General features: G+C 56.4%; 413 protein-coding genes, 8 tRNA genes, 1 other RNA gene and 12 pseudogenes (1 of these 434 cut by a window edge). 225 read left to right on the top strand and 209 right to left on the bottom strand.

All coding sequences use genetic code 11. The annotated features are described in order from the left end of the window. The first annotated feature begins 95 nt into the window (after nt 1–95). Entirely contained in the window at nt 96–1,931 is a 1,836-nt protein-coding gene (gene mutL, locus ACZ1GS_RS09520; RefSeq protein WP_472694969.1) for a DNA mismatch repair endonuclease MutL, read from the top strand. Next, nucleotides 1,928–2,476 carry a hypothetical protein gene (locus ACZ1GS_RS09515; protein ID WP_472694968.1) on the top strand — a complete coding sequence of 183 codons (549 nt, stop codon included), beginning with the start codon at nt 1,928–1,930 and terminating at the stop codon, nt 2,474–2,476. The genes mutL and ACZ1GS_RS09515 overlap by 4 nt, the downstream gene beginning before the upstream one ends. On the opposite strand, the gene ACZ1GS_RS09510 is transcribed toward ACZ1GS_RS09515, so the two are convergent. Genes ACZ1GS_RS09510 through ychF form a run of 3 tightly spaced genes read right to left on the bottom strand, consistent with a single transcriptional unit; the run spans nt 2,473 to nt 5,366 of the window. Next, the gene (locus ACZ1GS_RS09510; protein ID WP_472694967.1) at nt 2,473–2,919 is read right to left on the bottom strand and encodes a MaoC family dehydratase; all 447 of its coding nucleotides are present in this window, start codon (nt 2,917–2,919) and stop codon (nt 2,473–2,475) included. The genes ACZ1GS_RS09515 and ACZ1GS_RS09510 overlap by 4 nt on opposite strands. A gap of 41 nt (nt 2,920–2,960) precedes the next feature. Next, a complete protein-coding gene (locus ACZ1GS_RS09505; RefSeq protein WP_472694966.1) occupies nt 2,961–4,214 on the bottom strand; it encodes an alkaline phosphatase family protein in 1,254 nt (417 codons plus the stop codon). Nucleotides 4,215–4,265: 51 nt separating this feature from the next. Continuing rightward, complete coding sequence (gene ychF, locus ACZ1GS_RS09500) at nt 4,266–5,366, bottom strand: redox-regulated ATPase YchF (protein ID WP_472694965.1); 1,101 nt, start codon at nt 5,364–5,366, stop codon at nt 4,266–4,268. A 142-nt stretch (nt 5,367–5,508) separates the two neighbouring features. Here ychF and ACZ1GS_RS09495 point away from each other — a divergent pair, with 142 nt between their 5' ends. Next, nucleotides 5,509–6,480: an SGNH/GDSL hydrolase family protein gene (locus ACZ1GS_RS09495; RefSeq protein ID WP_472694964.1), complete on the top strand. Its 972-nt coding sequence runs from the start codon at nt 5,509–5,511 to the stop codon at nt 6,478–6,480. A 45-nt stretch (nt 6,481–6,525) separates the two neighbouring features. Here ACZ1GS_RS09495 and pth read toward each other — a convergent pair whose 3' ends face one another. The 5 genes from pth to ACZ1GS_RS09470 form a co-directional block, all read right to left on the bottom strand. Then, nucleotides 6,526–7,098, bottom strand: a complete 573-nt coding sequence (gene pth, locus ACZ1GS_RS09490) for an aminoacyl-tRNA hydrolase (RefSeq protein ID WP_472694963.1) — start codon at nt 7,096–7,098, stop codon at nt 6,526–6,528. A gap of 116 nt (nt 7,099–7,214) precedes the next feature. After that, on the bottom strand, nt 7,215–7,898 hold the full coding sequence (locus ACZ1GS_RS09485; RefSeq protein WP_472694962.1) for a 50S ribosomal protein L25/general stress protein Ctc: 684 nt from the start codon (nt 7,896–7,898) through the stop codon (nt 7,215–7,217). A gap of 124 nt (nt 7,899–8,022) precedes the next feature. Further along, complete coding sequence (locus ACZ1GS_RS09480; protein ID WP_472694961.1) at nt 8,023–8,820, bottom strand: thioesterase family protein; 798 nt, start codon at nt 8,818–8,820, stop codon at nt 8,023–8,025. A gap of 60 nt (nt 8,821–8,880) precedes the next feature. Next, a complete protein-coding gene (locus ACZ1GS_RS09475; RefSeq protein ID WP_472694960.1) occupies nt 8,881–9,795 on the bottom strand; it encodes a TraB/GumN family protein in 915 nt (304 codons plus the stop codon). Nucleotides 9,796–9,848: 53 nt separating this feature from the next. Continuing rightward, complete coding sequence (locus tag ACZ1GS_RS09470) at nt 9,849–10,793, bottom strand: TraB/GumN family protein (protein ID WP_472694959.1); 945 nt, start codon at nt 10,791–10,793, stop codon at nt 9,849–9,851. Between the two features lie 158 nt (nt 10,794–10,951). Here ACZ1GS_RS09470 and ACZ1GS_RS09465 point away from each other — a divergent pair, with 158 nt between their 5' ends. After that, entirely contained in the window at nt 10,952–13,048 is a 2,097-nt protein-coding gene (locus tag ACZ1GS_RS09465; protein WP_472694958.1) for a molybdopterin oxidoreductase family protein, read from the top strand. Between the two features lie 6 nt (nt 13,049–13,054). On the opposite strand, the gene ACZ1GS_RS09460 is transcribed toward ACZ1GS_RS09465, so the two are convergent. Further along, nucleotides 13,055–14,191: a TraB/GumN family protein gene (locus tag ACZ1GS_RS09460; protein WP_472694957.1), complete on the bottom strand. Its 1,137-nt coding sequence runs from the start codon at nt 14,189–14,191 to the stop codon at nt 13,055–13,057. A 119-nt stretch (nt 14,192–14,310) separates the two neighbouring features. On the opposite strand from ACZ1GS_RS09460, the gene ACZ1GS_RS09455 reads away from it, so the two are divergent. The 6 genes and pseudogenes from ACZ1GS_RS09455 (at nt 14,311) to folE (ending at nt 22,522) form a co-directional block, all read left to right on the top strand. After that, nucleotides 14,311–15,198: a glycine--tRNA ligase subunit alpha gene (locus tag ACZ1GS_RS09455; RefSeq protein WP_472694956.1), complete on the top strand. Its 888-nt coding sequence runs from the start codon at nt 14,311–14,313 to the stop codon at nt 15,196–15,198. Between the two features lie 82 nt (nt 15,199–15,280). After that, nucleotides 15,281–17,494 carry a glycine--tRNA ligase subunit beta gene (gene glyS / locus ACZ1GS_RS09450; RefSeq protein ID WP_472694955.1) on the top strand — a complete coding sequence of 738 codons (2,214 nt, stop codon included), beginning with the start codon at nt 15,281–15,283 and terminating at the stop codon, nt 17,492–17,494. A 2-nt stretch (nt 17,495–17,496) separates the two neighbouring features. Further along, nucleotides 17,497–20,174, top strand: a pseudogene (gene ppdK, locus ACZ1GS_RS09445) (pyruvate, phosphate dikinase). Between the two features lie 132 nt (nt 20,175–20,306). Further along, nucleotides 20,307–21,668 carry a caspase family protein gene (locus ACZ1GS_RS09440; RefSeq protein ID WP_472694954.1) on the top strand — a complete coding sequence of 454 codons (1,362 nt, stop codon included), beginning with the start codon at nt 20,307–20,309 and terminating at the stop codon, nt 21,666–21,668. A 51-nt stretch (nt 21,669–21,719) separates the two neighbouring features. Next, nucleotides 21,720–21,796 (top strand) — tRNA-Arg (locus ACZ1GS_RS09435). Nucleotides 21,797–21,901: 105 nt separating this feature from the next. Continuing rightward, complete coding sequence (folE, locus tag ACZ1GS_RS09430) at nt 21,902–22,522, top strand: GTP cyclohydrolase I FolE (RefSeq protein WP_472694953.1); 621 nt, start codon at nt 21,902–21,904, stop codon at nt 22,520–22,522. Between the two features lie 90 nt (nt 22,523–22,612). On the opposite strand, the gene ACZ1GS_RS09425 is transcribed toward folE, so the two are convergent. The 7 genes from ACZ1GS_RS09425 to ACZ1GS_RS09395 form a co-directional block, all read right to left on the bottom strand. Continuing rightward, nucleotides 22,613–23,269 (bottom strand): Fe2+-dependent dioxygenase, encoded by a 657-nt coding sequence (locus tag ACZ1GS_RS09425; protein ID WP_472694952.1) that lies wholly within the window; start codon nt 23,267–23,269, stop codon nt 22,613–22,615. Continuing rightward, nucleotides 23,269–24,318, bottom strand: coding sequence for a hypothetical protein (locus tag ACZ1GS_RS09420; RefSeq protein WP_472694951.1), 1,050 nt, complete (start codon nt 24,316–24,318; stop codon nt 23,269–23,271). Before ACZ1GS_RS09420 ends, ACZ1GS_RS09425 begins: the two co-directional genes overlap by 1 nt. Nucleotides 24,319–24,409: 91 nt before the next feature. Next, complete coding sequence (gene rplI, locus ACZ1GS_RS09415; RefSeq protein WP_472694950.1) at nt 24,410–25,075, bottom strand: 50S ribosomal protein L9; 666 nt, start codon at nt 25,073–25,075, stop codon at nt 24,410–24,412. Nucleotides 25,076–25,086: 11 nt separating this feature from the next. Beyond that, nucleotides 25,087–25,311 (bottom strand): 30S ribosomal protein S18, encoded by a 225-nt coding sequence (gene rpsR / locus ACZ1GS_RS09410; RefSeq protein WP_108810187.1) that lies wholly within the window; start codon nt 25,309–25,311, stop codon nt 25,087–25,089. A 20-nt stretch (nt 25,312–25,331) separates the two neighbouring features. Next, nucleotides 25,332–25,712: a 30S ribosomal protein S6 gene (gene rpsF, locus ACZ1GS_RS09405; RefSeq protein WP_472694949.1), complete on the bottom strand. Its 381-nt coding sequence runs from the start codon at nt 25,710–25,712 to the stop codon at nt 25,332–25,334. Between the two features lie 358 nt (nt 25,713–26,070). Further along, the gene (locus ACZ1GS_RS09400) at nt 26,071–28,629 is read right to left on the bottom strand and encodes a TonB-dependent receptor (RefSeq protein WP_472694948.1); all 2,559 of its coding nucleotides are present in this window, start codon (nt 28,627–28,629) and stop codon (nt 26,071–26,073) included. Nucleotides 28,630–28,714: 85 nt separating this feature from the next. Then, entirely contained in the window at nt 28,715–29,356 is a 642-nt protein-coding gene (locus tag ACZ1GS_RS09395) for a TetR/AcrR family transcriptional regulator (protein ID WP_472694947.1), read from the bottom strand. A 148-nt stretch (nt 29,357–29,504) separates the two neighbouring features. Between ACZ1GS_RS09395 and ACZ1GS_RS09390 the strand changes: the two genes are divergently transcribed. The 3 genes from ACZ1GS_RS09390 to ACZ1GS_RS09380 are packed head-to-tail and all read left to right on the top strand — an operon-like array spanning nt 29,505 to nt 33,106. Continuing rightward, the gene (locus tag ACZ1GS_RS09390) at nt 29,505–30,611 is read left to right on the top strand and encodes an acyl-CoA dehydrogenase family protein (RefSeq protein ID WP_472694946.1); all 1,107 of its coding nucleotides are present in this window, start codon (nt 29,505–29,507) and stop codon (nt 30,609–30,611) included. Beyond that, the gene (locus ACZ1GS_RS09385; protein WP_472694945.1) at nt 30,611–31,813 is read left to right on the top strand and encodes an acyl-CoA dehydrogenase family protein; all 1,203 of its coding nucleotides are present in this window, start codon (nt 30,611–30,613) and stop codon (nt 31,811–31,813) included. Before ACZ1GS_RS09390 ends, ACZ1GS_RS09385 begins: the two co-directional genes overlap by 1 nt. 24 nt (nt 31,814–31,837) lie before the next feature. Further along, a complete protein-coding gene (locus tag ACZ1GS_RS09380) occupies nt 31,838–33,106 on the top strand; it encodes an alpha/beta fold hydrolase (protein WP_472694944.1) in 1,269 nt (422 codons plus the stop codon). Between the two features lie 150 nt (nt 33,107–33,256). Here ACZ1GS_RS09380 and ACZ1GS_RS09375 read toward each other — a convergent pair whose 3' ends face one another. After that, the gene (locus ACZ1GS_RS09375; RefSeq protein ID WP_472694943.1) at nt 33,257–33,955 is read right to left on the bottom strand and encodes a PEPxxWA-CTERM sorting domain-containing protein; all 699 of its coding nucleotides are present in this window, start codon (nt 33,953–33,955) and stop codon (nt 33,257–33,259) included. A 290-nt stretch (nt 33,956–34,245) separates the two neighbouring features. Here ACZ1GS_RS09375 and ACZ1GS_RS09370 point away from each other — a divergent pair, with 290 nt between their 5' ends. The 3 genes from ACZ1GS_RS09370 to ACZ1GS_RS09360 all read left to right on the top strand — a co-directional run bounded on the left by ACZ1GS_RS09370 (nt 34,246) and on the right by ACZ1GS_RS09360 (nt 36,460). After that, a complete protein-coding gene (locus ACZ1GS_RS09370) occupies nt 34,246–34,845 on the top strand; it encodes a sigma-70 family RNA polymerase sigma factor (protein ID WP_472694942.1) in 600 nt (199 codons plus the stop codon). Further along, on the top strand, nt 34,842–35,783 hold the full coding sequence (locus ACZ1GS_RS09365) for a hypothetical protein (protein ID WP_472694941.1): 942 nt from the start codon (nt 34,842–34,844) through the stop codon (nt 35,781–35,783). The genes ACZ1GS_RS09370 and ACZ1GS_RS09365 overlap by 4 nt, the downstream gene beginning before the upstream one ends. A gap of 98 nt (nt 35,784–35,881) precedes the next feature. Further along, nucleotides 35,882–36,460 carry a hypothetical protein gene (locus ACZ1GS_RS09360; protein WP_472694940.1) on the top strand — a complete coding sequence of 193 codons (579 nt, stop codon included), beginning with the start codon at nt 35,882–35,884 and terminating at the stop codon, nt 36,458–36,460. A 133-nt stretch (nt 36,461–36,593) separates the two neighbouring features. Here the strand turns inward: ACZ1GS_RS09360 and ACZ1GS_RS09355 are convergent, their stop codons facing one another. Both ACZ1GS_RS09355 and ACZ1GS_RS09350 read right to left on the bottom strand, forming a co-directional pair. Continuing rightward, nucleotides 36,594–37,874 (bottom strand): acyl-CoA dehydrogenase family protein, encoded by a 1,281-nt coding sequence (locus ACZ1GS_RS09355; RefSeq protein WP_472694939.1) that lies wholly within the window; start codon nt 37,872–37,874, stop codon nt 36,594–36,596. Beyond that, nucleotides 37,871–39,277 carry a phosphotransferase family protein gene (locus ACZ1GS_RS09350; protein WP_472694938.1) on the bottom strand — a complete coding sequence of 469 codons (1,407 nt, stop codon included), beginning with the start codon at nt 39,275–39,277 and terminating at the stop codon, nt 37,871–37,873. Before ACZ1GS_RS09350 ends, ACZ1GS_RS09355 begins: the two co-directional genes overlap by 4 nt. A gap of 142 nt (nt 39,278–39,419) precedes the next feature. Between ACZ1GS_RS09350 and fabD the strand changes: the two genes are divergently transcribed. The 7 genes from fabD to mltG all read left to right on the top strand — a co-directional run bounded on the left by fabD (nt 39,420) and on the right by mltG (nt 44,828). Further along, the gene (fabD, locus tag ACZ1GS_RS09345; protein WP_472694937.1) at nt 39,420–40,355 is read left to right on the top strand and encodes an ACP S-malonyltransferase; all 936 of its coding nucleotides are present in this window, start codon (nt 39,420–39,422) and stop codon (nt 40,353–40,355) included. 8 nt (nt 40,356–40,363) lie between these two features. Further along, nucleotides 40,364–40,795 carry a GNAT family N-acetyltransferase gene (locus ACZ1GS_RS09340; RefSeq protein WP_472694936.1) on the top strand — a complete coding sequence of 144 codons (432 nt, stop codon included), beginning with the start codon at nt 40,364–40,366 and terminating at the stop codon, nt 40,793–40,795. Between the two features lie 18 nt (nt 40,796–40,813). Then, nucleotides 40,814–41,557 (top strand): 3-oxoacyl-[acyl-carrier-protein] reductase, encoded by a 744-nt coding sequence (fabG, locus tag ACZ1GS_RS09335; protein ID WP_472694935.1) that lies wholly within the window; start codon nt 40,814–40,816, stop codon nt 41,555–41,557. Nucleotides 41,558–41,574: 17 nt separating this feature from the next. Beyond that, nucleotides 41,575–42,105 carry a hypothetical protein gene (locus tag ACZ1GS_RS09330; RefSeq protein WP_472694934.1) on the top strand — a complete coding sequence of 177 codons (531 nt, stop codon included), beginning with the start codon at nt 41,575–41,577 and terminating at the stop codon, nt 42,103–42,105. A gap of 99 nt (nt 42,106–42,204) precedes the next feature. Continuing rightward, complete coding sequence (locus ACZ1GS_RS09325; RefSeq protein WP_472694933.1) at nt 42,205–42,441, top strand: acyl carrier protein; 237 nt, start codon at nt 42,205–42,207, stop codon at nt 42,439–42,441. 154 nt (nt 42,442–42,595) lie between these two features. Beyond that, nucleotides 42,596–43,849, top strand: coding sequence for a beta-ketoacyl-ACP synthase II (gene fabF / locus ACZ1GS_RS09320; RefSeq protein ID WP_472694932.1), 1,254 nt, complete (start codon nt 42,596–42,598; stop codon nt 43,847–43,849). A 7-nt stretch (nt 43,850–43,856) separates the two neighbouring features. Next, a complete protein-coding gene (gene mltG, locus ACZ1GS_RS09315) occupies nt 43,857–44,828 on the top strand; it encodes an endolytic transglycosylase MltG (RefSeq protein ID WP_472694931.1) in 972 nt (323 codons plus the stop codon). A gap of 205 nt (nt 44,829–45,033) precedes the next feature. On the opposite strand, the gene ACZ1GS_RS09310 is transcribed toward mltG, so the two are convergent. The 3 genes from ACZ1GS_RS09310 to leuA all read right to left on the bottom strand — a co-directional run bounded on the left by ACZ1GS_RS09310 (nt 45,034) and on the right by leuA (nt 48,386). Next, nucleotides 45,034–45,624 carry a hypothetical protein gene (locus tag ACZ1GS_RS09310; RefSeq protein ID WP_472694930.1) on the bottom strand — a complete coding sequence of 197 codons (591 nt, stop codon included), beginning with the start codon at nt 45,622–45,624 and terminating at the stop codon, nt 45,034–45,036. A gap of 44 nt (nt 45,625–45,668) precedes the next feature. Next, a complete protein-coding gene (locus ACZ1GS_RS09305) occupies nt 45,669–46,640 on the bottom strand; it encodes an NAD(P)H-dependent flavin oxidoreductase (RefSeq protein WP_472694929.1) in 972 nt (323 codons plus the stop codon). Nucleotides 46,641–46,727: 87 nt separating this feature from the next. Continuing rightward, nucleotides 46,728–48,386: a 2-isopropylmalate synthase gene (gene leuA / locus ACZ1GS_RS09300; protein ID WP_472694928.1), complete on the bottom strand. Its 1,659-nt coding sequence runs from the start codon at nt 48,384–48,386 to the stop codon at nt 46,728–46,730. 338 nt (nt 48,387–48,724) lie between these two features. Between leuA and ACZ1GS_RS09295 the strand changes: the two genes are divergently transcribed. The 4 genes from ACZ1GS_RS09295 to ACZ1GS_RS09280 all read left to right on the top strand — a co-directional run bounded on the left by ACZ1GS_RS09295 (nt 48,725) and on the right by ACZ1GS_RS09280 (nt 50,676). Beyond that, complete coding sequence (locus ACZ1GS_RS09295) at nt 48,725–49,210, top strand: YHS domain-containing (seleno)protein (RefSeq protein ID WP_472694927.1); 486 nt, start codon at nt 48,725–48,727, stop codon at nt 49,208–49,210. A 58-nt stretch (nt 49,211–49,268) separates the two neighbouring features. Continuing rightward, nucleotides 49,269–49,529, top strand: coding sequence for a hypothetical protein (locus ACZ1GS_RS09290; RefSeq protein ID WP_472694926.1), 261 nt, complete (start codon nt 49,269–49,271; stop codon nt 49,527–49,529). A 110-nt stretch (nt 49,530–49,639) separates the two neighbouring features. After that, nucleotides 49,640–50,152, top strand: a complete 513-nt coding sequence (locus ACZ1GS_RS09285) for a YHS domain-containing (seleno)protein (RefSeq protein WP_472694925.1) — start codon at nt 49,640–49,642, stop codon at nt 50,150–50,152. A 125-nt stretch (nt 50,153–50,277) separates the two neighbouring features. After that, complete coding sequence (locus ACZ1GS_RS09280) at nt 50,278–50,676, top strand: BLUF domain-containing protein (RefSeq protein WP_472694924.1); 399 nt, start codon at nt 50,278–50,280, stop codon at nt 50,674–50,676. A gap of 41 nt (nt 50,677–50,717) precedes the next feature. Here ACZ1GS_RS09280 and ilvC read toward each other — a convergent pair whose 3' ends face one another. The 4 genes from ilvC to miaA form a co-directional block, all read right to left on the bottom strand. After that, nucleotides 50,718–51,737: a ketol-acid reductoisomerase gene (gene ilvC / locus ACZ1GS_RS09275; RefSeq protein ID WP_472694923.1), complete on the bottom strand. Its 1,020-nt coding sequence runs from the start codon at nt 51,735–51,737 to the stop codon at nt 50,718–50,720. Between the two features lie 60 nt (nt 51,738–51,797). Beyond that, nucleotides 51,798–52,313 carry an acetolactate synthase small subunit gene (gene ilvN / locus ACZ1GS_RS09270; protein ID WP_472694922.1) on the bottom strand — a complete coding sequence of 172 codons (516 nt, stop codon included), beginning with the start codon at nt 52,311–52,313 and terminating at the stop codon, nt 51,798–51,800. Beyond that, nucleotides 52,313–54,058: an acetolactate synthase 3 large subunit gene (locus ACZ1GS_RS09265; RefSeq protein WP_472698107.1), complete on the bottom strand. Its 1,746-nt coding sequence runs from the start codon at nt 54,056–54,058 to the stop codon at nt 52,313–52,315. The genes ilvN and ACZ1GS_RS09265 overlap by 1 nt, the downstream gene beginning before the upstream one ends. A gap of 144 nt (nt 54,059–54,202) precedes the next feature. Then, entirely contained in the window at nt 54,203–55,135 is a 933-nt protein-coding gene (miaA, locus tag ACZ1GS_RS09260) for a tRNA (adenosine(37)-N6)-dimethylallyltransferase MiaA (RefSeq protein ID WP_472694921.1), read from the bottom strand. Here miaA and serB point away from each other — a divergent pair. Next, nucleotides 55,128–56,009, top strand: a complete 882-nt coding sequence (serB, locus tag ACZ1GS_RS09255) for a phosphoserine phosphatase SerB (protein WP_472694920.1) — start codon at nt 55,128–55,130, stop codon at nt 56,007–56,009. The two genes, miaA and serB, sit on opposite strands and share 8 nt — an antisense overlap. Nucleotides 56,010–56,034: 25 nt before the next feature. Here serB and ACZ1GS_RS09250 read toward each other — a convergent pair whose 3' ends face one another. Continuing rightward, nucleotides 56,035–57,054 carry an SPOR domain-containing protein gene (locus ACZ1GS_RS09250; protein ID WP_472694919.1) on the bottom strand — a complete coding sequence of 340 codons (1,020 nt, stop codon included), beginning with the start codon at nt 57,052–57,054 and terminating at the stop codon, nt 56,035–56,037. Between the two features lie 263 nt (nt 57,055–57,317). On the opposite strand from ACZ1GS_RS09250, the gene ACZ1GS_RS09245 reads away from it, so the two are divergent. Genes ACZ1GS_RS09245 through ACZ1GS_RS09235 form a run of 3 tightly spaced genes read left to right on the top strand, consistent with a single transcriptional unit; the run spans nt 57,318 to nt 60,304 of the window. After that, nucleotides 57,318–58,040: an AAA family ATPase gene (locus tag ACZ1GS_RS09245; RefSeq protein WP_472694918.1), complete on the top strand. Its 723-nt coding sequence runs from the start codon at nt 57,318–57,320 to the stop codon at nt 58,038–58,040. 17 nt (nt 58,041–58,057) lie between these two features. Beyond that, on the top strand, nt 58,058–58,834 hold the full coding sequence (locus ACZ1GS_RS09240) for a hypothetical protein (protein ID WP_472694917.1): 777 nt from the start codon (nt 58,058–58,060) through the stop codon (nt 58,832–58,834). A gap of 36 nt (nt 58,835–58,870) precedes the next feature. Next, nucleotides 58,871–60,304: an SPOR domain-containing protein gene (locus tag ACZ1GS_RS09235; RefSeq protein ID WP_472694916.1), complete on the top strand. Its 1,434-nt coding sequence runs from the start codon at nt 58,871–58,873 to the stop codon at nt 60,302–60,304. A gap of 39 nt (nt 60,305–60,343) precedes the next feature. Here ACZ1GS_RS09235 and ACZ1GS_RS09230 read toward each other — a convergent pair whose 3' ends face one another. The 4 genes from ACZ1GS_RS09230 to ACZ1GS_RS09215 are packed head-to-tail and all read right to left on the bottom strand — an operon-like array spanning nt 60,344 to nt 64,161. Continuing rightward, a complete protein-coding gene (locus ACZ1GS_RS09230; RefSeq protein ID WP_472694915.1) occupies nt 60,344–61,564 on the bottom strand; it encodes a dihydroorotase in 1,221 nt (406 codons plus the stop codon). After that, entirely contained in the window at nt 61,561–62,553 is a 993-nt protein-coding gene (locus ACZ1GS_RS09225; protein ID WP_472694914.1) for an aspartate carbamoyltransferase catalytic subunit, read from the bottom strand. The genes ACZ1GS_RS09230 and ACZ1GS_RS09225 overlap by 4 nt, the downstream gene beginning before the upstream one ends. A gap of 22 nt (nt 62,554–62,575) precedes the next feature. Then, nucleotides 62,576–63,040, bottom strand: coding sequence for a Holliday junction resolvase RuvX (gene ruvX, locus ACZ1GS_RS09220; protein WP_472698106.1), 465 nt, complete (start codon nt 63,038–63,040; stop codon nt 62,576–62,578). Further along, entirely contained in the window at nt 63,037–64,161 is a 1,125-nt protein-coding gene (locus ACZ1GS_RS09215) for a DUF3089 domain-containing protein (protein WP_472694913.1), read from the bottom strand. The genes ruvX and ACZ1GS_RS09215 overlap by 4 nt, the downstream gene beginning before the upstream one ends. Before the next feature lie 130 nt (nt 64,162–64,291). Between ACZ1GS_RS09215 and gatC the strand changes: the two genes are divergently transcribed. From gatC to tig, 5 genes are all read left to right on the top strand, one after another. Continuing rightward, nucleotides 64,292–64,579, top strand: a complete 288-nt coding sequence (gene gatC / locus ACZ1GS_RS09210; RefSeq protein ID WP_472694912.1) for an Asp-tRNA(Asn)/Glu-tRNA(Gln) amidotransferase subunit GatC — start codon at nt 64,292–64,294, stop codon at nt 64,577–64,579. Further along, nucleotides 64,579–66,063 carry an Asp-tRNA(Asn)/Glu-tRNA(Gln) amidotransferase subunit GatA gene (gatA, locus tag ACZ1GS_RS09205; protein WP_472694911.1) on the top strand — a complete coding sequence of 495 codons (1,485 nt, stop codon included), beginning with the start codon at nt 64,579–64,581 and terminating at the stop codon, nt 66,061–66,063. The genes gatC and gatA overlap by 1 nt, the downstream gene beginning before the upstream one ends. Before the next feature lie 2 nt (nt 66,064–66,065). Then, entirely contained in the window at nt 66,066–67,553 is a 1,488-nt protein-coding gene (gene gatB, locus ACZ1GS_RS09200; protein WP_472694910.1) for an Asp-tRNA(Asn)/Glu-tRNA(Gln) amidotransferase subunit GatB, read from the top strand. 109 nt (nt 67,554–67,662) lie between these two features. Continuing rightward, nucleotides 67,663–67,747: transfer RNA gene (locus ACZ1GS_RS09195), tRNA-Leu, on the top strand. Nucleotides 67,748–67,802: 55 nt separating this feature from the next. Next, nucleotides 67,803–69,284 carry a trigger factor gene (gene tig / locus ACZ1GS_RS09190; protein WP_472694909.1) on the top strand — a complete coding sequence of 494 codons (1,482 nt, stop codon included), beginning with the start codon at nt 67,803–67,805 and terminating at the stop codon, nt 69,282–69,284. Between the two features lie 62 nt (nt 69,285–69,346). On the opposite strand, the gene ACZ1GS_RS09185 is transcribed toward tig, so the two are convergent. Then, nucleotides 69,347–69,958, bottom strand: a complete 612-nt coding sequence (locus ACZ1GS_RS09185; protein WP_472694908.1) for an ATP-dependent Clp protease proteolytic subunit — start codon at nt 69,956–69,958, stop codon at nt 69,347–69,349. Nucleotides 69,959–70,109: 151 nt separating this feature from the next. On the opposite strand from ACZ1GS_RS09185, the gene ACZ1GS_RS09180 reads away from it, so the two are divergent. Together ACZ1GS_RS09180 and clpX are read left to right on the top strand one after the other, a co-directional pair. Then, nucleotides 70,110–70,754: an ATP-dependent Clp protease proteolytic subunit gene (locus tag ACZ1GS_RS09180; RefSeq protein ID WP_472694907.1), complete on the top strand. Its 645-nt coding sequence runs from the start codon at nt 70,110–70,112 to the stop codon at nt 70,752–70,754. 140 nt (nt 70,755–70,894) lie between these two features. Beyond that, on the top strand, nt 70,895–72,166 hold the full coding sequence (gene clpX, locus ACZ1GS_RS09175) for an ATP-dependent Clp protease ATP-binding subunit ClpX (protein WP_472694906.1): 1,272 nt from the start codon (nt 70,895–70,897) through the stop codon (nt 72,164–72,166). A gap of 121 nt (nt 72,167–72,287) precedes the next feature. Here clpX and ACZ1GS_RS09170 read toward each other — a convergent pair whose 3' ends face one another. The 4 genes and pseudogenes from ACZ1GS_RS09170 to ACZ1GS_RS09155 all read right to left on the bottom strand — a co-directional run bounded on the left by ACZ1GS_RS09170 (nt 72,288) and on the right by ACZ1GS_RS09155 (nt 77,056). Further along, a complete protein-coding gene (locus tag ACZ1GS_RS09170) occupies nt 72,288–73,940 on the bottom strand; it encodes an FAD-dependent oxidoreductase (protein ID WP_472694905.1) in 1,653 nt (550 codons plus the stop codon). Between the two features lie 401 nt (nt 73,941–74,341). After that, on the bottom strand, nt 74,342–75,034 hold the full coding sequence (gene mtgA, locus ACZ1GS_RS09165; RefSeq protein ID WP_472694904.1) for a monofunctional biosynthetic peptidoglycan transglycosylase: 693 nt from the start codon (nt 75,032–75,034) through the stop codon (nt 74,342–74,344). 83 nt (nt 75,035–75,117) lie between these two features. After that, nucleotides 75,118–76,026 (bottom strand): RNA polymerase sigma factor RpoH, encoded by a 909-nt coding sequence (gene rpoH, locus ACZ1GS_RS09160; protein WP_472694903.1) that lies wholly within the window; start codon nt 76,024–76,026, stop codon nt 75,118–75,120. Between the two features lie 75 nt (nt 76,027–76,101). Then, nucleotides 76,102–77,056 (bottom strand): annotated as a pseudogene (locus ACZ1GS_RS09155) (RluA family pseudouridine synthase). Nucleotides 77,057–77,072: 16 nt separating this feature from the next. Between ACZ1GS_RS09155 and ACZ1GS_RS09150 the strand changes: the two are divergent. The 5 genes from ACZ1GS_RS09150 (at nt 77,073) to ACZ1GS_RS09130 (ending at nt 79,895) form a co-directional block, all read left to right on the top strand. Then, the gene (locus ACZ1GS_RS09150) at nt 77,073–77,504 is read left to right on the top strand and encodes a M67 family metallopeptidase (protein ID WP_472694902.1); all 432 of its coding nucleotides are present in this window, start codon (nt 77,073–77,075) and stop codon (nt 77,502–77,504) included. Nucleotides 77,505–77,531: 27 nt separating this feature from the next. After that, nucleotides 77,532–78,185, top strand: coding sequence for a histidine phosphotransferase family protein (locus ACZ1GS_RS09145; protein WP_472694901.1), 654 nt, complete (start codon nt 77,532–77,534; stop codon nt 78,183–78,185). Between the two features lie 37 nt (nt 78,186–78,222). Then, nucleotides 78,223–78,915 (top strand): N-acetylmuramoyl-L-alanine amidase, encoded by a 693-nt coding sequence (locus ACZ1GS_RS09140; protein ID WP_472694900.1) that lies wholly within the window; start codon nt 78,223–78,225, stop codon nt 78,913–78,915. A gap of 6 nt (nt 78,916–78,921) precedes the next feature. Beyond that, nucleotides 78,922–79,299, top strand: an RNA gene (gene rnpB, locus ACZ1GS_RS09135) — RNase P RNA component class A. Between the two features lie 59 nt (nt 79,300–79,358). Continuing rightward, on the top strand, nt 79,359–79,895 hold the full coding sequence (locus tag ACZ1GS_RS09130; RefSeq protein WP_472694899.1) for a J domain-containing protein: 537 nt from the start codon (nt 79,359–79,361) through the stop codon (nt 79,893–79,895). Here ACZ1GS_RS09130 and ACZ1GS_RS09125 read toward each other — a convergent pair. From ACZ1GS_RS09125 to ACZ1GS_RS09070, 12 genes and pseudogenes are all read right to left on the bottom strand, one after another. After that, nucleotides 79,892–80,188, bottom strand: a complete 297-nt coding sequence (locus tag ACZ1GS_RS09125) for a SecDF P1 head subdomain-containing protein (RefSeq protein ID WP_472694898.1) — start codon at nt 80,186–80,188, stop codon at nt 79,892–79,894. The two genes, ACZ1GS_RS09130 and ACZ1GS_RS09125, sit on opposite strands and share 4 nt — an antisense overlap. A gap of 118 nt (nt 80,189–80,306) precedes the next feature. Further along, nucleotides 80,307–80,717, bottom strand: a complete 411-nt coding sequence (locus tag ACZ1GS_RS09120; RefSeq protein ID WP_472694897.1) for a SufE family protein — start codon at nt 80,715–80,717, stop codon at nt 80,307–80,309. A gap of 64 nt (nt 80,718–80,781) precedes the next feature. Next, nucleotides 80,782–81,012: a hypothetical protein gene (locus ACZ1GS_RS09115; RefSeq protein WP_472694896.1), complete on the bottom strand. Its 231-nt coding sequence runs from the start codon at nt 81,010–81,012 to the stop codon at nt 80,782–80,784. Nucleotides 81,013–81,057: 45 nt separating this feature from the next. Next, a complete protein-coding gene (locus ACZ1GS_RS09110) occupies nt 81,058–81,327 on the bottom strand; it encodes a hypothetical protein (protein ID WP_472694895.1) in 270 nt (89 codons plus the stop codon). Nucleotides 81,328–81,351: 24 nt separating this feature from the next. Next, the gene (locus tag ACZ1GS_RS09105) at nt 81,352–81,618 is read right to left on the bottom strand and encodes a hypothetical protein (protein WP_472694894.1); all 267 of its coding nucleotides are present in this window, start codon (nt 81,616–81,618) and stop codon (nt 81,352–81,354) included. Continuing rightward, nucleotides 81,618–81,881, bottom strand: coding sequence for a hypothetical protein (locus ACZ1GS_RS09100; RefSeq protein WP_472694893.1), 264 nt, complete (start codon nt 81,879–81,881; stop codon nt 81,618–81,620). Before ACZ1GS_RS09100 ends, ACZ1GS_RS09105 begins: the two co-directional genes overlap by 1 nt. A gap of 12 nt (nt 81,882–81,893) precedes the next feature. After that, nucleotides 81,894–82,224: pseudogene (locus ACZ1GS_RS09095) on the bottom strand (hypothetical protein). 1 nt (nt 82,225) lies between these two features. Next, complete coding sequence (locus ACZ1GS_RS09090) at nt 82,226–82,528, bottom strand: hypothetical protein (protein WP_472694892.1); 303 nt, start codon at nt 82,526–82,528, stop codon at nt 82,226–82,228. A 26-nt stretch (nt 82,529–82,554) separates the two neighbouring features. Then, nucleotides 82,555–82,935, bottom strand: coding sequence for an envelope stress response membrane protein PspC (gene pspC, locus ACZ1GS_RS09085; RefSeq protein WP_472694891.1), 381 nt, complete (start codon nt 82,933–82,935; stop codon nt 82,555–82,557). A 2-nt stretch (nt 82,936–82,937) separates the two neighbouring features. Then, the gene (gene pspB / locus ACZ1GS_RS09080) at nt 82,938–83,240 is read right to left on the bottom strand and encodes an envelope stress response membrane protein PspB (protein ID WP_472694890.1); all 303 of its coding nucleotides are present in this window, start codon (nt 83,238–83,240) and stop codon (nt 82,938–82,940) included. Further along, nucleotides 83,240–83,911 (bottom strand): phage shock protein PspA, encoded by a 672-nt coding sequence (pspA, locus tag ACZ1GS_RS09075; RefSeq protein WP_472694889.1) that lies wholly within the window; start codon nt 83,909–83,911, stop codon nt 83,240–83,242. Before pspA ends, pspB begins: the two co-directional genes overlap by 1 nt. A 164-nt stretch (nt 83,912–84,075) precedes the next feature. Next, nucleotides 84,076–84,258, bottom strand: a complete 183-nt coding sequence (locus ACZ1GS_RS09070; protein ID WP_472694888.1) for a hypothetical protein — start codon at nt 84,256–84,258, stop codon at nt 84,076–84,078. A gap of 170 nt (nt 84,259–84,428) precedes the next feature. Here ACZ1GS_RS09070 and pspF point away from each other — a divergent pair, with 170 nt between their 5' ends. Then, the gene (gene pspF / locus ACZ1GS_RS09065; RefSeq protein ID WP_472694887.1) at nt 84,429–85,478 is read left to right on the top strand and encodes a phage shock protein operon transcriptional activator; all 1,050 of its coding nucleotides are present in this window, start codon (nt 84,429–84,431) and stop codon (nt 85,476–85,478) included. Nucleotides 85,479–85,574: 96 nt separating this feature from the next. Then, nucleotides 85,575–86,183: a superoxide dismutase gene (locus ACZ1GS_RS09060; RefSeq protein ID WP_472694886.1), complete on the top strand. Its 609-nt coding sequence runs from the start codon at nt 85,575–85,577 to the stop codon at nt 86,181–86,183. 79 nt (nt 86,184–86,262) lie between these two features. On the opposite strand, the gene ispZ is transcribed toward ACZ1GS_RS09060, so the two are convergent. The 5 genes from ispZ to ACZ1GS_RS09035 all read right to left on the bottom strand — a co-directional run bounded on the left by ispZ (nt 86,263) and on the right by ACZ1GS_RS09035 (nt 91,681). Then, complete coding sequence (gene ispZ, locus ACZ1GS_RS09055; RefSeq protein WP_472694885.1) at nt 86,263–86,916, bottom strand: septation protein IspZ; 654 nt, start codon at nt 86,914–86,916, stop codon at nt 86,263–86,265. Then, nucleotides 86,913–87,842, bottom strand: coding sequence for a signal recognition particle-docking protein FtsY (gene ftsY, locus ACZ1GS_RS09050; protein WP_472694884.1), 930 nt, complete (start codon nt 87,840–87,842; stop codon nt 86,913–86,915). Before ftsY ends, ispZ begins: the two co-directional genes overlap by 4 nt. Next, entirely contained in the window at nt 87,839–89,104 is a 1,266-nt protein-coding gene (mtaB, locus tag ACZ1GS_RS09045; RefSeq protein WP_472694883.1) for a tRNA (N(6)-L-threonylcarbamoyladenosine(37)-C(2))-methylthiotransferase MtaB, read from the bottom strand. Before mtaB ends, ftsY begins: the two co-directional genes overlap by 4 nt. Next, nucleotides 89,101–89,919, bottom strand: coding sequence for a diaminopimelate epimerase (dapF, locus tag ACZ1GS_RS09040; RefSeq protein ID WP_472694882.1), 819 nt, complete (start codon nt 89,917–89,919; stop codon nt 89,101–89,103). The genes mtaB and dapF overlap by 4 nt, the downstream gene beginning before the upstream one ends. A gap of 91 nt (nt 89,920–90,010) precedes the next feature. Next, the gene (locus ACZ1GS_RS09035) at nt 90,011–91,681 is read right to left on the bottom strand and encodes a putative bifunctional diguanylate cyclase/phosphodiesterase (protein WP_472694881.1); all 1,671 of its coding nucleotides are present in this window, start codon (nt 91,679–91,681) and stop codon (nt 90,011–90,013) included. 271 nt (nt 91,682–91,952) lie between these two features. Between ACZ1GS_RS09035 and ffh the strand changes: the two genes are divergently transcribed. From ffh to ACZ1GS_RS08965, 14 genes and pseudogenes are all read left to right on the top strand, one after another. Beyond that, entirely contained in the window at nt 91,953–93,416 is a 1,464-nt protein-coding gene (gene ffh / locus ACZ1GS_RS09030; protein ID WP_472694880.1) for a signal recognition particle protein, read from the top strand. 45 nt (nt 93,417–93,461) lie between these two features. Beyond that, complete coding sequence (gene rpsP, locus ACZ1GS_RS09025; protein WP_472694879.1) at nt 93,462–94,007, top strand: 30S ribosomal protein S16; 546 nt, start codon at nt 93,462–93,464, stop codon at nt 94,005–94,007. Between the two features lie 12 nt (nt 94,008–94,019). Further along, nucleotides 94,020–94,499: a ribosome maturation factor RimM gene (gene rimM, locus ACZ1GS_RS09020; RefSeq protein ID WP_472698105.1), complete on the top strand. Its 480-nt coding sequence runs from the start codon at nt 94,020–94,022 to the stop codon at nt 94,497–94,499. 88 nt (nt 94,500–94,587) lie between these two features. Beyond that, on the top strand, nt 94,588–94,794 hold the full coding sequence (locus ACZ1GS_RS09015) for a hypothetical protein (protein ID WP_472694878.1): 207 nt from the start codon (nt 94,588–94,590) through the stop codon (nt 94,792–94,794). Nucleotides 94,795–94,869: 75 nt separating this feature from the next. Beyond that, complete coding sequence (gene trmD, locus ACZ1GS_RS09010) at nt 94,870–95,712, top strand: tRNA (guanosine(37)-N1)-methyltransferase TrmD (protein ID WP_472694877.1); 843 nt, start codon at nt 94,870–94,872, stop codon at nt 95,710–95,712. Beyond that, nucleotides 95,709–96,152: a 50S ribosomal protein L19 gene (gene rplS, locus ACZ1GS_RS09005; RefSeq protein WP_472694876.1), complete on the top strand. Its 444-nt coding sequence runs from the start codon at nt 95,709–95,711 to the stop codon at nt 96,150–96,152. Before trmD ends, rplS begins: the two co-directional genes overlap by 4 nt. A gap of 187 nt (nt 96,153–96,339) precedes the next feature. Further along, on the top strand, nt 96,340–97,365 hold the full coding sequence (locus tag ACZ1GS_RS09000; protein ID WP_472694875.1) for an aspartate-semialdehyde dehydrogenase: 1,026 nt from the start codon (nt 96,340–96,342) through the stop codon (nt 97,363–97,365). A 148-nt stretch (nt 97,366–97,513) separates the two neighbouring features. After that, nucleotides 97,514–97,708 carry a helix-turn-helix domain-containing protein gene (locus ACZ1GS_RS08995; RefSeq protein ID WP_472694874.1) on the top strand — a complete coding sequence of 65 codons (195 nt, stop codon included), beginning with the start codon at nt 97,514–97,516 and terminating at the stop codon, nt 97,706–97,708. Then, nucleotides 97,632–97,877 (top strand): annotated as a pseudogene (locus ACZ1GS_RS08990) (hypothetical protein); the annotation flags it as partial. The gene ACZ1GS_RS08995 and the pseudogene ACZ1GS_RS08990, both read left to right, overlap by 77 nt. A gap of 68 nt (nt 97,878–97,945) precedes the next feature. After that, complete coding sequence (locus ACZ1GS_RS08985) at nt 97,946–98,398, top strand: LysR substrate-binding domain-containing protein (protein WP_472698104.1); 453 nt, start codon at nt 97,946–97,948, stop codon at nt 98,396–98,398. Between the two features lie 176 nt (nt 98,399–98,574). Further along, nucleotides 98,575–101,679 carry a TonB-dependent receptor domain-containing protein gene (locus tag ACZ1GS_RS08980; RefSeq protein WP_472694873.1) on the top strand — a complete coding sequence of 1,035 codons (3,105 nt, stop codon included), beginning with the start codon at nt 98,575–98,577 and terminating at the stop codon, nt 101,677–101,679. A 52-nt stretch (nt 101,680–101,731) separates the two neighbouring features. Further along, nucleotides 101,732–102,988 carry a M14 family metallopeptidase gene (locus ACZ1GS_RS08975; RefSeq protein ID WP_472694872.1) on the top strand — a complete coding sequence of 419 codons (1,257 nt, stop codon included), beginning with the start codon at nt 101,732–101,734 and terminating at the stop codon, nt 102,986–102,988. After that, complete coding sequence (locus tag ACZ1GS_RS08970; protein WP_472694871.1) at nt 102,985–104,583, top strand: N-acyl-D-amino-acid deacylase family protein; 1,599 nt, start codon at nt 102,985–102,987, stop codon at nt 104,581–104,583. Before ACZ1GS_RS08975 ends, ACZ1GS_RS08970 begins: the two co-directional genes overlap by 4 nt. Next, nucleotides 104,577–105,815 (top strand): dicarboxylate/amino acid:cation symporter, encoded by a 1,239-nt coding sequence (locus tag ACZ1GS_RS08965; protein ID WP_472694870.1) that lies wholly within the window; start codon nt 104,577–104,579, stop codon nt 105,813–105,815. The genes ACZ1GS_RS08970 and ACZ1GS_RS08965 overlap by 7 nt, the downstream gene beginning before the upstream one ends. On the opposite strand, the gene ACZ1GS_RS08960 is transcribed toward ACZ1GS_RS08965, so the two are convergent. Beyond that, nucleotides 105,812–107,029, bottom strand: coding sequence for an FAD-dependent oxidoreductase (locus tag ACZ1GS_RS08960; protein WP_472694869.1), 1,218 nt, complete (start codon nt 107,027–107,029; stop codon nt 105,812–105,814). The two genes, ACZ1GS_RS08965 and ACZ1GS_RS08960, sit on opposite strands and share 4 nt — an antisense overlap. Nucleotides 107,030–107,294: 265 nt before the next feature. Here ACZ1GS_RS08960 and ACZ1GS_RS08955 point away from each other — a divergent pair, with 265 nt between their 5' ends. Further along, the gene (locus ACZ1GS_RS08955) at nt 107,295–108,095 is read left to right on the top strand and encodes a hypothetical protein (RefSeq protein ID WP_472694868.1); all 801 of its coding nucleotides are present in this window, start codon (nt 107,295–107,297) and stop codon (nt 108,093–108,095) included. 3 nt (nt 108,096–108,098) lie between these two features. After that, nucleotides 108,099–109,577 (top strand): SLC13 family permease, encoded by a 1,479-nt coding sequence (locus ACZ1GS_RS08950; protein ID WP_472694867.1) that lies wholly within the window; start codon nt 108,099–108,101, stop codon nt 109,575–109,577. A 27-nt stretch (nt 109,578–109,604) separates the two neighbouring features. Here ACZ1GS_RS08950 and ACZ1GS_RS08945 read toward each other — a convergent pair whose 3' ends face one another. Further along, nucleotides 109,605–110,729: a TIGR03032 family protein gene (locus tag ACZ1GS_RS08945; RefSeq protein ID WP_472694866.1), complete on the bottom strand. Its 1,125-nt coding sequence runs from the start codon at nt 110,727–110,729 to the stop codon at nt 109,605–109,607. A 300-nt stretch (nt 110,730–111,029) separates the two neighbouring features. Next, complete coding sequence (locus ACZ1GS_RS08940) at nt 111,030–111,155, bottom strand: hypothetical protein (RefSeq protein ID WP_472694865.1); 126 nt, start codon at nt 111,153–111,155, stop codon at nt 111,030–111,032. Between ACZ1GS_RS08940 and ACZ1GS_RS08935 the strand changes: the two genes are divergently transcribed. The 6 genes from ACZ1GS_RS08935 to ACZ1GS_RS08910 all read left to right on the top strand — a co-directional run bounded on the left by ACZ1GS_RS08935 (nt 111,148) and on the right by ACZ1GS_RS08910 (nt 125,210). Then, nucleotides 111,148–120,693, top strand: a complete 9,546-nt coding sequence (locus ACZ1GS_RS08935) for a hypothetical protein (protein WP_472694864.1) — start codon at nt 111,148–111,150, stop codon at nt 120,691–120,693. The genes ACZ1GS_RS08940 and ACZ1GS_RS08935 overlap by 8 nt on opposite strands. Before the next feature lie 83 nt (nt 120,694–120,776). Further along, a complete protein-coding gene (locus ACZ1GS_RS08930) occupies nt 120,777–121,427 on the top strand; it encodes a DsbA family protein (RefSeq protein ID WP_472694863.1) in 651 nt (216 codons plus the stop codon). Between the two features lie 110 nt (nt 121,428–121,537). Then, nucleotides 121,538–122,002, top strand: coding sequence for a GFA family protein (locus ACZ1GS_RS08925; protein ID WP_472694862.1), 465 nt, complete (start codon nt 121,538–121,540; stop codon nt 122,000–122,002). Next, nucleotides 122,002–122,754: an alpha/beta fold hydrolase gene (locus ACZ1GS_RS08920; protein WP_472694861.1), complete on the top strand. Its 753-nt coding sequence runs from the start codon at nt 122,002–122,004 to the stop codon at nt 122,752–122,754. The genes ACZ1GS_RS08925 and ACZ1GS_RS08920 overlap by 1 nt, the downstream gene beginning before the upstream one ends. Before the next feature lie 19 nt (nt 122,755–122,773). Next, nucleotides 122,774–123,301 carry a hypothetical protein gene (locus ACZ1GS_RS08915; RefSeq protein ID WP_472694860.1) on the top strand — a complete coding sequence of 176 codons (528 nt, stop codon included), beginning with the start codon at nt 122,774–122,776 and terminating at the stop codon, nt 123,299–123,301. A gap of 55 nt (nt 123,302–123,356) precedes the next feature. Beyond that, nucleotides 123,357–125,210, top strand: coding sequence for a M2 family metallopeptidase (locus tag ACZ1GS_RS08910; RefSeq protein WP_472694859.1), 1,854 nt, complete (start codon nt 123,357–123,359; stop codon nt 125,208–125,210). 65 nt (nt 125,211–125,275) lie between these two features. Here ACZ1GS_RS08910 and ACZ1GS_RS08905 read toward each other — a convergent pair whose 3' ends face one another. Continuing rightward, on the bottom strand, nt 125,276–125,752 hold the full coding sequence (locus ACZ1GS_RS08905; protein ID WP_472694858.1) for a redoxin family protein: 477 nt from the start codon (nt 125,750–125,752) through the stop codon (nt 125,276–125,278). Nucleotides 125,753–125,918: 166 nt separating this feature from the next. Between ACZ1GS_RS08905 and ACZ1GS_RS08900 the strand changes: the two genes are divergently transcribed. From ACZ1GS_RS08900 to ahcY, 4 genes are all read left to right on the top strand, one after another. Then, a complete protein-coding gene (locus tag ACZ1GS_RS08900) occupies nt 125,919–126,479 on the top strand; it encodes a YqgE/AlgH family protein (RefSeq protein ID WP_472694857.1) in 561 nt (186 codons plus the stop codon). Between the two features lie 139 nt (nt 126,480–126,618). Further along, the gene (locus tag ACZ1GS_RS08895) at nt 126,619–126,846 is read left to right on the top strand and encodes a hypothetical protein (RefSeq protein WP_472694856.1); all 228 of its coding nucleotides are present in this window, start codon (nt 126,619–126,621) and stop codon (nt 126,844–126,846) included. After that, complete coding sequence (locus tag ACZ1GS_RS08890) at nt 126,839–127,108, top strand: hypothetical protein (protein ID WP_472694855.1); 270 nt, start codon at nt 126,839–126,841, stop codon at nt 127,106–127,108. Before ACZ1GS_RS08895 ends, ACZ1GS_RS08890 begins: the two co-directional genes overlap by 8 nt. Nucleotides 127,109–127,236: 128 nt before the next feature. After that, nucleotides 127,237–128,637 (top strand): adenosylhomocysteinase, encoded by a 1,401-nt coding sequence (gene ahcY / locus ACZ1GS_RS08885; RefSeq protein ID WP_472694854.1) that lies wholly within the window; start codon nt 127,237–127,239, stop codon nt 128,635–128,637. A gap of 72 nt (nt 128,638–128,709) precedes the next feature. Here ahcY and ACZ1GS_RS08880 read toward each other — a convergent pair whose 3' ends face one another. The 3 genes from ACZ1GS_RS08880 to ACZ1GS_RS08870 are packed head-to-tail and all read right to left on the bottom strand — an operon-like array spanning nt 128,710 to nt 130,945. Further along, a complete protein-coding gene (locus tag ACZ1GS_RS08880; RefSeq protein ID WP_472694853.1) occupies nt 128,710–129,921 on the bottom strand; it encodes a lytic transglycosylase domain-containing protein in 1,212 nt (403 codons plus the stop codon). Then, nucleotides 129,915–130,472: a hypothetical protein gene (locus ACZ1GS_RS08875; protein WP_472694852.1), complete on the bottom strand. Its 558-nt coding sequence runs from the start codon at nt 130,470–130,472 to the stop codon at nt 129,915–129,917. The genes ACZ1GS_RS08880 and ACZ1GS_RS08875 overlap by 7 nt, the downstream gene beginning before the upstream one ends. After that, the gene (locus ACZ1GS_RS08870) at nt 130,469–130,945 is read right to left on the bottom strand and encodes a uracil-DNA glycosylase family protein (RefSeq protein ID WP_472694851.1); all 477 of its coding nucleotides are present in this window, start codon (nt 130,943–130,945) and stop codon (nt 130,469–130,471) included. The genes ACZ1GS_RS08875 and ACZ1GS_RS08870 overlap by 4 nt, the downstream gene beginning before the upstream one ends. Before the next feature lie 455 nt (nt 130,946–131,400). Here ACZ1GS_RS08870 and ACZ1GS_RS08865 point away from each other — a divergent pair, with 455 nt between their 5' ends. From ACZ1GS_RS08865 to ACZ1GS_RS08830, 8 genes are read left to right on the top strand one after another with little or no spacing between them, the layout of a single operon-like run. Then, complete coding sequence (locus ACZ1GS_RS08865; protein WP_472694850.1) at nt 131,401–133,056, top strand: electron transfer flavoprotein-ubiquinone oxidoreductase; 1,656 nt, start codon at nt 131,401–131,403, stop codon at nt 133,054–133,056. A 28-nt stretch (nt 133,057–133,084) separates the two neighbouring features. After that, nucleotides 133,085–134,728 carry a tetratricopeptide repeat protein gene (locus tag ACZ1GS_RS08860; RefSeq protein ID WP_472694849.1) on the top strand — a complete coding sequence of 548 codons (1,644 nt, stop codon included), beginning with the start codon at nt 133,085–133,087 and terminating at the stop codon, nt 134,726–134,728. Continuing rightward, nucleotides 134,728–135,582, top strand: coding sequence for a 4-(cytidine 5'-diphospho)-2-C-methyl-D-erythritol kinase (locus ACZ1GS_RS08855; protein WP_472694848.1), 855 nt, complete (start codon nt 134,728–134,730; stop codon nt 135,580–135,582). The genes ACZ1GS_RS08860 and ACZ1GS_RS08855 overlap by 1 nt, the downstream gene beginning before the upstream one ends. After that, on the top strand, nt 135,579–136,304 hold the full coding sequence (locus tag ACZ1GS_RS08850; protein ID WP_472694847.1) for an N-formylglutamate amidohydrolase: 726 nt from the start codon (nt 135,579–135,581) through the stop codon (nt 136,302–136,304). The genes ACZ1GS_RS08855 and ACZ1GS_RS08850 overlap by 4 nt, the downstream gene beginning before the upstream one ends. 54 nt (nt 136,305–136,358) lie before the next feature. Next, a complete protein-coding gene (gene ilvD, locus ACZ1GS_RS08845; RefSeq protein WP_472694846.1) occupies nt 136,359–138,080 on the top strand; it encodes a dihydroxy-acid dehydratase in 1,722 nt (573 codons plus the stop codon). Beyond that, complete coding sequence (locus ACZ1GS_RS08840; protein ID WP_472694844.1) at nt 138,061–138,489, top strand: hypothetical protein; 429 nt, start codon at nt 138,061–138,063, stop codon at nt 138,487–138,489. Before ilvD ends, ACZ1GS_RS08840 begins: the two co-directional genes overlap by 20 nt. Before the next feature lie 8 nt (nt 138,490–138,497). Further along, nucleotides 138,498–139,901, top strand: a complete 1,404-nt coding sequence (locus ACZ1GS_RS08835) for an NAD(P)H-hydrate dehydratase (RefSeq protein WP_472694843.1) — start codon at nt 138,498–138,500, stop codon at nt 139,899–139,901. Next, nucleotides 139,898–141,103: a class I SAM-dependent RNA methyltransferase gene (locus ACZ1GS_RS08830; RefSeq protein ID WP_472694842.1), complete on the top strand. Its 1,206-nt coding sequence runs from the start codon at nt 139,898–139,900 to the stop codon at nt 141,101–141,103. Before ACZ1GS_RS08835 ends, ACZ1GS_RS08830 begins: the two co-directional genes overlap by 4 nt. Here ACZ1GS_RS08830 and ACZ1GS_RS08825 read toward each other — a convergent pair. The 6 genes and pseudogenes from ACZ1GS_RS08825 to ACZ1GS_RS08800 all read right to left on the bottom strand — a co-directional run bounded on the left by ACZ1GS_RS08825 (nt 141,056) and on the right by ACZ1GS_RS08800 (nt 146,837). Beyond that, nucleotides 141,056–142,078 carry a carbon-nitrogen hydrolase family protein gene (locus tag ACZ1GS_RS08825; protein WP_472694841.1) on the bottom strand — a complete coding sequence of 341 codons (1,023 nt, stop codon included), beginning with the start codon at nt 142,076–142,078 and terminating at the stop codon, nt 141,056–141,058. The two genes, ACZ1GS_RS08830 and ACZ1GS_RS08825, sit on opposite strands and share 48 nt — an antisense overlap. Nucleotides 142,079–142,092: 14 nt before the next feature. Beyond that, nucleotides 142,093–142,527, bottom strand: a complete 435-nt coding sequence (locus ACZ1GS_RS08820; RefSeq protein ID WP_472694840.1) for an MAPEG family protein — start codon at nt 142,525–142,527, stop codon at nt 142,093–142,095. Nucleotides 142,528–142,550: 23 nt separating this feature from the next. Then, nucleotides 142,551–142,982, bottom strand: a complete 432-nt coding sequence (locus ACZ1GS_RS08815) for an MAPEG family protein (protein WP_472694839.1) — start codon at nt 142,980–142,982, stop codon at nt 142,551–142,553. A gap of 67 nt (nt 142,983–143,049) precedes the next feature. Beyond that, a pseudogene (locus ACZ1GS_RS08810) lies at nt 143,050–144,250 on the bottom strand (type III PLP-dependent enzyme). Between the two features lie 174 nt (nt 144,251–144,424). Continuing rightward, on the bottom strand, nt 144,425–145,618 hold the full coding sequence (locus ACZ1GS_RS08805) for a carboxynorspermidine decarboxylase (RefSeq protein ID WP_472694837.1): 1,194 nt from the start codon (nt 145,616–145,618) through the stop codon (nt 144,425–144,427). Nucleotide 145,619: 1 nt separating this feature from the next. Next, complete coding sequence (locus ACZ1GS_RS08800; protein WP_472694836.1) at nt 145,620–146,837, bottom strand: saccharopine dehydrogenase family protein; 1,218 nt, start codon at nt 146,835–146,837, stop codon at nt 145,620–145,622. 53 nt (nt 146,838–146,890) lie between these two features. Between ACZ1GS_RS08800 and ACZ1GS_RS08795 the strand changes: the two genes are divergently transcribed. The 4 genes from ACZ1GS_RS08795 to ACZ1GS_RS08780 all read left to right on the top strand — a co-directional run bounded on the left by ACZ1GS_RS08795 (nt 146,891) and on the right by ACZ1GS_RS08780 (nt 149,809). Continuing rightward, on the top strand, nt 146,891–147,871 hold the full coding sequence (locus ACZ1GS_RS08795; protein ID WP_472694835.1) for a threonine ammonia-lyase: 981 nt from the start codon (nt 146,891–146,893) through the stop codon (nt 147,869–147,871). Nucleotides 147,872–147,907: 36 nt separating this feature from the next. Continuing rightward, nucleotides 147,908–148,477 carry a sigma-70 family RNA polymerase sigma factor gene (locus tag ACZ1GS_RS08790; RefSeq protein ID WP_472694834.1) on the top strand — a complete coding sequence of 190 codons (570 nt, stop codon included), beginning with the start codon at nt 147,908–147,910 and terminating at the stop codon, nt 148,475–148,477. Continuing rightward, nucleotides 148,470–149,174: an anti-sigma factor gene (locus tag ACZ1GS_RS08785; RefSeq protein ID WP_472694833.1), complete on the top strand. Its 705-nt coding sequence runs from the start codon at nt 148,470–148,472 to the stop codon at nt 149,172–149,174. The genes ACZ1GS_RS08790 and ACZ1GS_RS08785 overlap by 8 nt, the downstream gene beginning before the upstream one ends. A gap of 83 nt (nt 149,175–149,257) precedes the next feature. After that, nucleotides 149,258–149,809 (top strand): fasciclin domain-containing protein, encoded by a 552-nt coding sequence (locus tag ACZ1GS_RS08780; RefSeq protein WP_472694832.1) that lies wholly within the window; start codon nt 149,258–149,260, stop codon nt 149,807–149,809. Nucleotides 149,810–149,868: 59 nt separating this feature from the next. Here the strand turns inward: ACZ1GS_RS08780 and ACZ1GS_RS08775 are convergent, their stop codons facing one another. From ACZ1GS_RS08775 to murI, 4 genes are all read right to left on the bottom strand, one after another. Further along, a complete protein-coding gene (locus tag ACZ1GS_RS08775) occupies nt 149,869–151,443 on the bottom strand; it encodes a cisplatin damage response ATP-dependent DNA ligase (protein WP_472694831.1) in 1,575 nt (524 codons plus the stop codon). A 3-nt stretch (nt 151,444–151,446) separates the two neighbouring features. Further along, entirely contained in the window at nt 151,447–152,445 is a 999-nt protein-coding gene (locus ACZ1GS_RS08770; RefSeq protein ID WP_472694830.1) for a ligase-associated DNA damage response exonuclease, read from the bottom strand. Nucleotides 152,446–152,491: 46 nt separating this feature from the next. Next, entirely contained in the window at nt 152,492–153,706 is a 1,215-nt protein-coding gene (gene hemA / locus ACZ1GS_RS08765) for a 5-aminolevulinate synthase (RefSeq protein ID WP_472694829.1), read from the bottom strand. Between the two features lie 110 nt (nt 153,707–153,816). Then, nucleotides 153,817–154,611 (bottom strand): glutamate racemase, encoded by a 795-nt coding sequence (murI, locus tag ACZ1GS_RS08760; protein ID WP_472694828.1) that lies wholly within the window; start codon nt 154,609–154,611, stop codon nt 153,817–153,819. A 194-nt stretch (nt 154,612–154,805) separates the two neighbouring features. Here murI and plsY point away from each other — a divergent pair, with 194 nt between their 5' ends. The 5 genes from plsY to ACZ1GS_RS08735 all read left to right on the top strand — a co-directional run bounded on the left by plsY (nt 154,806) and on the right by ACZ1GS_RS08735 (nt 160,762). Further along, complete coding sequence (plsY, locus tag ACZ1GS_RS08755) at nt 154,806–155,399, top strand: glycerol-3-phosphate 1-O-acyltransferase PlsY (protein WP_472694827.1); 594 nt, start codon at nt 154,806–154,808, stop codon at nt 155,397–155,399. A 26-nt stretch (nt 155,400–155,425) separates the two neighbouring features. Continuing rightward, nucleotides 155,426–156,538, top strand: a complete 1,113-nt coding sequence (dprA, locus tag ACZ1GS_RS08750; RefSeq protein WP_472694826.1) for a DNA-processing protein DprA — start codon at nt 155,426–155,428, stop codon at nt 156,536–156,538. A gap of 37 nt (nt 156,539–156,575) precedes the next feature. Beyond that, nucleotides 156,576–157,157, top strand: a complete 582-nt coding sequence (locus ACZ1GS_RS08745) for a hypothetical protein (RefSeq protein WP_472694825.1) — start codon at nt 156,576–156,578, stop codon at nt 157,155–157,157. A gap of 61 nt (nt 157,158–157,218) precedes the next feature. After that, nucleotides 157,219–159,804: a type I DNA topoisomerase gene (gene topA / locus ACZ1GS_RS08740; RefSeq protein ID WP_472694824.1), complete on the top strand. Its 2,586-nt coding sequence runs from the start codon at nt 157,219–157,221 to the stop codon at nt 159,802–159,804. Nucleotides 159,805–159,865: 61 nt separating this feature from the next. Continuing rightward, entirely contained in the window at nt 159,866–160,762 is an 897-nt protein-coding gene (locus tag ACZ1GS_RS08735; protein WP_472694823.1) for a bile acid:sodium symporter family protein, read from the top strand. A 46-nt stretch (nt 160,763–160,808) separates the two neighbouring features. On the opposite strand, the gene era is transcribed toward ACZ1GS_RS08735, so the two are convergent. The 3 genes from era to lepB are packed head-to-tail and all read right to left on the bottom strand — an operon-like array spanning nt 160,809 to nt 163,167. After that, nucleotides 160,809–161,702, bottom strand: coding sequence for a GTPase Era (gene era, locus ACZ1GS_RS08730; RefSeq protein ID WP_472694822.1), 894 nt, complete (start codon nt 161,700–161,702; stop codon nt 160,809–160,811). Next, nucleotides 161,699–162,367 carry a ribonuclease III gene (gene rnc / locus ACZ1GS_RS08725; protein ID WP_472694821.1) on the bottom strand — a complete coding sequence of 223 codons (669 nt, stop codon included), beginning with the start codon at nt 162,365–162,367 and terminating at the stop codon, nt 161,699–161,701. The genes era and rnc overlap by 4 nt, the downstream gene beginning before the upstream one ends. After that, nucleotides 162,364–163,167, bottom strand: a complete 804-nt coding sequence (lepB, locus tag ACZ1GS_RS08720; RefSeq protein ID WP_472694820.1) for a signal peptidase I — start codon at nt 163,165–163,167, stop codon at nt 162,364–162,366. The genes rnc and lepB overlap by 4 nt, the downstream gene beginning before the upstream one ends. 114 nt (nt 163,168–163,281) lie before the next feature. Between lepB and pgi the strand changes: the two genes are divergently transcribed. The 15 genes from pgi to ACZ1GS_RS08645 all read left to right on the top strand — a co-directional run bounded on the left by pgi (nt 163,282) and on the right by ACZ1GS_RS08645 (nt 183,498). Then, entirely contained in the window at nt 163,282–164,817 is a 1,536-nt protein-coding gene (gene pgi, locus ACZ1GS_RS08715; protein WP_472694819.1) for a glucose-6-phosphate isomerase, read from the top strand. An 18-nt stretch (nt 164,818–164,835) separates the two neighbouring features. After that, entirely contained in the window at nt 164,836–166,182 is a 1,347-nt protein-coding gene (gene gor / locus ACZ1GS_RS08710; protein WP_472694818.1) for a glutathione-disulfide reductase, read from the top strand. A 148-nt stretch (nt 166,183–166,330) separates the two neighbouring features. Then, nucleotides 166,331–167,857, top strand: a complete 1,527-nt coding sequence (locus tag ACZ1GS_RS08705) for an acyl-CoA carboxylase subunit beta (protein WP_472698103.1) — start codon at nt 166,331–166,333, stop codon at nt 167,855–167,857. A 9-nt stretch (nt 167,858–167,866) separates the two neighbouring features. Continuing rightward, nucleotides 167,867–168,811: a DUF808 domain-containing protein gene (locus ACZ1GS_RS08700; protein ID WP_472694817.1), complete on the top strand. Its 945-nt coding sequence runs from the start codon at nt 167,867–167,869 to the stop codon at nt 168,809–168,811. Then, nucleotides 168,808–169,242 (top strand): methylmalonyl-CoA epimerase, encoded by a 435-nt coding sequence (gene mce / locus ACZ1GS_RS08695; protein WP_472694816.1) that lies wholly within the window; start codon nt 168,808–168,810, stop codon nt 169,240–169,242. The genes ACZ1GS_RS08700 and mce overlap by 4 nt, the downstream gene beginning before the upstream one ends. A gap of 69 nt (nt 169,243–169,311) precedes the next feature. Further along, nucleotides 169,312–170,097, top strand: coding sequence for an enoyl-CoA hydratase-related protein (locus ACZ1GS_RS08690; RefSeq protein ID WP_472694815.1), 786 nt, complete (start codon nt 169,312–169,314; stop codon nt 170,095–170,097). Further along, complete coding sequence (gene scpA, locus ACZ1GS_RS08685) at nt 170,097–172,235, top strand: methylmalonyl-CoA mutase (RefSeq protein WP_472694814.1); 2,139 nt, start codon at nt 170,097–170,099, stop codon at nt 172,233–172,235. The genes ACZ1GS_RS08690 and scpA overlap by 1 nt, the downstream gene beginning before the upstream one ends. Further along, a complete protein-coding gene (gene bioB, locus ACZ1GS_RS08680) occupies nt 172,232–173,242 on the top strand; it encodes a biotin synthase BioB (RefSeq protein ID WP_472694813.1) in 1,011 nt (336 codons plus the stop codon). The genes scpA and bioB overlap by 4 nt, the downstream gene beginning before the upstream one ends. Before the next feature lie 236 nt (nt 173,243–173,478). Next, a complete protein-coding gene (locus tag ACZ1GS_RS08675; protein WP_472694812.1) occupies nt 173,479–175,449 on the top strand; it encodes an acetyl-CoA carboxylase biotin carboxylase subunit in 1,971 nt (656 codons plus the stop codon). Nucleotides 175,450–175,513: 64 nt separating this feature from the next. Then, complete coding sequence (locus ACZ1GS_RS08670; protein WP_472694811.1) at nt 175,514–177,151, top strand: MFS transporter; 1,638 nt, start codon at nt 175,514–175,516, stop codon at nt 177,149–177,151. A gap of 19 nt (nt 177,152–177,170) precedes the next feature. Continuing rightward, nucleotides 177,171–178,226 carry an alanine racemase gene (gene alr / locus ACZ1GS_RS08665; RefSeq protein ID WP_472694810.1) on the top strand — a complete coding sequence of 352 codons (1,056 nt, stop codon included), beginning with the start codon at nt 177,171–177,173 and terminating at the stop codon, nt 178,224–178,226. A gap of 199 nt (nt 178,227–178,425) precedes the next feature. Then, entirely contained in the window at nt 178,426–179,049 is a 624-nt protein-coding gene (gene phaR, locus ACZ1GS_RS08660; RefSeq protein WP_472694809.1) for a polyhydroxyalkanoate synthesis repressor PhaR, read from the top strand. A gap of 53 nt (nt 179,050–179,102) precedes the next feature. Next, nucleotides 179,103–180,638 carry a proline--tRNA ligase gene (gene proS, locus ACZ1GS_RS08655; protein ID WP_472694808.1) on the top strand — a complete coding sequence of 512 codons (1,536 nt, stop codon included), beginning with the start codon at nt 179,103–179,105 and terminating at the stop codon, nt 180,636–180,638. After that, on the top strand, nt 180,638–182,917 hold the full coding sequence (rnr, locus tag ACZ1GS_RS08650) for a ribonuclease R (RefSeq protein ID WP_472694807.1): 2,280 nt from the start codon (nt 180,638–180,640) through the stop codon (nt 182,915–182,917). Before proS ends, rnr begins: the two co-directional genes overlap by 1 nt. Nucleotides 182,918–182,976: 59 nt before the next feature. Further along, on the top strand, nt 182,977–183,498 hold the full coding sequence (locus ACZ1GS_RS08645) for a peroxiredoxin-like family protein (RefSeq protein WP_472694806.1): 522 nt from the start codon (nt 182,977–182,979) through the stop codon (nt 183,496–183,498). A gap of 12 nt (nt 183,499–183,510) precedes the next feature. Here ACZ1GS_RS08645 and ACZ1GS_RS08640 read toward each other — a convergent pair whose 3' ends face one another. Next, nucleotides 183,511–183,966, bottom strand: coding sequence for a universal stress protein (locus ACZ1GS_RS08640; protein ID WP_472694805.1), 456 nt, complete (start codon nt 183,964–183,966; stop codon nt 183,511–183,513). Nucleotides 183,967–184,138: 172 nt separating this feature from the next. Here ACZ1GS_RS08640 and ACZ1GS_RS08635 point away from each other — a divergent pair, with 172 nt between their 5' ends. From ACZ1GS_RS08635 to ACZ1GS_RS08620, 4 genes are all read left to right on the top strand, one after another. After that, nucleotides 184,139–185,458, top strand: coding sequence for a pyruvate dehydrogenase complex dihydrolipoamide acetyltransferase (locus ACZ1GS_RS08635; protein ID WP_472694804.1), 1,320 nt, complete (start codon nt 184,139–184,141; stop codon nt 185,456–185,458). Beyond that, the gene (locus tag ACZ1GS_RS08630) at nt 185,455–185,943 is read left to right on the top strand and encodes a hypothetical protein (RefSeq protein WP_472694803.1); all 489 of its coding nucleotides are present in this window, start codon (nt 185,455–185,457) and stop codon (nt 185,941–185,943) included. The genes ACZ1GS_RS08635 and ACZ1GS_RS08630 overlap by 4 nt, the downstream gene beginning before the upstream one ends. 5 nt (nt 185,944–185,948) lie before the next feature. Then, entirely contained in the window at nt 185,949–187,346 is a 1,398-nt protein-coding gene (lpdA, locus tag ACZ1GS_RS08625) for a dihydrolipoyl dehydrogenase (RefSeq protein ID WP_472694802.1), read from the top strand. A 119-nt stretch (nt 187,347–187,465) separates the two neighbouring features. Next, the gene (locus tag ACZ1GS_RS08620) at nt 187,466–188,752 is read left to right on the top strand and encodes a Xaa-Pro dipeptidase (RefSeq protein ID WP_472694801.1); all 1,287 of its coding nucleotides are present in this window, start codon (nt 187,466–187,468) and stop codon (nt 188,750–188,752) included. Between the two features lie 46 nt (nt 188,753–188,798). Here ACZ1GS_RS08620 and ACZ1GS_RS08615 read toward each other — a convergent pair whose 3' ends face one another. Further along, nucleotides 188,799–189,440, bottom strand: coding sequence for a PEPxxWA-CTERM sorting domain-containing protein (locus ACZ1GS_RS08615; RefSeq protein WP_472694800.1), 642 nt, complete (start codon nt 189,438–189,440; stop codon nt 188,799–188,801). Nucleotides 189,441–189,684: 244 nt separating this feature from the next. Between ACZ1GS_RS08615 and ACZ1GS_RS08610 the strand changes: the two genes are divergently transcribed. The 4 genes from ACZ1GS_RS08610 (at nt 189,685) to ACZ1GS_RS08595 (ending at nt 193,998) form a co-directional block, all read left to right on the top strand. Then, nucleotides 189,685–190,602, top strand: coding sequence for an aminotransferase class IV (locus ACZ1GS_RS08610; protein ID WP_472694799.1), 918 nt, complete (start codon nt 189,685–189,687; stop codon nt 190,600–190,602). Continuing rightward, a complete protein-coding gene (locus ACZ1GS_RS08605) occupies nt 190,599–191,342 on the top strand; it encodes a sulfotransferase-like domain-containing protein (protein WP_472694798.1) in 744 nt (247 codons plus the stop codon). The genes ACZ1GS_RS08610 and ACZ1GS_RS08605 overlap by 4 nt, the downstream gene beginning before the upstream one ends. A gap of 78 nt (nt 191,343–191,420) precedes the next feature. Beyond that, nucleotides 191,421–191,765, top strand: a complete 345-nt coding sequence (locus tag ACZ1GS_RS08600; protein ID WP_472694797.1) for a hypothetical protein — start codon at nt 191,421–191,423, stop codon at nt 191,763–191,765. A 190-nt stretch (nt 191,766–191,955) separates the two neighbouring features. Then, complete coding sequence (locus ACZ1GS_RS08595; protein WP_472694796.1) at nt 191,956–193,998, top strand: acyltransferase family protein; 2,043 nt, start codon at nt 191,956–191,958, stop codon at nt 193,996–193,998. Between the two features lie 6 nt (nt 193,999–194,004). Here the strand turns inward: ACZ1GS_RS08595 and ACZ1GS_RS08590 are convergent, their stop codons facing one another. Further along, nucleotides 194,005–195,321 (bottom strand): O-antigen ligase family protein, encoded by a 1,317-nt coding sequence (locus tag ACZ1GS_RS08590; RefSeq protein WP_472698041.1) that lies wholly within the window; start codon nt 195,319–195,321, stop codon nt 194,005–194,007. 609 nt (nt 195,322–195,930) lie between these two features. Here ACZ1GS_RS08590 and ACZ1GS_RS08585 point away from each other — a divergent pair. The 3 genes from ACZ1GS_RS08585 (at nt 195,931) to ACZ1GS_RS08575 (ending at nt 199,603) form a co-directional block, all read left to right on the top strand. Beyond that, a complete protein-coding gene (locus ACZ1GS_RS08585; protein ID WP_472698102.1) occupies nt 195,931–197,208 on the top strand; it encodes an NF038122 family metalloprotease in 1,278 nt (425 codons plus the stop codon). 217 nt (nt 197,209–197,425) lie between these two features. Beyond that, nucleotides 197,426–198,787: an oligosaccharide flippase family protein gene (locus ACZ1GS_RS08580; RefSeq protein ID WP_472698040.1), complete on the top strand. Its 1,362-nt coding sequence runs from the start codon at nt 197,426–197,428 to the stop codon at nt 198,785–198,787. Between the two features lie 171 nt (nt 198,788–198,958). Then, on the top strand, nt 198,959–199,603 hold the full coding sequence (locus tag ACZ1GS_RS08575; protein WP_472698039.1) for a hypothetical protein: 645 nt from the start codon (nt 198,959–198,961) through the stop codon (nt 199,601–199,603). Here ACZ1GS_RS08575 and ACZ1GS_RS08570 read toward each other — a convergent pair. After that, on the bottom strand, nt 199,600–200,001 hold the full coding sequence (locus ACZ1GS_RS08570; RefSeq protein WP_472698038.1) for a hypothetical protein: 402 nt from the start codon (nt 199,999–200,001) through the stop codon (nt 199,600–199,602). The two genes, ACZ1GS_RS08575 and ACZ1GS_RS08570, sit on opposite strands and share 4 nt — an antisense overlap. 670 nt (nt 200,002–200,671) lie before the next feature. Here ACZ1GS_RS08570 and ACZ1GS_RS08565 point away from each other — a divergent pair. Beyond that, on the top strand, nt 200,672–201,271 hold the full coding sequence (locus ACZ1GS_RS08565) for a hypothetical protein (RefSeq protein WP_472698037.1): 600 nt from the start codon (nt 200,672–200,674) through the stop codon (nt 201,269–201,271). Nucleotides 201,272–201,309: 38 nt separating this feature from the next. Here the strand turns inward: ACZ1GS_RS08565 and ACZ1GS_RS08560 are convergent, their stop codons facing one another. The 4 genes from ACZ1GS_RS08560 to ACZ1GS_RS08545 are packed head-to-tail and all read right to left on the bottom strand — an operon-like array spanning nt 201,310 to nt 205,434. After that, the gene (locus tag ACZ1GS_RS08560) at nt 201,310–202,104 is read right to left on the bottom strand and encodes a CpsD/CapB family tyrosine-protein kinase (protein WP_472698036.1); all 795 of its coding nucleotides are present in this window, start codon (nt 202,102–202,104) and stop codon (nt 201,310–201,312) included. A gap of 39 nt (nt 202,105–202,143) precedes the next feature. Then, nucleotides 202,144–203,592, bottom strand: a complete 1,449-nt coding sequence (locus tag ACZ1GS_RS08555; RefSeq protein WP_472698035.1) for a GumC family protein — start codon at nt 203,590–203,592, stop codon at nt 202,144–202,146. Beyond that, on the bottom strand, nt 203,589–204,788 hold the full coding sequence (locus tag ACZ1GS_RS08550) for a hypothetical protein (protein ID WP_472698034.1): 1,200 nt from the start codon (nt 204,786–204,788) through the stop codon (nt 203,589–203,591). Before ACZ1GS_RS08550 ends, ACZ1GS_RS08555 begins: the two co-directional genes overlap by 4 nt. 22 nt (nt 204,789–204,810) lie before the next feature. Further along, the gene (locus ACZ1GS_RS08545; protein WP_472698033.1) at nt 204,811–205,434 is read right to left on the bottom strand and encodes a polysaccharide biosynthesis/export family protein; all 624 of its coding nucleotides are present in this window, start codon (nt 205,432–205,434) and stop codon (nt 204,811–204,813) included. Between the two features lie 216 nt (nt 205,435–205,650). On the opposite strand from ACZ1GS_RS08545, the gene ACZ1GS_RS08540 reads away from it, so the two are divergent. Together ACZ1GS_RS08540 and ACZ1GS_RS08535 are read left to right on the top strand one after the other, a co-directional pair. Then, complete coding sequence (locus ACZ1GS_RS08540; RefSeq protein ID WP_472698032.1) at nt 205,651–207,186, top strand: tetratricopeptide repeat protein; 1,536 nt, start codon at nt 205,651–205,653, stop codon at nt 207,184–207,186. 29 nt (nt 207,187–207,215) lie between these two features. Next, nucleotides 207,216–207,965: a WecB/TagA/CpsF family glycosyltransferase gene (locus ACZ1GS_RS08535; RefSeq protein WP_472698031.1), complete on the top strand. Its 750-nt coding sequence runs from the start codon at nt 207,216–207,218 to the stop codon at nt 207,963–207,965. A gap of 27 nt (nt 207,966–207,992) precedes the next feature. Here ACZ1GS_RS08535 and ACZ1GS_RS08530 read toward each other — a convergent pair whose 3' ends face one another. Both ACZ1GS_RS08530 and ACZ1GS_RS08525 read right to left on the bottom strand, forming a co-directional pair. Then, entirely contained in the window at nt 207,993–209,228 is a 1,236-nt protein-coding gene (locus ACZ1GS_RS08530) for a glycosyltransferase family 2 protein (protein ID WP_472698030.1), read from the bottom strand. 105 nt (nt 209,229–209,333) lie between these two features. Beyond that, on the bottom strand, nt 209,334–210,485 hold the full coding sequence (locus tag ACZ1GS_RS08525; protein WP_472698029.1) for a DUF1996 domain-containing protein: 1,152 nt from the start codon (nt 210,483–210,485) through the stop codon (nt 209,334–209,336). A gap of 191 nt (nt 210,486–210,676) precedes the next feature. On the opposite strand from ACZ1GS_RS08525, the gene ACZ1GS_RS08520 reads away from it, so the two are divergent. Both ACZ1GS_RS08520 and ACZ1GS_RS08515 read left to right on the top strand, forming a co-directional pair. Then, on the top strand, nt 210,677–211,648 hold the full coding sequence (locus tag ACZ1GS_RS08520) for a UDP-glucuronic acid decarboxylase family protein (protein ID WP_472698028.1): 972 nt from the start codon (nt 210,677–210,679) through the stop codon (nt 211,646–211,648). 184 nt (nt 211,649–211,832) lie between these two features. Further along, nucleotides 211,833–213,227: a hypothetical protein gene (locus ACZ1GS_RS08515; RefSeq protein ID WP_472698027.1), complete on the top strand. Its 1,395-nt coding sequence runs from the start codon at nt 211,833–211,835 to the stop codon at nt 213,225–213,227. Here the strand turns inward: ACZ1GS_RS08515 and ACZ1GS_RS08510 are convergent. Both ACZ1GS_RS08510 and ACZ1GS_RS08505 read right to left on the bottom strand, forming a co-directional pair. Continuing rightward, complete coding sequence (locus tag ACZ1GS_RS08510; RefSeq protein ID WP_472698026.1) at nt 213,224–213,634, bottom strand: hypothetical protein; 411 nt, start codon at nt 213,632–213,634, stop codon at nt 213,224–213,226. The two genes, ACZ1GS_RS08515 and ACZ1GS_RS08510, sit on opposite strands and share 4 nt — an antisense overlap. Nucleotides 213,635–213,639: 5 nt before the next feature. Then, entirely contained in the window at nt 213,640–214,116 is a 477-nt protein-coding gene (locus ACZ1GS_RS08505) for a SurA N-terminal domain-containing protein (protein ID WP_472698025.1), read from the bottom strand. 106 nt (nt 214,117–214,222) lie between these two features. Between ACZ1GS_RS08505 and ACZ1GS_RS08500 the strand changes: the two genes are divergently transcribed. Further along, nucleotides 214,223–214,477 carry an XrtV sorting system accessory protein gene (locus ACZ1GS_RS08500; protein ID WP_472698024.1) on the top strand — a complete coding sequence of 85 codons (255 nt, stop codon included), beginning with the start codon at nt 214,223–214,225 and terminating at the stop codon, nt 214,475–214,477. Between the two features lie 76 nt (nt 214,478–214,553). Here the strand turns inward: ACZ1GS_RS08500 and epsI are convergent, their stop codons facing one another. Together epsI and xrtV are read right to left on the bottom strand one after the other, a co-directional pair. Continuing rightward, nucleotides 214,554–215,309 carry an exosortase-associated protein EpsI, V-type gene (epsI, locus tag ACZ1GS_RS08495; protein ID WP_472698023.1) on the bottom strand — a complete coding sequence of 252 codons (756 nt, stop codon included), beginning with the start codon at nt 215,307–215,309 and terminating at the stop codon, nt 214,554–214,556. Further along, nucleotides 215,306–216,184 (bottom strand): exosortase V, encoded by an 879-nt coding sequence (gene xrtV, locus ACZ1GS_RS08490; RefSeq protein ID WP_472698022.1) that lies wholly within the window; start codon nt 216,182–216,184, stop codon nt 215,306–215,308. The genes epsI and xrtV overlap by 4 nt, the downstream gene beginning before the upstream one ends. Before the next feature lie 448 nt (nt 216,185–216,632). Here xrtV and ACZ1GS_RS08485 point away from each other — a divergent pair, with 448 nt between their 5' ends. From ACZ1GS_RS08485 to ACZ1GS_RS08475, 3 genes are all read left to right on the top strand, one after another. Further along, nucleotides 216,633–217,718, top strand: coding sequence for a cell wall hydrolase (locus ACZ1GS_RS08485; RefSeq protein WP_472698021.1), 1,086 nt, complete (start codon nt 216,633–216,635; stop codon nt 217,716–217,718). A gap of 150 nt (nt 217,719–217,868) precedes the next feature. Beyond that, the gene (locus ACZ1GS_RS08480) at nt 217,869–218,849 is read left to right on the top strand and encodes a hypothetical protein (RefSeq protein ID WP_472698020.1); all 981 of its coding nucleotides are present in this window, start codon (nt 217,869–217,871) and stop codon (nt 218,847–218,849) included. A gap of 174 nt (nt 218,850–219,023) precedes the next feature. Continuing rightward, nucleotides 219,024–219,437 (top strand): retropepsin-like aspartic protease family protein, encoded by a 414-nt coding sequence (locus ACZ1GS_RS08475; protein WP_472698019.1) that lies wholly within the window; start codon nt 219,024–219,026, stop codon nt 219,435–219,437. 38 nt (nt 219,438–219,475) lie between these two features. Here the strand turns inward: ACZ1GS_RS08475 and ACZ1GS_RS08470 are convergent, their stop codons facing one another. After that, nucleotides 219,476–220,159: a PEPxxWA-CTERM sorting domain-containing protein gene (locus ACZ1GS_RS08470; protein ID WP_472698018.1), complete on the bottom strand. Its 684-nt coding sequence runs from the start codon at nt 220,157–220,159 to the stop codon at nt 219,476–219,478. Between the two features lie 553 nt (nt 220,160–220,712). On the opposite strand from ACZ1GS_RS08470, the gene ACZ1GS_RS08465 reads away from it, so the two are divergent. The 3 genes from ACZ1GS_RS08465 (at nt 220,713) to ACZ1GS_RS08455 (ending at nt 223,649) form a co-directional block, all read left to right on the top strand. Continuing rightward, a complete protein-coding gene (locus ACZ1GS_RS08465) occupies nt 220,713–221,381 on the top strand; it encodes a PEPxxWA-CTERM sorting domain-containing protein (RefSeq protein ID WP_472698017.1) in 669 nt (222 codons plus the stop codon). 143 nt (nt 221,382–221,524) lie between these two features. Further along, nucleotides 221,525–221,821 carry a hypothetical protein gene (locus ACZ1GS_RS08460; protein ID WP_472698016.1) on the top strand — a complete coding sequence of 99 codons (297 nt, stop codon included), beginning with the start codon at nt 221,525–221,527 and terminating at the stop codon, nt 221,819–221,821. 508 nt (nt 221,822–222,329) lie between these two features. Beyond that, a complete protein-coding gene (locus ACZ1GS_RS08455) occupies nt 222,330–223,649 on the top strand; it encodes a sugar transferase (RefSeq protein WP_472698015.1) in 1,320 nt (439 codons plus the stop codon). Nucleotides 223,650–223,652: 3 nt separating this feature from the next. On the opposite strand, the gene ACZ1GS_RS08450 is transcribed toward ACZ1GS_RS08455, so the two are convergent. Together ACZ1GS_RS08450 and ACZ1GS_RS08445 are read right to left on the bottom strand one after the other, a co-directional pair. Beyond that, complete coding sequence (locus ACZ1GS_RS08450; RefSeq protein WP_472698014.1) at nt 223,653–224,684, bottom strand: acyltransferase family protein; 1,032 nt, start codon at nt 224,682–224,684, stop codon at nt 223,653–223,655. 190 nt (nt 224,685–224,874) lie between these two features. Continuing rightward, nucleotides 224,875–224,964: transfer RNA gene (locus ACZ1GS_RS08445), tRNA-Ser, on the bottom strand. Nucleotides 224,965–225,152: 188 nt separating this feature from the next. Between ACZ1GS_RS08445 and ACZ1GS_RS08440 the strand changes: the two genes are divergently transcribed. From ACZ1GS_RS08440 to ACZ1GS_RS08400, 9 genes are all read left to right on the top strand, one after another. Continuing rightward, entirely contained in the window at nt 225,153–226,199 is a 1,047-nt protein-coding gene (locus ACZ1GS_RS08440; protein WP_472698013.1) for a lytic murein transglycosylase, read from the top strand. Beyond that, nucleotides 226,183–227,238, top strand: coding sequence for a septal ring lytic transglycosylase RlpA family protein (locus ACZ1GS_RS08435; protein WP_472698012.1), 1,056 nt, complete (start codon nt 226,183–226,185; stop codon nt 227,236–227,238). The genes ACZ1GS_RS08440 and ACZ1GS_RS08435 overlap by 17 nt, the downstream gene beginning before the upstream one ends. Before the next feature lie 40 nt (nt 227,239–227,278). Then, complete coding sequence (locus ACZ1GS_RS08430) at nt 227,279–228,448, top strand: D-alanyl-D-alanine carboxypeptidase family protein (protein ID WP_472698011.1); 1,170 nt, start codon at nt 227,279–227,281, stop codon at nt 228,446–228,448. An 8-nt stretch (nt 228,449–228,456) separates the two neighbouring features. Next, nucleotides 228,457–229,017, top strand: a complete 561-nt coding sequence (gene tmk, locus ACZ1GS_RS08425) for a dTMP kinase (RefSeq protein WP_472698010.1) — start codon at nt 228,457–228,459, stop codon at nt 229,015–229,017. A gap of 71 nt (nt 229,018–229,088) precedes the next feature. Further along, entirely contained in the window at nt 229,089–230,117 is a 1,029-nt protein-coding gene (locus ACZ1GS_RS08420) for a DNA polymerase III subunit delta' (RefSeq protein ID WP_472698009.1), read from the top strand. A 48-nt stretch (nt 230,118–230,165) separates the two neighbouring features. Continuing rightward, nucleotides 230,166–231,740 carry a methionine--tRNA ligase gene (gene metG / locus ACZ1GS_RS08415; RefSeq protein ID WP_472698008.1) on the top strand — a complete coding sequence of 525 codons (1,575 nt, stop codon included), beginning with the start codon at nt 230,166–230,168 and terminating at the stop codon, nt 231,738–231,740. Between the two features lie 3 nt (nt 231,741–231,743). Beyond that, complete coding sequence (locus ACZ1GS_RS08410; RefSeq protein ID WP_472698007.1) at nt 231,744–232,520, top strand: TatD family hydrolase; 777 nt, start codon at nt 231,744–231,746, stop codon at nt 232,518–232,520. Further along, the gene (locus ACZ1GS_RS08405) at nt 232,517–233,281 is read left to right on the top strand and encodes an MBL fold metallo-hydrolase (RefSeq protein ID WP_472698006.1); all 765 of its coding nucleotides are present in this window, start codon (nt 232,517–232,519) and stop codon (nt 233,279–233,281) included. The genes ACZ1GS_RS08410 and ACZ1GS_RS08405 overlap by 4 nt, the downstream gene beginning before the upstream one ends. 2 nt (nt 233,282–233,283) lie before the next feature. Continuing rightward, nucleotides 233,284–233,904, top strand: a complete 621-nt coding sequence (locus tag ACZ1GS_RS08400) for a retropepsin-like aspartic protease family protein (RefSeq protein WP_472698005.1) — start codon at nt 233,284–233,286, stop codon at nt 233,902–233,904. An 85-nt stretch (nt 233,905–233,989) separates the two neighbouring features. On the opposite strand, the gene ACZ1GS_RS08395 is transcribed toward ACZ1GS_RS08400, so the two are convergent. Continuing rightward, entirely contained in the window at nt 233,990–237,370 is a 3,381-nt protein-coding gene (locus ACZ1GS_RS08395; protein WP_472698101.1) for an enoyl-CoA hydratase-related protein, read from the bottom strand. After that, nucleotides 237,319–239,514 (bottom strand): AMP-binding protein, encoded by a 2,196-nt coding sequence (locus tag ACZ1GS_RS08390; protein WP_472698004.1) that lies wholly within the window; start codon nt 239,512–239,514, stop codon nt 237,319–237,321. Before ACZ1GS_RS08390 ends, ACZ1GS_RS08395 begins: the two co-directional genes overlap by 52 nt. Before the next feature lie 164 nt (nt 239,515–239,678). Between ACZ1GS_RS08390 and mazG the strand changes: the two genes are divergently transcribed. Beyond that, nucleotides 239,679–240,422: a nucleoside triphosphate pyrophosphohydrolase gene (mazG, locus tag ACZ1GS_RS08385; protein ID WP_472698003.1), complete on the top strand. Its 744-nt coding sequence runs from the start codon at nt 239,679–239,681 to the stop codon at nt 240,420–240,422. A 4-nt stretch (nt 240,423–240,426) separates the two neighbouring features. Here the strand turns inward: mazG and hflX are convergent, their stop codons facing one another. The 7 genes from hflX to dusB form a co-directional block, all read right to left on the bottom strand. Next, nucleotides 240,427–241,722 carry a GTPase HflX gene (hflX, locus tag ACZ1GS_RS08380; RefSeq protein ID WP_472698002.1) on the bottom strand — a complete coding sequence of 432 codons (1,296 nt, stop codon included), beginning with the start codon at nt 241,720–241,722 and terminating at the stop codon, nt 240,427–240,429. Beyond that, nucleotides 241,719–242,222, bottom strand: a complete 504-nt coding sequence (gene hfq / locus ACZ1GS_RS08375; RefSeq protein WP_472698001.1) for an RNA chaperone Hfq — start codon at nt 242,220–242,222, stop codon at nt 241,719–241,721. The genes hflX and hfq overlap by 4 nt, the downstream gene beginning before the upstream one ends. A gap of 131 nt (nt 242,223–242,353) precedes the next feature. Further along, a complete protein-coding gene (ntrX, locus tag ACZ1GS_RS08370; protein ID WP_472698000.1) occupies nt 242,354–243,736 on the bottom strand; it encodes a nitrogen assimilation response regulator NtrX in 1,383 nt (460 codons plus the stop codon). Between the two features lie 44 nt (nt 243,737–243,780). Then, nucleotides 243,781–246,108, bottom strand: a complete 2,328-nt coding sequence (locus ACZ1GS_RS08365) for a sensor histidine kinase (RefSeq protein WP_472697999.1) — start codon at nt 246,106–246,108, stop codon at nt 243,781–243,783. 83 nt (nt 246,109–246,191) lie between these two features. After that, nucleotides 246,192–247,610 carry a nitrogen regulation protein NR(I) gene (ntrC, locus tag ACZ1GS_RS08360; RefSeq protein ID WP_472697998.1) on the bottom strand — a complete coding sequence of 473 codons (1,419 nt, stop codon included), beginning with the start codon at nt 247,608–247,610 and terminating at the stop codon, nt 246,192–246,194. Then, nucleotides 247,607–248,701 (bottom strand): two-component system sensor histidine kinase NtrB, encoded by a 1,095-nt coding sequence (locus ACZ1GS_RS08355; protein ID WP_472697997.1) that lies wholly within the window; start codon nt 248,699–248,701, stop codon nt 247,607–247,609. The genes ntrC and ACZ1GS_RS08355 overlap by 4 nt, the downstream gene beginning before the upstream one ends. After that, nucleotides 248,701–249,696 carry a tRNA dihydrouridine synthase DusB gene (gene dusB, locus ACZ1GS_RS08350; RefSeq protein WP_472697996.1) on the bottom strand — a complete coding sequence of 332 codons (996 nt, stop codon included), beginning with the start codon at nt 249,694–249,696 and terminating at the stop codon, nt 248,701–248,703. Before dusB ends, ACZ1GS_RS08355 begins: the two co-directional genes overlap by 1 nt. A gap of 80 nt (nt 249,697–249,776) precedes the next feature. On the opposite strand from dusB, the gene ACZ1GS_RS08345 reads away from it, so the two are divergent. The 3 genes from ACZ1GS_RS08345 to ACZ1GS_RS08335 are packed head-to-tail and all read left to right on the top strand — an operon-like array spanning nt 249,777 to nt 252,027. Continuing rightward, nucleotides 249,777–250,967, top strand: a complete 1,191-nt coding sequence (locus ACZ1GS_RS08345) for a bifunctional 2-C-methyl-D-erythritol 4-phosphate cytidylyltransferase/2-C-methyl-D-erythritol 2,4-cyclodiphosphate synthase (protein ID WP_472697995.1) — start codon at nt 249,777–249,779, stop codon at nt 250,965–250,967. A 6-nt stretch (nt 250,968–250,973) separates the two neighbouring features. Continuing rightward, nucleotides 250,974–251,492 (top strand): hypothetical protein, encoded by a 519-nt coding sequence (locus ACZ1GS_RS08340; RefSeq protein WP_472697994.1) that lies wholly within the window; start codon nt 250,974–250,976, stop codon nt 251,490–251,492. Between the two features lie 19 nt (nt 251,493–251,511). Then, nucleotides 251,512–252,027, top strand: a complete 516-nt coding sequence (locus ACZ1GS_RS08335) for a CinA family protein (RefSeq protein ID WP_472697993.1) — start codon at nt 251,512–251,514, stop codon at nt 252,025–252,027. On the opposite strand, the gene ACZ1GS_RS08330 is transcribed toward ACZ1GS_RS08335, so the two are convergent. Together ACZ1GS_RS08330 and lipA are read right to left on the bottom strand one after the other, a co-directional pair. After that, nucleotides 251,976–252,464, bottom strand: coding sequence for a type II toxin-antitoxin system RatA family toxin (locus ACZ1GS_RS08330; RefSeq protein WP_472697992.1), 489 nt, complete (start codon nt 252,462–252,464; stop codon nt 251,976–251,978). The two genes, ACZ1GS_RS08335 and ACZ1GS_RS08330, sit on opposite strands and share 52 nt — an antisense overlap. Then, nucleotides 252,451–253,407: a lipoyl synthase gene (lipA, locus tag ACZ1GS_RS08325; protein ID WP_472697991.1), complete on the bottom strand. Its 957-nt coding sequence runs from the start codon at nt 253,405–253,407 to the stop codon at nt 252,451–252,453. Before lipA ends, ACZ1GS_RS08330 begins: the two co-directional genes overlap by 14 nt. Before the next feature lie 84 nt (nt 253,408–253,491). Between lipA and ACZ1GS_RS08320 the strand changes: the two genes are divergently transcribed. The 5 genes from ACZ1GS_RS08320 to ACZ1GS_RS08300 are packed head-to-tail and all read left to right on the top strand — an operon-like array spanning nt 253,492 to nt 256,825. Beyond that, entirely contained in the window at nt 253,492–254,466 is a 975-nt protein-coding gene (locus ACZ1GS_RS08320; protein WP_472697990.1) for a sodium-dependent bicarbonate transport family permease, read from the top strand. 3 nt (nt 254,467–254,469) lie between these two features. Beyond that, nucleotides 254,470–254,781, top strand: a complete 312-nt coding sequence (locus ACZ1GS_RS08315) for a P-II family nitrogen regulator (RefSeq protein ID WP_472697989.1) — start codon at nt 254,470–254,472, stop codon at nt 254,779–254,781. Then, a complete protein-coding gene (locus ACZ1GS_RS08310) occupies nt 254,781–255,407 on the top strand; it encodes a carbonic anhydrase (RefSeq protein WP_472697988.1) in 627 nt (208 codons plus the stop codon). Before ACZ1GS_RS08315 ends, ACZ1GS_RS08310 begins: the two co-directional genes overlap by 1 nt. Next, nucleotides 255,404–256,030 (top strand): flavin-binding protein, encoded by a 627-nt coding sequence (locus tag ACZ1GS_RS08305; protein ID WP_472697987.1) that lies wholly within the window; start codon nt 255,404–255,406, stop codon nt 256,028–256,030. Before ACZ1GS_RS08310 ends, ACZ1GS_RS08305 begins: the two co-directional genes overlap by 4 nt. Before the next feature lie 45 nt (nt 256,031–256,075). Beyond that, complete coding sequence (locus ACZ1GS_RS08300) at nt 256,076–256,825, top strand: NYN domain-containing protein (protein ID WP_472697986.1); 750 nt, start codon at nt 256,076–256,078, stop codon at nt 256,823–256,825. Between the two features lie 17 nt (nt 256,826–256,842). Here the strand turns inward: ACZ1GS_RS08300 and ACZ1GS_RS08295 are convergent, their stop codons facing one another. Continuing rightward, nucleotides 256,843–258,042: an alkane 1-monooxygenase gene (locus ACZ1GS_RS08295; protein ID WP_472697985.1), complete on the bottom strand. Its 1,200-nt coding sequence runs from the start codon at nt 258,040–258,042 to the stop codon at nt 256,843–256,845. A gap of 131 nt (nt 258,043–258,173) precedes the next feature. On the opposite strand from ACZ1GS_RS08295, the gene putP reads away from it, so the two are divergent. Both putP and ACZ1GS_RS08285 read left to right on the top strand, forming a co-directional pair. Beyond that, nucleotides 258,174–259,658, top strand: coding sequence for a sodium/proline symporter PutP (gene putP / locus ACZ1GS_RS08290; protein ID WP_472697984.1), 1,485 nt, complete (start codon nt 258,174–258,176; stop codon nt 259,656–259,658). Nucleotides 259,659–259,897: 239 nt separating this feature from the next. After that, nucleotides 259,898–260,200: an endonuclease domain-containing protein gene (locus tag ACZ1GS_RS08285; RefSeq protein ID WP_472697983.1), complete on the top strand. Its 303-nt coding sequence runs from the start codon at nt 259,898–259,900 to the stop codon at nt 260,198–260,200. Between the two features lie 198 nt (nt 260,201–260,398). On the opposite strand, the gene ettA is transcribed toward ACZ1GS_RS08285, so the two are convergent. Next, nucleotides 260,399–262,078 (bottom strand): energy-dependent translational throttle protein EttA, encoded by a 1,680-nt coding sequence (gene ettA, locus ACZ1GS_RS08280; protein WP_472697982.1) that lies wholly within the window; start codon nt 262,076–262,078, stop codon nt 260,399–260,401. 184 nt (nt 262,079–262,262) lie between these two features. Here ettA and ACZ1GS_RS08275 point away from each other — a divergent pair. The 4 genes and pseudogenes from ACZ1GS_RS08275 (at nt 262,263) to ACZ1GS_RS08260 (ending at nt 265,303) form a co-directional block, all read left to right on the top strand. Continuing rightward, nucleotides 262,263–263,652 (top strand): annotated as a pseudogene (locus ACZ1GS_RS08275) (M28 family peptidase). A gap of 3 nt (nt 263,653–263,655) precedes the next feature. Then, nucleotides 263,656–264,090 (top strand): hypothetical protein, encoded by a 435-nt coding sequence (locus ACZ1GS_RS08270; RefSeq protein WP_472697981.1) that lies wholly within the window; start codon nt 263,656–263,658, stop codon nt 264,088–264,090. After that, on the top strand, nt 264,056–264,334 hold the full coding sequence (locus tag ACZ1GS_RS08265) for a hypothetical protein (protein ID WP_472697980.1): 279 nt from the start codon (nt 264,056–264,058) through the stop codon (nt 264,332–264,334). Before ACZ1GS_RS08270 ends, ACZ1GS_RS08265 begins: the two co-directional genes overlap by 35 nt. 366 nt (nt 264,335–264,700) lie before the next feature. Continuing rightward, the gene (locus ACZ1GS_RS08260; RefSeq protein WP_472697979.1) at nt 264,701–265,303 is read left to right on the top strand and encodes a hypothetical protein; all 603 of its coding nucleotides are present in this window, start codon (nt 264,701–264,703) and stop codon (nt 265,301–265,303) included. A gap of 318 nt (nt 265,304–265,621) precedes the next feature. Here the strand turns inward: ACZ1GS_RS08260 and ACZ1GS_RS08255 are convergent, their stop codons facing one another. Next, nucleotides 265,622–266,899, bottom strand: coding sequence for an APC family permease (locus ACZ1GS_RS08255; protein WP_472697978.1), 1,278 nt, complete (start codon nt 266,897–266,899; stop codon nt 265,622–265,624). A 200-nt stretch (nt 266,900–267,099) separates the two neighbouring features. Next, nucleotides 267,100–268,182 (bottom strand): serine hydrolase domain-containing protein, encoded by a 1,083-nt coding sequence (locus tag ACZ1GS_RS08250; protein WP_472697977.1) that lies wholly within the window; start codon nt 268,180–268,182, stop codon nt 267,100–267,102. 140 nt (nt 268,183–268,322) lie between these two features. Between ACZ1GS_RS08250 and ACZ1GS_RS08245 the strand changes: the two genes are divergently transcribed. From ACZ1GS_RS08245 to ACZ1GS_RS08235, 3 genes are all read left to right on the top strand, one after another. Continuing rightward, nucleotides 268,323–269,897, top strand: coding sequence for a winged helix-turn-helix domain-containing protein (locus ACZ1GS_RS08245; RefSeq protein WP_472697976.1), 1,575 nt, complete (start codon nt 268,323–268,325; stop codon nt 269,895–269,897). Between the two features lie 208 nt (nt 269,898–270,105). Next, nucleotides 270,106–270,756, top strand: a complete 651-nt coding sequence (locus ACZ1GS_RS08240) for a hypothetical protein (RefSeq protein WP_472697975.1) — start codon at nt 270,106–270,108, stop codon at nt 270,754–270,756. Next, nucleotides 270,686–271,339: a GGDEF domain-containing protein gene (locus ACZ1GS_RS08235; protein WP_472697974.1), complete on the top strand. Its 654-nt coding sequence runs from the start codon at nt 270,686–270,688 to the stop codon at nt 271,337–271,339. Before ACZ1GS_RS08240 ends, ACZ1GS_RS08235 begins: the two co-directional genes overlap by 71 nt. 139 nt (nt 271,340–271,478) lie before the next feature. Here the strand turns inward: ACZ1GS_RS08235 and ACZ1GS_RS08230 are convergent. From ACZ1GS_RS08230 to ACZ1GS_RS08210, 5 genes are all read right to left on the bottom strand, one after another. After that, nucleotides 271,479–271,555 (bottom strand) — tRNA-Pro (locus ACZ1GS_RS08230). A 156-nt stretch (nt 271,556–271,711) separates the two neighbouring features. Continuing rightward, nucleotides 271,712–271,788: transfer RNA gene (locus ACZ1GS_RS08225), tRNA-Ile, on the bottom strand. Nucleotides 271,789–271,918: 130 nt separating this feature from the next. Further along, nucleotides 271,919–272,935, bottom strand: coding sequence for a polysaccharide deacetylase family protein (locus ACZ1GS_RS08220; protein WP_472697973.1), 1,017 nt, complete (start codon nt 272,933–272,935; stop codon nt 271,919–271,921). Between the two features lie 38 nt (nt 272,936–272,973). Next, complete coding sequence (locus ACZ1GS_RS08215; RefSeq protein WP_472697972.1) at nt 272,974–273,264, bottom strand: hypothetical protein; 291 nt, start codon at nt 273,262–273,264, stop codon at nt 272,974–272,976. Nucleotides 273,265–273,274: 10 nt separating this feature from the next. Beyond that, complete coding sequence (locus ACZ1GS_RS08210) at nt 273,275–274,636, bottom strand: sensor histidine kinase (protein WP_472697971.1); 1,362 nt, start codon at nt 274,634–274,636, stop codon at nt 273,275–273,277. A 179-nt stretch (nt 274,637–274,815) separates the two neighbouring features. Between ACZ1GS_RS08210 and ACZ1GS_RS08205 the strand changes: the two genes are divergently transcribed. Further along, nucleotides 274,816–275,292 carry an Lrp/AsnC family transcriptional regulator gene (locus ACZ1GS_RS08205; RefSeq protein ID WP_472697970.1) on the top strand — a complete coding sequence of 159 codons (477 nt, stop codon included), beginning with the start codon at nt 274,816–274,818 and terminating at the stop codon, nt 275,290–275,292. 88 nt (nt 275,293–275,380) lie between these two features. Here ACZ1GS_RS08205 and ACZ1GS_RS08200 read toward each other — a convergent pair whose 3' ends face one another. Further along, complete coding sequence (locus ACZ1GS_RS08200; protein WP_472697969.1) at nt 275,381–276,673, bottom strand: hypothetical protein; 1,293 nt, start codon at nt 276,671–276,673, stop codon at nt 275,381–275,383. Nucleotides 276,674–276,866: 193 nt separating this feature from the next. Between ACZ1GS_RS08200 and yaaA the strand changes: the two genes are divergently transcribed. The 6 genes from yaaA to ACZ1GS_RS08170 all read left to right on the top strand — a co-directional run bounded on the left by yaaA (nt 276,867) and on the right by ACZ1GS_RS08170 (nt 282,088). Beyond that, a complete protein-coding gene (gene yaaA, locus ACZ1GS_RS08195) occupies nt 276,867–277,040 on the top strand; it encodes a peroxide stress protein YaaA (RefSeq protein WP_472697968.1) in 174 nt (57 codons plus the stop codon). Then, nucleotides 277,027–277,626: a YaaA family protein gene (locus tag ACZ1GS_RS08190; RefSeq protein ID WP_472698100.1), complete on the top strand. Its 600-nt coding sequence runs from the start codon at nt 277,027–277,029 to the stop codon at nt 277,624–277,626. Before yaaA ends, ACZ1GS_RS08190 begins: the two co-directional genes overlap by 14 nt. Beyond that, nucleotides 277,623–277,862 carry a hypothetical protein gene (locus tag ACZ1GS_RS08185; protein ID WP_472697967.1) on the top strand — a complete coding sequence of 80 codons (240 nt, stop codon included), beginning with the start codon at nt 277,623–277,625 and terminating at the stop codon, nt 277,860–277,862. The genes ACZ1GS_RS08190 and ACZ1GS_RS08185 overlap by 4 nt, the downstream gene beginning before the upstream one ends. Before the next feature lie 22 nt (nt 277,863–277,884). After that, a complete protein-coding gene (locus tag ACZ1GS_RS08180) occupies nt 277,885–278,328 on the top strand; it encodes an SDR family oxidoreductase (protein ID WP_472697966.1) in 444 nt (147 codons plus the stop codon). A 105-nt stretch (nt 278,329–278,433) separates the two neighbouring features. Continuing rightward, nucleotides 278,434–281,196 carry a DNA gyrase subunit A gene (gyrA, locus tag ACZ1GS_RS08175; RefSeq protein WP_472697965.1) on the top strand — a complete coding sequence of 921 codons (2,763 nt, stop codon included), beginning with the start codon at nt 278,434–278,436 and terminating at the stop codon, nt 281,194–281,196. A gap of 40 nt (nt 281,197–281,236) precedes the next feature. After that, nucleotides 281,237–282,088 carry a TauD/TfdA dioxygenase family protein gene (locus ACZ1GS_RS08170; protein ID WP_472697964.1) on the top strand — a complete coding sequence of 284 codons (852 nt, stop codon included), beginning with the start codon at nt 281,237–281,239 and terminating at the stop codon, nt 282,086–282,088. A 4-nt stretch (nt 282,089–282,092) separates the two neighbouring features. On the opposite strand, the gene ACZ1GS_RS08165 is transcribed toward ACZ1GS_RS08170, so the two are convergent. Beyond that, nucleotides 282,093–282,758, bottom strand: a complete 666-nt coding sequence (locus ACZ1GS_RS08165; RefSeq protein ID WP_472697963.1) for a lysoplasmalogenase — start codon at nt 282,756–282,758, stop codon at nt 282,093–282,095. A gap of 94 nt (nt 282,759–282,852) precedes the next feature. Between ACZ1GS_RS08165 and trmFO the strand changes: the two are divergent. After that, nucleotides 282,853–284,203 (top strand): annotated as a pseudogene (gene trmFO, locus ACZ1GS_RS08160) (methylenetetrahydrofolate--tRNA-(uracil(54)-C(5))-methyltransferase (FADH(2)-oxidizing) TrmFO). 12 nt (nt 284,204–284,215) lie between these two features. Here trmFO and ACZ1GS_RS08155 read toward each other — a convergent pair. Together ACZ1GS_RS08155 and ACZ1GS_RS08150 are read right to left on the bottom strand one after the other, a co-directional pair. Beyond that, nucleotides 284,216–284,695 (bottom strand): EF-hand domain-containing protein, encoded by a 480-nt coding sequence (locus ACZ1GS_RS08155; RefSeq protein WP_472697962.1) that lies wholly within the window; start codon nt 284,693–284,695, stop codon nt 284,216–284,218. Nucleotides 284,696–284,755: 60 nt separating this feature from the next. Beyond that, nucleotides 284,756–285,397 (bottom strand): squalene/phytoene synthase family protein, encoded by a 642-nt coding sequence (locus ACZ1GS_RS08150; protein WP_472697961.1) that lies wholly within the window; start codon nt 285,395–285,397, stop codon nt 284,756–284,758. 187 nt (nt 285,398–285,584) lie between these two features. On the opposite strand from ACZ1GS_RS08150, the gene ACZ1GS_RS08145 reads away from it, so the two are divergent. The 3 genes from ACZ1GS_RS08145 to ACZ1GS_RS08135 are packed head-to-tail and all read left to right on the top strand — an operon-like array spanning nt 285,585 to nt 288,947. Beyond that, nucleotides 285,585–287,669, top strand: a complete 2,085-nt coding sequence (locus ACZ1GS_RS08145) for a TadE/TadG family type IV pilus assembly protein (RefSeq protein WP_472697960.1) — start codon at nt 285,585–285,587, stop codon at nt 287,667–287,669. Beyond that, nucleotides 287,669–288,463 carry a TadE/TadG family type IV pilus assembly protein gene (locus ACZ1GS_RS08140; protein ID WP_472697959.1) on the top strand — a complete coding sequence of 265 codons (795 nt, stop codon included), beginning with the start codon at nt 287,669–287,671 and terminating at the stop codon, nt 288,461–288,463. The genes ACZ1GS_RS08145 and ACZ1GS_RS08140 overlap by 1 nt, the downstream gene beginning before the upstream one ends. After that, nucleotides 288,396–288,947, top strand: a complete 552-nt coding sequence (locus ACZ1GS_RS08135) for a pilus assembly protein (RefSeq protein ID WP_472697958.1) — start codon at nt 288,396–288,398, stop codon at nt 288,945–288,947. The genes ACZ1GS_RS08140 and ACZ1GS_RS08135 overlap by 68 nt, the downstream gene beginning before the upstream one ends. 22 nt (nt 288,948–288,969) lie before the next feature. On the opposite strand, the gene ACZ1GS_RS08130 is transcribed toward ACZ1GS_RS08135, so the two are convergent. The 4 genes from ACZ1GS_RS08130 to eno form a co-directional block, all read right to left on the bottom strand. After that, nucleotides 288,970–290,361, bottom strand: coding sequence for a pyruvate dehydrogenase complex E1 component subunit beta (locus ACZ1GS_RS08130; protein ID WP_472697957.1), 1,392 nt, complete (start codon nt 290,359–290,361; stop codon nt 288,970–288,972). Next, complete coding sequence (pdhA, locus tag ACZ1GS_RS08125) at nt 290,361–291,356, bottom strand: pyruvate dehydrogenase (acetyl-transferring) E1 component subunit alpha (protein WP_472698099.1); 996 nt, start codon at nt 291,354–291,356, stop codon at nt 290,361–290,363. Before pdhA ends, ACZ1GS_RS08130 begins: the two co-directional genes overlap by 1 nt. Nucleotides 291,357–291,591: 235 nt before the next feature. Next, nucleotides 291,592–291,903 carry an FtsB family cell division protein gene (locus ACZ1GS_RS08120; RefSeq protein ID WP_472697956.1) on the bottom strand — a complete coding sequence of 104 codons (312 nt, stop codon included), beginning with the start codon at nt 291,901–291,903 and terminating at the stop codon, nt 291,592–291,594. Nucleotides 291,904–291,990: 87 nt separating this feature from the next. After that, complete coding sequence (gene eno / locus ACZ1GS_RS08115) at nt 291,991–293,265, bottom strand: phosphopyruvate hydratase (protein ID WP_472697955.1); 1,275 nt, start codon at nt 293,263–293,265, stop codon at nt 291,991–291,993. Between the two features lie 189 nt (nt 293,266–293,454). Between eno and ACZ1GS_RS08110 the strand changes: the two genes are divergently transcribed. From ACZ1GS_RS08110 to ACZ1GS_RS08090, 5 genes are read left to right on the top strand one after another with little or no spacing between them, the layout of a single operon-like run. Then, a complete protein-coding gene (locus tag ACZ1GS_RS08110) occupies nt 293,455–294,006 on the top strand; it encodes a hypothetical protein (RefSeq protein ID WP_472697954.1) in 552 nt (183 codons plus the stop codon). A 44-nt stretch (nt 294,007–294,050) separates the two neighbouring features. Next, a complete protein-coding gene (locus ACZ1GS_RS08105; protein WP_472697953.1) occupies nt 294,051–294,479 on the top strand; it encodes a phage holin family protein in 429 nt (142 codons plus the stop codon). Then, nucleotides 294,476–294,829, top strand: a complete 354-nt coding sequence (locus ACZ1GS_RS08100; protein ID WP_472697952.1) for a hypothetical protein — start codon at nt 294,476–294,478, stop codon at nt 294,827–294,829. Before ACZ1GS_RS08105 ends, ACZ1GS_RS08100 begins: the two co-directional genes overlap by 4 nt. Before the next feature lie 33 nt (nt 294,830–294,862). After that, entirely contained in the window at nt 294,863–295,411 is a 549-nt protein-coding gene (locus ACZ1GS_RS08095) for an ElaB/YgaM/YqjD family protein (RefSeq protein WP_472697951.1), read from the top strand. A 21-nt stretch (nt 295,412–295,432) separates the two neighbouring features. Continuing rightward, the gene (locus tag ACZ1GS_RS08090; protein WP_472697950.1) at nt 295,433–295,666 is read left to right on the top strand and encodes a DUF4170 domain-containing protein; all 234 of its coding nucleotides are present in this window, start codon (nt 295,433–295,435) and stop codon (nt 295,664–295,666) included. Between the two features lie 36 nt (nt 295,667–295,702). On the opposite strand, the gene ACZ1GS_RS08085 is transcribed toward ACZ1GS_RS08090, so the two are convergent. The 7 genes from ACZ1GS_RS08085 to carA all read right to left on the bottom strand — a co-directional run bounded on the left by ACZ1GS_RS08085 (nt 295,703) and on the right by carA (nt 303,271). Further along, complete coding sequence (locus tag ACZ1GS_RS08085; protein WP_472697949.1) at nt 295,703–296,344, bottom strand: rhomboid family intramembrane serine protease; 642 nt, start codon at nt 296,342–296,344, stop codon at nt 295,703–295,705. A gap of 6 nt (nt 296,345–296,350) precedes the next feature. After that, nucleotides 296,351–296,824, bottom strand: coding sequence for a transcription elongation factor GreA (gene greA / locus ACZ1GS_RS08080; protein ID WP_472697948.1), 474 nt, complete (start codon nt 296,822–296,824; stop codon nt 296,351–296,353). Nucleotides 296,825–296,938: 114 nt separating this feature from the next. Continuing rightward, nucleotides 296,939–300,277 carry a carbamoyl-phosphate synthase large subunit gene (carB, locus tag ACZ1GS_RS08075; RefSeq protein ID WP_472697947.1) on the bottom strand — a complete coding sequence of 1,113 codons (3,339 nt, stop codon included), beginning with the start codon at nt 300,275–300,277 and terminating at the stop codon, nt 296,939–296,941. Nucleotide 300,278: 1 nt separating this feature from the next. After that, a complete protein-coding gene (locus ACZ1GS_RS08070; RefSeq protein WP_472697946.1) occupies nt 300,279–301,061 on the bottom strand; it encodes a hypothetical protein in 783 nt (260 codons plus the stop codon). Further along, complete coding sequence (locus tag ACZ1GS_RS08065) at nt 301,019–301,393, bottom strand: ribonuclease E inhibitor RraB (RefSeq protein ID WP_472697945.1); 375 nt, start codon at nt 301,391–301,393, stop codon at nt 301,019–301,021. The genes ACZ1GS_RS08070 and ACZ1GS_RS08065 overlap by 43 nt, the downstream gene beginning before the upstream one ends. Next, entirely contained in the window at nt 301,380–302,093 is a 714-nt protein-coding gene (locus ACZ1GS_RS08060) for a lysozyme inhibitor LprI family protein (protein WP_472697944.1), read from the bottom strand. Before ACZ1GS_RS08060 ends, ACZ1GS_RS08065 begins: the two co-directional genes overlap by 14 nt. Then, complete coding sequence (carA, locus tag ACZ1GS_RS08055; protein ID WP_472697943.1) at nt 302,090–303,271, bottom strand: glutamine-hydrolyzing carbamoyl-phosphate synthase small subunit; 1,182 nt, start codon at nt 303,269–303,271, stop codon at nt 302,090–302,092. Before carA ends, ACZ1GS_RS08060 begins: the two co-directional genes overlap by 4 nt. A 133-nt stretch (nt 303,272–303,404) precedes the next feature. Here carA and ACZ1GS_RS08050 point away from each other — a divergent pair, with 133 nt between their 5' ends. The 9 genes from ACZ1GS_RS08050 to ACZ1GS_RS08010 all read left to right on the top strand — a co-directional run bounded on the left by ACZ1GS_RS08050 (nt 303,405) and on the right by ACZ1GS_RS08010 (nt 312,355). Then, complete coding sequence (locus tag ACZ1GS_RS08050; RefSeq protein WP_472697942.1) at nt 303,405–303,857, top strand: GatB/YqeY domain-containing protein; 453 nt, start codon at nt 303,405–303,407, stop codon at nt 303,855–303,857. Between the two features lie 47 nt (nt 303,858–303,904). Continuing rightward, nucleotides 303,905–304,294 carry an endonuclease domain-containing protein gene (locus ACZ1GS_RS08045; RefSeq protein ID WP_472697941.1) on the top strand — a complete coding sequence of 130 codons (390 nt, stop codon included), beginning with the start codon at nt 303,905–303,907 and terminating at the stop codon, nt 304,292–304,294. After that, on the top strand, nt 304,291–306,171 hold the full coding sequence (gene dnaG / locus ACZ1GS_RS08040) for a DNA primase (RefSeq protein WP_472697940.1): 1,881 nt from the start codon (nt 304,291–304,293) through the stop codon (nt 306,169–306,171). Before ACZ1GS_RS08045 ends, dnaG begins: the two co-directional genes overlap by 4 nt. 80 nt (nt 306,172–306,251) lie before the next feature. Next, the gene (gene rpoD / locus ACZ1GS_RS08035) at nt 306,252–308,270 is read left to right on the top strand and encodes an RNA polymerase sigma factor RpoD (protein WP_472697939.1); all 2,019 of its coding nucleotides are present in this window, start codon (nt 306,252–306,254) and stop codon (nt 308,268–308,270) included. 155 nt (nt 308,271–308,425) lie between these two features. Next, complete coding sequence (locus ACZ1GS_RS08030; RefSeq protein WP_472697938.1) at nt 308,426–308,956, top strand: dihydrofolate reductase family protein; 531 nt, start codon at nt 308,426–308,428, stop codon at nt 308,954–308,956. A 121-nt stretch (nt 308,957–309,077) separates the two neighbouring features. After that, nucleotides 309,078–309,767, top strand: a complete 690-nt coding sequence (locus ACZ1GS_RS08025) for a DUF6975 family protein (protein WP_472698098.1) — start codon at nt 309,078–309,080, stop codon at nt 309,765–309,767. A 78-nt stretch (nt 309,768–309,845) separates the two neighbouring features. Beyond that, nucleotides 309,846–310,691, top strand: a complete 846-nt coding sequence (locus ACZ1GS_RS08020) for an AAA family ATPase (protein ID WP_472697937.1) — start codon at nt 309,846–309,848, stop codon at nt 310,689–310,691. Nucleotides 310,692–310,706: 15 nt separating this feature from the next. After that, nucleotides 310,707–311,888, top strand: coding sequence for a vWA domain-containing protein (locus ACZ1GS_RS08015; RefSeq protein ID WP_472697936.1), 1,182 nt, complete (start codon nt 310,707–310,709; stop codon nt 311,886–311,888). Nucleotides 311,889–311,986: 98 nt separating this feature from the next. Continuing rightward, the gene (locus tag ACZ1GS_RS08010; protein ID WP_472697935.1) at nt 311,987–312,355 is read left to right on the top strand and encodes a hypothetical protein; all 369 of its coding nucleotides are present in this window, start codon (nt 311,987–311,989) and stop codon (nt 312,353–312,355) included. Between the two features lie 26 nt (nt 312,356–312,381). Here the strand turns inward: ACZ1GS_RS08010 and ACZ1GS_RS08005 are convergent, their stop codons facing one another. The 3 genes from ACZ1GS_RS08005 to ACZ1GS_RS07995 all read right to left on the bottom strand — a co-directional run bounded on the left by ACZ1GS_RS08005 (nt 312,382) and on the right by ACZ1GS_RS07995 (nt 314,523). Then, entirely contained in the window at nt 312,382–312,684 is a 303-nt protein-coding gene (locus tag ACZ1GS_RS08005; RefSeq protein WP_472697934.1) for a hypothetical protein, read from the bottom strand. 92 nt (nt 312,685–312,776) lie between these two features. Continuing rightward, nucleotides 312,777–313,973, bottom strand: coding sequence for an exo-beta-N-acetylmuramidase NamZ family protein (locus ACZ1GS_RS08000; RefSeq protein ID WP_472697933.1), 1,197 nt, complete (start codon nt 313,971–313,973; stop codon nt 312,777–312,779). 1 nt (nt 313,974) lies between these two features. Further along, nucleotides 313,975–314,523 carry a DOMON-like domain-containing protein gene (locus tag ACZ1GS_RS07995; protein ID WP_472697932.1) on the bottom strand — a complete coding sequence of 183 codons (549 nt, stop codon included), beginning with the start codon at nt 314,521–314,523 and terminating at the stop codon, nt 313,975–313,977. A 38-nt stretch (nt 314,524–314,561) separates the two neighbouring features. Here ACZ1GS_RS07995 and tyrS point away from each other — a divergent pair, with 38 nt between their 5' ends. Continuing rightward, a complete protein-coding gene (tyrS, locus tag ACZ1GS_RS07990) occupies nt 314,562–315,791 on the top strand; it encodes a tyrosine--tRNA ligase (RefSeq protein ID WP_472697931.1) in 1,230 nt (409 codons plus the stop codon). A gap of 91 nt (nt 315,792–315,882) precedes the next feature. Then, entirely contained in the window at nt 315,883–316,209 is a 327-nt protein-coding gene (locus ACZ1GS_RS07985) for a PilZ domain-containing protein (RefSeq protein ID WP_472697930.1), read from the top strand. Here the strand turns inward: ACZ1GS_RS07985 and recG are convergent. Next, nucleotides 316,210–318,263: pseudogene (gene recG, locus ACZ1GS_RS07980) on the bottom strand (ATP-dependent DNA helicase RecG). 86 nt (nt 318,264–318,349) lie between these two features. Between recG and ACZ1GS_RS07975 the strand changes: the two are divergent. Both ACZ1GS_RS07975 and mfd read left to right on the top strand, forming a co-directional pair. Then, nucleotides 318,350–318,625, top strand: coding sequence for an FAD assembly factor SdhE (locus tag ACZ1GS_RS07975; RefSeq protein WP_472697929.1), 276 nt, complete (start codon nt 318,350–318,352; stop codon nt 318,623–318,625). Nucleotides 318,626–318,649: 24 nt separating this feature from the next. Beyond that, complete coding sequence (gene mfd, locus ACZ1GS_RS07970; protein ID WP_472697928.1) at nt 318,650–322,114, top strand: transcription-repair coupling factor; 3,465 nt, start codon at nt 318,650–318,652, stop codon at nt 322,112–322,114. Between the two features lie 19 nt (nt 322,115–322,133). On the opposite strand, the gene ACZ1GS_RS07965 is transcribed toward mfd, so the two are convergent. Continuing rightward, a complete protein-coding gene (locus ACZ1GS_RS07965; RefSeq protein ID WP_472697927.1) occupies nt 322,134–324,065 on the bottom strand; it encodes a putative bifunctional diguanylate cyclase/phosphodiesterase in 1,932 nt (643 codons plus the stop codon). Nucleotides 324,066–324,316: 251 nt separating this feature from the next. Between ACZ1GS_RS07965 and moaA the strand changes: the two genes are divergently transcribed. The 4 genes from moaA to ACZ1GS_RS07945 all read left to right on the top strand — a co-directional run bounded on the left by moaA (nt 324,317) and on the right by ACZ1GS_RS07945 (nt 326,765). Beyond that, nucleotides 324,317–325,303 (top strand): GTP 3',8-cyclase MoaA, encoded by a 987-nt coding sequence (gene moaA, locus ACZ1GS_RS07960; RefSeq protein WP_472697926.1) that lies wholly within the window; start codon nt 324,317–324,319, stop codon nt 325,301–325,303. Then, nucleotides 325,300–326,085, top strand: a complete 786-nt coding sequence (locus ACZ1GS_RS07955; protein WP_472697925.1) for an NAD kinase — start codon at nt 325,300–325,302, stop codon at nt 326,083–326,085. The genes moaA and ACZ1GS_RS07955 overlap by 4 nt, the downstream gene beginning before the upstream one ends. A 65-nt stretch (nt 326,086–326,150) precedes the next feature. Next, nucleotides 326,151–326,225 (top strand) — tRNA-Asn (locus tag ACZ1GS_RS07950). Between the two features lie 159 nt (nt 326,226–326,384). Beyond that, nucleotides 326,385–326,765, top strand: coding sequence for a GFA family protein (locus ACZ1GS_RS07945; protein ID WP_472697924.1), 381 nt, complete (start codon nt 326,385–326,387; stop codon nt 326,763–326,765). Nucleotides 326,766–326,787: 22 nt separating this feature from the next. Here ACZ1GS_RS07945 and ACZ1GS_RS07940 read toward each other — a convergent pair whose 3' ends face one another. The 3 genes from ACZ1GS_RS07940 to ACZ1GS_RS07930 form a co-directional block, all read right to left on the bottom strand. After that, the gene (locus tag ACZ1GS_RS07940) at nt 326,788–327,570 is read right to left on the bottom strand and encodes a sulfite exporter TauE/SafE family protein (RefSeq protein ID WP_472697923.1); all 783 of its coding nucleotides are present in this window, start codon (nt 327,568–327,570) and stop codon (nt 326,788–326,790) included. Nucleotides 327,571–327,606: 36 nt separating this feature from the next. Further along, nucleotides 327,607–330,342: a preprotein translocase subunit SecA gene (secA, locus tag ACZ1GS_RS07935; protein ID WP_472697922.1), complete on the bottom strand. Its 2,736-nt coding sequence runs from the start codon at nt 330,340–330,342 to the stop codon at nt 327,607–327,609. A 109-nt stretch (nt 330,343–330,451) separates the two neighbouring features. Next, nucleotides 330,452–330,736, bottom strand: coding sequence for a hypothetical protein (locus ACZ1GS_RS07930; RefSeq protein ID WP_472697921.1), 285 nt, complete (start codon nt 330,734–330,736; stop codon nt 330,452–330,454). 59 nt (nt 330,737–330,795) lie between these two features. On the opposite strand from ACZ1GS_RS07930, the gene argJ reads away from it, so the two are divergent. The 3 genes from argJ to ACZ1GS_RS07915 are packed head-to-tail and all read left to right on the top strand — an operon-like array spanning nt 330,796 to nt 333,748. Continuing rightward, complete coding sequence (gene argJ / locus ACZ1GS_RS07925; RefSeq protein ID WP_472697920.1) at nt 330,796–332,025, top strand: bifunctional glutamate N-acetyltransferase/amino-acid acetyltransferase ArgJ; 1,230 nt, start codon at nt 330,796–330,798, stop codon at nt 332,023–332,025. 14 nt (nt 332,026–332,039) lie between these two features. Continuing rightward, nucleotides 332,040–332,939, top strand: a complete 900-nt coding sequence (locus tag ACZ1GS_RS07920; protein ID WP_472697919.1) for a glutathione S-transferase family protein — start codon at nt 332,040–332,042, stop codon at nt 332,937–332,939. Beyond that, a complete protein-coding gene (locus ACZ1GS_RS07915; RefSeq protein ID WP_472697918.1) occupies nt 332,936–333,748 on the top strand; it encodes an inositol monophosphatase family protein in 813 nt (270 codons plus the stop codon). The genes ACZ1GS_RS07920 and ACZ1GS_RS07915 overlap by 4 nt, the downstream gene beginning before the upstream one ends. Here the strand turns inward: ACZ1GS_RS07915 and trxA are convergent. From trxA to ACZ1GS_RS07880, 7 genes are all read right to left on the bottom strand, one after another. After that, the gene (gene trxA, locus ACZ1GS_RS07910; RefSeq protein ID WP_472697917.1) at nt 333,745–334,071 is read right to left on the bottom strand and encodes a thioredoxin TrxA; all 327 of its coding nucleotides are present in this window, start codon (nt 334,069–334,071) and stop codon (nt 333,745–333,747) included. The two genes, ACZ1GS_RS07915 and trxA, sit on opposite strands and share 4 nt — an antisense overlap. Before the next feature lie 78 nt (nt 334,072–334,149). Continuing rightward, entirely contained in the window at nt 334,150–337,596 is a 3,447-nt protein-coding gene (gene addA / locus ACZ1GS_RS07905) for a double-strand break repair helicase AddA (RefSeq protein ID WP_472697916.1), read from the bottom strand. Next, on the bottom strand, nt 337,589–340,588 hold the full coding sequence (gene addB, locus ACZ1GS_RS07900; protein ID WP_472697915.1) for a double-strand break repair protein AddB: 3,000 nt from the start codon (nt 340,586–340,588) through the stop codon (nt 337,589–337,591). Before addB ends, addA begins: the two co-directional genes overlap by 8 nt. A gap of 17 nt (nt 340,589–340,605) precedes the next feature. Next, on the bottom strand, nt 340,606–341,334 hold the full coding sequence (locus ACZ1GS_RS07895) for a nucleotidyltransferase family protein (RefSeq protein WP_472697914.1): 729 nt from the start codon (nt 341,332–341,334) through the stop codon (nt 340,606–340,608). Beyond that, entirely contained in the window at nt 341,331–342,311 is a 981-nt protein-coding gene (locus ACZ1GS_RS07890; protein WP_472698097.1) for an aminoglycoside phosphotransferase family protein, read from the bottom strand. Before ACZ1GS_RS07890 ends, ACZ1GS_RS07895 begins: the two co-directional genes overlap by 4 nt. After that, the gene (gene tsaE / locus ACZ1GS_RS07885) at nt 342,311–342,748 is read right to left on the bottom strand and encodes a tRNA (adenosine(37)-N6)-threonylcarbamoyltransferase complex ATPase subunit type 1 TsaE (RefSeq protein WP_472697913.1); all 438 of its coding nucleotides are present in this window, start codon (nt 342,746–342,748) and stop codon (nt 342,311–342,313) included. Before tsaE ends, ACZ1GS_RS07890 begins: the two co-directional genes overlap by 1 nt. Nucleotides 342,749–342,765: 17 nt before the next feature. Further along, nucleotides 342,766–345,114, bottom strand: coding sequence for a sensor histidine kinase (locus tag ACZ1GS_RS07880; RefSeq protein WP_472697912.1), 2,349 nt, complete (start codon nt 345,112–345,114; stop codon nt 342,766–342,768). Between the two features lie 114 nt (nt 345,115–345,228). Here ACZ1GS_RS07880 and moaB point away from each other — a divergent pair, with 114 nt between their 5' ends. Next, on the top strand, nt 345,229–345,756 hold the full coding sequence (gene moaB / locus ACZ1GS_RS07875) for a molybdenum cofactor biosynthesis protein B (RefSeq protein ID WP_472697911.1): 528 nt from the start codon (nt 345,229–345,231) through the stop codon (nt 345,754–345,756). 72 nt (nt 345,757–345,828) lie between these two features. After that, nucleotides 345,829–346,962 carry a PA0069 family radical SAM protein gene (locus tag ACZ1GS_RS07870; protein ID WP_472697910.1) on the top strand — a complete coding sequence of 378 codons (1,134 nt, stop codon included), beginning with the start codon at nt 345,829–345,831 and terminating at the stop codon, nt 346,960–346,962. Nucleotides 346,963–347,002: 40 nt separating this feature from the next. On the opposite strand, the gene ACZ1GS_RS07865 is transcribed toward ACZ1GS_RS07870, so the two are convergent. The 5 genes and pseudogenes from ACZ1GS_RS07865 to ACZ1GS_RS07845 form a co-directional block, all read right to left on the bottom strand. Further along, the gene (locus ACZ1GS_RS07865; RefSeq protein ID WP_472697909.1) at nt 347,003–348,610 is read right to left on the bottom strand and encodes a long-chain fatty acid--CoA ligase; all 1,608 of its coding nucleotides are present in this window, start codon (nt 348,608–348,610) and stop codon (nt 347,003–347,005) included. A 44-nt stretch (nt 348,611–348,654) separates the two neighbouring features. Then, on the bottom strand, nt 348,655–352,161 hold the full coding sequence (dnaE, locus tag ACZ1GS_RS07860; RefSeq protein ID WP_472697908.1) for a DNA polymerase III subunit alpha: 3,507 nt from the start codon (nt 352,159–352,161) through the stop codon (nt 348,655–348,657). 98 nt (nt 352,162–352,259) lie between these two features. Continuing rightward, nucleotides 352,260–352,737: pseudogene (locus ACZ1GS_RS07855) on the bottom strand (glutathione peroxidase). Between the two features lie 108 nt (nt 352,738–352,845). Continuing rightward, the gene (locus ACZ1GS_RS07850; protein ID WP_472697907.1) at nt 352,846–353,532 is read right to left on the bottom strand and encodes an ABC transporter ATP-binding protein; all 687 of its coding nucleotides are present in this window, start codon (nt 353,530–353,532) and stop codon (nt 352,846–352,848) included. Beyond that, the gene (locus ACZ1GS_RS07845; protein WP_472697906.1) at nt 353,525–354,775 is read right to left on the bottom strand and encodes a lipoprotein-releasing ABC transporter permease subunit; all 1,251 of its coding nucleotides are present in this window, start codon (nt 354,773–354,775) and stop codon (nt 353,525–353,527) included. The genes ACZ1GS_RS07850 and ACZ1GS_RS07845 overlap by 8 nt, the downstream gene beginning before the upstream one ends. Nucleotides 354,776–355,250: 475 nt before the next feature. On the opposite strand from ACZ1GS_RS07845, the gene ACZ1GS_RS07840 reads away from it, so the two are divergent. Continuing rightward, nucleotides 355,251–355,730 (top strand): Hsp20 family protein, encoded by a 480-nt coding sequence (locus tag ACZ1GS_RS07840; RefSeq protein ID WP_472697905.1) that lies wholly within the window; start codon nt 355,251–355,253, stop codon nt 355,728–355,730. Nucleotides 355,731–355,904: 174 nt separating this feature from the next. Here ACZ1GS_RS07840 and ACZ1GS_RS07835 read toward each other — a convergent pair whose 3' ends face one another. The 5 genes and pseudogenes from ACZ1GS_RS07835 to tpiA form a co-directional block, all read right to left on the bottom strand. Further along, the gene (locus ACZ1GS_RS07835; protein WP_472697904.1) at nt 355,905–356,591 is read right to left on the bottom strand and encodes a Crp/Fnr family transcriptional regulator; all 687 of its coding nucleotides are present in this window, start codon (nt 356,589–356,591) and stop codon (nt 355,905–355,907) included. A gap of 106 nt (nt 356,592–356,697) precedes the next feature. Then, nucleotides 356,698–358,330 (bottom strand): annotated as a pseudogene (locus tag ACZ1GS_RS07830) (CTP synthase). Between the two features lie 112 nt (nt 358,331–358,442). Beyond that, complete coding sequence (gene secG / locus ACZ1GS_RS07825; protein WP_472697903.1) at nt 358,443–358,856, bottom strand: preprotein translocase subunit SecG; 414 nt, start codon at nt 358,854–358,856, stop codon at nt 358,443–358,445. A 136-nt stretch (nt 358,857–358,992) separates the two neighbouring features. Further along, nucleotides 358,993–359,217: a DUF2805 domain-containing protein gene (locus ACZ1GS_RS07820; RefSeq protein ID WP_472697902.1), complete on the bottom strand. Its 225-nt coding sequence runs from the start codon at nt 359,215–359,217 to the stop codon at nt 358,993–358,995. Beyond that, entirely contained in the window at nt 359,217–359,963 is a 747-nt protein-coding gene (tpiA, locus tag ACZ1GS_RS07815) for a triose-phosphate isomerase (RefSeq protein WP_472697901.1), read from the bottom strand. Before tpiA ends, ACZ1GS_RS07820 begins: the two co-directional genes overlap by 1 nt. A gap of 190 nt (nt 359,964–360,153) precedes the next feature. Here tpiA and ACZ1GS_RS07810 point away from each other — a divergent pair, with 190 nt between their 5' ends. Further along, nucleotides 360,154–362,097: a peptidylprolyl isomerase gene (locus tag ACZ1GS_RS07810; protein ID WP_472697900.1), complete on the top strand. Its 1,944-nt coding sequence runs from the start codon at nt 360,154–360,156 to the stop codon at nt 362,095–362,097. A gap of 42 nt (nt 362,098–362,139) precedes the next feature. Further along, a complete protein-coding gene (gene trpE / locus ACZ1GS_RS07805) occupies nt 362,140–363,648 on the top strand; it encodes an anthranilate synthase component I (RefSeq protein WP_472697899.1) in 1,509 nt (502 codons plus the stop codon). 25 nt (nt 363,649–363,673) lie between these two features. Here the strand turns inward: trpE and ACZ1GS_RS07800 are convergent, their stop codons facing one another. Continuing rightward, nucleotides 363,674–363,976, bottom strand: a complete 303-nt coding sequence (locus ACZ1GS_RS07800) for a polyhydroxyalkanoic acid system family protein (protein WP_472697898.1) — start codon at nt 363,974–363,976, stop codon at nt 363,674–363,676. 151 nt (nt 363,977–364,127) lie between these two features. Between ACZ1GS_RS07800 and ACZ1GS_RS07795 the strand changes: the two genes are divergently transcribed. The 7 genes from ACZ1GS_RS07795 to lexA all read left to right on the top strand — a co-directional run bounded on the left by ACZ1GS_RS07795 (nt 364,128) and on the right by lexA (nt 369,469). Beyond that, nucleotides 364,128–364,712: an anthranilate synthase component II gene (locus ACZ1GS_RS07795; RefSeq protein ID WP_472697897.1), complete on the top strand. Its 585-nt coding sequence runs from the start codon at nt 364,128–364,130 to the stop codon at nt 364,710–364,712. Then, nucleotides 364,709–365,236, top strand: a complete 528-nt coding sequence (locus ACZ1GS_RS07790; RefSeq protein WP_472697896.1) for a YcxB family protein — start codon at nt 364,709–364,711, stop codon at nt 365,234–365,236. The genes ACZ1GS_RS07795 and ACZ1GS_RS07790 overlap by 4 nt, the downstream gene beginning before the upstream one ends. A 6-nt stretch (nt 365,237–365,242) precedes the next feature. Beyond that, nucleotides 365,243–366,232: an anthranilate phosphoribosyltransferase gene (trpD, locus tag ACZ1GS_RS07785; protein ID WP_472697895.1), complete on the top strand. Its 990-nt coding sequence runs from the start codon at nt 365,243–365,245 to the stop codon at nt 366,230–366,232. A gap of 10 nt (nt 366,233–366,242) precedes the next feature. After that, the gene (gene trpC / locus ACZ1GS_RS07780) at nt 366,243–367,040 is read left to right on the top strand and encodes an indole-3-glycerol phosphate synthase TrpC (RefSeq protein ID WP_472697894.1); all 798 of its coding nucleotides are present in this window, start codon (nt 366,243–366,245) and stop codon (nt 367,038–367,040) included. Further along, nucleotides 367,037–367,507, top strand: a complete 471-nt coding sequence (gene moaC, locus ACZ1GS_RS07775) for a cyclic pyranopterin monophosphate synthase MoaC (RefSeq protein WP_472697893.1) — start codon at nt 367,037–367,039, stop codon at nt 367,505–367,507. The genes trpC and moaC overlap by 4 nt, the downstream gene beginning before the upstream one ends. Further along, complete coding sequence (locus ACZ1GS_RS07770) at nt 367,504–368,688, top strand: molybdopterin molybdotransferase MoeA (RefSeq protein WP_472697892.1); 1,185 nt, start codon at nt 367,504–367,506, stop codon at nt 368,686–368,688. The genes moaC and ACZ1GS_RS07770 overlap by 4 nt, the downstream gene beginning before the upstream one ends. A gap of 88 nt (nt 368,689–368,776) precedes the next feature. Beyond that, nucleotides 368,777–369,469, top strand: a complete 693-nt coding sequence (gene lexA / locus ACZ1GS_RS07765) for a transcriptional repressor LexA (protein ID WP_472697891.1) — start codon at nt 368,777–368,779, stop codon at nt 369,467–369,469. A 12-nt stretch (nt 369,470–369,481) separates the two neighbouring features. Here lexA and ACZ1GS_RS07760 read toward each other — a convergent pair whose 3' ends face one another. Further along, nucleotides 369,482–371,758, bottom strand: coding sequence for a ComEC/Rec2 family competence protein (locus tag ACZ1GS_RS07760; protein WP_472697890.1), 2,277 nt, complete (start codon nt 371,756–371,758; stop codon nt 369,482–369,484). A 31-nt stretch (nt 371,759–371,789) separates the two neighbouring features. On the opposite strand from ACZ1GS_RS07760, the gene gltX reads away from it, so the two are divergent. Together gltX and ACZ1GS_RS07750 are read left to right on the top strand one after the other, a co-directional pair. Further along, entirely contained in the window at nt 371,790–373,208 is a 1,419-nt protein-coding gene (gltX, locus tag ACZ1GS_RS07755; protein WP_472697889.1) for a glutamate--tRNA ligase, read from the top strand. A 90-nt stretch (nt 373,209–373,298) separates the two neighbouring features. After that, nucleotides 373,299–374,528, top strand: coding sequence for a citrate synthase (locus tag ACZ1GS_RS07750; protein WP_472698096.1), 1,230 nt, complete (start codon nt 373,299–373,301; stop codon nt 374,526–374,528). 74 nt (nt 374,529–374,602) lie between these two features. Here ACZ1GS_RS07750 and ACZ1GS_RS07745 read toward each other — a convergent pair whose 3' ends face one another. The 4 genes from ACZ1GS_RS07745 to ACZ1GS_RS07730 form a co-directional block, all read right to left on the bottom strand. Further along, a complete protein-coding gene (locus ACZ1GS_RS07745) occupies nt 374,603–375,979 on the bottom strand; it encodes a sensor histidine kinase (RefSeq protein ID WP_472697888.1) in 1,377 nt (458 codons plus the stop codon). Then, nucleotides 375,979–377,034: a hypothetical protein gene (locus ACZ1GS_RS07740; RefSeq protein ID WP_472697887.1), complete on the bottom strand. Its 1,056-nt coding sequence runs from the start codon at nt 377,032–377,034 to the stop codon at nt 375,979–375,981. The genes ACZ1GS_RS07745 and ACZ1GS_RS07740 overlap by 1 nt, the downstream gene beginning before the upstream one ends. A gap of 50 nt (nt 377,035–377,084) precedes the next feature. Continuing rightward, the gene (locus ACZ1GS_RS07735; RefSeq protein WP_472697886.1) at nt 377,085–378,287 is read right to left on the bottom strand and encodes a hypothetical protein; all 1,203 of its coding nucleotides are present in this window, start codon (nt 378,285–378,287) and stop codon (nt 377,085–377,087) included. Nucleotides 378,288–378,391: 104 nt separating this feature from the next. Beyond that, nucleotides 378,392–378,700, bottom strand: a complete 309-nt coding sequence (locus ACZ1GS_RS07730) for an Hpt domain-containing protein (RefSeq protein WP_472697885.1) — start codon at nt 378,698–378,700, stop codon at nt 378,392–378,394. A gap of 68 nt (nt 378,701–378,768) precedes the next feature. Here ACZ1GS_RS07730 and ACZ1GS_RS07725 point away from each other — a divergent pair, with 68 nt between their 5' ends. Then, nucleotides 378,769–381,105: a coiled-coil domain-containing protein gene (locus ACZ1GS_RS07725; protein WP_472697884.1), complete on the top strand. Its 2,337-nt coding sequence runs from the start codon at nt 378,769–378,771 to the stop codon at nt 381,103–381,105. A 42-nt stretch (nt 381,106–381,147) separates the two neighbouring features. On the opposite strand, the gene ACZ1GS_RS07720 is transcribed toward ACZ1GS_RS07725, so the two are convergent. The 24 genes and pseudogenes from ACZ1GS_RS07720 to efp form a co-directional block, all read right to left on the bottom strand. Next, nucleotides 381,148–381,429: a DUF1467 family protein gene (locus ACZ1GS_RS07720; protein ID WP_472697883.1), complete on the bottom strand. Its 282-nt coding sequence runs from the start codon at nt 381,427–381,429 to the stop codon at nt 381,148–381,150. A 4-nt stretch (nt 381,430–381,433) separates the two neighbouring features. Then, the gene (locus ACZ1GS_RS07715) at nt 381,434–383,071 is read right to left on the bottom strand and encodes a ribonuclease J (protein WP_472698095.1); all 1,638 of its coding nucleotides are present in this window, start codon (nt 383,069–383,071) and stop codon (nt 381,434–381,436) included. 2 nt (nt 383,072–383,073) lie between these two features. Further along, the gene (locus tag ACZ1GS_RS07710) at nt 383,074–383,853 is read right to left on the bottom strand and encodes a type III pantothenate kinase (RefSeq protein ID WP_472697882.1); all 780 of its coding nucleotides are present in this window, start codon (nt 383,851–383,853) and stop codon (nt 383,074–383,076) included. Between the two features lie 15 nt (nt 383,854–383,868). Beyond that, nucleotides 383,869–384,534 carry a biotin--[acetyl-CoA-carboxylase] ligase gene (locus ACZ1GS_RS07705; protein ID WP_472698094.1) on the bottom strand — a complete coding sequence of 222 codons (666 nt, stop codon included), beginning with the start codon at nt 384,532–384,534 and terminating at the stop codon, nt 383,869–383,871. Between the two features lie 47 nt (nt 384,535–384,581). Next, the gene (gene nuoN / locus ACZ1GS_RS07700; RefSeq protein WP_472697881.1) at nt 384,582–386,042 is read right to left on the bottom strand and encodes an NADH-quinone oxidoreductase subunit NuoN; all 1,461 of its coding nucleotides are present in this window, start codon (nt 386,040–386,042) and stop codon (nt 384,582–384,584) included. After that, entirely contained in the window at nt 386,042–387,589 is a 1,548-nt protein-coding gene (locus ACZ1GS_RS07695; RefSeq protein WP_472697880.1) for an NADH-quinone oxidoreductase subunit M, read from the bottom strand. The genes nuoN and ACZ1GS_RS07695 overlap by 1 nt, the downstream gene beginning before the upstream one ends. Then, nucleotides 387,589–389,595: an NADH-quinone oxidoreductase subunit L gene (nuoL, locus tag ACZ1GS_RS07690; protein WP_472697879.1), complete on the bottom strand. Its 2,007-nt coding sequence runs from the start codon at nt 389,593–389,595 to the stop codon at nt 387,589–387,591. The genes ACZ1GS_RS07695 and nuoL overlap by 1 nt, the downstream gene beginning before the upstream one ends. A gap of 4 nt (nt 389,596–389,599) precedes the next feature. Then, complete coding sequence (gene nuoK / locus ACZ1GS_RS07685) at nt 389,600–389,905, bottom strand: NADH-quinone oxidoreductase subunit NuoK (protein WP_472697878.1); 306 nt, start codon at nt 389,903–389,905, stop codon at nt 389,600–389,602. Beyond that, nucleotides 389,902–390,516: an NADH-quinone oxidoreductase subunit J gene (locus tag ACZ1GS_RS07680; RefSeq protein WP_472698093.1), complete on the bottom strand. Its 615-nt coding sequence runs from the start codon at nt 390,514–390,516 to the stop codon at nt 389,902–389,904. The genes nuoK and ACZ1GS_RS07680 overlap by 4 nt, the downstream gene beginning before the upstream one ends. Nucleotides 390,517–390,598: 82 nt before the next feature. Continuing rightward, complete coding sequence (gene nuoI, locus ACZ1GS_RS07675; protein ID WP_472697877.1) at nt 390,599–391,084, bottom strand: NADH-quinone oxidoreductase subunit NuoI; 486 nt, start codon at nt 391,082–391,084, stop codon at nt 390,599–390,601. Next, nucleotides 391,081–392,139: an NADH-quinone oxidoreductase subunit NuoH gene (gene nuoH, locus ACZ1GS_RS07670; protein WP_472697876.1), complete on the bottom strand. Its 1,059-nt coding sequence runs from the start codon at nt 392,137–392,139 to the stop codon at nt 391,081–391,083. The genes nuoI and nuoH overlap by 4 nt, the downstream gene beginning before the upstream one ends. Next, nucleotides 392,136–394,151: an NADH-quinone oxidoreductase subunit NuoG gene (gene nuoG, locus ACZ1GS_RS07665; RefSeq protein WP_472697875.1), complete on the bottom strand. Its 2,016-nt coding sequence runs from the start codon at nt 394,149–394,151 to the stop codon at nt 392,136–392,138. Before nuoG ends, nuoH begins: the two co-directional genes overlap by 4 nt. Further along, nucleotides 394,151–394,831, bottom strand: a complete 681-nt coding sequence (locus tag ACZ1GS_RS07660) for a hypothetical protein (protein WP_472697874.1) — start codon at nt 394,829–394,831, stop codon at nt 394,151–394,153. The genes nuoG and ACZ1GS_RS07660 overlap by 1 nt, the downstream gene beginning before the upstream one ends. Further along, the gene (locus ACZ1GS_RS07655; protein ID WP_472697873.1) at nt 394,828–395,418 is read right to left on the bottom strand and encodes a hypothetical protein; all 591 of its coding nucleotides are present in this window, start codon (nt 395,416–395,418) and stop codon (nt 394,828–394,830) included. Before ACZ1GS_RS07655 ends, ACZ1GS_RS07660 begins: the two co-directional genes overlap by 4 nt. A gap of 113 nt (nt 395,419–395,531) precedes the next feature. After that, nucleotides 395,532–396,839 carry an NADH-quinone oxidoreductase subunit NuoF gene (nuoF, locus tag ACZ1GS_RS07650; RefSeq protein ID WP_472697872.1) on the bottom strand — a complete coding sequence of 436 codons (1,308 nt, stop codon included), beginning with the start codon at nt 396,837–396,839 and terminating at the stop codon, nt 395,532–395,534. An 88-nt stretch (nt 396,840–396,927) separates the two neighbouring features. After that, a complete protein-coding gene (locus ACZ1GS_RS07645; RefSeq protein WP_472697871.1) occupies nt 396,928–397,596 on the bottom strand; it encodes a complex I 24 kDa subunit family protein in 669 nt (222 codons plus the stop codon). Then, entirely contained in the window at nt 397,589–397,840 is a 252-nt protein-coding gene (locus ACZ1GS_RS07640) for a hypothetical protein (protein ID WP_472697870.1), read from the bottom strand. The genes ACZ1GS_RS07645 and ACZ1GS_RS07640 overlap by 8 nt, the downstream gene beginning before the upstream one ends. Next, nucleotides 397,833–398,012: a hypothetical protein gene (locus tag ACZ1GS_RS07635; protein ID WP_472697869.1), complete on the bottom strand. Its 180-nt coding sequence runs from the start codon at nt 398,010–398,012 to the stop codon at nt 397,833–397,835. The genes ACZ1GS_RS07640 and ACZ1GS_RS07635 overlap by 8 nt, the downstream gene beginning before the upstream one ends. Then, nucleotides 398,012–399,244 carry an NADH-quinone oxidoreductase subunit D gene (locus ACZ1GS_RS07630; RefSeq protein WP_472697868.1) on the bottom strand — a complete coding sequence of 411 codons (1,233 nt, stop codon included), beginning with the start codon at nt 399,242–399,244 and terminating at the stop codon, nt 398,012–398,014. The genes ACZ1GS_RS07635 and ACZ1GS_RS07630 overlap by 1 nt, the downstream gene beginning before the upstream one ends. A 32-nt stretch (nt 399,245–399,276) precedes the next feature. After that, a pseudogene (locus tag ACZ1GS_RS07625) lies at nt 399,277–399,882 on the bottom strand (NADH-quinone oxidoreductase subunit C); the annotation flags it as partial. A 1-nt stretch (nt 399,883) separates the two neighbouring features. Further along, a complete protein-coding gene (locus ACZ1GS_RS07620; RefSeq protein WP_472698092.1) occupies nt 399,884–400,399 on the bottom strand; it encodes a NuoB/complex I 20 kDa subunit family protein in 516 nt (171 codons plus the stop codon). A 41-nt stretch (nt 400,400–400,440) separates the two neighbouring features. Next, nucleotides 400,441–400,815: an NADH-quinone oxidoreductase subunit A gene (gene ndhC, locus ACZ1GS_RS07615; protein WP_472697867.1), complete on the bottom strand. Its 375-nt coding sequence runs from the start codon at nt 400,813–400,815 to the stop codon at nt 400,441–400,443. A 129-nt stretch (nt 400,816–400,944) separates the two neighbouring features. Further along, complete coding sequence (locus ACZ1GS_RS07610; RefSeq protein ID WP_472697866.1) at nt 400,945–401,763, bottom strand: inositol monophosphatase family protein; 819 nt, start codon at nt 401,761–401,763, stop codon at nt 400,945–400,947. A gap of 116 nt (nt 401,764–401,879) precedes the next feature. Then, complete coding sequence (gene efp, locus ACZ1GS_RS07605) at nt 401,880–402,443, bottom strand: elongation factor P (protein WP_472697865.1); 564 nt, start codon at nt 402,441–402,443, stop codon at nt 401,880–401,882. A 479-nt stretch (nt 402,444–402,922) separates the two neighbouring features. Between efp and ACZ1GS_RS07600 the strand changes: the two genes are divergently transcribed. After that, nucleotides 402,923–403,168, top strand: a complete 246-nt coding sequence (locus ACZ1GS_RS07600; protein WP_472697864.1) for a hypothetical protein — start codon at nt 402,923–402,925, stop codon at nt 403,166–403,168. Nucleotides 403,169–403,189: 21 nt separating this feature from the next. On the opposite strand, the gene thiE is transcribed toward ACZ1GS_RS07600, so the two are convergent. The 6 genes from thiE to tkt are packed head-to-tail and all read right to left on the bottom strand — an operon-like array spanning nt 403,190 to nt 409,673. Next, a complete protein-coding gene (gene thiE / locus ACZ1GS_RS07595; RefSeq protein WP_472697863.1) occupies nt 403,190–403,822 on the bottom strand; it encodes a thiamine phosphate synthase in 633 nt (210 codons plus the stop codon). Beyond that, on the bottom strand, nt 403,815–404,480 hold the full coding sequence (locus ACZ1GS_RS07590; RefSeq protein ID WP_472697862.1) for a hypothetical protein: 666 nt from the start codon (nt 404,478–404,480) through the stop codon (nt 403,815–403,817). Before ACZ1GS_RS07590 ends, thiE begins: the two co-directional genes overlap by 8 nt. A 40-nt stretch (nt 404,481–404,520) precedes the next feature. After that, nucleotides 404,521–405,414 carry a fructose bisphosphate aldolase gene (locus ACZ1GS_RS07585; protein ID WP_472697861.1) on the bottom strand — a complete coding sequence of 298 codons (894 nt, stop codon included), beginning with the start codon at nt 405,412–405,414 and terminating at the stop codon, nt 404,521–404,523. Between the two features lie 39 nt (nt 405,415–405,453). Beyond that, complete coding sequence (locus ACZ1GS_RS07580) at nt 405,454–406,644, bottom strand: phosphoglycerate kinase (RefSeq protein WP_472697860.1); 1,191 nt, start codon at nt 406,642–406,644, stop codon at nt 405,454–405,456. 18 nt (nt 406,645–406,662) lie between these two features. Next, nucleotides 406,663–407,667, bottom strand: coding sequence for a type I glyceraldehyde-3-phosphate dehydrogenase (gene gap, locus ACZ1GS_RS07575; protein ID WP_472697859.1), 1,005 nt, complete (start codon nt 407,665–407,667; stop codon nt 406,663–406,665). 38 nt (nt 407,668–407,705) lie between these two features. After that, nucleotides 407,706–409,673, bottom strand: a complete 1,968-nt coding sequence (tkt, locus tag ACZ1GS_RS07570; protein WP_472697858.1) for a transketolase — start codon at nt 409,671–409,673, stop codon at nt 407,706–407,708. Nucleotides 409,674–409,866: 193 nt separating this feature from the next. Between tkt and ACZ1GS_RS07565 the strand changes: the two genes are divergently transcribed. From ACZ1GS_RS07565 to ACZ1GS_RS07550, 4 genes are all read left to right on the top strand, one after another. Continuing rightward, nucleotides 409,867–410,058, top strand: coding sequence for a hypothetical protein (locus ACZ1GS_RS07565; protein ID WP_472697857.1), 192 nt, complete (start codon nt 409,867–409,869; stop codon nt 410,056–410,058). A 4-nt stretch (nt 410,059–410,062) separates the two neighbouring features. Further along, entirely contained in the window at nt 410,063–410,413 is a 351-nt protein-coding gene (locus ACZ1GS_RS07560; protein WP_472697856.1) for a cell division protein ZapA, read from the top strand. A gap of 212 nt (nt 410,414–410,625) precedes the next feature. After that, nucleotides 410,626–411,210 carry a 5-formyltetrahydrofolate cyclo-ligase gene (locus ACZ1GS_RS07555; protein WP_472697855.1) on the top strand — a complete coding sequence of 195 codons (585 nt, stop codon included), beginning with the start codon at nt 410,626–410,628 and terminating at the stop codon, nt 411,208–411,210. After that, entirely contained in the window at nt 411,207–411,506 is a 300-nt protein-coding gene (locus tag ACZ1GS_RS07550) for a DUF2842 domain-containing protein (RefSeq protein ID WP_472697854.1), read from the top strand. Before ACZ1GS_RS07555 ends, ACZ1GS_RS07550 begins: the two co-directional genes overlap by 4 nt. Here ACZ1GS_RS07550 and ACZ1GS_RS07545 read toward each other — a convergent pair. Further along, nucleotides 411,485–411,561, bottom strand: a tRNA-Asp gene (locus ACZ1GS_RS07545). The genes ACZ1GS_RS07550 and ACZ1GS_RS07545 overlap by 22 nt on opposite strands. A 432-nt stretch (nt 411,562–411,993) precedes the next feature. Here ACZ1GS_RS07545 and ACZ1GS_RS07540 point away from each other — a divergent pair. From ACZ1GS_RS07540 to ACZ1GS_RS07525, 4 genes are all read left to right on the top strand, one after another. After that, nucleotides 411,994–412,950, top strand: a complete 957-nt coding sequence (locus tag ACZ1GS_RS07540; RefSeq protein WP_472698091.1) for a hypothetical protein — start codon at nt 411,994–411,996, stop codon at nt 412,948–412,950. A gap of 10 nt (nt 412,951–412,960) precedes the next feature. Then, nucleotides 412,961–413,437, top strand: coding sequence for a hypothetical protein (locus ACZ1GS_RS07535; RefSeq protein WP_472697853.1), 477 nt, complete (start codon nt 412,961–412,963; stop codon nt 413,435–413,437). A gap of 67 nt (nt 413,438–413,504) precedes the next feature. Further along, nucleotides 413,505–414,599: a hypothetical protein gene (locus ACZ1GS_RS07530; RefSeq protein ID WP_472697852.1), complete on the top strand. Its 1,095-nt coding sequence runs from the start codon at nt 413,505–413,507 to the stop codon at nt 414,597–414,599. Nucleotides 414,600–414,715: 116 nt separating this feature from the next. Continuing rightward, nucleotides 414,716–419,758, top strand: coding sequence for a hypothetical protein (locus tag ACZ1GS_RS07525; RefSeq protein ID WP_472697851.1), 5,043 nt, complete (start codon nt 414,716–414,718; stop codon nt 419,756–419,758). A gap of 132 nt (nt 419,759–419,890) precedes the next feature. Here the strand turns inward: ACZ1GS_RS07525 and ACZ1GS_RS07520 are convergent, their stop codons facing one another. The 4 genes from ACZ1GS_RS07520 to ACZ1GS_RS07505 form a co-directional block, all read right to left on the bottom strand. After that, nucleotides 419,891–421,231: a dihydrolipoamide acetyltransferase family protein gene (locus ACZ1GS_RS07520; RefSeq protein WP_472697850.1), complete on the bottom strand. Its 1,341-nt coding sequence runs from the start codon at nt 421,229–421,231 to the stop codon at nt 419,891–419,893. After that, on the bottom strand, nt 421,228–422,241 hold the full coding sequence (locus ACZ1GS_RS07515; RefSeq protein WP_472698090.1) for an alpha-ketoacid dehydrogenase subunit beta: 1,014 nt from the start codon (nt 422,239–422,241) through the stop codon (nt 421,228–421,230). The genes ACZ1GS_RS07520 and ACZ1GS_RS07515 overlap by 4 nt, the downstream gene beginning before the upstream one ends. After that, on the bottom strand, nt 422,238–423,512 hold the full coding sequence (locus ACZ1GS_RS07510) for a thiamine pyrophosphate-dependent enzyme (RefSeq protein ID WP_472697849.1): 1,275 nt from the start codon (nt 423,510–423,512) through the stop codon (nt 422,238–422,240). Before ACZ1GS_RS07510 ends, ACZ1GS_RS07515 begins: the two co-directional genes overlap by 4 nt. Nucleotides 423,513–423,678: 166 nt before the next feature. Further along, a complete protein-coding gene (locus ACZ1GS_RS07505; RefSeq protein WP_472697848.1) occupies nt 423,679–426,126 on the bottom strand; it encodes an autotransporter domain-containing protein in 2,448 nt (815 codons plus the stop codon). A gap of 257 nt (nt 426,127–426,383) precedes the next feature. Between ACZ1GS_RS07505 and ACZ1GS_RS07500 the strand changes: the two genes are divergently transcribed. Further along, a complete protein-coding gene (locus ACZ1GS_RS07500) occupies nt 426,384–426,692 on the top strand; it encodes a hypothetical protein (protein ID WP_472697847.1) in 309 nt (102 codons plus the stop codon). A gap of 501 nt (nt 426,693–427,193) precedes the next feature. Here ACZ1GS_RS07500 and thyA read toward each other — a convergent pair. Beyond that, nucleotides 427,194–428,126 carry a thymidylate synthase gene (gene thyA, locus ACZ1GS_RS07495; RefSeq protein ID WP_472697846.1) on the bottom strand — a complete coding sequence of 311 codons (933 nt, stop codon included), beginning with the start codon at nt 428,124–428,126 and terminating at the stop codon, nt 427,194–427,196. 186 nt (nt 428,127–428,312) lie between these two features. Here thyA and ACZ1GS_RS07490 point away from each other — a divergent pair, with 186 nt between their 5' ends. Continuing rightward, nucleotides 428,313–428,756, top strand: coding sequence for a JAB domain-containing protein (locus tag ACZ1GS_RS07490; RefSeq protein WP_472697845.1), 444 nt, complete (start codon nt 428,313–428,315; stop codon nt 428,754–428,756). A 39-nt stretch (nt 428,757–428,795) separates the two neighbouring features. Here ACZ1GS_RS07490 and ACZ1GS_RS07485 read toward each other — a convergent pair whose 3' ends face one another. After that, entirely contained in the window at nt 428,796–429,272 is a 477-nt protein-coding gene (locus ACZ1GS_RS07485) for an Lrp/AsnC family transcriptional regulator (RefSeq protein ID WP_472697844.1), read from the bottom strand. A gap of 105 nt (nt 429,273–429,377) precedes the next feature. Here ACZ1GS_RS07485 and putA point away from each other — a divergent pair, with 105 nt between their 5' ends. The 5 genes and pseudogenes from putA to ACZ1GS_RS07460 all read left to right on the top strand — a co-directional run bounded on the left by putA (nt 429,378) and on the right by ACZ1GS_RS07460 (nt 437,969). Beyond that, a complete protein-coding gene (putA, locus tag ACZ1GS_RS07480; RefSeq protein WP_472697843.1) occupies nt 429,378–431,855 on the top strand; it encodes a bifunctional proline dehydrogenase/L-glutamate gamma-semialdehyde dehydrogenase PutA in 2,478 nt (825 codons plus the stop codon). After that, nucleotides 431,749–433,107 (top strand): aldehyde dehydrogenase family protein, encoded by a 1,359-nt coding sequence (locus ACZ1GS_RS07475; protein WP_472698089.1) that lies wholly within the window; start codon nt 431,749–431,751, stop codon nt 433,105–433,107. Before putA ends, ACZ1GS_RS07475 begins: the two co-directional genes overlap by 107 nt. A gap of 101 nt (nt 433,108–433,208) precedes the next feature. After that, nucleotides 433,209–434,466 (top strand): annotated as a pseudogene (locus ACZ1GS_RS07470) (diguanylate cyclase domain-containing protein); the annotation flags it as partial. A gap of 30 nt (nt 434,467–434,496) precedes the next feature. Further along, complete coding sequence (locus ACZ1GS_RS07465; protein WP_472698088.1) at nt 434,497–435,366, top strand: putative bifunctional diguanylate cyclase/phosphodiesterase; 870 nt, start codon at nt 434,497–434,499, stop codon at nt 435,364–435,366. A gap of 137 nt (nt 435,367–435,503) precedes the next feature. Then, a complete protein-coding gene (locus ACZ1GS_RS07460) occupies nt 435,504–437,969 on the top strand; it encodes a response regulator (protein ID WP_472697842.1) in 2,466 nt (821 codons plus the stop codon). Here the strand turns inward: ACZ1GS_RS07460 and ACZ1GS_RS07455 are convergent. From ACZ1GS_RS07455 to ACZ1GS_RS07415, 9 genes are all read right to left on the bottom strand, one after another. Next, nucleotides 437,966–438,922: a crotonase/enoyl-CoA hydratase family protein gene (locus tag ACZ1GS_RS07455; protein ID WP_472697841.1), complete on the bottom strand. Its 957-nt coding sequence runs from the start codon at nt 438,920–438,922 to the stop codon at nt 437,966–437,968. The genes ACZ1GS_RS07460 and ACZ1GS_RS07455 overlap by 4 nt on opposite strands. Nucleotides 438,923–439,211: 289 nt before the next feature. After that, nucleotides 439,212–440,213 carry an NAD(P)H-dependent glycerol-3-phosphate dehydrogenase gene (locus ACZ1GS_RS07450; protein ID WP_472697840.1) on the bottom strand — a complete coding sequence of 334 codons (1,002 nt, stop codon included), beginning with the start codon at nt 440,211–440,213 and terminating at the stop codon, nt 439,212–439,214. Nucleotides 440,214–440,282: 69 nt separating this feature from the next. Further along, complete coding sequence (locus ACZ1GS_RS07445) at nt 440,283–441,011, bottom strand: alpha/beta fold hydrolase (protein ID WP_472698087.1); 729 nt, start codon at nt 441,009–441,011, stop codon at nt 440,283–440,285. Continuing rightward, nucleotides 440,957–441,211 carry a hypothetical protein gene (locus ACZ1GS_RS07440; RefSeq protein ID WP_472697839.1) on the bottom strand — a complete coding sequence of 85 codons (255 nt, stop codon included), beginning with the start codon at nt 441,209–441,211 and terminating at the stop codon, nt 440,957–440,959. Before ACZ1GS_RS07440 ends, ACZ1GS_RS07445 begins: the two co-directional genes overlap by 55 nt. Nucleotides 441,212–441,253: 42 nt before the next feature. Next, nucleotides 441,254–442,108, bottom strand: a complete 855-nt coding sequence (locus ACZ1GS_RS07435; RefSeq protein ID WP_472697838.1) for an alpha/beta hydrolase — start codon at nt 442,106–442,108, stop codon at nt 441,254–441,256. Then, nucleotides 442,105–443,583 (bottom strand): DUF3336 domain-containing protein, encoded by a 1,479-nt coding sequence (locus ACZ1GS_RS07430; protein ID WP_472697837.1) that lies wholly within the window; start codon nt 443,581–443,583, stop codon nt 442,105–442,107. The genes ACZ1GS_RS07435 and ACZ1GS_RS07430 overlap by 4 nt, the downstream gene beginning before the upstream one ends. Before the next feature lie 83 nt (nt 443,584–443,666). Further along, on the bottom strand, nt 443,667–445,229 hold the full coding sequence (locus ACZ1GS_RS07425) for a WS/DGAT/MGAT family O-acyltransferase (RefSeq protein ID WP_472697836.1): 1,563 nt from the start codon (nt 445,227–445,229) through the stop codon (nt 443,667–443,669). 29 nt (nt 445,230–445,258) lie between these two features. Next, complete coding sequence (locus ACZ1GS_RS07420; RefSeq protein ID WP_472697835.1) at nt 445,259–447,613, bottom strand: glycerol-3-phosphate 1-O-acyltransferase; 2,355 nt, start codon at nt 447,611–447,613, stop codon at nt 445,259–445,261. A 27-nt stretch (nt 447,614–447,640) separates the two neighbouring features. Next, nucleotides 447,641–449,485, bottom strand: a complete 1,845-nt coding sequence (locus ACZ1GS_RS07415) for an HAD-IB family hydrolase (protein ID WP_472697834.1) — start codon at nt 449,483–449,485, stop codon at nt 447,641–447,643. A gap of 326 nt (nt 449,486–449,811) precedes the next feature. On the opposite strand from ACZ1GS_RS07415, the gene ACZ1GS_RS07410 reads away from it, so the two are divergent. Then, nucleotides 449,812–449,902: transfer RNA gene (locus tag ACZ1GS_RS07410), tRNA-Ser, on the top strand. A gap of 140 nt (nt 449,903–450,042) precedes the next feature. After that, complete coding sequence (hspQ, locus tag ACZ1GS_RS07405; RefSeq protein ID WP_472697833.1) at nt 450,043–450,423, top strand: heat shock protein HspQ; 381 nt, start codon at nt 450,043–450,045, stop codon at nt 450,421–450,423. Between the two features lie 30 nt (nt 450,424–450,453). On the opposite strand, the gene ACZ1GS_RS07400 is transcribed toward hspQ, so the two are convergent. Then, entirely contained in the window at nt 450,454–451,311 is an 858-nt protein-coding gene (locus ACZ1GS_RS07400; RefSeq protein ID WP_472697832.1) for an ABC transporter permease, read from the bottom strand. Between the two features lie 136 nt (nt 451,312–451,447). Between ACZ1GS_RS07400 and ACZ1GS_RS07395 the strand changes: the two genes are divergently transcribed. From ACZ1GS_RS07395 to ACZ1GS_RS07385, 3 genes are all read left to right on the top strand, one after another. Further along, a complete protein-coding gene (locus tag ACZ1GS_RS07395; RefSeq protein WP_472697831.1) occupies nt 451,448–452,122 on the top strand; it encodes a GcrA family cell cycle regulator in 675 nt (224 codons plus the stop codon). Nucleotides 452,123–452,213: 91 nt separating this feature from the next. Beyond that, nucleotides 452,214–454,214, top strand: a complete 2,001-nt coding sequence (parE, locus tag ACZ1GS_RS07390; RefSeq protein WP_472697830.1) for a DNA topoisomerase IV subunit B — start codon at nt 452,214–452,216, stop codon at nt 454,212–454,214. Beyond that, complete coding sequence (locus ACZ1GS_RS07385; RefSeq protein WP_472697829.1) at nt 454,207–455,523, top strand: serine hydrolase; 1,317 nt, start codon at nt 454,207–454,209, stop codon at nt 455,521–455,523. The genes parE and ACZ1GS_RS07385 overlap by 8 nt, the downstream gene beginning before the upstream one ends. Before the next feature lie 2 nt (nt 455,524–455,525). Here ACZ1GS_RS07385 and ACZ1GS_RS07380 read toward each other — a convergent pair whose 3' ends face one another. The 6 genes in view from ACZ1GS_RS07380 to uvrC are tightly spaced (at most 46 nt apart) and all read right to left on the bottom strand, a layout consistent with a single transcriptional unit that may run on beyond the window. After that, complete coding sequence (locus ACZ1GS_RS07380; RefSeq protein ID WP_472697828.1) at nt 455,526–456,323, bottom strand: LysR family transcriptional regulator; 798 nt, start codon at nt 456,321–456,323, stop codon at nt 455,526–455,528. Further along, on the bottom strand, nt 456,320–456,718 hold the full coding sequence (apaG, locus tag ACZ1GS_RS07375; protein WP_472698086.1) for a Co2+/Mg2+ efflux protein ApaG: 399 nt from the start codon (nt 456,716–456,718) through the stop codon (nt 456,320–456,322). The genes ACZ1GS_RS07380 and apaG overlap by 4 nt, the downstream gene beginning before the upstream one ends. 16 nt (nt 456,719–456,734) lie before the next feature. Continuing rightward, entirely contained in the window at nt 456,735–457,943 is a 1,209-nt protein-coding gene (locus tag ACZ1GS_RS07370) for a trans-sulfuration enzyme family protein (protein WP_472697827.1), read from the bottom strand. A gap of 25 nt (nt 457,944–457,968) precedes the next feature. Next, on the bottom strand, nt 457,969–459,018 hold the full coding sequence (leuB, locus tag ACZ1GS_RS07365) for a 3-isopropylmalate dehydrogenase (RefSeq protein WP_472697826.1): 1,050 nt from the start codon (nt 459,016–459,018) through the stop codon (nt 457,969–457,971). Between the two features lie 46 nt (nt 459,019–459,064). Then, nucleotides 459,065–459,799, bottom strand: a complete 735-nt coding sequence (gene recO / locus ACZ1GS_RS07360) for a DNA repair protein RecO (protein WP_472697825.1) — start codon at nt 459,797–459,799, stop codon at nt 459,065–459,067. Continuing rightward, a protein-coding gene (gene uvrC, locus ACZ1GS_RS07355) for an excinuclease ABC subunit UvrC (protein WP_472697824.1) crosses the window boundary here: on the bottom strand, nt 459,792–461,373 show its 3' portion. It continues 335 nt past the right edge of the window; the window shows 1,582 of its 1,917 coding nt (coding positions 336–1,917); its start codon lies off the right edge, out of view; the stop codon is at nt 459,792–459,794. Before uvrC ends, recO begins: the two co-directional genes overlap by 8 nt.

The raw sequence follows: 461,373 nt of genomic DNA, 5'->3' as shown, positions 1-461,373 counted from the left end.
AAATTAACCATTCGGATCGCCCAGAAAATGCCCCTTGAAAACATAGTCGCAATCAAGGGTCGCTTGGCATGATCGCTTGGGCTAGGAATGCCGATATGTCAATAAGAAGACTCCCAAATCATCTGATCAATCGCATCGCCGCGGGGGAAGTGGTGGAGCGTCCGGCAAGCGCTCTGAAGGAGCTGGTTGAGAATGCGATCGATGCCGGTGCCAGCCAGATATATGTCCGTCTGAAACAGGGCGGGCTGGATCTTGTCGAAGTGACCGACAATGGCTGCGGGATGGCGCCGGAAGACATGGCTCTCGCCCTCGAACGGCATGCAACATCCAAGCTGCCGGATGAAGCGATTGAATTGGTCGCCACGCTCGGCTTTCGCGGGGAAGCCCTGCCGTCCATTGCGAGTGTCGCCAAACTGAGTGTTGAAAGCCGGGTCAGCGGGGCCGATGGCTGGTCCCGTGTGGTCGATCATGGCGAGCTGATCCATGAAGGCCCCGCCGCCCTGCCGCCGGGGACCAAATTGCGTGTCGAGCACCTTTTTGGAAAAGTGCCTGCACGGCGCAAGTTTCTCCGGACCCCGCGCAGCGAATATGCAGCATGCGTGGATGTCGTGCGGCGCCTGGCCATGGCCCGTCCCGATATCGGGTTCACGCTAGAACATGAAGGCCGCAAGGCCATTGCCGTGCAAAGCGGACAGACCGGACCCGACCGCGTGGCCGCGCTGACCAATAAGGACTTGCGTGCCAACAGCGTGCCGGTTGATCTGGTCCGGGAAGAAGTCAGGCTATCCGGCGTTGCTGGACTTCCGACCTTCAATCGCGGCGTGGCCGACCACCAGTTTCTGTTCGTCAACGGCCGTCCGGTGAAGGACAGATTGCTGGTCGGGGCGGTGCGCGGGGCTTATGCCGAGATGCTGGCCCGCGACCGCCATCCGATCGTCGCGCTGTTCATTGATATGCCGCCGGAAATGGTCGATGTGAACGTCCATCCGGCAAAAACCGAAGTGCGCTTCCGTGAGCCGGCGATGATCCGCGGCATGATTGTCAGCGGCCTGCGCCGGGCGCTTGATGAAGGCGGGTTCCGAGCGGTGCAACGCCCCGCAGAAACCGCACTGGCCAATTGGCAGACTGAGCCGATGGCTGATCCGCAAGCCAATATTTTTGCCGCGCGCCATTCTACATCTGCCGAGGCCACATCTGCCTTGCCGACATCCTTTCCGCAGCGGTTTTCTGCACCGCCAGCCGCTGGTATGCGGTCGCGGGGAGATGAATTTGCCAGGGATGATCCGTCGTCACTGGCTCCGTTAATGGGGCGCGCGGAAGCGGCCGCCGAACCGGTGCCCGACAGCACCCGTCATCCGCTGGGCATTGCCCGCGGGCAGGTTTCCAAAACCTATATCGTCGCCGAGGCGGAAGATGGTCTGGTGATTGTGGACCAGCATGCAGCGCATGAACGTCTGGTTCTCGAACGGATGCGCAAGGCGGTTGCGGGCGGCACGGTTCCATCACAGGCGATGCTGATGCCGGAAGTGGTCGAGCTGGATGAAAATGCTTGCGATCGCCTTGAAGCACGGATTGAGGAACTGGCGGAATTTGGTCTCGACCTGGAGCGGTTCGGTCCGTCGGCGATGCTGGTGCGCGCTACGCCCGCGATGCTGGGGGCAGGGGATGTCACCGGGTTGATCACCGATTTGGCCGATGAGCTCGGGGCCTATGATGAGGCGTTGTCGCTCAAGGAACGGATCGACCATGTCGCGTCGACCATGGCGTGCCACGGTTCGGTCAGAGCGGGGCGGGTGCTCAACGTGACCGAGATGAACGCCTTGCTGCGTGAAATGGAAGTAACGCCACATTCAGGGCAATGTAATCATGGTCGCCCCACCTGGGTAAAACTGGCGCATGGCGACATTGAAAAACTGTTCGGGAGGAAATGATGAAATTTCTAGTTGGTCTGACGGCTTTGGCACTGGTTATCGGATGTGTCCCGGCGGATGATGCCGGATCTGGGCGCACGGAACCGGAAGCAGAAGCACAGGAACCGGTTGAAGCAGAAGCCGCACTGCCGGTTGAACCCGACGGCAGCATCGGCGACGGGGTGGCACGGCCAATGCTTCAAACCATGGCTTATCAGGAATTTGCCTCGGCGATCGAAGCGGGAGCGGGGTGCAGCTTTGTCGCTGACGGCAATAGCGATCCGGTCTTTTTCGCCACTGCTCCCGATAGCGACAAGATTGCCGGAAAAGCGGCGATAAAATTATCGGACACCGTGGTTGTTCTGACCCATGAGGGGGTCGGCCTTGCCCAAATCGAGGAGGGCGGGCAGTTCCGCAGCGAAGCGGTCGAGGTCACCATCAAGCATGGCAAGGAACAGCCGACCAGCGAAAGTGAGGGCACCTATTTCTGGCCGGCGACATTGGCAATCGCGCAGGACGAAGGCGGTTCCAACGATTATACGGGCAAATATGAGTGCGGCGCTTAGTCACCGCGCACGCTGATCAATCCGGTGCTTTCCATCGTCATGACTGGCTCATCTGCCTGATTGTACACTGTCACCTGGCCGATTAGAATGCCCATTTCCGGACGGCTTTTGGACCGTCGTTTTTCGATCGTCACATGTTCGCAACGTAAGGTGTCACCGGGAAAGACCGGTTGCAGCCAGCGCAGATTGTCGACGCCGGGCGAGCCCAGGCCGGCTTGCTTGTTGGCATTCATATGATCGACCATCATCCGCATCATCATCGCTGCGCTATGCCAGCCGCTGGCAGATAAGCGACCAAAATGGGTCTGTGCCGCCGCGTCATCTTCGAGATGGAAGGGTTGTGGGTCATATTTGCTGGCGAATTCCACAACCTCTTCGCGGGTCACTTCATAATGGCCATATTTCTGAACGACGTTGAGCTGGATATCTTCGTAGTAGAGCATGAGCGGTCCTGTTCCAGATTCTCTTTCCCGGGAGGACCGGGCTAGGGTTTCAAGATTTTGTGAAAGGGGGAGAGATCACCATCGCTCTGATTGGGCTTGATCGCGATCAGCTTGGCAATGAGCGTGTAGATACAAACATTGTCAAACGTCGCAATTCTACCTGTCTGATTGATGGCGGGTCCGCTGGCAATGAACAGTGCCAGCATGTCGGGATGCCATTGATCATAGCCGTGGCCACCACCAATGCCCGTCAACCATGCCGGCTTGTCCTGATACACCACCCAGCCCGAGTCCGGCAGACATAGGATGGTCGGAACGCGGGGATTCTTGCCATATTGGAATTTTGCCGGAATATCTTCGCGGGCCCAGCACATCATGTTGGCATGTCGCTTCAGAAAGGCGGCCTTGATGGTATCGACATTTTCTCCGGCCAGCGGTTCGATTCCGGCATAATTGCCATCCACGACCAGGCGATAGCGGTCGCGGGGCAGGATATTGTCGAGATAGATGACCCGATCCGGAGCGGTTTCGGCCATGCCATGATCGGAGACAATTACATAATTGACCGGTTGCTGCAGGGCTTTTGCTTCCCGGACGAGGTCACCAATGCGGTCGTCGATTGATTTTATGGCTTTGTGAAGCTTTTCGCTGGGTCCGGGGCCGTAATAATGCCCCGCCGTATCAACTGTATCGAAATAGAGCGTGATCAGTTTCGGTCGCGTCACCGCTGGTCGGCGGAGCCAGTCGACAACTGCGGCAACTCGGCGATCGTCAGACAGGTCCTGAGAAAAAGGCCACCAGTCGCTCGGTCGCTTGTCATCCCAGCGCACTTCCGAACCCGGCCAGAACATGGTTGCGGTCCGAACGCCTTGCGCTTCGGCGGTCGACCAAATCGGTTCGGCCTGATCCCACCAGAAAGGGTCTTTGGTGGCCATTTTGAACACCTCGCCTGGGCGATCGGGGTCTTCCATGCTATTGCCGACAATTCCATGATTATCGGGCGTTTTCCCAGTGACGAGCGTCCAGTGATTGGGAAAGGTCTTGGTCGGGAAACTGGACCGCATCTTGGCCTGGGCGCCGACTGCAGCCAGCGTGTTCAGATGGGGCGTGATGCCGCGGGTGAGATAGTCCGGACGAAAGCCATCGATCGAAATCAATATCGTTACCGGTTCGCGCGAATCGTTTGCTGTTACCGTCGGGGAAGGGGCAGCGGATGCGGCCGCCCACAGGGCCGGGCTGGTCGGGCCAAAGGCAAAGGCGGTTAAAAAAACAAGCGCCAGAAAACGTCGAATCATAAGATTACACCCCTGTGACAAGAGGCTAGTGTAGAAGAAGTTTATGACAAGTCAGACATTGAATTTGAAATTCATGATATCGCCATCCTGGGTGACATAATCCTTGCCTTCCTGGCGCAGTTTTCCGGCTTCCCGGGCAGCGGCTTCTCCGCGCAGCGCGACAAAATCATCAAAGGCCATGGTTTCGGCGCGAATGAACCCGCGTTCGAAATCGGTATGAATCTCGCCGGCGGCCTGCGGTGCCTTCGCGCCCTTGTGTACCGTCCAGGCACGGGATTCCTTGGGGCCGCAGGTAAAGAATGTCTGCAGATCGAGCAGCTGATATCCTGCGCGGATCACCCGGGCGAGGCCGGATTCGTCGAGGCCCAGTTCGCTTAGATATTCGGCGCGTTCCTCGGCTTCCATGCCGACCAGTTCGGACTCGATCGCGGCCGAAACAATAACCGCTTCGGCGCCTTCGGCCTTGGCTTTTTCAAAGACTGCCGCGCTGAGCGCATTGCCCGCGGCCGCATCGCCTTCATCGACATTGCAGACATAGAGCACCGGCTTTGCAGTGAGCAATTGCGACTGGTCGAAAATACGCTGCTCTTCATCATCATTGGGCTCAGTCAGGCGCGCCGGTTTGCCATCGCGCAGCAATTCCAGCGTCTGGCCGAGCACGCTGGCCGCGATTTTGGCTTCCTTGTCGCCGCTGGTCGCCTTTTTCTCGAAGGCCGGAACCCGTTTCTCGAGGCTTTCCAGATCCGACAAGAGCAATTCGGTCTCGACCACTTCCGCATCGGAAATGGGGTCGACCTTGTTCGAAACATGTTGAATGTCATCATCTTCAAAACAGCGCAGAACGTGCACAATGGCGTCGACTTCGCGAATGTTGCCAAGAAACTGGTTGCCGAGACCTTCGCCTTGCGAGGCGCCTTTGACCAGACCGGCAATGTCGACAAACGCGAGCTGTGTTTCAATAATCTTCGCACTACCGGCGATTTCGGCGATTTGATAGAGCCGCGGATCGGGCACCGCGACCTGACCGACATTCGGTTCAATCGTGCAAAACGGATAATTGGCCGCTTGCGCTGCCTGTGTTTCGGTCAGCGCATTGAACAGGGTCGATTTCCCAACATTGGGAAGGCCGACGATACCGCATTTGAAACCCATTTTTGTCACTCCATCGAATTAAGCGTGCTCGATAGCGGGCCTCCCTGGCGATTACCAGTGGCAACATGGCAAGGCGATTGCTTTCATTGGGAAATCCGTGCAGGTTACCCAAAATTAACGATAATCATTGGGGAGATGCACGGTGAAAGCACGACTTTTAGGCACGGTGGCGGGCGGTTTGATTCTGGCAATGGCGGTGCCGGCCCAGGCCGAGCGCGACACCGCACGGTTCACCTCGATCACCGTGTTCGGGGATAGCCTGGTGGACGCCGGCAATGTCTTTACCGCAACCGGCGGCGCGATCCCGGACCCGGCGCAGGGCTATTTCAATGGCCGCTTCACCAATGGCTTTGACTATACCGACCTCTTGAGCATCGAGCTGTTCGGCGCGCCGACGGTTGCTTCGCTGCAGGGCGGGACCAATTTTGCCTTCGGCGGCGCACGGGCGTCAAACACCGATCCACGTGTGCCCGATTTTGGCGAACAGCTTGGCCTTTACGCGGATTATCTCTCGGTTCCCGGCAATGCGGTGGACCGGAACGGTCTGTATATCTTGAATTTTGGCGGCAATGATATTTTCAATGCCCAGGGTGATCCGGCAAATGCCGATATGATTATTCGCCAGGCCGCTCAGGACTATGCTGCGGGCGTTCAGGCCTTGAACGATATCGGTGTTCGCAATGTTCTGCTGACCGGCTTTCCGGTTCTTGATCCGCTCGGTTTTAGTGCCGAAAACTATCTGACCCAGGAATTGGCCGCGCTCAGTCTTACGGCCGACACCAGTTTTTTCCGTTATGATTATCTCGATTTTTTCAACCGCGTGCTCACGGACCCCGGCGCGCTGGGTTTACCGGCTCAAGATATTGCGACAACTTGCCAACTCGCCGGACCCGCCGCCATTGCCGCCGGGTGCGAAGGGATTTTCTCGTTCGACGGTGTCCATTTTTCCGCTCCGATCCACGAAGCCTTGGCGCGCGACATGGATAGCCAGTTCAACTTGCTCGGCTCGGTTCCGGAACCCGCGACATGGGCGATGATGATCTTCGGCTTTTTCATGGCCGGAGGCGCCATCCGTCGCCAGAAACGCGCGTCCGTTCAGGTCAGTTATAGCTGAAAGGCGGGATCGGGCGATATCTCGGCATGCGGCTGTGCTGAGGTGCTAGTCGTCCTGCATCCGTAGCGCCAGTTCGCTCATGAACCGGGGGTTGTCGCCACGAGCGAGCCAATCGGCTTCTGCGGCAATTGCACCAAGCATCCCGGCCAAGGGATCAATTTCCGCTTTGGTGTAATTGCCGAGCACATGTTTGTGCACTCGGGATTTGTGGCCCGGGTGGCCAATACCGATCCGCACGCGCCGGAATTCCGGCCCGATATGGGCATCAATCGAGCGCAGGCCGTTGTGGCCGGCGGTGCCGCCGCCAATCTTGACCTTGACCTTGAACGGCTCGAGATCCAGTTCGTCATGAAAGGCGGTGACGTCTCCCGGTGCGAGCTTGTAGAAATCCATCGCTGCCCGCACGGCACGCCCGCTTTCGTTCATGAACGTCGCTGGTTTGAGCAGCAGGATTTTTTCCGAACCCAGCCGTCCCTCAACGACCCAGCCCTGAAATTTCTTTTTGGGATCCGGAAAGCCATGCACTTCCTCGAGCGCGTCGAGCACCATGAAACCGACATTGTGGCGGTGGAGCGAATATTCCGCACCGGGATTGCCAAGGCCGACCCATAATTGCATGATATTTTCGTCTCCAGCGGGGCGGCAAGCCAAGGCTGCGGCCAATAAAAAACCGCTCATACGGCGCCCGGCGCAGCATGAACGGTTTTTCGTTACATTGTTTTATGCGGAAAGGTCTAGTCTTCCGAGCCGCCTTCAGCGTCTTCGCCGCCTTCAGCACCTTCTTCGCCTTCAGCACCCTCTTCGCCTTCTTCGCCTTCGCCGTCTTCGGCTTCGTCGTCAGAAGATTTGAGAGCAGATGGTGCGGTCACACCAGCAATGGTGAAGTCGCGATCGGTAATCGAGCTTTCCGATCCATCCGGCAATTTGACGTCCGAGATATGAACCGAGTCGCCAATTTCCAGGCCGGTCACATCGATTTCAATCTGATCGGGGATCAGGTCCGCGTCACACATCAAGTCGAGTTCGAAACGAACAACGTTCAACACGCCACCGCGTTTCAGACCAGGAGATTCCTCTTCGTTGACAAAGACAACCGGAATATTGACCTGGACCTTCGCGCCTTTGGCAAGACGGAAAAAGTCGACGTGCAGGGGACGGTCGGAGACCGGATCAAAAGCAACATCTTTTGGCAGAGTGCGGGTCTTGTCCCCACCAAGATCAACCATGACCAGCGAGTTCATGAAGTGGCCGGTGCCAAGCAGCTTGTTCAGCGCCCGTTCTTCCACGTGAATCGCAATGGCTTCTTTCTTGTCACCGTAAATAACGGCGGGGATTCTGCCTTCGCGACGCAATGCACGGGAGGCTCCCTTGCCAGCCCGTTCGCGAGGCTCGGCTGATAGTGTCAGCTGATCACTCATAATGTTGCTCCAAAATTAGGTTTTTACAGATTTCCGCCACGCCTCCAGGGTGCTCATGGCCGGAAAGAGGGCGCTATAGGCAGCTCCTGCGCCAAAAGCAAGGCAATTTCGGCGCACCGGCCGGCTAGCGGAAAAAGCCTATCTGGTTGCTGGTCGCCAGCAATATTCCGTCTTTCGACCACAGTTCCACACGCTGATCGGTGGTGCTGTTGCGCACGGTTGCACTGGACACCCGCAGCAGCATGAAATCTGATCCCGCCGCCGCCAGATCCGCTGCATTGGCGTAGATATAGGTGCCCATTGACACGGTCGAGCCCATGCGCATCTCGGCGGACAGGAAAAAAGTACGGGGCATCGGCGTGTCACAGAGCGCCATGATCGACAAACGATCGACCGGGCGGCCGTCTTCCTGTCTGATCCAGGTGAGCGTTTCCGGCGAGCCATTGTCGGAAAAAGGCGTGCCCTGAACGATAAATTGCTCATAGCTGCTCACCCAGTTGGGCGTCATCATCGGGACAGCTTCCAAGCGCTGTCCGTCTTCCTTGGGTGGCGCGAGCGGCATCGCCAATTGATAGTCAATATTGGTTGGTTTGCGGTTGCTGGTCACGATATCGGCGCTGTTGGTCAGCGCGCCCCGTTGCAGCAATTCAACCCGCCAGAACTGGGTCGAAGCACCAGATTTTAGCAAGCTTACCCGGATTTCAACCTCTCCCGGTGCCACCGCCGACAGATAGGCCATTTGCAAGGATACGATCGGCGCCGCGCAATCTTCATGCTCTGCGACGGCGCGCGCGGCCACGGCGGCAACCCAGCCACCAAAAGCGGCGCCAGACGGGTTCTGGAATATTTCACGGCATTCAGCCGTAAAGGCGTTGGTCCCAGCAGGAACGAGCGCGGTTTCGCGATCGAATAGATAAGTCATGAAGCGCTTTCTGAGGAATGTGTTGAGAGGAGAGCCGATGAACGGAGACGCGAGAATGGACTACTGAATTTTTTCGATCTTGTATCCGCGCTTTTCTAGCATAGCCTGGACAGAGTCCGGGCCTACCAAATGTGCAGCGCCAACGGCGACAAAGGTTGTTCCCGGCTTTTGAAAACGCTTGTCGAGCTGCTCCGTCCAGTCCTCGTTGCGCGCCACCAGCAATTGCTCTCGGGTTTTGGGGTCATCCAGAATGCCGCCTTCCGACAGTTCCGCTATCTTCGCGCTATCACCAGAAATCCAGGCGTTGAACAGTTCTTCAAACGCCCCCTTGGTTTTGTCCGCCTCTTCGACCACGCTGGTCAGCATTTCGCGCTGTTGCGATTCCGGAAGCGTATCAAAATAGCCCAGTTGCTGTTCGATCGTCTCGAGCCCCTCGATCGGTTTCTTGAAGCCGTTAAACTGTGCGACTAGCTTTTTCTCGACACCTTCGCCGGATTCAAGGCCAAGACCACTGGTTTGTGCCGATGCCAGAGACAGGGCAGCGGCCCAGCTTTCCATGCGGTTCAGCGCAAATTCGGGAATATTGCTCCGGTCGATCACTTCCTCCAGTTCATCGCGCAACGAGGGTTTGATCCGGGTTTCTATTTTCGGTTGGTTGGCTGAAATGGCCAGTTTGGAGAATATCTTGGCGGCGTTGTCCGTGTCTTCCAGCCCCAAGACCTCGATAACCAGTCGATCGGAATCCTGCAGTGCGGACTCCAGCAAGGGGGAGCGCCAGTTGACGTCTTTGGGAAGGATGTGGATCGTGCCAAACAGATAGGCCTTGCCAAGCTGCTCGGGCTTGGACCCGGTGACCTTCCACATGGCGGGTTCGCCCTGTTGCAGCGTATCGAGTTCAACTGGTGGCGGACTGTTCGAACAGGCGGTCAGACCTGTCAACGCCAGCAGGCTCAGAAAGAGATGAATGAACTGCATGATTATAATCTGGGGATGAAGAACCAAAAATCAAAGATGCCGCAGCAATATCTTCAATATTTGATCCGTTTTGCCTTCCAGCCTTTCGTTTCCAATTTGGCCTGCAAGCTGTCTGTGCCCGCCAGATGACCGGCGCCGACGGCCATGAAAACCGTTCCCGGTTCCGCCATCCGCTTGTCGACCCACTCCGCCCAGGCAGCGTTGCGATTGGACAAGAGCGTATCGTAGAGAATTTTCTCCTCGAGTCCGGCATTCATCAGGTCGGCCAATGCCGCGACATTGGCATTAGCCCAATGCGCTACCATATTTTCCATGCCGTCGGTCATCTCGCCGATCGACGCGATGTTGAAATTCAGGAAACGGATTTGCACGTCTTCCGGTAAATTGTCGAAAAACCCCAACTGCTGCTCGGGTGTTTCGAGGCCGGTAATCGTCATGTTGCGCGACTTGGCGGTGGCCGTGAGCGTTGGTTCCACACCGCTATTGGTGTCATAGCCGCTTTCCACCAGCGGCAGCAGAGAAATGCTGATACTGGCAAACCAGGGCTCGAGCGGGTCGAAGGCACTGACCGGCACTTTCAGATCGGTCAAGGCCGCTTCGTAAGCCAGCCGGTCATCGGGTTCCAGCTTGTCGCGCAATCCGACGCCGGTCTTGTCGATCGCCAGATCATTGACAATCTGCATCATGACACCGGGATCGGGCTGGATCATTTCGACGACCAATTCATCGGACGCATCGAAAGCGGTTTTTATCGCCTCATCAAACCAGCTCAGGCCGGGTTTCAAGATGTGAACCGTCCCGAAAAGATAGAGCGTTGTGTCCTTGTCCTTGATCACCCACAGCGCCGGGTCGGGATCCTCGGGGATCGTCGCGAGTTCCGCTTGCGGGGCAGGCGTATCGCTGGCGGAGGCGATATTGTCCTGTGCCGGAGGACAAGCAGTGAGCGCCAAAAACAGGGGCAGGGTGAACAAGGTCGACATCCAGCGAGGGATCATCATCGGGCTCCGCTTCAATAGGGCTGTAAGAAGAGCGCTAGCTTTGCCTTATCATCTGCAAAAGGGCAATAATTTCCCGGCGCTATTTTGTCGGATTCCGGTCATGGTTCTTCTGGTCAGGCACGAAAGGGCCTGCTAGCTTTCCGCGCAAGGAGAATGTCATGAGCCAGATTCACGCCCGTACCTGCCATATTTGCGAAGCCAATTGTGGTGTTCTGGTCGAAGTCGAAGGCCGCGAAATTCTTTCGATCAGGGGCAATCCCGATCATGTGCTGAGCCGCGGGCATATCTGTCCGAAGGCGACTGCCATTGCCGATTTGCAAAATGATCCCGACCGTTTGCACCGTCCGGTCAAGCAGGTCGATGGCGCATGGCGGGAAATCAGCTGGGAAACCGCTTATCGCGAAATTGCCGACAAACTGACCAGTTTGAAAGATGAAGGCGCCAAGCCGGCCATGTATATGGGCAATCCCAGCGCGCATGATTATGGAATCTCAACCCAGATCAGCACCTTGCGCCGCGCTATCGGACTCAAGAATATCTATTCCGCCTCGACGCTCGATCAGATTCCCCACCATGTCGTGCAATATCATATGTATGGTCATGTCAGTCTGGCGGCGGTGCCTGATATTGATCGCAGCCAGTATCTGGTGATTATCGGCGGCAATCCGGCGGCGTCCAATGGCAGCATCTGGACCGTGCCCGATTTCAAGAAGCGCGTGAAGGAAATGCAGGCGCGCAACGGGAAGCTGGTTGTCATTGATCCCCGGCGGACCGAAACGGCGAAGCTGGCGGATGCTCATCATTTCGTGAAACCCGGCACCGATACTGCGCTGCTGATCGGCATATTGAAGGCCGTCGTCGATGGCGGTCTGGTGAATATCGATCATCTGGCGGACCTGCTGGACGATAGCTGGGCGATGATTGCGCCGGCGCTGGAAGGTTACGACATGGCCGCGCTGGCGGCACATTGCGGGATCGAAGCAGCCGTCATGCGGGACATTGCCGCGCAACTGGCGGCGGATCAGCCGGCGGCGATCTATGGCCGGATGGGTGTTTCCGTCTGCGAATTTGGCACACTTAATCAATGGCTTATCCAGATTATCAACATCGCCACCGGCAATCTCGATCGCGAAGGTGGCACCATGGTGCCGGAACCGGCACTGGACACGATCAACCTGGTCGGACGCGGTTCCGTTCGGACGGTTGAGACGGCCCGCGGACCCATGCCGGTGGTGATGGGGGAATTGCCGACCGTGACCCTGGCGGAAGAAATGCTGCGGGACGATGACGAGCGCATTCGCAGCCTGTTTGTCGTGACCGGCAATCCGGTGCTGTCGGCGCCGGATGGCGCGCGGCTCGACCGCGCGCTGGAGACGCTGGACCTGATGGTCTCCTTTGACATGTATGTGACTGAGACCAGCCGCCATGCCGACTATATCCTGCCGCCTTGTGGCCCGCTCGAAAAAGACCATTATCCGTTTTTCTTCGGTCCGCTCGCGATCCGCAACTATGCCAGCTATTCGCCGGCGATTTTCGATATGCCGGAAGGCGAGAAGGGCGATTGGGAGATTATTGCCGAGCTCGCGCGCGAAATTCTCGCAGCGCAGGGGCAGGATGTGCCCAATATTCGCGAACCGCGCGATGTGCTCGACAATATGCTGCAAAGCTCGCCGGCAGGATTGTCGCTGGCGGAGGTTGAAGCTGCGCCCAATGGCATTGATCTCGGGCCGCTGCGCGCCTGTCTGGCGGATCGCCTGCTGACGGAAGACAAGAAAATCCAGTGCGCGCACCCCGATTTTCTAACCGAATTGCAACGCTTTTCCGCGTCTCTCGCAGAGGAGCTATCCGACAGCTTGCGGCTCATCGGGCGGCGGCATGTGCGGTCGAACAACAGCTGGCTCCACAACGCACCGCGCCTGTTGAAAGGGCCGGATCGCTGTACCCTGATGATCCACCCGGACGACGCCGCGGCGCGGGGTCTGGTTGACGGGGCGATTGCAACCGTGACCAGCCGGATCAACAGCGTCGATGTCAAAGTCGAAGTGACCGATGACGTCATGGCGGGCGTGGTTTCGATACCGCACGGCTTTGGGCATGCGCGCGACGGTGTGCAGCTTTCAGTGGCGGGGGCAAAGCCCGGCGTTTCGCTGAATGATCTGACCGATCCGGAGCGCTGTGATCCGCTTTCGGGCAATGCGGTGCTCAATGCGACACCGGTTACGGTTGAAGCGGCTGCGCTCGCCAAGGCCAGCTAATTACCACTACTTGAGGCGTTTGACCTTCAGGCCTTTGGCTTTCAGGCGGTCTCTGAGCGAATTGTCGCCCTGCAAATAGTGATGATCCAGCGCAATGAAGGTGGTGCCGCTTTTGCCGGCCATATCGGCGATGACCTCTGTCCAGTTGCTGAGCTGGCTGTCTTCCAGATGCGCATAGAGCGCGTTCAGCCCGGGTGGATAGCGTTCCGGCAGATCATAACGCTCCCCCTTGGCCCAGGCGATTTGCTGTTTTTCAAGCCCGTTGAGCACGGGGCCCTCATCCTGGCTTAGGCTAGCTTGAGGGCCGGGTTTGCTGGCGTTTGCGAGATAGGTGTTAAGCCAGGTCCGCTGGCTTTTCTCGTCGATGCTGTTCAGGATCTCAATCGGCCGCTCCGCCGCCTCAAGCCCCTGGATCCTGATGCCGCGTTTCTCAAACGCGCGGGCCAGATCGCGTTCGATGCGATTGCGCGACCGGCTGTTGAAAAACTCCCGTTCCTTGTTGGCCAACATCGCCAGAACCGTCCAGGTGGGCATGAAGTCTCCAAACCCATAGATCGCCATTTCGCGGCTTTCAAGAATGGCATCCTGATATTGCGGGTCGATACGCTGGTCAAAGGGCTCGCGATCGTCGCGGATCAACAGGTGCATGGCGCGGCGGGCGATCCGTTTCTCTTCGGTTCGATCGTCGCGACCAATAAAGGCTTTCGAAAAATAAGCCGCATCGGCTTCGGCGATCACGCGTTCAAGGCGGTCGCCTTTCCACGTGATACGGTAGTTACTGTGGTCGAGCATGCCGAACAGATAGATTTTTGAATCACCCTGTTCGATGATCCACAAAGCCGGGTCGGGTTCATAGTCATAGGCGGCTTTGCGCGCGTCCCTGCGTTTTTTCTCTTCGGCTCTTTCCTGTTCGTATTTTTTGCGATCGGCTGCGCGCTCCTGTTCCCGCTCCTCCCATGATTGTACGGAGATTGCCGGTGGCGCAGGAACCGCTATTTTCGGTGGCGCGGGAGGGAAGGAAACAGGTGGAACCGGGGCCGCGGGTTTGCTCTGTGCCGCCTGGGCGAAGGCCGGAGGCGCAAGCAGGATAGCGAGGGAAGCGGAGCAGGTCAGGACAAACGCTGACAGAGAGGTTTTTATCATCGCCGGACTAAATCGGTTACACGCAAATCTGTCAAGGCGGCGATGCGTTCTTGACCCGTGCGACGCCATAAGCCAAAGCAACCGCGAACCATATTGCACCAGCGAAGAAAGTCTCGACTTTGACCGATTCGAAGCCGCTCAGCTTCCAGCAGATCATCCTGAAACTCCACGATTACTGGAGCCAACAGGGCTGCGCGATCCTGCAACCCTATGACATGGAAATGGGGGCCGGAACCTTCCACACCGCAACAACTTTGCGCGCCCTCGGTCCGGACCCTTGGAATGCCGCTTTTGCACAACCTTGCCGCCGACCGACGGATGGCCGCTATGGCGAGAACCCCAACCGTTTGCAGCACTATTACCAGTATCAGGTGATCCTGAAACCATCGCCGCCGGATATCCAGCAGCTCTATCTCGACAGCCTGACCGCTATCGGCATAGATCCGATGCTCCACGACATTCGCTTTGTCGAGGATGACTGGGAAAGTCCGACCCTCGGCGCCTGGGGTCTGGGATGGGAAGTCTGGTGCGACGGCATGGAAGTAACCCAGTTCACCTATTTCCAGCAAATGGGCGGGTTTGACTGCAAACCGGTGGCCGGCGAACTGACTTATGGCCTCGAACGATTGGCCATGTATATCCAGGGTGTCGATAGCATCTATGATCTGGATTATAATGGTGCCAAAGACCCAGAGAAACGAGTCACTTACGGCGACATCTTCCTGGATAATGAGAAGCAGATGTCGGAATGGAATTTCGAGGTCGCCAATACCGAGACGCTATTCGATTTGTTCAAAAAAGCGACCGCGGAATGCGAGAACTGCCTCGACAATAAGCTGCCGATTCCGGCCTATGAACAAGCGATCAAGGCGAGCCATGTGTTCAACCTGCTGCAGGCGCGCGGAGTCATTTCGGTGCAGGAACGGGCCAGCTATATGGGCCAGGTCCGCGACCTCGCCAAGGGCAGCTGTGAAGCCTATATGGCGAAAAAGGGGTGGGCGGCATGATGGTTTCCCCGCTGCACCGCTCCCAAGTTCAGGATGACGATAATTCGGCTCGGTATGACGCGACATCAGGAGGGGCGGCATAATGGCTGATTTCCTCCTCGAGCTGCTCTCCGAAGAAATTCCCGCCCGCATGCAGGCCAAGGCGCGTGCGGATCTGGAGCGGTTATTTGTCGCACAGCTCAACGACGCGGGGCTGACGGCCACGGATATCACGGTTTATTCGACACCCCGCCGATTGGCCCTGATCGCAAAGGGCCTGCCGGATCAGACCGAGGCGGTCAGCGAGGAAGCCAAGGGGCCACCGGAAGGCGCGCCGGATCAGGCGGTGGATGGGTTCTGCCGCAAAAATGGCGTGACCCGGGATCAGCTGGAAGTCCGCGAGGTCAAGGGCCGCGCGACCTATTTTGCGGTGATCAACAAACCGGGCCGCGACACCAAAGCGGTTCTGGCCGAAGCGATCCCTGCGATCATCAAGGCCTTCCCCTGGCCCAAATCGATGCGCTGGGGCGAGGCCAGCCAGTCGACCGAAAGCCTGCGCTGGGTCCGCCCGTTGGCGGGGATTGTCGCGCTGTTCGGTGACGATCTGGTGGCATGTACGATTGATGGCCTGACATCCGGCTATGAAACGGTTGGCCACCGGTTTCATCATCAAGGCCCGATTACCATCGGCAATGCGGCGGATTATGCCGCAAAATTGCGCGCGGCCCATGTGATCGTCGATCACGGGGAACGGCAAGACATGATCCGGGAAGGCGCCGCGAAGGCCGCCTCGGCCGCCGGACTGGAGCTGGTGAAGGATGAAGGGCTGGTGATCGAAAATGCCGGTCTCACCGAATGGCCGGTGCCATTGCTGGGCGGTTTTGACCCGGCGTTTCTGGACGTACCGGAAGAGGTGATCCAGCTGACTGCGCGGGTCAACCAGAAATATTTTGTCTGTAAAATTCCTCCCCATGACAATGGGGAGGACAGGCTGGCACCAGCATTTGTCTGCACCGCCAATATTGACGCCAGCGATGGCGGCAAGGCGATTGTCGCGGGCAATGAAAAAGTCCTCGCGGCGCGTCTGTCGGACGCGAAATTCTTCTGGGAGCTTGACCAGAAGGCCCCGCTGGAGGATCATGCGAAAAAATTGCGCAACATTGTGTTCCATGAAAAACTGGGCACGGTTGCCGACAAGGTAGAGCGTGTGGCCAAGTTGGCCGAGTGGCTGGTTTCTTTAGAAGGGAATGGTTTTTACCAGTCCAGCCCCGGCGATACATTTCATGGTGAAGTGTCCGAGGCCGCACGTCTCTGCAAAGCCGATCTCGTCACCGAAATGGTTGGTGAGTTTCCCGACCTGCAGGGTCTGATGGGCGGCTATTATGCAGAGAAACAGGGCAAGTCCGAAGCGGTCGCCAACGCGATCCGCGACCATTACAAACCGGTCGGGCAGGGCGACGACGTGCCGACCGATCCGGTTACGGTGGCGGTGAGTCTGGCGGACAAGCTGGATACGCTTCTGTCGTTCTTTGCGATCAACGAGAAGCCAACGGGTTCCAAGGATCCCTTTGCTTTGCGACGGGCATCTCTGGGCATTCTGAGATTGTTTCAGCAAAACAATATCCGCGTGAGGATTCCGTTTATCGTTGAAAACTGGAGTAGCGGTCAGGACGCGGGACTGGGCATAGATGTCCTGAACTTTTTCCATGATCGGCTGGGGGTCCAACTCAAGGAATCCGGGATTAAATATGATGTCGTTCAGGCGTCGGCGCAACTCGGTGACGATTGGGATGAAATTCTGGTTCGTGTCGAAGCACGAGCAAAAGCACTCCAGGCGTTTTTGGATACCGATGATGGGAAAAATCTGCTCGCCGGGTATAAGCGGGCTTCGAATATCCTGAAGAAAGAAAACATATCCTCCCCGTCGTCAGATGGGGAGGGGGACCATCCGCAGGATGGTGGAGGGGGCGGTAGCGCAGCTGCCGCAAAGGCCCCTCCGTCAGCCGCTGACGCGTCTGCCACCTCCCCATCGCTGCGCGACAGGGAGGAATTGGGTTTCGCCCCCGAACCCTCGGAAAAGGCGCTGATCGATGCGCTGGATGCGGCACAGCCGCAGGTGGCAGCTGCGATCGCTCAGGAAGCCTTTACCGACGCCATGACCGCACTGGCTGATCTGCGCGCGCCGATTGACCGGTTTTTCGAAGATGTAACCGTGAATGACGCCGATCCGGGCAAACGCGAAGCCCGTCTGGCGTTGCTCGCCCGTTTTCGCGCGGCGGTGCATCAGGTCGCTGATTTTTCCAGGATTGAGGGCTGAATATGACCCAATATGTATATCGTTTTGGCGGCGGCATGGACGCAGACGGGGCGCCTTCGGACCCAACCGAGGCGCGCAATTTGCTGGGCGGCAAAGGCGCCAATCTCGCGGAAATGGCCAATATCGGCCTGCCAGTCCCGCCGGGTTTCACGATCTCGACGGAAATGTGCACGCGCTTCATGAACGAAGGCGGGGTCTATCCCGACAGCGTGCGCGACGAAGTGGCGCAGGGCGTGGCGCATATTGCAGCGGTCACCGGCAAAAGCTTTGGCGATGCCGCCGATCCGTTGCTGGTCTCGGTGCGCTCGGGCGCTCGTGCCTCGATGCCCGGCATGATGGACACAGTGCTCAATCTCGGGCTGAACGATGAAACCGTCGAAGGGCTCGCGCAAACCTCCGGGGACGAGCGTTTTGCCTGGGACAGCTATCGCCGGTTCATCCAGATGTATTCCGATGTCGTGCTGCAGCTGGATCATGACGCGTTTGAAGAGGCGCTGGAAATTGCCAAGGAAGATAACGGCTTTTTCACCGATACCGAGATGGAAGCCAAGCACTGGAAAGCGCTGGTTGCGGAATATAAGGGCCTGGTCGAAGAGCAATGGGGCAAGCCGTTTCCGCAGGATGTCAACGACCAGCTATGGGGCGCGATCAGCGCGGTTTTTGGCAGCTGGCAGGCCGAGCGGGCGAAAGTCTATCGCCGGCTGAACAATATTCCGGCCGAATGGGGCACCGCGGTCAATGTCCAGGCGATGGTGTTTGGCAATATGGGCGAAACTTCGGCGACGGGTGTGGCCTTTACGCGCAATCCTTCGACCGGGGAAAGCGCCTATTATGGCGAATGGCTGATCAATGCCCAGGGCGAGGATGTCGTCGCTGGCATCCGGACCCCGCAATATCTGTCCAAAGCCGCCCGCGAGGAAGCCAATGCCAAACCGCTGTCGATGGAAGAGGCGATGCCGGAAACCTATGTTGAACTGACAACGGTCTTTGATCTGCTCGAGCGCCATTATCGCGACATGCAGGATATTGAATTTACCGTCGAGCGCGGCAAATTGTGGATGCTCCAGACCCGTTCGGGCAAGCGCACCGCCAAGGCGGCGCTGAAAATTGCCGTGGATATGGCCGGAGACGGGCTGATCACCGAAGACGAAGCGATTGCGCGGGTCGACCCGATGGCGCTCGATCAGTTGCTCCACCCGACGCTCGATCCCGACGCCACGCGCGATGTGCTGACTCGCGGTTTGCCGGCTTCTCCCGGCGCCGCTTGCGGTCTGGTGGTGTTTGACAGTGATACGGCTGAGCGACGCACCGAAATGGGCGATGACGTCATTCTCGTCCGCGTCGAAACCTCGCCGGAAGATATTCACGGCATGCACGCGGCCAAGGGCATATTGACCGCTCGCGGCGGCATGACCTCTCACGCGGCCGTGGTCGCGCGCGGCATGGGCCGGCCCTGTGTCTCCGGTGCCGGCAGCCTCAGCATCAACAGTGAAGCCAAACTCTTAAAAATCGGCGATAGAGAGCTGAAAGAAGGTGATTTGCTGACCATTGATGGCAGCAATGGCGAAGTCATGGCGGGCCGCGTGAAGACGATTCAACCCGAACTGGTCGGGGATTTTGGCGTACTGATGCAATGGGCCGACAAGGTGCGCCGGTTGCGCGTCCGGACCAATGCCGAAACACCGCAGGATTGCAAAGTGGCCCGCGATTTCGGTGCCGAAGGGATTGGTCTGTGCCGGACCGAGCATATGTTCTTCGAAAGCTCCCGGATTACGCGGTGCGACAGATGATTCTGGCCGCCAACGAAGCCGGACGGCGCGATGCGCTGGCCAAGCTGTTGCCGGAGCAACGCGAGGATTTCCGCCAGATATTCGAAGTCATGGCCGGCCTGCCGGTCACCATCCGGCTGCTCGATCCGCCCTTGCACGAATTTTTGCCGCATCATCAGACCGAATTTGAAGAGGTCGCGGCGGCTGCGGATGTCAGCGTCGAAACGCTGAAACAGCGCGCCAACGAGCTGCACGAGTTTAATCCCATGCTCGGCCATCGCGGCTGCCGTCTTGGCGTCACTTACCCCGAAATCTATGAAATGCAGGCACGGGCGATTTTTGAAGCGGCCTGCGATGTCGCGGAATCCAGCGGCGAAGCGCCGATTCCCGAGGTGATGATCCCACTGGTTGCCACCGCGCGCGAGCTGGAACTGATGAAAGATGCGGTCGACCGCATGGCGAAAGATGTTTTTGCCGAACGGGGCCGCGAAATTGAATATCTGGTCGGTACGATGATCGAACTGCCGCGGGCCGCGCTGATGGCTGGTAAAATCGCCGAGCATGGGGCGTTTTTCAGTTTTGGTACCAATGACCTGACCCAAACAACCCTGGGTGTATCCCGCGACGATGCGGGGCGTTTCCTGACCCAATATGTCGACAAGGGCATTTTTCCGCGCGATCCGTTTGTCAGCCTTGATATCGAAGGCGTCGGGCAACTCATTGAACTGGCCGCAGAGCGGGGCAGGGCAGCGCGCCCCGACATCAAACTGGGTATTTGCGGCGAACATGGCGGCGACCCGGCTTCCATCGCCTTTTGTGAGGAAACCGGGCTCGATTATGTCAGCGCATCCCCCTATCGTGTACCGATTGCCCGCCTGGCCGCAGCCCAGGCGGCGCTGGCCAAGGGCTAACGGGTTTACCTCCCTGCAAAGCCGATACGCGGCGATCGCGCGCGATCTTCCAGGCTGTGACGACTTGAGAATGGCGGCGCGGTCTGGCACTATCGGTGCAAGGAGGGGGCGATCACAAGATTTTGGGCGATATTGCTGATTATTGCGGGTTTTGCGTGGTCGGATTCCATCCAGGCCCAGCGGGTCGCACTGATTATCGGCAATTCGACCTATGTCCATACCAGCCCGCTCGCCAATCCGGTCAATGATGCCAAGCTGATTGCCCAATCCGCGCGTCAAGCGGGATTTGATGATGTGACGGTCGCGCTCGACCTGGCGACAGACGATTTTCAACGGACGCTGCGGGATTTCCGGAAAAAGGCCAATGGCGCCGATGTCGCGATGGTCTATTATGCCGGACATGGCATTGAAGGGCAGGGCAAGAACTGGCTGATACCGGTCAATGCCGAGCTGAAATCGAGCCTCGATCTGCCCTATGAGGCGTTGAACCTCGACCGGGTTATGGAATCCCTGTCCGGCGCCCAGATTCGCATGGTGGTTCTCGATGCCTGCCGGAACAATCCGTTTGCGCGCTCCTGGCAATCGGGCACCCGGTCTCTGACGCGCGGGCTGATCGGTGTCGATGCGGATGATGTTCTGGTCATCTACGCCGCTGCGCCCGGGCAAACCGCGATGGACGGAGACGGCGCAAACTCACCCTTTGCATTGTCCTTTGCAAAACGCCTGCCCCAGCCGGGCCTGCCCGTGCAGTTGCTGGGCGGCATGGTTCGCGACGATGTGCTGTCGACCACCGGAGGCACGCAGCGTCCGTTTGTCAGCGCCAGTATTACCGGCACGCCAGTCTATATTGTAGGCGAGGGGGGCACGAGCAGTGTCGCCACCCCGGATGCCGCACCGCAATCCCCGGAAATCGTGCAACTGGATGAAACGGCGCTCGATGCGCTGGCCTGGCAGGGCGCATTGCAAGCCGATACGCCGGCCGCCTACCGATCCTATCTCGACGCTTTTCCAGCAGGGAAATTCGCGCGTCTGGCGAGCGAGAATATTGCCGGGAACAGCGCGACACGCGACGCAAATGGACAGGTGAGCACACCCGCTGGACTGGTCAACGCGTTGTTGCCGTTGCGCCATGCAGTGGCGACTGCGGAAAGCTTGCCGATTGACGGCATCTGGACGGTGTCGACGATCAGGAAACGGATACGCATGGAAAAGGGCCGCGCTTTTGCCCTTGACGGATGGACGCAAGCGCTGGTCTTCAAAGTGCTGCCGGACATGGTTGTTTTGCGCGACGTCAAACGGACCGGGCCGGGTCGCTATCAGGCGGATGATCTGCCGTTGACCGCCCGCGCGCAGCTGACATTGCGGCCTGACGGGAATATTGACGTCCACGCGAAAACCTTCCCGTTTCCGGTGAAATACACGTTAATCCGGGAAACGCTGGACAATGTCGGGGCGATGGAGCGGGAGCAGCTGGCGGTTGCTGCGGAAAAGTGAAAAAACCGGTTGCCAGCCAGCGCTTCACGCCCTATCTGCACCCTTCAATAAGCGCCCGTAGCTCAGCTGGATAGAGTACTTGACTACGAATCAAGGGGTCGGGAGTTCGAATCTTCCCGGGCGCGCCATTTTCCCTCCATCACTGCTGATACGGTCTTAGGTGCACTTGCACTGTTCGGGCTGGAGGCTTAAGTTGTTGGCATTGTGTTTGATAACCACGCAAAGGACGCCACTTGGCCGATTATTCTGAAACTTTCGAAGATGCCTTAGCTGCGCGCGAAGCGGCGAAACTGCCGGTTCCGGACGATGTCCAGGAAGCGGTCAAGACGCTGTTGCGCTGGTCTGGTGAAGATCCGGACCGCGAAGGCCTGCTCGATACTCCGAAGCGAGTGGCCCGGGCCTGGAAAGAATATTGTGAGGGCTATCAGGAAAATCCTGCGATCCATTTGGCGCGAACCTTTGAAGAGGTGGGCGGTTATGACGAGCTTGTCTTGCTCAAGGACATTCCGTTCCATTCGCATTGCGAACATCATATGGCGCCGATTATCGGCAAGGCAAGCATTGCCTATATGCCCACCGACCGGGTCGTTGGCATCTCCAAGCTGGCGCGGGTGCTGCATGGCTTTGCGCGGCGGCTCCAGGTCCAGGAACGTCTGACGGCCGAAGTTGCCGAATGCATCTGGGACAATCTCAAGCCCCATGGCGTTGCAGTTGTCATCGAAGCCAGCCACAGCTGCATGACCGCGCGCGGTGTGCGCACGCCGGGGGTCGGGATGACGACCAGCCGTTTGCTGGGATGTTTCCTCGACGATGCCCGCAGCCGCAAGGAAGTCATGAGTCTTATGGGCTACTAGATATTTGGCTCAAGCAACGGTCTGCTCGTGCGGACCCGAAGAGCGGAGATCACCTTGCCGGTTGTATGATTTTCAATGAAAATCAGTAAATTAGTCCATCCAAAGGCGCATGAGATTATACTGGATCGCCTGCATCCGGGTATAATTTTCCTGCCGCATGTTAAGGCCTTCCAAAGCGGCGACCTCATTCAGTTCGTAGAGCAGGTTCCGCTTCATGATATCCGGAACCTTGCTCTGGATGAAGGTGATCGCGACCATGCGCTCGCCTTCCGCAATCTCTTCGACTTCGTGCAACGTATGGGATGGATAGACGACGGCCGTGCCGGGCATGCCTTTGAAGCGCATGCCGGCTTCGCCCTGGGTCACGTGTAGCGCACCGCCCTTATAGTCATCCGGATCGTTGAGGAAAATCGTGCAGCTGAGATCGGACCGCAGCGGACCATCGGGGAGCGGGATGATCGCGCTGTCGGCATGCAAGCCATAATGCATGCCGGGTTGATAACGCGTGATCAGGGGCGGGGCGACGCGCTCGGGAAAGGCGAAATCGGTAAATTCCGGATTGCCCATCAGCGCATCCAGCAGGATCTTTGACGTTTTGTTATAGGCGTCGAGATCGTGCAACTGGAGGTTGTTCTTGACCTTCGAATGGGGGTTGCTGATCTTGCCATCAACAAATTGGCCGCTGGCGGCAATCCGTTTCACTTCGTTGATCTGGCTGCTGTCCAGCAACTTGAGCTGTTTGAACATTATCGTCTCGCCTCAATCCATTGCAAACTGTCGGCGATCAAAGGATATTTCGATGCCAGCTGTTCGACCCATAGCATTGTCGCACCGATCTCTGCAGCATGTTTTTGGGCGGCTTCATCGAGCAGATCCTGCCGCAGGTCCGGACTATAGTCATGTTCAGGCGCCTTGGAATAAGACGACATAATCGGTCCGGCGATCAGTTGATTTGCGGTTTCATCGGTCTGATCGAGACCAAAATGGTGGGCAGCGACCTGCAACTTGTCGATAGGATCTGCGAGGAAGGCATCGAAATCCATCCACAAGATTCGGTCCCCCGCAATCTGTTGCTGTGCCTCCATCAAACTCGTGAGTTCGCTTAGCCAGCTCAATGCGACGCGTTGCGCGAGCGACAATTCCCACAATTGCGCGCAGGGTTCTCCGAGCCGGCGATTGAGTCGCTGCAGCCGGGAGGCCGCCATTGTCTGGGTTTCCTGAACCGACGCTTCGCCCGCCAAAATGGTTGGCAGATAGCGATCCAGGGCGACGTAAAGAAACAGGGCGCGTTCCTGACCAGAAAGCAATTGTCCCGTCATCTCGCTGACGAAGCTGCTCGCCTTGATCATCACCCGCTGGTTTTCGTCAAACACCCGCGACAGCCAAGCGCGACTATGAGTCAGACGCTGTGCATATTGGGCGGGCGACCAGGGGCTTTGTGGTTGGTCGCAAATTTGCGATACTTCGCAAAGGGTGCGCAACAATTGCGGCTCCCTGAGCGCCAGGATCGCCGGATGTTCGCCCAGCAAGCGAGACATCAGAGTGGAGCCGACGTGGCCGATATGGAAAATATAATGCGGCGCCGGTAAATTGGGCAGCGGGATGCTATCGAGCTCTGGCCAGGAGACCATCTGCCGCGGCAATTGTGGTGTGACGATGCGCTGGTCGAGAAAGCTGGCCTGGCGATAATCCGCTTCGGACAGCCGAGACAATAATATCTGGTCGTTGGGAACATCCGGCAAATGCGGCAGCAAGCTCGCATCCAGCGGAAATCTCTCTTGCCAGCTTTTGGTCACAGTAGCCCCTCGCACTCATGAAAAAGCCCGGAGGCGGATTGTTACAGTGTAACGTTCCGGCCCCGGGCTTTTCTATTCCATATCACCGCGCTTATTTTTCTTCGTCGGTGCTTTCTTCAGCCGCATCATCTGCTGCGGTTTCAGCTTCGCTGTCGCCTTCGGCAGCATCAGCATCTTCAGCAGCGTCTTCGCTGGCTTCCGATCCGTCATCTTCGCTATCCGGCATCAGCGCATTGGCCGCCAATTCCGCTTGTTCTTCTTCGAACATCTGAGCGATCACGTCGATGCCGTCTTTCTGCAGTTCGGCTTCGTCATCGGAACGCGCAACATTGACCTGGACATTGACCGAAACTTCGGGGTGCAGGCGAATGCGGACGTCGAAAACACCGAGCGTCTTGATCGGTTTTTCGAGGATGACCATGCTTTTTTCAACAGTGGCGCCTTCGGCTGTCAACGCTTCGACGATATCGCGAACCGAGACAGAACCATAAAGCTGACCGCTGGCGGACGAGGCGCGGATCAGAATGATCTGCTTGCCATCGACATCGCTCGATGCCGTCTCGGCATCTTTGCGCTTGGCTTCGTTATCCGCTTCAATCTGCGCACGGTTGGCTTCGAAAACCTTCTTATTGGCTTCGTTGGCGCGCAGGGCTTTTTTGTTGGGCAGCAGAAAATTACGGGCATAGCCGTTCTTGACGTTCACGACATCGCCGATGCCGCCAAGATTTTCTACGCGTTCGAGCAAAATAATATCCATCGTTTCTGCTCCTATTTCACGAGGTACGGCAGCAGGCCGAGATGGCGAGCGCGTTTGATTGCCTTGGACAATTCGCGCTGCTTCTTGGCGGAAACCGCGGTAATTCGACTAGGTACGATCTTGCCGCGCTCGGAAATATATCCCTGCAGCATTTTCACATCTTTATAGTCGATCGGTTGTGCGTTCTTGCCGGAAAAGGGGCAGCTTTTGCGGCGACGGAAAAATGGACGTCCCATATCTTTACTCCTTTTCTAACTTAACTGTCGTCACGGTCGCGGCGCGGACGGTCTCCGCCACCACGGCGGGTGTCGCGTTCGGGCTTGCGCATCATGACCGATGGGCCTTCCTCATGCTCATCCACGCGGATGGTGAGAAAGCGAATAACATCTTCGTTGATCCGGGTCTGGCGTTCCAGCTCGGCAATCACGTTGGTCGGCGCGTCGAGACGCAGCATGACATAATGGGCCTTGCGGTTCTTCTGGACCTTGTAGGCGAGCGTACGCAGACCCCAGGTTTCGGTCAGAACGACCTTGCCTTCATTGGCTTCAACAATTTTGGTGGCTTCCTGAGCGAGACTATCAACCTGTGCCTGTGACAGATCCTGACGCGCGAGGAAGACATGCTCATACATTGGCATGCAATATTTCCTTCATTTCTACCGATCGCTGACGCCGCACCATGCAGACACGCCCCTCCGGCTTTCTTTGTTTTCCGCGCTATCGCACATGATGGAATCATGCAAAACACCACAGAAGCGGCGCCTATGAGCGATTTGGGGAGGGAATGCAACCCTTGTGCGGCGGTTCCTCTCTCGTGCGGCGCAGTTATGCCAATCCGTTTCCTAGTGCACCTGCGCAGTTGCGCGCTGAAACCGGAAATGGAAATAAGGTTGATTATTGTGTTTCCACCAGACTCCAAAAAGGCGGCCAGTACCCCTACCAGCCGCCTCCTTTGATCCAACGGGAGAGAAGGACCAAAACTTGGTTTTTTCGCGTCTAGAACTTGCCGCGAAGCGTCAAGCCATACATCCGTGGTTCCTGTGGGAACGCCGACCGTGATCCCGAGCGCAGCGTGGTGCTAAAGGTAACGCCGCGCGTGATTTCGTTGGTCAGATTGGTAACCCAAGCCTCGATTCCCCAAGCATCATTAATGTCGCCGATACCGGCACGCATGTTGATCTTGATATTGCCATCCTGGATATCAAAGGGCAGCAAGGGCGTATTGCCCAGGGCTGCAGCCGTCGTCGGCGGTGTTCTTGGCTGAGTTGATGTCCGGCGATCGCTCTCGGCGCGGATTTGACCGTTCACAAAGAATTTCAGACTGTCACCAATATCCCCGCGATAGGTTGCACCACCAATGGCCACATATTTTGGCGCATTGGTCAGCGGGCTGCCGCACAGATTCTGCACCCGGAGGGGATTGGCTGTCGTCGCACAATCATTCGGATATTCTGCATCAGCATAGGTCATTGCCATGTTGAACGTCAGGTTCTCGCTTGGCCGGATGGTGGATTCAATTTCCACACCGGTTGATTCCGCCTTTGGAACGTTAAACGTCTGGAACTGAGCACCGGTAAATTCCAGAACCTGGAAGTTCGAAAATTCCTCATGGAATGCTGCGATGTTCAGTGTGACCGCATTGTCCAGGAATTTTGCTTTGAAACCAATTTCATAAGCATCCACTTCTTCCGAAGCAAAGCGCGGGTCGGCGCCACCAATGGCTGCGGTCGCATCAAGGTTGAAACCACCCGATTTATAGCCATGCGTGAAGCTGGCATACATGGTGACCGGATCGGCAAATTCATAAGACAGTTTGCCGGTGTAGATCAGCTCTTCATCCTTGAAATTGCCTTCAAAGGTGCGCGGCAATGGCAATACCGCTGAAGCGGCCAGATCAGCTGGCGCAACAAACGGAAAACAGCCAGTGATCAGCGCCGTTGGAACCAGAGCACCCGGGATACGGGGTTGACCCGCAGCCAAAGGTCCGCCCGCGACATTGTTCACAATACCGGGGCATGCACCGGGGTTGGATGCCAGCTGCTGGAACGAGCCATCTTTGCTTTCATCAGAGTAGCGCAGACCGATCGTGGCTTTCAGCCCGTCCGTGATCTCCAGTGTGTTGTGGGTAAAGATCGACCAGCTTTTGCTGCTCTGCGTGAATCGGTTGGTGCTGCTGGCCCCGTTCGGACTCACTCCGCCTGCGAACAAAGCCAAAGGCGCCGGTCCGAATGCACCGCCGGTTGAAGGCAGCAACAGGGCGCTGATAAACTGATCCCATTGCGATCCGAGCGTGGAGATAGCGACTGCGTCGATATCTTCGTCGGAATAATAGGCGCCGATCAACCATTCGAGACTGCCACCGAAAGCTTCGCCCTGGACACGCAGCTCATGAGTCATTGTTTTAATGTCCGTGCCATCGTCAACATTGCCTGCGAAATCACCGACGTTGAAGATGTCGAGTGCGGTAAAGTCACTGTCCGATTTGCTTTCAGAGTGGAAGTCGCGGTAGGAACCGATATAGATCAGGTCAACAGTGTCACTCAGCGGAAACTCAATCTCTCCCGTGATGCCCCATTGATCAAGATTGCTGGTCTGCGCAAAACTTTGCGATGCCACCAGACCATCGAGCGCCCGCCGCGCGCCAGCCGGGTCCGTAATGCTCTGCGCTCCATTGCCCGCTGGTACAAAATTGCCACCGGTCGCACCCAGTCCCGCAAGACCGAACACACCGCCGGTTTCGAGCGGAGATTTCAACACCTCCACCGGAGCACAGCAATTGCCGTTGATTTCGGAATAGTCGAATATGAGACGCGCCGTCACACCGCCATCGCTTTCATAGCCAAGCTGACCACGCACGAGGAACTGATCAAGTTCGTTGGTCCGGCCAACTTCGCCGCCCTCATTGACAACGCGAACAAAGCCATCGCGCTTGCTATAGGCTCCGGTGAAACGGGCAGCCAGGGTATCCTCAACAAGCGGAACGTTAACCGCTCCCTGGAGATTGATTGAATCATAATTGCCGTAGCTGGCATTCACAAAGCCGCCGAACTCATTCAGCTCCGGACGCCTTGTGGTCAGGTTCAATGCACCAGCCGATGTGTTGCGGCCAAACAGCGTGCCTTGCGGACCGCGCAGAACTTCCAACCGTTCGACATCAACAAATTCGGAAAGAGCAACACCGGGCCGCGACTGATAGGCACCGTCAATGAAGATACCGACAGCGGATTCAAAACCGATATTGTTTGATGTCGTACCAACACCGCGGATGCGAAGGACATTCGTACCGCCCGAATTTTGTGCGTTTGAGCTGGAAAAGCTGGCAGAAACCTGAGAGATCTGGGTCACGCTTACAACGCCCTGACGCTCGAGCTGCACCGGGCTAACCGCGGTAACGGCGAGCGGAATGTCTTGAACATCCTGTGCGCGGCGCTGTGCGGTAACGATGATGACATCGGCATCTGCGGCGTCAGCGCCATCCTGGTCTTGCGCATATGCAGGTACGGTAATCGCCGTGCTGCACATCGCGGCCATAAGAATCCTGTTAAACGTTTTCATAATTGTTCTCCCTGACAATATTTCCAAATTTTTTTGGTAATTTTTAAGAAACGATAGTGATTTTATTCGCGCTGCCGCGATGGTCTTAACTCAGCACCTTTCTTAGAATTGTAGAAAAGGTATGACGAACAAGTTCCAAAGTTAGCCTTCGGCTGTTCTTGTCCTCTTGGACTACGACCCCCGGTTCAAATTGAGCTGAAATTGAAAGCAAATAGGACGCAGTGGTCCGCAGGTCATCTTCGGTCCATTTTGATCCAGCGGATCGTAAGGCGCTTACATAGCGATCAATGGTTTCTGCTTCATACCATTGGAGCAAGCTCTTTAGGCTTTCCTCATGCGTCGCAGCGTTGCGCAAACCAATGTCGTATATCGACCAGAAGCCTTCTTCGTGCATGCGGCTAAGGTAGTTTTCGTTAAACTCACGCCATTTGGCATCCGCAGGTATTGCAGCGATGGTACGATCAAAAATCTTGAGCCTGAGCTTCAAGCGTTCTTCAAGCAAAGTGTGAAGGACAGAAGTCTTGCTTGGAAAATAGTCGTAAATTGTACTGAGGCCCACACCAGAGGCTGCGGATATCCGGCGCATGCTGAACTTTTCGAATCCATCTTGAGAAAGGATTGTTCGTGCCCCATCCAATATCTTGGACTGGCTTTCTTTTCCGCGATTCTGTTGAGGAGTGCGTCGCAAGGTCGCGGATTTTGGCATTTTTCTGGCATTTATTGACATGCTAACTCCTCCCTCCGAACAACAGCTTGACTTCCCAAATCTCGCCTGCCTAAAACACGAACAGCCGTTCGCTTTCTCCAATATGAAATAAAGTGGCATATTTGTAAAGTCGAAAATCCAGCATGCGGAACACGGGAAGCATCATCACATGAGCCAGATATCTGACGAAGATCGCCAAGCACTAAGAGACGGATTTGCTCGGTACCTTGATGCCGAAGCGCATGAAGAAAAGCTGCGTGCAGGTATCGCGAATAATCGAGGGTATGATGAATCCATCTGGCAGCAGATGACCGAGATGGGATTGCTCGGCATTGCTATCTCGGAAGATTTTGAAGGCGTTGGCGGCGGCGCAATAGATGTTGCGCTGGTGATGGAAGAGCTCGGCCGAAAGCTGTTACCTGTTCCGTTTGTTTCTACTTGTGTTGTTGCGGCGGAAATGATCACACGCTTTGGACCGGACTCTATCAAAGAAGAATTGCTACAGAAAATTGCAGCGGGGCAACTTACCGTGTCCACGGGCGGAGCCGGCGATTTTGTATCACTTTCCGATGACCATCACAGCCTGTCCGCAAAACCTTCTGACGACGGCTGGATAATGAATGGAGAAGTTTCGTTTGTTTCGCACGCCGGCGTTGCAGATTATCATTTGCTTGGTTTGAAAGACGACGGCGTGCAATCGGCCTACCTTGTAAAGGCATCGGATGCTGTTTCTGCGGAACGCTTGACCACCAACGATCCCGCGCAACGTTTATTCACGCTCAATTTCTCTGATGCAGAGGCGATCAAATTGGAAGACATGGATGCAGAGGGCATCAATCAGGTGCGTATGCGTGGTGTGGCTGCCGTCGCTGCCGAACAGGCTGGAGCGACACGCGCTATTTTTGATATAACGATGGAATATCTGCGTACCCGCTATCAGTTCGGGCGTCCTATTGGTTCCTTTCAGGCGATAAAACATATGGCGGCAGACCTACTGGTTGAGGTTGAATCTGCTACCTCTGCGGCCCTTGCTGCGGCGAAGTCGTTGGATGCCGGGTCATCGAGCGAAGAAAAATTTGTTTCTCTGGCCGCTTTCACTTGCAAAGATGCATTCAGAACCGTCTCAGCGCAAGCAATCCAAATGCACGGCGGCATCGCCTATACCGAAGAACATATCGCGCATCTCTATTGGCGGCGTGCCCGAGCAGGACTGTCCCTCTTTGGCAGTTCGGACGAGCATCGCGAGCATTACCTGAAAAGCCGGGAGGCAGCATAATGGCTATATTGGATCGAAGCGCATCCTCCGAAGATATTAACAGTGTCGTCGAGGCTTGGCTGGACCAGCATTGGGATTCCGAAAAACGCTGCGCGAAAGGCGAGGATAGCTATGATGAAAAATCATGGCTGACCAAGGTTTTTGAAGCAGGTTTTTGCGTGCCATCCTGGCCAACGGAATATTACGGACTTGGCCTTTCCCAAAAACAATCCGGTATCATCGAAAAGGCATTTGCAAAGCGTAAAGCCCAAGGCTCCGCCCGTGATCGCTTTCATTTGGGTGCTATTACGGTGTTCAAAGTCGGCAGCGAGGAATTAAAACGCGCGATGCTGCCGGTCATGCTCACCGGCCCAATATGCTGTCTGCTCTATTCGGAACCTAATGCTGGTTCCGATCTTGCGGGTGTGAGGACAAAAGCGATCCCTGATGGCGATGATTTTATCATCACAGGTCAGAAAATCTGGACTTCCAATGCTCAGGAAGCCGAATATGGGATGCTGCTGACACGTACAGATTGGGATGTTCCCAAGCATCGCGGCATTACGTTCTTTCTGTTCCCTATGAAACAGGATGGCGTCGAGGTTAAACCGATTAATCAGATTACTGGCGAGTCCGAATTTAACGAGGTCTTCATCACAGAGGCCCGCGTTCCCGCATCGCATACTATCGGTAATCTCAATGAAGGTTGGACTTCGTTCCAGACCGCTATTGCCTATGAACGGTTGATCATGGGGCAAGGGATTACCGAGCGTCGCGGCAAATCAAAGGCGGATAGCGAACCACAATTGATCACACTGGCGCGTAAATATGAGAAATATGACGATCCGACTGTTCGCCAAAAAATCGCCCAAGCGTTGGCCTATCGAGAGCTTAACGGCTTGAACATGCAGCGGGCGAAACAAGAGATAATGACCAACGGATCGCCCTCTTTAATGTCGCTAGGCAAACTCGCGATGTCACGCGTTCAGCATGGTGAGGCGGCGATAGCAACAGATTTGCTCGGCAATGCGGCGTTGCTTGATGGCGACGATTATCCGGACGCAGCCAACATCAATTTCGATGCCGCCAAAGCCTATATGAACAGTATCGGCGGCGGCACCGACCAGATTCAAAAGAACATCATCGCCGAGCGCGTGCTCAACCTGCCCAAAGAGCCCGATATGGATCGCGAAGTGGCTTTCCGGGATGTGAAGTCGAGTTGAGAAAAATCCGATTAGGAGACGAAAATGAGCAGAAAAAACGGACCCTTGAAGACAGGAATAATGGTTATGGCGCTCGTAGCGTTCGCCTCTCTTTCCGGCTGTGCTGCCACTCTCGATGAATCTCAAATAGTAACAACGGTTAGCGGGCCCGCCAATATGACGTTGGGCGATAGCTACTTGTCTGACTTCTATCAATTCAGCGGCGAAATTGCGCAACCGGGCAAACTTCTCCGTCAAGAACCACTGGACAAGCAACAATCCAATCCCGGTGCCGGAGAAAACATCCGCCTGTTATATTCGTCGACAGATGGCTTGGATGGGAAAGAACGCGTTGCTGTTTCAGGTGTGTTGTTTTTGCCTGAAGGCACTGCGCCAGAAGGTGGCTGGCCGCTAATGGCATGGACGCACGGAACCGTTGGAATAGCTGATATTTGCGCGCCGTCCTGGGACGGACGCCAAGAACAAGATCGAACGCATCTCAAATTCTGGCTTGAAAACGGATATGCAGTTGTTGCATCCGATTATCAGGGCTTGGGAACGCCGGGAACGCATCCTTATCTTGCCACTCGTCCCGAAGCCTATAGCAATCTCGATATTATCAGAGCAGTGCAATCTGCTAATTTTCCAGTATCGAAAAAGGTCGTGCTCTTCGGACAATCGCAGGGCGCTGGCGCCGCCGTAGCCACCGCAGCCTATGCCTCTGAATATGCGCCGGATGTGAATATTGTGGGCGTTGTCGCAACAGGCGTTCCTTATTTCTCTCCCAAGGCACTGGTTGCGCTTCAAGAGTCTCGCCCACCGGATCGCGTCGATCCGATGCTCGGATATCATATGCTGGCCCTGTCTTTGGTGCAGCGGATCAATCCGGCGTTCAAGCTGACGGACTATGTTGCAAAGGATATCTTACCGATTGCGCAATCCGTGCAGAATACGTGCCACAAAGATGTCAAGGCACGCGTCATCGCAGAGAAGCTGACATATAATCGGGTGTTCAAAAGGCCTCCCACTGAACCGCTGGTGGCTGCCTTTTCCAAGATGGGATACCCAAGTCTCAAACTGCCCGTGCCGACGTTTATCGGGACCGGCGGCAAGAACAGGGATACCCCACCACGGATGCAAGCCGCATTGGTTAAAGGGGCTTGCAAAGCAGGGTCTAATATCGTGTCAAAATTATATCCCGAACTGGATCATCGCGCCGTTGTTCCTGGATCAACCCACGACACATTACCATTTGTGCAATCGGTTTTTGCCGGAAAACAACCCCAAAGCGACTGCGACAACTTGCCGTTTTAGCAAAATTCGAAGGAGTCCCAATGTACGCTTGTGCGCCGATAGCGGACACGAAAACGCTTCCGTATCCATCCTGACATAAAGCCTTCGGGACCAAAAAAGGCCCCGCCAGATTGCGCTGACAGGGCCTTGGGGACATGTGTTGTTTCGTGCTTAAGCGTAGCTGACGTTGACATTCGCTTTGCGCTGGCGCCGCCGATTTGATCTCAAGGCACCGCCAATCGCGCCAAAGCCGAAGATCATGAAGGCCCAAGTGGCCGGTTCGGGAACGGCGGCTCCCAAAAATCCAAACTCGGTGACGAGGGCGGTTGCCTCAGCGGTTGAAAACGTACCCGTTTCATAGGCGCGCGATGTCACCGATCCAGAGCTGTCGGCCTGGAAAAAGGACTCGTAGCCATTATCCGTAAACAGGCCCAAGACGCTGACTTCCATCAGCAAATTGCCTGCGATCGGATCATAATTGAATGCCGTTCCGGCAAAAGACAGCTGTTCCGGCATTTCGCCGCCAACCGAAAAACTGCCAAAGGACGAGAGCAGGGCGCCGCGGTTGTCAGCCAAGGTGGATGACAGGCCGTTTACGGCGCCAGATGTCAGATAGAAAGAGATCGAATAGTCCGCTTCATCCATCAAGCCTTCAAAGCCGTCTGCGCGAAAGAAGCTGACCATATCAATTGCGGTCGTCGAAGCAAAGGACGATGCCGAATGGACCTGCTGATAGGTCAAGCCGCCGTCACTTGCAAAACAACTGAAAGGGTAGCAGTTTGCCGTGTCTTGCGTGCCAACTGTCACCGTCGCATTTGCGCTGGTTGCAAAAGCCAGTGCGAGCACCGGCGCCAATAGATATTTTTTCATAGTCCATACCCGTTTGTAGATAACTGAACTCCAAGGCGCGACAAGGGCGGCCCCGAGTCTCGACCCGTGATTTGGCTCGCATCTGGTCCAAATTCTGTCGAATAGTGAATATGATAGTAAGGATTTGTGCCATAATGGGACAGGGTTGGCGGCCCGACGGTTGGCGCTGGTCGGTGAGTGATCTGGATTCGGGATCGCAGATAAATTTGCGACAATCGCGAAGGGAATGTTCATCTGCTGCGTTATAACGTCATGTACGCAAGACGGGAGCAGATGGCATTGGCAGCGAGATGCTGAAACAGGACGACAAGGAACCGGATATCCGGACCGACAGCGATGATGCGCTGATGCTGCGCGTGCAGGAGCAGGACAGCGCGGCCTTTCGGGTGCTGATCGACCGCCACGCGGATGTCCCATTCCGGATCGGTTGCCGGATGATGGGCGACAGCACCGAAGCGGAGGATATCGCGCAGGAGACTCTGTTGCGTCTTTGGAACGGCGCGGGCACCTGGCGGGGGCAGGGGCCGGGTGTGGCCGCCTGGTTGACCAGGGTCGCCACCAACCTGTGTATCGATCGCCTGCGCAAGGCCAGGCGTATCAGCGGCGATGAACCGCCGGAAACAGCCGATGATGCGCCGAATGCGGATAAGCTGGTCGACGAAGGCAAACAGGCAGATGCGGTCAAGCATTGCATCGGCAAGCTCGGCGATCGCCAGCGCGCGGCGGTGATTCTGACCTATTATGAAGAGCAACCCAATGCAGCTGCCGCAGAGGATCTGGCGATGAAGATAAAAGCGTTTGAGTCGCTGCTGTTTCGCGCGCGCAAAGCATTGAAAGACTGTCTGGAGGCCAGCCCCTTTGTCGATCAGCCAACAGGGGATCAGCCATGACACAAGCCTTTCCGCCGCATATTGATGCGCTGTTGCAGGACTATACTGTGCCGGCTCTCCCGGATGGCTTTGCCGATCGCGTGCTTGCGGTTGCCGTGGAAGGCAAGCCCGCACCGACCGCAGCGCCCCGGTTCTGGCGCTGGCGGCCGAACAGCCCCTGGACCCGGGGCCGCTATCTAGGATCAGGCCTGATCGGCGCCGCAATGCTGAGCACGGCAGCCGCCGCAGCGCTCAGCCTGAGTGAGAGTCCGATCCGGATCCCGATTGTCAGCGATCTGGTCGAGCAGGTCCTGCCCGCACCAGAGCCAGCAGTGGTTCGGACAGAAGATCCCGCGAGTCCCGGTGTTGAAAAGCGTCTGGAAGCAGAAAGGCTCGAAGATGCAGAGCCAGCGCTGCCGTCCAAAAAATGGCGCGATATGGATCGTGCAGAGAAACGGACAGTGGTAAAACAGGCCGTGGAGCGGCGGAAAAAGCGAATTCAGCAAAGGCGGATTGACCGCGGGCTGGAGCCTCTCACAGACGCGCAATTGCGCGAGCGCCGGGCCGCTTTGCGCGCGCGTATGCGCAATGGCGAGATTGACCGTCGCGCGGTGAAAAAGGCGATCCGGCGCGATATCGTGCGCGAACAGCGTCGGTCCCAGTCCAGCGCGGCAGCGCCAGTGGCTCCCTCTGGCGATTCATCCATTGCGGCCTCGGGGCCTACGATTGACGAGCTGTCGGCAGCGGAAAATCCCCGCCAGGTCTGGCGATCGCTGTCTGCCGATCAGAAAACCCGGCTGTTGGATGGTTTGCCCGATGATCTGAAAATGCAGCTGCGCAACGCCACACCGCAAGAACGGCGCCGGTTGCTGCGGGAATGGCGCAAGCGCCGGATCGATGCCGGTCAGACGCCCGCAATTCTGCTTCCGTCCGATGATAAGGACGATTTTTCGGAATAATTTGTCCGCCGGCGAAGGGTTCGCCGCTCCCGCACGTTGAACCACCAAGAGAGCAAAGAAAGGCTCTCTTGGTGAAGCAAAGTGCAAAGGAGAGGAAAATGAAACATCTGGCAATAATCCCTGCGGTCGGTCTGTTGTTGAGCAGCCCGGCGTTGGCAGACCCCCGGACGAAGACGGTGACGATCGACAATCCGCGCTTCGAAGGCGAGAAAACTATTGTTCGCGACCGGTCGGCGGGCACCTACAGCAATGATGCCACGGTTACGCGCAAAAGCGATGGCGCGGTGGCGACCAGCGCCTATGATCGATCCCGCACAGACAAGGGTTGGGAAGCCAGCGGGTCGCAAACTGGTTTTCAGGGCCGGACACGCAGTTTTGACTATGAACGGCAACGGGTGCGTGGCGGCTTCCGGGCGGAAGGCACCGCCACGACGCGCAATGGCGAAACTTATGATTATCGCGCCGGGCGGCAACGCAAGGCCAATGGCTATGTCGCCGGGCGTCAGGTGAAAGACAGCCAGGGCGACACGGTTTTTGGCAAGCGGACGCGCACGCGGGCTGTCGATGGCAGGATTGTCCGGAACACCCAATCGGTGCGCGAACCGGGCTTTCGGCCGAAGCGGATCAAGCCCTTGCGACCCAAGACCATTCGCGCAGGCCGGAGAGCAGCGCGCTGATTTGACCGACGGGTTTGGTTGGTTACGGGAATCCTGTCCGAACAATGCACCCCCTGCGGACAGGATTCTGCTCGGGAAGCAGAGCATCCCGTCGCTCTGCTTCCCTTTTTTGTCTTGAGATCTTGGCCGGCGCTTATTTCCGTTTGGATTTGTTCAGAAAACCGAACATGTCGCCGGCAATCTTGCGCATTTGGATTTCCTCGGATCCCTCGGTGATGCGGTAGCGCCGATGGTGGCGATAAATATGCTCGAACGGTTTGTGCCGGGAATAGCCCATGCCGCCATGCACCTGCATCGCCCGATCCGCGGCGTCACAGCACAGGCGGTTTGCGCGATAATTGCACATCGAAACCTGGGCCGAGAGATATTTTGCCACATCCACCTTGGGCATTTCGTCCATCTGGGCGGCAGTCTTGTAGATCAGCTGCCGCAGCATCGCGGCTTCGGTGTGCAGTTCTACCAGCGGAAACTGGATGGCCTGGTTGACGGCGAGCGGTTTGCCGAACGGCTTGCGTTCCCCAGCGTAGCGGACAGCCTCGTCGATACAATATTGCGCCGCGCCGAGTGACGAGGCGGCCTGCCGGATCCGGTTCTCGTGAACAAAATGCTGCGCGGCCGCCAGCCCCATGTCGAGATCGCCCAATATCGCATCGGCGGGGACCCAGACATTGGTATAACTGCATTTGGGGTGATCTGTGGGCATATTGAATGTCCACATATATTCTCCGACTTCAAAGCCCGGCGCATCGGTCGGGACCAGAAAACAGCCAATGCCCTGCGCATCGCCGTCCTTGCCGCGATGCCGGGCAAAGGTCATCACATGGGTGGCAACATGCAGCCCCGTGGTCCACATCTTGTTGCCATTGATCAACCAGCCATCGACGCCGTCGCGCTGTTCGGGCACTGCGGTGGTATCCATCCAGGTTGCGTCGGAGCCATGATCTTCCTCGGTCAGGCCAAAGCACCATTTCATTTCACCGGCGAGCATGGCGGGAATGCATTCCTGCTTTTGTTTCTCTGTGCCGAAATCGCGAACCATCAAGGGTTGAACAAGATTGCCGACAATCGAATTTTCATTCTGCAAATCATTGTGCAAACCAAGGCCCTTATGGGCGAGATGCTCGCGAATGCGCGCCATGCCGAGATTGCTGCCGTCCTGTCCGCCAAAGGCCTTGGGCAGGGCATAGCGAAAATGTCCGGCGGCATCGGCTGTCTTTCGCATTTCGTCGAGCAACGCTTCCCATTCCTTCGTCGGCAACCCCTGATTATCCCAGTCGGTGCGCGCATTTTCCCGGCGGTGATCGAAAAAGCGGATATTGTCGTCACGCTGTTCTATCGGCTTGATTTCGGCGTCGATAAACGCGTCGAGTACGCCAAGATAATCCTCGATGTCCTGGGGTATTTCAAACGTCATGATGATGATCTCCGTTTTTGAAGCGCGACTTTCAGGCCGGCATATCCGGGTTGGTCGATCGCCAGGCGTTCCAGCGCTGACAATCGGAAATGATTCCACAGTCCGGGTGTTGCGATGTCCACGGTGCCTTCTGCAAGGCCGCGACAAAGCTGTCCATGCTCATATCCAATAGCCGAAAGGCGCTCCGAGGAGGCCGCGCCAAAGGCTGCCCCCCAGGCGGCTTGCCGACGGGCAATGCCCAGCGCATTGCCAGCAACCCGTGATTGAAAGCGGTCATGTCCGGATAATCCGGGTTGGACATGGTCGCTATTCCATTCGCCGAGCGCTGCCAGCAATTCGGCATATCCGGTCTCACCGCGGACCGTTGGCTCCTCCGGCATCTTCCAGTCCAGCGAAGTTGTGAGCGCTTCCGGTAACAGCTCTTCAAACTGCAGGATAAGGTCGATTTCCACTTCCGATACGCGGCGGCCAATAACAGTCCGTTCCAGCGACCGATCACCGCCGCTCCGCCAGATCTCGCCCATGACCATACAGGCCACACCCCACCAGACCGTGGAGTAGATCAGCCAGAAGCGGAACCGATCGGGGTCAACAGCCTCGCCGGACTGATCCGCATAAGCGGCCAGGAAGGCCTCCGCGCTATCAAAGCCGCCAGCCACTTTCTCATAGTGTCCGAAACGCCAGCTTGGGGTGCAGAGATAGGCAAGATCCTGAACCGGATCGCCAAAACGAGTCAGTTCCCAGTCCAGAACCGCTGACAGGCCTTCCGGCGTGACCATCAGATTGCCCATGCGGAAATCCCCGTGCACCACGGCCTTTCGGGAATCCTCCGGAGCATTGTCGAGCAGCCAATGAAACGCATAGTCATAGATCGGTATCGCACCGCCGATCTCGTCATATTTGTCTTTCTGAAGGGTCATCAGTTCGCGCGGCGAAAAATAATCGAGCTTGTCGGCCATGGCGGCGGGGTCGATGCTATGGATCCGGAACAATTCGCTCGCACATTGCTCTGTAAGGCGCGCTTCCGCGTCGGCAAAGGCAGGGTTCCCAAGGATTTTGTGCGGAAGGGTTTCGCCTTCGGCCTTGTCCATGATGAAGCCGTCCCCGATCCCATCGTCAGGATGCAGCTCCGCTCGGACAATCGGAGCGGTGACGCCTGCTTGAACCGCGAGTTTGATAATCTCTGCCTGGATCAGGAGCGGAATGCCGCGCAAGCCTTCGTCGTCCGGATCAATGCCGGCCGGCAGGCGGCGGAGGACAAATTCTTCATCACCATAGACAAAAGCCCAGCTTTCCATGCTGGCACCACCGGATAACCGGCGCAAATCAGAAAATGGTCCGTCACCATCCAGGTTTCGGTGGCAAAATGCGGCCAGTTTTTCTTCGAAACGCAGCTGATCCATGGCTCGGGCCTAATCCCCGGAGAAATTATTGCAACGATTTTTAACTGATCAATTGAATTGTCGGGCTCTTGCACGCGACCGGTTTCAGGCCTAATTGCGGCAAAACGACTTTGCGATCATATCAATTTAAACAGGGGCGAACATGCGCGCATTTATTTTTCCAGGACAAGGTAGCCAGGCGGTTGGCATGGGCAAGGCACTGGCGGAAGCCAGCAATACCGCGCGGGAAGTTTTTGAAGAGGTGGATCACGCGCTGGAACAAAACCTGTTTCAGCTGATGTGCGAAGGGCCTGAAGATGAGCTGACGTTGACCGAAAATGCGCAACCGGCGATCATGGCCAATGCGATTGCGACCTTGCGGGTGATGGAAAAAGAGGGCGGCAAGAACCTGGCGGACCTGTGTGATTATGTCGCCGGCCATAGTCTCGGCGAATATACCGCATTATGCGCCGCTGGCGCCCTCAATCTGACCACCACGGCGGAATTGCTGAAATTGCGCGGGCAATCGATGCAACAGGCTGTCCCGGTCGGCGAAGGCGGCATGGCGGCTCTGCTGGGCGCGGATATCAAGAAAGCCGCCGGCTTGGCACAAGCGTCGGCGCAGGGCGATATATGCACGATTGCGAATGATAATGACCCGACGCAGGTTGTGATTTCCGGTCATCTGGCAGCCATTGAACGGGCGATCGGGCTGGTCAAGGACCATGAGATCAAGCGCGGGGTGTTGCTGCCCGTTTCGGCACCATTTCATTGCTCGCTGATGCAGCCGGCAGCCGAGATCATGGAGGGCGCGCTGGCAGAGGCCAGCATATTGCCGCCAGTGGTTCCCGTTTTTGCCAATGTCACAGCGAGCCCAGTCAAAGATACGGATGAAATTCGGTCGCTGCTGGTCGAGCAGGTGACAGGCACGGTGCGCTGGCGTGAATCGGTCCAGCATATGACTGATGCCGATGTTTCTCAGTTTGTCGAATTTGGCGGCAAGGTGCTTGGCGGAATGGTCAAGCGAATCAACAAGGAAGTCTCAACCGTCAGTCTGGTGTCGATGGACGACATTGAAGGCTTTTTGAAGGAGCTCTAGTTCTGACGATGGCGATGGCGATGGATGTCGAGATATTGACGGTGACGGAAGAGAATGTCGCGTTGATGGACACTGTCGCCGATCACCTGTTCGACGAGCCGGTCCAGCCGGATTTGCTCTCTGCCTTTCTCGCCGACAAGACGCATTGGCTGGTTGTGGCGATGATCGACGGTTGTGTGATCGGAAAATGCACCGCGATGGTCCATCGCCGCCCCGACAAGCCGGATGAGCTGTATCTCGATGAAATTGATGTCATTTCAAGCCTCCGTCGACAGGGCATCGCCAAGAAGATGCTCGCGAAAATATTGGAAATGGCGGATGAATGGGGTTGTGATGAGTGCTGGCTCGGCACCGAAAAAGACAATATAGCGGCACGCAGGCTATACGAATCCAATGGCGCCAAGGCCGAAGAGTTCGTTTTATATTATATGGAATATTGAAACCGATAGGGGATTGGCATGTTTGATTTGACGGGAATGACGGCTTTGGTAACGGGCGCTTCCGGGGGCATCGGTTCGGCCATTGCAAAGTCGCTGGCCGCGCAAGGCGCCACGCTGGCGCTGTCCGGCACGCGCAAGTTGACCTTGATGGACTTGATTCCCGAACTGGCCGGTGAAGGGCATGTGGTGCTGCCGTGCAACCTGTCGGACGCAGAGGAAGTGAATGCGCTGGTCCCGGACGTAATCGAAAAGCTCGGCAAGATTGATATTCTGGTCAACAATGCGGGCATCACGCGGGATGGCCTTGCAATGCGGATGTCGGATGAAGACTGGTCGGATGTGCTGCAGGTCAATCTCGAATCGGCCTTCCGTCTGGCACGCGCTGCGGCTCGCCCGATGATGAAGGCGCGCCATGGCCGGATTATTTCGATTACCTCCGTTGTGGGGGCCACAGGCAATCCGGGTCAGGCCAATTACGCCGCCTCGAAAGCAGGACTGGTCGGCATGTCGAAAGCCCTGGCGCAGGAACTCGCGTCCCGCGGGATTACGGTAAATTGCGTCGCTCCGGGTTTCATTGAATCCCCGATGACCGATGAACTGCCAGATGCCCAGAAAGAAGAACTGAGCAAGAAGATACCGGCTGGGAAACTGGGAACCGGCGCCGATGTTGGCGCAGCCGTCACCTATCTTGCCAGTAACGAAGCCTCTTATGTCACCGGGCAGACCGTGCATGTGAATGGCGGCATGGCGATGATCAGCTAGAAATTCGGAAAATGACTTTGACGTCCTGGATCCTGGCGATGGCCGCCGCAAGCGCACAGCCTATGCCAACCACTGGCCTGCTGACCATAGAAAATCTCGATTGCGTTAGTCGCCAGCTGTCTCCCGAACAGGTGCAATCCTATTTCGCGCTCGCGCGCAAGGGACAGGAAGCGGCTGCTCTTCAGTCTGCCGAAAAACTGGTGAACCAATGCCAGGCCCAATATGGATGGACGGACAGGCAGAGCCAGAATGCTTTTCGTGTCGCGGTCATGGACGGCTGGTTGCTGCAGGACGGGTTGATCGAGAAAATTCAGCGTCTGGGCGATTTTCGTCCGTTTCTGGATCTGTATTATGGGAATAATGTCAAACCCACCGGACGGCACATTCTCGAAGATCTTTTTGCGTCGGGCCAGATGGACAAGGATCTGACCGCCGTCGGCTTTCCAAAAGACGAGGAATCCCGTGAACTGGCGTATAACTATTGGGAGTGGCGAGGCGCCCTTTGGGATATTGAAGAAGATTTTCGGAACGGCGAAATCCGGCAATAGCTTATCTCATGTCACAAAGCTGCTCGTGCCCCCTTGCAAGCAACGCAGCATGCCACTAGGACAAAGTTGAAATTCATTCCTAACGAAGAAGGAACTCTCATGAGTGAGACTGCAGACCGCGTAAAAAAGATTGTTGTTGAACATCTTGGTGTTGAAGCTGAAAAAGTGACCGAAGAAGCGGCCTTCATTGATGACTTGGGTGCTGACAGTCTCGACATTGTTGAACTGGTCATGGCTTTTGAAGAAGAATTCAGCGTCGAGATTCCGGATGATGCGGCTGAGAAAATCGGCACCGTCAAAGATGCGATCGACTTTATCGACAAGAATAAAGGCTGATTGATTTTCGGACGAAGCCGTTTGCAACGGCTATCAGTCCGGGGCCAAAGATCGCTAAAAGACTATCAAGCGGCTCACCGGCCTGGGATTTTTTCCTGAACCGGTGGCCGTTTTTCAATTTGGGCAAGAGAAGCCCGTTTAGGAGGAGCATGATATGCGTCGTGTTGTCGTAACTGGACTAGGATTGGTAACACCACTGGGTGGAGACGTGGAGACCAGCTGGTCCAATATACTGGCTTCCAAATCCGGTGCCGGGACGATCACGCGCTTTGATGCATCCGACCAGAAATGTCATATTGCCTGCGAGGTAAAGCCTGCAGACCATGAATATGGCTTCGATCCCAACCTGCGCGTGGACCACAAGGTTCAACGGCAAGTCGATCCGTTCATTGTTTATGGTATTGATGCGGCTGGCCAGGCCTTGGAAGATGCCGGGCTCACCGAAATGAGCGATGAAGACAAGCTGCGCACCGGCTGTTCGATCGGGTCCGGAATTGGCGGATTGCCGGGGATTGAGAAAGAATCTTTGGTGCTGCACGAGCGTGGTCCGGGACGGGTAAGTCCGCATTTTGTCCATGGGCGATTGATCAATCTGATTTCCGGTCAGGTTTCGATCAAATATGGTCTGATGGGCCCCAATCACGCAGTCGTGACCGCCTGTTCAACCGGAGCGCATAGTATTGGTGACGCGGCGCGCATGATCGCGCTTGATGATGCCGATGTGATGCTCGCCGGCGGGGCCGAGGCAACCATCTGTCCGATCGGGATTGCCGGTTTCGCGCAAGCCAAGGCGCTGTCGACGAATAATGACGATCCGCAGGGCGCGTCGCGTCCCTATGACAAGAACCGCGACGGGTTTGTCATGGGCGAGGGTGCCGGTGTTGTGGTTCTCGAGGAATATGAACGGGCCAAAGCCCGCGGCGCAACCATATATGCGGAAGTGGTCGGCTATGGTCTATCGGGCGATGCCCATCACGTAACCGCCCCGCATCCGGATGGCGTTGGCGCATATCGGTCGATGGAAATGGCGCTGAAGCGTTCGGGCCTTTCGACGTCCGATATTGATTATGTCAACGCGCACGGAACCTCGACCATGGCCGATGTCCTGGAACTGGCCGCCGTGCGACGCCTGTTCGGTGATGACATCAAGACCATGTCGATGAGTTCCACCAAATCCGCGATCGGCCATCTGCTCGGCGGTGCCGGCGCGGTCGAGGCGATTTTCTGCATCCTTGCGCTGCGCGATCAGATCGTCCCGCCGACATTGAACCTCGATGACCCGGAAGACAGCTGTGCCGGCGTGGATCTGGTGCCGCATGTCGCCAAGAAACGCGAAGTGAAAGCGGTCTTGAGCAACAGCTTTGGTTTTGGTGGCACCAATGCCAGCATCATCATGAAAGCGGTCTAGCCCAATCATGCGGCGCTTCGGTTGCCTTATTCTCGTGTTTGCCGCGATTGCGGTTGCGATCCTGGCAGGCAATTTCATGTATGGATGGAATGCCAGTGGTCCGCTGGAGCAAGAACGCCAGATTATCATCAAGTCGGGCTCGAGCCTCGGTGTGGCTGCCCGAACGCTCGAAAAAGAGGGCGCATTGCGCTCGGCCGACGCCTTTCTCACGCGTGCGAAGATATTTGGCGGATCGGAACCGATCAAGGCCGGCGAGTTTGTCATTCCCGCAGGGGCCAGCAATGCGACGATCCTCAGCATCCTGCAGGGCGGCAAAACGGTCCAGCGCCTGATTACCATTCCCGAAGGAACGCCATCAATCATCGTGCATGAAAAAATCATGGCCGAACCGCTGCTGACCGGCAATATCCCGGTGCCGGCGGAGGGGTCGGTTTTGCCGGACAGCTACAGTTTCGAGCGGGGTGAAGCACGCGCCGCGGTTGTCGCGCGGATGCAAAAGGCGATGCAGGATACGGTTGCCGAACTCTGGCCCAAAAAAACCGCTGCCAGCGTCGTCAAAACGCCGGAAGAAGCGGTGATTCTCGCGGCAATCGTCGAAAAGGAAACCGCATTGGCGCGGGAACGGCGCACGGTCGCTGCGGTCTATGGCAACCGGATCAAGCGCAATATGATGCTGCAGGCGGATCCGACGATCATCTATCCGATCACCAAAGGCAAGCCGTTGGGGCGCCGGATCCGGCAATCGGAAATCGCGGCGGTTAATGACTATAATACCTATTCAATGGTCGGACTGCCCAAGGGGCCAATTGCCAATCCGGGCCGGGCATCGATTGAAGCGGTGCTCAATCCCGCTGACAGTGATTATCTGTTCTTTGTTGCAGACGGCAAGGGTGGGCATGTCTTTGCCAAGACATTGGCCGAGCATAATGCCAATGTCGAAAAATGGTTCGCGATCCGTCGGGAACGGGGTGAGATGTAGGACCACTTGAGACGGCTTTATTCCGGGCCTTGATCTTATAGAAAAACCACCAAAGCCGCCGCCGACGCAGCGCACATATCGTGTCTTCATTCCTTGTCCGAAGATAGCCATTTTAGTTGGTGTCTGAATGTTTGAGCACCGGCGTCGATACTGGTGCAGGCATCCATCGGAAAGCGGATTTCCGGCCAGAGAGCGAATAATGATCTCAGTCGTTCGAGCGGTCAGATCTGGCGGCTACAATAATGATTCCGGCATCGACCATCTTGGGGTCATCCAGTCCATCCGTCGGCATGACCACCATTCTCAGGCCAGTTTTGCCATCCTTTTCAGGCTTGCGCCAAGACATTGTGTTAAGGGGAGAAAATTCTCCAGGCATGTCATTTTCGGTCATGCCCACCGCGTCGGCGCGCGTGGTCAACCGGTCGAGAAAACCCGACCGTTCGACACCCAGCATCATGGATTCGTCCGAAGGACGCGAACTGAGAATGATGCAATAACGGTCCTCGCTATCCTCGCCCCATGCCACCACATAACGGCTCGAGAACAGATGATGGATAGCGCCGTTATCGGTATAGCGGGCGCGCAGCATTTCCTTGCCCTTGGCGGTGATCGGCAACAGCGCCAAGCCTTCAAATGGGGCGCGATCCTTTTGCACAAAACCGAGGCAATCATCGAAAATGATCCGCATCACCAACGGTTCGTTATTGTCGATTGTCCGGGGCTCTGACGCAGCAGCGGGAAAGGCCGACAATGTGCAGCCGATCAAACCGACGGCGATCGATCGTAATTTCCGCATGCAAAGCCACTCCATGTTTTCAGCCCAGCATCGGCTATGCTGGATCAGTAATTAAACCGATCCTTCAGGCTGTCGCGCGCTTCCTGATATTCGGCGGTGAGGCGGTCGACCATTTCCTGTACCGAACGTACTTCGTCGATCGCGCCAATGCCCTGGCCGCTGCCCCAAATGTCTTTCCAGGCCTTTTTCTCGGTATTGCCGCCAGAACCGAAATCCATCGTCTTATAGTCGCCTTCCGGCAGATTTTCTGGGTCGAGGCCGGCATTTTCGATCGAGCCGCGCAGATAATTGCCGCTAACGCCAGTGAACAGGTCGGAATAGACGATATCCTTGGCGCGCCCTTCGACAATGCCGTCCTTGTAACCCTGGTCGGCATTGGCTTCCTTGGTGGCGATAAAGGCCGAGCCCATATAACCGAAATCGGCGCCCATGGCCTGGGCGGCAAGGATCGAAGCGCCGCAGCCAATCGAACCGGACAAGGCGACCGGGCCATCAAACCACTGACGAATTTCCTGCATCAACGCGAATGGCGAGGTTGTACCCGCATGGCCACCCGCGCCGGCGGCGACGGGAATAAGCCCGTCAGCGCCTTTTTCGATCGCCTTGTGGGCGAACCGGTCATTGATGATATCATGCATGGTGATGCCACCCCAGCTATGGACGGCCTTGTTGAGATCTTCAATCGCGCCGAGGGAGGTGATGATCATCGGCACCTTCCATTTGGCGCAGGTTGCCATATCCTGGTCGAGGCGATCATTCGACTTGTGGACAATCTGGTTGACCGCAAAGGGCGCTGCGGGTTTATCCGGGTTGTCGCGGTTCCAGGCGGACAGCTCCTCGGTAATCTGATGCATCCATTCGTCGAGCATGCTCTGTGGACGCGCATTTAGCGCAGGGAAGGACCCGACAATTCCAGCTTTACATTGCGCAATGACCAGCTCGGGACCGGAGACGATGAAGAGCGGCGACCCAATAAGTGGAAGGCGCAGATTTTCGAATTTTTCAGGTAAAGCCATGGAATTCCCCGTTGCTGATTGTTACGCTGACATAGCCGAAGCGTCAGCGGATTCCACTGTTATTTTAAGCGATCGGTTAAGAAAAGTTCAGATCCGATTGACTGCGCTGAGCAGGGCTTCGACCGAGGCCCTTGCGACATCGCTGTTGATGCCGACACCATAGAATTCCTTGCCGTCTCCGGTCTTGCATTCGACATAGGCTGCGGCTTGCGCATCTTTGCCGGAGCCCAGGGCATGTTCCTGATAATCCATAATCTCGAGGCTGATCCCCATCGATGAGGCGAGGGCGTCCACGACACTGGAGATCAGGCCATTGCCCCGACCGCTGATCGAGATTTCACCATCCGGTCCGCGCACTTTGCCGACAAATATGCGTTCGCTGCCGGTTTGGCGCTCCTCATAGTCGATCAGGCTGTGCGATCCGCTGCCATCGAGATGATAGCGCTTTTGGAACGCGCCCCAAATGTCATCGGTTGACAATTCTCTGCTCGTTTCATCGGCGAGTTCCTGCACCGTGCGGCTGAAATTGGCTTGCAGGCGTTTGGGCAGTTTTAGCCCGTGATCCTGTTCCAGGATCCAGGCGATGCCGCCTTTGCCGGATTGGCTGTTGACCCGGATGACGGCTTCATAATCCCGACCGATATCGCGCGGGTCAATCGGCAGATAGGGCACGTTCCAAAGGTCGTCATTGCGTTGTTCCTGCGCGGCAAACCCTTTCTTGATCGCGTCCTGATGCGATCCGGAAAAGGCGGTGAACACCAGTTCGCCGGCATAGGGATGACGGGCTGGAACCGGCAGCTGGTTGCAATATTCGACCGTATTGACAATCTCGTCCATGTTCGAAAAGTCGATCTCGGGGTCCACCCCCTGAGTGTACATGTTGAGCCCCAGCGTGACCAGGTCGACATTGCCCGTGCGTTCGCCATTGCCGAACAGGCAACCTTCAACCCGATCCGCACCGGCCATCATGCCCAATTCTGCAGCCGCGATGCCGGATCCACGGTCATTATGTGGATGCAGGCTGATCACGACATGGTCGCGCCTGCTGATATTTTTGCACATCCATTCAATCTGGTCGGCGTAAATATTGGGCGTCGACGCTTCGACCGTTGCCGGCAGGTTGAGGATCAGTGGCTTGTCGGCGGTTGGTTCAATAATGTCCATGACCGCTTCACAGACTTCGAGACTGAAGTCGATCTCGGCGGTTGAGAAGGTTTCCGGGCTATATTCGAAATGCCAGTCGGTATCCATATATTTCTCGGCCTGTTCCCGCAAAATGGTCGCACCTTCCTTGGCGATATCCTTGACCCCGTCCTTGCCGAGCTTGAAAACGACATCACGCCAAGCCGGGGAAACGGCGTTATAGAGGTGAACAATCGCCTGTTTGGCGCCTTCCAGGCTGGCAAAGCTGGTTTCGATCAAGTCCCGCCGGGACTGGGTCAGCACCTGGACCATGACATCGTCAGGAATCTTATTGTTCCGCACGAGGCCGGAAATGAAATCAAAGTCCGTGGCGCCGGCGGACGGAAAGCCAACCTCGATTTCCTTGATACCGATTTTGACGAGCAAATCAAAAAACCGCTGTTTCTTCTGGCCATCCATCGGGTCAATCAACGCTTGATTGCCATCCCGCAGGTCTGTGGAGAGCCAGCGCGGGGCCTTGGCGATCGTGCGGGACGGCCATTGGCGGTCGGGCAAATCAATTTGCGCGAACGGGCGGTATTTCTGAGAAGGTATGGGATGCATGTCTGATACTCTTATGCTGCGGATCGACAGACGCAAGGCGCAAATCAATCCAAATTTCGATATGTTCGGAAAATTTTCCCTTAGACGACGACCGCTGTTTCACACAGCAGCACGGCTACGCCTAAGGGCGCATAAGTCGCAGATTTAGGAGGTTTGATGACCGATCCATGCGTTGGGTCATATCGGATGCGGTGCAAAAATCAACCAGTCCGGTGAATTTATTTTGCCGGGTGTGAAACCTTTTCCGGCGGCACCGCGAAACCATTCACAACACCGGTGTCGCAAACAGATTTAGAGTTACCACAGAAATTCATATTAAATATCAAAGGACTAGAACAATGAAATCACTTATTCTCCCGCTGGCACTGGCCCTTACGGCCTCCGCTGCCAGCTTCGCTCTGCCGCTCGATGCGGCGCTTGCCGGACCAACCTATACCGGCGTCAAAGGCGGCAATATCGCCGTCGGTGGCTATGATGTTACCTCCTATTTCAAAGGCAGCGGTGTTCCGGTCAAGGGCAGTGCAGCGCATAAAGTGACCTATAAAGGCGCTGTCTATCACTTCACGTCCGCCGCCAATGCCAAGAAGTTCAAAGAAAAGCCGGCGCAATTCGCTCCGCAATATGGTGGCCATTGTGCCTGGGCCATGTCTCGCGGTTCGCTCGCTCCCGGAGATCCGCTGGTCTACAAAGTCGTTGATGGAAAGCTCTATTTCAACGTCAACAAGCAGGTTCAGAAAACCTGGCTGACCGATATCGCGGGCTTCATCAAAAAGGCTGATATCAACTGGCCGAAATTCCCGGACAACGCCAAATTTGGCGGTTGATCGCTCCCTCTTCGTCACGCTGACTTTCTCTCAACACGCTTAACCAAAGGAATATCTCATGAACAATCAAGGTAAAATCTCCGCAATGCTCGCCGTAATGGGTGGTCTTTCCCTGGCAACCCCGTCTGCCGCTCTGGCGACATGTGCTCCGGCCGCAGCCGTCCAACCCGCTTGTGGCGCCTGTGCTGCCGCGGCTTGTGCCGCAGCCTGTGGTGCCTGTGCCGCAGCACCAGCCGCCTGCGCCGCCGCCTGTGGTGCCTGTGCTGCTGAACCGGCCGCCTGTGCAGCTGGATGCGCCGCCGCCTGCGCACCGCAATAAAATAGATAATTTACTAGTCCAGGGAAGCAGGGGCAGATAAGAACTGCTTCCCCAAGACTAACTTGTGATCAAAGGAAATCCCTATGAACAAAAGATTTTTAGCAACCATCATGTTGGCTACTCTCCCCATTGCCTGTTCCGCTCCTGCGTCAGACGATGCGCAAACCACCGAAGCAACCGCACCATCCGGTCTGGTTGCCGATCTTGGCGGTGACCCGCAAGGTCCTGTTTACACCAAGAACCAGGGCGAAACCCTTGCTCTGTCCGGCTATGATGCCGTCAGTTATTTTTCCGGTGATGCGCCGGTTGAAGGCAGCAAAGACTATCGCGTCCGCTACCAGGGCTTTGATTATCAGTTTGCCAGCGCCGAAAATGCGGAAACCTTTCAGGCTGATCCGGCTAAATATGCACCGCAATATGGTGGCTATTGTGCCTGGGCTATTGGCGCCAATGACGCGCTCGCTCCTGGTGATCCGAACGTCTACAAGATTGTCGACGGCAAGCTTTACCTGAACTTCAGCGAAGACGTTGCGGTGCGCTGGAATGAAGATATTCCTGGTTTCATTGAAAAGGGTGACGTCAACTACCCGACCCACGACCCCAGCGAGCATTATGCCAGCTGAGCCTGGATATCGGCATGCAGAACAAAGGCGGTGGAGCATGGCTCTGCCGCCTTTTTCTTTTTGCTAGCGTAATATTAACCCGGATTTCCTAGGTCTGCGAACTCAGTAGTAAAGTGGTTCGCATCATGTATCGTCTTATCTATATCAGTACACCGAAACCGGGTCTGCGTTCCGACGATGTCGCTGCTATTCTGGCCGCTTCGCGCAAAAATAATACAGAAAATGCGGTGACCGGACTGCTCGTTCAGGATCAGCGCCGGTTTCTGCAATATCTCGAAGGCGAACAGGCAAAAGTGGACGAGACTTTTGCCCGTATCGCTACTGATACGCGCCATTCCGCGATCATCCCGCTGAAGATCGGCTATATCGGAAGGCGGCAATTTCCCAATTGGGGTATGGCATCCAAGACATTCAACAGCCCGGGCAGCTTGCGGCAAGCGGTGGCCGAAATGACCGGAGGTTGCGACCCTGAAGTTGCCGACGAGTTGCTGCGCTTCGCCGATGCGAGAGACCGCGCCGCTTAGGGTCAGAAACCCTAGCCGGCGCAGTCTTTCGGCTTTGCGGTTTAGTTGACGTCCTTGTCGACCAGCTTGTTGGCACCAATCCAGGGCATCATCGCGCGCAGTTCGGCGCCGGTCTTTTCAATCGGATGGGCTTCCGCTTTTTTGCGGGCGGCCTTCAATTCCGGTTGACCGGCACGATTGTCGAGAACGAAGTCTTTGACAAATCGACCCGCCTGAATATCGGCCAGTACGCGTTTCATTTCGGCTTTGGTTTCTTCGGTAATAATCCGTGGGCCGGTGGTGATATCGCCATATTCTGCGGTGTTCGAAATCGAATAGCGCATGTTGGCAATGCCGCCTTCGTAAAGCAGATCAACAATCAGTTTGGTTTCGTGAAGACATTCAAAATAGGCCATTTCGGGCGCGTAGCCCGCCTCGGTCAGGGTTTCAAATCCAGCCTGAATCAAGTGGGTGATGCCTCCACACAATACCGCTTGCTCACCGAACAGATCGGTTTCACATTCCTCCCGGAAATTGGTTTCGATAATTCCGGAACGTCCGCCGCCGACACCCGAAGCATAAGCCAGCGCAACATCATGGGCATTGCCGCTTTTATCGGCATGAATGGCGACGAGGCATGGCACGCCGCCACCGCGTTGATATTCGCTGCGAACCGTATGACCCGGGCCTTTGGGCGCGATCATGATAACATCGAGATCTTCGCGCGGTTCGATCAGGCCGAAATGGACATTCAAACCATGAGCGAAGGCGAGGGCGGCACCAGACTTCATATTCTCATGATAGTCCGCCGCATAGATAGCAGCCTGATGCTCATCTGGGGCCAGGATCATCACAATATCGGCCCAGGCGGCGGCATCGGCATTGCTCAGGACCTTGAAATTGGCTGCTTCCGCTTTCTTGGCTGTGGCGGACCCTTCGCGCAGCGCGATCGCAACGTCCTTGACGCCGCTGTCGCGCAGGTTCTGGGCATGGGCGTGGCCCTGGCTGCCATAGCCGACGATGACAATTTTCTTGTCTTTGATCAGGTTGAGATCGGCATCGGCGTCATAATAGACTTTCATTTTTCTTCCTTAAATTCAGATATATATAGAGAGTAGTGAGAATGAATATTCGCGCCTATCTCAGGCGCCTTCCGGGCCACGGCCAATGGCGACAACACCGGTCCGACCCACCTCGACCAGGCCGACTTCGCGCATCAGGCTGATAAAGGTCTGGATTTTGTCGGGCGCGCCGGTGATTTCGAAGACAAAACTCTCGGTGGTCGCGTCGACAACCCGGGCGCGATAGACATCGGCGAGCCGCATGGCTTCGATCCGGTTGTCGCCTTTGCCCGCAACTTTGACCAGCGCCAGTTCGCGCTGGACATGGGGGCCAGATTCCGTGAGATCGCGGACGCTGTGCACCGGCACCAAACGGTCCAGTTGCGCAATAATCTGTTCGATCACATGCGGCGGGCCGTTAGTGGCTATGGTGATCCGGCTGATCGCATGGTCAGCACTGATATCAGCCACGGTCAGGCTCTCGATATTATAGCCGCGAGCGGTGAACATGCCTGCAATCCGCGCCAGAATCCCGGCTTCATTGTCGACCATCACAGCGAGAACGTGCCGTTCTACAGTTTCTTCTTTTATGTGCATCAGACCAGCGCCTTTGCGTTATCGTCCATCGTGCCTTTGACATCATCGGGCGTCAGAAGCATCTCGGTATGCGCCGCACCGGACGGAATCATCGGGAAACAATTGGCAAGCTTGGCCACGCGGCAATCCACCAGCACCGGACCGTCGGTATCGAGCATTTTTGCAATACCCGTTTCCAGATCTGCCGGGTCTTCGATCAATAGCCCCGTCCAGCCATAGCTTTCCGCCAGTTTGACGAAATCAGGCAAGCTGTCGGAATAGCTGCTGGAATAGCGGCTTTCATAAGTCAGTTCCTGCCATTGGCGAACCATGCCCATATATTCGTTGTTCAGGATGAAAATCTTGACCGGCAGATTATATTGACTGGCGGTGCCCAGTTCCTGGATGTTCATCTGGATCGAGGCTTCACCTGCAATATCGATGACAAGCGCATCGGGATTACCCAATTGTGCGCCGATGGCCGCGGGCAGGCCATAGCCCATTGTTCCCAGTCCACCACTGGTCAGCCATTTATTGGGTTGTTCGAAATCAAAATGCTGGGCCGCCCACATCTGGTGCTGGCCGACTTCGGTGGTGATAATGGGATCCCGTTCATGGGTTGCCTGCCATAGCTTGCGGATCGCTTCCTGCGGCATGATCTCTTTTTTGCTTTCGGGATAGGCGAGACAATTGGTCGCGCGCCATCCCTTGATCCGGGCCCACCATTCTTCATAATCCGGCGTCTGAAACCGGCGGCCTTTCAGAACCGCGAGAATTTGTTCCATAACGCGGCCGACGTCACCGATAACCGGGAGGTCGACGCGAATCGTCTTGTTGACCGATGATCGGTCGATATCGACGTGAATTTTCTTGCTGTTGGGCGAAAAGGCATCAATCCGCCCGGTAATCCGGTCATCGAAACGCGCGCCGAGGCAAATGATCAGATCGGCGCGGTTCATCGCCATATTGGCTTCGAACGTCCCGTGCATGCCCAGCATGCCCATCCATTGCTCCGAAGCCGCCGGAAAGGCGCCAAGCCCCATCAGGGTCGATGTGACCGGAGCACCCACCAGTTCGGCCAGCTCGCGCAGCGTTTCGCTGGCTTTCGGACCGCTGTTGATAATGCCGCCACCGGTGTAGAAGATCGGCGCCTTGGCTGCCATGATCATCTCGGCCGCTTCGTTGACCGCTTTGAAGTCACCGTCAATTTGTGGCTGATAGCGGCGATTCTTGTGGGTGCCATGGGCATGAAATTCGGCTTCGGCAACCTGAACATTTTTCGGAATGTCGACGACAACAGGACCGGGGCGTCCCTGGGTTGCGATATGAAAAGCCTCGCTGACGATCTCCGCGAGATCAGATGGTTTCTTCACCAGATAATTATGCTTGGTACAGTGCCGCGTGATGCCGACCGTATCGGCTTCCTGAAAGGCATCGGAGCCAATCAGATTGGTCGCAACCTGGCCGGTGATCACCACCATCGGGATCGAATCCATCAGCGCATCGGTAATGCCGGTTACCGCGTTGGTTGCGCCGGGGCCAGAAGTCACCAGAACCACGCCGGGCTTGCCGGTTGAGCGGGCATAACCTTCGGCGGCGTGGGTCGCTGCCTGTTCATGCCGGACGAGAATATGCTTGATCTGCGGATGCTCATAAAGCGCATCATAAATGGGAAGCACAGCACCGCCGGGATATCCGAACACGGTGTCCACACCTTGCGCGAGCAAGGTTTCAACCAAAATATCCGCACCGCTTTTCTCGGCCACTACATGCTCCAGTTCTTCAATTATTCCCGGAAACAGGCCGGGAAATAGGGTGGTCTGATAAGCCATGCTGCAGCGCAACGCAATGCGCAACAGCAGGCCAATCCGCGCGGCGCTACCTATTTTAATATATTATGTCAACAGCAATTATTGTAATAATGTTATAATATCGCCAATATTATCATTAGATACTATCTCATCAAAGCGCGGCCAATCTGCTGGGCACTGGTTCTTGAACCACGTAAACTGGCGCTTCGCATATTGGCGGGTCGCGGTTTGCGCCGCGGCAACCGCTGCATCCCGCTGGGTTTCGCCGGTCATCCAGGCCGCGAGATCTGGTACACCAATCGCCCGCATGACGGGGCAATTGTCGGGCAAATTGCGGTCCAGCAGGCGTGCGACTTCTCCCTGCGCGCCTTGACTGATCATATGTTCAAAGCGCAAGTCGCAGCGGCGATAAAGCCATTCTCTTGGTGGTAGCAGAACAAGCGGCTTGAGCGTGATCGATTCGGCAATGCCGCCTTCGGTCTTGCCATGCCAGTAATCGAGCGGATGGCCGGAGGAGCGAACGACTTCCAGCGCGCGTTGCACCCGGGTGGTGTCGCGCGCATGCAAACGATCGGCCGCCACGGGGTCTTCGTCGCATAAAGCCGTGAAAGCATCGGCCGTATCCAGCGCCCGCACGCTGCTGCGAATGGCGGGATCAATCGACGGGATCGGAGAAATACCGTCCAGCAGCGTCCGGACGTAAAGGCCTGTGCCGCCGACCAATATTGGCAATGTGTCTTCCGCATGGGCGGTTGCAATTTCTTGTTTGGCATCATCGGCCCAGCGCGCAGCAGTGCAGGTTTCCGCCCCGTCGATATAGCCATAGAGGCGATGCGGCAGGCCTTCCATTTCCGCTTCCGTTGGTCGTGCACTGAGAATCTGCAAGTCGCGATAGACCTGGGCGCTGTCGGCATTGATCACGACAGAGGCTTGCCTTTTTGCCAGCTCCAGTGCCAAGGCAGATTTGCCGCTGGCGGTTGGACCGATAATCAGCGCCACTGTTTTTCTGCCATCGGGAGAATTTATGCTCATCGCGACACTTATAGCAGCACAGGAATTGAAAAAGGGAGACCTAAGTTTCGCTGCGGACCGGTTGGCGGCAGCAGGGAGTACAATCACAGGGCAGGGCACTATTGTCGATCACCGCGTGGCGGAAATCCGTTTCAGCGGCGACCTGGTGGCGGCGCGTGCGGCGTTGGTGGGGATTGGACCGGAGATCGATAGCGCTGTTCAGGTCGCCGCCGGACGCGAGAAAAAATTGCTGATTTCGGACATGGACAGCACGATGATCACGGTCGAATGTATCGATGAACTCGCGGATTATGCCGGTATCAAGGCGGAAGTGGCCGAGATTACCGAGCGGGCTATGCTGGGTGAGCTGGACTTTGAAGGCGCGCTCCGTGGACGAGTAGCGTTATTGGCTGGCCTCGAGGTCTCTGCGATCGCGCGCTGTCTGGAGGAAAAGGTCACCCTTATGCCCGGCGCGCAAACGCTGGTCCGGACGATGGCGGCCCGCGGTGCAGAAACGCTTCTGGTGTCCGGCGGATTCACGCGGTTTGCCAAGGCCGTTGCGGCGGAAATCGGTTTTGCGCGCTATGAGGCCAATATATTGGCGGAAGTGGAAGACAAGCTGACGGGGGCGCTGGACGGCCCGATTGTCGATGCGCAGCGCAAGGCGGAGCTGTTGCAAGAATCAGCCCGCGCCGCTGGCCTCGATGCCAATGACTGTCTAGCGGTTGGAGACGGCGCCAACGATATTCCGATGATCGCTGCCGCTGGCACCGGGGTCGCCTATCACGCGAAGCCGAAGGCTGCAGAGGTGGCCGATATCGCCATTGCCCACAATGATTTGACCGCCTTGCTGTATGTGCAAGGCATTACTGCTGATCAGTGGGTTACTGCTTAGATTTCAGAATTGATCTGAATTCAGATTATTTGGCTTTGACAATGCATGCATTGCCTGACGCCTTGACCGAATTGCACATCTGATTGGCCTGGCTGCGCGTCGCAAAAGGACCCGCTTGCAAGCGAGTGATATTTCCGGCGGCAACCAGATAGGGCTGCAGGCTGTTCAAGCCGGATACCTGATTTTCCAGACGATCCCACAAGGCTTTGGCTTTGTTCTGGCTGCTAAAGGCACCCAATTGGACTCGCCATTTGCCATTGGCTGCCATGCGAACGGGCGCTGGCTTCGGAGCTGGGGTAGGAGCCACGACCGGGCGCGGTGGAGGCGCTGTTACGGGACGTGGAGCGGGGGTCGCCGGCACAGGAGCCGGGGCGCGCGCTCCGGTCTGAGAAGCGGGCAATTGTGCGGTTTGAATCGGTCCGGAAGACGGGGCTGGGCGCAATCCGCCCACCATTGCGGTGCGGACCCGCTTTTCATTCTGTTCCATCTGACTCGCCAGTTCGATGGCGCGCCGGCGATCTTCCACCGGGATATATTTGTCCATCTGCGCCATATTGGATGTCGCCTGCGGCAAGCCGGAAGCCGATGCGCGGGTCATCAGCGCATAGGCCTTGATCCAGTCTTTCTCGACAAAATCGCCATTGAAATGGCCGGTGCCGAGGACATATTGCGCGCGCGGTTCGCCGCGATTTGCCGACGCTTGCAGATAGGGCAGGGCTTCGCTGCGGCGATTATTCTGAAACAATATCAGACCGTAGTTGTCATTGGCCTGCAAATGGCCTTGATCCGCCGCCATTTTGTAGAATTTCTCGGCTTGCGACAGATCCATTGGAACGCCGCGGCCAAGCTTATAGGCCTGGGCCATGTTAAATTGGGCATCGGCATCGCCCGCGCTCGCCGGGCCGCGCCATTCCTTGATCGCTGTCTTATAGTCGCCGCGTCCCCAGGCATCGACGCCGGTCTTCACGTCGGCCAAAGCCGGCGTTGCCATGCCAAGAATAGCGGTTGCGAGCAGGAGTTTGCGAGCGGTCGAATGGAATGTCATGCGTTATACCTTGTAATCTGCAGATAATCTGGCGTTCGGTTGATGTGTAATGGCCCCTTAACGCCATTATGCAAACAATTCGTAACCTTGGCAAAAAAACATGATCGCGGGATGAATGCAATTCTAACAGCATGTAACTTTTTTGAACGGCAGCAAAAAACTTAATCCCGGCGTTAACTCTATTTTAGCCCTGTTATGTCAGAGCAGTAGCTGAATGAATTTCAGACGTCCTGATCGAAACGCTATCAGACAAGGGGAATAGAGTGCGAGTTCTAGCGATGGCATCCCAAAAAGGTGGTTCCGGCAAAACAACTTTGTCGGGGCATTTGGCTGTTCAAGCCCAGTTGGCAGGTGCAGGACCCGTGGTCCTCATCGACATCGATCCGCAAGGCTCGCTGGCTGACTGGTGGAACGAACGCGAAGCGGAATTGCCTGCTTTTGCGCAGACAACGGTTTCCCGTCTGGCTGCCGATTTGCAGATTTTGCGCCAGCAAGGCTTCAAGCTTGCTGTCATTGATACACCGCCGGCGATCACCATGGCTATCCAGAGCGTGATTTCGGTTGCCGAACTGATCGTTATTCCAACGCGTCCCAGCCCGCATGATCTGCGCGCTGTCGGCGCGACCGTCGACTTGTGCGAACGGGCTGGAAAGCCCCTTTTGTTTGTCGTCAACGGCGCGACCCCCAAGGCGAAAATCACCTCGGAAGCGGCGGTGGCCTTGTCACAGCATGGCACTGTTGCCCCAATCACGGTTCATCATCGCACCGACTTTGCCGGATCGATGATTGACGGCCGCACGGTCATGGAAGTGGATCCGCAAGGGCGTTCATCGCAGGAAATCCAGCATCTCTGGAGCTATATTTCAGATCGTCTGGAAAAGAATTTCCGGCGCACCGTCTTTTCTTCGCCAGCCGCCGCTCCGACGGCAGCGCCTGGCATACCACGTCCCGGAGGCAATTTTGGCCGCCGGGTTGTTGGATCTTGAGGGAAGGAGCACAGAATATGAGTGAACCGAAACCTCTTGCATCCCTCTCTTCTTCGCTTCTGGCTCGCAAAGGCGGGGCCAAACCGGCGATGCGGCGGCAGGGTCTGTCTTTCGAAAGCAACCCGGAAGCGGCCGACGATGATCTGGGCTGGAATGACATGGGATATGATACCAATCCCGATTTCGAGGCAGCACAAGCACAGGATGAGGCAGCCGAATCCGCTGACCAATATCAATATAATCCGTTGGCCGGCGCCATTCCGGAAGTCGTACCGGCGGTGAAGAAACAGCAGGAAGAAATTGCTGCCAAACTGAGCCAGCATCCGGAACGTTCACCGGAGCCGGCAGCACAACCAGCGGCCGCACCGCAACTGGTTGCCGAACCCGATCCGACGCCCGTACCGGCGCCCGTGGCTGAGGCGGCAAAACCGGTTGAAAGCAAGAGTGCGGATCAGGATCCACCAGTACCGGTTCCGCTGTCAATCTCGCGCGAGGTCGCACCGGTTGCGGAACATTCTAGCATCGGGCAGGCACCACCGCGCCGCAGCAAACCAAAACCGGTTGCCAAACAACCAAAAGCCGCGCGTCCGGCCAAAAAATCCCGGACCCGCAAGGCCAAGGCAGCGTTTACCTTACGGTTGGACGCTGAGCGGCACCTGAAACTGCGCTTGGCAACCGCTGTGAAGAACGTTTCTGCACAGCAGTTGGTAACCAAAGCCGTGGACGAATATTTGAGAACTATCCCCGAACTTGACGACCTAGCAGAGCGCATTCCTTCCCGTGGCGCTGCTTGATCCGAAGCACCTGATTTTATTTGCGAGGGCATTGATATGAAACGCGATTTAATTTTGAAACTGGCCGCATCAACGATGGTCATTTCCGTTAGCTTGACCGGCTGTGGTCCCTTTGGCGGAGGATCGGTTGCATCGTCTTCGAGCAAACCCGCTACCGTCAAGGACGGAGCGAAATATGCGAAAAAGGCAGAAAAAGCCTTGCTTAAGGGCCAGACCGAAAAAGCGATTGTCTATGCCGAGCGTTCGGTTGCCGGCGTTGGTAACAATGCCGATACCCGTGCCTTGCTTGGACAGGCCTATCTGTCCGCAGGTCGCTTCCATTCGGCGGAACGCAGCTTTCTGGATGCGGTCGAACTGGGCAAAAAAGATGTTCGGACAATCCTCAGCCTCAGCATGGCTCAGCTTGCGCAAGGCAAAGCCAACAAGGCCAAGCAATTGATCGACGCCAATCGCAACGTCATTCCAACCGCTGACTATGGCCTGGCCATGGCGCTGGCTGGTGATTCCAAGGCTGCAATTGCAGTGCTTGAACAAGCCATTCGTGACGACAATGTCACCGGTCGTACCCGCCAGAATCTGGGTCTGGCCTATGCGCTCGACGGGCGCTGGAAAGAAGCCAAATTGATGGCAATGCAGGATATCTCTCCTTCCAAGGTTGATAACCGCATCATGCAATGGGCGCAAATGGCCCGTCCGGGTGCCTATGATGTTCGTGTTGCTTCATTGCTGAACGTCACGCCGGCACAAAATGATCCCGGCCAGCCTGTGCGTCTGGCCTTGAACGTGGCACCGGAAACACCGGTTGTCGCTCAAGCCACGCCTGCACAGGATTATGCACGCGAAGTTGCCAGTTTCGACAGCGCCAAGCCGCTGCCAGCTGTGGGACCTGCACCCACCGCCGATTCCAACGTGGATTTCATGGCGAAGGAAAATAACGTCACTGTGACCACGGTTGACATTCCGGCCAGCAAGCCAGCTGCGCCGCTGATCAAGGCATCAGCGGATCCGGTCAAGGAGCCTGCTGTAAAACCGGCCACGAAACCGGCTCCGGTCAAGGTTGCTGCGAAAAAGCCAATGCCGGTGAAAACCGTCTCGGCCTCAGCCATTTCTGCGGTGCAACCCGTACTCCAGAAAATCGCCTTCAAACCGCGCGCCCGTTCCATCGGCAACGCCAAGCATCTTGTGCAACTCGGTGTCTTCTCGTCGCCTGAAAATGTGAAACGCGCCTGGGGCATTTTGTCACGCCAGAATAGCGATCTCGCGGCGTTTGACTATGCCAGTTCGCGGATTACCGTTCGCGGCAAGACGCTTTATCGTCTGGCCGCCATGGGCTTTGGCAACGCGCAATCCGCCGAAGCCATGTGTGCCGGCATCAAGGCAAAGGGCGGCAACTGCATCGTTCGCGATGTCCGGGCCGTCAATCCGACCCAGATGGCTGAAAAAGCGCCGCGCAAATTGGCGTCACGCTAAGCCGGACAATCTCAAGAAACACAATTGGGGGCGGGAAAGCTATAGCGCTTTCCCGCCCTTATATATGGCAGTGACCCGGCCTTGGACGGGCAATTTGTCAAATGGCGTATTGCCCGCTGAGGCCGCCATCTTGCGCGTGTCCACCTGCCACGGGGCATCGGGATCAATCAGGATGAAATCCGCCTCGTAGTCGGCGGCAATCTGCCCAGCTTTGACGCCGAGAATAGCGGCAGGAGTCTCGGACAGGAGCGCAAAAAGACGACCGATCGAGATCGTCCCGTCGCGGACCAGGTTGAGCGACAGTGCGAGTAATGTCTCCGCTCCCGCCATCCCGAATTCCGCTTCCGCAAAAGGCAGGCGCTTGTCCTCGGGGCCCCGGGGATCATGGCCTGATGAAATGACATCGATCGTACCGTCCGCAATTGCCTCGAGACAGGCGACGCGATCATCTTCGCTGCGAAGCGGCGGAGAGAGCTTGGCGAAGGTCCGAAAATCACTGATCGCGATGTCGGACAGGAAGAGATGCGCTGGTGTAATCCCGCAAGAGATCGGCAAACCGTCCGCCTTGGCAACGCGAATGAGATCCAGCCCCGTGCGGGTCGTGACTTGCCGGAAATGCACATGAGCGCCGCTTTCCCGGACCAATGCCAGATCCCGCAGGATCGCGAGCGCTTCTGCCGAGGCCGGCGCGCTCGCCAAACCCAGACGCGTGGCCGTTTCACCCGCGGTCGCGACCGCACCAGCGGTCAGGCCAGCATCTTCGCTATGGACCAGCACCGGCAAATCGAGAGATCGACAATAATGCAGCAGTTTCAACATGATGCCACTGTCAGCAATCCAGCTGCGTCCGGTGGAAACCGCGCGTGCACCGGCTTGCTTCATCAGCCCGATTTCCGCCAGCTCCTGGCCTTTCAGCCCCTTGGTTGCAGCGGCCATGGGATGAGACCAGAGATCCGGTTTGCCTTCCGCAGCATTATGCTTGATCATCGCGGGCAGATCGAGAACCGGGCCTTGATCCGGCATTAATGCCGCGCGGGTAATGCCGCCAAAATGGAACGCTGGCTTGTCAATCGCAAAGACGCCGAGGTCGACAATCCCGGGCGCGAGGATCGCTCCGCCACAATCGACGATGTCGCCGTCGGTTCCATCAGCGGTGTCCGCGATTCCGGCAATCCTGTCCCGTTCAACGCGGACAACCGCTGGTTGCGGATCGTTCTGGCCGGGCAACAGGACATTGGCGTTGGTGAAGGTCTGCGTCATGACCAGCCCTCCACGCCGCGCGACCGTCTGGTCAGGACGTCAAGACAGGCCATGCGGACGGCGACGCCCATTTCAACCTGTTCGGTAATGGCAGATCGTTCGAGATCATCCGCCACATTGCTGCTGATTTCGACACCGCGGTTCATCGGGCCGGGATGCATGACCAGCGCATCCGGTTTGGCCAGCGCGAGCCGCTCTTGCGTCAGGCCGTAGAGATAGTGAAATTCGCGCGGACTGGGAATGAAATCGCCATCCATCCGTTCATTTTGCAGGCGCAACATCATCACCACATCGCTGCCCGGCAGGGCTTCGTCAAAATTGGAAAATGCCTCGACACTCATACGGTCCAGCGCCGCCGGAAGCAGTGAACTGGGTGCACAGACCCGGACTTTTGCGCCCAAGGTGGTGAGACAAAAAATATTCGACCGAGCCACCCGGCTGTGCATGACGTCCCCGCAAATCGTGACCGTGAGGCCACTGATATCGCCCTTGCGGCGTTGAATGGTCAGGGCATCGAGCAGCGCCTGGGTGGGATGCTCATGGCTGCCGTCACCGGCATTGAGCACCGGGCAATCGACTTTGTCCGCAATCAGCTGGACCGCGCCGGAACTGCCATGGCGAATCACGATCGCATCGGCTTTCATGGCGTTGAGCGTCATTGCGGTGTCGATCAGGGTCTCACCCTTTTTCAGGCTGGATTGCGCAGCGTGCATATTCACCACATCGGCGCCGAGCCGCTTTCCGGCAATTTCAAAGGAAAGCAGGGTACGGGTGCTGTTCTCAAAAAAGGCGTTGATCACCGTCAGGCCATCAAGCCGATCGACATGTTTGCTCGATTTGCGATTGAGATCGACCCATTGCTCGGCCTCTTTCAGGAGAAACAGGATCTCCCAGGGCTGTAATCCAGCGATTCCCAATAGATGGCGGTGTGGAAAAGCGTCGGAGCCAGCAGGAAACGGGTCCGGTGAGCGGTTTTGATCGGATGTCATTAAAGCAGGCCCTATAAAGCCATCATCGCGCGGCGGCAAGCCCGTCTATCGCCCCTTGCAGAATGAACGCTGCGGCCATTTGATCCACCACGGCGCTGCGCTTCTTGCGGCTGACATCCGCGGCAATCAGATCGCGGGTCACCGCCTGGGTGCTCCACCGCTCGTCCCACAGCAGAATCGGCAAGCCGATGGGCCGCAAATTCTGTGCGAAGGACTTGGCCGCCTGGGTCTGTTTGCTGAGGCTCCCGTCGAGATTGAGCGGCAATCCGACCACCAGGCCCGCGACTTTCTGCTCGGCAATTACCGTCTTTATGCGTTCAAGATCCTTGGAAAATTTGCGCCGTGCGATCGTCTCCGCACCGGTCGCGATCATCCACTGCGCGTCGCACAGGGCAAGACCAACGGTCTTCGTGCCGACGTCAAAACCCAGCAAGCGACCGCCGTCCGGCAGCGCTTGCTGAAATATATGTCGGTCTTCGGTAATCAGCGCGAGAGAAATTGCGTCATCCTTTGCATCACGTCATTCCGGATATTGCTCCAGAACAGGCTATAGTCATAGACGTGATAATTATTGCCCGGCAAGGCATAGGGACCGAGATCGGGCGGGTCACCTATCAGCAGGAAGCCGCGATCATCGCATCGCGCGGGCACCGCGCCGGCCACCAGCGTCGCATCGCTCAGTTCGTCATTGGGTACCAGGGTTCCAAGATTGAGCGCAGCCACTGCCTCGGAATTTGTGTCCCCCAATATCGGATTGGTGCAGAGCAGCTGGGTGTCCTTGCGGGGTTCGCCATTAAATCCGATGGTTGTGTCATAGACTTCAACAATCCGGCCATAGTCCGCCGGTTCGGCGAAGCTTTCCCAACTCAACAAGCAGTTGGTTTGCTCCGCAGCGGTGCAGATTTCGAGACCAAGGGCAGGGACGTCGGCCTCGACCGAAACCGGCCAGCCGACAATATAGGCGGCGACAATCCGGTTGGCCAAGGGGGTCCCGGCAACCCGGTCCTTGAGAATATTCGTCAGATGCAGACTGCCCTGGCTGTGACCAGCCAGAATGATCGGACGGTCATCGGGCACTTCCCGCACAAAATAGTCAAACGCCACCAGAACATCCTGATAGGCGGCGTCGAGCGCCTGCTGGCCTTCCTGTTTCTCGGTCAGAAAGGCGCCCAGCGTGGCCTGGCGGTAGCGCGGCGCCCAGACATCACCGACCAGATTAAAGGCGCTGGCCTGACCGCGGAGGAAAATCTTGGCCCGATCCTGCGATTCGCGATCGTCGAGCGGGGCGTTCCACTGGTCCTTTTTCAGAAAAGAGGTCGGGTGAATGAAGAAAATTGCGGCGCGCTTGTCTTCCGGCAGACGGGCTTCGGTCTCTTCAAAGCCTTTGGGCAACCACAAAGCCGGGTTTCCCTCGCCAATTTCGGGACGCGCGAACCACATGCCGACATCGGCATAGATATTGTCTTCCAGCACTTCCTGTGCCTGAAATTCCGTGTCCGGTACGAAGACCACTTCGGCCAGCTCTTCACCATATACCCGCAGCACAAAGGCTCCGGCAATGACGAGCACCACCATGGCGGCGATAAAATAGAGAAACTTTCGAGCCAATTTTTTACTCCAATCGGGCTTGAGTCCGCTCATTCAACTTGAAGCGGGTTCGCGCCAATGCTAGCGGCGCGGTATAGAGAAATTTTCCTACCCCTTATCCGAAAAAAGATGAACCGATAAAGAATGAGCCATGTCAGTCGATAGAGAAACCGTCAAAAAAATAGCCAGCCTGTCGCGAATTGCGATCAGCGAGGCCGAAACCGATGCGCTCGTGCCAGAGCTCAACAATATATTGGGCTGGGTCGAGCAATTGGGAGAGGTAGATTGCAGCAAAGTGGAGCCGATGACAGCGGTCATCGCCAACACGTTGCGTTTGCGCGAAGATGTGGTGACCGATGGCAATGTCCGCGACAAGGTGCTGGCCAATGCGCCCGCAGCAGAACATGGCTTTTTCGGCGTTCCCAAGGTGATTGAATAATGGCTGCGATTGAAGAACTGGGTATTGCCGGGATCCGCGACGGGATTGTCGGCGGCGATTTTACCGCCAAGGAAGTGGCCGAAACCTTCATCAGCCGGGTCAGTCAGGCCAAGGCGCTGAACGCCGTGCTGGTGGAAACACCGGAACATGCGATGGCGGCCGCGGAAGCCACCGACAAAGCCAAGGCTGCCGGCGAGACGCTCGGTAAAATGGCGGGCGTGCCGATCGGCATGAAGGATCTGTTCTGCACAGAGGGCGTCGCAACAACCGCGGGCAGCCACATCCTTGAAGGGTTCACGCCGCAATATGAATCGACGGTGTCGTCCAATCTGTTCAAGGCCGGTGCGGGTATGTTGGGCAAGCTCAACATGGACCAGTTCGCCATGGGATCATCCAACGAAACCAGCGCTTTCGGCAATGTCATTTCGCCGTGGCGCCGCAATGATGGCGGCAATACCGATCTCGCGCCCGGCGGCTCCTCCGGCGGTAGCGCTGCGGTGGTTTCAGGCCGGATCTGCCCTGCGGCGACGGGCACTGATACCGGCGGTTCGATCCGCCAGCCAGCCTCTTTTGTCGGCATTGCGGGGTTCAAGCCCACTTACGGTCGCTGTTCGCGCTGGGGCACGATTGCCTTTGCCAGCTCGCTCGATCAGGCAGGCCCGATGGCGCAGGATGTCCGCGATTGCGCGATCATGCTCGAAGCCATGGCCGGTTTCGATCCCAAGGATTCGACATCGCTGGAACTGCCGGTTCCTGACTGGGAAGCGGCGCTGAGCGGTGATCTTAAGGGCAAGCGTATCGGTATCCCCAAGGAATATCGGGTCGACAATATGCCACCCGAAATCGACGCCTTGTGGGAGCAGGGCATTGCCTGGCTGAAAGACGCCGGGGCGAAAATCGTCGACGTCTCTTTGCCGCACACCAAATATGCGCTGCCGGCTTATTATATCATTGCACCGGCCGAAGCGTCTTCCAATCTCGCGCGCTATGATGGCGTGCGCTATGGTCAGCGGGATCTGCCGGACGGAGCCGGGCTGCAGGACATGTATGCAGCGACCCGCGAGGCCGGCTTCGGACCAGAGGTAAAGCGCCGGATTATGATCGGCACCTATGTGTTGTCTGCCGGCTATTATGACGCCTATTACACCCAGGCACAGAAAGTCCGGACGCTGATCGCCCAGGATTTTGACAAGGCCTGGGAAAGCTGTGATCTTCTGCTGACCCCAACCGCACCCAGCGCCGCCTTTGGACTGGGTGAAAAGAGCGATGATCCGCTGGCCATGTATCTCAACGACGTGTTCACGGTGCCCAGCAGTCTCGCGGGATTGCCCGCCATGTCGGTACCCGCAGGGCTGGACGGGCAGGGGCTTCCTCTGGGCCTGCAGATCATCGGCAAGGCGCTGGACGAGCAGGGCGTGTTTAACGCCAGTCTGGCATTGGAAGAACGGGCTGGCTTTGTCGCCAAGCCGGAGCAGTGGTGGTGAGCATGACTGAATCAACCTATCGTATCCAGGGCGGAACCGGTGAATGGGAGGTCGTGATCGGCCTCGAGGTGCACGCGCAGATAACCTCCAACGCCAAGCTCTTTTCCGGGGCCTCGACCGAATTTGGCGCGGAGCCGAATAGTCAGGTTAGCTTGGTCGACGCCGCCATGCCGGGCATGTTGCCGGTGCTCAATAAGGAATGCGTTCGTCAGGCGGTGCGCACCGGTCTGGCGATCAACGCCCAGATCAACAAATATTCGCGGTTCGACCGGAAAAACTATTTTTACGCCGATTTGCCGCAGGGCTATCAGATTTCCCAGCTCTATCATCCGATTGTCGGAGAAGGCGAAATCCACATCTCGCTGGACGAAAAAGATCCGGATGCCCATGGCAAGGCGATTGGCGTGGAACGCATTCATATCGAGCAGGATGCCGGCAAGCTGATGCATGATCAGCATCCGACAATGAGCTATGTCGATCTCAACCGCTGCGGTGTGGCGCTGATGGAAATCGTCTCGATGCCACATATGACGTCTCCCAAGGAAGCAGCGGCTTATGTCCGTAAGCTCAGATCGATTCTTCGCTATGTCGGCAGCTGTGACGGCAATATGGAACAGGGTTCGATGCGCGCCGATGTCAATGTCAGTGTGCGCAAGCCGGGCGAAGAGCTGGGCACCCGCACCGAGACCAAGAACGTCAATTCGATGCGCTTCATCCAGCAGGTGATCGAATATGAAGCCCAGCGCCAGGTCGACGTGCTCGAGGGTGGTGGCGAGATCGTGCAGGAAACGCGCCTGTTCGATCCCGACAAGAATGAAACGCGGTCGATGCGGTCCAAGGAAGACGCGCATGATTATCGCTATTTCCCGGATCCCGACCTGTTGCCGCTGGAACTGGAAGATGATTTCATCTTCGACTGCAAAGCCAGTTTGCCGGAACTGCCGGACGAGAAGCGCGCCCGGTACAAGAATGTCCTTGGCCTGAGCGCCTATAATGCGGCGGTTCTGACGGCCGAGCATGAAACCGCTCTGTGGTTTGAAGAATTGCTCGAAACCACCGATCAGCCTGAGAAAATTGCGAGTGCCGCGGCCAACTGGATGACCTCCGAACTGTTCGGAGCGATCAACAAAATGGGGCTGACCATTGAAAAAAGCCCGGTTTCGCCGGCGCAGGCTGCGGAATTGCTGGGCCTGGTGGCGGATGGGACAATTTCCGGTAAAATCGCCAAGCAGGTGTTCGAGATCATGCTCGAAACTGGCGACGGTGCAGCCAAGATCGTCGAAGAGCAGGGGCTCAAACAGGAGTCCGACACCGGCGCGATCGAGAAAGTCATTGCTGACGTCATGGCGGCCAATGAGGACAAGGTGGCGGAATATCGCGGCGGCAAGGACAAGCTGTTCGGCTTTTTCGTCGGCCAGACCATGAAAGCCATGCAGGGCAAGGCCAATCCGCAGGTGGTGAACGAACTGCTGAAGAAGGTGCTGGGTTAAGCGACCCGATAAGGGAACGGTCAGCGCAAAGCGCCCTTGCCCTTCTCGCACCTTTCCGCTAGGCGCACGCGTCAACCAAAATTCGATCAGGATTGTCGGTGTTTCTCGTGCGGGCGTGGCGGAATTGGTAGACGCGCCAGATTTAGGTTCTGGTATCTTCGGGTGTGGGGGTTCGAGTCCCTTCGCCCGCACCAAAAACACCGAACTTCCGGTTCGAAATGAAATTTATGAAGGCATTAAAGGGTTATCATGCAGATTGTTGAAACGCTGAACGAAGGTCTCAAACGGGCCTATGACATCAAAATCACCGCGAAGGACATTGAAACCCGCGTCGACAACGAGGTCAAGAAACTCGCCCCACAGGTAAACATGCCTGGCTTCCGCAAAGGCAAGGTCCCGACCAATCTGGTCCGGAAAATGCACAATGACGCCCTGATGCAGGACGCGCTGAGCAGCTCGGTGCAGGAAAGTGTCGAGAAAACCATCGCCGACAACGGCCTGCGCCCAGCGATGCAGCCGAGCGTGACGCTGGCAGACGGCTATGAGCCAGGCAAGGATGCCGAAGTGAAAGTGGAGATGGAAATTCTCCCCGAAGTTCCGACCCCTTCCATTGAAGACCTGAAGCTCGAGCGCCTGCAAGTCGAAGCCGACGAAAAAACTGTCGCGGAATCACTGCAGAAATTCGCCGAAAGCCAGAAGCAGTTCGAAACCGCACCCAAAAGCCACAAGGCGAAGATCGGTGATCAGTGCCTGATCGACTTTGAAGGCAAGGTCGACGGTGTTCCGTTTGACGGCGGTAAAGGCGAGGGCATGGCGATCGAACTCGGCTCAGGCCGCTTGATTCCTGGCTTTGAAGACCAGCTGGTCGGCAAGAAAGCCAATGACGAAGTGCTGGTGAAAGTAACCTTCCCGGATGATTATAATGTCGAGACGCTGAAAGGCAAAGACGCCACTTTCGATGTGGTTGTCGCTGAAGTGCAGACCGCCAAGGAAGCCAAGGCTGACGACGAAATGGCGAAAGCCATGGGCCTCGAAGGTCTGGACCAGCTTACCGAGCTGCTCAAAGGGCAGATCGAACAGGAACTCAACGGCCTGACGCGCACTCACATGAAGCGGAAGCTGCTGGACCAGCTGGCCGCCAACCATGATTTCGACGTGCCGCCATCGATGGTTGAAGCCGAATTCAACCAGATCTGGCAGCAGCTCGAACAGGAAGCCGCGCAGGAAGAAAATCCTGAAAAAGCCAAGAAGGAAATGGAGTCCGAGAAGGACGAATATCGCGAAATCGCGGTGCGCCGGGTCCGTCTGGGTCTGTTGCTTTCCGAGATTGGCCAGGCCAATGGCGTGGAAGTCAGCCAGCAGGAAATGGGCATGTTGGTTCAGCAGGCCGCACAGCAATATCGCGAGGAAGATCGCCAGCGGTTTGTTGAATATATCCAGCAGGATGCCATGGCCGCCGCCCAGTTGCGCGCGCCGATGTACGAAGACAAGGTTGTCGACTTCCTGTTTGAAAAAGCGGACATTTCGGACAAAACCGTAACCCGCGAAGAGCTGGAAGCCGCGATTGAGGCGGAAGACGAGGCCGAAACCAAGCCCGCCGCCAAGAAAAAGGCTCCGGCGAAAAAAGCTGCAGCCAAAAAAGCGCCAGCGAAGAAAGCTGCTGAGAAAGCGCCGGCCAAGAAGCCCGCCGCCAAGAAACCGGCCGCAAAAAAGCCAGCCGCCAAAAAGTAATCGAATCAAAAGCTAGCCGGAAACAGGAGATCTGTTCCGGCTAGCTTATCGATTACACAAGTTTAAAACGTGACGTCGGTCGCGTGTTTGATCACCGTGCCGAGAATGCCATAATCTTTGGCTTCCTCCGTCGACATCCAGTAATCCCGGTCAATATCCTTGAGCACCCGGTCGAGCTTCTGTCCGGTTGCTTCGGCGATTTTCTGGGCAATGCGTTCCCGCATCTTCACGATTTCTTCGGCCTGAATGGCAATGTCAGACGCTTTGCCGCCTGCGCCGCCAGAGGGCTGGTGGATCAAAAAGCGGGTGTTTGGCAAACAGAAGCGGCGCTCAGGTGCGACAGCCAGGAATATGTGGGTTGCGATACTGGCGACCCAGCCGGTGCCGATCATGGCAATCGGGGAACGGATATAGTCGACCAGATCATGGATGGTGTCACCGGATTCGACATGGCCACCGGGGGAGTTGACGATCAAGCGAATGGGTTCGTCGCTGACATGATCAAGATATAATATTTGGGCCGACACCCGTTCTGCGAGCTTTTGATCGACGCCGCCGAACAGCAGGACGGTGCGGGTTTCCAGCATCCGGTTCATCATCAGCGCCATGGGATTGGCGCCATTATTGTCATCTTCGGCTGAGAACTGGGGAATGGATGGTGAAAAAACGGTCATTAATTGCTCCTGAGAAACCGGGTTTATTGTTAATATGTCCGGAGCATAGACGCGGCTTATTTGATGCGCAATGTCATCCAATCGCAATCGGGGGTTGATTGCTTGGCGCAGAGTCCAGATATAGACCCTGATTAGCTAATAAGGAATATTCATGAACCCTTTCGATTCTAACGACCGCAACCCGATTGTTGATGCTCTGGTTCCGGTTGTCATTGAACAATCCAACCGTGGTGAGCGCAGTTTTGACATTTTTTCACGGCTTTTGCGGGAGCGGATTGTTTTTGTCACCGGTCCGGTGGAAGACGGCATGGCGTCGATCATCACCGCGCAGCTGCTGTTTCTGGAATCGGAAAACCCGAAAAAGGATATCTACCTGTATATCAACTCCCCCGGCGGCGTTGTAACAGCAGGCATGGCGATCCACGACACCATGCAATATATTCGTCCGCGCGTCGGAACGGTTTGCGTCGGTCAAGCGGCGTCGATGGGCAGCTTTTTGCTGGCATCTGGCGAGCCGGGCATGCGGATGGCGACCACCAATGCCCGAATCATGGTGCACCAGCCTTCCGGCGGCGCCCAGGGCATGGCATCGGACATTGAGATCCAGGCACAGGAAATTTTACGTATCCGCAGCCGGATGAACGAGCTCTACGCCAAATATACCGGCAAGCCGATCAAAGAGATTGAAAAGGCGATGGACCGGGATACGTTTCTCGAAGCCGATGAGGCAAAAGCGTTTGGAATCGTGGACGAAGTTTACGACAAGCGCCCCAAGCCCGCGGAAGATGATAAATAACCGGTTAGCGCCAAGCTAAACGAAATTTAAGGCCCCATCGGCTAAGCATGGGCCAACAGCAGCCTTGTGCCAAAAAAAGCGGTAGCATTTTGCCAACCGGTGGTTAGATTAATGGCCTAAGCCAGTTTTAAGGACTTTATATGACGAAATTGACGGGATCGGATTCGAAGAGCACGCTGTATTGCTCGTTCTGCGGAAAGTCCCAGCATGAAGTCCGCAAATTGATTGCCGGACCCACTGTTTTTATCTGTGATGAATGCGTTGAATTGTGCAACGACATTATTCGCGAAGAAACCAAAGGTGCGATTACCGGCAAAAAAGACGGTGAAGTGCCGACGCCGCAGGAAATCTGCGATGTGTTGAACGATTATGTGATCGGTCAAAACCGGGCCAAGCGGGTTTTGTCGGTCGCGGTGCACAATCACTATAAGCGCCTCAATCACGCGGCCAAATCCGGCGATATCGAACTCGCAAAGTCGAACATCCTGCTGGTCGGTCCAACCGGCTGCGGTAAGACTTTGCTGGCGCAGACGCTGGCCAAGACATTTGACGTGCCGTTTACGATGGCGGATGCGACAACCCTGACCGAAGCGGGTTATGTGGGTGAAGATGTCGAGAATATCATCCTGAAATTGCTGCAATCGTCTGATTATAATGTCGAAAAAGCCCAACGGGGTATCGTTTATATTGACGAAATCGACAAAATCAGCCGCAAAGCGGAAAATCCGTCGATTACCCGCGATGTGTCGGGTGAAGGTGTTCAGCAGGCTTTACTGAAGCTAATGGAGGGCACAACGGCCAGCGTCCCCCCGCAGGGCGGCCGCAAGCATCCCCAGCAGGAATTTCTGCAGGTTGATACCACCAATATCCTGTTCATTTGCGGCGGGGCTTTTGCCGGGCTTGAAAAGATTATCGGTGACCGTCTGGAAGCCAAGTCCATCGGTTTTGGCGCCCATGTTGCTGCGCCTGAAGAACGCAAGGTCGGTGCATTGCTGGCCGAAGGCGAGCCGGAAGATCTGCTCAAATTTGGTTTGATTCCCGAATTTGTCGGTCGTTTGCCGGTGATCGCGACGCTGGAAGATCTGGATATCGACGCATTGGTGACGATTTTGCAGGAACCCAAAAACGCACTGGTCAAACAATATCGGAAATTGTTCGAGCTTGAAGATGTCGGACTGACCTTCACCGATGATGCCTTGGTCGCCGTGGGCAAAAAAGCCATCGAGCGGAAAACCGGTGCGCGTGGCCTGCGGTCGATTGTCGAGAATATCCTGCTCGATACAATGTTCGACCTGCCCGATCTTGAAGGCGTGGACGAGATTGTCATCGACAAGGATGTCGTGGAAGGCCGCAAGGATCCTATCAAGGTGATCGCCAAGGGCACGAAACCCGAAAAAGAAGACGCGGCCTAGCGCAGCTGCGGGTCCGCTATGAACTAAAAAGACGCCGGCCCCATTGGTTTGAGGCCGGCGCTTTTTTTCAGCATTGATTGTGAAGTCTTGTCAGCCGGGGCAGGTGTTTCGGCCCTGAATCTTATGCTGTCGATGATATTGACGCACGGGGTTCGAAATTCCGTTGGTGCGCCGCTCCGGCGTCATCCAGGACATTTTCCAGATGATCCGCCAGCCGCAACGACAGCGCCATGATGGTCGCTGTGGGGTTGGCCCAGCCGCCAGTAGGAAACAGGCTGCTGCTTGCCACATAGAGGTTGGGGCTTTCATGCACCCTGCAATGGCGGTCGACCACACCGGTATCCGGGCCGTTGCTCATCCGGGTTCCGCCCATATGGTGATAGCCGCCAATCGGGTGCGCAGAGATCAGCGGGTCTGATTTCCACAGGGCCGAAGGGTCGGTCAGCCAGTCGGATAACGTCACATCGCCCCAGCCAAGCCGCTGATATTCGTCCGCCACGGTTTCCATCAACACTCGAATGCTATCCTTGTCGATGCTGGAAAGCTGCCAGTTCAGAGCAACCTTGCGCATACCCAGGCGGTCGCGCTCGGACCCGAGCTGGACGCGGCTGTCGGGATTGGGGGCCTGTTCGGCGCGTACGATTGCAAAAACACCCATTTTGTCGCGATTATATTTCATGTTGATGATCGAAGACCAGGGGTCCGTCCATTCCAGTCCCTTGATCGCCAGTTTCTTCAGCCGATGATAGTTGGACCGCCAGAAACGGTTCGAAGGCAAGCCATGTTTGAATTTGCTAGCGGCCGATCGAAACAGTTCCATTTTTTCCCCCTCGCGCATGCGCGGCGCGATACTGATCGAGCTGTTCAATATTCCGCGTTCCCGTTGCAGGGCGTCTGCCGGGCGCAAATAGGCCGCGTAGCGTTGACCGTTGTGGCGGATCGCACGGGGCAGGGCCAATAGAGTCTGGGCAAGATTGACCGGTATGAACTCTCCGCCGCGGGCATGGGGGTGTTCCATGAAAAACCGGCCCAGCAGATCGCGATCATTGCCCAGGCCTTCTGGTCTATTGCTCACGCTGCCGAGCAACAGCCGGACGGTTTCAATCGCACCAGCGGCCAAAACGAAAGCTTTGGCTTTGATGCGGGTACAATGTCCTGCGACACTCTCTGCACGAACATGTTGCACGGCATTTTGTTCATTGACCTGAATATTTGTAACCGTCGCATTGAGCACGATCCGGCTGGAGGCAAACCGATCCTGATCGGGCTTGGTGAATCGTTCGCCCTGCTCGTCAAAAACCCACAAATCGCTGTGCAGTCGTGCGGGATCAAAAGGCGGTGGTGCTTTGTCAATCATTTGCCAGAGGTCCCGGGCACCGGGTTGAACCAAACCCAGGCGGGCAAAGACTTTTTCATAATAGGGGGCGAGGTCGGCCTTGGAAATCGGCCAGCCACTATGCGGTACAAAAGCGCGCTTTTCAAAATCGATATCGTCCAGTTCGGCACATCGCCCGCCCCAGATGGCCGCAGTCCCGCCAAACAGACGCAGGCGCGCGTCGTCCAGATCATAGTAAGGCATGCCGATATTGCTGCCTTCGGCCAGGGACTGTACATAAGGGTCAAAATCACGGCCGCCGCTCTCCAGAAGAACCACATCCCGTTGCGATGTGCTCAGGGCTTCCGCGAGCATCTGGCCGGCAACACCGCCGCCGATGATGCAAAGATCGGTGTCGATTGTTTCAGGCACATCGCCTGTTGTCAGATCCAGTATCATGTCGTTTTCTCGGTAAAATTCCTTTCAGTGTGGCGGCCCGTTGCTCCCTATGTCTTGAACAGGGACCGAATCGAATCGCTTTGCTTCAATAAAAGGGGGATCGGCGGGATGGTCTGATCATCGACCGGATCCACGAAGCGGTTCTTGAATGGGGGCAAGTCGCTACACATAAGTTGTCCTTCTGAACTTTACATCTCTGTAACTAGTTTCGTCAAAATCAATTGTTCGGTTACATATATAAACAGTTCAATATGAACCGAACATAAGCAATCATCACACAGGATTGTGATGATTTTATGCAATATACACGGAATGCGATTTGCGGGGCTGTGAGGAGCCGCACAGCAGAACTTGATCGGACGACCTAAGCTGTCAGATTCTCGGCAAGCATCAGGCGTTTTCTATTTGTAGATGCAGTTGTCCAAACCTTCATTTTTTACAATATTGATCCGCGCTGCAATGGTGTTGCCATAGCGGCGGGTGAATCCCGTCGCGCCGTTGACCGCCCGTTTCTTGGGCAAAGGCAGGGCGGCGGCAATGCGGGCCGCTTCGGTCGGCGTCAAGTCGGCGGCGTTTTTCTGAAAATAGCGCTGTGCACCAGCCTGAGCGCCATAAGTGCCTATGCCGGTCTCCGCGACATTCAGATAGACTTCCATGATTCGCTTCTTGCTCCAGATGGTTTCGATCAGAAAGGTGAAATAGGCTTCCAGACCCTTGCGGAAATAGCCACCGCCTTGCCACAGAAAGACATTTTTGGCGGTCTGCTGGGAAATAGTTGAGCCACCGCGAATACGCCCGCCTTCGGCATTGCGCTTCATCGCGGTTTTTATCGCTTCCCGGTCAAACCCATCATGCTGGCAAAATTTGCTGTCTTCGGCCGCGATGACCGCCCGCACGAGATTGGGCGAGATATCGGAAAAGGGGACCCAGTCTTTGGTGATGCTGTTTTCGTCCATGGCCATTGTGGCAGTGAATGGCGGAGGAACCAGTGCCATCAAACCAACCCAAGCAATGCTGATCAGCAGAAAATAGGTGATCGGTTTGAGAATCCATCGGACGAAGTAACCCGATCGCCGTTTCTGTTTCGCAGCCATAGCCAAAACTACAAAAAAAGCGCCCCGAAAACAAATGCTGTTTGGGGCGCCTCTTTATTCAGAGATATTCCGAAGTTTGAAAATTAACTCGCGGTGAGCAGCTGCTTTTCTCCGGCAATGCGCAACATTGCCTTTTGCAGCTTTTCAAATGCCCGAACTTCGATCTGCCGGATCCGTTCGCGACTGACCGAATAAACCTTGCTCAGATCTTCCAGAGTCTTTGGATCTTCCGACAAACGGCGTTCTGCCAGGATATGCTGTTCCCGCTCGTTCAGTGATTCCATCGCTTCGTTGAGCATTTCATGCCGGAAACTGGCCTCCTGCTTGTCCGCGATCTCCTGATCATGAAGCGGGCCATCATCTTCGAGAATGTCCTGCCACTGACCGCTTTCGCCGTCATCATTCAGCGGCACGTTCAGCGATGCATCGCCGCCCATCGACATGCGACGGTTCATATTGACCACCTCATGCTCTGCGACGCCGAGGTCGGTCGAGATCTTGTTCACGTCTTCAGGCGACAAATCGCCGTCTTCAAAGGCTTCCAGATTGTTTTTCATCCGGCGCAGGTTGAAGAAAAGCTTCTTCTGCGCTGCGGTGGTGCCCATTTTCACGAGGCTCCAGCTGCGCAATACATATTCCTGTATCGACGCGCGGATCCACCACATGGCGTAAGTTGCCAGGCGAAAACCTCTGTCGGGTTCGAATTTCTTCACGCCTTGCATCAGGCCGACATTGCCTTCTGAAATAAGATCGGAAACCGGCAGTCCATAGCCACGAAAGCCCATGGCAATCTTGGCCACCAGGCGCAGATGGGATGTTACCAGCTGTGCGGCAGCTTCCTGGTCTTTATGCTCGGCATAACGCTTGGCGAGCATATATTCCTGTTCGGGTTTCAAAAGTGGAAATTTACGTACTTCCGCAAGATATCGGTTCAGGCTCGCATCCCCCCCTAAAGCAGGGATTTTTGCCGGAACATTGCTTCCATTAGCCATTTTATGTTCCTTCTTTGGTTTGCCTTCGGGCCTCATCAAGCACCCGTTGGTCTATTTCCATATAGTCATTAAAACTTATACACGCAACTTACTGAATAGTTCCTGCATATCGGGTGGAAAGTTACAGTTAAACAACAGTTTTTCGTCCGTTATGGGGTGAACAAATCCAAGAATAGCAGCATGCAAGGCCTGCCGGCAAAATCGAATATCTTTTCTGCGGGAAAGCAATGATTTTCGACGAGAACCATAAAGCGGATCGCCGATAAGACTATACCCGATTTGGGACATATGGACCCGTACCTGGTGGGTGCGTCCGGTTTCGAGACGACATTCCACCAAGGTCGCACCATTTAGCGGTGTTTTGGTGGTGTAGTGGGTAATCGCAGCCTTGCCTCTGTCGTCGCCGACAACCGCCATTTTTTTGCGGTTCGCATTGCTGCGGCCAATCGCGCCCTCGATTGTTCCCGACGACGGGTTGGGGCGGCCGTTGACGATGGCGAGATACCGTCGTTCAATGTCATGCGTCGCAAATAGCGCGCTGAGTCCTTTATGCGCCTCATCACTTTTGGCCGCAACCATCAGGCCGGATGTATCTTTGTCGATCTCGGTGCACGATTCCGGGACGAACAACGCCGCCGATACCCGATAATTGCCCTTTGCAATGGTGGAGGAGCGCGTTCACCAATGTGCCATCGGGGTGACCTGCTGCAGGATGAACGACCAGTCCAGCTGGTTTGTTCACCACAATCAGATGGTCATCTTCAAATATCACGTCGAGAGGTATGTCCTGCGGTTGGGCAGGGCCTTCAATTGGCGCAGGAACAGTCAATTGAAAAGCTTTCCCGCTATGTTTCTTTGATGCGGGATCGGTTGTTGCTTGACCGTCGACTTCGAGATTGCCGGCCAGAATCAAGTTTTTTATTCGCTCTCGCGACAAGTCGTCGAGAACACTCGCGACAGCGGCATCCAGTCTCTGCTTTTTGTCGGTTTCGGGTACGAAACCGGATTTTATGGATTGGCCCGCTGTCATTGGCTAGATGTGGCCCATGACCCTGATCATATCAAGCGCCGTCTTGGCACAGTTGCAACAGCACGCGAAGGCCAGTGAACCGCTTGAAGCGTGCGGCCTTCTGTTCGGGGATGAGCGGGCGATTACCCGCGCATCGCCCACAAGAAATGTAGCGGGCGAACCGGATCGGCATTTTGAAGTCGACCCGGCTGCGCTGATAGCGGCGGAAAAGGCCATGCGGGCAGGGGGGAACCCGATTATTGGCTATTACCATTCCCATCCTGCAGGGTCGATACAGCCGTCCCGCACCGACGCGGCAATGGCGGCGCCCGACAACCGGATCTGGATCATTGTTAATGGCGAGGACGCAGCAGCCTGGCGGGCGGTCCGGAAGGGACAAATTTACGGTCGATTTGATCCAATGACTCTTGATTGCCGGGACACAAATCGCCAAACAGCCGGTGACTGAATTGTAATTAGCAAAAGGCGTTCTTTAATGACTCAATCTTCTGGTGCCGTGACTCATGTTGATTTGGCCGCCTTGCTATGCTCCAAATTGTGCCACGACCTGTTGAGTCCGGTCGGGGCGATCAACAATGGCCTCGAACTTCTGGAAGACGAAACCGACGCCGAGATGCGCGAGCGCTGTCTCGATCTGGTTGCCGACAGCGCCGAAGCGTCGGCCAATAAATTGAAATATTTCCGACTTGCCTTTGGTGCCGCCGGCGGGTTCGGCGATGAAGTCGATCCAGCTGAAGCCAAGCAACTGGTAGAGAGTCTGGTCGGTGATCAAGGCAAAATCACCCTGGGATGGGCGGTTCAAACCGGCCATCTGCCGAAAAAGGCGATCAAGATCCTGCTCAACCTGGCGCTTATCGCGCGGGAAACGCTGGTCCGCGGCGGGCGCCTGGATGTCGGCGCGGAACAAGGCGATCAGGGTGTCGAAGTCGTGGTTCGGGCGGAAGGCACCAAAATTGCGATGGACGATGCTATTCGGTCTGCTCTCGAAGGAACCCTGCCAGCCGCGGAATTGAGTGCCCGCACCGCGGCCGCATGGATGACCCGCGAACTGGCCTGCCAGAATGGCGGTGATCTCAGGGTCTCACCTTCGGTCGAAACGGAATTGTTACTGGGGGCGATTGTCGCTTGATCGTGGTGGCGGTCTGAAACGGGAGAGATGGACTGCAATGGATATGATCTGGACGCCATCTCCGAATTTTGATGAGCGCAAGCTCCCGATTTCGATTCTGGTCATGCACTATACCGGCATGAAAGATGCCGCCTCTGCGATAAACTGGCTGGCCAATCCGGACGCCAAGGTTTCGGCCCATTATGTCGTGACCGAGGATGGGCAGATCGTTCAGATGGTTAAGGAAGAGCACCGCGCCTGGCACGCTGGCCGCGGCTACTGGCGCGGTATTGACGACGTGAACAGTGCGAGCATCGGAATCGAGATCGTCAATCCAGGGCACGAATGGGGCTATTGCCAGTTTCCCGAAGAGCAGATGGATTCGGTGACCAGACTGGCGCATGCGATCGTCAAGCGGCACAATATTACGCCCTCCAATGTCATTGGACATAGTGATCTTGCACCAGCGCGTAAGCAGGATCCGGGCGAACTGTTTGACTGGGACCGGCTCGCAAAAGTCGGTATCGCCCTCAAAAAACCACCGCTGAATCTCGGCGATCCGCCATGGACCGATGGGGGTTTCATGCTGGCGCTGGAGCGGTTCGGCTATGACATAACCGCCGAGAAAGACGCGGTTATTGCATTTCAGCGGCGTTTCCGCCCGAGCAATATTGACGGGGTGATCGACGGGGAATGCCGCGCGATCCTCTTGTCATTAATGCTCGACAGGGAACGTGGAATCGCTAAATAGACGCTACCAAAGGGTCGGCCAGTCGCGGGACTATGCAAATAGTTTCGAGGAAAGTCCGGGCTCCACGAAACAAGGGTGCCGGATAACATCCGGCGAGCGGTCGAGTGATTGGCCGTTTAGGGACAGTGCAACAGAAAGCAGGTCGCAAGATCTTCGGATCTGTGATGGTGAAAGGGTGCGGTAAGAGCGCACCGCGGGTCTGGCAACAGAGCCGGCACGGTAAACCCCACTCGGAGCAAAACCAAATAGGGGCGGCTGATGGCGGTTTCGGCCTGCTGCCCGGGTTGGTTGCTAAAGCGGTGCAGCAATGTATCGCGCAGATGAATGACTGGCCAGGTCTCGCAAGGGACTGGACAGAACCCGGCTTACAGACCCTTTGGTATTTTTTCAGGTTTCAGTGATAGGGCTGGCCCCGACCGGCCGTGTTTGTTAGAGAAAGCGTTATGCCAAAAGCCAAGCGATCCGACAATTGGGGGTTCCCGCGCTGGGGCAGCTATGAAAGCTCCCGTGAAACGCAGCAGGTGAAAATCTGTGATCGTCATGGTTGCGATGAAGCGGGCAATTGTCCCGCTCCGAAATCGCCGAACAATCCGGACCGCTGGTATTTCTGCGAAAAACACGCTGCGGAATATAATCGCGGATGGGATTATTTCGAAGGACTCGACAAGGAAGAACGAGCGAAACGCGAAGCCGATGAGCAGCGAGATGCCAATGCCTATCAAGAATCCAAACATTATAGCTGGATGGGCTCTGGTGACGGCAGCCGGTCGCGCGACGAAATGACCGCGCTGGAAATATTTGACCTGACGCCGGACGTTGATTTTGAAGCGGTGAAAAAGGCCTGGCGCGCGATGGCCAAGGAATTTCATCCCGACGTCAATCCGGGCGATGAAGAGGCGGCCAAGAAGTTTCAGGCGGCACAGGCGGCCTTTGATGTTCTGAAGGTCGCAGAGGAACGGCGCGTTTGGAAACCAGTCTAGTAAGGATTTGGGGCTATTTTTCTGGCAAGCTCATCGGCTTCGGCCGCTGAAAAACCGCCATTGAGCACGAAGTTTCCGGAATAGATATAATCCTGCAATATCGGTTCTGAAATCACTTTGCCATCGACCGCGAGTTCCAGTTTCTGTCCGATTAGGTCTTTTTGGAGCGCGATAAACTTCTCGGCACCACGGGGCGAAAGATTGATGAACAGACCGTGGGTAAAGTCAGAATAGCGCTCCGGCTGCACGGTGATATTTTCGATATCCGCTGCTGAGAAAGCGATGCCATTCACTGTAAGGCCCGAGGCGGTTTGTGTGGCCGCCGAAACCGGAAGCGGGTTGTCGGTTGAAGCGCACCCAGTCGTCAACACTATCGGCAGGAGGGAAGCGAGAAGCGCCGCCCGCGGAGGCTTACGCCGTCGCATAGCGCCTGGCGGTATCCTCTATGAGCGCAATCATGTTGGGTATGCCCTGCGTGCGGTTGGAGCTGAGCTGGTTCTTCAGATCAAACGGCTCGAGCGTCTCCGCAATATCCGTCTGCAAGACGCTATCGGCGGTCTGCCCCTGTACCGTTTCCAGCACCAGCGCGATAATGCCTTTGGTGATTGCCGCATTGCTGTCGGCGAGAAACTGGAGGTGGCCATCATCGGCTTGTGTGGGATAAACCCAGACGGATGCGGAGCAGCCGCGTACCAGAGTCGCATCAGTTTTCAGGGCATCCGGCATGGGGTCGAGATTTTTTCCCAGATCAATTAGCAGCCGATACCGGTCATCGGCTTCCAGAAACTCATATTCTTCAATCAGATCGTCTATTTTGCTCATCCGTGTCCGCTAGCAGGGTCAGGGATTCTGCGTCATCATTTTTTCGGCACAGCTGCCGAGGAAATTATAGTTCCACGCCTGCTGCAATCGCTTCCAGCTTGCGGATGCGCTCTTTCAGATCAGCCACTTCAATGCGCGAAGTGGCGCTGGGGGGATTGTCGTCACGCTTTTGCTCGAGTTCGCGTGTCTTGAGCGCGATCCAGTCCCGCCAGCCGCGTAACGCAACCAGCGAAATGGCGGTCATTCCGATAACCGTAAATGCTGCCGTGATCAGATAGAAACTGGGTTCTGGCATGAGGCTTTCCTTCTTCTTCTAAAATGCTAAAATTGATGTGCCGCTTCAGCGGTCTCTCAATTTTTCGATTTCCTGTTCGAGGTCGCGGGCGCCGCGATCGTCGGTGGCGATTTTTTCTAGGACCTGGACGCGTTCCTTGAGATACTGGACCTCTTCGCGAAGGCGGTCTGCATCGGGATCGGCAGTTTGAGAGATGCTCAGCGCATTGCCGTCTTCATCTTCCAGGATTCCGTTTTGTGCGCGATATTTGCTGGTCATCACTTTGCCAATTGTCACCACAATGATGATCGCAACAACTGCTTCTTCCCAACCCATAAACTTACCTCCTCTTCGTGTTCGTCAATTATCTCTCAGCTTTGCTATTTCGTTTTCCAGTTGCTTGGCACCATGGCCATCCGTGACAATCTGTTCCAACGTTGCGACGCGATCTTTGAGATATTTCATTTCTTCCTGCATCCGCTTGCCGTCTTCGCTTTCAGGTGCATTTTTGCCAAGCAACAGCAGTTCTTTTTGCTTTTCCACCATATTGCTTTGATGGCGCGTCCATATCCACAGGCCACCAAGGCCAAATGGGGCGAGGGGAATGAGTAGCGCTAACCAGTCCATTAATTGAGTTCCTTTGTTGCAGATTCGTCGCGCAGATCTTCTATCTGTGCGGCGAGATCGAAGCCCTTGTCAGTGACAATCCGCTCGAGGACACGCACGCGCTGTTCCAGTTGCTGATTGGTCGCGGCATATTGTGCGGCTTTTTCTGCAGAAATGACCGACTGCTTTTCCATCATTTTCTGCTGATGGTTGGTCCAGATCGCGAACACGCCAATGGCCATGCCGGCAAACGGGATCATCAGAGCAATATATTCAATTGGCATCTTCTTCTCCCCTCAGTTGGCCGGTTTGTCGCGTAAGGCGTCAATTTCGCTGGTCAGCCGGTGGCTGTCATCTGTGACAATCCGTTCGACATTGGCCAGACGGTCTTTCATCGATCCGATTTCAGCGCGCAATTCGGCATTTTCGTTGGTGAGCAGCTTGACCCGCTCAACCGCTTCGCGGTCCGTACTGGGGTGCAGGGCATTGCCCCAGCTTCCTTCCAGCGGGTATCCGTTCTTGATTCTGCATCCAGGTGTTCACAACCCAGCCGCCAACCGCAAATGCGCTGATCAGTGCGGCATAGGGCAGGATGTCCAGAATAAAGGCTGCTTTGTCCGGTTCCATATTATCGGTCCTCCGATCTCAGAGCTTCAATTTCATCCGCGGTCCGCTTCGCCGGATCGGTGGCGATCCGTTCGAGGACCTGCAGTCGCTCCTGCAGGCGGTCGATCTTGCCAACCAGCTCTTCATTTTCGCTGGAGAGCAGTTCGATTTTACGCGCTTCGTCAGGATTGCTTTTAGCGGTGCTACCGCCCCACTCATCTTCGAGCGGATAGCCATGTTTGGCGCGTACCCAGTTGTTGATAATCCAGCCAGCGTAGCAAACCGCGATGATCGCAATCACAAATCCTGGTCCACCCCAATTCATAGTTGATCTCCCTTATGTCCCGACACTCAGCGCAGCTTTTCGATTTCGTTCGAAAGCGTCGTGTTCTTTGTCGTATAATATAGTTCCATGTCAGCTAGCCGGCGGTCGATCTCGCGGAAGCGGGATCTCACGTCACGCGCCGTGCGACGGGGAGACTGGCGGACGCCCTGCCAGAATTGCAGCTCTTCCTTGTCCCCGTACAGTTCGATGGGTTTGGGATCGGCAAATTTTGCCGCCGCCCAATAGGCGATAAACGTCGTCGGAAACGGAATGGCGAAAGTGGCAAAAATCGCGAGCATTCTTACCCAGAACACATTGATCCCAGTATAGTCCGCTATCCCTGCGCAAACACCACTCCATTTGGCACGCTGTTTATCGAGATAGAATTTTGTGCGGGATGAAGTCATGACTAGCGCCTTTCCTTTTTCAGCAGAGTGTCAAAATTTTCCAGCGTAGGCGCTGGTTCGCTCGGTTTAGGAAGAGCAGACTGGCGCCAATCGGGATTGTCTGCTGCCATAATCCGTTCGATGGTTTCCATTCGCTCATCTAGGCGACGGGCCATACTGTGGAGTTCATCCAACAGTTGCTCATCTTCGTTTGTAATCGTCGAAGCTGTTTTCCACTTGGTGATGTAGTGGAACACTAGCCAAGGGAGGCCCACAAATAGCGTGAGCATGCTGAAAATAGCTATCGGTACGACTTCTTCTGGCATTATTTATCACCTTTCTTCATGGCGGCCTTCATGGCTTCGAGTTCATCATCGACCTTGTCGCTCGATTCCAGCGCGGCGATCTGGTTTTCCAGGGTTTGCGGTTCACCGCCCATGGACAGCGAGTCTGCGCGGCCCTCTGCGAGATCAACCTGCCGCTCGAGATATTCGAACTTCGAGAACGCATCATGGACTTTCTCGCCATTATACATCTCGCGGATCTTGTACCGGTTTTCCGCGCTTTCGAGCCGGTTGACGAGGCTGCTCTGACGCGAGCGGGCTTCCTGTAATTTCTTCTGCAATTTCGCGATGTCCTCTTCATTGGCACGCAACGCATCGTCCAATACCTGGATCTCGACTTTCAGTTGCTCGGACATGTCTGCCGCTTTGCGCTTTTCGATGAGCGCGGCCTTGGCGAGGTCTTCACGGTCCTTTGACAGGGCGAGCTGGGCCTTTTCATTCCAGTCATCGGTCAGCTGTTCGAGCTTGTCGATATGGCGGCGCATTTCTTTCTGGTCGGCGATGGTGCGGGCTGCCGATGCCCGGACTTCAACAAGTGTTTCTTCCATCTCGAGGATGATCATGCGGATCAGCTTCGATGGATCCTCCGCCTTGTCGAGCATGTCGGTGACATTGGCGGCGATGATGTCGCGTGTCCTTGAAAAAATACCCATGTAAAAACTCCGGTCTTTGCTAGCATTGTGCCTGGAATGGTTCGAACGTTCAGGCTGGTCTTTAAAAAAATTCTCGTCGATAAATTCTACGTCGTCAATCTGAAAAGGTGGCCGGGACTTCACTTCGGCAAGGGGGAATGAAGGAGTCCCGGCCATTTCGCCTGTCACGCTTTGTAGCTGACAGTTGGGGAAATCGTACCATCTTCGGCGATCGTCGTGCCCTGTGCTTCTGCTGGGCCGACCGCGCTGATCAGGATGGTCATCGAAAATAACAAAACCGAAATAATCGCAGAAATATCTGTTTTGCTCAGGCTTTTCATTCTGACTGAATTGATAAGTGCTGACATGATGTCCTCCGATTGATTTCGTTTTTCCGATCCCTTGCGGGTTCGAAACTAACTTTGCAGGAGGCGTGCCAGTTTTATAATCTATTGAAATAAAACGGTAATTCAATTTTTTGTGGATTTTGATATAGTATGAATTGCTATTTAGTGGGAAATTACACTATAGGTTGGGCATGGAGCGCGAAAGTCAGTTCATAGGGGAGTCCGGGGCTTTTCTCGATGCGGTGGAAAAAGCCAGCCGGGCGGCGCAACTCGACCGTCCGGTCCTTGTTATCGGGGAGCGGGGAACGGGTAAAGAGTTGATTGCCGAGCGGCTCCATCGGCTCAGCATGCGTTGGGACGGACCGCTGATCACGCTGAACTGTGCCGCGATGCCGGAAACCCTTATCGAGGCCGAATTGTTCGGACATGAAGCGGGTGCTTTTACGGGCGCGACCAAAAACCGCGTGGGCCGGTTTGAAGAAGCGGACGGCGGTACGTTATTTCTGGATGAACTCGGTACGCTTTCAACCGCAGCACAGGAACGGCTGCTGCGCGCTGTTGAATATGGTGAAATCACCCGCATCGGTTCTTCCCGGCCACAGCGCGTCGATGTTCGCATCGTAGCGGCGACCAATGCCGACCTTCCCAGAATGGCCGAGGAAGGCAAGTTTCGGGCGGATTTGCTCGATCGGCTGTCGTTCGAAGTCGTAACTTTGCCGCCCTTGCGCTACCGGGAAGGCGATATTCCCGTGCTGGCAGACTATTTCGGTCGCAGGATGGCTGCCGAGCTGGAATGGCCGCAATGGCCCGGCTTCGGCAAACTCGCCGCCGAGGCCCTGAACCGCCACGAATGGCCTGGTAATGTCCGGGAATTGCGCAATGTCATCGAGCGGGCGGTCTATCAATGGAGCGATGCGTCGAGGCCGGTTGATCATATTGTATTTGATCCATTCGAATCCCCCTGGAAGCCGAGGGAAATGCCCTCCAGGCTAAGTTCTCCTGCGGAATCGAGCTCTGCTGAGGCGAAGGCGCCGGAGGCAGCGCCTGCTGCTGCACCAGCCGAACCGTCCTTTGCCGCTGTCGATGACATGAAAGAGGCAGTCGAAGCTTTTGAGAAACGCATTTTGGAATCAGCCCTGGCAAAGTCCCGCTATAATCAGCGCCAGACCGCCAAAGCGCTCAATCTGACGTACGACCAATTGCGCCATTCGCTCAAGCGCCACGATCTGCTGGGCCATTGAACCACGAATATATGGCCCAATGGCCAGTTGTTGCGATCGGCATTTGTCTGTATAGGCTCCGGTAGAAAGTCTTTCTAATCATGGAGAATATTTCCGATGGCCTTTGCACTTCCCGATCTTCCTTATTCCAAGACCGCTTTTGGCGACCTTATCTCGGAAGCCACGTTTAACTATCACCACGGCAAGCATCACAACGCCTATGTCGGCAAAACCAACGATGCGATTGCCGGCACCGCGCACGACAGTGCAAAGCTGTCCGATGTCATTCGCGCGGCTGATGGCGGCCTGTTCAACAATGCGGCGCAAATCTGGAACCACAGCTTCTACTGGTTGTGCCTGAGCCCAACCAAGAAAGAAATGCCGGCCGAATTGCAGAGCCGTATCGAAGCCGATTTCGGTTCGGTTGACGCGTTCAAGGAACAATTCAAAGCCGAAGCGGTTGGCCATTTCGCCAGCGGTTGGGCCTGGCTGGTGTTGAACGGCGACAAGCTGGAAATCACATCCTTGCATGATGCCGACAGCCCGGTCGCGCATGAAGGCATGAAGCCGCTGTTGACGCTCGATGTGTGGGAACATGCTTATTATATCGATTATCAGAACGCACGTCCGGACTATGTCTCGGCCTTACTCGACAATGCAATCGACTGGGACTTTGTCGCGCAGAACCTTGATGGCGAAGGGGTCAGCCGCGCTGATCAGGGCTAAAGTCCAAAGCAATATTGGTAAAAACCGCGTCGATTGATTTCGGCGCGGTTTTTTGTTTCTGGATTGGTGACGGGCCGGGTTATTCGGGTTGAACCTTGTCTTTGCCACCCTCTTCGTCTTCGTCCTCGAGTCCAAGATCAAGGCCATGCCGCATCAGCAAGGGCACATTGGCGAGGGCAAAGATGAAGGACAGGATTGTCACGCCCCAGACTTTCACGGTTAGCCACATGTCAAAATCAAGCATGGCGCGCATGACTTCATTGAGGATCGCCATGCCGAGAAAGAACAGCGCCCAATTGCGGGACAGTTTGAGCCAGCCTTCGTCAGACAGCCCTTCATAAGCGGCCTGCAGCAGATATTTCAGCATCGGCTTGCCGCGTAGCAGGCCCGCACCGAGAATGACCGCAAAGCCGGTATAGATAATGGTCGGTTTGATCTGGATGAAGCGCGGATCGTTGAAATAGATGGTGAGGGCGCCAAAACCGATGACCAGAACCGCCGACAACCAGAGCATCGGCGATATCTTGCCAAGCTTCCACTTGGACACGATAACAGCGATGACGATGGCGACCATGAAAGCCGCTGTCCCGTATATCGCTGCCAGTATCGGGCTGCCTTCGGGCGCACCGAATTTGTAGACCAGGAAAAAGACCAGCAGTGGTCCGAAATCGAGGGCAAAGCCGAGGCCCTTATGCTCGTTTTTTGGTTCGATCGTAACGACGTCATCACTCATGTGTGTTTTCCTGCAATGGCGGCAGCCAGATCATTGGGATCAAACGGCCGCAGGTCTTCAATGGTTTCACCAACGCCAATAGCATGGATCGGCAACTCGAATTGCTTGGCGGCAGCGACCAGCACACCGCCGCGCGCAGTTCCGTCCAATTTGGTCATGATCAGCCCGGTGACTTTTGCGACTTCCTTGAACACTTCGATCTGGGACAGCGCATTCTGGCCGGTGGTCGCATCCAGGACCAGCACGATGTCATGGGGCGCTGCGGGATTCAGTCGGCCGAGAACGCGGCGGATCTTGTCAAGTTCGTCCATCAACTCCGTCCGGTTCTGCAAGCGTCCGGCGGTGTCAACGATGAGCACATCAATCCCGGTTGCGGTTGCCTGCTGGACGCCTTCATAGACGATGCTGGCACTGTCGCCGCCTTCCTTGCCGCTGATAAAGGGCACTCCAAGGCGGTCCGCCCAGATTTTGAGCTGTCCAATCGCCGCTGCACGAAAAGTATCCCCGGCGGCGAGCATGACGCCATAATCCTGTTCAAGAAACAGATGCGCGAGTTTGGCAATGGTGGTGGTCTTGCCTGATCCATTCACGCCGATCACCAAAATGACCTGTGGGCGGGGAAAGGCATCTATTTCCAGAGGTATCGCGACCGGATCGAGAATCGTCGCGATTTCGGATTGAATGATGGCCCGCACCGCTTCTTCGGTCAGGCCTTTTTCAAAGCGCTCCTTCGAGAGTTTCTCCCGAATGGATGCCGCAGTGGCTGGGCCGAGGTCGGACAGAATCAATGCGTCCTCGATATCATCCAGTGTCGCATCGTCGAGCTTGGCCTTGGTGACCAAGCCCGAGAGATTTTCTGTCAGACGACCGGATGTCTTGCTGAATCCGCCAAACAGGCGGTCTTTCCATCCCGGCTTGTCATTCATGAGAGGCGCCTTCCGACAAGTTGCGTCCCGTCTGTGGCGATGATTTTAACCGGTACAATCTGCCCCCCTGTGGCTGGTTGTTCGAGTTGAACATGAGCGAAGTTTTCAGCATAGCCTGCGGTTCCGCTCAATTCACATAATATATTCTGCGTTGTTCCGATCAGGGATTCGCGCCACTTTTGGGCAACCGCCGCCGTGGCGTTGCGCAGATCCCGCGCGCGCTGTTTGATCACGGCACCGTCGACTGGCGGCATTTTTGCCGCGGGTGTTCCCTGGCGTGGAGAGTAAGGAAAGATATGGCCGTGCACCACCGCGCATTGCTCGACAATATCGAGACTGTTGGCAAGCATGTCATCGGTTTCGGTTGGAAAGCCGGCGATAATATCGGCACCGATGGTGATATCCGGTCGTTTGGCCTTCAGACGGGCGACCAGTTCAATTGCTTGTTCGCGACTGTGGCGGCGCTTCATCCGCTTGAGGATCAGGTTGTCACCCGATTGCAACGACAAATGCACATGTGGCATCATTCGGGGTTCACCGGTCAGCAGATCGAACAGACGATCGTCAATCTCGACGCCATCAACCGAAGACAAGCGCAGCCGTTTGAGATCGGGAACATGATTCAGCAGGCGTTCCACCAGCAGGCCGAGGCTCGGTGAACCGGGAAGATCCGGACCGTAACTGGTGACGTCCACGCCGGTTAGAACCACTTCCTGAAAACCTTGGTCAACCAGCGCCTGGACCTGCTCGATGACCTGGCCTGCCGGAACCGAGCGGCTGTTGCCGCGGCCATAGGGTATGATGCAAAAGGTACAGCGGTGATCGCAGCCATTTTGCACTTCGACAAAGGCCCGCGACCGTTCAGCAAAGGCGCTGACCATGTGCGGTGCGGTTTCAGTAACCTGCATGATGTCGGAGACCCGGATGTCTGGTTTGTTGGTCTGGATGCCTAATTTGAAATTGGCAGAATCATATTTGTCGAAATTGCCGACGACGGCGCTGGTCTCGGGCATGGCCGAGAACATGTCAGGATCAATCTGGGCCGCGCAGCCGGTGACGACCACTTTCTTGTCGGGATTATCGCGCTTGGCACGGCGTACCGCCTGACGGGTCTGTCGCACCGCTTCATTGGTGACTGCACAGCTGTTGACGATGATCAGATCGTCTGTCGCGATATCAGCGCCAGACAGGCTCTGCCGGATCGTTTCGCTTTCGGCAATATTCAAGCGGCAGCCCATGCTGATAATTTCCAGTGCACTCATCCGAAATCATCCCAATTTACGGTGCCCGAAAAGACATAGGTTGTTGGCCCTTGCATCTTGATCGTTTCGCCGGGCTGCCAGCTGATGGTCAGCCCGCCGCCTGGCAGATGAACCACCACCGGGCTGCTAACCAGACCGCGGCGCAGCGCGGCCACTGCTGTGGCGCAAGCGCCGGTGCCGCAAGCGCGGGTGAGGCCCACGCCGCGCTCCCAAACGCGCAAATGGATGGCATCGTCGGCGACATGCGCGACATTAACATTGACGCGCTCGGGAAATAGCGGATCCACTTCAATCATCGGCCCGAGCCGATCCAGCGGGACGGCATCGGCATCATCGACGAAGAATATCACATGCGGATTGCCGACATTGACCGCGGCAGGATCCTGAAGCTCTTCCCAGCCGACGGGCATGTTGAGCGTATCCATGGCATAGGCGAGGGGAATGGCCTGCCAGTCCAGCACGGCAGCACCCATGTCGACGACCGCACCGTCTTTCGTGGTGCTGCCAGTCAATATACCGGCTTTCGTCTCAATCGCGGTGTCATCGCCGAGTAATTTGATCACGCAACGGGTGGCATTGCCGCATGCTTCGACCTCTCCGCCATCGGCATTGTAGATTTGCATATACACGTCAGCGGCGTCAGACGGGCGCAGGATGATAAGCTGATCGCATCCGATGCCATTGTGACGGTGCGCAATGGCTGCGGCTTTGGCGTTGGACATGGAAAAGGCCGCCGATAATTCGGGTTCGCGCACGTCGATAATGACAAAGTCATTACCCAGTCCATGCATCTTGTGAAATTGGCCGATCGTCATGCTTGGCGATGTAGGGGGCGTGACGGATCAAGTCCAGCCTTTCAGGTTCGGGAAAGCCCGCAGGATCTGTCTTGCCCCAATAGGGACCGGGTTAACCGACTTTGCGCTGGGCTTCGGCGTTTGGAACGATCTGTTCCTCTGCAGCCACTTCGGCGTATTGCGGCGTAGCGGGTACGGGCAGCAAATTCCGCTCTGCCAGAACGCGGCGGGTTTGCTCGACCGACAGCGGGCGTCCATAATACCAGCCCTGGCCTTTGGCACAGCCGATATTACGCAGCTCGTCTTCAATTTCCTTGTCTTCAATACCTTCTGCCGTGATCGGCATGCCGAGGCTGCTGCCAAGGCTGGTAATCGCTTTGACAATGGCTGCGCTTTCGGAATTTTCGAGGATCGACGTGACAAAACTGCGGTCGATCTTGATCCGGTCAAATGGCAAGGCACGCAAGTGAGCCAGCGAGCTGTAGCCGGTGCCGAAATCATCAAGAGCGATACGAATGCCCTGGTTTTTGAGGCTGCCAACAATCGATTGTGCAAGACTTAGGTTCTCGAACAAGCTGCTTTCGGTAATTTCAATTTCCAACCGGTTTGGCGGAAATCCTGTTTCGACAAGCAATTTGACGATTTTCTGCGCCAGCCACGGATCAAGCAATTGCACGGGCGAGATATTGACAGAGATCGTCAGGCTCGGATCCCAGTCTTTGGCATCTTCGAAGGCCTGGCGCATAATATTGAGCGACAGTTCACCGATCATGCCGGTTTCTTCGGCAATCGGGATGAAAACTTCGGGAGAAACCAGACCCTGGGTTGGGGAATCCCAACGGGCGAGCATTTCAAACCCGGTCAGTTTTCCCGTCGCGAGATCAATCTGCTGCTCATAATAAGGGACGAACTCGTCATTCGGAATGCCTTTGCGCATGCCGGATTCGATCGTGTTGCGGGTTTTCAGTTCCTGTTCCATCGAAACATCGAACCAGCAGAACCGGTTCCGGCCCTGTTTCTTGGCGCTGTACATCGCAATATCCGCGCGACGCATCAAGACTTCGACGCTTTCCGATTCAAAATCGAAACGGGACATGCCGATGGACGTGGTAACAACAAGATGATTGCCGTTTTCCATGATCGGGGCGGCGATGCTTTCAATCAGGTCATCGGCAATGCGATCGACCATTTCCGGTTGATCCGGGTCGAAAACAAAGGCGCAAGCAAATTCATCACCGCCGAGGCGTGCGAGCAGATTGTTCGGCGGGATGACGTCCGCAATACGGTTTGCCACTTCCTTGAGAACAATATCACCGGCGCTGTGCCCATGCACATCGTTGACGGTTTTGAAATTGTCGAGGTCGAGCATCATGAAGGCGATGCTTTTATTCTTGCGCTGAGCAGCAGCGATCATCTCTGAAGTTTTTTCGGCGAGTGTGCGGCGGTTCAGGAATCCCGTCAGGGGATCAGTCGCCGCGAGCGAGTTGGCCCGTTCTTCCGCCGCTGCCCGTTCGGCGACTTCAGCTGCAAGATCGCGATACCGGCGCCAGCCAAAGAGAATAAGTGCAATATTAAGCAGGAACCCTGATACCATGAGATTGTCGCTGGTACGCCCATAGCCAGCTATCGAAGAGATCGCATCGGACAATACCGTACCACCGGTGCTGACAAACATCAGGATCGCAAAAATGACGACGATGCTGGTAAAGACATCACGCCTTGCTGTAGCCGCATAAGAATTGCTGCTGGTTCCGCTCTCATTCTTGGTCATTTTCGTACTCATGACACTTTTCCCACTTTGTTGATTTCTCTAATGAACGGTTAAACGTCAATTTCTGGTTAACGGCGGTTCATATTTCGTTTCGGAAGAACAGGATGGGAAGGGGTTGCACGTTCATCGCTTATCGACTAATGGCCCTGTCGGAAGCGGCGAAAGCCGTGTAGGAATATCAAGTTCGAGCTCAACACTCACACGTCGGTCAGCGAGGTTTCGCCCACCGGCGCTTTTTGCGTTGACTTGAATATCGGCAAACGAGCGAAGAAAGGACGGCATCATGTTTGACAAGTTAAGCGATCGGCTTGGCGGCGTCTTTGACAAGCTGCGGGGCCGTGGCGCGCTCAAGGAAGAAGATGTTCGCGGTGCGATGCGCGAGGTTCGTATTGCGTTGCTCGAGGCCGATGTTGCGCTTCCCGTTGTTCGTGAGTTTGTTGAAAAGGTCACCGAGCAGGCGGTCGGTCAATCGGTGCTCAAATCGATTACACCGGGTCAGCAAGTCGTCAAGATCGTCAATGACGGCCTCACCGAAATGCTTGGTGCGGATGCCAGTGGGCTCAATCTGGCAGTGGCGCCACCGGCGATTGTCATGATGGTTGGTCTGCAGGGTTCCGGTAAAACGACAACCTCTGCCAAGATTGCCAAGCGCCTCAAGGACAAAGAGAATAAGAAGGTCCTGATGGCTTCGCTGGACGTCAACCGTCCGGCTGCGCAGGAACAGCTCGCGATTCTGGGCGAACAGGTCAGTGTCTCGACATTGCCAATTGTCGCTGGCCAGCAACCGGTAGAAATCGCCAAGCGCGCGTTGCAGGCGGCCAAGCTGCAGGGCTTTGATGTCCTGATGCTCGATACCGCTGGCCGGTTGCACGTCGATCAGCAGTTGATGGATGAGATGCAGGCTGTGGCCAGCGTCGCGAACCCGCAGGAAACCTTGCTTGTTGTCGACGCGATGACCGGCCAGGACGCGGTCAATGTCGCGCAGAGTTTCTCGGAGCAGGTTGATCTGAGCGGCGTTGTGCTCACCCGTATGGATGGTGATGCGCGCGGCGGTGCAGCGTTGTCGATGCGCGCCGTCACCGGCAAGCCGATCAAGTTTGTCGGTGTTGGCGAAAAAGTCGATGCGCTGGAAGAGTTTCATCCTGAACGGGTGGCTGGTCGCATTCTCGGCATGGGCGATGTTGTCAGTCTGGTGGAAAAGGCCGCGGCGACGGTCGACAAGGAAGAGTCGGATGCGCTGGCCGAGAAAATGCTCAAGGGCCAGTTCGATCTCAACGATCTTCGTACCCAATTGCGGCAAATGACCAAAATGGGCGGCCTGGGGGCTCTGGCCTCGATGATGCCCGGCATGAAGAAAGCCAAGGCTGCGATGGCTGGCGGTGCGATGGACGACAAGGTTCTGGTGCGCATGGATGCGATTATCGGGTCGATGACCAAGGAAGAGCGGGTGCGTCCCGGATTGCTCAATGCCAAGCGCAAAGTACGGGTTGCCAAAGGTTCCGGTACGACCGTGCAAGATGTTAACAAGCTCCTGAAAATGCATCAGGAAATGGCCAAGGCAATGAAGAAGATCAAGAAAATGGGCGGCGTCAAAGGCTTGATGTCGATGTTCGGTGGCGGCGGGGGCGCTGCAGGTGCCGGGATGGGCGGTCAGGGCGGCGGCATGGCAGGCATGCCTGGCTTGCCCGACATGAGCCCCGGCGGCTTGCCCCCCGATCTAGCGAATTTATTGAATAAGAAGAAATAGTTTTAAGTTTTTGAATATATTAGAAGATTATAAGAAAGGTTTATTATGTCAGTAGCAATGAGAATGGCCCGTGGTGGCTCCAAGAAACGGCCCTATTACAAAATCGTGATCGCCGATATCCGGTCGCCGCGGGATGGCAAATTTATCGAGCGTATCGGTAGCTACAATCCGTTGCTTGCCAAGGACGACGAAAAGCGCGTTGTTCTGGATCTTGACCGCGCAAAGCATTGGCTGAGTGTCGGCGCCCAGCCTTCCGATCGCGTCGCGCGTTTTCTGGATGCCGCTGGTTTGATGAAGCGCGAAGCGCGCAACAACCCGAACAAGGCAAAGCCTGGCGAAAAAGCCACCGAGCGCCTGGAAGAGAAAGCGGAAAAAGCCGCTGCTGCTGAAGAAGCAGCCAAGGAAGCTGCGGCGGCTCCAGCTGAAGAAGCACCGACTGAAGAAACCGCTGCTGAAGCACCGGCAGAAGAAGCAAAAACTGAAGAAGCTGCTCCTGAAGCAACGCCTGCCGAAGAAGCTGCGACCGAAGGCCCTGCTGCGGAAGACGCACCTGCTGCCGAGGAAGCAACCGAAGAAAAGTCCGAGGGATAGTCCTTGGCCGATATTGATCCGGACGCGGCCGTCCCTCTTGCCGTCATCATTGGCGCGCATGGGGTGACGGGCGAGGTCCGGCTCAAACTGTTCTGCGATACGCTGGACAGCCTCAAGCAGCACAAGAATTTCAATGGCGGCAAACTGACATTGAAATCGGTCAAACCCCATAAAATGGGCGCAATTGCCAGGCTCACCGAGATTACTGACCGCAACGCTGCGGAAGCGGCGAGGGGCACGGAACTGTCCGTTTCGCGCGCCGCCTTACCTGCGCTGGACGAAGACGAATTTTATCATATCGACATTATTGGCCTGCGCTGTGTTTCTGACAATGGCGAAGAGCTAGGCAAGATTTTCGCCATTTACGAATTTGGTGCCGGTGATGTGATCGAAATTGAACGCGCCAGCGGCAAGAAGTTCATGGTCCCGGTTGGCGCCATTGATATGCGCAATGATCCGGCGATTGTTCTATCGGATTTTGTCGAGCCGTGACCGGACCGATCATCTATATCGCGCTGATCGTGGTGATTGTTGCTTTCCCAGCCTATATGGGCTGGAAGATTTACCGAAAAAAGCCCAAATGATCCGGATGGCCGGCACGTTGCTTGCCGGGCAGATTATCATCACGCCGGGGATTGGGTTGATCGCCTTTTCTGCAGATCGCGGCGGTGATGAAAATCCGGTACGCACGCTCATCATTTATGGAGCCATGGCGCTAATGATCGCGATGATGACCTTTGTGATCATGGAAATGAAGACCGCTCGGGATCGCCATGGGCGTTCCTGACGATATAGCCGAAAACGGAAGGATTCCGCGTTTGACCGATCGCATGTTTTTACCGATGTTGGATGGGCTGTCGCAATGACCTTCACCGCCCAAATTCTGACCCTTTACCCGGAAATGTTTCCCGGGCCGCTCAGCACATCGCTGGCGGGCAGGGCGCTCGAGGAGGAGAAGTGGGCGCTAGAGACCATAAATCCGCGGGAATTCACCACCGACAAGCATCGCAGTGTCGACGATACGCCCGCCGGCGGTGGCGCCGGGATGGTTTTGCGGGCTGACGTCATGGCGGCGGCTGTGGATTTTGCGGTGGAGCGGATGGAAAGTATGCACCGTTCTCCTCAAACGCTGTCGAGATTCCATGATCCGCGTGAGAGGCCCGAATTTACGACCAGAATAAGACGAAAATCATCACCCAAACCGGCCCCAACCCTCGCCATGACGCCGCGCGGGAAACCGCTGACACAGGCGCGTGTGCGGGAGATTGCATCTGGCCCCGGTGTCAACATAATATGCGGTCGTTTCGAGGGATTTGACGAGCGATTGTTTGAGGCGCGCGACATTGAGGAAGTCTCGATTGGCGACTATGTTCTGTCCGGTGGAGAAATGGGCGCTTTGGTGCTTTTAGACGCTTGCATTCGGCTGCTTCCCGGGGTAATGGGCGCCTCGGCTAGCGGAGATGACGAGAGTTTCGAGAACGGAATACTCGAATATCCGCAGTTTACCCGGCCTCAGAAATGGGAAGGGCGTATCATCCCTGAAGTCTTGCGATCGGGGGATCATGCGAAAATTGCTGCTTGGCGGAAACAACGGGCAGAGGAAGATACACGGCTAAGGCGGCCGGATTTATGGGAACGTCATCGGGACGCTCCGGATCAGTCGCCCTCTGGTGCGCAGGAAGAGAATAAGGAAGATCGGTCATGAACCTGATCCAGACATTGGAAAAAGAAGCTGTCGAAGCATTCGCAGCGGCAAAAGATATCCCCGAATTTCGCGCTGGCGATACGCTTCGCATTGGTGTGCGCGTCGTTGAAGGCGAGCGCGTTCGTACCCAGAATTTTGAAGGTGTGTGCATTGCACGGACCAGCCGCGGCATGGGCTCCAACTTCACCGTCCGGAAAATTTCCTTCGGCGAAGGTGTCGAGCGTGTATTCCCGCTTTATTCGCCGAACATTGAATCGATTACGGTCGTTCGTCGTGGTGTCGTCCGTCGGGCGAAACTCTACTATCTGCGTGGCCGTACCGGTAAGCGTGCGCGTATTGCGGAGCGTCGTCTGAACGCGCCCAAGGAAACCGCGACCACAGCGAAACCGGCGGAAAAACCGGCAGAGAAACCCGCTGAGCAGGAAGCAGAAGCAAAATAAACATCGCTTCATAATGTATTCAAACAGCCGGTTTTCCCAAAAGGATTTCCGGCTGTTTTCATTTTGGTATCACCGACATACAGCGCCTGGTTCAAGGAGCATCGCGAGTTTGTAATGCGACTTCAACGGTGTGGACGGAATTGGAACCATTTCAGCATGATGCGGTCAGAAGGATTGAGAGAGCAAAATGGGTTATAAAGTTGCAGTTGTAGGCGCCACCGGAAATGTCGGTCGCGAGATGCTGAACATCCTCGCGGAACGGGAGTTTCCGATAGATAAGCTGGCCGCCGTGGCATCGCCGCGATCGCAGGGCAGCGAGATCGAAATGGGCGATACCGGCAAAATGCTCAAGGTTCAGAATATCGAGCATTTTGACTTTTCCGGATGGGATATGGCGCTGTTTGCTGCCGGTTCCGGTCCGACCAAGGAATATGCGCCCAAGGCGGCGGCCGCCGGTTGCACGGTGATCGACAATAGTTCGCTATACCGGATGGATCCCGATGTTCCGCTGATCGTTCCCGAAGTGAATCCAGAAGCGATTGACGGTTACAAGAAGAAGAATATCATCGCGAACCCCAATTGCTCGACCGCACAGATGGTCGTGGCGCTCAAGCCGTTACACGATGCGGCGACGATCAAACGCGTGGTCGTCTCGACCTATCAGTCGGTATCCGGAGCCGGCAAAGGCGGGATGGACGAGCTATTCGAGCAATCCCGTGCCATTTTCGTTGGCGATCCCAAAGACAACCAGGTCTTCACCAAGCAGATCGCGTTTAACGTGATCCCGCATATCGATGTGTTCCTTGATGACGGTTCGACCAAGGAAGAATGGAAAATGGTTGTCGAGACCAAGAAAATTCTCGACCCCAAGATCAAGCTGACCGCAACCTGCGTTCGTGTTCCGGTATTTGTCGGACATAGCGAAGCGATCCATATCGAATTCGAAAACGAACTTTCCGCCAAAGATGCTCAGAAGATTCTCCGCGAAGCGCCCGGGCTGATGCTGGTCGATAAGCGGGAAGATGAAGGCTATGTCACGCCGGTTGAATGTGTCGGTGAAAGCGCGACTTATATCAGTCGCGTGCGCGAAGATCCAACAGTGGAGAACGGATTGATTATCTGGTGTGTGAGCGATAATTTGCGCAAAGGGGCTGCGCTCAATGCGGTCCAGATCGCTGAATTGCTGGGCCGCAAGCATTTGCAGAAAGGTTAGAAATCAGGGCATTGTGCGATTGGTATCGCGGGGTCCGGTTTCCTGACTGCAACACGAAGAGGCGCCCGGCGTGCTTGATGTTCCGGGACGGTGATATCACTGTACATCGATTCCCGGGCTTGCTTTTTGGGTGGCGAGTGGCCACCCCATGATCATGCGCTTGCGTCAAATCGAGATTTTCTATCATGTCTATCGCACCGGATCGATCAGCGGTGCGGCGCGTGATCTCAATGTTTCGCAGCCATCGGTGAGCAAGGTCTTGCGTCATGCCGAGGATCAACTCGGCTTTCCTTTGTTCATGCGCCGCAAGGGGCGAGATCTATGCGACGCCGGAAGCGGATGAGCTGTTTGTCGAAGCCAAAGACATATACGGACGGATTTCCGCCTTTAATCGCACCGCCGACAATATTCGTTCCCGCCAGGGCGGCCATATACGGTTGGGCGCGCTGCCGTCCGTCAGCCTGTCTCTGCTACCCGACGCATTAGCGAAATTCCGTCTCGAAAATGCTGACGTCAGTTTCGAACTGACGACCATACATTCGGATCAGATCATTCCTTCGCTGGTTGAAAAAAATGCGATATTTGTATCGGGTTTGAAGCGCCGTCCGATGAACGTATCGCAACCACACGGCTTGGCGCGGGCCAGTTGGTGGTTGTTTCCGACCGTGAACTGCAAACCGTGGCGGGCGGCCTCGATCCGCAATTGCTCCATGATATTGATTTTATCGGGATCAAGGATAGCGGGCCACTCTGGGCGTTATTGTCCGGCTTGCTGGAAAAACACGGAGTGAAGCCGCGAGAAGTCGTTACGACCCGGACCTATCACGTCGCGCTTGCCCTCGTGCGCAAGGGTGTTGGCCTGGCTGTGGTCGATGAATTTACGGCAAATTCCTACCTTGGGCCGGACCTGTTTCGCTATCCACTGGTGGGGCTCGACCCATTTCCCATATTTGCGGCGACTCTGACGCAACATTATTACAGCGATTTGTTGGAAGATTGCATCGCTGGCCTGTCGGACGTGATTGCCGGTTAATCACACCGTCTCTCCGTTGCAAAAAAGCAACATATAACCTGCTGTTATGAGGCAATGTCGGGATACTAATATCTCCATGATTGCTTTGCGTCGCAAAATGGTGCCAATTTTCAAGCAAGCCAGATCGGGATGCTGGGAGGCAAATATACGTCTGGTTCACAATCAGGGAGGGTTTCATGGGAATCGCAAAATCGAAAATGAGCCGGTTGTTCTGCACAACCGCAATCTTGGCATTGGGTACGGGCAATGCCTTGGCACAGAATACCGGTGATCAGGACGCCGCGGCAGATGACAATATCATCGTTGTTACAGGTTCGCAGATCAAGGGCGCGAAGATTGACGATGTACTGCCAGTGACCGTGCTGGATGAAGAGGCAATCGAAACCACCGATGCTGCATCTGGCGATGAATTGTTCCGATCCATTCCGCAAGCCGGGCAGGTGGCGTTTAATGAACAAAGCACTGCGGGCGGCGTCAATGGCGCGCGCGGCGATATTGCCTCGATCAACCTGCGCGGATTGGGCACGGGCAACACCCTGCTGCTGATCAATGGGCGCCGTATGGTACTGAACCCAGGTTTCCAGACCGAGCTTTTTGTTCCGGTCGTTTCCCCTGACACCAATACCATCCCGCCGGGCGGTGTGCGCCGGGTAGAAGTGCTGCGCGATGGCGCGTCCGCTCTCTACGGTGCTGACGCGGTGGCTGGTGTTGTGAACACCCAGTTGAAAGATAATCTCGATGGCGGTTTCCTCCGCGGAAATTATCGCGCCTCTACCGGGACCAGCCTGTTTAACTACAGCATCCGCGGCGGATTGGGTTTTGACTTTAACGAGGGACGCAGCAATCTGACCCTTTATGGCTATTATTTCCGCGAAAACGGAGCGCCTGCTTCGGATCGTGACTATTCTGCCAGCAGCGATTTGAGACGGTTTGTCGAAGGCACCGATTTCGAGGGCGATACCCAGTTTGATAACCGCTCAATCAATTCGCCCTTCGGCGCTTTTGACATCCAGGGCTCCAGTGCGACCTCGTCAAACACCACGGTGTTGCGGGATGATGATTTTCATATCCAGCCCTGCAGCCTGTTCGGCGATTCCGGTCAGCCCAGCGACGGACGGTTCATCAATCTCGGCAATGGTCTTTGTGCCGATAATGGTGGCACGATTGACCGGGACTTGCGCTATGACATCGGGGCTGATCGCGACCTCTTCTCGAAAAAGGATCGCTATCATTTCCAGGCGCTGTTCAATCATGAACTGAGTGATTCCGCCGAATTCTATTTCGAGGGATCCTATTATCGATCCAAATCGAGCCGGCAACGCGAGCAGAACACAATGCTCAGTGCGGTGCCTATCGGGATTTTGGCATCGGCCTATTATAACCCGCTCGGTGCGACTACGCTGGCTGATGGATCGCCTAACCCGAACCGGGTCACCAATGGCATTGGTAGCGGCGTGAGTGATGCCGGGCGAGACCTGTTGCTCGAGGATTATCGGTTTGTCGACTTTGGTCCGCGTCTCGGTACTGTGACAAAAGACACCTTCCGGTTGGTTGCCGGTTTGCGCGGTCAGATTGGCGATTGGGACTATGACACTGGATTTGTCTATTCGGAAGCGAACACCTCCGATTTTACCGCCAATCGGATTTCCGGCACGCTGTTGCAGGATGCGATCAATCGCAATGATCCCTCTGCCTATAATCCGTTTAACGGCGGCTGCTTCTTCGGACAGGGCCTGGGGCCAAATCGCGAAGATTGTACGCCAAGCAGCCAGGCGGCGATTGATTCCGCATCCATTGATGTTTTCCGAAAAGGCGAGACAACCTTGGCGCTTGCGGATTTGAAAATATCCAATTCGAATCTCTTTGCCATGCCAGGAGGTGATGTCGGTATCGCAGCGGGCATTGAGTTCCGTCGGGAAACATTCCTGGATGACCGGGATCCGCGTCTGGACGGCACGATCACATTTACCAACGCAGTCAACGGGGACTTTTTCGGCAGTGACGTGATCGGGTCAAGCCCATCGCCAGACACCAGTGGCAACCGGGAAGTCTATTCGGGATATGCCGAAGCTTTCATTCCGCTTGTTTCGGAAGATATGGACATTCCGCTGGTCACCGAATTCAACCTCCAGCTGGCAGGGCGGTTCGAGAGCTTCTCAGATTCCGGCAGCACATTTGTTCCTCGTGTTGCCGCTTCTTGGACACCGGTTCGCGGACTCATCCTTCGCGGCGCATGGTCGCGCGGCTTCCGCGCACCGAACCTCGTGCAGGTCAATGATCAGGGCACGACGCGTTCCAACTCGGAAATCCCGGCTGTGGAATGCGTTGCCGAGATTATCCAAGGGATCGAAGATGAGGTTTCGGATTGCGGCACCAGAGGCCTGATTGACTTCCGATCGGGGGGACCGGACTTGCGGCCTGAAAAGACCGAAAGTGTAAACCTTGGTGTTGTCCTGGCACCAGAATTCCTGCCGGGCCTAACCCTGACTGCCGACTATTGGCGCGTGAAACAAAATGGTATTGTCGGCATTCTCGGCAACCAGAATGCGCTCTATCTGGATCTGATCCAGCGTTTGCAAGGCGGGTTAAATCCCAATGTTGTCAGAGATGCTCCTGATGCTGGGCAAATTGCGCTATATGACGGCACGGGTATCAATCCTGCCGGTGATATTGTGCAGATTTTGAATCCTTATCAAAATCTCGACAGCCGGACGTCGGAAGGCGCAGACTTTGGCATTATCTATGACGTCGGTAGCACGCCAATTGGTGATCTCAAATTCCAGGTGAATGCCGCCCGTCTGATCAGCTTCAACCAGTCACCGGGAGAATCCGGTGCCCCCTTGGCAGATCTCGAATCGATCCTGTCGGGTATCCCGCAATTGTCACCGGGTGACGTTGCAACGCTTGCAGCGGAAGGATTTGGCGAACTGATCGAACGGGATGGTCGTCCAAAATGGCGGCTGTCGGGTTCGGTGAATATTCGCAACGGACCGGTCCGGGTTAGTTTCTTTGGTCGTTATGTCGGGGAATGGAACGATCCGAGCGCAACCCAAAATGACACCGGCGCCTTGTTCCGCGGCGATGATTGGTTCACGCTCAACGCTTCGGTCAGCTATACGATCGAGAATGACACTGGATTGAACGGTACCCGGATTAGAGTGGGTCTCAACAATATCTTCAATGAGGCTCCGCCGATTGCCGATGAAAGCTACGGCTTCTTCGGAGAATTGCACAGCGCCAGAGGGCGGCAATTCAGCTTTGAAATCCAGAAGAAATTCTGATCGATAGAAATGAGGCGGCCAGCTGGTCGCCTCATTCATTCTGGAGATTGATATGGTGACCATGCGGAATCTGTCTGCCGGCCTTATGCTCTCGGCCCTGTCCCTCAGTGGATGTGTGACCGCGGCTCCTGTCCAAACGGAAACCGCGGCCAGCGCCGCGGACAATTGCGAGACCGCAGGGGTTGTCCTCGACACCGAATTTCCGGCAGGCAATGTCGCCAGTTGTGAAGCGACGTGTGCCCGTGAATTTACCGTCACGATCAAACCCGAAGATGCGCCGCCGATCAATTGCAGCGCCTGGTATGCATTTCGACTGACGCCCAAGACCGCAGAAGCAATAACCCAAACTATCTCGGTCAATCTGACCTATGACGCTTGCGGTCATCGCTATTGGCCCAAGACGAGCACCGATGGAAAGATGTGGAGCCGGCTTCCAAATTCTGCGGTGGACGTGATCAACCAACCCAAGACGGGCGAATCCCGGCGGCTTCCGGCGCGCGCGCAAATTGATATTCCGCTCGTCGGTGGCCAGCCCGTTTTTGTGGCCGCGCAAGAAATTATCGTCCCAGCAACCTATGCTGCGTGGATCGACACGCTGGCAAAATCTGCCAATGTCGAGACCGCGTTGCTGGGAAAATCTGCCGAAGGCCGGGATATCTCTGTCATCAGCATCAAGCAGCCGGGAACCGATCCGACACAACAGGTGGTGCTGGTCGGCCGTCAACACCCGCCCGAGATCACCGGGGCGCTCGGAATGCTATCATTTGTCGAAACCCTTAATGGTGATACACCGCTGGCCCAATCCTACCGCGCCCATTTTGAAACCATCGTGGTGCCGATGCTCAACCCCGATGGGGTGGTGCGCGGATATTGGCGGCACAATACTGGCAGCATGGATCTCAACCGTGATTGGGGACCCTTTCAGCAGCCGGAAACGCAGTTGATGGACGGTTTGCTCAAGAAGATTGCGGCTGACCCCGAAAAGGAATTGCGTTTCTTTGCGGATTTTCATTCCACCCAAAATGATATTTTTTATACCATTCCCGATACGTTCCCGACCAAGCCGGCGTTGTTTATCAAGAAATGGCTGGGACGGCTGCAGGAACGCATGCCAGACTATAAGGTCAACCGCAGCGCCAATCCCAATCTGACTCAGGCCAACTCGAAAAACTATGTCTATCGGGCCTATGGTGTGCCGACCGTGACGTATGAAATGGGCGATGAAACCGATCGCGAACGGATCAAGAAGGTCGCACAGGAAGCGGCGGCGGCGATGATGGAAACGCTCCTGGCGTCGCGCACTGAATGATGGTTTCCGGTCTGCGGAAGGTCGTTGCGACGATCTGCATTGTGATATTGTCCGGCTGTCACACAGTGGAAGACCGGTCCTCCATGCCGGCAGTTGATATCCTGATCACCGGCGGAATGCTGTTTGACGGCACAGGAGCGCCAAGCCGTCTGGCCGATGTGGCAATTAGTGGAGACCGGATCGTCGATGTCGGACCCGGCCTGTCAAATCAATTTGAAGCGCAGAAAACTATCGATGCAACCGGGTTGATCGTTGCGCCGGGATTTATCGATCCGCACACCCATGCCGGAAGTGATCTCAATTCCACTGACATCAAGCGCCGCCGCAATCTTCCCTTTGCCTATCAGGGTGTGACCACCGTAGTGGTTGGCAATGACGGCCGTGGCAACAGCAATATTGCCGAACAAGCGGCGTTGGCGCGGCAACAGAAGATTGGCACCAATGTCGCCTATCTGGCGGGTTTCGGTTATCTGCGCAAAACCGCAGTGGGCGACGATAATCGTCCGCCAACGCAAACGGAATTGGACCAGATGAAAACCATGATGGCCGGCGCGATGTGCGAAGGTGCCTTTGGGCTTTCAGCGGGTCTTTACTACGCGCCGCAAACATTCGCTGCGACCGATGAAGTAGTCGAAATTGCCAAGATCGCGGGCGCCCATGACGGCTATTATGACACGCATTTGCGGGATGAAAGCACCTATAATATCGGACTGTCCGGTGCGATCAATGAGGCTCTGGAGATCGGTCAGCGGTCTGGTGCAGCCGTACATATTTCTCATATCAAAGCCCTTGGGCCAGCGGTGTGGGGACACAGTGCGAAAATCATTGCACGGATTGAAGGGGCGCGTGCTGCCGGTCAAAGGGTGACCGCAGACCAATATCCCTGGGCGGCATCCGGCACCCGGATCAGCAACGCTCTGGTGCCGCGCTGGGCACTGGATGGAGGTTTGACGGGGCTGCGTGACCGTCTTCGTGAACCAGCGCTCGTCGCGAAAATCAAAACGGAAATGGCAGCCAATCTGAAGCGCCGTGGCGGTGCGAGCAAATTGCTGATCACGGGCAGCTTGGGCAGGGCAAACGCAAACATCGGAATGACTTTGGCAGACATTGCGGAAGCGGAAGATCTGAATCCACTTGATGCGGCGCTGCTGATCTTGATGTACGGTGATGCCCGGGTCGCTTCCTTCAATATGAATCAGGATGATATCGATGCCTTTGCGGTGCAGGACTGGATTGTTACCGGATCTGACGGGAGCACCGGACACCCGCGCAAATTTGGAAGCTTCCCGAAAGTCTATCGTGACTATGTCGTGAACGGGAAACTCTTGACCATGGCGCAATTTGTTCGCCGAAGCTCGGGCCAGACTGCCGATATTATCGGTCTGAAGGATCGTGGCTACATCAAAATGGATATGGTCGCAGATCTTGTGATTTTCGATCCCGAACGCTTTGCGCCTCGTGCCACTTATGAACAACCGGAAGCGTTGAGCACCGGCGTCATCTATTTGCTGGTCAACGGTCAAGCAGTGATCTCCGAAGGAAAGCATGGCGAGGCGCTTCCGGGGCGGCCGCTGCTGAAAACGACTCAATGCTAAAATTCTGGTTCAATATTCCGCTATGGCAGAGGGTTGTCGGCGCGTTGATTGCGGGCATTGCGGTTGGCCTGTTCTGGGGGCCAGAGGCGGAGAATATCAAATGGATCGGCGACCTGTTCATCCGCGCCATCAAGATGCTCATAGTCCCGCTGATTTTCTTTTCGCTGGTCTCGGGTATTGCCGCACTGGGTGATCTAAAAAAGCTTGGTAATGTCGGTGGCAAAGCGATTTTGTTATTTGTAACAACCGGTCTGATTTCGGTGTCCATCGGATTGACCATGGGAACGATTTTTCAGCCCGGGGTCGATTTGAACATCGATATTCCGCAAGGCATTGTCATACCGGAACCCGCCACGACATCGGTGACCGAGATGATTCTGTCGCTGATTCCCGAAAATCCGGTGATGACAATGGCCGAGGGGCAGATATTGCCGCTGATCATATTTGCGCTGCTGTTTGGCATCGCTTTGCTGATGGCGGGTGAACAAGCGGGTCCAATCATCCGCGGCGTGGATGCCGGGGCTATTGTGATGCAGAAAATGACGATGCTGGTGATGGAGCTTACGCCCTTTGGTGTCTTTGCGCTGATGGCCTGGGTTGCCGGCACTTTTGGCTTTGATGCCCTGCTGCCGCTCGCCAAGATGGTCGCGTTGAACTATATTGGCTGCTTCATCCTGATCCTGTTGGTTTATCCGACCATTTTGAGGGTTATCGCCAAACTGAACATTGTCGATTTCTATCGCGGCATTATCGATGCGCAGGCGGTTGCTTTCTCGACCGCATCCTCGAACGCGGCCTTGCCGGTCACTCTGCGGTGCATTCAGCGCAATCTCGGCGTATCCAAAAGCGTCTCCAGTTTTACCGTTTCGCTCGGTGCGACGATCAATATGGACGGGACCGCAATGTATCTCGGACTGGTCGCGCTGTTCGGTGCGCAGCTTTACGGAATCGAGCTCAGCTGGATGGGCTATATCCTGATTGCTCTGACAGCCACGCTGGGATCAGTCGGGGCGGCGGGTATTCCAGGATCGGGGCTGATCATGATGAGTCTGGTGCTGAGTTCGATCGGCGTGCCGCTGGAGACAATCGCCTTTGTCGCCGGGATCAACCATATCATGGACATGATGCGAACCATGACCAATGTCACCGGCGATGCCACGGTCGCGGTGGCGGTGGGCCGGATGGCGGGAGAGATTGATGTCGAGGAATACATTTCCGACGATGACATCTAAGCGCGCACCAGCAGCTCCGCCAAACGTTCACCAGAACCCAATGCCATCGTCCATCCCAGCATCCCATGACCTGTGTTTATCGCCAGTCCCGGAATCGGATGGGAGATTATCGGCAGCGAATTAGGAGTCATCGGACGCAATCCGGCCCAAAATTTCTCGGCCAGCGCATAGCGACCCGCATCGGGTAAGGATTGTTTGGCCAGAGCGATCAGCGCTTCTTTGCGTGGCGCGCGAACAATGCTCGTTCGATCGCCCAGGTCTGCCAATCCGGCAACCCGCATTTTGTCGCCGAGATTGGTAAAAACAACTCTCCTTCTGGTATCGGTAATGCTGGTTGTCGGAGAACCGTTGCTGAGCGGCATTTCAAAGGAATAGCCTTTCATCGGTTCGACCGGAACGGTCAGGCCAAGGGGAGCCAATAGCTGGTTGGACCGCGAAGCGCCGCATATTATGGCGATATCCGTCCGCCACTGATCACCATTGGAAAGCGTCACGGTTGTTTCGCTTTCGCCCGGATCGAGCTTTTGCACCGCCTGCCCGAAAAGGGTTTTTACGCCATATTCGTTCTGCAAAACGGTGAGCAAGTCCTGACAAAACAGGAAAGGGTCGCCGACCTGTTCTGATGCGGTGTGAATGGCACCAGCGATCTGGTTCTGAACGGTCTCAAGCGCCGGTTCGACCTGAACCACCGCAGCGGGCGTTAATATTTTCTGGCATTCTGCGCCGCCATTTTTCAATTGGACAATATCACAGGCCTTCCGGAACGCGGTGTGGTTGTCGTAGAGATGAAGCTTGCCTTTGGTTTCGTGGCGAAAGATGAGGCTATGTTTCCCGAGAAGATCATCCATCGCCAACCGGGATTCTTCGGCGAGTTTCAACCCTGCCAGCGTGTTTTTGGCAAATTTTCTGTTCGTGCAATTGGCGAGAAACCGGGCAAGCCATTGGCCATAGCGCCAGTCGAGATGACAATGCATGCGAAAGGCCGGATCCAGACCGGCCGCCAGTCGTGGTAGATCCCGCCAGATCGCAGGACTGGCTAGCGCATCCGTGTAGCGATAGCTTAGCTGAGCGCCGTTGGCATGAGATGCTCCCATGGCCGGGCCCGCCGCTTGATCTATGATGGTCACCGCAACGCCGCGCCTCGCCAGGGCGTAGGCACTAGCGATGCCGACAACGCCGGCGCCAATTATTGTGGCACTTTGTGGCTTCACCATTTCAATTTGCGTCCATTTCCAGCGCAAAATGAAGTCAAAAGCGACCAGATACTAGGAATGATCCAGTGGCACATCATAACTGATAGCTATGGTTGATGTTGGAGGGCGGTATCAGAAGGCGATTGCGCTGCAAAACAACGCTTGAATAGTGCGGCGCGATCTCCTTAAATAATTGCCGTCAGGGGATGCACAGATGAAGATGGCTACAAGACTGCTTTGCTGCGCGTTGGTTGTCATCTTGGCACCGGCTTGGGGAGCAGCGTCTGTGTCGGCCTCCGGTCCGCCATCTGCCACTGTTGCTTCTGACAATCGCGCAGCGCAAGTCACGCAGGTGCAATCCGAAAATCCGACGCACATCCTCTTCGTCGGCAACAGTTATTTCTACTATAATGACAGCTTGCACAATCATGTTCGGCGGATGGTTCTTGCTGCGGATCTGTCCCGGAACGGCGACTTGTCTTACAAGTCCGCAACCATTGGGGGTGCGGCCTTGTTCGATCATGATATCGATCATTTGCTGGATCCGGACAATTTGCGGGTCAACAAACCCTTTGAAATCGTGATCCTGCAAGGTGGCAGTGGTGCGGCCCTGTCCGAAGAACGACGGCAGCTTTTTACCGAAACGGCGGTCAGTTTCGCAAAGAAGATCAGGGCGCGCGGCGGAGAGCCGGTGCTCTATATGACCCACGCCTATGTGCCACCACATCGCCGCTATCGCCCAGGGATGATGGCGGATATCGCTTCGCTTTACATCGAGACCGCAAACAGGATTGATGCTCTGGTGATACCCGTGGGTCTTGCGTTCGAGGAGGCGTATCGCCGTCGCCCGGACATCCAATTGCACAAAGATTTTGACGGCAGCCATCCCGATTTGCTGGGAACCTATCTCGCAGCCGCAACGGTCTTTGCCAGTCTTTATGGCCACTCGCCGATTGGCAATGACTATGACTATTTCGGAGCGGTGACACAGCAGGATGCGGCCTTTCTCCAGACCGTCGCGCAGGATGTCGTTACCCGTTTCCATCGCCGCGCACTGCAAGCGCAAGATGGCAACAAGGGGCAATAGGGCATGACCGATGGCAGCGCATCCGCCCAGGACAGTTCCAGCCGGCTGAACCTGCCTGGCTTGATCGGTGGCATCGTGGCTTTCCTGGCTGTCCTGTTCTGGTTTCAGCCAGATGACCTGTCCAGACAAGGCGAGATCGTCGCGGCCATCGGCGTGCTTATGGCAATCTGGTGGGCAACAGACGCCATTCCCTTGCCGGTGACGGCGCTGCTGCCGATTATCGCTTTTCCGCTGGCCGGGGTCCGCTCCATCGAGGACAGCGCAGCGCCTTATGCCAATCCGATCATATTCCTGTTCTTGGGGGGATTTCTTGTCGCGCTAGCGGTGGAGCGCAGTGACCTTCATCGCCGCATCGCGTTGCTGATTTTTCGTGCGCTTGGTAAAAGTGGGAAGGGACTTGTCGCCGGGTTCATGCTGGCCGCTGCCTTGCTCAGCATGTGGATTTCGAACACTTCGACTACGCTGATGCTGTTTCCGATCGCGGTTTCACTGGCGCTGGTTGTTGGCGAAACGTCTCCGAATCTGACGGAAAAAGAAAAGCATGATTTCCAGATTTCGCTCTTGCTGGGCCTCGCCTATGGCGCCTCGATCGGCGGTTTGGCGACGCTGGTCGGCACCCCGACAAACGCGTTCATGGTCGGGTTTTTGCAAAGTGAATATGCGATTGAAATTCCGTTCGCCCGGTGGATGATGGTCGGTATTCCGGTATCGCTGATCTTGTTGCCGTTGAGCTGGTATCTACTGACCCGGTTTCTCTATCCGGTGACCTTTGCCTCGTCGGTGGAAACCCGGGAGGAACTGAATCGACGTCATGAAGCCCTGGGCAAAATGTCGACGGCAGAGATCCGGACCGCAATTCTCTTTGGTGCCCTGGTGCTGGGCTGGATGTTGCGCAAGCCGATTGCCGCGGCATTGGGCCTGGAAGGGCTGACTGATACGGGTGTTGCGATGACGGCGGCACTGCTTGCCTTTGTGATCCCCAGCGGGACCGATCGCCATGCGCTGGTGACATGGCAAGATACAAAGCGGCTGCCCTGGGGCGTGCTGATCCTGTTCGGCGGTGGTTTGTCGCTTGCGGCAGCCTTGTCTTCGTCAGGTTTGACCTTGTGGCTGGGTCAGCAATTGGCGCCGCTTGGAGCGGTCAACGCGATATTGCTGATTGTGGTGCTGACCGCGCTGGTGATCTTTCTGACAGAGCTGACCAGCAATGTCGCAACAACGGCGACCTTGCTGCCGGTTGTGGCCGCGCTCGCGATTGAACTGGGTCTCGATCCGCTGACGCTGGTCGTGCCCCTGACAATTGCCGCAAGCTGCGCGTTCATGCTGCCGGTGGCGACGCCGCCCAACGCGATTGTCTTTAGCACCGGTGAAATCAAGATATCGGAGATGATGCACGCGGGGCTGTGGCTCAACCTGCTCGCGGTCATCCTGATTTCGATTGTCGCGACCCAGCTCGTACCACTCGTCCTGTCGGGTCATTAGGCGGTTTCGTGTTCGCGCTGCTCCAATTCAGATCGCGACAGCGGGCTGTTCGATCGTGATAAAATCCCTGATCTCCGTCGAATTGGGTCCGAGGGTAATCGGGTTTCTGACGCCCGGAAGCACACAGATATCGAACAATTCCGAAATCGCGCCATCAAAGCGCAACCACTGGGCTACATCGCCACTGGTGAGCGACAGTATCTGAATACCGCACCACGGATCGGCATCCTTCTTCCGCAATCTGTCGTCCAGCTCCAGGCCTTCAAACCGCTGATAGCGCGGCTTCGACAAAGTGACGAACGCATGGTTGTTGTGAAAGGTCAGACCGCGCAAAAATCCAGGCAAAAAAGCGAAGGGGGTGAAGCTTTGGTCTCCTGGGTCCAGCCAGCCCAGTTCACCGGTTCCCGAATTCAGCAACCAGATCTTGCCTTCATGCACACGCGGACTGTGCGGCATCGAGAGACCGTCGGTGATGATGGCATTGCGTTTCACATCCACGATAATACCGCCGTCATGCCGGCGGTCGCGCCAGCCATCGATGACATCCGAGCGGCAGATCGCACTGACATAGCGCGGCTCGCCATTGACCATTGCCAGGCCGTTGAGGTGACAGCGATCCTCCGGCGCGAGCTTCGATATAAAGGCCGGCTTCCAGATCGGCTTGAAACTATGGGTCACGCTGGGTTCGCACAGGCAGCTGTGCCGGGTATTGACGAACAGGATGCGGCCATTGCTGCGAATACCGATTTCATGAATATCGACATTGCCGGTGGTCTGCATGTTGCGCGGTACATAGACCTTGTCATGCGCCTGATTGGCGCGTTCATCCGTTGCCAGCACATTTTCCATGCGGACGATTTGAGTCAAAGTCCCGAGATACAGACGGTTGGCATCACCTGTAAGCCCCATGGCCTGCGGGTAGACCGATTCATGCAATGCGAGTGTACCGTCCAGCCCGTGACCAACCAGATACAGACGGCCTGTTTGATAGGAAGTAAAGCCAATCGAAATGGCATTGGCCGCCAGAAACGCAGCAAGGCCCGATGAGAAGTTGATATCGATCTTGCCGGGTTGGTCAGCCGCCGTGGGCGGTGTCTCAGTCGGTTTGCTGGTGCTGCCGGAATCGAGAGATTCGCCTTCAAGCAATGGCATTGTCCCATCTCCGACCGTCTGAATATATATTATAAATCAGATAGATAGGGAAGATCAGCACCGCAAGCCAACGGATTTTTCGGTGCTTGTGATTTGTTCGGAGCAGCCGCGAAACCATGGGCCAAAAGCTGGATTCGTTAGGGGTTTCAGATGCTAAGACCATAAGATTATTCTACTATATTAAAGAGTAACAAAACTACTTTACACGAAGATACATATGTTTCAATAGTGAAGGTGCGTTGCGGATTCGGGAGGGGCTGAGCCTCTCCTTTTGAACATGAGGCAATGCATCAATATGACTCAAATCCACAAACGCGTTCCTTCGAAAGCTTCGGTATCTCGTGATACCGGAAAACGCGCCGCCAGCAACAGAACAGCCTTGGCGAACGCCCTGAGAACAACGGTATCGGCGGTCGGTTTGGCCATCGCTATTGCCCATCCTGCTCATGGTCAGACCTTGCCTAGCGAATGTTCGCCCGGCACGGCAATAACCGGCGACACCATTGTCTGCACAGCCGCCGCCCCGACAATAATAGGCGGCATCGCAACAACCGTCGACGACCTGACCATCGTGGTTGGTGATGACACAACCCCGACGACGGTGAACGAAAGCGCCGGGGACGGGATCAGCATGACGGGCGGTGGCGCCCAGAGACTGACCATTGCCAATGCTGGATCCAGCGTGGTCGGCACCGCCGATGGCGTCGCTGTGGAAATTAGTGGCGGAGTCGATGATCTAACGATCGTCTCGGACGGATCCATTTCCGGTGGCAGCAACGGTATCGAGGTCAAGAATAGCGGTGGCGGAGCGATATCGGTAACCACCGCCGATGTTTCCGGGACCCAATTGGCCGGCATCTATGCTGTGACCGATGGTATGATCATGCTGGACAGCAGTGCCGGGGCGATCACCGGCGGCCGCGCTGGTATTTATACAAAAACTACGGGGGCGAATCAAAACGCCATCACAGTTTCCCAAGTGACCGCCACCCAGGATGGCATCAAGAGCAATGCAATCAGTGGTGACCGCACCGTCACGCTGACATCTACGGCTCAGGTCACAGGACAGAATGCAGCGGGAATTTCCGCATTTTCGCAAGCTGATAGCGCTTTCTTGTTGCAGGGCAGTGGCGGTACTGTGGTTGGCGGCACCGATGGTCTGAACTCCCGCTCGAGCGGCGGGTCGGTTACCGTCGATGGCATTGCCAGCATTACCGGCAATAACGGGGATGGCATTGACGCGGCCTCCGCTGGTGGCGCTATTTCTGTAATTGGCGTGGGCACCCTTGTCGGTACTGGCGGTAATGGCATCTTGGCGGATAGCGATGGTGGAACGATTTCAGTCCAGGGCAGCGGGACCGTCGGTAGCATAACAGGCGAGAATGGGGCCGGAATTACCGCCATTGCCTCCGGTGGGTCCGGCGGCGATATCAACCTCGGCAACAATATAGTGCTCGGGACGGTCACCGGTTCCACTTATGGGATCTCTGCCACAACCGACGGAACCGGCAGCATCGTGATGACAGCGGCGGATGTGACCGGAAATAGGGCGCACGGCATCAGGGTGTCCAACAATAGTGGGGACATTGTCATAGACAGCAGCGCTGGCACAGTGACTGGCGCATATTCCGGTTTGAACGCCCAGAAATTAAACACCGGAACGCTGTCCATCATCACTGGTGATGTCACCGGAAGCAGCCGTGATGCGATATATGTTTTGGCTTCCAGCGCGATGATCACGGTCGACAGCAGCGCCGGCCAGTTGAGCGGAAGCCGTGCTGGTATTTCAGTGGAAGGCGATTTGGTTTCGATCACCACAGCCGATGTGACCGGTTCCGCAAACACCGGCATTTCCGCAGAGACAATCAGCGGCGCTGTGACGGTTGACAGCCTGGCGGGTACCGTGACCGGGGGTACCGAAGGCATCAATGCGCGGGCGGGGTCTGGAAGCGTGTCGGTGACGACGGCCAATGTCACCGGAATCACGCAACGGGGCATCTATACCCGCACCGGCAGCGGCGACAGTGTGATCGACAGCAGCGCGGGGGCGGTGACGGGCGGTACGGACGGCATTTACGCCAGAAATACCATCAGTGGCGCCATGTCGATTACCGCCGCAAATGTTACCGGTGGCGCGATCGGCATTAGAGGCGAGGCGGCGAGCGGCGACACGACAATCAATCTTGCATCGACGGCAGTGATTACTGGCCAAACTGGCGTTGCGATTGATGCGCGGTCAACCAGTGGGGCCATCATGTTGCAGGGCAATTCCGGCGACCTGATTGGCGCAACGGATGGCTTTTATGCGCGCTCGCAGGGTGGTGCCATCACGGTCAGCACGATTGACAGCATTACCGGGAATAACGGTGACGGTATCGATGTGGCATCCGCCGGGGGCGCTATTACCATTGCCGCGGTCGACACGATCCTCGGGAATGGCGGGTTCGGCATATTGGCGGACAGCGATGGCGGCGCGATTTCGGTCCAGGGCAGCGGGACGATTGGCGGGATCACGGGCACCAACCGGGCCGGTATATTTGCCAATGCGCGGGGCGGTGCCGCGGGTGATATCAGTCTCGGCAATTTGGCCTTGTTGGGAGCGGTTAATGGCTTTGAGGACGGGATCCATGCCCATACCGACGGTGCCGGGGCGATTGCAATCACCGCGTCGGATGTAACCGGAACGACGGGAGAAGGCATATTCGCGCTGTCCAGAAGCGGTACAATCGCGATCGACAGCAGTGCGGGGACCGTCAGCGGACGGGTTGGCATCAACGCCAATGCCTCAGGCGCAGGGGCGGTATCAGTCACAACGGCGGCGGTGATAGGCACATATGGCGGTGGCATCCAAGCCTATTCCTATGGTGGCGGCGTTACAATCAACAGTACAGGCGCTGTCACCGGTGCCACCGAAGGTATTTATGTCGAAGACGCCTTGGCCGGCGCGGTTTCGGTTACGACAACCGATGTTGTCGGAGACTCGCGCGATGGCATCAGCGCGCGTGCGCGCGGCGGTGGCGATCTGACCATTGACAGCAGCGCCGGCACGGTGATCGGAGGCAATGACGGGATCAATGGTAACGCTGCGGGATCGGCAACAATCCGGGTGACCAGTGGCAGTGTGACCGGGGAAAGTGATGGGATCGATACCGATATGAATAGGATATCGGGCGAGACCGTCGGGGATACGATCATCACGCTGACGCAGGATGCGGTTATTACCGGGCGGACGGCGGAGGCGATTGATGCGCGTTCCGAGGGCGGCGGCATTCTGCTGCAGAGCGATGGCGCTATCATCGTTGGAGCAACCCACGGCCTCTATGCGCGGTCTGAGGGCGGGGCCGTTACGGTGGATGGCACCGGCAGAGTCAGCGGTGCCTCGGGTAACGGGATTGATGCGGCGTCCGCTGGCGGGGCGATTGCAATCTCATCGGTCGATAGCATCCTCGGTACCAGTGGCCATGGCATCCTTGCGGATAGCGGCGGTGGCGAGATTTCTATCCAGGGCAGCGGATTGGTTGGTGGGATCGTCGGCGGTCTGAACGCGGGGATCACCGCCAATGCGTCCGGCGGCGATATTGGTCTGGGCGATACGGTCCGATTGGGCGCCGTGACCGGAGCGACTGACGGTATTGCTGTCACCACCAATGGCATGGGCAGTGTCCGGATGGCCACGGCGGATGTCACCGGAACAACGGCGCAGGGTATCGACATTCTGACCGATAGCGGCGCGATCCGGATTGACAGCAGCGCCGGATCGGTGCGCGGGGGAGAAATCGGCATCCAGGCCGCGGCCCAGGCGCAAGCGGCTCTGGACATTACCACCGCCGATGTCACCGGTGTCTCCGATATCGGTATAAACAGCTATTCTGGCGGCGGTGGTATCACCGTGGATAGCAGCCGGGGCGCCGTCCTGGGCGGCCGAGACGGCATCATCGCAAGAGATGGAAATGGCGGGACAATCAGCATTGTGACCGCCAATGTTACAGGAAGCTCGGACCGCGGCATTTACGCTCATTCCCAAGGCGGCGGGGTCAGTATCGACAGCCGTGCGGGTTCGGTAAGCGGAGGCACGGATGGTATTCGCGCCAGAGCGGATGGCGGCGGGATGGTGGCGATCAGCGCGGCCAATGTTGCGGGTGGTTCCGGTGGCATCTTGAGCACTGCCGGGAGCGGTGAAACCGGCATCACTTTGGCCGCAGATGCCGTTGTCACGGGATTGGGCAGCGCGGCCATTCGCGCGCTTTCCATTGGCGGTGCGATCTCCGTTCAGGGGGAAGTAAGTCAATTGATCGGAGGAACGGATGGGTTTTATGCGCGCTCCCAAGGAGGGGCGATCACGGTGGATGGCCTGGCAACCGTCACCGGCAATCTTGGCGATGGTCTCGACATGGAATCGGCGGGCGGGGCAATCACCGTAAGCGCTGTCGATACAATCCTGGGGACCGCGGGCCATGGTATATTGGCGGATAGCAATGGCGGCACGATTGCGATTCAGGGAAGCGGCACGACTGGCGGAATTACCGGTGTCCAAAGTGCCGGAATCACAGCCAATGCCACCGGCGGTGCGGGGGGTGATATCCGCATCGGCAATGACCTGATATTGGGCGCCGTCACCGGGGCCAGCCAGGGTATTACTGCAACGACGGACGGCGCTGGCAGCATCATATTGACCACTGCCGATGTGACCGGAACCACGGCGGAAGGCATTGTCGCCAATGCCAGCGGCGGCGGCATCGCGATTGACAGCAGCGCGGGTCGTGTCACCGGAAATATTTTCGGCATTCAGGCCAGAGATAGCGGTGGCGGCGCATTGTCTCTGACCACTGCTGATGTAACCGGGAGTGCCTTTGCCATTCTCGGTCTGACGGATGGTTCGATCACGGTCGACAGCCGCGCGGGCGCGCTAATGGGTGGCAGTGCCGGGATATTGGTCGGGGCCAATAGCACAGCAGACGTCTCCGTGACCACGGCGGATGTAACGGGGTCGACCGGTATCGGTGTGAATGCCGCGTCTGCGGGCGGGCGCCTTGCGGTTGATAGCCGTGCTGGCACCGTTGCCGGTGGAACCGACGGCATCACCGCCCGCAACAGCATGGGTGGAGCGGTGACGGTTTCAACCGCTGCCGTGAGCGGCGCTTCGGGTTCTGCCATTTTGGCGACAACCACAGATGGCGGCGTATCGGTTGATAGCACCGATGGTGCGGTGACCGGCGCAACGAACGGAATTTTGGCGCGAGATTATGGCACCGGTTCGGTTTCCATTTCGGCAGCCAATGTCGCTGGCGGTTATGTCGGAATTTCGAGTGCTGCCCAATCCGGGTCCACGAACGTAACCCTGGCTTCGATGGCGGTGGTAACCGGAGTGACAGGGACGGCTATTGATGCGCGATCGACCGGTGGCGCGATCGGAATCCAGGGGAACTTGGGCAGCTTGGGTACGGTAATTGGGGCCACCGATGGAACCTATGCGCGGTCTCAAGGTGGTGCGATCACCATCACCGCAATCAACAGCATCAGCGGCAATGATGGCGATGGCCTGGATTTGGTGTCCGACGGGGGTGCCGTTTCGGTGACCGATGTTGGCACGATCGTGGGCAGCGGTGGCAATGGGATAGTCGCGTCAAGCAGCGGTGGAGACGTTTCCATTCAGGGTAGCGGGTTGACCGGTGGAATCTCTGGCACCAGCGGTTCCGGTATCATCGTCCGGTCCGGTGCCGGTGCGATCACGATTGGTGGCATGGCGTCAGTCGGCGATGTTACCGGTAGTGAATACGGTATTTCGGCGAGCAACAATTCTGGTGCGGCGGGAGATATCGTCATCAGCAGCGCGGGACGGGTGCAAGGTGGCTATAGCGGCGTCGAGGTCCTTAATATCGGCAGCGGCGCGCTTTCGATCACCACGGCCGATGTGATTGGCACGGCAGACACGGGCATCAGCGCGATAAACGCAGGTTCATCCCTGGCCATCAATAGCAGCGCGGGGCAAGTCACCGGTGGCCTTGTCGGCATTGTCGCCGAGAATGGCTATGCCGGTGACACAGTCATGACCGTCAACCAGGTTACGGGCGGCACGACCGGCATTGCGAGCAATGCTGAAAACGGCGCGACAACCATTAGTCTGACTTCGACTGGTATTGTGACAGGATTGGCGGGCGCAGGCATTGATGCGCAGTCAACGGGTGGGGCGATAACCATTCAAGGCAGTTCCGGCTCAGTGCTGGGCGCAACCGACGGCATTTACGGGCGAACTGCTGGCGGATCACTGCTGATCCAGAATCTCGATTCGGTTGTCGGCGAAGGCGGCGATGCCATCACCCTGTCATCGGCGGGTGGGGATATCGTGATATCGGGTGTAGATAATGTGACCGCGACAGCAGGCAATGGCATTGGCGCGTCTAGCGGTGGCGGTGACATCTCCATTCAGAATGTCGGTGTGGTCGCCGGCATCAACGGAGGCGGCGATACGGCGATATTCGCCGATGCGCGCGGCGGGCCGGGTGGGAACATCTCGCTCGGCGACACCGCACGATTGGGCGCGGTCAATGGGCAGGTTGCCGGGATAGTCGCTTCTAGCGACGGGATCGGCGCCATCCGCATCGATACCCGTGGCGGTGTCGTTGCCGCTGGCCGCTACGGCGTGTCCGCAACCGCAGAAACCGGCGACATCGCGATTGCCGCGGGAGATGTCAGCACCTCTGCCCTTGCAACTGACGCGCTACCGGTTGTCGCCATCGGTGCCATGGGCGCCGGGAATATTGATATCATGCTGGCGGGCAATGTGACGACCAGCGGTGCCGGTATCATCGCCCGAACAACCGGTGCGGGTTCCGTATCGGTGGACGCCGGCAACGGGTCTGTCGCGAGCACGGGTACCAGTGATGCCGGCCTATCGCTTGTCATCTCCGGGCCGATGAATGTCTCCGATGCCGGCACCGGTGCGGATATTCTGCTCGCATCCTCTGGTATCATCACGGGCGGTACGCATGGCATCGAAGCGGTTAACCGCGGCGTTGGAAAGACGACCCTGACGGCATTGAACAGCAGCGGCGCAATGGGGGCCGGAATCCATGTTTACAGTGGCGCCGACACAACCGATGTCACGATCGCACTGTCAGGCACGGCATCGGGAATGACAGCAGGGATTGATGTTATCCACTATGGCAGCGGGATTCTCAATATCGACGCCAGCACTGTTTCCGGTTCTGGCTATGGTATCATTACCCGACAACCGGGAGTCGGTGCCCAGACCATTGCCACGACCAATGTCACGGCGACATCGGGTACAGCCGTGTTAGCCAATAGCAGCGGGAGCAGCCTCGCTATTACCGTGGCGGACAGCGCCACGGGACAGGAACGGGCCATTGATGCGCGCAATGACGGCACTGGTGCGCTGACCATAAATGCTGCGTCTGCGACCGCAACAAATGGTGCAGCAATTTATGCTCGCAATGGCAGCACAGGACCGGCGGGGACCGATCTGTCGATCAGCACCGGCGGCCTGGTTCAAGGCGCGACAGGAATTGATGTGGTCAATAACGGCACTGGTGTGCTGACCATTTCCGCCGCCGATGTGGTTGGTCGAACCGGGGAAGCAATGGTGGCGAGCGGATCTGGCAGCGGGTTCGTATTCGACAGCAGAGCTGGCGCGATCGTGGGCGCGACCAACGGAATCAGCGTGACGCATAGCGGCACAGGCGCAACAATGATCGAAACGGGCGCGGTCACCGGCACCAGTGGTATTGGCATTTCCGCGCTCAACGGCACCGCGGCATCGGAGCTGATCGTGAGAAGCATGGCTGATATCAATGGTGGAACCATCGGGATATTTGCCGATGCGGGCAGCGGCGATCTGCTTCTGGATCTGACCGGCAATGTTACGGGTGGATCGGACGGGCTGGTCACGATTACCGAGCGTGGAACCGTTCTGACGGTTCTGGCCGGTCAATCGATTAGTGGGGGGACAAACGCGATTGCAACACAAGCCCAGGGCGGCAGTCTGCTGTCTCAGGACCGGCTTGCGATAAGCGGGACAATCAATGGCACAGTGATGACTTTTGAGGGCGATGATATCGTTTCGGTTGCTGCAGGCGGACTGGTTGACGGCGCCATATTGCTTGGTGCCGGAGCGGATGTCTTCAACGATGACGGTGGAACCATCACCCGGCTGCGCGGAGGCGAGGGCGATGACAGGCTGAACTTTAACGCCGCGCCGCGCTTGCTGAACGGTAGCGGCAATATGGCGGATGCGATTGCCGAGTTTGAACGCTATGATTTCAACATCGGCGGTTTCACGCTGGACGGTGTTCATGATGGTCTGGACCTGACCGCTTTCAACGTTGGTCAAACGGCACTTTCGGGTAGCCTTTCGTCCCAGCAGGCGACGATTGCAGCAGGTGCCGGGTTGGATACCGGAGACGGCGCGATGCTAATCGGTGCGCTGGTCAATGCTGGGGATTTGGCAATTGCCAGAAACGGCACCGGTGCCTTCCAGATCAATGGAAACTTTGCGCAAGAAGCTACCGGCACGCTCACATTGGACATCAGAAACAACACGGACGCTGATCGCATTATAGTCACGGGGGATATTACTCTGAACGGATCCCTGGCACTTGTGCAGCAGGAGCTCGTGACGGACAGGCTGGTCCTGCTGGATGGAGATGCTGGAATCTCCGGCAGTTTCGAACAGGTGACCGGATTGCAAAACGGTCTGCTCGGGACACAGTCCATCGTCACCGATCAGGCGACCGCCGACATAACGCTGGTGACGGGGCCGGCCGATGCTGGTTTGCTCGAGCAATTGCCCCCCAATCAAGCCGCAGTGGCGCAGGCTTTGACAACAGATTTTACAGCGGGTTCGCTGACCGGCGACCTCCGCGATCTGGTGGTGGCGCTCGGGACAACATCAGACACGTCCAGCCTCTCCGCAGCTCTGGATGAGTTGACACCCGAAATAGCGAATGCAGCCATAGACGGGATCCGGTTGAGTCAGAACCGTTTCCGCAGTCTGTTATCGGGTCAGGACCGAAGGGAGAATCGCAGCGGGTCGCCCGAAGCCTCGGCGCTCGCGGTGCTCGCCCAGGCCGCAGCATCAGCTGTCCCTGCGCAATCTAACGACCCTCGGATATGGGGTGCGATCCTTCATGGTCATCATCACAATGCGGCTACGGACAGCAACAAAGGCTATCGCGCCGATGGATTTGAACTGACTGCCGGGATTGACGGCATTGATCTCGGCGGGTGGCAGCTCGGTTTTGCCGCTGGCTATTCAGATTTCGACAACCGCGACTTGCGCGGGGCTCCGGACAGAACGGCCAGTTCGTTCTTCCGCGTTGGCATTCACGGTAGCAGCGCCTTTCAATCGGAAGCTCTCGGCCTCGATGGTCATGTCGATATCACGCTAGACTATGGCAGCGGTGAAAATGCCGTGACGATGGCCGCAGCCGGGAATCTGCCTGGCCTGAGCGGTTCTCAAACGGGCGTGGCTGATACCGAGGCTTTCGGTCTGTCCGTCCGCTTGAATCTCGACGGCAGCACCGACACCGCATGGCCGGTTCAGCCCTTTGTCAGTGTTGCCTATGATCATTTTTCTCAGGATCGACTAGACGTGACCGGCGGCGGTGTTACGGACCTGACCATCGACCCGCTGGATCTTGATCGGATCACATTTGGCTATGGTATTCGGGGTGATCATCAGTGGCGGGACACCGGCCTGCATGTTGGCCTGGCCGGCTATCATTTTACGGGCGATACGCAAACCAATTTGACCTCTCGCTTTCTGGCCAGCGGGGTCAATGGCACGGCCTTTACAACCGCCGGTTTTGCCATTGAGAACCAGTTTCAGTTAGACGTCGGGCTGTCGCAAAAATTTGGCAAGGGATGGAGATTCGCGCTTGACGGATATGCCGGATTTGGTGATCTCGAAAATTATGGCGGGCTGTTCAGGTTAAGCAAGAAATTCTGAAGATTCCCGGTTCGGCGTAGCGGTTGGTGGTCCATGCTGAAAGGCGCTTGCCTTTTCGGTTCGCACCGGTGCAGTAGCATGACATGACATTGCAAGCTGACGTCTATTGGTCCTTCCGCTCTCCTTACAGCTATCTCGCTACCCGGCGTTATGTTGCCTTGACGCAGACATATGACCTGCAGATCAATCAGCGTTTTGTTTATCCGTTGGCGATCCGGGAACCGGATTTTTTCGAGAAAAATCATCCCAACTGGCTGGGCTATGTGATGCGCGACATTTTTAGGGTGGCGCAATTTCTAGATATTCCCATGGTGCCGCCCAATCCCGATCCGATTGTGCAAGATATTGCGACGCGCAAAATTGCCAAGGATCAACCGCATATCTTCCTGCTGACCCGGATGGGGCAGGTGGCGTCGCGCCGTGGTAAAGGCCTGGAATTTGCGGATGCCGTGTCGCGCCTGATATGGGGCGGGGTCCAGGGTTGGCATGAAGGGGATCATCTTCAGCAGGCGGCCCAGCAAGTTGGACTCGAATGGACGGACCTAAAAGCCGAAGCGGAAGCGCAGGCGGACGCGCTGGACGAAGAAATTGCGGGGAACCAGAACGCGCTGGAGGCTGCTGGTCATTGGGGCGTCCCGACATTGGTATTTGAGGACGAGCCCTTTTTTGGTCAGGACCGGATTGATCTGGCGATCTGGCGGATGAAACAAAAGGGTTTGAAGGCGCGCGCCTAGCGAGAGGGCTTTCCTACACGACCTCGCGCTGTTATTAAACTAAGCACTTGATAAAATATTATAAATTCCCAGAAATTGGGGTGTGATTTGTGTGAACTTTGGAAGGTAAGATGAATGAAATTCTAACCGGTGGCTGCCAATGCGGTGCTGTCCGCTATACTTTGACGGAACCGTTACCCGCCGCTTATGCCTGCCATTGCGGAGAGTGCAAGAAGCAGAGCGCCAGCGCCTTTTCTCTTTCTGTACCGATGCGATACGCCGATCTGACAGTGAAAGGTGTACCGGCGTCATTTGAAAGCACCGCGTTTAGTGGAGCCGTGAAACATAATTATTTCTGCGCAAATTGCGGCACCCGGCTTTGGCATTCGTCAACCAAACCGCCTGATCACATCACGTTGAAAGTCGGCAGCCTCGACGCCGCTGCGGATGTTCGACCCATCGGCCATTTATGGGTATCCAAGAAACAAGCCGGGATCATGCTGGATCCGCAATCGGAGCAGTTTCAGACGCAACCAGAAGATGTCGCGGCGTGGCGCTTGCGCTTGACTGCGCGCGCAGCCGAAGGAGAAAAATAGTGGCAATTTCAAGTTGGGACTTCGCTTCATTTGATGGCGTGCCGCTGAAAATACACGAGACCGGGAGTGGACGGGTAGTGCTTTTGCTTCATGGCCTTTTTTCCAATGCGGAGACCAACTGGATAAAATTTGGTCATGCCGATCAACTGGCCCAAGCCGGATTCCGCGTGATTATGCCCGATCTGCGGGCCCACGGACACAGCGCGGCCCCGCAGGTGCCGGTCGCTTATCCCGATGATGTGCTGGTGCAGGACGTGCGGGCGTTGATTGCGCATCTCGATCTGGATGCCTATGATCTGGGCGGCTTTTCACTCGGAGCGCGGACAACGGCAAAATTGCTGCTGACAGATGCGACTCCAGGAAAAGCGATCCTTGCCGGCATGGGGCTGGACGGGCTTGCAGGCTGGCATGATCGGCAGAAATTCTTTCTCGAAGCGATTGCAAAGCGGGAAACCGCCAAGCGCGGTGATCCTTACTGGATGGCGATCCAGTTCATGAAGAGTCAGAAAATTGATCCGATCGCGGCGACGCATCTGCTCAAGACTTTTTCGGATCTGGAACCGGATGCCATTGCCGGGATTGCAACACCGACTTTGATATTGTGCGGATCGGAAGACCGGGACAATGGCGATCCCGTCGCTCTGACCGAAGCCTTGCCGCACGGCGAGCATGTCGCCATTCCAGGGACCCATATGAGCAGCGTCACGAAAAAAGATCTCGGCGCCGCAATGGTTGCTTATCTGACGGCCTGAATTTCGGAGGAGACGATATATGCCTGCTTATATGAATTGGCGAAATTTCTGGATTTTCTGGCTCGGCGGTCTCGCTGTTTTTGTGTTTAACGTGGCCACCGCCGGTCCGTTGATCACCGATGTTGCGCCGCTTGGCATATTGGATCATCAAAGCGCAGGCTCTGCCGAGCGGGTTGATGCCATCCAACAGAGCTGGGCCGTTGTCGGCCAGCTCAACTATGCCAAATGGTCAATGATCACCGATCTCGTCTTCATCGGTCTTTACACGGTGGGAGGAATTTTAGGGGGACGCTTGCTCTGGCAACATGCCCATTCACCATCGCTCAAGAAGCTCGGTCTGTTTCTGGTGCTGACCTATTTCCTCTTTGGCCTGACCGATTATCTCGAAACTCTGGCCCAGCTCACCCAACTTATCCAGCAACAGGGAAGCGATCTGTTGTCGGGCGTGGCCGCAATTGCTCGTCCTCCGAAAATCGCCACCTGGATCATCGGAACCCTCGGAATGATCATCGGGTTGATCTGGTATCGCCGCGAACGATCCGCTTGACGCTCCCGTGTTAAAGTTTCAATTCATAGCCAATAGAACAGACAGAGGATCCAACATGAAAATATCACCCGTAAAATTTGGCGCATCTTTCCTTGTCATAGCAGCGATAGCCGTTGCGGCCCCGGCCCAGGCGAAGCATCACGCCGAAGATGACATGGCGGACAAGGCACAGCCAACAAAAGAAGATGCGCAAAAATTTGTCGACAAGACCGAAAAGAAAATGTTCGATTTCTCGGTCGATGCCGGGCGGATCTACTGGATCAATTCCACCTACATTAATGACGACACCGATGCCTTGGCGGCCAAGGTTGGCGCAGAAGGCACGACCATGTCGGTCCAGGCAGCGATTGATGCCGCGAAGTTCAATAATGTGAAAGGTCTCGATGCGGCAACCACACGCAAGCTCGACAAGCTGCGCGGGGGCATCGTGCTGCCGGCTCCCACCACAGAAGGTGCGGCCACCGAGCTGAACACCATCGCGACCAAGCTGAACTCGGCTTATGGCAAGGGCAAAGGCTCGCTGAACGGCAAGGAAATCAACGGCTCCGATATTGAGGCGGCGATGGGGACCAACCGCAATCCGGCGGAATTGTCGGAAATGTGGGAAAGCTGGCACAGCAATGTCGGCGCGCCGATGAAGGATGATTATGCACGCATGGTGGCTATTGCCAATGACGGCGCCAAGGAATTGGGGTTCGCCGATGTCGGTGCGATGTGGCGGTCCGGCTATGATATGCCGGCGGATGATTTCGCCCAGCTGACCGACAAATTATGGTCACAGGTCAAGCCGCTATATGACGAATTGCATTGCTATACCCGGGACAAGCTCAACGCAGAATATGGCGACGAGGTTCAGCCGAAAACCGGCCCGATACGTGCCGATTTGCTAGGCAATATGTGGGCCCAGGAATGGGGGAATATCTATGATATTGTTGCCCCCGAAGGAGCCGGTGATATCGGTTTTGATACCACCGAATTGCTCAAAGCCAAGGACTATGACGCGATCAAGATGGTCAAGGCCGGCGAACAGTTTTTCTCGTCGCTGGGATTTGAGCCATTGCCGGAATCATTCTGGGCGCGCTCGCAGTTTACCAAGCCGGCAGACCGTGAAGTTGTCTGTCATGCGAGCGCCTGGAACATTGATAATGTCGACGACATCCGGATCAAGATGTGCATCAAGGTCAATGGCGATGATTTTGTCACCATCCATCACGAACTCGGCCACAATTATTACCAGCGCGCCTATAACAAGCAGAGCTATCTGCATCTCGATGGCGCCAATGACGGGTTTCATGAAGCCATTGGTGACATGATCGCCTTGTCGATTACGCCGGAATATATGGTGCAGGTTGGCTTGCTCGACGCCGATAAGGTGCCGAGCGCGGACAAGGATGTTGGCTTGTTGCTGCGACAAGCGATGGACAAGGTCGCTTTTCTGCCCTTTGGCTTGCTCGTCGACAAATGGCGCTGGGGCGTATTCAAGGGCGATATTGCGCCCGCAGACTATACGACGGCGTGGCATGAGCTGAAGCGGCAATATCAGGGGATCACGCCGCCGGTTGAGAGGCCCGCTGACGCTTTCGATCCGGGTGCCAAATATCATATCCCGGGCAACACGCCTTATTCGCGCTATTTTCTCGCCCGCATTCTACAGTTCCAATTCTACAAGGCGGCTTGCGATGCGGCAGGATGGGAAGGGCCACTGCACCGTTGCTCTTTCTATGGCAACAAGCAGGTTGGTGCCAATCTCAACGCGATGCTCGAACTGGGTGCGTCCAAACCGTGGCCTGACGCGCTCGAAGCCTTTACCGGCACGCGCGAAATGGACGGGTCGGCAATGATCAGTTATTTCGCACCGCTGATGGATTGGTTGAAGGAAGAAAATAAAGGCAAATCCTGCGGTTGGTAGACATAGAAAAACCGGCGGGAAACACTATCCCGCCGGTTTCAAATTCTGGATGGTATAGCGTCAGATCACAGTTGATCGAGCATATAGTCGGCGGCACTGACTTTGAAATCGCCGGGCGCTTCAACATTCACTTCTTCGACGACACCATCATTGACGATCATCGAGAACCGCTGGCCGCGCTGGCCCATGCCAAAACCGGATCCGTCCATTTCCAAGCCCACAGCCTTCGCAAAATCGCCGTTGCCATCGGCGAGCATGGTTACATCGGGCGAACCGTCACGCTCATTCCACGCGCCCATCACGAACGCGTCATTCACTGCGGTACAGGCAATTTCGTCAACGCCTTTGGCCTTGAGATCCGCTGCCTTTTCAACATAGCCTGGCAGATGCTTGGCGGAGCAAGTTGGCGTGAACGCGCCGGGAACGGAAAATAACGCCACTTTTCGCCCTGCAAAATAGTCCGAACTGCTGACCTGTTCTGGTCCATTAGCAGTTGCTTTGACGAGATTAACTTCTGGAATTTTTTCGCCTTTGGTGATCATCGCTTTGCTCCTTTTGGATGAATATGAATACAGGGTTCTGAAATCATTCTGTATTTCATAGAACATTGTGGTGCCAGCATGATGAAATTGCAAGGCTGGTCGCCGCTTCAGGACAGGTTGTGGTTTTTCGCTTGGGTGGGGGCCCCCAAGTGGATTATAGTGCATTATGGCTGAGCCGCGTTATTTCTCAGGGCAGTTCCTGCTCGCTACCCCTGGAATGGCTGATCCGCGATTTGAGCGGTCCGTGATTGCGATCTGTTCCCATGATGAACATGGTGCGCTTGGAATCAATATCGGGGAAATCTCGAGCGACATCGGTTTCTCGGGGATATTGGAACAATTCTCGTTGGAGCCCGACGCACCAATCGAACGCGCCGTGCACATTGGCGGTCCGGTTGAACTGCACCGGGGTTTCATTCTCCACAGCCTCGATTTCAATCTGTCCGATACTTTACAAGTTGGCGAGCGCTGGGGGATGACCAGTTCGGTCGAAATATTGCGCGCTATCGTGGAGAATAAGGGGCCAGAAAATTGGTTGGTCGCAATGGGCTATTCTGGTTGGGGCGCAGGGCAGCTCGAACAGGAGTTAACCCAGAATGGCTGGTCAATCACTCCAGGCGAGACGGATTGGCTATACGCATCTGACCGAACAGACAAATGGGCGATGGCCTGGGAGGCCCAGGGAATCGATCCGGGCAAGCTCTCCGGTCAGTTTGGCAGCGCTTAAAGATCCGGTTTGGTCGGCAGATTTCCTCAGTAAAACCGGACTTTCTATCGTCAAAATAGCTTAACCAATTTGTTTAGATTCTTCGTAAGTGCCGCGCCGCACATTGCTGGTCCTCAATAGGAATGAGGGGACTAGGGGAATGTCTAAACTTAGAAATATCATACTCGCCGGCGCGCTGGGCAGCGTTATTTTGTCGAGCGGAGCGCAGGCCGCTTGCTGGACGCCAGCAGAAGTCGATGCCGCAAAAATACGAGATTTGCAATCGCGGCTGATGGTTGCGGCGTTGCGTTGTGCCAAATCCAGTCACGATCTGCTGCCAGAATATAATCGCTTTGTCCGAGAAAAAGCCGCTGCTGAAAATGGGTAACGCTGTTCTGAAAGGCCATTTTGCGAAAGGCCAAAACAGAAGGCAGGCGGTGCAGGCCTATGATCGTTATGCAGTCTCTCTGGCCAATAAATATGGCGCGGGTTCCGGGGACTTGTCCGAGTGCCAATCGATGAAGGCGATCGCGACATCGGCGGCCAATAGTGCGGCGACATCACCTGCTTTGGTGCAGATCGCCCAGCTCAATGCCTTGTCGCCGTTATTGCCGGGCGGACGTTGTGGTATAGTAATGGCTGCGAACTAGATATTATAATTAAATTACAAATATAAAGAGATCTTTATATTTGCCTAGATCGCGGAAAATCGCTAGAGATTGACGAAATTGTCGCACGGTCAGGCCGTGCGGCCTTTCGTATTTCAAGGAGATTATAAGTGGCGGTTGATACACAGGACTATGTCATCAAGGATATTTCGCTTGCCGATTTCGGTCGCAAGGAAATCGAGATTGCTGAAACCGAAATGCCTGGCTTGATGGCACTCCGTGAAGAATTTGGCGCCGAAAAGCCGCTAAAGGGTGCCCGCATCACCGGCTCGCTGCATATGACAATTCAGACCGCTGTCCTGATTGAGACATTGCTCGAACTGGGTGCAGAAGTCCGCTGGGCCTCCTGCAATATCTATTCGACCCAAGATCACGCTGCTGCTGCAATTGCCGCAGGCGGAACCCCGGTATTCGCGATCAAGGGCGAGACGCTTGAAGAATATTGGGACTATGTCGACCGAATTTTTGACTGGGGTGACGGAGAGACCTGCAACCTCATTCTCGACGATGGTGGTGATGCCACGATGTTCGCCTTGTGGGGCGCGCGGGTCGAGGCGGGAGAAGAATTGTTCACGCCTGAAAATGAAGAAGAAGAAGTCTTCGTCCAGGTTCTGAAAAAGCGGCTTGCCGCATCGCCGGGTTTCCTGACCAAAACCGTTGCCGCAATCAAAGGTGTGTCCGAAGAAACAACAACCGGCGTTCACCGCCTCTATGAACTGGCGAAAAAGGGCAAGCTCCCATTCCCCGCGATTAACGTGAATGACAGCGTGACCAAGTCGAAATTCGACAATCTTTATGGTTGCAAGGAATCGTTGGTCGACGCGGTTCGCCGGGCAACCGACGTTATGCTCGCCGGCAAGGTCGCCTGCGTCGCCGGTTTTGGCGATGTCGGCAAAGGGTCTGCGGAATCGCTGCGCAATGGCGGTGCGCGGGTCATTGTTACCGAGGTTGATCCGATTTGTGCGCTGCAGGCGTCGATGGAAGGCTTTGAAGTTGTCACGATGGAAGAAGCGGCACCGAGAGCTGATATTTTCGTCACCGCAACGGGAAACAAGGATGTGATCACCGTGGATCACATGCGCGCCATGAAAGATCGCGCGATCGTTTGCAATATCGGTCATTTTGACAGCGAAATTCAGATCGCTGCCTTGCAGAATATGAAATGGAATGAAATCAAACCACAAGTTGATGAAGTCGAATTTCCCGATGGCAAGAAGCTGATCATTCTGGCGCAGGGCCGCCTGGTAAATCTGGGCTGTGCGACAGGCCATCCCAGCTTTGTTATGTCTGCCAGCTTCACCAATCAGGTGATGGCGCAAATCGAACTGTGGTTGCGTCCGGAGCAATATGGCAATGATGTTTATGTCTTGCCCAAGCATCTCGACGAGAAGGTCGCTGAACTGCATCTCAAGAAACTGGGTGTTCAGCTGTCCAAATTGTCACAAGAGCAGGCCGAATATATTGGCGTGACCCCAGAGGGTCCGTTTAAGCCAGACCATTATCGTTACTGATAAACAATGGTCATAGAATATGGGAGGGGGCAGGCCGGTCAGGCACGCCCCCTCTTTTTTGTCGGAATGCGTTTAACGGGCGGTGAAACGAGTCTGCTTGCTGCTGGGCTTGTCCGGGAAGGCCGGCCATTCGTTTTGTGCCAGGGTTTGCAGGCTTTTTGATTTAATGCCGGCTTGCTGTTCATAGATCCAGTAATTGCGCAGGATGATCGCAACATAGCCCCGGGTTTCGACATAGGGAATGCTCTCCATATAAAGGAGTGGATCATCATTATCCCGAATTTCGGTGTTCCAGCGCTGCACCGACCCCGGACCGGCATTATAGGCCGCTGCAATTTTTGGCAATTTGCCACCGGTGATCGACGATTTGCCAAGATATTCGAGATAGGACTGCCCATATTCCAGATTGGTAGAGGGCTCAAAAAGCTCGGTCTTGCTGAAATTCTTGCCACGCGCCCGGGCGATATCACCGGCTGTGCCGGGCCGAACCTGCATCAATCCGATCGCATTGGCGGGACTGACCGCTTTGGTTCGAAACGCGGATTCCTGCAATGTGTGCGCATAGACCAGAGCCGGATCAACGCGCCATCCGCCATCCGGTTTCCACTTAGGTGCCGGGAAGCGTGCCTGCGCATCGGGCTTGAATCCGCGCGGCGCATGATGGGCCAGCCAAAGCTGGGTGCGCGGCAGATTGAGGTCACGTGCCAGTTTGAGTAGCGCTGCATGGTCCTGTCCCTGACCGATCGATGCCTGATGGCGCAACACTTCGTCCGCCAGCGTTTCTTCGCCAATTTCGACCAGCGCAATAGCGGCCCTGACGTTTTCATGCCGCTTCAGCGTTTTCCAGTCCTGCTTGGCAAATTGCTCGGCCTTTTTGGCTTTGCTTACCTCCATGCCTAAGGATTGGGCGGCGAGCAGGCCGTAAAATGTATCACTGAATTTGGCTGCCATCTGGAGCTTGCCTTGAGCCTTTTGCGGTTGTCCGCAAACCACATCTGCGCGAGAGCCCCAGTAGAGGCCAGCCGATTGCAATTCCGCCGTGTCGGCTCTGCGGCCAACTTTTTCAAAAGCGGTGCTGGCGGTCTGGCAGTCTTTCACACGCCAGGAGGCGAGGCCGGCCACCCAGTCTGCATGGACCACCCAAGGTCCGCTGCCGGTTTGTGCCTTTGCGGCGAGACGTTGGGCCGAGGCATCGTCATTTTCGATATAATAGGACCAGGCCACGCGCTGTTCCAGTTCGGTTCTGGCTTCGGCGGTCAGATTTTCGCCCGCGTTGTTCAGCAAATCTTCCGCAGATTTAGGATCATCCCGCTTGATATAGCCCAATATGTCATTGCGAATGGCATTGGCAAACGTATCGGATTTAATCGCCCGCGGTTTTTCCGGACCGCAGGCCCAGGGATGAAGGAGAGCTTCCGTCGTTGGGGCAGATCCGGCAATAATTGGGCACCCCGTTTTTTGGCCAGGCGGCCCAGCTGTGCGGCCTGAGGGATGTGCGGGGCTTCGTTCACCAGCACGAGCAATTGCCCGAGCTCGGCACGCGGAGAATTGGCCGCGAGGAAATATTCTGCCCGTGCAATGGGTTTCAACGGGCCATCAGGCGCGTCCTGAAGCAGTTTCTGCGCATCATCCCATTGGTTGGCGCTCATCGCCTTGAAAATGGAGCGATAATGTTCGGATTGCTTGCGCTTCAGTTGCGAAGGGATGTCCTTGGCGACGGAAGAACTTTTGAACAGCACCGCGCCTCCATCCTGTGCAAGGGCAGGGGCCATTGGCAGCGCCAAAAGACTGATCAATACGGCTTTTGTCATTTTCACTGAAAGGGGGTCTTTCACGGAGCAGGATTCCTCATCAACAGTTGCAGGTCTTTCCATGTTTCAGCCTTGAACTCTGGTCGCTGAACCAGAATTCTCGGGTGGAACGTAGCGATTGCGTCCGTTTTGGAGGAACTATGGTTAATAAATTGTTTAAGCTTGCGCGCAGACAGAATATTTTGTCCGAAGAACATCTCTGATGCTTGATCGCCGAAAATGATGATCTTCTGCGGTTGGACCAATCCGATCAGGTGCAGCATGCGTGTTTTCAGGTAATTCTGAAGCGTGGAATCGATGCGACCGTCGGTGGGACGGGCGAAACAGGCTGGAGCGCTGAAGGTTTTTTCCGAATCGCAGCCAATCGCTTGCCATATCCGGTTCAGCAAGGCCGCACTGCTGTTTGAAAAACAGGAATCCGAAATCTCGCGACCCTGTTCGGGCATCGCGACAATGATCATGACTTCCGGCTGCAGAGCGCCTTGCGGCAGGACCATCTGCTTTGCCCATCGAGATTCCACCAGATTATCGGGATGGCCGAGCCATGCGACAAATTGATCATAATCATCCGGAAACCGAACCGAAGGCATATTGGACGCTGCGGATTCAATGGTTTCAGCGTTTTTCGCAACCGGTCTGTCCGGCGCAACATCCTCGGACAGCGTCATTCTCCGGGGTTCAACTGGCTGCTTCACAGGTTGCGCCAGGGCTGTGGGGCCATCGCTATAATGTGTGTCCACCCCGGCCAGTGCCCACCAGTCGCGGAGGCTTTCCAGCGCTGCCTTGCTGCCGTCTGTCCGTGTTGTGGATTCGGATAAATTCATGATCTGATAGAGTCATGAGTTGACGAATAGGTCAATTGGTGGCCAAGCATGTTTCTGTTCAAAGGGTTGCCGTTTGCGGCAGGACGAATGTATGACAGTATCAAAGTGTAGACCATAGGAAGAATATAATGAGTGAACGTGATTCAATGCCTTATGACGTAGTCATTGTTGGCGGCGGACCGGCAGGCCTTAGTGCGGCAATCCGCTTCAAGCAACTGGCCGATGAAGCAGGCAAGGATCTATCGGTCTGCATCCTGGAAAAAGGATCAGAGATCGGGGCGCATATATTGTCCGGAGCGGTCATTGATCCCAAAGCGTTGGACGAACTTATTCCCACTTGGCGCGAAGATGATTGTCCGATGGCAGCAGTCCCGGTCACGGACAATCAGCATTGGGTGCTGACCAAGAAAAAGAAATTTAATCTGCCGCATTTCATGACCCCCGGTTTCATGCACAACAAGGGAACCTATACCGGATCGCTTGGCAATTTGTGTCGCTGGCTGGGAGAGCGGGCAGAAAATATGGGTGTGGAGATTTTTCCAGGCTTTGCTGCTGCAGAAATTCTCTACAATGAAGACGGTTCGGTCAAAGGCGTTGCAACTGGCGATATGGGGGTTGCCCGTGATGGCAGCCACAAGCCGGACTATCAGCCCGGCCTTGAACTGCACGCGAAATATACTTTCTTTGCAGAGGGTGTTCGCGGTCATTTGACAAAAATTCTGAAAGAGAAATTCGCGCTGGATGCCGACAGCGAACCTCAGATTTACGGTCTGGGTATCAAGGAATTGTGGGATATTGATCCCGACAAGCATGTCCCTGGACGGGTCATCCACAGCCAGGGTTGGCCGCTCGGGGAAGGCGCTAATGGTGGTGGATTTCTCTATCATCAGGCTGACAATCAAGTAGCGCTGGGCTTTGTCACATGGCTCAATTATGAAAACCCCTATCTCTCGCCGTTCGAAGAGATGCAACGCTGGAAGCAGCATCCCGAAATCCGGAAAATTCTCGAGGGCGGCAAACGCATTTCCTACGGCGCCCGGGCGATTAATGACGGCGGTTTTCAATCGGTTCCGAAATTGTTCTTTCCCGGCGGGGCCCTGATTGGCTGCTCTGCTGGCTTCGTCAATGTCCCACGGATCAAGGGTACGCATACAGCGATGAAAACCGGGATGATGGCAGCCGAAGCCGCGTTTGAAGCCATTGTCGCGGATCGGCAAAGCGACGAACTGGCCGCTTATGGAACGGCCTATGAAAATAGCTGGGTTCGTGAAGAATTGCGGGTTGTTCGCAACGTGCTTCCTGCGGCTGAAAAATATGGTGATTTTCTGGGCTCAATCATTGCCGGGATCAACATGTGGGCCGAAAATTTCAAGATCAAGATGCCATTCACGATGAAGCATCATCCCGATCACAGCCGTCTGCGACGGGCCGAACATTGTCACCCGATTGAATATCCGAAACCGGATGGCGTGATCAGTTTCGATCGCCTGTCTTCGGTGTTCCTGTCGAATACCAACCATGAAGAAGACCAGCCGGTCCATCTACAACTGAAGGATGCATCGATACCGGTTGACGTAAACTTGCCAGAATTTGCAGGACCTTCCCAGCGTTATTGCCCAGCAGGTGTCTATGAGTTTATCGAGGACGATGATGGTAATCCGAAGTTTCAGATAAACGCGCAAAACTGCGTGCATTGCAAGACGTGTGACATCAAGGACCCCTCCCAGAATATCAACTGGGTTGTTCCAGAAGGCGGCGGAGGTCCGAATTATCCCAATATGTAGATATGTCCTGTTCCGCCTTGGCGCTGGCATGTTGGTAGCGTCCCAGCTGATGGTTTCGCCGGCACTGGCCAAGCGGGATGGAGGCGCCAGCGCGCTCAACCGCTTTGTTGCGGCGCGTCTGGCGGAATCGGGTAGTCAGCCTACAGATGCAGCGATGATCTATGCCGAAGTGCTCAAGGAGCAACCGGACAACCCCATTCTGGCCGGAAAGGCTTATGTAAAGGGTGTAGAAGCCGGGGATTTTGACCTGGCATTGAAATCGGTGCGAGCGATAAATTTGCGCAGCGCGATGGAGCCGGAAATGCCGATCCTCCTTTTTGCTGACGCCTTTGCGAGAAATGACTGGCGGGCGGCAAGAACCGCTAGCCGTGAATTGGAGACCCTTGGAAATTTTGGGTTTCTGTCCTCACTTTTGGATGCCTGGACCGCCAGCGCGTCCGGCGACAGCCCGTTTCTACATCTCATCGCTGCCAAAAAGAACAATACCGCGCGCTATTATCACGAAGAACAGCTGATCCTGCACGGGCTGGCGCGGGGCAATGAAAAAGACGTGCTTGGCCTGATCGCGGATATTATCGAACGCAATGAAGTGCGTATGGCACCGGTTCGGCTAATAGCTGCGCGTCATTTTCTCGCGCGGAAGAATAGCGATCAAGCGCTTGAGATATTGGCAAAAGAACGCACCGGACCCGAAGCCAGATTGCGCCAGCAAATCGCCAGAGGTGAAGCCGGCAAAGCGGCGCAGAAGGTCAATGGCAAGGTGGGCGCCGGATTCATGCTGCAACGCCTGGCCGCTGATCTTGGCATGCAACGCGCGGCTTTCTTGTCACTCGTCATGGCGCAGGCCGCCAATCGGGTTGCTCCGAAAAGTGACTATGGCCAACTGATACTCGCGGAAGCCTATGGTAATGGCGACAATCCAGGCCTCGCACGGGAAATCCTGAAGACTATTCCCCGGAATAGCAGCTATACGCTGGTCGCAATCAGCCGGGAAATTGCCCATTTTATCGAAGAGCAGAAATATGATGAAGCCGAGGCGCGGCTTGATGACCGGATCAAGGCCGATGCCGAAGCACCAGAATTGCATTTGCTGCTCGGGCAGGTGCGTCAGGCGCGCAAGGACAATGCCGGGGCCGCGGATGCCTTCACCCGGGCCATCACTCTGGCAGAGCAAAAGGATTATCCCGATCAACTCGTCGCACGCTATTGGCTGTCACTGGGCAGCGCACAAGAACAGGCAGGCATTTGGCCCAAGGGACTCGAATCCTTGAAGAAAGCCAATGCCCTTCAGCCCAATTCGGCCAGTATTCTCAATTATCTCGGCTATGCTCAGCTGGAGCGCCGGGAGAATACAGAAGCGGCCATTGCGGCAATTCAACAAGCGCATGAACTGCGCTCTTCATCGCCCGCAATTACCGATTCCCTGGGATGGGCCTATTTTATCACCGGTGACCATGTTCGCGCGGTGACCTATCTCGAGCGCGCCCGCAATGGAGAACCGCAGGACCCCACGATCAACGAGCATCTCGGCGATGCCTATTGGACGGTGGGCCGGAAATATGAAGCACGCTATGCTTGGCGTTCCGCCAAATTATTCGCCGACGCTGACGATTTGCCGCGGTTGAAAGACAAGATTGACCTCGGGCTTCGTCCGGAGCTTGTCTCGCCCTGATGACCGGTCCTGCAGCAGGCGTGATTGATCGCGAGACAGCCTTTGCCAAAATTAACCTGGCGCTTCATGTCCGTCGGCGCCGGGACGATGGCTATCACGAGATAGAAACACTGTTCGCCTTTGTCGACGATGGTGATCATCTCTCAGTGACCAAGAGCGATGCTCTCAATCTGGAGATAACCGGACCTTTTGCCTCCGGTTTGAGCGCACGTGACAATCTTGTCCTGGACGCCGCGCAGGCTTTGGCCAAAGCCAGTCAGACGGCCAAAGGCGCGCATCTGACTTTGCAGAAAAATTTACCGGTCGCGTCGGGAATTGGAGGCGGATCTGCCGATGCAGCGGCAACTTTGCGGTTGCTCAACCGGGTCTGGCAAACCGGGCTGACGGAAGCCGAATTGTGCCGATTGTCGGCAGATCTAGGAGCCGATATTCCCGCATGCGTACTGAGCCAGACATGCGAAGGGAAGGGGATCGGCCAGGATCTTGCGCCAATTGCCGTGGACGAGCTGGGCAATCCCGCGGTCTTGCTGGTCAATCCTGGCGTGCAATTGTCAACCGCATCAATATTTGAGATTTGGGACGGCGTGGATCGCGGACCGTTGGACTGCACCGCTATGCCCGTGATTGTCGACCTTGGGCGCAATGACCTCGAACCGGCAGCAATTGCATTGGCGCCGGTTATTTCGGACCTATTGTCGGCGCTTGCCCAAACCCAACCGAAAATGGCCCGCATGTCGGGCTCGGGCGCGACCTGCTTTGCTTTATACCCTTCCGTTGCACAATGCGAAAAAGCCCAGCAAGCGGTGAAGAATGCCTTCCCAAACGCCTGGACCATGGTAGGAAAATTGCGATGACGACAGCCTATGATATTGTTGGTGTACCCCAGGAAAAGGGGGTTTTGATCGTCGTCGATCATGCCTCAAACCATGTTCCTGCCGATATTGATCTTGGTATCCCGTCAACTTTGCTCGACGAGCATATCGCTTTTGATATCGGGGCCGCCGAAGTGGCGCATTTGATGGCGGAGACGCCTGGTTATCTGGCGATCCTCGGAACGGCGTCGCGACTGGTGGTCGATTTGAATCGCTTTGCAGACGAACCGGGTGTGATACCGCGCCACAGCGACGGTTTTGACATTCCGGGCAATCATATCGACGCCGCGCAAGCGAAAGCGCGGCTCGACCGGTTCTTTCATCCCTATCATGACCGGGTAGCCCAATTGATTCGGGATCTTGATCCGCAGGTCATATTGTTTTTGCACAGCTTCACACCGCGCCTGCAATCGGGCTCGGGAGATTTACGGCCTTGGGAGATTGGCATATTATACAATGAAGATGCCCATGTTTCCCGTCTTGCCATCCAGTTTCTAAAGGATGAGGAGCTGGTCGTGGGTGATCAGGAGCCCTATTCCGGCAAGGATTTGCACGCGACCATGAAGCGTCAGGCCGAGGATATCGGGAAGCCCTACACGGAAATCGAGATTCGGCAGGATCTGGTTGCGCATCCCGAAGGCCAGCGGCGCTTTGCTGATATTTTATTACGAATTTGCGAGAAAATACGAACAGGGCTTGCGTGAAGGCGCGAGTTTTGGAAGGACGATTGCGCTTTTGCCGCAGGACAGGGATAGAAAATGACCGGGACGTTTGACAAATCGAAGCTGCCGAGCCGCCATGTCAGTGTGGGGCCGGAACGCGCGCCGCAGCGCAGCTATTATTATGCGATGGGCATGACCGAAGAGGATATTGCCAAACCGTTTGTCGGCATCGCCTCCGCCGGCAATGACAGCGCGCCTTGTAATACGTTGCTTGATGCCCAAGCCGATATTGCCCGGCAGGGGGTCATTGAAGCGGGGGGAACGCCGCGACGGTTCAACACGATTACCGTCACAGACGGCATCGCCATGGGCCATCAGGGGATGAAATCTTCGCTTGTTTCACGGGAAGTTATCGCAGATTCCGTAGAATTAAGCGTACGCGGGCACTGCTATGATGCGGTCATCGGTTATGCCGGGTGCGACAAGAGTCTGCCTGGCATGATGATGGCAATGCTGCGGCTGAATGTGCCGTCCATCTTCGTTTATGGTGGATCCATTTTGCCGGGGCGTTTTCATGACGAGGATGTGACGGTTGTCGATGTGTTTGAAGCTGTCGGTCAGCATAGCGCAGGCAATTGCCCGCTTCAGGAGCTGATTGAACTCGAGAAAGTGGCCTGCCCGGGCCATGGCGCTTGCGGCGGACAGTTTACCGCCAATACCATGGCCTGTGTCGCCGAAGCGATCGGTTTATCCTTGCCTAACAGCAATATGGCACCGGCACCTTATGAAAGCCGGGATGACATGGCCTTGGCCGCTGGACGGCAGGTTATGGCTTTGATTGAGAATAACCTACGTCCGCGCGATATCTGTACCCGCAAGTCGTTTGAAAACGCCGCGCGGGTGGTGGCAGCCACTGGAGGATCAACCAACGCGGCCTTGCATTTGCCGGCCATGGCGAGCGAAGCGGGCATTGAATTTGATCTGTTTGACGTCGCCGAAAGCTTCAAGTCCACGCCTTATCTGGCGGATTTGAAACCCGGCGGTAAATATGTCGCGCGCGACATGCACGATGCCGGCGGCGTCTACATGTTGATGAAAACCATGATGGATAACGGCCTGCTCCATGGCGAATGCATGACCGTCACTGGCAAGACGCTGGCTGAAAATATCGATGAAATTACATGGAATAGTGATCAGAAGGTCATTTACGATGTGAACAATGCCATCACCGCGACCGGCGGGGTTGTCGGTCTCAAAGGGTCGTTGGCACCCGAGGGCGCGATCGTTAAAGTGGCCGGTATGGCACGCCTACAATTTCGTGGGCCGGCGCAGATTTTTGAATGTGAGGAAGATGCTTTTGCCGCAGTGGAAGCGCGCGCGATTGTCGAAGGATCGGTGGTCGTGATTCGCAATGAAGGCCCCAAAGGTGGCCCGGGCATGCGCGAAATGCTCGCGACCACCGCTGCGCTCTACGGACAGGGTATGGGCGAGAAGGTTGCATTGATCACGGACGGACGTTTCTCGGGCGCAACGCGGGGCTTCTGCATTGGTCATGTCGGACCAGAAGCCGCTGACGGCGGTCCGATCGGGTTGATTGAAGACGGTGACATGATCAATATCGATGCTGAAGCCGGAACAATTGACCTTGAAGTGAATGATGTGGTGCTGGCCGAGCGGCGCAAGACGTTCAAGCCGCATGAAAATGCTTATGCAGCGGGTGCTTTGTGGCGCTATGCGCAAAATGTCGGACCCGCCTATCAGGGCGCTGTAACCCATCCGGGAGCAAAGGCAGAAAAACATGTCTATGCGGATATTTAGCGCTGGGATCCTGCTGCTGGCGGTGACGGCCTGCGGCAAGCCGGACAATGAAGTGCTGGCCGAAGCAGAGCAGCGGCAAGCTGACCAGGCGCTGGACGATGGCAAGATCGAATGTGCGATTAATGGCGATCGGGATTTTAGCCGGGGTTGTGAGACCGAACGGCTGAGTGGCGACAATGGTATCACCATGGTGGTACGCCATCCTGACGGCGGCTTCCGCCGGTTCAACGTGTTGACCGATGGACGCGGGCTCGAGGCGGCTGACGGTGCGGAAAAGGCCACCATCGAAATTGTTGAGGACAATAAGATCCTCGTCAGCGTCGCCGGTGACCGCTATATTCTGCCCGCGAAGATGAAAACCGCCGAAACCGGCAGCGATGACGAGGCTGCCAACCAGACCGGGAACTAGAGGCTGCGATGCTCAACCACGGGCATATACTGACCATTGCAGAAATGCGCGATGCAGAGTATTCTCTGATACAGGCCGGTGTGCCTGTCGAAGCGCTGATGCACAAAGCCGGCACCGGCGCTGCGGAGATGATCTGGCGGACCGCCGCTGCCATGCCCACGGTTGTCCTGTGCGGCCCCGGCAACAATGGCGGAGATGGGTATGTCATTGCCGAATATCTGCGTCAGAAGGGTGTGGAAGTTCTGGTCGCCGCTGCTGGGGATCCGAAAACAGAAGCAGCCAGCAATACAAAGTCCTTGTGGAAAGGCGAAACCAGGGCTGCTGCCGATACGCTGCCGCGTGCACAATTTGTTGATTGCCTGTTCGGCACGGGACTGAACCGACCGGTATCGGGGCAATATTGGGACGACTTTCAAATGCTCAGTGCTGGTGCGAACCGACGGGTTGCAATTGATTTGCCAAGCGGGGTGGATACGGACAGCGGCGTGTTGTGGAATCCCATTCCGCGTTTTTGTCTAACGATCGCTTTGGGGGCGTTCAAACCCGCGCATTATCTCGCGCCAGCTCATGATCATATGGGGCAGTTGGCCGGGGTGGATATTGGCGTGCGCAAGGAATCCAATCTCGGTCTTATCAAACCGCCGCGCCTTTCTCCACCGCCCTATGACAGCCATAAATATCGCCGCGGTCTGGTGGGGATTGTTGCCGGAGAAATGCCTGGTGCTGCCCAACTCACCGCGATGGCTGCGCAATCTGCCGGGGCGGGCTATGTTAAAATATTTGCTCCAACGACGACGCCGTCACCGCGCGCCAGTATCGTTGCGAACCGCTATGCCGATGCATCGGACCTTGCCAATAGGCTGTCGGATGACCGGATCGCAATTGTCGTGGTTGGTCCGGGACTGGGACGGAGCGAGGCCGCGCGGACCACGCTCCATACGGTCCTGAGCTACGACAAACCACTGTTGCTGGATGCTGATGCCCTGATGCTTTTGGGTTCCGATTTCACGCGGGTTGTCAAGGACCGCAAGGCACCGATTCTGGCGACTCCGCACGCAGGGGAATTCGCACAAATTACCGGCGCTGCGGGGCCATCGAAAAGCGATCAAACCCGGGTTCTGGCGCAAGCGGCGCAGGCCACGATCGTGCACAAAGGTCCGGATACCGTGATCGCCAATCCGTCAGGCGAAACCGTCATTGCCGCAGATTCATCGTCCTGGCTTGCAACAGCGGGCAGCGGCGATGTTCTGGCGGGTATCATTGCGGGACGCTATGCGGTGGAGAAAGACGGATTTTCGGCAGCGCAGCAAGGCCAGTGGTTGCACACGCGAAGCGCGCAATTGGCCGGGCCGGCTTTTTCACCGGAGAAATTGATTGATCATCTCCCGCAAGCCATCCAAGAGCGCTTATGAGCTCCGATCCCGATATCATCACCCGCATCGCCGCCAAGGGTGATGGCATTACCTCTGACGGCAGACATGTCGCCTATTCCGCACCTCTCGACAGGCTCGAAGCGGACGGCGGACTGATCAAGGGACCACATCATGTCGACCCGCCCTGCCAGCATTTTCAGAAATGTGGCGGGTGCAGCCTGCAGCATGTCGATGCCGAGAGCTACGCCCAATTTGTGACCGACCGAATACTCTATGCGCTGGAAGGACAGGGCCTTATACCGGACAAGATCCATCCGCCGCAAATTTCGGCACCCAAGAGCCGCGTGCGGGCCAGCTTGCGTGCCGCGCGGATGGGTAAGCATCTGAAATTGGGGTTCAGCGGTCAAGGGAGCCACCGGATTGTCGATTTGCAGCAATGCGAGGTCCTTCGCCCGGAACTCTTCGCGGTGATCGCACCGTTACGCGCCTTTTTGTCGACCCTCAAACATCGCAAGCATGATTTTAATATCGAGATGACTCTGTCGGATCAGGGTGTCGACTTGCTGATCTCCAATTATGAACCGGACACATTGGAGCAGCGCGAAGCCTTGTCAGATTTTGCGCGGGCCAACAATCTTGCCCGGTTGTCGCTAGACAATGGATATGGTGCGGAAACGCAATGGGAGCCCAATCCGCTGACCGTGACTTTTGGGTCGGTTCCGGTGGCCTTGCCGCATAGCAGTTTTCTCCAACCGACGGCCGATGGCAAAGCCAATTTGGTCGCCGCCATGCTACAGACCATCGGTGATGCCAGTCCGGTTGCGGATCTGTTCGCGGGACTGGGCACCTTCGCCCTGGCGTTGAGCGACCGGCAGAAAGTTTATGCTGCGGAAGGCGCCCGCGATGCGATCGGGTCTTTGAAAATGGCTGCCAATCTGGCCGGGCGTCCGGTTTTTACCGAACATCGCGATCTATTCCGTCGGCCTCTGAGCGTCGAGGAGCTGAATCGCTTTGCCGCGATCATCCTTGATCCACCCCGGGCTGGCGCTCGCGATCAATGTGCGCAGCTGGCGCAGGCGCAATCGCCGACAATCTGCTATGTCAGTTGCAATCCGGCGAGCTTTGCACGGGATGCGCGGCAGCTTTGCGATGGTGGCTATGTCCTGCGGGAAATCTGGCCGGTCGGACAGTTTCTATGGTCGACCCATGTCGAGCTGGTTGCGGCCTTTACGCGCTCTTGAATCCTCGCCCTCTGCGCTTTTGCCGTGCCAACGCACGCCGGGCTGTGCCTCAGTATTGACGGATAGATCGAAAATATCGGGCCGTGAATAATGGCCATCGACATCCAGCGCCGCGCGCGCCTCTTCCGCGGCATCCAGATTGAGCTGCGCGGTCAGGATGGTGGCGGTGTCATCGGCCTGGGCGAGAATTTCGGCATCGGGGGCAATGATCTGGCTTTGTCCGAACTGCAGCTGGGCATCCGGGATTTCCATCGCCAGAGCGCGGGCTTCCGTGTCATTGCCAGTCAACGCAACGCCTTCAAGGAAGTCATCGCGGTGCAAAATCGTTCCGGCAGCCAGAACATGACAACGCCCTTCAAAGGCATAGTGACGAGATGCAATCTGATAGGTTTCGCGCACGGTGGGCCAGGCGGCAATATGAACATCTTCGGCAAGATTATGCATGGCTGCGCGGGCGAGGGGCATCCAGTGCTCCCAGCAGATCAGATTGCCGACGCGGCCCCAATCCGCTTCATGCACCCCGATAGTTGACCCGTCACCCCTGTTCCAGATCAACCGTTCGCCATGGGTGGGCACCAATTTGCGGTGATGCAACGGTTCTTGTTCCGGACGAAACAGCATCTGATTATTATACAGGCTCGATCTTATGCGTTCATGGGCGCCGATAGAGATGCAGCAGTTGTTCCGGTCTGCCAGCTCTTGCAACGGCGCTAAACGGCGATCCTGATCAACCACGGCCTGCTCCATCATGATCCGGTGGAGCGCCTTGCTTCCCGGATGATCCCAGAGCGCTGCGCCAGGCGCTTCATCCAGCCAAATCGGATAACCACCCAGAAATGTCTCTCCAAAAGCAATCAGCTCCGCGCCTTGCTGGCTGGCCTCGGTGGCAAGGCGAACAGCCTGCTCGATACCGTTGTCTATGCACAGCGGTATCGGTGCCGCCTGAACAATTGCGGCTTGAAGAAACTGACCCATGAATGACGTCCTGACTAGTGAAACACCGCAATGGCTGCGTGGATGGCCAGAGCGATAATACACAGGCTGGACAAAGCAAATACCAAAAAGCGATACATGATCTTGTTGATCGTCGCCTGGATCAGGCTGTGCAGAACACGCAAGCCGACATAGGCCCAGGCAATGGTCAGGTTGAGCCCGTCACCCTGTCCCACCAGAGCGAGAACCAGGCACACCGCGTAAAATAGCGTCGGTTCGGTAAGCAGGTGATTGTAATTATGGGCTTTCCATTGCACTTCGGGTGGCAAGAGCGAGTCCAGTCCGCCAGCGGTTGATTGGCGGCTCAATTTGTCGGGATCAACCTGCGCCTTGTTCATGGCCGGAATACGGGTGACATACATCCACAGCCACATGATCATCGTCCACAGGATTAGTGCCACAACAGGTTGTAATATCGGACTATTTTCCATTGTAATTTTCCCCCAAAATCATTCTAAACCAATGTCGTGAAAAGCGCGTTCATGGCCATGATCAGCAAACAGATGGTCGAGGCCAGAAATAACAGAAAGCGAACGTTCACCAGATTGATGGTTGATTGCCAGATGCTGTGAGCAATGCGCAGCAGCGTATAGGCCCAGGCCAGCCAGAGGTTGATCCCGGTTCCGGCGTCCGCAATCGCCAAGATGATGACGGTGGCGTAAAAGAGCGTCGGCTGCTCCATCAAATGGGTGTAATTATGGGACTTCCACGCCACCTTGTCGGGCATGTTCGGATCGATATCCGGTCCACGCCCGCCAGGCTTGGCGGTGATGTCGATACCCATTTTCTTGGCGGCAGGCAGCCGCGTGCCAGCCATCCAGAAAAGCATGACGATTGACCAGATTACGAGCAAAGCCGCGGGTGCTAAAATTGCAGTGTTCATCATTTCCTCCCACTTTGGGCGGGAACCTGCGTCACATATTGTAAATTGTCAAATGCAACTGAATTGCGCTTTACCCGCCGGGGAAGGACACCACATTTTCACGGTCGGTTCGATCGAGATTATCACCGACATAAAGGCTGGCCATCGGCTCGTCTGCGACATCATAGTCAAAAATTGAACCAAAACCATTAAACTTGGTTCGCATCGCCGATCCATAGGCGCCGAGCATTCCGATTTCGATATAGTCGCCGGCCTGAACATTTGCAGGAAGGACAAACGGGCCGGCCATATGATCCATGTCATCGCAGGTTGGGCCATAGAAGCTATATTCGGTCGTCGGGCTTTCATCCGTTCGATCGCCGAGCAACTGTACGGGAAAACGCCAGCCAATATGCGCGGCATCGAACAGCGTGCCATAAGCGCCGTCATTGATGAAAAGCTCATTCCCACGCCGCTGTTCAACCTTGACGATCAGCGAATTATATTCCGCAGACAGGGCGCGGCCCGGCTCGCACCACAGTTCCGCAGAATAGCTGATCGGCAAATCTTCAAATGTTCGGTCAATGGCACTGAAATAATGATTGAGCGACGGCGGTGCCATGTCGGGATAGATCGATGGAAAGCCGCCGCCGACATTGACAATATCCACGGTGATGGAGGCTTCGACAATGGCTGTCCGCACGCGTTCCAGAGCATGGACATAGGCCAGCGGAGTCATCGCCTGACTGCCGACATGAAAACAGATACCCAGCGCATCCGCAACCTGACGAGTCCGTTGCAGCAGTTCGACCGATTGATCGACGGCGATCCCGAATTTTGATGCCAGGCTAATCTGCGCAAATTCCGAGGCCACCTTGATCCGGACGCACAGCGTCAGATCGTCAGCGCCATTGGTAGCCCGCACAATTTTCTCCAATTCTTCTGTCGAGATCGAGAGAGAATATCCGTACGCCATGATCATGATAGGCTTCGCTTATCACCGCTTCCGACTTGATCGGATGCATGAAGCAGAGCACAGCCTCGGGTAGGGTGCTGTGGACCAGTCGTACTTCCTCGATGGAGGCGACATCATAATGGGTAACGCCCTCGTCGAACAACAGCTTCAGCAACGTTGGCGATGGGTTCGCCTTGACCGCATAAAGGGACTTGCCGGGAAATTGCTCGACAAAATAGCGAGCCGCACGCCGCGCAGCGTGCGGGCGGTTCAGCAAAACGGGAATATCGGGGCTAAGAGCCTTGGTTAGCTCCTGCGCATCATGGAAATTGTGCAACTCAAGGGACCCCCTAAATTTCAAGATCGATTGAGCTGCCTTGCGGAATCACCAGTGACCATGGGGCAGCGAGGGCGGCTATATGGCCGCTTTGGCCATCTGTAAAGCCTCGATAGCGCATAAATACTGAACGATTCCGGAACAATGCTGCAATGCAGCAATGCGAACAGCATTTTAACTCAAGCGATCGCGAAATACGTTCCAGTCAAACTGTTTCACGCAGCGCAGCGCATCCGTCTCGCTGTTCCACAGCCAGATCGCGGGCAGCGGCACACCATTGAAGCTATTGGTTTTGACCATCGAATAATGGGCTTGATCCAGAAAGGCGATCCGCTGGCCAATATGGGCCGGTTCCGGTAGCCGGTAATCGCCGATAATGTCGCCCGCGAGACAGCTTGGTCCGCCCAGCCTGATAATGTCTCCATCGCTTGGTTCAGCCAGCATGGCCGGACGATAGGGCGCTTCGATCACATCCGGCATATGGCAGGTCGCGGAAATATCGGTGATACCGATCGGCATGCCATTTTCGAATATATCCAATATTTCGCCAACCAATATGCCGGCATCCAGCGCCACTGCTTCGCCGGGTTCAAGGTAAATTTCACAACCGGATTGCGTCTTCAGCCGGGTCAGAAACGCGATCAACGCTTCGCGGTCATAGTCATCGCGGGTGATATGGTGACCGCCGCCAAGGTTGATCCAATCCAGCTGATCGAAATAGGGCGCAATATGGGGTTCAATCTCAGCCCAGGTCTGTTCCAGAGCATCGAAATTTTGTTCACACAGATTATGAAAATGCACACCGGAAATCTTTTCAAGATGCTCAGGCTTGAACTGACTGATCGGAAAACCAAGCCTGCTATGCGCGCAGCTGGGATCATATTTTTCCACTTCCCCGAGCGGTGTCTCTGGATTTAAACGCAAACCCAGACTGACAGTTTCCGGGTAATTATTTTCTCGCAGTTTGCCCTCGAGAAAATCCCAGTGCCGTTCAATCTGAGCGGGATTGTTAAAGGTGATATGATCGGAGATATCCAGCAAGGCAGCGAGATCCTCCGGTTTGTAAGCCGGACTATATGTCGAAACAATATTGGTTTCACCGGCATCGAAATCATTTCGCCCCAACATGGATTCCCAAAGACCCGAAGCACAGGTGCCATCAATATACGGACAGATTAGCTCGCTGAGGCTCCACATCGAAAAGGCCTTCAGCGCGAGCAGTATTTTTGCGCCCGATTGGTTCCGAACATCTGCCAATATCTCTAGGTTCCGGCGAACTGCCGCTTCATCAACCACAAAGGCGGGCGAGGGAACTCGCCGCAGGTCAAAATGCGCAAATGCGCCAGGGTCGCCTGCCTTGGTCTCCATCCTAGAACGCCAATGGTCTGTCTAGTTCCTCGAGCGTCCAAGGCAAGCCGTGTTCATTCAGCATATCCATGAAAGGGTCGGGGTTGAACTGCTCGATATTGAACACGCCATCGCCGGTCCACTGATCCGACAGCATCAGCGCCGCGCCAATCATCGCCGGTACCCCGGTGGTATAGCTGACACCCTGATTGCCGGTCTCTGCAAACGCTGCCTCGTGGGAACAGATATTCTTGACATAAAGCGTTTTGGTTACGCCATCTTTGACCCCGGTGGCGATCACGCCGATATTGGTATTGCCCTTGGTGCTCTCACCAAGGCTGGCGGGTTCCGGCAGGACGGCCTTGAGAAATTGCAGCGGGACAATTTCCTGGCCCTCATAGGTAATCGGTTCAATCGATGTCATGCCGACATTCTGAAGCACTTCGAGATGAGTGAGATAGGCATCACCAAAGGTCATCCAGAAGCGGATCCGCCCGATTTCAGGGAAATGGGTTTTCAGTGATTCAATTTCCTCATGATACATCAGATACATGTTCTTTTCGCCAACCGCTTCGAAATCAAAGCTTTGTTTGTGAGACAAAGCGGGCGTTTCCACCCACTCGCCATTTTCCCAGTGACGCGCCGGTGCGGTCACTTCGCGAATATTGATTTCGGGATTGAAATTGGTCGCAAAATGCTGGCCATGGTCTCCGCCATTACAATCCAGAATATCGACCGTATCGATATGATCGAAATGATGCTTTTTCAGCCAGGATGTGAACACCGAGGTTACGCCAGGATCAAAGCCGGAGCCAAGCAAGGCCATGAGCCCAGCCTGTTTGAATCGGTCATGATAATCCCATTGCCACTTATATTCGAACTTGGCTTCGTCAATCGGTTCGTAATTGGCGGTGTCGAGATAATCGGTCCTGGTAGCGAGACAGGCGTCCATGATGGGCAGATCCTGATAGGGCAGCGCCAGATTGACCGCCAAAGCCGGAGTCACCTGTTCAATCAAGGCGGTCATCGCGGGGACGTCATCAGCGTCAATGGCTGCGGTTTCTATGCGCACACCGGTTCGATCGCGCACCGAAGCAGCAATGGCTTCGCATTTTGATAGGGTCCGGCTCGCCAGAAAAATGGCCGAGAAAGGCCCGGTTTGTGCAGCGATTTGCTGCGCCATTTTGTGAACCGCAACCGAACTGACGCCACCTGCGCCGATCACCAAAACCTTGCTCATATTGTGCACTCATTTTGCTAGAGGATTTCGACAACCGCATATAGAAGGACCGCATGACAGAGCAATTACTTTTAGACCCGAACCGCAAGCCGAGCGCAGAAGGGGTCGCCCGCGCAGCTGCCAAAATCAGCGAGCTCTTGCCGCCCACGCCCTTGCTGCCTCTGGCAATTGATGGCCAGACGATATGGTGCAAGGCGGAATGCCTGCAACCGATCGGCGCGTTCAAGATTCGCGGCGGTTGGCACCGGCTGAGCGATCTTGACGCGGCGCAGCGTCAAAATGGCGTGGTGGCCTTTTCGAGCGGCAACCACGCGCAAGGAGTGGCCTGGGCTGCCCAAAGGCTGGGCGTGAAGGCGACAATCGTGATGCCGGAAGACGCGCCTGCGGCCAAATTGGCGAGCACCAAGGCGCTTGGCGCGACGGTCATCACCTATGACCGGATGACCGGTGCGCGCGAGGAGCTCGCGGCCGAGATTGCAGCCCGAGACGGCGCGGTGGTGGTGCCCAGTTTTGACGATCCTTGGGTTGTCGAAGGGCAGGGCAGTTGCGGCGTCGAACTGCGCGAGCAGATGATCGCCATGATCGGAACCCAACCCGACCAGATTGTCGCCTGCTGTGGCGGCGGCGGCCTGGGCACGGGAATCGCGCTTTCGAATCCGAATGCAACGATCATCTTGTCGGAGCCGGAGGGCTGGGATGATATGGCGCGTTCGCTGGAAGGCGGAACGATCGTTCCGGTAATCGATAATCCTCCCGACACCGATTGTGATGCGTTGCAGACGCTAGAAGTTGCGCCGTTGACCTTTGATATCCTGAAAGCCCGTGGTGTTCGTGGTGTGGCGGTAACACGGGAAGAGGTGCACGATGCGGTGCGCCTGGCCTTTGATCGGCTGCAACTTGTTCTGGAACCGGGTGGGGCGGTTGCCTTGGCCGCGGTTCTGTCCGGCAAGGTGGTTCCGACAAACCATACCGTGGTGACCTTGTCCGGGGGGAATGTTGATCGTCAGGCTTTTGCGGAAATAATCAGCGCTTGATTGTCTGCTCAATTCTCATACGATCAGCCTCCTGATATGACGCGAGAATCTGATCCGGATGCGGCCCGCATGGCCTTGGTGCGCTTGCTGGAACAGGCCGCAACGGGAGACCGACAGGCGTTTGAGAATATGTATATTCTCACTTCGGCGAAACTTTTTGGCGTGTGCCTTCGTATCTTAGATGATCGCGCAGAGGCGGAAGATGCGTTACAGGATGCCTATGTCAAGATTTGGCGCAATGCCAAGCGTTTTGATGCCGCACGGGCGAGCCCGATCACCTGGCTGGCGACCATTGCCAGGAACACGGCGATCGACCGCAGGCGTTCCAGCGGCAACCGGCAGATGGTGTCGGACAAAGCCATAAAGGACCGGCCTTCGGATGAAAGCAGTGCGATCGAAAAACTCGAACGTGCGGAAGAGGAGCAACGATTGAATCACTGCCTGGACAATCTCGAAACGCGCCAGAGCGATGCCATCCGGACGGCGTTTTTTGAAGGATTGAGTTACAAGGAACTGGCTGAACAGATCGACACACCGCTTGGTACGGTTAAAAGTTGGGTGCGTCGGGGATTGATGCGATTGAAGGATTGTATGGGCGATGAGTGAGACGCAAAAACCGGAAACGTCAGACGACGTGTTGGCGGCAGAGTTGGTGCTCGGCCTGCTCGAGCCGGAAGACAAGGCGCTGGCATTGCGCAAACAACTGGCTGATCCGGCCTTTGCGAAGAACGTCGAAAGCTGGAACGCGCGGATCGATCCGCTGTTTCAGGAAATCACGCCCGTGGAGCCCAGCAACGCTGTCTGGGATGGCATTGCAGCCCAACTGGACTCTCCGTCCTCCTCCAACACTGTCGTCGCCTTGAAGCGCTGGCGGATTGGCGCCATTGCCTCGGGCGCGCTCGCCGCATGTCTGGCGGTGGCCCTGCTGGTCAGTCCCTCCACTGTCACAGCGCCACCCGACGCGCCGCAGGCGGTGGCCGTTGCACAATTGACCGGCCCCATTGAAGGCCTCGTGCTGGCCGTTTCTTATAATCCGAACACGGCAGAGATGCGGGTCGATGTGGATGGCATGCCGGAGACCGAAACCGAGCCGGAAATCTGGATCGTCGGGCAAGATGGCGTATCGCGGTCGCTCGGTCAGATCGGCCGTGACGGCATTAGCGAAATGATCGTTCCGGCGGGTCATCGCAAGCTGATTGCGGCCGATACGATATTGACCCTCACGATGGAGCCGCCCTCGTCCGAACCGCATAGCGCCCCTAGCAGCGAACCGGTTGCGAGCGGAAAAATCACTTTTATTTGACCGGACCTGCATCCGTTTGGAAATTCCCCCGTAGCTTCAGGCATATCCACTCTCGGATATGACTATTACGAGGAGTTTCCCCTATGACTAACCGCTTTTCCAAAATTGCCCTGACTGTTGTCGGTTCCTTTGCACTGGCCACCAGTGGCGCTGCTTATGCGATGAAACATCATGGCGAGATGCCTAAACAGAATATTGTTGAAAAAGCCGCCGCCACCGATGATTTTTCCACGCTCGTTGCAGCGGTTACCGCCGCAGATCTCGCCGGCACCTTGTCGAGTGACGGCCCGTTCACCGTGTTTGCGCCGCTGAACAGTGCTTTTGCAAAGCTGCCTGCAGGGACGGTAGAGACGTTGGTGAAGCCCGAGAACAAGGACACATTGACCTCCATTCTGACTTATCATGTCGTGGCGGGGCGTTTTAAAGCGAAGGATGTGATGGGCCTGATCAAGAAAGCGCCTGATGGAGTCGCAGCGATCCCGACCGTTCAGGGCGGCGTGCTCAAAGCCTCGATCGACAGCCATGGCGCGCTGATTCTCACCGATGCCCAGGGCGGGCAGTCGAAGGTCGTGATGGCCGATGTCAACCAATCCAACGGTGTGATCCACGCAATCGATACCGTCGTAATGCCATAAAATACTCCATTTCAATCCCCCAACTCAGCCCGCAGGACTTCGGTTCTGCGGGTTGTTTTTTAGGTGACCATGTTTTTCAGCGTTTCGATCTGATCAGCCTCTTCCGCCGGTTTGTCAGTGCGAATGCGTGATATTCGCGGGAAGCGCATGGCCAGACCAGATTTGTGCCGTTTGCTTTGATGGATCGAATCAAACGCGACTTCGAGCACCAGCGTTTTTTCGACCTCCCGGACCGGACCAAAGCGATTGACGGTGTTCTGACGCACAAACCGGTCCAGTATTTTCAGTTCGTCATTGGTAAAACCAGAATAGGCTTTGCCAACAGGAAAGAGCTCGCCATTTTCGGTCCAGCAGCCAAATGTGTAATCCGAATAGAAAGAGGATCGCTTCCCGGATCCGCGCTGTGCATACATCATGACGCAATCGGCAACCAGGGGATCACGTTTCCACTTGTACCAGAGGCCGGTCTTTCGTCCGGCGATATATGGGCTGTCCCGGCGTTTGAGCATCACCCCTTCAATGGCGGCATCGCGAGCGCCTTCACGAATTTCCGCGAGATGATCAAAATCGCGAGCCTCAAGTAGCGTGGAAATATCAAATCGCCCGGCATCGAGTTGCGGTACGAATTTTTCGAGCTGCCGACGACGGTTGGTCCAACTGAGATCCCGCAAGTCTTCGGTGCCATCAAATAAAATGTCATAGAGGCGAACGAATGCCGGATAGTCTGTCTGCATTTTGGCTGAGACTTTTTTACGCCCGAGGCGTTGTTGCAGAGCATTGAAGCTGGCGGCTTCTCCGCCTTGAAACTCGCCGCGAACAAGCAATTCTCCGTCCACCACACCAACCGCGTGAAAAGCCTTTGCGACATCAGGAAAGGCGGCGCTGATATCATCGCCGCCACGGCTATAGAGGCGGGTTTCCTCTCCGGTCCCGACGATCTGGACCCGAATGCCATCCCATTTCCATTCCGCTGCATAATCTTTCAGATCGATGGTCCTGTCGTCCAGCGGATGGGCCAGCATGAACGACCGAAAAAACGGAATACCCTCCAGGTTGGGACGTTCGACGCGTTTTTCGCCCCACGCGAAAATCTCGGTATAGGGCGGCGCCATGGCATGCCAGACCTCTTCCACATCCTCGATCAACAGGTCGAACGCCTGCGCCAGTGCGGTTTTCGCCAGTCGAGCAGATACGCCGACACGCATTCCCCCGGTTGCCAGCTTTAACAAGGCATAGCGTTCATCCGGATTCATCCGGTCCATCAGGTTCGCCAGCAGAGTCGGAGCATTAGCGCGACTGACCGATGCCAGCTGATCGACAATGTCCGCGATGGTCAGGCCATCGCTATCATGTGTTGCATCCTGATCTGGCCAAATGAGCGCGACGGTTTCCGCGGTATCTCCCACGAAATCCCGGCTGAGACGAAACAGGGTTTCATCCACCCGATCCATCGCCATCGTGCGGACGGCCGAAATCTTGACGGTCGGAAAGTCAAGTTCTCCGGTCAGCGCCGCGAGAACCCACCCGCGGTCCGGGTCGGGTGCATTTTTGAGATAGGTGCTGATCAGGCGCAACTTGCCATTGCGAGAACGCGTATAAATAAGATTGTCGATCAGATCAGAAAAGGCCCGCATGATCTAATCATCTTCCTCTTCGCGACCAACCAGGGCCAGCGCGCGCGCTTTCATCTGATTGGTCTCGCACCAGTGCACCAGCGCATCTTCCCGGCCATGGGTGACCCAGGTTTCGGACGGAGCAACATCTCTGATGGTTTGCGTGAGTTCATCCCAGTCTGCATGATCCGACATGATCAAGGGCAATTCGACATTGCGCTGCCGGGCGCGTTGGCGAACCCGCATCCAGCCCGAAGCCATGGCGGTGATCGGATCGGGCAGGCGGCGGCTCCAGCGGTCGTTGAGGGCGGAAGGCGGGGCCAAGATAATCTGACCGCGCAGATCTTCCTTGTCGGTATCCGCAACGGCGCGCAATGCGCCCAACTCGACTCCGAGCTCGGTATAGAGCGTGCACATTTTTTCCAGTGCACCGTGGAGATAGATCGGCTTGTCATAGCCCGCCTCGCGCAACTCGCCGATGACACGCTGCGCCTTGCCCAGCGCATAGGCGCCAACCAGGACGGAGCGATCCGGGTTGTGGTCCAGAGCGGTCAATAGCTTATCCACTTCATCAGCGGTCGGAGGATGTTTGAAAACTGGCAGGCCAAAAGTCGCTTCGGTGATGAATATATCGCAGGGAATGACTTCGAAGGGCAGGCAAGTCGGATCGGCTCGCCGTTTATAGTCGCCGGTCACGACAACCCGCTCGCCGGCATATTCGAGCAGTATCTGTGCCGACCCCAGAACATGGCCGGCAGGATGATAACTGATCCGGACGCCCCCCAGTTCTATGCCATCGCCATAGGCGACGGGTTGATCGGCGCGGGTTCCATAACGCAATCCCATGATCGCGAGCGTTTCGGGCGTGGCCCAGACCTGATCATGGCCGCCCCGCGCGTGATCTGCATGGCCATGGGTTACCAAAGCCAGCTCGACGGCACGCGATGGATCGATCCACGCGTTGGCAGGCTCGATATAAATGCCATGAGGATGCGGCGTTATCCAAGAGGCGGGGATGGGCATGGTTCCCTATAGCCCTGAAATTGCCCCGGATACTACCGAAAGTCGCTTACGCGGCCAGTTGCAATTCCATGCGGCTCCAGATTTCCACCAGCGCCTTGGTCAGATCCGCCATCATTGCTTCGGTGTGAACCGGGCCGGGTGTGAACCGCAGACGTTCCGTCCCGCGTGGGACGGTCGGGTAGTTGATAGGCTGCACATAGACGCCATATTCTGCCAGCAGGATATCACTGATTTTCTTGGCTTTGACCGGATCTCCAACCTGCAGAGGCACAATATGCGTAGTTGAATCCATGATCGGCAATCCGGCTTCGGCAAACATGTCCTTCAATGTCTGCGCCGCCGCTTGCTGGCCATCGCGTTCGACTTCGGATTGTTTGAGATGGCGGACACTGGCCAGCGCACCGGCGACAAGCACTGGCGACAGGCTGGTCGTGAAAATAAAACCGGGGGCATAGGACCGGATGACGTCGATAATCTTCTGCTCGGCGGTGATATAGCCGCCCATGACACCGATCGCTTTGGCTAGCGTACCCTCGATAATCGTAATCCGATCAGCCGCCGCATCGCGCTCGGATATCCCGCCGCCGCGCTCGCCATACATGCCGACCGCATGCACTTCGTCACAATAGGTCAGGGCATTATATTTGTCTGCGAGATCGCAAATCGCGTGAATGGGTGCGACGTCGCCATCCATCGAATAGATGCTTTCAAAAGCAATGAGCTTTGGCGATTCCGGATCATCGGCGGCGAGCAACCGTTCCAGGTCCTCGAGATCATTATGCTTGAATATCCGCTTCTCACAGCCGCTATTTTTGATCCCTGCAATCATCGAAGCGTGATTGAGTTCATCGGAATAAATGATGCAGCCAGGCAGGATTTTCGACAAGGTTGACAGCGTCGCGTCGTTGGAGACATAGCCCGACGTGAACAAAAGCGCGCCGCTTTTGCCGTGCAGGTCTGCGAGTTCCTGTTCCAGTTCGACATGATAATGGGTATTGCCACCAATGTTCCGCGTGCCACCGGAACCGGCGCCCACATCATGCAGCGCGTCTTCCATTGCCGCGATCACATCCGGATGCTGACCCATGGCGAGATAATCGTTGGAGCACCAGACCGTAACGGGTTTTGGGCCGTTATGATGGGCAAAGCATCGCGCATTGGGAAAGGTTCCCTTGTTGCGCAAAATATCGATGAATACCCGATAGCGGCCTTCGGCATGAAGGCGGTCAATCGCTTGAGAAAAAACCTTTTCGTAGTCCACTTTACTCGATTCCCTGCTTCATTCCCAAATTCAGCGATCCCTCGAAAATCGCCATTAGCCGGGTTTGACTTGAATTTCCAGCGCGAACCATTCGCAATAACCGGAAGGGGTCACAGCTTTTCGAATTTGGTCAGCCCAAACTCCGTCAGCATCGGGGCATAAGGGGCGAGTTGCGCGAGCGGGCCTGTGGTCACAAACACGCCTGCTTCCTTGCTTTTTGGCCATGCCATCGCTTCGGTCAGATGCGCAATCCTCCGGGCAATTCCCGGAGAACCATCGATAAATTGAATGTCTCTGGCAAAAGATTTCAACAATTCTTCCTGGACCAAAGGAAAATGGGTGCAAGCGAGTATTACGACATCAATATCCAACCCGTGTTTTTGATCCTGCAGTCCCTGGACAGCAGCGGAAAGAATGTCCGGATCGGGTGTCTCTCCCCGCAATTTTGCCTCCGCGGCATGCACCAGGGTGGGAGCGCCGAAGCGCAACAATTTTTTGTCAGCGGCAAATTCAGAGGCCAGCCTATCGACATAAGGCTGCCGGATCGTCGCTTCGGTCCCGAGCAGACCGATCACACCAGTACGGGTCATGTGGCTGGCCGGCTTGATAGCAGGAACAGTGCCGACAACCGGGATATCAAGAGCAGCGCGGGCGTAATCCAGAGCGATGGTAGAGGCGGTATTGCAAGCGATTGTGACAAGTGCGGGTTTGTAACGTTCAACCAGGCGTCCAAGCAGCGCGGGAATGCGTGTGGCGAGTTCTGCTTCGGTTTTCTTGCCATATGGCAAGCCGGCATAGTCTGCCGCATATATAATCGGTGCGTCGGGAGTGAGCTTCTGCGCTTCCCGCAAAACCGAGAGGCCGCCCATGCCGGTGTCAAAATAGAGGAGAGGAGCAGAATGCATTGATAGTCCCATTGCCTTAAACGCCAGTTCAGTGGGCGAGCGATGCAGAGACCAGGCGTAAACAGGAGGGCCTGATACATCGAAGTTACTTCGGCTCATCCTAGGCAGATTAGAACTTGCCTAATTTTACACCGAAAAGCTTGCCCAACGCCTCTCTTACAGATAGCTCCCGGAAATCAAAGGGGATTTGGATCATGCAATCCATGTGGATTGAACCAATATTGATCGTGTTGTTCGGCTATGTGCTGGGCTCTATCCCTTTTGGCTTGCTGTTGACGCGGTTAACCGGCGGTGGCGATTTGCGCGCTATCGGATCTGGCAATATTGGGGCGACAAATGTTTTGCGTACCGGCAACAAGGCGATCGCTGCTTTGACCCTGTTGCTCGATATCGGCAAGGGTGCGGCGGCTGTTTTCATTACCAGTCAGTTTTCGGAAGGCCTCGCAGTTCTGGCAGGAATGGGGGCTTTTCTCGGACATCTCTATCCGGTCTGGTTGAAATTCGCAGGTGGCAAGGGCGTCGCCACCTTGCTTGGCATTGTGGTGGCCCTTAGTCCGATTGCGGGACTGATCTTTGCGGTGGTGTGGCTCGGTTCCCTGGCCATTTTACGTTATTCTTCGGTCGGCGGCATGCTCGCTTCGGTATCGGTGCCCGTTTCGGCCGTTATTCTTGGTCACTATTCGTGGATCCCGATGTTTATCGGATTTGCGCTGCTTGTGATATGGAAACACAGGTCCAATATCGAACGCCTGCTGGCTGGCGAAGAGCCCAAGGTTGGCGCGCGGTAAGCCATTCTACCGATGGGAATTTTCCCATGCACCCAGCTTTTGATCGATTGCGACTCATTCGCTCCAGCCATATTGGGCCGGTCACGTATGCCAGATTGATCCGGCATTATGGATCGGCAAGGGAAGCGCTTCGCAATTTCCCGGAAATCCAGGCGAAAGCGGGAAAACGCAAGCCAAAACTGGCGGATCAAGACGCGATATTGGCCGAAATTGACAAAGTTGAACGGCTTGGCGCTAAGTTTCTGTTCCAAAACGATCCTGACTACCCGTTTCTATTGTCGCAAATCCACGATGCGCCTCCGGTTCTGATCTGGCGTGGAAAACTGACGCTGGCGCGGCAATCGAGCGTCGCCATTATCGGCGCCCGCAATGCATCAGCCGCGTCCTGCCGCTTTGCGCGCAAGCTGGCCAATGCGCTGGCGGAACAGGGTGTGAGTGTGGTGTCCGGGCTGGCCAGAGGTGTTGATACCGCAGCTCATCAAGGTGCTCGTGATCAGGCCACAATCGGCGTCATCGCGGGCGGGATTGATGTTCACTATCCGCCGGAAAATGCAGCACTGCAGGAGGATATTGCCGAGCGTGGATTGCTGCTGTCCGAGCAAACGCCTGGTACCGAACCGATCGCGCGCCATTTTCCGTTTCGCAACCGGATCATTGCTGGCCTTGCCCAAGGCACAGTGGTGGTCGAAGCCGCACCGCGCTCGGGGTCTTTGATCACCGCGAGATTGGCAGGTGAGGCGGGGCGGCATGTCATGGCGGTGCCCGGATCACCGACCGACCCCCGATCCCGTGGATGCAACGCACTGATCCGGGATGGTGCAACTCTGATTCAGACAGTCGATGATATTCTGGAGCTGATTGCGCCAATGGATGACCGCGTTCCGGCAAATCCCATTAGCCCTCCAGCGGACATGCCAACGGTGGCTGACGCGCCGCCTCCGAGACCGGCGCGGGATGGCATAACACCCTCGCGCCAGTCTCTGATTTCGCTGCTGGGTGAAACGCCGGTTTCGGTTGATGAACTCGTCCGGCAATCCGGTTTGTCAGCTGCAGCGGTGCAGATGCAGCTGCTTGACCTTGAACTGGCCGGTAGACTAACCCGCCATGCTGGGGCAAGAGTCAGCCTCAATGTATCTTAAAGCAATTTAATATGATGTTGCTTCGATCATCTCCGTGATGCCGGGCCTGTTGCTTATCGTATTCGCATGCAACACCGTCCCTTTGGTTTATGCCGATTTGAACTGGTCGGAAGCCGCTGCAACGCAGCTGGGTGCCCTAATCGGTCTGCTCAATATTCTGTTCCAGTTTCTGGTCGTGAAGAAAGCGCTGCTTCACGGTGGCCACAAGAAACCCTCCCATGAATCCTTCGCCATCCGCATTTTTGGGGCGCAGCTTCTTTATGCCCTTGCAATAGTCATCGGATTTCTTTGCCTGGTGCTGCCGGGGATCTATGTGGCGGTGCGCTTTTCTCTCTGCATGCAGGCGATGATCGACAATGATCTCGCGATCTGGGACAGTTTTCACGAAAGCTGGGATCTCACCGAAGGGCGATTTTCAGCGATATTCGTTTTGGCCTTGCCAGCCATATTACTTTTCGTGATTGCCATCGGATTTCCGTTAATGATCAAGGCCAGCCTTGACGCGCTGGCTTTTTGGACCGTCGCTGAGACGCTCTTGTCAATCTCGATCATCTTTCCCTGGTTGTTGTTCTCGGCGGTCTACAACCGCATCCAAAATCAAATGATTGAAAATTCTTGACGCGCGGTTTAGTTGCCACCAGCCTCGCGCGTATACGTGAAAGAAATTGAAATCGGAAAATATGCAATTAGTCATCGTTGAGTCGCCCGCCAAAGCCAAAACCATCGAAAAATATCTCGGATCGGACTTCAAGGTTCTGGCCTCCTATGGTCACATCCGCGACTTGCCGCCGAAAGATGGTTCGGTTGATCCCGATGACGGCTTTGCCATGCTGTGGCAGCCATATTCGGACAAGACCAAACAGCTTAAGGCGATTACCGATCTGTCAAAAAAGGCCACGCGCCTTGTTCTCGCGACTGACCCGGATCGCGAAGGGGAGGCGATTAGCTGGCATGTTCAGGAAGTGCTCCGCAAAAAGAAAGCACTGCCGGAAAAGGTCGACCGCGTAACATTTAATGCCATCACCAAGGCCGCTGTTACCGAAGCAATGGGACAGCCTCGGGCGCTGGACGACGATCTGATCGACGCCTATCGGGCTCGCCGGGCTTTGGACTATCTCGTCGGCTTCACGCTGTCTCCCGTCTTGTGGCGCAAGCTTCCCGGCGCGAAATCCGCTGGCCGTGTGCAATCTGTGGCCCTGCGGCTGATCGTCGAGCGCGAGCGCGAGATTGAAGTCTTTAATCCGGAAGAATATTGGTCGGTTGCTGCGCAGATGGAGCAAGGTGGTCAAACTTTTGAAGCACGGTTGACTATTCATCGGGGCAAGAAACTGGGCAAGATGGATCTGCCAAACGAAGCGGAAGCGATGACCGCCAAGACGGCTGTGGAAAACGGCTTGTTCACGATTGAAACGGTTGAAACCAAGCCGTTGACCCGCAATCCACCACCCCCATTTACCACCTCGACCCTGCAACAGGAAGCGGCTCGCAAACTCGGCTATTCCGCCAGTCATACGATGCGGATCGCACAGCAGCTTTATGAAGATGGCGCGATTACCTACATGCGGACCGACGGTGTGCAGATGGATGGCAGCGCCATTTCTGCGGCGCGCAAGGCGATATCCGATCGCTATGATGCCAGCTATGTTCCGGACAGCCCGCGTATTTACAAGTCCAAAGCCAAGAACGCACAGGAAGCGCATGAAGCGATCCGGCCAACCAGCTTTACCAAGGACAAGGTAGGCAGCGGCGATCACGCCAAGCTGTATAGCCTGATCCTCAAGCGGGCGATGGCCAGCCAGATGGCTGCTGCCCGGCTTGAACGGACCACCATCGAGATGCTCGACGGAACTGGACAGACCGGCTTGCGGGCCACCGGGCAGGTCGTGAAGTTTCCAGGTTTTCTGGCGCTCTATGAAGAAGGGCGGGATGACAGCAAAGATGAAGATAGCGGTTTGCTGCCGGCCATGTCCAAGGGGGACAGCCCGGCGAAAAAGGCCGTGGAAGCCAATCAGCATTTCACGCAACCGCCACCGCGCTACAGCGAAGCCAGTCTGGTCAAGAAAATGGAAGAACTCGGCATTGGCCGGCCATCGACCTATGCCTCGATCATCAAGACGCTCAAGGACCGGGCTTATGTCCGAACCGAAGGAAACCGGTTCTTCGCCGAGGAAAGCGGACGCCTGCTAACCGGGTTTCTCGAACGGTTCTTCGAGCGCTATGTCGCTTATGAATATACCGCGGGACTGGAAGAAGAGCTCGACGATGTCAGTGGCGGACGTGCACAATGGCAGAAGATTCTCGAAGCCTTCTGGCATGATTTCAAACCGAAAACCGCCGAGGTCATGGAAAAACTGCCTTCCGAAGTGACGGCGGAACTTGACACATTCCTGGAACCTTATCTTTTTCCGAAAAAGGAAGACGGCTCCGATCCGCGGCTTTGTCCACGCTGTAACGAAGGCAAATTGGCGCTTCGCGGCGGACGCTTCGGTGCTTTTGTAGCTTGTTCCAACTATCCGGAATGCAAGTTCACGCGGCGTTTTGCTCAAGGCGGAGGCGCCAATGCGGATGCTGACGAGGGACCGGAAGAGCTTGGTATTGATCCGGATACCGACGAAAAGGTTACCAAGATGGTCGGCCGCTTTGGTCCTTATGTCCAGCGCGGCGAGGGCAAGGAAGCCAAGCGATCGTCGATCCCCAAAGATGTACCACAGGAAGAATTCGGCCTCGAGTGGGCTTTGAAGCTGCTGTCTCTGCCACGCGAAGTGGGTAAACACCCGGAATCCGGCAAGGAAGTGAACGCCCAGATTGGCCGTTATGGCCCGTATCTCAGCCATGACGGCAAGTCAGCGCGTCTTGAGAACACCATGGAAGTGTTCGAAATCGGCATGAACGCCGCGGTTGCAAAACTGGCGGATGCCGCCAAAAACGGGAAGGGTGGGCGCCGTGGTGCCGAGCCGTTGAAAATCATGGGCAAGCATCCTCGTACCGAGGAAGAAATCAAACTGATGGATGGCCGCTATGGCCCCTATGTCACTGATGGCACCACCAATGCATCCCTGCCGAAGACGGTCGACAAGGATCAGCTAACGCTGGAAGAAGCGGCGCAGCTCATTGACGATCGGGCGGCCAAAGGGCCCGCCAAGAAACGCAAGAAAAAGACGGCACCGAAGAAGAAGGCTGCAGCCAAGAAAAAGCCGACTGCGAAGAAAAAAGCCCCTGCAAAAAAGGCGCCCGCAAAGACCGTAGCGAAAGCGAAGACGGAATAGCAGGAACGAACAGCAGCAGTCACTTCAGCGTTGCCAGATAGCGCTGGTAACGGGGGGCATTGTGGGCACTTTTTACATCGCCAACGAATATTGGTTCGCCGTTGTTCAACTTGTACTCGCCATGCTGGGCATGGGCGCGACGCTCACGCCGCGGGATTTTCGGGAGGTCCTGGTGGAACCCAAAGCGGTTGCGAGCGGATCTTTTATCCAGCTGTTGCTGGTGCCGGTCGTTGCTTTGCTGTTCCTTCAGGGCTTTGGCATTGTCGGTGGGGTGGCGTTCGGTATCGCTCTGATAGCGGCGATTCCAGGCGGTACAATTTCCAATATTTTCACCCTTTTCGCGCGCGGTAATGTCGCCTTGTCAATCACGATCACCGCCCTGACCACGATTGCCTGCCTCGCCACGACACCGCTTATTCTCGACTTTCTGATTGCCGATGCGATGCCCGATGACTTTGCCATGCCGCGCGGCCAGATCATGGCCGAAATTGCTTTGAACCTGTTGCTACCGTTGGTTTTGGGGATGATCTATTTGCGGTTGTTCGCGGGTTCTGCAGCCGCCTTCTCGAAATGGTGCGTGCGCGGGTCTTTGCTGGTGATCGTCTTCATCATCATCGGATCCGCGATGTCCGGGCGGCTGGATGCCGGTGCGTTCGGGATCACCAATATGGTGCTGATCATTGCATTTATCACCGTGCTTGCCTGTGCAAGCTGGCTGCTATGCCGGGCATTGCGCCTGTCCGCTGCCGACTCCACCGCGATCGACATGGAAGTTGTTGTCCGCAACATCAATCTCGGGATCATGCTGAAGGCCGCGCTGTTTCCGGCGGTTGTCGGTCAGGCGGATCCGGTCGGAGACCTGGTGCTGTTCACGCTGCTCTTCTATGGCGTGGCGCAGTTGCTTATTGCTGCGGGTCTGATCGCCTGGGGCCGGCGCAGAAACCCGGCTATCGCATAAGCCCAGTCGTCATCGGTCGGACTTCAGTTTTCACGCGTCAGTTTGCTTATTTCACCCAGTCGAGGCCCATGTCCTCATAGAGGCTCTTGTCTTCATCCCAATTCGCGCTGACCTTGACATGCAGATAGAGATGGACGGTCTTGCCGAGAATGCGAGACAATTCCTCGCGCGCGTTCGCACCGATATCGCGGATCTGATGACCACCCTTGCCGAGGATGATCGCGCGCTGGCTGGATTTTTCGACCAGAATCTGTTGATGAATCTCAACCGAGCCATCCTCGCGTTCTTTATACTGCTCCATGGCAATGGCGGTCGCATAAGGTAATTCGGCATGCAGCTGCCGGTAAAGCTGTTCGCGGGTGATTTCAGAAGCCAGAATGCGCTCGCTGACATCCGAGACCTGGTCTTCGGGGAAATGCCAGGGGCCTTCCGGCATCTGAGCAACGAGATAGGCGGTCAGTTCTTCCAGGCCATCGCCGGTCTTGGCGCTGATGAAAAAAGTTTCCTCGAAATTCGCCAGTTCATGCAGTTTGGATACGTGGACGAGCAGTTTTTCCTTTTTGGCAATATCAACCTTGTTGAGCACCAGAATCAGCTTTTCCTTGCGGTGCGCCATCCGTTCGACAATTTTCTCGACCTTGGGTCCAACCCCGCCGCGACCATCAACCAGCAACAGCACGATGTCTGCATCCTCGGCGCCATCCCAAGCGGCCGAAACCATGGCGCGGTCGAGCCGGCGATTGGGTTCGAAAATACCGGGCGTATCGACAAGCAGCAACTGAGTCCCGGCTTCCATCGCAATGCCCAGCAACCGCGTGCGGGTGGTCTGGGGTTTGGCACTGGTTATCGCGACCTTCTGGCCAACCAGCGCATTGATCAGCGTCGATTTGCCCGCATTGGGGGCACCGATAATGGCAACAACACCGCATTTCTGGGTCATGTATATTTTTCCATAAACAGTTTTGCGGCAGCCGTTTCTGCCGTCTGGATTGACGACGCGGTCGCTTCGACCGTGCCGACATTGGGAATGGTGGCCTTCACCGTGAAGCGCAGATCATGATGGGGACCCGACTTGTCGACCAGCTCATAGAGCGGCATCTTGCGGTTCTGCGCCGCCGCCCATTCCTGTAGTGCGGATTTGGGATGGCGAACATCCTTCTCCATCTCAGAAATGCGCGTGGCCCAGTGCTTCAGGATAAACATCTTCGCCGCATCCATCCCATGGTCAAGATAAACCGCTCCAATCAGCGATTCCATAACGTCACCGAGCACTTTTCTGCTTTGACGGGCGCCATCATCACGGGCCTGCTTGCCAAGCAACAGATGTTGCGCAACGCCAATGCTGTCAGCGATCTGGCCACAAACCGCGCCGGAGACAAGGCCGTTGAGGCGCTGCGACAGCTTGCCTTCCGGTTCCTTGGGAAACTGCCGGAACAACTCGGCGGCAATGGTCAGGCCAAGCACGCGATCGCCCAGAAATTCAAGCCGTTGATAGTCTTTTTCACCAAAACTGCCATGCGTTACCGCACGGACATAGAGGGCCTGATCGCGCGGTTGCTGGCCGGTAATGACCGCAATCCATTCGTTCAAGTCGTCCTGCTTCAAAAGCTCTCTCCGATGCGATCCCAACGCGCAGCTGTAAACCATGTCCACGGCTTGATCCATTCTGCCGAGCCATCCGTCGAGAAAACCGAGACCAGGGCGCGGCCAACGAGGTTTTCCTGCGGGACCATACCGATGGCTTCGCCTTCCTTGGCGGCAAAGCGACTGTCTGCGCTGCGGTCGCGATTATCGCCCATCAGAAACATATGGCCGTCGGGAACGACAAAACTTTCGGTAAAGTCACCCTCGGCAGAATCATTGAGATCAAGCACCTTGAAGGTGCGACCATTGGGCAGGGTTTCTTCAAATTGCGGATAGCGACAAATCTTTTCACCGGCGCCGTTCACGGTCTCGAAATAGGCGGTATAGCAAGGGCTGTTGGGCGAGACGGCATGGACGTAGGGTTCTATGGCCCGGCGTTCAATTTCTTCGCCGTTGATCGACACAATGCCGTTGGTAACCTGAATAATATCACCCGACAGGCCGATTACCCGTTTGATATAATCATCCTTGGCACTCGGTGGCGCCTTAAAGACCACGACATCGCCGGGCTCCGGCTTGTTCGGAAGCAAGCGGCCGGAAATGATCGGAAGGCTGAGCGGCAGACTATATTTGGAATAGCCATAGGGCCATTTGGCCACCAGCAAATAGTCTCCGACCATCAGTCGCGGCTGCATCGATTCCGACGGGATATTGAACGGAGACACGATAAAACTGCGCAACACAATGATAAACAGGGATAGTTTGATCAGAAACGCGATAAAGTCGAGGGTTTCCGATTTGCTGGTTTTTTTGTCATTCATCGCGCTCCTTTGCTGTTATTGCCCAGCCCGGTCAATAGTCTGCGTTGAGCGGGATCGGGAATTCTTTGACCTTGTTCCTGCCGTGGTCGCGAGATACAGAAGCATGATATCCGGATGGAGCGGATCTGCTCCACGCAATTTAGGGAACAACCAACCTTGGATCACTGGCAATCAATCGCAGCCCATCCTTCTGTCACACTTCAACAGCTTTTTGCAGACCATCCTGATCGTGTTGAACAGTTCTGCTTTGAACTGGATGATCTCTATTTTGACTTTTCGAAAACCCATCTTGATTCAGACCTAATGGCAAAGTTTCAGGCCCTTGCTCAGTCTCGGGATCTCGCAAAACGCATGGAAGACCTGCTCACGGGCGAACCGATAAACCTCAGCGAAGGGCGGGCGGCCGAGCATATCGCAGAACGGGGGCTGGGCCGGAACAGCAGCGTCGAGAATGCCCAATTGCTGCACAATCGCATGGATGGCCTGATCGGCGCGATTGATGCCGGCGCCTTAGGGGCGATCAAGCATATCATCCATCTGGGTATCGGCGGCTCCGCTCTCGGACCCGACTTGTTGCTGGAGGCGCTCAAGCTGGGGGACGAACGCTATGAACTGGCAGTGGTCTCCAACATAGATGGTTGCGCGCTGGAACCGGTGCTGGAACGCTTCAAGGCACAAGAGACCCTTTTGGTCATCGCATCGAAAAGCTTCACGACCGCCGAAACCTTCCTGAATGCCGCTTCGGTGCTGCAATGGATGACCGAACAAGGGGTTGCGGATCCGTTTGGACGGGTCGTGGCCCTGACCGCACAGCCTGACAAAGCGGTAGAGTGGGGCGTCGATGAAAGTCGCATCCTTCCCTTTTCGGAAACCGTTGGCGGGCGCTATTCGCTGTGGTCTTCGATCGGGTTCAGTGTTGCATTGACGTTGGGACAGGAAACGTTTCACGAATTGCTGGCGGGTGCTGCAGCCATGGATTCCCATTTCGCAGAAGCGCCGATGGAGCGAAACATCCCGATCATTGCCGCTTTCTGCGACCAATATTATAGCCAGGCCCGGAATTGCGAAACCAGAGCGGTCTTTGCTTATGACGAGCGGTTGCGGTTGCTCTCCGATTATCTCCAGCAGCTGGAGATGGAAAGCAATGGCAAGTCGGTCAAGGCCGATGGCGCCGCGCTGGAGCGGCACAGCAGTCCGATCGTCTGGGGCGGTGTCGGTACCGATGCCCAGCATGCGGTGTTTCAGCTCTTGCATCAGGGCACGCATCTTGTGCCGGTTGAGTTTTTGGCGGTGATCGAACCGGGCCATTCGCTCGCGGCCGATCATCATGAAGGTCTGTTGCTGAATTGCTTTGCTCAAGCCGCCGCCTTGATGGCGGGCAAAACTTCCGATGACTCTAATCGAAATTATCCGGGCGACAGACCGTCAGTCACCATACTAATGGATGATTTGAACGCCCGGTCGCTCGGCGCGCTTATTGCATTTTATGAACATCGCACTTTTGTGAATGCAGCGCTTCTAGGTCTTAATCCATTTGACCAGTTCGGCGTCGAACTGGGTAAGGAAATGGCCAACGCGTTGTTATCCGGCGATAGTAACCAAATGGACATTTCGACCGAAACACTCAGAAACCGGGCTTTTTCTGCCTGAATTACCAAGGAATTTTTGATGTCTGACTATGATTATGACCTTTTCGTCATTGGTGCCGGTTCGGGCGGGACCCGAGCGGCCCGGGTTTCTGCCTCCTATGGCGCCAAAGCCGCCGTGGCCGAAGAATATCGGGTTGGCGGAACCTGTGTCATTCGCGGCTGCGTGCCCAAGAAAATGCTGGTTTACGGCTCCCACTTTTCGGAAGATCTTGAGGACGGCAAGAATTTTGGCTGGACTTGGGACAATGCGAAGTTCGACTGGACCAAGTTGCGCGATCACATCCTGTCCGACGTGGACCGCTTGAACAATGCCTATACCGAAACGCTCAATAATCATGGTGTAGAAATTATTCTGGAGCGCGCCGAAATTGTCGGACCCCACGAAGTCAAATTGGCCAGCGGCAAGACTGTCTCCGCAAAATATATTCTGGTCGCGGTCGGGGCGTGGCCGGACGTCCCGGAATTTCCGGGCAGCGAGCATATGCAGACGTCCAACGAAATGTTTCATCTCGAGAAATTGCCTGAAACCGTAATCATCTCCGGTGGCGGCTATATTGCCAATGAATTTGCCGGAATATTTAATGGCTTGGGTAGTGAAGTCTTCGTGGTCAATCGGTCAGACGTCATTCTGCGGGGTTATGATGAAAGCCTGCGCGACCGATTGTTGCAAATCGCCATGACGAAGGGGATAAACTACAAGTTCAACTGCACCTTCGACAAGATCGAAAAGCGCGAAGATGGCGCCCTCGATGTCTTCATGGATGGCAAGCCGGCGATGCGCGCGGACGTGGTTCTGGCAGCAACCGGGCGGCGCCCAAAGATTGACGGATTGGGTCTCGAAACTGCGGGTGTGGAAATCAACGACAAGGGTGCGATCAAGGTTGACGAATATAGTCGAACCAATGTGGACAGCATTTATGCTGTTGGCGATGTCACAGACCGTGTTCAGTTGACGCCGGTGGCTATTCGGGAAGGACAGGCGTTTGCCGATACCGTGTTCAACGACAACCCGCGCACGGTCGACTATGACTGCATCCCGTCGGCCGTGTTCTCGCAGCCGCCGATTGCTTCGGTCGGCCTGACCGAGGGCGAGGCGCGGACCAAATATGGGAATATCAAGGTCTATTCTTCGGACTTCCGGGCAATGCGCAATGCCTTTGCCGATCGCCCCGAACGCAGCCTGTATAAAATGATTGTCGAAGCCACGAGCGAGAAGATTCTCGGCTTGCACATGATTGGTCCGGACGCACCGGAAATTCTCCAGGCGGCAGCGGTTGCGGTCAAGGCCGGGCTGACCAAGCAGGCTTTCGATGACACCGTTGCCCTGCACCCTAGCATGGCCGAGGAGCTGGTGCTGTTCAAGTAATTCGGCGCGACACAAGACCTCATCCAACCCGCTTGATCTCTTTGTAACTCTCCGCCTCTCGAATTCGATGCCGATAATTTCGCCATTGCCCATTGCGCTGGGCGATGAGGGATGCTTAGAGATAGCGACCTTTGGATATGGGGGAATGATGTCAGACATTATCGAGCAACTCGAAGCCAAGCGCGCGGAAGCCCATCTGGGTGGCGGGCAGAAGCGGATTGATTCACAACATGCCAAAGGCAAGCTGACCGCACGGGAGCGGATTGAGGTCTTGCTGGACGAAGGATCATTTGAAGAAATCGATACCTATGTCGAACATAACTGCGTCGACTTTGGCATGGAAGAAACCAAGATCCCGGGCGACGGGGTGGTTACCGGTTCCGGAACGATCAATGGCCGCCTGGTCTATCTTTTCAGCCAGGATTTTACCGTCTTCGGCGGGTCCTTGTCCGAACGCCATGCCGAAAAAATCTGCAAGGTTCTCGAAAATGCCATGAAAGTGGGCGCACCCGTTATCGGGATTAATGACAGCGGCGGCGCGCGGATTCAGGAAGGCGTAGCATCGCTCGGGGGCTATGCCGATGTCTTTCAGCGCAATGTGCTGGCGAGTGGTGTGGTCCCGCAATTGTCCCTGATCATGGGGCCCTGTGCCGGTGGTGCGGTCTATTCGCCGGCCATGACAGACTTCATTTTCATGGTGAAAGACAGCTCTTACATGTTTGTCACCGGCCCGGATGTGGTCAAAACCGTGACCAACGAAATTGTGACTCAGGAAGAGCTGGGCGGGGCGGTGACCCACACCACCAAGACCAGCGTCGCCGATGTCGCCTATGACAATGATATCGAAGCCTTGCTGGCCGCGCGTGATTTTATCGACTTCATGCCACTGAGCAATCGTGAGGAAGTGCCCGAGCGGCCAACGGCCGATCCTTGGGATCGCCTCGAGGACAGTCTAGACACCCTGATCCCGGCCAATGCCAACCAGCCTTATGATATGCATGAAGTGATCCGGAAAATGCTCGATGAGGGCGACTTTTTCGAGATCCAGCCAACACATGCGGCAAACATAATCTGCGGCTTTGGCCGCATGGAAGGTCAGACGGTTGGCGTGGTTGCCAACCAGCCCATGGTTCTTGCTGGTTGTCTCGATATCAATGCATCGAAAAAGGCGGCACGGTTTGTCCGCTATTGCGATGCGTTTAATATTCCGATCATCACGCTGGTCGACGTTCCCGGCTTTCTGCCCGGCACTTCACAAGAGCATAATGGCATCATCAAACATGGTGCAAAACTACTGTTCGCCTATGCCGAAGCGACCGTGCCCAAGATCACGATCATCACCCGCAAAGCCTATGGCGGTGCTTATGACGTCATGGCGTCGAAACATTTGCGCGGCGATCTCAACTATGCATGGCCAACCGCTGAAATTGCGGTCATGGGCGCAAAAGGCGCGGTCGAGATTATCTTCCGTGGCAAGACCGAAGAGGAAATCGCCGAGCATACGGCGGAATATGAAGCGCGCTTCGCCAATCCGTTCATTGCCGCCCAAAAAGGCTTTGTCGATGAGGTGATCATGCCGCATTCGACGCGGCGTCGCGTGGCTTTGGGCTTGCGAAAGTTGCGCAACAAGCAGCTCGAAAACCCTTGGAAGAAGCATGACAATATTCCGTTGTAAGGGATAGATATGCCAACCGGATTAGTTGCCCTTCTCGACGATGTTGCTGCAATTGCAAAAGTCGCCGCTGCCTCGATGGATGATATCGGTGCTGCGGCAGCGCGGGCGGGCGCCAAATCTGCGGGTGTGGTGATCGACGACGCTGCGGTCACGCCGCAATATGTGACCGGCTTCAGCCCGGCGCGTGAATTACCGATGATCTGGAAAATCGCCAAGGGTTCGATCAAGAACAAGCTTTTGTTCCTGTTGCCTGCGGCCGTTCTGCTCGGCCAGTTTGCGCCCTTTCTGATCCCCGTGATCCTGATCCTCGGCGGACTGTTTCTGTGTTACGAAGCGGCGGAGAAGGTGCTCGAATGGTTGCACGTCGATGAGACCACCAAGCATGAAGAGCCTGCCATTGTCGAAGGCGCCGCGCGCGAGGATGAGATGGTGTCGGGCGCGATCCGGACCGATTTCATTCTGTCGGCAGAGATTATGGCGATTGCCTTGTCCGAAGTGACGGATGAAGTCTGGTGGCAGCAAGGGATTATCCTGGCGCTGATCGGTGTTGTTATCACCGTGGGTGTTTACGGGACTGTGGCCTTGATCGTGAAAATGGATGATGTCGGATTGCATCTGGCTAAAGAAAATGACGGGCTGATCGGTTCTTTTGGCCGTGGACTGGTGGCGTTTATGCCCAAATTGTTGAGCGCAATCTCGGTCATCGGGACATTGGCCATGGCCTGGGTCGGCGGCGGACTGCTGGTGCACAATGTCGCGGCGGTTGGCTGGCATGGGCCGGAACATCTGATCGACATGGTTTCGGGGCCGATTGTGGCGTTGTTGCCCGCATCTGCCCAGCTATTTGCCAGCGGCATCAGTTTCGCGATATTGTCCGGCCTGCTGGGCGTCGCCATCGGCGCGTTGATTGCCCCGCTGGTTCACCGATTCATTCCGCACGGAGAAGCCCATTGAAACTTGGTCGCCTCAATCATATCGGCGTGGTCACGCCATCGATCCCCGACAGCATTGCGCATTGGCGCGATGTCATGGGGGCAACGCATATCCATGAACCATTTGATCTGCCTGCCCAGGGCGTCAAAGTCTGTTTCGTTGACACGCCGGCAGACCGACCGACCAACGGCACCCAGATCGAACTGATCGAACCGCTCGGTGAAGACAGCCCGATCCACGGGTTTCTGAGCAAAAATCCCCTGGGTGGTCAGCATCATGTCTGTTTCGAGGTACCCGATATTCACTCCGCCAAAGCCGAATTTGAAACGATCGGCAAGCGGGTACTTGGCGAACCGCGGATCGGCGCGCATGGCACGCTTATCTTTTTTGTGCATCCCAAGGATATGGGCGGGATGCTAACCGAGATCATGGAAACGCCAAAGGATCACTGATCCGCTGTATACAAACATATAAAGCCGGTCCGGAACCAATCGGATCGACGCCACGCAAAGGGACAAAACATGGAATTCGAGAATATCAAACTGGACATTGCCGATCAGGTGGCAACCATCACGCTGAATCAGCCGAGCCGTCTCAACGCCTGCTCACTGGCGATGGCCGACGATATCAACCTTGCGCTGGACAAGCTCGAAGATGCGCGGGCGGTGATCATCACCGGTGAAGGTCGCGCCTTTTGTGCCGGGGCCGATCTGCAGGCCAAGGGCGGCGACAGCGCGCTATCCGGGGGGCAGGGGTCCTATGCGGCGCTTAACCAGCATTATAACCCGCTAATGCTCAAGCTGGCGAAGCTCGATATTCCAACCGTCACAGCCGTGAACGGACCAGCCGCCGGGGTCGGCTGTTCCATCGCACTGGCGAGCGATTTTGCGATTGCCGGGAAATCGGCCTATTTTCTGCAGGCATTTGTCAATATAGGCTTGGTGCCGGATGGCGGAGCGAGCTGGATGCTGACTCGCCTGGTCGGCAAGGCCCGGGCAACAGAGATGATGTTGCTCGGTGAAAAGATACCGGGTGACAAAGCCGCAGATTGGGGACTGGTTTACAAATGTGTCGACGATGCAGAATTAATGAGTGAAGCGCAGACGCTGGCGAAGCGCCTCGCAGCCGGACCAACCGTCGCGCTTGGCGTTATGCGTCAAAATCTGGCGGCGGCGCTTGAAAGCGACTATGCTTCGGCTCTCGTAAAAGAGGCAGAAGGGCAAAGAATTGCGGGTGACAGCCAGGATGCACGCGAAGGCGCAATCGCCTTTCTGCAGAAACGCAAAGCGGAGTTTAAAGGGCAATAATGACAGGCAAGCCGACAGTTCAGGATTGGGAAGCGCTGGCCGACAAAGAGGTCAAAGGGCGCGACCTGACATGGGAAACCCCGGAAGGTATCGCGGTAAAGCCGCTCTATACGGCGGATGATGCTGGCGATCCGGGACTCCCAGGCTTTGGCCCGTTCACCCGGGGTGTGAAGGCCAGCATGTATGCCGGTCGCCCCTGGACTATCCGGCAATATGCGGGTTTCTCGACCGCCGAAGAATCCAACGCCTTTTATCGCCGCAATCTGGCGGCAGGTCAGAAAGGTCTGTCGGTGGCCTTCGATCTCGCGACGCACCGCGGCTATGACAGCGACCATCCGCGGGTTGTCGGGGACGTCGGCAAGGCCGGTGTGGCGATTGACAGCGTCGAGGATATGAAAATCCTGTTCGACGGCATTCCGCTGGATACGATGTCCGTCTCGATGACGATGAACGGCGCGGTCATCCCGTGCCTCGCTTTCTATATTGTTGCTGCGGAAGAGCAGGGGGTTTCGCAGGAACAACTGTCCGGTACGATCCAGAATGATATTCTCAAAGAGTTCATGGTCCGGAACACCTATATCTATCCGCCAGCGCCGTCGATGCGGATCATTTCCGACATTATCGGCTACACTTCCGCCCATATGCCGAAATTCAACAGCATTTCGATCAGCGGCTATCATATGCATGAAGCCGGAGCGACAGCCGTACAGGAGCTCGCCTTCACGATAGCCGACGGCCGCGAATATGCCCAGCAGGCCATGGCAACCGGCCTGGACATTGATGCTTTTGCCGGTCGACTGAGTTTCTTCTTCGGGATCGGTATGAACTTCTTCATGGAAGTCGCAAAATTGCGCGCGGCCCGGACATTGTGGCATCGGGTCATGACCGATCTTGGTGCGCAGTCAGAGCGTTCCAAGATGCTGCGCACCCATTGCCAGACATCCGGCGTTTCGCTGACCGAACAGGATCCCTATAACAATGTGATCCGGACAACCATCGAAGCGATGGCAGCAACATTGGGTGGGACTCAATCGCTGCACACCAATGCGCTGGATGAGGCCATTGCCCTGCCAACCGATTTCTCTGCCCGGATCGCGCGGAACACGCAGATCGTGTTGCAGGAAGAAGCCGGGATCACCAAGGTCGTCGATCCTCTCGGCGGCAGCTACTATATCGAAGCACTGACTAGCGAACTGGTCGACAAGGCCTGGGAAATTATCGAGCGGGTCGGGAACGAAGGCGGTATGGCTAAGGCGGTCGCCGAGGGCTGGCCGAAAAGCATGATCGAAGAGGCAGCTGCCGGACGCCAGGCGCGGGTCGACAAGGGCGAGGACGTGATTGTCGGCGTGAACAAATATGTGCTGGAAGACGAGGATCAGCTCGAGACGCTCGATATCGACAATGCCAAAGTTCGGCAGGGGCAGATCGCCCGCCTCGACAAGATGCGCAAGGAGCGGGACGAAGCTGCGTGCCAGGCGGCCTTGAAAGCGATTACCGCCGGCGCAAAAGGTGAGGGCAATATGCTGGCGCTGGCAGTCGATGCAGCGCGGGCGCGGGCATCGCTTGGAGAGATATCCGATGCGATGGAGGCGGCCTTTGGCCGATATGCGACCCAGCCCACACCGGTAAAAGGCATTTACGGGGCGGCTTATGAAGGCGATCCGAAATATGCATCGGTGGTTGATGGCGTCGATGCGGTATCCCAGCGTCTGGGCCGGAAGCCGAAAATTCTCGTCGCGAAAATGGGGCAGGACGGCCATGATCGCGGCGCTAACGTGGTCTCGAGCGCCTTTACAGACATGGGTTTTGACGTGATTTCCGGGCCGTTGTTTCAAACGCCGGCGGAAACCCGCGACCTGGCCCTGTCAGAAAATGTCGACGCGGTCGGGGCCTCCAGCCTCGCTGCAGGACACAAGACGCTGATCCCCGAACTGATCACCATGCTGAAAGATTCAGGACGCAGCGATATCAAGGTTTTTGCCGGCGGCGTGATCCCGCCGCAGGATTATGAGTATTTGCGCAAATCGGGGGTTGTCGGAATCTATGGACCGGGCAGCAATATTGTGGAATGTGCGGCCGATATATTGCGTCTGCTGGGACATAATATGCCACCCGAAACCGAGGAAGCCGCTGAATGACCGAAATTCGCAATGACTGGAACCGCGACGAAATCGCGGCATTGTTTGACCTGCCGTTTACCGAGCTGCTGTTTCAGGCAGCCACGGCGCACCGCTCCTATCACAAACCGGATGAGGTACAACTGTGTACCTTGCTGAGCATAAAGACCGGCGGTTGCCCGGAAGATTGCGGCTATTGCAGCCAGTCAGTCCATGCCGACAGCGGCGTCAAAGCGACCAAATTGATGGATGTCCGCCAAGTTCTGCAATCCGCTGCGCAAGCCAAGGATGCCGGATCGCAGCGTTTCTGCATGGGGGCTGCCTGGCGCAATCCCAAGGATCGTGACATGCCGGCAATTATCGAGATCGTGAATGGCGTGCGCAGCATGGGCATGGAAACCTGCATGACATTGGGCATGCTGACACCAGAACAGGCCAAGATGCTCGCCGATGCGGGCCTGGATTATTACAATCACAATATTGATAGCAGCCCGGAATATTACGAAAAGGCGATCTCGACTCGCAAGATGGAAGATCGTTTGGATACGCTGCAAAATGTCCGTGACAGCGGGATTAACGTCTGCTCGGGCGGAATTATCGGCATGGGTGAAACGCGCGAAGATCGTGTTGGTTTTGTCCATACGCTGGCGACGCTCGAACAACATCCCGAAAGTGTACCAGTCAATGCATTGGTTCCGGTCAAAGGCACGGTGCTCGGCGATATGTTGTCAGACACGCCGATGGCCAAGATTGACGATATCGAGTTTGTTCGAACTGTTGCGGTCGCGCGGATCACGATGCCTAAATCCATGGTTCGGCTCAGCGCGGGGCGCGAGAGCATGAGTGAAGCCACCCAGGCTCTCTGCTTCTTGGCCGGTGCGAATTCGATCTTTACTGGCGACAAACTGCTCACTGCACCCAATGCCGGCGATGACAGTGATGCAGCGCTGTTCGCCCGTCTGGGGTTGAAGGCGCTCGAAGGCGAAGAGCCGATGCGAGCCGAAAAGACACTGGAGGCTGCTGAGTGATATTGGACCATTCTCTGGCCAAAATTTTCGTCGCGGTTGCTGTCGGGATTTTGTGGTTCGGCCTTTCGTTGTTCCTTTGGAATATTGCCAGCGCCCAGCTTGGTAGTTGTGAAAATGCGCTTCAGATTGAAACAGCCCGCAACGGGTCCTGCGGACCATCTGTTCCGATTTTGATATCCATCATTCTGCCATATCTCTTTTTCCTGTTTGTGATTGTTCGCGAGAAAAAATAAGCCATGTTCAAAAAAATCCTGATCGCCAACCGTGGCGAAATCGCCTGTCGGGTTATCCGCACTGCTCAGAAAATGGGCATTAAGACCGTCGCGGTTTATTCCGATGCCGACGCGCGGGCGCCGCATGTCAAGATGGCTGACGAAGCGGTGCATATGGGCCCGTCTCCGGCAGCCGAATCCTATTTGATAGCCGACAAGATTATCGCGGCTTGCAAGGAAACGGGCGCGGAAGCGGTGCATCCGGGCTATGGTTTCCTGTCCGAACGGACCAGTTTCCCCGAACAGCTGGCCGAAAATGACATCGCCTTTATCGGACCACCGCCCAATGCCATCGCCGCGATGGGCGACAAGATCGAATCCAAGAAGTTGGCCGAAAAGGCTGGAGTCAGCGTGGTTCCGGGGCATATCGGCGAAATTGACGATACCGAACATGCGGTCGAGATTGCCGGAGGTATTGGCTATCCCGTGATGATGAAAGCTAGCGCCGGTGGCGGCGGTAAGGGCATGCGTCTCGCCTGGAACGAGAAAGACGTCCGCGAAGGTTTTGAAGCCACCAAGCGCGAGGGTCTTGCCAGCTTTGGTGATGATCGGGTGTTTATTGAAAAGTTTATCGAACAGCCGCGCCATATCGAAATCCAGGTGCTCGGCGACAAGCATGGCAATGTCATCTATCTCGGCGAGCGCGAATGTTCGATCCAGCGGCGCCATCAGAAAGTGGTCGAAGAAGCGCCATCGCCCTTTGTCGATCCCGAGATGCGCAAGAAAATGGGCGAACAGGCGGTCGCGCTGTCCAAGGCTGTGGATTATCACAGCGCCGGAACGGTGGAGCTGATTGTCGGGGCTGACAAGAGCTTCTATTTTCTCGAAATGAACACCCGTCTGCAGGTTGAACATCCGGTCACGGAATATATTACCGGACTGGACCTGGTCGAACAAATGATCCGGGTAGCCTATGGCGAGAAATTGCCACTCACCCAGGACGATGTCACCTTGACCGGCTGGGCGGTTGAAAATCGCGTTTATGCCGAGGATCCTTATCGCAATTTCCTGCCGTCGACTGGACGTCTGGTGAAATACCGCCCACCTGAAGAAGAAGACGGCATACGGGTCGATGATGGCGTTGCGGAAGGCGGGGAAGTTTCGATCTTCTATGATCCGATGATCGCCAAGCTGATCACCTATGGGGAGACCCGTATCGAAGCGATTGATCGCCAGATTGATGCGCTTAACCGGTTCGAGATAACCGGTCCCGGGCATAATATCGATTTTCTCTCGGCGCTCATGCAGCACGACCGGTTCCGGGAAGGCAATATCACCACCAATTTTATCGCCGAGGAATATCCCGATGGCTTTCAGGGCGCTCCGGCGTCGGCAGAGCTGCTCCGGAACCTTTCGGCCATCGCCGCTTTTGCGGCAACCGCCCATGCTGATCGCGCGCGCCGCGTCGATAATCAACTGGGCAAACGGTTGCAGCCGCCTTCTGAATGGCAAGTTAAGATCGGAGACGCCGTCCATGCGGTTTCGGTATCCGAAGACGGTATTTTGGTTGATGACCAGGATGTTGATTTGTCGCTCGCTTACACGCCGGGCGACAGTCTGATTCTGGCGACCGTCGACGACGATCCGCTGTCCGTAAAAATAGACCGGACCGCGAATGGATTTACTCTCAACACCCATGGGGCAACCCACAAGGCGCAGGTACTTCCTGCACATATTGCCCAGCATGCGGTGCATATGATCGAGAAAATACCGCCGGATCTCTCCAAATTCCTGCTCTGCCCGATGCCGGGCTTGCTGGTCGCTCTGCATGTCGCTGAGGGAGACAAGGTCGAGGAAGGTCAACCACTGGCTGTGGTTGAAGCCATGAAAATGGAGAATATCCTGCGGGCCGAGAAAAATGCCGTGGTAAAATCGGTCAACGCAGAGCAGGGCGACAGCCTGGCGGTTGACGCGGTGATTCTGGAATTGGAATGATGGATTGTGCGCTGTTCCGAACCGGGATAGCGCGATGGGTTCATGGGTTTGAGGGGATCAGATAATGGCCAGTGAGGCAGGGGCAGCAATGCAGCGGGAACCGACCGACAAGGAGATCAGACTTGTCATTGGAGCTTCGTCTGCAGGGACCGTGTTCGAATGGTATGATTTCTTCATCTACGGCACCTTGTTCTACATTATCGGTCCCACTTTCTTTCCGAGCGGAAACGAAACCCTCGAGATATTGATGGTCTGGGCAACCTTTGCCATCGGCTTTGGATTCCGTCCGGTTGGCGCGATTTTGTTTGGCTTTCTGGGAGACAAGCTGGGACGGAAATATACCTTTCTGGTAACGGTGACCCTGATGGGCATTGCAACGGCAGGGGTCGGCTTGATTCCCAGCGCCGCTTCAATCGGCCTGGCGGCGCCGCTAATTGTGATATTCCTCCGCATCCTGCAAGGACTGGCGTTGGGCGGCGAATATGGCGGTGCCGCAATTTACGTCGCCGAACATGCGCCCACCGAAAAGCGCGGCTATTTTACAAGCTATATTCAGGCGAGCGTTGCCGGCGGCTTTGTCCTGTCAATCGGCGTGGTGCTGGCCTGCCGGTTCCTGATTCCGGAAGCGGAATTCGAAGCCTGGGGCTGGCGTGTGCCCTTCCTGCTGTCGATCATCCTGCTCGGGATATCCCTCTGGATGCGGCTGAAGCTCAACGAAAGCCCGGTTTTTCAGGCTATGAAAGCAGAGGGACAAACCTCCAAAAACCCGTTTACCGAGAGTTTTTCCTATCCCGGAAACAAGAAGCGAATCTTTGTCGCCCTGTTCGGCATCACCGGCATCTTGACCACTATCTGGTACACCGCCTTTTTCTCTGGCATGTCGTTTCTGCGCGGACCGATGAACGTCGACAATCTGACGGTTGATCTGATCCTGTTCTTTGCAGGACTGGTTTCCATGTCTTTCTATCTTATGGTTGGTAAATGGTCGGACCGGGTCGGCCGCAAGAAGCCGATATTAGTGGGCGCTGTATTGGCATTGCTGCTGCTTTTCCCATCTTTTTGGGGGCTTGGGCAGCTGGCCAATCCAGGACTGTCAGCTTCGGCCGCGGCAGCACCGGTCGTGGTTCAGGGTGAGCAGTGTGAAACCGATCCTTTTGCGGATCTGTTCAGCCGTGAACAAAGCGACTGCGGTAAATTGCTTGAAACCCTGACTGCAGCCGGTGTGCCCTATGACGTTGTGGACGATCCGACGCCAGCTCTGTTTGCAGGCGGTCAGGAAATCACCATTGATCAGGAGTGGCTGGCTGACGGTGCAGCGCGCCAAGCGGGCATTCGAGCGGAACTGAGCAAATATGGCTTTGACTTCACCAAGCAGAATCCGGGAACAGCCCGGGTTCTGGGTATCGTCGCGATCCTGCTCATTCTCGGAATGCTCAGTGCGCTGACTTATGGCTCGGTCGCAGCGCTATTGTCAGAGATGTTTCCACCAAAGATCCGGTATAGTTCGATGTCGATACCCTATCATATCGGAGCCGGCTATCTTGGCGGCTTCCTGCCGCTGATTGCGGGCTATATCGTGGCCCGCTCGGGAGATATTTATTCCGGGCTCTGGTACACGTGGATCGTCGTGGCATTTGGCCTTGTCATCGCCTGGTGGGGCATACCCGAGGATCCCGAGGCGGCTCTCGACGAAACGCGATAATCAGCCTAACGCTGCAGCGATGAGAGAAGATACGAGCCTTGCGCCTGCCACCGCACGTTTGCGCCTGGACAGCAACGCGCTGGTCCAGAACTGGACGCATCTTGATCGTCTGAGCGGTTCGGCCAGCGCCGGCGCGGCGATCAAGGCTGATGCTTATGGGCTCGGGGCGAAGGACGTTGTGGTTCGATTGCAAAAGGCCGGTTGTCGGGATTTCTTTGTCGCAACCTGGCGAGAAGCCGAGCAGATCGAAGCATTGCTGGCTCCGGATTCGGCCCTGTCTGTGCTGAACGGGGTCGACGCATCCGACTTGCCGTACGCAATCCGCTCGCGCGCCAAGCCCGTCCTCAACAGCCTGAATCAGGCCCAGCAATGGCGACCCACCGGGCGGCCTTGTGATATCATGATCAACAGCGGCATGAACCGGTTGGGAATTAACAAGTCCGAGCTGGAGCAGATAGACTGGGCGCTATTCGATATTGATATGGTCATGAGTCATCTGGCTTCTGCCGACGAGAACAGCGGTCAGAATGCCGATCAACTGGCCGACTATCAATCAGCTCTAACATGCGTCTCCGGCAAAAGACGGAGCCTTGCCAATAGCGCCGGCATTGCGCTCGGATCGGCCTATCATTTCGATACCACCCGACCCGGTCTTGCCATTTATGGCGGTGTTCCGCGCGCCGAACTGTCGGCATCGATCCAGCAAGTTGCGTTTCCGGAAGCCCGGATATTGCAGGTGCGAGAACTCCATAGCGGCGACAAGCTGGGCTATAATGCCCGTTATGTCGCCGATCGCAAACATGCTGTAGCGATCGTGTCGCTCGGCTATGCCGATGGCTATCTGCGGGGCTTTTCAAACAGCGGACAATTTCTGTTTGAAAAGAAGCGCTTACCGGTCCTGGGCCGGGTCTCGATGGATCTGATCGCCATCGATCTTTCTGCTGTGCCAAATCTGACGGAAGAGGATTGGGTGACCGCAGCCTATCATCTGCCCGAAGCAGCTGAGCAATCCGGACTGTCGCAATATGAGCTGCTGACCGGGCTGGGCGACCGATTTGATCGCCAATGGTGTTGATCACTGTGCGTACGCATCATCGCATACGCACAAGACATAATCCCTGCAATTCCGTGACGAACAGTCGCGATGTTGCCAATAAACCAGCATGTGTTGCGGCAATGCACAAATAGAGCTAATACAATCCCATATCAGTTATTGTTCGAAGCATCACAGCGTAAAAAATAGCTATGACCTGAGATGTTTAACGGGAGACACCATGGCCAAGACGAAAAAGGGCGACCCTGACGGTCCCATCATCATCAAGAAATATGCGAACCGGCGGCTCTACAACACGCAGTCTTCCAATTATATCACGCTGGATTTCCTTGCCGACATGACCCGCGAGGACATTGATTTCGTCGTGGTGGATGCCAAATCGGGGGAAGATATCACCCATAATGTGCTGACCCAGATCATCGTCGACGAAGAAAGCAGTGGGCAGAACATGCTGCCGGTCACTTTCCTGCGCCAGTTGATCTCGATGTATGGCAACAGCATGCAATCCTTGATGCCGTCCTATCTCGAGGCATCGATGGATAATTTCCGCAAGAACCAGAAGCAATTTCAGGAAGCCGTCGAAGGCGCGCTGAACAAGAATCCGCTTGGCCAGATGGCGGTCAAGAACCAGAAACAGTTTCAGGAAGCGGTCGAAAATGCCCTGAAGTCGAGCCCGCTCGGCGGCGTTTTCGAAAAAGCGCTCAACCCGCTGGGCTTGGGTGACAAGTCGTCTGCCGAGGAGGATCCGGCAGAAGAAGAGATTTCCGAGAAGGATCGGGAAATCATGGAACTCAAGCAACAACTGGCCGATATTCAATCGAAAATCGACAAGCTTGACGACTAGGCAGAATATAGCTGGCTCATAGACAGCACTAATATGCGGCAGGAACACAGTCTTTGAAAAAAAACGCACTCTCGGTCACCAGGGAAGCAGACTTCTCTGCATGGTATCAACAGCTCATTGCGGAAGCCGACCTGGCGGAAGAATCCGGCGTGCGGGGCTGCATGGTCATGCGGCCATGGGGTTATGGCATCTGGGAGCGGGTCCAGTTTCTGATGGATCAGCGGATCAAGGCTGCGGGCCATGAAAACTGCTATTTCCCGCTGTTCATTCCGCTCGACTATTTCGCCAAGGAAGCCGAACATGTTGATGGCTTTGCCAAGGAAATGGCGGTTGTCACGCATCACCGGTTGATGAAGAATGATGAAGGCGGACTGGTTGTTGATCCGGACGCCAAATTGGAAGAACCGCTGGTGGTTCGTCCAACCTCGGAAACCGTCATTGGCACCGCTTTTTCCCGCTGGGTGCAGAGCTGGCGGGATTTGCCAGTCATGATCAATCAATGGGCCAATGTGGTGCGCTGGGAAATGCGGACCCGGATGTTCCTGCGGACCAGCGAATTTCTTTGGCAGGAAGGCCATACTGCTCACGCATCCAAAGCCGAGGCGATGGAAGAAACACTCGATATTCTGGAATTATATCGCAGCTTTTCCGAAGATGTCCTTGCGATGCCGGTTGTCGCAGGAGAAAAACCGGAAAATGAACGGTTCCCAGGGGCTGATGCGACCTATTCAATCGAGGCGATGATGCAGGACGGGAAGGCTCTTCAGGCCGGGACCAGTCATTTCCTCGGGCAGACATTCAGCAAGGCGCAGAATATTCGCTTTCAGGACAAGGATGGTCAGTTTCAATTTGCCTATACAACAAGTTGGGGCACCTCGACCCGGTTAATCGGCGGCGTGATCATGACCCATGGCGATGATGACGGACTGCGGGTTCCGCCGCTGATTGCACCCTATCAGGTGGTTATTGTTCCGATGCTGCGCGACAAGGCGGAAGACGAAGCGGTGCTCGATTTCTGTCAGGATCTGGAAAAGGAAATTCGCGGTCTTCAAGCCTTTGGTGAGAATGTACGGGTCAAGCTGGACAAGACTGGCGCGAAAGCATCCAACAAGCGCTGGGCCTGGGTCAAGAAAGGCGCGCCGTTCATAGTGGAAATCGGCCCTCGCGATGTTGATGGCGGCAATGTTTCCGTCATTCGCCGTGATGCCATGTATCGCGAAGACGGCAAGCTCGACAGCGCGATTATGGCGAAAGCGACGTTTCTGGAGCAAATTCCTGCAGTGTTGCAGGACATCCAGGCCAATTTGCATCAAGAGGCCAAAGACCGCCTCGCTGGCAATATCAAGAAGGATATTGTCGACTTTGAAGGCGTTGCGCGCTTCTACAAAGAAAATAAGAAATATCCAGGATGGCTGGAAGTCGAGTGGTGCAAGGCCACTGGCGATGAGCTGGAAGCGATTGTCGAGAAATTGAAGAAACTGAAGCTGACCTTCCGCAATGTACCGGTCGATGGTGCACCGGTGGAGGGCAAGTGCGTCTTTACCGGACGACCGGCGGTGGAGCGTATTCTGGTTGGCAAAGCCTATTAATGGCAAAGCCAACCAAAGCCCATAAGCCGAAACAGGTACCCTCTCGCAAACAGATACTGGATTTCATCGAACGGTCCGATCAACCCGCGGGCAAGCGTGAAATCGCCAAAGCCTTTGGCCTGCGTGGATCGGACAAGATCGCTCTCAAAGCCCTGTTAAAGGATATGGCGGATGAAGGCTTGATCGACAGCACACCGGGCAGGGCCTTCCATAAAATGGGCGGCGTCCCCAAAGTGACGGTCCTGAAAATTATCGAGATCGACGGCAATGAAGCCATTGGCGTGCCGGAGAAATGGCAGGCTGAAGGCATTGCTGTGCCCAAATTACGGATCAAGGAAAAAGGGCGCAGGGCCGCTCTCGCCGTTGGTGACCGGATCTTGGCCAGAACCGAAGCCCGTGGGCAGGGGCATATTGCCTTCATGATGAAAAAGCTCGCCCAGAGCAGCGAGATGATGCTGGGCGTTGTCGAGCAAGATGAGGCTGGGCGCTATTGGCTCAAACCGGTCGACCGTAAAATCAGGCGCAGCACCGCCATTGGCGATATTGGCGATGCGGTTGTCGGGAATCTGGTGCTGGCGGAACCCTATGGTCGCGGATCTCATATCAAGGCAAAAGTGAAGGAAGTCCTCGGCGATCCTTTTGCGCCCAAAGCATTTAGCCTGATTGCCTTGCATAAATATGACATTCCCCAGGAGTTTCCTGAGGCGGTGATCAAACAATCCGAACAAGCTACCCAATTGGCTTTGGATAAAGACCAGCGGGAGGATTTGACCCATTTGCCGATTGTGGCCATTGATCCTGCCGATGCGCGTGATCATGATGACGCCATCTGGGCCACTGCCGATGATGATCCGAACAATATCGGCGGCTACAAGGCCATTGTCGCGATTGCGGATGTCTCCTTCTATGTCCGACCCGGTACGGATATCGATAAGGAAGCGCTGAAACGCGGCAATAGCGTCTATTTTCCCGATCGCGTCGTGCCGATGTTGCCGGAAGCATTGTCCACCGACGTCTGTTCGTTGAAACAGCATCAGGACCGCGCGGCTTTGGCCTGCCATTTGACAATCAACGCCAAGGGGCAGGTGGTGTCTTCGCGGTTCACCCGCGCGATCGTGCGCCTTGCGAGCAACATCGCCTATGAGGACGCTCAGGCCGCGATTGATGGCCGGATGGATCATGATCTGAAGACTGATGTGCTGGAACCGCTCTGGCAGTGCTGGAAATTGCTCTTCAAGGCGCGCAATCATCGTGAACCACTGGATCTCGATCTTCCCGAAAAACGCGTCATTCTGGACGATGCCGGACGCATTCAGGAAATCGCCGTCCGGGATCGGCTCGACGCCCATCGGCTGGTAGAAGATTATATGATCGCGGCCAATGTGGCTGCGGCGAAAATGCTCGAAAGCAAGAAGTCACCGGTTATTTATCGCGTGCATGAAACCCCTTCGCGGGAGAAGTTGATTGCCCTGAAAGACTATCTCAAGAGCTTCGACGTGAGCTTCGCGATGGGCCAGGTGATCAAGCCGGCGGTGTTCAATCGGTTGATCGCGCAGGTTGGCGAAGCCGAGATACTCCCGCTGGTCATGGAACAGATACTGCGCAGCCAGACCCAGGCCTATTATGGGGCCACCAATGCCGGGCATTTCGGCCTTTCACTCGGCAGTTATGCCCATTTCACCAGTCCGATCCGGCGCTATGCCGATTTGATTGTCCACCGCGCCTTGGTCTATGCCTGCAAGCTCGAGCAACCCAAGCCCGGTCTTGACGGAATTCCGGACCGGAGCGGTCTCAGCGAAGAGCAGGCGGGTCGGCTTGATAGTATTGCCGAGAAAATTAGTCAGCTCGAGCGCCGGGCAATGATGGCCGAACGGGAAACCGTCGACCGCTATATCTCGGCCCATCTTGCCCAGCATGTGGGAGAAGTTCTGGCCTGCCGGATCACCGGTGTGCAGAATTTCGGGTTTTTTGCCACGGTCGAAACCTTCGGTGGAGACGGGCTCGTTCCCGTTCGCACCCTGGGCATCGAACGGTTTGACTATGACGAACAGAAGCAGCAGCTTAAAGGCATGGACAGCGGAACGGTCTATGCGGTTGGCCAGAAAATCGACCTGCGGTTGATCGAAGCCAATCCGGTGTCTGGCAGCCTGCTGTTTGAGCTCGCGGAAGGGGCCAATCATATGCCGGGCGGATCACGGCCCAGACGCGACGGCAAGGGGCGCCCTCATCGCAAAGGCAGGCGCGGTCGCCCGGGGAATATTCGCCACCGCAGCCGCTAGTGTAACTTCCGCTGATCAGCGCTCGAATAGCGGTTATTCACACCAACAAGGAAACCCTTATGGCCTCATTGATCCCCACGCAGACTGTTCCCGATTTTACCGTACCGACAACTGACGGTGGACAATATCAACTGAGTCAGCGGGCTGGCGACAATTTCACTTTGCTGCTGTTTTATCGTGGTCTGCATTGCCCGATCTGCAAAGGGCAGTTGCGGGACTTGCAGCGCAAACTCGGTGATTTTGCCGAACGGGGCGTGACAGCCGTCGCGATCAGCATGGATGACGCGGAGCGAGCCCAAAAGTCGGCGGAAGACTGGGGTATTGATGAACTGATACTGGGTTATGGCCTGAGCGAGGCCGATGCGCGGACTATGGGCCTGTATCTGTCTGCCGGGCGCCCGGACAGCACGGAACCGGCCATTTTCTCGGAGCCTGCGCTGTTTCTTGTACGTCCCGATCGGACACTCTATTTCGCGAGCGTCCAGAGCATGCCCTTTACTCGGCCGCCGCTGGATCAGTTGATGCAAGGCATCGACTATGCGCTCGCCAACGATTACCCGGCGCGCGGTGAAATCGCCTGATCGGCAGAGGATTTAACTTAAACGGTCAATCTCTTCCTTGCTTAGTGATCCCGGCACGACCATCACCGGGCAGGGAAGGGAGCCGGCCTCTGTCGCCGCGAAATGGGTTACCAGCGGACCGGGCGCGCCATGTGCAGCGGAACCCAGAACCAGCGCCGCAAGACCGTCGACCTTGTCCATGGTTTTGCGCACCACCTTGTGGCCCTTGCCTTCCTTGACGGTAATCGAAGGGCGAATGCCAGTTTCTTCGAACAAGGTGCCGGCAGCGCTCGACACCAGCGCTTCTGCGCGGTTTTTGGCCTCTTCCTCGAGCGTCGCCTGAACCCCGCCCCAGGCGACAAAGCCTTCGCTTTCGACCAGCGCCAGAATGTGGAGCGCACCATTTGTCTTCATTGCTCGGCGAGACGCAAAGCGCAGCGCGATACTGGCCTCTTCGGTTTCGTCGATAACCACCAGGTAAGTACGCATGAAAATTCCCCGTTTGCCTGCGCTTTTGTCCTATTAGTATCATGCTTGCGTCAAAAGCCTGCGATATGCAAGATTTAGCCGGGTTGCACTTTGTCGCTAATTGCGCATAACCGCTTCAATAGCGCTGAAACAGACAGCGCATGCCGAACTATTTTTACAGGGGTTTCTCTCGATGCCGATCAACCTTCAAATGCCTGCCCTTTCCCCCACAATGGAAGAAGGGACACTGGCCAAATGGCTGGTGAAAGAAGGTGATACGGTCAGTTCCGGTGATCTGCTCGCCGAGATTGAGACCGACAAGGCGACGATGGAATTTGAAGCGATTGACGAAGGGGTGATTGCGAAGATTGTTGTTGCCGAGGGAACCGACAATGTCAAAGTCGGTGAAGTGATTGCGATCATCGCCGAAGAAGGCGAAGATGTGTCCGCTGCTCCCAAAGGTGACGAAAGTGCCGCAGACAAGCCGAAGCCAGTGGCGGAAGTTCCGGAAAAGCCCGCAGAACCGGCACAGGACGCGGCCCCGAAGGTTGCAGATGCGCCACCGAAAGTTGCCTCACCGCCATCGGCCACAGCACCATCGGATGGCAATCGCATCAAGGCCAGCCCGTTGGCCCGGCGTCTGGCCGAGCAGAAAGGCGTTGATCTCGGCGCACTCAGCGGGTCGGGTCCGGGCGGACGGATTATCAAGGCGGATATTGATGCGGCAGAGGGCGGCACGGCGCCGGTCAAAGCGGCTGCTGCTGCGCCCGCCCCGGCGCCCGCCACCACTCCGGCCCCGACACCGGCAGCCAATGATTTCGATATCCCGCACAGTTCCGAAAAGCTGTCCGGCATGCGCAAGACCATTGCCCGCCGCCTGACCGAAGCCAAGCAGACCATTCCGCATATCTACCTGACCGTCGATATTCACCTCGACAAGCTGCTCAAACTGCGCAGCGAACTGAACGCATCGCTGGAACCACGCGGTATCAAGCTGTCGGTCAACGACTTGCTGATCAAGGCGCAAGCGGTCGCGCTGATGCAGGTGCCAAAATGCAATGTCTCGATCGAAGGCGATCAGCTCAAGACCTTCGCGCGCGCCGATATTTCGGTCGCGGTCAGCATCCCGGGCGGCCTGATCACCCCGATCATCACCAGCGCCGATACCAAGGCGCTCAGCGCAATCTCGACGGAGATGAAAGATCTTGCCGAGCGCGCCAAGGCCGGCAAGCTCAAGATGCATGAATATCAGGGCGGCACCGCGAGCATTTCCAATATGGGCATGTTCGGGATCAAGAATTTCGACGCCGTGATCAATCCGCCGCAGGCGATGATCCTGGCCATCGGGGCCGGACAGAAGCGCCCGACCGTGATCGACGACAGCCTGCAGATCGCAACCGTGATGAGCGCGACCGGCAGCTTCGATCACCGTGCGATTGACGGCGCCGATGGCGCGCAATTTATGAAGGTGTTCAAGGAGTTGTGCGAGAATCCTCTGGGAATGCTGGCTTGACAAAACTCTCTTTGTCAAACGCTACGAAAGCATTTGGTCTTATTGTTCTCTTGGTTGCATTATTGGAATTTTTCTCGCTAAAAAGTGAGCAGAACCAGTTTAATTGTCTGATGCTTCAGAATACGAAAACAGAAGTTTCGGTCATTTTTAGGCATCTAGAAATCATAAACGAGTTTGATATCGCTAGATTATCACGACTAGAAGATATGGAAATCGATGTTGAGTATGTTGATGGATATCGAAAGGGAAAGACTGAAGAAATCGGCAATCGATTGGCAAAAAATTCGGAAGAGTATCAGCAGTCTGTGCAATCCTTGGACGACATCCAATTGCAAATTGATAGCGTTTGTGGCGATGTAAACTGGTACCATAATATGCTCACCGTTTGTAAAAACATTCTTTTGTTATCTTTGATCTACCTGAGCTTCCTGATTGGTGGGCTCTACCATGAACAACAACAAAGCAAAAATGTGGAAGAAAGCTGAATCTCATGACAGAACAATACGACCTCATCGTTATCGGATCCGGCCCCGGCGGTTATGTTGCGGCGATCCGTGCATCGCAACTCGGGCTCAAAACCGCGATTGTGGAGCGTGAGAAACTGGGCGGCATCTGTCTCAACTGGGGCTGTATCCCGACCAAGGCGTTGCTGCGGTCGGCGGAAATCTTCCATTATATGCAGAATGCCAAGGATTACGGCCTCGCCGCCGACAAGATCAGCGCCGATCTCGATGCGGTGGTCAAGCGTTCGCGCGGCGTCGCCAGCCAGCTCAACAAGGGCGTGACCGGCCTGATGAAGAAGAACAAGATTGCTGTCGTCATGGGCGATGCCAAAATCGTTGAAAAGGGCAAGGTTGCGGTCAAGACCGACAAGGGCGAGGAAGAGCTCAGCGCGAAGAATATCATCATCGCCACCGGGGCCCGCGCCCGCGACCTGCCGTTTGCCAAGGCCGATGGCAAGCGCATCTGGACCTATCGTCACGCCATGACGCCACCGGAAATGCCAACCAAATTACTGGTCATCGGCTCCGGCGCGATCGGGATTGAATTTGCCAGTTTCTACAATGACATGGGCGCTGATGTGACCGTGGTCGAGATGATGGACCGGATCTTGCCGGTCGAAGATCATGAGGTCAGCAAATTCATGCAGAAATCGCTGACCAAACAGGGCATGACGATCATGACCGGAGCCGGCGTGAAGAGCATTACCAGCTCTGACAAGGGCGTGAAGGCAGAGATTGAGGACAGCAAGGGCAAGAAGGAAACCTCCGATTTCAGCCATGTCATCGTGGCGGTCGGGATTCAGCCCAATGTCGAGACCATTGGTCTGGACGAGCTGGGTATCGAACCGGACGAGCGCTTTCATATCAAGACCGACGCGATGTGCCGGACCAATGTCGAAGGCATATATGCCATTGGTGACGCCACCGGCGGACCCTGGCTCGCGCATAAGGCCAGTCATGAAGGCGTGATCGCGGCCGAAGCCATTGCCGGCGGCCATCCCCACGCGATGGACGTGAACAATATTCCCGGCTGCACCTATTGCCACCCACAGGTCGCCAGCGTCGGACTGACCGAAGCCAAGGCCAAGGACGCCGGCCATGAGGTCAAGATCGGCAACTTCCCGTTTATCGGCAATGGCAAGGCGATTGCGCTGGGCGAGACTGAAGGCTTTATCAAAACCGTCTTTGATGCCAAAACCGGCGAATTGCTGGGCGCGCATATGGTCGGGGCCGAGGTAACCGAGCTCATTCAGGGCTATACGGTCAGCAAGACGCTCGAAACAACAGAGGCGGAATTGATGAACACGGTCTTCCCGCATCCCACGCTCAGCGAAATGATGCACGAAAGTGTGCTCGACGCTTATGAGCGGGTCTTGCATATGTAGAAAAATCGGGCGCCGTACCCCTGCGCAGGCAGGGGCCCATCTCCCGATTGGGCGGTTAGTTGAAGCTGTAGGAGATGAGACTCCTGCCTGCGCAGGAGTACAAAAACAAAGGGAAATCGATGAATCTGATCAAAGGTTTACTGGCACTATCTCTTACCATTTCTGCGGCGGCCAATGCGGAAACCATTGTTTACACCGCTGATCAGATGCTGGATGTCGACAGCGGCAAGATCATCCCCAATCCGGCGATCATTGTGACCGATGGCAAGATTGCCCGGATCACCGATCAAAATGATCCGGTGGAACCGGCGGATGCCAGAACTGTTGCGTTGGGCGCGGTTACAATCTTGCCGGGGCTGATCGATATGCATGTGCATCTCGACGCCAATCCGCTCTATGGCGGCTATTCCGGTCTGCGGTTCACCGATCAGTTTTTCACGGTTCAGGGTGTGGCCAATGCGAGAGCCATGCTGCATGCTGGCTTTACCAGTGTGCGTAATATCGGCTCGGACAATTATTCCGATATCGCTTATAAACAGACGATTGACGAAGGATTGATCGCTGGCCCACGGATCACGCCGGCGGGCTACTCACTGGGCGCGACCGGCGGCCATTGCGACCAGACCTTCTTGCCGCCATCCTTTGAAGCCAAATCCCCGGCTGCCGGCGACGGCCCGCAGGAATTGCGCAAAAAGGTCCGGGAACAACGCAAATATGGCGCAGAAGTGATCAAGGTCTGCGCCACCGGCGGGGTATTCTCGCGCAATACCGAACCGGGACAGCAGCAATTGTCGCTCGCCGAACTCAGCGCGATTGTCGATGAAGCCAAGCTCTGGGGCCTAAAAACCGCTGCCCATGCCCATGGCGCCGAAGGCATCAAGACCGCCATACGCGCCGGTTTCACTACGATTGAGCATGCCAGCCTCGTCGACCAGGAAGGGATTGATCTGGCGCGCAAGAACGGCACCTATTTCGGGATGGATATTTTCAATACCGAATATACCCAGTCGGAAGGCAAGAATAATGGCGTGCTCGAAGAGAATCTGCTCAAGGATCGCCAGATTGCACAGATCCAGCGGGACAATTTTCGCGCCGCCCATCGCGGTGGGGTCAAAATGATATTCAGCTCTGATGCCGGCGTCATGCCCCACGCGCTGGCTGGCGGGCAATTCCGGATCATGGTGGACTATGGCATGACCCCGCTGGAAGCGATCCGCGCGGCGACGATCAATGCCGCGGACGCCCTGGGAAAAGCCGACCAGGTTGGACGGTTAAAGGCGGGATATCATGCGGACTTTATCGCGGTAGAGCGCAATCCGCTGGACGATATTCGCGTGCTCGAGAATATCAAGATTGTCGTGAAAGCCGGTCAGCAGGTCAAGGGGCCTGGCGTAGAAGCCCGTTAAATAAGGGGGCACGAAGCCCCCTTATTCTCTTGTTTCACGCACCCGTTCAGGCGGCCATGGCGACGGTCTTGCGCCGGCGATAGCGCATGGCACCGCCAATGGTGCCAAATCCGAGGATCATCATCATCCAGCTGCCCGGTTCCGGAATCGCTCCGGCGACCGCAATATCAACCGTCGCTGTGCCGAATTCGGTGCCCGACAAATTGGGCGCACCAAAAGCCGTTGTGAGGCCGCCCGCGGCGGCATCGGTCAGGAACAGGTTGAAGGAATCATCAATCGTGAACAGGTCGATTGTGCCGGACGGTCCGCCGCTCATGCTGACCGTCGATGTCAGCAGCGCGTTGGCCGTGTCGATGACAAAGTCACTATAAGTCACCGATGTGGCGCCAGCGGTAAAGGTCAATCCCGAGCCTTCATGCAGCACAATCGCATCGCCCGACATATCATCCACGGTTCCGCCGGTAATCGCAAAGGTTGCGACGGGCAGGGCGCCTGACGCATCGATTGTCGCGGTGCCGAAGGGCGAAAGGGTCAGCCCCAATCCCACCAGCGCATCAAAGGCGGACACCGAAACCTGGGTCTCATTTCCGATTATGGTTGCGGCTTGTGCGCCTGACAGTGGCAATGCCGCCACTCCCAATAGCAACGCGCCCTTGAGCGCGGTCACAGATCGTAAGGTTTTTCGCATGTTCTACTCCAAGGTTGATGCCAAGCTGGAATGGAACCGGGTTCCGTCCATCTTGGCCAAAACCCCCTGATTCTGCGTGCGTCCACGCAATATGGGTTTATGCGCCAAATTTTTACACTTGTGTGATGGCATCGGCGATATGTGCGCGCGTTGCGATCAGGCGCTGTGATGGCTGGCAAGCGCCAACCGGAATGCCTATGCTGCTGCTTCGACAGGGGATTCTTTACAGTGGAAAGTCATTAACATGGCCAAGGGAACGCATGATTACACGGAAGATCCGCGCAATCAGACGGTGTTGATCAACATTAACGGCGAAATGATTCCGCGCGCAAACGCCACCGTGTCGGTTTTTGATAGCGGATTCATGCTCGGCGACGGCGTTTGGGAAGGCTTGCGGGTCCACGGTGGCCAGGTCGCCTTTCTCAACGCCCATCTCGACCGTCTGTTTGAGGGCGCAAAGGCGATCGCAATGGATATTGGCGTGTCGCGCGAACAATTGACCGCTCGGCTCTATGACACATTGTCAGCCAATCAGATGACCGATGCGGAGGGTGTCCACATTCGCTTGATGGTCACCCGCGGCATACGCTCGACTCCTTATCAGGATCCGCGGGTCGTGATTTCTCCGGCCACCATCGTCATCATTCCGGAATATAAGCAAGCGCTGCCAAGCACGATTGAACAGGGCATCCGCCTGTTCACGGTTCATGTGCGGCGCGGCGATCCGGCGGTGCAGGACCAGAAGCTCAATTCCCACAGCAAGCTCAATTGCATCACCGCCTGTATCCAGGCGACCCAGGCCGGGGCGGACGAAGCGTTGATGCTCGACCCGCACGGGTTTGTTGCGACCTGCAACAGCACGCATTTCTTCATTGTCCGCAAGGGTGAGGTGTGGACCTCCAGCGGCGACTACTGTCTCGGCGGCATTACGCGGAGCAACGTCATCCAGCTGTGCCGCGACAATGATATACCGGTGTTCGAAAAGAATTTCTCGCTGACCGATGTCTATGGCGCGGATGAGGCCTTCGTCACCGGTACCTTTGCCGGGGTGGTTCCGGCGACCGAAGTCGATGGTCGCAAACTGACCGAGGGCAGGGGGCCGATGGTGCAGCGCCTGCAGACCCTGTATCGGGCGATGCTTGAGCAGGAGGCCGCTGGATGAGCGCGGGCCTGGCGAAACGGATCGCAATGTGGTCGGGACCGCGCAATATCTCGACGGCGATGATGCGCAGCTTTGACAGCCGCAGCGATTGTGCGGTTACGGATGAGCCTTTTTATGGCGCTTTTCTGAGCGAAACCGGCATGAGACAGCCGATGGCCGATGAGGTCATGGCGTCCATGGATTGCAACTGGCAGACTGTCGCCTCAGCCATGCGTGGTCCGGTTCCCGGCGGCAAAGCGCTATGGTATCAGAAGCATATGCCGCACCATATGGTGGGTCCGGTTGCGATCGATGATTTTCCGGACCATTGGCACGTCTTCCTGATCCGCGCACCCGAAGCGGTCGTGGCCAGCTATGCTGCCAAAAGGATCACGGTCACGCCCGCCGATTTGGGCTATGAACGGCAATGGGCCTATGTCCAGCATTTCGCCGAGAAATACGGTCAACAGCCGGTCATATTGGACAGCGCGGCGATAGTGGCAGAACCCGAGCGCCAGTTGCAGGCGCTGTGCACGGCGATCGATATCCCTTGGAATCCCGCCATGTTGCAATGGGAAAAAGGCGGGCGGCCCACTGACGGCGTCTGGGCCAGCCACTGGTATAACCGGGTGATCGACACCACGACTTTTGCCAAACCGTCCGCGGCACAACCGGTATTGTCGCCCGAGGCAAGGAAAGTCGCAGATTTGTGCCGGCCCTTTTACGAAAAAATGGCCGCTATGGCGATCGAAACATCCTAATTGATGGCGTGCATTTTTCGTGACATATGAAGCCGATAACATGGTATAAGAGCTTATTGATTAGGGAAAGGGTTTGTCATGATTACAGTATTTCCAGTCGCTCTTTTGATCGCGACCACAAATTTCGCGGCCGATGCGGAAGCAAACCGGGTCGCTTATTCCAACTGCCTGACCGATTTTACCGTCATGCATCTCGACCAGGGAACCAAGCGCGGCGTGTTTAGAAAAGCCGCCGAGGAAGCCTGCGCGCCGGAACGCGCCGCGATGATCGAATCGATGAAGAAAGACGAACTGGAATTCGGGAGCACCGAGGCAGAAGCGTCCGCCTATGCGGTTGAAGAAGCCGACGGCGTCTTGATTTCCTTTTCGGACGGCTATGCGGACTATCTCAATTCCAATACGCGGCCGGTGAAGCAGCAATAGGCGCTTTCTGGACTGCAAAGGCCAGATATCGAGAAAAACCCGCCGGTCAGGATCCGGTGGGTTTTTTGTTGTCCGCTGATCCTGCTGGCGCGGTCCACGCCTGGTCATTCCAGACTTGCTAAGCGCTTTCCGATCGCCCAGACAAAGCGTGGGACAAAGGACAGGACAAAGACAGGACAAGGGCCTGGGCGTGGTTCTCCGCGGTCAGGATTTCCAAATCGGGGGATGGGGATTGCACTATCGGGCGGAGATAGATGGGCTGCGGGCATTGGCCGTCTTGCCCGTCATCCTGTTTCATGCCGGTTTCTCCGCCTTTAGCGGCGGGTTTGTCGGCGTCGATGTCTTTTTCGTGATCAGCGGCTATCTGATCACCCGCATCATCGTCGGCGAAATGGCGGCAGGGCGGTTTAACCTGCTCGCCTTTTACGAACGGCGCGCCCGCCGGATTCTTCCGGCCCTGTTCGCGGTCATGCTGGCGTGCATACCGGTCGCTTGGTTCATCATGCTGCCCGAGGATCTCGAAAATTTCGGCCAGTCCCTGGTGGCGACGACGCTTTTTTCCAATAATATATTGCTCTATCTGACGACCTCCTACTGGGACACGGCCGCCGAGTTGAAACCCTTGCTGCACAGCTGGAGCCTGGCGGTCGAGGAACAATATTATATCCTGTTCCCGCTGTTCCTGATGATGATCTGGCGCTTCGGCGCGCGCTGGGTGCTGATCGGATCGGCCGCGCTCATGATAGTGGGTTTTGGTCTGGCGGTGATCAGTGTCGATGATCATCCCGCCGCGGCGTTCTATCTGTTGCCCACCCGCGGATGGGAAATATTGATGGGCGCCCTGATCGCGCTGTACACCCGCGATCGCGACGCAGAGCCGTATCGCCCACTATATGCGCAAATATTGAGCCTGGCGGGTTTGCTGCTGATCCTCTGGGCCGTTTTCAGCTTTGATTCCAGCACGCCATTTCCCGGACCTTATACGTTGATACCCACCCTTGGTACCGCCCTGATTCTGCTGTTTGCCCAGTCTGGAACGCTGGTGCATCGCCTGCTGTCGCTGCCGGTTCTCGTGGGCATGGGGCTGATCAGCTATAGTGCCTATTTGTGGCACCAACCGCTCTTTGCCTTTGTCCGCTATCGCAGCCTGGGCGATCTCACTCCGGCAACACTGGTGGGCTTGTCTATCCTGTCCTTCCTCTTGGCCTATATAAGCTGGCGGCTGGTCGAGCGGCCGTTTCGTGATCGCACCCGGTTCAGCGCGCGACAGATTGTGATTTTTGCCGTCCTCGTCGGCGGCGTCATCGTGGGATTGGGGGCGAGTGCGGCGATGACGCAAGGCTTTAACGACCACTACCAAAAGCACAGAACCGGTGCGCTGCAACAAGCGCTGCTCGGCTCGCTTCTTCTCGACCAGTCCAGAGCCAAATGCGATGCCGGCTATGACAATAGCGGCTGGACTTTGACACCCTGTCGCTTCGGACCGGCTGAAGCGCCCGTTGCGCTTGCCATTATCGGGGACAGCCAGTCGGCCATGATAGTGCCGCCACTGATTGACATGGCGAAAGAGCGAAATCAGCAGATCGCCCATTTCGGTCATGCCGGTTGCCCGTCATTGCTAGGCGTCTATGTCCAAAAGGGCTTCGTGGAAACCGGCGCTTGTGCCGATCTGGCCCGACGCCAGCTGGACTATGTCAAAGCCGAACAAATACCGGTTGTCCTGATGGTCGTGCGCTGGTCGCTCTATGTGCACCCGATCGTTAATGGCAAAGCAAAATCGAGCTATTATCTCACCACAGACATAGATGGCCTGTCCTCTCTAGCGGCATCGCGCAAGGCGTTTGAACAAGGCCTCGCGGACACTATCAAGGCTTATGAAGCAATTGGAACGCAATTGGTGATCGCGGAGCAGATTCCCGAACAGCTAATCTCCCCAAAGAGCCTCTTGCGCTTTGCCGACCCCCGCAGGTTCGAGGACGCGGTGCAAAGCTATTCTGTCAATCGCCAAGGCCACGACAGGATGCAAGAATATGCCGATGACATTCTGACAAAAACCGTGCCCGGCCTTGGTGGCGAGCTGATCAGTTTTGATGACCGATTATGCGATCAGACAAGATGCCCGATCGCAGAGGGAGAGCGGTTTCTCTATTGGGACAATGACCATCTGACGATCGATGGTGCCCAAAAATTACGGCCAGCGCTGAGCAATGCGTTCGGCCTTCCTGACCGATAAACGACTTTACCGATCGATCGCCAGAACTTGTCCACGGGCAGGGGCGGGTTCGCCTGCTTCGCGCGCGGCGGCCTTGCGCCGTTCCTGCAAAGCGGCGCGGCGTTCAAGCTTGCGCTGCAATATCAGTCCGGCAATGATGCCAAGACAGATACCCATTTCATATTGGATTGTCGCTGTGACCCATACCCACTCATAGAAGGAATGAAGCGCGACGATGGTCAAGGTCACGCCAACCCCAAGCGCAATGTCTCCCCTGGGGTCCTCGCGATCTTGCCAGGCAAAGCGAAAAGCCGATATGATCGGAACAGTCATCAGGAGCGCCAGGATCGCCAATCCGATAAATCCGGTTTCAGCTAGAACAAGCAGATAGACATTATGCACATGGGCCGAGCGGCTACCGTAGTTCCAGATCACGCCCGCCTCTTGGGAATAGCCTCGCGTGTTGGCGACGACCACATATTGGTTTGCGCCAACACCCATCGGGTTGTCTGCCCAAATCATGGTCGCCGCTTTCTCGAAGGCCACCCGTTCGGCTGCACTGCTACCATCAAAGCCTTTGACTTCGAATCGTTTCTCAAGAGACATGATCGCGACCGGGCTTGCGATTGCGAGGGCTATCAGCCCTGAAAGCATCACCTTCGTTTTTCGACCGGTGGGTTTACGTAAAATTGATAGTCCTAACATGAGGACGATGCCAATTCCGGTCAGACCGATCGTCGCGCGCGAGGCACCAAAAGCAACGACCATCAAACCGGCCATTACACCCAGCATCGCAAATTTCGAATGGCGCGAGGCCATCATCAATGCAAGCGCTGGATACAGTACGAAATGGGTCGCCATGCCAAGAAGGTTCTGATGACCCAAGGTGCCGCCGGGCTGCAAGACGCCAGTGAATTTTTGATAGCCGACAAATCCGGCCTGCAGCACGATCCCGCAGACCAGGCCAGCGATCAATAATTTCGGCCCGTCCTCATCCAGACAAATATTGGCAACCGCCAAAAATACCAAAAGCATGCGACATAACTGCCAGGCATAAAAAATCGTCGATTGCGGGTTAGCGGAGAACGCCGCCGACAATATCGCTGCAAGAATATAGGCAATGATTATTTTCGCATAGGGTAGATTGTAGAACGATTTTCTTCTGGCGATCAGGATAGAAAAAGCCACTGAGTCCAGCAGCGAGACAATCAGCCCTTTGGTATGTCCGGGCCACATCCGCCAGCTGATCAAAGCCGCATCCAGATTCCAGGCCGTCAGGACAAAGGGCAAAAAGCCGAGCCCGAAATAAAAATAACGGCGCAACTGTGGCTGCTCGCGGAACATGAGAATGAGAAAAGGGATTGAGAGAAAGACAATGGCTAGCCCAACAAAACGCATGATCTATCTTCTCTTTCCCAACGCGATAACCAGACGCGATAAACGGCGATTGTTGGTCGTTGATCGCTGCGGATCAAACGGCCTGATCCCGAAAATGCACCCAATTTATTTAGATTTGATGAGTGATCCGGGCTTTTCGCTGCACCTGCTCATTACTAGAATCCCGAGGCGGTTGGCAAGTTGGCATTTTCGTGGCCGGCAGGCGTTGCCTAACCATCTGAATTTACAAGCATGTAAACGCAGAAAATCACCACGGACCAGAACGACTCCAATTTCATGTCTTGGCATTGCAGGCCCCGCGCATCGGATCGCCCCCGCGTTTCGCGTACCGATAAGCCTCTTTGTCTAAATCATTTTACAGCTTGGATGTCTGGTGTCCCGAAATGAGACAGTCGCCTCGCAAGGCGTAAACCGTCTAGCTAAGCAATTCACATCAAACAGATTAAAAATGTTACTAATCCGCTGGTTCTAATCCGTTACAGAAATGTACAATGTATTATCAGCACATCAGTGTGAACTTTATTTTACACCTGTCTCAAATTGCATTTGACTCTGATGCTTGGAATTGGAATTAACCTTTTCTTAATGCCTATGTTGGCGGGACTAAGAAGGGGACTATCTGTGAAAAAAATAAAATTACTCATGGCCGGCGCGGCACTAACCGCCAGCGCAATGGCTGTTACGCCAGCTAACGCTTTGACGATCGTTTTGAATGATACCGGTGGAGCGGGCGAAGGTTCTGCCGCATTTAACGGCTTTACGGCTGCTGCACGCTTCTGGGAGAGCATTCTGCTGAACGATGTGACCGTGAACCTGGACGTCGGCTTCCGCTCGCTTGGACCCGGAATTTTGGGCTCCGCTGGTAGCACACGTGGTGTTGAAAGCGTTGGTAACTTTATCGATGCCCTGCAAGCCACAGGAACAACCAACCTGGATTCACAACTGGTCACACCAACTTTGGTAACCTCGACATCGGATCCGATCAATGATCCCAATGGTGCAGTTAACGCGCTGATTTCGGGACCACGGCCTGATGGAACCGGTGTTAACCTGCCTTTGCAGCGCGCGGGTGACCTGGATGGTGGCAACAACAATAGCTTCCTTGCGGTCAATACCTCAGTGCTGAAGGCCGTTGGTCTGGCAGCAGATGATGGTACGGCGGATGCTGCAATCTCGTTCAGCAGCGACTTTGCATTCGACTTCCAGCCTGCAGATGGAATTACCACGGGTGCCTTCGACTTTGTCGGCATCGCAATCCATGAAATCGGCCATGCTCTGGGCTTTGTCTCTGGCGTCGACATTTACGACACTAATACCGAATTCGGTGGCGATATCGGCAATTTCGCGATCATGTCCGCACTGGACCTGTTCCGCTACAGCGAGCAGAGCGCGTCTCTGGGCCTGCTGGACTGGGCCGTGGGTGGTCATGAAGATGATTTCACCGCATCCTATTTCTCGATTGATGGCGGCGCGACCAACCTGTTCGGTGATGCGTTCTTCTCAACCGGCAGCGTGAACGGTGACGGGCGTCAGGCCAGTCACTGGCGTGATGTGGGTGCAGGCGAAACGCAACGCGGCATCCTGGATCCAACCATCTCCCGCGGCACCAACAGCATCGTGACGTCGCTCGATCTGGCAGCGTTTGATGCGATTGGCTGGAACCTCGACTTTGATGTTCTGCTCAATGACCGCGAGTTCAACACCAACGAATTGTTCGTATCCTCGGTTCCTGAGCCAGGCACATGGGCGATGATGATCTTCGGCTTTGGCCTCGTCGGTGGCGCTCTGCGTCGCAGCCGCAAGAAGGTGAACACGAAAGTTTCCTTCGCCTAAATCGCGACTGAAATGAACAAAGAACCCGCTAGCGCAAGCTGGCGGGTTTTTTTGTGCCAATAAGCTTCTGGAGTGTAAGGTGTTTTTGATGTTTCCGCGCTATTGATGGCGGCCTTTGACAGGGGATAATTTAGAGTGAGTCCCCTGCAATATCCTGTATAGGATCAGTCTGTATCGATAGTTTCGAACATCAGGGCAGGACGGCACAACAGTAGCAATGGCACTTTTTTCCCGCACTATGCTGTCACAAATCGGTTGGGTCGCCGGATCCTACGGTATCGCGCAAGGCCTGCGACTCGTAACCAATGTGGTTCTCGCCCGGTTGCTCGCGCCCCAGTTGTTCGGGATGATGTTGATCGTAAATACATTGCGGCTTGGTATCGAGCTTTTGTCCGACGTTGGTATCGGACAGAATATCGTCAGCAACAAAAATGGCGACAAACCAGCCTTCTACAACACCGCCTGGACGATCCAGATCATCCGCGGGATCCTGCTGTTCGGGATCGCTCTTTTGCTGGCACAACCCCTGGCAGATTTTTATGAAAGCCAAGAGCTGCGCGAGATTATTCCGGTCATAGCGGTTGTGTTTCTACTGACCGGCTTTGCCTCTCCCGCCCGGTTCATTCTCCAGAAACAGCAAGCGGTCCGGTTTCTGTCCATCTACGACATGATCATGGGCGTCGTTTCGGCGGTGGTGCATATTGCCCTGGCGCTTTACTCGCCGACAATCTGGGCGCTTGTGGCCGGTTTGATAATCACCACAGCGATCACCGCAGGAACCAGCTTTTTTCTGATCGACTTCCGCAGCCATCGGCTCGCCTGGAACCGGGAGCATATCAAGGCGATAATCTTCTTCGGAAAATGGGTCTTTGCATCGTCGATCGTGTTCTTTCTGGCGATGAATTTTGATCGGCTGTATTTTGCAAAAGAGATTCCATTCGCGATTTTGGGCATTTATGGCATTGCGCGAACCTTTTCGGACATGATCAACATGCTCGTTCTGCGCGTGGGAAACATGCTGATTTTCCCAAAGGTCGCCGCCTTCGCCAAAGAACGGTCCGAACTGCGCCCGGCGATTTCCGGTCTGCGCCTGCGTGCTTTGCTGGCTTTGGCTGTCGGCTTGTCCTTGGCGGTGGCATTGTCAGATCTCGTGATAATCTTGCTATATGATGATCGCTATATTGCTGCCGCCTTCATGCTGCCCATTTTGATGGCGGGCACCTGGTTCTCGATCCTGTCGACCATGGGCGATGCCTTCATGCTCGGGATTGGCAAATCCCGTCATGGCGCCCAGGCCAATTTTGCAAAATTGCTCTGGATGGTCATCAGTATTCCGATTGCCTTGACCTATTCCGGTTTCGTGGCGGCGCTCTGTGCCATTGCGGTAGCGGACCTCTTTCGCTATTTTTCATTGTCCTTTTCCCAGTGGAAAGAGGGACTGTCCTTTCTCAGACAGGATGCGCTGTTGCTCGCGCTTTTCGTCGCGCTTGTGCTGCTATGGCGGTTTCTGTTCGTGCAATTGGGAATCGTTGCGGACTGGGCAAGCTGGCTCGAATATGGGAGACTGATCAGTGGCTGATCCGGCGCCCTCCATGGCCGACAACCGGATCGCCGAACCGGCGAGGCAGGTAATCGCAAGACCATTTGATATTGCAGCGACCCCTGAAATGCTCTCCTCAAACGGTGCATCAACGATCCATGCTCTGGAGATGGCGTTACACGGTGATCCTCTAACAAGCGGGCTTGAGACATGATCTTCGATCAATTTCAGAGCATCCGTGTCATCAATCTCCCCTATCGGATCGACCGCCGGGTGGATATGGAAGGCGAATTGGATCGTATTGGTCTTTTGGACGACCCCAGAGTGGCCTTTTTCCAGGGATTCCTATTCGATGATGCCGGCCCATTTACCTCGCCCGGCGCGCGCGGTGTTTACCAGAGCCATTTGGCTATTCTCGAGGAAGCCGCCAATAACGGCCATCATGTCCTGATCCTGGAAGATGATTGTGATTTCGTTCCTGGTGCCGAAAACTATGTCGCCCCGCGGCCATGGTCGATATTCTATGGTGGCCACGCTGCCGAAGAGCCCGACGACCTTTATAACAGTGATATTATCGGTGCCCATATGATGGGCTTCGCGCCGGAGACCGCCGGCCATCTCGTGGAGTTTCTCAAAAACCTCACATATCAGGGGTTTCATCCGCCGATTGATGGCGCTTATGTTCTGTTTCGTCGGGCCTATCCCGAGGTCGAGACGGTTTTTGCCGAACCGGCGCTGGGCTTTCAGCGACCGTCCCGAACCGATATCGCCGAATTGCGGCTTTTTGACCGCATGCCGATTGTCCGGAATCTGGTCTCGCTCGCCCGGAAGCTAAAGCGAGCCGCCATTCGCTAGGCCGACGTGTCGATGCCATGCTTTTGACATGCTAGATCGACAAAGGATCCGGAAGGCGGGGGTTTGTCGAACAAGCCGACCAGGCGGCTATGCCACATATGGACCGCGCGCGTCTGGTCGGTCAGCTTCGCCTGAACGATCTCGGCCGGTTCGTAGAGCAGCCGGGCCTCTTTCCATCGCACGGGATAGAAAATGTCCGGAGACTGCGCAAAATGCTCAAGTCCGTTCTGCTTGATCACATGCGTGACCAGGCCGGAAGCATAAGTGCCCCAGGGCATCTCATCCAATCCGATTGGACCATTGCGAAAACGCTGCCAGTAATAGGCCAGCGATCGCCGCGGTCCGAACCAGGGCGGCCGCTGATCGGGTTGGGGCAGGCGGTTGAGATCCCTGACCATTGCAGAATCAGGGGTGCCAGCAGGATCGCATTATTGACCCAGCCCTCATATTCCCAACCGAAAACATGGTCTGCTTCAAAATCGAAGGGCCTCAGGAAATAGAAATCCATGTCGACCCAATATCCAAGGCCCTTGGCGAGCATCTCATAGCGCCAGAAATTGGCTCCGAGCGCTACTGATCCGGTATCTGCATAGGTCAACAGGCGTTCGCGCGGCATAATGTCTGCGGCATGACGCAAGGCGATGCCCTCGGGCAAGCCAGCCAATTTATCGGGTTCATAGGACCACAAGGTGACGTCATGACCAACCGCGGCGGCTGAGACAAGGCAGAGGCGCTCCAAATATCCGAGTTTGTTTCCAACCCACAGGGAGTTCAGCTTTTGTAGCGCCACAATTCCGCTCCCGTCACACACGCCTACGCATTGCTTCGCAATCGCATATGCGCGGAATAGTGTCGATCAATTATATATGGACAGTTTGAGATGAACTTGTAAGCCCGGCAAGATCGCAGCGATCGCCTCAACGAGCGGTCGCATTCTGGCTATTGGCTTGTCACAATGGTCTCGAGAAAGGACATTTTTTGATACCACGCTATCTCCAACCCCTTCGTGATTTGCGTAATTTGGGACGGGCAATCCGGTTGTGGTGGACCAGCAGGCGCAAGGGTATCATGATTTCGGATCAACCCGCCTTTGATCCGGAATTTGAAGCCTATTTCGGCAAACGCATTGCCGCCGCGCGCTTCTATCTTGAATTTGGTTCCGGGGCCTCCACCATTTTGGCGGCGCGGGCTGGTGTCAAAACGATCGCGATCGAAAGCGACAAAAGCTATGCGGCTGCGGTGAGAAAGCATCTGCCGGAGAATGCAGACACTCTGATCATCGCGAGCGATATCGGACTGACCGAAGAATGGGGCTATCCGGTGTTCCAGACCCCCAGCACAGCGCGCCATCAGCGTTGGCAGAATTACACCGGAAAAGCCTTTGAGAAAATATCGCAATCGGCCGATTATCCGGACATGATATTGGTGGATGGCCGTTTTCGCGTGGCTTGTGCCCTGGCAGCGGCCTTCCATGCACAAAAACATGCCGCTACCGTCGACCTCTATATTGATGACTATGTTGGCAGACCCCAATATCACAGCGTTACCGCCTATCTTGGAAGCCCGGACATAATCGGCCGAACCGCGCATTTCAAAATCCGCCCCGGTTTGCTGACCAAGCAGATAACAGCCGATATCATCGCCGCTGCACACAGGGATGTGCGCTAGACGGGAGAAGTTTCAGCGATCAGTGTCAGCGGCAGGCGCTATTTCGAATAATATTTGCTGTAGGCGCCGCTGCCATAGCCATAGCCATAGGGGTCAATCAAACCGCCCGCATAGCGATTAAGCACGGTACCGAGGCACGGGGTAGGGCTCAACAGACTGATCGTGTTGTTCATCTGCTTCTTGGTCGTAATACCCTGCTCGATGATCAGCATGTAAGCATCAAGCTTTTCCGCAATCATGATGGCATCATCATTGGCGAATGCCGGTGGCAGATCACAAATTGCAATGGCATCGTCAGGCAATTTTTGGATCGCTTCCATCAACAGGTCGAAACGCTTGTTTGCTAGCAATTCAGCGGAATTCCGGTTCGTTCTGAAACAGGGAAACAGGGTCAGATTATTGTCCCCAATCCGCCGACCGATAGATTGCAGGTCATCAGTCTTGCCTTCAAGAAACTCGCCCAGACCCTCGCCATCTTCTATTCCGAGAGCATCCGCGAGCGATCCGCGGCGCAAGTCGAAATCAAACAGGTAGATCGTCCGGTCGGACAGGCAGGACAGGGCAGCAGCCAGGTTGAGCGAAAGGAAGGACTTGCCCGCCGCCGGCGTGGCCGAAGTCATGCCGAAGACATTCCAGTTCTGCGCTTCCAGTCCCTTGATTACCTGGGATCTGAGCAGGTTAAATGGCCGCGACCGGATATCGTTGCCGTCAAAACCGACAATGTGGTTCTCTTCGAGTGTTTCAGGGTCGGGGACAAAATGGACGAGCTGATCCGGTCGTGGGATCGTCAACGGTCCCGCAAGATCAGTATTGCTTTCAGATTTGTTCAACACGAGATGAATTCCAGATAAAAATGTGGGATGGGCGGAATGCTAGTCCGCAACCGCGGCTTTTTTGCGGAAGGGCCATAGCGAAAAGCCACTATTCTGTTCCGACGTTGCTTTGATCGTAGGAATGACAACCATGGGCGCCTGACCGAGCGCACCGGAAATGGTTCTGGGGTCGCGAATCGGCTGCAAGAACAGTTCCGTGCCGAAAACCAGCAGGAAACCAAGAGCGAATCCGCCGCCAAGACCAATGCCGGACAAGATCATCCAGTCCGGAGAATCGGGTTTGTCCGGGATGACCGGCGGGTCGATCACGGACAGGCGCTCACCCATTTGCTCAATTTCTGCTTTGACACCCGCTTGGGCGGCCAGAAGGCGACCGGAGACGGTTTGATATTGCTGGTTCAGGCCATTGAGACGCTGTTGCAGCTGCTCAATCTGTTGCAGCACCAACGGGGCTTTTGACTGGGCGTTGAGCGCCGCTGACACTTGCGACCGTTCGGTAGCCTTGGCCGCGCGCAGCGTGGCAATCTGGGAGTTATTGAAGGCAATTTGCTGGTTAATCGTATCAACCGGCAGCTTGCTGATATTCTGCTCCGCCAGTGCCTTGGCCTCTTCCAGTCGCTGTTTGGCAATAATGACATCGGGGTGACTGTCCGAATATACCGCCTTGGCACCCGCCAGTTGTGCTTCTGCGCTGGCAACGACCGGATCACGGTTGGAGGATTTGAGCGAGTCTTCCCGTTGCGCGATCAGCTGTGAATTTTCACGTTGCAAAGCCCCAATTTGAACATCATAGCCACCAGCGTTGCTGCTGATCATCCCGCCGCTATTGGCGAGAACACTGCCATTTTGCGCCTTGATCATCGCGATCTGATTTTCGATCGCCTGAATCTGCGCCTGCAGACCTGTTGCCTGGTCGGTCAGAAATTCTTCGGTTGAACTGGCCTGTTCGGAATTCACCCGTGAGTCCAGTTGCAGGACCTGTTCGGTGAGATCCTGTGCGATGCTCTGGGCTTTGACCGGATCCGAATATTCAAAAGCCAGAGAGAAGGCGATTGTTGAATTTTGACCGTTACCAAGCCGTTGCACTTCGGCCGTCATCGGGACGATCTCAATCGAATCCCTCATATTCTCGACAATTTCGGACAAAGGATCACTGGCGCGTTCGGACTGATAAAGCTCGTATTTGTTGATCAGTTCGATCAATCCCGGACGGCTCAGGACCTGTTGTCGGATCCTGACAATTCTGCGGTCAACAATCTCTGTGGCACCGTCACCAGCGACATCATCCGGCAATTGCGGGGATTGCACCAGCAATATTGCCTGTGAACGATAGACGGTCGGCAACAGGAAATAGGTGACCGCTGCGCCAATCAAGCACAGAATGAACGGGATAATGAACAACCATTTCCGCTGGCCAATAATGACGGGAATTTGCGACAGAAAATTTCCGCCTTCAAACTCCTGGTCATCCAATGTGTCGATCGTCATCTAAAGTTCCCAACTCTCAGTCTGATGCCCACGCTTACCTGTGTATTGGCGCGCCGATTTATACCCGTTTGAAACGAGTCGGAATAGCCCGCTGATACAAAACCGGTGATCCGATCCGTGAATTTGTGGTTCAGCGTTGCAGAACTGCGAATATATTCAAAGTTTTGCGTCCCGCCCAGTGACGGGTTGGAAGACCGTGAATAGCCTGCAGATATGCTGATATCATCGGTACGCGTAATTTGTTGACTATATCCTAAGTCGAACGAAGTTTGAGAACGGATACCGTCAAATGAGGAAGGCAGCGTTTGGCGATTAGCGCTGAAGCAGAGCCTGCCATTGTCGCCGGCCCGACACAAATCCACCGACGCAGACAAGTCCGTCGTTTTCGAGGTGCCGATAATATCTTTCACGCGAGCGATCGAAACGCCAGCCGACCCAGACAAAGACCAATGTTCCGACAATTGCTGCGTGATATTCAAGGTCGGGGTGACGATCAATGAGTCTCCCTGACGTTGATTCAGATAGTTGGACTGACCCAAGCCAAGCGAAGCGCCAATCGAGGTCCGCTCCGACAAAACCCGCGAATAGCCGATATTCTGCGAGAAGAAATTATACTCGTCCTGGACAAACGAATCTCCAAAACGCACGGCTGTCCCGCCAATATTGGCGTTGATACTGTCTTGCGGTGAAAGACTATGTGAGATCCCGAGACCGCCCTGGAACGTGTGGCGGCGTTGGTTCAGTCCGTTCAACGCGATATCATCGGCAACCGTGGGGAGGATCGATTCTGACAACAGATCCGGCGGATTGAAAAAACCGTCATTTGTTCCCACAATGCTTCCGCGATAACCGAGTTGGCCCGTTAACTGGGTGCGCTCGGAAAGGCCATGCTCAACGGATCCATTCACTCCAAAGCTGGTATTGGATCGAAAATTTTCTTCATATTCTTCGATCCGCCCATATCCGCGCAAATCAAATGTTGTGGCCAGTTCGGTGATCCGCAGACGCGGCGCAACCGTAATCGATCCGCTGGCCGTTGACGGGACATCGCCATTCGCCAGAAACGGATTGGTCGAAGCGCCGGCACCGACCGATATGTCCGTGGTGAATTCGGTTTCGGCGAGCGCAGGTGCTGCACAGAGCAGGCTTGCCGCTGCAATCGTGAATGGGCTCGAATATTGAATAAATTTGTACACGGTGATTATCCCCCCGGATAAATTATGGCACTATTATCGTGTCGCCAGTTTCGATTTTTGGAATCGCGCGATTGGCCACCGCTGATGCAGCGCCGCTCCGCTTGAAGAGGCCGCCCAGACGGACCCGCATGGTGGTCAAGCCTTGGCCGGTCTTGCGAATGATGGAGATGCCGTCAAGATCAGCAAATTCGCTGGGGCCGCCAGCCAGACTGAGCGCTTCAAGCAGATTGACATAACGCCCTGGTGTAAAACTGCCCGGCGAATTGACCCGACCCATGACCGAAAACTGCAAACCGGTCGGCGTGCTCACCGAAACAGTTACCTGCGGAACCTGTCCGCGATACTGGTTCTCGAGGCCCTTGCTGATGACGGCTTCAATCTCATAAGGCAATTTGCCCTGTGCAGCGACCCGGCCAACCAACGGAAAAGAGAAGGTTCCGTCAGGCAGCACACGAATTTGGCGCTGCAGCCGTTCTTCTCCCCAAACGTAAACCTCGATATCATCGCCGGCATTCACCCGATAAGGGATTTCTGCCGGTACTGCCGGAGCAGCAGCGGTTTCAGCAGGTGACGTGGTTTCTGCTGTTTGAGCTGCGGCTGGCACGGCAAATAGCGATAACAAGACCGCCAAAAACAGATTTTTCATTTGATTTACTCATCCATCGTTTCACTACACAGCGTCGTGCTATATATATTAAACTGTTGGCTTGCCACTGCAAAACACAGCTTTTATGGGCCAAGAACAGCAGTTAACCACGAATTATTCACATTTTCCTACGACGCACGATATAAAGTGTGACATCTAGGTATCATGAGGCGCGATAAATTGGTTTTGACCCATCCGATCTGAAAATCACTGGCCGTGCTGTCCTGTTTGGCGCTGGTGCCGCTGGTTGCGGCCTGCAGTTCCGCTGCGGAAAATGCAGCCCAGGCCGGGCTCGAAGCGCAGCAGAAGATGGATGCAGGGGACCTGTTTGGCGCGCGCGCAGCGATTGCCGAAGCGTTGGCGGAGCGCGATGATGATCCCAATCTGCACATCTTGAAAGGCCGGATTGAACTGGCATCCGGGCAACCGGCCAGTGCTTTCGCGGCCTATTCCGATGCGCTTTCACTGGAGGCCACAAACCCGGAAGCCTTGCAGGCGGTCTCGCAATTGGGTTTGCAAACGGGCTATTTGCGTCAGGCGGACCAGGCCGCCGACACGATCTTGTCCTTTTCCCCGGACCAACCGGAAGCCATGCTGATCAAGGGGTTGATCTCGCTGGTTCGCCGCAAACGCGAAGATGCCTTGGAATATGCAGAAGGCATATTGGAAATCCGGCCCAATGATGAGGCTGGCACCATCTTGAAGGCGCGAATTTTTGCGCTGACCGGAAAATCCGATGAAGCCCTGGAAATGCTGCAAAGCTCGGCTTCCGATGGCAATTATTCAGAGGGCGTCGATCTCACGCTCATCGAATTGTTTCGCAACCGCGGGGACGCTGAACAGATGCGTGCAACCTTCAAACGGTTACTGAATAAACGCCCAAATGATCTTGGTTTGAAAATAGATTATGCGAATATGCTCTACAAATCGGGGGATGGCGATGCGGCGCGCAATCTGATCCGTACGATGATCAGGGACAAACCGACCAACAACCGGATCTTGTCGATGATGACCGATCTCTGGCTGGAATATGACGCCGAACCACTGAACGCATCCGACATCGATTTTCTGGCCAAAGAGGGCTCGCTTGAAACGCGTGTCGCGGTGGCCCAATATCTGCTGCTGACCGACAAACCGGATGAAGCACGGATTATTTTGACCAAGGTCGCCTCGGGCTTTTGGGTCGATGCACGCGCCCTTTATGCCCGCGCCATTGCTGCGCTGGGACGTTCGGAGGAAGCCCTGGTTATGGCGGAAGACATTCTAAAGGCGGACGAGACCAATGCGCATGCCTTGCTGGTACGCGCGGACGCAGCTTTGGCGCGCCAGGATTATGTGCAGGCGATAAATGATGCGCAGATTGTAATCCGTGACAATCCAAGGATGGTGGACGGCTATCTGGCCTTGACCGATGTTTACCGGGCCAAAAATGATCACGTCAGCGCAACCCGGGTGTTTGAGGATGGCGTAGAAAAATTGCCGCAGAACCGTTTGATTTTCGAGGCATTTGGTGATTTCCTGACAGGCATTGGCAATTATCGCCGGGCGGTTGCGGCGACGCGCCAGTTTACCCGCGATACGCCCGCGTCGATCAAGGCCTGGCAGCTCTATGGTGAGATATGTGAACGCGCGAACGCGATCGCCTGCGAAGTCAAAGCCAAGCAGGGTGAAGAAGTGGCCAAGTCCATCTTCGCGATTGATTTGCCACCGGGATCGCCCCCGACCCGCGGCCTTTTCGGCCGTTTGAACTAACCGGCACAAGTGCGGGCACTGATCACAGCATGACCGAGCCAGCGAAACAGGTTTTTCTCGATATATCTTTTGCAAGAATGGATTTTCCGGAAAGCGTCCAAGCCATTGAAAACATGGCGCAAGCGGATCATTTCTCTTATGTTGTGACCCCCAATGTGGACCATGTGGTTTCGCTGTACCCGAAGCAGCCTGAGCCATTTACCCAGAGATTCCATGCGGCCTATCAGGCGGCAAACCTGATTTTATGTGACAGCCGGATCCTTCAGCGGCTCGCCCGGTTTTCTGGGATCACACTGCCGATCATCCCGGGCAGCGATCTCACCGTGCGGCTGTTCCAGCAAAGCCTCAAGCCAGGCGATCGTGTCGCGGTGATCGGCGGTGACGAGAATCTGATGCAGGATCTGGAAACCCTTCATCCTGACCCGGTCTACCTGCATCACAACCCACCAATGGGGGTCTTGCGCAATCCTCAGGGGATCGCCGATATTGTCGACTTTATCGCACAGGCAGAGGCCAATTATATTTTCCTGGCCATCGGGTCACCGCAAAGTGAAATCATAGCGCATCAATGCCTGCAATCGGGCCGATGCAAGGGTGTTGCGCTGTGCATCGGTGCCTCGCTGGAGTTTATCACGACCGCCAAATCGCGTGCACCCAAATGGATGCAACAGGCGGGTCTCGAATGGGCCTTTCGTTTGCTGAGCGAACCGACCCGATTATGGCGGCGGTATCTGGTCAAAGGCCCGCGCGTGTTCCGTATCTACTGGGGCATGCGCTAGCCGATAAGCCGCCGTCAAAAAGGACGATCAACTGTCGCCATCGCCTTTCTCGCCGCCCTCTTCCCCCGCGCGTCGGGTCCTGATCCACCGGGTTTCGCGTTTGGTGACCAGCTTCAGATAAACCGGCACTTTCCAAAGCATATAGACCGGAATTCGCAGCAGTGCCGTCGCAGTCAGAACCGCTCGCCCTTCGGCAAACCAGGCGATCATCGTGATCAGGACCGCAACCGCCAATGTGCCGATCAAGAGCAGAGCGGGGAGGGGGTTGATACCCGTTATCAGCAACAATCCCAATCCGATTAGCGCCACAAAAGTCACGCCGAACAGCAATGCCAAAGGGGGGACCAGAAGGTGCAGCCCCAGGAAGAATATGCCGCGTGATCGGCAACGGATACCGTCCAAAATGAGCGGCAATGCAAATTGACGCGCCGTGGTGAGAAACCCATGTTCCCATCGGGTTCGCTGGACCAAAGTATCTTCTTCGGCGGCGGCTTCGCTCGAGACCCGGGCCGATTCCAGGAATAGTGGGACCTTTCCTTGGCGCGAAAGATTCACGCCGAGCGCGAGATCCTCTGCAAGATCGGCGCTGGCGAGCGGTGCGGTTGCGAAAATCGACCAGGGAAAGGCCATGCCGGTGCCGGTGAGCAGGGCGGCGCCACCCATTTGCGTCATCCCGCGCTGACGAACCAGATTTTTGATGAGCATGGCAAAATTGGAAATCTGTACCATCGGTGGTGCGGCATCAGCGCTATAGATTAAATTGGTTGCTTGAACCGGCACGCCGGTTTCCCGGCATTCGGACGCCAGGGCCTGAACACTGCCTGGTGCCAATCGGCAATCAGCATCAAGAATGATCACACATGACGGTGGATTTTTGGCCAGTTCATCGCGGCCAAAAGCCAGCGCATAGCCTTTCCCCCGGTGGGAAGGATCCCGCCGTTCAACAACCCTGGCACCGGCTAGAGCGGCCTTGGCCGCCGTCTCGTCGGTGCAGTTATCAGCCACCACCAAAATATCGGTATCCGCTGGCAATTGTTCGCTTAACACCCGGATATTCTCCGCAATGACAGACGCTTCATTATGCGCGGGGATCAGGACAACGCTATGTACCGGTTGATCGGAACTGGTTGTACGGCCGCTGGACCCGCTGCCTCGACGAACCAAACCGACGGCAATTTCGAGGATGAAAATCGAAAGCAGAAAGACCAGCGGAATCGCGATGCCATAGGCGAGGGTCTGCAGCCCCAACTGTACTACTGTCATCGCACTAACCTGTTTTCAGACCGCTGATGAGACGCCCGTTAATGCACATGCGGCGCATCACTGGTCTTTCTGGGCGGATCAACAACCCGCGGATTTGCCTGCCATTTAAAATCTGCGAGATCGTTTCATTTTCTGGCCGTTGCCAAGATTGCCGCCCGAGCAATTCAGCATCTTGTCTATGCAGTTTTCGGTCCATATCGCCATCACTTCATCGTCCCAGGCACCGAACCAGTCTGAATGGAGTGTCGATCCGGATATCTGTGGCGGCATACCGGGCATACGATCAGAAGCAAGATACCATGTCTTGAGTGTCGGATCCGTGTTGCCGGATCGATCCAGCGTGTCGTCGGTTGTAAACCACGCCCCAAGCGTGAACGTAGGCACGATATAGGGGTGGGTTTTGGGACATTTCAGATATCCATGGGAACCGTAGGATCCGTAAGCCATGTGCGAACGATGATCCTTGCTGTCTAGATTTTTACCATCCCAGCACTGCGGAGCGCTGAGTACAGCGCCAATCTGTGCACCTGAAGGACAATGGACTGCGGCTTCAGGAAGACTTTTATATTGCCCACCTTTGGCGCCTTTACCCTGACAATTGAAATGGAACTTCAGGGCCAATGGGTCCTGCTTCGCTCTGGAAACATCCATATTATACCCAAATATATAACGCAGTCCGCGCGGCAAGGGCACACAAGCTTTGCCCATGCGTTGACATTGAGGGTCTGCCTCCGGAAGACGTTTGTAATATACCGATATAAAATTGGGTTTTACCACCTTGCCTTCGCCATTCATCATGGCTGGCATCCAGTAGGCAGACCGGTTCAACTTATTCTCGCAGGTGCTGTCTCCGGATCGGCGCAGGCTTTCATACGTGGAATGGGCATCCGCTGCCGTGTTGCCGAAAAATTGGTGGAGATGGGACTTGCCGGGCTCCCCGGGATAGACGATCGGATCATCGTAGATAATCTGGCCAGCGGTACAGATAAAGCGGAATGCTCCGACTTTGGACGGCGCGGCGCTTTTCGGGATAGCGCCATTGCCACCCGCCAATACCAGTTCATCCGCAACGGCAAAGTTGCTCGTAATGCTAGGCAATTCAATGCTGTCCGGTTCCTCCGGAGCAACTGACCAGACCGGACCAAATGCGATCAGACCGAACAGACCGGTGGCTCCCAAAGCGACCGCCGCGCGGGGCCAGCCCGGTTTCTCCGCCACAATAGGCCGGCGTGGCTGTTTTTTGTCAGAACCTGTCATTGCTCTGCGTTAGCAAATCACTGCGAAAGGGTCACGATCCTTTCCCAAAAATAGCAATTTGGCGACGGCGAGCCACTTTCCGTAGTCCGAACGTAGTTAATCGCCTGACAATCTTAAGCTTATGATCACCCTTGCGAGCTAAGACACTCCTCTGTATCGAGCAGGACGTTGAAATCACCGGAGTTGTTTGGATGAGCCGCGACTATTTTTCCCAAAAACGCGTATTGGTTACGGGTGGATGTGGCTTTCTGGGCTCGCATTTGATCGATCGACTGATTGAACAGGGGCATGAAGTGCTCTGCGTGGACAATCTGTTTACCGGTTCCAAAAGCAATATCGCCCATCTTCTGCAACATCCGCGCTTTGAATTCATGCGGCATGACGTCTGCTTGCCGTTATTTGTCGAAGTGGACGAGATATATAATCTCGCATGTCCGGCATCTCCGATCCACTATCAGCACGATCCGGTGCAGACGACTAAAGTCTCGGTTCATGGTGCGATTAACATGCTCGGACTGGCAAAGCGGTTGAAATGCCGGATTTTGCAAGCCTCCACCAGCGAGGTTTATGGCGATCCGGTCGTCCATCCGCAAACCGAGGACTATTGGGGCAATGTCAATCCGATCGGCATCCGGTCCTGCTATGATGAAGGCAAGCGTTGTGCGGAGACCCTGTTTTTCGACTATCATCGCCAGCATGCGATTCAGATCAAGGTTGCCCGCATTTTCAACACTTACGGTCCGCGCATGCATCCATCCGACGGCCGGGTTGTGTCCAATTTCATCATGCAGGCGCTGAGCGGCGAAGATATTACAATCTTTGGCAATGGCACTCAGACCCGCAGCTTTTGTTATGTTGATGATCTGATCAATGGTTTGATGCAATTGATGAACAGTCGTGATGGCTTTACCGGCCCGGTCAATATCGGCAATCCCCACGAATTTTCGATACGCCAGCTGGCCGAGCAGGTGGTTGAGATGACCAATTCCAGTTCCAAGATCATTGACCTGCCGTTGCCGCAGGATGATCCCCAGCAACGGAAACCCGATATTGCGCTAGCGAAACGCGAATTGGATTGGGAACCGACCATCCAGTTGAAAGAAGGTCTGGAAAAGACCATTGCCTATTTCGCACAACTGGAACAGCACGCCGTTCAGTCTTGATCGCCAAATCGATGTTTGTACTGGCGGCATAGAATCCAAAGGGTCCGCGCCCTGCGGGTTGTACCAGTAGCGCAACGATAGGATCCGCAAGATCGGCATAGATCCTTAGCGAACCAGAAATCGTCATAATCAATTCAGCCCGCACAGTTGCAATCCTTGCCAGCAAGGCGGAGAAGCGAATGACATGGATTGGATAACCATCATTTACATTGGCTATTTCCTGGCAGGAATAGCGGGTTTCATGGTTATGCGGCCAGCAATGGCGATCGTCCTGATCTATGGGATCGGTTTGATCGCCCTTCCGGTAAGCAGCTACCCAGTGCTGCCGCCGTTCAGCGCCGAACTGCCCGGTTTCTCGCCCTATTGGGTCATGCCAACCGCCTTGCCGGCGGATCATGTCGTCAATCGGGCCTGGGTCAGCGGGATCACGGTCTTTTGCGGGCTCCTGCTGGTTGACCGGAAAACGCTTATGCGGTGGCGACCAGGCATGATCGACTTACCCATGGCAGCATTTTGTCTCTGGCCGCTGGTCCAGTCGCTGTTTCTGCCGACCAGTCCTGCCGGATGGATTGCAAGTCTGACCCTTTTCGCCAGCTGGGGCGTACCATGGCTGGTGAGTCGCTGTTACTACACAGATGAACGCAACAGGGTGCTGCTAGTCACGACAATCACTCGCCTGTCGACGTCTTTGCTGCCGATTGCGCTATGGGAAGGGTTCACCGGGCGGCGCATCTATACGATATTGTACGGGGATCACCCGTTTGCCGAAATCGGCATGGACCGGGTCTGGGGATACCGCCCGTTGGTAATGTTCGAGGATGGCAACCAATATGCGCTGTGGATCAGCAGCATGGCGGTGCTCGCCAGCGCTGTCGCCTTGCGCAAAAATCTGGAAACTAGCCGGTTGATCGCCGTTCTCACCGCGATCATCCTGCTCGCGATGACGCTTTTGTCGCAATCTGTTGGCGCTATCCTGCTGTTGTTTTTCGGGCTCACCGCTGTCCTTTTTCATCGCCAGCTCACTCGGTTAAAGCGGCTGGGCATTGCCATGCTGTTGATCGCATTCATTGGCATGGCCGTGCATCTCAGCGGTGCCGTACCAATCCGCACTATCGCAACCGAAACCGTAGTTGTTCAAAAGCTTGTAAGCACGATAAAGGCCGCGGGCCAGAGATCATTGACCTGGCGAATTTCACAGGATGAGCAAGTCATGCCTGCGGTCCAGGAGCATATCATCGTCGGTTCGGGGCAATGGGACTGGTGGCGGCCACTGGGTCGGCGGCCTTGGGGTTTTATGCTGCTTCTAATTGGGCAATTGGGCTTGATTGGTTGCTGCCTTGCGTTGGCGTCGCCGGGGTGGGCGGTTGTCCGACAGATGCGTACCGCGCCGATCGGGCGCCCACCAGAAAACCGAAAGGACGCAACCACTGGCTACGTCCTTTCCGTTGTTCTTTTCATGGCGCTGGCAGACGCGCTGCTCAACGCTTTCATCCTGTTGCCTTGTCTGATCCTGGCCGGGAGCCTCGCCGGAACGCAGCTTGCCGATCAGTTGCCTGCACAAGGCACCAAGAAGACTTAGCTTTCTGCCGCTTCCACCGCTTTGGTCACCGCTTCGGGTGTTGCATCTTCGCTGCCTGGTTTGGGCAGTTCAAATCCGGGCTGGAATTCGATCGTTGCCTTGGCCTTGGCATCTTTCAACCGCAGCTTCATGATTTTGGCCATTTCTTCATTGCGAATGGCTTTCACGGCCACTGGATTTGCTTTCTCGGCATCATAGGGGACACGTTGCTGCGCCTTGATGACATTGGCGGTTACCGTGGCACCGGTTGGGATGACAAAAGGTTCGCCAGGGGACAAGGAAAGGATCTGTGCCATCATCGCTGGTGGCACCTGCACGGAGTCCATCTGCGCCGCCTTGCGATTAAAGGCGATGCCCATGTCTTGCAGGATTGCGCCCACTTCTTCCAGTGTATTGGCTTTCTCCAATGCCTTCAGATCGTCGAGATTCTGGGGGCGGGGAAAATAATCTGATCAACAGCGTAAACCGTTCTGTTACCGAATGCGAACGGATGCGCTTCGATATAGCGATCAATATCGGTCTGATCCGGAACCTTGATGGTGGTTCCGGCCTTGTCGGCATACATTTGTACGAGCAACGCTTCGGTCAGTTGGCGTTGGCGAATCAGGAAAGCAGGGTCCTGGTCAATGCCATTTTCCTTGGCTGCCTGCGCCAAGAGGCGGCGATCGACAATTTGCTGCAGCGCCTGTTGCTGGAATTTCTTCTTGTCATCGCCTTCTGGCAATTTTCTGTTTTGGAGTGTGGCGTTGATTTCTTGCAGCGTGATTTCTTCGCCGTTAACCACCGCAGCCACCTGTCCTTCAGCGGTTTTCTCGCAACCGGTTAACAGCACGGAGCCCGCAACCAACGCGGCGATGCTATAAGATTTCAACGATTTCAAATTTTTCACAACTTTTCTCCTGTGTTTTGTCCAGTAAAAAGACAAAACGAATCATGGGCTTGTTACGGGCCCGCTTAAAATATACAGACACACTGCATAGCAACGGGAGGTCAGATTGGAAACCATTTACGATTGGCTCACAGTGGCAATTTTTGGCGGTCTGATCGTGTTGTTTCTGGACCGGTCTGTGGAAGACGATCCACCGGATCATCTGTGGCAATATATGGTGGCATCGGTCGGTTGCGCTGGCGCGAACTATCTCGGTAACGAAGGTTATCAGTTTGCAGCGGTTGCGGTAATTGCCACCGTTGTGACCTTTGTCTGGGTGGTGTTGAAGCCATTTGACAAGTTCAACAAGCCCAAAGACTGACACAAACAGCCAGACGACGCAGCGAAATAACGAGATTAGCGGAGGGCAGCAGAGAAGGACTGGCCTTCGCTTGCCCTTACGCCTTTTTGTCGTCCATCTTGATCCCGCTCAGCAGATAACGCCCGCGATCATTCATGCTCTGATTAAACTGTGCCGCGAACCGGGTCAGTACCGGCAAGGCGTCGTCGAAATCTTGCATGACCACAGACATTCGAACCAGAACACCATCTGGAATGAAACCTTGCAAATTGGCCTTGATCACCGCCAGGCGCTGGTCGCGCCAGCGTTGCGGAAACTCGTCGCCGATGCGGGTCCAGTAAAGCACATGCTCGGTCCGATCCCGCCCACTTGCAGTAAAGACATTGGCTGACATCGACCCACCTACGCCATTTTCGATCGAAATGGGCTGGGTCGGCGTCAGGTTATAGCCGCCGGCCGGGTAGCAGATTTCCGGCCTGTGCACTTGCAGGACCCCGTCCTGAGTGTTGCTGTAGGCGGTGAGAAACATGACCGAAGGATCGCTCGGGGCGCTGTAGACCTTGGTGATGAGATTGTCGTACAGGCGATCCGACATGGAATCTGGTGGCGGCAGGATGACACCGCTGGACGTTTCAAACTTCCAGGCCCCGACGTCGTCCGGGATCAGTTTTTCGAACACCGGAATCTTGATCCGCGGATTTATGACCTTCGGCGTCCGTACATAGGCCAGACCCGATGCAACACAAAACGCCCCGCCCAAAATCATATGCCGCCGATTGACGATTGATCCGGCCTTGGCATCGAGCGTATGGACTTCTGCAGCCATGTCGACGGGGCTGTTTTCATCACTCATGCCGCAGCCCTCCGTTCGCCAAATCGCCGCCACAGCGGCTCCAATACACTATCGATCGCAAAGATTGTAAGGACCGCGATAAGAAACATCGTAACGCCGGCAAAATTGTGCAGAAAACCCTGAGCCGCCGCTTCACCGCCATAATAGGTCATCAGGATTAGGATCAGCACCCGGATGAAATTGGCGATAATCGCCACCGGAATGATCATGAAGCTGAGCAGCAGCGCATAACGCCAGTTGGCCTGGTGGCGCACATAGATATAGAATAGCGAAATCGCCGACAAGGAAACGAGCGAGTTCAGTCCCGAGCAGGCCGCGGCCACGAGCAACTGATACTGGCCGATCTGGATCATCACACCAGCGCCGCCGATCGGATATCCGATGCCATGCAACAGGGCGATGGCGGCTTGTGATATGAAGATTTTCAGCGGCTGCGTAATCAGCGCAATCAAGGTATCGGGCGGCGGGAAGACAAACAGCAGATAGAAAAGCGGAAACCACATGAGTTTCATCGCCGCCTGGCCAACAACACTGTACAGCGCCACCAGCACCAGAGCATACATCAGATAGCCTTCAATTTCGACGATCTGGGTGATCCGTGCGAACAGGAAAAGCGGCAGGATAACCAGCGCCATCAGCGCCATTGGCAAGGTTGGCGCGGGTTTCATGACCGGTTTTGCGACCACCCAGCGGCGGCGCAGCAGCCAGAGCCCGGTGAACAGGACAATCGGACCGTGCGCTCCGGTTTCCTGCGACCAACTCTCGCGAGAGACAAACATCATTGTCGGAATGATGATCGCCACCAATCCGAGTGCAAGAAGGATGTTCGGCACTGTAAACCAAGACGCGGGTGCCTTGCTGGTAATAGCGGTCATATCTGAGGTACTTTTATGAATGGAGAACAGAATGAGTGGCGTCGGGCAAACAGAGGGAACCTCTGCAAACTATCGAATAATTCCAAATTGTTGACATATTATCCGCCCCGGTAAAAACTTGGTCATGCGACCAATAGTGACACTTAGGTTAATTTACTTCCCTGTACATTAAATCTTTATCATATCCCTGAAAGAGTTTCTAGGCCTAGGAGCACCGCTGCGCGGGATCGCAGACGATGTTCTATATCGGCACAAATGCAGGGCGAACTGTGAACAGCATGTAAATTCTCATGCGGTCGCGTTAAGTTGGGACTAGCGGGAAGGGCCCTGCCGTTCTATCGGAACCGAAAATGGGGTGGATCGCCGGGCCAGGACGCTTTTTCGTAAGGGTTGCAGAGCAAGACTGGGAGCAAATGCGGTTACCAAACCCGCTGATGTTAGGGATTAAATGATTGAACGGATGAACCAGGTGCCGGCAGAGCAAAGGGCACAGCCGACAGGCCTGCCGCGCCGTCCTGTGCGCAGCGCCCGGTCACGGCGGCGCCTGATCATTTTTTTCATCGGCTTGTTCTGCCTGGTTCCGGTCCTCGCACTCTATCTGTCATCATCCTTTCCTTTCGGGATCGGTTCCTCTGAGCCAAAACCGGCAGCAACGGCCCAACTGGACGGCCCAGAAAACCCGGTCATTCCCTCGCTGCCGGGCCTACCAGACGACGATGAACCGGAATCCGGACTCAATCTCGCACTAACCGAAGAAGAAGCCATGGCCCGCAACGCGGCCGTTCCGGATTCTGCCGCTGCCATCACGCCGGCGAAACCTTTTGTGATCCCGTCGACCGTTGCCATGGAAGTGTCCCGCAACGCCGCAACCCAATGTCTCACGTCGGCAATTTATTACGAAGCCGCGTCCGAAAGCGCAAAGGGCCAGCGGGCCGTGGCACAAGTGGTTCTCAATCGTGTCCGTCATCCGGCTTATCCCAATAATATATGCGGCGTGGTTTTTCAGGGCTCGAAGCGCACAACCGGCTGCCAGTTTTCCTTTACCTGCGACGGATCATTGGCGCGGACGCCGAACGCATCGATATGGAAGCGTGCCGAAATTATCGCCGCGCAAGCGATGGCAGGGAAAGTTGAACCAAGCGTTGGCACTGCCACGCACTATCACACGATATGGATCGTACCCTATTGGGCCAAAAGCCTCGACAAGGTTAAAACCGTTGGCGCGCATATTTTCTACCGTTGGACCGGTTACTGGGGCACACGCGGCGCATTCAACCAGAATTATACCGGCGAAGACCTGTCCAATGCGGCGATCGAAGATGGCGCAGACGACGCGGCAATTGTTTATGAAGACACGATGGAAACGGACGATGATCCGGAAACTTATACCCGCGAAATTGACCCTATTTTGACACCCGGCTTCACAGCGGAACCAGCGGCGACGCCATTGCCAGCGGATGGGAAGATTCTTGCCGATGACGGCCCGGGCACGCTCAATGCCGACAATGAGAAAGGCACGTTGATCCTCGATTGATCATCGCTCCAGCGGAGCATTTGAAACAAAAACAAGACCCCGATTGCCGTTCCATCTTGTAAATAGTCCTCACTTCATCCCATAAAATCCTAACACTCTAGACTTCGCGCCAAGAGGCCGATATGCGGTCGTTTTACAGGGGTGTAGAAGATGACGGACAAAGCCGGTTCAAATTTGCTGACGATTCTACGCAACAATATGGTTGCGCTTGCCATCGCATTTGCCTTGTTTGTTTTCCTGTTCCTGCTGCCCCAGCTCGTCTTTTATCGCGGCATCGTTTCGCAACTGGCAGAATGGCAGTTTAACTGGTTCGGCAATTATTTCCCGATCCTGACGGTCGCCATACCGGTTTTTGTACTCACGCTCATCTTCCTGATCATCCTGTGGCTGATTTTGCGGCTAAAACGGAAAGCGGATGATGGCGACGAAGTCATTTCACTGGTTGAACAAGCAAAGTTGAGCATGGCCCGGACACGCCTGGCGATGCGCAGTTTCTTCATTTTGAGCATATTGGCGTTTGTCGGCGCCGTCGGAGCGCTGATCCTGATGATTAATTTGCCTAATTCGGATGGCAAAGTGCAGGAAATCAGCGTGGGTACATTGCCTTTTGCGGTGCCAACCGAAGGCCCGGCAAAGCTCAACGGAGCGCTCGACTGGCAGAAACTGACGACGATCAAGCGCAATCTGATCGTTGTCGGGCAACGCACCTATTTCATTCCCATTGTCAGCCGTGTCGCTGATCGCAAATCCACGCGCTATTTTGTACAGGTGTTCCGGCCTGAATTTGTTCTGCCGAAGAACCGGATACCCGGTCGCGCGCCCGAATGGGAGCATCTGCTCGAGCAGGGCAAGGTCACTCCGACCAAGGATGGGCCAGTGAATGTCGTCAATGGCGTTTTGCGCCAGGGCGGATTGCCGGAAGAAATCGTCAGGCTTTATCGCAAAGCTGGTGTCGACGTGCATCCAGACCACTACGTCCTTTATCGCAACCTTGATGATCTCAAATGGCCTTATTGGACGTCAGCAATCCAGTTTTTTCTGCTGTCCCTCGGCGCCTTGCTGATTGGATTATACCAGCGTAGGCAACTCAAACGACTGAAAAACGGGCTGACGGATATCCAGCCGGCCTAAACCTTACTGACCGGTTAACCGTGTCAATGAAACAATTGCCAACACCGCGGCCGCTATTGCGGTTGCATGAGTTTACAACCTGTTCATCTTTTGCGGAGCTTTTTGGTGCTGGGAGGCCTTTGCCTTGCTGCCTTCCAACTGGTGATCTTCTCCGCAGCAGATCATCCGACAGCGTTGACAGCAGAACCAGCCGCACAATTGCAGGTCAGCATTGCCGCCGATGGTTCCGAGCAGCTCAGTGTAAAGCGGCAGCCCGATGGCCTATTTTACGTACAGGGCGATATTAACGGTCAATCCATTCGCTTCGCTGTTGATACCGGCGCTTCGGTGGTTGTGCTCAACGCAAGTGATGCCGCGCGCATCGGTCTTGAACCGCGCACAGGCTCATCCGCGAAGATCCGAACCGCATCGGGGCTTAGCAACATGTCGTGGGAAACCGTCAAAAACCTCTCGGTTGAAGGCAAGATGCTGGGCGATCTCGACGTTGCGGTGATGGAAGAGGGGCCAACCGTGTCGCTCCTCGGATTGAACGCTTTGTCGAAATTCGAATCGATCACAATCGCGCAGGACCAACTGACTATTCAGTGATCCACGCAAGGAATACCTTAATGTTACGAGAGAAGCGCTTAAGCCTTGACTAGCGCAGATGCCAGGGCAGGGGCCGCTTTCCGCCGCCGCAGACTCCAGCCAACCAGACCAAAACCGATGATGAACATCGCCCAGGTTACGGGTTCCGGAACCGGCGAGATGACCGGCGGAACTTCGGGTGTTGGATCGGTCGGATCCGGATCCGTACCGGGATCCTGGGTTGGATTGATCAATGTGCCGGGGCCGCCGCCTCCGGGACCAGCGCCACCACCGCCACCGGTTGTACCGCCAGGACCGGAAGGTCCGCCGCCGCCACCGCCGCCGGAAATGCCTTCAGGCGGTGTCGTATTGGCATTTGCCAAAGGACCGGTTGGTGGCGTGAATGTTGGAACTGCGGCGCCCGGGATATTACCGGCTGGCGCTGCAATGACAGGATCAGGTGTCAATTGACGCGGCAGGAACCGGCTCCGGTTGCCGTCATCAGGCGTGCCGCTCAATATTCTGAGCAGCGTATCAGCGCCAGGAATCGACAAATAGGTAACTGGCAACTTGTCTTCGGGCACAGCCGTGAAGACAAATGGTGTTTCGGAATCCGGCACCCACATGGCCCGGTCATTGTGCGGGAACAACGCGGCCGCACCAATGGCAACGGCAAAGATCAGCATTGCAATGCGGCTGCGGCGGTCTGCTGAAGCAACCAAACCAGTCATATCTTCGGACACGGAAATTCCCTTGAACAACTCAACAACATGCACAATTACGTGCAAGTTTCTGACCTTGCTTTACCCGAAACCAAGATTTTTGCAATGTCGTTTACCAAAGTTTGCAACTGCGAGGCGAAGCGATGCCAGGCTGCCCGTGTCCTTCTATTTCATCGCGCTACATATAGAGCGACAGCGATGACATTAATCGTGCAGCTTTGAGACAGGAGCAGGATGAGGCCCTCTTGGTTCTGGGTCATTGGCCCCGGGACGCCCGACCATATAGCTTGGCTAGCGCTGCCATCTATCAACACCACCATATAACCGCCATATAGCCGTGATAATCCAAGGCCGCCGGCCTCTATGCGACCCAATTGCATCCATATTGGCGCGCATTTAACACCTGCTTGTGCAGTTGTGCCAAATGGAAACAAAACGCCAAAAAGCCCGGAAACGAAGCCAATAAGGGTAAACAAAAGCTTTACGAATCAGCGTTTTCCGGTTAGTGCCTGATCGCAAGTCGCACCCCGTTCACGTTTTTGTGAATATTTTTTTGTTTTCGAAGGTAGTATTTATGGCGATCAAGACAATAGCAAAAGCCGCAGGATTGGCGGCACTTTTGTGCTCCACATCGGCAAACGCCGCAATCGTGGTTTCCTACACGGCTGGCGATGCGGTTTATACCCCGCCGCCCCTGGCCGATGTTATTATCGATTTTGAATCGCCAACCCCCGAATTTACCGGTGGCGCGGTTGTGACCGGAACGATCTCCGGTGTTCATACGGCGCCTTTGGGTTCCACGGGTTTCTATGCATCATCCGGCGCTGCTGATGGCAGCCCTGGCACTCTCGATCTGTCGGGTGTTGTTGGTGATCTGCAAGACATCAGCTTCATCTGGGGTTCTGTCGATTTCGCCAATGTCTTGTCGGTTCTTGATGCCAGCGACAATGTGATCTTTTCGCTCACCGGCACCCAGTTGCTCGATCTCGGCGCACCTGGTGGCCTGCCTTACACGGCCGAAGAGCTGAACCCGATCGTCAATATCCGGTTTACCGGCACCGATCTTGGCCTGGCCAAGAAACTGCGGTTCGAAACACCGGGCAACTCGTTCGAGATCGACAATGTCGCGATCAACGCCGTACCTGAACCAGCAACATGGGCGTTCATGATTTTCGGCTTTGGTGCAATTGGTACCGCCATGCGCCGGCGCAAGTCTGTGAAGACTTCCGTGTCTTACGCTTAACTTCAAAACTTCAATATTGCCAAGAGGCGGCTGATCGAAAGATTGGCCGCCTTTTTTGTGCTCATGACAAATTTCATCAAATTTTCACATCTTTAACAATTGGGAAACTATTTGGCGGCCATTAACAGGGCAGGAGACTTGTTATGCACGCCCGTAAATATCGCTATGATGAAACATTCATCGCTCCCGCGACCGACCGGGAGGCGGAAGAAAATCCGTCCAAGACGGCCGATCTGCAAGCTATTGGCGATGGCGGCGGCGCTTATGTCCCGTCTCCTGCGCGAGAACTCCAGAATGAGCTGGCGCAGAAAATAAACCAACCCGTTCTGCAGCCCAACGACGAAAAGTTGAGCGGTCTGAGCAGTATGCTGGTGATCATTGGATCCTGTACATTATTGTGGACCGGTCTTGTCGGGCTGGGATTCTTGATATTTGGCTAGTCTTCGCTGGTATCAGCGATGATTTACGGCGGTGATAATCTAAAAATTTGAGGCCATCTTGCTTCATCGCCTGGCGATGGGAAGAACGCGCGTCTCGCCACGGACTGTAGAGCTTTCTCATTCTCACCCAAGCCTGTCCTCGCCAAAGGCAGCGCGCCATTGTTCCCAATAGTGAGAAACTCACCAATCGCTCCATTGCCGAATTCAAGCAGATCTGCGTGCGCATGATTGGCAGCTCAATCCAGTCAGAATTGGCGCTGTGTCGCGGCATCCCGTGTCAATCAGAGACAATACCAATCGTTTTGTCCTAAAAAACAAAGATTTGGTCCAACTTGTCAAATTTGGTTAACAAAATATTAGTTGGTGGCCTTTACCAATGAAATGATCTATTCCGAGGATTGGGTCGCACGACAGTGTGAAGATTATGGTGCGTTAGTTGGACGAAAGCTACCCGTATAAACAGCAAAAACTAGACGGAGTTGCCGATTTAAGATGGCCACTGCGTTCTGTGCGTGTGTCGCTATATCTGCTTCTCCAGATTCTCGACGTATTGGCCATCGTATCGGCTTTCTTGCTCGCCGGTCTGCTGCGGGAGGACAAATGGTTGTCCCCGCAAGGCTATCACATTGTCCTGCTCGTCGTGCCGATATTCCTGATGTTTGCCTTCACCCGCGATTCCTATTCGATTGATTCGCTGCGAAGCCTCTCGGAAAGTGTAAGACGGCCATTTTCTGCTTTGCTGGCCGCGGCGCTCATCGTGATGATGTTCACCTTCTTTTCGCAAACCGGCACGGATATTTCCCGTCTCGCATTTGGTTTCGCCTTTGCGGCCAGCGCCATGCTGATCGCTGTAGGACGTTTTTGTGTCCACCAGATCATCTGGTGGAAATTTCGCGGACTGGTCATTGACCAATTGCTGATCCTCGATGGTGTCCCGCCAATTCCGTTTGAAAACGGCATGTATTGCGTCGATGCGAAAGCGGAGAAACTCTATCCCGATCCGATGGATCCGCATATGTTGTCGCACCTTTCGGAACTTGTCCAAGGCTATGACCGGGTGATCGTTGCGTGCACGCGAGAACGGCGGGCTGATTGGTCGCTGTTCCTGAAGGGGTCCGATGTGACCGGAGAGTTGATTGTCAACGGCGCCAATAATCTGGGTGCTATCGGCCTCGGCGACTTTGACGGCAATGACACATTGATTGTGTCACGCGGAACGTTGAACCTCGTCAATCGGCTCAAGAAACGGGCTTTTGATCTGGCGGTCACGATTCCACTGTTGATTTTTCTGGCGCCGCTGTTGCTGGTTGTCGCGATCGCGATCAAGCTCGACAGTCCCGGGCCGGTATTTTTCCGTCAACCACGCGTGGGGCAGGGCAACCGGATTTTCAGCATCTACAAGTTTCGCAGTATGCGGTCGGATTCCCTTGATACAAAGGGTGACCAGTCCACGCAGAAAAATGATCAACGCATCACACGCGTAGGCAATTTTATCCGCAAGACCAGTATTGATGAACTGCCGCAGTTGATCAATGTCCTGCGCAGCGAAATGAGCGTTGTCGGACCACGACCCCATGCGCTGGGATCGCTGGCCGGAGACAAATTATTCTGGGAAATCAACCAGCGCTACTGGTTGCGGCATGCGTTGAAACCGGGGATCACCGGGCTCGCCCAGATCCGCGGCCATCGCGGCGCAACCGACCGGCAGGAAGATCTCGAAATGCGCCTGCAATCCGATCTCGAATATCTGGAAGGCTGGCGGATGTGGCGGGACGTGACCATTTTGTTCGGCACCATCAAGGTGCTGGTGCATCCCAACGCTTATTGACGGTCACTGACGACCGCGCACCCGGCGCTTCAGAAACGCCGTGACCGGTGCCTCGACGGTGCGGTGAAAAATATGCGCGACCGCAATGCCAACCCCGGAAAATATCACCGTCCAGAACAGCACCGGCCCATCGGCCCATCCAAGCGACTTGACCACCCAGGTCATGACAATGATGATCAGGATGTGGATCAGATATAAAGCATAGGAACTGTCGCCCAAAACCGCGATCTTGCGGAGCCATGACGGGCAATGGTAGCGTTCCATGACAACCGATCCCAAAACCAGCAAGGCGCTGGGCAAGCCCCAGACAGCGGCGGCAGGCAGGCGATCATAACCCCATATAAGTCCCAGCGCGAAGAGCAGCAGGGACGCGCCAAGCGCCGCGGTACCCAACCACCGCGGTGGGTGCTGTGCGCGCAGCACATAGGCAATCCAGATCCCGAACAGAAATTCGATCAAATGGCTGCTCGTCATGACCAGCAGCGTCGCATCTTCCGGCTTGTTGATAATGCCAATCGCCATGGACAAACCGAAAAATAGGGTCATCAAAAGCAGCGCCCGCCACAGCCCGAACAGCATGGCTATCCCGAAGATCAGGTAGAAATAAAGTTCATAGGACAATGTCCAGGCCGGGCCGATGAACAAGGCTGCCTGGCTGGGCATCAGCAGGAAAGCCGAAACCAGTTTGGCAACAGTCAAATCATAGCTGGTGCCCAAAGCCGAATTGACCAGCAGATAAAGCAGGGCAAGGATCCAATAGACCGGATAGATCCGGATCATCCGGCGGATGAGAAATTGCCAGGCGTTGAAAGTCTGATCGGCGCGCGCATTGGTGTGCACCATGATATAGCCGCTGATCACGAAGAATATCGAAACACCAACAGCGCCAAAACCAAACAGATAGAGCTGCCCGGGATCGGCTTTTTCCGGCATGAGCCGTGTGGAAACGCCGAGATGCGCGTGGAACAGCACAACCAGCGTTGCCGCGATGAAGCGCAACATTTGTACCGAATATAATTTTGGCTGATCGCCCAATGCTGATGCCCCCCGGCTCGCGTTGCGGTCCGTTCCGTTTCCGCTGCGCGCTACATTGCAATAAGCCGACTATTGTCCCGTTCGCAAGAGAAGCTTGCACCCTCAAGTATAAAGACATCCGGCGTCGGACAAAAACAACACAGCCTCGCGCAATTGTCTTTCGATATCATCTGCAGGATTGGCGGCTAGCTGGCGGACAGGGTGGGATTCGAACCCACGGAGAGCTTGCACCCTCGCCGGTTTTCAAGACCGGTGCATTCGACCACTCTGCCACCTGTCCGCTTGAGCCGATCGCCTCCTAACGCTGTTGATTTAAAAGCGCAAAGAAATTTCACTGCGCGGGCGGATTTGCTATGTTTGTTTGCGCTTCATCGGGTTATCCGATGAGCGGTGGCGCGGTTGCGACATTTAGGGATTCCCCTGCTGCCCGCTTTGTGCGACAACATGTTGAAGAAGGGAAGTTTTTTCATGCGTAAGACAATAGCGGCAACCGTGGCAGGCCTTTTTCTCATGGCTGTGCCTTCGCATGTCAGCGCTCCCGTTGCCCAGGCCCAGGTGCAATCCAATAGCGGGTTCAATGCCTATATGCAGGAGGTCGGTCGCAAAGCGCTGCAGCAGGGCGTCAGCCAGCGCACGCTCGATCGGGTGCTGCCCGGATTGACTTATAATCCCCGCGTGATCCGCCTGGACCAATCCCAACCCGGTGGTCGGCCGAATAGCGCAATCCCGCCATTCGCTCCCTATAAACGTCGCCATGTCGATGCCGCGCGGATCAATGGCGGAAAAGCAAAATACCGCCAACTGGTGTCAAAACTGGCAGCAGTGGAACGCGAAACCGGTGTCCCCGGTCCCGTCATCATGGCGATTTACGGGCATGAAACCAATTATGGCCGGATCACCGGGAATTTTGATATCCCGCGGGCGCTGGCAACCCTGGCCTATGAGGGACGACGGAGATCGCTGTTCGAGGGCGAATTTCTCGCTGTCCTGAAAATGATCGACAATGGCGTGCCCCAGTCCGCGATGAAGGGCAGCTGGGCTGGCGCGATGGGCAAACCGCAATTTCTGCCATCAGTTTATCTGCGCCTGGCAAAAGATGGCAATGGCGATGGTTATGCCGATATCTGGAACAGCGAAGATGATGCGGTGGCTTCGATCGCCAATTATTTCGTCAATGCAGGGTGGCGCCGCGGACAGCCATGGGGCGTCGCCGTACGGGTCCCCTCGTCATTGAACCGCGCAGCGATCGCCAACCGCACCAAGGCGGTGCGGTGTCCGCGCGTGCACGAACGGCATAGCCAGTGGAAAAGCATGGCCGAATGGCGCGCCCTGGGCGTCGCGCCAATTTCCGGTCGCACATTGGGTTCCGACATGATGGCAACATTGCTTGAGCCAGATGGTCCGGGCCAAACCGCCTATTTGCTCACCGGAAACTACCGGGTCATTCTGGATTATAACTGTTCCAATTTTTATGCATTGTCAGTGGGGTTATTGGCCGATGAAATTCGAAGGTAATAGGGTAGGAAACGCACGCTTCTGGGGCGCCAGCACTGCTTTGATGCTGCTGGCGGGCTGCGGCAGTTTCGACGGGGTTGACGACAATCTTTCAAGAACCGCACCACCGGTTGCTGCCAGCAATGCGTTTGGCGCGGTTTCCGATCAACCGGTAAAAATTGGTGAACCCTATGAGGTCGGCGGCAAGACCTATACGCCCGCCGATGTCCAGGGCTATGACGAAGTCGGCTATGCCAGCTGGTATGGCGACGAGCTCGCCGGCAATCAAACGGCCAATGGCGAGCGCTTCAATCCCGATGGCATTAGCGCCGCCCACAAGACATTGCCGCTGCCGACTTATGTCGAGGTTACAGCCCTGGATACTGGTCGAACGATATTGGTCCGGATCAACGACCGTGGGCCATTTGCCAATGACCGGTTGCTCGACCTGTCCCATGGCGCGGCCAAGCAGTTGGGGATTGATGCCCAGGGCGTTGCCGGTGTCCGTGTCCGCAAAGTCAATCCGAATGAGCAGGAGCGGGCGGTTTTGCGCAATGGCGGCATTGCCACCGAACGCATCGCCACGCCAGATTCCTTGCTGACAATATTGCGCAAAAACCTGTCCAAACAACCGCGCCCGGCAATGGCGACCCGTTCGCCGATGGTGAAACCACGACCAGCCAGCAAGGCCGTCAACGCCAGCGGTGTCGGCGCTTCCTATGTTCCTGTCGAGAAGGGCGCCAGACCGGTATCGGGATCGCGAGACGGTCGATTCATTATCGAGGGCCCGAACAACAGCCCGTCCACCGCAAAACAGGCGGCACCGCCACCACGAGCCACAACAAAAGGCTATGTGGTGCAGGTTGGCGCGTTCAGCGACAAGAATCGCGCCCAGAGCCTGGCGCGCAAAATCGGGGCAAAAGTCATGTCTGATGGCACGGGCCGGATCTGGCGCGTGCGTTATGGCCCCTATGGTTCAGAGGCAGAAGCCGAAAACGGCTTGGCGCAGGCGCGTCAAAAAGGCTATGGCAACGCCAAGATTCTTCGCGCCGGCAAATGAGCCGCTTATATTGAATATATCGCAGTAAATTGGGACTTTCATGCACAAACTCTTGCAGGCCTCGCTGCCTTTCCTGACTCTTTCGGTTTTACCGTTCGCCGCTGCCTCTGCCGTCTCTTATGAAACCGAAGCCCCGATTGCCTATATGACCGATCTGTCCTCGGGTGCCGTGCTGTTCGAGAAAAATGCCGATCGTCAAATCCCGCCCGCATCCATGGCGAAAATGATGACCGTCTATGTGGCGTTTGACCAGATCAGCAAGGGCAAGGCCAAATTGACCGACAAGGTTGATATCCAGCGGGCCACCTGGGAAAAATGGAAGGGGCAGGGCTCGACCATGTTCCTCATGCATGATGACAAGCCGACGATGAAAGACCTGTTGCACGGCGTCATCACGCTGTCGGGCAATGATGCCAGCGTGGTGCTCGCTGAAGCCATTGCCGGCACCGAAGATAATTTCGCCGAGCTGATGACCAAAACCGCCAAGCGTATCGGGATGAAGAATAGCCGGTTTGGCAACAGCACCGGCTGGCCGGACGAAGGAAAAACACTGGTTACGGCTCGCGATCTTGGTATCTTGGGTGCGCGACTGTCGGATGATTTTCCTAAACTTTACAAAGACTTTTTCGGGCTAACGGAGTTTAGTTGGGGGAAAACTAACAGCGGTGAACCGATTACCCAGCCCAACCGCAACCCGCTGCTCGGCAAAGTGCAGGGCGCTGATGGTCTGAAAACCGGGCATACCGAAGAAGCCGGCTTTGGTTTTACCGGGTCGGCGGAACAAAAGGGCAGGCGGATCGTCTCCGTTCTCGCCGGCTTGACCAGCTATGGTGACCGGATCGATGAATCGGTGCGCTTCATGAATTGGGGTTTCAAGGCCTGGGAACCGAAAGCCCTGTTCAAAAAGGGCGCCAAGGTCCAGACCGCAGAAGTCCAGCTTGGCAACGCCTCATCGGTTTCTCTGGTTGCCCCCAAAGACCTGTTTGCCACACTGCCCAAGGGATCTGATGCCGATTTATCCATGACCGTGCGCTATAACGGGCCGATCAAAGCCCCGATTGCTGCCGGTCAGCCGATTGCGACCTTGGTGGTCGATACCGGTGCAAACGGCGCGCAGTCCATGCCGCTTGTGGCTGGAGAGGCGGTCGACGAAGCTGGCTTTTTCGACCGCGTCTGGGCGGGATTGAAATCCTTGTTTGGTCTGGGTTGATCGATAGGATGGCGGGGCGGTTTATCACTCTTGAAGGTGGCGAAGGGACGGGAAAGTCGACTCAGGCAAAAGCGGTTGCGCAAGCGCTGGAGTCGCAGGGATTGACCGTCCACCTGACGCGCGAGCCTGGCGGTACACCTGGCGCAGAGACGATCCGGGATCTGCTTCTTCGCGGGCAGGATGGAAAATGGACGATGCGGACCGAAGCGCTGCTTTTCGCCGCGGCACGTGCGGAACATGGCGCAAGATTGATCCGACCCGCACTGGACCGCGGCGAATGGATTATCAGCGATCGCTATCTTGACAGCAGCCGGGCCTATCAGACCGTCGACGGGACCTTGTCCGATCAGGAAATCCTGGCGTTACACGCGATAGGCAGCAACGGATTAATGCCCGACCGCACCTTTGTTCTGGATCTTCCCGAAGACGTCGCAACCCGGCGCGCTGTCGCGCGGGATCGCGGGGATAGCGATCGGATTGGTGGCAGAGATTCTGACCTATCACCAGGCTGTCATGGCGAATTTCCGCAGCTATGCGACACAGGAGCCGGATCGCGTCAAACTTATTGATGCAAGTCAGTCGGTCGAGGCGATCACCGAAAATTTGCTGCACAATCTCGCTGATTTGATAGGCTGACGCCATGACGTCATTTCTCGGTCAGGACAAACCCAGGCAGATATTCTGTCAGAGCTTTGCCAAAGGCAGCCTGCACCATGCGTGGATATTGGCCGGTCCCCGCGGCTTGGGGAAAGCCGGCTTCGCGCTCGAGGCCGCCCAGTTTCTGCTCGATGCGCCGCCGGGGTCCACCGAAACGGGCCAGGGCTTCAACCTCGCTCCGCACAGTCCCAATGCCAAATTGCTGGCCGCGGGTTCCCATCCCGACTTTCGTCTCGTTCAACGCGGTGGAAAAACCGACAAGGAAGAGCGCAAGGCGCGCGACGAAGGCTTGGCATCACTGGAAGAGCATGAGCTGAAGCGCAATATCAGCATCGCCCAGATCCGCGCGCTGCAATCGCTTTTTGCCACCCAGGCATCGATATCCTCGCGGCGGATCGTGGTCATAGACTCGGTCGATGATCTGGAACGCGGCGGCGCCAATGCGTTGCTGAAAAACCTCGAGGAACCGCCTGCAAACACGTATTTTTTGCTGGTCAGTCACGCGTCCGAACGGCTTTTGCCAACCATCCGGTCGCGCTGCCAGATATTGCGTTTTGATCCGCTGTCGGATGCGGAAATGGAGCAAATCCTTCGCAATCTGGCGCCCCAGCTGGTGGGCGAGGAATTGCACGCCGTCATCGCTGCGGGAGAAGGATCGCCCGGACGCGCATTGCAATATAGCAATGCAGGTCTGGCGGAACTGGAGACAATGGCCCGAGAAATCATGCACAGAGGCGACCGCAGCAATGCGGTCAAAAGCGAACTGGCCCGCAAATTATCCCTGAAGGCAGCAACCGCGCGCTATCAGGCGTTTCTGAGCCGGGCGCCGGGACTGATTGCGCAGCATATCAAATCACCCGGATCCCCGGTCAATCCCGCTGCCATTGCAATATGGCGGGAAGCCACGGATCTCTCGGCCATGGCCGGGCCCAAGGCGCTGGACAGCCAGGCCGTCATATTCCGCCTCGGCAGCCTGATGGGATCGCTTGCCGATCACCGTGAGCAAGCATAAAGAGAAGCGAAACGCCTCCAACCGAGCGAGGATTCGAGAAAGCAGATCATGTCCAAACCCTTTTATATCACAACGGCCATCAGTTACCCCAATGGCCCGCCGCATATTGGCCATGCCTATGAAGCGATTGCGACCGACGCGATTGCCCGATTCCGGCGCTTGCAGGGGCGGGACGTCCGGTTCCAGACCGGAACCGATGAACATGGCTTGAAAATGGCACAAGCGGCCGAGGCAAAGGGCATCGCTCCGCAAGCACTCGCCGATGAAATGACCAGCCAATTCATGGAGATGTGCAAGATATTGAACATTTCCCATGATCGCTTCATCCGCACCACGGAAGCCGACCATCACAAGGCGAGCGCCGCAATCTGGGAAGCCATGGCGGCAAAGGGCGATCTGTATCTCGATACTTATGAAGGCTGGTACTCGGTTCGCGATGAAGCCTATTATGACGAAAGCGAACTGATCGAAGCCGAAGGGGAAGGGGACAATAAGGAAAGATTGTCGCCCCAGGGCACACCGGTTGAGTGGACGGTCGAGGAAAGCTGGTTTTTCCGCTTGTCCAAATATGCCGAACCGCTGTTGAAACTATTTGCCGACCATCCCGCGTTTCTGAAGCCTGACAGCCGCCGGAACGAAATGATCAAATTTATCGAAGGTGGCCTCAATGACCTGTCCATGTCGCGGACGAGCTTTGACTGGGGCGTAAAAGTACCCGGCAGCGAGAACCATGTCATGTATGTCTGGGTCGATGCATTGACCAACTATCTGACCGGTCTCGGCTATCCGGAACAGACCGAATTTTACCCGAAATACTGGGATGTTGGCGGCGATATTGCCCATATTATCGGCAAGGATATTGTCCGCTTTCACAGCATCTATTGGCCGGCTTTCCTGATGAGTGCGGACTTGCCGCTGCCCAAGCAGATTTTCGGGCACGGCTTTTTGCTCAACCGTGGTCAGAAAATGTCGAAATCGGTTGGCAATGTTGTCGACCCCATGGCGCTGGCCACGGCCTTTGGGGTTGACCAATTGCGCTATTTTCTGTTGTCCGAAGTCAATTTTGGCAAGGACGGGAGCTATTCCGCCGAGATGATCGTCACCAAAACCAACGCAGATCTTGCCAATAATTTCGGAAACCTTGCCCAGCGCAGCTTGTCGATGATCGCCAAGAATTGCGGTGGAAAAATTCCTGTCCCCGGTGAAAAAACAGAGTCTGAAGAACAGCTTATCAGCGATCTTGAATCAAGTTTCTCAACCATGGTGACGACGATGGACAGCGGTGAATATCCGATTCACCTGGCGATTGACACCATACGCGAGCGGTTGAGCGCTACCAATCAGTATTTTGCCGATCAGGCACCATGGGCGCTCCGCAAAACCGATCCCGCGCGGGCCGATACGGTGCTCTATTACACCGCCGAAGCGATCCGGCGGCTCGCGATCATGTTGCAATGGGTTATTCCCGACAGCTGCCACCAAATGCTCGATCTGCTGGCCCAGCCCGCTGATCAGCGGAGCTTTGATGCGATCGATCAGATGATTGCGCCCGCACGCGCCATTCCGGCGCCTTCCGCGATTTTCCCACGTCTGGATATGCCGGTTGCCGAAGGGGAGGGCTAGACCATGCTCGTCGACAGCCATTGCCATCTCAATTACAAGGGTCTGATCGAAGAGCAGGCGGCCGTACTCGACCGCGCCCGGAGCAGCGGGGTGACAGCGATGCTGAACATATCGACCCGGGAAAGCGAGTGGCGGGATATCGTCGCCACCGCAGAACGCGAAGCGGATGTCTGGTCGAGTATCGGTATTCATCCGCATGAAGCCGATGCGCATCCCGATGTTGATCTCGAAAAACTGGTCACCGAAGCACAGCATGAGCGGGTCGTGGCCATTGGCGAGACCGGGCTGGATTATTATTATGATCATAGCGATCGCGAGCGACAACGGACCAGTTTCCGAACCCATATTCACGCCGCACGGGAAACCGGTTTGCCGATCATTGTGCACACCAGGGACGCCGAATCCGATACCGCGGCTATTTTGGCCGAAGAAATGGAGCAGGGCGCCTTCACAGGTGTGATCCACTGTTTTACCGCCAGCGAAGAATTTGCTCACAAGGCGCTTGATCTCGGGCTGTATATTTCCATTTCCGGGATCGTAACGTTCAAGAATGCCAAGGACTTGCAGGCCACAGCGGCCAAATTGCCGCAGGACCGGCTGCTGGTCGAAACAGATGCGCCGTTTCTCGCCCCGGTCCCGCATCGCGGCAAGACCGGTGAACCAGCCTTTGTCGCCGATACCGCGCACTTTCTGGCGACGCTGAGAGGCGAGGATTACTCTGAACTCTGCCAGACTACGGCAGAGAATTTCTATCGCTTGTTCGACAAAGCGCGTCCATGAAGCTCACGGTCTTGGGCTGTGGCACGTCATCTGGCGTACCGCGGATCGGCAATGATTGGGGCGACTGCGATCCCGACGAGCCGAAAAACCGGCGCAGCCGGGTGTCGATCATCGTCGCGAGCCCCACAACCAGTATATTGGTGGATACCTCACCCGATTTGCGAAGCCAGTTTTTGCACTGCGGTATAGGCCAGGTCGACAATGTGATCTGGACTCACGACCATGCCGATCATTGCCACGGCATTGATGATCTGCGACAGGTTTTTCATCGCACCCGCGAACCGATTCCGAGCTATGCGCGCCAGTTCACACTAGACAGCCTGAAACAGCGTTTTTCCTATGCCTTCGCCGGCCATGCCTATTACCCCTCCATTTGTGCGGGGCACGAACTGGACGACGTGATGCAAATTGGCGATATCACGGTGCGCGTGGTGGATCAGCCGCATGGCGGCATAACATCTGCCGGCCTGCGCTTTGAGCATGATGGCAAAGCAATTTGTTACGCGACCGATTTTGGCGAAGTCACCGACGCCATGCGGACAATCTACGCGGATAGTGACCTGTTCGTGGTCGATGCGCTCCGCGCCAAGCCGCATCCGACCCATTCCCATCTCGATATGACCTTGGAATTGATCCGCGCTGTAAAGCCCGCGTTCAGCCTGTTGACCCATATGGATAAATCCATGGATTATGCTCAACTCTGTAAACAATTACCGGAAGATATTCGTCCCGCTTATGATGGATATGTGATAGAGATTTAGACGTGACGGAAGATCAAAATATTAACCTGCTCTTTGCGATCGGCGCCCTGGTTCTGGTCGGCAGCGCCTTGTTCTCCAGACGCATCGGGTTCGGAGAAATTGTGCGGACCGCGCTCAGCTGGGTGGCCATATTTGCCATATTCATCGTCGCTTTTTCCTATCAGAATGAAATTATGGGCGTTTGGCAGCGGGTTACCGGCGAATTGACCGGTGAAGGAAAACAACAAATTGTCGGCAGCACCTTGCGCATTCGCCAATCAGCGGACGGCCATTATTGGGCCAATGCTCAGGTCAATGGAACGGCCGTGCGGTTTCTGATCGACAGCGGCGCAACGACAACCGCGATGACGCTGAATGTTGCGCGTGCCGCAGAAATCGAAATTGATGACAGTGGCTTTCCAGTTTACCTGAATACCGCAAATGGCACGGTTGAAGCGCAGCGCGGACGCATCCAGACGCTGGAAGTCGGCCCCATGGTCGCGCTCGATCTGCCCGTGGTTGTCGCCGAAGAATTTGGCGATGCCAATGTGTTGGGGATGAATTTTCTGTCCAATATGAAAAGCTGGCGCGTCGAAGGGCAGGAAATGATATTGGAGCCGCCATCATCGGGGCCGGGTAATTAATTTAACATAATATATATTATCAATCTTATTGAACTGCACATAGACGGATCTGCGCCAACCCCCTTCATTGTGAACCGCTCTACTCTTAGTCCGACGACACCCCCACCATTTGGGCAGCCCAATATTCTAACAATTCATCCCGGCTTCTCAGGCCATTGGCGGGCAAAGCATGGTTCGCGACATAAGTGGAGCCGCGATGCTGGTTGTCCCACATCGCCTGATGCGCTTGCGGCAAATCATCCCACGGCACCATGGTCGGATCCGTGACATCCAGCAACCCGGCGGCAACCATGCTGTTCATCATCGTGACTTCATGCGCGTTGCACAAATGGGTTCCCAAAATAGTCGCGGTCGGCATAATAATCTGACGCTGTCTCGTCCAGACTTGCGGCGCGTAGAAGGTAAAGCGTTGTCCGGCCATGTCTTCGGCATAGACCACCCGCCCGGTAAAGGGTTTGACCAGCGATGTGGAGACTCCGAGGCTGTCTTGCCCGGCCCGTTCGATAACCAGATCGGGAACACCGCGCGGATTGTCAGATGACCGCAAAATCTGGCCGATTGCGTTGCCGAACGGTTTCAGTGTCCGGGTCTGGTAATCACGAACGCCCGCCTTAAAACCCTCAATGTCGGTTCTGGCATCCGGCAGACTGGGCAATGTCGCCGGCCAGTGAAAATTATCACCATAACGCCGCGCGAGTGTTTCCAGGCTGATCATGCCTTCTACCGCATCTTCCAGTCCCAGGGATTGCAGAAATTCCCTCTGGCTGTCGGTGGTGCACATGATCACCGTTCGCGCCTTGAACCGGCGTGCGGCCTCGATCATCTCGAGGCCGGTCTCATCAAGCAGCTCCTGTGACCCGGGACCATAAGAGAGCAGAACCGATTCACCGCCCCGCAAGGCCGCACGCCGGAGCATCTCTTCCGGACGAGCCGACCCGGATTTGCCCATGAAACCAAAATGATATCCCGAAGACGCGCCATAAAATGCCAGCTTTCCGTTCTCGGCGAGAAGCTGGAAACTGCGGGGGAAGGAACGCTCTCCGGCGTGGCTCACGACATAGTCGGCAAGCCGGCCATGATTGAGGCGCTTATATTCTTCAACCATCCCCTGCCCGTCGGCTTCCCACTGACGAGCCGCTTCCGGATCATCCGGAATTTGCGTATAATGCGCGGCAAAGCGCGGATCTTTGCGATTCAGCGCGCCCACAGCACCCTGCGCCCGAACATAGGCCGCACGCTCTTCGCTGGACACCAGACCGGTCACCTGGAGGCCGGTGCGGATGCTGCTTTTAAGGCCATCCAGACCGGTGCCGGTGGCCGCCCCCTCGACAAACAGGGTCTTTCCCGGTTCAATCGCCAGCGTGGTGAACAGACAGCGCACGACCGTACCCAGATTTAGAATATAGCTTCCAGCCTGGTCCAGCGTCAGATCACCGGGAACTGTGTGCAATTGCGGGCCTTGCACGGTCAGAAATTGCGCGTGGCTGCCGGTTTTGGTCTCATAACCCTGAATCGCAAATCCGGCATACATGGGATCATTGCCCGCCGCCGGCGACAGCAGATCGCTGGTGCCGGAATAGACGGCGACCATATCACCAATTCTCAAACGGCCTTCTGCACGCAGCGCGCTGCCAAGCGATGCCACCAGCGCCAATCCGCCGGAACCGGTAATCTGGACATCTTCCTCATGCCCCTCAAACGGTGAAACAGGAATACCCGTCAACGCCCAGATATCGTTAAAATTCACTTCGGAAGACAGCATGTAAACCAGCGCTTCATTCGGTTCCGGCGCAGAGACCGGAACGATCAATTCACGCTCCTGCTCCACCGGTTCGCCAAACCGGGGCGCGCCGGTATCCGGGTCGCGCACGATGCCAAAGGCCAGCTGCAGATTGGGTATGGGCGTCACTCCCGGGTAAAAGGGCGCTCCGACCGCAAGCAAGTCGCCACTCTCGATCAATTTCTGTTTGCGCGGTTCGTGATCGGCATCAATCCAGACGCCATCCCGGCGCACCGGCAGTGGCGGGCTTTGTTTGTCGACAAATTGCTGGATACCGGTTTTTCCGCCTTCCGGATCAATAATTGCCGCGCTGAACGCGTCCGCTTCTGCGGCATAGCCGGCATCGGTTCCGGCGGTCCATCCGGTCCGAATGGCGTCGAGGGCCCGTTGCCCCGCCTTGTCGCGCCCTGCCCACGCCAGCTGTTTAAAGATACGCTGCAAAAAGGGATCCTCGAGCACGGCCTCCAGATCGATATCCGACGGCTTTTTCCAGGCGAGTACGCTGTCCTGCCGAGCTTTCAGCGCCTGACTCAGCACGTCTCCATCTGTGCCCGCGGCATAAGCGCGAACCAGACTATGCGCCGCCGACAGCACATCTTCCGATCCCGCGGTCACCGCGTCAACCACACCCATCGCCAAGGCTTGCTGCGCATCGACAGAGCGCCCGCCGAGAATGAGGTCGAGCGCATCGCGCAATCCGGTGACCCCGGTCTTGCTGGCCAACAGCCGCGGCAGACGCTGGGTACCGCCATAGCCGGGCAACAGGCGCAGATTAATCTCCGGTTGGCCGAACCGGGCGGTCGGTTCGGCAATGCGATAGTGGCAGGCCAAGGCGAACTCCATCCCGCCACCGAGCGCCACGCCCTGAATGGCAGCGATACAGGGCTTTTTCATCTGTTCGATCTTGTAAAAGGCCAGTTGCGCATTATTTGGCAGAATGCGGGCCTGTTCGATGGTTTGCACCTCTTCGAGCATCTGGCGGATATCGGCGCCCGCCACAAAGGCACTGTTGCCGGATCCGATGAAAATAACCGCAATCACGTCATCCTTGCGCTCGAGATGATCGACCACCATCACCAGTTCATCAATAGCCCGCTCGTTCAAGGCGTTGACCGGCGGGTTGGACACGGTGACCGTGGCGACCCGTTTTTGGGGTTCGACATGATTATACTGGATATTGAAATAGCGGTAGCGGTCGAACAGCCGCTGATCCTCGGAAAGTTGGGTTTTTCTCCGCCACCGGTCAACCACATCGCGCAGCTCGTCCAGACTGTCCGGATTGCGCAATGTTGTCACGTCGCCCACCGTCGCATCTTCGACCAGCGCCCGCACCATCCGGCGCATATATTTGCCGCTGCGGGTTTCGGGAAACTGGCTCACTTCAAGAAAGTCGGATGGCACCGCCAGAGCGCCTTTCTCGGTGCGGACGAGATCGGACAGGCGGCGGCGATCATCCTGGGTCAACTGGCGCCCGGCGGACGGCGTCACAAAAGCGACCGGGGTCAGCCCCTTTTCGCGATGCGGCGCCCCGACCACCAGCACATTGCCCACCGGAGAATTGGGATCCAGCGCTTTGTCGCGCAATATCGCGCCTTCAATCTCTTCGGTTCCGATGCGATGACCGGATACGTTGATCACATCATCGGAACGGCCGTGCAGTGAAAAGGAGCCGTCGCGATGCCGCATGGCAAAATCGCCCTGTGTATAGGCCCAGGCGCCGTTCCAGCGTTGCCAGTAGGTCGAAGACCAACGCACGCTGTCCCCTTGCCATTCGGGGTTGATCCCGCCCTCGCCTGCGGCAAATTCTGCGCCTTCCCCCAGATCGTCCGGGCCAGATACGGATAAGGCAAGGTGATCACGACCTCTCCCTTTTCCCCTTCTTCCGCCCGTCGCCAGTGCACACCGTCGGTTTCATTGCCGGCAAGACGGACCGGTGGCGTTGGATCTGCGTCGAGGTCTTCGCACCACACCTCGCCAAAAATCCAGGGCAAGGGATAGGTATGCGCATCGGGTTTCAGCGGAAAATCGCCATTGCCGTAGAAATGGGTCCAGGCAATGCCGCCATGCTCGGTGGCCCAATAGCTGTTGATATACCACGGCGTAATCCGCTCCATGGCAAAGTCCTGCACGGATGGAGAGGTTGGCTCTGCACAAAATGTCGCAACTCTGAGCGTAGAAAGGTCATATTTTGCAATATCAGCACTATTTTCACTATCCTGCATCACGGATTTCAGAAAGGTGACCCCGGCCTTGAATATCTGGACATTGTGGCGTTCGATAATCGATGCAAATCGGCCAGCATGGGGAAAAATCGGGGATCCTTCAGTAATCACCGTAGTCACACGCGTAGTCAGCGAAGCCGATATCAGATAGCTTTGCCCGGTAATCCAACCCGGGTCCGCCACGACGAAAATCGTGTCGCCAGGCGCCGCGTCAAAAGCGACCGGCATCGTGGCGGCAATGCCGGTGACATAGCCGCCATGCACATGCACCACACCCTTTGGTTTACCGGTGGAACCCGACGTATAGATGATAAATAACGGATATTCCGCGTCGACCGGCAATGGCGGGCAGCTGGCCCAGATCGCCCGCACAAAATCCGTGTCCGGTAGAGCCAGAAGATCGTCCAGACCGTTCACTTCAAATCCCGCAGAACGGGCGGCGTCAAGCAACGTGGTCTCTGCGGCGGTGGTCAGGTCCTCGCTCCACTGGTCGCGGCTGTGCCAGATCAGATCCGGCTGATTGGTGTGGCGCACCACGACAACCGCCTCCACCCTCGCCGGGGCGTCAACCAGACGGGTAGCAATGGCGATCCGGACCTGGGACGCCTGCTGGACGGTCAATGCCCCGGTCTCGCCCAGCGCGGACAAGGCCTGCCCGACGCCGCGCATGATGTCGGAGCGCTCCACCGACACTTCTCCCGACAGTAAGGTCGCAACCGTTTCGAGAATCATGGCCTTGTGCGCGGCCTCTAGACCGAGACCAGCATCCGCCACTACCGCCTCAATCAACCCCAAGGCGACCCCGACAGCGATAAAATTGTCCAGCGCCGGATCGGTATAGGCGGTTTTGAACGGAACCATCTGCGCGTTGCGGTAACAGCCATCGGCGGTGATCACGACCTTTGCCCCGGCATCGGCAATACGGTCGGACAGGGTTTTGTCGCTGAACCCGCCAAAAACCGGCGTATAGACGATCCCTAGACGCTTCGCGGCTTCGGTCCAGTAAATCTGTTCGACAATGCTTGGCATGTTGAGCGCGATGCGGTCTCCTGCCTGCAAGCCGAGCGCCTTTAGCGCCAGGGCGCATTTCGCGCTTTCCAGCAGCAGTTCCCGTCGTGAAACCGGATAGCAATCAACCGGCCCGCCGCGCCCGTCATTGCGGGACATATCCCAACGGTCCCCTTCGAAAATCAACGCGGCTTCATCGCCATGGCCAGCCAGAACATGCCGATCCACTTCGTTAAATGCGGCGTTGGTCAATCCGCCCTCGAACCACCGCCAATGCGGCGGCTGGTCGTCATTAAAGGCGCGGTCCCATGGCGCGAAGCTTTCCGGTTGATCGCCCTGAACGGCTTCGCCGGTTTCCTGATCCCAACCGGTCCAAGTTCCGGTTGCGTCATCCCAGCACATCCAGGCTGCCGATGCGGTTGTGTTGCTGACAAGCCAATGGATGGTGCGCTTGGCAATGCCGCCATGAAACGCGCCCGGATCGGCCTCACAGGCAGCGCGCATCGTGTCCCAGTCCGCTTTTGTGCGGATCGGATTATGGTAGGCGGCGGGTGTTCTCTGGCTTTTGGGCGCGGGATCGCTGAGCGAAATGTCTGGCATTCAAGTCTCTCCTACGGTGTCAGACAGAATTAGCGCTCGCAATTTCGGGTCAGTGATGACCTGAGAACTGGTTTTTTCGAACCCTTGTTCGCGATTATCATTCCATTTCTGGCGAAAATAGTCTCTCTTTTCATGCGACCTAACACTGACCTTCTGGAGTTACCATGATTGATCCCCTTCTTGAAGTCATGCAGCGGCTTCGCGATCCGGAAACGGGCTGCGAGTGGGACAAGGTCCAAACGTTTGAAACCATTGCGCCCTATACGATTGAAGAGGCTTATGAAGTGGCCGATGCGATTGACCGGCAGGATTACCCGGCACTGAAGGATGAATTGGGCGATCTGCTGCTGCAAGTGGTGTTCCATAGCCAGATTGCGGCGGACAATGATCAGTTTGCCTTTGCCGATGTTGTCGATGCCATTTGCACCAAGATGATAAGGCGTCATCCGCATATTTTCGGCGATGCCGATGACACGCCAGGCTGGGAAGAAATCAAGGCCGCAGAGCGCGTTGACGAAGGCCAGACCAGTACGCTGGACGGGGTTGCCCTCGCCCTGCCCGCGCTGCTGCGGGCGCAAAAAATTCAGAAGCGCGCTGCACGGGTTGGTTTCGATTGGCCGGATATTGCCCCTGTGAAGGCCAAATTACAGGAAGAACTGGCCGAATTGGAGCAGGCGACAACCGCCGAGGAAGTTCACGACGAAGTCGGTGATGTCTTGTTTTCTGCGGTCAATCTCGCTCGCCATCATGGCGTCGATGCGGAGCAGGCGCTTGCCGATGCGACCAAAAAATTCTCGAAACGGTTCAATCAGTTGGAATCACAAGCTTCCCGCAAGCTGCAAGATATGACGATCGATGAACTGGAAGCGGAATGGCAGCGAGCCAAACAGGCGTTAAGCGACAGCTAAACGCCTACAAAGCATTATAGCGCCCCCAGTTGCGATGCGACATTTGTACCGACAGGATCAAATCGTCCGCCACTTGTTCGGTTTCCAGCACGCGGCCATTTTCGTGCAACCAGGCCAGGCGTTTGCCATCGCTGACATCAATTTTCACGGTCTCGGTATCATGGTTGCGGGACAAGGTATCGGTGATCATCCCGGTGAGCCGGTCAAGCCCCTCCCCCTTCAAGGCCGAAACCAGACAGACATTGTCCGGGATATGGCGCGGCAATTGCGGAGAATCCATCGCATCTTCATCGATCAAGTCGCACTTGTTCCAGGCTTCAATCACCGGTGTCCCGTCCCCTTCCGCCAGATCGACGCCCAGTTCCATCAATATCTGCTCGACATCCCGCGCCTGGTCATCCCGGGCGACATGGGAGATATCCCGGACATGGATGATGACATCGGCGGCGGTCACTTCTTCCAGGGTCGCGCGAAACGCCGCGACCAACTGGGTTGGCAGGTCGGACACAAAACCGACCGTATCGGAGATGATCGCCTTGTCATAGCCCGGCAACGGAAATTGGCGCATGGTTGGATCGAGGGTCGCAAATAGCAGGTCCTCGGCGAACACATCAGCGCCGGTCAGGCGGTTGAACAAGGTCGATTTGCCGGCATTGGTATAGCCGACCAGCGCAATGACCGGCCACGGGGCCTTTTGCCGCCGGGACCGATGGAGCGTCCGGGTCTTGCGCAGATGCGACAATTCGCGGCGCAGTTTCGCCATCCGATCCCGGATCATCCGCCGATCGGACTCGATCTGGGTCTCGCCGGGGCCACCCAAGAATCCAAAGCCGCCGCGCTGCCGCTCGAGGTGAGTCCAGCTGCGTACAAGCCGTCCGGCCTGATAGTCGAGATGCGCCAGTTCGACCTGCAAACGCCCTTCCGCGGTGGCCGCCCGTTCCCCGAAAATCTCCAAGATCAACCCAGTCCGGTCAATGACCTTGACCTTCAGCGCTTCTTCGAGATTTCTCTGTTGAATCGCGGTTAAGGTCCCGTCGACAATCAGAATATTGGCGTCGTCCTGCGTCAATATCACCTTGATCTGGTCGACCTGCCCGGATCCAAACAATGTCCCGGGCTTGGGAGAGCGGACCGAAAAATGCCGCACCGTGTCCGCTTCAAGCCCGATCGCCAGAGCCAGTCCGGCGGCTTCCTCAAGCCGATAATCCAGGCCATTCTGGCTCAGCGACCCCAGATCGGGGTGCACGATGACCACTTTGTCGGTGGTGCCGTCGAGACCGTCTTTTTCAAAGGGTATCAATCGCTACCGCCATCATTATTATAATCTGCCAGATTGATCGGCCCGCTTGGCTGGATGGTCGAAATGGCATGTTTGTAGACCAGCTGCGCCAGGCCTTCGCGCTCCAGCAGGATGCAAAACAGATCATAGGCCGCCACTTCACCTTGCAACATCACGCCATTGACCAGGAACATCGTCACCGAATCATTGCTGTCGCGAACAGCGGTCAGGAACACCTCTTGCAAGACACCGTTTTTCGCCTTGGATCGCTCCATCAGATCGGCAAAGACCTGCATTTCGAGACTTTGCGACGGCATGATCGTCGAAATGGCGTGCTTGTACACCAGTTGCGACTGGCCATCACGGCGCAGCAACACGGAAAAATTGTCAAACCATGTGACGATGCCCTGCAGCTTCACGCCTTTGACAAGAAACATCGTTACAGGCATTTTCGATTTGCGCAGAGAGTTTAGGAAGAGATCTTGCAAGTTATTTGATTTATCGGTCATTTTGACATCCATTGATTGGCGGTTTTTGGCGACCAACAGGCCGCGTTGCTTTTAAATTTGACGGAAAGGGGGAAGGTCTGGGGAGCCGTCTACCCTGATATATGTCTTCCGATCAAAAGCTACAACCGCAATCGGACGAACCGCTAGTCGACTTCCTGTTTCTTTTTCGCGGTCAGTCCCAGAATCTTCAGTTTCCGATGCAAGGCGGACCGTTCCATCCCGATAAAATTGGCGGTTTTGGAGATATTGCCGGAAAAGCGACGAATCTGAACCTTGAGATATTCCCGCTCGAAGCTCTCGCGGGCTTCTCGCAGCGGCGATCCCATCAGTGACGCCACGCCTTGATCAAGATCATCATCATGCCCGAGAATCTCTGCCGGCAGCATCTCGATCTCGATGCGGTCGAAATTGTCCTTGGGCGCCAGGATGATCGTGCGTTCAATCACATTGCGCAGCTGCCGCACATTGCCGGGCCAGTCATAAGCCTGCAACGCCGCCATGGCTTCAGCCGAAATTTCGGGTGGATTGAGCCTTTGATCTGCCGAGAAACGCGCGGAATATTGTTCGACCAGCGTCGGAATGTCTTCCCGCCGCTGGTTAAGCGGCGGCAGTTCCACCGGCACCACGTTGAGACGGTAGAACAGATCCTCACGAAATCGTTTTTCCTGAATCTCCTCGTCCAGATTGCGCGAGGTTGCCGATACGACGCGAACATCAACCTTGACCTTCTGATTGCCCCCGAGGCGCACGAAGCTCTGCTCTGTCAGCACCCGTAAAATCTTGCCCTGGGTATCCAGTGGCATGTCGGCCACTTCATCGATAAACAAAGTGCCGCCATGCGCTTCTTCCATCAGACCGACTTTTTCCACCGCGCCGCCACGTTCGGTGCCAAATAGCTCTTCTTCCACGCTTTCCGGAGACAAGCGAGCCGCGCTGATCGTGACAAAAGGCGCTGTCGCGCGGGTGCTCCAGTTGTGCATCAGGCGCGCCGCGACTTCCTTGCCGACACCGGCAGGCCCGGAGATCAGCAACCGGCTGCCTGTTCCCGCGACTCTTTTCAGAGTTGCCCGAACGGCATTGACCGCCGCGCTGTTGCCGGTCAGTTCATCGGCAAAGCCGACCCGCGCTTTCAAAATCTCATTCTCGCGGCGCAGGCTTTCGGTTTCGGTGGCCCGCGCAACCAGATGCATCAGATGTTCCGCTTCAAACGGTTTCTCGATGAAATCCACCGCACCCTGTGAAATAGCGGCGACCGCGGTATCAATATTGCCATGTCCGGAAATCACGATGACCGGCAGCTTTGCGTCGATCTTCTTGATCTCGGTGAGCAACTCCAAACCGTCAAGGCGCGACCCGCGCAGCCAGACATCGAGCAACACCAGGGAAGGTTTGCGTTCATTGACCGCTGCCAAAGCCGAATCGCTGTCGGCCGCCATGCGGGTTTCATAGCCATCATCTTCCAGAACACCGGAAATCAACTCCCGGATATCAGGTTCATCGTCAACAATCAGAATATCTAACGCCATATTTTTCGACCTCTACATGCGATATTTTCAGGGGGGTTATGCATTCAAACAGGGGGTATTTTCTCGATTCGGGCGGGCTTGTCGTCATCTCCGTCAGGGCGATGAGCGGATCGGGTGACGGTTGTATCCGTTGCCGTTTCGATCACGGCACTGTCGCTATGCAAACGTTCCAGTTTCGATGGGCAGAGCGTAATCCGGACAAGGGTTCCGCCATTTTCGGCATCGGAAAAACCAATATCGCCAAAATGTTCCTCGATAATCTTCTTGACGATCGCCAGCCCCAAACCGGTCCCCTTCTCCCGGGTGGTCATATAGGGCTCGATGATCCGCTCGCGCTCGGCTGGCAAACCGATACCATTATCGTCTAGCTGGACGACGACATCGTCGTCCTGGCGCCGCACCGCCATCGTGATCTGGCCATCGTCCAGCGAGAACCCGTCCGTGGCGTCGACCTTCTGTTCAATGGCCTCGACCGCATTTTTGACAATATTTGTCAGCCCCTGCCCCAATTGGCGACGATCACAGACCAGCGTCAGTTCGGGATCATCGGTATGGAATTCGAAATGGATTTTCGGATGCGCCACTTCCTGGAGGAATACGGCCTGTTTGACGATATCGTTGAGATTTTCGCTGCGGAAAACCGGCTTCGGCATCCGCGCGAAGGAGGAGAATTCGTCGACGATATTGCGCAGGTCGCCAACCTGGCGGACAATGGTCGCGGTCAGCTGATCGAATATCGGCCGGCCATCGCCTTCGATTGTCTTGCCAAACCGGCGCTGCAGACGTTCGGCGGCCAGCTGAATCGGCGTCAGCGGGTTCTTGATTTCATGGGCGATCCGGCGGGCCACGTCAGACCAGGCGGCCCGGCGCTGATCGAGCAGCTGCTGGGTGATATCTTCAAAGGTAATCACATGCCCCGATGGGCCGCTGACAATCTTGACCTCCAACGTCCGAATTTCATTGCCAGAGGAGAATTGCATGATCGTTTTCTCAACGCCTTCGGTAATCAGCGCATCAAATTCAGGGGCGATTTCCGAAATCGGCTTGTCGAGCAAATCCTCGCTTTCCTTCGCCAGCAAGGCCTGTGCCCGCGAATTGATCAGGCGCAGCTCACCCGCCCCGTTCAGACTGATAATGCCGGCGGTGACCGATTCCAGTACCGTTTCAATAAACGCGCGCCGGCTGCCCAGTTGATCATTGGCGGTCAGCAGCGCGGTTGTCTGGGTTTCGAGCCGCTCGGTCATCCGGTTAAACGCGCGCCCCAATGTCCCAATCTCGTCCTTGTCCGTCGGACTGGGCACCCGCGTCGCGAGATCGCCTTCGGTAATCCGTTTGGCCGCGTGCACCAGTTCGCCGACCGGGCGGACCATGCGATCGGCCACAACCAGCGCGATCCACAGCGCCAGACCGACGATCAGCAAGGACACAAAAAACAGCGCTATATTAAACTGCAGCTGAAGACCGCGTGATCGGGAAAACAGATCATCATAATCCTTCAGCACGTCTTTTGCCCGCTGCCACTGACTCAGCGCCAGCATGTCGGAATCCCGGGCAGCATAGAGGAATATCCGGGCCTCGCGATCAAGCGCGGTCACCGCTTCAATCTTGTTGGGGCCGGCGGTAATGACATAATCCTCGCCGCCGGTCAGCCGTTCAACCATATTGGTCGTCAGTTTCGATGCCTGGTCCTGATCATCCGGGTCAACCGCAGCAGCGGTGCGGGCAATCCCGTCGTCGCCAAATTCGATGATCGCCGACTCGTTCAGCTTGCGGGTCACCACCTGGAACACGTAGGCTTCGGCAAATTCCGGGCTGTCGATCCGATATTCCGTCAGAAAATTACGCAAATCGCCTGCCATGGTCGTGGTTTCACGGCCGACATCCCGCTGATTCTGGTCATAATAGCCCCGCGCCAGATCATTGGCATTTTCCAGCATGCCTCGCGCCCGATCGGAGAACCAGAATTCCACGCCATATTGAAATAATAGCGACGCGAAAATGACCACCAGCAACATCGGAACGCTGGCGACCAGCGAAAACAGCGCGACCAGACGCACATGCAATCGGCCACTGCTGCCCACGGCGGACTTGGCCGCCCTGCCCTTTGCAATGCGGCGACCGAACAGAACCAGCAATATGATCGCCGGAATAAGATTGCCCACCAGCAAGGCGGCCGTGAGCGGCGGTGAAATCAAGTCGGTGGTATCGGATTGTCCGCTCAGGAAAAAATAGGTTCCCGCAATCATCAAGGCAAAAGCCACGATAACCGCCCATTCCACACGTTTCATCGCGCGGTCATTTTCAGCAAACAAAGACAGCCGCCGCAACCAATTGGGTGTTCGCTTTTCAAAAGGGGGCTGCGGTGCGTTCATTGTGATCCTGATACAACAGAATCGTGATAAAAACAGCACAAATGGAGCATAAATGTCACGCTCTGCCGAGCAACATCTTCGCTTTATCGTGTCTGGGCTGGATCAATATCATATTCAGTGAGTTTTTTCCGCAACGTATTGCGGTTTATGCCCAACATCGTCGCCGCCTTGATCTGGTTGCCCTGCACCCGCCGCAAAACCTCTTCCAGCAGCGGTTTTTCAAATTTGGCCAGGGCGCGAACATAGAGCGAGGTCCCGCTGCCGTCCTCCTCGACCATGTCGATCGCCAGCGCCCGCACCTGATCGGCGAACCCCGCTTCGACCTCCTCGTCCTGACTGCCAGCATTTTCCGACTGCAAAATCTGTTGCACGACAGCAGCCGACAATTCTTCTTCCCGGGCGGTGACCACCAACCGGTAGATCAGGTTCTTGAGTTCCCGGACATTGCCGCGCCAGGGGTGCCGAACCAGCGTTTCCGCTGCCTCCGGTGCCAATATCTTGGCGGGCAACCCTTCGGCAGCCGCCAGTTTGATGAAATGATTGGCCAAGGCCGGAATGTCGCTCGACCGGTTGCGCAGCGGCGGCAGGGCAATCGGCACCACGTTGATCCGGTAATAGAGATCTTCCCGGAAGACGCCTTTTTCAATCAGCGCGGGAATATCCTTGTTGGTCGCAGCGACAATTCGGACGTCGAGCTTGATCAGCCCTTTGCCACCCACGCGGTTAATTTCGCCGGATTGCAAAGCCCGCAGCAGACGGGTCTGCGCGTGCATCGGCATGTCGCCAATCTCGTCGAGAAACAGCGTGCCGCCCTGCGCCTGTTCGAATTTCCCGGCGGCGCTGCTGATCGCGCCGGTAAACGCGCCCTTTTCATGACCAAAAAGCTCGGCCTCGATCAGATCGGTCGGGATGGCGGCCATGTTGACCGCGATAAACGGTCCGGCCTTGCGATGTCCAAGATTGTGAATGGCTTCGGCCACCAATTCTTTCCCGGTTCCCGATTCCCCGAGCACCAGCACAGAGAGATCATTGCGCAACAGCCGGGCAATCATCCGGTAGACATCCTGCATTTCCGGGCTGCGGCCGACCAGCGGCATGGTTTCCTCGTCGCTGTCATCAGCAACCCGAGCCTTGCTGCGCGGTTTCATCGCCTGCTGCACAACCTCGACCAGTTCATCGAGATCAAACGGTTTCGGGAAATATTCAAACGCGCCGGTTTCAGAGGCCCGGACCGCCGTATTGAGGGTATTCTGGGCCGATATCACAATGATCGGCAAATCCGGATCACGGGCTTTTACGGCATCCAGAGTGGCGATTCCGTCGGCATCCCCCAAGCCGACATCGGTAATCAGCAGGTCAAATCGCTCACTGGCCAGCAAGGTATCGCGCTCTTCGACCGACGCGCAACTGACCACCGTCATGCCTTCGGCCTTTAACGTTGTCGAAATGATGTGACTGACCGACGGGTCGTCTTCTACCAGCAAAATGGTCTGCTTCGTCATGATTGCCTCCGGCCTGCCACAGGCAGGAACAATATGAACTGGCTGAGCCCGGTCTTGGTGTTTCGTTCATAGCGGACGCGGCCATTCATATCGGTGATCAGCTTGCGCACCAGCGCCAGGCCCAAGCCCTGTCCATGGGCCTTGGTCGAGACAAAGGGCGCAAATATGTCGCGCTCCAGATCAACCGGCACGCCCGGTCCGTTGTCGCGAACAATGATTTCGACCGGCAGGCGCACCGCCTGATCCCCGTCCGGCGCGGAAAAAGATGCGCCGAAACTATAGCGGGTGATCACGGCTATGCTCGGGTTTTCGGTGTTCCGCGTCGCATCAACCGCGTTGGACAGCAGGTTGAACAATATCTGCATCAGCGCGTCGGGATTGGCCAGAACCTCCGGAATCGACGGATCGAAATCATCCGCGATCTTGAGGTGGCCTTTGGCAGCAGCCTCGATCGATTGGCGCGCCACATCGATCAACGCATGGATATTGGTCGGTTGCACTTTTGCGGGCTGGTTGGCCGAAAGGCTCTGCATCTGGTCTATCAGCTTGGCGATCCGCTCCACTTCCGACTGGATCATCTGGGTCAAGGGTTTTTGATCCTCCCCCAGCGACCGGTTCAGCAGCTGAGCAGCGCCTTTGATGGCAGCCAGCGGATTCTTGATTTCATGACCAAGAATATCCGGGGCCCGTATCGAAAAATCGCTCGGATCCAGGGCTTCTCGCTCCATTGAAGGTCCGTCTGTCGGCAAGGGCGAAATCGCCATGACGCGCCATTCCGGTTCATTGGGCAAGACCTGGATCCTAAGATCAACCAGCTTGTTCTTCTGATCCTTGGTCACAATATCGGTGCGCCGCGCAACCAGATTGGACGCGCCGTCCCGCAAAGCCGATTGCAATCGGTCATCCTGAAAATGAAAAACCGAATCAACCGGCTGATCGACGACATGTTTCGCGCTGGTGCCGACAAAATTCTCTGCCGCCGGATTCATCGCGCGCACCTTGTGGTCGCGATCAATCAGCAACAACGCATCAGGCAAACCCGCGAAGATCTGCTCCGCAGACGGCATCTGGGCAGCCGAATCCGCCACCATCAAGCGGCGGCTTTGTTCAGCCAGGGCGCATAAAAATCGCTAAGCATCGCGATCACCTTGGCGGGATCGACTTCCTTGTTCGCTTGATTGCGGAACTCGGCCGAGCCGGGCAAGCCCTTGGTATACCAGCCAATATGCTTGCGGGCGATTTTGACCCCAATATCCTCACCATAATGGTTGAGCATGTCGCGATAATGTTCTTCGAGAACCGCATATTGCGTCGGCAGGTCGGGATCGGGCAGCAATTCTCCGGTTGCGAACCAGTGCATCACCTGCCCGAGCAACCAGGGCTTGCCATAAGCCCCGCGGCCAATCATCAGGCCGTCGGCCCCGCTATCGGCCAGCGCCTGCTCGCAATCGGCGATGGTGCAGATATCGCCATTGGCAATGACCGGAACCGAAACCGCCTCTTTTACCGAGCGAATAAATTTCCAGTCCGCACTGCCCTTGTACATCTGACAGCGCGTGCGGCCGTGAACGGTGATCATTTTCGCACCAAGATCTTCGGCAATATGCGCCAGCTCGGGTGCGTTGAGGCTGGCATGGTCCCAGCCCATCCGCATTTTGACGGTCACCGGCACGTCGACCGCAGCAACCGTGGCCTTGATCAACGCCGCTGCCAGCGGCAGGTCCCGCATCAGCGCCGAGCCGGCATCACCATTGACCACTTTCTTGACCGGGCAGCCCATATTGATATCGATAATCTGCGCCCCACGATCGGCATTGAGCTTGGCAGCTTCGGCCATGGCATCCGGGCAGCATCCGGCCAATTGCATCGAAACCGGTTCCTCGATCGGGTCCCACGCGCATTTCTGCAGCGATTGACGGGTTTCACGGATCATCGCCTGGCTGGCGATCATCTCGGTGACATTGAGGCCCGACCCGAACCGCCGCACCAATTTACGGAACGGCAAATCGGTCACGCCGGTCATCGGCGCGAGCAATACCGGGCTATCGATGGTGATCTGGTCGATCGCAATGGGATTCAAAGTCATGTCATACTGCCTAAAATTTAAGCAGCCTTTATCGTCAAAGCGGCTGGCAGGCAAGATATCCTTGGGCTAGATGGTCCATAATGTCTGATTCTGGCACCCTTTCCGGCAAAACATCCCGCAGCACCGGCGCGATAATCGTGGCGGCGGGTAGCGGCACCCGATCGGGGCTCGATCGCCCCAAGCAATATGAACCGATCGACGGGGTGCCGATGATCCGCCATAGCGTCGCCGCCATGCTGGCTCATCCGGCGATTGCGCATCTCTGGGTCGTCATTGGTGCCGGCCAGGAAGAACTGATCGCGGAAGCGCTCAACGGATTGTCGCCCTATACGGTCGTTCTCGGCGGCGCCACGCGCCAACAAAGTGTCTTTAACGGATTGGCTGCGGTGCACGCCGAAAGCGCTGCCAGCGCGGTCGATCATATCCTGGTTCATGACGCCGCCCGACCCGTTCTGCCCGCAACCATTATTGATCGCCTGCTCACGGCGCTATCGAGAGAAGATGCCGCCATACCGGTGCTGCCAATGGTCGATACCGTGGTGGCCGCCGAACAGGGTCTTGCTGGCAACACGCTCGATCGCAACGGGATTTGGCGCGTGCAAACCCCGCAGGCCTTCGATTTTGCGAAATTATATGCGGTGCATCGCGCCGCAAAGGCAGACGGCAATGCCAGCGACGATGCGCAATTGTTTCGCGCCGCGGGCCATCCCGTTGCGGTAATTGACGGCGATGAACGCTTGAAGAAATATACCACACCATCAGATTTTGCAGAAAAGACACGGGATATTATGCCGCAGATACGCACCGGAATGGGATATGACGTCCATCAGCTCGTTGCCGGCGAAGAGCTTTGGCTTGGTGGCCTCCAGATTGCCCATGACAAGGGCCTGGCCGGCCATAGCGATGCCGATGTACTGCTTCACGCCCTGACCGACGCGCTGCTGGGCGCGGCCGGTGCCGGCGATATTGGCGATCATTTCCCGCCATCGGACCCCCAATGGCGGGGCGCCGCGTCCCATCTTTTTGTCGAACATGCCGCTCTGGTCATCAAACAGAAAGGTGCAAGCATAAATAATGTCGACATGACCGTGATCTGCGAAGCGCCCAAAATCAAACCCCATCGCGCGGCCATTCGCCAGAACATCGCAGATATGTTAGGAATTTCGCTCGATCAGGTCAGTGTGAAGGCCACCACGACCGAACGTCTTGGTTTCACCGGACGCGCGGAAGGCATCGCGGCGCAGGCTATTGCCACCATCAGCATGGAGTAAAGTATAATGTTCAAACCCTTGATGACCGCCGCCGCCATCGCGGCCCTCGCCAACAGCGCCTCACTGCAGGCTGCCGAAGCCAATCGCTGTATCAGCGTCGCCGAAGCGGAAGCGCTGGTTACCTATGTGTTGCCGCTGGCGATCAACACCGCCCAGAGCCAATGCGGCGACCAGTTGCCGCCAGTCGCGCCACTGATGCAAGAGGAGTCGGACCAATATGAAGATTTCGTCTCGGCTTCCGACCAAGCCTGGCCAGCGGCACGCGGCGTGATTGGCGTCTTGGCCGGCGACAAGCTGCCTGAAGGGATGGACATGGACAGTTTGCGGCCCATGGTCGATGCCATGATACCCGCGATGCTGGCCAAGGAAATCAAGCCGGGCACCTGCGGCACGATTGATCAGGTTTACGGCTTGCTAGGGCCGCTCCCTGCGGAAAATATCTCCAGCCTGGTGGTGATGTTGATGCAGCTTGGGCAAAACGAGGAAAAGCAACGTCCGTTCAATATTTGCAAAGTCGAACAATAGGGTCTAACCGGCGCGTCCTATGCAAAACCTCTTACCTCAGGAACTGGTGGATCTGGCGCAGAAAGTCGTCGACTCCAACCATGATATAGGCCGCCGGGTGGCCGTGGCCGAAAGCTGTACCGGCGGGCTGGTCGCTGCCGCACTGACCGAAATTCCTGGCAGCAGCGCGGTTTTTGAATGCGGTTTCAACACCTATTCCAATGAAGCCAAGCATAATCTGCTCGATGTGAGCGACGATCTGCTCGAAACCTTCGGTGCGGTCTCCATCGCGGTGGCGTGGGACATGGCGCAAGGCGCTCTCGCGAAATCAGGATGCGATGTGGCTGTGGCGATTACCGGTGTGGCTGGCCCGGATGGCGGAACCGACAAGAAGCCGGTCGGTACCGTGGTGTTCGCCAAGGCCGAAAAAGGCAAGAACGTCGAGGATGTGGTTGCCGATCGCCATAATTTGGGTGCCGACAAAAGCCGTGCCGACATTCGACTTCAGGCGGCGTTGGTGGCGCTGGAGCTGTTATTGCCGGACGGGGCTTCATAGTCTTTGCCATAGATTGTTTCTGCACGATCGACAAAGGCGCTCGTCATCTTGTGCAGGGCCTTGGCAAACATCTGACCGGCGAGCTTTTCAAACATCCGGTTCTTGAACGTAAAGTTGACGTAAAATTCAACCGAACTGCCGCCATTTTCATGATCGCGGAATATCCATTCATTGTGCAATTGTTTGAGCGGCCCATCCAGATAGTCGACCTCGATTGTCCGCTGGGCGGCATTTTTCACCACCCGTGACGTGAATTGCTCGCGCAGGCCCTTGAACCCGACAATCATGTCCGCCACCATTTCCGTATCGCTGTTGGTCCGGATTCGGGTGCCAACCACCCACGGCAGAAATTCCTCATACCGGCCCACGTCGGCGACCAGCGCATACATCTGGCTCGCGCTGTAAGGCAGCTCGCGGGTTTCTCTATGCGCTGGCATCAGCGGAGGCCGCTTCCTTGGCCAGCTTTGCGTCGCGAGCCGCCTGCATTTTCGCGAAATCATCGCCGGCATGATAGCTCGAACGGGTCAGCGGGCTGGAGGCCACCAGCAGGAAGCCCTTGGCGCGACCAATGGCGGCATAGGCATCAAAGGCCTGTGGGGTCACAAATTCCTCGACATTGGCATGTTTGGGCGTCGGTTGCAGATATTGGCCCATGGTCATGAAATCAATATCGGCCGAGCGCATGTCGTCCATCACCTGATGCACTTCAAGCCGCTGTTCCCCCAAACCCAGCATGATGCCGGATTTGGTAAAGATTGACGGATCAAGCCGCTTGACCTGTTCCAGCAGACGCAAGGATGCATAATAGCGCGCGCCGGGCCGGATGGTGGGATAGAGCCGCGGCACGGTTTCCAGATTGTGATTGTACACATCGGGCCGGGCGGTGACGATCGCTTCGATCGCAGCATCCGCCTTGTTACGGAAATCGGGCGTCAATATTTCGATAGTGGTGTTGGGCGTTGTCCGGCGCAGCGCCTCGATCACTTGGACAAACTGGCTGGCGCCACCGTCGGGCAAGTCATCCCGGTCCACCGAGGTGATCACAATATGCTCCAGACCCAGCTTCGCCGCGGCATCAGCAGTGTGCTGCGGTTCCAGTGGGTCGACCCGCAACGGCATGCCAGTTTTCACATTGCAGAAAGCGCAAGCCCGCGTGCACACATCCCCAAGGATCATCACCGTCGCATGTTTCTTGGTCCAGCACTCACCGATATTCGGGCAGGCTGCCTCTTCGCACACCGTGTTCAGCTTGTGCTCGCGCATCAATTTGCGGGTTTCTTCAAAACCCTTGCCCATCGGTGCCTTGACGCGAATCCAGTCGGGTTTGCGTTGGCGGACGGGCTTTCCAGAGGGAGCTGGAATTTTGGTGATCTCGTTCATTATTATCAAATAGCGACGACCAGGCGACTTGCCAACCGCGATATGCCTGCTAATTCAATAGGGGTAGTCACATATTGGACCGCCATGATCATTGACACACTGACTTCGCCAGTCATTCTCTTCTTCATTCTCGGCTTTTTTGCGGCCGTGATCCGATCCGACCTGGCCATTCCGGAAGCCTTTGCCAAGGCAATGTCCATCTATCTGATGGCCGCCATCGGCCTCAAGGGCGGCGTCGAAGTGGCTTCCACAGGCTTCACCGTCGATCTGGCGGCTGCCGCCGTTTCGGGCGTATTGCTAGGCTTCACGCTCCCGATTCTGGCTTTCTTTCTGCTGCGGTCCTTTGCCAAACTCGGTGCGATTGATGCCGGTGCCGTGGCAGCGCACTATGGATCGGTCAGCGTCGTTACCTTCGTCACGGCGATTGAATTGCTTACCGCACAAGGCCTGGAACCCGACGGCTTCATGGTTGGCGTGATGGCGTTGATGGAAATTCCAGCGATCATTACCGGCCTGCTGCTCGCGCGCGCCTTTTCCGAACGGCTGAAAGATACCAAGACCGCCGGCAATGACGGCAATTCCCATTTGATGCATGAAGTTCTGACCAACGGCTCGGTCATCTTGTTGCTCGGCGCCTTTGTCATCGGCTTTGTCGCCGGCGTCGAAGGCTTTGCCCCAATCAAGCCGCTGTTCGAAGTCGGCTTCAAGGGCGTACTCTGCCTGTTCCTGCTCGACATGGGCCTGATCGCGGCGCGCCGGCTACTCGAAACCCGCAAGATCACCCTTCCGCTGGCAACACTCGGTATCATCCTGCCGGTGATCAACGGCGCGATCGGAACCGTCGTCGGCACGCTGATCGGCCTTGATCCCGGATCCGCCGCCATTTTGGGTGTGCTGTGCGCCAGTGCTTCTTACATTGCGGTCCCCGCAGCCATGCGCCTTGCCTTGCCGCAAGCCGATCCGGGCATCTATCTGGCCATGTCGCTGGGCATCACCTTTCCCTTCAACATCCTGTTCGGCATCTCGCTATTTGCCGCCATCGCAAAATATCTGGGGTAGATCATGGTCGCTACTGTTCAACGCAAACGCATCGAAATTCTGGTCGATAATCCGCTGGTTCCTAAAATTATCGGCTATGCCAAACAGGTCGATATCTCGGGCTGGAGTGTCATCAAGATTGCCTCTGGCGGCGGGCGGGACGGCCGGTGGCAACAGGACGAGGTCAGTGGCGCGGCGGCGAAATCGATCATTTTGATGATCGCCAATGTGGAAAAAGCTGAGCAGTTGACGGACGCGCTGGCGCCGTTACTGGATAGCCACAGCTTGTTATTGACCGTCGCCAATGTGGAGGTGGTCCGGGGGGAACGCTTTTAATGCCAGAATTTCACGCTTTGATCGAAGGGTATCGGCGCTTTAAGGAAGATGCCTATCCCAAGCAGCGCGCGCGCTACGATGCGCTGTCCAAGGACGGACAAGCGCCCCCGATCATGGTTATTTCCTGCTGCGACAGCCGGGTCGACCCGGCGACAATTTTCGACACCGGTCCGGGGCAGATGTTTGCCTTGCGCAATGTCGCCAATCTGGTGCCGCCATATGATCATAGCGGCGGCATGCATGGTGCTTCTGCCGCGATCGAATTTGGCGTCACCGGTCTCAATGTAAAACATATTGTGGTGATGGGCCACGGCCAATGTGGCGGGATCAGCGCGGCCCTGAAAGGCGGCAGCCTTGGTGAATCCGGGCCGAGTTTCATCGACGAATGGATGTCGATCATTGGCGAAGCCCGCGATCAGATTGTTGATAAGAGCCCAGACAACCCTCAACGGGCGCTCGAATTGGAGGCGATCAAGATCAGTCTGCAAAATCTGCGAAGCTTTCCCTTCATCGCTGAGCGCGAGCAACGCGGTGAGATCAAGTTGCATGGCGTCTGGTATGCCATTGGCGAAGCGGTGCTATTCAATCTGGACGAACAAACCGGCGAGTTCGAATCCGTCGAATGAACAGTCAGTCCGACCCGGAATTTTTGGACAGTCTCTCGTTATCACTGGACGAAGCCTGGACCTTGCTGGGCCGCGGTTCGAAAGATCGCAAGTCTCCCCTGCATATGCCCAGCGTCGGTACGGTGGCGCGAGACGGAACCCCGCGCCAACGCATCATGGTTTTGCGCGAAGTGCGCAAAGACCAGCGTTTGCTGCGTTTTCACACCGATGTCCGGGCGGACAAAGTCTCAGATATCGGCGGCGGCGCCCCGATCTCCATCCTCGGCTATCATCCGGCAGCGAAGGTGCAATTGCGATTGACCGGGCACGCCACGATCGAGCAAAACAGCGCCGCTGCCGAAGCCGCCTGGCAAGAATCAACTCTTTATGGCCAACGCTGCTATCTCGCCGAACCGCCGCCGGGGAGTCCGGTATCGGCCCCGACATCAGGCCTGCCGGCCGATCTGGAAGGTGTAAAACCCAGTCCGGAAGACCTCCACCCTGCCCGCCCGAATTTTGCGCTCCTGCTGGCCGTTATTGACCGGATCGAATGGCTCTATCTGGCACATACCGGCCATCGTCGCGCGGCCTATGGCTGGGATCCCGATGCCGACCAGTGGCACGGTGAATGGCTGGTTCCCTGACAAATACCGCTTGAACGGCAGCCACGCGCGGTCCACATGGTGGCGATGAACATAACAAAAATAGACAATATCGCGCTGCTCATCGATTCGGATAATGCCAGCCATAATGGCATTGATCCGGTGCTGACCGCGCTGGCCGAACTGGGCACCGTCAATATTCGCCGCGCCTATGGCAACTGGCGCAAGCAGTCGCTCAAAGGCTGGGTCGATATATTGCACAAATATGGCATCGAGCCCCAGCAGCAGTTTGACATGACCAAAGGCAAGAACGCGACTGACATGAAAATGACCATCGACGCGATGGATCTGCTGTTTCGCGGCAATATCAGCGGCTTCGGCATCATGAGCAGCGATAGCGATTTCATGCCCCTGGCGATGCGCATCCGACAGGAGGGCATTCCGGTTTACGGATTTGGCAGCAAGAAAACGCCGGAAGCCTTTAAACAGGCATGCAGCCGGTTCCTCGATGTTGATGCGTTGATCAAGGCCGGACAGCAACAGCGCGGTCCCGCGAAGAGTGACGTCAAGACGGCAGACACGCCCGAAGCGACCAATGGCAGCGGCGGTGTTGATGACGACCTGCGGGCCTTGCTGATCAACGCCTATAACGCGACAAAGCGCGATACCGAAGGCTATGCGAGCCTCAGCGAAGTCGGCAAGATCGCGGGCAATCGGTCCAGTTTCGATGTGCGCAACTATGGCTATTCGCGGCTGTCTGACATGTTTGAAGATGTTCCCAACTTTCAGACCAAGCGCGACGAGAATGGACAGCTATTCGTCAAACGCCTCCGGTAGCAAGCACGATTTGGGCGTCAGGCGGAAGCCGTTTCCACATTTTCGCCCTGCTTTTTCCACCTTTTTTCCAGTTTCGTCCTAGCATAGGGTGCCACATTCACCTTGTCGATATCGCCCCCTGCCCAATCGAGCACCTTGGGGTCCATCACCTTGAAAAATAGCGGTGGGACGTTGGCCATGATGAACATGCCCGGATAGCCATGCGGCAGGCTCGGCAGATTCGGATGGTCGCGCAGCGCCTGATAGGGCCGCAGCGGGTGCGCGTGGTGGTCGGAATGGCGCTGCAGATGGAACGTCATCAGGTTCGAAAAAATATGATTGGTGTTCCAGCTGTGATGCGGCTGGCAGCGCTCATAGCGACCGTCATCACGCTTCTGCCGCAGCAGGCCGTAATGTTCGACATAATTGGCCTGTGACAGCAGAAACCAGCCAAAACCATGGTGGACGAGGATGAAAGGAATGACTTCCCACCCCACCAGTGCACCCATGATCAACGCCGCCGCCAGCGCGATTGCCCAGCCCTGGAAAATCTCGTTATGCAGGCTCCAGAAAGACCGGCCCTTCTGCTCGAGCTTCTTCCGTTCGCTGCGCACGCCGTCCCGGAACACACCGGGTATTTCGCGCAAGGCAAAGCGGAAAATCGACTCGCCTAGGCGCGCGCTGGCCGGATCATCCGGAGTCGAAACCCAGACATGATGCCCGACATTATGCTCGTGCCGGATATGGGTATAGGCGACGACGGCATTGTTCCAGATGGCGAAGCGCTGATCGGTCGGGTCCTGTTTGTGCCCGAGCTCATGACCAAAGGCGAGGCCGCTGCCGCTGATCGTGCCGACGCCAAAAGCCAGCATGAACCAGGACCACCAAGGCAAATCCTGGGTTCCAACCAGGGCCACGGTCGCCAGGAAACTGATCCAGACCGTCGGCACCGCTGCGCGCACCAGCCATTTATAGTGACGATCAGCAGAGAGCTGGGACACCACTTCTTCGGGTGGATTGTGGCGATCTTCGCCAAATATCATGTCGATGATGGGCACCAGGCCAAACATGAACAGCGCCGGAAACAGCGTGGCCCACACGCCAATAGGGGTAAAGTAAAGGGCGACCGAGAGCGCCGGCACCATCGGGAAGAACAGCGACAGCAAATAGAGCCAGCGCTTGCCGTCAGTATAGCGGATTTCGCTGCCGTCTTTCGCTATTCCTGTAAATACGGCCATGAAACACTGCCCCGATTACGCCAATCAAGCCTTGATAATATACGCTTTGAGGACACAGGCAAGTTGGTTCCGCTTTTGGCGCACCGTTGCCGCTCTAGCCAACCATCCTCCTGCCCCCTATGGACCCGGGCATGGAAACCGGTACCTTGATCTCGCTCGCGCTCTATTTTGTCCTGATGATCGCCATTGGGCTTTATGCCTGGCGCAAATCGACCGACAGCAGCGAGGGCTATCTGCTGGGCGGACGCAATCTGCATCCCGCGGTCGCCGCGCTCTCGGCGGGCGCATCGGACATGTCGGGCTGGCTGCTACTCGGCCTTCCCGGCGCGCTTTACGCCACCGGGCTGGTCGAGGCATGGATTGGCATTGGCCTGTTCGCCGGCGCGCTGGCCAACTGGATCTTCGTTGCGCCGCGCCTGCGCGAACAGACCGAGAGGCTCGGCAACGCCCTCACCATCCCGCAGTTTCTCGCCAATCGTTTCCCCGACAAGGCGCTGGCGCTGCGGATGACATCGGCGGTGATCATCGTCCTCTTCTTTGCGGTTTATACAGCCGCGGGACTGGTGGGTGGTGGGAAGCTGTTTGAAAGCAGCTTTGCTGGCCTGTTCGGCGGCGTCCCATTTTTTGGGGGTATGTCCGACTATATGCTCGGCATCTGGATAACCGCCGGCGTGGTTCTCGCCTATACAATGATTGGCGGATTTCTGGCGGTCAGCCTGACCGACTTTGTCCAGGGCTGCATCATGGTGGTGGCGCTGGTGCTGATGCCGGCAGTGGTCCTGATGAATGATGGCGGAACCAGCGCGCTATCGGCAACCCTTACCACCATTGATCCCGATTTCCTGAGCCTGACGGCAGGATTGAGCGTTGTCGGCTTTCTTTCGGCTGTCGCCTGGGGGCTCGGCTATTTCGGGCAACCACATATCATTGTGCGCTTCATGGCGGTGCGATCGGTTGCGGACGTCAAGACGGCGCGCACCATCGGGATGAGCTGGATGGGCGTAGCGCTGATCGGCGCGATCGGCGTCGGAATCGCCGGACGGGCGCATGTCGCGGAAAACGGACTGCTACTCGAAGACCCCGAAACCATCTTCATTCTGCTCGCCAACACGCTGTTTCACCCGCTGATCACCGGCTTTCTGCTGGCCGCGCTGCTCGCCGCGATCATGAGCACGATCAGCTCGCAACTGCTGGTGTCGTCCAGCTCGCTGACCGAGGATTTCTACCGCCTGTTCCTGCGCAAACAGGCCAGCGAGCGGGAAACCGTCAATGCCGGGCGCGTTTTTGTCGCGCTGGTCGCGGTTGCCGCCATCCTGATCGCCAGCGATCCGGACAGTCAGGTGCTCGGGCTTGTATCAAATGCCTGGGCCGGCTTTGGCGCCGCGTTCGGGCCGCTGATCCTGCTGTCGCTGACTTGGCAGCGGATGACGGGCGCGGGAGCGGTCGCGGGCCTGGTGACCGGCGCGGTGGTGGTGATTGCGTGGATCGCGCTGGGCTGGAACGCCGCGTTTATGGGTGGTCCCGGGGTTTACGAGATTATCCCCGGGTTTCTGGCCGCGCTGGCGGCGATTGTGGGGGTTAGTTTGTTGGCACGTGCACCAGTCGAAGCTTGGTAGTTTCGGTCACCGGCCCCTTCTCCCTTGAGGGAGAAGGATACAAAGCCTTATCGCTTCAGCGATTAGGCGACGTTGGATGAGGGCGCCGCCAATCTCGAGCTTTTACACCCTCATCCAGTTCCGACTAGGCAGCACGCTGCCAAGTCTGCACATCCTTCTCCCTCAAGGGAGAAGGTTCGGAGGTGAACACATTGGGAGATAAGAGACTAACACCCATAGCGCGCGCACTTCGTCACAATATGACCGACGCCGAACGCAAACTCTGGTCGCGCATCCGCAACCGGCGGTTGGAGAACATCAAGTTCGTCAGGCAATTCCCCATCGGTCCCTATATTACAGACTTTGCGGCAAGGCAGCTGAAATTGGTTATTGAACTCGATGGCGGCCAGCATAATGCAAGCCAATCGGATTCAGCCCGCACCCAAATTATCGCAGCCCACGGGTACCAGATCATCCGCTTCTGGAACCATGATGTGATGGAGAATATTCGCGGCGTTCTGGAGATAATTGCCCAGGAAATCAAAACCGCGAGGGGTGGGTAATATCCCTCTCCCTCGAGGGAGAGGGATGCGCAGACTTGGCGATCTATCGCCTAGTCGCAGCTGGATGAGGGTTTACTACCTCCGAAAGGCTGTTCACCCGCATCCAACTCCGGCTAACTCGCTTCGCTCGCAAGCCTTCATATCCTTCTCCCTCAAGGGAGAAGGATTGTACAATCTTTCAGCCTCAGCGGGAAAATCTCACCGCGTCAATTTTTTGTACGCCACTCGTGTCGGCCGATCCGCAGCATCACCCAGTCTCCGCCGCTTGTCCTCTTCATAGGCCTCAAAATTGCCTTCAAACCATTCGACATGGCTGTCGCCCTCAAACGCCAGAATATGGGTCGCCAGACGGTCAAGGAAGAAGCGGTCATGGGAGATGACCACGGCACAGCCGGCAAAGGTCTCGAGCGCGTCTTCCAGCGCCCGCAACGTTTCGACATCGAGATCGTTGGTCGGCTCATCGAGCAGCAACACATTGCCGCCTTCTTTCAGCATTTTCGCGAGATGGACCCGGTTGCGTTCACCGCCGGACAGCTGGCCGACTTTCTTCTGCTGATCGGTGCCCTTGAAGTTAAACGCCCCGACATAGGCGCGGGTTTGCACTTCATTCTTGCCGAAGGTGAAGAAATCATGGCCGCCGGAAATTTCTTCCCAGATATTTTTCGATGCATCGAGCGTGTCGCGGCTCTGGTCTACATAGCCGAGCTTGACGGTCTCGCCGAGTTCCAGCGACCCGCTATCCGGGGTCTCCTGTCCGGTGATGATCCGGAACAGCGTCGTTTTACCAGCCCCGTTGGCGCCGATAATGCCGACAATACCGCCGGGTGGCAGCGAGAATTCGAGATTTTCAAACAGCAGCTTGTCACCATAGGCCTTGGTCAGCCCCTTGGCTTCGATCACCTTCGAGCCGAGCCGCTCCGGAGTCTGGATCAGGATCTGCGCTTTGCCGACCTGACGGGTTTCCTGTGCGGCAACCAGATCGTCAAACGACTTGATCCGCGCCTTGGACTTGGTCTGGCGGGCTTTCGGCGACTGCCGCATCCATTGCAATTCGCTCTCAATCGCTTTCTGGCGGCTTTTGTCTTCGCGCTCTTCCTGCTCCATCCGCTTGGCTTTTGCATCCAGCCAGTTTGAATAATTGCCCTCGAACGGAATCCCGCGACCGCGGTCAATTTCGAGGACCCAGTTGACAACATTGTCGAGGAAATAGCGGTCATGGGTCACCAGAATGACATTGCCGGCATAGTCGATCAGATGCTTTTCAAGCCACGCGACGCTCTCGGCATCGAGATGGTTGGTCGGCTCATCAAGCATCAGGATTTCCGGCTTGTCGAGCAGCAAACGGCACAAGGCCACCCGGCGCTTCTCACCGCCGGACAGATCGGTCACCGGGCTGTCTCCGGGCGGACAGCGCAGCGCTTCCATTGCGATTTCGAGCTGGTTGTCCAGCGTCCAGCCATCGACCGCGTCGATTTTTTCCTGCAATGTGCCCATTTCTTCCATCAAGGCATCGAAATCGGCATCTTCCGGCGGATCGCCCATCAGCGTCGAGATTTCATTGAACCGCTCGACCAGATCGGCGACCGGACGCACGCCGTCCATGACATTTTCCTTGACCGTCTTGCTTTCGTCCAGTTCCGGTTCCTGCGCGAGATAACCGACCCGGATGCCTTCACCAGCCCAGGCTTCGCCCTGGAATTCCTGGTCCTGTCCGGCCATGATTTTCATCAGGGTCGACTTACCCGCGCCATTTTTACCGATGATCGCGATTTTCGTACCGGGCAGAAATTGCAGGTGGATATTGTCGAGCACCGGCTTTGGCGCACCGGGAAAGGTCTTGGTCAGCCCTTTCATGACGTAACTATATTGGACAGCCATAATGTTCACTTTCACGTTCAATCCGCTGCCCCCTGGCTTACCGGGCACTGCCTTCAACAGGCAGATTGCGATATCGCTGACGGGCGCGGATATTGGGATTTGTTTGACCGGCTCTCTAGCCAAAGCGCGGCGGGGTCGCAAGAGAGCATTGGCAAACGCCAAAAGGCAAGTTAGGCAGGAGCCTATGAGAACCACGATCACCCTGCTCGCTGGCGCGTCCGCGCTGCTCTTTTCCTCTGTTGCCCTGGCGGAATCCCATGATCCTGCTGCGATGCAAGCCAAGGCGCTGAAAGACACGCTGGCTTATGAGATCACCGAAGGCCTGACGACCGAGGTCGGACCGCGCCAGGCCGGCACCGAAGCCGAAGCCCGGGCCCGCGTCTGGTCGGTCAAGAAACTCAAGGCGCTCGGCTTCAGCAAGGTGCGCAACGAACCGTTCATGATGCCAACCTGGATCTCGCGGGGCGGAGACCGCCTTTGTGACCGGCCCCTATCCGCAAGAGCTCAAGGTAACCGCCCTCGGCAACAGCGCCAGTACCGGCGAAGCCGGCCTTGAAGCGGAAGTGGTCTTTTTCGATTCCCTGGCGGCGATGCAGGCGGTTCCGGATGGCAGCCTGACCGGCAAGATCGCTTTTGTGACCCACAATATGCACCGCTCGCAGGATGGCTCCGGCTATGGCGCCTTTGGCCCCGTGCGTTGGGTCGGACCGGCCGTGGCCTCGAAAAAGGGTGCGGCGGCTTATGTCATCAAATCGGTCGGCACCGACTATCATCGCAACCCGCATACCGGTAATACGGGCTTTCCCGATGGCTTCAAGCCGATCCCGGCGGGGGCCTTGTCCCTGCCCGATGCAGACAATCTCGAGCGGATGGTGAAGCTGGCGGCCAAGTCCAACCAGAAAGTCACCTTGAAACTCACCCTCACCCCGCAAGATATCGGGCAACAGGAATCCGGCAATGTCATCGCCGAAGTGCCGGGCCGGGACCCATCCAGGGCTATGATCCTGATCGCCTGTCACCTCGACAGCTGGGATCTCTCACCGGGCGCCTTTGACGACGCCGCAGGGTGCGGGATTGTTACGGCGGCGGCCAAACAGATCATGGATCATGGTCAACCGCTGCGGACCATCCGGATATTCTGGGCCGGCGCCGAGGAAGTCGGCATCTGGGGCGGCAAGGCCTATGCCGAGACCCGCAAGGGGGACAAGCATGCCATTGCGATGGAATCCGACTTTGGCGCGGACAATGTCTGGCGCGTGAAGTTCAATCTGCCGGTCGGCGCGAAGCCGGTGGAAGATCAGCTTGCCGCAGCCTTGCTCCCGCTGGGCATTGGCCGGGGCCAGACCAAGGCGGGCGGCGGTGCCGATATCCGTCCGATCATCGCCGCGAGCAATCTTGCGGTGATTGACCTCAATCAGGATGGCTCCCGCTATTTTGACTTGCACCACACGCCCGACGACACGCTCGACAAGATCGACCCCAAGCAGATGCGCCAGAATGTCGCCGCCTGGACCACGGTTCTGGCGATTATCGCCAATAGCGATGCCGATTTCACCATGCCGCCCAAGCCCTGATCGATGCGCGCTGCGACCAGCCTTTTGGGCCTTGCCCTGGTGATCACCGCTTGTTCCGAAACGCCGATCGAGGACCAGGGTGACGAAGCCGTGGCCGCCATCGAGAAGCAACTGGAAGGCGACGCGCAGTCGCTGGAAAGTGCCGCCGACGAAGCCGCCAGCATCCTGGAAGCGGAAATTGCCGAAGACCTGGAAAGCGAAGGCGTTGCGACCCCGGTTCCGGTGGCCCCCGCCCCGTTGCCGACGCGCCTGATCGTTAATATTCGGCTGCAGCCGTTAACCAAATCCCGCTATCCCCGTTTAGGAGCGTTTTGCTATCAGACTGGGCAGGACCAGCGCAGCCGTTTTATCGAGCGGCCGCATCATATGAGTTTGGAGGCGACGGATGATCTACGGGGATGCATTGCAAATCGACGCACAAGTCAAACAGGCCAATAGCGGTAATATTGCCTGTATCGTCACGACCATTTCGGACACAATCATCAAGATCCAGTGTTCCGCCCAGCTCAATCCGGACATCGCGCTGATGCTGAAGATTCCCGGCATGAACATCCTTACCGCCAATCTGCTGTGGAAAAAGGAAGACGAATATGGCTGCCAGATCGACTATACCTTCCACCCCGCGGTGATCAAAAGCATGATGGAACGGCTCGATCGTCGGCGCATGGCCACGGTCGGCTAGGCTTTGTCCCCCGGTTAACAGAAACTTACCAGGCCCTGATGGCGACAAGAATCCGTTAATCTCTGCTGATAAAGCGTTACCCGGGTCGCTGCCCGGTCATATTCCGTTAGGATTTCCGTCCAAAAGCCACGGAACAGCAAGCTTCTTATTGCAAAACCGCGCTATTGCCTCGGCACAATGGCCAGCTTGTGCGAGGTGAACCGCAAGCTCCTCCATTTTGGTGGCAACCTTGCTTGCCGCGAACCGCAGACCTGCCTAACCGGAACAAGAACAGCACCAAACAAGAACCATGCTGTTATGCGTTTTGAACCGCGCTCTTGCTCGGATTTTCGGCCCGGACAACAGCCTTATTGTGCAGGAAATATCATGGAATTTTCACATCGCGATATTTTGAGAATTCTCGCAGAAAAACATAAGGTTAGAAAAGACAAGAAGGTTGCTTTTCGGGGCCGGTTGCAGCATTTTCAGCGGCTCGGCTTCCCGTCGGGCATGAATACCGGAAAAGGCCATGTCGCCGCCTATGGCTGGCGCGAGCTTTTTCTCATCGCCCTCGCCCTCGACTATCTCGAAATCGGTTCGACCCCCGACCGGTCGATCAATGAAATCGTCAAATTCGAAGATATGCTGATCTCGGCGGTGGCCAGCGTCGCGGAAGGCCAGCAGGCGGTTGATGATCCCGGGAAGTTCCGCTGTTTTCTGATCGTGGAATTGTCCAATTTGATGCTGCTGAAACATGAAGATGACTGGAACCAATATGTTAAATTGTTATCTTTTAATGATTTACAGCAGATACTTTCTACCGATGGTATCGATAGTTTCCGCTCGCCCTATGCCCTGATCGACCTCCGCCAATTCCTCGCCGCGATATTGGAAGCGGCTTTTGCCAATGTGGCCTGTTCCGAACGCAATATGGTTGCCGATCTCAAAAGCTGGGCGACCGCGCAATTGGATAAGATCCCGAACACATGACCGGTTTCGGTACGCTATCGGTCGCTATACTCTGAAGAGTTCACACGCAGGAGCTGTCTTCTTTTTCGGCATCCTGTCTCTATGTCACTGTATAGATTGAAATCTTTTACCCAATCCGGGTTTCTAGTGTGACCTTCCAATCGGTGCGATCAGTCAAGAGTGCCTGCGGGTTCTCCAGATCACCCCATCCCGCGCTATTCCCGATGTCAAAGAGCCGGCGCAATCATAAGCGTTGGCGCGGGGTGTAGGAAAGCCCGATCAGCGCAATAATGCGGGGTGCGACGAGGGATCTCACCAACCTGAACGGTCTTTCCACATTCAGGCAGCAGGCTTAACCAGCTCGCCCCGCGCTGCGAAAAAATACAGCCCGGTGCCAACCGCCAGGATGAGGCCGAGCATTTTATACGCTTCGGCACTGGCCTGGCTGGCCACCCAAAGCGTCGAAGCAACCGCCAGCAGGGCCATAGGCAGATGCCACCAGATCGTTTTCTGCGCCTCCCTGCCCTGCAAAACCGGCAAAGCCAGCGCCGACAGCAGATACATGACCAGCCTGGACAGCGTGCTTGCGACCGCGAGCGTGGCAAAACCGGCCCACAGGCTGAACAGGATGGCAGCCGCGCCATAGAAGAGGATCGAGACATCCGGCGTCTGAAACCGCTGCGAGACATGCGCAAAGGCGCGGGGCAGCGTGCCCTGCTCGGCCATGCCAAAGGTCATCCGCGGCGTTACGATGCCGCCGCTTAGCGTATTTGCGCCAATCGAGAAGGCCGCCGCGAGCGAGATTGCAATGACGCCCGCCTGGCCCATCAGATCGCCAGCCGCCGCGGCCAACGCGCTTTCGTCCCCGCTGACTTGCGGCGCAATGGCGAGATAGGCCCAGATGACCAGCATGTAGAACAGGGCCACGGCCGCCAATGTGGTGATCAGCGCCAGGGGAATGGTTCGCTTGGGATCCCGCAATTCTCCGGCTGGAAACGTGCCGTTCTCGAACGCCATATAGGCGTAAAATGTCAACAGCACGACGCTTTCAAATTCGGTAAAGGCCGGCAGACTGAGGCCGACCGCCGGATCACGGGTCAGCAGGCCGATGATAATCAGTGCGACCAGCGGCAGGATCTTGACAGCCGTCATGACGCCAAGCGTGCCCACCGACGTGCGCATACCGACCAGATTGACCCCGGTGGTGAAGATGATGAAGCCGATAACCGCGCTGGCCCGCAAAACGGGATCCTCGAGCACCGGAAACAGCACCGCGAGATAAGCGACCGCTACCTGGGTATTGGCGGCCACCGCCACCACGCCCGAAGAATAGCGCGTCCATCCGGACTGAAAACCGGCAAACGGCCCGAAGGCGGCGTGGGCATAGAGAACCGGGCCGCCATGACGGTCAAAGCGGGTTGCCAGCTGCGCGAACACAAAGGTCAGCGGCAGAATCAGCAGCGCGCCAAACAGCATCATCCAGGGCGCAAAATTGCCCACCGCTGCAACCATGATGGCCGGCAGCGCGAAAATCCCGGCCCCGATCATCCCATTGACCGGAAAAAGCGCGGCACCCCAAAAGCCGACGGTGCGCGGCAAGGCTTGCATCTCGGCCATGATTCCCCCTGAATTCCTGCGACAAGCCGGGATAGGAGGGAATGCAGCCACAAACAAGGCGGGTGTCACTGACGATGCCCGAACAAAGGAAAATCTGTTTGCCCAAACCGCGTTATGACCAACTTCCCTCCGTTTTGCTGCGAAGCACGAGCATCAGCAAGGGCGACCTGTGACTGTCATGATTTGGATTGCCCGATAATCTACAGCCGCAATCGCTCCACAATTTCGACATCCAACAATTGCTCTGATTTTTGATGCGCACTTCGCATATTGAAATCGGTTTTTGTCAGGACAAGGCTAACGCCGAAGTCCGGCAGAACATAGACCCGATTCCCGCCATTCCCACTCATATACATGCTGCGAAAACTTGTGTTGCCTACCTTATAGGGCCGCAGCCACCATAAATAGCCATAGGTTTGCCCGCTATCATTGGGCAGAGCAGCATGGGGCTTTGATGATGCCGCAATCCATTCCGGTGACAAGATCATCCGCTCCGCCACCGCGCCATTGGATAGCTGCAATCGCGCCAGCTTTGCAAGACCAGCGGTTGTGAGCTTGAGTCCGCCCCCCATGTGCAACTGCCCCGCCCCCGTTCGCGGCCATTCAAACCGCGTCAGGCCGATGGGCTTGAAAATCTGATCTTCGACATATTGGGAAAAGGATATCCCAGTGGCCCGTTCGACCACTTGTCCAAGCAGCTGCACGCCGGCGGTGCAATATGCAAACGCCCGCCCATAGGGCGTATCAGACGGCTTCTGCGCCCAGGACGGGTAATCGCGGATTGGCAAATCGAGAAAGAATTTGGACCAGTTCTCGACGAGATACATGCGTTCTTCATTGCCGCGGGAATACTGGTTCCAGTCATCGCATTCGAGCGGGCCGGACATGGTCAGAAGGTCCTCAACCGTGATGGCCAACTTGCGCGGATCCGGGTTTTGAAACGGTGCGATATCGGAAAAATATGGCGCGACCCGCGTATCCAGTGTCAGCTTCTTGTCAGCAATTGCCCGGCCAACAGCCATCCCGGTGACCGTCTTCGTCACCGATCTTGTGTTGTGCAGCGTTTCCGCCGCCGCGCCGTTGAAATAATTTTCAAAAACCACTTGGTCATCCGCAACAATCATCAAGCTCGTGACCGTGCCATATTCTCCCGCCGTTATTTTTTTCGTGAGCTCTTCACTGTCGGCCGCGGTCCAGTCTAATCGCGGCTCGGCATGGGCGGATTGCACCATCACGCTCAGGGCAACGGTGGCAATGGCTAAAAAACGCGCTCGTCTTCTCATGATTCATTTCCTTTGTCGGACAATGGGATTGCTCTTGGAAATTGTCTTGCTACCGAACGCATCTCAGGTCATTTGAAGATAGGTGAACATTTCTGAAACCAGCCTTCAAAGCGCTGAAAAGGGGTGATAGTCGATCACTGATGACTCATGAAATCCGCCTTGATGATCTTGTCATCGACCTGCGTCTGCGGTCGGTGAAGCGGGGTAATGCAACTATCCGGTTGCCGGAGTTGAGCTTTGATGTCTTGGCACTGCTGATAGAAAAGGCGCCCTCCCCGGTCAATCCGGAAATGCTCATTCAGGATGTTTGGAAAACAACCCATGTCAGCGGCGAAACCATTGCGCAGCGCATCACTCTTTTGCGCAAGGCATTGGCCGATGACCCCAGGAAACCGCGCTATATCCGGACGCTGCGCGGCGCGGGATATGCCATCGCCGTCCCGCTGGAGCGCGACGCCGGGATCGGCAAGCCTCGACGCGGCCTTGGCAGCGTTACTAGCCGTCCGATCGAGCTGGTCCTGGCGGTATTGATGGTGATGGCGGCCACTGGAACAGCGGTCTTTATCTATTCCGGTATGGAAGAACAGAAATCTCTCGCGACACCATCGGAAAGCTCGAGTGCCAGCCGTCTGATCCAGCGTGCGCGGGATCAGCTGAAGGTGCAACAAGCGGAGGAAACAAACCGGGCCATCGCCATGTTGCGCCAGGCCATTGGTCTCGAACCCAAGAACCAGAACGCCCGGATTAGCTTGAGTTTTGCCCTTTCCACCCGAGCGACGAAATTCCGGTACCAATCCACTGACGTTTCGGAAGCCGAAAAACTGGCTCGCGAGGTCCTGGAAGAAAACGACACGATCGGCAGCGGCTGGCACGCGCTTGGCTATGCACTGGATGCTCAGGGCCGCATCGAGGAAGCCCTCGCCGCCTATCAGCGGGCCTATGAACTGGATCCCGGCGATGCCTCCGCGCTTTCGAGCGCCGCTTATCTGCAATCGGTTCGCGGGCAGCTATATGAAGCACTATTGCTCGAGGCCCGAGCCTTCGAATCGGACAATCCGTCCCGCTACGCCGAAATTCAGATCGGCAAGGCACTGGACCTGATCGACGATCCTGCCATGGCGCGGTGGCGGGCGCGGGCCAAATTGCTTAACCCGGAAGAATCGGTGGTCGTTGGCGAGTTTGCCGAAGCCTTTTTGCGGCAGCAAAAACCCGTGGACGCCCGCAAATATATTGCTGAAAATGGCGGCGATCCGGATTCCTCTCCACGGCTTTTGCGATTGCTGGGCCGCGCCTTGCTGATGGAGGGGGACCGCGTCGGCGCGCGATCGCTATTGGAAAAAGCCAAGGGCGAAGCGCGCTACGATCTTGCCGCGCTCAACCGTCTGGAGGGACGCACCGACCAAGACGCGGAATTAATTGCCGATTCTGAAGAGACTATGCGTCAGGGCGACAGCTGGCCTGAGCTTCGCGTCAGACTGGCTGAACTTTATGCAGCGGATGGGGACACGGGCACGGCATTGCAATATCTGTCCCACGCGGTCGATTTGGGATGGAGAGATGCAGATGCGATCACAGCGTCCCCCTTCCTCAAACCGGTCATTCAAACGCCGCAATGGGATCAGTTGCGACAGCGGATTGCGCGCCAGCTTGCGGCGCAAAAGCGGCTAATCGGGCAATCTGAGGACGTTCAGCGCCTGATTCGGAAACGCTTTTGAAACTGAACTCTCGTCCTGCGACGAGTGGTGTCTATTGCAACGGTGGTTTTTGGGCCTGTAGCGGGCATTGGCCCGACCCACAAGATATCCAGAAAACGGACGATGGCAGAGCGTTTTTTTCGCGATTCAGAGCGCACCGAGAGGCGATTCCTTAAGACCCTCTTAATCATATTGACCTAACCCGCTGGTTGGGGAGCGGTAAGACTACATGCAGACGCAGATTCTTGGACTGGTAACACCGCTTATGGCGCTGTTTTTTGCAGCAACCTTCGTGATGCTGTGGCGGGCCGGACTGATGAAGCGCCATGTGCTCGGCTTTGGCATTGCCTATGCCCTGTCTGCCGTGGGATTTCTGATTACCCATTTCCTGCCCGCCGACGCCTTTTATCTCTTTCATACCACACAGGTTTTCTACACGCTCGGCACAACCGTGCTGATAGCATCGGTCTGCGAACGCGCTGGGCAACGGCTTCATCTGGGCAGCTTTGCAATCGTCTACGCGATCAGCGCGCTGGTTCTGGGATTGACGGTGAGCTTTTCCAATGATGTCGGACCGCGCCTGGTCATTGTGAATATCGGTTATGGGGTGATGTTCGCGATGGGGGCAACCATGCTCCTGACCGCGCGCCGCCGCTCGACGATCGATATTGCCATCATCGCCATCCTGGCCATCCAGGCCGCCGATTTCCTTGTCCGACCAACCCTGACCCTGATGTTCGAACGGTCCATCCCTGCAGAAGTATATCGGGATCTCGATCTATTATTCGCTGATCGGGCTGGTGCTCGGGGTGAAGGGCGTGACCACGGCGATGGTTCTGATCGGAGCGACCATCGCCGAATGGACCAAGGCGCTGCGTGAAGCGGGTGAGCGGGACAGTTTGACCGGGTTGCTCAACCGGGGGGCGTTTGAGCAATCCATGCAGGGCCTTCTCCCCCGTGCGCAGATGGAAAACCGTCCGCTCAGCCTAGTGGTGGCCGATATTGACCACTTCAAGCAGGTCAATGACATCTGGGGGCACCAGGCGGGCGATCAGGCGATTTCAGGCTTCGGCAAACTCATCACGAAAATGGTGCGCGATTGCGACATCGGGGCCCGGATCGGTGGAGAGGAATTTTGTATCGCGGTCTGGAATTGCCCAACTGAACCGGCGGAGCGACTGGCCGAGCGGATCAGGCATGCGTTCACCCGTCTCGAACATGCGGGTCTGAGCAACGATATCCGTCTGACCGCAAGTTTTGGCGTCGCCACCGCGCGCGAAGGTGAAACCTATCAGCAGTTATTCGCCCGGGCCGATGCCGCCCTGTATCAGGCCAAGTCGATCGGCCGCAACCGCGTCGAAAATGCCGAGGACCGGCGGATGAAGGAGGCTTCACCAAAGCCAGATCCGTCCCTGTCAGATCCCGCATTGATCGAACTCAAACGCGCGGCATCCGGGCGCTAAGCTACCAGTACAGCCTCGGACGAGCTTCAGTTGTCTCGCGATCAGCCGCTATGCATAGGATCAGGAATTAAAATTTTTTTGTTTACCAGCCCGGGCGCAACGGGCTGGTAACATGATGATCTGGACCATCTAGAAAAAATGGTCGGGGAGACAGGATTTGAACCTGCGACCCCCTGTACCCAAAACAGGTGCGCTACCAGGCTGCGCCACTCCCCGACGCGCGCTTCCCCTAAGCCGGGCTTTGGGGAAAAGCAACGGCTTTTTACGTGTTTTCTGGCGTGGCTGCAAATTCGGATTTATTTTTACGGTTGGTACGGTGTCCAGCGCAGTGATTGCGCGGCTTATGGCGAAGGATGCGCCTTGCAAGAAGGCTGGTGGGCCCGGAGGGACTCGAACCCCCGACCTAGCCGTTATGAGCGGCCAGCTCTAACCAACTGAGCTACAGGCCCCAGAATCCGGAATATTCCACTATTCCAGCCTTTCCGAGATCGCCCCCGATAGCGGAGTCGGTCGCGATTTGGCAAGCAGGATTTGGCCGGTGGCCCAGCCTGAGAAATGGTGCTGTGCCGGTGCCCCGGATCAGGCTGTGCCAAGACCGGTCGCACGCTCCAATTCCGGAACCGTCAGCGGGGTAACATTGCTGGCGATGAGATGCTCGATAATCTCGCGCCACCAGTCGTAAAACCGGTCGAGATCGTCGCTGGTGCGGACATAGGGCGTATGACCGGCGGACAGAGACGGCGAATGGAAGGAAAAAACCAACATCCGCAATTGGTCATCCAGCGCGACATCAATCGCCTCTTTGGCTTCGCGCGCCGAAATCCCCTCAGGAGTCAGCGGGATCCGTTCGAGCATCTTGGTGCGGGACAGGACGGCATTGCCCCAGCTGAAGCGATTGAAAATAGGCAGCAACAGCGCCCCCTGTTTGCGGAACATGCCCGAAAACACCGTGGTCAGCGGCATTTCGAGCAAATCCTGTTCCGCGGTGAGCCAGAATGGTTCGGAGCCGATATGATCGAAATCCGGTCCGCCTTCCGCGCTATAGTTGAATCGCGATCGCACACTGCTGTCGATGGTAAAGCCCAGCTCCCGCAATATCGCGATTGTATTCGGCCCAACCCCATAACGGCCCGCACGGTATATGGTTGGCTGCTGACCGGTTTTCGCGGCGATGGCATCGCGCAAGGCGATAATTTTCGCACGCTCCAGTTCTTTCGGAAGATTCCCGGCAAAACTGTTGAAACGACTCGTTTCTTCTTCAAAGGGCGGATTGACCCAGGGATGCAGATGTACGCCGATCGTCGCGCTGCCGTCGGCAACGACCGTCCTTAGAAATTCGGCGGCCTCGTCATTTTCCACGATCGAATAATCGACAAAATAGACCGGTTGAATGCCATATTTTTGAGCGAAGGTCTGGAACCGCTGCAATTTGCCGACCGACACGGTGGTGTGCCCCGTTCGTTCGAACGGACCGTCCCAGTCAAATTCCTCTTCGGTATCGATCGTGATCAGAAAACGGCGACCGAAGGCGCTGGGCAGAGACACAAGGCTCTGTTTGTCAATACGGCGTGCAGCTGGTTTGGTCTTCGCAAACATGATCGCCCCGCTTGTCCCAATGGTCGATGGGGTTCCGGCTATTCGTTTTCGGTTTCCCTTACGCCCAGTTCGCTAGTCGTGGCCGCTGGCAGGGTCAAGCCTATCTTGTCTTCGCCAATAGTCAGCCGGCCATTGGCGGATTTGGCCAGATTGCGGACCAGACGGAGCGAGAAGCCGAGGCCCAGCAAGGGCGCGTCATTGGCATCGCCATCGACGCCCTGAGACGGATCGAGCAAGGCCGCTTCCGAAATGCCCTTGATTCGGGCGGGTCGGGACAGGCTGAAATGATTGACCGGCTGCGCGCCAATCCGGGTGCGCAACTCAGCCACCAGATCTTCTTCATTCTCGCACGCAATGATCGTCGCCGACAACAATCGGGCAAAGATCTCGCTCGACCGTGTCGCTATCGAGCGCAAACAGGCGGACCGGTTCGGCTTTACTGATGCGCAGGCCCACCGCCTTGCTTTCCGTAAGGCTGTGCAGGCGCTGACTCAGCCGTTCGAGCAACCAATCCGGTTCGGTCACGCCCGACAGGCCTTCAATTTGGCCGGAATCAATCTTCGCCGCGATATCCAGATCCTCGAACCCGGCGAGCAGACGGCGCGCCTCGTCGGTGATATTGCGCGACAGCATGCGATATTCGGAGGAAACCGGACCGAATAGCTGTTGATCGATAATTTCGCTGAACCCGATAATCGCGTTGAGCGGCGTCCGCAGCTCGTGAATCAGCTGCTGCAATTGCTCGCGGCGCTCGACATCGAGCGTGTTATGGCCGGCATCTTCCGCTGCATTGGGACGCCGCATCACGCCGCGATAGCCACGGAAACGGCCGGTTTCTTCTCCGAAATAGGGAATCGCGGTCATCCGCCAGTCGCCCGCGACAATCGCAGCGCCGCAGAGCCGCATCCGCGCATTTTCCAGCGGCATCCGTTGGCGGAACGCGGCGGCCCCATAGGCATCCGGCCCCGGTCCATCATCAAAAGTCGGCTCGGCGATGGTGACCCCAACAATCGCACCCTTGGGCGGACCTTCCGCCCAGATCACGGTGCCGCTGTCATCGGTTTCGAAATTGATCGCGTTAACATTTTCCACGAAATAGGTCTGGCGATCGCCATCCTGCACGGTGCCTGGCACAGCGTCTGCCGTCCGGTTGCGCTGATAATCTTCGATTTTCGCCACCAGTGAACTGATTTGCGAACGCTCTTCATCGGCGTCACTGGCTTCAGGGCCATCCGGGACGACCGGATCGGGAACGGCGGCGATTGTCGGTGCAGGACGACCCTTTCCGTCCTGCTTGGCAAGCGCTTCCCGCGCCAGCGGCCCCAGATCAGAACGCAGTGCCAAAGCAGCCAAACCGGTTTCGGGCAATTGCGGGACAATATCGGGCCATTCTTCATCCGCCAGATCGGCAGAAACGACCGCGGCTTCGCAGACCCGATCGGAATCCGCGCATAGATAGACCAGCAACGGGGCCGATCGCAGCCGCCCTTCCAGCGTCTTTACCGCATCCAGACGATCGGCTTCCTCAACGCGATCGTGCAGGTCCCGTAGGCGCGTGAGCCCGGACTGAACGTCATCATGCATCAGCTTGCTGGGTTTTTGCGCCATCAGATCCGCCACCTGACGCCACTGCAAGGCCGCCGCGATGCCATTTGGCAACGCCCCTTTTAAAACTGTGGTCAGGCGATCATCATAGCGCAAAAGGGAATTCCGGTCTGGTTCGTCATTGGTCGAATATTAGGAAAGTGATAACCACATTATGGATAGGCCGGAACCCCTGATAATGCCGCGTCACAATGTGGGACAATCGCTCAACCATTGCTTGGCGGACTAATTATATTATAAGGCAGTTATGATTCGCGAACGGAAATTGCATAAACATGCCTGATATAAATCTCGACGAAATTGATCTTCAAATTCTCGAACGCCTCCAGAATGAAGGCCGCATTACCAATGTCGAGCTGGCCCAAAGTGTCGGTCTGACCGCCCCGCCCTGCCTTCGGCGTATGCGGGCGCTGGAAGATAGCGGCATCATCACCGCCTATCATGCCGCAGTCGACCCGGCCAAAATGGGGTTCACGATCACCGTCTTCGCGATGGTCAGTCTGAAAAGTCAGGCGGAGTCGGATCTGCAGGCGTTCGAAGAGCATGTCGAACAGCTGCCGGAAGTACGCGAATGCTACATGCTCAATGGCGAAATCGACTTCATGCTGAAAGTGGTGGCGAAAGACCTGCAACAGTTCCAGAGCTTTCTGACCAGCAAGCTGACATCGGCCCCCAATGTCGCCAGTGTCAAAACCTCGCTGACGATACGTTCGGCCAAGAATCTCCCCGGAGTTCCGATCAGCGAAGGGTGATCCGCATCGGTCATATCCGCGCAAAAGCGCATAAAAAAGGGCGCCGCAGCGCCCTTTTTCAATGGTGTGGCCCATGGAGACCGCTGGCTTAGCTTGCTGCTGGAGCAGGCGCTGGTGCCGGTGCTGCGGTCTGCTGATCAATCCACAGCGCCCAGAAGTCGGCAATTGTCTTGCGGCTGCCATTGACCCCGGCAAATGCCTGTTTCGCGCCAGCCCAATCGCTCATGCCGGCTTTCGCAATACCCAGCCCGACTTGCGCCCGGCCCATGTCGACACTGCCTTTGTCAATCGCGGTCTGATACAGCGCGGCCGCCTTGGCATAATCGGCATATCCCAGCATCGCATCAGCGGTTGCCAGCGCAATTTTACCATTGGCAGACCGGCCCGCATCGCGCTCGGAAGCCGGCAGGCTGGCTTTATCCGCACTCACCGCGCCACGTGCGGCAGCGAGGGTTTCTTTCACGTAGGAACTGGTCGATTTGACATCGCCCTTGGCCAGACCTTCTTCCAGCAAGGAGACGACTTCACCGGGCAGACGCCGGGGGTCGGCTGCGTCGGCATATTCGAAATAATCCCGCTCGCTTTCCATGGCATCAGCCTTGCGCATCAGGCGCATCAGCTCGAGATTTTCCTGGTTTGACAGTTTCGGCGTTGCCGAATCCCGATAGACCGAAAGCGCCGCGCGCCAGTTTTCACCGGACGGATAGGCTTCGACCAGCTTGTAGGTCCATGCACCCGGTGCGCCCGGAACCTTGCTGCTCATCGCAACGCCCGCGCCCCGACGATACCAGTCTTCCGGAGCCAGACCACCCGCGCTTTTCTGATCTTCCAGCGCCTTGTCGAGCGCCGCCAGGCCCTGCTGGAACTTGTTTTCCTTGAAATAGGCTTCGGCGATCAGGGCACCGATATTATTCTGGCGGTAGCCGGCGGCATAAGCTTGCTCCAAACGCTGCTGCGCTTCGGCATAGCGGCCGCCACCATAGGCGAAGTTGCCGGAAAAGAAGAGGAAGGAAGGCTGTTGATCAGCGGCCGTCTTGCCGCTGTCGAGTGCGGCGTTGATGCCTTTTTCCTGATAGGACGTATCCTTGATCTTGGATCCCAGCTGAATCGCCAGCTGACCGGCTACAAATTTGTCATCGGGACCGAGCTGTTCGGCGAGCAAGGCGTCCACCAGCGGTTTTGCAGCCGCCGGATCTTCACTGGCCAGTGCGGTTTGAATCGCAGCCACTTTTGGTCTGATTTCCTTGCTGATCTTGATCTCAGAGCCTTTGTCTTTCTTTTTCTTCTTTTGCGCATGGGCTTCCTGCGGCAGCGCCGTAACAGCAACTGTGCAGACCGCAGCCAATGCGACAGCCATAGAAAAATGAGATAGAAAACGCATAAATTCCTCCAGATTAAGAACTTTGTGTCGAACCATGTCGGTAGACCCGAATAAGGTTGCACCATAAACAGTCTTGGCTTTATTACCAAACTTCATAAGCTTTTATAGGGTAAATCCGCTGAATAGCTGTTGAACGGCGCCGGCAGATCCTCCCCGAAATTCTCACCTATATGTATAAGGATGTAAATTCACCGTGATTGCTGTTATTTCCCCCGCCAAATCGCTGGATTTCGAAACCGACCTGCCCAAGCTGAACCGGTCCGAGAATCGTTTCCCGGATGATACAAAAAGACTTGCCGGGGCGATTGGCAACCTGACCAAGAAAAAACTCAAGGCGATCATGCCGGTTTCCGATCTCGCTGATTGATCTGAACTATGGCCGTTATGGCCAGTTTTTCGAACAGCCGGAGCGCGAAGCCATTTTTGCCTATAGCGGCGATGTCTATACCGGCTTCGAGGCACACAGTCTGAGCGATGCCGGGTTGCGCTTTGCGCAATCCCATCTCCGGATATTGTCAGGCCTTTATGGCTTGTTGCGCCCGCTTGACCCGATCCGGCCCCATCGCCTGGAAATGGGAACCAAATGGGCCCCGCGCTACAAGAAGCTTACCGATTTCTGGCAAGACAAGATCGCAACCGCGCTGGCCAGCGATCTCGACAGCGTCGGGCAACGGGTTGTCGTCAATCTGGCGAGCAATGAATATTGGGCGGCGGTGAAGCCGTATGTCGGCAAGCTGGAGGCGCGGATCATCACGGTGGATTTCCGCAAGCACGGCCCGGATGGCCCCAAGTTCATCAGCTTCGAGGCCAAACGCGCGCGGGGCATGATGGCCCGCTATATTTGCGAAAATCACTTGCAGGACGGCGAGTCCTTGAAAGCATTTGACAGCGATGGCTATCGCTTTGACGCCGACCGCAGCGACGAAGATACGTTCTGCTTCATCCGCACATGACCAAGACGGCAGCGCTGGTCATCGGAGCGTCGGGCGGTATCGGCAAAGCCGTAGCCACCCTCCTGGAAGAGGAAGGCGCCTACGCCCCGGTCATCGGGCTCTCGCGCCACGCGGACAGTCCGGTTGCGATTGATATTGCATCCGAAGATCTCGATCATCAGGGCAGCGGAATGGCTGAAAAGTCAGGATCTGAAACCGGGCCTGATCTTTGTCGCCACTGGATTGCTGCACGATGAGGAGCGCGGCCCGGAAAAAACCATGCGCGATCTCGATTCCGACTGGTTGCTCGAAAACTATCAGATCAATGCGGTGGGCCCGGCCCTAGTCGCCAAACATTTTCTCCCGCTGATGCCGCGCGACGGAATAACGCGATTCGCCGCCTTATCGGCGCGAGTCGGGAGTGTTTCGGACAATCGGCTGGGCGGCTGGTACGGCTATCGCGCAGCCAAGGCGGCGCTCAACATGCTGGTCCGCAATCTCGCGATCGAATGGGGCCGCAAGAACAAGCGCGCCATCATCGTGGCGCTGCATCCAGGCACAGTCAACACGGCTCTGAGCAGCCCGTTCCAGGCCAATGTTCCCGCCGGGAAGCTGTTTGATCCGGAACGGGCGGCGGGCCAGTTGCTGGACGTTCTCGACGAACTCAAACCCGGGGACAGCGGCAAGATTTTCGCCTGGGACGGAGAAGAAATCCAACCGTGATTCTGTTGGGCGCTTTTTAACAGATTCCGGTCCTGAAATGCTGGCTATTGCGGGCCATCTGGCCTAGAAGAATCGCTGTCATAAAATCTTCAAAAAGGCCCGTTTGTGAACGAACAAACCACAGCACCCGATCCTTCCGATATTGAACCGATTGATATCGTTGACGAGATGAAATCCAGCTACATGGATTATGCCATGTCGGTTATCGTCAGCCGCGCGTTGCCCGATGTCCGGGATGGCCTGAAACCGGTCCACAGACGGATTTTATTCTCGTCCCAGGAAGGCGGCTTTGTTGCCGGACGCCCGTATCGCAAATGCGCCAAGATTGTCGGCGATGTGATGGGCAATTATCACCCCCATGGGGACAGCGCCATTTACATGGCTCTGGCCCGGATGACCCAGGACTGGTCGATGCGGGTGCCGCTGATCGACGGGCAAGGCAATTTCGGATCAATGGATCCCGATATGCCGGCGTCGATGCGCTATACCGAAGCGCGGCTCAACAAGGTCGCGAACAGCCTGCTCAACGATCTCGACAAGGATACCGTCGATTTCATCGACAATTATGATGGCAGCCGCAAGGAGCCTTCGGTCCTGCCAGCGCGTTTCCCGAATCTATTGGTCAATGGTGCGGGCGGCATCGCCGTTGGCATGGCGACCAATATTCCGCCGCATAATCTCGGCGAAGTGATCGACGGCTGTCTTGCCTATATGGACAATTCGGCAATCACCGTCGACGAGCTGATCGATATCATCCCGGGACCGGACTTCCCGACCGCGCCGCTCATTCTCGGACAATCCGGGGCCCGGGCGGCCTATAAGGAAGGGCGCGGATCGATCATGATGCGGGCGCGTCACGAAATCGAGGAGGGGCGTGGCGACAAGCGGTCGATCGTGTTGACATCGATTCCGTTTCAGATCGGCAAATCCGGACTGGTCGAGAAAATTGCCGAAGCGGCGAAGGACAAGCGGATCGAAGGCGTTTCCGATATCCGGGACGAATCGAGCCGCGCCGGCGTTCGCGTCGTGATCGACCTCAAACGGGATGCGACAGCCGATGTCGTGCTCAACCAGATTTGGCGCTTCACCCCTGCCCAGTCGAGTTTTCCGGCCAATATGCTCGCCATTCGCGGCGGGCGCCCGGAAGTGCTCAACCTGCGCGATATTATCGAATCCTTCGTCAAGTTCCGCGAAGACGTCATTACCCGCCGGACCAAATTCGAACTCAACAAGGCGCGGGAACGCGCGCACATTTTGCTTGGCCTGGTTGTCGCGGTTACCAATATGGACGAAGTCGTCCGCATCATTCGCGGATCGGCAACCCCCCAGGAAGCCCGCGAATCCCTGCTGGCGCGGGAATGGCCGATTGCCGAGATTGCCGGCTATATCAAGCTTGTCGAAGCGACCGAAACCGATATTGAGGGCGATATCTACAAGCTCTCGGCGGTGCAGGTCAAAGCCATTTTGGACCTCCGCCTGCAAAAGCTCACGGCGCTTGGCAGAGAAGAAATTGGCGACGAACTCAAGGAACTTGCGGCCGCTATTGAAGAATATCTCGCAATATTGGCGGATCGCGTGAAGCTCTATGCGGTGATGCGCGAAGAGCTCGTTCATGTCCGCGACGAATTTGCGACCCCGCGGGTCAGCGAGATTACCGCAGCCTGGGATGGTCTGGAAGACGAAGACCTTATGGAACGGTCGGAAATGGTCGTTACCGTGACCCATGGCGGCTATATCAAGCGGACCCCGCTCGACACGTTCCGCGCCCAGCGACGCGGCGGCAAAGGCCGGGCCGGCATGGCGACCAAGGATGAGGACGCGATCACCGAATTGTTCGTCACATCGACCCATACACCGGTGCTGTTTTTCTCCACCCATGGCCAGGTCTATCGGCTGAAAGTCTGGAAACTGCCCGAAGGCGGTCCGCAGACCAAGGGGCGGCCGATGGTCAACCTGTTGCCACTGGCCGAAGGAGAAGCCATTTCAACCGTCCTGCCCTTGCCGGAAGACGAGGCGGAATGGGCCAATCTGCACGTCATGTTTGCCACCGCGAAGGGCAGCGTCCGCCGCAACAGCATGGACAGCTTCACCAATGTGCCGTCCAACGGCAAATTCGCGATGAAATTCGAGGAAGGCAGCGAAGACCGGTTGATCGGCGTCGAATTGCTGACCGATGATGACGACGTGTTGCTGGCGACCAAGAATGGCAAAGCCATCCGCTTTGCCGGCGATGCGGTCCGGTCCTTCCAGAGCCGCACATCGACCGGTGTCCGCGGTATTGCGCTAAAAGGCGATGACGAGGTTATCTCGCTGTCGGTACTACGCGGGTTCGAAGCGACAACCGAGGAACGCGACCAATATCTCAAAGCGGCACCCTGGAAAGACAATGAAAACGCCTCCGAGCTCTCGGCCGAACGGCTGGCAGAGTTTGCCGAAACCGAGGATTTCATCCTGACAGTCTGCGCCAATGGTTATGGCAAGCGCTCGAGCGCCTTTGAATATCGGCAGTCGGGTCGCGGCGGCCAGGGCATACTCAATATCGACAATATCGAGCGCAATGGCACGGTTGTCGCCAGCTTTGAGGCGAAAAACGAGGAGCAGATCATGCTGGTCACCGACCAGGCCAAGCTGATCCGGATGAAAGTCGCCGATATGCGCGTGATTGGCCGCAACAGCTCGGGAGTCAAATTGTTCGATGTCGCCGATGGTGAAACCGTTGTCGGCGCGGCGAAAATTGATGAAGAGGAAGACCCGGAGAACGAAGCCGAAGAGCTGGTCGCCGAAGAGCTTGAGGGCAGCGCCCCGGCGGATTCCGAAGCCCCAGCGCAAAGCGGCGAACAACCGTCCGATACTGACGGCGAAGAATAGGCCAGCGCCAATCGCAGCCTGAGACAAAGGAAACAGCCCTATGCCGATCACGATTACTCTATCGGGACAGGCCTGTGGCGCAGCGGTGACCGGCGTCGATCTGTCCGAGCCCCTCGATGAAGACCAGGTTGCGGCTATTCGGGCCGCCTGGCTGGACCATCACGTCTTGTCCTTTCCCAACCAGGTGATGGATGACGATGATCTCGAGCGGTTTACCGGCTATTTTGGCGGTTTTGGGCACGACCCATTTTTTGACCCGATTGCGGGCCGCGAGCATATTGCCGCGATCAAGCGCACGGCGGACGAGACATCGCCGCTTTTCGCCGAGAACTGGCATAGTGACTGGAGTTTTCAGGAAAACCCGCCGGCGGGCACCTGCCTGCGGGCGGTGACCATTCCGCCGGTGGGCGGCGATACGCTGTTCGCCAATCAGCATATGGCGCTTGACGTCATGCCGTCAGCGTTGCGGGAAAAGCTCGAAGGCAAGATCGCCATTCACAGCGCCCAGCTCGCTTATGCGCCCGATGGCGCCTATGGTGAGAAGGATGCGGATCGCAGCATGGCCATCCGACCGGACGAATCCGCACGGGAGACCCAGCAGCATCCGATGATCCGGGAGCATCCGGAAACCGGCAGACCGGGGCTGTTCAGCTGCATGGGCTATATTATCGGCTTCGAAGGCATGGACCAGGCCGAGGCGCTACCGCTGCTGACGGAACTTTATGCCTGGCAAAGCCGCGACGCCTTTGTCTATCGCCACGTATGGGAAGCCGACATGCTGGTCATGTGGGACAACCGTTCGGTGCTCCATTGCGCCACGGGCGGTTATGAAGGCCATGACCGGCTGCTGCACCGGACAACCATTGCTGCCTATCAAGAGGGCAATCCCTAGGGGATCAGGGATTGGGGACCGATAGTTCCGCCCGCAAAGTACGGACGACACCGGTCGCGATCAGAAACTGGCCGACATAATAGAGCGGCCAGATGGTCAGATCGGGAATCGGTGAATTTTCCAGAAATCCCATCTGCGCGAAGATGATCAGATCGGATATCAGGAATAACAGCGCGCCGATGCCGACCCGATAGCGCGGAAAACTGCTGGTCCAGGCCGCAGCAACCATCAACCCGAGAAACAGGCTGTAAACCGCGAGGCCAAGGGCTTCGCTGCGATCAAAGGGCAGCGACCAGGCAATAAACACGGTGATTGGCACCAACAGCAGCGCAAACAGCTTCTGACTGAACGCCGTTTGCGGTCGGCGATGCCGCAAATAGAGGGTGATTGCGATACAATGGCCAATCAGAAAAGCCGCCGCGCCGAGAATCAGATCAATCTCGATCGCCATATCCCCAATCGCCCCGAAGGCCATGACCGCGGCGATCAGCTTGCCTTCGAAATTATGCGATCGCCGGAGCGCATAGACCGCCAGAAAACCAACCGCAGCGCCCTTCCAGTAAATCAGGAACATGCCCGGAATATTGCCGTCCTTGACGAAAAAATAGCTGATCCCGAACAGCAGGCTGAGCACGAGATAGGGACGGGATTCGATTATGGCACGTTTCAAGGCGGTTTCCTGATCTGAATGAAATGGCCGTCTAACATGCACCGGACCGCTCTGCCAGATTGACTTTTCGGTCGCTGCACAACACAGAGGCGCCATGACAGATATTCACATCATCGGCGGCGGTTTGGCCGGATCAGAAGCAGCATGGCAACTTGCAGAGGCCGGGATCACGGTCCGGCTTTCGGAAATGCGGGGGCTGGCGACATGACGCCGGCCCATCAAACCGACGGCTTGGCCGAACTGGTCTGTTCGAACAGTTTCCGGTCCGACGATGCCGAGCGCAATGCGGTGGGATTGCTGCATGCCGAAATGCGCGATCTTGGATCGATCATCATGCGCGAAGGCGACAAGGCCCGCTTGCCGGCAGGGTCGGCGCTGGCTGTCGACCGTGATATTTTCTCCGATAATGTCAGCAAGGCTCTGGAAGAGCATCCCAATATCACGGTGGTCCGGGAGCGGATCGACCAGTTGCCCGAATCCGGTCTGACCATTGTCGCCACCGGTCCCCTCACCGCCATGACGCTGGCCGAAAGCATCGGCGCGGCCACCGGGGAAGACTCACTGGCCTTTTTCGACGCCATCGCACCGATCGTGCACAAGGACAGCGTCAATATGGACATTGCCTGGATGCAGTCGCGCTGGGACAAGGTCGGCCCCGAGGGCGACGGCAAGGACTATATCAACTGCCCGATGGACCGCGCGCAATATGAAGCCTTCATTCAGGGCCTGCTCGACGGCGAAAAGACCGACTTCAAGCAATGGGAAAAGGACACACCCTATTTTGAAGGCTGCATGCCGATCGAAGTCATGGCGTCACGCGGTCCGGAAACCCTGCGTTTCGGACCGATGAAGCCGGTCGGACTGACCAATGCACATACCGGCGAGTCCGCTTATGCCGTGGTCCAGCTGCGCCAGGACAATGCGCTCGGTACCCTGTGGAACATGGTCGGCTTTCAGACCAAGCTGAAATATGGCGCGCAAGCGGATCTGCTGCGCACCATTCCGGGCCTTGAAAAAGCGGAATTCGCCCGGATGGGGGGCTCCACCGGAACACTTTTATCAACGCGCCGAAACTGCTCGATGCCGAAATGCGGCTGAAAAAAGCGCCGCATATTCGCTTTGCCGGCCAGATTACCGGCTGCGAAGGCTATGTCGAAAGCGCCGCCGTCGGTCTGATGGTTGGCCGCATGGCGGCGGCAGAAATTCGCGGCATCGCCCTGCCCTATCCGCCACAAACCAGCGCGATGGGGGCCCTGCTGTCCCATATTACCGGCGGGGCCGATGCCCGCGATTATCAGCCAATGAACGTCAATTTTGGTTTATTCCCGCCGCTGGCAGAACGGGTGAAAAAGAAATTCCGCAAGGAAGCCTATACCGCCCGGGCACGCGCCGACTTTTCCGCCTGGCAGCAGCAACTGCCGGCGGAGACGATCCAGGCCGCCTGAGCCCGTCACGGTTCAGCATTTGCAGCGGCGCGCCGATCGCGGGGTCCGCGTCGTGCGAAACTCACTTCTCGTCAGCCTGCCATCGCCATCACTATCGGCGCCATGAAAACGGTCGCTGGTCGCCGCCGCCCATTCCTCGAAACTCAACAGATTATTGCCATCCTTGTCGAGCTTCTTGAACGCTTTGGTGCGGCTGCTCATCATCTCAAGCCGTGAAATCGATTCATTGCGGTTGCGGTCATAGCGATTGAATCGCCGTTCTTCGCGCGATGCCCGATAAGCCTGCGGCGGTTCCGGCGGGGCAAAGCCAATCGGCACCGCATCATCTCGCGCCTCCGGCAACGCCGTTTCGGTCGCTGTCGGATCCGGCTGCGCGGGCGGCGGCGGTGCGTCCGGGATCCATCGATCCTGCCCATTGGCGCCGATCCAGAAAAAGAATCCGGCGGTGATCATCAACATCATGCCCGCCGCTCCGGCCAGAAATTTCTTCATACCGCTTGTCCTCGCCATCCCTGCGGTGGGGCCAGGCGGACTTAGCTCATTCGATGCCGGTCAAAAGCCCGTCATGCCGTGCAGGATTATCCGCCCCGCAACAACAGGGCGATAGAAATCAGCCGTCAACGTCGCTTTTTTGACATCATGAAGCATCAATTTACAGAGAATAGACAGCGGGCGTCCGGATCTGTCAAACAGCCGCTTGTCCGGATCTGCGGCCAGATCCCGGGCTTTGGCAAAGGCTGCCTCGCGCATCGCCGGGTCGGAGCAATGCCTTGCAAAATCCCATAAGGCCCAGGCGCGGGCGTAGCGGCGCTGGCGATCCGACAGTGTCGCGCCCGGGCCCAGCGCGAAGGCGAAAAGCCCCTCTCCGCGCCGCTCGGCATATTGATCAAACTGTCGGTCATCCCACGGAAAGTCGTCGAGCATATATTCCCAGCCATCAATCAGACGCACCAATTGATCGGTATCCGTTTTCTCCGGATCAAGCGCCTGCAAGGCAGCGACGAGCGGCTCCCCACCGGTCTGCATATCGGGTTTCTTGGTTAAAATGTCGCGCCACCATGTTAACCGCATCTGTCCAATCAACATTTCAGACGTTGAGCGGATGATGTCGGCGAATCGCAGATCCAGTGCAAAAACAGCGGCATAACGATCGCGATCAGCGCTCTTGGCATAGGCCAGAATCAGGCGTCGCATGGGATCCAGGTCGTTGAGCACGGCATTCATGCGAAACGCGTTGCCGGTTTTCTGCGCGAAATCAAGGTAAACGTGGCTTTAACCATCTGTGTTGGTCTGCCGCTTACCCTTTTCCCCGTAAATGACACCCTGAATTGCATTCTAACTGCGCGTTTGGCGCATCACTAATTTCAGGGGCCTGGGGCACATGATTGAACAGAACGACAAAAAATTGCAGAAATCCTTTTTGCAACGACTCCGTTCCGATATCACGGGTAACACCTTCGCGATGGCGGCAGCAGCGTTGTTCCCGATTGCGGGTCTCATCGGCGGCGGCGTCGATATCGGCCGGGCCTATATGGCCAAGGCGCGTTTGCAACAGGCTTGCGATGCCGGCGCTCTCGCCGGGCGACGCAACATGACCCAGGACACGATGACAGCAGCCGATCGTGCCGAAGCGGTGAAATTCTTCCAGTTCAATTTTCCGGAAGGATCGTTTGAATCGACCGACTTTGATGAAACGATCCGCGATGCGGACGGCAACATCATATCCGCAAACACCGTCAGTTTTGTCGACGGTTCGGATCCGCGCGTGGTGGTCGGCCGCGCCCAGACGACGATCAAGACAACCCTGATGAAAATCTTTGGCTATCAGAACCTCATCATCAAGGCGAGCTGCTCAAGCCGGCTCGACGTCGGCAATGTCGACGTGATGATGGTGCTCGATGTCACCGGTTCGATGGGCAGCACCGTCAGCGACGGCGGCACCCGCCTGGACGCGCTGAAGGATGCTGTCGAAACCTTTTATGGGATTCTCGGCCCTGGCGGCGGCGCTTCTGGCGAACAGATCCGCTATGGCTTTGTGCCTTATTCCAGCACCGTGAATGTTGGCGAGCTCTTGTTTGACGCCAATCCGGCCTGGATTGCCGGCGGCACCGACGGGGACCTGTGGACCTATCAGACCCGGCGCGCCACCTGGCAGATTCCTAATCCGGACTATGTTCCGACGGAAGATGATTATGATCCGCGCACCGATCCCGATGCCGTACCAAACAGCACAACATACGATACCGATGAAGAGTTTCTCGGCTTTTTGGATGGCTTTGAGTGCCGCTACCAATTTGGTGTCAATCAGAACGTCCCTGGATATTGGAACGCAAATCCGAGTGGCAATCCAGTCGTCACCCTCGATACGAGCGGTGAAGAGTCCAAAATTATAACCACCACCTACAGCTATCACAGTTGGAATGGCTCGACAGCCAATCCGCCAGATACTGCGGTTGGTAGTGCCTTCTGGTTCGACTGTGAACGAAAACTCGACATCAAAATCGAGAGCTACACAAAGCCAGGCAGCGTTGGCGAACCGGAATTTCTGACGGTTAATGAGTGGCAACCAGGTGCATTCAACTTCAGCGGCTGGGAATATGGTCAGTTTACGCATGATGTGTTCGACTATGTCCAGTCGATCAAATCCGGCAATCCGGCGGCCCAAAACCCGACTACCAATGCCGTGGACCTCGAACGCTGGAACGGCTGTATCGAGGAACGCACGACCGTTTCGTCGATCACAACATCGACCACCACCATTCCTTCCGGAGCCCTCGATCTGCAGATTGACGTTCTGCCGACCGACGCCGCTTCGCGTTGGGGCCCATTCTGGCGGGATGTGATGTATGAACGGACGGACTCGGCCAACGGAAACGCCGTATCGCTCGGCGGTGACGCGGCTGCCTGTCCGCCCGCTTCGCGCCGGTTGAGCACCTATGCCGATTACGGCCGTAATGAGGATGGGACCGCAACCGCCGGATCGCTGGCCGAATATATTGACGGTTTCACCGACCAGGGCTTCACCAACCATGCGATTGGCATGATCTGGGGCGCGCGTCTCTTGTCTGCCGAGGGCCTGTTTGCCGCCGACAACTCGGTATCTGCCAATGGCTTCTCGATCGGACGGCATATCGTCTTCATGACCGACGGTAATATGGATATCCGGAAGTGGAACTATGACGCTTATGGCCTGGCGGATCTCGATAGCCGCGTGGCCCCGAATACGGAGGATGAAAACGAACTGGAAGACCGTCAGGAGCATCGCTTCAAGCTGATGTGTACGGCTTCCAAGGCCAAAGGCTGGACGATCTGGGTTGTCCAGTTGGGCGCCACTTCGGTGAGCTCGACAATGGAAGCCTGCGCGAGCAGCCCTGACCATGCCTCAACCGCAACCGACAACGCCTCCCTGGTCGACGCCTTTGGCGATATCGCCCAGAAAATCGGCGGACTGAGATTGGATGACTGATGCGTAAGATACAGAACATACGACACCTCAAGCGGGACCAGGAGGGCGCAACCCTCATGGAATTTGGCTTGATCGTTGGTCCCTTGTTGATGCTGTTGCTCGGGATCATGGATGTTGGCTATCAAGGCTATCTTGATACCATCGCCAAGTCGCGCATGCATCTCGTCGCGCGCCAGTCTTCGGTTGGTGGCATGACCCCGGATGCGATTGAGCTTGCGGTCAAGGACGGCCTTGATCCGCTGCTCCTCGACAGCGCAACCGTGACCGTCGAGGTCAACAGCTATTATGACTTTACCAATATCGGCAAGCCCGAAAAAATCACCAACGACGCCAATAGCGACGGCAATATCGACAGCGGTGATTGCTATCTCGACGGCAATAATAACGGTGTTTTCGATACCGATTATGGTGTCAGCGGCACCGGTGGTCCCGACGATATTGTGAGCTATGAAGTCACCATCGAATCCCGCGGGTCTTTCCGCTGGCCACCTTGTTTGGCGGCCGGGATACGATCAGCAGTTACAACGCAACGGCCGTGCGCAACCAGCCTTATGGTAGCCGGGTCGAAGACGTGGAGGTTTGCGAACCGTGAAGATTATCGAAAATCGCTCAAAGCCCTCGCAAATGCTAACGAAGCTGCGAACCTTGCAGGAAGACACCAGTGGTCTTGCCTTGATCGAATTCGCATTCGCTGCACCGATCTTGCTGACCATCGGTTTGACCGGCATGGAAACCGCCAATCTCGCGGTCGCCCATATGCAGGTCAGTCAGATCGCCATGCTCGCAGCGGATAACGCGTCGCGTGTCCGGACGTCGATTGACGAAGCGGATATTCGCGAGATTTTCACTGGCGTCAGCCTGACCGGTGAGAGCATCAACTTTTCCGACAATGCCCGGGTGATCCTGTCCAATGTCGAACATAACGGCTTGACCGGAACCGACGAAGGCCAATGGATCCGCTGGCAGCGATGCTATGGAATGAACGATACACATCCGTCCACCTATGGCGCAGAGGATGACGGCCGCACCGATGGCAGCCTGAGCGCCGGCATGGGGCCTCCGGGCAAAAGAATTGCCGCCACCACCGGCACGGCGATCAATTTTGTCGAAGTGGTTTACGACTATAAACCGCTGATTTCCGACCGGTTCTTCGGCAATATCACGATCCGCTATGAAAGCGCGTTTGTGGCCCGTGAACGCGACCTGCATGCGCTGAACAATGCCAGCAATATTTCATCGAGCAATTTGTGGACCTGTGATCGCTACGCCAAGATTTGATATTGGCGGTCGCTAGTCCGGTTCAACGGTAGCAGACTTTTTTCACCGCCGAGATAATCCGGTCGCTGTCGATTAACGCCGCCTTTTCCAGATTAGCGGCATAAGGCAGCGGCACATCTTCATTGGTGACTCGCAAAACCGGCGCATCGAGATTGTCGAAGCCCTGTTCCATGCACAGCGTTGTGATTTCGCTCGCAATCGAACAGGTCGGCCAGCCCTCTTCCGCGATCACCAGACGATTGGTTTTTGCCAGACTAGTGAGCACGGTTTCGGTATCGAGCGGCCGCAACGAGCGCAGATCGATAACCTCGGCATCAATGCCTTCACCCGCCAGTGCATCGGCCGCCTCCAGGGCCAGCCCGACACCGATCGAATAGCTGACAATCGTGACATCCGCGCCTTCGCGCATAATCCGGGCCTTGCCGATCGGCAGGACATAGTCATCAAGATCGGGAATCTCGAAGGACCGCCCGTAGAGCAGCTCGTTTTCAAGAAAGACCACCGGATCCGGACAGCGAATAGCGGCCTTGAGCAGGCCCTTGCTGTCGGCGGCATCATAAGGAGAGAGCACGATCAGGCCAGGTACACTGGCATACCAGGGAGCATAATTCTGGCTGTGCTGCGCGCCGACCCGCGATGCGGCGCCGTTAGGGCCGCGAAACACGATCGGACAGCGCATCTGGCCGCCTGACATATAATTGGTCTTGGCGGTGGAGTTGATAATATGATCGATCGCCTGCATCGCGAAATTGAAGGTCATGAACTCGACAACCGGCTTCAGGCCGCCCATCGCGGCACCAGCACCGATACCGGCAAAGCCATGCTCGGTAATCGGCGTATCAATCACCCGCCGGTCTCCAAATTCATCGAGCAGGCCCTGTGTGACCTTATAAGCACCCTGATATTCGGCCACTTCTTCGCCCATGACGAAGACCCGATCATCGCTGCGCATTTCCTCGGCCATGGCATCGCGCAAGGCTTCGCGGACCGTGATCGTTTTCATGTCCGTGCCTTCCGGAACAGCTGGATCATCGGCCCGCGAGATCGGCGCGGGTGGCGCTTCTTCCATGATTTCAGGTTGCGATTGCGATTCCGCGAGTTCTGCTGGCTCGGTTTTTGCTGCGGGGGCGGGTTCTGATTTGGCCGATGCGCTCGATTCAGCCTCATCGTCATCTTCGCCGGTCATTTCGGCGATCACCGCGCCCACGGCCACGCCATCGGTGCCTTCGGCAATCAATATTTTCGAAATCACCCCTTCGTCGACGGCTTCAAATTCCATCGTCGCCTTGTCGGTTTCAATTTCGGCCAGGATATCACCAGAGCTGATCTCGTCGCCTTCCTTGACCAGCCATTTCGCCAGAGTGCCTTCTTCCATCGTCGGAGACAATGCCGGCATTTTCAGTTCGATCGCCATCAATATTGCTCCACCAGCACGTCAGTATAGAGTTCGGAAAGCTCCGGTTCCGGCGATTCCTCGGCAAAGTCGGCCGCTTCCACGACGGTCTTGCGCACCGACTTGTCGAGCGCCTTCAACTCTTCTTCCGCAATGCCCTGCTTGATCAGCATCGCTTTCAACCGTTCGATCGGATCGGACTTTTCGCGCACATCCTGTACTTCGTCACGACTGCGATATTTGGCCGGATCGGACATCGAATGGCCGCGATAGCGATAGGTTTTGAGTTCCATCAGCACCGGCCCCTTGCCCGCGCGAACATATTTGAGCGCTTCCTCGACCGCGCCGCGCACCGCGAGCACATCCATGCCGTCCACTTGCACGCCCGGAATCCGGAAGCTCTCGCCACGCCGGTAGAGCTGGTCTTCCGAGGATGACCGGTTGACGCTGGTGCCCATTGCATATTGGTTATTTTCAATCACGAAAATCACCGGCAGCTTCCACAGCTCGGCCATATTGAAACTTTCATAGACCTGCCCCTGATTGGAGGCACCATCGCCGAAATAGGCGAGACACACGCCGCCATCATCCTTATATTTATGCCCGAATGCGAGGCCGGTGCCGAGCGACACCTGCGCGCCGACAATCCCGTGCCCACCATAGAAACCATGGTCGACCGAGAACATGTGCATCGACCCGCCCTTGCCTTTTGAAATCCCGGTTGCGCGACCGGTCAGTTCGGCCATCACAATATTCGGGTCAATGCCGCAGGCCAGCATATGGCCGTGATCCCGATAGCCGGTAATCACGCTGTCCTTGCCGGGCTCAATCGCTGACTGCAGACCGGTGACCACCGCTTCCTGGCCAATATAGAGATGACAGAAGCCGCCAATCAGGCCGAGACCGTAGAGTTGCCCCGCCTTTTCCTCGAACCGCCGGATGAGCAGCATCTGCTCGTAAAAGGCCATTAGTTCCTTTTTGCTGGCCTTGTATATCGGTGTCTTCAGACTTGCGATCCGCGATCCGCCGGATCGGGCAGTCGAGGAAGATGCTTTGGCCGGCGCCTTTTTGGCGGCGGTCTTCTTGCTGGCCGGGGGTGATTTTCGCGCTTTTGCCGCGGATGGCCGGGGTGCTTTTGCCACGCTGGGATATTCCTCTCTTCTGGATCCGCTACACCTTAGACAAATCGCAACGATTTCCCAAGCGTTTAGGCACGAAAAACTATCCTATTCATCGGACCGCCAAAGGCCGCTATTTCAGGGGAACGATTATCTCGTCCGGATGCACAAAATTGCCCTTTTTGCGCAGCAATTCGCCGACAAGATCGGGGTCGGCACCGTTGGGATCGAGCAACGCGACCCGGTTTTTCAACGCGTCGCGCTGTTTCTCCAGCGCGGCCAGTTCGAGACTGCGTTGCTCCAGCGTGTTGCTATATTCGCCCCAGGCCAGAATCCCGGTTGGCCCAAGGATCGCATAGCCGGCAATGGCGAGCAGGGTCAGCAGCGCAAAGCCGGGGCCGAGCGCCGCTTTGATCAAACCACCGATTTTTTCCTTTTGAGCCATGAACACCTTGAATCAGATTATGAAATCGCTGGCAAGAGCGTTAACACTTTTGTCGAGATAGGCCGTCAGACCGCCGCAACTCTGCCCTCAGGAAAAGATAGAATGCCCGGCATAGCCTGCCACATTGTCCAGCTCTTCCTCGATCCGGATCAGCTGGTTATATTTGGCCAGACGATCGGATCGCGCGAGGCTACCGGTTTTGATCTGACCGCAATTGGTCGCGACCGCGAGATCGGCAATTGTCGCGTCTTCGGTTTCGCCCGAACGATGCGACATGACGGCAGTATAGGATGCATTATGCGCCATGCGTACCGCTTCCAGCGTTTCCGACAGGGTGCCAATCTGGTTGACCTTGACCAGCAGCGAATTGGCCAGGCCATCGGCAATGCCCTGAGACAGGCGCACGGGATTGGTGACAAACAGATCATCGCCAACCAGCTGCACGCGATCGCCGACTGCATCGGTCAGCAGTTTCCAGCCTTCAAAATCATCTTCCGCCATGCCGTCTTCGACCGACTTGATCGGATAGTCCTTGCACAGCTCGGCGAGATAGTCGGCCATTTCTGCCGGCGACAGAATTTTGCCTTCGCCGGATATGTGATATTGGCCATCCTTGAAAAATTCGGTCGCTGCACAGTCCAGCGCGAGAACGACATCTTCGCCGGTCTTGAACCCGGCCTTGTCGATCGATGCCATGACAAAATCCAGCGCATCGCGGGTCGAGCCAAGATTGGGCGCAAACCCGCCCTCGTCGCCCACCGCTGTCGCCAGCCCCTTTTCGGACAGGCCGGCTTTCAGGGTATGGAATATCTCCGCGCCCCAGCGCACCGCTTCGGCAATGCTGCCAGCGCCCACTGGCATCACCATGAACTCCTGAAAATCAATCGGGTTGTCGGCATGCTCTCCGCCATTGATGATATTCATCATCGGCACCGGGAGAATGCGAGCCGACACCCCGCCGACATAACGATAGAGCGGCAATCCGCGCGCATCCGCAGCGGCCTTGGCGGCGGCCAGGCTGACACCCAGTATCGCATTGGCGCCAAGCCGGCCCTTATTCTCGGTGCCATCCAGCGCAATCATCGCCGCATCCAGTTCTTCCTGGTCTTCGGCATCAATGCCGAGCAACGCTTCGGCAATTTCGCCGTTCACCGCATCGATCGCCTTCAACACACCCTTGCCGAGATATTTGCTCTTGTCACCATCGCGCAGCTCGACCGCTTCATAGGCGCCGGTGGAGGCGCCCGATGGCACGGCTGCGCGGCCGAAACTGCCATCCTCCAGCAATATATCCACCTCGACAGTTGGATTGCCGCGACTGTCCAGTATCTGGCGGGCGTGAATATCCAATATGGCGGTCATGGCGGGTGAACTCCTGTAGCAGCAAGTTGAGGTTAGCAATCGGAAGATTTTCCGCCTTGGCCCTTATCCTGCTCCCGTTCGCAAGGCAATGCACAGCTTTGGAAAAAGCCTTCATAACAGTGTTTTTGACCTTGAAATCTGTTCCCGAAGGGCCACTTTGAAGGAAAGGATATGGAAGAAGGGAATATCATGACAGCCAAGCAAGACAAGCCAGCCCCGCGCAAGGCCGCAGCCAAGAAAAAGCCCGCCGCCAAAACGACTGCGCGCAAGGCCAGTGCAACAAAATCGGCAACGACAAAGGCCAGTGCAACAAAAAACGCCAAGGCCAAACCGGCGGCGCCAAAGAAAGTCGGCGCTACCCGGGCAGCCGCGTCGACATCCAAGGAATTCAGCACCGTGGAATTCAAGGACCGCGCGATCACCAAAGCCCGCTCAGCAGCCAATGAAGGCAAGGCGCGGACCGGTGACGCGATCAGCGGTCTCGGCAACATGATCGAAAACAGCGCCAAGACGATCGACGAGAATGTCGGGGAAAAATATGGCGATTATGCGCGATCAGCAGCCGATGCCGTGACGTCTTTTGCCGACAAGCTGAACGCCAAAGATGTCGACCAGATGGTCGATGATGCCCGCGATTTTGTCCGGAAAAAACCGGCAGTCGCGATTGGCGCGGCAGCGGCTGTGGGCTTCCTGATATCCCGCCTGGTCAAATCCGGTATGAACAATGATGATGAAGCCTGACGGCTTTTATCCCGAACACCATTGGGAACGGGGAAGGATCATTTTTGGACGCTGACAAACCAGACCACCCCGCCACTCCGGCGGCAGAAGAGATGGACGACCAGGCGCTGGCAGAGAGCAGCGCGGGATTTGTCGACGCGTCCGATAAACCGATTGCCGAGCAATTGTCCGAAATTGCTGCCGATGCCAAGGCGCTGGTTGATACCGAAATCGCCTATTATCGCGCCAAACTGGATGCCAATCTCAGCGCATCCAAGCGGGTGCTGGCCTATTTCGGCCTCGGGTTGGCCTTTGGAACCGCCGGTTTGACCGCCTTTGTGCTTGGTTTGTTGATGACCCTTGCGCCCTATGTCGGGCCCGGACCGGCGACAGTCATCGTTGCAGCCGGCTTTTGCCTGCTCGGCGGCGGCCTGATCGCGATGGCGGTCAAACGGGCGCGGAAACTGCCACTCGATAGCGAGAACGAGCGATGAGCAGAATGAAAGACAAAGTAGAGAAAATGCGGCTTTTGTCCGCCGAGCGGTCTTCCGGGCGGGATCAGATATCCCGCGACGTGAAATTCCTCAAAAGCAGTTTGCGTCCCGCCAATATGGCGCAGCGCATGGCCGGATCGATGCGCGACAGCGCAAAGGAAACCGGCGACAAGGCCGTCGCAAAAGTCCGCGCCCATCCCGCAGCGGTGGTCGCCGTCGCCGGCACGATTGCAGCCGCCCTGCTCTACAAACCGGTCCGCGCGATTGTTTCGCGGATGTCCGATGACAAGACCGGTACTGCCGACTATGATAGCCATCCATCACAGATCTATTCTGATGAAGAAGAATGAACCCATCCGTTACGACGACCCGAGGAGTAAGCCATGAGCAGATTGTCCGATAATATTGAAAAAGCCCGCGCGGCGTCCCGCGAACGGCTGGACAGCGCCAAGACGGTGGCCACCGAACTGGCGAGCGAGAGCACGGCTGTTGCCCGGACCAGAATGTCCGACAGCAAACGGCGGGCCGCAGAACTGCTGGGACAAGGCAAGTCCATCGCTGCCGAAGGCAGCGCCGCAACCAAGGAAGCGGCGCGCAAGGCTGCAGACAAATCCACGGAAACCGTCGAAAAAAGCCCGCTCGCCGTTGTCGCTGGCGGACTCGCCCTCGGCACGCTGATCGGCATATTGCTGCCGCGGACCAAGACCGAAGACAAAGTGATTGGCGGAGCCGGGCGGAAAATCAACGAAACCGCCAAATCGGCTTATGGCGCCGCGAAGGAAGCCGGCCAGGAACAGATCGAAAATCTCGGCCTCAACCGCGACAGCGTTCAGGATCAGATAAAAGATTTATTTGGCAAAGCCTTTCAAGCTGCTAAGAGCGCCGCCGAAGCCGCAGGTGAAGCGGTAAAATCGGAAAATTCCAGCAAATAGGCAGGACAATCGGGGCATATTATGAGCGAGCGTAGCAAAATTCATTTGGTCATGGGTGGACGGGTCAAGGATCCGCGCGGCCTGGATTATGAAAATCTCAATGAAGTCGATCTGGTCGGCGTTTTTCCCAATTATGAAGAAGCCGAAGAAGCCTGGCGCTCCAACGCCCAGCGCACCGTGGATGATGCCGAGATGAAATATGTCATCGTGCACCTGCACAAGTTGCTCGAGCCCGAACTGCCTGCCGAAGACTAGGACAAGCGCAAGCCGAGCCGACTGGTCGGCGCGCGATCAGGCCGACCGAAACCGCCATTGCAGCAACGGCCGGGTGATCAGCAGCCCGGCGACAAATCCGCCAATATGCGCGTAAATGGCAATGCCGTTCAGACTGCCGCGCGTGGCGATTCCGATCATCAGCTGAATGCCGATCCAGGCCAGGGTCAGCCAGGCAATCCGCACGATATAGCCGGGAAACGGGCCGACCGGCTGGACATCGTTGCGCGCGAATAACAGCGCATAAGCGCCAAGCACGGCCGAAATTGCGCCGCTGGCACCGACCACCGGGATCATCGAATCGCCGTTAAACGCAAATTCCGCGAAGGACGCGGCATAGGCGCCGAAAATATAGAGCAGCGCCATCAACCTGGCGCCAAGCGCCTGTTCGACAAACCGCCCGCAGAACAGCAGCATGATCATGTTGAAACCGATATGCATCAGGCCGCCATGCAGAAAGGCCGACGACAGCGGTGTCAGCCATACCGGCACCAGCCCGCTCAGGGTTTCCAGTGCCGGGAACTCGCCACCAACCCGGATCGGGAAGAACCCGCCGCGCAACACCGCATCATCCTGCAGCCCGGAAATCCAGAGAAACAGGAAGACCACAGCATTTGCGATGATCAACCCGTTGGTCAGTTTCCCGTTTGGTAGGTTCATCGTGGCTCAGATAAACTCGATCTTCTCAAGCAGATAATATTTATCGCCCGAGGGGACCGTGACTTCAATTTCTTCGCCAACCGAACGGCCGATAAAGGCGCGGCCAATCGGGCTGTTATAGCTGATTTTCCCGGCCTTGGCGTCGGCTTCCGCCTGTCCGACCAGTTGATATTTGACCGGCTTGTCATCTTCGTCGAGCAGCGTCAGCGTGGCACCGAATACGGCCTTGTCGCCGGACAGCGTTGCCGGATCGATCACCTGGGCGCGGCTGAGCTTGTCCTCGATATCGGCCAGCGTCGCTTCCACCTGGCCCTGGCGTTCCTTGGCCGCGTGATATTCGGCATTTTCGGAAAGATCGCCATGCGCGCGGGCTTCTTCGATCGCATCGACGATGCGCGGCCGTTCCTCTTTCAACGCCTTGAGTTCTGCCTCCAATTTGGCATGGCCTTCGGCCAGCATTGGTACTTTTTCTACAGCCATTTTAGGCCTTTCTTCCTTTAAACACAGCGGCTTCACCAGAAGCCGTGTCAAAAATACTATTCCGGCGCCCTTCCCCCCGGAAAGGTCGCCCGCAGTGTGACAGATTGTCGGGAATTACGTCTGCGAAGACTTATAATAAGACTGAAGCGCCCGAACTTCAAGAGTCTCGTCGCGCATGGCCGCAATTGCCTCCATCGCCGCGACGCTCGCCGTGGCGGTGGTATAATAGGGAATTTTGCCGTTCAGCGCCGAAGCACGGATCGATTTCGAATCCTTCAGCGATTGCCACCCTTCGGTGGTGTTGAAGATCAGCGCCACTTCGCCGTCTATAATCCGGTCGACAATATGGGGCCGCCCCTCGGCAACCTTGTTGACCTTTTCGACCGTGATCCCCTGGCTGGACAGATAATCGGCGGTGCCGCTGGTGGCGATCAGGTGGAAACCCAGTTTTTCTGCCAGACGGGCGGCGGGTTCGATAACCTTCTTGTCGGTTTCCTTGACTGAGACGAATAACGTGCCGCCATCGGGCAAATGGTTATTGGCGCCGAGCTGGGCCTTGCCGAAGGCGATCGGGAAGCTGCTGTCAATGCCCATGACTTCGCCGGTCGATTTCATTTCAGGCGACAGGATCGGGTCGACACCGGGGAAACGGTTGAACGGGAAGACCGCTTCTTTGACAGCGATATAATCGATATGTCTGTCAATTGGTGGCAAGTCCTTGAGCTTCTCGCCGGCCATCACCCGCGAGGCGATCTTGGCAATTGGTACGCCAATCGCCTTGGCGACAAAGGGCACCGTCCGGCTGGCCCGCGGATTGACTTCGATCAGATAGACTTCGCCATCCTTGACCGCGAACTGGATATTCATCAACCCGCGCACTTTCAGGCCGATCGCCAGCGCTTCGGCCTGGCGTTCCATCTCTGCGATCAGGGAATCATCAAGATTATAAGGCGGAATGGTGCAGGCGCTGTCGCCGCTATGCACGCCCGCTTCCTCGATATGCTGCAGGACGCCGCAGACCACCACGCTGTCACCGTCGCAAATCGCGTCGACATCCACTTCAATCGCATCGCGCAGATATTGGTCCACCAATACCGGGCTATCGCCAGAGACTTGCACCGCGGTGTTGATATAATCTTCGAGCTGCGCCGGCCCGTCGACAATCTCCATCGCGCGGCCACCCAGCACGAAACTGGGTCGGATCAGCACTGGATAGCCGATGCGCTCGGCAATCTTGACCGCTTCGTCGCGGGTCCGGGCCATGCCATTGTCCGGCTGCTTGAGCTTGAGTTCGTTGACCAGCTTGGCGAAACGCTCGCGATCTTCGGCCAGATCAATCGCATCGGGCGAGGTGCCGAGGATCGGAATACCGGCCTCTTCGAGCGCCGCCGCCAGTTTCAGCGGGGTTTGCCCGCCAAATTGCACGATCACGCCAACCAGCTCGCCCTTGCTTTGTTCGACATGGAGGATTTCGAGCACATCTTCGGCGGTCAGCGGCTCGAAATAGAGCCGGTCCGACGTGTCATAATCGGTCGAGACGGTTTCCGGATTGCAGTTGACCATGATCGTTTCATAGCCCGCATCGGCGAGCGCGAAACAGGCATGGCAGCAGCAATAGTCAAATTCGATGCCCTGCCCGATGCGGTTGGGTCCGCCACCCAGAATGACCACTTTCTTGCGGTCGGAGGGCTGGGCTTCATTCTCAGGCGCCCCGAAAATCGGCGCTTCATAGGTCGAATACATATAGGGCGTCTTGGCTTCAAATTCGGCCGCACAGGTGTCGATCCGCTTGAACACGGGCCGCACGCCGAGCTTGTGGCGCAGCGCGCGTACCTCGGCTTCGGTCGTGGCCCCCGCCATGGCGGCAATCGCGTCATGGACCAGCCCGTGGCCGCCGCCCGCGACCGCGCGCCCGGCGCCGCCAGCCACATGCACGGCATCGACCGCCAGCTTGGCGAGGCGCTCATCGGAAAAGCCCATCGCTTTCAGTTTGCGCAAGGCTTCCGGGCCATTGGGCAGACCATTGTCGAGAATTGCCTGCTCGGCGTCGATAATTTCGCGGATTCGCGCCAGAAACCACGGATCGTAAAAGGCGATGGCGTGAACTTCTTCGTTGCTAAACCCTTCGCGCATGGCCTGGGCCGCGACGAGCAGTCGATCGGGAGTCGGCCGCGCCAGCTCCGCGACAATATCCTCGCGCGACGCCCCGATCAGCGCCTGGACCCGGTTGAACCCGTCAAGATCGGTTTCCAGCCCGCGCAAGGCTTTTTGCAGCGATTCATGGATGTTACGGCCGATAGCCATGACTTCACCCACAGATTTCATCGCCGTTGCCAAGAGCGGCTCCGCGCCTTTGAACTTTTCAAAGGCAAAGCGCGGGATCTTGGTCACGACATAGTCAATGGTCGGTTCAAACGACGCCGGGGTGGCGCCGGTAATGTCATTGTCAATCTCGTCGAGCGTATAGCCGACCGCAAGCTTGGCCGCGACCTTGGCGATCGGGAAGCCGGTGGCCTTGGACGCGAGCGCCGAACTGCGCGATACGCGCGGGTTCATCTCGATCACCACGAGCCGCCCATCCTTCGGATTGACTGCGAACTGTACGTTCGAACCCCCTGTTTCGACTCCGATTTCTCGCAGCACCGCCAGCGAGGCGTTGCGCATGATCTGATATTCCTTGTCGGTCAGGGTCAGCGCCGGTGCGACCGTGATCGAGTCCCCGGTATGAACCCCCATCGGATCGACATTTTCGATCGAACAGATGATGATGCAGTTATCCGCCTTGTCGCGGACGACCTCCATCTCATATTCTTTCCACCCGATCAGCGATTCATCGATCAGCACCTCATTGGTCGGCGACGCCTCCAGCGAGGTCCGCACATAATGGATGAACTCCTCGCGATTATAGGCCACACCGCCGCCGGTGCCGCCCATGGTGAAGCTCGGCCGCATGATCGCCGGCAGCCCGATATCCTCGAGCACCGCCAACGCCTGCTCTTCGCTATGGGCAATGGCCGAGCGCGGGCTTTCGAGCCCGATTTTGTCCATCGCCGCCTTGAATTTCTCGCGATCCTCGGCCTTGTCAATCGCTTCGGCATCGGCGCCGATCATCTGGACATTATATTTGTCGAGCACGCCGCGCTTGTTGAGCGTCAGCGCGGTGTTCAGCGCGGTTTGCCCGCCCATGGTCGGCAGCACCGCATCGGGGCGCTCCTTGGCGATGATCTTTTCGACAATCTCCGGCGTAATCGGCTCGACATAGGTCGCATCGGCCATTTCCGGATCGGTCATAATCGTCGCCGGATTGGAGTTGACCAGGATGATCCGGTAGCCCTCTTCCTTGAGCGCCTTGCACGCCTGGGTCCCCGAATAGTCAAATTCACAGGCCTGTCCGATCACAATCGGACCCGCGCCAATGATCAGGATGGATTTAATGTCAGTTCTTTTGGGCATATTATTCTTTTTCAATCAGTTTGTTTGGAAGTCGTTCAGACAAATCACTGCGCACCGCTTTGTCACACCAAGCCAGCGCTCTCTTTACCCCAGAAATATCCATTGAGTATTCTATGTCTCGCCAGTTTTGAGGATAGTTTTCATGATTGGTATCTGGGCTCAAGACTCGAAATCCCCAAGTCATTTTCTTCTGATTGAGGAGGTCAGGAAAAAGGCGATCCACCGAGATCCAAGGGCGGTTTATGTTTCTTCGAAATACCTGATAACCATTGTAGATTGGTATGATTATTTCATCTTCGTTCGCAACGGAAGTCGGTCGATATTCAAAATTTCGAAATTTCTTCAACGGTTCCCGTGGGATATTTGTAACGTCCACAATAACGTCGCCGATTTCCAACCACAAAATATCATGCAGAACGGTTGTGGATTCCCGATTACCGTCAGCATCCATTGCCAGAAAATCTAACGAAACAGATTGAACTCTTCCTTCTTCGTCGACTTGAAACTGAAGATTGTCGTGTCGCGCGTAACACTCTGTTCCGCCCTTCAACGGCTCATCATTTAGCCACTTAATCTTCGAAAAAGCACGCAGTTCCCATTTCCCTATCTGTTCATTAGCATATTCAAAATTGCTTATGTAACGGGGTTTTGCTTCGCCTGCTTGAGCTGGGAACATTACCACGAAAAAGATGGCTGTCAGACTGACAAACCACTTTTTACCAAGGCCGACGTAGGACAAAATCACGCCGGATTCTCGTCTGAAATCGGCCCATTTTCGTTGCACGCAAAACAGCCCCAGCCATCGTGGTCAATGGCATAATCCTGTTCGATTTCCAGGCATTTGCGGGTCAGGTCGTGGATCGTCTCTGGCCGCGTGTCGGCATCGATTTGCAGTTCGATCTGCCACTCGCCCTCGTCCTTTTCGACGAAAGCCGAGCGGAAACCGAGCTTTTTCGCGTCGTTTTTCAGCTTGTTCAGTTGCGCCACCGCGCCGACAAATTGCACATTAATCTCGCGCACAACATGCGCCACATCGCCGCCCGCCGCCATATTGGCGAGGATTTCGTCGTCGGTCGCCCATTCCTGCGCGAGATAGTCGGGATCAATGCTGCTCATCGTCGCCTCCTTGCGCAGGCTTGGGAAGGCCTCTGTCCAAGCCCGCCGCGGCATCGGTCAGCATCAGGTCGACCGGATTGTCCTGCAGCATATCACTATGCTGCGAGGTCAGCCGGGCCATGCAATGCAGGCCATTGGATTCCGCCGACGGGGCCGACTCGGTCCGGCGGGCAATGGCGCAGGTCTTGTCGGCATAGGTCCGGAACGCGCGCTGTGCCTGTTCGATCTGGTCCGTGCTGATATTGCGCGCGTCCAGGGCCGCGTGGATATTGATCAGCACCCCGTCCATCCGCGCCTGCTGAAGGGTCAGCGCCATTTCATCGCAGCTGGTCCGCTGGCCGCCGGGCCATCCGGAAAAATCAATCTGGTCGTAACAACCTGGCACGCCCTTGTTCGCCGGCCACTTGCCATAAGGCGCAAGCGTGAAGTCGACGCCATAGGTCCGCACGCCGCGCAAGGCACAGAGGAATTTCTCGCCCAGCGCCGGATTGGGCAGGATCCAGAAATAGCCGCCCGAGCCGTCGGACGCCTTGTCAAACAGGATGACATCCTCGCCGAGCTGGCATTCCGCGCGAATAATCCCGGCATAGCGCTCTCCGGCTGACGGATAGTCCTTGGCCTGCGCCGGAATCGCCCCGCAAAGCAGCATATTGGCCGCGAATATCGTCTTGAACAAGGAAGACCGGCGGGCTGTCGTCACCCCAATCCGCTCACAAATTTGTCGAACAGATAGAAACTGTCCTGCGGCCCGGGGCTGGCCTCGGGGTGGTATTGGACGCCAAAGGCGCGTTTACCGGTGATGCTGATCCCGCAATTGCTGCCGTCGAACAGGCTTTTGTGGGTTTCGACGATGCTGTCGGGCAAGGTCTCGCTGTCGACGGCAAAGCCATGGTTCATGCTGGTAATCTCGACCAGACCTTCGCTGTCATCCCAGTCGCCGCCAATGCGCTGGACCGGGTGATTGGCGCCGCGATGGCCCTGGTGCATCTTGACCGTCTGCGCGCCGGCGGCCAGCGCCAGGATCTGGTGACCGAGACAAATGCCGAATAACGGGATATCGGCCTGCAACAGCTGCTGCACCACCGGTACGGCATAGATCCCTGTGGCAGCCGGATCGCCGGGGCCATTAGACAGAAACACGCCGTCGGGTTGCAACGCGAGTATCTCGTCATAGGTGGTTTCCGCCGGAACCACAGTGACTTTAGCACCGGCTTTCACAAGGTTTCTAAAGATATTCCGCTTCGCTCCGAAATCCATCGCCACGACATGCGGCCGGGTGACGTTCGGTTCCAGCGGCGCATAGCCATGGCCGAGACGCCAGATCCCGCTATCCCAGATCCGGGTCTGATGCCCGGTTACTTCCACGGCCAGATCCATGCCTTCGAGACCAGCCCATTCGCGGGCCTGCGACAGCAAGGCATCAATATCAAACTGGCCATCCGGGTCATGGGCGATGACCGCATTGGGCGCGCCCGCTTCGCGAATGCGCCGGGTCAGCGCGCGGGTGTCGACGCCGGCGAGACCAATCCGCCCCTGCTCGGCCATCCACTGGTCAAACGGCTTGCTGTTGCGGAAATTGCTCGGCGCGGTGACATCTTCCCGGACGATACAGCCCAGCGCATGCGGGGTATCGGCCTCGACATCCTCGTCATTGGTGCCGACATTGCCGATATGCGGGAAGGTGAAGGTCACAATCTGTCCGGCATAGCTCGGATCGGTCATGACCTCCTGATAACCGGTCATCGCGGTGTTGAAACACACTTCGCCAACCGCCGAACCGGAGGCACCAAAGCCCCTGCCCCAGACAATTGTGCCATCGGCCAACACCAATATCCCTGTGGCGCCCTCGGGAGCGGCGGGGATATCGGACTGACTCATGATGCTGTTCCTTCTTGCTGCGTGAAGTGCACAAAATTTCATGCGGACTAGGGGTGAAATATTTCCGACACAATCTATGAAATATTGAATCTTCCGGCTAGGGTTAACGCTTATTCCAAAATGCGAGGCAGTTATGATTCGCGACTCCGTGAAAGCCGCGCAAATTGCGGCAATGAAGGCGAAAGACAAGGACCGGACCGCTGCGACTCGGTCGATCCTCGCAAAGATCAAGGACAAGGATATCGAATTGCGGACCAAGGACGGCGCAGTGGATGACGATGCGCTGGTGACGGACGTGCTGCAGAAAATGGCCAAACAGCGCCGCGAATCGATCAGCATGTACGAAGAAGGCGGCCGCACGGAGCTGGCCAGTCAGGAAAAATTCGAACTGGCTGTGATCGAGGAATTTCTACCAGCCCAGCTCAGCGAAGCCGAAACCAGCGCGCTGATTGACGGGATCAAGGTTGAACTCGGTGCGGAGTCGATGAAAGACATGGGCCGGGTCATGGGCGAACTGAAAAAGCGCCATGGCACCGAAATCGACATGAGCAAGGCCAGTGGCCTGGTCAAGGCAGCGCTGGGATAGGAAGACATCTTCTCCCCTCCCGCCAGCGGGAGGGGTCGGGGGAGGGCATGAAAGAGTTTACGCAAAGAAAGACCAACCAAGCGCGGGATTTGCGGAACAATGCCACCCCGGCGGAGAGAAGATTGTGGCCTTATCTCTCGGCGCGAAAGCTGGATGGTGTGAGGTTTAATCGGCAAGTTTGTATAGGTCCGTATATTTGTGATTTTGCAGCGCGGACTGAAAAGCTAGTTATTGAACTGGACGGAGATTCGCACAGTCAACAGATTGGCTATGATAAGGAACGGACAAGCTTTCTGGAAAATCAGGGCTATTCTGTGATTCGTTTTTCAAATTTGGATGTGATGGAGAATGTCGAGGGTGTGGTCGAACAAATCGGACTGGTTTTGAAGGATAGGCCCTCCCCTAACCCCTCCCGCAGACGGCAGGGGAAACTGTGACGCTTTCTCCGCAATGGCTGGATGAGCTGCGCAACCGGACGACCCTGTCGACGCTGATCGGGCGCACGGTCAAAGTGCAAAAGGCGGGGCGCGAATTCAAGGCCTGCTGCCCGTTCCACAACGAGAAAACCCCCAGTTTCACAATCAATGACGAAAAAGGCTTTTACCATTGCTTTGGCTGCGGTGCCCATGGCGATGCGATCCGCTGGATGACCGACCAGCGTGGGCTCGGCTTCATGGACGCCGTGAAAGAGCTGGCGGCCGAAGCCCAGATGGAAGTCCCTGCCCCCGATCCGCGCGCGGCACAGCGCCAGGAACAGCGGGCCACCTTGCATGACGTCATGGCGGCAGCGCAGGATTGGTTCGTCACCCAGTTTAACGGCATCGAAGGCACGGCGGCGCGGGAATATCTCGCAAATCGGGGGATTTCGGACAAAACCATTCGCGAATTCGGCTTCGGATTCGCACCGGATTCGCGCGGCCGGCTGAAAGACGCCCTGTCGGTGCACGGAATCGACCAGCTGGTCGAAGCCGGCCTGTTGATCCAGGTCGACAACAAAGACCCGTATGACCGGTTTCGAGGCCGGCTGATGATCCCGATTCGTGATCCCCGGGGCCGGGTGATCGCCTTTGGCGGCCGCATTTTGGGCGACGGGGAGCCGAAATATCTCAATTCTCCCGACACGCCGCTGTTCGACAAGGGGCGCACGCTGTACAATCTCGACAAGGCCTCGCCGGCCTCGCGGCAAACCGGACGGATATTGGTTGTCGAAGGCTATATGGACGCCATTGCGCTGGCCCAGGCGGGCTTCGAGGATGTCGTCGCCCCGCTCGGTACCGCGCTGACCGAGCATCAGATCGAACGGATCTGGAAGATGGTCGAAGCCCCGATCCTGTGCTTCGATGGCGACAGCGCGGGGCAGAAGGCCGCGATGCGGGCGGCGTTGCGGGCGCTGCCGATTTTGCGGCCATCACACAGTCTGCATTTCATATCCCTGCCGCTGGGACAGGATCCCGATGATCTTATTCGCGCCGAGGGGCCAAAGGCTTTTGCGGATCTGGTTGCCAAACCGCAGATGCTGGCCGATCGCCTGTGGCAGCATGAATATGATCGCGAGCCGCTGCGCACACCGGAAAACAAGGCCGGCTTCAAAAAGCGGCTGGCCGACCATGTCCGGGAGATTGGCGACCCCGATATCGCCCAGCACTATCGCCAAGATTTTCAGGAGCGTTATCAGGAAACCTTCTTTGCCAGCCAGAATGCGCCATTCCAGCGGTCATCCAACCCGCAATCGCGCCAAGCCTGGAAAGGCAAACAGCGATCCCCGCTGGCATCCTTCACGCCCACCGAGGACACAAAAACGGTTTTGATCGCTGGCCATGACCTGCGCATTGCAAAAGCGGTGATCGGCGGCCTGATCCGTCATCCGTCGCAGATTTCCAAGCATTTCGAAGTGCTGACCATCATGACAATCAGCGACTCGCAACTGCAGGCGCTACTATCCGAGATGCTGCGCGCCGCAATGCGTAAAGAAATGCTTGATATGCGGGGCCTTCTTACCATATTGGAACAGACAGATTGTTATAATGTCGCAAAAGGGCTGTTACGGGCCGATGCGCTGAATTTCACTTTCAACCGCAAGTTGCCAGATCCTGCCCCGTCAGAAACGATTGAACGGGCGCATCAGGATTTGTCAGAAGCGATTAAGGTGATGGGCGCCCGGCCCGCTATTGAAGCGGCTCTTGCAGAGGCAACAAGGCGGGTACAGGACCAACTCGATGATGAAAGCTATGCCGAGCAACAAAGATTGCGCCAGGCCAAGCAGGAATTTCATGAACGGCTGGTCGAACTTACTCAGATCGATGATGTCCTGTGAACAGAAGCCAATTTTGAAAATGGGGTCGCACAAGATCGTGTGACCTTTGATATCAGTTTTTAACGTAGGGGCCTTGAAACTTGGCAAGCAAAGCAAAAAAATCGGCAGCAGAAGATGCACCACTGATTGATTTGAACGATTCAGCAGTCAAGAAATTGCTGACCAAGGCCAAGAAGCGCGGCTATCTGACGATAGACGAACTCAACGAAGCCCTCCCTCAGGAACAGAATGAGCAGATTGAAGACGTGATGTCGTCCATCTCCGAAATGGGTGTACGGATTGTCGAGAATGACGAGGAAGCGGCCGAAGAAATGGCCGGGGACGAAGTCGAATCGATCGACGAAAAGGGCAAGGACAAAGACAAGAAAACCGCTGCGGCAGCGCCAAAAAAAGCGGCCGGCGATCGCACCGATGATCCGGTGCGCATGTATCTGCGCGAAATGGGCGCGGTCGAGCTGCTTAGCCGCGAAGGCGAGATTGCGATTGCCAAGCGCATCGAAGCGGGCCGCGACACGATGATTTGGGGCCTGTGCGAAAGCCCGACCACCTTTAACGCCATTATCGAATGGTCGACCGCCCTGAATGACGGTGAAATGCAGCTGCGTGAGATTCTCGATCTCGATGCGATGCTGTCCAAGGATCCCGTCCCTGAGAATCTTGAAGAAGAAGATGATGACGATGGCGAAATCAGCGAGAAAACCGCTGGTCCGTCGTTCAAGGATGATGACGAGGTTGAAGACGAACCGGAAGCCGCAGAAGGCGAAGGCGATGACGAAGACAATCTGACCGAGCGTCGGACCAAGCGCGTGGTCGAAGAAGAAGAAGAAGACAACACCCTTTCCCTCGCGCAGATGGAAGAGGCGCTGAAACCTGAAGCGCTCGAAAAATTCGCCAAAATCACTTCGGTGTTCAAGAAATTCTCGAAACTGCAAACCACCCGCATGGAAGCCTTTGCGGTCGGTGACGATTTTGCGGCAGCCTCGGAAAAGAAATATCAGAATCTGCGCGAAGAACTGACCGCGCTTGTCGAAAGTGTCCAGTTCCACGCCAACAAGATCGAGTTTCTCGTCGACCAGCTCTATTCCTTCAACCGGCGCCTGACCGCCCTTGGCGGCCAGATGTTGCGTCTCGCCGAGCGCCACAAGGTGCCCCGGCGCGCGTTTCTCGAAAGCTATATCGGCAGCGAACTGGATGACAGTTGGCTCGCCAGCATGGCCAAGACCGACAAGAAATGGGCCGCTTTCGCAGAGAAAGAAGTCAATTCGGTCGAACGGATTCGCTCCGAAATTGCCGATATTTCGGCGGCAACCGGCACCTCGCTCGATGAATTCCGGCGGATCGTCAACATGGTCCAGAAAGGCGAGCGCGAAGCGCGGATCGCCAAGAAGGAAATGGTTGAAGCCAACCTGCGGCTGGTGATCTCGATTGCCAAAAAATATACCAATCGCGGCCTGCAATTTCTGGATTTGATCCAGGAAGGCAATATCGGTCTCATGAAGGCGGTCGACAAATTTGAATATCGCCGCGGGTACAAATTCTCGACCTATGCCACCTGGTGGATTCGCCAGGCGATCACCCGGTCGATTGCCGATCAGGCCCGGACCATCCGTATTCCGGTCCATATGATCGAAACAATCAACAAGCTGGTCCGCACCTCGCGCCAGTTCCTGCACGAGCAGGGCCGCGAGCCGACACCGGAAGAAATGGCCGAACGCCTGTCCATGCCGCTTGAAAAAGTGCGCAAGGTTATGAAGATCGCCAAGGAACCGATCAGCCTCGAAACCCCGATTGGTGACGAAGAAGATTCCCATCTCGGTGATTTTATCGAGGACAAAAATGCGATTATTCCGGTCGACGCGGCGATTCAGGCTAATCTCAAGGAAACCGTGACCCGGGTATTGGCGAGCCTGACCCCGCGCGAAGAACGGGTGCTGCGGATGCGTTTTGGCATCGGCATGAACACCGATCATACGCTCGAAGAAGTCGGCCAGCAGTTCAGCGTGACCCGCGAACGCATTCGGCAGATCGAGGCGAAAGCGTTGCGCAAACTGAAACATCCAAGCCGCAGCCGCAAAATGCGGAGCTTCCTGGATCAGTAAGCATCGCAGCGGACGACCATCCGAACGCAAGCGGACTTGATCGCTCGGTTGTCAGGCAATAGACCGGCTGACAAAGGAGTGCTCTGACAGTGAACAGCTAAAACCATCAAGAATTGGCCCAGGCCAAATGGTTTCTCTGTTTCCAGGAGCATTTTATGCAACCCGTCATCTATGACGTCGCGGTTTCCATGGACGGTTTTATTGCCGGTCCGGACGGGGACATATCCCGCTTCCCGCACGACGGTCCGATCGTCGACGACTATTTTCAGCGTGTTTCAACCTATGGCTCTGTGCTCATGGGCAAACATACTTATGAATTCGGATATCAATTTGGTCTGGAGTCCGGAGCGAATCCCTATCCCGACCTCGAAGCCTTTGTCTTTTCGCAATCCATCGACCTGCCAAGCAATCGGGCAGTAACCGTTGTCCATGGGTCTGCCCTCCCCAAGATTCGCGAAATGAAAAGCAAGCAGACCAAACCGATCTACCTCTGCGGCGGCGGGCAATTTGCCCGGTCGCTGCTCCAGGCCGATGCCATAGATATTCTCCGCGTAAAAAGAGCACCGATTATTCTGGGCGGAGGGACGCCGATTTTTGGCGGGGAAGCGATCACCAAATTGATACGATGCACCCACAGCAAACTCTATGACAATGGTTGTATCTATCAGGAATTTGCGCTTTTCTGAAACATGGTTTGTATAACCCTAACAGGCGATAAACCGCCTCTTTAGGATTTGCGTCTACATATCAGGAATATCGAGTGATGAGCTTTCCGGCTGATCACGGAACTTTTGAGATGTGAGCGCAATGCCAGAAACCAATCCTTTACCATCCGCGCGGCCATCCCTGGCTGACCATGTGCACGCGCATGGCAGCCACAGCATTTCGCATTTCCAAAGCTGCTATGAGGCCGGCACCGATATCGGTGGCAGCGATGTTACCGATATCGCGCATTTTCTAGGCGTCCTGCACGGCCGGCACCCGGGTGTTGTCGACCATGCCGCGATCAAGACCGCCGACAATGATGCGCGGTCCTGGTTTGTCGACGCGATGGAGGCCTTTGCCGCGGAAAGGGCTTTTCTGACCCGCCTCACGGTGGCCGCCGGTCCGATTACCGGCACCGGCATGCAGGATCAGAGCGAAGCCACCGTCCTGGCCCAACGCAAGGCGCTGGAAATGCTCGCGCAATCTGACCGCACCGGCTGCGCCATTGGCGCGGCTTTCGCGCTCGTGCTGGACTGGCATAGCATTCGGCCGTTGCTCGAACAGATTGCGCTGAAACTCGGCGTCGAACCGAGAACCGCGATATTGCCCGGCAGAGATGCGACCAGCCTGCTGGCCAATCAACTGTCCGAGGTGCCCGGCATCGCCCGCGCAATCAACTTTGGCGCGGATCAAATCCTCGCGCAACATCGCGGACTTTGGCAATTGCTCGATCTCGCGTCAGAAGGCCCGCATCATCGCCTGATCGGTTGGGCGCCAGGCCTGTTCAACTAACCGAATGATTAACTTGCCTGCGCCACCGCTATTCCCTATCGCTAGTCCATTGACGTTTACGGCAAGGGATAGTGAAAAATGCGTTTTGACGGTACCAAAGACTATGTTGCAACCGATGATTTGAAGGTTGCGGTCAACGCTGCCGTGACGCTCCGGCGCCCCTTGCTCGTCAAGGGCGAGCCCGGCACCGGTAAAACGGTACTGGCCCATGAAATTGCCAAAGCCACCGGCGCGCCGCTGATCGAATGGAATGTCAAATCCACCACGAAGGCGCATCAGGGCCTTTACGAATATGATGCCGTGGCGCGGCTGCGCGATGGCCAACTTGGCGATGAACGCGTCCACGACATTTCCAACTATATCCGCAAGGGCAAATTGTGGGAGGCGTTTACCTCGCCCGAACTGCCGGTGCTGCTGATCGACGAAATTGACAAGGCCGATATCGAATTTCCCAACGATCTGCTGCAGGAACTCGATCGCATGGAATTCCATGTTTACGAGACCAAGGAAACAGTCAAGGCGGCCGAGCGCCCGATTGTGGTGATTACATCCAACAACGAGAAAGAACTGCCGGATGCGTTTCTGCGTCGCTGTTTCTTCCACTATATCAAATTCCCGGATCGTGAGACGATGCAGGAAATCATCAATGTCCATTTCCCCGATATTCAGGGCGTGTTGGTCAAAAAGGCGATGGATATTTTTTACGATGTCCGCGAAGTGCCGGGCCTGAAGAAAAAGCCGAGCACTTCGGAACTGCTCGACTGGCTGAAACTGCTCCTGTCGGAAGATATGCCGCTCGAAATCCTGCAATCCAAGGATCCGAGCAAGGCGATCCCGCCACTGCACGGGGCGCTGCTCAAGAACGAACAGGATGTCATGCTGTTCGAACGCCTCGCCTTCATGGCGAAACGCGAAGCGCGCTAAGCGGAGCCGGAAGCGATGTTCTTCAACTTCATGGATGAATTGAGAGCCGCAGGGATCACTGCGTCGCTCAAGGAACATCTCGTCCTGCTGGAAGCGCTCGACAAGGATGTCATTCAGCGCCGTCCGGAGGAATTCTACTATCTCTCTCGCGCCACTTTCGTGAAAGACGAAGGGCTGCTCGATCGCTTTGATCAGGTCTTTTCGAAAGTCTTCAAGGGTATCGAAACCAATTACGGGATGCAGGAGGAAGAGGTTCCGCTCGACTGGCTCAAGGCCGTGGCGGAAAAATTCCTCACCGAAGAAGAAATGAAAGAGATCGAATCCCTCGGCAGCTGGGACGAGATCATGGAAACGCTCAAGGAACGGCTCGCCGAACAGGAAAAGCGCCACGAAGGCGGCAGCAAATGGATCGGCACGGGCGGGACATCGCCCTATGGCAATAGCGGCTATAACCCCGAAGGCGTCCGCATCGGCGGCGAAGGCGGACAGAAAAAGGCGATCAAGGTCTGGGACAAACGGGAATTCCAGAATCTCGACAATACCAAACAGCTCGGAACCCGCAATATCAAGGTGGCGCTGCGCCGCTTGCGCCGGTTCGCCCGCGAAGGATCGGCGGACGAACTGGATATCAAAAGCACGATTGACGGCACTGCCAAAAAGGGCTGGCTCGATATCCATATGCGGCCGGAACGCCACAATGCGGTCAAATTGCTGCTCTTTCTCGACGTGGGCGGTTCGATGGACCCGTTCGTCAAGCTGTGCGAAGAGCTGTTCTCCGCCGCTACGACGGAATTCAAGAATCTCGAATTTTTCTACTTTCACAACTGCGTCTATGAAGGCGTCTGGAAAGATAATCGCCGGCGGTTCTCGGAACGGACCAACACCTGGGACATTCTCCACAAATATGGCCATGACTATAAGCTGATCTTCGTCGGCGATGCGTCGATGAGCCCCTATGAGATCACCCATCCCGGAGGCTCGGTCGAGCATTTCAACGAAGAAGCGGGCGTGACCTGGATCCACCGCATGACCAACACCTATCCTGCAGCAACATGGCTCAACCCGGTGCCGGAAAAGCAATGGGGCTATTCGCAAAGCGTCAAGATCATCAAGGAACTGATGAGCGATCGGATGTATCCGCTAACCCTCGAAGGGTTGAGCGATGCGATGAAGGAATTGACCCGCAAACACGGCTGATCGGCGAATAGGTCCAATACGGACCGAATTATTCTTGGCCACCCGAGAACAGGCTTTATACCAGATGTAGTAGTTAAAACTACATAGCGGAGGTATATATGCCAAGTTCAGTACCGCACACCAAAGACCCGAAACATAGCGTCGTACTTTACGATGCCTCACATCCTTCGGTCATTTTCGGAAAACTCAAAGCCGGCGTGCTGCGACAGTGGAACCAGAATAAGATGGTTCAGTCCGTCCATCGCTGGCTCAAACCGGCAAGCCCGAGAAAACGGACCATCCAATCCGTGCCTGACACCCGCAAGAGCTCGGGCTTGATCCTTCCTGAAAAAGGCAAGTCGCTGATGCTCATTCAGAACAGCGACATGATGAGTGACTTGCTCGCTGAAAATAATCGGCTGCGCAATATTGTTGATCAGCTGATCCGACAGGACAGCCGGGAGAAGATCATATCTCCTCCCCGGTGACGGGACCACCGCTTGGGCCCAGCCCCCTAAGCCTCGATAGCCAGAAGCGTGGTTCCGTCATATTTTTCTGCGGTCGCATCGAAAAGATCGGATATTTCGAACGAGCGATCGTCAACCGAGACATCCTTCAGGCCAGATAGCTTGAAGGTTCCCAGCTTTGCCTCGCGCGGCGGTTGTCCCTCGCGCTCGATCGTGACGGCGTCGACATGCATTTCATCATGCCGTGTGTAGACAATATGCGGGGCCAACAGCACCTGCGACCGGTTATAGGTGGCGTTCACGCATTTTTTCAGTGCCACGCCTTCAAAAAATTCTTTGTTCGCTAACATGCCGGCAAAATATCAGAATTAACGCTTTCTGCAAGAATTATGTTGCAGTGCAACATCAGTTGCCGGTTCAGGCATATTTGCACCTGGTGCGATTAGTAGAGCAGAAATTCTCCCAGCGTCTGTGCCCAGACCCGCTCATCGGGTGCGGCGATCGCATCGAGATCATTGGCGATGGTGGACGGGCTATCAATCCATTCGCGCAGTTCTGGGCCGCCGTTGATCACATCAAAGGCCAGTTTACCCTCTTCATATTCATAGGGGAAATCACGCCACAATTCATAACCGAGATAAAGTTTTCGGATCGCCTTCAGCGCCAGCGCCTGCAATCTCCAGGGCCGGAAGGTCGCATGGTTATAGCTGGGTCCTTCGGCATGAATATGCAGCCCGCTGCACAGCAAGCCGCTATGTTTGTGAAATGTCGGTTCGAACCAGCAGTCGCGCAAGGTGCACCCTTGCAGCCATTGCGGCGCCTTCCGTTCCATTTCGGCGCAGACCGCTTTGGCATCGATATCCGGCGCACCGAACAGCTCCAGCGGGCGGGTGGTTCCGCGCCCTTCCGACAGCGTCGTACCCTCGAGCATGACTGTCCCGGCATAGGCCCGCGCCATAGCGACATTGGGGGCATTGGGGCTGGGGTTGATCCACACCCGATCTGTCGGCCACCCAAATCCGGGGCCTTCGGGTTGCCACCCTTGCATTTCGATGACCGTATAGTCGACGTCGAGACCAAAATAGCTGACGAACCAGCGGCCCATTTCTCCCAGCGTCAGGCCATGGCGCATCGGCATCGGCGCGGCACCGACAAAACTTTCCCAGCCCTCTTCGAGCATCATGCCTTCAATCGGTCGCCCGGCAGGATTGGGACGGTCCAATACCCACACCGCCTTGCCCTGCTCTGCCGCTGCTTCGAGAATATAGCGCAGCGTTGTGATGAATGTATAGATCCGGCAACCCAGGTCCTGGAGATCAATCAGGATGACGTCGAAACTGTCCATCATCTGCTGGGTTGGTCGCCGCACTTCGCCATAAAGGCTGAAAACCGGGATCCCCAGCACCGGATCTTCATAGTCCGGGGATTCGATCATATTGTCCTGCTTGTCCCCGCGTAATCCATGCTGCGGCCCAAAGGCGGCAGAAAGGTCAATGCCATCACATTGCGCAAGAGCATCCATGCTGTGCGTGAGATTTTCCGTCACCGAAGCCGGGTGCGCCAGCAAGGCCACCCGTTTTCCCTCCAGTGGGCCCCGCAATTCCCGCTCGGCGAGCAAACGATCAATACCAAATTTCATGCTAGGGTTCTGCCTTCAGTTCATGGGTAAAGCAATCCCGATTGTGAAAGTCCGGATCACCCTCGGGATGAGCCAGAGCCCACAGGCTTTTGCTCCCATCCTGCGCCTCGATTACCGCCGTCACGGCCATTTCCACCGCCGCATCGGGATCGGCCAGTCCTGTACCCGCCAGGTCAATCGCAGCATCCAGGCGAAATTCCGCCTCTTCTTGCGCGCGGGTTAGCACCGGATCGGACGCCAGGCTGATATTGCGCATGCCTTTGCGATGGCTTTCGAAGCCGTACACGGCCCATTCGGTCGACGGTGACAGATTAAACTCGAGATAGGCGCTGTCGTCGGCCCGCCCGATAAAGGCTTCGAAACAGGTTTTCTGCCATAAATAGTCGGTCCGCTGCGGCGCCGTTTCCGCGAGCAAGGCAAGATCGGCGATCGCTCCGATGACCCGATAAGACAAGCGCAACTGGCCGGTTTGCGAAAGCTGAACATCGGCGGTTACGGCGGCGACGGTTTGCGCCGCGGTATCGGCATGACATTGCAGGTTCAAACGCATGTTGCGACTTTTCCTCTCCCCATGTAACGACCGTCCCCATGACCGAATATCAATCTGATCTCCTGCGTCTACTCAATGATCGCGGCTATATCCATCAATTAACCGATGCGGAAGGGCTGGACCGGCTGGCCGGCAAGCAAGTCGTGCCGGGCTATATCGGCTTTGATGCGACGGCCGACTCTCTGCACGTGGGCAATCTGGTTTCGATCATGCTGCTGCGCCGTCTGCAGCAAGCCGGTCACAAGCCGATTGTCGTCATGGGTGGCGGTACGACCAAGGTTGGCGATCCGTCCGGCAAGGACGAGGTACGCAAGCTGCTGGATAATGACGGGATTGATGCCAATATCGCGTCCATTCGCACCTGTTTTGAACGCTTTCTGACTTTTGGCGATGGTCCGACCGATGCGGTGATGGTCAATAATGCCGATTGGCTCGACAGCCTCGAATATATCCCATTTCTGCGGGATGTTGGCCGCCACTTCACGATCAACCGGATGATGACCTTCGATTCGGTCAAACTGCGGCTGGATCGCGAGCAGCCGCTGACCTTTCTCGAATTCAATTACATGATTCTGCAAGCCTATGACTTTCTGGAACTGTCCCGCCAGCATGCCTGTCGTCTGCAACTGGGCGGGTCGGATCAGTGGGGCAATATCGTCAATGGGATCGAACTGGGGCGTCGCATCGACAGCACCGAGCTGTTCGGGCTGACCACGCCGCTGATCACGAAAGCCGACGGGTCCAAAATGGGCAAATCGGTCGATGGTGCGATCTGGCTGAACGAAAACCGCTTAAGCTCTTATGATTACTGGCAATTCTGGCGCAATAGTGACGACCGTGATGTCGGCAAGTTCTTGCGCCTGTTTACCGATGTCGATCTCGATGAAATTGCGCGACTGGAATCGCTGGAAGGCGCGGACATCAATCAGGCCAAGAAAATCCTGGCCGACAAGGCCACGGCTCTGGCGCACGGCGAAAAAGCCGCCGCCGACGCCGCGCAGACCGCGCAGCAGACATTCGAGCAGGGCCAGGCGGGCGGCGATCTGCCGGTGCTGGACGTTGATGCTGACTCAATATCCATTCTCAATGCGCTGGTGGACATCGGTTTTTGCGCTTCAAAAGGCGAAGCCAAACGGATGGTGGCGGGTGGCGGTGCCAGGATTGATGATCAACCGATCAAGGATGCCGGCATGATGATTGCCCTGTCCGATGCCGATGTGAAAATTTCCGCCGGAAAGAAGAAGCACGGGCTGCTGAAACGGTCATAATCCTGATCCTTTTCAACCGGCTGGTTGGTTTACCATTTATTCGCACAATTCCGCTAAAAGCTGGGTTCAATCAACCGACGGAGCCGCGGCGATGAACAGTGTGACCAACAATCCAGCGCCTGACATGCGTCGTGCGACGCGTTTTCCCGTCGATTTCGAGACTATTTGTGAAACCCAGAAACATGGTGAATTCACCGCCAAGCTAAGCAATATTTCGGCTCATGGCTGTCAGATCATTCACGCGGTGGCGCTCGACAAGGGCGATCGCGTGGTTGTCCGCCTGCCGGTGGCCGGACGCATCGAGGCGTTTCTGGTCTGGTCGCACGAAGGCCGTTCGGGTTTTGAATTTGAACGAGTCATCCGCCAGCCTGATTTCATGGCGACGCTCGACCATATCGGCCATTCCCAGCCCGGCTAGTTACCCGCTGCGGATCAGGCTGACTCCCAGTCCCGTTCAAACAGATAGAGCGCGATCCGGGCCGCCTGCCCGCGCTCGCTCGCCAGCCCGCCATCGCGATCCAAGAGCAAGCGCGCATCATCCGTTGCCGTCCCGATAAATTGGGTGATCTGTTCGGGTGTCGCAACCCGAAAGCCGGCATCCCCCGACTGCCGGGTGCCGAGCAACTCCCCTGCCCCGCGCAGTCGCAAATCTTCTTCGGCGATCTTGAAGCCGTCATTGGTTTCCCGGAGCAGCCGCAAGCGGGCGCTCGCGGTTTCGCTTAACGCATCGCCGCGGAGCAATAGGCAATTGGATTTGACATCGCCGCGCCCGACCCGGCCCCGCAGCTGGTGCAATTGCGCCAGGCCAAAGCGATCGGCCGCCTCGATGATCATCAGACTCGCATTGGGCACATCGACGCCCACCTCAATCACCGTCGTCGCCACCAGCAGGCCGATTTCGCCGCGCTGAAACCGCGTCATCACCGCGTCTTTTTCCGGCCCCTTCATGCGGCCATGCACGAGACCGACCTGGTCGCCAAAGCGCATTTTCAGAGCTGCCGCGCGGTCCTCCGCCGCCGCCAGATCGCTTTTTTCGCTTTCCTCGATCAGCGGACAAACCCAATAAGCCTGGCCGCCACTGCAGAGATGGCGCGCGAGTCCGTCGACCACTTCCGACAATCGGCTGTCGGCAATGACCCGGGTTTCAATCGCCTGTCGCCCCGGCGGCAGTTCATCGATCCGCGACACGTCCATTTCGCCAAACTGGCTCAGAGTCAGCGTGCGCGGGATCGGCGTGGCGGTCATCGCCAGCAAATGCGGTGTCCGCTCGGCTTTGCGGGTCAGCATCAGGCGCTGTGACACGCCAAATTTATGCTGCTCATCAATAATCGCCAGCGCCAGTTTCCTATACTGCACCTTCTCCTGAAAAATCGCGTGGGTGCCGACCAATATGTCGATCGAGCCATCGGCCAGCCCCATCAGCGTGGATTCGCGCAGCTTGCCTTTGTCGCGACCGGTCAGAATCGCCAAATTGACTGGCAAGCCGGTGAGCAGCTTCTGGAGCCCTTCGAAATGCTGGCGCGCGAGGATTTCTGTGGGTGCCAGGAACGCGCCCTGGTAGCCGGCTTCCACGGCGTTGAGTAACGCCATCAGCGCCACCAGCGTCTTGCCGGACCCCACATCGCCCTGCAGCAACCGCAACATTGGCGATGCCTGGGCGAGGTCTCCATCAATTTCAGCGATACAGCGCTTTTGCGCGCCGGTCAGCTCGAACGGCAGCTGCAATTGCCCGCGCAGCCGCCCGTCTCCGCTCAATGGCACCCCGGATTTGCGCCGATTGCTCGCCCGGACCAGCATGAACGCCAGTTGATTGGCGAAAATCTCGTCATAGGCGAGCCGGTCCAGTCCTTGCGGTTGCTCGGCTTCGTGCAGCGCGTTGATACTGTCTTTCCAATCGCGCCAATCCTTGGTGCCCATCAGACTGGGCTCGATCCATTCCGGCAGGTCCGGAATCATCGTCCGCGCCTGAGTGATCAGCTGCCCCATGCGTTTATTGCCCAACCCGTCGGCGAGCGGGTAGATCGGCTCGATCAGGGCGATGCTGTCCGCCTCATTGGGTTCAAGCACATCGGGGTGCACCATTTGCAGCTCATCGCCGTATCGCTCGAGCTTTCCCGAAATCAGCTTGGCTTCCCCCAGCGGCAGCATCTTCTTCGGCCAGCCTGTATTTCTGCCAAAAAAGGTCAGGCTGATGACATTGCCCTGACCATCGACGGAATGCACCCGCAACGGACTGCGGGGGCCGCCGGAGCGATAATCCGTTGCGGTCACCGTCGCGATGATGTTGAGACCGACATCGGCTTCATCAATGGCATCCACCGGCTTGCGCTGCATCCAGTAGCTCGGCTGGTGGTAGAGCAGATCCTTGATCCGCACGAGTCCGAGCTTCTCGAGCGGCTTGGCCAGCGTCTTGCCAACGCCTTTCAGCGCGGTGGTCTGGCCAAATAATTCGTTGAGTATCTCGGGTCGCATGTCTATCCGCCTTATAAGCAAGCCGCGCCGAGATACCAGTCGCCGTCCGGCCAATGTTGAGAGAAATCGAAAGAACAGGAATCATCATGGATCGCGACATCGTTTTGAAACGCCTCTACTTCCGCGCCTGGCATCGCGGCACGCGCGAAGCCGACCATATGATTGGCGGCTTTTTCGATCGCTATGGCCAAGACTGGTCGGACGATGACATTGCCTGGTTTGAAAAATTGCTCGAACAGGAAGATGTTGATGTCATGGCCTGGGCGATCGGCACACAGCCGGTTCCCGAAGCGTTTCAGGGGCCTCTGATGACCGCGATGCAAAAGCTGGACTATATTCCGCTGCCCAAGCCGTTATCCTGATCGATTCTGCAATAGCGTCTCCAAATGTCTTATATTGACCATCTTTTATCTGCTGAAGACAGCATAACGATCGCAGGTGTCGCCGCCGGTTACCGGCCCTATTGCCTGGCCGATATCGCAATGCAGTCCGGGCGCCGCACGGTGTTTGTCGCGACCGACGATGCCGCGATGAGCGCCGCGGCGGAAGCCGCACGCTTTTTTCAACCGGACCTCGACATTATCAGTTTTCCCGCCTGGGACTGCCTCGCCTATGACCGGGCCTCGCCAGCCTTGCACACCACCGCCGACCGGCTGGCCGCGCTGTCGCGGCTCGCCATCGCGCCGGAGGGCCCGCAACTGGTGGTCACCACCGTCAATGCGGTCACCCAGCGGGTTCTGGAACCGGCACGGGTCAAACAGCTGGTCACCCGGCTGCAGCCCGGCGCGGTGATCGAACAGGAAAAGCTGGTCGCCTTTCTTTATGCCAATGGCTTCGTCCGGGTGGACACCGTGGCCGATAGCGGTGAATTTGCCGCCCGGGGTGGCCTGATCGACCTTTTCCCGCCAGGTGCAGACCAGCCCCTGCGGATCGATCTGTTCGGCGATGAAATCGAAACGGTGCGCCAGTTCGACCCCGCCGACCAGCGAACAACCGGCACAATTGGCGGGTTTGATCTGTTGCCGGTATCGGAAATGCTGCTCGATGAGGCCAGCATCACGCGCTTTCGCACCCGCTATCGCGATCTGTTCGATGCCGTCGCCACCAGCGATCCGCTCTATCAGGCGATTTCCGAAGGCCGCCGCCTGTCCGGCATGGAGCATTGGCTGCCGCTGGTCGAAGAGCGGCTGGGCACCTTTTTCGACTATTGCGGCAGCGACAGCTTGCTGTTGCGTGACACCGCGACCGAGCAGGCAGCAGAAGCCCAGTTTTCCGCCATTGAAGATTATTACAAGAATCGTCGCGACGCAGACAAGGCCAATTTGTCCAGCTATCGTCCACTGGCCCCCGATGCGCTCTATCTGACACCTGCAGAATGGGCCGATCGTCAGAATACCCCGATCCATCTGATCAGCGAATTTGACGAACCGGAGTCGGCGCGGGTGCTGTCCCTGTCGGTCTCGTCTGCGCGGGATTTCTCGCCGGAACGCGCCCGCAACGAGAATATCTACCAGGCGCTGGCGGCCCATCTCAAGAGCCTCACAAAAGCGGGCACAACAGCGGTTGTTGCCAGTTACAGCGCCGGATCCCGAGCGCGCCTGTTTGACCTGCTGAAAGACAATGACGTCAAGACGGCAAGCCTGTGTGACGACTGGCAATCGTGCCAGGCCAACCCGTCCGCCATCGCCCTGACGGTCATTCCCCTCGCCTCCGGCTTCCGCACCGAAAATCTCGCCTTGCTGACCGAGCAGGATATTTTCGGCGACCGGCTGGTGCGCAAGTCGAAGCGGCGCAAAAGTGGTGATGCGTTTATCGCGGAACTGTCTGCGCTCAGCCAGGGTGATCTGGTCGTCCATCTCGAACATGGAATCGGGCTGTATGAAGGCATTGTGTCGATCCCGGTTGGCGAAAGCCCGCATGATTGCGTGGCGCTCAAATATGCGGGCGGGGACAAGCTGTTTGTTCCGGTGGAAAATATTGATGTTCTCTCGCGCTATGGCGAAGGGGGCGAAAATGTCGTGCTCGACCGTCTCGGCGGAGAAGGCTGGCAGCGGCGCAAATCCAAGCTCAAGGAACGCATCCGGGCGATTGCCCATGAACTGCTGAAAACTGCGGCTGCGCGCGCGTTGCAACCCGCAACACCTGCGGTTGTGGATGCCGGCGAGATGGCGGGATTTGTCGATCGCTTCCCCTATCAGGAAACCGATGATCAGCAGCAGGCGATTGAGGAAGTGCTCGCCGATATGGGATCCGGCAAGGCGATGGACCGGCTGGTCTGCGGCGATGTTGGATTTGGCAAAACCGAAGTGGCGATGCGCGCGGCCTTTGCCGCTGCTATGGCCGGCATGCAGGTGGCCATTATCGCGCCAACCACTTTGCTGGCACGGCAGCATTATAGCAATTTTGAAGAACGGTTCCGGCCCTTTCCCTTGAAAATTGGGCGGCTGTCGCGACTGGTGCCGGCTGCGGAAGCCAAAAAGACCCGCGAAGGTCTGACCAGCGGCAATGTCGACATTGTCATCGGTACCCATGCTTTATTGGCTAAATCGATTGAATTTCAACGTCTTGGACTGATTATTGTCGATGAGGAACAAAGGTTCGGCGTCACCCACAAAGAGCGGCTAAAGGCTATGAAGGCGGACGTCCATGTCCTCACCCTCACCGCGACGCCAATCCCGCGCACATTGCAAATGGCAATGACCGGTTTGCGCGAACTGTCCGTAATCCAGACGCCGCCGGTCGATCGGCTGGCGGTCCGCACCTATGTTATGCCGTGGGATCCGATTCCGCTGCGCGAAGCGCTGATGCGCGAGCATTTTCGCGGTGGACAGAGTTTTCTGGTTGTCCCGCGGATTGCGGACCTGACCGAGATTCAGGAGTTTTTGAAGGAGTTTGCTCCCGAAATCTCTTATGTTGTGGCGCATGGCCAAATGCCGCCGGCGCAGGTCGAAGAGCGCATGTCGGCCTTTTACGACAAGAAATATGATGTGCTGCTGTCGACCACCATCGTCGAAAGCGGTCTCGATATTCCCAGCGCCAATACCCTGATCATTCACCGTGCCGATCGTTTCGGTCTCGCGCAATTATACCAGCTCCGCGGCCGTGTCGGGCGATCCAAAACCCGGGCTTATGCCTATATGGTCACGCCCAAGGACCGGATTGTGACCGAGAAAGCCGAAAAACGGCTAAAAATCCTCAGTGATCTCGACAGTCTCGGCGCCGGTTTCGAACTGGCCAGCCATGATCTCGACATTCGCGGCGCCGGAAACCTGCTCGGTGACGAACAATCCGGCCATATCCGCGAGGTCGGCTTCGAACTCTATCAATCGATGCTCGAAGACGCGATCCTCGAAGCCAAAGCCAAAGGCGCCGGTCTCGATGCCCGCTCAGAAAGCTTCTCGCCACAGATCACGGTCGACGCTCCGATCCTGATCCCGGAAAATTATGTGCCCGACCTGTCGCTGCGCATGGGGCTTTATCGCCGCATGAACGGCCTCGAAAATCGTCAGGAAATAGAATCCTTTGCCGCCGAAATGATAGATCGGTTCGGAGATTTACCGGTCGAAACCGACAATCTTCTCAAGCTGATGGAGATCAAGATGAATTGCGTCCAGGCGCATATCGCCAAGATCGAAATGGGGCCTCGCGGCGCGCTGGTCAGCTTCCACCGCGACACCTTCCCTAATGTGCCGGGATTACTCGCCTATGCCGATCGCTTAAAAGGCACGGCGCGTATCCGGCCTGACAACAAGCTGTTTATCGAGCGCAAATGGCGGGATCCGCGGTCACGTCTGCATGGCCTGACCCAGTTGACCACAGGCTTGTCGAAACTGGCGCAGCAGAACAGATAGGCGGCTTTCGGCGAGGCGGCTAGTTGCTGCGCAGCGCGAAGGCTTCAAACTCGTCCGGCGATAGCGGCCCGGATCGCAAAAACCCCTGAAAAAACTCGCATTTCTGTTCCGCCAACGTGGCCAGTTGCGCTTCGGTCTCGACGCCTTCGGCAATCACCGCGAGCTTCAGTTTGCGGGCGAGGTCGATAATCGATTTCACCACCAGCTGGTCTTTCTGCGAGCCGCTAATATCATCGGTTAAACCACTGTCTATCTTGAGATAATCCAGCGGCAGATGCTTGAGGTAAGACAGGCTGCTATAGCCGGTCCCGAAATCGTCAATCGCAATCCGAATGCCCTGTTCCCGGAGCGAACGCAGCTGATCGACAGCGCGGTCTATATTGGCGATAAGATCGGATTCGGTAATTTCCAAGGTCAGCCGGTCCGCGGCAAAAGCATGCCGATTTGCCTTTTCGCTAATCAGCGGGACGAAGCCGTCAGCGGCCAGATCGCCTGCGGTGACATTGATCGAAATCCGCAGGAAGGACAAACTCTCCGGCCAGCGCCCGGCGATTGCGAGGGCGAGATCATGAATATGGGCCGACAACATACCGGTAAGCCCGGCCCGTTCGGCCACCGAGAACAAGGTCGCGGCCCCCAGAAAACCATAAGTCGGGTGCTGCCAGCGCGCCAAGGCTTCGGCGCCGATCAATTGCCCGGAATCGACCCGCATCTGGGGTTGCAGGGCAATGGCAATATCGCCGCGTTCCAAGGCATGGGCGAGATCACCTTCGAGGGCCTGTTCGAGCAGAATTTCCTTTTCAGACGATCCGCTCGCCTTGATCCGAAAGGCATCCGATAGCATGGCTTCGGCCAGGGCCAGTGTGGCCCGGCGGATCAGCACCGCTTCATCACTCGATTCCTGCGCAATCGCGAGACCGGCACGCGGCGCCAGCTGAATGGTGCGTTCCTCCACCCGGACGGCCCCAAAGGCATGGTCAATAAGCTTCTCAGCGACGAGGCGCAGATCATCCGCCTGTTCCCCTCCGGCAAAGGCGACGACAAAATTCTGTCCATCGAGACGCGCGACCAAATGGGTGCCCAGATCGAGATCGGGGATTTCCAGCAGCAACCGCTGCCCGATCCGCCGCATCACTTCATCCCCCACCGAACGACCATAGGCGGCGTTAATCGTCGCAAAATTCTTGATACCAAAGGCAATCAGCATCAATTTTTGCCCCTGTTCGAGCCGTTGCTTGATCCAGGCGCGCGCGGCGGAGCCGTTGCGCAGTCCGGACAGCACGTCGCGGTGGTTCCAGAATTGTTCCGGACTATCCTGTGCAACCCGCTCAATATAACCGTGAATAGCATCGCCGGAATCGTGCAGATGATGGATAACCTTGGTTCCGTTGAGATCATGCACCACCGCAGCCTGACCGGCGCCATCCCGCAAACGCCCCATCGCGCCGCGCAGTCGCAGCCGTTCGTCTGGTGACATTCCGCGATAGAAGCCGCTGACCGGATACCGATTGAGCGCCAGTGCCGATCCGGTCGCCCGGAGTTTCTCGCTCACCCAATGGTCGCCGATGCCGGCCTTGGAGAAAGACCATTTCTCTTCCGATGCCGTCAGCAGCCGATTAAAATCCTCCATGACTTTCGATCCGCCACGGACATGTTCGACATAGCGATAGGCAAAGTTGAGCGCCTGTTCGATATCCGCATTATCTGCCGATAAATCGAGGAAATGGGTGGCTCCGGCGGCGAAACATTGTCCGGCCATATCCGGCGGACAGGCCGCGTCGACCAGGGCCAGAATCGCGATCCCGCCCTGCTCCGACAGGCCCGCCAGTTCCTCGATAGCAACCAGGCCTTCCGCGACATTGGCGCGCAAATCCACAACCACGACCGGTGCATGCGAGGCCAGAAACCGGTTGCCGAGCCCCTCCCGCGGCGCGCCGAACTGACCCGCCAACCCAGTCCGGACAGCCGCGCAGCCATCGGATCGCGGTCGCCGAAGGACAACAGGAAGAGATGTCTTGTGTGTTTCATATCAAGGCCGAACCCTCGGGTTCGATAGCGTAAACTTCCCAAATTGCGTTGTGGCCGCTCTATCGGGCCGCCAGTCTCCTATTCTTTTCCATAGCAGCCAAACCTTTATAGGCCGTTGCCTGTGCCGGGACAAAAGGCTAGCCTTTCCGTCCTATTCTCGATGGAACCCTGAACATGCTCGACGGATTTGGACGGAAAATAGACTATTTGCGGATATCGGTCACTGATCGCTGCAATTTTCGCTGCCAATATTGCATGTCGGAAAACATGACCTTCATGCCCAAAAGCGAGCTGCTGACGCTGGAGGAAATCACCCTGATCGCCGAGCGGTTCATCGGCCATGGCATCCGCAAAATACGTCTGACCGGCGGCGAACCGCTGGTCAGACGGGATATGAGCGACGTCATTCAACGACTTGGCCGCAAAGTGAAATCCGGGGAACTGGAAGAACTTACATTGACCACCAACGGGTCGCTGCTCGAAGACTATGCCGAGCATCTCGTCGCCAATCATGTGCGCCGGATCAATGTCAGCATGGATACGCTCGATCCGGCGGATTTTGCCGATATCACTCGGGGCGCCAAGATCGATCAGGTGCTGCGGGGCATTGCGGCCGCGCAAGCGGCTGGCATTCAGGTCAAGATCAATATGGTTGCGCTCCGCGGCTTCAACGAACAGGCACTGCTTCCCATGGCCGAATATTGCGCCGAACAGGGCCATGATCTGACCGTGATCGAGACCATGCCACTGGGCGATGTCGGCGCGGACCGGAAGCTGGAGCATATCAAGGCCGAAGATTTTATCGCTCCTTTGCGCGACACCCATGCGCTCGAAGCAATTGGGCACAAAAGCGCCGGCCCTGCCCGCTATTTCGCGGTGGAGCCGCTGGGGTTGCGGCTTGGTCTGATCACCCCGCTCAGCCAGAATTTCTGTGATGGCTGCAATCGGCTGCGGCTGACCACCGATGGCAAAATATATATGTGTCTCGGCCATAACGCCCATGTTGATTTACGCGCCGCAGTGCGCAATGAAGGGATTGAGGCTGTCGACCGGTTGCTTCAGAAAGCTTTGAAGTTGAAACCGCAAAGACATGATTTTAATGCACAACTGGATGGGTCCGCAGATATATTGGAGCGTCACATGAACGTTACGGGCGGATGAGTTCGGATCAGTCGGGTATCAAATGGGCACTGGTCGTGTCCCCGACCCCTCAAGCCCAGGAAGCGGGCGAAAAATTACAGTCCCTGCTCGACTGGGTACCGATTGAGGACGCCGATCAGGCAGTGGTTCTCGGCGGGGACGGCTTCATGCTGCAGTCGCTGCACCAGATGCTCAACCGGCGCAAAATCCTGCCGGTTTACGGGATGAATCTCGGCACGGTCGGTTTTCTGATGAACAACTGGCACGAAGAGGACCTGTTGCAGCGCATCCAGAATGCCCGGCCGTTCAAGGTGAAACCGTTGAAAATGGAAGTCGAGACCATCTCCGGCGCGGTTTTCTCGCTGCCAGCGATTAACGAGGTCTCGCTGCTCCGCGAAACCCGCCAGACCGCCAAGCTGGAAATCCAGGTCAACAACCGAATCATGCTGGAAGAGCTGGTTTGCGATGGCGTGCTGATCGCGACGCCCGCCGGATCCACCGCCTATAATCTGTCGGCCAATGGTCCGATCTTGCCGCTGGGCTCCAATCTGCTCGCGCTGACGCCGATCAGCCCGTTTCGTCCGCGACGCTGGAAGGGCGCGATTCTGCCCGACAAAATGCCGATCAGCATCAAGGTTCTCAACGCCGAAAAACGGCCCGTAAGCGCGGTTGGCGATCAACAGGAGGTGCGTGACGTGGCGCAAGTCACCATCGCGATCGACCGCAACCAGACGCTGACCATGTTGTTTGATCCGGAACACGCACTGGATGATCGCATCGCAATGGAACAATTTGTCGTTTGATGGCTTGCGATGCGGGAATGTCGTTGCTATAGGCCCGCTCGTTGCGAAGCTAATCACGCATCTGTTCCCCGATAGCTCAGCGGTAGAGCGTTCGACTGTTAATCGAAATGTCGTAGGTTCGAATCCTACTCGGGGAGCCATTATTTCTTGATAATCCGGCGCTTTTCCCTGGCCTCAACGCCGGTCCGCTGCTGCTCGTCTGCTGCCGTCCTTCCGTCCATCGCACTGATACAGGAAGCTATCCCGCGCGCCGTGGAATATGGTAGACTGGCCGCCCAAAGGCTTGAGGAGACATCAATATGCACAAGGGATCCTGTCTGTGCGGCGCCGTGCAATTTGCGGTCGAGGGCGATTTGCCCGTGCCGAATGCCTGTCACTGTTCGCAATGCCGCAAGCAGTCGGGCCATTACTGGGCGTCCACCGATATCGACCGCAGCAAGTTGGAGCTCAGCGGAGAAGAAGCGCTACGCTGGCATGCATCTTCGGAGAAAGTGCGCCGCGGTTTTTGCAGCCAATGCGGGTCCTTTTTATTTTGGGATGCGGTTCAAAAAGATAAAATTGCGGTGGCCATGGGCGCCTTTGATCAGCCAACCGGCACCACGCTCGGATTGCATATTTTTACCGCCGACAAAGGCGACTATTATGAGATTCTGGATGATATCCCGCAAAACGCCCAGTGACCGCATCCGCCGCTGAGAGGCGTCAGGCCAGAGCCAGGAGCGGCCACAGAAGGCGGGCCGCGACATAGAGGATTAGCACCGCCGTCAAGCCGCGAATCCAGCGTTCCGGCAAAATATGACTCGCCATCAGGCTCCCCATCTGGCCGCCGACAAGCACAGCCAGAAAAAGCGGCCAATAATCCAACATGATCGCGCCGCCTTCCCAGCCCCCCTTCATCAGTTGTCCGGCGAGGCCGCTGATCGAATTGACCAGGATGAAAACCGATGCCGTCGCGGCGATGCGGCGGCTGTCCGCCCATTGGGTCAGCAACAATAGCGGCGCGAGGAAAATCCCGCCGCCAATCCCGACCATGCCGGAGAGAAAGCCGATACCGCCGCCGATCACCGGCGAAAACAGAAAGGCCTGCGACCAGCGGACAGGCTCCGCGCGCTCGCGCTGCGGCAATAATGGTTCGGCCAATAGCAGCAGGCCGGCCACCATCAGCGATCCGCCGAGCAGGATCGTAAAACTGCCCTGATCAATCGGCAGACGCCCACCAAGCCATGCCGCGGGCACGGAGAACAGCAATATCGGCCAGATCCGCGACCATGGCACCAGACCCCGGCGGTGGAACCGCCAGGCTCCGCCGGTCACGACGATGATATTGCACAGCAGCGCGATGACCGGAAGCAACCGATAGTCGATATCCGCCAAGGCGAGTAATGCGATATAGGTCGATCCGCCGCCAAAGCCGACCGAGGCATAGAGCGCCGCAGTGACGAGAAAAAGCAGCGCCAAGCCGATCAGGCCACCTGCAAGAGCCAAGGCCGGATCAATCTACCAAGCGATGGACAAACCGCATCAGAACTTGCCGTGACAATGCTTATATTTCCGTCCGGATCCACAGGGACATGGCGCGTTGCGGCTGACCTTGCCCTGGCCTTCGAACGGATCGGCAGGATTGTCGAGAACCCCGGATTGCCGGGGCGGCAAGGTCGTCGAAACCGTGCCCAGCGTCCCGCCGTCAATATCACTGCTATTGTCTTCACCAGTCAACGGATCAATATGAGTGGTCAGGAAGTCCGGCAATTCAGGCAATTCGGGGACTTCAACCTCTTCCTGACGATGGAACTGGCTGACCGCGATTGTCTTGGTCACACTTTCCCGGATGATTTCGAGCATCCGCTCGAACAGACCGAAGGATTCCTGCTTATACTCGTCGAGCGGCTTTTTCTGGGCGTAAGCGCGCAGGAAAACCACCTGACGCAAGGCATCCAGCGTGGCCAGATGCTCTTTCCAGTTGTGATCGAGGGACTCGAGCAGGATCGCCTTTTCGATCTGCACCCAAACGTCCGGATCGATTTCCGCCACCTTGGCCTCGAAATCCTTGTTGGCCATGTCGGCAATGCGCGATTCCACCAGTTCGGGTTCCACCGCATCTTCCTGCAACCAGGCATCAATGTCCGGTTTCAGCCCGAAGACCGATTCAACCCGCTCCTTGAGCATGTCGACATCCCATTGCTCGGGATAGCTTCCCGGTGGGCAACAATCGGCAACAATCGCGTTCACGGTCTCGATCCGCATATCCTCGACGACATCGCCGACCGTTTCCGCATCCATGATTTCAGAGCGCTGTTCATAGATGACCTTGCGCTGGTCATTCATCACGTCATCATATTCGACGACCTGCTTACGGGCTTCATAATTGCGCGCTTCCACCTTTTTCTGGGCGGTTTCAATAGCTTTGGACAACCATTTTCCGCCAATCGCCTCGCCATCTTCCAGATTCTTGTTCATCATCTTGGCAAACATGGTTTCCGTGCCGAAAATCCGCAGGAGATCGTCTTCCAGACAGAGATAGAAACGGCTCAACCCAGGGTCACCCTGACGACCGGAGCGGCCACGGAGCTGGTTATCAATCCGGCGGCTTTCATGGCGTTCGGTGCCGAGAACGAACAACCCGCCCGCGGCGCGTACTTCTTCCCGCAAGGCGCGCACTTCTTCTTCGATCTTGGCAATCGCCTTGTCCCGTTCCGGGCCCTCTTCCATATCGCCCAGCTCTTCCTCGATCCGGAAGTCGATATTGCCGCCCAACTGGATGTCGGTACCACGACCGGCCATATTGGTCGCGATCGTCACCGCACCGGGGCTGCCCGCCTGCGCCACAATATGGGCTTCCTGCTCATGGAATCGCGCATTCAAAACATTGTGCTTCACGCCTTCCTTCTCGAGAAACTCGGACAGAAGTTCCGATTTTTCGATGGAAACGGTGCCGACCAGAACCGGTTGCCCCTTTTCGCTATGCTCCTTGATCGTCTTCGCGATGGCGGCAAATTTATCCATCGTATTTTTGTAGAATTCGTCATTTTCATCGATCCGCAAGACCGGCTTGTTGGTCGGGATCGTGACGCAGTTCATCTTGTAGATTTCGAAAAATTCGGCCGCTTCGGTCGCGGCGGTACCGGTCATGCCCGACAATTTCGGGTACATCCGGAAATAATTCTGGAAGGTAATCGATGCCAAAGTCTGGTTTTCCGGTTCGATCTGAACGCCTTCCTTGGCCTCAACCGCCTGATGCAAGCCATTAGACCAGCGGCGGCCATCCATCATCCGTCCGGTAAATTCGTCAATGATGATCACCTTGCCATCCTTGACGATATAGTCGGTATCGCGCTTGCGCATGACATTGGCCATCAGCGCCTGGTTGAGATGGTGCACGACTTGGGTATTCTCATAATCGTACAGATTATTGCCTTCGAGCAGACCCGCTTCCTCGAGCAGCCGCTCCGCTTTTTCCGTTCCCTCTTCGGTCAGCGAAATATTCCGGCTTTTCTCGTCCTTTTCATAATCTTCTTCGGTGATGTGCTGAACAATTTCATTCACCGAAATATAGAGATCCGACTTGTCATCGGTGGGACCGGAGATGATCAGCGGGGTACGGGCTTCATCAATCAGGATCGAGTCCACCTCGTCCACAATCGCGAAATTGAACGGCCGCTGCACCATCTGGGCGCGATCATGCTTCATATTGTCGCGCAGATAGTCAAAACCAAATTCGTTGTTGGTGCCGTAGGTAATGTCCGCCGCATAAGCCTCGCGCCGCTGCTCTTCGCCGAGATTGGGCACGATTGTGCCGAGTGTCAGTCCGAGGAAATTATAGACCTGGCTCATCCATTCGCCGTCGCGCTTGGCGAGATAGTCATTCACCGTCACAACATGGACGCCCTTGCCTTCAATCGCGTTGAGATAGCAGGCCAGTGTGGCGACGAGGGTCTTGCCTTCGCCGGTCCGCATCTCCGAGATTTCGCCGCGATGCAGCACGATCCCGCCCACCATCTGAACGTCATAGTGACGCTGACCCAGGGTCCGTTTGGCGGCTTCCCGAACAACCGCGAAGGCTTCCGGCAGAATGTCGTCCAAGCTTTCGCCACTGGCCACGCGTTCGCGGAAATAGGGTGTTTTCGCTGCCAGTTCTTCGTCTGAAAGCGGTTCGATTTCGGGTTCGAAAGCGTTGATCTGGTCAACCACTTTCATGATGCTTTTGACATAACGGTCGTTAGAGGACCCGAATAAGGATTTGGCAAAGCCGCCGATCATGATGATTTCCGATATATTGAAAGAATGTGCGGGCGTTTTCACGACCCAGTCTGATCTGAATTTGGGGATATAGGCGAACAATTCAACACAGGGATTGTTCGCAACGCGCCTAGGGTGCGCCCTCTTCATGTTCCAGCTTGTCGCCAATCGTTCGTTTCAGCGTCGAAACCGACCACAGGATATCGGCATGATGGGCACCGTCAAAGCCGCTGTCAGCGGGTTGCACACTCTGCGCCAATGCCTTGGCAGCCTCTGTCCAATCCGCGGAAATCGTCCATTCTGCATCGCTAACGGCTTCATTGCCGGTTGCTTCGGCCGCCAATGCAGAAGCCGGTGGAGTCACCCCGGCAGCATTGAAAAGCAGCAACATAAAACTTGCAATATAGACGTTCATCAATCAGGCCTTGTCACGATCCATTTGCTTTAGCAAACCAATAGATAAAGGCAAGTTAAGTGTCGGAAACCCAATCGCCTCTGGCGCCTGCCCATGTCCCCGAACTTCCCGAGATTGCGGGCGTCACCTGCCGGGTGGCGCGGGCGCGCTACAAGGACTGGGACAGGTGTGACCTGACCTTCATCAGCATGCCCGAGCAGACCAGCGCCGCGGGTGTGCTGACTCAGAGCCAATGCCCCTCAACCGAAGTCGAATGGTGCCGCAAAGCCCTGCTGGGCGGACGGGCGCGCGGTCTGGTGGTCAATGCCGGCAACGCCAATGCCTTTACCGGTGCCCGGGGCATGGCGGCGGTGCAGCGGATATTGGACCTCACCAGTGCTCATCTGGGTTGCGCGGAGGATGAGATATTCGTTTCCTCGACCGGCGTGATCGGCGTACCGCTGCCAAAAGAAAGAGCCGAGGCGGGGTTAAAAGCAGTGTTTGAAACCGAGGCCTGCGGCTGGCCGGAAGCGGCGGCGGCGATCATGACCACCGACACTTTTCCGAAGCTGGCAACGACCAGTGCGGTTGTCGATGGCCAAACCGTGCATCTTAGCGGCATTATCAAGGGGTCCGGCATGATTGCCCCCGACATGGCGACGATGCTGGGCTATATTTTCACCGATGCCACAATTGACCCTGCCCTGCTCCAGTCGATGCTCGCGGAGGCGACGGCGCAAAGCTTCAATTGCATCACCGTCGACAGCGACACATCGACCAGCGATACGGTGCTGGCTTTTGCAACCGGTCAGCACCTTGCCGCGCCCCTGACCACCCGCGAGGACCCCGGGGCCGATGCGTTTCAGGCGGCGTTGACCGATTTGTGCCTGCAACTCGCGCATCTCGTCGTCCGCGATGGCGAAGGGGCGAGCAAATTTATCGAAATTGGGGTTTCCGGCGCGCAATCGGATGACAGCGCCAAACGCATTGCACTCTCGATCGCCAATTCTCCGCTGGTCAAGACAGCGATTGCCGGAGAGGACGCGAATTGGGGCCGGGTGGTGATGGCGGTTGGCAAGGCAGGAGAGCCCGCCGATCGCGACAAATTGTCCATCAGCTTTGGCGGAACCGTGGTCGCCCGCGAGGGCGTGGTCGTGCCTGACTATGACGAAGCACCAGTCGCGGCGCACCTGAAAGGCGAAGTAATTGATATCGACGTCGATATCGGCATTGGTGCCGGCACCGCCAAAGTTTGGACCTGCGACCTGACCCATGGCTATATCTCGATCAACGCCGACTATCGCAGCTAGACACTGGAGCCCACATGACCGACATCGTCCTGCATCACTATGAAAATTCTCCCTTTGGTCAGGCCATGCGGCTGGCGCTGGCGCTGAAGGGCCTGGCCTGGAAGTCCGTGGAGCAACCAGACATTGCACCGAAACCGGACCTGAGCGCCCTCACCGGCGGCTATGAACGGATTCCGGTCCTGCAGGTCGGCGCCGATATCTATTGCGATACCGCGTTGATTGTCGACACGCTCGAAACGCTCAAGCCGGAACCGAGCCTCTATCCGGGTCCGATGGGCCAGGTCGGGCGGTTGATCGCCTTGTGGTCGGGCGGCCTGTGGTTCATGCCCGCGGTCGGCACCGCGCTCGGGACCAATCCGGATATTGTACGCGAGGAATTCTGGGAAGATCGCGCGGTGCGTTTTGGCATGGACCGCAAGCGGTTCCTGCCGATGGTGCCCCATCTCGTCGGGCAATTTGAAGCCGGCGCCGCGCTGGTTGCGGAATCGCTCGCCGACGGTCGCGACTATATCTGCGGCGCGACGCCCGGCCATGCCGATCTGATGCTTTACATGAACATCCGGTTTGTCGGCTTTGCCGGGCGCAAGCCTTCGGATTATGGCGCAAAGATCGCGGCCTGGTTCGCGCGGATTGATGCCATTGGCTATGGCGATTTCGAAGCATGGACCGGCGAACAGGCGATTGTCTATGCACAGGACCGCGAACCCCAGGATAAGGGCACGGTCGAGGATGGCTTCGGCTTCGCCGCCGGGGACCGGGTGTCGGTTAAGCCGGAAGCCCCTGATCCGGCAGCGGTCACCGGGACATTGGTCGGGCTCAACCACCGCAAAATAACGATCAGGCGGCATGATGACCAGGCGGGCGACGTGCATGTCCATTTCCCGCGGCTCGGACAGATCCTGTCGCCGGCATGATCACCAAGGCGCTCGATCAATCGGTCCAGGAAATTCTGCGCCGGGTTTCGAGCACCATCATCCTGCCTTATTATCAGAACCTGAAAGCCGCTGACATTGCGGAGAAAACACCAGGCGATCTGGTGACCGTGGCGGACCAGCGCAGCGAGGATTTTCTTAGCGCGGAACTGCACCGGTTGCTCCCGGAAGCGGCGATTGTCGGGGAAGAGGCGGTGGCGGCAGATCCGGCGGTTGCCGACCGTCTGGCGGACGATAGCGTCTGGATCATCGACCCGATTGACGGCACCGGCAATTTCGCCGCCGGTCAGCCGCCATTTGGCGTGATAATCGCCCTTGCACAGGCCAATAAAACCATTGGCGGCTGGCTCTATGATCCGCTGACCGAGCGCATGGCGACCGCGATCAAGGGCCAGGGCGCGCGCATCAATGGCGAAATATTGCCGCCTGCGCCCGTTCCGCAGGACAAACCGGTCGCCGCTTTGGCGACTGGCTTCATGACGTCAGAAAAGCGCGACCGGCTGCTCGAGCGCACCCGCGATCAATATGCCATTGTCGATATTCCGCGCTGCGCGGCCGAGCAATATCCGCGGCTCGCCATGGGCACCAACCACATCTCGACCTTCGAACGCACCCTGCCCTGGGATCATGCGGCGGGTATCTTGTTTCTCAATGAAGCAGGCGGCAAGGCGGCGCGCTGGGATGGCAGCGCCTATCGGCCGGCAGACCGCAAAACCGGATTGCTCGGCGCTGCGTCGCCAAAATTATGGAACGAAGCAGCCGAGCTGATCCATGATATTTTCGAAGATTAGGCTGGCAGAGAGTCGGAAAGCCATTGCTTGAGCTGGCTTTTTGGCGCTGCACCCACCTTGGTTTCAACCGGTTCACCATTGTTGAACAGGATCATCGTCGGAATACCGCGCACGCCATATTTGCCCGGGGCATCAGGACTGTCGTCAATGTTCAGCTTTGCAATCGTGACCTGCTCGCCCATTTCATCGCTGATTTCTTCGAGCGCGGGGCCGATCATTTTACAAGGGCCGCACCATTCCGCCCAGAAATCAACCAGCACGGGGCCTTCTGCCTTCAGAACATCCTGTTCGAAACTGGAATCGGTAATTGCTTTGGTCGCCATGGAAATTCTCCTGATAGTGTTTGAATATAATCTAGGGACTGTCGGCCCAATGCTCAAGCACTGGCCTGAAAAGGATTTTCATGGCCGGTCAAAGCCAGGCTTGTGCCGGGCGACAAGATCATCGGACAGTTTCAACAGCACTGGCGCCTGCGAATAAAGCAGGCCGGCCTGCACCGGACGACCGGGAAAGATCTTTTCCAGGGCCGCGACATAAGCCGCCATCTGGCGCAAATAGGCCACGGGCGCATGATCTGCGGATTCCGGAACCGCCCGCCCGGTTTTGAAATCGACGACCGAAATCAGCGTATCGGTAATCAACAGACGGTCGGCGGTGCCCGAGATGACATGATCACCGACCACCGCCGCGATCGGCGCTTCTGCGAGACTGCGCGGAGAGAAGAGATCGGCCCATTGCGGATTGGCGAGCACCGCCAATACCGTTTCTATCAATCCCTGGCGTTCCGCCGGATCGGTGATCCGCTTTTGGTTCAGCAGCCAGTTGTCCGCCGCCGCGACACGCTGATCGGGTGCGATTTCGGGCAAACGCTCGAACAGGCTGTGCAACAGCGTACCGCGCTCGGCCGCCGCGCGCATATCCGCACTGGATGGCGGATTGGGGGCATCGTCCGGGCCGAGGTTCGACGGTGTCAGCGGCCGCGGTGGCCGCGCCTCTTCTGGCGCCTCAGTGGATATCCACACGGGCAATGATTCTGCAACAGCCTCAATTTGCGGCCTTGTGCCCGGATTGGACGCTGGTGGCCGCGCCGGAATCGGCCCCTGATAGGCACGCGATTCGATCCACCGTGTGGACGCGGTCCAGTCGCACCCCAGTTTGGCGACCGCATCGTCGACAGCGCCATACCAGCTGCCGTCCGGAACCACCCCGCACGCCCGGGGGCCGAGGGTGCCGGCAACGACCAGATGCTCTTCGGCGCGGGTCATCGCGACATAGAGCAACCGCCAATGTTCCTCCATCTGGAGTTTTTCGGCCTTTTCGGCATGGTCGGCCAGCACCGCAAAGCGTTCCGCCTTGCGGATCGGCACAACCGGATAAGGCAAGTCCAACCCGCGCTCTTCTCCGGGATTAATGTCAAAACCCCCGGTTTTCTTCTGTCCCGGGTCAAACGTGGCATTGGCCAGAATCACCAGCGGCGCCTGCAACCCTTTGGCGCCGTGCACGGTCATCAGACGGACCTCGTTGCCGGCCTCTCCCTGATCGCGCTTGATTTCGACGTCGCCGCGATCAAACCAGTCGAGAAATCCCTGCAGGCTCGGAATATGATCCTGTTCGAACGCCAGCGCCGTGTTGAGCAATTCCTCCAGGGGGTCCAGCGCCGCCTGGCTCAGTCGGGCAGTCAGTTTTTTGCGCCCCGCAATCGGCCCCGAAAGAATGGTTTCGAGAAACTGATAAGGGGTGATGAAATCCGCGAGGTTGAGCAAGGTGCGAAGCGACGCGACCTGCTCCGCAATTGCCGTATTGCCATTGATAAAGTCCCACAGGCTCTTGTCCCGGTTGTCGGCATCGCGATAGCCATGCTCGAGCAGCGCCTCCTGCGTCCAACCGAGCAGCGGCGAGACCAGCAAGCCTGCGAGATTGAGATCATCATGCGGTTGCAGGACAAAGCGGATCGTCGCGAGCAGATCTTGCACGACCAGCGGCTGATTGAGGCGAATCCGGTCGATCCCGGCAACCGGTACATTTTCGGCAAATAGACGCGCGACAATCAAGGCGCTCAGATCATCACGCTTGCTGACCAGGATCATGACATCTTTAGGCTGGAGATAGCGGTTCTTGTGGCTGAGCCACAGCGCCGTCGCCGGGGTCAGCCATTCCTTGATCTGCAGCGCCAGGCGCTGGGCAAACACCCTTTTTTCATCGCTGAGCCAATTTTCCTGATCGTCATCCGCGCTAATCGCGCCATGGGCAACCGGCTTCCAAAGCGTCACGCTCCCCGCCTGATCCGCAAAATGGCTTTCATGGCGCGGCAACGCCTCCCCGAGCCCCAGGGCTGCGGCGCCGATGGTTTTCAGCATGGTATCAACCACGGTCAGCACCGGTGGCGTCGACCGAAAACTGCGATCGAGCGAGAGCTTGGCAAAGGCCCGGTCGGAGGCCGCCGCGCGCTTGAAAAAATCCTCGCGGGCCTTGACGTAATTATGCGGACTGGTGCCTTGAAAGCCAAATATTGCCTGTTTGAAATCCCCGACCGTGAACAGCGTCCGGACCTTCTCGCCGCTGGCCCCCAGTCCGGCAAAAAAATCATCCGCCAAGGCACGGACAATATCCCACTGCGCGAGATTGGTGTCCTGCGCTTCGTCGACCAAGATATGATCGGTGCGCTGGTCCAGTTTATAGCGGATCCAGGCCGCCATATCGCCGCGATCGAGCAGCTGCGCGGTCATCCGGATCATATCGTCAAAATCGACCACGCCCTGCAGCGACTTGGCTTTGCGATAATAGTCGGCAAAGGCTTTGCCCGCTGCCAGCGCGCCGGCAAACAGGTCCGCATAGGCAAACAGCGTTTGGGTACCGATCTGCTCCCCGGTCCACGCCATCAATCCGGAAACCACCGCATCATAGTCCGGAAAGGCCGCTAGCAATCCTTTGGTTGGCTTATGCGGTGTCCCGGTGGTTTTGGTCGCCAATGCGCCATGCAATTCGGCTATTGTGGCCGCTCTGTCTGGGGCGCCTAGATCGAGCCAGTGCCGAATAACCGCTTGCCGTTCCTGCTCCTTTTTGCCGCCCGCGGCTGCCATTGCCTGCTGCAATTGCACCAGCGCATCATGGTCAAATTCTGAATCTCCGACGCGCTCCTCGAGCCATTGCGTCGCATCGCCTTCTGGAGGGAGGCGCAACAAGCTTCGCGCAAATGGCAGAGTTTCCGGCGGCATGGCCGCCATAGCATCCACCTTGGCGGCGCATTTCATCAGATAATTTTCGGCTTCTTCCTCCCCCATGCGCACGCTAAGCGCCTGGATCGCTTCGATAATCTCGGTGCGCCCGTCAGCTTCTTCCGCCAGCAGCAAATCCCCCAATGCCTGGCGCGCCATGATTTTCTGATCGCGTTCCTCAATCGGCTTGAACAGCGCCGAGATGCCGGCTTCTTCGGGAAAGCTGGCGAGCAGGGTCTGGCAGAAACTGTGAATGGTCATGATCCGCAAGCCGCCGCCTCTGGCGTCGAGAACCCGCGCAAACAGGGTCCGCGCATGGTCGCGCGTAGCCGGATCCGTCGAAGCGCCGATGGCCCGCAGGTCATTCGCCAGCAGCGTGTCTTCCAGGCGCACCCAGCGCGCCAGCTGGCGGTGGATCCGGTCGGCCATTTCGGCGGCACCGGACTTGGTGAAGGTCAGACATAATATATGTTCGGGATCAACATTGTCGCGCAGCAACAGGCGGAACACACGGGCGGTCAGCACCTGGGTCTTGCCGGTGCCTGCCGATGCGCTCAGCCAGATATTGTCATCGGGTTGCACGGCGGCATTTTGTTTGTCCGCGAGATGGTGCAGCGTGCTGTTCTCAGTCATGGGGGCCCGCTCCCTCATCCTGCTCCGCGCGGCCATACCATTCTTCCAGTCGCATCAGCTGATCATAATCGGCATAAGGCGCATATTCGGGATGCAGCTTGGCGATCAGCGGCTCGTCTCCAAGGATATAGCGGGTCACCGCCGCGGTAAATTCGGTCACCGCATGATCGACCATATCATCGGCCGCGACAATATTGTCGCCGCGCCCCTTGGTGGGCGACTGAATATAGCCGAAACTGTCGGTTCCCCCCTTTTTCGCCAGTGACCAATATTCAAAAGCGCTGGTCTTGCCTTTCAATCCCTTGAAATCCCCTTGTTCGGCAATCGCGCCGAGCAAGCCCAATTGGAGAGAAAATCCTTCTTTCACCGCCTTGTTGCTGGGCGGGCCACCGGTTTTATAGTCTATAATCCCCAGACTGCCATCCGGCATCCGGTCAATGCGGTCGGCAATACCGAACAGCTTTACGCCGGCAATATCCGCCTCGCCTTTCTGCTCTGATCTGATCGGCTCGCGCTGCAGGGCGCGTTGGTCTGCAACCTGGTCCGCCACCCAAATCAGTCCCTGCATAAGGCGCGGCGCCCAGAGAGTGCGCATCAAAGGATGCGAGGATCGTTCGTTGAGAAAGGCCAGCGCTCTGTTCTTCAAGGCCGCGGCATCATAATCATCCTGCCGCGCCCAGTGATCAAGAATATCATGGATGATCGACCCCCGCCAGGCGGCGCTTGGTTCCGCATCAATCCCTTCAAGCGCTTTGAATTTCATGATCTTGGCGGCGTAAAAAGCGAACGGGTCCGCAATCAATTTGTCGACATCGGTGACCGATAGCCCCACCGCGCGCTGTTCTGCGGTTGGTTCCGGCGCCGGGCGCGCGATGCGGATCGCCTGGTCCGGGCGGTCGATCTGGCGGGCCCAGGACTGGACCATCGGATGCTCTTTCAGCCCGTCGCCGCACATTGCCTGCAGCCGCAGCAGGAACCGGGACGCAATGGCCGGTCCGGAGCTGTCCCGTTGCGCGCGTGACAAGACGACATTCTGTGCCCCCAATGCACCGACCAGATCATGGGCGGACAGTCCGATCTGCCGTTCCTGCGCCGGCAGGCCGAGAGATTTGCGGACCATCGGTGCGAGCCACGGATCCGGCGTGATCGCTTGCGGCCAGCTGCCCTCGTTCAATCCGCAACAGATGGTAAGATCCGCCTGTTGCAAGCGTGCTTCCAGCAAACCGTATAGCGCGATCCGGGGGTGCCCTCCAAAAACCGGGCGGATCGGGCGCGCGGCCATGAATGTCTCGAAATAGCCGGCCAGTTCGACCGCCTCGAGGCGACGCGGGCCAAGCGGTGCTCGCGCCTCGAGCGAATCCAGCAGATCTGCCAGGTCGCGCCCGGCCGGGCCGCTCCAGACGGCACCATGGGTCAATTGATCCGCCAGGCTGCGAATTGCCGCCAGCGTCGCGGCCCAGTTTCCGCTGCTCCGGAAACTGTCGACTGCGGGGGTGAACAGGGCGCGGACGGATTTCCACCAGGGCTGGAGTTGCTTGCGTTTGTCGGCGGTGCGCGGGTCCTCGCTATGGAGAAAGGCTTCAATCGCCTCCAGACCCGGCGCGAGCCGCGGACCGCGCAACAGCAGATCCAGTTGGCGCACCCGCGACAGCCATTCCAGCCGTCCCTCGCCTTGCGCCACCAGCGGATGTTTGAGCAGCGCGAGAAATTCCGCTGGCGGAAAACCCTCGGCAACCGCAGTCAGCATGGACAGCAGGAAAACACCCGGCGGGGTTTTGGACAAGGGCTGGCCCGCCGTGTCGTCGACATTGATCGACCAGCGCTGGAGATGGGCCGAAATACGCTCGGCCAGGCGGCGGTCGGGTGTGATGATCGCGACGCGCCGTTCCGGGATCTCCAGCGCTTCGCGCGCCAGCAGCGCCACCATCTGCGCCTCTTCGGCGCTGTGCCGGGCTTCGAGACGGTGGACGCCGGCCAGACTGCGTTCGCTCGCCGGCAATTGTTGCCAGCGCCCAGTCAGTGCGGGAATGGCAAAGGCATGGCTGAGCGCCCGGCTGCGCTGCGCCTTGGCGCTTGACGGTCCGACCCGCGGCCAGCGCAGGACTTCATCCCGGGCAATACCCATACGGTTGAGCAGCAATTTCAGATGATATTGCGGATGCGCCTCTTGCGGACGGTGCCGGACCGCCTCGTCACTGTCCCGGTCAAACGGCCCCAGCATGTCCCATTCGTCATCATCCAGGACGAGATCCAGATCCGGCAGGACGACCAGTCCATCGTCCAGGAAAGCGATCCTGCGCAACAGACGTGCAATCGCCGGGGCGGCGGTGGTGATCCCGGCGGCGACGACAAAATGAGGGGGCGGTTCTTGCGCCCATTTGCGGGCGATCGCATCGAACAGCGCATTGCGGCGCGTGGCTTCGTCGACCAGCTTCCGGTCCGCCAGCAGGCTCTGCCAGTGCTCCGCGATCTGCTTGAAAAAGGCGAGAGAATCCTGCCAATGCCCGGACAGTTCCGGCTCGACATCCAGCTCCACCAGATCGCGCAGGCCGATTTCTTCCACCGTCAGCTGATCCAGCGTCCGCGCAAATTCCCGGGCCAGGCGCATCGCCTCGCGCGCCAATATCGCCTCGCCTTTTGCGGTCCGTGCTTCTTCAATCAAGCGCGCGATCATCAGCAGCCGGTCGAGCGCGTGAATGGCCGGCGGAATGTCGAGCGCCAGGGCGCCCCCGTCCAGCGCCACGCCAACCGATTCATCCAGTTCCAGATCCCCGATCACCGCCATGCGCGGCAGCAGCAAGCCGTCATCGCTGAGCCGCACAAAGGCATCGTGCAGCGCCGTACGGGCGCGGTTATTTGGTAATAATATCAGTCCCTTAGAGAGTCCGAACGGGTGCTTGCCATAGCGGTCCACCAGGCCCTGCGCCAGCGCATCTGCAAAGCCGCCATGCGCGGCAATATTGTAAACTTTGGACTCAGGCCGATCAGCCACGACAGAAAGGCAAACCGTCAATCATCGGCCATCGCCCTTTCGGTCGGACCAATGGCCTCCGGCGATCCGACTTCAAACCAGTTGCCTTCATGGACCAGCCCGAACAGCCGCCCTTCCGCAATCGCGCGGGACCACAGAATGTTGGTCGAAAACGGCCCTTCGGGAGCATCGCGCAACAGCCGTTTCGACAGCAATTGGATGCCGGTATAGATGAACGGTGCTTGGCGATCCGCCTTGCGCCGGGAGACCCGGCCCATGCCATCCAGGTTGAAATCCCCAGCCCCCTTGTAATTATGCGCCAATGTCTGCGGGACAAGCAGCAACAGTGCATCCATCTCGGCGTCGTTCCAGCGTTGCTCCAGGCGCAGCAAACCGCTGGTCGGGCCGTCGGTCCAGAGATTGTCGCTGTTGATGCAGAAAAACGTGTCTTCATCGATCAACCCCTGCGCCTGAACCAGCCCGCCGCCTGTTTCCATCAACTGCTCGCGTTCATCCGATATCCTGAGGTCAAAAGGATAGCTGACCGACTGCAAATGGGCTTCCAGCGCATCCGCCAGATAATGTGCGTTCACCACGACTTTTGTCACACCCACTTCCCAGAGCTTGTCGAGACAATGATCGATCATCGGTTTCCCCGAAACCTTGACCAGCGGCTTCGGCCGGGTCGCCGTGAGCGGCCGCATCCGCTTGCCGAGCCCGGCCGCCATGATCATCGCCGTTTCGACCTTGCCAAGCGTCCCGCTCATGCCGGCTTCACCCCAATCGGACGGTTGCGGACTGCGACCGGAATATTGACATCAAACCAGCTTTTCAGCGGCGCCAGATCGGGATGCGCAAGATCCTTCTCGAGCAAGCCCCACATGCGCGGCAGAAAATCAAGATAACGGGCCTTCCCATCACGGGCATAGAGCCGCGTGAAAATGCCGATAATCTTGGTGTTTCGCTGCGCCCCAAGGATCGCGTAGTGCCGACGAAACTCCGACGCGTCGGCAGCCGGTCGGTCGGTCAGGTAATAGTCGAGCATTGCCGCTTCCAGCTGATCAGACACATCGCGCCGGGCATCCTGGAGCATCGAGACCAGATCATAGGCAGCATGCCCGGCCAAAGCGTCCTGAAAGTCCAGCAAACCGAGGCGCCCATCTTCGAGCAACATGATATTCTCGGCATGATAATCACGCAGTACCGTTACCGGTGTGCTTTGCGCCGCCAGCACGGGTGCGAGAAGCCCTTCCCATGTTGCGCGAAAACCCTCCTGATCCACTGCCAGCCCTTGTGCCGGACAATACCATTCCGTCAGCAACAGCGCTTCGCGCATATATTGTGCGAGATCATAGGCGGGAATATCTGCCGCCGGCTGTTGATGCAGAGACCGGATGACGTCAACGGTCTGTCGATAGATGCGATCTTCGTCTTCGGGATGCGCGTCGAGATGCTCGCGCATACGGTGGTCGCCAAAATCCTCGATCAAGACCAGCCCTTGCTCTAGATCTTCACCGAAAATGTCAGGCGCAGCGAAATTCTGGGCCTTGAGATGACGCGCTATTTGGATGAACGGGCGAGGGTCTTCATGCGGCGGCGGGGCGTCCATCAATATGGCTTTGCGGAACCCTTCGACAACCCGGAAGTAGCGGCGGAACGAGGCATCGCCGGCAACCGGTAAAATCGTCGCTCCGCCCCAACCCTGTTCGTCCAAGAAAGTTTGCGCCGCTGCGGGCGGTTTCATCAAATCGGCCATCTGTCTTTCCAAGCGGGACCAGCCGTCCAAGTCAACTGGCGAGTATCATCTGACTCTATTTTTAAGTGCAATTGCAGGGTTTCAACCCAAAATGCAGCCGGCGCATGATCCGGCCATTCCGCCAACAGGGCCCCATCGTGCAGGATATCGTCCAATCCCAGTTCCACGAGTTCGTCAGGATGCTCAATCCGGTAAAAATCGGCATGCACAAAGGGCAAGCGAGTCTCGGGCGGGTCATAGTGTTGAACGATCGCAAAGGTCGGACTGGGGACTTCCGCTTGGTAGCCCAGCCCTCGCAAAACGCCCCTTGCGAGCGTAGTTTTGCCCGCACCCAACGTGCCGGAAAGTGCAATTTTATCGCCGGCCCGAATGACCGCCGCAAATTTTTCCCCAAAGGCCAGAGTGGCCGCCGCATTTTCCAACATTATTGGGGATTGGCTGGTCATTGGCGCGGAAGATGAATCGTGACCAATGTGCCCTGGCCGGGCTCTGAAGTCAGCGTCAGTTCACCGCCATGGGCCAGCATCAATTGCCGCGCCAGAGGCAATCCCAGCCCTCCGGCATTCTCGCCATTTTTCTGACGCGATCGCGCGAAACCGTCAAAGGCCTTTGATTGCAAGCCCGCTGCCATGCCGGGACCATTGTCCGAAACGTGAAGCACCGCCTGTTTGACGTTGCCACTGCCATTGATGAGGATACGGCCATCCTGTCCGGTATAGCGGATGCTATTGTCGATAATCTGGGCAATGGCCTGGGTCAGACGTTTCTTGTCGGCCAAGGCGGATCCCAATGTCTCGTTGAGCTGCAATTCCATCTCGATATTCTTGGCTTTTGCATCCTCCGCAAATTGCGCGGCGATATCCTCGATCAACTTGTTGAGATTGACCTTTTCTTTGGCGATTGGCAGCGCGCCCGCTTCGCTCTGGCTGAGATCAAGAACATTGTCGATCTGCATGCCAAGGCGTTTAACCGATTGCAGGATGGCCCGCGCATATTCGTGGCCCTGCGGTGTCAACGGCCCGGCCACTTCATTGTCGAGCAGTTCGGCAAAGCCGCCAATCGATGTCAGCGGTGTCCGGAATTCATAGCTCATGTTGGACAGGAAGCTCGCCTTGATAGCGTCCGCCTCGACCAGCGCCTCGTTGCGTTCCCGCAGCGCGAGTTCAATCTTTCGGCTGTCGGAAATGTCGAGCATCGTAAACAGCGCATTGCCATCAGGCAGCGGGATCGCCGCGAATTCGAAGCGGCGGCCATCAGCGAAAGATATTTGACCGCCCTGCTGAATTCGATCCGACGTCGCTGTACGCACCTTCGCTCGTACCTCTGAAATACGTGCCGGTTGCTGCAGTTGCCCGGCCATTTTCTGCATCAACGCATCGACGCGCGGATGCTTACCCAACGCTTCTTCGTCGAGCGCCCAATTATTGGCGAATTGGTGGTTCCAGATGTTCAGTTTGCCATCGGATGCAAACACCGCCACCGACTCGAACAGATTGTCAAAAGTGGCCGTCCGGACGCGCAACAAGGTATCTCGGGCGCTCGCCAGCTGAACCTGCTCGGTGCGATCCTCGATAATGACAAGCAATCCACCATCCGGTGTCGGGTTCGCGATAACCCGCAAATGGGTGCCATCGGCCAGCAGCCAGTTTTCCTCGATCGAATCGGTCGACTGGAACCACTGGGTGCGCTCTTCGCGCCATTCTGGAAAATCCCGCACTTCGGGGATTCTATTCATTTCGCGCATACGATCGAGCACCCGCGGAAATTCCGGGCGTTCGGCGATCCATTGCTGACGCATCGAGAATATGCGTTGGAACGGCAGGTTGCAGAATTTCAGTGATTTATCCGGATCAAATTGCACCACCGCGGCCGAGATCCGATCGAGCATGTCGCGTTGGGAATCACTGAAACGACGCTGTTCCTTGCGCGCATCTATCAATTCCTGGATATCAATCGCATAGCCCGCGATGCCGGATTTGCCGAGTGGCACATCGACAACCTGGGTTGCCCGCCGGGCGTCGCCCAATGTGGTTGCAACCATGCGTTCATAGGGAACGCCATTTTCCTTTGCCTGAGCCGCCGCCTCTTGCGGGCTTACGCCGTTGATGGTTTCGATCAGTTCGACACCCTTCTCGACAACTTCATTGCCGTCTCGCGCATCCACTGCTTTCACATAGGCGCTGTTGACCAGCGTCAGCTCGAGATCAGGCGAACGGTGCCACATCGGCATCGGCGCGGCTTCGATGAGCGCAGACAGAGCATCAAAGGCTGCCCGCGCCGCTTCATTTTCTTCGCGAAGCTTGGCAATCTGTACCTCGCTTTCGGTCGCATCGAAAATCCACAGCAGCGCGCTGCCATTGGGTGCGATTTTCTGATCGGCCAAGCCGCCGCGAATCAACAGCGCCTTGTCCGAGCCGGCGACATTGACCGCCCGGGTGAAGCTGCTGCCAGACTTCTGGGCGAGATTAACATCTTGTGTCAGGCCTTCAAGATCCTCGCGGCTCATCCCCGCATCGAGACCATGAAGCTCCGATATATGCGATGGAAGGTGGTCAAAGCCCAGCCAATGCATCAACCGCTGGGATGCTTCGAGTTTGCCATCGGAGCGCACAAGCAAGGGCAAGGCCGGTGACGTTTCCAGCAAGCGCCCGAGGCGCCCCGACTGGCGCAGGGTTGCCTGCGCTTTGCTGCGCATGGCCAGACCCAGCCACACCGCCCAGGCAGACGCTGCCAGCCAGGCGGCCAGAATGAGCCCTAATATGACAGCGGTTAAGTCCGGAACGTTTGACATTGTTTCAAGCGATTAGACGGTTCCGGCATCCGCGAAAAGCCCCTATTCATTATGACTTACAAATCTGCGTTATCCCGGTTTATATACCAGCCGACAAACGAGGAGCGCCGCGCCATGCCAATCGATGAGACAAGACCCTTCAAGCCGATCCAGATAGCCCTGCTCACCGTTTCAGATACGCGCACAATTGCGGAGGATAGCTCGGGTGATATTCTCGCGGAACGCATTGCATCCAAAGGCCACAAGCTGATCGATCGCATCCTGCTTCGCGATGATCATGAAGCGATTGTCCAGCAGCTGAAAAAATGGATTGCGGTCACCGATGTCGATGCCGTGATCACCACCGGCGGCACCGGATTGACCGGACGGGATTTGATGCCGGAAGCGCTTGATAGCGTTAAAGACAAGGACATTCCGGGTTTTGGGGAGCTGTTCCGATGGTTGAGCTACGACAAGATCGGAACCTCGACAGTGCAATCCCGCGCCTGTGCCGTCGTCGCCAAGAGCACTTATATATTTGCCCTTCCCGGGTCCAATGGCGCGGTGAAAGACGGGTGGGATGGCATATTGGACACCCAGCTGGACAGCCGCCATCGGCCCTGCAATTTCGTCGAGCTCATGCCGCGCCTTCTCGAGACATAGCCGGTTTCTGGCGCGGGATAGTCGCCCAAGATTCACTTTGTTCTTTATTTGTTCTTATGCTATGCAGCGGGTATGGAGCCAAATGCAAAACCCGTTCTTCCGCCGCGCAAAGGACGCGGCGCGGTATCAAACACGGAAAGCCAGCGGTTCAATCTGCCGACCAAGGAAGCCGATGGCGAATGGCTGGACCGGCTCCACATCGCGCAAATTGATGATCTTGAGAGCGAAGATTTCGACGGATCAAAAAATCCAGAAAAACTGCGGACCAACGTGACAATCGAGCACCCCCGTTCGATCCTCAGTTTCAACACGTCTCCCGACATTCCTTTTGACCGCTCGATCAATGCCTATCGCGGATGCGAGCATGGCTGCGTTTATTGTTTTGCCCGCCCAACCCATGCTCATCACGATCTGTCGCCAGGCCTTGATTTTGAAACAGAGCTTTTTGCCAAGCCCTCGGCGGCGGCTTTGTTACGGGCGACTTTGGCAAAGCCGACTTATCGCCCCGCGCCGATCGCGATCGGCACCAATACCGATCCTTATCAGCCGATTGAGAAACGCTACAAGATCACCCGGGATATTCTCGAGGTCATGATTGAGACCAAACATCCGATCGGGATCACGACCAAATCAGACCGCGTGCTTGACGATATTGATCTGCTGGCGCAGCTCGCGGCCGATAAACTGACTATTGTCGCAATATCGGTTACCACTCTCGACACCAGAACAGCGCGCTTACTGGAACCCCGCGCGCCTGTGCCTGCCAAGCGTCTGGAAGCCGTCCGGCGTCTTCAAAAGGCCGGCATCCCGGTGCATGTCAATATCGCCCCGATCATCCCCGCGATCACCGACCATGAAATCGAAGCTATTATAGCGAAAGCTGCAGAATATGGAGCACGATCCATTTCCTCCATTCCCTTGCGTCTGCCTCATGAAGTGGCGCCGCTGTTCGAGGAATGGCTGGAAGCACATTTCCCTGACCGGCGACAGAAAGTGATGCACATCATCCGCGATATGCGGGGTGGCAAGCGCAATGATCCGAATTATCACAGCCGTATGAAAGGGGCGGGACCCTGGGCGGAATTGCTCCGCGCACGGATGACGATTGCCCGCCGCAAAAACGGCCTCGAAAAAGGGGAATTTGCGCTGCGCAATGACCTGTTTCAACGGCCGATTGTCCAAGGCAGTCAGATGGAATTATTCTGAAACCAAGAACCCGTCGACGGCCGGCACCGATGCCTGATGATCAGGCGTCGGCCAGACTTTTCAGCTTGTAGTCCTTATATTGATCCCGCAACTGTCGCTTCAGGATCTTGCCGGTTGCCGTATGGGGCAGCTCGTCAATGAACATGACCTCATCAGGCATCCACCATTTGGCAATCTTGTCGGTCAGATAGCTCAGCACATCCTGCTCGGACACCTCCGCTCCCTGTTTCTTGACGACCAGCAGCAACGGACGCTCGTCCCATTTCGGATGATAGACCCCGACAGCAGCGGCTTCAGCCACACCTGGACACCCCACAGCCGCGTTTTCAAGCTCGATCGAACTGATCCATTCGCCGCCGGATTTGATCACGTCCTTTGCACGATCGGTAATCTGCATGGTTCCGTCGGGATGAAGCACCGCAACATCACCGGTATCGAACCAGAGATCCTCTTCCACTGCATCCTCATCCGCGCGGTAATAGCGTTGAATGATCCAAGGGCCCCGGATTTCGAGCGTGCCGCTGGACTCGCCATCACGGGGGAGCACATTTCCTTCGTCGTCAACAACCCGCAATTCGACACCAAAAGGCGGCCGCCCCTGCTTGCAGATCACGTCAACCTGGGCATCAAAATCGAGCGCGTCCCAATTGGCCGGCAAGGACCCGGCGGTACCAATGGGCGACGTCTCGGTCATCCCCCAGGCATGCGCAACGCGAATGCCTTCCTTCATGAACCGCTCGATCATCGAGCGGGGGCATGCGGAGCCACCAATGGTGATGACCTGCAAATCGCCGTAATCCCCGCCATTGCTGTCCATGTCGGCAAACATTGAGAGCCAGACCGTGGGCACACCGGCGCTATGCGTCACGCCCTCTTCCCGCACCAGTTTCCACAGCACGTCCGCTTCGTTGGTTGCCGAGAATACCATTTTGGCGCCAACCGCGGCGCAGGCATAGGGCAAGCCCCAGGCATTGGCGTGGAACATCGGAACAATCGGCAGCATCACCGACCGTGTCGCCAGATTCATGATGTCCGGCTGAACCTCGGTAATCGCGTGAATCACATTGGAGCGATGCTCATAGAGCACGCCTTTGGGGTTGCCGGTGGTGCCGCTGGTATAGCACAGGCCGCACGGGTCTGTTTCTTCGACATCCACCCATTCAAAGTTGCCATCTTCGGCATCGACCAGTTCCCGAAAGGTCGGATAATCGCCCTTCTCTCCATCAAACTGGATATAATGCTCAACCGTTTTCAATTGCGGCTTGAGCATCTCGACAATCGGCGTGAACATCTTGTCGAACAAAAGCACACGATCTTCGGCATGGTTGAGGATGTACACCAGCTGCTCTTCGAACAATCGCGGATTGACCGTATGCAAAATGCCGCCAATGCCAGCAGAACCGTACCAGCTGATCAAATGATGCGCATGGTTCATGGCAATAGTGGCAATCCGGTCGCCTTTGGTCATGCCGAGGCTCTGCAATGCCTGCGAAAACTTTCGCGCTTCCAGGCCGATTTCAGCCCAATTGCTGCGGGTTAGCGATCCATCGGCCCAATAGCTGACAATTTCCCGCGTCCCATGCTCACGCGCGGCGTGATCGATCAGATTGGTAATTTTGAGCGCACTGCCCTGCATTGCTCCAGCCATTTAACTCTCCGCTATTTTTCCGGCTATCTTTCCGCTGAAAAGGATCAGCTGACAAGTCTTAAATTGGGTTTGCGATGGCGCACCTGGCGAGCGCCGGTAGCGGGCCCCAACTGTATCTGATCCAACCCGGAAACTTTGCGCAAGGTTTCTGCAATTTCGGCATCGAGATGAAAATTCCGGCCCAGGCGCACTTGGACAAAAGCACCATCCCCACTTGGCATGGTGGCGATCAATTCGCTTTTGCCTCCAGATAGCGGGGCGAGAATATTGGCCAGTTCGTGCATGGCATCGAGATCAAGCACATTCAGTTCCATCCGGGTTCGTGTCGTTTTCTCCAGACCATCAAGCGCCTGCGCCCGGCGGATTGCGACCCGCGGGCTTTCATCGTCGGATCGCTGGTCGAGCTCGACATTGAGCAAGGCGCAACTCCCTTCCTTGGCCAGTTCCGCCAGCAGATTGCATTGCTCCTCTTCGAAGCAGCTGGCCGAGAACTGACCACTGCTGTCGGATAAATCGGCGAGAATGAACCGCTTGCCCCGCTTGCTCTCGCGCCAGCGTACGCCCTCGATCAGCGCGGCCATCACAGCCGGTTTCCGGACGCTCTCGGGTATCGGCCCTTCTTCGCACAAGCTGGCATAGGTCATTGCACCATGGGACGAAGTCACGGCCTGAAACTGGGTAATCGGATGGGACGCAAAATAGAATCCGAACGCATCCTTTTCCCGGACCATGATTTCGCTCAGGTTCCAGCTATTGTCCTGTGGCAAGCGAATAGCCTGCATGTCTCCGGAACTGCCGTCGCCAAACAAGCCGCCCTGCCCACTATTCCGGGCCTCGGCCGCGCTGTTGGCCACGGACAAGAGCATGTCAGCGCCGCTATAGACCGCTGGCCGATTGGGTTCGATCTCATCAAAGGCTCCGGCGGCGGCTAGACTCTCGATCTGCCGCTTGTTGATCCCGGTCGGATCAATCCGGTTGGCAAAGTCATCCATCGACTCAAAGGGGCCGTTCTTTGATCGCTCCTCGGTCAACGCCTGCATGGCCTTTTCGCCAACATTTTTCAGACCCGCCAGAGCATAGCGAACCGCCAGCAACGCGCCGTCCTGTTCCTCAACCGCAAAACTCGGGCGGCTTTTGTTGACCGAGGGCGGCAGGACTGTGACGCCAAGCCGCTTCATATCATCCACAAAGATGCTCAGTTTCTCCGACTGATGCATGTCGAAACACATCGAGGCGGCATAGAATTCATGCGGATAATGGGCTTTCAGCCAGGCCGTTTGATAGGCCAGCAGGGCGTAGGCGGCGGCGTGGCTTTTGTTGAAGCCATAACCGGCAAATTTGTCGATCAGATCGAACAGCTCATTGGCCTGCTTGTTGTCGACATCATTGGCTTTGGCGCCTTCGACAAAGCGGTTGCGCTGGGCATCCATTTCGGCCTGGATCTTCTTGCCCATTGCCCGGCGCAACAGATCGGCTTCTCCCAGGGAATAGCCGGCAATCACCTGTGCCGCCTGCATCACCTGTTCCTGATAAACGATGATGCCGTAGGTTTCCTTGAGAATATCCTCGAGCAACGGGTGCGGATAGGCAATCTCGGCCCGCCCGTTCTTGCGGTCGCCGAACAGCGGAATATTGTCCATCGGGCCCGGACGATAAAGTGATACCAGTGCGATAATGTCGCCAAAATTGGTCGGTTTGACCGCGGCCAAAGTACGCCGCATGCCTTCCGATTCGAGCTGGAACACACCAACCGTATCGCCACGCTGAAGCAACTCAAAGACTTTTGCGTCATCCCAATCGAGCGTGGACAGATCGACGGCGATATTGCGTTCAGCCAGCAGTTCGACTGCCTTTTTCAGCACCGAGAGTGTCTTCAACCCGAGAAAGTCGAACTTGACCAGACCCGCCTGCTCGACAAATTTCATGTCGAATTGGGTCACCGGCAGATCGGAACGAGGATCGCGATAGAGCGGCACCAACTGATCCAGCGGGCGATCGCCGATAACGACACCGGCGGCATGGGTCGAACTGTGGCGTGGCAACCCTTCCAGCTTCATTGCCAGATCAAAAAGGCGCTTCACATCAGCCTGTTTGTAATCCTGAGCAAGGTCGGAAATGCCATTGAGCGCCCGCTTGAGATCCCAGGGATCGGTGGGATGGTTCGGCACAAGCTTGGTCAGGCGATCAACCTGGCCATAAGGCATTTGCAGCACCCGACCAACGTCGCGGAGCACCGCCCGCGCCTTGAGCTTTCCGAAGGTAATAATCTGGGCCACTTGCCCGGCACCATATTTTTCCTGGACATAACGGATCACTTCGCCGCGCCGCGTTTCGCAGAAATCGATATCGAAATCCGGCATCGAAACCCGTTCCGGGTTGAGAAACCGTTCGAACAGCAGACCCAGCTTGATCGGGTCAAGATCGGTAATCGTCAACGCCCAGGCAACCACCGAACCGGCACCGGACCCGCGCCCCGGACCCACTGGGATATCCTGATCCTTGGCCCATTTGATAAAATCCGCAACAATCAGGAAATATCCGGGAAATCCCATATTGACGATGACGTTCAGCTCAAAATCGAGGCGATCAAAATAGACTTTGCGCTCGTCAGCGGTCAGTTCGCCAATTGTTTGCAGTCGCTGTTCCAGACCTGCAATGGAATCCTGTCGTAATTGCTCGACCTCGCCGGACAGATCGCCCGCAAGACTTGGCAGGATCGGGTCACGACGCGGCGGCGAATAGGCACATCTCTTGGCCACAACCACGGTATTTTCGAGTGCTTCAGGAATATCGGAAAACAGATCTTCCATCACCAGCGCACTTTTCATCCACAAATGGGGAGAAGGCTTGTCGCGATCGTCACTCTCGACATAGGCAGAGCTCGCGATACATTTCATCGCGTCATGGGCTTCATGGAAGTCCGGTTCGGCAAAACAGCTCGGGTTTGTGGCGGCCAAGGGAATATCGCGGGCCATGGCCAATGCAATCAGGCCGTCTTCCGCCGCCATTTCGACTGGATCTTCCCGGCGCGACAACTCAATGTACAGCCGGCCCGGAAAATAGCTTTGCAGCCGATCCAGATAGGCTTCCGCTTCCTGCTGTTGCTCTTCGGCGATCAGCCGGGCCAGCGCGCCTTCTCCACCACCGGTCAGCGCCAGCAGGCCATCGGAATGGTCCGCCAGCATCTCCAAGGAAACATGGGCATCCAGTTCTGCCGGGCGCTCCAGGTGGGAAGCCGACACCAGACGGCACAAATTGCGATAGCCGTCTTCATTCTGGGCATAAAGCGCCAACCAGTCCAATGTCGGCTGATCGCCATTGTGGTTCGGGCGCGCAAACCGGAGAAAACAGCCAGTAATCGGCTGCACCCCATTGGCCCGGCAACCGTCATCAAAAGCCATGGAGGCGAAAAGGCCGATCCGGTCGGTGAGCGCCACCGCAGGAAATCCCCGCGCCTTCGCAACAGTACCTATGGCTTTGGGCTCCATTGCCCCGTCCAAAATGGTATAGGCGGAAAAGGCGCGAAGATGGACAAATGGGGTTTCAGACATGGAGAATGTCTAACCGGCCCAGATGGCTTTGACTACCGAGCTGTTGGTTGCATTCTGATCTGTAGACCAGTTTTCCACAATTTCTTGTGCAGCCGCGCTTACAGAAGCGCTTCAATCTCGCTTTTCAGCTGTTCCGGCTTTACCGCAGGCCCATGACGGGCCACGACATTGCCGTCCCGGTCAACCAGAAATTTGGTGAAGTTCCATTTGATCTCGCGAGCCCAGCAAGCCTGATTTTTCGCTCTTCAGATAGTCCCAAAGCGGGTCGGCATTGTTGCCGTTCACGTCAACTTTCGCCATGAGCGGGAAGCTTACATCGTAGTTCAATGTACAAAAATTCTTGATTTCCTCGGCATCGCCAGGCTCTTGATTGCCGAATTGGTTGCAAGGGAAAGCAAGGATTTCCAAGCCCTTGCTTGCATATTGCTGATGCAATTTCTCAAGACCCTCATATTGCGGAGTGAATCCGCATTTCGAGGCTGTATTCACGATCAGCAACACTTTGCCCTTGTAGCCGGACAAATCGGCCATCGAGCCATTGGCCTGTTTCACTTCAAAATCTGTAATTTGCATCAATACGCCCCGTTTCTATGCAAGCTTATCCCCAATTGCCTTTCAAATCGATAGCGCAAAAGAAAAAGTCAAAGCCTGTCGCCAAGATTTTTCCGCTAGTGATTGAAAAGACTAGCTTAAAACCCCGTCATGCAACCGAACCACGCGATCCATTTTTGCGGCGAGGCGCTCATTATGAGTCGCGATCAGGGCCGCACTGCCCTCTTCCCGGACGAGAGCGATAAATTCAGCCAGCACGATATCAGCCGTGGCTTCGTCAAGATTGCCGGTTGGTTCGTCGGCCAGCACCAGTTGCGGCGCATTGGCCAGGGCCCGCGCCACTGCGACGCGTTGCTGCTCACCTCCGGACAATTTGCTCGGTTTGTGATGCAAGCGTTCGCCCAAGCCCAGGCTCTCCAGCAAGGTTTCGCTGCGGTCGGCGGCTTCTGCCCCGGTGGTACCGGCGATGAGTTGCGGCATGATGACATTTTCAATCGCCGAGAAATCCGGCAGCAAATGGTGAAACTGATAGACGAAACCCAGCAATTCCCGGCGAATACGGGTATGGCCGCTCGCAGACATCTGAGCGGTTTCTTCACCGGCCAGCTTGATCGAACCTTCAAACCCGCCCTCAAGCAATCCGACCGCCTGTAGCAGCGTCGATTTGCCCGATCCCGACGGACCAACCAAAGCAACAATCTCGTTGCGCCGGATGCTCAGGTCAATGCCCTTGAGCACATCAATGCTGACATCGCCCTGGGTGAAAGTGCGCCGGACGTCCCGCAATTCGACGACTTTTTCCGAACCGACATCATTCATAGCGCAAGACCTGTACCGGATCCGTGCTGGCCGCCTTGAAGGCCGGATAGAGCGTGGCCAGAAAACTGAACAGCAGCGCCAGCATCGCGATTCCAAACACCTCCATCGGGTCCGTTCTCGCCGGCAGTTCGGTCAGAAATCGGATCGACGGATCCCAGAGATTCTGACCGGTAACCATTTGCACGAAATTGATCACATTCTGCCGAAAATAGATCGCTATCAATCCCAATATGATCCCGGCGAGAATACCCAGCGCGCCGATCGCTGTCCCGACAGTGACAAATATCCGGGTCAGCGACGCCCGCGACGCACCCATGGTCCGCAAGATCGCTATGTCCCGAGTTTTCGCTCTTACCAGCATGATCAACGATGACAGGATATTGAACACCGCCACAAGAATGATGATCGACAATATGACGAACATCACCACCCGCTCCACCTGCAAGGTTTCAAACAGCGAGGCATTCATGGACTTCCAGTCGGTGATGACCGCTCGCCCTTCAACCTTGGGGCGCAGGGGTTCCAGAATCTCCGTAACCCGGTCAGCATCCGTCGTTTTCAACTCGATCATCCCGATCTGATCGCCCAGCAAAAGCAGCGTCTGGGCGTCCTCCATCGGCATAATGACAAAGGCCTTGTCATAATCATAGACACCAACCTCGAATATGGCCGCCACCTCATAGGATATTTCTCGCGGTACGGTTCCGAACGGCGTTGATCGCCCCTGGGGATTGATGACCGTGATGCGACTGCCAACCTGGGCGCCGAGGGCGATGGCCAGTCGGCTGCCAATCCCAACTTTTCCATCGCCGGGAGACAGGCGCTCAAGATCGCCAGCAACGGTTTTTCCATCCAGTGTGTCGTTCTGCAGGATATCCGGCATTTGCATACCGCGCACAAGAATGGCTTCCACCCGTCCGTTAAAGGTCGTCAAAAGCGGCTGTTCGATCAGCGGCGACGCCGAAACCACTCCCTCGGTATTCCGGGTATCCTCCAGCAGGTCCCGCCAGTCGGGCAACCGCCCGCCATATCCCTGGATCACTGCATGACCATTTAAACCGACGATCTTGTCAAACAGTTCCGCGCGAAACCCGTTCATCACACTCATCACGACGATCAGCGCCGCGACACCCAGCATGACCGCGATCAGACTGATGCTCGCGACGAGAAAGATGAACCCTTCCCCCTTGCCCGGTAACAAGTAGCGTTTTGCGATGACCCATTCGTAACGGGATAGGAGCATATGGGAATGATCTTCCTGATTAACTGCTGTGGCTTTACGGTTGTGATGCGCCACAGGCAAGAGCCATACTCGTTAAAATGCTGTTGCCTATATGACACAAGCCTGAACCAATATTTCAGATTTGTGAAAATTTGCATGACATTACCGGCCATCCCGATCAGACATGTCGCAAGAATCAATAACCGCTTACAGGTCATGGTTCAGGGATCTCTTCCGGTTCCGCCGAATGTTGGGGGACAAACGGCGTTGAATGTGAAGAGAAAACAGGGGGACGATATTATCGTCACCATTTTCGCCCGGGGTCAGCAATGACTCCGGGCGTTTTTGTTGGTGCGGACCGCGATTTTTCCTCTTGAAACTCGAAAAAGCGATAATATCTTTGTTAGGCGAGGCGCCGATATCGGGCTTCGCAACACAAGAACCGGGCGCCGTTTGACGGGCCCATCATTACCATTGCTCAACAGAGGATAGAAATATGAACCGTTTTGATTTTACCCCCTATCGCCGCTCAACCGTAGGTTTTGACCGGCTGTTTGATTTGCTTGAAAGCAACGCGCGCGCGCAGCAATCCGAAAACTATCCCCCATTCAATATCGAACGGAGCGGCGATGACCACTACCGGATAACGCTCGCTGTCGCCGGTTTCAAAGAAGATGAAGTGGAAATCACCGCGCAGCAGAATCTGCTGCTGGTTGCCGGGAACAAAAATGCCGATGACAATGAAGGCAAGCAATTTCTCCACATGGGGATTGCCAACCGGAATTTTGAACGGCGTTTTGAACTGGCAGACTTTGTCCGCGTCGACAATGCGTCGCTCAGCGACGGTTTGCTGATCATTGATCTCGTACGGGAAATTCCCGACGCGATGAAACCGCAAAAGATCGCGATCAACGATGGCAGCAATGTCACGAAAATTGCCCATAAGACCAAAAAGTCTGAAGACAAGGCCGCGTAACGGCCCCATTTTTCGCAACTTAGCGAAGCAGCCGGTTCACCCCGGCTGCTTTTTTTGGGCCCCCACCTTTTGGGCAAAAAAATGGGGCAGCCGGATGAGGATCCGACTGCCCCTGACACCCGCTTGGTGTCAATCTTGACGAAATTAGCCCGGGTCGCAAATGGCCAACTTCAATCAAGAATCCGCATTGGCGATATTGGAAAGCGTCGCGTGATTCAAAATCCGCACTTTCCCGCTTTCAACCGATACAATGCCGTCTTCCGACCAGGCTGAAAGTTGCCGATTAATATGTTCTCGAGACATGCCGGCGAAATTGCCCAGCTCGCTCTGACTTAAATCCAGTTTCAGGCGGCCTTCTTCTGCTCCAACGACTGAAAGTCTGAGCAAATAGCGCGCCAGGCGAGGCCCCGAAGTATAGGCACGGTCGCCTTCAATCATCGTGTTGGCGGTCCTGATCCGGTTCGCCATGACCTTGAGCAGGCGTAATGCCATATTCTTGTGCTGCAGCAAAATCTCTTCAAAAGCTGCTCGCGTGATGGTCAATGCGGTCGTCGGCTCAATCGCGGTCACACTGGCCGTCCGTTCGCCGCCATCAAGCAGCGCAATCTCACCCAGAACCTGACCGGGTTCAGCATAGTCGAGGACGATCTCGTGTCCATTGCTGGCAATCATGCTGGTTCGAGCATAGCCCGAAAGCAGTATCAGCAATGAATTTCCGGGATCCCCCTGCATGATCAATTCATCCCCTTTTTCGTACCGCACAAAATTGCCGCGCAGCAGCAGATCGGCCAATTCCGCCTCGTCGCAATCCGCGAACAGGCTGTGCTCAGCCAATATCCCTGCAAGTTCTTCGGCTTTCACTTAGCCTGCTCCACCCAAATGCCCTTGCAACGACGAAATAACCTTTACGGCATTCCTGTTGCTTAGATGTGACAATAGTCACTTGGTGTAAAAAGGATTGGATAAATTAGACAAGTCGACTTTGTTTTACCGCCGCCGCGATAAACGAAGCGAATAACGGGTGCGGATCAAAGGGCTTGCTCTTCAGTTCCGGATGGAACTGAACGCCTACAAACCAGCTGTGATCAGGCCGTTCGACGATTTCAGGCAATTCGCCATCCGGCGACATGCCGGAAAAGATCAGTCCGGTCTCTTCGAGGCGCTCAACATAGGCCTTGTTCACCTCATAGCGGTGGCGATGCCGTTCACTAATCGCAGTGTCTCCGTAGATTTCAGCAACCTTCGAGTTTTTGTGCAATTGCGCATCATAGGCACCCAGTCGCATCGTGCCGCCCAGATCACCGCCCGATTCGCGTTTTTGGAGCCCCTCTTCGGACATCCATTCGGTAATCAGGCCAACAATCGGTTCCTTGGTTTCGCCAAATTCGGTGGTCGAGGCCGCATCAATGCCGGCCTGATTGCGCGCCGCTTCGACACAGGCCATTTGCATGCCGAGGCAGATTCCAAAAAAGGGCACATCATGTTCGCGGGCGAATTTGACCGAGCCGATCTTCCCCTCGCTGCCGCGTTCCCCAAAGCCGCCGGGTACGAGAATCGCATGCAGCGGTTCGAGATTCGCGGCCAGGTCACTGTCATCTTCAAATACTTCCGCATCGAGCCAACGAATCTGGACCTTGACGCGATTGGCCAGCCCCCCGTGGAACAAGGCTTCCTGGAGTGATTTATAAGCGTCTTGCAGCCCGACATATTTGCCGACCACGCCGACAATCACTTCGCCTTCCGGCTTTTCGATTCTGCTCCATGACATCGTACCAGCGGGCGAGGTTCGGTTCCGGCGCATCCGCGATGCCAAAGGCGTGCAGCACTTCATTGTCGAGACCCTGTTCGTGATATTGCAACGGCACATTGTAAATACTGCTTGCATCCAGCGCGGGAATAACCGCTTCCTTTCGGACGTTACAGAATTGAGCAATCTTGGCCCGCTCCCCGTCCGGCAAGTCATGTTCGCAGCGGCAAAGCAGGATGTCGGGCTGAATGCCCAGCGACGTCAATTCACGGACGCTATGCTGAGTCGGCTTGGTCTTCAGTTCTCCGGCAGCCGCAATATAGGGAACCAGCGTGACATGAACCGATATCGCATTGGCCCGACCCACTTTGTTGCGCAACTGGCGAATCGCTTCGATGAACGGCAAGCTTTCAATATCACCCACGGTTCCGCCAATTTCGCATAATACGAAATCGATCCCGTCGAGCTGATCCTGGGCAAATTCCTGGATCGCGTCGGTCACATGGGGAATCACCTGCACCGTTGCGCCCAGATAATCGCCGCGTCGTTCCTTGGTGATAATCGACTGGTAGATTCGACCTGACGTCACATTGTCGGACTGCAGTGACGGAACCCCGGTAAAACGCTCGTAATGGCCCAGATCGAGGTCGGTTTCAGCGCCATCGTCGGTGACGTAAACTTCGCCATGCTGATAGGGCGACATCGTGCCCGGATCCACGTTCAGATAGGGGTCCAGTTTGCGGATGCGCACGGAATAGCCACGTGCTTGCAGCAATGCGCCGAGGCTTGCTGCCATGAGACCTTTGCCGAGTGAAGAGACCACACCGCCGGTAATAAAAATGTATCGCGCCATGGGAGGAGAGGCTTAAGACCTATCCCGGTCAAATGACAAGCGTGCAGATCCGAAAAAGCGAAATTTATTTTAATTGCAGCCAGTAATCGCCGCAAAACCGATCGGCAGCCGATTACTGGTCGAGCGGGATCGCACCGTCATTGCCGGATGCAGGCGCATCCTGATTCGCTTCGCCATCGGCCTGTGCTGCGGCCGCAGCCAGCGGATCATCACCAACCAAAGGCACAGCATCAGCGGGCTGAGCCGGAGCGACGGGCGCGCTGGTATCGCGTTGCAGACTTTGATCGATGGTCGATGGCTGGCCTTCGGATGCGGCGAGAAACGCCAGCGCAATGGACAGGCTCACAAACAGAACCGCGAGGACCGTGGTGGTCCGGGTCAGCAGATCCGCTGCACCGCGGGCAGACATCATGCCGGACGGACTGCCGCCGACACCGAGACCGCCGCCTTCTGATCGCTGCATCAAAATGACGCCAACTAGAGCAGCCGCGACAATCGCCTGAACAACGGTGAGAAATAGAAACATGATCAATCCGGACCTGATGGTTTAACTGTGAGCAGCGCACATAGCGATTGACCGGTGCGAGTTCAAGCGGGGAAACGGCCCCATTGAGGGGCATTGCGTAAAATCGTACGCCCTACCGGTAAGCCGACATACTCCGTCAAGCCGATCCCTTATAAACCGCGCGGCGATCGCTAAAGGTGCGGACCCGCTTGCGCCAGTTGCGATAGCTGCCGGTTTTGAGATGGGCGCGCATGATCAGCTTGACCTGATCGGGACTCACCCCGTGCAATGTGCGGATCGTGTCGAAAGGCACGTGATCGCTCAAGGCCATTTCGATAATCTCGCTGATCGCCGCCTCCGGCAGATCCGGCGCTTTCGCCATCAGCTTGCTGCAGCAGCCTCTATGATCGGACCGAATTTCTCCGCCGTCAGGCTGGCACCGCCCACCAGGCCACCGTCAACGCTCGGAATGGCCAGAAGCTCGGCGGCATTACCGCCGTTCATCGATCCGCCATAGAGGATCCGCACCTTATCCGCATCGCCGTCCATCAATTCACCCAGCTTCTCGCGGATTGCGGCATGCATTTCGGCGACATCGGCGGTAACCGGCACCCTGCCCGTGCCAATCGCCCAGACCGGTTCGTAAGCAATGGTCAGCCAATCCGCGCCGGCGCTATCCGGGAAAGATCCCGCCAGCTGCCCGCAAACCACCGTGACTGCGGCACCGGCATCGCGCTCGGCTTCGGTTTCGCCAACACAGATAATCGCACCCAATCCGGCCGCGTGCACCGCTTCCGCCTTGGCTTTGACGTCCGCATCGCTTTCATGCTGATCGGCACGCCGTTCGCTATGCCCCAATATCGAAAGCGAAGCGCCGGCCTCGGCAATCATGGCTGCTGACAGACAACCGGTATGGGCACCATTGGCCGCTGCATGACAATCCTGAGCACCAATCGCAAAACCAGGCTGGGCTGACGCCGCAGAGGCGATCAAGGTCGCGGGCGGACAGATCGCCACGTCGACATTAATATGGGTTTGCGCGACCGCAGCGATAGCGCCAATATCAGCCAATTGCGCCGCTAGGCCATTCATCTTCCAGTTGCCGACGATATATTTGCGATTAGCCATGATATAGAGGTCCCCTAATTGCTTTGGCTTAGCCGCTAACAAATATTGCTGGCGCTGCCAAACAGGATTCGCATCAAGCAGCCATTGCGGATCAGCAACAGGCCACATTCTCCCTTTTGCTTGAACGAACGATCCAAGCCGCCTAAAGCATCGAAAAACCCCATTCGTCTATTGGAAATGCAGCTTCTTCATGATCAAATTTTTTCGCAATATCTTCTCGTCCAAAATCGGTTTGTTCCTGACCATGGGCTTTGTCGCGCTGATCGCGGTGGCCTTTGCTTCGGCTGATGTCTCCGGATCCGGTGCATTTGGCGGCGTTACGGGGTCCGGAACCGCAGCCCAAGTCGGTGAAGCCAAGCTGACGACGGCGGAACTTAGCCAATCGGTCAACAATGCCTTTCGCGCCGAGCAGCGGGAAAATACCAGCCTCGATCTAAAGACCTATGTCGAGCAAGGCGGCTTTGACGGGATATTGGATCGCCTGATCAACAGTTTTGCAATTTCCGCCTTTGGCAACAAATATGGAATGACCGCTGGCAAGCGACTGGTCGACGGTGAAATTGCCAGCATTCCCTCCTTTCAGGGTGCTGACGGTCAGTTCAGTGAAGAGAATTTCCGGCGCGCGCTGCAACAGCAGGGCATCAAGGAACAGCAGTTGCGCGATGATTTCACGCGCAATCTTCTCGCCGACCAGCTGCTCCCCGTCGCCGGTTTTGGCGCTTCTGTTCCGCAGCGACTGGTATCACCCTATGCCTCGCTCTTGCTCGAAGCCCGCCAAGGCCAGATTGCGATTGTGCCATCGGCCGCGTTTATCGAAAATATGACGCCGGCCGGACCAGCGCTCGCAGCATTTTATTCGAAGAACAGCTCCCGCTACACGATCCCTGAGCGGCGAACCATCAGCTATGCGCTGTTTTCCAAGGATCGCTTCAACGAGTCGGTCAAACCGACCGACAAAGAGATTGAAGGCTATTATACCCTCAACAAGGCCCAATATGCGGCGAGCGAAACCCGCAATATTGATCAGGTGATACTGCCAACCAAGGCCGCCGCCGAAGCCCTGGCCAAGACTATCGCCGGGGGGCAATCTATCCAGGCCGCCGCCCAATCTGTTGGCCTGTCCGCTGCCGAAGTGGGGTCGCTTACCAAACAAGCTCTTGCAGGCACGGCATCCCAGGCCGTTGCAGACGCCGTCTTTTCCACTCCGGCCAATGGCGTATCCGCTCCGGCACAGAGTGAATTGGGCTGGCACATCGCCAAAATTCAAGGGATCCAGCAACTTCCCGGTAAAACACTTGCCGAAGCCCGCACCGAAATTGTTTCGATCCTGACCCGCGACAAGATCGATGAGGCATTGGCTGAATTGACCGTCAAGATGGAAGATGAATTTGCCGCCGGGTCTTCGTTTGAAGATGTCGCCAATGCCGAACAGCTGAAGGTGGAATCAACGCCGATGTTGCTCGCCAATGGTCAAAATCCGAATGACCCCAATTATCGTCCAATTCCCGAGATGCAGCGGATATTGCCGGTGGCTTTTGCGGTGGATGAGGATTCCGATCCACAGGTTGTCGAAATCATTCCCGGGCAGCAATATGCGATCATGAACGTGCGCGAGATTACACCCGCCGCACCGCCGCCACTGGAAGCGATCAAGGAGCAGGTGACTCGCGACTATTTGCTGGATGCCGGATCCCAGAAAGCGAAAACTCTGGCCGATGCGATTGCCAAGCAAGCCAGCGGCAGCGACAGCCTAAGCAAGGCTATTGCGGATGCCAAGGTCAGCTTACCGAAAATTGAAACCATCCGCAGTACCCGGGCCGACCTCGCCCGTCAGAGCCAGCAGGGCCAGGTCCCGCCGCCACTTTCGTTAATGTTCAGCATGGCGGAGGGCACCGCCAAGACGCTTCGTGCACCGCAGAATCAGGGCTGGTTCGTCGTGGTTCTCGACAAAATTGACCGCGGGGATGCTTCGGAAAGACCGGATCTGCTCAACGCGACCAGCGCCCAGTTCAAGCAGGTTTTCGGAAATGAATATACCGAACAGTTTATCAACGCCATGAAGGCCGATGTCGGCGTCGAGAAAAATGACGATGCTTTGACGGCACTGCGCAATCAGCTTGTTGGTCGCAACTAACATGCGACTATCGCTGCCATTTCTGATCTGATGACGGGCGGCATGGGTATCGCGGCCGCGCTTTCGGCGCTGGCAGACAACCGCCCTGCCCTGATCTGGCGCAAACAGGTTGCGGACACCGAAACACCTGTATCTGCCGCGCTGAAGCTCATGACACCGGATCGTGGCGATTTTCTGCTGGAATCGGTCGAAGGCGGCGAAACACGCGGACGACACAGTCTGATCGGCCTGGCGCCTGACCTTGTGTTCCGGGCCGATGACGACCAGGCCGCGATCAACGCACAATGGCTGACCGATCGCGACGCGTTTGAACCGGAACCGCAATCCAGCCTTGATGCGCTGCGCACCTTGGTCAAACAGTGCCAGATGGACGTACCGGACGGCTTGCCGCGCGCCCTTGCCTGCCTGGTTGGCTATTTCGGCTATGAAACCATCGGCCTGGTCGAGAAATTACCGCGCGCGGCCCAGTCGGAGCTGGCCCTGCCCGACATGCTGTTCGTCCGGCCCACCGTAATCGTCATTTTCGATCGACTGGCCGATGAATTGTTCCTGGTGGCGCCGGTCTGGCCCGAGACCAGCGGCACTGCCGAGACCAAGATCGCCCAGGCGCAGGACCGGCTCGATGCTGTCGAGCGGCAATTGCAGGCGCCGATCCCCGCCCTTGCGACAAAGGTGGAGCCCGTCGATCCCGAGAAGTTAAGCTTCACTCCGCAAGTCGCCGCGGCCGACTATGAATCGATGGTTCTGAAAGCCAAGGACTATATTCAGGCCGGTGACATTTTTCAGGTTGTGCTCGCCCAGCGGTTCTCGACCCCGTTTGCGCTTCCGCCGGTTGAGCTTTACCGGGCCCTCAGACGGATCAATCCCTCCCCGTTTCTGTTCTTCCTCGATCTTCCTGGCTTTGCGTTGATTGGGTCGAGTCCCGAAATATTGGTGCGCGCGCGCGATGGTGAGGTAACGATCAGACCGATTGCCGGCACCCGCCCCCGTGGCGCCAATGCGTCTGAAGACAAGGCGAACAAGGCCAGCCTGCTGGCCGACCCCAAGGAGCGGGCCGAACATCTGATGCTGCTCGACCTTGGGCGCAATGATGTCGGCCGCGTCAGCACCGCCAGCTCGGTCACTGTGACCGACAGCTACACGGTCGAGTTTTACAGCCATGTGATGCATATTGTCTCGAATGTGGTCGGCGAACTGGCCCCCGAAAAAGATGCGCTCGATGCACTTTTCGCAGGATTTCCAGCGGGTACGGTCAGCGGTGCCCCGAAAGTCCGGGCCTGTGAAATCATCGCGGAACTCGAACCGGAAACCCGCGGGGCTTATGCCGGAGGGGTGGGTTATTTCTCACCGGACGGCAGCATGGACAGTTGCATTGTCCTGCGCACCGGAATCGTCAAGGATGGCATGCTCCATGTCCAGGCCGGTGCCGGCATTGTGGCGGATAGCGACCCGGCCTATGAGCAGCGCGAATGCGAGGCCAAGTCCGGCGCCCTGTTGGCAGCCGCCCGGGAAGCGGTCCGGCGAGCCCAGGATATCGGTTTCGGTCAGTAACATCGCATTGCTGCGAGCCCGTTGATTATTCGAGCATTTTGGGCGCTTCTTTCTGAAGCTTTTCCTTGATCTTGTTCGCGAACATCGCGAGCAATGGCGGCAGGTCAAAAACCGCATAAACCTCGTCATCCCGCACCTGCATCTGACTGCCGATCCGCTGGCCCATGGCTTCGAGCGTACAATGCATCGTGTCGCCTTCCCAGTGATGGTCTTTTACCGTTGCCCCCGGGACGGTTTCGCTGAGCGTATGAATGCCCTTGCCGATCCGCTGGCGGGCTTCATCGACTCCCAGTTTATGCGGAATATTTACGGTAACCGGCTCGCCCATGCATCTTCTCCCCTGACATCGTCATATCAGCCTGATACTGCGGGTCAATGTTGTGAGGGCGATCCACTGTCTCGTGCTCCAGTCACTGCACCGCAGAAATACTTGGTGTCCCTACTTGGCGGCGCGGGTTTTTCGCATTAGGCACGCTGGCATGATCCTGGTTATCGACAATTATGACAGCTTCACCTTCAATCTGGTCCATTATCTGATGGAATTGGGCGCCGAGGTGCGTGTCGAGCGCAACGATGCCCTGAGCGCGACCGACGCCATTGCTACTGGCGCCGATGCGTTCCTGATTTCGCCCGGACCCTGCACCCCCAATGAAGCCGGCATATCCCTCGATCTCGTGGCCGCCTGTGCGGATGCCGCAAAGCCTTTGCTCGGCGTGTGTCTCGGGCATCAGAGCATTGGGCAGCATTTTGGTGCTCAGGTGGTGCGCGGCGGGTTGATGCATGGCAAGACCTCGCCGGTCACCCATGATGGCAGCGGCCTGTTCGCCGATATCCCCTCCCCGTTCACGGCAACCCGCTACCACTCGCTGATTGTCGAGGACATTCCTGCATGTCTGCCGGTGAATGCCAGCGCCGCAGACGGTTCGGTCATGGGTTTCCGTCATGAAAGCCTGCCCATTCACGGGGTGCAGTTTCATCCCGAAAGCATTGCCACCGAACATGGCCACGCGCTGCTCGCCAATTTCATGACAATGGCGGGGCTGCAACCGAAAGCTCTGGCATGACCGACAAGCTCACCTTCACACCCAATGAAGCGGACTTGCGCGCCGCCTATGGCTTGCATCTCCAGCGCTCGGGGTGGAAACGGATGGGCTATCTGATGCTGTTCGGCCTCGCGATCGGCCTGTTCCTTGCGGTCCTGGAAGGCTTTGACAGTCCTGCACAGGTCGTCGGCATTGTCCTGGGCATGACCTTGTGGGCCGGCCTGGTTGCTGCGATCATGCAGTTTCTGCTCCCGCGCTGGTGGGTTCCGCGGCTCGCGCGGAAAATCTACAAGCAGCAGAAGGATCTCCATCTCGAAACCGAAACCTGGTGGGATGATGACAAATTCTATTCGGCCAACGCCCAGGGTCAGGCGCATTTTCTGTTCAGCGATTTGACCAAATGGCGCGGCAATGACGATATTGTGTTGCTTTACCGGTCGGATCAGCTGTTCAACTTTCTGCCCGGACGTATCTTTACCGACAGTGCTCATCGCGACGGGCTGATCCGGCGGATCGAACAGGCCGGTGTTTCAGGAGATAATTAAACCATCATGTCCGCTCTTCCCAACCCCCAGACCGCCTTGTCCGAATCCGATGCGCGCGCGGCATTTGCGGCCATTCTCGACGGGCGCTGTTCTGCTGAGGATATCAGCGCCTTCCTGATCGGACTGGCCGACCGCGGGGAAAGCGCAACCGAAATTGCGGCCGCCGCACAGGAAATGCGCAACCGGATGATCACCGTCAATGCCCCTGACGGCGCGATTGATGTTTGTGGCACCGGCGGCGACGGCAGCCACAGTCTCAACATCTCGACCGCGACATCGCTGGTCGTCGCCGCTTGCGAAGTGCCGATGGCGAAACATGGCAATCGCGCGGCATCCAGCAAATCCGGAGCCGCCGATACGCTTGAAGCGCTGGGACTCGACTTGTCCAAGGCGGCGACTGGCGGGGCAGAATCACTACGCGACATTGGCATCGCCTTTTTCTTTGCTCCCAATCATCATCCCGCCCTGGGGCCGCTGGCGCCGATCCGCAAGGCACTGGGCCGGCGCACGATTTTCAATCTGCTGGGGCCACTGTGCAACCCGGCGCAAGTGAAGCGCCAGCTTATCGGCGTCGCATCGCCAACCCTGATACCCGTCTATGCCGAAGCGGCATCCCGACTGGGGTATGACAAGGTGATGATCGTTTCGGGCGATGAAGGCCTTGATGAATTGAGCATATCAGGTCCTTCCCAGGTTGCGGTGGTCGAAAATGGCACAATCGTCCAGAGCCGCATCGCACCCGAAGATCTTGGCCTGCCGCGCCATGCTGCTAACGCGATTAAAGGGGGAGACGCAGCCTATAATGCTGCGGCGCTGCGGGATCTTTTGCAGGGCAATGCCTCGGCCTATCGGGATGCTGTTGTGCTGAACAGTGCCGCAGCGTTGATGGTCGCCGGCGAGGCCGATAGCTGGGAGGCCGGTATCGAAGAGGCCGCCGAGGCGCTCGACAAGGGACTGGCCAACGCGCTGCTCAACTGCTGGATTGCCAATCAATGAGTATCGCCCGATGAACAAGCTTGATGAAATCTGCAACGCCAAGCGCGCCTATGTCGCGGAACGCAAGACCTTGATACCGCAATCGGCGGTCAACGAAAAGATCGATACGCAATCGGTAGCGCGCGGCTTTGAAAAAGCGATTGTGGATCGGTCGGCAGAGGGCTTTGCCTTGATTGCCGAGATCAAGAAAGCCAGCCCGTCCAAGGGTTTGATCCGCGAAGACTTCAATCCTCCGGACCACGCGCGGGCCTATGCAGCTGGCGGAGCGGCCTGCCTGTCAATCCTGACCGATGCGCCCTATTTTCTCGGGACGGACGACTATTTTACTGCTGCCCGCGCCGCTGTTTCCTTGCCTTGTTTGCGCAAGGATTTCATGATTGACCCTTGGCAAATCGCGGAATCTCGAGCGCTTGGCGCCGATGCGATCCTGATCATCATGGCGGCTCTCGACGACGGTCTCGCCAGCGAACTGGAAGCCGCTGCGCGCGATTTTGGCATGGATGCGCTGATTGAAGTGCATGACGAAGAAGAGCTGGAACGGGCGCTCAAACTCCAATCCCGTCTGCTTGGAATCAACAACCGCAATCTCAAGACGTTTGAGACCAGTCTCGATCAGACCGAACGCCTCGCCAAATATGTCCCCGACGACCGCATCATGGTGTCAGAAAGTGGTATTTTCACCCATGATGATTGCCAGCGTCTGGCACAATGTGGCGCGCGCAGCTTTCTGGTCGGAGAATCGCTGATGCGTCACGCCGATGTCGAGGCCGCGACGCGCGCATTATTGAACGGCGAGGAACAGTCATGAGCAAACTCACCCACATAGATGGTGATGGCGCGGCCCATATGGTCGATATAGCGGACAAAGCCGCCACGGTCCGCGAGGCCCGCGCCGAGGGCGTGATCGAAATGGCCGAAACCACTTTGTCCGCCATTCGCGCCAATGCTATGAAAAAGGGTGATGTGCTGGCAACCGCCCGCATCGCTGGCATCATGGCCGCCAAGAAGACCAGCGATCTGATCCCGCTATGCCATCCGCTCGCCTTGAGCAAGGTTGCGGTGGAATTCACTTATCTCGAAAACGGCATCAAAGTCACCGCGCTGGCGCGCCTGACCGGCAAGACCGGGGTCGAGATGGAAGCGCTGACTGCTGCATCCGTGGCGCTGCTGACCATTTATGACATGGCCAAGGCGATGCAGAAAGACATGGTCATCCGTGATGTTCGCCTGATCGCCAAAACGGGCGGAAAATCGGGGGACTGGACCGCAGCGTGAAGCCGCTTCTTCCTCTTGAGGACGCGCAAAAGCGCATCATTGCGATGGCGCGCCGCCTGCCTTTGGAAACGCTTGCGATCGATCAGGCCCGCGGGCGTTATCTCGCAGAAGACTTGCTGACCTTGCGCAGCCAGCCTGCCGGGGACATGTCGGCGATGGATGGTTATGCCATTCGTTTTGCAGACCGGGACGGGCCATGGACAATGGTGGGCGAATGCAAGGCGGGCAGCCCGCCCTGCTCGGCCATTGGGTCAGGCGAAACCGCGCGCATTTTTACCGGTGCCCTGATGCCCGAAGGGGCCGATACGGTCGTTCTGCAGGAAAATGTCTCCGTAAACGGGGATCAGATTAGCCTCGAGGCAGATCCTTCCAAAATGCGCGGCCAGCATGTGCGCCATCAAGGGGGTGATTTTCGTGCGGATGACATCGCCTTGGACGCTGGCACCCATTTGCATCCCCGGGCCCTGAGTCATGCCGTCATTGCCGGCCATGCCACCTTGCCGGTCCATCAGGCACCAGCGGTTGCGATCCTGTCTACCGGCGACGAATTGCGCGAGCCGGGCGTTTCTTTGACACCGCACCAGATTCCGGCCAGCAACGATGTCATGCTGTCAGCGATGATGGCCGAAATACCGGTTAAAACGCGTATGATTAGCCGGGTTCCCGATCGCCTGGACACCGTTTGCACCGCGCTCCACAGCGCCCGTGATTGTGACGTCATCGTAACCATTGGTGGCGCTTCGGTCGGCGATCACGACCTCATTGCCCCGGCCTTTGACCGGCTCGGGGGCCAAACCGATTTCTGGAAGATTGCAATGAAGCCCGGCAAGCCGCTCATGGCCGGCAAACTCGGAAATTCAATAGTAATAGCATTGCCCGGCAATCCCGGATCCGCCTTTGTCACAGCCACGCTGTTTCTTTTGCCCTTGCTCCGTTTCATGGCCGGCGCCAAAAAATATCTCCCGCACACAGGTTCGGCCCGGACGACGGCGGACCTACCGCCAACCGGTCAACGCGCCGAGTTTCTCCGGGCCTTTGTCGACGGCGACATGATTACCCCCTATGCCAGTCAGGACAGCGCCAAATTGTCGGTTCTGGCAGCCGCCAATGCGTTGCTCATCCGTCCGGCCCATGCCGACCCCGTCGCCGAAGGGAAAGCAGTTTCTTTCATTGCGATTTAGGCGAAACGGATGGGGAACAGATAAGACTTGACTTATCCCGGTTTGTTTCATAATTGTTCTGTATTCGTTCTCTATATAGGACCGTAGCATGCTGACACCCAAACAACATGAACTGCTCTGTTTCATTCATAATCGATTGGAAGAATCGGGTGTATCCCCGTCTTTTGAAGAGATGAAAGACGCACTGGGCTTGAAATCGAAATCGGGTGTGCACCGGCTGATCAGTGCATTGGAAGAACGTGGCTTCTTGCGGCGCCTTCCCAATCGTGCACGGGCACTGGAAGTGATGAAATTACCCGAAGGCGGTGCGCTGAAATCGGCCCCGTCCAACGTCGTCAGCTTGGCAGCAGAGGCACCAAAACCGGCACCGATGCAGGAAATCCCCGTCGCCGCCAATGATGTTATCGAAATCCCCCTCCACGGCAAAATTGCTGCCGGTGTGCCGATCGAGGCGCTTGAAGGCCAGTCGGCGCTCAGTGTACCGGCGGCGCTTTTGGGTTCCGGCGAGCATTATGCGCTGGAAGTATCCGGCGATTCCATGATCGATGCTGGCATATTGGACGGCGACTATGCGCTGATCCAGCGGACGGAAACGGCACGCAACGGCGAAATCGTCGTGGCCTTGGTCCACGAAGAGGAAGCGACGCTGAAATATCTGTTCAAGGATAGCGGTCAGGTGCGGCTTGATCCTGCAAACCCGGCCTATGAACCGCAGGTCTTCGGGCCTGACGAAGTCCGTATCCAGGGCAAGATGGCTGGGTTGTTGCGTCGTTACAATTAGCAAGCTGGCCTCTTAGGGGGCTTTCAGAGTTTCTCTCTGGATGCCCGCCGGATCGACCACCGGGTCGCGGACCGGAAGCGGGTCACGCGGCTTTAGCCGGATCCAATGATGGCGACCGGTGCGCTGCAGGACGGTCAGAACCTTTCTTTTCGACAAATCGACTGTCATGCCGCCGGTTTGCGCGAGCAAAACCTTGTCCGCCTTGAACCAGCGCGGCTGGCAGCTCGCTGGCAAACGGCGTTCGCTGATCACGATATCGGCTCTGCGGCAGGCGGCGGACAAGGAAAGAGCCGGAATATAGTAGGAACTCCGCGTGGCAAGGATGATCCACTCATGACCAGAGCGATCCTCAACTGTCACCGCGCAGCTGTCGGCGTTGCAGTCCGCACCGGGCCAGTCTTCCAAGGCGGTTGCGGCCTCTGAAATTGCGGCGTTTTCCAGTATCATGTCCCGGATAAAATCACCGCTGCGATTGCGCAACATCGCTAGCTCTCCTGCTTTGGACCGAATAGCCAGATGGCGGCCATCGCCCGTAATATAGAGATCGGGTGGATGACCACTGGCCACCATGGCTATGCCGAATGCCACTGGAACAGCGCCCCAGAACCGCCACGCACCGCGCCACAGCGCCAGCCAGAGACCACCGGCAATCATCAAGCCGAAAGCGCCATGCGCCATAGTTGATATCAGGGTTACCGAACCGGGACGACTGGACACGAAATGGGCCAGCCAGAGCAAGCTATTCAAGGCGTTTTCAGCGGCGAACCATAGCGGCGCCCCCCACCCGATACTGTCGAGGGCGAGCGCCAGTGCAATCAAGGGCATGATCACGAACGTGGTCAGCGGGATCGCAACGACATTGGCCAACGCGCCGTAGACACCGGCCTTGTGAAAATGAAACAAGGCAATCGGCATCAACACCAGTTCGACCAGCAATCCGGTCAGGAACAGCGCCAGTATGAAGCGCCCGATCCGCTTCGCAAGCCGCTCTTCCCGCCGCAGGAATAGCGCTTTGATACGCGGATGCTCGTGCATCGCGATTATTGACGTAACGGCTGCAAAACTGAGCTGAAAGCTGGGACCAATGAGGGATTCAGGCCAGAACAGCAGGACGAGCAGTGCGCCGGCGGCGACCATCCGCAAGGTAATGGCGCTGCGCCCGATCAGCATCGCCATGAGCACCAGCAAGGCCGCGACACAGGCCCGGATCGTCGGCACCTGCGCGCCTGTCAAAAAAGTATAGGCAAGGGCCGCAACAGCCGCACAACCCGCAGCGATGAGCGGCAGTCTGACGCGTACCGCCCATCCGGGAACGAGCGCCAAGATGCGCAGCACCAGAATGTAGACAGCACCGACAACGGCTGTAACATGCAGACCGCTGATCGAGAGGAGATGAGCCAATCCGCTGTGGCGCATGGCGTCGGCATCCGCCTCGCCAATCGCGCCGCGATCACCGGTCGCGAGCGTTGCGCCAATGGCCCCTGCCCCCTCTGCCATTTGCTGCTGGACGTGGCGGGACAATTCCCGGCGATATCGGGCAAAGGCGAAAATCGGTTTGGCGCGGGACACGACCGTGACATTGCCGAGCAATTGTCCGGTCGCGCCCAATCCGAGAAACCAGGCCCGCCGGGAAAAGTCATAGGCCCCCGGTAACGCGGCCATCGCCGGGGGCATCAGACGCGCCCGCAAAGTGATCACCGATCCCGCCGGCAAGGATTGCGGCATTTTCACCAGCGGGACGTTGACCCGGACCCGCGGAGGGATATCCGATGTGCCAGCGGTTCGCAGCGTCAGGCGCACCTGATCGCGCGCCAGAACAATCTCCGATCGCTCAACCGCAGCGGTAAACGTGGCCACGATAGGTCGCTCTGGCACCGGCCCGGCTACCGTGACAGACCGCAGCCAAATCAGCGCACAGCCCGCAGCCGTCACCGTCACAAAGATGAGCAGAGCCCTTGCGGTCCGGCTATGGCCTGCTGCGCTTTTGACAGATAAGGCCAACCCGCCACAACCGAGCAGAAAACCGCACCAAAGACGCCAGTCGGCGAGCAGGAACCAGATCGTGATTCCCAGTCCCAGCGCGACCGGCGCCCACAGCGCCAGTTGATCACGCTCTTTGTCCAATTGAACTTCAAGCCATTCGAAAATCGCCCAAATTCCAAGATATTCAAGCAATTGTCGTCGGTGAAACGCCATGCTAAGGGGCAGATCAATTAAACCGGCCCTGACCCGCATTCCGAATGATTTGGAAAAGGCGCTGTCAGCATCCGGATCCTTTTCATTCCGCATTTTTCGGGCTTAACACAGGAATTTTTCGACCGTGAATCCAGATCCCAATCGAACAGTGGTAACGCGCTTTGCGCCGTCACCTACCGGTTTCCTTCATATCGGCGGCGCGCGCACCGCGATGTTTAACTGGCTTTTTGCCCGCCATCACGGTGGCAAGGCTCTGTTGCGGATTGAAGATACCGACAAGGCGCGCTCAACCCAGGCCGCCATTGATGCGATTCTGGAAGGGCTCGACTGGCTGGGTCTCGACTGGGATGACGAACCTGTTTTTCAATCTGACCGGGCCGCACGCCACGCCGAAGTCGCCCATCAATTGCTGGACAGCGGCAATGCCTATAAATGTTTCGCAACCCCGGAAGAGCTGACCGCGATGCGCGAGCAGCAAAGGGCGGAGAAGAAACCGATGCGCTATGATGGCCGCTGGCGCGATCGCGATCCGGCGGACGCTCCGGACGGCGCGCCCTATGCCATCCGGCTAAAAACCGGAACCAACGGCAAAACAACAATTTCTGACGCGGTTCAAGGCGATGTATCCGTCCAGAATAGCGAGATCGATGATTTCATCCTGCTGCGATCCGACGGCACACCGACTTATATGCTGGCGGTGGTGGTTGACGATCATGACATGGGTGTCACCCATCTGATCCGCGGTGATGATCATCTCAACAACGCTTTTCGGCAATTGGCCATGATCCGCGCCATGGGCTGGCCGGAACCGGTTTACGCCCATATTCCGCTGATCCACGGCAATGACGGCGCCAAATTGTCCAAGCGCCATGGCGCCTTGGGCGTTGAGGCCTATCGGGACATGGGCATCATGGCGGATGCCATGTTCAACTATCTGCTGCGGCTCGGCTGGGGACATGGCGACGACGAGATTATTTCCCGTGCCCAAGCAACCCAATGGTTTGATCTCGCCGGGGTGGGCAAATCGCCCTCGCGCTTCGATGCCAAAAAACTCCAGAACCTCAATGGTCTGTACATCCGCGACGCAGAGGATAGCGCGCTGGTTGCACTGACCGGACCTTGGTTGGAAACCGCATTGGAACGCGCCATGACCGCCGCTGAAACGGAATTGCTCGAGCAAGCCATGCCGGTTTTGAAGAGCCGTGCAAAAAATCTTATCGAATTGGCCGATAATAGCCTTTTTCTCTATAAAAAACGTCCACTTGGCCTCGACGAGAAGGCCCAAGCTCTGCTAGATGCTGACGCACGGCAGCTGCTTGAATCGATTCATTCTGCTTTGGACGCGCTCGACAATTGGACGATCGAGGCGACCGAAGACACGGTTAAGGCGATAGCAGAGGCCGCCGAACTGGGGCTAGGAAAGCTTGCACAACCCATGCGGGCCGCCTTGACCGGCAGCACCAGTTCACCTGGAATTTTTGACGTGCTGATACTCTTGGGCAAAGAAGAGTCATTGGGCCGTCTCGCAGATCAGATAAAATAACCTGAACTTTTCAGGGGCAGAAAGGAAAATATTGTGGGCGACAATAGCGCAGACTTTAAAATTAACGGCAACAATCATGAATTTGCCGTCATGAAGGGCACCGAAGGCCCGGATGTTGTAGATATCCGGAAGCTCTATGCCCAGACCGGCGCTTTTACCTATGATCCCGGCTTCACATCCACTGCCAGCTGTGAATCCGAACTGACGTTCATCGACGGTGGCGAAGGCATTTTGCTCCATCGTGGCTATCCCATCGAGCAGCTCGCCGAACATAGTTCGTTCATGGAAGTGGCCCATCTGCTGCTTCGCGGCGAATTGCCGACATCGGATGAATATGATGATTTCACCAACACCATCACCCGTCACACCATGTTGCATGATCAGCTGCGCGGTTTTTATCAGGGTTTCCGACGCGATGCCCACCCGATGGCCATCATGTGCGGCGTCGTCGGCGCGCTTTCTGCTTTTTACCATGACAGCACCGATATCAATGATCCGCAACAGCGGATGATCGCGAGCCACCGGCTGATCGCCAAAATGCCAACGATTGCGGCGATGGCGTATAAATATGCCGTCGGACAGCCGTTCCTCTATCCCGATAACAGCCTCAGCTATACCGGCAATTTCCTACGGATGACCTTTGGTGTCCCGGCAGAAGAATATGTTGTTGATCCCGTCATCGAGAAAGCCATGGATCGGATTTTCATTCTCCATGCAGATCACGAGCAAAATGCCTCAACCTCGACCGTTCGTCTGGCGGGCTCTTCCGGCGCCAATCCGTTTGCCTGTATCGCGGCCGGCATTGCCTGCCTGTGGGGCCCTGCCCATGGCGGCGCCAATGAAGCGGCGCTCAACATGCTCCATGAAATCGGTCATCCCGATCGCATTCCGGAATATATCGCCCGCGCCAAGGACAAGGATGATCCGTTCCGTCTGATGGGCTTCGGACACCGGGTTTACAAAAATTATGACCCCCGCGCGACCGTCATGCAGAAAACCGTCCGCGAGGTTTTTGACGCGCTCAAAGTGAACGATCCGGTCTTTGACGTGGCCCTGCAACTCGAAGAAATGGCGCTCAACGATCCGTATTTCAAAGAGAAAAAGCTGTTCCCGAACGTCGATTTCTATTCCGGCATCATCCTTTCAGCCATCGGCTTCCCGACCTCGATGTTCACCGCTTTGTTCGCCCTCGCCCGCACCGTCGGCTGGGTGGCCCAGTGGAACGAGATGATCTCTGATCCCGGCCAGCGCATCGGGCGCCCGCGCCAGCTCTACACCGGCCCGACGCATCGCGACTATGTTCCGATCGGCAGTCGCTAGGATCAACAAACAGAATTGATGAAAAAGGGGCAGCAATGCCCCTTTTTTATGGCGTTTTTTGGCTCAGTTCGATTCTAGCGGGCAGGAATAGCCAAGGTGAAGCTTGTTCCCTTCCCAGGACTGCTTTCAACGGACAGCGTGCCGTCCATTGCTGTTGCAAGCCGTTTTGAGATAAACAGGCCGAGACCGCTTCCACCATCACCAGATCGCCCGAGGCGTTCGAACTTTTCGAAAATTTTCTGCTGATCGGCTTCCGCTATGCCATCGCCCTGATCAGTAACGGTAATTGTCGCCATATCACCGACTTGCTTGACCCGGATCTTGATCACCGAACCGTCGGGAGAATAGCGGATCGCGTTGCCGACCAGATTCACCAGGATCTGCAAAACCCGACGAAACTCGCCTTTGGCCGGGAGTTCCTGCCCTTCGTCGGGTACATCGATACGAATTTGATGGTCGGCCGCTTTAACTGCCAGCAGACCAGCGACCCGGTGCGCCAGATCAACGAGATCGATATCATCAGCCGCGACGGAAAAGCCGCTCCGTTCGATTGCTTCCAGGTCGGACAGATCATCAACCAGATCCATCAGGTGCCGACCGGCAGACGCGATATCGCGCGCATAGCTGGCATAGTCGCCGCGCAACGGCCCTTCCAGACGGTTACCGATGGTTTCTGCATTGGCGATAATTTTGCCCAGTGGCTGGCGCAAGGCGGGGCCCAATTGTGATCCGAACAAGGATTCGCTGATCAAGTTTCCTGCAGGCACAGGTGCCAGATTGCCGGCTTCATCGGAAGGCGTTTCCAGCGTAAACCGATAGCCCGAGAACAGACCGCCATTGTCGAGCAAAGGCTGGCCCGAAAGACGGAATGCGCTCTCTTGTCCATCGATACGACGAATGTTCATCCCGCGAATGGGTTGCCGTTCCGCTACCCGTTCGATCAGGTTGTCCTTTTGTGCGGTCGGCTCAAAGGCGAATATGTCCAGCAACGATCGGCCGACCAGTGTTTCACCAGCGCGCAAGTCTCCGGGCAAGGACAGCGCCATGATCCGTAGCGCGCCATCAGTCCGAATAGAGCCGCGTCCGCGTAACTTGTCGAGATCGCGTTCCCGACTTCGCTGCGTCGCGGCGACGGTCGCCGTTGGGACTTCTTTCCAGTCCACAATGCTGATCGCTATTCCATCAGCCTGGTCGCCCTGCTGGAGCCTGGTTTCAACCCACAAGTTGATCTGCATATCGTCATCGGCCGCCTGCACCGAGCGCGACAAATTCATGTTCAATTGCCGGCTCAATCGGCAGAGATTGGCAAGTTGCGGTATGGCCAGCGGGCCACCTTCGCGGCCGCCGCAATGCAGATGCAAATTCAACAATAGCGGATCGGCCGAGATCAGACGCCCATCACCATTTACTTCCCCACGCACGGGTTCAGCCAGATTACCGGTGATTGTCATCAGTCAACCAGGCCCTGTTGGTGACGAGACAATTTTTGCCGTGCCTCCTGAAACAACCGGTTTGCCGCCCATTTTTCGACCAATACGGCGGACTCCTCGCTATCGGTCTCATGATAGCTTGCGGTGGTTAGCATCTGACCGCCATGATCCAGGGCACCAAAAATGGACAACGCATGCTCGACCGGCATCCCCACAGCGCGAAGAACAATTACCAACCGCGCCATATTGGGTTCAGCGGTATAGCTGATCAGTTGATCGACGGAGATTCCTGAACGATTGGCCAGTCGTGCAAAGAACAGATCCAGACCGTCATGCAAAGGATGCGGATCGGTCATGTCTGTCGCTTGCTGATCAACCAGTTGCGCCAATCGCTGGGCGCCGCGTGCGACAGATAGCCCCTCATCGTGGCGGGCGAGCAACAGTTCTGCTGCTTTGGGCAGTTCCGGACCGTCATAGTCGGTCAATTGCCCGATTGCAGCAGCCACCGGCCAGACCAGCGTGAAAAGAAGCTCTGCAGGCATTCCGGTAATGCTCGCACTGATCGGAGCGGTTTCTGCACCGTTGCGGCTTTGCGCCACCAGCAACGCCATCGCAGCGTCTGCAATCGAAGAGTCCGGATGATCAAGATATCGCGCCAATGCCGCTTCGAGATCGACTTGCGATATTTTCTGCAGCAGACGCGCGGTCAATTCCGCGCGCTGAATGGCGACAAAAACATGTTCCATGAGCGCTTTGGATTGCAACAGGCCTGACCGCTCGAGCGATGCGTAGCTATAGGCCCGTCGATCATTGCCAATGGCAATGATGTTCTCCTGGGTCACTCCCAGTTCTTTAATAACGATGAGGCTGAGTTCGGCTTCAATTTCCTGCACTATCGCATGCAGAAACTGGCGGCCGTTTGACAGCATCCGGTCTGAAATTGCGATGGTCGATTTCGGGAAGAGCGCCGCGGCCAAATCGTCGGCGATCTGGCTGCCGGACATGTCCATAGCAGCTGCTTGCTGGACAAGCCCCAGATCCAGATCACGCACCATTGAAAAATCTCGCTTCGCCATGGAGTTAGACCTACAATAATGTGGTTAACATCTGGCTAAGTGCAACCGGTCTATTTGTCGGAGGTGTAGCTCGCGTTGTCCGGACATTCTGTCATTTGCGCGCTAACGGCGTAGATCATGCAAAACAGCGCCGCGACATAAAGCCCCCAGACAAAATATCCTGCGGCTGCGGCCAGAAATAATATCAGCAAAATCAGAATATTAGTTGGCCGAAATAGCCCTGACAACGGATGAACTGCTACTGATCGCGCCAGCCAGAAACCGCCTAGGAGCAAAATCAGGATCACCAGATTGGCCACCAGCAGCGTCGGCGCGGACAGCCGAAAGACCGCAACTGTCAAGGCAAGCGCTGTCAGCAAACGCACGATATTGTGCCAATGGTCCGTTTTTCCGGCATCGGTCCGAAACAAACCCATCCGGTTCCGCATTTGCATTACTAGGCCCGCAAGAAACAAAATGGCGATCATCCAGACTGGATTTGTGAAATAGGCCAAGGGCAGCGCAAGGGTTGCAACGGCCAGGCCGAACCAACCCAAATAGCGGTCTGCCCCTTCCCGCTCCCACAACCGGGGAAGCGCTTTGCGCATCATCGGCCACCCCATATAGCGATCCAGGAAATTGGATTCGGCGAGGCGAAACCGGTTCAAATGGTGCTCGGTATGGATCGTAATATCTACAGGCCCGTGCAGTTGCGCAATTGCCCCTTCTTCCATTTGTGAATCGGAAATGATCTCGCGCCGACAATCGGACTGGACCGCGGTCCGCAACAGTGCCGATCCGGTATCCCAGTCATCCGGAACATCGGCCAGTTCCGATAGCCTGGTTGCTTGCAGGAGTGCGATACCTAGCCAGCGATGATTGAGATCGATCCGCTCAAACCGTTCATAGGCAGATCCATTGTCCACGACAAAAATCTGCTCTCCGCTTGCCTTTTGCAGATGGTCGATCATCCTCGCATCGGGAAGGATGCCGTCACCCAGATAAACCAGATCGTCGGTCGGCCCAGCATAGGCTGTGAGATCCTTGCTACTCCGCACAATCTCCGCGGAGAGCCCGTTGCGCTTGAGATCATCGACATATTGCAGCACCGGACCATGCATGGTTGGACTGAGGATGATGATTTTCTCGGCCCCGACGCGCACGCTGTGGGCGACTTGGAAATCGATAATCCGGCTGTCAAAAAGCGGCAAAAAACCGACCGGTCCTGTGCCGTTTTCTTGCTGCAATGCGAGGGAAATTAGTGCCAGTCTCAAGTAACCATCCTATATACAGCAGGCTCTGCTGCGATCCCTATAGGATCTCGGATGGACGCGTCAAAGTGATATATCAATCCGGCTGCGGCAAGCGCCGAGGCCGATTAGTCGCGGTGCGATTCTATCGTCGACAGGGCGCGCTCCAGCTTGGCAATGATCGTCGGTTCCCCGGGCGCAGACTCGGCCGCTTCATCGGCCAGGCGCATCACGCCGGTCGCTCCAAAACTCGCGGCCAGGCCTTTGAGACGCCAGGCGGCATATTGCCAGTTGGCGTCACAGCGCGAGCGGCGCAACAAGTCGACCTGGCGGTTCGCGCTCTCCAAAAACGCAGCGCGCAACTCTGCAATGAGTGACTGATCGTCGCCAACTGCGGCGGCCAATGCCGCATCTAAAGCCCCATAATCAAATGACATGAGACTTTCTTACGGCTACATGGTTAACTTATAGTTTCTCCACGCACGATTTATGGTAAATACGACTCATGACAAGCGGATCAAAAATCATCGGGATGTGGCGTGACAGCGGGGAAGAAACCCCTGCGGATCACGTGGAGTTTGACGAAGACGAAAGCGGCAAAGCGCTGGAACGTCTGGACAAGGCAGAAGAGGAAAGTTCGGAAACCGAGGCAATTCAAGATGTTGCCGACGAAGACGAGTGGAATCACTATGCCGATGACGAGGAGACTACATCCTCTTCCGGCAGCGTCATCCCCCCTTCTTTGCTCGCAATTGCCGCGCTCGCATGGACCGGCTTTTTCGGCTGGGTCCACCGCGACATTTTTACCACATTTCCGTCGATGAAGGCCGGTATCGAGCTATTTTCGCAATATTGTTTACCTTTGGCGACGATGATTATCCTCTACATGCTGTACATGCGCAACAGCAGCCGGGAAGCGAATCGGTTCACTGATGTTGCCTCGGCCTTGCGGCAGGAATCCGAGCAATTGGAACATCGGTTGAAGACCGTGAACAATGAACTGTCCATGGCGCGCGAATTTCTTGCGCAGGAAACCCGGGAACTCGAGACCCTCGGCAGCCAGTCATCCGAGAAACTCAATGAAGCGGCCGGCAATATCAAGTCGGTGCTCAATGACGGCCTGACAAAGATGAACAAGCTCGATGATGTGGGTGCCGCCGCCTACAAGAATCTCGAACAGCTGCGCAAGCATCTGCCGGTGGTGATCAACACGGCCAAAGACGTAACCAATCAGATCGGCAATTCCGGTCGCGCCGCACAAACCGAAATCGCCGCGATGATCGCATCGCTGACGAAAGTTGGCGAAGTGGGCACCAATGCCAAAGCCAGTCTCGACAGCCTGACCCAACGGTCGGAAGAATCACTGGAGCAGCTTGCTGTTACCGCTGAATCGATCAAGACCAAGATGACGGCGCAACTCGAAGAATCGGAAACCGGGGCGGACCGCATTGCAGGGGTGCTGAAAACGAGCTCGTCCGAAGTGATTGACGCGCTCAACGAAACCCGCGCGACTCTCGCCAAGGAAAATTCTGAATCAGCGCAGGCGATCAAGTCCGATCTCGAGGCACTCGAAGCGACGTTGGAGAAAGTCGGAACCGCAGCGGACGAAGAGGAAGCGCGGCTCAAGGCGCTGGTCGACGATCTTAATGAAAAAGTCGTCGGAATATCCGCCAACGTGGCTCAGCTCGACAATGAAAGCGGCGAGAAAACAGCGAAGCTGGCCTTTGCGATGACGACGCTCGAACAGAAAAGCGATGCGCTGAAACAATCAATCGAAAGCGGCCACGGCACGGCCGATGGCATGATCGAGCGGATGGAAAATCTGCTGATTGCGCTCGACAGCGGCGCACGCGAACTCGACGAAACCCTGCCCGCCGCCTTCGACCGGTTCAACGAAAAGTCGGAAGGCAGCTTCATGCTGTTCGACCGGATGACCGAACAGGCCAAGAAAGTCGGTGAGGCTGCAGAAGAATCGGTCACCAAATTCGAGAAGTCGGATGAAGCGATTGAAGAACAGCGCGCGAAGCTGGCGAAATTGAGCGAAGATGGCACCATTGCAACCGCCAATGTCGTTGAGCGCATTGCGGGCCTCGAAAAGGCCTTGCAGAGCGTCCGGGAACAGAATGAAGCGCTGACAGAAAGCGCCGGCGAAAAACTGATCAGCGCCCTGCTCCGGGTCAAGGACACCGCGCGACAAGCATCCGATCATTCCCGCAAGGCGCTCGAAAGCGCGATCTCGGGATCAGCCGAATCCTTCGAAAAGGTCAGCGAGGAAGCGCTCAACCGGATCATCGACGAGAAAATCGCATCAATCGCGCCGAAGCTCGAAAGCGCGGTGTCCAACGCGGTGGCGACCACCCAATCGACCGCTGGGCATCTGACCGACCAGTTGGCTGCGATTGAAACGATGACCACCAATCTCGAACAACGCATATTGTTCGCGAAGGAAAAAGCCGAACAGAGCAGCGACGAGAATTTCACTCGCCGGGTAGCGCTGTTGACGGAATCGCTCAATTCGACCGCTATTGATGTCAACAAATTGCTGTCGAACGAAGTGACCGACACCGAATGGGCCGCTTATCTGAAAGGCGATCGCGGGATTTTCACGCGCCGGGCAGTACGCTTGCTCGACGCTGGTGAAGTGCGCGAGATTCTCGCTGAATATGACGGCAATTCAGAGTTCCGGGAGCATGTGAATCGCTATATTCATGATTTCGAGACGATGCTGCGCGGCATTTTGTCGACGCGGGATGGCAGCGCCATCAGCGTGACCTTGCTGTCTTCCGATATCGGTAAACTCTATGTGGCTCTGGCGCAGGCAATCGAGCGTTTGCGGAGCTAGGCAGGCGCGGCTCGACCCGACTGCCAGTCAGCTTTCACGCGATCAACTGTCCAGCCTCTCACGGCTACCGAAAAGGTCGAGGTCGTCCACCGTGATCCACTGATAGCTGTAGTTCAGATAGAATAATCCAAACGCCACGGTGGCAAGCAAGGTCGTGAACAGCAACACGCGCGCAGGCCGGAAATTTGCCGGCGCGCTATCAGCCTGCCCCTTGACCATCTCGACACCCATTTCCTGATGGCTGCGAATGCCGAATGGCAGGACGATGAAGGCAGCGATCACCCAGAACAGCACATAGATCGCGATGATGGACGTCAATTGCATCGGGTCAGGCCTCGACAACCATGACGTTCACCACCGGTTTCTTGCCCGTCCATTCGGTCGCCTCACGCCGAACCATCAGGCGCAGTTCCTCGGAAAACCGGGCAATATCACCAATTGGCTTGCGATATTTCTTCACGATCAAGTCGGTCATCTCATCCAGAAAATCTTCTTCATCTTCCTCCAGCGGAACACCGGTGAGGCGCAATACGGGCTCCCCCATTATCTTGCCTTTCTCGTTCAATCCGATCGCCACTGCTATCATCCCGTTATAGCCGATTTTGCGCCGTTCCTGAAGCGCCTTGCCGTCGGCCGGAATGATCACGTCGCCATCCACGACCAGACGTCCAGTGCGTTCGTTGCTGATGGTCTTGGGACCATTGGGCGCCAGGCGGACGACATCGCCATTTTGTTGGAAAACAGCCTGTGGAACGCCCTGTGCCAAAGCAAAACGGGCCTGCTCCTTCATATGACGGATTTCGCCATGAACCGGGACCAGTATGTCTGGCCGGATCCATTCGTACATGGTCTTGAGTTCGGGTTTGCCAGGGTGGCCGGAAACATGAATATCTTCCTGCCGGTCGGTGACCATGATCACTCCTTTTTCGGCGAGCTGGTTCTGGATACGGCCGATGGCAATCTCGTTGCCCGGAATCTGTTTGGACGAGAACAGGACATGATCGCCCGCGCTCAGCTTGATCTTGTGGCTGTCGCCGGCAATCCGGCCCAGTGCAGCCCGGCTCTCTCCCTGTCCGCCCGTCGCAACGATCATGATCTGATCACGCGGAAGGGTCATCGCCTCGTCGAAACTCACCGTTGGCGGAAAATCCTTGAGATAGCCATTCTCTCTGGAATTCTCGATGATCCGGTCGAGCGAACGGCCGGCCACGCAGAGCGTGCGCCCTGATTTTACGGCGACTTCTCCCAACGTCTGCAAGCGCGCAGCGTTGGAAGCAAAGGTTGTAACCAGCACCCGGGTATCAATATTATCAACGACCCGCAGAAGATTTTCCCGCACCTCGCCTTCGGACCCGGAAGCGGATTCGTTGAATACATTGGTTGAATCGCAAACCATCGCCAGAACGCCATCGTCACCAATCGCGGTGAGCTGCTCGGGTGTGGCCGGAACGCCAAGCAAGGGGTCCTTGTCGAGCTTCCAGTCACCGGTATGGAAAATCTTGCCATGGGGCGTGTCGATCAGCAGCGCATTGCCCTCTGCAATACTGTGCGCAATCGGCAGATATTGGAAACCAAAGGGTCCCAGGTCAAAGCTGCCTTCATTGGGAATGATGTTGAGTTCCACCGATTTTTCGAGACCAGCTTCCTCCAGTTTCCGCCGGATCAAACCCGCGGTAAAGGGCGTGGCGTAGAGCGGCACGTCCAGCTCTTCCGCAAAATAGGGCACGGCCCCGATATGATCTTCATGACCATGGGTGAGCACGATTCCGAGCAAATTCTTGCTTTGCTTCTCGATAAATTCGAGATCCGGCAGAACCAGATCAATACCGGGATAACCGGGATCGGCGAAAGTCATTCCGAGATCGACCATGACCCATTTGCCGTCACAGCCGTAAAGGTTGACGTTCATCCCGATCTCCGCTGACCCGCCGAGGGCCAGGAAGAGAAGCTCATTTTTTGGTTTTATCATTAGGTACTGGTTGCTCTCTCGTAGAGGAAGGACAGACCCTGAAGTGTAAGATCAGACTCCAGATGGTCAAATACGTCCGTATGTTCATCGAATAATATGGCTAGTCCGCCAGTTGCGATCACTTTGGTCGGTCGACCAATTTGTTTCTTGGTCCGTTCGACAAGGCCTTCGATCATCGCGACATAGCCCCAGAATATGCCGATCAGCATCTGGCTTTCGGTTGTGCGTCCAATAACATTTTCGGACTCGGGACGCTCCAGAGCGATACGTGGCAACTGGGCGGTTTTTCCGACCAGAGCGTCCAGCGAAAGATTGATCCCCGGCGCAATCACGCCGCCTTTATACGCACCATCATAATCGGCCACGTCAAAGGTTGTCGCCGTACCAAAGTCGATAATGACGATATCCTGGCGATATTTCTGATGCGCGGCGATAACATTCAGCACTCGGTCCGCACCGACCGTATCCGGTTGGGCAACATCCAGAGCGACGCCCCATTCCGTTGCGCCGCGGCCCGCCACATAGGGTGTGACGCCAAAATATTTTTCCGACAGGACCGTCAGATTATGCAACGCCCGCGGAACCACTGTGCCAATGATAACCGCATCAATCGCGTCGAGCCCCAGTGCATTGAGCTCGAGCAATTGCCGCAGCCACACGACATATTCATCTGCAGTCCGCCGTGCATCGGTAGCGATGCGCCAGCGTGCCTTGATCTCCGGGCCGTCAAACAGCGCGAAAACCACATTGGTATTGCCGGCATCTATGGCTAGCAGCATGAGCGACCCCTTTCGTTAGCCGAGATGAATATCACCGGCATGTATCTCGATAAGCGCTCCGTCAGCCTTTCTCAAGCGTAGTGCGCCGGTTTCCGTCAGTCCGGCAAATGTGCCGGGTATTTTTTCGCCCTTGTCGTCGCTGACCGACAAAGCCGAACCGAAAGGATGCGCCCGTTTCTGCCATTCTGCCAGCAGCACCGCCAGGCCTTCGCTGCGCCACTGTGCGAGCGTTTGGGCAAAAGACTCCGCCAGCTGCTCCAGAAACTGTTCGGCGGTGAGATCGGGATCTGCACCGGCTTCATGCAGGCTGGTCACTTTTCGATCCGCAACCGGCGGCGCCACGGTTACATTGACACCGATGCCCACGATCACCTTGTCGCCAACGCCTTCGAGCAATATGCCGCACAACTTGGCCTGACCGAGCAATATGTCATTGGGCCATTTGAGCAATATCGGGGCGGCAGGCACAAAATGGGCAATCGCTCGATAAACCGCCAGCGCGGTTACAAAAGACAAGGATGATGGTGCCGGATCGTCCGGTCGACAGGCCACAATCGTGCTGGAGTAAAGATTGCCTTCCGGGCTTTCCCAGACCCGTCCCAGTCTGCCGCGACCACCGGTTTGCCGGATCGCGCGCAGCCACAGCCCTTCTTCTGCGCCTGCGGTCGCTCGCGCCTTCAGGTCCGCATTGGTCGATGCGGTTTCCGAAACCGTCTCGATGCGGATGGTCAGAACAGGACCTGTGCAGCCGAAGCCGTCACTGGCGCCAACAATGGAATGGCGAGATAGCCCAAGGGCGAAACGGCGATTGCAAACAAGGCAATCAGACCATTTTCTGTCTTGTGCCCGGTTTCTGCAATCTGGCCTGCCGGATCGTCAAAATAGATGATCTTGACGACCTTGATATAGTAGAAGGCACCGATCACCGAAGCTGCGATGCCGATGACCGCGAGTGGCAACATGCCAGCGGCAACTGCAGCATCAAAGACGAGGAACTTGCCCCAGAAACCGAAGAGCGGCGGAATGCCTGCGAGTGAGAACATGAAGACCGCAAAAGCCGCAGCCAGTCCGGGCCGGGTCTGCGACAATCCAGCGAGGCTGGACAAAGATTCCAGCGACTTGCCATCGGCATCGCGCATTTCCATGACACAGATGAAGCTCCCCAGAGTCATCGCGACATAGATGACGAGATAGAAGAGCATCGCGGAGATTCCTTCTGGCGTCCCGGCAGCGAGACCGATCAGCAGAAAGCCAACATTGTTGATCGAACTATAAGCCAGCAGGCGTTTGATATTCTGCTGCCCGATGGCGGCCACTGCACCGAGGACAATCGACGCCAAAGCGACAAAGACAATGATCTGCTGCCAGGTCGATGTCTGATTGCCGAATGCATCGATAATCACCCGCACGGTGAGCGCAATAGCCGCCACTTTGGGCGCGCTTGCGAAAAAGGCGGTGACCGGGGTCGGCGCGCCTTCATAGACGTCCGGGGTCCACATATGGAATGGCACAGCGCTGATCTTGAATGCGAGACCGGCAAGCACCAGCACGACACCGATCAAAGGTCCGGTTGACAGATCACCGCTGAGCGTATCGGCGATGACCGAAAAGCTCGTCGATCCGGCAAAGCCGTAAACCAGCGAGATACCGTAAAGCAGCATGCCGCTCGCGAGCGAACCAAGGATGAAATATTTCAAGCCGGCCTCGGACGAGCGCACATCATTGCGGATGAAGCTGGCCAGCACATAGGCTGCGAGACTGTTCAACTCGAGACCGATATAGAGGGTCAGCAGATCGGAAGCGGAAACCATCATTCCCATGCCGATCGTGGCAAATATGATCAGCACCGGATATTCGGCGCGGTAAGCCCCCATTTTCTGGAAATAGCGCGGCGCGATCATCAGCGATATCGCGGCGGCAAAATAGATCAGCAATTTCGCGAAGCTGCCAAAGCGATCCATGCGATAGAGGCCGCCAAAGGCATCACCGCCAAATTCGAAAGATGGATTGACCAGAAAGTCGGTGACAAAATAGGAAGCAAAGCCAAGCGCCACAACTCCAAGGATCGTTACAAGGCGGGCGGACGCATTGCCGCCCCAGGCCGCGATGAGCAACATGATCAAGCTGCTCACGGTCAGAATGATTTCCGGAAGCGTGAAAATCAGCGAAAGGGAAAGGGAATAGTCCATCAGTGCGCCTCCCCTGCTGCATGATTTTCGGTATCATGCGTAACGGCCTTCGCCTGCCCCATTTTCAACTGTGCATCCCCTTCCGGTGCCGCGCGATCAATTCGGGCGACCAGCGCGCCGACATCGCCGCGAATAGGTGCCATGAAACTTTCCGGATAGACGCCCATCCACATCACGGCCGCGGCTATCGGCGCCAGCAGCGCCATTTCACGGGCAGAGAGATCGGGCATCGCCTTGACATCGTCATGGACAAGTTCCCCGAAAGCGACCCGGCGATAGAGATAGAGCATGTAGCCTGCCCCCAGGATAATGCCGACGGTGCAAACCAGGGTGACCCAGCTATTGACCTTGTAAAGGCCGATCAGCGAAAGAAACTCACCGACAAAGCCGCTGGTGCCCGGCAGTCCGATGGACGCCATCGTGAACAGCAGGAACAGCACCGCATATTTCGGCATATTGATCGACAACCCGCCATAGCGCGAGATTTCCCGTGTGTGCAGGCGATCATATATGACCCCGACACATAGGAACAATGCACCGGACACAAGTCCGTGGCTCAGCATGACAATGATCGCGCCTTCAATACCCTGGCGGTTGAACGCAAACAGACCGACCGTAACAATCGCCATATGGGCAACCGAGGAATAGGCGATCAGCTTTTTCATATCCTGCTGCACCAGCGCCACCAGCGACGTGTAGATCACCGCAACCATCGACAGCGCAAAGATCAACCAGATAAACTGCTCGGATGCTTCCGGGAACATCGGTATCGAAAAGCGCAGGAAGCCGTAACCGCCCATTTTGAGCAAAACACCGGCCAGAATGACCGAGCCCGCCGTCGGTGCCTGAACATGCGCGTCCGGCAACCAGGTGTGCACCGGCCACATCGGCATTTTGACCGCGAAGCTGGCGAAGAAGGCCAGCCACAGCCAGGTCTGCGCATCCGGATCAAAATCATAGTTGAGCAAGGTTGGAATGTCGCTCGTACCCGCTTCCTGCACCATCCACAGCATCGCGATCAGCATCACCACCGACCCCAGCAGGGTATAGAGGAAGAATTTGTAGCTTGCGTAAATCCGGTTGGTCCCGCCCCATATCCCGATAATCAGATACATCGGGATCAGACCGGCCTCGAACAGGATGTAGAACAGGAAGATATCCTGCGCCGCAAACACGCCGATCATCAGCACTTCCATGAACAGGAAGGCCGCCATATATTCGCCAACCCGGTTCTGGATCGATTCCCAGCTCGCTCCGATACAGATCGGCATCAGGAACACGGTGAGCATGATCAGCATCATCGAAATGCCGTCGATGCCCAATGCCCAGGCGAAATTGCCGAACAGGTCGACCCGCTCGACATATTGCCATTGCGGGCCGCCAATATCATAGTTGATCCACAGCACTACGCCGAGAACGAACAGGGCCAGGGTCGTCGCCAGCGCGAGCAGTCGCGCACCCTGCGCATTGAGGAACAGACAAGCGATCGCAGCCAGCATTGGCAGGCCCATCATCAGCGACAGGATCGGGAAATCGAGCTGGTTCATTAGCCGGCTCCCTTTACGATAATCCAGGTCGCCGCCGCCGCCAGACCCAGCAGCATGACCAACGCATAGCTATAGAGATACCCGGTCTGGAATCGCTTGGCGAGCCCGGCACCGCCGGCAACAACCGCCGCGACACCGTTCGGGCCAAAGCGGTCAATCGTGCCCTCGTCACCGGCTTTCCAGAAAAATCTGCCGAACCAGAAGGCCGGACGAACAAAGATCAGATCGTATAGTTCGTCAAAATACCATTTGTTGAAGAAGAATTTATAGACCGGCTCGAACGTCGCTGCGAGCCGCGCAGGACGGTCTTTTCCACGGAAATACAGCAAGAAGGCGGTGGTTAGTCCGATCAACATGGCAACGGTTGATGCCAGTTTGACCCACAGGGGCACTTCATGAAGATCGTGCATCAATATCCGGTCAAAAGCGAGACTACCCGCCCAGAAGCGGAAACCGTCGGTCGCGTCGATAAAGCTGTGATGGAAGGCAAATCCTGCGCCAATGGCACCCAGACTCAAAACGCCCAGCGGGATCAGCATGGTCAGCGGGCTTTCATGGGGATGATAGCCACCGGTCTGGTCCGTACCGGCTTCTTCCGGCGTCTTATGCACGCTGTGCTGAATATGTTCGGACTGGATCCAGCGCGGTGTGCCCCAGAAGGTCAGGAACATCAGACGCCAACTGTAGAAGCTGGTCAGCAAGGCCGCGAGCACACCAATAGCAAAGGCAAACTGCCCGGTGCTGGAGCCGCTGGCAAAGGCCGCTTCGATAATCGCATCCTTGGAGTAAAAGCCGGCAAAACCGCCGAGGCCGACAATGCCGACACCGGTAATCGCCAGCGTACCTGCCATCATTGCCCAGAAAGTCAGCGGGATTTCTTTCCGCAAACCGCCATAATAGCGCATGTCCTGCTCATGGTGCATCGCATGGATGACCGAGCCCGCGCCGAGGAACAGCAAGGCTTTGAAGAAGGCATGGGTGAACAGGTGGAACATCGCCGCGCTATAGGCCCCGACACCGGCTGCGAAGAACATGTAACCCAGCTGTGAGCAGGTCGAATAAGCGATGACGCGCTTGATGTCATGCTGCACAAGGCCAACCGTCGCTGCAAATATCGCCGTGCAGGCGCCAACAATCGTCACCACCGCCAGAGCAACTTCGCTGGTTTCGAACATTGGAGATAGGCGGCAGACCATGAAGACGCCGGCGGTGACCATGGTCGCGGCATGGATCAGTGCCGAAACCGGTGTCGGTCCTTCCATCGCGTCGGGGAGCCAGGTGTGCAGTCCAAGCTGCGCCGATTTGCCCATCGCGCCGATGAACAGCAGCAGGCACAGGATCGTCATCGTATCAAGCCGCATCCCGGCAAAGGTGATCGTCGAACCGGCCATGGCTGGCGCCGCTTCGAGAATTTCCGGAATCGAAACCGTGCCGAACACCAGATAGGTGCCGAAAATTCCGAGCATGAAGCCGAGATCGCCAACCCGGTTGACGACAAAAGCCTTGATCGCAGCGGCGCTGGCGCTTGGTTTCTTGAACCAGAATCCGATGAGAAGATAGGACGCCAGGCCCACCCCTTCCCAACCAAAGAACATCTGCACCAGATTGTCCGCGGTCACCAGCATCAGCATGGCGAAAGTGAACAGCGACAAATAGGCAAAAAAGCGCGGTTGATCAGGGTCTTCGTCCATATAGCCCCAGCTATAGAGATGCACCAGGGCCGAAACGGTCGTCACAACGACCAGCATCACCGCTGTCAGCGCATCGACCCGCAAGGACCACGCGAAATTGAGATCCCCGGACTGCACCCATGTGAGCACCGGCACCACTTCGGCGGCGCGGGACAGCATGATATAGTCGATAAAGACCGGCCAGCTGAGCGCACAGGATGCGAACAGCGCCGCGGTCGTCACCAGTTTGGCGGGAACGTTCCCGATCAGGCGGTTGCCAAACCCTGCAACAATGGCTGCCAGCAAGGGCAGGAAAACGATAAGCTGGATCGTCAAGTCCTTAACCCTTCATCCGGTTGACATCATCGACGGCGATCGTGCCGCGCTGACGGAAATAAATCACGAGAATGGCGAGACCAATAGCGGCTTCCCCGGCAGCCACGGTCAAAATGAACATCGCAAAGACCTGCCCGGTCATATCCCCTAGAAACGCGCTGAAAGCTACGAGGTTCAGGTTCACCGACAACAGGATCAATTCAATCGCCATCAGGATGATGATGATGTTCTTGCGGTTCAGAAAAATGCCCAGCATGCCCATCACGAACAGGATCGCACTGACCACCAGATAATGTTCGATGCCAATCATAGCTCGACTCCCTTGCCGACTTCGGGTTGTTCATTGCGGGTGGCCTCTTCAGGACGGCGACGGACCTGCTCCTGAATGCTCTGTATTCTCACACCTCCGCGTTGGCGGTTGGTCAGGACGATCGCGCCGACCATCGCGACCAGCAGAATCATGCCTGCGGCTTCGAAGAGGAATATATATTTGGTGTAGAGCACCGTCCCCAGCGCTTCGATATTGGATAGCCCGCCTGCGTTCATGCCAACAACGGCATCGGCTTCGCCCATCCCTGCGGACGTCCACGCCCCGATTCCGAAGATCAGCTCGGCAACCAATACAATTGCCAAGAGCAATCCGAGCGGCAGGTTTTTCATGAATCCGGCGCGTAATTCCGCAAAATCAATGTCCAGCATCATGACGACGAAAAGGAACAAAACCGCCACCGCACCGACATAGACGATGACCAGCAACGCCGCGATAAATTCGGCGCCGACCAGCAGCATCAACCCTGCCGCATTGAAAAAGGCGAGAATCAGCCACAGCACGCTGTGCACGGGATTTCGCGCAAAAATGCAAAATGCCGCACTGGCAATCACAATGCTTGCGAATAGATAGAAAGCAAATACTTGCATCAGACCCCTGTATTTCCCTTTTGCGTCAGTTTTTGATCAACTGAGGCTGTTTCCCCGCATGCGTCAAATGAATCGCTGACGCCCATTACCGATAGGGCGCGTCGGCGGCAAGGTTTGCCGCAATCGCCCGTTCCCATTTGTCACCGTTTTCAAGCAGTTTGGATTTGTCGTAAATCAGCTCTTCCCGCGTTTCGGTCGAATATTCGAAATTCGGTCCTTCGACAACCGCATCAACCGGACAGGCTTCCTGACAGAAACCGCAATAGATGCATTTCGTCATGTCGATATCGTAGCGCGTCGTTCGCCGTGATCCGTCATCGCGCGGCTCCGCTTCGATCGTAATCGCCTGGGCCGGACACACCGCCTCGCACAGCTTGCAGGCAATGCAGCGTTCTTCCCCATTGGGATAACGGCGCAACGCATGTTCGCCCCGGAACCGCGGAGAGATCGGATTTTTTTCATAGGGATAGTTGACGGTTTTCTTCTTCTTGAAGAAATATTTCAGCGTCAGCATATGTGCCAGAACGATCTCGTACAGCGTGAAGGCTTTTATGATTTCTTTTACACTCATAGCGGCCACCCAAATTTATCAATCATCACATATCCGCTAACCAGAAAGACCCAAAAGATGCTGATCGGCAGGAAGACTTTCCAGCCCAGACGCATCAGTTGATCATAGCGATACCGGGGAACTGTCGCCCATGCCAAACTGAAGATGAAAAAGACCAGGAACATCTTGAGGAACAGCCAGATTATACCGGGAATATCGAACCATGGAATCCAGTCGACATTGAGTGGCGGCAGCCATCCACCCCAGAAAAGGATGACATTGAGCGCACACATCAACAGAATATTGGCATATTCGCCAAGCCAGAACAACGCGAAGGACATGGACGAATATTCAGTCTGATATCCGGCTACCAGCTCGCTCTCGGCTTCGGTCAAATCGAACGGTGCCCGCGCCGTTTCCGCCATCGAACTGATCAGGAACATCACCGCCATCGGAAAGAGCAGCGGATTAACGCCATAGGCGTTGATCACACCGAAAATATGACCTTCCTGTGCTGTGATGATTGCGTTCAGATTGAAGGTGCCGGCAAACAGGACTACTGAAATCAGGATAAATCCGATCGAAACCTCATAGGATATCATCTGTGCCGCCGCCCGCATCGCAGAGAAAAACGGGTATTTCGAGTTACTGGCCCAGCCCGAAATCACGACGCCATAAACACCGAGAGAGCTGATCGCGAGAATGTACAATACCCCGATGTTGATGTTGGCGAGAACCATGTCTTCACTGAACGGTACAACCGCCCAGGCCAGCAACGCGACGGTGAAGGTGATGATCGGCGCCAACAGAAACAGGCCCTTATTGGCCCCGGACGGAATGATCGTCTCCTGAAGAAAAACTTTCAGACCATCAGCAAAACTCTGCAGCAAGCCGAACGGCCCAACCACATTCGGGCCGCGCCGCAGCGCGACGGCAGCAATCACCTTGCGATCAAAATAGATGATCATCGCCACTGCCAGCATCAGTGGCAGCGCGATCAGCAGGATCAGCGCCAAAGTGCCAACGAACCAGCCAATTTCAGGGCCAAGAAAAGTGGATTGGAGATAGGCGGTCATTCGGCGGCCTCCAGAACATCGTCATCGGCGTGCAGCAATTCCGCCGAACAGCGCTGCATGGTCGCACTCGCGCGCGCAATACTGTTGGTCAGATAGAAATCCTTGATTGGATGAACGCCCTGCCCTTTGGGCTTGTCCGGCAATCCGGTAGGTGGTGTCCAATCAAACCGGACCAAACCTTCGTCCGCCAAATTCGGGTGATCCTTAGCCATTTTGGCTCGCAATTCCGCGAAACTGTCAAACGACAGGGTCTTGCCCAGTACATCTGATAGGGCCCGCAGGATAGACCAGTCTTCACGGGCATCCCCCGGCGCGAAAATCGCCTTGTTGGAGCGCTGCACGCGCCCTTCCAGATTGACATATGTGCCGTTTTTCTCGGTATAGGCCGCGCCAGGCAGGATAACATCCGCGGCATGCGCGCCGGCGTCGCCATGGTGCCCGATAAACACCTTGAAGCTGTCGGCAAAGGGCGCATAATCCATTTCATCGGCGCCGAGAGCGAAGAGCAATTTCGGCTTTTTGGTAGCGATTGCCTTGATCCCGCCTTCATAGGCATAGCCCAGCATCAGGCCGCCGGTCCGCGAGGCCCCGATGTGCAGGACATTGAAACCGTTCCAGCCATCCCGGACCAGCTTATATTTCGCCGCCAGTTTCAGCGCAGCGCCATGGGCACCGTCGACGCTCAGAGCTCCGCCACCAAGGACAAGCGCCGGTTTTTCTGCGCCTTTCAGCGCATCGGCCACCGCTTTCGGCAATTTCGCCAGCAGGTTCATATCATCGCCGAGCCATTCAACCGGATAGGTGAGATCGACTTCCGGCCCGATCGCGAAGACTTTCGCACCGCCCTTGCGGACCGCCTTGCGAATGCGGGTATTGACCAGCGATGCTTCCCAGCGCGGATTGGTCGAAACCAGCAGCACAACATCCGCTTCCTCGATACCGGCAATTGTCGTGTTGAAATTCACCGCCGCGAGATTGGAAACGTCGTAGGACAGGCCCGTCTGGCGGCCTTCCAGCATTTCCGAACGCATCGACTTCAGCAATTTCTTGGTCGCGTAAAGCGTTTCGCAATCCACCAGGTCCCCTGCAATGGCCGCAACCGAACTGCCCGCCTTTACCGCCGCGATCGCTTTAAACGCCTCATTCCAGCTCGCCGCTTCAAGCTTGCCGTTACGGCGAATATAGGGCTTGTCCAGGCGGCGCTTCATCAATCCGTCAATCGCGTGGCGGGTCTTGTCGGTGGCCCATTCCTCATTCACGTCGTCATTCACTCGCGGCAGCGCGCGAAGCACTTCACGGCCACGGGAATCGATGCGGATATTGGTGCCGACACCGTCCATCACATCAATGCCCAGCGTCTTGGTCAATTCCCAGGGACGCGCTTCAAAGGCATAAGGCTTGCTGGTCAGCGCTCCGACCGGACAGAGGTCGACGACATTGCCGCTCAATTCGCTATGCACCGCATGTTCGAGATAGGAGGTGATCTGCATCCCCTCGCCGCGCCCGATCGCGCCAATCTCTTCCACGCCCGCCACTTCCTCGGCGAACCGCACACAACGGGTGCAATGGATACAGCGGGTCATGACGGTCTTGACGACTGGCCCCATATATTTTTCGGTGACCGCCCGCTTATTTTCGTCGTAGCGCGAGCCGCCCTTGCCATAGGCCATCGCCTGATCCTGCAAGTCGCATTCGCCGCCCTGGTCACAAATCGGACAGTCGAGCGGGTGATTGATCAGGAGAAACTCCATCACCCCTTCCCGCGCCTTCTTGACCATTTCGCTGTCGGTGCGGATTTCCTGGCCATCTGCCGCCGGCAACGCGCATGAAGCCTGTGGCTTCGGCGGTCCAGGCTTCACTTCGACAAGGCACATCCGGCAGTTACCGGCGATACTTAAGCGCTCATGATAACAGAAACGCGGGATTTCCTTGCCGGCAAGCTCCGCCGCCTGCAACACAGTTGCGCCCTGAGGAACTTCGAGTTCGATGCCATCTACAGTGACTTTAGGCATTAGTTCTGCGCCTCCAGAAAAGCGGTTGCCGCCAATTTTTCATTTTCCCGATCAAGAATATAAGCAACCCGCGACAGATTGGTGCGTAACTGCATTCGTGTGAAACCCAATTTTTCACCATTGGAAACTGGCAGACAGACGCTCATTTCCGGATTGAGCGAAGCAATTGCGAGATTCTCCGCATCAGAAAAGGGTTTGGATGCCAACAATGCCATCGTGTCTTGCGGGGCCTTGCGGACAACACATTCCGAAAATTGCCGCAGACCTCTTCTCAAAACACGCTTGCTGCTTGCGTCTTCGGGGAGTGAGCCAATTTGATATTGCTGTGGCACCAACGCAAAATCAGGAAGATCCCGACCGGCATATTTGTGATTCAAATAGGCACCGGCAAGCGCGTTACGGAGCAGCACGCTATTTTTGATTGCCATTTGGGAGCCGCCGGGCAGGCACTGTGTGTTTTTCTGCGCCAAGCGATCGGTTTTCCGGTTGCGAACTTTTGATTCCACCTTCGCCGCGAGCACCTGCTTGACGAGCCATGGGTCCCGCTTCGCGATACAATCTGCGAATTTCCAGAAATGGACGGCGGTCTTCTTCACATCCGCTCCCGTGGGCTCTGCCGGAACCGGAGCCGTCCAGCAAAGAGCCGCCAGCAGACCAAAAGGAACCCAGCGCAGGTTCATTCCGCTGCCTCCGCCATATCTGCCTGTTGACGAACCGCCTGATATAAACCGTGCGCGAGCATGGCGCGCAAGGAGGTTTTGTCAAATGCCACTTCCAACCCATCGGTTACGCAAGGCCCCAGCAGAGGAACCAGGGCCTTTATCGCTGCGCTCTCCTGATCCGTGTCCGGAATTGTCTTGATCAGCGTGTAGATTTGCGCGCGGCCAGCCCTTACGACACAACGACCGAAAAACTCTTCGGCATTGCGCGGTTTCATGGCCGCTTGTTGCCAGTCGGTGTCCGTAAGCTCACCCAAAGCGAGCACATCCTGCTCACCATATTTTTTGGTCAGGAAAAACTCGGCAAAAGCGCCCACCGCAGGAGCCGTGGAAAAACCATAAGTGATCTGTTTGGCGATATAGCACGGATCGCGATAGTCGACGGCTTTGTAAATATACTTGAGAGACTTGGTCTGCTCATCGCTCAGATAGTTATAGCCCAGCGTTTTCAATGCTCGGAAACGGTTATTCTCGGCTTTGCATCGACCTATCGCATTGATCGCGGCGCGCGGAGATTTCTGCACGAGAGGATCATGAAATCCTGTCATGCCCTGTTTGCTGCGATCGATTCGAGAGCCAGTGGCCGGCTGCGCGGCAACCGAGGCCGGCACCGCCAGGAGCATCAGAGCAATTATCGCTCTTACCGGTTTGCTTCGCCTCTTCACTCCGCCGCCTCCAGCACGTCCGCACCCTTATTCTCGCGGATACGGCGTTCCATTTCGGGGCGGAAATGACGGATCAGGCCCTGAATCGGCCAGGCCGCCGCATCGCCAAGCGCGCAGATTGTATGGCCTTCAACCTGTTTGGTCACTTCATAGAGCGTGTCGATATCGGCGATTTCGGCGTCTCCATCGCGCATTTTTTCCATCACCCGCCACATCCAGCCTGTGCCTTCGCGGCAAGGCGTGCACTGACCGCAGCTTTCATGCTTGTAGAAATAGCTCAGCCGGGAAATCGCGCGCACGATGTCGGTCGATTTGTCCATCACGATCACCGCCGCGGTACCCAGTCCGGAACCGAGATCCTTGAGGCCGTCGAAATCCATCGGCGCATCCATGATCTGCTCGGCCGGCACCAGCGGCACCGAGGAGCCACCAGGGATGACCGCGAGCAGATTGTCCCAACCGCCGGTTATGCCGCCACAATGTTTTTCGATCATGTCACGAAACGGGATGCTCATCGCTTCTTCGAACACCGCTGGCTTGTCAACATGGCCGGAAACCTGAAACAGTTTCGTGCCTTTGTTATTCTCGCGTCCAAAGGAACTGAACCAGGAAGCACCGCGCCGAAGGATGGTCGGAACAACCGCGATGGATTCGACATTGTTCACTGTCGTCGGACACCCATAGAGACCGGCACCGGCTGGAAATGGCGGTTTCAGCCGGGGTTGCCCCTTTTTGCCTTCGAGGCTTTCGATCATCGCGGTTTCTTCGCCGCAAATATAGGCGCCGGCACCCCGATGGACAAAGACATCGAAATCATAGCCCGATTTGGCTGCGTTTTTGCCGATCAGACCAGCATCATAGGCTTCCTGTACGGCTGCCTCCATGACTTTGGCTTCGGCAATATATTCGCCGCGAATGTAGATATAGGCAGCGCGGGCGCGCATCGCGAAACCGGCAATCAGCGCCCCTTCGATCAGCTTGTGCGGATCATTGCGCAGGATTTCCCGGTCCTTGCAGCTGCCAGGCTCGGATTCATCGGCATTGATAACCAGAAAGCTTGGCCGGCCATCGGGTGACTCTTTCGGCATGAATGACCATTTGAGACCGGTCGGAAAACCGGCGCCACCGCGACCCCGCAGGCCGCTTTCCTTCATCTCTTCGATAATCTTGTCATTGCCGCGCTTTATTATGTCGGCGGTCTTGTCCCAATCGCCCCGTTGTTGCGCGGCTTTGAGGTCCCATGACTGAAAGCCATAGACATTGGTAAAGATGCGATCTTTGTCCTGGAGAAAATCAAAACCCATTATTTCTTACTCCTGCGACCCCAAAGGCCGCCAATAACGGCGATCGCGACCACAGCCAGTGCGACCCATCCTGCATAACCGTCGAGCATCATGACCATTCACTCCGGTAATCATGATTGGCATCGACCATGTCTTTGAGGTTCGTTGGTCCGCCTTCGGCTTCGCTGGTTTTCCGGCCAATCTGAGATCCGACGGGCACAGCCTTGCCATCGGCAAGATCTTCGAGGATCCGGGTCATGATATCATAATCGAGATCTTCGTAATTATCGTCGTTGATCTGCACCATCGGCGCGTTGGAGCAATTGCCCATGCACTCGACCTCAGTCAGTGTGAACAGCCCATCCGGGGTGGTCTTTCCCTTGGCCATGCCCTTGTTCTTGCACGCCGCCATCACATCGTCGCTGCCGCGCAACATGCACGGGGTTGTACCGCACACCTGAACATGGAAACGGCCTACCGGCGCAAGATTATACATGGTGTAGAAAGTGGCGACTTCATAGGCCCGCATATAGGGCATGTCCAAATAGGCGGCGACATATTCGATCACCGGCACTGGCAGCCAGCCCTGGGTCTTGGTATCCGCACCCACCTGGCGCTGGGCAATGTCGAGCAGCGCCATCACCGCCGAGCGCTGTCGCCCTTCGGGATATTTGGCGATCTGCCATTTGGCGAGCTTTTCATTGGCCGGCGTAAAAGCAAATTCACCCCATTTGGCACGCACTTCGGTCTCGTCGGGAATGTTCGGAGTTTCAGCCATTTAAATCACTTTTGTTTCGCGTGTCAAAACGCGCTTCCCCAATATCATCCCAGTTTTTCGAAAAATAAATATTCAGCCAGAATCCGGCTATGATCAGCCCCACCGTTATGACCAGCAAGATGCCGTTCCAGAGCATATTTTCGGGTTGCCACAATTCCCACAACAGCATGATCGCGACGATAACAAAGACCGTCGCGCCGCCGCCGAGCGTCCAGCGCTTGGATCGTTCGGAAGAATCAGCCATGGCTCAATCTCCGCTCGAGAAAGCGACCTGCATACAGGCCGATAACCGCAGCAAAGGCGGAAGACAGCACTTCCTTGAGACTGACCTCACCATGAAAGGCCGCAAGATAACCAGCCACCGCAGCCGCAAAAGCGGCGACGGCGATGATGAAGATAAGGAACTCGCGTATCATCACCGGTCACATTCTCCGAACACGATATCCATCGCGCCCAATATGGCGGTGGCATCTGCCAGCATATGGCCGCGTGACATGAAGTCCATCGCCTGGAGATGCGAGAATGCGGTCGGTCGGATCTTGCAGCGATAGGGCTTGTTGCTGCCATCGCTCACTAGATAGACGCCGAATTCCCCTTTCGGGCTTTCGGTCGCAACATAGACTTCACCCGCCGGGACGTGGAAGCCTTCGGTGTAGAGCTTGAAGTGATGAATCAAGGCTTCCATCGACTGTTTCATTTCGCCGCGTTTGGGCGGAACAATCTTGCGATCGGTCGACGCCACCGGACCGTCCGGCATCTCGTTCAGGCACTGCCGCATGATCCGCGCGCTCTGGCGCACTTCCTCGACCCGAACCATGAACCGGTCATAACAGTCGCCGCGCGTACCAACCGGAATCTCGAAATCCATCCGGTCATAAACATCATAAGGCTGCGATTTGCGGAGATCCCAAGCGATTCCGCTGCCGCGGATCATCGGACCGGAAAAACCCCAGCGCACCGCGTCATCCTTCGAGACAACCGCAATGTCGACATTGCGTTGCTTGAAAATCCGGTTGTCGATGACCAGGCTCATCGCATCCTCAAACAAGGTCGGAAATTCATCCAGCCAGTCAGCCATGTCGGTGAGCAGCTTCAGCGGCACATCCTGATGCACGCCACCGGGCCGGAACCAGGCGCTGTGCATTCGTGCACCGCTCGCACGCTCAAAAAAGGCCAGGCATTGCTCGCGAATTTCGAACACCCAGATATTGGGCGTCATTGCGCCAACATCCATAACATGCGCGCCGATATTCAGCATATGGTTGCAGATCCGCGTCAGCTCAGCGAATAAAACCCGTAGATATTGACCACGCAGCGGCACTTCAAGATCCAGCAGCTTTTCGATCGCCAGCACATAACTGTGCTCCATCGCCAGCGGCGAGCAATAGTCCAGGCGGTCAAAATAGGGCAATGCCTGCAAATAGGTCTTGTGCTCGATCAGCTTTTCCGTGCCGCGATGAAGCAGGCCGACATGGGGGTCCAGCCGCTCGACAATCTCGCCATCCAGCTCCATCACCAGCCGCAAAACGCCATGCGCTGCGGGATGCTGTGGTCCAAAGTTGATCGTGTAATTCTGGATCTCCAGATCACCAACTGTTGGATCGGCTTCGTCGGCCAGGCCGTCCATTTCATCGAGATAGTCAGCCATCAGGATTTGGCTCCCTTGTCAGCATCGTCGTCCGACTTTTCGTCACCAGGCAGGATGTAATCCGCACCTTCCCAGGGCGACATGAAATCGAAGCTGCGGAAATCCTGCGCCAGCTTGACCGGCTCGTAGACCACGCGCTTGGCTTGTTCGGAATAGCGCATCTCGACATAGCCGGTGAGCGGGAAATCCTTGCGGAACGGATGACCTTGAAAACCGTAATCGGTCAAAATCCGGCGCAGATCGGTATTGCCGTCAAACAATACGCCGTACAGGTCAAAAACTTCGCGCTCAAGCCAACCTGCCACTTCCCAGATATGGGTCACAGTGGGGACTGGCGTATCCTCGTCAGTTGTGATCTTGATCCGGATACGATGGTTTTTCGTCAGGCTCAGCAGATGATAGCAAACCTCAAACCGTTCCGGCCGCTCCGGATAATCGACGCCGGCAATCTCGACAAGTTGCTGATATTCATGGTCTTGCCGCAACTTATTCATCACTACCGGCAGTTTCTTGCGATCAACGGTCAGGCTGATTTCGCCATGCGCCTCGACGCAATCCAGCACCGCTGCCCCCAAAGATTTGGCCAGGGCATCAGCAACGCCTTCGTTGCTGGACATGATTGGAGCTCCATGGGCCATATTAGCGCTCGAAGGTCCCGATGCGCCGGATCTTGCGCTGCAATTGCATCACACCGTAAAGCAACGCCTCAGCGGTCGGCGGGCATCCGGGCACATAAATATCCACGGGAACGATGCGATCACAGCCGCGCACCACGGAATAGCTATAGTGATAATAGCCACCGCCATTGGCACAGCTGCCCATTGAAATGACATATTTCGGATCAGACATCTGATCATAGACCTTGCGCAAGGCCGGGGCCATTTTGTTGCACAATGTTCCGGCCACGATCATCACGTCCGATTGCCGCGGACTGGCGCGCGGCGCGGCGCCAAAGCGCTCCATGTCGTAGCGCGGCATGTTCACATGGATCATTTCAACCGCACAACAGGCCAGGCCGAATGTCATCCACCACAACGAACCGGTCCGTGCCCATTGAAACAGATCTTCGGTGGACGTGACGAGGAAACCCTTGTCATTCACTTCCGCGTTCAGGTCTTTGAAAAACGTTTCATCCGGTTGCGTGTTTGGGGCCATTGGCGAACCATCAGCATTCAGGATCACGTTGCTGCCAGTTTCTACTCCCAATCGAGCGCTCCCATTTTCCATTCGTAAATAAAACCAACCGTCAGGATGACGAGAAAAATCATCATTGATGACCAGCCAAGCCAGCCGATCTGACCCAGTGACACAGCCCAGGGGAACAGAAATGCCGCCTCAAGGTCGAAAATAATGAACAGTATGGCGACCAGATAGAAGCGCACATCAAACTGGCTGCGTGAATCTTCAAATGCCGGAAATCCGCACTCATATTCCGACAGCTTCTCGGCATTGGGATTATGCGTGCCGGTCAGTCGCGAGACACCCATGGGCAGAAATACAAACAGGCCAGACAAAGCCAATGCGACTGCCAGAAAAAGCAGGATCGGCGCATATTCGGAAAGATCGACCACAAAAGACTCGTTTCGCTAAATTTCAGGGCCGCTTTTACGGACAGGGCGGGCATGCTGCAAGGGCCAATTCAGCCCTTTTTGGACAGAAAAGCGCCATGATTTCAAAAGCGCTTCATCGCAATACGGGTTCTATAGCAAAGACTTTGCGAGAATTTTATGCAGCTTGCTGTGCAACGCGTCATTGGCCGCCAAAATTTCACGCTGCGCAATTGGCTGGTCTCCGCCGGTATAGTCGGTCACAAAGCCGCCAGCTTCACGCACCATCAGGATCCCGGCAGCGACGTCCCAGACCTTCAGATCGGCTTCGAAAAAACCATCATAACGCCCGGCAGCCAGCCAGGCCAGATCCAGCGAGGCTGCCCCAAACCGGCGGATACCGGCGACCTGAGGCGCGAGCGCACCGAAAATTCGGGCCCATTCGTTAAGATCGCCATGACCCTTGAACGGAATGCCGGTCGCGATGATCGATTCCGACAAATCCCTGCGCGCAGAGACCCGCAGCCGCTTGTCGCCCACCCAGGCGCCTTTGTCCATTTCCGCCCACCAAGTCTGATCAGTGACAGGTTCGTAAATCAACCCACTGGTAATTTTTCCCCAGCCCTGGCCATCTAGCGAGCGCTCCTGCACCGCAATGGAAATAGCAAAATGGGGAATGCCGTGCAGAAAATTGGTCGTGCCATCGAGCGGATCGACGATCCAGCGCGGTTTTCCTTCCTCGCCTTCGATCATACCGCCTTCTTCGAGAACAAATCCCCAGCCCGGCCGGACTTTCATCAGTTCGTCATATAATATCCGCTCTGCGCGCATATCGGCCTTCGATACGAAGTCAGCCGGCCCCTTTTTGGACACCTGCAAATGCTCGACTTCTCCAAAATCACGACGCAAACGGGATCCCGCCTTGCGGGCGGCGCGCTCCATGACGGTGATCAATGCGGAATGTGCAGGCATCTCAGTTTCCAAAAAATAAACAGTGTAGCGCCGGGAATGACGACCCCGGCTTTCTTAAAATATCTCCGGGCGTCCATCACTGATCCAGGACATGGAATCAGTAACTGTAACCAGGCTTAAGACACTTTCCCGACATATTCGCGGGCATAGACATCGACAATGATGCGCGTGCCGGCCGAGATGAAGGGCGGCACCATGACCCGTACGCCATTGTCGAGCACCGCAGGTTTATAACTGGACGATGCTGTCTGGCCCTTGACCACGGCGTCCGCTTCGACAATCTCGGCTTCGATCTGATCGGGCAACTGCACCGAAATCGGCTTTTCCTCGTACAGCTCCAGCATGACGTCCATGCCGTCCTGCAAAAACTCAACGGCGTCGCCAAGCAGATCCGCCGGTAAAGTGATTTGTTCGTAATTTTCCTTGTCCATGAAGGTCAGCATGTCGCCATCAGCAAACAAATACTGGAATTCCTTGGTGTCGAGGCGGACTTTTTCGACCGTGTCGGCGCTGCGGAAACGGACGTTGGTCTTCCGGCCGTCAACCAGGTTTTTCATTTCCACCTGCATATAGGCTCCGCCCTTACCAGGCTGGGTATGCTGGATTTTGGCCACTTTCCAGAGACCTTTTTCATAGTCCAGAATATTGCCAGGACGAATATCGACGCCGCTAATTTTCATCAGATTTCTCGCTTTTGGGATTCTTGCGTTGCGGCCCTCTATAACGGCCGACGCCGATAGGCAAGCGTGGCGGAGATTGCATGGCGAATTCATCCAATACATATTCCGTGGGGCATTCTAGCCAGATGATAATGGATGATCGACCAGAGTATGGCCCGGCGTTGACGCGGCCTGAAGAGAATATCGCGCCTGCGGCCAATCTGTTCCGCCGGCCAATTTCCCGTGCGCGGCCTTCAACGCCCGCTCCCACACCTACCGCAGCCGGCGGGTTTCTCAGTGAGATCGAGCGTCTACCCCATTTTTGCATGCCTTCTGAGAAGAGTTTTACGCGGAATTTTCTGAAAGGCCGTAGCGGAGTGTTTTTCGTTGACCCTTGAACGCAGGAAATCTGGCTCTGCTATGTCCGCCGGCTCCAGTTAATAATATTATCTGTCTTTTTCATACAATACCCGAAGCTGACATCAATGTAATTAAGGGCCATGGCACAAGCAGACCTCGCGACACGGAACCGGGTTCCCTTTTCAACGGACGTTCATCGCTGCAAAGCAGCGGCAGCCGGATTGTTCGGCTATTCGATCAGTGGCGGGCATATGCGTACTGTTCTGCCCTTGTCCGGCTATATCCGCGAGATTGAACAATTGCCCAATTTCTCACCGCCATCGACCGATCGTTTTGTCGCCCATTATATCCGCAATAATATCCAGTCCCAGTCTGACGATCGCTGAGCGCAATAGCGGCCCGCAATTTCAGGCGGCAGGCAGCAGTTTTGCAAATTTCCGTACAGCTGCGCCGGGGCCTTGTGGATCCATCCAGATCGCCCCGCTCACGGCCAGAAAATCGGCACCCGCATCGACCAGTGGCTGGCCATTGTCCGCTGTGATACCGCCAATCGCGACACATGGAATTTCCATTAATTTTGACCACCATTGCAACAGATCAACATCGGCCTGATGTTCGACCTGCTTGGTCTGGGTAGCGAAAAACGCTCCAAAGGCGACATAATTGGCCCCGCCCTCGCCCGCTTCCATCGCCAGATGACGGCTATCGTGACAGGTGACACCGATCTGGGCCTGATCGCCTAGCACCGCCCGCGCCTCCTTGAGGCTGGCATCACCCTGCCCCAGATGCACGCCATCGGCACCAAGTTCCGCTGCAAGCGCGACATTGTCATTGACGATAAACGCCACATCATGGGCGTCACAAATGGCCTGCAGAGGCCTGGCCAGGCGGGCCGCCTCTTCGTGCGCCACATTTTTCACCCGAAACTGAAACGCAACCACCGGTCCTGCCGCGAGCGCTTCTTCCAGCTGCGCCGGGAAATCGCCACCAACGTCAAGCAGGGATATCAGATAAAGCTGACAGGATTGGATCTCAGTCATAAGGGGGTTGCCGCTTTCCCGAGAGCTCGACCAGCATGTCTTGCGCGATAGCGAGAGCATCCATATCGTCCGATTGGGATTGCAACTGTGCAATTCGCAGGCGCATCTGAGATTTCCGCTGATTTTCAGGCAGTTTGTCTATTGCGATATATTCTTTGATCGCCTTGACCCACAGAGCATCCGGTCCGCTCACATCTTCAGTATCGCGCGAAAAAGCGCTGCGATAGGGCTTCAGCACGCCTGCATCATCACGCTTCAGAAACAGCACCAGTTTCATGCCTTTCGAAAAACTATATCTTACGCAGCCGCCGCTCAGTGCATCCGGATTGGGCGCCCGCAACTCTCTGGGATCACTCCTGGTTGCCGGATAGTCGAAATCATCATCCAACCAGGAATCCGGCAGTTCAACAGTTTCCGGCAATTCCAGACCTTTCAGAAGAACAAAGGGTTTGGCGACAACCGAATTGTCATACTCGTCCTTGCCTGCTCTTTCGGCGGTTATCTCGGCGATTACGACCATGTCTGCGCGCTCTACCAGTTCCAGATTGGTTGGGACAGTATAGCCCGCTGCCATGGAGCAAGCATAAGACGGCGATGCTGACACCAGAAACCCAGCCAGCAGCAACGCAATCACAGGAAAAAAGGACGGTATCCTCATCGGTTCGTTCTTGTCCTCCTTCCTGTCATGTGCCTCGATATCAGCTCTTGTTGGTCGACGCCCCGTGGATCTGGTCAATGGCACTGCTGAGGGACTGATTAAATTCTTCATCGGTCATGCCATGACGCAGGTCCTGCAGCAACGCGCGCGAGAAGCTGGCAATCATGCCGCGGTTTTTGGCCAGCTCGGAACAGGCTTCGTCGCGCGAAAAACCGCCAGACAGAGCAACCACGCGGGCCACGCGGGGATGATCGACAAGCGGCGCATAGAGATTGGCTTCAGTCGGAATCGAGAGCTTCAGCATCACTTTGCGATCAGCCGGAAGCGCGTCGAGCTGCTTGGTAATTTCCTGCAGCAAAAGCGCATCACATTGCACCCGTTCAGCGCTCTTGATGTTCACTTCGGGTTCGATCATCGGCATCAGGCCGTGATCGAGAATTTCATTGCCCACTTCGAACTGCTGCTTGACGATCGCCGCGATGCCGGTCGGTGAAGCCAGATTGATCACCGAACGCATCTTGGTTCCGAAAACACCTTTGGCTTTGGCACGCTCGAGCAACGCGCCCAGGCCGGGATTGGGTTTCATCAACTGCACGCCATCGGCTTCGTCTTCCAGTCCCTTGTCAACCTTGAGGAACGGCACCACGCCGCGCTCCCACAGCAGGCTCGGCAAAGATTTGCCATCGGCCTCGCCGTCCATGGTCTTTTCAAACAATATCGCGCCAATCACCTTGTCGCCATTGAAGCATGGCGCGGTTACGATCCGGCTCCGCATCCCGTGGATCAACGCAAACATCTCGTCTTCATTGGCATAGGCGTCTTCATCGACGCCATAGCCTTTGAGTGCCTTGGGCGTGGATCCGCCGCTTTGATCGAGCGCCGCGATAAAGCCTGCGCCATTTTCAATTTGGTCCATCATCTTCGGATCATGCATGAAATTTCGTCCTCAATTGGTTCGATTAAAGTTTCTATTCTATTTCTGTAAAGCAGCAACGCCGGGCAATTGCTTGCCTTCCATCCACTCGAGAAAGGCGCCCCCTGCGGTGGAAACAAACGTAAAGTCATCCGCCGCGCCGGCATGGTTGAGCGCCGCAACCGTATCGCCGCCGCCAGCAACCGACAGCAAGGATCCCTCTTTGGTCAAAGCGGCCGCAGTTTGGGCCAGCGCAACTGTCGCGGCATCGAAGGGCGGCGTTTCAAACGCCCCCATCGGGCCGTTCCAGACCAGCGTCCGGCATGTTTTCAGCACGTCGGAAAGCGCTTCCACCGCCGCCGGGCCCACGTCGAGGATCATGTCATCCGCTGCAACCTCGTGCACATTCACGGTGCGGGTTGGCGGGTTGGGGGCGAATTCCTTGGCGACTACCACATCATAAGGAAGGTGAACCGTACAATCCGCCTGATCTGCGGCCTCGAGAATTTCCAGTGCCGTATCGGTCAGATCATGTTCGCACAGCGATTTCCCAACATCGACACCACGCGCGGCCAAAAACGTGTTGGCCATGCCGCCGCCAATAATCAGATGATCCACCTTGGTCACCATCTGCATCAGCACATCCAGCTTGCTGGACACTTTGGCACCACCGACCACCGCAGCAACCGGGTGCTCGGGATCACCGAGCGCCTTGTTCAGCGCGCTGAGCTCGCGTTCCATCGACCGTCCGGCATAGGCCGGCAAATGGTTGGCGATCCCGACCGTCGTCACATGCGCACGGTGGGCCGCGGAAAAAGCGTCATTGACAAAAAACGACCCGAAAGACGCAATGGCTTTGGCCATGCCGGGGTCATTGGCTTCTTCACCGGCGGCAAAGCGGCTGTTTTCAATGACCACTACGCTGCCATTGGGCAGCGCCGCAATCGCGTCCGGGTTCGGGCGCGCCATGAAACTGACCGGACGTCCAAGGGTCTCGGCCAGCGGAGCCACAACGGGCTCAAGCGAATAATCCATATTCACCTGCCCTTTCGGTCGCCCGAAATGTGCCAATAACAGGACCTTGGCCCCGCGATCAGCCAATTCGGTGACGGTCGGAACCACCGCTTTCAGCCGGGTATCATCCGCTACCTGACCATCCGCCATCGGCACGTTCAGGTCGACCCGCACGAGACCGGTCTGACCGGTTATGTCACCGAGATCATCCAGGGTTTTGAAATTGTTGCCTGCCATGGCGCGCAACCTTTCCGCTTAGAGCAAACCGGCCATCACACCTGCGGTGTCGATCATCCGGTTGGAAAAGCCCCATTCATTGTCATACCAGCTGACGACGCGGCCTAGTTTTCCGTCCATCACCGATGTTTCGAGACTGTCGACCGAGGAACTGGCTGGCTGATGATTGAAGTCACTGGAAACCAGCGGTTTGTCTTCAAATACCAGCACGCCCTTCATCGGACCGTCTGCGGCCGCCTTCAGCGCCGCGTTAATCTCTTCGGCCGTAGTATCACGGGTTGGAACAAAGGTCAGATCAACCAGACTAACATTCGGTGTCGGCACACGCACAGACGAACCGTCCAGCTTGCCATTCAGCTCGGGAAGAACCAGACCGACGGCGCGCGCCGCTCCGGTCGTGGTTGGAATCATGTTCACCGCACCCGCGCGTGCCCGCCGCATATCGCTATGCATCTGATCGAGCATCCGTTGATCATTGGTATAGCTGTGGATCGTGGTCATGAAACCGCGTTCGATGCCAACCGTGTCGTTGAGCACCTTGGCCACCGGCGCCAGGCAGTTTGTCGTACAAGATGCATTAGAAACAATGACATCCGATGACGTCAATACGTCATGGTTCACACCAAACACGACCGTCTGATCGACATTTTTGGCCGGGGCCGAGATCAGCACCCGCTTTGCGCCAGCATCGATATGCGGCTGCGATGCCTCTTTCGATTGGAAGAAACCGGTACACTCCAAAACGATATCGACACCCATTTCACCATGGGGCAAATTGCCTGGGTCGCGCTCGGACGTTACGGCGATTTTCTTGCCATTGACCGAGATGCTGTTGTCATCTGCGGTCACTTCTCCCGGAAAACGGCCGTGAACACTGTCATAACCGAACAAAAGCGCATTGGCGTTGGCATCGGCCAGATCGTTGATCGCAACCAGCTCCAGACCACAGTCCGGGCGCTCCAGAATGGCGCGGGCTACCAGACGTCCGATCCGGCCAAATCCGTTAATTGCTACTTTTGTCATATGCTGTTGCTCCTTTGAATATCGAATGGTGGCTGTTTTCAGCCCAGTTTTCCTATGATCTGCGGGGTAATCGCGTCGGCGGTCAGGCCGAAATGTTCAAACAGGTCGTTAATCGGTGCCGAGGCGCCAAAACTATCTATGCCGAAGCGCAAGCCATTCAACCCGGTATACCGCTCCCAGCCAAAAGTCGTGCCGGCCTCGATCGAAACCCGCAATATGTCATCACCACCCAGAAGACCGGTTTTATAGTCTTCCACCTGGGCATCGAACAATTCCGTGCAAGGCATGGAAACGACTTCGGCACCAATGCCCTTGGCCTCCAATTGTGCGGCAACATCTATCGCCAGCGACACTTCGGACCCGGTTGCAATCAAAGTGACCCGTTTCGCAGAGTCCGCTGCCTTCATGGAATAAGCGCCTTTTTCACAAAGGTTTACGCTGACGTCATGGCGTAACGGCGGCAGTCCCTGGCGGGTCAGTGCCAGGGTCGAAGGCCCTTCCGAGCGCTTGATTGCCAAAGCCCAGCATTCAGCGGTTTCGATTGCGTCGGCAGGCCGGAAGACATACATGTTCGGCATCGCCCGGAGACTCTGCACGTGCTCAATTGGTTGGTGGGTTGGCCCATCTTCGCCCAATCCGATACTGTCATGAGTCATGACATAAATTGTCCGGGTGTTTTGGATGGCCGAAAGCCGCATCGCGCCGCGGCAATAGTCGGTGAACACCAGGAATGTCCCGCCATAAGGGATGATTCCACCATGCAGGGCCATGCCGTTCATCGCGGCGGCCATTCCGAACTCCCGAATACCGTAATAAATATACCGTCCCGAATAATCATCCTTGGTCAAGGGCTTAGTGGACGGAGTTTTGGTATTGTTTGAACCGGTCAGATCGGCGCTGCCGCCGACCATTTCGGGCAATGCAGCGGTAATCGCGCCAAGCGCCATTTCCGACGCCTTGCGCGTGGCCACTTTCGGTGGATCCTGCGCAAGCCCGTTGAGATAGTCCTGCATTGCCGACCCATCCGGCAGTGCTCCGGCCATGCGGCGCTCAAATTCAGCCTTTTCGCTATGACTGGCCAGCCGTTCGGCCCAAGCCTCATGGGCCGCAGCACCCTTCTCACCCAGTGCCGCCCAAGCCGCCTGGACCTCATCCGGAACCGTAAACGGCTCATGTTCCCAGCCTAACGCCGCGCGGGTTCCGGCGATTTCTTCGTCGCCCAGCGGGGCGCCATGGGTCGCCGAAGTGCCCTGTTTGCTGGGCGCGCCGTAGCCAATGATGGTTTTGCAAGCGATCAGCGATGGCCGCGGATCCGCCTCCGCTTCGCTCAACGCCTTGCGAATATCGTCAAAATCATGACCGTCACAGGCTACGACATGCCAGCCAGAAGCCCGGTAACGCGCCGGGATATCCTCACTGGTTGACAATTCGGTACCACCGTCAATCGTGATCCCGTTATCGTCCCAGAGCACGTTCAGACGGCCAAGACCGAGATGACCGGCCAATCCTACGGCTTCATGGTTGATTGCCTCCATAAGACAACCGTCGCCGGCGATGACCCATGTCTTGTGATCAACCAGACTATCGTCAAAATGTGCGTTCAAGTGCCGCTCTGCAATCGCCATGCCGACCGCCATCGCAAAACCCTGACCCAGCGGGCCGGTTGTGGCTTCAACGCCAGCCAGTTTGAAATTCTCGGGATGCCCCGCACAAGGCGATGATAACTGCCGGAAATCCTTGATATCCTGCATAGTTGGACGCTCGTAACCGGTCAGATGCAAAAGCGCATAAATCAGCATGGAACCATGGCCTGCGGACAGCACAAACCGGTCACGATCGGCCCATTTGGGCGCCTTGGGGTCGAATTTCAGGAAATCCTTGAACAGCACGGTTGCAGCATCTGCCATACCCATGGGCATGCCGGGATGCCCGCTATTGGCCGCTTGAACCGCATCCATGGACAACGCGCGTATGGCATTTGCCATGGTTTTTTCGGAAACGGTCATAAGTCTTGATCCCCCAGCCATGAGCAATAATGACAACGATGGACTATGACAATCCACCGATTCGTCAATTTGCCACACCCTTTGATAGCCTATGCTCATGCCGTCAAGGCCGCGCTTCACCGATCTTTTGTTTACGCAACGACAATCGCTTGTTATCAATGAAACACAAACACTTATAAGTCGGAACCAAGTTATGGAAAACGAACGTGTGATCTTAGCTATTGGCCGCATTGAACGGGCTCTCAGCCGCGCTCAGTCTGCGATCGAAGAGAATGCCGGCTCCGCAAGCGATCCCGCCTTGGAAAAGCGCCATGCGGCGTTGAAAAGTGAAATGCAGCAAGCGATCCAGACCATTGACGGTATGATAGCCCGGCAGGAGCATTGACAGCGTGGCACAGGTAAAGTTGGAAATTGGCGGCCGATCCTTCATGGTGACCTGCCAGGACGGCGAAGAAGAACATCTCGGCAAACTTGGTGCGTTGGTCGATGGCAAGGCCGGGGAAGCCGGCGATCCTGCGGGATTGACCGAAAGCCGGATGCTGTTGTTTACCTCGCTTTTGCTGGCCGACGAATTGCATGGGCTGAAGCAAAAGGCGGCCAGTGGCGCTGGGACTGTGCCAGCCAGTGAGCAGCCCGCGGGGCAATTGATCGATGAAAAAGCCGTTATTGCGCTCGAAAAACTCGCCGATCGCGCGGAAGCGTTTGCGATGAGCCTTGAGAAGGACGGCAATCACGCCTAGATAGAGCATGACGGGTACTGCCTGGCACGAGCTAGAAACGAAAAATCCCTGAGGCGATATAACATCCAAGGGAGCTGTCCCTGCCCGGATTGCGGACTTTTTGGAAGTCGGGTCCGATGCATATGGCGCCCACCTGACGTAATTGGCGTCAGAGGATTTTCCGGCAAACGACCCTGGTGGTCCCGTCACCCTGCGTCAGGAAAGATCATTAATTGAGTAGTTTATCAGAAAATAAGAAGAAACTACGTGAAGAGTTTCGGAGGCGCCGTGACACCTTTTTTGCGGGCCTGGACGCGCCAACCCGCAATCTGGCCTTTCGGCGTCCGCCTTCTCCGTTGGCGCGTTTGATTGATCGCAGCGCGACAATTGGCTTGTACAGCGCTGTCGCTTCCGAGGCCCCCACTGCGAATCTGATCGATCATTTGATAGATTCCGGTAAAAATGTTGCTTTACCGGTAGTTAAGGGCAAATCGCCGCTGCTGTTTCGGCAGGTCAATACAATGGAAGTGATGGCTGCAGGATATCAAAATATTCCCGAACCAGGCCCAGATTGTCCGGTCGTCACGCCCGATTTGATTATTGCTCCGATGATTGCGTTTGACCGCTCGATGCAGCGCCTGGGTCAAGGAGGCGGCCATTACGATCGTACGTTCGCGGACCATCCCGATGTACCTCGCATTGGCATGGCCTGGTCCGTCCAGGAGGCCGATTCGATCCCAACCGGACCTCATGACGTCACTTTACAGATGATCATTACAGAATCTGAAATAATTCAACAGGTTAACTTGACGTCATGACGACAGATTCCGACCCTTCCGGGCCGTATAATCCGCCCCCTGCCCCTAGTTGGCGCAAACCGTTTGGCATGATCCTGATCCTGGTCATCATTTTGATCTGGAGCGGCATTGTTGTGAGCCTGATCGACTGGATCAGCCTGCTCAACATCTGGATCCAGTTGCCGATTTACATATTCGCAGGCATCGTCTGGATATTTCCAGTCAAACCGTTGCTGTTGTGGATGAATACCGGAAAATTCCGTTCCGGAGCCGCCATTTCCAGTAATCTGGAAAATGGCGCGAGTGACGAGACTTGAACTCGCGACCTCCGGCGTGACAGGCCGGCGCTCTAACCAACTGAGCTACACCCGCTTAAGCGCTCACAAAAGCGGTAGAGCCGCGCAAGTAGTTGAGCTCTGCGCGACTGTCAACAACACTCTTGCACCAACATCAAAATATTTTGCGATCATTCGGAATTTGACCGGTTTTTGGTGCGCGATACGGGTCTGACAAAAACGAAACGCCCGGCACGGCACTTTTCCGAAAATTTACATCTGTTTGTGAATGTTACAAATGGTTACGGTTAACAGGCGGTTAAGCAAAAGTTCCAAAACCGTAAATTTTTGACCACTAAACCCCAGTTTTCTGGGGATTTTTTCGAATGTGACGGCAGAACAATTCTGACGCCATGTTTACGAATTATTGTCCTTTTTTCTCCATAGGAAGGGCATGAAATGTAGAACAATCTCTTTTTCGCGGTCCTTTGTCGCTCGCATTTGTAGCGCGGCACGGACTCCGCTCTTGGTGTCAACTGCCGCCGCTGCTGCGCTCGGCCTGACCGTAGCGCCTGCCCACGCGGCTGGCACGATTGCAGGCACCGATATCGTCAACGTCGCGCAAGCCTCCTATGACGGTCCTAGCGGCACGATTTCCGTCGATTCAAACCCCGTCACCATTACCGTCGACGAATTGCTCGATGTCACGGTCGTATCTGGTGACCCCGGCGATGTGACCACAACACCGAGTGCAACGAGCCAGGTGCTGACCTACCAGGTGACCAATACCGGCAACGGCTCGGAAGGCTTCGCGCTGACCGCGGACACCGCAAAAACCGGTGACGATTTTGATACCACGTTCGAGCAGATTGTGATCGACGATGGCAATGGGGTTTATGATCCGGGAGTCGATACGGTTTACACGTCGGGTTCGAACGATCCCGTGCTGGCGGCAGACGAAAGCATCACAATCTTTGTTCTGTCGACCATCCCTGCCTCCGCCAATGATGCGGAGCGGGCCGAAATCGGACTGACCGCTACCGCGCTCACCGGCAGCGGCACGCCCGGTACGAATTTTGCCGGTCAAGGGGACGGTGGTGGCGACGCTGTTGTCGGATCGACCGGTGCGACCAATGAAGGCAGCGGTTTCTTCGTCGTTCAGGCCGCACAGGTCGCGGTTGTCAAAAGCGCGACAGTTGTTGACCAATTTGGCGGAAATCAGCCAGTTCCCGGCGCTGTGATTACCTATGAACTGGTGGCTACGACATCCGGCACCGGCAATCTTGTCAATCTGGCTGTCACCGACGCGATCCCGACCGATACCACTTATGTTGCCGAAAGCATCACGCTCGAGGGCAGCGGTCAAACCGATAGCGATGCCGATGCCGATGCCGGATCTTTCGACGGCAGCCAAATCAGCGTGGCGCTGGGCACGGTTCCCGGTGGCCAGACCCGCACAATCACCTTCCAAGTCACGATAGATTGAGGATTATTTGATGAAAATCAGTATCTTATCCTATTTGGCCGCTTGTATCGCTGCCGCCCTGCCGGGCGCAGCGCTCGCTGCTAACAATGTCGCACTCTCAAGCGATGTTTTTGTCGAACGAACGGTCGAAAAGCCGGATGGCAAAACCAAAGTGGTCCTGGAACAGCCACAAACGGTTCTGCCTGGCGATAAGCTCGTCTTTGTCGTCAAATATAAGAATGTCGGCACCGCTGCGGCGACCGATTTTTCTGTCACCAACCCGCTCCCCAAAGCGGTTGCATTTGAAGGAACAGCCGACGGCACCGAAATCGTTTCGGTCGATGGCGGCAAGAACTGGGGTCGCTTAGCCACGCTCAAATATACGCGCAAAAATGGCGAGGTTCGCCCTGCCCTGATGAGCGACGTCACTCATATCAAATGGAAATTTAATCGTTCTCTTTCAGTAGGTTCTGAAGGAAAACTTGTCTTTCGCGGCACTGTAAAGTGACGCAAAACCGTATCGGATCGCCGCGGGGGTTAGGCGATCCAAAACTAAGTGAAACAGGAGAACAGTTATGACCAGTAAACTGAAGCTTCTCGTTGCCACAAGTTGCGTAACTGCAGCGATGCTGGGTGCAAATCCCGCTTTCGCAGCAGGAACTACTGCCGGCTCGAGTATAACCAACAATGTTACCGTAAACTACCAGGTCGGCGGCGTCGCACAGACCGCAGAAACCGATTCCGACACGTTCACGGTCGACAGAAAGATCGATCTGACGGTCGCGGCATCGGATACAGCGACAACCAACGTATCACCCGGACAATCCGGCGCTGTCACGACCTTTACGGTCACCAACACATCGAACGATGTGCTGGATTTCAGCCTGTCTGCAGAACAGAGTGCCAATTTCTTCAACGGCACGCCTGGCACCGACCAGTTTGACACGACCGGCGTCCAGATTTTCGTCGAAAGCGGCGTGACACCTGGCTATCAGCCTGGCGAAGACACCGCGACGTTCATCGATGAACTGGCGGCAGATAGCAGCGAAACTGTCTATGTGCTGGCCAATATTCCGGCCGCACAGGTTACCAATGACAAATCCGGTATCATTTTGGTTGCTACAGCCAATGAAGCCGGCACGGCCAGTACGCTGGGCGCTGTTGTAACCGAAACCGCGGGTGCCAATACGGCTGGCGAAGACACGGTCTTTGCCGACAGTGATGGCCCGGGTGCCGAAGGCACGGGCGATGGTTCGCACAGTGCCGGTGATGACTATACGGTTTCGGCCGCGGACATCACGGTTACCAAGGTTAGCAGCGTGTTGTGGGATCCGATCAACGGCAGCACCAATCCGAAAGCCATTCCCGGCGCGGTTGTGGAATATTGTATCTCTGTTGCGAATGGCTCGGGCTCTGCTCCGGCAACCAATGTGGCAATTTCGGATGATATTTCCGCATTGAACCTGACCTTCTACAGCACCGCTCCAGTCAGTGGTCCGGCAACCATCCCAACCGCCAATGGCGTGATATCCGCCACGGCCTGTGATGGTAGCGGCACCAACGGCGATGCCTCCGGCCTGGGTGAATCCAGCGGCGTAGTCAGCGGCAATCTGGGTACGGTTTCGGCCGGTTCTACCGAGACTTTGCTGTTCCGGGTAACGGTCAACTAAAAGACTAGGAATTGGCGGCCAGCCGGGCATTTCCGGCTGGTCGCCCTTCCCTTTTCTACATGCGGTGGTTAACCAATCTTATTAAGCCAGTCAGCCTGGCGCTTGCTGCAGGGGCGATGATCGCGCCTGCCTCTATGGTACCCGCCCATGCCCAGGGCTTGCCCCTGATCAGCAATATCGCCGAGGCTGAATGGGACGTTGGCGACCAACGCCTGCAATCGCCTTCCAACCGTGTCGATATTCAGGTCGTGCCACCCCCAGATGTGCCGCCCCAAATTACCATTTATCACTTTGATGATCCGCCTGGCGCGGAACAGCTTCCCCTGCCGGGAACCATCTGCAGAGGCTCCGGGGGCAATGTCCCCGTCGAGCTCGTGGGTGTTTTCTCCGGTGTCAGTACCAGCCCGGCTTCCATCATGGAAACCCAGTTTATTCGCGCTGGTGAGCCCCTTATCGTTTCTGTCCTTGCCCCAAACAAGAACAGCAGCGCCGTCGCTATTGATAGCTTCGATGTTGTTCTCACAACGCCTTCTGGCGATCGTGAAACGATCAACATCGTGGAAACCGAGGTCAATAGCGGCCGTTTCGTTGGAATGATCAATACGGCAGCGATTCCGCCATCGCCGGTACAGGGCGATTGCGTTCTGTCCGTGCGTCCCGGTGATCAGCTCGACATCAGTATTGATGAAGTCAGCGGCAATACACTCGGAACAGTAGAAATCGGGATCCTGATTGATCCCTTTGGCGAAACCTTTGACAGTGGCGACGGCGCAGCCGTTTCCGGCACGCGCGTGACATTGATTGATGTCGCCACCGGCCAGCCTGCAGATGTTTTCGGTGACGACGGTGTATCCGTGTTCCCCAGCACGGTCATTTCGGGCGGATCCGTGACCGACAGCGGCGGCAATGTCTATGATTTCCCAGAGGGCTTCTACCGGTTTCCCTTTGCCCGGCCCGGCCAATATCGCCTGCTGATCGAACCTCCGGCGCCCTATACTGCGCCGTCCGAGGCCACTCCGGCAGAATTGGCCGGCTTCAGGCGAACCGACGGGCTTCCCTTCACAATTGTGGATGGATCCTATGGTGGTATCATCGTCCTCGATGATCCCGCGCCGGTGCGGGTAGACGTCCCGCTGGATCGCCCTGGTGTCCCGTTGGTGATCACCAAAACGGCTTCCACCGCTGTTGCGGTTCCCGGGGATGCGGTACAATATCGGGTCACCGTCGAGAATACCGATCCCGCGCGGACCACCGGCGCTGTTTCCGTGGAGGATCAGCTGCCGCGCGCCATGCGTCTGCGCGTCGATACCGTGCGCTACAATGGCGCGCTGGTGACGCCAGTGGTTGAACCCAATGGTCAGAATTTTACCGTCACCGTGCCTTCGCTGGCCCCAGCTGCCAGCGGACTATTGACCTATTTGGCTGAAATCCGGCCTGATGCTCAACCCGGTGATGCTACAAACCTCGCCCAGGCACGCGACAATCGCGGAGCGGTCAGTCCGCCGACCGACGCCACCGTCCGTATCGAACGTGACGGGATTTCGGAACGTTTCACGATTATCGGACGCATTACTGAAGGCGGCTGCACCATTGATCCCCGCACAGCGTCGGGAATCGGCGGCGTACGGGTCATGCTGCAAGACGGCACCTATACGGTTACCGACCCGGATGGCCGCTATCATTTTGAAGGTGTTCGGCCCGGATTGCACGTTGTACAGGTCGATCCCTCAACCTTCCCGGCAGATCAGGCACCGATCGACTGCGCCCTGAATACGCGATCGGCCGGCAGCGCAATTTCACGCTTTGTCGAAGGCCGCGGTGGCGCGCTGAAACGTGCAGATTTCCGTGCCAAAAAGGTTGCAGCACGTGAAATACCGGTTGTACCAAGCTATCAGAAACCCGAAATTCTGTCCGATCCGGAAGCCGCAGGCGCGGAACGCGATTGGGTTGCTGGCGAGACCCCTGGCATTGGCTGGTTGTTCCCGGCCGAAGACTATAATCCGCGCGTCAAAGCGTTGCGGGTGGCGATCAAGCATCAGCCCGGGCAGAGCGTCGAATTGACGGTGAACGGCGCCAAAGTGGACGGTTTGTCCTTTGATGGCACCAAGAAAAGCGCTGACGGGAAGGTCCGGGTCAGCATCTGGCGCGGTCTGGAGATAGAAACGCGGAAAAACGTCCTCAAAGCGCGTATTCTCGATAAAAACGGCAATCTGGTCGAAGAATTGCGTCGCGAAGTGCACTATTCGGCAAGTCCACTCAACGCGGAATTGCTCAAGGAAAAATCCGTGCTGGTCGCTGATGGCGTCACACGACCGGTCATTGCGGTTCGCTTGACCGATCGCGACGGCAAACCCGCGCATCATGGCCTGGTTGGCGATTTCAGCGTCCCTGCGCCTTACACACCGGCCGTGGAAGTCGATGCCCAGCAAGCCAACCAACTGTCCGGACTGGAGCGCGGGGCGCCCGTATGGCGCGTTGAGGGCGACGAGGGCATTGCCTATATCGAATTGACCCCAACCACCGCTTCCGGCTCTGTCAGCATCACCTTCCCGTTCCAGGACGGCGAAGTATCGCGCGAGCAGCGGATCGAAACCTGGCTGGATCCTGGCGATCGTCCTTGGACCGTCGTTGGTTTTGCCGCAGGAACAGTGGGCTTCAACACACTTGATGAGCGGCTTGAGGACCTGGTCGAAGATGACGACAATATCAATGTTGATGGCCGCGTCGCCCTCTACGCCAAAGGCCGGATCACCGGTAAGTGGTTGATGACGCTGGCCTATGACAGCGACAAGCAGGAAGATGAAACCCGGTTCCAGGGAATTATCGATCCACGGCGCTACTATACGGTTTACGCCGATCGTTCCGAGCAACGCTATGATGCCGCCTCGGTCCGTCGCCTCTATCTCAAGCTCGAGCGGCCGCAATTCTATGCGCTGTTCGGCGATTATGAGACCGGTATCGACGAGCCAGAACTGGCGCGATATCAGCGCGCGTTTAACGGCATCAAGGCCGAATATCGCAACGAACAGGTCCACGCGACGGCCTTTGGCGCGGATACGCCCAACCGCTTCCGGCGCGAGGAAATTCAGGGCAATGGCCTGTCCGGCCCCTATCCACTGGCGGCGCGAGACATTCTTGCCAATAGCGAACGGATTACGATCGAAACCCGGGATCGCCTGCGGTCAGATCGCATCGTCGAACGGCGCGAACTGTCCCGGCATATCGACTATGATATCGACTATCTGGCCGGCACCTTGCGGTTCCGCGAGCCGATCTTGAGCCGTAGCAGTGGACTGGATCCGCAATTCATCATTGCTGAATATGAAGTTCTCGGCGTTGCCGGACGGGATCTCAACGCTGGCGGCCGCCTGACCTACCAGTCGGCGGATCAGAAGTTCAAAATTGGCGCCACCGCGATCCACGACGAAAATGAAGCTGTGAAAACCGACCTGCTGGGTGTGGATGTTCGTTATCGCCCGAGCTTGAAGACCGAGTTTCGCGCGGAACTGGCGGCGACCGATAATCAAGCCAAGATTGCCGGCGCGCTTGACGGTACCGAAAGCGCAGGGGATTCCGCGACCGCTTGGCTCGTCGAAGCCGAACATCACGGTTCGAAATTCGATGTGCTGGCCTATGTTCGTCAGCAATCGGGCGGCTTTGGCCTCGGACAGCTCAACAGCGCCGAAAGCGGAACCCGGAAATTCGGGATTGATGCGCGCGTCCGGATCACCGATCGCTTGTCGCTCGCGGCTTCCGGTTATCAGGAAAATTTCCTGACCGTTGGTGCCCGCCGGCGTTCCGCCAATGCTGAGATCGAATATCGGTCCGAGAAAACCGCGTTGCGGGCGGGCATTGTCCACGCCGAAGACCGGTTGTCCGATGGAACGGTGAATCGCTCGACGCTCGCCCGCCTCGGAGCGACACAAAGTTTCTTCGACGGCAAGCTGGAACTGGATGCACAAACCGAATTTGCGCTGGGTGGCCAGGATGAAAGCATCGATTTTCCTGCGCGGCACAGCGTAACGGCCCGCTATTCTATCACCAAGGACATCAAGCTGGTCGGAACCTATGAAATTGCTGATGGCGAAAATATCGATGCCCGCACCGCGCGCATCGGGGTTGATGTCGCCCCCTGGGAAGGCGGCCGCGTCGTGGCGAGTGCCAACCAGCAAGAAATTACCGAGTTCGGGCCACGTACCTTTGCGGCTTATGGTCTGACACAGACCATTCCCCTGGATGAAAAGTGGACTGTCGATTTCTCGCTTGATGGCAATGAAACACTCGGCGGCTTTGATCGCGGGGATGTTGTCAACGAAGAACAGCCGGTTGCATCGGGTGGTTTCCTTGGCTCTGATGGAGCCTTGACTGAAGATTTCATCGCGGTCACGGCCGGTGCCACCTATCGCAACGATGACTGGAGCTGGGTTTCACGCGCCGAGTATCGCGACGGTGATCTGACCGAACGCTACGGCTTTACCTCAGCGGTTCTGAAACAGATCGGCGAAGGCAATGCGATCGGCGCTCTGGGCAGCATTTTCCATGCCGAAGATCAAACCGGCACCAGCACACAGGTGGTCGAAGCCGAAGCCAGCTGGGCTTATCGCCCTGCTGACAGCCGATGGTCGTGGCTGGAGAAACTGGAATTTCGCGAAGACAAGGTTCGCAATGCGACGGCTGGCGAATCCGGCCCGATTGGCGGCGCACCGCTGCTGGTCAGTGGCAACGTCACTTCTCGTAGAATTATCAATAGTTTAAGCGTCAATTACACGCCGATTGACGCGGATGATGGCCTGTTCACCGAAGCGGGAGAATATAGTTTCTTTTGGGGAAGCCGCTATGTTTTCGACAAATTTGGTGAAGATGACATCGAAGGCTGGAGCAATGTGATCGGCGCGGACGTCAAATTTGATCTGTCCGACACGATTGACATTGGCGGCCAGGCGACTGCGCGCATAGGCACGGATTTCGATACGATTGCCTATAGCGGGGGACCGAGCATCGGGATCACACCGTTTAAAAACGGCTATATCTCGCTCGGCTATAATGTGGTGGGTTTCGAAGACCGCGACTTTGAAGAAAGTCGCTATACCAGAGATGGGCCCTTTATCACCTTCCGCTTGAAGTTTGACCAGCAAACGCTCGGGAATTTGGGGTTCTAGAGCAGGAGCTGTGACATAGGTCGGCTGCCTTTGAGGCCCGCGGACCGATCACGCTGATCCGATCAGCGCCTAATCTTGGCAAGGCAGAAACCTTTGGGGGGTGACAGCTTTAGCGAGCGTGCCGCGCAATGGTCAATCGGCGAACAACAATACCGGGGTCTCGAGCAAATGCTTGAGCGCCTGAACGTAGCTGGCGGCATCATAGCCGTCCACCACCCTGTGATCGCAAGAGATTGACAGATTCATCAGCTTGCGCGCCTGAATCTCACCATCGACAATCATCGGCCGCTCGACAATCTTGTTGGGCCCGATAATCGCCACTTCCGGCCGGTTGATCACGGGCGTCGTTGCTATGCCGCCCAATGGGCCGAGAGACGTTAATGTCAGGGTTGAACCCGACAATTCCGATGCCTTGGCCGAACCGCTCCGTGCAGCGGCCGCCAACCGGCTGATTTCCGACGCCAATTGCCAGATATTCTGGTCCTGAGCATCCCTCAGAACGGGCACCATCAAGCCCTGGTCGGTCTGGGTTGCCATGCCCATGTGCACACCGCCATGACGCGTTACAACGCCCGCCTCGTCATCATATGTGGCGTTGAGCATCGGAAAATCAGGCAGCGATTTGCAGATGGCCACGATCATCAAAGGCAACATGGTCAGTTTCGGCCGCTCGCCACGGTTGGCATTCAGGTCCGCACGCATGTCTTCCAGCGCCGTCATATCAATTTCGTCGACATAGGAAAAATGCGGAATATGGCGTTTTGATTCAGCCATATTCTGTGCGATTTTTCGGCGCATACCGATCACCTTGATGGTCTCGTCATCGCGCTTCAGGCTGGTTCCGGCGGGCCTGTAACCCTGCCCGCTGCCATAGCTCAAATAGGCGTCGAGATCGGCATGGCGAATATGGTCGCCCTGGGCTTTGACCTGAGTCAGATCCACACCGAGATCCTGCGCCCGCTTGCGCACGGCTGGGGTCGCGAGCACCTTGGGAGCGGGTGCTTCCAGTGCCGCCTTGACGTCAGTTTCAGGCTGTTGCACGGGCTTCACATCGGCCGGTTGTTCAGACGGATTCTTAAGTTCCGAACCGTCGGTTTTTTCTTTTTTATCAATGGCTTCATTTGACGCCATGGCGGCATCCGGTGCCGCTTCAACAGATTTTTCGGCGGTTGGCGCATCGGCTTGGGATGCAGTATCGGCTTGGGGTGCAGTATCGGCACGCGCAGCGTCGCCCTCGACTTCGATCTCCACCAGCATGGATCCAATCGCGATAATATCGCCCTCTTCACCCGCCACGGCCACAACCTTGCCCGAGACGGGCGCTTCCATTTCGACCGTGGCCTTGTCGGTCATCATGTCAGCAATCTGGTCGTCTTCAGCGACCATGTCTCCGACCTTGACATGCCAGGCAACAATCTCGGCTTCGGCAATACCTTCACCGATATCCGGCAAGTTGAATGTGTAGATGCTCATGACTTCAATTCCCCGACGATTTTTTCAAGCGCTTCCCCGATCCGGACAGGTCCGGGGAAATAGGCCCATTCGAGTGAATGCGGATAAGGTGTATCAAAACCGGTGACGCGTTCAATCGGCGCTTCCAGATGATAGAAACACCGTTCCTGGACGATAGCAGACAATTCAGCTCCAAAGCCACTGGTTCGGGTTGCCTCGTGAACGATCAGACAGCGGCCGGTCTTTTTGACAGATTGCTCGATCGTTTCGATATCGAGCGGCACCAAAGTTCGCAGGTCGATGACTTCAGCATCAATATTATGCTCTTCGACCACCGCCTTGGCAACATGCACCATCGTGCCATAAGCGAGCACCGTGACGGCATCTCCCGGCCGCACAATATTCGCCTTGCCCAACGGAATCCGATAATAATCCTCGGGCACCTCAGCGGCATCAAATTTTGACCAGGGCTCAACCGGCTTGTCGTAATAGCCCGTAAAAGGACCATTATAGATGCGCTTAGGTTCAAAAAAGAGCACTGGATCGTTATCCTCGATTGCCGCAATCAGCAGACCTTTGGCATCATAGGGCGTCGAAGGAATAACCGTCTTCAATCCCGACACATGGGTGAACATCGCTTCCGGAGACTGGCTGTGAGTCTGGCCGCCGAAAATACCGCCGCCAAAGGGTGAGCGCACGGTCAATGGCGCAATAAACTCGCCAGCCGAACGGTAACGCAAGCGGGCCGCTTCAGAGATGAGCTGGTCCATGCCCGGATAGATATAGTCCGCAAATTGTATTTCCGGAACCGGACGCAATCCATAAGCCCCCATGCCAACCGCGGCCCCGATAATGCCGTTCTCGCTAATCGGTGTGTCGAAACAGCGGGTCTTGCCGTATTTTTTCTGCAAGCCAGCAGTGGCCCGGAAAACGCCGCCAAAATAGCCGACATCTTCGCCCAGGATGACGACATTGTCATCGCGTTCCATCATTGTGTCGAGGCCGGAATTAATCGCCTCTATCATGTTCATGACGGCCATTTGATTTCCCGTTCCTTGTTCGCCTGTTCCGCCTGCTCCTTGAGATGCCAGGGCATTTCCTCAAAGACATCCTGAAACATGGTTTCAAACGGCTGATGGAGACCGTGGCCCAATATGCCGTTTTTAGCGGCTTCTTTTACCGCCTCTTTGACATTTTCGAGGCATTCGGCGTCGAGCGCAGCCTGCTGTTCCTCGTCCCAGATCCCGCGCGCGATCAGATGACGCTTCAAGCGCATGATCGGATCACCAAGCGGCCATTCCTCGCGCTCCTGCGCGCTGCGATAGGCGGTTGGATCATCCGAAGTGCTATGGGCGTCCGCGCGATAAGTGAAATGCTCGATCAGCGTCGGCCCGTTGTTGGTCCGCGCCCGTTCGGCAGCCCAGCGCATCGCTGCGTAAACGGCAAGTGGATCATTACCATCAACCCGCAAACCCGCCATGCCGTAGCCAGCCGCGCGTGCGGCGAACGTCGTTCGTTCCGCGCCTGCAAATCCCGAAAAGGAGGAAATCGCCCACTGGTTGTTGACGATGTTCATCACCACTGGCGCGTTATAGACTGCGGCAAAAGTCATCGCGCTGTGGAAGTCGCCTTCCGCCGTCGATCCTTCGCCGCACCAGACCGATGCAATCCGGTTGTCGCCCTTGCTCGCGCTCGCCATCGCCCAGCCCACGGCCTGCGGATATTGCGTCGTCAGATTGCCAGAAATCGTGAAAAACCCGTGGTCGCGCGAGCTGTACATGATCGGCAATTGGCGGCCTTTCAACTTGTCTTCGCGGTTGGAGAATATCTGATTGACCATCTCGACCATCGGATAGCCCCGCGCGAACAAGATGCCTTGCTGACGATAGCTCGGGAAACACATGTCATCGGCGTCGAGAGCCATGGTCGTTGCCACTGCCGTCGCCTCTTCGCCAGTGCATTTCATATAGAAGCTGGTCTTGCCCTGCCGTTGCTGGCGGTGCAGCCGATCATCAAAGGCCCGAACCTGCGCCATGGTACGCAACATCTTGAGCTGGGTTTCATCGTCCAGCTTGGGATCCCATGGGCCAACCGCCTGATGATCGTCGTCGAGCACCCGAACCATGTTGTAGACCATGTCGCGCATGTCGATTGGCGCTGTGGTGACATCCGGCCGGACACATGCGCCCGCGGCCGGAATTTCCAGGTGACTATAGTCGACCGGATCACCCGGCCGAAATTGCGGCTCCGGCACATGGAGGCTCAATGGCGGCAAATTACTTTTCGATTTTCCGTCAGTCATCAGGCCTCTCCTGTTGCATCGCTTGTGCGCGCGGTGATTTTTATTTCAATCGATTATCATATTATTACAAGTGAATTAAAAGGTCAATATATCTGTCCTATTAAACCAGCCACAAAAAAAGGAGCAATATCATGCTCCTTTTCTTGTCGCTATCCCCTTTGAAAAATCAGAAACGCATCGACATGTTCACCACCGCTCGATCGTCGCGGTAGATTTGTTGACCGAGGCGAGTCTCCACTGCGGCGCCAAAGCGGAAAATGCCATTGCCCACGCTGAAGCCCCCTTTCATTTCCCCATAGGAGGAGTCCTGCAGACCGATCGGCAAGGCAAAGGGGATATTTTCTGCGTCCAGGAAACGGACCAGGAAATTGGTATCATTGCCTGACAGACGGCTGACATAGTCCAGCTTCATTTCGGGCTGGAATGACCAGGCGGAGGCAAAGCTTATCCTCGCTGCTCCGGACAATTTCAGGCCGACACGGGCATCCACGCCGGCGCGACTGATTTCATCGACCGCCATGGCAAGGTTCCCTCCGCTGTTGCGGAAACCGTCGACCCGATAGGAAGAATAGCCAATCGCCGCCCGCGGCGTGACCATCAACCCGTCCACTTCCAGACTATAGCCCGTCTCGATCTGACCCGCGAAGTTGAGCGAGCTGGTATCAAGATTGCCGAACGAGGCGACTCCCGTCACACGGCTGGACGAGTCAATTTGCGAGTGGGCCATATTCGCCTGACCGCCGACATAGAAATTGCCGCCGAGCCGATAATTTCCGTAAACAGACGCCTGATTGGTCGCGACCCGGGCCAGGGTTCCGCTGACTTCCTGTGTCCCACTGGCATAACCAAAGGCCGTTCCCAAGGTTGCCTGGCTGTCGAGCGCATATTCCAGGCCCATGGCGATATGCCAGCTGCCCTGATTTGCCCCGCTCCCGGGATCGGCAAAGGCGAGCGTTGTCCGGTCATATCCCGAGGACAGGAAGCCCGACATATTTTCAGGCAACTGCACCGCGCTCCAGTCCGACGGTTGATAATTGGCCGCAAAGCTGATCTGGGCTGCAGCGCTTTCGCTCAAGCCACTCCCGCCGCCAATCGTCCGGGACGATCCGATGATCTGGATAGTTCCGCCTTTGGCGCGCTGCGTGCCCATCACCGACAACCGGTCAGCAACCAGCGTGCGCATCGCTGCGCCTTGCCGCTCATCCAGCGTTGTTGTCCGACCGGCTTGCGCCGCCGACAAACTCTGGAACGTCGCGTTCAACTCCGGTGCTTCCATCACGTCGATCAATCCATAGACCGCCTCAAGATCCGCATAGGAACGGGTACGGGTCGCATCCAGGGCACTACCAAAAGCCAGGGAGAATGGATTGGTCACGCCATTTTGCGAGAAGAAGTCCGAAAAGCGGATGGCGCGCATTCGGGCCGTGACCGTGTTGGGGTCATATTGCAGTTCCGGATAGAGCACGCCGATCCGGCCAACCACATCATCAAAGACATTCTGCACGCCGCCCTCGGCGGTGATGATTTCGAACGTCTGTCCATACCGCGCGCCTCTGCGCCCGAATTTGTTGATGACAGCCGCGGTCCCGCCGAGCGAAATGATGCCGGGATTATCCTCATCCGCCACGACCGCGAGCAAATCTCCGCCCCGTCGACCGACATCGAAATAGGTCAGCGATGCCGAAGCGAGAATGACATCCCCGGCAATGGTCAGCGTTCCAACCTCGCCGAACAGTCCGCCGGGGGCAATCGCTCCTTGCACGGATGTCAGGAAGGTAGGGTCGAAAAAGCCCGAGCCGGACAGCAAGCCCGCACCCAGAAAAGCTTCTCCGGTGGTCAGAGACCCGTCAACATCAACCCAGCCGCCGGTCTGGGAATAATCGCCCCAGACTTTCAAAGCGCCACTGGACCGGACCTTGAGACTGGCGAGTCCTTCGACGTTCAACCGGTCGATCGTGATATCGCTGGTCAATCGCGTCTGGCCAATGGCATCGAGCGTCACTTCATAGTAGCGCGCACGGGTGCCGGTTGAGGGATCACCGATAACATTGTTCGGCACGAAGCCGGTGCTGCCCGGACCGCCTGGAACGAAAACACTGTTGGGGTCGCCTTCCGCCAATGGAACGCTCAGCGTTGACAGATCCTGGCAATCGTCAAGAAAACAGACATTGCCAAATTTTGGCGTATCCCCGGTCAGACCCGGTTCTGCGAAGCCCGGCAAGGCATTGACCAGCTCGCCATCAACGGCAATCGCATAGGCTGGATCCATATCCTGTTCCCAGTGGTTCGGATTTTCCCAATTGCGAACACCCGCCTTGGCCGAAGCATAGACATAGCTGTTATTGGCGACAATCTGCTCCCAGTAAAGGAACAGCGGCTGGTAAAAAGCTTGGGTCCCGTAGGAAGAAAAAGGCTGGAACGTATTCGGGTCTTCGGGATCATTGCCAAAGAACCGGGACCCACCCGACAGAACCCCGACAACAACCGGCGTGTCAAAGGCCTCGTCCGCGATGAGCGGTCCGCCGGAATCGCCGCCAGCCGTCGATCCCTCGCGCGGCAGCGCCGGACCATCAAACAGATCAAAGTCAAACAAACCGTTGTCGGAATCAAACACCGCTTCCCCGCGGGACTGTCAAAATCCAGATTGTATAGTGTCTGAGGCAAGCCATAGTCGTCCGGGCCGAACAGAAAATTATTCCGGTCATTCAGCGAGCTGAGCGACGAGATTACATTCTCCGCGACACGGCGGCGGAAATCGATCCCGATAGGGCCTTCCGAACCAATGCCGCGCGAGCCATAGCCGTTCACAATCGCATGCGTTTCGCCCTCAAGCGGCGAGAACAGCAATGTCCATGTCGGAATATTGCCTGCGTGCGTGTCCAGTGTCGCCAAGGCGATATCGGCCTCGAGGAAGCCAAGTGGAACGGAGCGTTCATCATACCAGAGCTGCTCGACATTGTAGATGGCGAACTCTTCGTCCGTGGCATTGGCTGTACCGCCGTCCAGGCCGACCCAGCGACGGACTCCAGGCAGATTATCTGCGCCAAAGCCGAAGCTCATCGCCGTTCCGCCAGCGGCAAACCCGTAACTCTCGGCCGGTTGATCATTGACGCAATGGGCAGCGAAAATCACCGTGCGCGGATTGATCAGGCTGCCTGTGCACAGCCCCAGTCCAAATGATGTCTGGTCAGGGCGGGTCGCCATCTGTCCCACTCCGGTAATATCAACCGTATCATCGAGCACACCCGTCGGAGGGGATTCATCCGGCGACAGGTCATCACGGACGACGATCTGCGACCGGTCCTCGACCATGATCGGCGCGGATGACTGATGGGGTGACCCGTCAACCACCGTGGTGACAGCGGACCGTTCCGACATGTCCGGCATGGCTTGCGCATGAGCGGGCGCTGCAAGGGCAACAATACAGGCTGTGGAAGAAGTACCAAGAAGCAAAAAACGGTTTATATGGGCGAACAACATTAATCCCCTCCCCGAGGTTGGAATAGATGCCCCCAAATACTGTTACTAAAGTTGCAGAACGACTCGCTGCGGTATCTTTGGATACCACTTTTCAACGCAAATTTATATCCACTCGTAGCATAAAATTGCTCGACTATGGTTGTTTGCGTCCGAAGAGAGACCTTTTATGACCCGGAAATCAGCCGATTATTCCACATGACATTAAACGGCTACCGGTGCCGAAATATGGGCTTGTGGCGCATAGTCACGCACCTCAAAGTCCTCGATTGCATAGTCAAAAATCGTTTCCGGCTTACGCAGCAAGTGCAGGGTCGGCGCTCCCGAAGGGGTCCGGGCCAGTTGCTCTTCCACCAATTCGGCATGGTTAAGATAGAGATGCACATCGCCGCCATTCCAGACCAGCTCGCCAGGCTCGAGATCACATTGTTGGGCAATCATCCGGATCAACAAGGCAGCGGAATAGACATTGAACGCAAAACCGAGGCCGAGATCACAGCTTCGTTGATAGAGCAGCCCCGATAATTTGCCTTCCGAAATGTAGAATTGATAGGTTTTGTGACAGGGTGGCAATGCCATTTGGTCCAATTCGGCGACATTCCAGCCTGTGAAGATATGACGGCGGGAACCCGGGTTATTCTTCAAACCATCGATCAGCAAAGCGATCTGATTAATCCCTTGCTCTTCCCGTCGATAGAGCCCCTCCCCAGCGGGCGTATAGCGCGGCCAATCAACCCACTGCTTGCCATATACCGGTCCGAGATCACCCCATTGATCGGCAAAAACCGGATCATCGATAATCCGCTGTTCAAACGCATCGCGATCCAAATCCTCGCCGGTAGCCTTGCGATAATTGTCGAGCGGCCAGTCCGTCCAGATATGCACTTTCTGCTCAACCAATGGCCGAATATTGGTGTTTCCAGTCAAAAACCACAACATTTCCCGGGTCGCCGTTTTCCAGAAAACACGCTTCGTCGTCAACAAGGGTATGGCATCCTCTTGCAGGTCAAAGCGCATTGTCGCACCGAAAATTGCCCGGGTCCCGACGCCGGTCCGATCGACCCGTTCATCACCCGCGGTCCATATCCGTTTCATCAGGTCGAGATATTGCTGCTCGTAGTGCGTACCGGGAATCAATGGCCATACTCCAATTGCGTTTCTCTCGACCTAGACTGCCCTGCCGTCTCGCTCAACCGGCCATCTGCATTTCATGGCCAGGACCCGGAAAAGGATTCTGAAATGGAGCGATACCCGATTGCATGATCGCACGGAAACGGAAGGATGAGCAACTAACCGATGCAGCATAATATGGGGGCATATTTCATGTTGGAACAAAGAGCCGAGAACCGCCCGTTTTCGCCACAAGCAAGACCGCTCTGCGATGGCGCCGCCATTCCCCAGCCCGATCTGCACGAAACGCTCGGCGCGATTGAAGCGCGCTGGCGCACCGTGCCGTTCGAACAGGCTTGCGCTTTACATCGCTGTGCCAGAACCGGCTTGTGGACAGCGCAATATTTTCAGGGACAAAACGCCCATTCGGTGACCATCGATACCAAGGCGATCATCCACCACATGGCCAGCTATGCCAGCGATGCCGTGATCCTGTGTCATTCGCACCCGCATAGCGTCCCCCATCCGAGCAGCGCTGATATTCGAACGACCAAGTCCTTCGCGCTGATCTGTCGAGCGCTCGAGGTCGAACTTGTTGACCATATCATCTTTGGAGCGGGTGCTCCGTTCAGTTTTCGGTCCCAACACTATCTCTGAACGATTCTGACCGAGCCGGCACCTTGATCTCCGCATTTGCTAGTCGAGCAGACCGACACCAACGGTCTGCTTGATTTCTTCCATCACCGGAAAGGTGGTTGTTTGATATACACCAGGCAGATCATTGATATGGTCTGTCAATATCGCGCGATATTCCTCCATATTGCGACAGCGCACCTTGAGCAGATAATCAAAGCCGCCCGCCATCATGTGACAGGACTGGATCGCCTTCATCTTTCGCGCGGCGGTATTAAACTGTTCCAGATGGCGGCGGCTGGTTGCTTCCAGTTTGACCTGAATGAATACAACATAGTTTTTCCGGATTTTGCGCATGTTCAGTCGGGCATGATAGCCGGTGATATATCCGTCTTCCTCCAACCGTTTCAATCGGATTTGGCAGGGCGTTTTGGACAGACCAACTTTTTCGGACAACTTTGCAAGAGACAGCCGTCCATCTGCCTGCACGGCATCGAGAATGCGCCAGTCAAATTTGTCCAGGCTTCTATCTTCAGTCATGATATAGTCCATTCGGCTTAGCGTTTGCGCGTATAACAGATAATCTTCCTATGTACTGGCTCTATTTCTGATTTCATTCCTAACGTCCAGTGTTAGTTTTTTGTCATGAATATTCAGACTCAGCACCAGTCAAAAGAGCAGCGCCTCTATGCCCAGGTGATCGCAGCGACCTGGAAAAGTGAAACCGACATTTGCGGTGAGATAGAGCAGGAACTGCAGTGGGATATTGCGGCACAGGACCGGGTAACGGCTGCAAGTGCCGGAATGATCCAGCGGCTGCGCGCGCAAAAAAGGCAACCGCTAATCGATCAATTCCTCACCGAATATGGGCTGTCCACGACTGAAGGCGTACAACTCATGAGGCTGGCGGAAGCGCTGTCACGGACAACCGATGCGACAACTGCCGATGCGCTTATCCACGACAAGATTGTCGAGCAAAACTGGCTGTCCCATAGCGGCGCCGGACACACGGTTGCGATGAGCCTGTCAGCGCGGGCATTGCATGGCACAGACCGCTGGTTGCGATGGACCAAGGGGAAAGAACACGGGGTTGGCAAAGCCCTTGTTCGAACCGGTAACGGTATCTTGCGGTGGTCAACCCGAACCGCTGTACGGGCCCTATCCTCCCAATTCGTCTTCGCCGAAACCTTGGAAAAGGCGCTGAGACGCGCGGCACGATATGGCCGGGATGGCTATCTTTTTTCATTCGATATGCTGGGCGAAGCGGCGCGAACCGAAGCCGATGCAGCGCAATATTATTCAGCCTATGCGGCGGCGCTGGATGCCGTGGCGGGGAATGCACAATCTGACGACCCGGCCAAAAACCATGGCATCTCGATAAAATTGTCGGCGCTGCATCCGCGTTATGAATATGGTCAGGCCAAACAAGTGGTTCCGGAGATCACCGCGCTGCTGACCAAGCTGGCGATTGTCGCTCGTGACGCCAATGTGCAAATCACCATCGATGCCGAAGAAGCCGAGCGACTGGACATCTCGATGAATGTTTTGGCGAGCCTGATGGCGCAGCCGGAACTGCAGGGCTGGAACGGTCTGGGATTTGTCGTCCAAGCCTATCAAAGACGGGCGCGACCTTTGATCGACTGGTTGCAGGAAAAAGCCAAGAATTTTGGCGCACCCCTTTATATACGACTGGTCAAAGGCGCTTACTGGGACAGCGAGATCAAAAGAGCCCAGGAAATGGGTCTGGATTCCTATCCGGTGTTTACACGCAAGGAAATGACCGATCTCAGCTACCTCGCTTGTGCGCAGAAACTATTGGCACATCCTGAGGCGTTTATACCCCAGTTTGCGACGCATAACGCCACCAGTGTGGCAGCGATACAGGAGCTGGCTGGCCCGGCACGATCGATCGAGTTTCAGCGGCTGTTCGGCATGGGGCAACAGCTCCATGATGGTATCCTGGCACAAACCGGCCATGGCAGCCGCATATATGCACCGGTCGGCACCCAGAAGGACTTGCTGTCCTATTTGATCAGGCGACTGCTGGAAAACGGTGCGAACAGTTCTTTTGTCAACAAGGTCAATGACGAAGATGTGCCGGTAGACGATCTGGTCCAACATCCGGCAACGCTTTTGGCCAAGGCTTCGACCATCGAAAATGCAAATATTCCCTCGCCTCGGGCGTTTATTGGCGAACACCGTCACACCGCTGATGGCTGGGACCTGTCAGATCCGCAAACCCGAGACCGATTTGAAACGGGTCTGGAGGCCGCCGCAAAACCCTATCACGCCGGAGCGATCATCGATGGCAAGCTGGAGAGCGGGACTACGCAATCCGTGACAAACCCTGCCCGCAAAACCGAAACCGTTGGAAAGGTAGAGATTTCCGATCCGGCGATTGCGATCAGGGCGGTCAAAACTGCCCATCAAGCGTTTGCGAACTGGTCGGCGCGTGATCCCGCAGAGCGGGCCGCAAGGCTCGAGCGCGCAGCCGATCTGTTGGAGCAACGCGCATCCATTTTTCACTATCTGGCGATCAAGGAAGCCGGAAAATCCTGGACCGATGCCATTGACGAAGTCCGTGAAGCCGTCGATTTTTGCCGCTACTATGCAGATCGAGCGAGAGATCCCGATTTCGCCGCTCGCACTGCACTGGGAGTTGCGCTGTGCATATCACCGTGGAATTTTCCGCTGGCGATTTTTCTCGGACAAGTCGCCGCCGCGCTGGCTGCGGGCAATAGCGTGGTTGCAAAACCGGCCGATCAAACGCCGCTGATCGCAGCTGAGGCCGTCCGGCTGCTGCATGATGCCGGTGTCGACAAAGCCGCGGTAAATCTCGTTCCCGGAGATGGTACGATCATTGGCGAAACACTGGTGGCTCAACCAAAAGTGGCCGCGGTCTGTTTTACCGGGTCGACCGCCACCGCCCGGCGGATCGCGCTGCGACTGGCCGAAACCGATCGCGCCCGCATACCGCTTATTGCTGAAACCGGCGGCATCAACGCGATGATCGTCGATCTCGTCCGCGCTTCTGGAACAGACCGTCGATGCGGTTGTCTCATCCGCCTTCCAAAGCGCCGGCCAACGCTGCTCGGCCTTGCGGATTTTATGCCTTCAAGATGATATTGCCGACCGTTTCGAAGCGCTGCTCAATGGCGCGATGGCAGCATTGATGGTCGGTGATCCAGCCAGTTTGCACCATGACATTGGTCCGGTCATTAATGCCCAGGCTTTTGAACGCATTGATCAGCATATCGCACGACTGCGGCAGACCCATCGGATCATTGGCGAAACCCCGACCAGCAAGAAACAACAAAAAACTGGCCATTTCATCGCCCCCATCGCTGTTGCCCTAAAAAGTCTCGACGAACTCGCGGAGGAAATCTTTGGCCCCGTGCTGCACGTCGTCCGCTTTGCCGCCAAAGACAAATTTGAAATGGTCAATCAGATCAACGCCAGCGGCTATGGGCTGACCCTTGGTATCCACAGCCGCATTGATGATTGTTGCGAAACGATCGCGGATCAGGCCAATGTCGGGAATATCTACATAAACCGCAACCAGATTGGTGCCGTGGTCGGGGTCCAGCCCTTTGGCGGCCAGGGCCTCTCCGGCACCGGTCCCAAAGCGGGCGGGCCGCTCTACCTGTTGCGGCTTTCGCAACCGGCACCCTGCCCCAGGCCCCTGGATTCAGAGCCCGACCGTGGTTCCATTCGTGTCATCGAACCGGACGGATCAACAACCGCGGATCTGATGGGCAAGGCAGCCCAAGCTCTGCAGCAATGGCAAGCGCACCGGGAAGAAGCGGGTTTGGACAGCGTCGCCGATGCTCTTCCGGACAATAATCCGAGGCAGATATTTGCCGCAGCGGCGCAAGACTATCGCGACCTGTTCGGTGACGACGGCCAGCTGCCCTCACCAGCGGGAGAAACCAATTGCTATCAGGTTCGCGGGCGCGGGATCATTGTTTCCTTATTGCGAGATGATGTAGCCATCTTGCAGGCCTGTAGCCGCGCCATTGTCGCGGGCAACAGCTTCCTCCAGTTGGGCGGCCATGGTTTAACCGGCGAGACGGTCGCCTTTTTTCAAGCATTGAATCGCGCCTGTGCGACGCCCCAATTGGCCCAGATCAGCCCGCATAAAGATCAGGCAATATTGTCCGATCTGCGCAAAACAGGTTCACTCGGCGCGGTTATCATGGCGAGCACAGGACCGAACATAGCGGAAATCGGCACGGTTCTGGCCCAGCACAGTGGCGAAATTCTGCCAATCCTGACCGAACAAGATGGTATCGACCGGTATGTCCATGAAAAGGTTATTACACAAAATGTTGCTGCGGCTGGTGGTGACGTCACTCTCCTCAACGCGGCGCTCTGAGAATCGAAACCGGAACGCCCTGCTCAGTACCGGAAATCTCGACTTTTTAGAGCAAAACAGTTGTTAACCTTATTTTGATCATCGCTGCGTATTGCAGGCCCATGACCACACGTGTGCTTATTGTTGACGACCGGCCGACCAATCTTCGGATCTACGCCCAGTTCGTTACGATCATGGGAGAAAAATACTCTTCCGTGACATTTGCCGATCCAGTCGAAGCACTGGAATGGTTACGGAACAACAGTGCCGATCTGTTGGTTGTGGATTATCGAATGCCACAGATGAACGGTGCAGAGTTTATCAAGCATGTCCGCAAAATGTCCAATTGCAGCGACGTACCGGCGATTGTCATCACCGCCCACCAGGACCGCGAATGCCGTTTAACGGCGCTGGATGCCGGCGCAACTGACTTTCTGCAAAGTCCGGTGTCCCATGTTGAATTCTGTCGCCGCGCAATGTCACTGCTCACCCAGAATGAGAAGAGCAATAATTTGCGGAAGCGGGCTTCGCAGATTGAACGCAAACATGCCGCTCTGAAATCCGCCGCCGAACCTGATGAACGGGCCAACAAAAGCATGTTGGAGCAGATTATCGATACCATTCCGATCATGATCAACGCAACCGATCGGTCAGGACGATGCCTATTCACCAATGCCTATCAATCCGCGCTGTTCGACAAGACGCCCGACCAGATGGTCGGATCCTATTTCGGTGATTTGCTGGGTCCTAGTCTAGCCGAAAACTCGGCACGCCGTAACGAGATCGTCCTGAAATCCCATCAGCCGATCCCGCATTACGAAGAAACCTTCACCAGCGATGGTGTGGAACTGATCTTCCATTGCAACAAATCGCCGTTGCTCAACCACAAGGGCGAAACGATCGGAGTGCTGACAACCGCAGTCGATATCACCGCCCGGAAATTTGCCGAAGAGCATCGCACCCACCTCGCATTGCATGACATGCTGACGGGACTACCGAACCGCGCCCTGCTGGCCGAGAAGGTGCGCGAAGCGATCAAGCGATGCAAAAAGGAAAACAAGGAAGCCGCACTTTTGCTGCTGGACCTCGACCGTTTCAAGGTCATCAATGATACCCGTGGCCATCACAGCGGCGATACGCTGCTGCGCGAAGTGGCCGAACGGTTGCTGGATATTATCGGATCGGATGATTTTGCTGCCCGGATTGGCGGTGACGAATTCGCCATCATCCTCAACGACGTCGAAGGCGCAGATCTCGATCAATTCCCGTTGCGCGAAAATCCTCAAGGCGATTAACGAGCCCTATTCCATTAGCGGCGTCGAGCAAGTGATTGGGGCCAGTGTCGGCGTCAGCCTGATTCCCCATGATGGCGACGAATATGAAGAATTGCTGCGTCTCGCCGACCTCGCCATGTATGATGCCAAGGCCAACGGGCGGAACTGCTATCGCTTTTTCTCCGAAGGCATGAACCAGATTGCCCAGGCCGACGCCTCGCTCGAAATCGAATTGCGCGATGCCATTGCCCAAAACCAGTTCGCTCTGGAATATCAACCGATCGTCGATGCAAAATCGCTGGAATATGTTGGGCTCGAAGCTCTCATTCGTTGGGACCACCCGACGCGCGGCCGCTTGTTGCCGGCGGAATTTATTCGGGTCGCTGATGATACCGGACTGATGGACAATCTCGGCAAGTGGGTCATCGCTGAAGTGTGTCGGCAGATACGAACCTCCGCCGATGAAGGTGTCGATCTGCCGCGCGTTGCAATTAACGTGTCTCCGCGACAGTTCCAAAACCAGAATGTGTGTCACGAAATCTTGAACAATATTGAACGCAACGATATTGAGCCATCGAAAATCGTGGTCGAGATCACCGAAGAACTGCTGCTCAACAATAGCGACCATGTCAGTGACAGCCTGCATCGTCTACGCGATGCCGGTGTCGGCATTTCCATCGATGATTTCGGCACCGGCTATTCGTCGCTGCAATATTTACGCGATCTGCCAGCCAACTGTCTGAAAATTGACCGCACTTTCATTTCTCGCATTGAGCATAGCGCCGCCGATCGCGCGATTATCGGCACCATTTCCCACCTCGCACACGCGCTCGAAATGACTGTGATTGCGGAGGGGGTCGAAAATGATGCACAGCTGGAACTGTTGCAGGTTTCCGGCTGTGATGAGATTCAAGGTTTTAAGATCGCGCGTCCGCAACGGGCGGAAGACCTCCCGAAACTGTTTCGTCATCCGAAGAGATATTCTTCGGGCGCGGCTGAAGGTTGACCGGGATGCTGACTTTCAAGGGGAAAACATCCGCCACCAAGCCAAAGCACCGGCACAAGCATAAACATCACGGACATCACCACCGGCACGCGAGTGCAGAGGTCGAACGGCAACAGGATCGCGAGCGGGAAATGACCATGAACCGCCTGGTTCTGATCATGATCACGTTGACCATATCGGTTTTTCTGGATGCTGACCTCGATTTGCTCCTGGGTTTCAAACTCCATCTGATCGCCAGCTTGTCGATCATGATCGCCTTCCGCCTGAATCCACGGCCCAGTAGCCCAAGACTATTGGCCGGCCTTGCGACCGATTTTGGCGCGGGCATCTATTTGTTTGATATTGGCGGCGGCGCAGTCGCTGCTCTGTATCCGCTATTTCTATGGATCATACTGGGTTACGGTTTCCGCTTCGGCCTGAAATGGCTGTATGTCGCCACGGTTCTCGGGTCACTTTCCTTTGCCTGGACCGTCTTCACGGTCGATTTCTGGTTGCAGAACCGATCGCTTTCCATCGGCCTGCTATTAGGCATGGTCGTCATTCCTGCCTATTGTTCGACTTTGATCAAAAAGCTCTCCAAGGCCACTGCGGAGGCCGAGGCGGCAAACAAGTCCAAGAGCCTGTTCCTCGCCAGCATTAGTCACGAACTGAGAACACCGCTCAATGCCATTATCGGATATGGCACCCATTTGCTCGATATGAAGCTGCCGGATGCGCAGCGCCAGATGGTTGCCACCAGTGTTTCAGCCGGTCAACATCTGCTGCATCTGATCAATCAGCTGCTCAATTTCGCGCAATCGGATACCAAGGAAGAATTGCCCGAACCGCGAGAGTTCAGCATCGTCGATGTCCTCGCCGAAGTCCGGGACATCATGCGCATTGCGGCGGAAGAAAAGGGTCTCGAGATTCATTTGCAGGCCGAAGCGCTGAGCGATCGACCGATAACCGGACAGTTGGACTATGTGCGCAACATTCTGATCAACCTCAGCAGCAATGCGGTAAAGTTCACCGAGAGCGGGTCGGTGATCCTCAAATGCGGCCTCAGGGAATCGCGAGAGGGCATCGACATGTGGTGCTCCGTCACAGACACTGGTCCCGGCATCCCCGACTCCGCCCATGAGAAAATTTTCGGTGTCTTCCAGCAAGCGGATGACTCAGTCATCAGCAATTTTGGTGGAACCGGACTGGGGCTCGCCATTTGTCGCCAGCTCGCGCTGCAAATGGGTGGCGACGTGGTTCTGGAGAGTGTTTTAGGCGAAGGCAGTGTTTTCACCCTGTCCTGCCCGGTAGAGCCCGCCGCAGAACCGGTCATGGATGCCCAATCGGATGAAGGAACCGAGCCGCTCAAGATCCTATCACTGGGCCGCGGAGAGAATGCGCCGCAGATCGCCGATGCCAATGCTGCCAATTGTACAGTAGAACATGTGCAATGCACCGATGACAGTCTTTTGGAGCAATTGCTCGGAGACTTGGCTCTGTCGACTTATGATGTCGCTTTGCTGGAACCCAGTCTCGCCGATTCACATGCCGATACGCCTGGATTTTGGCAGCTTTTTGAATCCGCCCAATTGCCTCCTGTCTTGATCTCCGAAAGTGACAGCAAGGATCTCGACGAAATTCGGCTCCGCGCAGCCTTCGCTTCGGTCTTGCCATCATCCCCGGATTTCAATGCGATCCGCAGCGTGGTTCAGATCGGTTGTTCTTTCCACCGGGGTGGCAAACCGGAGGCCGAAGATCCGGACAGGATAGTCCGGGCCGACGTTTCACTCAATATTCTGGTGGCCGATGACAATCGGACCAATCAGATGGTCCTCAAAACAATTCTTAACAATGCCGGCCATACGGTTGAAGCAGTGCTGGATGGCGAAAAGGCCCTCGCAGCGCTGGAAGAACAGCATTTCGATCTGGTCTTCCTTGATGTCAATATGCCGCTGCTCGATGGCATCGAATGCTGCAAGATGTGGCGTCAGATTGAAGGACCAAGGTCGCACGTTCCGATCATCGGTCTGACCGCAGATTCCACCGCTGAAACAGAAAAGAAATGCCTCGATGCCGGGATGGACTTGCGCATGACCAAGCCGATTGAGGCTGGCCTTTTGTTGGATACGGTCGCGGAACAGACTGGCAATGTTGTTACCGCGTCCGAGGCAGGACTACCGGTCCGCGATGAAGATCCCTTCCAGGTTGTCCAGTCGCTCACCGCACGCCCGAACGATGCGACAGAGCAACCGATAGACATGACTCAGATCGCCTATTTGCAATCAATTGGCGACGAAACATTCGTCCAGTCGGTGGTCGATGCCTATGTCGAGGACATGGTTGAAATCATGACGGCGTTTGAAGAATCGGTCGAGCTGCAGAATGTCGACAAATTCCGCTTTCACGCCCATGCGTTCAAGAGTGGTGCCACCAATGTCGGAGCGGCCCGTCTCGCGAAAATGTGCAGTATTCTCGAGGTGATTACGGAAGATGACTTCCATAGCCGCAGCTTGGACTATCTGACTGATGTCAGAGCGGAAGTTGCCCGCATAACCGATTGCTTGAAAACGCTAGACCTGTCTGATGATGGCAGGGAAAACGGTACCACCGCTGCAGCGGTTTAGCTTTGCGCTGCCGCGGCCTGCAATGACCGTGCAATGCGCCGGTCCTGTGCCGCCGCCAGTCGCTCCATCTTTCGGACATCCGATTCCTCGAGATAAAGCGCAGTCTCGGCCCACATGTCGGTGACCTCCAGCAATTCGTCCAGCGATACCGGATTGGAAACGCGCCGCGCGCGGTACACGGCTCGCTCAGCGTGAAAGCGCTTTTGGTGTTTCTGCGTATACTCGACAATCGCCTGTTCGCCCCTGCCATCTTCGGCCAGAATATCGACGACGCCCATGTCATACAGCTCTTCAGCAGTGAACAATTTGCCTTCCAAAATGAACCGTTCGGTTTCCTTCCGGCTCAATCTCTGGCGCAGATAGCTGTAGGCTCCCATGCCTGGGAACAGGTTGAACAGGATTTCCGGCAAACCCAGTCTGGCACTTCGTTCGGCGACCAGAATGTCAAATGCCAGGGCATGTTCAAAGCCACCACCCAGCGCATCGCCCTGGACCAGCGCCATGGTGATGATGGGCGCGCCATAGCCGGTGCTGTTGGCATATTGCATATGCACGCAAGTACGCGCGTATTTTTTCAGAGCGCCGAGATCCCGCCGCCGGATACAGTCGGCAAAATGCTTGAGATCGCCACCCAGATTATAGATGCCGGGCGTCCGTGATCCACAAACAAAATAGCGCAAGGGAGCGGTCGCTTTGACACCGTTTCCGAGCGCGTAATTGGTGTTGATCCAATCCTGAACCAGCTGAATTTCATCACCCAGCTCATAGGTGTAACTGGGTCGCGATTTCTGGTTCATGTAACACCAGAATATCTGGTCGGACTTGTCAAAGCGCAATTCTATTTCAGAGAATTTCTTGGAGAGGATGTCCTGACCAAAACCATATTGCGGACTGATACCATCGAGGATCAGCTCTTCATCAACATCATTTACCGCACGGCTTCTCAGGTCCATAGATACTCTCCACATGATGGGTTGTTGATCTGAACTCCGACTAACAAAACCCGATATGCTTGGTAGATATTTTTATGGCACGGCCCGAAAAGAAGCAAGTAAAAGTACAAATCCTAAGTAACGCGGTTAACTGATTTTACAATTTTGTTAACTTTAAAGGACTTATCGAAAAATTCGCGTCGCAAACTAGCAGAGTCAAAGCCCGATTTGCTATGTTCGGTCGGATCTGGAGCAAATTTTCGAAGTCAGTTTAGCGAGTAGCCTGTTGTTTTCTTGACGAACATTGAGGTTAACCCGCGTCCGCCTCGGAACCGGCCGTGCCTCTGATCAAACCCCGATAGGCCTGAACAGCAGAGCGCGTTCCCTTGGTAACGCCATAGACGTCGGCGGCGATCGGCATGGCAACACCATATTTTTCCGCCAGCGCCATCACCGTCGGGGCACTTTTGACGCCTTCTGCGACCATCAGCATGTCGTCGATAATGTCATCAATCTTGCGGCCTTTACCCAGTTCAACGCCGACATGACGGTTACGGCTTAACGGACTGGTACAGGTTGCAATCATATCGCCCATTCCAGTCAGACCGGAAAATGTTTCCGCGCGTCCGCCCATCGCAACGCCAAGTCTCGTAATCTCTGCCAGCCCTCGGGTGATCAGCGCTGATCGCGTATTGTCCCCGGCCCCCAGGCCATCGCCCATGCCCACTGCAATGGCGATAATATTCTTGAGCACCCCACCAAGCTCACAGCCGAGCAGATCGGTGTTCGTGTAAACCCGAAACAGGCCGGAATGAAACAGCTGCTGCAGCTGTTTGACGATGATCTCGTCTTCCATCGAAATAACGCTCGCAGCCGCCTGCCCCGCCATAATCTCGCGCGCGAGATTGGGGCCGGTCAGAACGCCTACCGGGTGACCGGGCAGGACATCCTCGATCACTTCGGTCATGCGCTTTCCGGTAGACAGCTCCAGTCCCTTGGTGAGACTGATAACCGGCACCCAGGGCCGTAAAAAGGGTTTTGCATCCTCGAGCACGGATCGGAAATTGCTGGAAGGAATACCCATGACCAGAACATCAGCTCCGGAAACCGCTTCCCCAATATCATGCGTCGCCTCGAGCGCTTCCGGCAATTGGGCATCCGGCAGATATTTGCTGTTACGGTGGTTGGAATTTATATCGTCGACGGTTTCCTGATCACGCGCCCATATCTTGATCGGAGCGTTGCGGGAAACCAGCGCGGCCACCGTTGTTCCCCAAGAGCCACCACCCAATAGTCCCACGCGCAACTTCATGTGTCCGATCCCCTGTTTTCATCGACTCCCCTTGGTGGAGAATGCTTGGCGGCCAGACTGCATAGGATTTCAGTTTTTTGCAAGAAATGCCAGATGACGCGACGCGGTTTCCTTCGGCTTTTCGATCATCGGCACATGACCGGTTTCTTCCAGGATGAGCGTTTCGCTATTCGCAATGCCATTCTGGAGCACGTCCACACAACTCACATCGATCAGGCGATCATGCAGCCCCCAGATGATCAGCGTCGGCGCTTTCACAGCATCCAGACGGTCGTTCAGCGGCTCATTGATACCCGATCCGGCAATCTGCCAGAATATCTTGTCGAGCAGGGCTTTGTGGGCATGCGCTTCCTGATAGAATATCTTCTTGAAATTCTTGGGCATTGGGGTGGGTTTGTACGATACGAAATCCAGCAGCCGGTCGACATCTGCGAGGCTTTCCAGCGCGAGGGCATTTGTTCCGGATTCTGCCGCGACCTGCAGTTCGCTTTTATCGCTACCCACCACGCCGGCATTGTTGAACAATGTCAGTGACGCGACTTTTTCGGGATATTCCATGGCAAATTGCAGGGCAATAAATCCGCCCATGCTGTTGCCACCGAGATGACATTTGGGAATATTCAGCGCATCCAGGAAGGCATTGAGTCGATGGACCTGGGAATCAATATCATAATCCCGTTCCAGCGAGCGGTCATTCTCGCCAAAGCCCGGTAAATCGGGGGATATCATGCGATGGCTTTTGGTTATGTGCGGGGCATAGATCGACCAGTTATCCTTGTCTCCGCCAAAACCGTGCACCAGAACCACTGGCGGTCCGTCAGCATTCCCCCTTCCAGATACGGCCAGACATCGTCGCCGACCTGTATGCGTTTCTCGGTCAGTCGTCCGCGGCGGCGCAGCAGACCATTCATCATGGTGTACAAGGATTTCGGTGCGACAAAATAGGTCGCTATCAAGGCGACGACCACCGCAATCAGAGCGTATAGAATATAGATCATGGAAAAACCCCCGTCATAATCAGAACAAGCTTGCGCCGATGCCTATTTTGGCAAGTGGTCCGCAATCCACTTGGACATGTCGCTCAGGACAGTGTCCTTTTCCGGTTCGTTGAATATTTCGTGGAACAGTTCCGGATAGATTTTCAATGTCTTGCGACTTGATCCGGCGTGATCGCTCAGAAATTTTGAACCTTCCGGCGCAGTCAGACTGTCCTGCGCGCCATGCATCAACAGCAACGGGATCGTAATCGAACCCGCGCGGGCCTGAACGGCCTCCATCCGGTGCATCATTTCGGTGGCCAGCCGGGCTCCGATTTTGCCTTTATACACCAACGGATCCGCGAGATAGTCGGCGACAACCGCCGGATCACGGCTGATACCATTGGCATCGAGGGCCAGAACACCCATTTTGGGGGTCAATCGCGACAACAGGCCACTGATTGCCTTGAGCATCGCAGACGGTTCCTCGGCGGCCTTGATCGCCGGACCGGACAACACGCAAGCGGCGAATTGCTGCTCATGCTCGAGCAGATAGCTGGCGCCGATCAAACCGCCGAGACTGTGCCCCACCAGCACAAGCGGCGTTTGCGTTTCTGTTTCGGTGACCGTCGCGATTAACGCCGTAACGCCATCATGAAATACCGAGAAATCTGGAACAAAGCCCGGTTCACCCTCTGATTTCCCGTGCCCCCAATGATCGATTGCATGGACGGCGAACCCCTTGGCGACGCAATGTTCCGCAAAATAGGCATAGCGACCGCCATGTTCGGCATAACCATGCACCAGGATAACATGCGCTTTCGGCGCCTCGTCCGGTGTCCAGCTTTGATGATAGAGCTTTGCCCCGGCGGCAGCCGAATCTGCCGGCAGCGCCAGATGCCCTGCGCTGTGGTTCAAGCGATATTCCTTTTCAGTGCGGCACCATGATCCGTCGCCAGTTCGTTCTCATATTCGAACAGGATCCGATCCAGAGTCTGACTGATCTTGGTCTGGGTCCGGACCATTTCGATTTTTGGCCAGGTCGTGCGTTCACCTAGATCGATCAGTTCCTGAATATCTTCCACGGGCAGATTGCTCAGCAATTTGGCCGGGCTCCAGAACATTGAAGGACGAATGATGTTGATATCGCCGGTATAATCCTGATTGATGACCGAAAGCGTCATATTGGCTAGGCTGTTGAGGCGTGGAAAATAGGACAGCGGCTTCTGCATGATCGAGACATTGGCATTGAGCCAGGCTTTCATCGTTGCAGTGGAGGCATTGCGAATGGCTGATATCGGGGTTTTTTGCTGACTGACATCGCTCGCAAACGGGGTTACCAGCGGATTTGCCTGACTGACAATATGATGATTCACACCATAAAGCCGCGCCAGTCTTTTTGCCGGCAGATCGTGGGTCACGGAGCCATCGACCCATTTGCGGTTCGGCAAATAGGGAACCCGTTCGCCGCGATGGTTCTTGGCAGCCAGCGTGACCGGAGGATAAACTCCGGGTACGGCGCAGGATGCCATGACCGCTTCCCGGATATAGACATTAGGAGACGCGATGGCGTTCAACAGTCGCGATGTCTGGTGCTTCTCGGCCGGGGCAACGGAGACATTGAGATGCCGTCCGGTAAGTTCATAGGCTTCCTGGAATGTAAGATCCGGTAGCATTTCAGACAGGCGTTCCCGGATTTCGCTGGCTTTCATGGCGGAAGCTCCTCCCAAAAAGGAGAATCCTCCGGAAACATCCGCGTCATCGCTATTGCGAGTCACCAGATTTTCCGGCTCGAAATAGGGTGGGATATCAGCATCCACATGCGTGCTGATCAGCGCGCCGACGACCGAACCACCGCTGGAGCCAGACATGATATGAGGCAGCAGGCCTTCAGACCAGAGCGCTTTGGCCACGCCGAGATGAAAATAGAGAAAAGCACCCGATCCGCTCATCAAAAAAGCCGAACGGCCATAGCAATGCTGCGCCCGCCGGAAAAAATCGAGTTTCTCTTCGAATGAGATATCGGTGACTTTATCGCTCGCCAGATATTCCAGAGAGTTGACGATCGCATCGACATAATCCTGGATCAGCCGCTTGGTGCCGAACTGGGCTTTCTGGTGCAACCGAACATTGCCCATACCATCCATATTGCCATGAATACCCTCGTTCAGGGCATAGAGCAGACCCGCATTGTCCTGACTCTTCCAAAGCTTGGACAAGCGCTTCAAGCGTCTGCGGATGGAAACATGGTCGAAATGCTTGCTTTCATCCTCTTTTTTCCAGAGATCCACTCCGGTAGCCCGGTCATGCGCCGCCGCCGCGTCCGACCATTCCGCATAGCTCTGGGCCTGGCCCATCGCCTTTTCCATTTTCAACGTTGTATTCAAAATCATAAATTACTCACTCACTGCGACCTGAATAGACGCATCAACTCGAATGGGAACCCCAAAAGGATCCCCAACTGGCTATCCGCTCCTTATGCCTTCTTCTTATCCGGCTTCGCTCTTCTTGGCGTTTTGGATACCCGTCGGTACATGACTGATGCATCTTTCGGGGTTGCAGCTTTCTTTGTTGCCGCCGTCTTGGCCTTTCCCTTGGTTTGACCAGTGGTCGACGGCGCGTCTCGCAGCTGCTTGAACGCTGTTTGAATGCATTCGCGGAAAAACTCAATGTCTGGCATGATTTTTCTGTCGGAAATAATGCTGAACGAGATCGTCCCGTTATAGCTTGGCGTTGCAATAAACAGCCCCATGCCATTGCCCAACGGTCCCAATCCGTACTGATGCGTCAGTTTTGCACCGTTCATGTAGAGCTGCACCTGCGGTCCAGGCACGTTGGAGACGAAGAGATTGCTGACTTTCTGCGCAAAGCGTTCGCTGTTCAGCAACCGGGCCACACCTGACATGGTTGCGCCCGGAATATGTTTGGTCAGGTCGGTCATGATCCGCGCGCTAAGGCCAGATTTTGCGGCCTTGGTTTCGCGGGTTGTATCGCGAATAGCCTCCAGCCGCTTGATCGGATTGGCGATATCCGACCAGATCTTGACTGTCATGGCCGAGATATTGGTGCCGGGATTGGATTCCTCACCGGTTCGGCTCCGGGCATTGATCGGGGCAACAGCAACCAACGACTCCGCCGGCAATTCCTTGTGCTTGGTCAAATATTTCCGCAATGCTCCGCTACAGATCGCCAGCACAACATCGTTGATCGTCGCGCCGTCGACTTTCAGCCGGATCGCCTTCAGTTCTTCCAGATCAAAAGTCACCGCTTCAAACATTTTATGGGGCGAGACAGGCCCGTTGAACCGTGTTTCGGGAACCTTGCCCTCCCCGCCCTCGCTGCCGCCGGTGATATTCTTCTGCGTATTTTTCAGAATCGCCGGTGTCAGTTTCAACAACGCCTGAGTCAGTTTGACTGGAGATGTCACCGTACTGTTCACCGCGCGGCTGAGAATTTCGGCGGGCTCCGGCAAGGGCTGCAACTCGGCTTCCTTGTCCGGCAATGGGATGGCAGGGGTGCCCTTGGTGTCTATATCCGAGATCGACGCAAAAAAATGGGCGCCCGATGTGCCATCGATCGTCGAGTGGTGGATCCGGGTCATGATCGCATAACTGCCCTTGGCAATGCCCTCAATATTATCGAGACCCTCGACAACATACATGTCCCATAGCGGCCGATTCATATCCAGCGGCTTGCTGTGATGGCGCGCGACGTGAATGCAGAATTGCCGCCAGTCGCCCGGCTCCGGCAATCGGCTGTGCGAGATATGCGCTTCCAGATCGAAATGTTCGTCTTCGACCCAATAGGGATGATCAATGTCCAGCGGCAACCGATAGAGTTTGCGCTTGAACATCGGCGATACGACCAGCCGGTCGCGCATATGTTCGATAATATCCTTGAACCGCACCTTGCCGCCGGGGGCCGACGACGGATCATATATGTAGACCGCCATCACGTGGGTCAGATTGTCCGGTGTTTGCATGTACACAAATTGCGCATCCTGTGCGCTTAGCTGATTGGGTAGCGGCTTGTCGGTCATCGCAGAGTCCTTTCAAACAGGCTCAATGTTCATTCAAAAATCTTGTCGGCCAGGCGGAGCACTTCCAGTCGGGATTTTTCCATCCGCCGCGACAACGCCCGGAATTTTCGCAGCAACGCTTTTCGTTTCGCGACAGTTTCCGGCGTGGTCTCCCCGGTCAGTCCCTGGCTCGCGGCCATCTTGAATCCGTTCTCGAACAATATTTTTCCGATCGACGCCTCGCTGGTGATGCGGCGCAAAAGATAGGCCTGTCGCCCTTCTTTCAGCGCCGCTTCCACGCATCCGGCCTTGTCGATGGCATCGCCCGGTTCAAGCCGGGATAAAATATCAAGCACGACTGAGTAGGATTCCACGAACGGCAGAAAAACCGCATGCCCGATCAGCGGTTGGAACCGGTTGGTCAGGCTTTTCAGGAGAACGCCGCCGCTGTCGAGCTTTGACTGCCAATCCGGATCCGCCCGTTTGAGTTCGGCTTTCAGATTCTGGCGATATTCCTTTTTCGGTGGATAGAAAAATTCGAACTTGAACAGATCCCGCAGCCGGTCGGTCTCCGCCCAGAAAACGTCCTTGGCCACCTTGTCTTTCTCTTCCCGCGCCTTGAGCAAGGACAATTCAATAATCGCTTTGTCGAGAAAATGATGGATGATCGAGTTTCTGTAATAGCTCGCCAGCGGATGCTTTTCCGGTTCAATCGCATAGACCGTGCTGGATCCCTGATCATAGCGCATGAACAGGCCGCTATTGACCAATGTATCGACGACTTTCTGGATGCCAGCCAGATTCTGCTTGGTCAGATCATCGCTGAACCGGATATTCCGCTCCTGCGCCCATTCGACGAAAAAATTAATCACCGCGCGCAACTCGTCAGCGGTCATTGCGCGCGGCGCGGTTCCCAGCAGACTGAGGCACATCAGCGACGTCAGGGTTAACGGCGTTGATCGGTTGGCCTCGACCGCAACCTCGAAAGCGATTTTGGACAGCCCGATACGGTCATTCGGTTCCGGCGCTTTTTTGACGATTACCGGGTTGCCAAAATCGACATAGACCTTGCCCATCGGCTCTCTCAGGCTGCGCAAATAGCCGACAAACCATCCGAGTGACTCGGCCTTTTTCACGCGCCCGGTCTGTTCCGATGCATATTCCTCGACATCCCGAATAAGATCAAAACTGGTCACCACCGGGATGATGTGGACATTCTGGATGTCGTTGGCATTCGCGCTGTCCATGACATATTTAAGCAAACCATAGCGTGGGGGCATCAACTTCCCGAGCCGGGACCGCGTGCCTTCAAACGCCCAAGTCATCGGAAAGCGCTTTTCGAGCAAATAGCTCACATAATGGCGCAGCACCAATTTGTAGACCGGGTTGTTTTCGAAACTCCGGCGGATGAAGATCGTCCCGGCGCGGCGCAGGACAAAACCCAGACCAAAGAAATCAAGATTGATGCCGCCGAAAACATGCACCATCGGCAGGTCGTTTTGATAGGCCAGGTCGGTAGGGGTTACGCCATCAATATAGGTTTTGTGGGTGAACAGCAAAAGCGTCGGATGATCACGCATCGTCTTACGCAGCCGGGACAATTCTTTCTTGTCAAAAACCACCTCGTCTTCATAGCCTTGGGACAACATGAACCGGTCGAGCTTCGCCTTCATGTCAATAAACAAGGCGCTCGGTCGGGCAATCAGCTCCTTCATATATTTGCCCGCTTCTTCATAAAGCGCGGCTTCGGGCTTTTCGAGATCTTCCGCCAATTCGGTCATCGCGGATCTGAATTTGTGATCGGTCCGCAAGCCATCCGCCACAAAGCGCGGCACCTTGTAACGCCGCCCCCGCAATCCGCGTTCTTCGATATCGAGGACCAGACCTGCCTGGCGCGCGACGAAACCGGCAAATTCCTGATTGTCTATTTCATCTTCGCGATCCGCGTCGGTCGCATTATTCTGCAGAAATCGCGTTTTCAGATCGCTGATCGTTGCCGGACGTCCGGTCAGACAATGGGCTCGGCGTTTGTCGCGGAGCAAGATGGTTCGCGCGCGAAACCGCCCCGGCAACCGTGGATCGCCGAAAATAATATGCCGCATTTTCAAAGCACGGCTTTTCTCAAAATTCGGAATACGCCAGACGATACGGACCGGAATCACCAGCGTTTCCGGGTCCTCGGTCAGTTTCAGGCTCAGCTCTTTCAAGCGCAACCGCGCCCGTTCGTCGGAAATTGGCAGGCTGACCCAGTTTATTTCCTGCCCGGGACCACCTTCCGCCAGTGATGTGTGAAGCCAGTCGAGTAGATAGCGGCGCTCAACCCGGTTACGGGCGTCGATTACAAAGAGCTTCGGCCCCCGCGCCAGCAGGGGTGCAGATTTAGCTATTGCAGTCGATTCATCCATTCTTTCTCACTGATCCCGGTTTCCCGCTCATGATCCCTGTTTCACGACCGGCTTTTTTGCCGCTGGTTTCTTTGCCACCATTTTTTTGGTGGCTGGCTTTTTCGCGACTGGCTTTTTCGCGACTGGCTTTTTGGCGGCCGGTTTCGTGACCCCCTTTTTGGCAACCACCTTCTTCCGGCCCGCCTTGTTACCAGCCTTTGTCGGCGAACTGGCGGCCGTGGTTCGCCGGGCAGAAGCGGTTGTTGTCCTTTTTGCGACAGTTGCCTTCCTGGGGGAAGTGGTCTTTTTGCGAGGGGCTCCACTTTTGCTGGCTGTGGCCGTTTTTTGGGCGGGCTTTTTACGACGGACCGGAGCCGCGGTCTTGCCTTTGCTACCGCGCGCTGGCGTAGTTGCTTTCACCGTTGCGGCCTTGCTTGCCTTTGTTTCTGGCGTTGCAAAATCATCGTCGGACTGACCCAGGTTTTCCTGAAACATGGCCCGCACTTCCGCGACATGATCGTTTATTGTCGTGCGCTTCCACTTGCTCGTGTCAACCGGCGGCAGCACATCCACCCGTACCTTGGCGGGCCGCATCACAAATTCATTTTTGGGCGCAACATCTCCGGCATTGTGGATGACAATCGGCACCATTGGGACACCGGCCTGCATCGCGAGATGAAAGGCGCCCTTTTTGAAGGGCCCGACACGCGGCGATAAGGTCCGGGTGCCTTCCGGCGCGATACAGATCGATTTGCCATCAACCTTGATCGCATCGATCAGCGGCTCCATCGCCTTGATCGCGTTGCGGCCATCGGCCCGGTCAACGAAGATCGTTCCGGCATATTCCATGATCTTGCCGATAATCGGCGTATCCTTGACCTCTTTCTTGGCAATGCCGCCGACATCTTTCCGCACCAGCTTGGCCATGATCATCACATCGGCTTTGCTCTGATGGTTGAAAACAAAGATGCACGGACGGTTCACCCAGAGATTTTCTTCCCCGCGCACATCCAGCTCCACGCCGGTCAAGGCTGTCGCGATATCACCGAACAGCCCAACCGAAAAATTGGTTCCTTCCCGCTGCGATCCCGTCAATGCCCATATCGGCAGGCCCGCCACGAAAGAGGTCACCAACGACCCGGTGGCGTAGATGGTGCGAAGATAGTCGACCGGCTTACCCTGCCCGCGGCTGTCGAAATTCTGCAGCGGCCAATCGCGCGCCTTCGCGATCTCGGTCAGTTTCTTGTTCGGATTTAGCGGCCGTGGTTTGCCAACCCGTTCGAGCAATTCCAGATCATCGTCGCTGTCGGAATAGAAATAGCTTTTTTCGAGATCGACATCATAGTCTTTGGCCAGCTTTTCTGCCGCGATGACTTTCCCTTCGCCAAAACAGAGCGGACGAATGATATTGCCGGTAAATTCGCCATTTTCGACTTCATATTGCGAGCACAGCACATGCTCGATATTCAAATCCCGTGCGGTTGGTTCGATCTGATAAATGGTCGCCGACGAAACGATCGCCACGGTATGATCCTTGGCGATATGGGCTTCGATCAACGCCCGGGATTCCGGGTAGACCTTGCGGGCAATATGACTTTCATAAAGTTCTTCGCCAAACTCAAAATAGCTTTCCTCGGTTACGCCCTTCAAGAATTTCGACGCCGCCGACATCAAGCCGGAAAACCCCATCCCGCCCATGCTGTACTGAGCCATCACATTGGCTGTTTCGACAAGCTCTTCGGCAGACATTTCGCGGCGCTTGATTTTCTCCCACAGCAAGGCCGTCGCGGAATAGCCAGCGATGATCGTGCCATCAAAATCAAACAGGGCGCCAATATGGGGACCCTCTGGTGCATCGAGCACGTCTTGCAAATGGGATTCGCGATTGGCCATAAATGTCTCTCAAGTCCTGTAAGCGAAAAATGCTTGCTGCCATCTTGGCAAATAAACACCGGATTTCCCAGCGTTTATTGGAACAATAATGCAATGATTGCCGTTCTCAGGCATTATGTGCTGTTCTGGTGCAGTTCTGGCGGGTAAATTTCGCAAATTGCCTTGCTCTCATAACTCCTCAAGACAATCGTAAACCGCACCATTCAGCAAAAAAAACCCCGAATTTCTCGGTTCCATCGCTTTTTCCAAAATACAGCATGTTTTTTGATCGGTTTCGGGGTTGCGTCGTCCGGCGCATGGCGGTAATGGCTGCCGCTGGTTAGTGAGGTGCGTTGGCTGAGTTGGTCGAAGGCGTCGCACTCGAAATGCGAAGTACGTTCACGCGTACCGAGAGTTCGAATCTCTCACGCACCTCCACCTAACCTCTTTGTAATGCTCCATTCTTGCGGTTTGGGGCTGCATTTTTCAGGAAAGCTGGCCCCTTGGTGGGACACATGATGTTACACGATTGGGCGCTGAGCGCTTGCATCTTTGTGGCAAGTGACTAAATCTAAGGCATGGTTCAAACCAAATATCTCGCCTCTACCAATCCCCTGCCAAAGGGCACACCGCCGGTTCTCGATGCCAATTTTACGATTGGCGACGTGGTCAAACATCGGCTGTTCGATTTTCGTGGCGTGATCTACGATATCGATCCCGTGTTCGCGAATAGCGAAGAGTGGTATGAATCCATTCCCAAGGATCTGCAGCCGGCGAAGGACCAGCCCTTCTACCATTTACTGGCGGAAAATGGCGACAGCAGCTATGTCGCCTATGTCAGCCAGCAAAACCTGCTGGAGGATGACAGCGGCGAACCGGTCACCCATCCCGATGTAGCGCTGATGTTCGGAACTTTGGACGACGGCAAATACCGGCTCCATCCCAATCATCGGCATTGATCTGCATTAGTCATGCCCGGCGTCAGCCGGTCAGGACTTGATCTTCCAGCCCTTGCTGAGCAGCGCGTAACACAGCGCCGTCAAAGCGATATTGATCCCCAGCAGAACCAGCGAGCCGACGCCCACGGGGGAGTCAGTGACACCGAGAAAACCATAGCGGAACCCCGATATCGCGTAGAAAAACGGATTGGCGTGGCTGATTGCCTGGAACGTTGGTGCGAGACGATCAATCGCGTAAAAAGTCCCTGAAAGCAGCGCGAGCGGCGCGACTACAAAATTGGTGACTGCAGCGGCATGATCGAATTTTTCAGCCCATATCGAGGTCAGTACACCCAGCAAAGCCAGCATTGCCGATCCCATGAAACCGAACCAGAGCACCGCCCACCAGTGGACAACCGATACGGTTACACCGGGCCAGAAGGACATGGCGAGCCAGACCGCAAAACCGACCAAAGCCGCGCGGGTAATCGCAGCCGCGACGAGCCCGGCCAGCAATTCACCCACCGACAGCGGCGGCATCAGATAGTCCACAATCGTGCCCTGAATCTTGCCGACCAACAGAGAGAAACTGCTATTGGCAAACGCGTTTTGGATCATCCCCATGCAGATAAGGCCGGGTGCGATGAAGTCGGCGAACGGAACCCCGAGGACCGTGCGATCGCCGCGCCCTAGGGCCACCGTAAATATTACCAGGAACAGCAAGGTCGTTATCGACGGCGCCCATACGGTTTGCAGCTGGACCTTGAAAAAGCGCCGGACTTCTTTCCAGTAGAGAGCGAGAAACCCACCCCAGTTGACCCCCCGAATGACCGGCACACCCGGTTCTCCGAACGTTTGTCCGGCAAAATCCGCTGGTCTATCGGCATCATTTTTGGGCTGGTCTAGCATTGGCTTTTCGCCTATCGGCTCCTGTCAGCAATCACAACCCCTATATGCCGATTGATCTGGTCCGGTTCAGCAAAGATTGAATATGGCCCGTTTCCGCCTATATGGGGTTGGTATTTGGATTAGATTAGGATTTTCTATGGCCTGGACCGACGAACGCATCGATCATCTCAAGAAAATGTGGGAAAAGGGCCTCACTGCGAGTCAAATTGCCGAGGAACTGGGCGGCGTGAGCCGCAACGCGGTGATCGGCAAGGCCCATCGTCTCGGGTTGAAATCGCGTCCGTCTCCGGTGAAAGCAAAAGCAAAAACCGCGAAGGGTGGCAAACCCGCAACCAAGACAAAGAAGGCCGCAGCCAAGCCGGCGAAAAAAGCCAAGCCCAAGGAAGAGCATGTCGCGCGCCGGGCAATGCCGCCGCCGACACCGGCTGCGCGGACCCATGCAGCACAGCAATCCAAAATGCCGAAACCTGACGGCCCGAAAATTGTTTCGGTCGGGCCCGGTGGATTTCTGCGGCAAGGCCCGGGCGATCAACAGGCTCCGATTCCACCAGCACCGCCACGGCGTCTGGTCCCGGCCAAGCCCAGTGAAGACATGGCCGACAAGACGAGCTTGCTGGACCTGAACGACAAAATCTGCCGCTGGCCGATCAACCACCCGGGTGAGCCCGACTTCCATTTCTGCGGCGAAGAGGTCAATCCCGGCTTCCCTTATTGCGTGGAACATTGTGGTCGCGCCTTTCAGGCACAGTTGCCGCGCGGCACGCGGCGTCCGCCACCGCCCTTGCCTTTCGGTGGCCCAAGAGTCCGTTAAACCCGGCCAGAATCGTAAAATTTTCAGGCATCTGGCAAGCGGATGCACAAGCCTCTTGCCAGCCTGACTCTTCGGCTCTTATAGGATCATCATGTCTGATGATCTTTTCGGTTCCGACGCGCCCGGCGCAGCTTCTGCACAACCCAAATCGGGCGAGTATGACGCCTCCGCGATCGAGGTTCTGGAAGGGCTGGAACCCGTTCGCAAGCGGCCCGGCATGTATATTGGCGGCGTCGATGAACGCGCCCTGCACCATCTCGCCGCCGAAGTGATCGACAACAGCATGGACGAAGCGGTTGCAGGCCATGCAACCCGCATCGAAATCACGCTGAGCAGCGACAACCGTCTGACCGTCACCGACAATGGCCGCGGCATTCCGGTCGACCCCCATCCGAAATTCCCGGATAAATCAGCGCTCGAAGTCATCATGACCACTCTTCACTCCGGCGGCAAATTTTCGGATAAGGCCTATGCCACTTCCGGCGGCCTCCATGGTGTCGGTGTATCCGTCGTCAACGCCTTGTCCTCCGATACGGTCGTCGAAGTCGCGCGCAACAAGAAAATCTACCGCCAGCAATTTTCCCAGGGGAATGCCAAGACGAAGCTCGAGGAAGTTGGCACGACCCCCAACCGGCGCGGAACAACCATTGCCTTCCTGCCCGATGTCGAAATTTTCGGTGCAGGCAATTTGTTCAAGCCGTCCCGTCTGTTCAAGATGGCCCGTTCAAAAGCCTATCTCTACGCCGGCGTTGAAATCCGCTGGAAATGCGACCCCGAACAGGCCAGCGATGATGTCCCCGCAGAGGCCGTTTTTCAATTCCCCGGTGGTCTCTCCGATCATCTCAAGGAACAGCTGGCGGGACGTGAATGCGTCACCACCGATTTCTTCGCCGGCAATCAGGACTTTCCCGATGGCGCCGGCCGGGTCGAATGGGCGATCACCTGGCCGATCTGGACCGACGGCAGCTATAGCTGGTATTGCAACACCATCCCGACCCCCAATGGCGGCACCCATGAAACCGGTCTGCGCAACGCATTGGTCAAGGGACTGCGCGCCTTTGGCGAACTCGTGCAGCTCAAGAAAGCCGCGCAACTGACCGCTGATGATATCACTTCCGGCGGCGAAATGATGTTGTCCGTGTTCATTCGTGATCCGCAATTTCAAAGCCAGACCAAAGACCGGCTGACCTCGCCCGAAGCGGCAAAATATGTCGAGAATGCGATCCGCGATCATTTCGATCATTTCCTGACCGACAATATGGATCGCGGCAAGGCGCTGCTGGGCTTCGTGATGGAGCGGCTCGAGGAACGGCTGAAACGCAAGGCCGAACGCGAAGTAAAAAGGAAAACCGCCACCAGCGGCCGCAAGGTGCGGCTCCCGGGCAAACTCACTGATTGCTCGGGCAATGATCCCGAGGGCACCGAATTGTTCATCGTCGAGGGCGACAGCGCTGGCGGCTCTGCAAAGCAGGCACGCAACCGAAAAACCCAGGCCATTCTGCCCATTCGCGGGAAAATCCTCAATGTGGCATCGGCCAATAGCGCGAAAATCTTCGCCAATGCGGAGATTGCGGATCTGATCCTCGCGCTCGGCTGTGGCACCCGCAAGGATTGCGACCCGGACAATTTGCGCTACGAACGGGTCATCATCATGACCGATGCGGACGTCGACGGCGCCCATATCGCGACCTTGCTGATGACCTTCTTCTTCCAGGAAATGCCCGAAATGGTCCGCCAGGGGCATTTGTATCTCGCCCGGCCACCGCTTTACCGGCTGACTGCAGGCGGCAAGAGTCTCTATGCGCAGGACGATCCCGCACGAGACGAGATCGAGAATGGCCCGTTCAAAGGCAAAAAGGTCGAGGTCAGCCGCTTCAAGGGGCTCGGTGAGATGAATCCCGGGCAACTGAAAGAAACGACGATGGATCCGGACACACGGTCGCTCTATCGGGTGACCTTGCCGCAGGAATATGAAAACCGGGCGGTGGTCAAGGATCTGGTCGATCGGCTGATGGGCAAGAACCCTGAACATCGGTTCAATTTCATCCAGCAAAATGCCGCCAGCCTCGATGAAGAGGCAATTGATGCCTAGCGCGCTCATGCGGCTCTGGCTCTTTTTCACGTTCGGGATTACAATCGTCGCGGGGACCGTTCAACCGGCTCAGGCGGAGCAAGTGACCACAGTTTCTCAACCCTATCAACAGCGCGCAGCGGAATTGCTGCAGATATTGCAAGGCTCCGAACTGGAACGCGAATTCTTCGCCGATTCCTTTATCGCGGCGGTTCCGGTTGTTCAGTTTCGAACCCTGCTCGGCCAGCTGAACGCGCAATATGGTGATCCGCTCAGCATCAGCCAGATCATCCCGGCAAGCCCCTATGATGGCACCGTCGAGATTCGCTATCGCCGCGCAACCCTGGCAATGCGCATGGTGCTGGCGGATAGCGCCCCGCATGCGGTTGTCGGCCTGTTGGTCACCGGTGCCCAGGTCGCCGATGACAGCATCGCAAAGGTTACCGCGGAAATGGCGGCACTGCCTGGCACTGCGGGGTTTGAAATCGCTGACATCACGGCAGCTGATCCTGCGGTTATAGCGCGGCTGAACAGCGACCGGCAATTTGCCATTGGCTCGACATTCAAGCTTTATGTGCTTGCCGCCCTGTCCCGGAAAATCGCGACCAGCGGGCGGGAATGGGATGATGTGCTGCGGCTATACCGCAAGTCCCTGCCCTCGGGAATCCTCCAGGACTGGCCCCGCGACACGCCGATGACGACCCAGTCGCTGGCCACCTTGATGATATCCGTCAGCGACAATAGTGCGACCGATATTCTGATGACCGAACTGGGCAGCCGCATCATCGAGCAGATCGTGATTGAAAGCGGTCACAGCGCGCCGGACAAGACCATTCCGATGCTCAACACCTTGCAGTTTTTCGCGCTCAAAATGCCTGAAAATGCGGATATTCGCGCGCGTTACATCGCGGCAGATAATGCCGGGCAGGATGAAATATTATATCGCGAGAATAGCCGTCTCGAACTGGATGACGTGCGGATCAGCAATCTTGCCAGCAAACCGCAGCATATCGAGACCATCGAATGGTTCGCGTCGCCTTCCGATATTACCGGTCTGCTGCACCTTTTGAAAAAGCGCGATGATCCGGTGGTCCATTCCATCATTCGCGTCAATGGCATGATACCGCCGGGCGATCGGCTGCGATGGAAACATATTGGCGGCAAAGGCGGCTCCGAGCCGGGAGTAATTTCCTTTGCATTTCTGGCCGAGGCCAAATCCGGCAAGACTTTCGCTGTGTCCGGAAGCTGGAACAATCCCGATGCACCGGTTGACGAACCGAAATTCCTGTCGCTGATGAACCGTCTGCTCAATATTGTTGCAGAGCGCTAAGTTCAGCTCTCCGACAGAGCCGCAACCAGGGCTTTGACTTTCTTTTGGCGCCATTGCGGCAGCGGCGCGATCATCCAGTAGCCGCGCGAAGATTTGCTGTCCTCGCCAATCACCACGACGCGTCCGGCTTCCAGATCTTTCTGCACCAGCATTTTCGGGACCCAGGCATGGCCGAAGCCATTGGCTGCCGCTTCAATCGCCAAACCACCGTCAGCTACCCGCATCAGGGTTTCCTCGCCCTCTGAAATCGGACAACCCGGCCAGTCAATCTTTTGTCCGACATCGGATTCCGATGCCGCGACTTTGACGAACATGGTGTCGGCGAGCATCACGCCCTCATGATCGCCGGGGCCGTCGGTCAGTCCGATGGCGATGTCCAGATTGGCCTCGGTGAAATCCGCGCCGCCCTCTGATGCAACAAGGGCGAAACTGACGTCCGGATTATCCTTGGCAAATTGTGCAAGCCGCGTGTTCAGCCATTTTGTGGTCAGATCGCGTGGTGCCGCGATGGTTAGCATATGCGACGACTGCCCCGCCTGCATCGCCCGCACTGCTTCTTCAAACTGCAAAAATCCGGAGCGCAAGGCATCCAGTCCGGCAGCGGCTTCGTCGGTTAGCTCCAACCCCTTTGGCGTACGCCGGAACATCACCACGCCGAGCATATCTTCCAGCGCGCGGATCTGTTGCCCGACTGCGGCCGGTGTGACCGCGAGTTCATCAGCGGCGCGGGTAAAGCTGAGATGCCGTGCAGCAGCATCCAATACGCGCAACCCGTTCAGCGGCAAATGGGTCCGTTTCATTGATCGACAGTGGGTGCAGAGAGCGGGAAGCGGGGAATCCGGACTTCAAATGGTTCGGGCTCAGAACCCAGAAACATGAAATGGCCAACCATCTCACCGCTGGGTGTGTTCAACGGGCAGCCCGATACATAGTCGTGCGACTCGCCCGGTTGCAAAATCGGCTGTTCGCCGATGACGCCATCGCCATCCACCTTGTGCAAGCCACCCCGCGCATCACTGATCCGCCAGTGGCGCGTCAGCAATTGCACGGCGCCGTGCTGATCATTCTCGATGCGGACGTGATAAGCCCAGAACCAGCGCATGCCATCGACATCGGATTGTTCCGGCAAAAAGGTCACGGCAACCCGGATGGTCACCCCGGCGGTCGTTTCGGAAAAGGGGAAAAAAGCTTTCATGACCGACATAGTAACGTCAAAGCCCAACCGACGAAAGGGCCTGATCGAGGTCGGCGATCAAATCAATCGGATCTTCCAGGCCGACATTGATCCGGACCATGTCTTCGGTGATCCCGATTTCCAGCCGTGCGCCTTCACCAAGGCCGTGATGGGTGGTCGATGACGGGTGGCACATGAGCGAACGGCTGTCTCCGATATTATTGGAAATATCTATTAAATTCAAAGCATTAAGAAAAGAATGCGCGCGCTTGCGACCTTCGCCAAGATAGAGGGAGAATATCGGCCCCGCGGCTTCCATCTGGCTCATCGCAAGATTGTGCTGCGGGTGGCTGGGCAAGCCGGGGTGCAATATTTTCTCTACCCGCTGCTCCAAAAACTTGCCGACTTCGAGAGCATTGTTGCTCTGCTTGCGAATACGCAGATCCAGTGTTTCCAACCCCTTGAGAACCACCCAGGCGTTAAACGCGCTGAGCGTCGGACCGGTGTTGCGGGTGAAACTGAGCAGCGTTTCCTCGATAAAGGCTTCCGTGCCGCACACAGCGCCGGCAAGGACCCTGCCCTGGCCGTCCATCATTTTGGTAGCGCTATAGGCCACCACGTCAGCCCCGAATTCCATCGGCCGCTGCAGGACGTTGGTCGCAAACGCATTGTCGACAACGCTGGTGATACCCTTGGCCTTGGCCAGTTCACAAACGGCCCGCAGATCAATCACATCCATCGTCGGATTGGCTGGCGTTTCAAAAAAGAAGACCTTGGTTGCCGGACGGATCGCCTGCTCCCAATTGCCGAGGTCCCGGCCATCAATGACGGTTGTTTCGATACCGAATTTCGGCAGCAAGCTGTCGGTGAGCCAGCGGCACGATCCGAAAAGCGCGCGGCTGGCGACAACGTGATCACCCGCCTGCAACTGGCATAGCAAAGCCGCAGTCATTGCCGCCATGCCCGACGCTGTGGCGCGGCAGGCCTCCGCACCTTCCATGATCGCAATACGCTCTTCGAGCATTTGCACGGTCGGATTTTGCAGACGGCTGTAAGTCATGCCGTCCTGCTCGCCATTGAACCGCGCTGCAGCGTCTTCGGCGCAATCATAGCTATAGCCGGATGTCAAAAACAACGCTTCCGAGGTTTCCCCGAATTCGCTGCGCATGGTCCCGCAGCGAATGGCTTTCGTGGCGGGTCGCCACGTTTTGGTGATCTCGCGATTCTGGCCGGTATGTCTTTTCATAATCTGTTCCTATGCCGGTTGGCGTTCACTTGGCAAGCTGCGCCACGACGGCATCGCCAATGTCCCGTGTCGAGGCACTGCCGCCAAGATCATGGCCCAAAAGACCCTGCGCAAGCACGGCCGCGACTGCCTGTTCAATTCGAATCGCCTCATTGTCCATGCCGAAGCTGTGGCGCAAGAGCATCGCCGCCGACAGAATCATGGCAGAGGGATTGGCAATACCCTGTCCAGCAATGTCTGGCGCACTGCCATGAATGGGTTCATAAAGGCCGCGCGTACCCGTGCCGAGCGAGGCAGAGGCCAGCAAACCGATGGAGCCTACACACATGCTCGCCTGATCAGACAGGATGTCGCCAAAAATATTGCCCGTGAGCATCACGTCAAATTGCCCCGGATTGCGCACCAGCTGCATCGCGGCATTGTCGACATACATATGACTGAGAGCAACATCAGGATAGTCCTTGGCCGTTTCTTCAACCACTTCCCGCCACAAGACCGATGTCTGCAGGACATTGGCCTTGTCGACCGAGCAAAGTTTCTTCCGGCGGCCCTGGGCTGCCTTGAACGCAACATGGGCGATGCGGCTGATTTCGGCTTCGTCATAAGCCATCACATCATAGCCCTCGCGCAAGCCTGCCTCGGTTTTCCGCTGCCCTTTCTCGCCGAAATAGATATCACCAGTTAGTTCCCGCAGAATCAGCAGGTCGATGGCGCCGGCAATTTCCGGCTTCAGCGCGGAAAGATTCTCGAGACCGGCAAAGGCTTTTGCCGGGCGCAGATTGGCGAAGGTCTGCATTTCCTTGCGGAGCCCCAATACCGCCTGTTCCGGTCGCAAATGCCGTTCGAGATGATCGCAGTCCGGATCCCCCACCGCGCCGAACAGCACGGCGTCCGCAGCCATTACAAGATCCAGCGTCGCCGGTGGCAAAGGATGGCCATGGGCCTTATATGCAACGCCCCCGACATCCGCATGGTCGAGCCGCAAATCCGGCAAATCCAGCGCGTCCAGTACGCGCAAAGCTTCGACCATGATTTCCTGGCCAATGCCGTCCCCGGCAAGCACCGCGATATGCATAGAGATTCCTTCGTTGTGTGGCGCTTTCCTGCCGCGCTCCGACCGATTAGGCAACCACCCTTTTCAAGCGATCGATCATAACGCCGCGCGCGGCCATGACATCCCTTCGCGCGTCTTCGAAAAAATGGCGCTTGAGGAAATGGCCAGTGAGCCGGAAACCGTCAAAAATATCGCCCCAGTCGGGTTCCTCTGCGTGTTTCAGAAATCCCGGGAGCCGCAGCAAACGGTCCTTGTAGGCCAAACCGGCACCGGCGCTGACCGCGCTTGCGCTTTTTGGACTGACATAAATGAGGTCGCTTGTGTTGCCCGTAACTGTGCAGGTTTCAAGATCCAGACCGAACCCCAGTTCCGACAAAAGCAGCAATTCATAACGCACCATCGCTACCGCCCAGCCCTGGGCCGATGGCGCATGGCAGATCGCCGTAAGCAACGCCGAAAGCGCGTCATGCAATTGCGGATATCCCTGTTCCTCCGGCAGAACCGATGCGGTCAGCGCCGTGGACCAGTCCAACGCGGTGCTGGCCAGCGGCTCGCCAAGATAGGGGCCTCTGCTTTGCTCCAGCTCTGCTGTCATCGAAGCCAGCTGATCCGCCGTGCGCGCACGATATTCGGCCTGCACGATATTCGACGGTATCAGGATCGGTCGCATGGTCCGCGAACGCGCGCCGCGGACATAGCCAGCCATCAACCCGTTATCCGGCGTCAAGGCCCGGACAACCGCGCCATGCTCGCCATGGATCAGGACCGAACAGATAATCGCCGAGGTTCGCAGGCTAGTCATGGAAGAAGTCGTAGACCTTTTGGGCCACCATAGCGGACACGCCCGGTGCTGCCTGAAGGTCGTCGAGCGATGCGTTCTTGACCGCTTTTGCGGTCCCGAAATGCAGCAGCATGGCCCGTTTGCGCGCCGGCCCAATGCCGGGCACCTCATCCAGTGAACTGGTGCCGATGGCCTTGGCCCGCTTTTGCCGGTGCGCACCAATCGCAAAACGATGGGCTTCGTCCCGCAGGCGCTGAAGATAAAACAGCACCGGACTATTCATCGGCAGATTAATCTCGCGGCCATCCATCAGGTGAAAGGTCTCGCGACCGGCGTTGCGATCGGGGCCTTTGGAAACGCCGATCATGTTCACGTCTTCCACCCCGATCTCAGCCAATGCATCTTTGGCAGCGCTCATTTGCCCCTTGCCACCATCGATCAGCACCAGGTCAGGCCACTCGCCTTTCTCGCGATCGGGATCTTCTTTCTGCGCGCGCGCAAAACGCCGTTCCAGCACTTCCCGCATCATCGCAAAATCGTCACCGGGCTTGGTGTCGGGATTCTTGATGTTAAACTTGCGATAGGCGTTTTTGCGAAAACCTTCGGGCCCGGCAACGACCATCCCGCCGACCATGTTCGTGCCCTGAATATGGCTGTTATCGTAAATCTCTATCCGATCGGGCACGCCGTCCAGTTCCAGCGTTTCGACCATTTCGCGCATAATTTTTGCCTGTGTCGAGGATTCCGCCAAGCGCCGGTCAAGCGCCTCTTCAGCGTTGCGGCTGGCCTGCTTCAGCAATTTCAAACGATCACCGCGCTGGGGCTTGGACACCGCCACTTTATAGTCTGCGCGCGTACTCAAGGCTTCGGACAGCAGCGCTTCATCCGGCAGTGCCCGGTCCAGCAAGACCAGCTTTGGCGGCGGCATGCGATCATAAAATTGCATCAGAAAACTGGCGAACACCTCTTCGATTTCGACATTGCTGGTGTGGGCGGGAAAGAAACTGCGATGCCCCCAGTTCTGACCGCCACGTATGAAGAATGCCTGGATGCACACCGTTGCCCCTTTGGACGCCAGTGCAAAAATATCCGCATCCGGCAGCCCGGCAGCGTTCACCGCCTGATTGCCCTGAATGAAGGTCAGCGCTTTCAAGCGATCACGGTACAGCGCCGCCATTTCGAAATCGAGCGCCTCGGACGCCTGTTCCATCTGCGCGCCCAACTTTTGCTGCACTTCGGTCGATTTTCCGGAGAGGAAATTCCGTGAATCCGCAACCAGCTCGGCATAGTCATCCTTGGATATCCGGTCGACACATGGGGCCGAACAGCGTTTGATTTGATAGAGCAGACAGGGGCGCGAGCGATTGTTGAAAAAGCTGTCAGTACAGGACCTCAGCAGAAATAATTTCTGCAGCGCATTGAGCGTCTGATTAACCGACCCGGCACTGGCAAAGGGGCCGAAATATTTGCCCTTTGCCTTCTGTGCGCCGCGATGCTTCTGGATCCGCGGAAAGTCATGGTCCTCGCGCAGCAGGATGAACGGGAAGCTTTTGTCATCGCGCAACAGCACATTATAGGCCGGGCGGAATTTCTTG

It is taken from the genome of Parasphingorhabdus sp. W113, assembly GCF_055693205.1.
This window is presented reverse-complemented; position numbering and strand designations above follow the sequence as displayed.

Excerpts from the sequence above, each read along its gene's own strand:
- rnr (WP_472694807.1), top strand. The coding sequence starts at position 180,638 with ATGGCAAAGCCAACCAAAGCCCATAAGCCGAAACAGGTACCCTCTCGC.
- ACZ1GS_RS07895 (WP_472697914.1), bottom strand. The coding sequence starts at position 341,334 with ATGAGCGGGACGCTTGGCAAGGTCGAAACGGCGATGATCATGGCGGCC.
- ACZ1GS_RS08435 (WP_472698012.1), top strand. The coding sequence starts at position 226,183 with ATGAAATTCGAAGGTAATAGGGTAGGAAACGCACGCTTCTGGGGCGCC.
- ACZ1GS_RS08895 (WP_472694856.1), top strand. The coding sequence starts at position 126,619 with ATGTCTAAACTTAGAAATATCATACTCGCCGGCGCGCTGGGCAGCGTT.
- ACZ1GS_RS08485 (WP_472698021.1), top strand. The coding sequence starts at position 216,633 with ATGATTGAACGGATGAACCAGGTGCCGGCAGAGCAAAGGGCACAGCCG.
- fabF (WP_472694932.1), top strand. The coding sequence starts at position 42,596 with ATGCGTCGTGTTGTCGTAACTGGACTAGGATTGGTAACACCACTGGGT.
- ACZ1GS_RS09465 (WP_472694958.1), top strand. The coding sequence starts at position 10,952 with ATGAGCCAGATTCACGCCCGTACCTGCCATATTTGCGAAGCCAATTGT.
- ACZ1GS_RS08150 (WP_472697961.1), bottom strand. The coding sequence starts at position 285,397 with ATGCGACGCCTGATTCTGGCCTATGCCAAGAGCGCTGATCGCGATCGT.
- ACZ1GS_RS07985 (WP_472697930.1), top strand. The coding sequence starts at position 315,883 with ATGAACAGTGTGACCAACAATCCAGCGCCTGACATGCGTCGTGCGACG.
- ACZ1GS_RS08270 (WP_472697981.1), top strand. The coding sequence starts at position 263,656 with ATGCGCGCTGCGACCAGCCTTTTGGGCCTTGCCCTGGTGATCACCGCT.
- ACZ1GS_RS07920 (WP_472697919.1), top strand. The coding sequence starts at position 332,040 with ATGACCGACATCGTCCTGCATCACTATGAAAATTCTCCCTTTGGTCAG.
- ACZ1GS_RS09250 (WP_472694919.1), bottom strand. The coding sequence starts at position 57,054 with ATGACATTCCATTCGACCGCTCGCAAACTCCTGCTCGCAACCGCTATT.
- putA (WP_472697843.1), top strand. The coding sequence starts at position 429,378 with ATGAATATTCAGACTCAGCACCAGTCAAAAGAGCAGCGCCTCTATGCC.
- murI (WP_472694828.1), bottom strand. The coding sequence starts at position 154,611 with ATGCATTCTGCTCCTCTCCTCTATTTTGACACCGGCATGGGCGGCCTC.
- ACZ1GS_RS09280 (WP_472694924.1), top strand. The coding sequence starts at position 50,278 with ATGTATCGTCTTATCTATATCAGTACACCGAAACCGGGTCTGCGTTCC.
- ACZ1GS_RS08840 (WP_472694844.1), top strand. The coding sequence starts at position 138,061 with ATGTCTATGCGGATATTTAGCGCTGGGATCCTGCTGCTGGCGGTGACG.
- ACZ1GS_RS09390 (WP_472694946.1), top strand. The coding sequence starts at position 29,505 with ATGAGCCAGATATCTGACGAAGATCGCCAAGCACTAAGAGACGGATTT.
- ACZ1GS_RS09515 (WP_472694968.1), top strand. The coding sequence starts at position 1,928 with ATGATGAAATTTCTAGTTGGTCTGACGGCTTTGGCACTGGTTATCGGA.
- nuoF (WP_472697872.1), bottom strand. The coding sequence starts at position 396,839 with ATGGGTTTTGATTTTCTCCAGGACAAAGATCGCATCTTTACCAATGTC.
- rpsR (WP_108810187.1), bottom strand. The coding sequence starts at position 25,311 with ATGGGACGTCCATTTTTCCGTCGCCGCAAAAGCTGCCCCTTTTCCGGC.
- ACZ1GS_RS07550 (WP_472697854.1), top strand. The coding sequence starts at position 411,207 with ATGACGACAGATTCCGACCCTTCCGGGCCGTATAATCCGCCCCCTGCC.
- ispZ (WP_472694885.1), bottom strand. The coding sequence starts at position 86,916 with ATGAGTGATGACGTCGTTACGATCGAACCAAAAAACGAGCATAAGGGC.
- metG (WP_472698008.1), top strand. The coding sequence starts at position 230,166 with ATGTCCAAACCCTTTTATATCACAACGGCCATCAGTTACCCCAATGGC.
- fabG (WP_472694935.1), top strand. The coding sequence starts at position 40,814 with ATGTTTGATTTGACGGGAATGACGGCTTTGGTAACGGGCGCTTCCGGG.
- thiE (WP_472697863.1), bottom strand. The coding sequence starts at position 403,822 with ATGACTGAGATCCAATCCTGTCAGCTTTATCTGATATCCCTGCTTGAC.
- ACZ1GS_RS08480 (WP_472698020.1), top strand. The coding sequence starts at position 217,869 with ATGACGGACAAAGCCGGTTCAAATTTGCTGACGATTCTACGCAACAAT.
- ACZ1GS_RS08900 (WP_472694857.1), top strand. The coding sequence starts at position 125,919 with ATGGCTGAGCCGCGTTATTTCTCAGGGCAGTTCCTGCTCGCTACCCCT.
- ACZ1GS_RS08005 (WP_472697934.1), bottom strand. The coding sequence starts at position 312,684 with ATGTTAGCGAACAAAGAATTTTTTGAAGGCGTGGCACTGAAAAAATGC.
- ACZ1GS_RS07750 (WP_472698096.1), top strand. The coding sequence starts at position 373,299 with ATGAAGGGCACCGAAGGCCCGGATGTTGTAGATATCCGGAAGCTCTAT.
- ACZ1GS_RS08785 (WP_472694833.1), top strand. The coding sequence starts at position 148,470 with ATGAGTGAGACGCAAAAACCGGAAACGTCAGACGACGTGTTGGCGGCA.
- ACZ1GS_RS08580 (WP_472698040.1), top strand. The coding sequence starts at position 197,426 with ATGGCACTTTTTTCCCGCACTATGCTGTCACAAATCGGTTGGGTCGCC.
- ACZ1GS_RS09375 (WP_472694943.1), bottom strand. The coding sequence starts at position 33,955 with ATGAAAAAATATCTATTGGCGCCGGTGCTCGCACTGGCTTTTGCAACC.
- ACZ1GS_RS09180 (WP_472694907.1), top strand. The coding sequence starts at position 70,110 with ATGAACCCTTTCGATTCTAACGACCGCAACCCGATTGTTGATGCTCTG.
- ACZ1GS_RS08605 (WP_472694798.1), top strand. The coding sequence starts at position 190,599 with ATGAGCGCGGGCCTGGCGAAACGGATCGCAATGTGGTCGGGACCGCGC.
- ACZ1GS_RS08390 (WP_472698004.1), bottom strand. The coding sequence starts at position 239,514 with ATGCCAGACATTTCGCTCAGCGATCCCGCGCCCAAAAGCCAGAGAACA.
- trpE (WP_472697899.1), top strand. The coding sequence starts at position 362,140 with ATGGGTATCGCGGCCGCGCTTTCGGCGCTGGCAGACAACCGCCCTGCC.
- lpdA (WP_472694802.1), top strand. The coding sequence starts at position 185,949 with ATGACAGAACAATACGACCTCATCGTTATCGGATCCGGCCCCGGCGGT.
- carB (WP_472697947.1), bottom strand. The coding sequence starts at position 300,277 with ATGCCCAAAAGAACTGACATTAAATCCATCCTGATCATTGGCGCGGGT.
- ACZ1GS_RS08965 (WP_472694870.1), top strand. The coding sequence starts at position 104,577 with ATGCTAAAATTCTGGTTCAATATTCCGCTATGGCAGAGGGTTGTCGGC.
- ACZ1GS_RS07870 (WP_472697910.1), top strand. The coding sequence starts at position 345,829 with ATGGAGCCAAATGCAAAACCCGTTCTTCCGCCGCGCAAAGGACGCGGC.
- dusB (WP_472697996.1), bottom strand. The coding sequence starts at position 249,696 with ATGACTTTGAATCCCATTGCGATCGACCAGATCACCATCGATAGCCCG.
- ACZ1GS_RS08690 (WP_472694815.1), top strand. The coding sequence starts at position 169,312 with ATGGAATTCGAGAATATCAAACTGGACATTGCCGATCAGGTGGCAACC.
- ACZ1GS_RS09150 (WP_472694902.1), top strand. The coding sequence starts at position 77,073 with ATGACCCTGATCATATCAAGCGCCGTCTTGGCACAGTTGCAACAGCAC.
- ACZ1GS_RS08645 (WP_472694806.1), top strand. The coding sequence starts at position 182,977 with ATGGCCTCATTGATCCCCACGCAGACTGTTCCCGATTTTACCGTACCG.
- trmD (WP_472694877.1), top strand. The coding sequence starts at position 94,870 with ATGACCTTCACCGCCCAAATTCTGACCCTTTACCCGGAAATGTTTCCC.
- ACZ1GS_RS08775 (WP_472694831.1), bottom strand. The coding sequence starts at position 151,443 with ATGCGGGCCTTTTCTGATCTGATCGACAATCTTATTTATACGCGTTCT.
- topA (WP_472694824.1), top strand. The coding sequence starts at position 157,219 with ATGCAATTAGTCATCGTTGAGTCGCCCGCCAAAGCCAAAACCATCGAA.
- parE (WP_472697830.1), top strand. The coding sequence starts at position 452,214 with ATGTCTGATGATCTTTTCGGTTCCGACGCGCCCGGCGCAGCTTCTGCA.
- ACZ1GS_RS08525 (WP_472698029.1), bottom strand. The coding sequence starts at position 210,485 with ATGACAGGTTCTGACAAAAAACAGCCACGCCGGCCTATTGTGGCGGAG.
- nuoK (WP_472697878.1), bottom strand. The coding sequence starts at position 389,905 with ATGATTGGCATCGAACATTATCTGGTGGTCAGTGCGATCCTGTTCGTG.
- ACZ1GS_RS07660 (WP_472697874.1), bottom strand. The coding sequence starts at position 394,831 with ATGAACCTGCGCTGGGTTCCTTTTGGTCTGCTGGCGGCTCTTTGCTGG.
- ACZ1GS_RS08310 (WP_472697988.1), top strand. The coding sequence starts at position 254,781 with ATGCCAGAATTTCACGCTTTGATCGAAGGGTATCGGCGCTTTAAGGAA.
- nuoH (WP_472697876.1), bottom strand. The coding sequence starts at position 392,139 with ATGACCGCCTATCTCCAATCCACTTTTCTTGGCCCTGAAATTGGCTGG.
- ACZ1GS_RS08770 (WP_472694830.1), bottom strand. The coding sequence starts at position 152,445 with ATGCCCATCCCCGCCTCTTGGATAACGCCGCATCCTCATGGCATTTAT.
- trpD (WP_472697895.1), top strand. The coding sequence starts at position 365,243 with ATGTCCGCTCTTCCCAACCCCCAGACCGCCTTGTCCGAATCCGATGCG.
- mfd (WP_472697928.1), top strand. The coding sequence starts at position 318,650 with ATGTCTTATATTGACCATCTTTTATCTGCTGAAGACAGCATAACGATC.
- ACZ1GS_RS07415 (WP_472697834.1), bottom strand. The coding sequence starts at position 449,485 with ATGGCCAATCGCGAATCCCATTTGCAAGACGTGCTCGATGCACCAGAG.
- ACZ1GS_RS09480 (WP_472694961.1), bottom strand. The coding sequence starts at position 8,820 with ATGACTTATCTATTCGATCGCGAAACCGCGCTCGTTCCTGCTGGGACC.
- ACZ1GS_RS07490 (WP_472697845.1), top strand. The coding sequence starts at position 428,313 with ATGTTGGAACAAAGAGCCGAGAACCGCCCGTTTTCGCCACAAGCAAGA.
- ACZ1GS_RS08910 (WP_472694859.1), top strand. The coding sequence starts at position 123,357 with ATGAAAATATCACCCGTAAAATTTGGCGCATCTTTCCTTGTCATAGCA.
- ACZ1GS_RS09425 (WP_472694952.1), bottom strand. The coding sequence starts at position 23,269 with ATGTTCAAACAGCTCAAGTTGCTGGACAGCAGCCAGATCAACGAAGTG.
- ACZ1GS_RS09110 (WP_472694895.1), bottom strand. The coding sequence starts at position 81,327 with ATGGGTTGGGAAGAAGCAGTTGTTGCGATCATCATTGTGGTGACAATT.
- ACZ1GS_RS09475 (WP_472694960.1), bottom strand. The coding sequence starts at position 9,795 with ATGCAGTTCATTCATCTCTTTCTGAGCCTGCTGGCGTTGACAGGTCTG.
- rpsP (WP_472694879.1), top strand. The coding sequence starts at position 93,462 with ATGTCAGTAGCAATGAGAATGGCCCGTGGTGGCTCCAAGAAACGGCCC.
- ACZ1GS_RS09350 (WP_472694938.1), bottom strand. The coding sequence starts at position 39,277 with ATGGATCAGCTGCGTTTCGAAGAAAAACTGGCCGCATTTTGCCACCGA.
- ilvC (WP_472694923.1), bottom strand. The coding sequence starts at position 51,737 with ATGAAAGTCTATTATGACGCCGATGCCGATCTCAACCTGATCAAAGAC.
- hspQ (WP_472697833.1), top strand. The coding sequence starts at position 450,043 with ATGGTTCAAACCAAATATCTCGCCTCTACCAATCCCCTGCCAAAGGGC.
- ACZ1GS_RS09355 (WP_472694939.1), bottom strand. The coding sequence starts at position 37,874 with ATGACGTTTGAAATACCCCAGGACATCGAGGATTATCTTGGCGTACTC.
- leuA (WP_472694928.1), bottom strand. The coding sequence starts at position 48,386 with ATGCATCCCATACCTTCTCAGAAATACCGCCCGTTCGCGCAAATTGAT.
- tyrS (WP_472697931.1), top strand. The coding sequence starts at position 314,562 with ATGACCGAATATCAATCTGATCTCCTGCGTCTACTCAATGATCGCGGC.
- rpsF (WP_472694949.1), bottom strand. The coding sequence starts at position 25,712 with ATGCCAATGTATGAGCATGTCTTCCTCGCGCGTCAGGATCTGTCACAG.
- ACZ1GS_RS07915 (WP_472697918.1), top strand. The coding sequence starts at position 332,936 with ATGATCACCAAGGCGCTCGATCAATCGGTCCAGGAAATTCTGCGCCGG.
- ACZ1GS_RS08030 (WP_472697938.1), top strand. The coding sequence starts at position 308,426 with ATGCAACCCGTCATCTATGACGTCGCGGTTTCCATGGACGGTTTTATT.
- addA (WP_472697916.1), bottom strand. The coding sequence starts at position 337,596 with ATGACTGAGAACAGCACGCTGCACCATCTCGCGGACAAACAAAATGCC.
- ACZ1GS_RS08805 (WP_472694837.1), bottom strand. The coding sequence starts at position 145,618 with ATGGAGACCAAGGCAGGCGACCCTGGCGCATTTGCGCATTTTGACCTG.
- ACZ1GS_RS08635 (WP_472694804.1), top strand. The coding sequence starts at position 184,139 with ATGCCGATCAACCTTCAAATGCCTGCCCTTTCCCCCACAATGGAAGAA.
- ACZ1GS_RS08340 (WP_472697994.1), top strand. The coding sequence starts at position 250,974 with ATGTTCAAACCCTTGATGACCGCCGCCGCCATCGCGGCCCTCGCCAAC.
- ACZ1GS_RS09400 (WP_472694948.1), bottom strand. The coding sequence starts at position 28,629 with ATGAAAACGTTTAACAGGATTCTTATGGCCGCGATGTGCAGCACGGCG.
- ACZ1GS_RS07790 (WP_472697896.1), top strand. The coding sequence starts at position 364,709 with ATGACCGACAAGCTCACCTTCACACCCAATGAAGCGGACTTGCGCGCC.
- secG (WP_472697903.1), bottom strand. The coding sequence starts at position 358,856 with ATGTTTCTATTTCTCACCGTTGTTCAGGCGATTGTCGCGGCTGCTCTA.
- ACZ1GS_RS07840 (WP_472697905.1), top strand. The coding sequence starts at position 355,251 with ATGAACCGTTTTGATTTTACCCCCTATCGCCGCTCAACCGTAGGTTTT.
- ACZ1GS_RS09100 (WP_472694893.1), bottom strand. The coding sequence starts at position 81,881 with ATGCCAATTGAATATATTGCTCTGATGATCCCGTTTGCCGGCATGGCC.
- ACZ1GS_RS08545 (WP_472698033.1), bottom strand. The coding sequence starts at position 205,434 with ATGAAAAATCTGTTTTTGGCGGTCTTGTTATCGCTATTTGCCGTGCCA.
- rpoH (WP_472694903.1), bottom strand. The coding sequence starts at position 76,026 with ATGGCTAATGGAAGCAATGTTCCGGCAAAAATCCCTGCTTTAGGGGGG.
- lipA (WP_472697991.1), bottom strand. The coding sequence starts at position 253,407 with ATGAACGAGATCACCAAAATTCCAGCTCCCTCTGGAAAGCCCGTCCGC.
- ACZ1GS_RS08585 (WP_472698102.1), top strand. The coding sequence starts at position 195,931 with ATGCTTGGAATTGGAATTAACCTTTTCTTAATGCCTATGTTGGCGGGA.
- ACZ1GS_RS09090 (WP_472694892.1), bottom strand. The coding sequence starts at position 82,528 with ATGAATTGGGGTGGACCAGGATTTGTGATTGCGATCATCGCGGTTTGC.
- ACZ1GS_RS08565 (WP_472698037.1), top strand. The coding sequence starts at position 200,672 with ATGATTTCGGATCAACCCGCCTTTGATCCGGAATTTGAAGCCTATTTC.
- ACZ1GS_RS07800 (WP_472697898.1), bottom strand. The coding sequence starts at position 363,976 with ATGGGCGAGCCGGTTACCGTAAATATTCCGCATAAACTGGGAGTCGAT.
- ACZ1GS_RS07610 (WP_472697866.1), bottom strand. The coding sequence starts at position 401,763 with ATGCCTGCACATTCCGCATTGATCACCGTCATGGAGCGCGCCGCCCGC.
- ACZ1GS_RS07865 (WP_472697909.1), bottom strand. The coding sequence starts at position 348,610 with ATGGCTGGAGCAATGCAGGGCAGTGCGCTCAAAATTACCAATCTGATC.
- ACZ1GS_RS08120 (WP_472697956.1), bottom strand. The coding sequence starts at position 291,903 with ATGGCTCAAAAGGAAAAAATCGGTGGTTTGATCAAAGCGGCGCTCGGC.
- ACZ1GS_RS09035 (WP_472694881.1), bottom strand. The coding sequence starts at position 91,681 with ATGAGTACGAAAATGACCAAGAATGAGAGCGGAACCAGCAGCAATTCT.
- ettA (WP_472697982.1), bottom strand. The coding sequence starts at position 262,078 with ATGGCTGTCCAATATAGTTACGTCATGAAAGGGCTGACCAAGACCTTT.
- gatC (WP_472694912.1), top strand. The coding sequence starts at position 64,292 with ATGTCAGTCGATAGAGAAACCGTCAAAAAAATAGCCAGCCTGTCGCGA.
- ACZ1GS_RS08590 (WP_472698041.1), bottom strand. The coding sequence starts at position 195,321 with ATGTTCCGCGAGCAGCCACAGTTGCGCCGTTATTTTTATTTCGGGCTC.
- ffh (WP_472694880.1), top strand. The coding sequence starts at position 91,953 with ATGTTTGACAAGTTAAGCGATCGGCTTGGCGGCGTCTTTGACAAGCTG.
- ACZ1GS_RS09240 (WP_472694917.1), top strand. The coding sequence starts at position 58,058 with ATGAGTGAACCGAAACCTCTTGCATCCCTCTCTTCTTCGCTTCTGGCT.
- pspC (WP_472694891.1), bottom strand. The coding sequence starts at position 82,935 with ATGACTTCATCCCGCACAAAATTCTATCTCGATAAACAGCGTGCCAAA.
- ACZ1GS_RS09395 (WP_472694947.1), bottom strand. The coding sequence starts at position 29,356 with ATGTCAATAAATGCCAGAAAAATGCCAAAATCCGCGACCTTGCGACGC.
- mltG (WP_472694931.1), top strand. The coding sequence starts at position 43,857 with ATGCGGCGCTTCGGTTGCCTTATTCTCGTGTTTGCCGCGATTGCGGTT.
- putP (WP_472697984.1), top strand. The coding sequence starts at position 258,174 with ATGGAAACCGGTACCTTGATCTCGCTCGCGCTCTATTTTGTCCTGATG.
- ACZ1GS_RS07460 (WP_472697842.1), top strand. The coding sequence starts at position 435,504 with ATGAACCGCCTGGTTCTGATCATGATCACGTTGACCATATCGGTTTTT.
- ACZ1GS_RS08305 (WP_472697987.1), top strand. The coding sequence starts at position 255,404 with ATGAACAGTCAGTCCGACCCGGAATTTTTGGACAGTCTCTCGTTATCA.
- apaG (WP_472698086.1), bottom strand. The coding sequence starts at position 456,718 with ATGAAAGCTTTTTTCCCCTTTTCCGAAACGACCGCCGGGGTGACCATC.
- trpC (WP_472697894.1), top strand. The coding sequence starts at position 366,243 with ATGAACAAGCTTGATGAAATCTGCAACGCCAAGCGCGCCTATGTCGCG.
- era (WP_472694822.1), bottom strand. The coding sequence starts at position 161,702 with ATGACCCAGAAATGCGGTGTTGTTGCCATTATCGGTGCCCCCAATGCG.
- ACZ1GS_RS09380 (WP_472694944.1), top strand. The coding sequence starts at position 31,838 with ATGAGCAGAAAAAACGGACCCTTGAAGACAGGAATAATGGTTATGGCG.
- ACZ1GS_RS09360 (WP_472694940.1), top strand. The coding sequence starts at position 35,882 with ATGAAACATCTGGCAATAATCCCTGCGGTCGGTCTGTTGTTGAGCAGC.
- gor (WP_472694818.1), top strand. The coding sequence starts at position 164,836 with ATGTCTGACTATGATTATGACCTTTTCGTCATTGGTGCCGGTTCGGGC.
- ACZ1GS_RS08515 (WP_472698027.1), top strand. The coding sequence starts at position 211,833 with ATGGATTGGATAACCATCATTTACATTGGCTATTTCCTGGCAGGAATA.
- ACZ1GS_RS08140 (WP_472697959.1), top strand. The coding sequence starts at position 287,669 with ATGCGTAAGATACAGAACATACGACACCTCAAGCGGGACCAGGAGGGC.
- ACZ1GS_RS07745 (WP_472697888.1), bottom strand. The coding sequence starts at position 375,979 with ATGACAATCACCGGTAATCTGGCTGAACCCGTGCGTGGGGAAGTAAAT.
- ACZ1GS_RS08535 (WP_472698031.1), top strand. The coding sequence starts at position 207,216 with ATGACCGAGCCAGCGAAACAGGTTTTTCTCGATATATCTTTTGCAAGA.
- epsI (WP_472698023.1), bottom strand. The coding sequence starts at position 215,309 with ATGAGTGATGAAAACAGCCCCGTCGACATGGCTGCAGAAGTCCATACG.
- clpX (WP_472694906.1), top strand. The coding sequence starts at position 70,895 with ATGACGAAATTGACGGGATCGGATTCGAAGAGCACGCTGTATTGCTCG.
- ACZ1GS_RS08640 (WP_472694805.1), bottom strand. The coding sequence starts at position 183,966 with ATGCGTACTTACCTGGTGGTTATCGACGAAACCGAAGAGGCCAGTATC.
- lexA (WP_472697891.1), top strand. The coding sequence starts at position 368,777 with ATGCTGACACCCAAACAACATGAACTGCTCTGTTTCATTCATAATCGA.
- ACZ1GS_RS09140 (WP_472694900.1), top strand. The coding sequence starts at position 78,223 with ATGGATATGATCTGGACGCCATCTCCGAATTTTGATGAGCGCAAGCTC.
- ACZ1GS_RS09365 (WP_472694941.1), top strand. The coding sequence starts at position 34,842 with ATGACACAAGCCTTTCCGCCGCATATTGATGCGCTGTTGCAGGACTAT.
- ntrX (WP_472698000.1), bottom strand. The coding sequence starts at position 243,736 with ATGGCGTTAGATATTCTGATTGTTGACGATGAACCTGATATCCGGGAG.
- ACZ1GS_RS08095 (WP_472697951.1), top strand. The coding sequence starts at position 294,863 with ATGAGCAGATTGTCCGATAATATTGAAAAAGCCCGCGCGGCGTCCCGC.
- mazG (WP_472698003.1), top strand. The coding sequence starts at position 239,679 with ATGATTGATCCCCTTCTTGAAGTCATGCAGCGGCTTCGCGATCCGGAA.
- ACZ1GS_RS08300 (WP_472697986.1), top strand. The coding sequence starts at position 256,076 with ATGAACATAACAAAAATAGACAATATCGCGCTGCTCATCGATTCGGAT.
- ACZ1GS_RS08395 (WP_472698101.1), bottom strand. The coding sequence starts at position 237,370 with ATGCGGCATCGCGACGGCTCCTTTTCACTGCACGGCCGTTCCGATGAT.
- ACZ1GS_RS07430 (WP_472697837.1), bottom strand. The coding sequence starts at position 443,583 with ATGATTTTGAATACAACGTTGAAAATGGAAAAGGCGATGGGCCAGGCC.
- ACZ1GS_RS08610 (WP_472694799.1), top strand. The coding sequence starts at position 189,685 with ATGGCCAAGGGAACGCATGATTACACGGAAGATCCGCGCAATCAGACG.
- phaR (WP_472694809.1), top strand. The coding sequence starts at position 178,426 with ATGGCCAAGACGAAAAAGGGCGACCCTGACGGTCCCATCATCATCAAG.
- ACZ1GS_RS08010 (WP_472697935.1), top strand. The coding sequence starts at position 311,987 with ATGCCAAGTTCAGTACCGCACACCAAAGACCCGAAACATAGCGTCGTA.
- ACZ1GS_RS08970 (WP_472694871.1), top strand. The coding sequence starts at position 102,985 with ATGATGGTTTCCGGTCTGCGGAAGGTCGTTGCGACGATCTGCATTGTG.
- ACZ1GS_RS07630 (WP_472697868.1), bottom strand. The coding sequence starts at position 399,244 with ATGGCTGACTATCTCGATGAAATGGACGGCCTGGCCGACGAAGCCGAT.
- tsaE (WP_472697913.1), bottom strand. The coding sequence starts at position 342,748 with ATGTTGGAAAATGCGGCGGCCACTCTGGCCTTTGGGGAAAAATTTGCG.
- ACZ1GS_RS08355 (WP_472697997.1), bottom strand. The coding sequence starts at position 248,701 with ATGGTGGCGGATTCGGCTGCCCAGATGCCGTCTGCGGAGCAGATCTTC.
- gatA (WP_472694911.1), top strand. The coding sequence starts at position 64,579 with ATGGCTGCGATTGAAGAACTGGGTATTGCCGGGATCCGCGACGGGATT.
- ACZ1GS_RS07510 (WP_472697849.1), bottom strand. The coding sequence starts at position 423,512 with ATGACTGACGGAAAATCGAAAAGTAATTTGCCGCCATTGAGCCTCCAT.
- ACZ1GS_RS08975 (WP_472694872.1), top strand. The coding sequence starts at position 101,732 with ATGGTGACCATGCGGAATCTGTCTGCCGGCCTTATGCTCTCGGCCCTG.
- ACZ1GS_RS07565 (WP_472697857.1), top strand. The coding sequence starts at position 409,867 with ATGGAAAACGAACGTGTGATCTTAGCTATTGGCCGCATTGAACGGGCT.
- ACZ1GS_RS08745 (WP_472694825.1), top strand. The coding sequence starts at position 156,576 with ATGCCGGGCCTGTTGCTTATCGTATTCGCATGCAACACCGTCCCTTTG.
- efp (WP_472697865.1), bottom strand. The coding sequence starts at position 402,443 with ATGAAAATTAGCGGCGTCGATATTCGTCCTGGCAATATTCTGGACTAT.
- dnaE (WP_472697908.1), bottom strand. The coding sequence starts at position 352,161 with ATGTCTGAAACCCCATTTGTCCATCTTCGCGCCTTTTCCGCCTATACC.
- ACZ1GS_RS08870 (WP_472694851.1), bottom strand. The coding sequence starts at position 130,945 with ATGGTCCTGCCGCAAGGCGCTCTGCAGCCGGAAGTCATGATCATTGTC.
- ACZ1GS_RS08405 (WP_472698006.1), top strand. The coding sequence starts at position 232,517 with ATGAAGCTCACGGTCTTGGGCTGTGGCACGTCATCTGGCGTACCGCGG.
- ACZ1GS_RS08940 (WP_472694865.1), bottom strand. The coding sequence starts at position 111,155 with ATGGCCAAACCGACCGCCGATACCGTTGTTCTCAGGGCGTTCGCCAAG.
- hfq (WP_472698001.1), bottom strand. The coding sequence starts at position 242,222 with ATGGATGTCAAAATGACCGATAAATCAAATAACTTGCAAGATCTCTTC.
- ACZ1GS_RS08575 (WP_472698039.1), top strand. The coding sequence starts at position 198,959 with ATGATCTTCGATCAATTTCAGAGCATCCGTGTCATCAATCTCCCCTAT.
- ACZ1GS_RS08285 (WP_472697983.1), top strand. The coding sequence starts at position 259,898 with ATGACCGACGCCGAACGCAAACTCTGGTCGCGCATCCGCAACCGGCGG.
- eno (WP_472697955.1), bottom strand. The coding sequence starts at position 293,265 with ATGACCGCCATATTGGATATTCACGCCCGCCAGATACTGGACAGTCGC.
- ACZ1GS_RS07655 (WP_472697873.1), bottom strand. The coding sequence starts at position 395,418 with ATGACAGGATTTCATGATCCTCTCGTGCAGAAATCTCCGCGCGCCGCG.
- ACZ1GS_RS08365 (WP_472697999.1), bottom strand. The coding sequence starts at position 246,108 with ATGAACGCACCGCAGCCCCCTTTTGAAAAGCGAACACCCAATTGGTTG.
- ACZ1GS_RS09105 (WP_472694894.1), bottom strand. The coding sequence starts at position 81,618 with ATGGACTGGTTAGCGCTACTCATTCCCCTCGCCCCATTTGGCCTTGGT.
- ACZ1GS_RS09115 (WP_472694896.1), bottom strand. The coding sequence starts at position 81,012 with ATGCCAGAACCCAGTTTCTATCTGATCACGGCAGCATTTACGGTTATC.
- ACZ1GS_RS08520 (WP_472698028.1), top strand. The coding sequence starts at position 210,677 with ATGAGCCGCGACTATTTTTCCCAAAAACGCGTATTGGTTACGGGTGGA.
- ACZ1GS_RS08110 (WP_472697954.1), top strand. The coding sequence starts at position 293,455 with ATGACAGCCAAGCAAGACAAGCCAGCCCCGCGCAAGGCCGCAGCCAAG.
- ACZ1GS_RS09120 (WP_472694897.1), bottom strand. The coding sequence starts at position 80,717 with ATGAGCAAAATAGACGATCTGATTGAAGAATATGAGTTTCTGGAAGCC.
- moaB (WP_472697911.1), top strand. The coding sequence starts at position 345,229 with ATGCCAATCGATGAGACAAGACCCTTCAAGCCGATCCAGATAGCCCTG.
- ACZ1GS_RS09000 (WP_472694875.1), top strand. The coding sequence starts at position 96,340 with ATGGGTTATAAAGTTGCAGTTGTAGGCGCCACCGGAAATGTCGGTCGC.
- ACZ1GS_RS07400 (WP_472697832.1), bottom strand. The coding sequence starts at position 451,311 with ATGCTAGACCAGCCCAAAAATGATGCCGATAGACCAGCGGATTTTGCC.
- ACZ1GS_RS08905 (WP_472694858.1), bottom strand. The coding sequence starts at position 125,752 with ATGATCACCAAAGGCGAAAAAATTCCAGAAGTTAATCTCGTCAAAGCA.
- ACZ1GS_RS07440 (WP_472697839.1), bottom strand. The coding sequence starts at position 441,211 with ATGATCTATATTCTATACGCTCTGATTGCGGTGGTCGTCGCCTTGATA.
- pgi (WP_472694819.1), top strand. The coding sequence starts at position 163,282 with ATGGAGCGGATCTGCTCCACGCAATTTAGGGAACAACCAACCTTGGAT.
- ACZ1GS_RS09060 (WP_472694886.1), top strand. The coding sequence starts at position 85,575 with ATGGCCTTTGCACTTCCCGATCTTCCTTATTCCAAGACCGCTTTTGGC.
- ACZ1GS_RS08925 (WP_472694862.1), top strand. The coding sequence starts at position 121,538 with ATGAATGAAATTCTAACCGGTGGCTGCCAATGCGGTGCTGTCCGCTAT.
- ACZ1GS_RS07710 (WP_472697882.1), bottom strand. The coding sequence starts at position 383,853 with ATGCTGCTAGCCATAGATGCCGGCAATACCAATGTGGTTTTCGCGCTG.
- ACZ1GS_RS07695 (WP_472697880.1), bottom strand. The coding sequence starts at position 387,589 with ATGAACCAGCTCGATTTCCCGATCCTGTCGCTGATGATGGGCCTGCCA.
- alr (WP_472694810.1), top strand. The coding sequence starts at position 177,171 with ATGAGAGAAGATACGAGCCTTGCGCCTGCCACCGCACGTTTGCGCCTG.
- ACZ1GS_RS09070 (WP_472694888.1), bottom strand. The coding sequence starts at position 84,258 with ATGTCAGCACTTATCAATTCAGTCAGAATGAAAAGCCTGAGCAAAACA.
- plsY (WP_472694827.1), top strand. The coding sequence starts at position 154,806 with ATGCAATCCATGTGGATTGAACCAATATTGATCGTGTTGTTCGGCTAT.
- ACZ1GS_RS08620 (WP_472694801.1), top strand. The coding sequence starts at position 187,466 with ATGAATCTGATCAAAGGTTTACTGGCACTATCTCTTACCATTTCTGCG.
- ACZ1GS_RS07845 (WP_472697906.1), bottom strand. The coding sequence starts at position 354,775 with ATGCTCCTATCCCGTTACGAATGGGTCATCGCAAAACGCTACTTGTTA.
- ilvN (WP_472694922.1), bottom strand. The coding sequence starts at position 52,313 with ATGCACATAAAAGAAGAAACTGTAGAACGGCACGTTCTCGCTGTGATG.
- ACZ1GS_RS09285 (WP_472694925.1), top strand. The coding sequence starts at position 49,640 with ATGTTGGCTACTCTCCCCATTGCCTGTTCCGCTCCTGCGTCAGACGAT.
- ACZ1GS_RS07370 (WP_472697827.1), bottom strand. The coding sequence starts at position 457,943 with ATGAAAAGACATACCGGCCAGAATCGCGAGATCACCAAAACGTGGCGA.
- ACZ1GS_RS08615 (WP_472694800.1), bottom strand. The coding sequence starts at position 189,440 with ATGCGAAAAACCTTACGATCTGTGACCGCGCTCAAGGGCGCGTTGCTA.
- ACZ1GS_RS07820 (WP_472697902.1), bottom strand. The coding sequence starts at position 359,217 with ATGGCGAAAGCGCCGGATCTGCCGGAGGCGGCGATCAGCGAGATTATC.
- ACZ1GS_RS07760 (WP_472697890.1), bottom strand. The coding sequence starts at position 371,758 with ATGCGGAATGAAAAGGATCCGGATGCTGACAGCGCCTTTTCCAAATCA.
- secA (WP_472697922.1), bottom strand. The coding sequence starts at position 330,342 with ATGATCGGCGGCTTTGCCAAATCCTTATTCGGGTCCTCTAACGACCGT.
- ACZ1GS_RS08320 (WP_472697990.1), top strand. The coding sequence starts at position 253,492 with ATGATCATTGACACACTGACTTCGCCAGTCATTCTCTTCTTCATTCTC.
- ACZ1GS_RS07465 (WP_472698088.1), top strand. The coding sequence starts at position 434,497 with ATGTATGATGCCAAGGCCAACGGGCGGAACTGCTATCGCTTTTTCTCC.
- ACZ1GS_RS07740 (WP_472697887.1), bottom strand. The coding sequence starts at position 377,034 with ATGGCGAAGCGAGATTTTTCAATGGTGCGTGATCTGGATCTGGGGCTT.
- ACZ1GS_RS08795 (WP_472694835.1), top strand. The coding sequence starts at position 146,891 with ATGACAGAGCAATTACTTTTAGACCCGAACCGCAAGCCGAGCGCAGAA.
- ACZ1GS_RS08705 (WP_472698103.1), top strand. The coding sequence starts at position 166,331 with ATGTCAGACATTATCGAGCAACTCGAAGCCAAGCGCGCGGAAGCCCAT.
- ftsY (WP_472694884.1), bottom strand. The coding sequence starts at position 87,842 with ATGAATGACAAGCCGGGATGGAAAGACCGCCTGTTTGGCGGATTCAGC.
- ACZ1GS_RS08890 (WP_472694855.1), top strand. The coding sequence starts at position 126,839 with ATGGGTAACGCTGTTCTGAAAGGCCATTTTGCGAAAGGCCAAAACAGA.
- ACZ1GS_RS07945 (WP_472697924.1), top strand. The coding sequence starts at position 326,385 with ATGCACAAGGGATCCTGTCTGTGCGGCGCCGTGCAATTTGCGGTCGAG.
- ACZ1GS_RS09170 (WP_472694905.1), bottom strand. The coding sequence starts at position 73,940 with ATGATACTGGATCTGACAACAGGCGATGTGCCTGAAACAATCGACACC.
- ACZ1GS_RS08065 (WP_472697945.1), bottom strand. The coding sequence starts at position 301,393 with ATGAGCAGCATTGATCCCGACTATCTCGCGCAGGAATGGGCGACCGAC.
- ACZ1GS_RS09290 (WP_472694926.1), top strand. The coding sequence starts at position 49,269 with ATGAACAATCAAGGTAAAATCTCCGCAATGCTCGCCGTAATGGGTGGT.
- ACZ1GS_RS09185 (WP_472694908.1), bottom strand. The coding sequence starts at position 69,958 with ATGACCGTTTTTTCACCATCCATTCCCCAGTTCTCAGCCGAAGATGAC.
- ACZ1GS_RS08700 (WP_472694817.1), top strand. The coding sequence starts at position 167,867 with ATGCCAACCGGATTAGTTGCCCTTCTCGACGATGTTGCTGCAATTGCA.
- ACZ1GS_RS08250 (WP_472697977.1), bottom strand. The coding sequence starts at position 268,182 with ATGAGAAGACGAGCGCGTTTTTTAGCCATTGCCACCGTTGCCCTGAGC.
- ACZ1GS_RS08090 (WP_472697950.1), top strand. The coding sequence starts at position 295,433 with ATGAGCGAGCGTAGCAAAATTCATTTGGTCATGGGTGGACGGGTCAAG.
- ACZ1GS_RS08170 (WP_472697964.1), top strand. The coding sequence starts at position 281,237 with ATGCCGATCACGATTACTCTATCGGGACAGGCCTGTGGCGCAGCGGTG.
- recO (WP_472697825.1), bottom strand. The coding sequence starts at position 459,799 with ATGACTAGCCTGCGAACCTCGGCGATTATCTGTTCGGTCCTGATCCAT.
- ACZ1GS_RS08790 (WP_472694834.1), top strand. The coding sequence starts at position 147,908 with ATGACGCGAGAATCTGATCCGGATGCGGCCCGCATGGCCTTGGTGCGC.
- pspF (WP_472694887.1), top strand. The coding sequence starts at position 84,429 with ATGGAGCGCGAAAGTCAGTTCATAGGGGAGTCCGGGGCTTTTCTCGAT.
- ACZ1GS_RS08345 (WP_472697995.1), top strand. The coding sequence starts at position 249,777 with ATGTCTGATTCTGGCACCCTTTCCGGCAAAACATCCCGCAGCACCGGC.
- pspA (WP_472694889.1), bottom strand. The coding sequence starts at position 83,911 with ATGGGTATTTTTTCAAGGACACGCGACATCATCGCCGCCAATGTCACC.
- ACZ1GS_RS08135 (WP_472697958.1), top strand. The coding sequence starts at position 288,396 with ATGGAAACCGCCAATCTCGCGGTCGCCCATATGCAGGTCAGTCAGATC.
- xrtV (WP_472698022.1), bottom strand. The coding sequence starts at position 216,184 with ATGACCGCTATTACCAGCAAGGCACCCGCGTCTTGGTTTACAGTGCCG.
- rplS (WP_472694876.1), top strand. The coding sequence starts at position 95,709 with ATGAACCTGATCCAGACATTGGAAAAAGAAGCTGTCGAAGCATTCGCA.
- nuoN (WP_472697881.1), bottom strand. The coding sequence starts at position 386,042 with ATGGACTATTCCCTTTCCCTTTCGCTGATTTTCACGCTTCCGGAAATC.
- ACZ1GS_RS08145 (WP_472697960.1), top strand. The coding sequence starts at position 285,585 with ATGATTGAACAGAACGACAAAAAATTGCAGAAATCCTTTTTGCAACGA.
- ACZ1GS_RS08950 (WP_472694867.1), top strand. The coding sequence starts at position 108,099 with ATGACCGATGGCAGCGCATCCGCCCAGGACAGTTCCAGCCGGCTGAAC.
- ACZ1GS_RS08835 (WP_472694843.1), top strand. The coding sequence starts at position 138,498 with ATGCTCAACCACGGGCATATACTGACCATTGCAGAAATGCGCGATGCA.
- dprA (WP_472694826.1), top strand. The coding sequence starts at position 155,426 with ATGCACCCAGCTTTTGATCGATTGCGACTCATTCGCTCCAGCCATATT.
- ACZ1GS_RS08025 (WP_472698098.1), top strand. The coding sequence starts at position 309,078 with ATGCCAGAAACCAATCCTTTACCATCCGCGCGGCCATCCCTGGCTGAC.
- trxA (WP_472697917.1), bottom strand. The coding sequence starts at position 334,071 with ATGGCGACCAAAGCAATTACCGATTCCAGTTTCGAACAGGATGTTCTG.
- ACZ1GS_RS08180 (WP_472697966.1), top strand. The coding sequence starts at position 277,885 with ATGCGCGATCTCGATTCCGACTGGTTGCTCGAAAACTATCAGATCAAT.
- ACZ1GS_RS08050 (WP_472697942.1), top strand. The coding sequence starts at position 303,405 with ATGATTCGCGACTCCGTGAAAGCCGCGCAAATTGCGGCAATGAAGGCG.
- ACZ1GS_RS08085 (WP_472697949.1), bottom strand. The coding sequence starts at position 296,344 with ATGAACCTACCAAACGGGAAACTGACCAACGGGTTGATCATCGCAAAT.
- ACZ1GS_RS08015 (WP_472697936.1), top strand. The coding sequence starts at position 310,707 with ATGTTCTTCAACTTCATGGATGAATTGAGAGCCGCAGGGATCACTGCG.
- ACZ1GS_RS07530 (WP_472697852.1), top strand. The coding sequence starts at position 413,505 with ATGACCAGTAAACTGAAGCTTCTCGTTGCCACAAGTTGCGTAACTGCA.
- ACZ1GS_RS08570 (WP_472698038.1), bottom strand. The coding sequence starts at position 200,001 with ATGGTCAGGGATCTCAACCGCCTGCCCCAACCCGATCAGCGGCCGCCC.
- ACZ1GS_RS07955 (WP_472697925.1), top strand. The coding sequence starts at position 325,300 with ATGAGTTCGGATCAGTCGGGTATCAAATGGGCACTGGTCGTGTCCCCG.
- pspB (WP_472694890.1), bottom strand. The coding sequence starts at position 83,240 with ATGCCAGAAGAAGTCGTACCGATAGCTATTTTCAGCATGCTCACGCTA.
- ACZ1GS_RS08430 (WP_472698011.1), top strand. The coding sequence starts at position 227,279 with ATGCACAAACTCTTGCAGGCCTCGCTGCCTTTCCTGACTCTTTCGGTT.
- ACZ1GS_RS07590 (WP_472697862.1), bottom strand. The coding sequence starts at position 404,480 with ATGAGGATACCGTCCTTTTTTCCTGTGATTGCGTTGCTGCTGGCTGGG.
- pth (WP_472694963.1), bottom strand. The coding sequence starts at position 7,098 with ATGCAATTATGGGTCGGCCTTGGCAATCCCGGTGCGGAATATTCGCTC.
- ACZ1GS_RS08335 (WP_472697993.1), top strand. The coding sequence starts at position 251,512 with ATGCAAAACCTCTTACCTCAGGAACTGGTGGATCTGGCGCAGAAAGTC.
- ACZ1GS_RS07535 (WP_472697853.1), top strand. The coding sequence starts at position 412,961 with ATGAAAATCAGTATCTTATCCTATTTGGCCGCTTGTATCGCTGCCGCC.
- mtgA (WP_472694904.1), bottom strand. The coding sequence starts at position 75,034 with ATGGCTGCGAAACAGAAACGGCGATCGGGTTACTTCGTCCGATGGATT.
- ACZ1GS_RS08670 (WP_472694811.1), top strand. The coding sequence starts at position 175,514 with ATGGCCAGTGAGGCAGGGGCAGCAATGCAGCGGGAACCGACCGACAAG.
- ACZ1GS_RS09130 (WP_472694899.1), top strand. The coding sequence starts at position 79,359 with ATGCCAAAAGCCAAGCGATCCGACAATTGGGGGTTCCCGCGCTGGGGC.
- ACZ1GS_RS08555 (WP_472698035.1), bottom strand. The coding sequence starts at position 203,592 with ATGACGATCGACACATTGGATGACCAGGAGTTTGAAGGCGGAAATTTT.
- ACZ1GS_RS08100 (WP_472697952.1), top strand. The coding sequence starts at position 294,476 with ATGAGCAGAATGAAAGACAAAGTAGAGAAAATGCGGCTTTTGTCCGCC.
- ACZ1GS_RS08420 (WP_472698009.1), top strand. The coding sequence starts at position 229,089 with ATGACGTCATTTCTCGGTCAGGACAAACCCAGGCAGATATTCTGTCAG.
- scpA (WP_472694814.1), top strand. The coding sequence starts at position 170,097 with ATGACAGGCAAGCCGACAGTTCAGGATTGGGAAGCGCTGGCCGACAAA.
- ilvD (WP_472694846.1), top strand. The coding sequence starts at position 136,359 with ATGACCGGGACGTTTGACAAATCGAAGCTGCCGAGCCGCCATGTCAGT.
- ACZ1GS_RS09305 (WP_472694929.1), bottom strand. The coding sequence starts at position 46,640 with ATGGCTTTACCTGAAAAATTCGAAAATCTGCGCCTTCCACTTATTGGG.
- ACZ1GS_RS07385 (WP_472697829.1), top strand. The coding sequence starts at position 454,207 with ATGCCTAGCGCGCTCATGCGGCTCTGGCTCTTTTTCACGTTCGGGATT.
- ACZ1GS_RS07525 (WP_472697851.1), top strand. The coding sequence starts at position 414,716 with ATGATCGCGCCTGCCTCTATGGTACCCGCCCATGCCCAGGGCTTGCCC.
- ACZ1GS_RS08530 (WP_472698030.1), bottom strand. The coding sequence starts at position 209,228 with ATGACAGTAGTACAGTTGGGGCTGCAGACCCTCGCCTATGGCATCGCG.
- ACZ1GS_RS08675 (WP_472694812.1), top strand. The coding sequence starts at position 173,479 with ATGTTCAAAAAAATCCTGATCGCCAACCGTGGCGAAATCGCCTGTCGG.
- ACZ1GS_RS07725 (WP_472697884.1), top strand. The coding sequence starts at position 378,769 with ATGACAAGCGGATCAAAAATCATCGGGATGTGGCGTGACAGCGGGGAA.
- ACZ1GS_RS08865 (WP_472694850.1), top strand. The coding sequence starts at position 131,401 with ATGAGTGAACGTGATTCAATGCCTTATGACGTAGTCATTGTTGGCGGC.
- ACZ1GS_RS09310 (WP_472694930.1), bottom strand. The coding sequence starts at position 45,624 with ATGCGGAAATTACGATCGATCGCCGTCGGTTTGATCGGCTGCACATTG.
- ACZ1GS_RS07795 (WP_472697897.1), top strand. The coding sequence starts at position 364,128 with ATGATCCTGGTTATCGACAATTATGACAGCTTCACCTTCAATCTGGTC.
- fabD (WP_472694937.1), top strand. The coding sequence starts at position 39,420 with ATGCGCGCATTTATTTTTCCAGGACAAGGTAGCCAGGCGGTTGGCATG.
- ACZ1GS_RS08960 (WP_472694869.1), bottom strand. The coding sequence starts at position 107,029 with ATGGTGAAGCCACAAAGTGCCACAATAATTGGCGCCGGCGTTGTCGGC.
- ACZ1GS_RS08045 (WP_472697941.1), top strand. The coding sequence starts at position 303,905 with ATGAAAGAGTTTACGCAAAGAAAGACCAACCAAGCGCGGGATTTGCGG.
- ACZ1GS_RS09230 (WP_472694915.1), bottom strand. The coding sequence starts at position 61,564 with ATGACGCAGACCTTCACCAACGCCAATGTCCTGTTGCCCGGCCAGAAC.
- ACZ1GS_RS08440 (WP_472698013.1), top strand. The coding sequence starts at position 225,153 with ATGCGTAAGACAATAGCGGCAACCGTGGCAGGCCTTTTTCTCATGGCT.
- mutL (WP_472694969.1), top strand. The coding sequence starts at position 96 with ATGTCAATAAGAAGACTCCCAAATCATCTGATCAATCGCATCGCCGCG.
- ACZ1GS_RS08130 (WP_472697957.1), bottom strand. The coding sequence starts at position 290,361 with ATGGCGATCGAACTGAAAATGCCGGCATTGTCTCCGACGATGGAAGAA.
- ACZ1GS_RS09340 (WP_472694936.1), top strand. The coding sequence starts at position 40,364 with ATGGCGATGGCGATGGATGTCGAGATATTGACGGTGACGGAAGAGAAT.
- ychF (WP_472694965.1), bottom strand. The coding sequence starts at position 5,366 with ATGGGTTTCAAATGCGGTATCGTCGGCCTTCCCAATGTTGGGAAATCG.
- leuB (WP_472697826.1), bottom strand. The coding sequence starts at position 459,018 with ATGCATATCGCGGTGCTTGCCGGGGACGGCATTGGCCAGGAAATCATG.
- ACZ1GS_RS08850 (WP_472694847.1), top strand. The coding sequence starts at position 135,579 with ATGACGACAGCCTATGATATTGTTGGTGTACCCCAGGAAAAGGGGGTT.
- ACZ1GS_RS08200 (WP_472697969.1), bottom strand. The coding sequence starts at position 276,673 with ATGCGTTTTCTATCTCATTTTTCTATGGCTGTCGCATTGGCTGCGGTC.
- greA (WP_472697948.1), bottom strand. The coding sequence starts at position 296,824 with ATGGCTGTAGAAAAAGTACCAATGCTGGCCGAAGGCCATGCCAAATTG.
- ACZ1GS_RS08295 (WP_472697985.1), bottom strand. The coding sequence starts at position 258,042 with ATGGCCGTATTTACAGGAATAGCGAAAGACGGCAGCGAAATCCGCTAT.
- ACZ1GS_RS08930 (WP_472694863.1), top strand. The coding sequence starts at position 120,777 with ATGACATTGCAAGCTGACGTCTATTGGTCCTTCCGCTCTCCTTACAGC.
- ACZ1GS_RS07380 (WP_472697828.1), bottom strand. The coding sequence starts at position 456,323 with ATGAAACGGACCCATTTGCCGCTGAACGGGTTGCGCGTATTGGATGCT.
- carA (WP_472697943.1), bottom strand. The coding sequence starts at position 303,271 with ATGAGTCAGTCCGATATCCCCGCCGCTCCCGAGGGCGCCACAGGGATA.
- nuoI (WP_472697877.1), bottom strand. The coding sequence starts at position 391,084 with ATGAGTGTAAAAGAAATCATAAAAGCCTTCACGCTGTACGAGATCGTT.
- mtaB (WP_472694883.1), bottom strand. The coding sequence starts at position 89,104 with ATGAGTGCACTGGAAATTATCAGCATGGGCTGCCGCTTGAATATTGCC.
- ACZ1GS_RS07515 (WP_472698090.1), bottom strand. The coding sequence starts at position 422,241 with ATGAACATGATAGAGGCGATTAATTCCGGCCTCGACACAATGATGGAA.
- ACZ1GS_RS08800 (WP_472694836.1), bottom strand. The coding sequence starts at position 146,837 with ATGAGCAAGGTTTTGGTGATCGGCGCAGGTGGCGTCAGTTCGGTTGCG.
- gap (WP_472697859.1), bottom strand. The coding sequence starts at position 407,667 with ATGACAAAAGTAGCAATTAACGGATTTGGCCGGATCGGACGTCTGGTA.
- ACZ1GS_RS08860 (WP_472694849.1), top strand. The coding sequence starts at position 133,085 with ATGTTGGTAGCGTCCCAGCTGATGGTTTCGCCGGCACTGGCCAAGCGG.
- ACZ1GS_RS08945 (WP_472694866.1), bottom strand. The coding sequence starts at position 110,729 with ATGCCATTGCTTGAAGGCGAATCTCTCGATTCCGGCAGCACCAGCAAA.
- ACZ1GS_RS08245 (WP_472697976.1), top strand. The coding sequence starts at position 268,323 with ATGACTCATGAAATCCGCCTTGATGATCTTGTCATCGACCTGCGTCTG.
- ACZ1GS_RS08255 (WP_472697978.1), bottom strand. The coding sequence starts at position 266,899 with ATGGCCGAGATGCAAGCCTTGCCGCGCACCGTCGGCTTTTGGGGTGCC.
- ACZ1GS_RS08410 (WP_472698007.1), top strand. The coding sequence starts at position 231,744 with ATGCTCGTCGACAGCCATTGCCATCTCAATTACAAGGGTCTGATCGAA.
- ACZ1GS_RS07850 (WP_472697907.1), bottom strand. The coding sequence starts at position 353,532 with ATGAATGATGTCGGTTCGGAAAAAGTCGTCGAATTGCGGGACGTCCGG.
- dapF (WP_472694882.1), bottom strand. The coding sequence starts at position 89,919 with ATGACGATCGGCCAATTTCACAAGATGCATGGACTGGGTAATGACTTT.
- ACZ1GS_RS08460 (WP_472698016.1), top strand. The coding sequence starts at position 221,525 with ATGCACGCCCGTAAATATCGCTATGATGAAACATTCATCGCTCCCGCG.
- ACZ1GS_RS09485 (WP_472694962.1), bottom strand. The coding sequence starts at position 7,898 with ATGAGTGATCAGCTGACACTATCAGCCGAGCCTCGCGAACGGGCTGGC.
- ACZ1GS_RS07450 (WP_472697840.1), bottom strand. The coding sequence starts at position 440,213 with ATGAAGTTGCGCGTGGGACTATTGGGTGGTGGCTCTTGGGGAACAACG.
- ACZ1GS_RS08330 (WP_472697992.1), bottom strand. The coding sequence starts at position 252,464 with ATGCCAGCGCATAGAGAAACCCGCGAGCTGCCTTACAGCGCGAGCCAG.
- ACZ1GS_RS08220 (WP_472697973.1), bottom strand. The coding sequence starts at position 272,935 with ATGTTTGCGAAGACCAAACCAGCTGCACGCCGTATTGACAAACAGAGC.
- ACZ1GS_RS07975 (WP_472697929.1), top strand. The coding sequence starts at position 318,350 with ATGGATCGCGACATCGTTTTGAAACGCCTCTACTTCCGCGCCTGGCAT.
- ACZ1GS_RS07995 (WP_472697932.1), bottom strand. The coding sequence starts at position 314,523 with ATGCGTTTGAACCTGCAATGTCATGCCGATACCGCGGCGCAAACCGTC.
- ACZ1GS_RS09505 (WP_472694966.1), bottom strand. The coding sequence starts at position 4,214 with ATGATTCGACGTTTTCTGGCGCTTGTTTTTTTAACCGCCTTTGCCTTT.
- ACZ1GS_RS08995 (WP_472694874.1), top strand. The coding sequence starts at position 97,514 with ATGATCATGCGCTTGCGTCAAATCGAGATTTTCTATCATGTCTATCGC.
- ACZ1GS_RS07635 (WP_472697869.1), bottom strand. The coding sequence starts at position 398,012 with ATGATACGCGAGTTCCTTATCTTCATCATCGCCGTCGCCGCTTTTGCG.
- tig (WP_472694909.1), top strand. The coding sequence starts at position 67,803 with ATGCAGATTGTTGAAACGCTGAACGAAGGTCTCAAACGGGCCTATGAC.
- ACZ1GS_RS07600 (WP_472697864.1), top strand. The coding sequence starts at position 402,923 with ATGGCACAAGCAGACCTCGCGACACGGAACCGGGTTCCCTTTTCAACG.
- lepB (WP_472694820.1), bottom strand. The coding sequence starts at position 163,167 with ATGAATGACAAAAAAACCAGCAAATCGGAAACCCTCGACTTTATCGCG.
- ACZ1GS_RS07585 (WP_472697861.1), bottom strand. The coding sequence starts at position 405,414 with ATGCATGATCCGAAGATGATGGACCAAATTGAAAATGGCGCAGGCTTT.
- ACZ1GS_RS07720 (WP_472697883.1), bottom strand. The coding sequence starts at position 381,429 with ATGCAATTGACGTCCATCATCGCGATCTATGTGCTGTTCTGGGTGATC.
- ACZ1GS_RS08825 (WP_472694841.1), bottom strand. The coding sequence starts at position 142,078 with ATGGGTCAGTTTCTTCAAGCCGCAATTGTTCAGGCGGCACCGATACCG.
- ACZ1GS_RS09235 (WP_472694916.1), top strand. The coding sequence starts at position 58,871 with ATGAAACGCGATTTAATTTTGAAACTGGCCGCATCAACGATGGTCATT.
- ACZ1GS_RS09460 (WP_472694957.1), bottom strand. The coding sequence starts at position 14,191 with ATGATAAAAACCTCTCTGTCAGCGTTTGTCCTGACCTGCTCCGCTTCC.
- tkt (WP_472697858.1), bottom strand. The coding sequence starts at position 409,673 with ATGACCGTTTCCGAAAAAACCATGGCAAATGCCATACGCGCGTTGTCC.
- ACZ1GS_RS07455 (WP_472697841.1), bottom strand. The coding sequence starts at position 438,922 with ATGGACCTGAGAAGCCGTGCGGTAAATGATGTTGATGAAGAGCTGATC.
- ACZ1GS_RS08240 (WP_472697975.1), top strand. The coding sequence starts at position 270,106 with ATGCAGACGCAGATTCTTGGACTGGTAACACCGCTTATGGCGCTGTTT.
- ACZ1GS_RS09015 (WP_472694878.1), top strand. The coding sequence starts at position 94,588 with ATGATCCGGATGGCCGGCACGTTGCTTGCCGGGCAGATTATCATCACG.
- moaA (WP_472697926.1), top strand. The coding sequence starts at position 324,317 with ATGCTCGACGGATTTGGACGGAAAATAGACTATTTGCGGATATCGGTC.
- tmk (WP_472698010.1), top strand. The coding sequence starts at position 228,457 with ATGGCGGGGCGGTTTATCACTCTTGAAGGTGGCGAAGGGACGGGAAAG.
- ACZ1GS_RS07485 (WP_472697844.1), bottom strand. The coding sequence starts at position 429,272 with ATGACTGAAGATAGAAGCCTGGACAAATTTGACTGGCGCATTCTCGAT.
- ACZ1GS_RS08260 (WP_472697979.1), top strand. The coding sequence starts at position 264,701 with ATGGAATTTTCACATCGCGATATTTTGAGAATTCTCGCAGAAAAACAT.
- ACZ1GS_RS07645 (WP_472697871.1), bottom strand. The coding sequence starts at position 397,596 with ATGGCTGAAACTCCGAACATTCCCGACGAGACCGAAGTGCGTGCCAAA.
- ACZ1GS_RS09225 (WP_472694914.1), bottom strand. The coding sequence starts at position 62,553 with ATGACATCCGATCAAAACCGCTCACCGGACCCGTTTCCTGCTGGCTCC.
- ACZ1GS_RS07520 (WP_472697850.1), bottom strand. The coding sequence starts at position 421,231 with ATGAGCATCTACACATTCAACTTGCCGGATATCGGTGAAGGTATTGCC.
- ACZ1GS_RS08830 (WP_472694842.1), top strand. The coding sequence starts at position 139,898 with ATGAGCTCCGATCCCGATATCATCACCCGCATCGCCGCCAAGGGTGAT.
- bioB (WP_472694813.1), top strand. The coding sequence starts at position 172,232 with ATGACCGAAATTCGCAATGACTGGAACCGCGACGAAATCGCGGCATTG.
- ACZ1GS_RS08205 (WP_472697970.1), top strand. The coding sequence starts at position 274,816 with ATGCCTGATATAAATCTCGACGAAATTGATCTTCAAATTCTCGAACGC.
- ACZ1GS_RS09145 (WP_472694901.1), top strand. The coding sequence starts at position 77,532 with ATGACTCAATCTTCTGGTGCCGTGACTCATGTTGATTTGGCCGCCTTG.
- ACZ1GS_RS08600 (WP_472694797.1), top strand. The coding sequence starts at position 191,421 with ATGATTACAGTATTTCCAGTCGCTCTTTTGATCGCGACCACAAATTTC.
- ACZ1GS_RS08155 (WP_472697962.1), bottom strand. The coding sequence starts at position 284,695 with ATGAAGAAATTTCTGGCCGGAGCGGCGGGCATGATGTTGATGATCACC.
- ACZ1GS_RS07880 (WP_472697912.1), bottom strand. The coding sequence starts at position 345,114 with ATGTCAAACGTTCCGGACTTAACCGCTGTCATATTAGGGCTCATTCTG.
- ACZ1GS_RS09470 (WP_472694959.1), bottom strand. The coding sequence starts at position 10,793 with ATGATGATCCCTCGCTGGATGTCGACCTTGTTCACCCTGCCCCTGTTT.
- ACZ1GS_RS08855 (WP_472694848.1), top strand. The coding sequence starts at position 134,728 with ATGACCGGTCCTGCAGCAGGCGTGATTGATCGCGAGACAGCCTTTGCC.
- ACZ1GS_RS07620 (WP_472698092.1), bottom strand. The coding sequence starts at position 400,399 with ATGGCCCCAAACACGCAACCGGATGAAACGTTTTTCAAAGACCTGAAC.
- ACZ1GS_RS08465 (WP_472698017.1), top strand. The coding sequence starts at position 220,713 with ATGGCGATCAAGACAATAGCAAAAGCCGCAGGATTGGCGGCACTTTTG.
- ACZ1GS_RS09385 (WP_472694945.1), top strand. The coding sequence starts at position 30,611 with ATGGCTATATTGGATCGAAGCGCATCCTCCGAAGATATTAACAGTGTC.
- ACZ1GS_RS08000 (WP_472697933.1), bottom strand. The coding sequence starts at position 313,973 with ATGAAATTTGGTATTGATCGTTTGCTCGCCGAGCGGGAATTGCGGGGC.
- ACZ1GS_RS08820 (WP_472694840.1), bottom strand. The coding sequence starts at position 142,527 with ATGGAAAATAGTCCGATATTACAACCTGTTGTGGCACTAATCCTGTGG.
- ACZ1GS_RS08020 (WP_472697937.1), top strand. The coding sequence starts at position 309,846 with ATGCGTTTTGACGGTACCAAAGACTATGTTGCAACCGATGATTTGAAG.
- ACZ1GS_RS07810 (WP_472697900.1), top strand. The coding sequence starts at position 360,154 with ATGATCAAATTTTTTCGCAATATCTTCTCGTCCAAAATCGGTTTGTTC.
- ACZ1GS_RS08315 (WP_472697989.1), top strand. The coding sequence starts at position 254,470 with ATGGTCGCTACTGTTCAACGCAAACGCATCGAAATTCTGGTCGATAAT.
- nuoG (WP_472697875.1), bottom strand. The coding sequence starts at position 394,151 with ATGCCTAAAGTCACTGTAGATGGCATCGAACTCGAAGTTCCTCAGGGC.
- serB (WP_472694920.1), top strand. The coding sequence starts at position 55,128 with ATGCTCATCGCGACACTTATAGCAGCACAGGAATTGAAAAAGGGAGAC.
- gatB (WP_472694910.1), top strand. The coding sequence starts at position 66,066 with ATGACTGAATCAACCTATCGTATCCAGGGCGGAACCGGTGAATGGGAG.
- ACZ1GS_RS08980 (WP_472694873.1), top strand. The coding sequence starts at position 98,575 with ATGGGAATCGCAAAATCGAAAATGAGCCGGTTGTTCTGCACAACCGCA.
- ACZ1GS_RS07730 (WP_472697885.1), bottom strand. The coding sequence starts at position 378,700 with ATGTCATTTGATTATGGGGCTTTAGATGCGGCATTGGCCGCCGCAGTT.
- ACZ1GS_RS09370 (WP_472694942.1), top strand. The coding sequence starts at position 34,246 with ATGCTGAAACAGGACGACAAGGAACCGGATATCCGGACCGACAGCGAT.
- ACZ1GS_RS08815 (WP_472694839.1), bottom strand. The coding sequence starts at position 142,982 with ATGATGAACACTGCAATTTTAGCACCCGCGGCTTTGCTCGTAATCTGG.
- ACZ1GS_RS08780 (WP_472694832.1), top strand. The coding sequence starts at position 149,258 with ATGACTAACCGCTTTTCCAAAATTGCCCTGACTGTTGTCGGTTCCTTT.
- ACZ1GS_RS09295 (WP_472694927.1), top strand. The coding sequence starts at position 48,725 with ATGAAATCACTTATTCTCCCGCTGGCACTGGCCCTTACGGCCTCCGCT.
- ACZ1GS_RS07420 (WP_472697835.1), bottom strand. The coding sequence starts at position 447,613 with ATGGATGAATCGACTGCAATAGCTAAATCTGCACCCCTGCTGGCGCGG.
- ACZ1GS_RS07890 (WP_472698097.1), bottom strand. The coding sequence starts at position 342,311 with ATGAAACCGCCCGCAGCGGCGCAAACTTTCTTGGACGAACAGGGTTGG.
- ACZ1GS_RS07640 (WP_472697870.1), bottom strand. The coding sequence starts at position 397,840 with ATGGCTGATTCTTCCGAACGATCCAAGCGCTGGACGCTCGGCGGCGGC.
- ACZ1GS_RS08915 (WP_472694860.1), top strand. The coding sequence starts at position 122,774 with ATGCCTGCTTATATGAATTGGCGAAATTTCTGGATTTTCTGGCTCGGC.
- ACZ1GS_RS08185 (WP_472697967.1), top strand. The coding sequence starts at position 277,623 with ATGACCAAGACGGCAGCGCTGGTCATCGGAGCGTCGGGCGGTATCGGC.
- miaA (WP_472694921.1), bottom strand. The coding sequence starts at position 55,135 with ATGAGCATAAATTCTCCCGATGGCAGAAAAACAGTGGCGCTGATTATC.
- ACZ1GS_RS07425 (WP_472697836.1), bottom strand. The coding sequence starts at position 445,229 with ATGACCGACAAGCCGCTACCCAATCAGCTAAGCGCACAGGATGCGCAA.
- ACZ1GS_RS07930 (WP_472697921.1), bottom strand. The coding sequence starts at position 330,736 with ATGAACGTCTATATTGCAAGTTTTATGTTGCTGCTTTTCAATGCTGCC.
- ntrC (WP_472697998.1), bottom strand. The coding sequence starts at position 247,610 with ATGACGAAGCAGACCATTTTGCTGGTAGAAGACGACCCGTCGGTCAGT.
- ACZ1GS_RS09325 (WP_472694933.1), top strand. The coding sequence starts at position 42,205 with ATGAGTGAGACTGCAGACCGCGTAAAAAAGATTGTTGTTGAACATCTT.
- moaC (WP_472697893.1), top strand. The coding sequence starts at position 367,037 with ATGAGCAAACTCACCCACATAGATGGTGATGGCGCGGCCCATATGGTC.
- glyS (WP_472694955.1), top strand. The coding sequence starts at position 15,281 with ATGGCTGATTTCCTCCTCGAGCTGCTCTCCGAAGAAATTCCCGCCCGC.
- tpiA (WP_472697901.1), bottom strand. The coding sequence starts at position 359,963 with ATGGCTAATCGCAAATATATCGTCGGCAACTGGAAGATGAATGGCCTA.
- ACZ1GS_RS09510 (WP_472694967.1), bottom strand. The coding sequence starts at position 2,919 with ATGCTCTACTACGAAGATATCCAGCTCAACGTCGTTCAGAAATATGGC.
- rplI (WP_472694950.1), bottom strand. The coding sequence starts at position 25,075 with ATGGATATTATTTTGCTCGAACGCGTAGAAAATCTTGGCGGCATCGGC.
- ACZ1GS_RS07580 (WP_472697860.1), bottom strand. The coding sequence starts at position 406,644 with ATGGCAGGCAACAATTTCAAAACCCTGGATGATCTCGGTGACATAACC.
- ACZ1GS_RS07395 (WP_472697831.1), top strand. The coding sequence starts at position 451,448 with ATGGCCTGGACCGACGAACGCATCGATCATCTCAAGAAAATGTGGGAA.